This window comes from Pontibacter russatus, from assembly GCF_009931655.1.
Classification (GTDB): Bacteria; Bacteroidota; Bacteroidia; order Cytophagales; family Hymenobacteraceae; genus Pontibacter; species Pontibacter russatus.
Genome location: NZ_CP047984.1, coordinates 4,567,057 through 4,965,849 on the forward strand (window position 1 = coordinate 4,567,057; position 398,793 = coordinate 4,965,849).

Annotated in this window: 324 protein-coding genes, 1 tRNA gene, 1 other RNA gene and 4 pseudogenes; 151 read left to right on the forward strand and 179 right to left on the reverse strand. The window is 53.0% G+C overall.

The window, feature by feature from the left end; genetic code table 11:
- The first annotated feature begins 287 nt into the window (after positions 1-287).
- Together GSQ62_RS18940 and GSQ62_RS18945 are read left to right on the forward strand one after the other, a co-directional pair.
- Positions 288-1,052 carry an IS5 family transposase gene (locus GSQ62_RS18940; RefSeq protein WP_161890950.1) on the forward strand — a complete coding sequence of 255 codons (765 nt, stop codon included), beginning with the start codon at positions 288-290 and terminating at the stop codon, positions 1,050-1,052.
- Positions 1,053-1,169: 117 nt separating this feature from the next.
- Positions 1,170-2,435: a thioredoxin family protein gene (locus GSQ62_RS18945; protein WP_161890951.1), complete on the forward strand. Its 1,266-nt coding sequence runs from the start codon at positions 1,170-1,172 to the stop codon at positions 2,433-2,435.
- A 513-nt stretch (positions 2,436-2,948) separates the two neighbouring features.
- Here GSQ62_RS18945 and GSQ62_RS18950 read toward each other — a convergent pair.
- Together GSQ62_RS18950 and GSQ62_RS18955 are read right to left on the reverse strand one after the other, a co-directional pair.
- Positions 2,949-3,203: a transposase gene (locus tag GSQ62_RS18950; protein ID WP_161890952.1), complete on the reverse strand. Its 255-nt coding sequence runs from the start codon at positions 3,201-3,203 to the stop codon at positions 2,949-2,951.
- Positions 3,204-3,386: 183 nt separating this feature from the next.
- A complete protein-coding gene (locus GSQ62_RS18955) occupies positions 3,387-3,773 on the reverse strand; it encodes an IS110 family transposase (RefSeq protein ID WP_161890953.1) in 387 nt (128 codons plus the stop codon).
- A 994-nt stretch (positions 3,774-4,767) separates the two neighbouring features.
- On the opposite strand from GSQ62_RS18955, the gene GSQ62_RS18960 reads away from it, so the two are divergent.
- The 8 genes from GSQ62_RS18960 (at position 4,768) to GSQ62_RS20715 (ending at position 14,192) form a co-directional block, all read left to right on the forward strand.
- Entirely contained in the window at positions 4,768-6,414 is a 1,647-nt protein-coding gene (locus GSQ62_RS18960) for a vitamin K epoxide reductase family protein (protein ID WP_161890954.1), read from the forward strand.
- An 873-nt stretch (positions 6,415-7,287) separates the two neighbouring features.
- Complete coding sequence (locus GSQ62_RS18965) at positions 7,288-7,461, forward strand: IS3 family transposase (RefSeq protein WP_161890955.1); 174 nt, start codon at positions 7,288-7,290, stop codon at positions 7,459-7,461.
- On the forward strand, positions 7,413-7,613 hold the full coding sequence (locus tag GSQ62_RS18970; protein ID WP_161890956.1) for a hypothetical protein: 201 nt from the start codon (positions 7,413-7,415) through the stop codon (positions 7,611-7,613). Before GSQ62_RS18965 ends, GSQ62_RS18970 begins: the two co-directional genes overlap by 49 nt.
- 42 nt (positions 7,614-7,655) lie before the next feature.
- Positions 7,656-8,015 (forward strand): integrase core domain-containing protein, encoded by a 360-nt coding sequence (locus tag GSQ62_RS18975; protein ID WP_161890957.1) that lies wholly within the window; start codon positions 7,656-7,658, stop codon positions 8,013-8,015.
- 476 nt (positions 8,016-8,491) lie between these two features.
- Positions 8,492-10,114, forward strand: a complete 1,623-nt coding sequence (locus GSQ62_RS18980; protein ID WP_161890958.1) for a DUF6734 family protein — start codon at positions 8,492-8,494, stop codon at positions 10,112-10,114.
- A gap of 24 nt (positions 10,115-10,138) precedes the next feature.
- The gene (locus GSQ62_RS18985; RefSeq protein WP_161890959.1) at positions 10,139-12,349 is read left to right on the forward strand and encodes a peptidase domain-containing ABC transporter; all 2,211 of its coding nucleotides are present in this window, start codon (positions 10,139-10,141) and stop codon (positions 12,347-12,349) included.
- 54 nt (positions 12,350-12,403) lie between these two features.
- On the forward strand, positions 12,404-13,756 hold the full coding sequence (locus tag GSQ62_RS18990; protein WP_161890960.1) for an HlyD family efflux transporter periplasmic adaptor subunit: 1,353 nt from the start codon (positions 12,404-12,406) through the stop codon (positions 13,754-13,756).
- A gap of 232 nt (positions 13,757-13,988) precedes the next feature.
- Positions 13,989-14,192, forward strand: a complete 204-nt coding sequence (locus tag GSQ62_RS20715) for a hypothetical protein (protein WP_202621804.1) — start codon at positions 13,989-13,991, stop codon at positions 14,190-14,192.
- A 14-nt stretch (positions 14,193-14,206) separates the two neighbouring features.
- Here the strand turns inward: GSQ62_RS20715 and GSQ62_RS18995 are convergent, their stop codons facing one another.
- Positions 14,207-14,332: a CsbD family protein gene (locus GSQ62_RS18995; RefSeq protein WP_237586824.1), complete on the reverse strand. Its 126-nt coding sequence runs from the start codon at positions 14,330-14,332 to the stop codon at positions 14,207-14,209.
- 472 nt (positions 14,333-14,804) lie between these two features.
- On the opposite strand from GSQ62_RS18995, the gene GSQ62_RS19000 reads away from it, so the two are divergent.
- The 7 genes from GSQ62_RS19000 (at position 14,805) to nudC (ending at position 29,911) form a co-directional block, all read left to right on the forward strand.
- On the forward strand, positions 14,805-17,999 hold the full coding sequence (locus tag GSQ62_RS19000; protein ID WP_161890961.1) for a SusC/RagA family TonB-linked outer membrane protein: 3,195 nt from the start codon (positions 14,805-14,807) through the stop codon (positions 17,997-17,999).
- A 54-nt stretch (positions 18,000-18,053) separates the two neighbouring features.
- Complete coding sequence (locus GSQ62_RS19005) at positions 18,054-19,586, forward strand: RagB/SusD family nutrient uptake outer membrane protein (protein ID WP_161890962.1); 1,533 nt, start codon at positions 18,054-18,056, stop codon at positions 19,584-19,586.
- Positions 19,587-19,704: 118 nt separating this feature from the next.
- Complete coding sequence (locus GSQ62_RS19010) at positions 19,705-23,037, forward strand: VCBS repeat-containing protein (protein WP_161890963.1); 3,333 nt, start codon at positions 19,705-19,707, stop codon at positions 23,035-23,037.
- A 54-nt stretch (positions 23,038-23,091) separates the two neighbouring features.
- A complete protein-coding gene (locus GSQ62_RS19015; protein WP_161890964.1) occupies positions 23,092-26,568 on the forward strand; it encodes a VCBS repeat-containing protein in 3,477 nt (1,158 codons plus the stop codon).
- 49 nt (positions 26,569-26,617) lie between these two features.
- Positions 26,618-27,979: a vanadium-dependent haloperoxidase gene (locus tag GSQ62_RS19020; protein WP_237586825.1), complete on the forward strand. Its 1,362-nt coding sequence runs from the start codon at positions 26,618-26,620 to the stop codon at positions 27,977-27,979.
- A gap of 366 nt (positions 27,980-28,345) precedes the next feature.
- On the forward strand, positions 28,346-28,849 hold the full coding sequence (locus GSQ62_RS19025; protein WP_161890965.1) for a cupin domain-containing protein: 504 nt from the start codon (positions 28,346-28,348) through the stop codon (positions 28,847-28,849).
- Positions 28,850-28,978: 129 nt separating this feature from the next.
- Positions 28,979-29,911, forward strand: a complete 933-nt coding sequence (gene nudC / locus GSQ62_RS19030) for an NAD(+) diphosphatase (RefSeq protein WP_161890966.1) — start codon at positions 28,979-28,981, stop codon at positions 29,909-29,911.
- Between the two features lie 10 nt (positions 29,912-29,921).
- Here the strand turns inward: nudC and GSQ62_RS19035 are convergent, their stop codons facing one another.
- From GSQ62_RS19035 to GSQ62_RS19055, 5 genes are all read right to left on the reverse strand, one after another.
- Positions 29,922-30,338: a c-type cytochrome gene (locus tag GSQ62_RS19035; RefSeq protein ID WP_161890967.1), complete on the reverse strand. Its 417-nt coding sequence runs from the start codon at positions 30,336-30,338 to the stop codon at positions 29,922-29,924.
- Complete coding sequence (locus tag GSQ62_RS19040; RefSeq protein ID WP_161890968.1) at positions 30,325-31,017, reverse strand: SCO family protein; 693 nt, start codon at positions 31,015-31,017, stop codon at positions 30,325-30,327. The genes GSQ62_RS19035 and GSQ62_RS19040 overlap by 14 nt, the downstream gene beginning before the upstream one ends.
- Complete coding sequence (locus GSQ62_RS19045; protein ID WP_161890969.1) at positions 31,001-31,438, reverse strand: hypothetical protein; 438 nt, start codon at positions 31,436-31,438, stop codon at positions 31,001-31,003. The genes GSQ62_RS19040 and GSQ62_RS19045 overlap by 17 nt, the downstream gene beginning before the upstream one ends.
- A 318-nt stretch (positions 31,439-31,756) precedes the next feature.
- The gene (locus tag GSQ62_RS19050) at positions 31,757-32,182 is read right to left on the reverse strand and encodes a DUF2267 domain-containing protein (RefSeq protein ID WP_237586826.1); all 426 of its coding nucleotides are present in this window, start codon (positions 32,180-32,182) and stop codon (positions 31,757-31,759) included.
- A gap of 383 nt (positions 32,183-32,565) precedes the next feature.
- Positions 32,566-32,895 (reverse strand): DMT family protein, encoded by a 330-nt coding sequence (locus GSQ62_RS19055; RefSeq protein WP_161890970.1) that lies wholly within the window; start codon positions 32,893-32,895, stop codon positions 32,566-32,568.
- A 161-nt stretch (positions 32,896-33,056) separates the two neighbouring features.
- Between GSQ62_RS19055 and GSQ62_RS19060 the strand changes: the two genes are divergently transcribed.
- A complete protein-coding gene (locus GSQ62_RS19060) occupies positions 33,057-33,695 on the forward strand; it encodes an ATP-binding protein (protein WP_161890971.1) in 639 nt (212 codons plus the stop codon).
- 279 nt (positions 33,696-33,974) lie between these two features.
- Positions 33,975-35,933: a DNA topoisomerase (ATP-hydrolyzing) subunit B gene (gyrB, locus tag GSQ62_RS19065; protein WP_161890972.1), complete on the forward strand. Its 1,959-nt coding sequence runs from the start codon at positions 33,975-33,977 to the stop codon at positions 35,931-35,933.
- Between the two features lie 77 nt (positions 35,934-36,010).
- On the opposite strand, the gene GSQ62_RS19070 is transcribed toward gyrB, so the two are convergent.
- Entirely contained in the window at positions 36,011-36,394 is a 384-nt protein-coding gene (locus GSQ62_RS19070) for a hypothetical protein (protein WP_161890973.1), read from the reverse strand.
- Between the two features lie 262 nt (positions 36,395-36,656).
- Here GSQ62_RS19070 and GSQ62_RS19075 point away from each other — a divergent pair, with 262 nt between their 5' ends.
- The 7 genes from GSQ62_RS19075 (at position 36,657) to GSQ62_RS19105 (ending at position 41,978) form a co-directional block, all read left to right on the forward strand.
- Complete coding sequence (locus GSQ62_RS19075; protein ID WP_237586827.1) at positions 36,657-37,952, forward strand: tyrosine-type recombinase/integrase; 1,296 nt, start codon at positions 36,657-36,659, stop codon at positions 37,950-37,952.
- Positions 37,953-38,109: 157 nt separating this feature from the next.
- Positions 38,110-38,583 carry a hypothetical protein gene (locus tag GSQ62_RS19080; protein ID WP_161890975.1) on the forward strand — a complete coding sequence of 158 codons (474 nt, stop codon included), beginning with the start codon at positions 38,110-38,112 and terminating at the stop codon, positions 38,581-38,583.
- Positions 38,584-38,674: 91 nt separating this feature from the next.
- Entirely contained in the window at positions 38,675-39,322 is a 648-nt protein-coding gene (locus tag GSQ62_RS19085; RefSeq protein WP_161890976.1) for a hypothetical protein, read from the forward strand.
- Positions 39,323-39,992: 670 nt separating this feature from the next.
- The gene (locus GSQ62_RS19090) at positions 39,993-40,454 is read left to right on the forward strand and encodes a hypothetical protein (RefSeq protein WP_161890977.1); all 462 of its coding nucleotides are present in this window, start codon (positions 39,993-39,995) and stop codon (positions 40,452-40,454) included.
- A 91-nt stretch (positions 40,455-40,545) separates the two neighbouring features.
- A complete protein-coding gene (locus tag GSQ62_RS19095; RefSeq protein ID WP_161890978.1) occupies positions 40,546-41,181 on the forward strand; it encodes a hypothetical protein in 636 nt (211 codons plus the stop codon).
- A gap of 160 nt (positions 41,182-41,341) precedes the next feature.
- Positions 41,342-41,683 (forward strand): type II toxin-antitoxin system RelE/ParE family toxin, encoded by a 342-nt coding sequence (locus GSQ62_RS19100; RefSeq protein ID WP_161890979.1) that lies wholly within the window; start codon positions 41,342-41,344, stop codon positions 41,681-41,683.
- Positions 41,667-41,978 (forward strand): helix-turn-helix domain-containing protein, encoded by a 312-nt coding sequence (locus GSQ62_RS19105; RefSeq protein ID WP_161890980.1) that lies wholly within the window; start codon positions 41,667-41,669, stop codon positions 41,976-41,978. The genes GSQ62_RS19100 and GSQ62_RS19105 overlap by 17 nt, the downstream gene beginning before the upstream one ends.
- Positions 41,979-42,209: 231 nt before the next feature.
- Here GSQ62_RS19105 and cphA read toward each other — a convergent pair whose 3' ends face one another.
- From cphA to GSQ62_RS19135, 6 genes are all read right to left on the reverse strand, one after another.
- Positions 42,210-44,846 carry a cyanophycin synthetase gene (gene cphA / locus GSQ62_RS19110; protein WP_161890981.1) on the reverse strand — a complete coding sequence of 879 codons (2,637 nt, stop codon included), beginning with the start codon at positions 44,844-44,846 and terminating at the stop codon, positions 42,210-42,212.
- A gap of 856 nt (positions 44,847-45,702) precedes the next feature.
- Entirely contained in the window at positions 45,703-47,160 is a 1,458-nt protein-coding gene (locus GSQ62_RS19115) for a glutamate synthase subunit beta (protein WP_161890982.1), read from the reverse strand.
- Positions 47,160-51,662 carry a glutamate synthase large subunit gene (gltB, locus tag GSQ62_RS19120; protein WP_161890983.1) on the reverse strand — a complete coding sequence of 1,501 codons (4,503 nt, stop codon included), beginning with the start codon at positions 51,660-51,662 and terminating at the stop codon, positions 47,160-47,162. The genes GSQ62_RS19115 and gltB overlap by 1 nt, the downstream gene beginning before the upstream one ends.
- 129 nt (positions 51,663-51,791) lie before the next feature.
- Positions 51,792-51,986 carry a hypothetical protein gene (locus GSQ62_RS19125; protein WP_161890984.1) on the reverse strand — a complete coding sequence of 65 codons (195 nt, stop codon included), beginning with the start codon at positions 51,984-51,986 and terminating at the stop codon, positions 51,792-51,794.
- A 725-nt stretch (positions 51,987-52,711) separates the two neighbouring features.
- Positions 52,712-53,803, reverse strand: a complete 1,092-nt coding sequence (locus GSQ62_RS19130) for a transporter (RefSeq protein ID WP_161890985.1) — start codon at positions 53,801-53,803, stop codon at positions 52,712-52,714.
- Between the two features lie 557 nt (positions 53,804-54,360).
- Positions 54,361-56,937 (reverse strand): phosphoenolpyruvate carboxylase, encoded by a 2,577-nt coding sequence (locus tag GSQ62_RS19135; protein ID WP_161890986.1) that lies wholly within the window; start codon positions 56,935-56,937, stop codon positions 54,361-54,363.
- Positions 56,938-57,686: 749 nt separating this feature from the next.
- On the opposite strand from GSQ62_RS19135, the gene GSQ62_RS20945 reads away from it, so the two are divergent.
- From GSQ62_RS20945 to GSQ62_RS19185, 10 genes are all read left to right on the forward strand, one after another.
- Positions 57,687-59,720 carry a sensor histidine kinase gene (locus GSQ62_RS20945; protein ID WP_161890987.1) on the forward strand — a complete coding sequence of 678 codons (2,034 nt, stop codon included), beginning with the start codon at positions 57,687-57,689 and terminating at the stop codon, positions 59,718-59,720.
- Between the two features lie 65 nt (positions 59,721-59,785).
- Entirely contained in the window at positions 59,786-60,178 is a 393-nt protein-coding gene (locus GSQ62_RS19145; RefSeq protein ID WP_202621805.1) for a VOC family protein, read from the forward strand.
- A 17-nt stretch (positions 60,179-60,195) separates the two neighbouring features.
- Complete coding sequence (locus tag GSQ62_RS19150; protein WP_161890988.1) at positions 60,196-62,295, forward strand: tetratricopeptide repeat-containing sensor histidine kinase; 2,100 nt, start codon at positions 60,196-60,198, stop codon at positions 62,293-62,295.
- A gap of 170 nt (positions 62,296-62,465) precedes the next feature.
- Positions 62,466-62,843 carry a response regulator gene (locus tag GSQ62_RS19155; protein ID WP_161890989.1) on the forward strand — a complete coding sequence of 126 codons (378 nt, stop codon included), beginning with the start codon at positions 62,466-62,468 and terminating at the stop codon, positions 62,841-62,843.
- Positions 62,840-63,886 (forward strand): adenylate/guanylate cyclase domain-containing protein, encoded by a 1,047-nt coding sequence (locus tag GSQ62_RS19160; protein ID WP_161890990.1) that lies wholly within the window; start codon positions 62,840-62,842, stop codon positions 63,884-63,886. Before GSQ62_RS19155 ends, GSQ62_RS19160 begins: the two co-directional genes overlap by 4 nt.
- 405 nt (positions 63,887-64,291) lie before the next feature.
- Positions 64,292-67,231 (forward strand): PAS domain-containing protein, encoded by a 2,940-nt coding sequence (locus tag GSQ62_RS19165; RefSeq protein WP_161890991.1) that lies wholly within the window; start codon positions 64,292-64,294, stop codon positions 67,229-67,231.
- 3 nt (positions 67,232-67,234) lie between these two features.
- Positions 67,235-67,618: a response regulator gene (locus GSQ62_RS19170; RefSeq protein ID WP_161890992.1), complete on the forward strand. Its 384-nt coding sequence runs from the start codon at positions 67,235-67,237 to the stop codon at positions 67,616-67,618.
- 214 nt (positions 67,619-67,832) lie between these two features.
- Positions 67,833-69,257, forward strand: coding sequence for a phytoene desaturase family protein (locus tag GSQ62_RS19175; protein WP_161890993.1), 1,425 nt, complete (start codon positions 67,833-67,835; stop codon positions 69,255-69,257).
- A gap of 192 nt (positions 69,258-69,449) precedes the next feature.
- Positions 69,450-69,914 carry a DUF1569 domain-containing protein gene (locus tag GSQ62_RS19180; RefSeq protein ID WP_161890994.1) on the forward strand — a complete coding sequence of 155 codons (465 nt, stop codon included), beginning with the start codon at positions 69,450-69,452 and terminating at the stop codon, positions 69,912-69,914.
- Positions 69,911-71,875 carry a tetratricopeptide repeat protein gene (locus tag GSQ62_RS19185; protein ID WP_161890995.1) on the forward strand — a complete coding sequence of 655 codons (1,965 nt, stop codon included), beginning with the start codon at positions 69,911-69,913 and terminating at the stop codon, positions 71,873-71,875. Before GSQ62_RS19180 ends, GSQ62_RS19185 begins: the two co-directional genes overlap by 4 nt.
- Before the next feature lie 422 nt (positions 71,876-72,297).
- On the opposite strand, the gene GSQ62_RS19190 is transcribed toward GSQ62_RS19185, so the two are convergent.
- Positions 72,298-72,576 carry a hypothetical protein gene (locus tag GSQ62_RS19190; RefSeq protein WP_202621806.1) on the reverse strand — a complete coding sequence of 93 codons (279 nt, stop codon included), beginning with the start codon at positions 72,574-72,576 and terminating at the stop codon, positions 72,298-72,300.
- Positions 72,577-72,786: 210 nt separating this feature from the next.
- A complete protein-coding gene (locus GSQ62_RS19195; protein ID WP_161890996.1) occupies positions 72,787-73,407 on the reverse strand; it encodes an HAD family hydrolase in 621 nt (206 codons plus the stop codon).
- 209 nt (positions 73,408-73,616) lie between these two features.
- Between GSQ62_RS19195 and GSQ62_RS19200 the strand changes: the two genes are divergently transcribed.
- Positions 73,617-73,874 (forward strand): hypothetical protein, encoded by a 258-nt coding sequence (locus GSQ62_RS19200; protein WP_161890997.1) that lies wholly within the window; start codon positions 73,617-73,619, stop codon positions 73,872-73,874.
- A 209-nt stretch (positions 73,875-74,083) separates the two neighbouring features.
- On the opposite strand, the gene GSQ62_RS19205 is transcribed toward GSQ62_RS19200, so the two are convergent.
- Positions 74,084-75,919 carry a sugar-binding domain-containing protein gene (locus tag GSQ62_RS19205; RefSeq protein WP_161890998.1) on the reverse strand — a complete coding sequence of 612 codons (1,836 nt, stop codon included), beginning with the start codon at positions 75,917-75,919 and terminating at the stop codon, positions 74,084-74,086.
- A gap of 420 nt (positions 75,920-76,339) precedes the next feature.
- Between GSQ62_RS19205 and GSQ62_RS19210 the strand changes: the two genes are divergently transcribed.
- The 3 genes from GSQ62_RS19210 (at position 76,340) to GSQ62_RS19220 (ending at position 80,340) form a co-directional block, all read left to right on the forward strand.
- Entirely contained in the window at positions 76,340-77,593 is a 1,254-nt protein-coding gene (locus GSQ62_RS19210; RefSeq protein ID WP_161890999.1) for a glycosyltransferase family 1 protein, read from the forward strand.
- Entirely contained in the window at positions 77,590-78,855 is a 1,266-nt protein-coding gene (glf, locus tag GSQ62_RS19215; RefSeq protein ID WP_237586828.1) for a UDP-galactopyranose mutase, read from the forward strand. Before GSQ62_RS19210 ends, glf begins: the two co-directional genes overlap by 4 nt.
- A gap of 1,254 nt (positions 78,856-80,109) precedes the next feature.
- Complete coding sequence (locus GSQ62_RS19220) at positions 80,110-80,340, forward strand: hypothetical protein (protein WP_161891000.1); 231 nt, start codon at positions 80,110-80,112, stop codon at positions 80,338-80,340.
- A gap of 55 nt (positions 80,341-80,395) precedes the next feature.
- On the opposite strand, the gene GSQ62_RS19225 is transcribed toward GSQ62_RS19220, so the two are convergent.
- From GSQ62_RS19225 to GSQ62_RS19245, 5 genes are all read right to left on the reverse strand, one after another.
- Positions 80,396-80,734: a hypothetical protein gene (locus GSQ62_RS19225; protein ID WP_161891001.1), complete on the reverse strand. Its 339-nt coding sequence runs from the start codon at positions 80,732-80,734 to the stop codon at positions 80,396-80,398.
- 182 nt (positions 80,735-80,916) lie between these two features.
- A complete protein-coding gene (locus GSQ62_RS19230; protein ID WP_161891002.1) occupies positions 80,917-81,279 on the reverse strand; it encodes a hypothetical protein in 363 nt (120 codons plus the stop codon).
- A gap of 758 nt (positions 81,280-82,037) precedes the next feature.
- Positions 82,038-82,628: a dioxygenase family protein gene (locus tag GSQ62_RS19235; protein WP_161891003.1), complete on the reverse strand. Its 591-nt coding sequence runs from the start codon at positions 82,626-82,628 to the stop codon at positions 82,038-82,040.
- Between the two features lie 68 nt (positions 82,629-82,696).
- Positions 82,697-83,374 (reverse strand): YceI family protein, encoded by a 678-nt coding sequence (locus GSQ62_RS19240; RefSeq protein ID WP_161891004.1) that lies wholly within the window; start codon positions 83,372-83,374, stop codon positions 82,697-82,699.
- Between the two features lie 91 nt (positions 83,375-83,465).
- Positions 83,466-86,474, reverse strand: a complete 3,009-nt coding sequence (locus GSQ62_RS19245) for an outer membrane beta-barrel family protein (protein ID WP_161891005.1) — start codon at positions 86,472-86,474, stop codon at positions 83,466-83,468.
- Positions 86,475-86,740: 266 nt separating this feature from the next.
- Between GSQ62_RS19245 and GSQ62_RS19250 the strand changes: the two genes are divergently transcribed.
- From GSQ62_RS19250 to GSQ62_RS19270, 5 genes are all read left to right on the forward strand, one after another.
- Positions 86,741-87,805 (forward strand): sensor histidine kinase, encoded by a 1,065-nt coding sequence (locus GSQ62_RS19250; RefSeq protein ID WP_161891006.1) that lies wholly within the window; start codon positions 86,741-86,743, stop codon positions 87,803-87,805.
- Positions 87,802-88,545: a LytR/AlgR family response regulator transcription factor gene (locus tag GSQ62_RS19255; protein ID WP_161891007.1), complete on the forward strand. Its 744-nt coding sequence runs from the start codon at positions 87,802-87,804 to the stop codon at positions 88,543-88,545. The genes GSQ62_RS19250 and GSQ62_RS19255 overlap by 4 nt, the downstream gene beginning before the upstream one ends.
- Positions 88,546-88,647: 102 nt before the next feature.
- Positions 88,648-89,499, forward strand: coding sequence for a dTDP-4-dehydrorhamnose reductase (gene rfbD / locus GSQ62_RS19260; protein ID WP_161891008.1), 852 nt, complete (start codon positions 88,648-88,650; stop codon positions 89,497-89,499).
- Positions 89,500-90,167: 668 nt separating this feature from the next.
- Positions 90,168-92,978 carry an outer membrane beta-barrel protein gene (locus GSQ62_RS19265; protein ID WP_161891009.1) on the forward strand — a complete coding sequence of 937 codons (2,811 nt, stop codon included), beginning with the start codon at positions 90,168-90,170 and terminating at the stop codon, positions 92,976-92,978.
- Between the two features lie 118 nt (positions 92,979-93,096).
- Positions 93,097-93,981 (forward strand): hypothetical protein, encoded by an 885-nt coding sequence (locus GSQ62_RS19270; protein WP_161891010.1) that lies wholly within the window; start codon positions 93,097-93,099, stop codon positions 93,979-93,981.
- Between the two features lie 127 nt (positions 93,982-94,108).
- Here the strand turns inward: GSQ62_RS19270 and GSQ62_RS19275 are convergent, their stop codons facing one another.
- Complete coding sequence (locus tag GSQ62_RS19275; protein WP_161891011.1) at positions 94,109-94,747, reverse strand: carbonic anhydrase; 639 nt, start codon at positions 94,745-94,747, stop codon at positions 94,109-94,111.
- A 603-nt stretch (positions 94,748-95,350) separates the two neighbouring features.
- Here GSQ62_RS19275 and GSQ62_RS19280 point away from each other — a divergent pair.
- Complete coding sequence (locus GSQ62_RS19280) at positions 95,351-97,120, forward strand: chloride channel protein (RefSeq protein WP_161891012.1); 1,770 nt, start codon at positions 95,351-95,353, stop codon at positions 97,118-97,120.
- A gap of 40 nt (positions 97,121-97,160) precedes the next feature.
- Here the strand turns inward: GSQ62_RS19280 and GSQ62_RS19285 are convergent, their stop codons facing one another.
- Positions 97,161-97,574, reverse strand: a complete 414-nt coding sequence (locus GSQ62_RS19285; RefSeq protein WP_161891013.1) for a hypothetical protein — start codon at positions 97,572-97,574, stop codon at positions 97,161-97,163.
- A gap of 454 nt (positions 97,575-98,028) precedes the next feature.
- Here GSQ62_RS19285 and GSQ62_RS19290 point away from each other — a divergent pair, with 454 nt between their 5' ends.
- The 6 genes from GSQ62_RS19290 to GSQ62_RS19315 all read left to right on the forward strand — a co-directional run bounded on the left by GSQ62_RS19290 (position 98,029) and on the right by GSQ62_RS19315 (position 105,038).
- Positions 98,029-99,573, forward strand: coding sequence for a sensor histidine kinase (locus GSQ62_RS19290; RefSeq protein WP_237586830.1), 1,545 nt, complete (start codon positions 98,029-98,031; stop codon positions 99,571-99,573).
- Positions 99,574-99,584: 11 nt separating this feature from the next.
- Positions 99,585-100,034: a response regulator gene (locus GSQ62_RS19295; RefSeq protein WP_161891015.1), complete on the forward strand. Its 450-nt coding sequence runs from the start codon at positions 99,585-99,587 to the stop codon at positions 100,032-100,034.
- Between the two features lie 201 nt (positions 100,035-100,235).
- Entirely contained in the window at positions 100,236-101,468 is a 1,233-nt protein-coding gene (locus GSQ62_RS19300) for a hybrid sensor histidine kinase/response regulator (protein ID WP_161891016.1), read from the forward strand.
- Positions 101,465-102,526: a response regulator gene (locus GSQ62_RS19305; RefSeq protein WP_161891017.1), complete on the forward strand. Its 1,062-nt coding sequence runs from the start codon at positions 101,465-101,467 to the stop codon at positions 102,524-102,526. The genes GSQ62_RS19300 and GSQ62_RS19305 overlap by 4 nt, the downstream gene beginning before the upstream one ends.
- A gap of 154 nt (positions 102,527-102,680) precedes the next feature.
- A complete protein-coding gene (gene hemA, locus GSQ62_RS19310) occupies positions 102,681-103,943 on the forward strand; it encodes a glutamyl-tRNA reductase (protein WP_161891018.1) in 1,263 nt (420 codons plus the stop codon).
- 558 nt (positions 103,944-104,501) lie between these two features.
- The gene (locus GSQ62_RS19315) at positions 104,502-105,038 is read left to right on the forward strand and encodes a YceI family protein (protein WP_161891019.1); all 537 of its coding nucleotides are present in this window, start codon (positions 104,502-104,504) and stop codon (positions 105,036-105,038) included.
- Positions 105,039-105,302: 264 nt separating this feature from the next.
- Here GSQ62_RS19315 and GSQ62_RS19320 read toward each other — a convergent pair whose 3' ends face one another.
- The 4 genes from GSQ62_RS19320 to GSQ62_RS19335 form a co-directional block, all read right to left on the reverse strand.
- The gene (locus GSQ62_RS19320) at positions 105,303-105,554 is read right to left on the reverse strand and encodes a hypothetical protein (RefSeq protein ID WP_161891020.1); all 252 of its coding nucleotides are present in this window, start codon (positions 105,552-105,554) and stop codon (positions 105,303-105,305) included.
- 222 nt (positions 105,555-105,776) lie between these two features.
- Entirely contained in the window at positions 105,777-106,862 is a 1,086-nt protein-coding gene (locus tag GSQ62_RS19325) for an ABC transporter permease (RefSeq protein WP_161891021.1), read from the reverse strand.
- Positions 106,859-107,932 (reverse strand): ABC transporter permease, encoded by a 1,074-nt coding sequence (locus tag GSQ62_RS19330; protein ID WP_161891022.1) that lies wholly within the window; start codon positions 107,930-107,932, stop codon positions 106,859-106,861. The genes GSQ62_RS19325 and GSQ62_RS19330 overlap by 4 nt, the downstream gene beginning before the upstream one ends.
- A gap of 9 nt (positions 107,933-107,941) precedes the next feature.
- A complete protein-coding gene (locus GSQ62_RS19335) occupies positions 107,942-109,660 on the reverse strand; it encodes an ABC transporter substrate-binding protein (protein WP_237586832.1) in 1,719 nt (572 codons plus the stop codon).
- Positions 109,661-110,228: 568 nt separating this feature from the next.
- On the opposite strand from GSQ62_RS19335, the gene GSQ62_RS19340 reads away from it, so the two are divergent.
- The 3 genes from GSQ62_RS19340 (at position 110,229) to GSQ62_RS19350 (ending at position 114,738) form a co-directional block, all read left to right on the forward strand.
- A complete protein-coding gene (locus GSQ62_RS19340) occupies positions 110,229-111,716 on the forward strand; it encodes a hypothetical protein (RefSeq protein WP_161891023.1) in 1,488 nt (495 codons plus the stop codon).
- A gap of 695 nt (positions 111,717-112,411) precedes the next feature.
- Entirely contained in the window at positions 112,412-113,227 is an 816-nt protein-coding gene (locus GSQ62_RS19345) for a hypothetical protein (protein ID WP_161891024.1), read from the forward strand.
- A gap of 179 nt (positions 113,228-113,406) precedes the next feature.
- Positions 113,407-114,738, forward strand: a complete 1,332-nt coding sequence (locus GSQ62_RS19350) for an MFS transporter (RefSeq protein ID WP_161891025.1) — start codon at positions 113,407-113,409, stop codon at positions 114,736-114,738.
- Positions 114,739-114,839: 101 nt separating this feature from the next.
- Here GSQ62_RS19350 and GSQ62_RS19355 read toward each other — a convergent pair whose 3' ends face one another.
- Positions 114,840-116,504 carry an amidohydrolase gene (locus tag GSQ62_RS19355; protein ID WP_161891026.1) on the reverse strand — a complete coding sequence of 555 codons (1,665 nt, stop codon included), beginning with the start codon at positions 116,502-116,504 and terminating at the stop codon, positions 114,840-114,842.
- 10 nt (positions 116,505-116,514) lie between these two features.
- Positions 116,515-117,288 (reverse strand): AMP nucleosidase, encoded by a 774-nt coding sequence (locus GSQ62_RS19360; protein ID WP_161891027.1) that lies wholly within the window; start codon positions 117,286-117,288, stop codon positions 116,515-116,517.
- Between the two features lie 84 nt (positions 117,289-117,372).
- Between GSQ62_RS19360 and GSQ62_RS19365 the strand changes: the two genes are divergently transcribed.
- A complete protein-coding gene (locus GSQ62_RS19365) occupies positions 117,373-117,822 on the forward strand; it encodes a type I restriction enzyme HsdR N-terminal domain-containing protein (RefSeq protein WP_161891028.1) in 450 nt (149 codons plus the stop codon).
- A 236-nt stretch (positions 117,823-118,058) separates the two neighbouring features.
- On the opposite strand, the gene GSQ62_RS19370 is transcribed toward GSQ62_RS19365, so the two are convergent.
- From GSQ62_RS19370 to GSQ62_RS19380, 3 genes are all read right to left on the reverse strand, one after another.
- Complete coding sequence (locus tag GSQ62_RS19370; RefSeq protein ID WP_161891029.1) at positions 118,059-119,930, reverse strand: LTA synthase family protein; 1,872 nt, start codon at positions 119,928-119,930, stop codon at positions 118,059-118,061.
- A gap of 128 nt (positions 119,931-120,058) precedes the next feature.
- Positions 120,059-121,171, reverse strand: a complete 1,113-nt coding sequence (ald, locus tag GSQ62_RS19375) for an alanine dehydrogenase (RefSeq protein WP_161891030.1) — start codon at positions 121,169-121,171, stop codon at positions 120,059-120,061.
- 240 nt (positions 121,172-121,411) lie between these two features.
- Entirely contained in the window at positions 121,412-122,122 is a 711-nt protein-coding gene (locus GSQ62_RS19380; protein ID WP_237586838.1) for a DUF1573 domain-containing protein, read from the reverse strand.
- A gap of 245 nt (positions 122,123-122,367) precedes the next feature.
- Here GSQ62_RS19380 and GSQ62_RS19385 point away from each other — a divergent pair, with 245 nt between their 5' ends.
- A complete protein-coding gene (locus GSQ62_RS19385; RefSeq protein ID WP_161891032.1) occupies positions 122,368-124,779 on the forward strand; it encodes an alpha-ketoacid dehydrogenase subunit alpha/beta in 2,412 nt (803 codons plus the stop codon).
- 91 nt (positions 124,780-124,870) lie between these two features.
- Here GSQ62_RS19385 and GSQ62_RS19390 read toward each other — a convergent pair whose 3' ends face one another.
- Positions 124,871-125,425, reverse strand: a complete 555-nt coding sequence (locus tag GSQ62_RS19390) for a hypothetical protein (RefSeq protein WP_161891033.1) — start codon at positions 125,423-125,425, stop codon at positions 124,871-124,873.
- A gap of 68 nt (positions 125,426-125,493) precedes the next feature.
- Here GSQ62_RS19390 and GSQ62_RS19395 point away from each other — a divergent pair, with 68 nt between their 5' ends.
- Both GSQ62_RS19395 and GSQ62_RS19400 read left to right on the forward strand, forming a co-directional pair.
- Positions 125,494-126,489: a long-chain fatty acid--CoA ligase gene (locus tag GSQ62_RS19395; protein WP_161891034.1), complete on the forward strand. Its 996-nt coding sequence runs from the start codon at positions 125,494-125,496 to the stop codon at positions 126,487-126,489.
- Between the two features lie 35 nt (positions 126,490-126,524).
- On the forward strand, positions 126,525-127,448 hold the full coding sequence (locus GSQ62_RS19400; RefSeq protein ID WP_161891035.1) for a M90 family metallopeptidase: 924 nt from the start codon (positions 126,525-126,527) through the stop codon (positions 127,446-127,448).
- Positions 127,449-127,610: 162 nt separating this feature from the next.
- Here the strand turns inward: GSQ62_RS19400 and GSQ62_RS19405 are convergent, their stop codons facing one another.
- The 3 genes from GSQ62_RS19405 to egtB all read right to left on the reverse strand — a co-directional run bounded on the left by GSQ62_RS19405 (position 127,611) and on the right by egtB (position 131,317).
- Positions 127,611-128,726, reverse strand: coding sequence for an aminotransferase class I/II-fold pyridoxal phosphate-dependent enzyme (locus GSQ62_RS19405; RefSeq protein ID WP_161891036.1), 1,116 nt, complete (start codon positions 128,724-128,726; stop codon positions 127,611-127,613).
- 308 nt (positions 128,727-129,034) lie between these two features.
- Positions 129,035-130,015, reverse strand: a complete 981-nt coding sequence (egtD, locus tag GSQ62_RS19410; RefSeq protein WP_237586839.1) for an L-histidine N(alpha)-methyltransferase — start codon at positions 130,013-130,015, stop codon at positions 129,035-129,037.
- Between the two features lie 27 nt (positions 130,016-130,042).
- Positions 130,043-131,317 (reverse strand): ergothioneine biosynthesis protein EgtB, encoded by a 1,275-nt coding sequence (gene egtB / locus GSQ62_RS19415; RefSeq protein WP_161891038.1) that lies wholly within the window; start codon positions 131,315-131,317, stop codon positions 130,043-130,045.
- Positions 131,318-131,575: 258 nt separating this feature from the next.
- Between egtB and GSQ62_RS19420 the strand changes: the two genes are divergently transcribed.
- Positions 131,576-132,625, forward strand: coding sequence for an o-succinylbenzoate synthase (locus tag GSQ62_RS19420; protein ID WP_161891039.1), 1,050 nt, complete (start codon positions 131,576-131,578; stop codon positions 132,623-132,625).
- Positions 132,626-132,678: 53 nt separating this feature from the next.
- Here the strand turns inward: GSQ62_RS19420 and GSQ62_RS19425 are convergent, their stop codons facing one another.
- The 3 genes from GSQ62_RS19425 to GSQ62_RS19435 all read right to left on the reverse strand — a co-directional run bounded on the left by GSQ62_RS19425 (position 132,679) and on the right by GSQ62_RS19435 (position 136,860).
- Positions 132,679-134,004: a sialidase family protein gene (locus tag GSQ62_RS19425; protein ID WP_161891040.1), complete on the reverse strand. Its 1,326-nt coding sequence runs from the start codon at positions 134,002-134,004 to the stop codon at positions 132,679-132,681.
- Positions 134,005-134,084: 80 nt separating this feature from the next.
- Entirely contained in the window at positions 134,085-136,376 is a 2,292-nt protein-coding gene (locus GSQ62_RS19430; RefSeq protein ID WP_161891041.1) for a TonB-dependent receptor, read from the reverse strand.
- Between the two features lie 106 nt (positions 136,377-136,482).
- Entirely contained in the window at positions 136,483-136,860 is a 378-nt protein-coding gene (locus GSQ62_RS19435) for a hypothetical protein (RefSeq protein WP_161891042.1), read from the reverse strand.
- A gap of 268 nt (positions 136,861-137,128) precedes the next feature.
- Between GSQ62_RS19435 and GSQ62_RS19440 the strand changes: the two genes are divergently transcribed.
- Positions 137,129-137,434: a ferritin family protein gene (locus tag GSQ62_RS19440; RefSeq protein ID WP_161891043.1), complete on the forward strand. Its 306-nt coding sequence runs from the start codon at positions 137,129-137,131 to the stop codon at positions 137,432-137,434.
- A gap of 18 nt (positions 137,435-137,452) precedes the next feature.
- Here GSQ62_RS19440 and GSQ62_RS19445 read toward each other — a convergent pair whose 3' ends face one another.
- Both GSQ62_RS19445 and GSQ62_RS19450 read right to left on the reverse strand, forming a co-directional pair.
- Positions 137,453-139,732, reverse strand: a complete 2,280-nt coding sequence (locus GSQ62_RS19445; protein WP_161891044.1) for a TonB-dependent receptor — start codon at positions 139,730-139,732, stop codon at positions 137,453-137,455.
- 360 nt (positions 139,733-140,092) lie between these two features.
- Positions 140,093-140,788, reverse strand: a complete 696-nt coding sequence (locus GSQ62_RS19450) for an SIR2 family NAD-dependent protein deacylase (RefSeq protein ID WP_161891045.1) — start codon at positions 140,786-140,788, stop codon at positions 140,093-140,095.
- A gap of 201 nt (positions 140,789-140,989) precedes the next feature.
- Between GSQ62_RS19450 and GSQ62_RS19455 the strand changes: the two genes are divergently transcribed.
- The 3 genes from GSQ62_RS19455 (at position 140,990) to GSQ62_RS19465 (ending at position 146,316) form a co-directional block, all read left to right on the forward strand.
- A complete protein-coding gene (locus tag GSQ62_RS19455) occupies positions 140,990-141,436 on the forward strand; it encodes a LexA family protein (protein WP_161891046.1) in 447 nt (148 codons plus the stop codon).
- Positions 141,437-141,608: 172 nt separating this feature from the next.
- Entirely contained in the window at positions 141,609-143,870 is a 2,262-nt protein-coding gene (locus GSQ62_RS19460; protein WP_161891047.1) for a malectin domain-containing carbohydrate-binding protein, read from the forward strand.
- Between the two features lie 433 nt (positions 143,871-144,303).
- Positions 144,304-146,316 (forward strand): Ig-like domain-containing protein, encoded by a 2,013-nt coding sequence (locus GSQ62_RS19465; RefSeq protein ID WP_161891048.1) that lies wholly within the window; start codon positions 144,304-144,306, stop codon positions 146,314-146,316.
- A gap of 430 nt (positions 146,317-146,746) precedes the next feature.
- Here the strand turns inward: GSQ62_RS19465 and GSQ62_RS19470 are convergent, their stop codons facing one another.
- The 4 genes and pseudogenes from GSQ62_RS19470 to GSQ62_RS19485 form a co-directional block, all read right to left on the reverse strand.
- Complete coding sequence (locus tag GSQ62_RS19470; protein WP_161891049.1) at positions 146,747-147,868, reverse strand: porin; 1,122 nt, start codon at positions 147,866-147,868, stop codon at positions 146,747-146,749.
- Between the two features lie 243 nt (positions 147,869-148,111).
- A pseudogene (locus tag GSQ62_RS19475) lies at positions 148,112-149,430 on the reverse strand (ammonium transporter).
- A 63-nt stretch (positions 149,431-149,493) separates the two neighbouring features.
- Positions 149,494-149,832, reverse strand: a complete 339-nt coding sequence (locus GSQ62_RS19480; RefSeq protein WP_161891050.1) for a P-II family nitrogen regulator — start codon at positions 149,830-149,832, stop codon at positions 149,494-149,496.
- Between the two features lie 605 nt (positions 149,833-150,437).
- A complete protein-coding gene (locus tag GSQ62_RS19485) occupies positions 150,438-151,484 on the reverse strand; it encodes a threonine aldolase family protein (RefSeq protein WP_161891051.1) in 1,047 nt (348 codons plus the stop codon).
- A 78-nt stretch (positions 151,485-151,562) separates the two neighbouring features.
- On the opposite strand from GSQ62_RS19485, the gene GSQ62_RS19490 reads away from it, so the two are divergent.
- Positions 151,563-151,775 carry a hypothetical protein gene (locus GSQ62_RS19490; protein ID WP_161891052.1) on the forward strand — a complete coding sequence of 71 codons (213 nt, stop codon included), beginning with the start codon at positions 151,563-151,565 and terminating at the stop codon, positions 151,773-151,775.
- 110 nt (positions 151,776-151,885) lie between these two features.
- On the opposite strand, the gene GSQ62_RS19495 is transcribed toward GSQ62_RS19490, so the two are convergent.
- The 3 genes from GSQ62_RS19495 to pyrE all read right to left on the reverse strand — a co-directional run bounded on the left by GSQ62_RS19495 (position 151,886) and on the right by pyrE (position 153,765).
- On the reverse strand, positions 151,886-152,383 hold the full coding sequence (locus GSQ62_RS19495; RefSeq protein ID WP_161891053.1) for a metallophosphoesterase family protein: 498 nt from the start codon (positions 152,381-152,383) through the stop codon (positions 151,886-151,888).
- A 100-nt stretch (positions 152,384-152,483) separates the two neighbouring features.
- Positions 152,484-152,711 carry a hypothetical protein gene (locus GSQ62_RS19500; RefSeq protein WP_161891054.1) on the reverse strand — a complete coding sequence of 76 codons (228 nt, stop codon included), beginning with the start codon at positions 152,709-152,711 and terminating at the stop codon, positions 152,484-152,486.
- Between the two features lie 418 nt (positions 152,712-153,129).
- Entirely contained in the window at positions 153,130-153,765 is a 636-nt protein-coding gene (gene pyrE, locus GSQ62_RS19505) for an orotate phosphoribosyltransferase (protein ID WP_161891055.1), read from the reverse strand.
- A 107-nt stretch (positions 153,766-153,872) separates the two neighbouring features.
- Between pyrE and GSQ62_RS19510 the strand changes: the two genes are divergently transcribed.
- Positions 153,873-154,553: an NUDIX hydrolase gene (locus GSQ62_RS19510; RefSeq protein WP_161891056.1), complete on the forward strand. Its 681-nt coding sequence runs from the start codon at positions 153,873-153,875 to the stop codon at positions 154,551-154,553.
- Here GSQ62_RS19510 and coaD read toward each other — a convergent pair.
- The 3 genes from coaD to GSQ62_RS19525 form a co-directional block, all read right to left on the reverse strand.
- Entirely contained in the window at positions 154,507-154,986 is a 480-nt protein-coding gene (gene coaD / locus GSQ62_RS19515) for a pantetheine-phosphate adenylyltransferase (RefSeq protein WP_161891057.1), read from the reverse strand. The genes GSQ62_RS19510 and coaD overlap by 47 nt on opposite strands.
- Positions 154,987-155,202: 216 nt before the next feature.
- Positions 155,203-156,090 carry a DUF3822 family protein gene (locus tag GSQ62_RS19520; RefSeq protein WP_161891058.1) on the reverse strand — a complete coding sequence of 296 codons (888 nt, stop codon included), beginning with the start codon at positions 156,088-156,090 and terminating at the stop codon, positions 155,203-155,205.
- Positions 156,091-156,169: 79 nt separating this feature from the next.
- The gene (locus tag GSQ62_RS19525) at positions 156,170-156,664 is read right to left on the reverse strand and encodes an NUDIX domain-containing protein (RefSeq protein ID WP_161891059.1); all 495 of its coding nucleotides are present in this window, start codon (positions 156,662-156,664) and stop codon (positions 156,170-156,172) included.
- Positions 156,665-156,701: 37 nt separating this feature from the next.
- Here GSQ62_RS19525 and GSQ62_RS19530 point away from each other — a divergent pair, with 37 nt between their 5' ends.
- From GSQ62_RS19530 to GSQ62_RS19550, 5 genes are all read left to right on the forward strand, one after another.
- Positions 156,702-157,166 (forward strand): PaaI family thioesterase, encoded by a 465-nt coding sequence (locus GSQ62_RS19530; protein ID WP_161891060.1) that lies wholly within the window; start codon positions 156,702-156,704, stop codon positions 157,164-157,166.
- Between the two features lie 117 nt (positions 157,167-157,283).
- Entirely contained in the window at positions 157,284-157,475 is a 192-nt protein-coding gene (locus tag GSQ62_RS19535; protein WP_115564124.1) for a cold-shock protein, read from the forward strand.
- A gap of 229 nt (positions 157,476-157,704) precedes the next feature.
- Positions 157,705-159,111, forward strand: coding sequence for an ATP-dependent DNA helicase (locus GSQ62_RS19540; protein WP_161891061.1), 1,407 nt, complete (start codon positions 157,705-157,707; stop codon positions 159,109-159,111).
- Positions 159,112-159,191: 80 nt separating this feature from the next.
- On the forward strand, positions 159,192-159,641 hold the full coding sequence (locus tag GSQ62_RS19545) for a DUF1573 domain-containing protein (protein WP_161891062.1): 450 nt from the start codon (positions 159,192-159,194) through the stop codon (positions 159,639-159,641).
- A gap of 711 nt (positions 159,642-160,352) precedes the next feature.
- Positions 160,353-161,837: a TolC family protein gene (locus GSQ62_RS19550; RefSeq protein ID WP_161891063.1), complete on the forward strand. Its 1,485-nt coding sequence runs from the start codon at positions 160,353-160,355 to the stop codon at positions 161,835-161,837.
- A 295-nt stretch (positions 161,838-162,132) separates the two neighbouring features.
- Here GSQ62_RS19550 and GSQ62_RS19555 read toward each other — a convergent pair whose 3' ends face one another.
- The 10 genes from GSQ62_RS19555 to guaA form a co-directional block, all read right to left on the reverse strand.
- A complete protein-coding gene (locus GSQ62_RS19555; RefSeq protein ID WP_161891064.1) occupies positions 162,133-162,510 on the reverse strand; it encodes a DUF423 domain-containing protein in 378 nt (125 codons plus the stop codon).
- A 121-nt stretch (positions 162,511-162,631) separates the two neighbouring features.
- The gene (locus GSQ62_RS19560; RefSeq protein ID WP_161891065.1) at positions 162,632-163,081 is read right to left on the reverse strand and encodes a DUF2750 domain-containing protein; all 450 of its coding nucleotides are present in this window, start codon (positions 163,079-163,081) and stop codon (positions 162,632-162,634) included.
- Positions 163,082-163,253: 172 nt separating this feature from the next.
- Positions 163,254-164,093, reverse strand: a complete 840-nt coding sequence (locus tag GSQ62_RS19565; RefSeq protein ID WP_202621807.1) for a glycerophosphodiester phosphodiesterase — start codon at positions 164,091-164,093, stop codon at positions 163,254-163,256.
- Between the two features lie 382 nt (positions 164,094-164,475).
- A complete protein-coding gene (locus tag GSQ62_RS19570) occupies positions 164,476-165,381 on the reverse strand; it encodes an IS982 family transposase (RefSeq protein ID WP_161887865.1) in 906 nt (301 codons plus the stop codon).
- A 512-nt stretch (positions 165,382-165,893) separates the two neighbouring features.
- Complete coding sequence (locus tag GSQ62_RS19575) at positions 165,894-166,349, reverse strand: hypothetical protein (protein ID WP_161891066.1); 456 nt, start codon at positions 166,347-166,349, stop codon at positions 165,894-165,896.
- 207 nt (positions 166,350-166,556) lie between these two features.
- Entirely contained in the window at positions 166,557-166,994 is a 438-nt protein-coding gene (locus GSQ62_RS19580; protein WP_161891067.1) for a hypothetical protein, read from the reverse strand.
- 177 nt (positions 166,995-167,171) lie between these two features.
- A complete protein-coding gene (gene dcd / locus GSQ62_RS19585; RefSeq protein WP_161891068.1) occupies positions 167,172-167,708 on the reverse strand; it encodes a dCTP deaminase in 537 nt (178 codons plus the stop codon).
- 192 nt (positions 167,709-167,900) lie between these two features.
- Positions 167,901-169,199 carry a glutamate-1-semialdehyde 2,1-aminomutase gene (hemL, locus tag GSQ62_RS19590; RefSeq protein ID WP_161891069.1) on the reverse strand — a complete coding sequence of 433 codons (1,299 nt, stop codon included), beginning with the start codon at positions 169,197-169,199 and terminating at the stop codon, positions 167,901-167,903.
- Positions 169,200-169,229: 30 nt separating this feature from the next.
- Positions 169,230-170,930: an ABC transporter substrate-binding protein gene (locus GSQ62_RS19595; protein ID WP_237586840.1), complete on the reverse strand. Its 1,701-nt coding sequence runs from the start codon at positions 170,928-170,930 to the stop codon at positions 169,230-169,232.
- 253 nt (positions 170,931-171,183) lie between these two features.
- Complete coding sequence (gene guaA, locus GSQ62_RS19600) at positions 171,184-172,713, reverse strand: glutamine-hydrolyzing GMP synthase (RefSeq protein ID WP_161891070.1); 1,530 nt, start codon at positions 172,711-172,713, stop codon at positions 171,184-171,186.
- A 349-nt stretch (positions 172,714-173,062) separates the two neighbouring features.
- On the opposite strand from guaA, the gene GSQ62_RS19605 reads away from it, so the two are divergent.
- The 7 genes from GSQ62_RS19605 (at position 173,063) to GSQ62_RS19635 (ending at position 177,787) form a co-directional block, all read left to right on the forward strand.
- Positions 173,063-173,857: a DUF4145 domain-containing protein gene (locus GSQ62_RS19605; protein ID WP_161891071.1), complete on the forward strand. Its 795-nt coding sequence runs from the start codon at positions 173,063-173,065 to the stop codon at positions 173,855-173,857.
- A gap of 75 nt (positions 173,858-173,932) precedes the next feature.
- Positions 173,933-174,970 (forward strand): PD-(D/E)XK nuclease family protein, encoded by a 1,038-nt coding sequence (locus GSQ62_RS19610; RefSeq protein ID WP_161891072.1) that lies wholly within the window; start codon positions 173,933-173,935, stop codon positions 174,968-174,970.
- A 170-nt stretch (positions 174,971-175,140) separates the two neighbouring features.
- Positions 175,141-175,698 carry a VanZ family protein gene (locus GSQ62_RS19615; RefSeq protein ID WP_161891073.1) on the forward strand — a complete coding sequence of 186 codons (558 nt, stop codon included), beginning with the start codon at positions 175,141-175,143 and terminating at the stop codon, positions 175,696-175,698.
- 215 nt (positions 175,699-175,913) lie between these two features.
- An RNA gene (gene ffs / locus GSQ62_RS19620) (signal recognition particle sRNA small type) lies at positions 175,914-176,013 on the forward strand.
- Positions 176,014-176,120: 107 nt separating this feature from the next.
- Positions 176,121-176,777 carry a fructose-6-phosphate aldolase gene (gene fsa, locus GSQ62_RS19625; protein ID WP_161891074.1) on the forward strand — a complete coding sequence of 219 codons (657 nt, stop codon included), beginning with the start codon at positions 176,121-176,123 and terminating at the stop codon, positions 176,775-176,777.
- A gap of 88 nt (positions 176,778-176,865) precedes the next feature.
- The gene (locus GSQ62_RS19630; protein WP_161891075.1) at positions 176,866-177,069 is read left to right on the forward strand and encodes a fructose-6-phosphate aldolase; all 204 of its coding nucleotides are present in this window, start codon (positions 176,866-176,868) and stop codon (positions 177,067-177,069) included.
- A 7-nt stretch (positions 177,070-177,076) separates the two neighbouring features.
- Positions 177,077-177,787, forward strand: a complete 711-nt coding sequence (locus GSQ62_RS19635) for a cell division ATP-binding protein FtsE (protein WP_161891076.1) — start codon at positions 177,077-177,079, stop codon at positions 177,785-177,787.
- Positions 177,788-178,107: 320 nt separating this feature from the next.
- Here GSQ62_RS19635 and GSQ62_RS19640 read toward each other — a convergent pair whose 3' ends face one another.
- Positions 178,108-178,770, reverse strand: coding sequence for a hypothetical protein (locus GSQ62_RS19640; RefSeq protein ID WP_161891077.1), 663 nt, complete (start codon positions 178,768-178,770; stop codon positions 178,108-178,110).
- 125 nt (positions 178,771-178,895) lie between these two features.
- On the opposite strand from GSQ62_RS19640, the gene GSQ62_RS19645 reads away from it, so the two are divergent.
- Positions 178,896-180,032, forward strand: a complete 1,137-nt coding sequence (locus GSQ62_RS19645; protein WP_161891078.1) for a DegT/DnrJ/EryC1/StrS family aminotransferase — start codon at positions 178,896-178,898, stop codon at positions 180,030-180,032.
- Positions 180,033-180,092: 60 nt separating this feature from the next.
- Here GSQ62_RS19645 and GSQ62_RS19650 read toward each other — a convergent pair whose 3' ends face one another.
- From GSQ62_RS19650 to GSQ62_RS19690, 9 genes are all read right to left on the reverse strand, one after another.
- Positions 180,093-181,577 (reverse strand): lipopolysaccharide biosynthesis protein, encoded by a 1,485-nt coding sequence (locus GSQ62_RS19650; RefSeq protein ID WP_161891079.1) that lies wholly within the window; start codon positions 181,575-181,577, stop codon positions 180,093-180,095.
- Between the two features lie 190 nt (positions 181,578-181,767).
- Positions 181,768-183,585, reverse strand: a complete 1,818-nt coding sequence (locus tag GSQ62_RS19655; RefSeq protein WP_161891080.1) for a LamG-like jellyroll fold domain-containing protein — start codon at positions 183,583-183,585, stop codon at positions 181,768-181,770.
- Between the two features lie 64 nt (positions 183,586-183,649).
- Complete coding sequence (locus tag GSQ62_RS19660) at positions 183,650-184,927, reverse strand: glycosyltransferase family protein (protein WP_161891081.1); 1,278 nt, start codon at positions 184,925-184,927, stop codon at positions 183,650-183,652.
- Between the two features lie 3 nt (positions 184,928-184,930).
- Positions 184,931-185,974, reverse strand: coding sequence for a pseudaminic acid synthase (gene pseI / locus GSQ62_RS19665; protein ID WP_161891082.1), 1,044 nt, complete (start codon positions 185,972-185,974; stop codon positions 184,931-184,933).
- Positions 185,975-185,995: 21 nt separating this feature from the next.
- On the reverse strand, positions 185,996-187,471 hold the full coding sequence (pseG, locus tag GSQ62_RS19670) for a UDP-2,4-diacetamido-2,4,6-trideoxy-beta-L-altropyranose hydrolase (RefSeq protein WP_161891083.1): 1,476 nt from the start codon (positions 187,469-187,471) through the stop codon (positions 185,996-185,998).
- Positions 187,468-188,166 (reverse strand): pseudaminic acid cytidylyltransferase, encoded by a 699-nt coding sequence (pseF, locus tag GSQ62_RS19675; protein ID WP_161891084.1) that lies wholly within the window; start codon positions 188,164-188,166, stop codon positions 187,468-187,470. The genes pseG and pseF overlap by 4 nt, the downstream gene beginning before the upstream one ends.
- A complete protein-coding gene (pseC, locus tag GSQ62_RS19680; protein ID WP_161891085.1) occupies positions 188,163-189,368 on the reverse strand; it encodes a UDP-4-amino-4,6-dideoxy-N-acetyl-beta-L-altrosamine transaminase in 1,206 nt (401 codons plus the stop codon). Before pseC ends, pseF begins: the two co-directional genes overlap by 4 nt.
- 123 nt (positions 189,369-189,491) lie before the next feature.
- Positions 189,492-190,511, reverse strand: coding sequence for a UDP-N-acetylglucosamine 4,6-dehydratase (inverting) (gene pseB, locus GSQ62_RS19685; RefSeq protein ID WP_161891086.1), 1,020 nt, complete (start codon positions 190,509-190,511; stop codon positions 189,492-189,494).
- A 104-nt stretch (positions 190,512-190,615) separates the two neighbouring features.
- Entirely contained in the window at positions 190,616-191,944 is a 1,329-nt protein-coding gene (locus GSQ62_RS19690; protein ID WP_161891087.1) for a glycosyltransferase family 4 protein, read from the reverse strand.
- Positions 191,945-192,142: 198 nt separating this feature from the next.
- Here GSQ62_RS19690 and ffh point away from each other — a divergent pair, with 198 nt between their 5' ends.
- Complete coding sequence (gene ffh, locus GSQ62_RS19695) at positions 192,143-193,480, forward strand: signal recognition particle protein (protein ID WP_161891088.1); 1,338 nt, start codon at positions 192,143-192,145, stop codon at positions 193,478-193,480.
- Positions 193,481-193,586: 106 nt separating this feature from the next.
- Here the strand turns inward: ffh and GSQ62_RS19700 are convergent, their stop codons facing one another.
- Complete coding sequence (locus GSQ62_RS19700; RefSeq protein ID WP_202621808.1) at positions 193,587-194,060, reverse strand: nucleoside deaminase; 474 nt, start codon at positions 194,058-194,060, stop codon at positions 193,587-193,589.
- Positions 194,061-194,155: 95 nt separating this feature from the next.
- On the opposite strand from GSQ62_RS19700, the gene GSQ62_RS19705 reads away from it, so the two are divergent.
- The 3 genes from GSQ62_RS19705 to GSQ62_RS19715 all read left to right on the forward strand — a co-directional run bounded on the left by GSQ62_RS19705 (position 194,156) and on the right by GSQ62_RS19715 (position 195,484).
- A complete protein-coding gene (locus GSQ62_RS19705) occupies positions 194,156-194,596 on the forward strand; it encodes a hypothetical protein (RefSeq protein ID WP_161891090.1) in 441 nt (146 codons plus the stop codon).
- A gap of 283 nt (positions 194,597-194,879) precedes the next feature.
- Entirely contained in the window at positions 194,880-195,371 is a 492-nt protein-coding gene (locus GSQ62_RS19710; protein ID WP_161891091.1) for a hypothetical protein, read from the forward strand.
- Complete coding sequence (locus GSQ62_RS19715) at positions 195,344-195,484, forward strand: hypothetical protein (protein WP_161891092.1); 141 nt, start codon at positions 195,344-195,346, stop codon at positions 195,482-195,484. The genes GSQ62_RS19710 and GSQ62_RS19715 overlap by 28 nt, the downstream gene beginning before the upstream one ends.
- On the opposite strand, the gene GSQ62_RS19720 is transcribed toward GSQ62_RS19715, so the two are convergent.
- A complete protein-coding gene (locus GSQ62_RS19720) occupies positions 195,481-196,080 on the reverse strand; it encodes a DUF429 domain-containing protein (protein WP_161891093.1) in 600 nt (199 codons plus the stop codon). The genes GSQ62_RS19715 and GSQ62_RS19720 overlap by 4 nt on opposite strands.
- Before the next feature lie 802 nt (positions 196,081-196,882).
- Here GSQ62_RS19720 and GSQ62_RS19725 point away from each other — a divergent pair.
- Together GSQ62_RS19725 and GSQ62_RS19730 are read left to right on the forward strand one after the other, a co-directional pair.
- Complete coding sequence (locus GSQ62_RS19725; protein WP_161891094.1) at positions 196,883-199,744, forward strand: TonB-dependent receptor; 2,862 nt, start codon at positions 196,883-196,885, stop codon at positions 199,742-199,744.
- 134 nt (positions 199,745-199,878) lie between these two features.
- On the forward strand, positions 199,879-200,748 hold the full coding sequence (locus tag GSQ62_RS19730) for a sulfite exporter TauE/SafE family protein (protein WP_161891095.1): 870 nt from the start codon (positions 199,879-199,881) through the stop codon (positions 200,746-200,748).
- A 349-nt stretch (positions 200,749-201,097) separates the two neighbouring features.
- On the opposite strand, the gene GSQ62_RS19735 is transcribed toward GSQ62_RS19730, so the two are convergent.
- Positions 201,098-201,547, reverse strand: coding sequence for an RrF2 family transcriptional regulator (locus GSQ62_RS19735; RefSeq protein ID WP_161891096.1), 450 nt, complete (start codon positions 201,545-201,547; stop codon positions 201,098-201,100).
- 285 nt (positions 201,548-201,832) lie between these two features.
- Between GSQ62_RS19735 and GSQ62_RS19740 the strand changes: the two genes are divergently transcribed.
- Together GSQ62_RS19740 and chrA are read left to right on the forward strand one after the other, a co-directional pair.
- Positions 201,833-202,690, forward strand: coding sequence for a chromate resistance protein ChrB domain-containing protein (locus tag GSQ62_RS19740; RefSeq protein WP_161891097.1), 858 nt, complete (start codon positions 201,833-201,835; stop codon positions 202,688-202,690).
- Positions 202,691-202,750: 60 nt separating this feature from the next.
- The gene (gene chrA / locus GSQ62_RS19745; RefSeq protein ID WP_202621809.1) at positions 202,751-204,136 is read left to right on the forward strand and encodes a chromate efflux transporter; all 1,386 of its coding nucleotides are present in this window, start codon (positions 202,751-202,753) and stop codon (positions 204,134-204,136) included.
- Between the two features lie 465 nt (positions 204,137-204,601).
- Here chrA and GSQ62_RS20950 read toward each other — a convergent pair whose 3' ends face one another.
- The gene (locus GSQ62_RS20950; RefSeq protein ID WP_237586841.1) at positions 204,602-204,820 is read right to left on the reverse strand and encodes a DinB family protein; all 219 of its coding nucleotides are present in this window, start codon (positions 204,818-204,820) and stop codon (positions 204,602-204,604) included.
- Between the two features lie 244 nt (positions 204,821-205,064).
- Between GSQ62_RS20950 and GSQ62_RS19755 the strand changes: the two genes are divergently transcribed.
- Together GSQ62_RS19755 and GSQ62_RS19760 are read left to right on the forward strand one after the other, a co-directional pair.
- A complete protein-coding gene (locus GSQ62_RS19755; RefSeq protein ID WP_161891098.1) occupies positions 205,065-205,772 on the forward strand; it encodes a class I SAM-dependent methyltransferase in 708 nt (235 codons plus the stop codon).
- Positions 205,773-206,091: 319 nt separating this feature from the next.
- On the forward strand, positions 206,092-207,000 hold the full coding sequence (locus GSQ62_RS19760) for a YihY/virulence factor BrkB family protein (RefSeq protein ID WP_161891099.1): 909 nt from the start codon (positions 206,092-206,094) through the stop codon (positions 206,998-207,000).
- A 102-nt stretch (positions 207,001-207,102) separates the two neighbouring features.
- Here the strand turns inward: GSQ62_RS19760 and GSQ62_RS19765 are convergent, their stop codons facing one another.
- Both GSQ62_RS19765 and GSQ62_RS19770 read right to left on the reverse strand, forming a co-directional pair.
- Positions 207,103-208,089, reverse strand: coding sequence for a pyruvate dehydrogenase complex E1 component subunit beta (locus GSQ62_RS19765; RefSeq protein WP_161891100.1), 987 nt, complete (start codon positions 208,087-208,089; stop codon positions 207,103-207,105).
- Between the two features lie 89 nt (positions 208,090-208,178).
- Positions 208,179-209,957 carry a tetratricopeptide repeat protein gene (locus GSQ62_RS19770; protein ID WP_161891101.1) on the reverse strand — a complete coding sequence of 593 codons (1,779 nt, stop codon included), beginning with the start codon at positions 209,955-209,957 and terminating at the stop codon, positions 208,179-208,181.
- 132 nt (positions 209,958-210,089) lie between these two features.
- Between GSQ62_RS19770 and GSQ62_RS19775 the strand changes: the two genes are divergently transcribed.
- Positions 210,090-210,308 (forward strand): PspC domain-containing protein, encoded by a 219-nt coding sequence (locus GSQ62_RS19775; RefSeq protein WP_161891102.1) that lies wholly within the window; start codon positions 210,090-210,092, stop codon positions 210,306-210,308.
- Here GSQ62_RS19775 and GSQ62_RS19780 read toward each other — a convergent pair.
- The 16 genes from GSQ62_RS19780 to murJ form a co-directional block, all read right to left on the reverse strand.
- Positions 210,303-211,325, reverse strand: coding sequence for a glycosyltransferase family 2 protein (locus GSQ62_RS19780; protein ID WP_161891103.1), 1,023 nt, complete (start codon positions 211,323-211,325; stop codon positions 210,303-210,305). The two genes, GSQ62_RS19775 and GSQ62_RS19780, sit on opposite strands and share 6 nt — an antisense overlap.
- Positions 211,315-211,650 (reverse strand): YbaB/EbfC family nucleoid-associated protein, encoded by a 336-nt coding sequence (locus GSQ62_RS19785; RefSeq protein ID WP_161891104.1) that lies wholly within the window; start codon positions 211,648-211,650, stop codon positions 211,315-211,317. The genes GSQ62_RS19780 and GSQ62_RS19785 overlap by 11 nt, the downstream gene beginning before the upstream one ends.
- Before the next feature lie 141 nt (positions 211,651-211,791).
- On the reverse strand, positions 211,792-213,708 hold the full coding sequence (locus GSQ62_RS19790; RefSeq protein ID WP_161891105.1) for a gliding motility-associated C-terminal domain-containing protein: 1,917 nt from the start codon (positions 213,706-213,708) through the stop codon (positions 211,792-211,794).
- A 261-nt stretch (positions 213,709-213,969) separates the two neighbouring features.
- On the reverse strand, positions 213,970-215,430 hold the full coding sequence (locus GSQ62_RS19795) for an HAL/PAL/TAL family ammonia-lyase (protein ID WP_161891106.1): 1,461 nt from the start codon (positions 215,428-215,430) through the stop codon (positions 213,970-213,972).
- A gap of 5 nt (positions 215,431-215,435) precedes the next feature.
- Positions 215,436-216,830, reverse strand: coding sequence for a histidine--tRNA ligase (gene hisS, locus GSQ62_RS19800; protein WP_161891107.1), 1,395 nt, complete (start codon positions 216,828-216,830; stop codon positions 215,436-215,438).
- A gap of 84 nt (positions 216,831-216,914) precedes the next feature.
- Positions 216,915-218,294, reverse strand: coding sequence for an undecaprenyl-phosphate glucose phosphotransferase (locus GSQ62_RS19805; protein ID WP_161891108.1), 1,380 nt, complete (start codon positions 218,292-218,294; stop codon positions 216,915-216,917).
- A 2-nt stretch (positions 218,295-218,296) separates the two neighbouring features.
- A complete protein-coding gene (locus GSQ62_RS19810) occupies positions 218,297-219,550 on the reverse strand; it encodes an O-antigen ligase family protein (protein ID WP_161891109.1) in 1,254 nt (417 codons plus the stop codon).
- Positions 219,507-220,625: a glycosyltransferase family 4 protein gene (locus GSQ62_RS19815; RefSeq protein ID WP_161891110.1), complete on the reverse strand. Its 1,119-nt coding sequence runs from the start codon at positions 220,623-220,625 to the stop codon at positions 219,507-219,509. The genes GSQ62_RS19810 and GSQ62_RS19815 overlap by 44 nt, the downstream gene beginning before the upstream one ends.
- A 148-nt stretch (positions 220,626-220,773) precedes the next feature.
- Positions 220,774-221,862 (reverse strand): glycosyltransferase, encoded by a 1,089-nt coding sequence (locus tag GSQ62_RS19820; RefSeq protein WP_161891111.1) that lies wholly within the window; start codon positions 221,860-221,862, stop codon positions 220,774-220,776.
- Entirely contained in the window at positions 221,819-223,150 is a 1,332-nt protein-coding gene (locus GSQ62_RS19825) for an O-antigen ligase family protein (RefSeq protein ID WP_161891112.1), read from the reverse strand. The genes GSQ62_RS19820 and GSQ62_RS19825 overlap by 44 nt, the downstream gene beginning before the upstream one ends.
- A gap of 15 nt (positions 223,151-223,165) precedes the next feature.
- Positions 223,166-224,230, reverse strand: coding sequence for a glycosyltransferase (locus GSQ62_RS19830; protein ID WP_161891113.1), 1,065 nt, complete (start codon positions 224,228-224,230; stop codon positions 223,166-223,168).
- Between the two features lie 56 nt (positions 224,231-224,286).
- A complete protein-coding gene (locus GSQ62_RS19835; protein WP_161891114.1) occupies positions 224,287-225,372 on the reverse strand; it encodes a hypothetical protein in 1,086 nt (361 codons plus the stop codon).
- A gap of 2 nt (positions 225,373-225,374) precedes the next feature.
- Positions 225,375-226,151 carry a class I SAM-dependent DNA methyltransferase gene (locus tag GSQ62_RS19840; RefSeq protein WP_161891115.1) on the reverse strand — a complete coding sequence of 259 codons (777 nt, stop codon included), beginning with the start codon at positions 226,149-226,151 and terminating at the stop codon, positions 225,375-225,377.
- The gene (locus tag GSQ62_RS19845) at positions 226,151-227,269 is read right to left on the reverse strand and encodes a DegT/DnrJ/EryC1/StrS family aminotransferase (RefSeq protein ID WP_161891116.1); all 1,119 of its coding nucleotides are present in this window, start codon (positions 227,267-227,269) and stop codon (positions 226,151-226,153) included. The genes GSQ62_RS19840 and GSQ62_RS19845 overlap by 1 nt, the downstream gene beginning before the upstream one ends.
- 27 nt (positions 227,270-227,296) lie before the next feature.
- On the reverse strand, positions 227,297-227,704 hold the full coding sequence (locus GSQ62_RS19850; RefSeq protein WP_202621810.1) for a hypothetical protein: 408 nt from the start codon (positions 227,702-227,704) through the stop codon (positions 227,297-227,299).
- 25 nt (positions 227,705-227,729) lie between these two features.
- Positions 227,730-229,229 carry a murein biosynthesis integral membrane protein MurJ gene (murJ, locus tag GSQ62_RS19855; protein WP_161891117.1) on the reverse strand — a complete coding sequence of 500 codons (1,500 nt, stop codon included), beginning with the start codon at positions 229,227-229,229 and terminating at the stop codon, positions 227,730-227,732.
- Between the two features lie 607 nt (positions 229,230-229,836).
- Here murJ and GSQ62_RS19860 point away from each other — a divergent pair.
- A complete protein-coding gene (locus tag GSQ62_RS19860; protein ID WP_161891118.1) occupies positions 229,837-230,826 on the forward strand; it encodes an SDR family oxidoreductase in 990 nt (329 codons plus the stop codon).
- Positions 230,827-231,370: 544 nt separating this feature from the next.
- A complete protein-coding gene (locus GSQ62_RS19865) occupies positions 231,371-232,123 on the forward strand; it encodes a YveK family protein (RefSeq protein WP_237586843.1) in 753 nt (250 codons plus the stop codon).
- Between the two features lie 74 nt (positions 232,124-232,197).
- Here the strand turns inward: GSQ62_RS19865 and GSQ62_RS19870 are convergent, their stop codons facing one another.
- The 9 genes from GSQ62_RS19870 to GSQ62_RS19910 form a co-directional block, all read right to left on the reverse strand.
- Complete coding sequence (locus GSQ62_RS19870; RefSeq protein ID WP_161891120.1) at positions 232,198-233,748, reverse strand: carbon-nitrogen hydrolase family protein; 1,551 nt, start codon at positions 233,746-233,748, stop codon at positions 232,198-232,200.
- Between the two features lie 171 nt (positions 233,749-233,919).
- Positions 233,920-234,576, reverse strand: a complete 657-nt coding sequence (locus tag GSQ62_RS19875) for a 3-oxoacid CoA-transferase subunit B (RefSeq protein WP_161891121.1) — start codon at positions 234,574-234,576, stop codon at positions 233,920-233,922.
- An 18-nt stretch (positions 234,577-234,594) separates the two neighbouring features.
- Positions 234,595-235,293: a CoA transferase subunit A gene (locus GSQ62_RS19880; protein ID WP_161891122.1), complete on the reverse strand. Its 699-nt coding sequence runs from the start codon at positions 235,291-235,293 to the stop codon at positions 234,595-234,597.
- Between the two features lie 199 nt (positions 235,294-235,492).
- The gene (locus tag GSQ62_RS19885; protein ID WP_161891123.1) at positions 235,493-236,425 is read right to left on the reverse strand and encodes a bifunctional riboflavin kinase/FAD synthetase; all 933 of its coding nucleotides are present in this window, start codon (positions 236,423-236,425) and stop codon (positions 235,493-235,495) included.
- Positions 236,409-237,107: a tRNA pseudouridine(55) synthase TruB gene (truB, locus tag GSQ62_RS19890; RefSeq protein ID WP_161891124.1), complete on the reverse strand. Its 699-nt coding sequence runs from the start codon at positions 237,105-237,107 to the stop codon at positions 236,409-236,411. Before truB ends, GSQ62_RS19885 begins: the two co-directional genes overlap by 17 nt.
- Positions 237,108-237,109: 2 nt before the next feature.
- Complete coding sequence (locus GSQ62_RS19895) at positions 237,110-237,943, reverse strand: undecaprenyl-diphosphate phosphatase (RefSeq protein ID WP_161891125.1); 834 nt, start codon at positions 237,941-237,943, stop codon at positions 237,110-237,112.
- Positions 237,944-238,162: a DUF3098 domain-containing protein gene (locus GSQ62_RS19900; RefSeq protein WP_161891126.1), complete on the reverse strand. Its 219-nt coding sequence runs from the start codon at positions 238,160-238,162 to the stop codon at positions 237,944-237,946.
- A gap of 1 nt (position 238,163) precedes the next feature.
- Positions 238,164-239,060 (reverse strand): cell division protein FtsX, encoded by an 897-nt coding sequence (locus tag GSQ62_RS19905; RefSeq protein WP_161891127.1) that lies wholly within the window; start codon positions 239,058-239,060, stop codon positions 238,164-238,166.
- 102 nt (positions 239,061-239,162) lie between these two features.
- A complete protein-coding gene (locus tag GSQ62_RS19910) occupies positions 239,163-243,710 on the reverse strand; it encodes a translocation/assembly module TamB domain-containing protein (protein ID WP_161891128.1) in 4,548 nt (1,515 codons plus the stop codon).
- Between the two features lie 3 nt (positions 243,711-243,713).
- Here GSQ62_RS19910 and tsaD point away from each other — a divergent pair, with 3 nt between their 5' ends.
- The 7 genes from tsaD (at position 243,714) to GSQ62_RS19945 (ending at position 250,083) form a co-directional block, all read left to right on the forward strand.
- Positions 243,714-244,724, forward strand: coding sequence for a tRNA (adenosine(37)-N6)-threonylcarbamoyltransferase complex transferase subunit TsaD (gene tsaD / locus GSQ62_RS19915; protein ID WP_161891129.1), 1,011 nt, complete (start codon positions 243,714-243,716; stop codon positions 244,722-244,724).
- 163 nt (positions 244,725-244,887) lie between these two features.
- Entirely contained in the window at positions 244,888-245,274 is a 387-nt protein-coding gene (locus tag GSQ62_RS19920; RefSeq protein ID WP_161891130.1) for a thioesterase family protein, read from the forward strand.
- A complete protein-coding gene (smpB, locus tag GSQ62_RS19925; protein WP_161891131.1) occupies positions 245,275-245,742 on the forward strand; it encodes an SsrA-binding protein SmpB in 468 nt (155 codons plus the stop codon). It begins immediately after the preceding gene.
- Positions 245,743-245,911: 169 nt separating this feature from the next.
- Entirely contained in the window at positions 245,912-246,688 is a 777-nt protein-coding gene (locus GSQ62_RS19930; protein WP_237586844.1) for a C40 family peptidase, read from the forward strand.
- Positions 246,689-246,769: 81 nt separating this feature from the next.
- Positions 246,770-247,273 (forward strand): HNH endonuclease, encoded by a 504-nt coding sequence (locus GSQ62_RS19935; protein WP_161891132.1) that lies wholly within the window; start codon positions 246,770-246,772, stop codon positions 247,271-247,273.
- 720 nt (positions 247,274-247,993) lie between these two features.
- Positions 247,994-249,883, forward strand: coding sequence for a 30S ribosomal protein S1 (gene rpsA, locus GSQ62_RS19940; RefSeq protein ID WP_161891133.1), 1,890 nt, complete (start codon positions 247,994-247,996; stop codon positions 249,881-249,883).
- Positions 249,884-250,012: 129 nt separating this feature from the next.
- Positions 250,013-250,083: transfer RNA gene (locus GSQ62_RS19945), tRNA-Cys, on the forward strand.
- A 452-nt stretch (positions 250,084-250,535) separates the two neighbouring features.
- Here GSQ62_RS19945 and GSQ62_RS19950 read toward each other — a convergent pair.
- Positions 250,536-251,477: a hypothetical protein gene (locus GSQ62_RS19950; protein ID WP_161891134.1), complete on the reverse strand. Its 942-nt coding sequence runs from the start codon at positions 251,475-251,477 to the stop codon at positions 250,536-250,538.
- Positions 251,478-251,590: 113 nt separating this feature from the next.
- Between GSQ62_RS19950 and GSQ62_RS19955 the strand changes: the two genes are divergently transcribed.
- Positions 251,591-252,190 carry a methyltransferase domain-containing protein gene (locus tag GSQ62_RS19955; RefSeq protein WP_161891135.1) on the forward strand — a complete coding sequence of 200 codons (600 nt, stop codon included), beginning with the start codon at positions 251,591-251,593 and terminating at the stop codon, positions 252,188-252,190.
- A 109-nt stretch (positions 252,191-252,299) separates the two neighbouring features.
- Positions 252,300-253,109: a 3-deoxy-8-phosphooctulonate synthase gene (gene kdsA / locus GSQ62_RS19960; protein WP_161891545.1), complete on the forward strand. Its 810-nt coding sequence runs from the start codon at positions 252,300-252,302 to the stop codon at positions 253,107-253,109.
- A 56-nt stretch (positions 253,110-253,165) separates the two neighbouring features.
- Here kdsA and GSQ62_RS19965 read toward each other — a convergent pair whose 3' ends face one another.
- Both GSQ62_RS19965 and apaG read right to left on the reverse strand, forming a co-directional pair.
- A complete protein-coding gene (locus GSQ62_RS19965) occupies positions 253,166-253,951 on the reverse strand; it encodes an O-methyltransferase (protein WP_161891136.1) in 786 nt (261 codons plus the stop codon).
- Positions 253,952-254,056: 105 nt separating this feature from the next.
- Positions 254,057-254,443, reverse strand: coding sequence for a Co2+/Mg2+ efflux protein ApaG (gene apaG / locus GSQ62_RS19970; RefSeq protein ID WP_161891137.1), 387 nt, complete (start codon positions 254,441-254,443; stop codon positions 254,057-254,059).
- Between the two features lie 96 nt (positions 254,444-254,539).
- On the opposite strand from apaG, the gene ung reads away from it, so the two are divergent.
- Complete coding sequence (gene ung, locus GSQ62_RS19975; RefSeq protein ID WP_161891138.1) at positions 254,540-255,202, forward strand: uracil-DNA glycosylase; 663 nt, start codon at positions 254,540-254,542, stop codon at positions 255,200-255,202.
- Positions 255,203-255,348: 146 nt separating this feature from the next.
- On the forward strand, positions 255,349-255,696 hold the full coding sequence (arsC, locus tag GSQ62_RS19980) for an arsenate reductase (glutaredoxin) (protein ID WP_317164405.1): 348 nt from the start codon (positions 255,349-255,351) through the stop codon (positions 255,694-255,696).
- 371 nt (positions 255,697-256,067) lie between these two features.
- On the opposite strand, the gene GSQ62_RS19985 is transcribed toward arsC, so the two are convergent.
- Positions 256,068-256,358, reverse strand: coding sequence for an isoamylase early set domain-containing protein (locus tag GSQ62_RS19985; protein ID WP_161891140.1), 291 nt, complete (start codon positions 256,356-256,358; stop codon positions 256,068-256,070).
- 856 nt (positions 256,359-257,214) lie between these two features.
- Between GSQ62_RS19985 and ypfJ the strand changes: the two genes are divergently transcribed.
- Positions 257,215-258,114, forward strand: coding sequence for a KPN_02809 family neutral zinc metallopeptidase (gene ypfJ / locus GSQ62_RS19990; protein ID WP_161891141.1), 900 nt, complete (start codon positions 257,215-257,217; stop codon positions 258,112-258,114).
- Between the two features lie 126 nt (positions 258,115-258,240).
- On the opposite strand, the pseudogene GSQ62_RS19995 reads toward ypfJ, so the two are convergent.
- From GSQ62_RS19995 to GSQ62_RS20010, 4 genes and pseudogenes are all read right to left on the reverse strand, one after another.
- Positions 258,241-258,783 (reverse strand): annotated as a pseudogene (locus tag GSQ62_RS19995) (restriction endonuclease subunit S); the annotation flags it as partial.
- A gap of 70 nt (positions 258,784-258,853) precedes the next feature.
- Positions 258,854-260,572 (reverse strand): hypothetical protein, encoded by a 1,719-nt coding sequence (locus GSQ62_RS20000; RefSeq protein ID WP_161891143.1) that lies wholly within the window; start codon positions 260,570-260,572, stop codon positions 258,854-258,856.
- 50 nt (positions 260,573-260,622) lie between these two features.
- Positions 260,623-261,720 carry a DUF4297 domain-containing protein gene (locus GSQ62_RS20005; protein ID WP_161891144.1) on the reverse strand — a complete coding sequence of 366 codons (1,098 nt, stop codon included), beginning with the start codon at positions 261,718-261,720 and terminating at the stop codon, positions 260,623-260,625.
- Positions 261,721-261,800: 80 nt separating this feature from the next.
- Entirely contained in the window at positions 261,801-261,998 is a 198-nt protein-coding gene (locus tag GSQ62_RS20010; protein ID WP_237586845.1) for a hypothetical protein, read from the reverse strand.
- A gap of 729 nt (positions 261,999-262,727) precedes the next feature.
- Here GSQ62_RS20010 and GSQ62_RS20015 point away from each other — a divergent pair.
- From GSQ62_RS20015 to GSQ62_RS20035, 5 genes are all read left to right on the forward strand, one after another.
- A complete protein-coding gene (locus tag GSQ62_RS20015; RefSeq protein WP_161891145.1) occupies positions 262,728-263,684 on the forward strand; it encodes an IS110 family RNA-guided transposase in 957 nt (318 codons plus the stop codon).
- Between the two features lie 566 nt (positions 263,685-264,250).
- Positions 264,251-264,928, forward strand: coding sequence for a porin family protein (locus GSQ62_RS20020; RefSeq protein WP_161891146.1), 678 nt, complete (start codon positions 264,251-264,253; stop codon positions 264,926-264,928).
- A 673-nt stretch (positions 264,929-265,601) separates the two neighbouring features.
- A complete protein-coding gene (locus tag GSQ62_RS20025; protein ID WP_161891147.1) occupies positions 265,602-266,783 on the forward strand; it encodes a hypothetical protein in 1,182 nt (393 codons plus the stop codon).
- Positions 266,762-268,054: an outer membrane beta-barrel protein gene (locus tag GSQ62_RS20030; RefSeq protein WP_262886637.1), complete on the forward strand. Its 1,293-nt coding sequence runs from the start codon at positions 266,762-266,764 to the stop codon at positions 268,052-268,054. Before GSQ62_RS20025 ends, GSQ62_RS20030 begins: the two co-directional genes overlap by 22 nt.
- Before the next feature lie 21 nt (positions 268,055-268,075).
- The gene (locus GSQ62_RS20035; protein WP_161891149.1) at positions 268,076-268,639 is read left to right on the forward strand and encodes an OmpA family protein; all 564 of its coding nucleotides are present in this window, start codon (positions 268,076-268,078) and stop codon (positions 268,637-268,639) included.
- 256 nt (positions 268,640-268,895) lie between these two features.
- Here the strand turns inward: GSQ62_RS20035 and GSQ62_RS21235 are convergent.
- A pseudogene (locus GSQ62_RS21235) lies at positions 268,896-269,085 on the reverse strand (IS1/IS1595 family N-terminal zinc-binding domain-containing protein); the annotation flags it as partial.
- 173 nt (positions 269,086-269,258) lie between these two features.
- On the opposite strand from GSQ62_RS21235, the gene GSQ62_RS20040 reads away from it, so the two are divergent.
- Positions 269,259-270,338 (forward strand): AI-2E family transporter, encoded by a 1,080-nt coding sequence (locus tag GSQ62_RS20040; RefSeq protein ID WP_161891150.1) that lies wholly within the window; start codon positions 269,259-269,261, stop codon positions 270,336-270,338.
- 159 nt (positions 270,339-270,497) lie between these two features.
- Complete coding sequence (locus GSQ62_RS21210; protein ID WP_161891151.1) at positions 270,498-270,746, forward strand: DUF1016 N-terminal domain-containing protein; 249 nt, start codon at positions 270,498-270,500, stop codon at positions 270,744-270,746.
- A gap of 347 nt (positions 270,747-271,093) precedes the next feature.
- Here the strand turns inward: GSQ62_RS21210 and GSQ62_RS20050 are convergent, their stop codons facing one another.
- The gene (locus GSQ62_RS20050; RefSeq protein ID WP_161891152.1) at positions 271,094-271,483 is read right to left on the reverse strand and encodes a response regulator; all 390 of its coding nucleotides are present in this window, start codon (positions 271,481-271,483) and stop codon (positions 271,094-271,096) included.
- 190 nt (positions 271,484-271,673) lie between these two features.
- Between GSQ62_RS20050 and GSQ62_RS20055 the strand changes: the two genes are divergently transcribed.
- Positions 271,674-271,856, forward strand: coding sequence for a hypothetical protein (locus tag GSQ62_RS20055; protein ID WP_161891153.1), 183 nt, complete (start codon positions 271,674-271,676; stop codon positions 271,854-271,856).
- Between the two features lie 34 nt (positions 271,857-271,890).
- Here GSQ62_RS20055 and GSQ62_RS20060 read toward each other — a convergent pair whose 3' ends face one another.
- Positions 271,891-272,976 (reverse strand): sensor histidine kinase, encoded by a 1,086-nt coding sequence (locus GSQ62_RS20060; protein ID WP_161891154.1) that lies wholly within the window; start codon positions 272,974-272,976, stop codon positions 271,891-271,893.
- Positions 272,977-273,395: 419 nt separating this feature from the next.
- Positions 273,396-274,880 (reverse strand): acyl-CoA dehydrogenase family protein, encoded by a 1,485-nt coding sequence (locus GSQ62_RS20065; protein WP_202621811.1) that lies wholly within the window; start codon positions 274,878-274,880, stop codon positions 273,396-273,398.
- Between the two features lie 878 nt (positions 274,881-275,758).
- Here GSQ62_RS20065 and GSQ62_RS20070 point away from each other — a divergent pair.
- Positions 275,759-278,032: a glycosyltransferase family 4 protein gene (locus tag GSQ62_RS20070; RefSeq protein ID WP_161891156.1), complete on the forward strand. Its 2,274-nt coding sequence runs from the start codon at positions 275,759-275,761 to the stop codon at positions 278,030-278,032.
- Positions 278,033-278,034: 2 nt separating this feature from the next.
- On the forward strand, positions 278,035-279,042 hold the full coding sequence (locus tag GSQ62_RS20075; RefSeq protein WP_161891157.1) for a glycosyltransferase family 4 protein: 1,008 nt from the start codon (positions 278,035-278,037) through the stop codon (positions 279,040-279,042).
- Here GSQ62_RS20075 and GSQ62_RS20080 read toward each other — a convergent pair.
- Both GSQ62_RS20080 and GSQ62_RS20955 read right to left on the reverse strand, forming a co-directional pair.
- Positions 279,031-280,503, reverse strand: coding sequence for a glycoside hydrolase family 130 protein (locus tag GSQ62_RS20080; RefSeq protein WP_161891158.1), 1,473 nt, complete (start codon positions 280,501-280,503; stop codon positions 279,031-279,033). The genes GSQ62_RS20075 and GSQ62_RS20080 overlap by 12 nt on opposite strands.
- Before the next feature lie 987 nt (positions 280,504-281,490).
- Positions 281,491-282,120 (reverse strand): hypothetical protein, encoded by a 630-nt coding sequence (locus GSQ62_RS20955; RefSeq protein WP_237586846.1) that lies wholly within the window; start codon positions 282,118-282,120, stop codon positions 281,491-281,493.
- A 378-nt stretch (positions 282,121-282,498) separates the two neighbouring features.
- On the opposite strand from GSQ62_RS20955, the gene GSQ62_RS20090 reads away from it, so the two are divergent.
- Together GSQ62_RS20090 and GSQ62_RS20095 are read left to right on the forward strand one after the other, a co-directional pair.
- Positions 282,499-283,077 (forward strand): recombinase family protein, encoded by a 579-nt coding sequence (locus GSQ62_RS20090; protein WP_317164406.1) that lies wholly within the window; start codon positions 282,499-282,501, stop codon positions 283,075-283,077.
- A 1,776-nt stretch (positions 283,078-284,853) separates the two neighbouring features.
- Positions 284,854-286,140, forward strand: coding sequence for an SIR2 family protein (locus GSQ62_RS20095; RefSeq protein ID WP_161891159.1), 1,287 nt, complete (start codon positions 284,854-284,856; stop codon positions 286,138-286,140).
- A 233-nt stretch (positions 286,141-286,373) separates the two neighbouring features.
- On the opposite strand, the gene GSQ62_RS20100 is transcribed toward GSQ62_RS20095, so the two are convergent.
- The gene (locus tag GSQ62_RS20100; protein WP_317164407.1) at positions 286,374-288,584 is read right to left on the reverse strand and encodes a type I restriction endonuclease subunit R; all 2,211 of its coding nucleotides are present in this window, start codon (positions 288,582-288,584) and stop codon (positions 286,374-286,376) included.
- A 166-nt stretch (positions 288,585-288,750) separates the two neighbouring features.
- Between GSQ62_RS20100 and GSQ62_RS20105 the strand changes: the two genes are divergently transcribed.
- Together GSQ62_RS20105 and GSQ62_RS20110 are read left to right on the forward strand one after the other, a co-directional pair.
- Positions 288,751-289,581, forward strand: coding sequence for a hypothetical protein (locus GSQ62_RS20105; protein ID WP_161891160.1), 831 nt, complete (start codon positions 288,751-288,753; stop codon positions 289,579-289,581).
- 36 nt (positions 289,582-289,617) lie between these two features.
- Positions 289,618-289,794, forward strand: a complete 177-nt coding sequence (locus tag GSQ62_RS20110) for a hypothetical protein (RefSeq protein WP_161891161.1) — start codon at positions 289,618-289,620, stop codon at positions 289,792-289,794.
- A 193-nt stretch (positions 289,795-289,987) separates the two neighbouring features.
- Here the strand turns inward: GSQ62_RS20110 and GSQ62_RS20115 are convergent, their stop codons facing one another.
- From GSQ62_RS20115 to GSQ62_RS20180, 14 genes are all read right to left on the reverse strand, one after another.
- Complete coding sequence (locus tag GSQ62_RS20115) at positions 289,988-294,151, reverse strand: hypothetical protein (RefSeq protein ID WP_161891162.1); 4,164 nt, start codon at positions 294,149-294,151, stop codon at positions 289,988-289,990.
- Positions 294,152-294,337: 186 nt separating this feature from the next.
- Positions 294,338-295,207 carry a class I SAM-dependent DNA methyltransferase gene (locus tag GSQ62_RS20120; protein WP_237586849.1) on the reverse strand — a complete coding sequence of 290 codons (870 nt, stop codon included), beginning with the start codon at positions 295,205-295,207 and terminating at the stop codon, positions 294,338-294,340.
- A 158-nt stretch (positions 295,208-295,365) separates the two neighbouring features.
- Positions 295,366-296,217: a DUF6371 domain-containing protein gene (locus GSQ62_RS20125; RefSeq protein ID WP_161891163.1), complete on the reverse strand. Its 852-nt coding sequence runs from the start codon at positions 296,215-296,217 to the stop codon at positions 295,366-295,368.
- 125 nt (positions 296,218-296,342) lie between these two features.
- Entirely contained in the window at positions 296,343-297,911 is a 1,569-nt protein-coding gene (locus GSQ62_RS20130) for a hypothetical protein (RefSeq protein ID WP_161891164.1), read from the reverse strand.
- 173 nt (positions 297,912-298,084) lie between these two features.
- Positions 298,085-298,429, reverse strand: coding sequence for a helix-turn-helix domain-containing protein (locus tag GSQ62_RS20135; RefSeq protein ID WP_161891165.1), 345 nt, complete (start codon positions 298,427-298,429; stop codon positions 298,085-298,087).
- A 91-nt stretch (positions 298,430-298,520) separates the two neighbouring features.
- Complete coding sequence (locus GSQ62_RS20140; RefSeq protein ID WP_161891166.1) at positions 298,521-299,375, reverse strand: hypothetical protein; 855 nt, start codon at positions 299,373-299,375, stop codon at positions 298,521-298,523.
- An 8-nt stretch (positions 299,376-299,383) separates the two neighbouring features.
- Positions 299,384-300,505, reverse strand: a complete 1,122-nt coding sequence (locus tag GSQ62_RS20145; RefSeq protein ID WP_161891167.1) for a site-specific integrase — start codon at positions 300,503-300,505, stop codon at positions 299,384-299,386.
- Entirely contained in the window at positions 300,492-301,079 is a 588-nt protein-coding gene (locus GSQ62_RS20150) for a helix-turn-helix domain-containing protein (RefSeq protein ID WP_161891168.1), read from the reverse strand. The genes GSQ62_RS20145 and GSQ62_RS20150 overlap by 14 nt, the downstream gene beginning before the upstream one ends.
- Positions 301,080-301,321: 242 nt before the next feature.
- Positions 301,322-302,701: a tRNA uridine-5-carboxymethylaminomethyl(34) synthesis GTPase MnmE gene (mnmE, locus tag GSQ62_RS20155; RefSeq protein ID WP_161891169.1), complete on the reverse strand. Its 1,380-nt coding sequence runs from the start codon at positions 302,699-302,701 to the stop codon at positions 301,322-301,324.
- Between the two features lie 162 nt (positions 302,702-302,863).
- Complete coding sequence (locus GSQ62_RS20160) at positions 302,864-303,448, reverse strand: thioredoxin family protein (protein WP_161891170.1); 585 nt, start codon at positions 303,446-303,448, stop codon at positions 302,864-302,866.
- Between the two features lie 497 nt (positions 303,449-303,945).
- The gene (locus tag GSQ62_RS20165; RefSeq protein ID WP_161891171.1) at positions 303,946-305,823 is read right to left on the reverse strand and encodes an Nramp family divalent metal transporter; all 1,878 of its coding nucleotides are present in this window, start codon (positions 305,821-305,823) and stop codon (positions 303,946-303,948) included.
- Between the two features lie 291 nt (positions 305,824-306,114).
- Positions 306,115-306,771 (reverse strand): metal-dependent transcriptional regulator, encoded by a 657-nt coding sequence (locus GSQ62_RS20170; protein ID WP_161891172.1) that lies wholly within the window; start codon positions 306,769-306,771, stop codon positions 306,115-306,117.
- Between the two features lie 160 nt (positions 306,772-306,931).
- On the reverse strand, positions 306,932-307,930 hold the full coding sequence (locus GSQ62_RS20175; protein ID WP_161891173.1) for a 3-oxoacyl-ACP synthase III family protein: 999 nt from the start codon (positions 307,928-307,930) through the stop codon (positions 306,932-306,934).
- Between the two features lie 77 nt (positions 307,931-308,007).
- Positions 308,008-309,141, reverse strand: a complete 1,134-nt coding sequence (locus GSQ62_RS20180; protein WP_161891174.1) for a glycosyltransferase family protein — start codon at positions 309,139-309,141, stop codon at positions 308,008-308,010.
- Between the two features lie 52 nt (positions 309,142-309,193).
- On the opposite strand from GSQ62_RS20180, the gene GSQ62_RS20185 reads away from it, so the two are divergent.
- Positions 309,194-310,006, forward strand: coding sequence for a 2,3,4,5-tetrahydropyridine-2,6-dicarboxylate N-succinyltransferase (locus tag GSQ62_RS20185; protein WP_161891175.1), 813 nt, complete (start codon positions 309,194-309,196; stop codon positions 310,004-310,006).
- Between the two features lie 104 nt (positions 310,007-310,110).
- Here GSQ62_RS20185 and GSQ62_RS20190 read toward each other — a convergent pair whose 3' ends face one another.
- Positions 310,111-311,004, reverse strand: a complete 894-nt coding sequence (locus GSQ62_RS20190) for a 3-hydroxyacyl-CoA dehydrogenase family protein (protein WP_161891176.1) — start codon at positions 311,002-311,004, stop codon at positions 310,111-310,113.
- 385 nt (positions 311,005-311,389) lie between these two features.
- On the opposite strand from GSQ62_RS20190, the gene GSQ62_RS20195 reads away from it, so the two are divergent.
- Positions 311,390-311,542: a lmo0937 family membrane protein gene (locus tag GSQ62_RS20195; protein WP_108212983.1), complete on the forward strand. Its 153-nt coding sequence runs from the start codon at positions 311,390-311,392 to the stop codon at positions 311,540-311,542.
- A gap of 65 nt (positions 311,543-311,607) precedes the next feature.
- The gene (locus tag GSQ62_RS20200) at positions 311,608-311,757 is read left to right on the forward strand and encodes a lmo0937 family membrane protein (RefSeq protein WP_115566706.1); all 150 of its coding nucleotides are present in this window, start codon (positions 311,608-311,610) and stop codon (positions 311,755-311,757) included.
- A 77-nt stretch (positions 311,758-311,834) separates the two neighbouring features.
- Here GSQ62_RS20200 and GSQ62_RS20205 read toward each other — a convergent pair whose 3' ends face one another.
- A complete protein-coding gene (locus GSQ62_RS20205) occupies positions 311,835-312,545 on the reverse strand; it encodes a hypothetical protein (protein ID WP_161891177.1) in 711 nt (236 codons plus the stop codon).
- A 32-nt stretch (positions 312,546-312,577) separates the two neighbouring features.
- On the reverse strand, positions 312,578-314,203 hold the full coding sequence (locus tag GSQ62_RS20210; RefSeq protein WP_161891178.1) for an ABC-F family ATP-binding cassette domain-containing protein: 1,626 nt from the start codon (positions 314,201-314,203) through the stop codon (positions 312,578-312,580).
- Positions 314,204-314,532: 329 nt separating this feature from the next.
- Here GSQ62_RS20210 and GSQ62_RS20215 point away from each other — a divergent pair, with 329 nt between their 5' ends.
- The 3 genes from GSQ62_RS20215 (at position 314,533) to GSQ62_RS20225 (ending at position 316,287) form a co-directional block, all read left to right on the forward strand.
- On the forward strand, positions 314,533-315,006 hold the full coding sequence (locus GSQ62_RS20215) for a DUF4199 domain-containing protein (RefSeq protein WP_161891179.1): 474 nt from the start codon (positions 314,533-314,535) through the stop codon (positions 315,004-315,006).
- A gap of 51 nt (positions 315,007-315,057) precedes the next feature.
- Complete coding sequence (locus GSQ62_RS20220) at positions 315,058-315,516, forward strand: DUF4199 domain-containing protein (protein WP_161891180.1); 459 nt, start codon at positions 315,058-315,060, stop codon at positions 315,514-315,516.
- Between the two features lie 372 nt (positions 315,517-315,888).
- Positions 315,889-316,287 (forward strand): hypothetical protein, encoded by a 399-nt coding sequence (locus tag GSQ62_RS20225; RefSeq protein ID WP_161891181.1) that lies wholly within the window; start codon positions 315,889-315,891, stop codon positions 316,285-316,287.
- A 76-nt stretch (positions 316,288-316,363) separates the two neighbouring features.
- Here GSQ62_RS20225 and GSQ62_RS20230 read toward each other — a convergent pair whose 3' ends face one another.
- Positions 316,364-316,747, reverse strand: coding sequence for a hypothetical protein (locus GSQ62_RS20230; RefSeq protein WP_161891182.1), 384 nt, complete (start codon positions 316,745-316,747; stop codon positions 316,364-316,366).
- A gap of 273 nt (positions 316,748-317,020) precedes the next feature.
- Between GSQ62_RS20230 and GSQ62_RS20235 the strand changes: the two genes are divergently transcribed.
- The gene (locus tag GSQ62_RS20235; protein ID WP_161891183.1) at positions 317,021-317,845 is read left to right on the forward strand and encodes a murein L,D-transpeptidase catalytic domain family protein; all 825 of its coding nucleotides are present in this window, start codon (positions 317,021-317,023) and stop codon (positions 317,843-317,845) included.
- An 82-nt stretch (positions 317,846-317,927) separates the two neighbouring features.
- On the opposite strand, the gene GSQ62_RS20240 is transcribed toward GSQ62_RS20235, so the two are convergent.
- Positions 317,928-318,119 carry a hypothetical protein gene (locus GSQ62_RS20240; RefSeq protein WP_237586851.1) on the reverse strand — a complete coding sequence of 64 codons (192 nt, stop codon included), beginning with the start codon at positions 318,117-318,119 and terminating at the stop codon, positions 317,928-317,930.
- A gap of 442 nt (positions 318,120-318,561) precedes the next feature.
- Here GSQ62_RS20240 and GSQ62_RS20245 point away from each other — a divergent pair, with 442 nt between their 5' ends.
- The gene (locus tag GSQ62_RS20245) at positions 318,562-319,473 is read left to right on the forward strand and encodes a diacylglycerol/lipid kinase family protein (protein ID WP_161891185.1); all 912 of its coding nucleotides are present in this window, start codon (positions 318,562-318,564) and stop codon (positions 319,471-319,473) included.
- Here the strand turns inward: GSQ62_RS20245 and GSQ62_RS20250 are convergent, their stop codons facing one another.
- Both GSQ62_RS20250 and GSQ62_RS20255 read right to left on the reverse strand, forming a co-directional pair.
- Positions 319,474-320,700: a metallophosphoesterase gene (locus tag GSQ62_RS20250; RefSeq protein ID WP_161891186.1), complete on the reverse strand. Its 1,227-nt coding sequence runs from the start codon at positions 320,698-320,700 to the stop codon at positions 319,474-319,476.
- A 113-nt stretch (positions 320,701-320,813) separates the two neighbouring features.
- Positions 320,814-321,449: an LON peptidase substrate-binding domain-containing protein gene (locus GSQ62_RS20255; protein ID WP_161891187.1), complete on the reverse strand. Its 636-nt coding sequence runs from the start codon at positions 321,447-321,449 to the stop codon at positions 320,814-320,816.
- A 183-nt stretch (positions 321,450-321,632) separates the two neighbouring features.
- Here GSQ62_RS20255 and mtgA point away from each other — a divergent pair, with 183 nt between their 5' ends.
- Entirely contained in the window at positions 321,633-322,367 is a 735-nt protein-coding gene (mtgA, locus tag GSQ62_RS20260) for a monofunctional biosynthetic peptidoglycan transglycosylase (RefSeq protein WP_161891188.1), read from the forward strand.
- 247 nt (positions 322,368-322,614) lie between these two features.
- On the opposite strand, the gene lepB (GSQ62_RS20265) is transcribed toward mtgA, so the two are convergent.
- The 15 genes from lepB (GSQ62_RS20265) to GSQ62_RS20335 form a co-directional block, all read right to left on the reverse strand.
- Positions 322,615-323,709, reverse strand: a complete 1,095-nt coding sequence (lepB, locus tag GSQ62_RS20265; protein WP_317164384.1) for a signal peptidase I — start codon at positions 323,707-323,709, stop codon at positions 322,615-322,617.
- 133 nt (positions 323,710-323,842) lie between these two features.
- The gene (locus GSQ62_RS20270; protein WP_161891189.1) at positions 323,843-324,124 is read right to left on the reverse strand and encodes a Sec-independent protein translocase subunit TatA/TatB; all 282 of its coding nucleotides are present in this window, start codon (positions 324,122-324,124) and stop codon (positions 323,843-323,845) included.
- A 152-nt stretch (positions 324,125-324,276) separates the two neighbouring features.
- Positions 324,277-324,480, reverse strand: coding sequence for a hypothetical protein (locus tag GSQ62_RS20275; RefSeq protein WP_161891190.1), 204 nt, complete (start codon positions 324,478-324,480; stop codon positions 324,277-324,279).
- Between the two features lie 215 nt (positions 324,481-324,695).
- Positions 324,696-325,802, reverse strand: a complete 1,107-nt coding sequence (lepB, locus tag GSQ62_RS20280) for a signal peptidase I (protein ID WP_161891191.1) — start codon at positions 325,800-325,802, stop codon at positions 324,696-324,698.
- Positions 325,803-325,817: 15 nt separating this feature from the next.
- Positions 325,818-326,534 carry a 4-hydroxy-tetrahydrodipicolinate reductase gene (dapB, locus tag GSQ62_RS20285; RefSeq protein ID WP_161891192.1) on the reverse strand — a complete coding sequence of 239 codons (717 nt, stop codon included), beginning with the start codon at positions 326,532-326,534 and terminating at the stop codon, positions 325,818-325,820.
- Positions 326,531-327,196, reverse strand: coding sequence for a DUF5683 domain-containing protein (locus GSQ62_RS20290; protein WP_161891193.1), 666 nt, complete (start codon positions 327,194-327,196; stop codon positions 326,531-326,533). The genes dapB and GSQ62_RS20290 overlap by 4 nt, the downstream gene beginning before the upstream one ends.
- A gap of 8 nt (positions 327,197-327,204) precedes the next feature.
- Positions 327,205-328,119 (reverse strand): ParB/RepB/Spo0J family partition protein, encoded by a 915-nt coding sequence (locus GSQ62_RS20295; RefSeq protein ID WP_161891194.1) that lies wholly within the window; start codon positions 328,117-328,119, stop codon positions 327,205-327,207.
- A 13-nt stretch (positions 328,120-328,132) separates the two neighbouring features.
- Entirely contained in the window at positions 328,133-328,915 is a 783-nt protein-coding gene (locus GSQ62_RS20300) for a ParA family protein (RefSeq protein WP_161891195.1), read from the reverse strand.
- An 8-nt stretch (positions 328,916-328,923) separates the two neighbouring features.
- Positions 328,924-329,604 (reverse strand): metal-dependent hydrolase, encoded by a 681-nt coding sequence (locus tag GSQ62_RS20305; protein WP_161891196.1) that lies wholly within the window; start codon positions 329,602-329,604, stop codon positions 328,924-328,926.
- 626 nt (positions 329,605-330,230) lie between these two features.
- Complete coding sequence (locus GSQ62_RS20310) at positions 330,231-331,040, reverse strand: YsnF/AvaK domain-containing protein (protein WP_161891197.1); 810 nt, start codon at positions 331,038-331,040, stop codon at positions 330,231-330,233.
- 47 nt (positions 331,041-331,087) lie between these two features.
- Positions 331,088-331,666: a YsnF/AvaK domain-containing protein gene (locus tag GSQ62_RS20315; protein ID WP_161891198.1), complete on the reverse strand. Its 579-nt coding sequence runs from the start codon at positions 331,664-331,666 to the stop codon at positions 331,088-331,090.
- A gap of 160 nt (positions 331,667-331,826) precedes the next feature.
- Positions 331,827-332,336, reverse strand: a complete 510-nt coding sequence (locus GSQ62_RS20320; RefSeq protein WP_161891199.1) for a DUF6438 domain-containing protein — start codon at positions 332,334-332,336, stop codon at positions 331,827-331,829.
- Positions 332,333-332,914 (reverse strand): hypothetical protein, encoded by a 582-nt coding sequence (locus tag GSQ62_RS20325; protein WP_161891200.1) that lies wholly within the window; start codon positions 332,912-332,914, stop codon positions 332,333-332,335. Before GSQ62_RS20325 ends, GSQ62_RS20320 begins: the two co-directional genes overlap by 4 nt.
- Before the next feature lie 105 nt (positions 332,915-333,019).
- Positions 333,020-335,869 carry a M16 family metallopeptidase gene (locus GSQ62_RS20330; protein ID WP_161891201.1) on the reverse strand — a complete coding sequence of 950 codons (2,850 nt, stop codon included), beginning with the start codon at positions 335,867-335,869 and terminating at the stop codon, positions 333,020-333,022.
- An 83-nt stretch (positions 335,870-335,952) separates the two neighbouring features.
- The gene (locus GSQ62_RS20335; RefSeq protein ID WP_161891202.1) at positions 335,953-336,357 is read right to left on the reverse strand and encodes a hypothetical protein; all 405 of its coding nucleotides are present in this window, start codon (positions 336,355-336,357) and stop codon (positions 335,953-335,955) included.
- A 159-nt stretch (positions 336,358-336,516) separates the two neighbouring features.
- Here GSQ62_RS20335 and GSQ62_RS20340 point away from each other — a divergent pair, with 159 nt between their 5' ends.
- Together GSQ62_RS20340 and GSQ62_RS20345 are read left to right on the forward strand one after the other, a co-directional pair.
- Positions 336,517-337,599, forward strand: coding sequence for a DNA topoisomerase IB (locus GSQ62_RS20340; protein WP_161891203.1), 1,083 nt, complete (start codon positions 336,517-336,519; stop codon positions 337,597-337,599).
- Positions 337,600-337,920: 321 nt separating this feature from the next.
- Positions 337,921-338,916, forward strand: a complete 996-nt coding sequence (locus tag GSQ62_RS20345) for a 2-hydroxyacid dehydrogenase (RefSeq protein WP_161891204.1) — start codon at positions 337,921-337,923, stop codon at positions 338,914-338,916.
- 83 nt (positions 338,917-338,999) lie between these two features.
- On the opposite strand, the gene GSQ62_RS20350 is transcribed toward GSQ62_RS20345, so the two are convergent.
- Together GSQ62_RS20350 and pgi are read right to left on the reverse strand one after the other, a co-directional pair.
- Entirely contained in the window at positions 339,000-340,634 is a 1,635-nt protein-coding gene (locus GSQ62_RS20350; RefSeq protein ID WP_161891205.1) for a hypothetical protein, read from the reverse strand.
- 62 nt (positions 340,635-340,696) lie between these two features.
- Complete coding sequence (pgi, locus tag GSQ62_RS20355; protein ID WP_161891206.1) at positions 340,697-342,343, reverse strand: glucose-6-phosphate isomerase; 1,647 nt, start codon at positions 342,341-342,343, stop codon at positions 340,697-340,699.
- Positions 342,344-342,615: 272 nt separating this feature from the next.
- Here pgi and GSQ62_RS20360 point away from each other — a divergent pair, with 272 nt between their 5' ends.
- From GSQ62_RS20360 to GSQ62_RS20375, 4 genes are all read left to right on the forward strand, one after another.
- On the forward strand, positions 342,616-343,398 hold the full coding sequence (locus GSQ62_RS20360; protein WP_237586853.1) for an HAD family hydrolase: 783 nt from the start codon (positions 342,616-342,618) through the stop codon (positions 343,396-343,398).
- A 508-nt stretch (positions 343,399-343,906) separates the two neighbouring features.
- On the forward strand, positions 343,907-344,740 hold the full coding sequence (otsB, locus tag GSQ62_RS20365) for a trehalose-phosphatase (RefSeq protein WP_161891207.1): 834 nt from the start codon (positions 343,907-343,909) through the stop codon (positions 344,738-344,740).
- Complete coding sequence (locus GSQ62_RS20370; protein WP_161891208.1) at positions 344,733-344,987, forward strand: hypothetical protein; 255 nt, start codon at positions 344,733-344,735, stop codon at positions 344,985-344,987. Before otsB ends, GSQ62_RS20370 begins: the two co-directional genes overlap by 8 nt.
- 285 nt (positions 344,988-345,272) lie before the next feature.
- On the forward strand, positions 345,273-346,217 hold the full coding sequence (locus GSQ62_RS20375) for a 1-phosphofructokinase family hexose kinase (protein ID WP_161891209.1): 945 nt from the start codon (positions 345,273-345,275) through the stop codon (positions 346,215-346,217).
- A gap of 287 nt (positions 346,218-346,504) precedes the next feature.
- Here the strand turns inward: GSQ62_RS20375 and fbaA are convergent, their stop codons facing one another.
- The 3 genes from fbaA to GSQ62_RS20390 all read right to left on the reverse strand — a co-directional run bounded on the left by fbaA (position 346,505) and on the right by GSQ62_RS20390 (position 350,683).
- Positions 346,505-347,584, reverse strand: a complete 1,080-nt coding sequence (gene fbaA, locus GSQ62_RS20380; RefSeq protein WP_161891210.1) for a class II fructose-bisphosphate aldolase — start codon at positions 347,582-347,584, stop codon at positions 346,505-346,507.
- A gap of 414 nt (positions 347,585-347,998) precedes the next feature.
- Positions 347,999-349,414 carry an exonuclease domain-containing protein gene (locus tag GSQ62_RS20385; protein WP_161891211.1) on the reverse strand — a complete coding sequence of 472 codons (1,416 nt, stop codon included), beginning with the start codon at positions 349,412-349,414 and terminating at the stop codon, positions 347,999-348,001.
- A 132-nt stretch (positions 349,415-349,546) separates the two neighbouring features.
- Complete coding sequence (locus GSQ62_RS20390) at positions 349,547-350,683, reverse strand: AI-2E family transporter (RefSeq protein ID WP_161891212.1); 1,137 nt, start codon at positions 350,681-350,683, stop codon at positions 349,547-349,549.
- A gap of 339 nt (positions 350,684-351,022) precedes the next feature.
- Between GSQ62_RS20390 and GSQ62_RS20395 the strand changes: the two genes are divergently transcribed.
- The 9 genes from GSQ62_RS20395 (at position 351,023) to GSQ62_RS20435 (ending at position 362,647) form a co-directional block, all read left to right on the forward strand.
- On the forward strand, positions 351,023-352,891 hold the full coding sequence (locus GSQ62_RS20395; RefSeq protein ID WP_161891213.1) for a DNA topoisomerase IV subunit B: 1,869 nt from the start codon (positions 351,023-351,025) through the stop codon (positions 352,889-352,891).
- Positions 352,884-355,637, forward strand: a complete 2,754-nt coding sequence (locus tag GSQ62_RS20400; RefSeq protein WP_161891214.1) for a DNA gyrase/topoisomerase IV subunit A — start codon at positions 352,884-352,886, stop codon at positions 355,635-355,637. Before GSQ62_RS20395 ends, GSQ62_RS20400 begins: the two co-directional genes overlap by 8 nt.
- A gap of 130 nt (positions 355,638-355,767) precedes the next feature.
- Positions 355,768-356,502: a hypothetical protein gene (locus tag GSQ62_RS20405; RefSeq protein ID WP_161891215.1), complete on the forward strand. Its 735-nt coding sequence runs from the start codon at positions 355,768-355,770 to the stop codon at positions 356,500-356,502.
- Positions 356,503-356,731: 229 nt separating this feature from the next.
- Positions 356,732-357,727 carry a tetratricopeptide repeat protein gene (locus GSQ62_RS20410; protein WP_161891216.1) on the forward strand — a complete coding sequence of 332 codons (996 nt, stop codon included), beginning with the start codon at positions 356,732-356,734 and terminating at the stop codon, positions 357,725-357,727.
- A gap of 6 nt (positions 357,728-357,733) precedes the next feature.
- On the forward strand, positions 357,734-359,671 hold the full coding sequence (gene thrS, locus GSQ62_RS20415; protein WP_161891550.1) for a threonine--tRNA ligase: 1,938 nt from the start codon (positions 357,734-357,736) through the stop codon (positions 359,669-359,671).
- A 117-nt stretch (positions 359,672-359,788) separates the two neighbouring features.
- On the forward strand, positions 359,789-360,313 hold the full coding sequence (gene infC, locus GSQ62_RS20420) for a translation initiation factor IF-3 (protein ID WP_161891217.1): 525 nt from the start codon (positions 359,789-359,791) through the stop codon (positions 360,311-360,313).
- A gap of 24 nt (positions 360,314-360,337) precedes the next feature.
- Positions 360,338-360,532 carry a 50S ribosomal protein L35 gene (gene rpmI, locus GSQ62_RS20425; RefSeq protein ID WP_161891218.1) on the forward strand — a complete coding sequence of 65 codons (195 nt, stop codon included), beginning with the start codon at positions 360,338-360,340 and terminating at the stop codon, positions 360,530-360,532.
- Between the two features lie 84 nt (positions 360,533-360,616).
- Positions 360,617-360,961, forward strand: coding sequence for a 50S ribosomal protein L20 (gene rplT / locus GSQ62_RS20430; protein WP_161891219.1), 345 nt, complete (start codon positions 360,617-360,619; stop codon positions 360,959-360,961).
- 417 nt (positions 360,962-361,378) lie between these two features.
- Positions 361,379-362,647 carry a pyridoxal phosphate-dependent aminotransferase gene (locus GSQ62_RS20435; RefSeq protein WP_161891220.1) on the forward strand — a complete coding sequence of 423 codons (1,269 nt, stop codon included), beginning with the start codon at positions 361,379-361,381 and terminating at the stop codon, positions 362,645-362,647.
- A 470-nt stretch (positions 362,648-363,117) separates the two neighbouring features.
- On the opposite strand, the gene rmuC is transcribed toward GSQ62_RS20435, so the two are convergent.
- From rmuC to GSQ62_RS20460, 5 genes are all read right to left on the reverse strand, one after another.
- A complete protein-coding gene (rmuC, locus tag GSQ62_RS20440; RefSeq protein WP_161891221.1) occupies positions 363,118-364,452 on the reverse strand; it encodes a DNA recombination protein RmuC in 1,335 nt (444 codons plus the stop codon).
- Positions 364,453-364,789: 337 nt separating this feature from the next.
- Positions 364,790-365,626, reverse strand: coding sequence for a histidine phosphatase family protein (locus GSQ62_RS20445; protein ID WP_161891222.1), 837 nt, complete (start codon positions 365,624-365,626; stop codon positions 364,790-364,792).
- A gap of 253 nt (positions 365,627-365,879) precedes the next feature.
- Positions 365,880-366,872, reverse strand: a complete 993-nt coding sequence (locus GSQ62_RS20450) for a zinc dependent phospholipase C family protein (RefSeq protein ID WP_161891223.1) — start codon at positions 366,870-366,872, stop codon at positions 365,880-365,882.
- Between the two features lie 228 nt (positions 366,873-367,100).
- Positions 367,101-368,480, reverse strand: coding sequence for a DEAD/DEAH box helicase (locus tag GSQ62_RS20455; protein ID WP_161891224.1), 1,380 nt, complete (start codon positions 368,478-368,480; stop codon positions 367,101-367,103).
- Between the two features lie 213 nt (positions 368,481-368,693).
- A complete protein-coding gene (locus GSQ62_RS20460) occupies positions 368,694-371,516 on the reverse strand; it encodes an outer membrane beta-barrel protein (protein ID WP_161891225.1) in 2,823 nt (940 codons plus the stop codon).
- A 538-nt stretch (positions 371,517-372,054) separates the two neighbouring features.
- Between GSQ62_RS20460 and GSQ62_RS20465 the strand changes: the two genes are divergently transcribed.
- The gene (locus tag GSQ62_RS20465; protein WP_262886661.1) at positions 372,055-372,495 is read left to right on the forward strand and encodes a DUF2062 domain-containing protein; all 441 of its coding nucleotides are present in this window, start codon (positions 372,055-372,057) and stop codon (positions 372,493-372,495) included.
- 124 nt (positions 372,496-372,619) lie between these two features.
- Here GSQ62_RS20465 and GSQ62_RS20470 read toward each other — a convergent pair whose 3' ends face one another.
- Positions 372,620-373,498, reverse strand: a complete 879-nt coding sequence (locus tag GSQ62_RS20470) for an OmpA/MotB family protein (protein WP_161891227.1) — start codon at positions 373,496-373,498, stop codon at positions 372,620-372,622.
- A 119-nt stretch (positions 373,499-373,617) separates the two neighbouring features.
- Positions 373,618-374,493 carry a methylated-DNA--[protein]-cysteine S-methyltransferase gene (locus GSQ62_RS20475; protein ID WP_161891228.1) on the reverse strand — a complete coding sequence of 292 codons (876 nt, stop codon included), beginning with the start codon at positions 374,491-374,493 and terminating at the stop codon, positions 373,618-373,620.
- A 329-nt stretch (positions 374,494-374,822) separates the two neighbouring features.
- Here GSQ62_RS20475 and GSQ62_RS20480 point away from each other — a divergent pair, with 329 nt between their 5' ends.
- Positions 374,823-375,272, forward strand: a complete 450-nt coding sequence (locus GSQ62_RS20480; RefSeq protein ID WP_161891229.1) for a hypothetical protein — start codon at positions 374,823-374,825, stop codon at positions 375,270-375,272.
- Between the two features lie 216 nt (positions 375,273-375,488).
- Here the strand turns inward: GSQ62_RS20480 and GSQ62_RS20485 are convergent, their stop codons facing one another.
- Positions 375,489-376,217 (reverse strand): tetratricopeptide repeat protein, encoded by a 729-nt coding sequence (locus tag GSQ62_RS20485; protein WP_161891230.1) that lies wholly within the window; start codon positions 376,215-376,217, stop codon positions 375,489-375,491.
- Positions 376,218-376,714: 497 nt separating this feature from the next.
- On the opposite strand from GSQ62_RS20485, the gene parS reads away from it, so the two are divergent.
- From parS to GSQ62_RS20500, 3 genes are all read left to right on the forward strand, one after another.
- Positions 376,715-377,137, forward strand: coding sequence for a type II RES/Xre toxin-antitoxin system antitoxin (gene parS, locus GSQ62_RS20490; protein WP_161891231.1), 423 nt, complete (start codon positions 376,715-376,717; stop codon positions 377,135-377,137).
- On the forward strand, positions 377,134-377,601 hold the full coding sequence (locus tag GSQ62_RS20495; RefSeq protein WP_161891232.1) for an RES family NAD+ phosphorylase: 468 nt from the start codon (positions 377,134-377,136) through the stop codon (positions 377,599-377,601). Before parS ends, GSQ62_RS20495 begins: the two co-directional genes overlap by 4 nt.
- Positions 377,602-377,692: 91 nt before the next feature.
- Complete coding sequence (locus GSQ62_RS20500; RefSeq protein ID WP_161891233.1) at positions 377,693-378,958, forward strand: alkaline phosphatase family protein; 1,266 nt, start codon at positions 377,693-377,695, stop codon at positions 378,956-378,958.
- A 428-nt stretch (positions 378,959-379,386) separates the two neighbouring features.
- On the opposite strand, the gene GSQ62_RS20505 is transcribed toward GSQ62_RS20500, so the two are convergent.
- On the reverse strand, positions 379,387-380,775 hold the full coding sequence (locus tag GSQ62_RS20505; RefSeq protein ID WP_161891234.1) for an MBL fold metallo-hydrolase: 1,389 nt from the start codon (positions 380,773-380,775) through the stop codon (positions 379,387-379,389).
- Positions 380,776-381,051: 276 nt separating this feature from the next.
- Here GSQ62_RS20505 and GSQ62_RS20510 point away from each other — a divergent pair, with 276 nt between their 5' ends.
- Entirely contained in the window at positions 381,052-381,798 is a 747-nt protein-coding gene (locus GSQ62_RS20510; protein ID WP_161891235.1) for an SDR family NAD(P)-dependent oxidoreductase, read from the forward strand.
- A 156-nt stretch (positions 381,799-381,954) separates the two neighbouring features.
- Here the strand turns inward: GSQ62_RS20510 and GSQ62_RS20515 are convergent, their stop codons facing one another.
- Complete coding sequence (locus tag GSQ62_RS20515; protein ID WP_161891236.1) at positions 381,955-382,989, reverse strand: N-acetylmuramoyl-L-alanine amidase family protein; 1,035 nt, start codon at positions 382,987-382,989, stop codon at positions 381,955-381,957.
- A gap of 409 nt (positions 382,990-383,398) precedes the next feature.
- Between GSQ62_RS20515 and GSQ62_RS20520 the strand changes: the two genes are divergently transcribed.
- Positions 383,399-384,223 carry a ZIP family metal transporter gene (locus tag GSQ62_RS20520; RefSeq protein WP_161891237.1) on the forward strand — a complete coding sequence of 275 codons (825 nt, stop codon included), beginning with the start codon at positions 383,399-383,401 and terminating at the stop codon, positions 384,221-384,223.
- Positions 384,224-384,392: 169 nt separating this feature from the next.
- Here GSQ62_RS20520 and GSQ62_RS20525 read toward each other — a convergent pair whose 3' ends face one another.
- From GSQ62_RS20525 to GSQ62_RS20535, 3 genes are all read right to left on the reverse strand, one after another.
- Positions 384,393-384,785, reverse strand: a complete 393-nt coding sequence (locus tag GSQ62_RS20525) for a DUF983 domain-containing protein (RefSeq protein WP_202621813.1) — start codon at positions 384,783-384,785, stop codon at positions 384,393-384,395.
- Between the two features lie 141 nt (positions 384,786-384,926).
- Positions 384,927-385,805 carry a helix-turn-helix domain-containing protein gene (locus tag GSQ62_RS20530; RefSeq protein WP_161891238.1) on the reverse strand — a complete coding sequence of 293 codons (879 nt, stop codon included), beginning with the start codon at positions 385,803-385,805 and terminating at the stop codon, positions 384,927-384,929.
- Between the two features lie 244 nt (positions 385,806-386,049).
- Positions 386,050-387,093 (reverse strand): FUSC family protein, encoded by a 1,044-nt coding sequence (locus GSQ62_RS20535; RefSeq protein WP_161891239.1) that lies wholly within the window; start codon positions 387,091-387,093, stop codon positions 386,050-386,052.
- A 496-nt stretch (positions 387,094-387,589) separates the two neighbouring features.
- Between GSQ62_RS20535 and GSQ62_RS20540 the strand changes: the two genes are divergently transcribed.
- Positions 387,590-389,158, forward strand: coding sequence for a S8 family peptidase (locus GSQ62_RS20540; RefSeq protein WP_161891240.1), 1,569 nt, complete (start codon positions 387,590-387,592; stop codon positions 389,156-389,158).
- Between the two features lie 170 nt (positions 389,159-389,328).
- Here the strand turns inward: GSQ62_RS20540 and GSQ62_RS20545 are convergent, their stop codons facing one another.
- The 5 genes and pseudogenes from GSQ62_RS20545 to GSQ62_RS20565 all read right to left on the reverse strand — a co-directional run bounded on the left by GSQ62_RS20545 (position 389,329) and on the right by GSQ62_RS20565 (position 395,290).
- Positions 389,329-392,235 (reverse strand): PD-(D/E)XK nuclease family protein, encoded by a 2,907-nt coding sequence (locus GSQ62_RS20545; protein WP_161891241.1) that lies wholly within the window; start codon positions 392,233-392,235, stop codon positions 389,329-389,331.
- A 120-nt stretch (positions 392,236-392,355) separates the two neighbouring features.
- Entirely contained in the window at positions 392,356-392,772 is a 417-nt protein-coding gene (locus GSQ62_RS20550) for a VOC family protein (RefSeq protein ID WP_161891242.1), read from the reverse strand.
- Positions 392,773-393,055: 283 nt separating this feature from the next.
- Entirely contained in the window at positions 393,056-393,673 is a 618-nt protein-coding gene (locus GSQ62_RS21105) for a sensor histidine kinase (protein WP_202621922.1), read from the reverse strand.
- A gap of 180 nt (positions 393,674-393,853) precedes the next feature.
- Positions 393,854-395,103: pseudogene (locus tag GSQ62_RS20560) on the reverse strand (GAF domain-containing protein); the annotation flags it as partial.
- A 31-nt stretch (positions 395,104-395,134) separates the two neighbouring features.
- Positions 395,135-395,290 carry a phytochrome family protein gene (locus GSQ62_RS20565; RefSeq protein WP_161891245.1) on the reverse strand — a complete coding sequence of 52 codons (156 nt, stop codon included), beginning with the start codon at positions 395,288-395,290 and terminating at the stop codon, positions 395,135-395,137.
- 74 nt (positions 395,291-395,364) lie between these two features.
- Between GSQ62_RS20565 and GSQ62_RS20570 the strand changes: the two genes are divergently transcribed.
- Positions 395,365-395,592 (forward strand): hypothetical protein, encoded by a 228-nt coding sequence (locus tag GSQ62_RS20570; RefSeq protein ID WP_161891246.1) that lies wholly within the window; start codon positions 395,365-395,367, stop codon positions 395,590-395,592.
- 16 nt (positions 395,593-395,608) lie between these two features.
- Here GSQ62_RS20570 and GSQ62_RS20575 read toward each other — a convergent pair whose 3' ends face one another.
- Complete coding sequence (locus GSQ62_RS20575) at positions 395,609-398,461, reverse strand: UvrD-helicase domain-containing protein (protein ID WP_161891247.1); 2,853 nt, start codon at positions 398,459-398,461, stop codon at positions 395,609-395,611.
- Positions 398,462-398,793: the final 332 nt, after the last annotated feature.

Genomic DNA, 398,793 nt, shown 5'->3' on the forward strand with positions numbered 1-398,793 from the left:
GCCCGTCTTGAGCCTGTAGAGAATGGCCGACACAAGCGCTGCAGGTTCCACCTGTAGCTTAGAGCCTCTTCTACCAACACTCAGGAGAGGAACTATCCAACGATTTATGCTATCTTCGCTCAGGACTTCCGTTGAACTAGATTCAGGTGTAAAACGTCTTTGCAAACATTCTTACTTGCATAGTTCTTTGGAAGTTAGTAAACTCTAAGAGCATGTTTAAATTTTAGTCAGCATTAAAAAAAGAGCGAGTCAGTCCGTAAGTTAAAAGTGACCAAACTATCAAGCTTATGGAATCTCAGTACAAGAGACTTACTGACTCGCAATGGGAAGTGGTTTGGCAATCGTTGCCTATAGAGAGAAAACGCAAACACTCGCTGCGAGTTATAGTGGACGCTATTTTTTACATGCTCCGGGTGGCCGGCCAGTGGCGCAACCTGCCTGAGGGGCTTTTCCCCAAGTGGCAACTGGTGTATTACTACTTCGACAAGTGGCAGGCGGACGGCACGCTGGAGAGGCTCAACTTCACGCTCAACATCAGGGAGCGCAACAGGCAGGGCAAAGAAGCCTCGCCGAGTCTGCTGAGCATTGACTCGCAGCCTGTTAAAGTGGCTCCTTTTGTGTCTGGGGAGACGGGCGTGGACTGCAACAAGAAGGTCAATGGAAGAAAGCGGCACCTGATCACCGACACCCTGGGGCTGGTGTGGGGCGTGGTGGTGCACAGCGCCAACAAGGCCGATGGGGCGCTGGCCGGGCGGGTGGTGGCCCCGCTCAGGGGGTACCTGCACCGGATGGAGAAGATACTGGCCGATGCGGCCTATGAGCAGGTGTTCATGGAGTGGGTGAGCGAAAACCTGCTGGGAGTGGAACTGGAGATAAGCTCCAAACCACCGGGCACAGCGGGCTTTGTGCCCGTCAAGTGGCGATGGGTGACAGAGCGGGCTTTCGGCATGTTCAACTTCTTCAGAAGGCTCGATAAGGACCATGAAAAAACACCCCGAAGCGCCGAAAGCTGGGTGCTGTGGCATAGCTGCCAAATTATATTGAACAGATAAAATTGAAAATCAGGCAATTAAAATTTAAACACGCTCTAAACAGATTCAATGGTATCAACATTTATTTTTATAATTTGGGCAGAGAAAAAAAATATTTTAACTTTTTGCAAACACATCATGAGAACACAACTTTTTGTTATTCTATTCCTTGTTATAGAAGTTGCAGAGGCCCAGAACGCCACAGGAGTTAAGTTTGAGCAGGGGCTCAGCTGGGCGCAGGTCCAGGAAAAGGCAAAGCAGGAAAATAAATACATCTTCGTGGACGTGTTCACCACTTGGTGCGGTCCCTGCAAGCTGATGGACAGGGATGTCTTCCCCCGGCAGAAGGTCGGCGAGTTCTTCAACGCTTACTTCATAAGTGTCAAAGTCCAGGCGGACACTACCGAGAAGGACACGGAAGAAGTGAGAAAGTGGCACGAGGCTGCTCGGGCCTTGGCCAAGGCCTACAACATCAGCAGTTACCCCACCTTTCTCTTTTTTGACCCAGAAGGAGAGCTTGTCCACAGGCTGAACGGGGGCTCACCCACCGGGGAGGAGTTCATAGCAAAGGCAGAAGCCGCCCTGGGCGGGTACCACAGGCAGAAGCGGCAGTTCCAGACCGGGGAAAGAGACCCGGCGTTCCTCTTAGGGCTAATCAAGTCAGCGCAGCTGATGAATGACAGGGAAACGCTTCCCGCCGTCACGAACGAGTACCTGGCAACCCAGCAGGATCTCCTGACCGAGGAGAACCTGAGGCTCATCTCCACGGCAACCGCCAGAACGACAGACCCGGGCTTTGCGGTTCTAAGAGACCGCGCCGACAGGGCCGACTCGGTTTTAGGGGAGGGGACGAGCAGAGAAATAGTCAGGACGGTTGTCTTTGACGAGCTGGTTTTTCCGCACCTGAAAATCAACGGCGTCAAGAAGGACTATGGCGGCGGGATGGTCTCCTATTCGGGCGAGGTGAACAAAGACGTGGACTGGGAGGAAATAGAAAAGAGGCTGAACCTGGAGTTCCCGGATCTGGCAGAGGAAATAATGGTGACTTCAAAGCCCATGTATTACAAGTGGCTGCAGGACTGGCCGGCGTTTGTCAGCAGCGTTTCTTCATACAGAAGCAAAATAGACAAAACCCGGCTGAACAGCTACGCCAACGACGTCTTCCTCTTTAGCGAGGACCCGCAAAGCCTGAGACAGGCTTTGGGCTGGTCAAGAGGTACGTTAGTGGGGGACAATAAGAAGAACCCCCTTTTCTTGTCCACCTATGCGAATTTGTTGTACAAGACAGGAAAGAAGGAGGAGGCCATAAAAGTCATGGAAGAAGCGGCTGAGCTGGCAGGAGAGGGAGGAGGCCACCTGACGGAGGTTATCGCCAAAATGAAGAGTGGCAAGGAAACATGGTGATTAAGAAGATTAATCAATGCTAACATGGAGTTATTACCTTTGACTGGAGGGACTTTGATAGGCGGATTTAGGTATATCATTAAATTTGACTGTTATAAGCAAACGCGTGTTTGATGCCGCCTTCAAGCGTATGGCCATTGACCTCTGCTATCCGAGAGGATCGGTGAAGAAGTGGCAGATGAGTTGGGCACCGATCCCGGCAGGCCGAGCAAATGGTGGCAAAGGGAGGCCGCACCCGTCAAATCCGTTGAAGGACTCTCACAGGAGCAGAAAGAAATTAGAAGGCTGCAAAAGGAGGCACTATCTTAAAAGTCAAGGGTTTGACTTAACTTTTTCTTATCTTTATCTCACCTGAAAGAGAGTTCCTAGCCGACAGGTGCTGGATGCTCATCTTGTGTAGCCCTACTTGGCGGGGCTACATTGTTTCGGTCTGTTGCGCAGACACCTGAAAGAGAGGTTCCGGCTTCCAGGCTTTGGATTTCTTCCTTTGTTTCCTGCCGCTGGTGTTTTCCTCTACGACCATGTCTCATCTTTCTTCCACAGGGTGTAAATCAGGATCAGAAGCTTCTTCTGCACGACCATGTAGACTATCATCTTCTTTTTCCCCTTCCCCGTCAGCCGTTCGTAAAGCGCCCGGCAGATCCGCACCTTTAGGCTCACCGCCTTCAAGGCCAAGGCCGGCATGTAAAGTTTCTTCCTGGTGTGGCTGTTGCCATGCTTAGAGATTTTCGCCTTGCTGTTCATCTTGCCCGACTGATTCTCCACCACATCGTAGCTGGTGAGCTACTTTTGGCTGGTGAAGAGGGCAAAGCCCTTCGTCTCGGCGATGACGGGGGATGCCGTCAGCGGCCCCACCCTTTTGGTGGAGATATTTCTCTTTAAGAAAAGGGTCGGATTCGACGGTGGCCTTTATTTCCTCCTCAATGGCCTGCGTCTGTGTCTGGTAGAGCTTCAGGGTTTTCTATAGCCACTCCATGCTGGCCAGCATGGAGTGGCGGCGTGCAGATGGTTACTGCCCTCGGTGCGCATTTGATGAACCTGCTCATGCTCACGGGTGAGTTTGCGCAGCAGGTAGAGTTGGCAGCTCAAAGGCTGCCAGGGCCTCAGGTTCCTTTCCGCTTCAGGGTCATGGCGTCCTATCCAGTCGTTCTTGGACTGCAACCCAGGCTCTGGGTATTTTTTTGCCCTGTTAGGAAGCACGATGATTTCCTTCTGTTCTGCCTGATACAGCTGCCAGGCTATGTCACCGGTGGCCTCCAAGATGTAGAGCAGCTCTCCCCATATGCTCGCCTCGGCAAAGCCTTTGGGGGGTGAGAATTTGCGGGAGGCTTTCACCACTATCCGCTGCTCTTGAGGGAGTACCCTTGAGCGGCGAGGGTGGTTGAGAAAATAAAGTACTTCGCCCTGAAAGCTAAATTTTACATCAAAGCTACTCAGGCTGCCTTCAAAGATAAACTTGTGTAATATCAGTTAGTAATTAAGGTTAAAAATTAACAGGGAATATGTTACTTAGTTGTGATTTTGATTTAATAATAATCTTGGAGCATATTGTAAAAGCAAAGATTTAAGAGTTAATTCAATTATGTTCTATTTTATTTATAATGTTACCTTTAGCTTAAGATCTTCCTTTCCAAAGATAAAATAAATTATTAGTTTTAATTCATTCAAGCTTGTTATAAGCTTCTCTTTTATAAATAGGAGTTACGCTGCTATTGGTAGAGTCGTATAATAAATCAATTTTCGGTAACAAATCCCTTTGTGGAAATACCCACAAGGGGAGGAAGACTATCACGACTGTTTCAGGAGATGGTCAAAGAGTGCTGGCAGTAGAGCCTGTGCCCCTCATAGACGAGTGCTGAAAGATAGTCACCTCAGCAAAAAACATAGAGTTTTTGAGGAACTAGAAGATTGGCTTTCTAATAGAGCTCAAGGCCAGCCATGTCTTACCACCGGTACTATGAGCAGCCGGTGGGCAAACCGGAGCAACTGCCAGTGAAGGAAGGTCTGTGACTATGTGAAGACGCTTCTGATAGTGGACAGAGAAGGTTATGAGATGTATTACGCCTTGAGGAACCTACTCTGGCAGGTGCAGAAGTGCTCTTAGGACATAAAAACGCTCAAAACTTCTTCTTGAGCTCCGCATAAGCCACATATAACCACATATTCTGTGTAATCCGCGTCTTCCAAAGGCTCGCTTAAATGCACAGGAAAAAATAATACTGAGAAATTACACGGCCTGCAGCAAAAACTGTTCTGCAGGTACAATGTGAATTCCTCTATGCCTAAGGAAATTTGAAAAAAATATTTCTAACCTATATAAGGGTCACGCAGCATGTTTAATCAATATCATACAAATGTTAGAGCTACAATAGAGTTTTTGAGTTTACTAAAAGTGAGAGTAAATAACGCAACAGTAAACGAAAATTTGCAAAATCACCCTGATTGGCCTAGCTTATTGTGTATAAGTGACGCCTTGAGTAAATGGAATATTCCTAATGGTGCTGGTAAAATTGATCCTATCAATATTGACGAATTGCCTACCCCCTTCATGGCACGTACGAACAACCTTGGAGCACCAATGGTTATAGTTGCTAATGTTACTGATAAAAAAGTACAGATATATCAGAAAAACTACAATAAACTTGTTACTAAAAGTAAAGATGATTTTATAAAAACATGGAACGGAATATACCTAATAGCCGAACCAAATGAATATTCTGGTGAACCAAACTATGAAAAAAACAAAAGAAAAACATTTCTAAGCTCTCTCATTCCTATAGCGGCTCTTGTCTTGTTGGTAATTGTTTCATTTATGCTTATTCGAAGAGTAATCGAAACAACTGGGATTTCTGCACCTTCTTATATATTAGGGGTTTATCTTCAATATCTTATTATGCTAGCAGGAGTGGTCGTTACAAGCTTCTTAGTTTGGTACGAGATAGATAAGAATAATCCTTTTCTTAAAAAAGTATGTACAGGTATTGCTAAAAGTGATTGTAGTGCAATAGTTACTGGAAATAAGTCAAAATTGTTTGGTTGGTTAAGTTGGAGTGAATTAGGACTTTTCTATTTTATGGGTGGCTTACTTGCGTTATTATTTGCAGGGAGCTATGTTATTCACAATATTGCTGTTTTAGCATGGTTAAACATACTTGCGTTACCCTATATCGTATTCTCCATTTATTATCAGTGGCAGGTAGCAAAACAATGGTGTATGCTCTGCCTTGCTGTACAGGTCTTATTGCTGATGGGCGGCATTAATGTCATTTTTAATAATTTTATTTTTCCATCTTTGCAATTTTCTATTTCTATTTTTATAAATGTTATAATTATATATCTGCTGCCAGCCTTGATATGGTATACACTTAAGCCATATATACAAGGCTTACAAAAAGCTGAGGATAATAAAAGGGAATACATGCGTGTAAAGTTTAATGCTGATATATTCAATATTCTTTTGAAAAAACAAAAATCCATAGCCATACCCACCGCCGATGGCTTGGGCATCGATATAGGAAACCCAATGGCAACAAATACACTCATTAAGGTATGCAGCACGTATTGCGGCCCCTGCAGTAAGGCACATCCCAAAATTGAGAAGTTATTAGAAGGAAATACTAACTTAAAAGTTAAAATTATATTTACTGTATCCGACAAAGTACATGACCCGGCAGTGAAACCAATCAGTCATTTATTAGCAATAGCTGAGCAAGCCAACGAGGCTACAATCCAAAAAGCACTAAACGATTGGTATCTACCAAATGCAAAGGATTATGAACGCTTTGCAGCCCACTATCCAATGAATAGAGAGTTATTAAATCAAAGCGGTAAAATTGATGCAATGAATAAATGGTGCAAGTCGGCAGGTATTAGTTACACCCCTACCATTTTCATTAATGGATATCAGCTTCCCGATGCTTACAATATTGAGGATCTACAATACTTTCTTCTTGATTCCCCTACTTTAGGGGTTGAATGAGATAAAAAAACATTTTCTTTTGGTATAGTACCCCAAGAGAGAAGACTGGCGGTACTAAATGGCACTGCAGGGTCATTGCCAGGGCCAAAGCCTGTGATGCATAAAGCAAAAGGCAAAACAAACAAATTTATTTTTAACTTTTAAATCAAAAAAAATGGAACTTAAGAAAATGAGTCTTGCCAACATCGAAGGAAAGTTGAGCCGGGCAGAAATGAAAGGTATCATGGCTGGAAGTGGTAGTGGTTCTTATAAATGCTGCACTAATGCGAGCGGTAGCGGTACCTATAGTGGCTGTAGCGAATGTGTATCGTGTGACAGCTCTTGTAGTTGTAGTTCTGGCTCTACTTTAGTAGCATGTTAAACAGGTAAATTAATAAACAGTTGATATATTTTTATTTATAAAGTATGTCAACTGTTTATTCACTTGTGAAAGGCAACTTCGCTCTTTGATGCGAAATGTTAAAGCAATTTTAGGACACACAACAAGTTAAGCGACAGAATACCTCCTTATGAATTAAGTTCAGCATCGTTTGCTTGGAATTATCAACCGGCCATATCGCACCAAGTTCCTCTATGATGATTCAGTAGTAGAGCAGAATTCCTACAGCAACTTTTATTCAACCTCATACTGCCCAATGCTATGTACAATAAAGGCTGCAGGGTAAGGGAACTTAGGGAGGCGCTGCTGATTAGCAATCAAGATATATTTATTACTGGCTGGGGTATAATACTCCCTTGATTTAGGGCACTATTTTAATTGAGGTATAACTTTTAGCTTAGTGGAAGAATGAAAGGGAAAACAAGGAAATCCAGCGCGGCCTTCAGGCCAGGGTAGCCATCGAGGCCCTGAAAGAGCGGGAGAGCTTGGCCATCATGCGCCTCTTGGACGAGCGCTGCTTGGGCGGGCCCACGTATGGGGTGCTCCAGATGCAGGATTACTTGCTCGATGAAGGGTATCAGGTGAACCACAAGCGGGTGCGGAAACTGCTCCGGCTCATGTGCCTGCAGGCCATCTACCCCAAAAAGAACCTGATCCGGTTGGGCTAGGCCGGGTAGTTTACCCTTACCTGCTGAGGAACCTGGAGATAGGGTGCTGCAACCAGGTCTGGGAGGTGGGCATCACCTACATTCCGCTGGAGAGGGGCTTTGTGTACCTGACGGCCATCATCGACGTGCACAGCCGCTTCGTTGTCACCTAGTGGGGGCTGTCCAACAGCCTATAGACCGGGGCAAGCCTTGCAGTGCTGCGGGAGGCGATTGCCCGCCATGACAAGCCGGAAATAGTAAACTCCGACCAGGGCAGCCAGTTCACCTGCAAAGAGTGGGTGGAGTACCTGAAGGGAGAGGGCATCAGCATGGACGGCAAAGGCAGAGTACTGGACAATATTTACATTGAGCGGCTGTGGCGAGCACTCAAGCGGGACTATGTCTACCTGCACCCCGCCCTGGACAGATGGAAGCTGTACCAGGGGCTGAAAAGCTTCTTCGGCTTTTACAACCATGAGAAGCATCACCAGGGGATAGGGAGACGGATTTCGGTAAAGCTGTACAAGCAGCAAGCTGCATTATTTTGGGAGAGGGCAAGTAGAGAACCAACTTAGAAACAGTACAAAGTGGTCCTAATAAAGAGGGAGTACTATAACAAAATGGCCTGTTTGAGTCATCTAAAAATAAAATAGCTGTCCTGTGTTAAGTACATTTCAACTGTCTGTGCCGCAAATATCCTTAAAGTTATCTAATTAAATAAATAGAATAAATCAGTTTATATTTAAATAAAAAGAGGAGAAACTACTTAGATCTAAAGAAATGAAACAGAAATAAAGTAATAGGATAGAAAATAAAGTAGACTATGAAATATAGTTATGGAACTTATAGAAGGATTTTCAAAGCGGTATAGGTAAAATCAACGATGAAATGATCTTGGTTATACCTATACCATCAATGGGTTATAAAGGTAAAACTAATCAAGCTTTCATCTCAATTTTTAAAGTCCAATTAATACTCTTGCAAAGGTACTTTGTCAAAGAACCTTTGCAAGAGTAAAGTTATCAAAATTGATAGCATCAATATATCTTATATGAGATTTATACAAACACTACACATTGATAAAATAAAAGATCCTTTTAGTCATAGTTTTGGCTGGGCTGCGCCAGAATATCATTTAATGAGTTGGACTCTTTGCAGCTTACAGTTACAGAAAATATATAAGAAAATTGACCTTTATGCCAACAGTAGTGCTGCTAAGCTGCTAATAGATACTCTTGAACTGCCATATGACAACGTCTATATAACACATGATAATCTCACTTTATCTAACGAAAATCTTTGGGCCTTACCAAAAATATATACTTATTCCCTGCAGCACGCTCCTTTCCTTCACATAGACGGAGATATTTTTCTTTTTAATCAGTTTGATGAATCATTACTTAAAGGTGAATTAATCGCGCAAAACATTGAAGAGGCTACAGATTATTACCTGTCAACACAAAGAGAGCTAATAAAGCATTTTACTTATTTCCCAAGTTGCGTTAAAGCTGACTTCAGCAAAACGGCTCCAATAAGTGCAGTTAATGCAGGAATCCTGGGAGGTAACAACATTGGTTTTATTAATGAATATAGCCGATTAGCATTTAAATATATAAATAAGAATATAAATAATCTCTCTTTTATAAATGTTAATCGTTTCAATGTGTTTTTTGAACAGCATCTATTCTACTCTCTTGCAAAGCAGAGGAATCTGCCAATTAATGTACTATTCCCTATTAAAATTAAAGATAATGAGTATAAGCATCTCTGTGATTTTCATGAAACGCCTTGTAAAAAACAATATTTGCATCTTTTGGGTCAATCTAAAAAGGATGAATATACTTGTATTCAAATGGCATTAAAACTAAGAGATTTGTATCCTGAACATTATTACAAGATAATGTCAATTTTTAAAAGAAAAGAATCACGTTTATTCTTAGAGCTTTATGATAGAGCAAATCTGAATACTTTGGAAGATTATCTTAAATTTAATAATAAGGCAGAAAAAATATTCAATAAAGGAAAATCAGAGATAGATACGAAAAGTCGAGCTAATTACGGTATGAGTTATTATAGTGGTGCGTTTGACTTATCTATTTCGCAAGCTGTTGCAAGAAAGAACATCAATAAAATAGATAATCCTCTAATTAAGGAAAAAGCTTATATTGATTATGAAGTATTCATAAAGCATTTAATTAAATATTTAGACAATTGTAGGAAGATTAATCTCTATTACTTGTATGGACGAGATATAAAATCAGCCCGCTGGTATTGTGAGCTCTTTTCTAACGATGAAAATTATCAAGATAAAATTATTTCAAAATGTAAACATATTGAGATAATTGAGTCAGAGTTCGATTGGGCAGGTATTATAAATAAGAACAAGCGGATGGGTGTTAAGTATTACGAAAATATAAAATTATCACCAGGCATTTTTTATAATTTAATCATCCCTGAAGTTCATCATAATAAGGTTTCATTTTTTGATCTTGATGAGTTAGAAAAATTAATTTTAGATAACTTATCTGTGCCCCTATCAATTGAAAGGTTGATCCATAAAATGAAATATTACACAGATGAAAACGTGCTTCAAAATCACATGCATATTTATAGTAAACTTATAGTTACCCTAATTAAACAATTAGTTATAAAAAAAGCAATTAGACCCAGTTAACTACTTATTTTTCATACAAAAACTTTGAGAAACTCATTTCCACTTTATAAACAGCTTGATTCTATGGACTGTGGCCCGACCTGCCTTCGTATGGTGGCAAAGTACTACGGCCGTTCTATTTCATTGGAGTACCTGCGAAATAAGTCGCAATATGGTAAAGAAGGTGTATCAATGCTTGGCCTGTCCGATGCTGCAGAAAATATTGGGTTAAGATCTGTCGGAGCCAAACTTACTTTTGAACAACTTATTAATAATGCCCCACTGCCTGCCGTTATTCATTGGGACCACTACCACTTTGTAGTTTTAACTCCTGAATCAACTAATAAAAAACTGGTAATAGCCGATCCAGCAAAAGGATTCATCAAGCTTAATAAAGACGATTTTCTAAGACACTGGCTCTCCACTATTGAAAATGAATCAGGTAAAGGCACTGCTCTTTTGTTGGAACCCATTCCTCTCTTTGAAGAAATGGATTTCAAAGATGTCGATCAGGCAAAGAAAACAAAAATTGGCAGAGATTACTTGTTCAGCTATGTAAAACAACATAAGGCTTATTTTTATCAGATATTTCTGGGCTTACTTTTAGGCAGTATTTTACAACTCATTTTCCCTTACCTTACGCAAAGTATTGTTGATAAAGGCATCGATAATCGGAATATAAATTTTATACAAATTATCCTGGCAGCACAGCTAATGCTGCTGTTTTCACAGACAGTGATAGAATTCATCCGTAGCCGTATATTGCTACACATCAGCACAAGAATAAATGTTTCTCTGCTATCAGGCTTTTGGGCCAAGCTCTTAAAGCTTCCGATGCAGTTCTTCGATAGTAAACATCCTGGTGATATTATGCAGCGCGTAAGTGATCATCAGCGCATAGAAAGTTTTTTGACAGGAACGGCATTGAACACTCTCTTTTCGATTATAACCCTTGTTGTTCTTTCCTTTGTTTTACTTTCGTACAATATTATCATATTTGTCATTTTTCTTTTTGGTAGTTTGCTATACCTAATCTGGATACGATTTTTTTTAAAGTACCGTCGGGAACTTGATTACCAGCGTTTTGCCATAGCTGCCAAAGAAACCAATGCCACAATGCAATTGATTTATGGTATGCAAGAAATAAAACTTAATAATGCTGAGAATACTTACCGCTGGGCATGGGAAGGACTACAGGCAGGCTTATTTAAGCTTAACTTTAGAACTTTATCGGTTAGCCAATACCAACAAATAGGTGCGTTCTTTATTAATCAAGGTAAAAATATTCTCATTACCTTTATAGTAGCCAAGCTGGTTGTGGAAGGCGAGCTTACCTTAGGTATGATGCTTGCAATTCAATACATCATAGGTCAATTAAACAGCCCGATAGATCAGTTGATTGGATTTACACAACAGGCACAGGATGCGAAAATTTCTTTAGAGCGTCTAAACGATATTCATCTGCTAGATGACGAAGAGCCTGTTCAAAAACATTTCAATCATTATTTACCCGAAGAACATAGCATTCATATAAAGAACCTTTCTTTCACTTATCCAGGCGCAGGCAATGAGCCTGTACTGAAAAATATAAATTTAACACTACCGATGAGCAAGGTAACCGCTATTGTCGGTATGAGTGGAAGCGGTAAGACGACTCTTATGAAATTGCTTTTGAAGTTTCATGAAACGTACAAAGGCGATATTTTTATAGGTAACTCAAGTTTTAAAACTATAAGCCCAAAATTTTGGCGCAGCGCAAGCGGTGCAGTTATGCAGGATAGTTTTGTATTTAATGATAATATACGAAAAAATATTACTGTTACCAATGAAAAGGTTGATGAGCAACGCCTTCTCTATGCCTGCAAAACAGCCAATATACTTTCCTTTATTGAATCATTGCCATTAGGCTTTTATACAAAGCTGGGTGCAGAAGGCAATGGCATTAGTGGCGGGCAGAAACAAAGATTGGCTATTGCAAGGGCAGTATATAAAAATCCTCAAATTTTATTCTTCGACGAGGCTACCAATTCCTTAGATGCCAATAATGAAAAAGAGATTTTGGAAAACCTGCAGCAATTCCTTAATGGCAAAACAGTGATTGTTGTGGCTCATCGTCTCAGCACGGTAAAAAATGCAGATAAGATTGTGGTGATGGTTAATGGGGAAATTGCCGAAGAAGGCACACATACAGAACTTACAATGAGAAAAGGCAAGTATTACGAACTCGTAAAGAACCAATTAGAATTAGGAAATTAATTCATAACAAACATATCAAGGAACCATCTGGTTAGCCGGGAAAAATGATGTAAGATGGAAACAGATAATACTTTACTACTTCTCGACAATGCGCCTATTGAAAGTGTGCCCAAAATGAAAAATACATTTGGCGATCATGGAAATGAGATCGACGAAATTATTTCGAGAAAAGTACCTTTTATTGTGCGCTGGGGTACTGTCTTATTTTTACTCCTGTTCATGCTGCTTGCTTTAATATGCTGGTTTATTCAATACCCAGACATTATTTCTGCCAGTGCTAAATTGAATAGTGCCAATGCTCCCCGACAGGTAATTGCAAGAGCAGATGGCAAATTGGTAAGGATAATAGTAAAAGAAAATGAAAAAGTAGATGCGGGGCAAGTTTTAGGTTACATGGAAAGTATTGCTAATCCGCAGTCGGTAATGGAAATTAAAAAACGATTAGCAACCATCAACAGCCTTATAAGTCAAAATAGAACAGATGAAATAATCTATTTATTTCCTGATCATACTAATCATCAGTTTCTGAATAACTTAGGGGAATTACAGACTCCCTATCAAACCTTCACCCAATCTTTTACTATGTTCAGGGATGTTTTAAGCAATGGTTTCTTTCTGCAGAAGAAAAAAATGTTGGTTACAGACATACAGAACATTCAAAAGATGCATGATATATTAACCTATCAAAAGGATTTGCTACAACAGGATTTTTCATTAAGTAGTCAAACTTTTGAGTCTAATGAATCTTTGGCTAAAGACAAAGTGATATCTCAGTTAGACTACCGTAACGAAAAAAGTAGACTAATAGACAAGCAATTATCCTTACCACAAATTGATGCATCCATTGTTTCCAATGATATCCAGCTAAATGAAAAAAGAAAAGAAATTGCTGAACTGGAAAATCAAATTATTGTGCATAAAAACACCTTCATACAGGCATTGCGAACAATGAAAAGCCAGGTGCAATCATGGGAGTATGAATTCCTGCTGAAAGCACCTGTATCGGGAACAGTTGTCTTCATTGGCTTTCTACAGGAAAATCAAGAAATGAAATCCGGGCAACCTTTATTCTATGTGCAGCCTGACAATGCTTCTTACTTTGTTGAATTACTCATTCCCCAATACAACTTCGGTAAAGTAAAACCAGGGCAACAGGTTATATTAAAATTTCAGGCCTATCCTTATCAACAGTACGGTTCAGTACTTGGCCAGATTGACTATATTAAGAGCACGCCAACCGACAGCGGTTATTTAGCAAAAGTTATCTTGCCTGATGGATTTATAACGAATCACAAAAAGCCTTTGCGATTTCAGCACGGCTTACTTGCACAGGCAGACATCATAACAGAAGACATGCGACTTTTAGAACGTTTTTATTTTGATCTTCTTAAACAGTTTAAAGAATAGCAGAAGGTTTACGTCATATGAAGGAAAGTGTATAAAGCCCATAGCGCAAGCTAATCTACCCAAAGAGCCTGCCCTACGTTTTTTAAGTGAGAAAATAAAAAATTGATGGCAAATTCAGCACTCACAGCGAGAGACTGCTGATCCGTATTTAGAATGTAATGAGACGGTTGCACGGTTATGCCTATCAACAGGATCTGCTTTTAGTTTTTCGAGCTTTAGAAATTGACTATCTTTGGTTCATAAAAAGCAAGCAGCAGTAGGTTTTGCCGACTTAGCCGTAGAGGGTCACAAGATCAAAAATAAGTTCCTCGGCCAGATTAACCCTGTGGTGGACTGGCACCCGCTCTCCTCCATCATGGACAAACATTACGTCAAAGGTGCCAGCGCCACCGGCACTCCTGCTTATTGTCGGCTTCCCGGATCGTCGGTCATCTAAAAGTTTAAAACCTCTTAATTGACTCTCCAAAAACCAGGCCGCTGTAAAATAGAGGATTCGGTCAGGTTGCCGTACTGTTGCTTCATCTTTCCCTTCAGCTCGTTCCAGTCGCCTCGGGTTCTGTATTCTGTTTCGTTCATGTCCGTTTTCTTTAGTTATATATACAGCTTTACGTACTTGGTACCGGAGCGTTATCTGTAGGCTTTTGGAAAGTATGTGCGTAGGAAGCGGGCGCCCTTTGCTGTAGTTACAGGGATGTCAGCTGAGGTTGAGCAGTGCCTGATACCGGTGGTAAGTAAGGGCTCATGCATTAAATGGCAACATGTTGTATAATCAGAAAACCTTTTGCATATTTGACGAGTAATGGCAGTAGGGCAGCGCATGGACGGTGCAGCAGGCCAAACAGAAAAATGAATGCCGCTGTGCCATTACGTGCTTCTAAGAGTGTGGAGCGCTTCTGCTCTTCTGCTAAAATTTATTGCCGCCTTGTCAGCCGCCACAAATGTCCGCTACCTGAAAACAGTACTTAAGTCTGAAATCGCCCTGGTAGGGTGGAGTATTGCTTTGCTTTTGTCCCAGCGAATAACGTTTCACCATCTTTAACAACAACGTATGAAGAAAATTTACACTACATCTCAGGTGCGCCCCAAGCGCACCAAGGCAGGTAGTCCGTCACAAAAGAAAAGGTTCGCCATACTTCTGGCCGCCTTGTGCCTGGCGCAGGGGGCGGAGGCTTCTGTGCTGCCTGGCACTGACATGAACCGGCTGGCCTTCTTTCAGGGCACAGAGGTAAGAGGAAAGGTAGTAGGCGACGACGGCGTGGGGGTACCGGGCGCCACTGTGGTGGTGAAGGGTACCACCGTGGGCACGGCTACAGACGCAGAGGGTAATTTCGTGCTGAACGTGCCGAACGGCGATGCGACGCTGGTCATCTCCTTTATCGGTTTCAAAACCCAGGAGGTGCCGATTAACAACCGCTCTACGGTAAATGTGACGCTCTCTACTGATGCACAGGCTCTGGAGGAAGTAGTAGTGACAGGCTACGGTACGCAGAAAAAGGCAGACGTGACTGGAGCCACCGCCACCGTGAACTCAGATGACCTGAACGCGGGGGTTATAAACAACCCGATGCAGGCAGTGCAGGGTAAAGTGGCTGGCCTTAACGTGGTTTCCGGCGGCGGCGACCCGACAAGTAACCGCCCGGTTATCCGTTTAAGGGGTACCTCGTCGCTCAGCGCCAACAGCGAACCGCTGATTGTGATAGACGGTGTGGCAGGAGCCTCCCTAAGCACCGTTGCCCCGGAAGACATTGCCTCCATGGATATTCTGAAAGACGCCTCCTCTGCCGCCATCTACGGCTCCAGGGGTGCAAACGGAGTTATCATCATAACTACCAAGCGGGGCCAACCCGGTAAACCCGTTGTGGAACTGAGCAGCTATGTGGGGCTGGAAGAGGTGTCCAACACGATACCTTTTCTGTCGCCGGACGAATTCGTGACAAAGTTAGAGGAACAGGGCCTCGACCGCAATGCCTACGATTTCGGCGCCCGCACCGACTGGTTTGATGAGATTACCCGCAAGGCCATCAGCCAGAACTACAGTATGGCTGTTTCAGGGGGGGCAGATAACTTCACTTACCGTGGCTCTGTGGTATACCTTGACCAGCCGGGTATTGCCATCAACTCGGGCTTCGACCGCCTGAACGCGCGTTTGAACCTGTCTCAGACAGCCCTGGACGATAAGCTGGAAATTCAGCTGTTGCTGTCGCAGCAGGTGAGCAACAAGGACTTCGTGGACTATTTCTCCTTCCTAACGGCGGGCAGGCTGAACCCTACCTTCCCCGTCTTCAACGACGACGGCACATACCTGCAGCCTGGGGTGGCCGGTTTCGATCAGTTCAACGGAAGGGGTATTCCGGGAGGCTTTGAAATAGAGAACCCGGTGGCCAGGATGATGCAGCTCACCAATGAGTCACGGGAGAAGCAGACGCTGGCTAACCTGAAGGTCTTCCTGGAGCCCGCAGAAGGACTGCGATTGGGTGTTAATACCTCCATTAACAACTACAATAGCCTGTATGGCTTTTTCAGGCCGAGCACTTTTAAAGCAAGCAGCAACAATACCGCCTATGCTACCCGCAATCAGCGGGAAGTGATAGACTGGCTGACGGAGCTCACGGCACAGTATGAAGGAGCAGCCGGAGACCATGAGTATTCCTTCCTGGCGGGCTATACCTACCAGAACCTGTCGAACGAAGGGTTTAGCGCCGGGAACAGCCGCTTCCCCAATGTGTTCGGGTATAACAACCTGGGTGCCGGTAACGCGAACATCGATGATACCAACTCTACCAACAGAGAGGTAGGCTCCTATAAATCGGAGGCGATTCTTATCGGCTTCATTGGGCGTGTTAACTACTCCTATAAAGACAAGTACCTGCTGACCTCCAATATCCGGCGTGACGGATCTTCCCGTTTCGGTGAGAACAACCGCTGGGGCTGGTTCCCGTCTGTTTCTGTGGGCTGGCGCATTACGCAGGAACCATTCATGAGTGGGGTAACCTTCGTGGATGACCTGAAACTGCGTGTGGGCTACGGAGTGACCGGCAACCAGGAAGGTATTGCAGATTACGCTTCCCGGCTGCTGTTTGGCCCAAGCGGCTCTTATTTCACAAGCGGTGGCTTCCAGACAGCTTATAACTACAGCCAGAATACTAACCCGGACTTAAAATGGGAGACCTCGGCCATGACAAACATCGGGCTGGACTTTACCTTCCTGGGTGGCAGGCTGAACGGCTCGCTGGAGTTCTACAACAAAGACACCGAGGACCTGCTGTTTGACTATCCAATTTCTATCGGTACGAAATACGGCTCTGGCCAGCTGACTGCTGTGACGAACAGCATACTGGCAAACGTGGGGGAGATAAACAACAAAGGGGTTGAACTGGCTCTGGATTATATTGTGATTGATAACAATGATTTCCAGTGGAACACGAACGTCAATTTTGCGCATAATACCAACGAAATCGTTTCGCTGAGCTCCGGTATATTCGAGTACGACAACTCCACCCCCCGAACCTATGGTGGCTTCGGCAGCGGGCAGGGCGGTATTGCACAACCGGTGGTGCTGCAGGAAGGCTATCCGATCGGCCAGTTTTATGGCCCTGTTTTCGAAGGATTTAGCACCGATGATGACGGAAATCCCTCTTATGTTTTCCAGGATGTCGATGGAGACGGTGAAATTGAGCCTTTCGGAGGAGACCGTACCTACCTGGGCGATGCGAACCCGGACCTGACCTTTGGATGGGGAAACGACTTTACCTATAAGAACTTCAACCTGAACTTCCTGTTCAGGGGAGCAGTGGGGCACCAGATCGTGAACGGCCCCTATATCTACTCTGCCAACCCTAACCGTTTCCCGAGCAATAACGTGATTGTGGATGCGTTTGAGACAGGCATACCGGAGGGATTGTCACCTGCTTTCTCCAGCCTCTGGGTAGAGGATGCTGACTTTGTGCGCCTTGATAACTGGCGCTTGTCCTACCGCATCCCGGCTTTCGGGAAATATATAACCGGGGCACAGGTATATATTGCCGGGAACAATACCTTCGTTATCACAGGGTACCGTGGTATAGATCCGGAGCCAAGACTGGGTGCGTCGCGTGACATTTATGGTGGTTTACAGACAAATGTAGGAGGGGCTACCATTTCTGCTGCTGATGCTGCTGCAATAGGACTATCTCCGGGTATTGAGCCTGTTACTTTCTACCCCAGAACGCGTTCCTTCTCGCTCGGAATTTCCCTGACCCTGTAGGGTTGGTGAACCAAAGCTTATTTCAGAAATTAAATCGTGAAAATGATTCTTCGTATGAAAAGATATAAATTAAGGAATGTGCTGGCTGTTGCATCCGTAGCGAGTTTGCTAGTGGGTGGGCAGGCCTGTACTGATTTGGACGCAGAGGTTTTTGACAGGGCAGAGGCCAGTAAATTCCCTGCAAATGAGGAAGAACTCCTGTCGACAGTGGGCTCTACCTACGGGCAGTTGCGCGGTTTCCTGGATCCGGTGCTTGTGCTGAACGAGGCCACAACCGACGAACTGGTGGTGCCAACCCGCGGCCCTGACTGGTACGACAACGGATCTTGGCAGCAAATGGCGCGGCATGAGTGGTCGCCGGTATCGCCTGGCCAAATCAACGGCTCATGGGAGTGGGCCTACAGAGTAATCGCCGGAGCAAACATCAACCTGGCTGCCCTTGAGGAGAGTACACTTGACGTGGAGGGAAAGGAGGCAATTATTGGTGAACTACGGATGCTGCGCGCGTTCGCCTACTTCTGGCTGATGGACATGTTTGGCAATGTACCTATCATCACCGAAGACACTCCTGCCGGAAACCCCCCACAGAACACGCGACAGGAGGTATATGCCTTCGTTGAAAAGGAGATAACGGAGGCTCTGCCTTCCCTGAAGGATGAGGCCGGTGTGGTAGCCTACAGCCGTTTCACCAAGGGCGCTGCCAATGCCATGCTGGCCAAACTGTACCTGAACGCAGAAGTGTACACCGGCACGCCGCAGTGGCAGAAGGCGCTGGATGCAGCGAACGCTGTCATGAGCGCAGAAGCAGGTTATAGCCTGAACCCGGAGTACCTGGAAAACTTCGCAGTGAACAATGGCAGCAACACGGATACGTATGAGGAGAACATTTTTGCCATTCCTTATGATAAAGTGCTGGCGGGCGGCATGAACATGCACATGCGGACCCTGCACTACGCACAAGGCGCTGCCTATGGCCTGTCTTCCAACCCGTGGAATGGCTTTGCGACCAGAGCAGAGTTTTACAACATGTACTCGGACGAAGACAAACGTAAGGCGATGTGGCTGGAAGGGCCGCAGCCGAGTGCCTCAGGAGATGTGATTACCTTTGTAGATGCAGTAGACGGTAAGCTGAAGGAGCTCAATTTCACGCCGCAGATCACTTCACTGGAGAAGGCTTTTGGCAACGAGGGCGTCCGAAACGTGAAGTACGAGGTGCAGCGGAATAACACCCGCAACGATCAGGACAATGACCTGGTAGTTTTGCGCTACGCGGACGTGCTGCTGATGAAAGCCGAGGCGCTGCTCCAGTTGGGACAGACTGCGGAGGCCCTTGCCCTGGTGAACGAAGTGCGCGCGCGCGCTGGCGTAGATCCACTGAGTACGCTGACATCGGATATCCTGCTGGAAGAGCGTGGCAGAGAGTTAGCCTGGGAGGGCTGGCGCCGGAACGACCTTATACGCTTCGGAAAGTACATCAGCGGCACCTGGGAGTTTAAGAACGCAAGCGAGCCTTACCGCGACCTCTTCCCGATTCCGTCGCAGCAGCTCTCTAACAACCCTAACTTAAAGCAGAACCCTGGGTATTAGCAGGCTTATGAACTATTGATAACCCATTCTTCTTATCAGGAAAGCAAGTTGTTTAACTTGCTTTCTTTTTTTAAATTGGAGGAAATAAGCAGCTTCCGGAAACCTGGGCCTATACCACATGGCTTTAAAATACACACAGCCCCTTTCTTTTACCCTTATCTTTTGCGCGTGCCTCGCCTGCAGTAAAAAAGAAGCGCAGGACCAGGACACGCTGTTCCAGGAGCTTTCTGCCACCCGCACGAACGTGGACTTCATCAACAAAGTGGAGAGCTCGAAGGAGATGAACATCTTCAACTACCGCAATTTCTACAACGGCGGCGGCGTGGCCATCGGCGACATCAACAACGACGGCCTGCCGGATATATACCTCACCGCCAACACCGGCAAAAACCACCTGTACCTGAACAAAGGCAACCTACAATTTGAGGACATTACGGAGCAGGCGGGCATAGGCGGCAACCAGGCCTGGAGCACGGGCGTGACCATGGCCGATGTGAACGGCGACGGCAACCTGGACATATATGTCTGCAACGCGGGCGAGGTAAACGGCGACAACCGGAAGAACGAGCTCTTTATCAACAACGGTGCTGAAGGCAAGGGCGTACCGGCATTTACAGAGCAGGCCATGGCCTATGGCCTGGATGATGAAGGCTACTCCACCCACGCCACCTTCTTCGACTATGACCGGGATGGCGACTTGGACGTGTACCTCCTGAACAACAGTTCTTACCCGGTGGGCAGCCTTGGCTTCACGAACCTGCGCGAGCGGCGGGATGAACTTGGCGGCGATAAACTGCTGCGGAACGACGACGGGAAATTTACCGATGTGAGCGAGGCCGCCGGTATATATGGCAGCCTCATCGGCTTCGGCCTGGGCATCACCGTCGGCGACGTGAACAACGACAACTGGCCCGACATCTTCATTTCCAACGACTTTTACGAGCGCGACTATCTATATATAAACAACCAAAACGGCACCTTTGCCGAGGCCAGCAAAGACTGGATGCAGCACGAGAGCCTGTCCTCGATGGGCGCTGACATCGCCGACCTCAACAACGACGGCAACCAGGATATCTTTGTCACGGACATGCTGCCGGGAAACGATATCCGGCTGAAGAAGACCTCGGTGTATGAGAATTACGACCTGCAGCAGCTCAAGCTCTCCCGCGACTTCCATTACCAGTACATGCAGAACATGCTGCACCTCAACAACGGCGACAGCACCTTCAGCGAAGTAGCCCGGCTGGCAGGCGTACACGCCACCGACTGGAGCTGGGGTGCCCTGCTGTTTGATATGGACAACGACGGCCTGAAGGACATCTTCGTGGCCAATGGCATCTACCAGGACCTGACGGACCAGGACTTTGTGAACTTCCTCGGAAACGAAGAAACCATGCAGAAGGCGGTGGAAGGCGGCGGGTACGATTATAACAAAGAGCTCATCTCGAAGATGTCGTCCACACCAATTCCTAATTATGCTTTCCGGAACCAGGGCAACCTGCAGTTTGAAAACCAGGCGGAGGCGTGGGGCCTGGGTACACCGGGTTTCTCCAACGGCGCCGCCTACGGCGACCTCGACAACGACGGCGACCTGGACCTGGTGGTGAACAACGTGAACATGCCCGTCTCCATTTACCAAAATAAAACCTCTGAAACGCTTAAAAACCATTTCCTGCGCGTGAAGCTGCAGGGCACCGGCAAAAATCTGGATGGCATCGGGGCCAAGGTGTATGTGTACCAGCCTGACAAAACCGTCTATCTGCAGCAGATGCCAAACCGGGGCTTCGAATCGTCGGTGGACCTGACGCTGGTATTTGGCCTAGGCAAGGAAGCTGTCATTGACTCCGTGAAAGTCATATGGCCGGACGATAAAATGCAGGTGCTGACAGACGTGAAACCGGACCGGGATATTACCTTGAATTACCGGGAAGCCAACGAGCTATATATACCGGAAGCGGCAAAACCGGCCGGGCCTTTTTATGACGCCACGCAGGAAGTGCAACTGGCCTATACGCACCAGGAAAGTAACTTTGTGGACTATAACCGTGATGCCCTGCTCAAGCAGATGTACTCCACGCAGGGCCCCGCCGTGGCCGTGGGCGACGTGACCGGCGACGGGCTGGAGGATGTATATATGGGCGGCGCCTCCGGCAGTGTAAAGAAACTCTTCGTGCAGCAGCCGGACGGCACATTTAAGGAAAGCGCCACAATTGCTTTTGGTGAAAACACCGCTTCGGAGGATGTGGCGGCCACGTTTTTTGATGCGGACAAAGACGGCGACCTGGACCTGGTGGTAGTGACCGGCAGCAACGAGTTTGACGCTGGCGCCCCGCAACTCCTGGACCGGCTTTACATCAACGATGGCAAAGGAAACCTGAAGCAGGAGGACCGGCTGCCGAACATCACCACCAATGCCTCGTGCGTAGCCGCGGAAGATTTCGACCGGGACGGCGACCTGGACCTGTTCATCGGGGGTCGGATGGTGCCAGGCGGCTACGGGTACGACGCAGCGAGCTATTTATATATAAACGACGGCACCGGCAGTTTTAAAAACTATACCAAGCGCTACCTGCCCGCAAACGAACTGGGCATGGTAACGGATGCTGCCTGGGCCGACCTGAATGGGGACAAATACCCGGAACTGGTGGTGGTGGGAGACTGGATGCCTGTCACCATATATACCAACAACAAGGGCCGCAGCCTGAGCGAAAAACACGAAGTGCCGAACTCCTCCGGGTGGTGGAACGCCATCGAAGCAGCCGATACGGACGGCGACGGGGATATGGATTTTGTGCTGGGCAACCTGGGCCGGAACAGCCGCATGACAGCCAGCGAAAGCAAGCCGGTTGAGCTGTATGTGCATGATTTCGAAAATAACGGCACCGTGGAGCAAATCATCAACTGCTACACCGAAGACGGCAAAGCCTATCCCATGGTGCTGAAGCAGGATTTGCAGCGGCAGGTGCCGAGCATCAAGAAGAAGTTCGTGAAGTACACCGACTACGCGGGCAAGCAGCTGCACGAGATGCTGCCGGAGGAGGAACTGAAAGCAGCGGTGGTGAAGCAGGTAGTCAACCCCAATTCCTCGCTCCTGATAAACAAGGGCAACATGCAATTTGCGCTGGAGGCGCTGCCGGTAGAGGCGCAGTTCTCCCCGGTGCATGGCATTGAGACAATGGATTACAACCACGACGGTCACCTCGACATCCTGCTGGCGGGCAACTTCTTCGATGTGCTGCCGGAAATCGGGCGGTACGATGCCAATTACGGCCTGCTGCTGGAAGGCACGGGCGAAGGCCGGTTTAAAGTGCGGAGCCCGAAGGAGTCCGGTTTTTTCACGGAAGGGCAGGTGCGGGACATGCAGCGGGTGAAAGGAGCGAACGGACAGAGTTATATCCTGCTCGCCAAAAACAACGCCAAGCTGCAGGTCTTCAGCCTCCGGAGGCAGTAGAACGGGAGTTGCCTTATGCCAGATTTTCACGCACACAAGTTTTGATTTACCCTCATGCAACACCTTTTCACCCGATATATAAAGCACCGCCAAAGTCTGAGAGGAGTGGGAAGCATCTTTGCTTTTGCCTTGGCAACAGCCGCTTCCCTTACCGGCTGTCAGCCAAAGGCCAACGTGGCGGAGCATGCGCTTTTCGAGCCGCTTGATTCCACGCAGACGCACATCAGCTTCACCAACCAACTGCAGGACACCGACCAACTGAACATCCTGAGCTACCTGTACTTCTACAACGGCGCGGGCGTAGCCGCCGGGGACCTGAACAACGATGGCCAGACAGACCTGTACTTCGTCTCGAACCAGGGAAAAAATAAGCTCTACCTGAACAAAGGCAACCTGCAGTTCGAGGATGTGTCGGAGGCGGCCGGGGTGGAGGGTTATGCTGACTGGCAGACCGGCGTGAGCATGGCCGACGTGAACGGCGACGGTTGGCTGGATATATATGTCTGCGCGGTGGGCGACTACCAGGGCCTGGAGGGGGCAAACGAGCTATATATAAACAACGGCGCTGACGCCAACGGGCAGGTGACCTTTACCGAGATGGCTGCTGACTATGGCCTGGACTTCACCGGTTTCTCCACGCAGGCTGCCTTCTTCGACTATGACCGCGACAGTGATATGGATATATACCTGCTCAACCACGCCGTGCACACCTCCCGCAGCTACGACCGCGTGACCGCGCGCAACCTCCGCGACAACGAGGCAGGCGATATCCTCTTTGAAAACCAATTGGTTTCTGCCGAGGGAAATGCGCCGCAGGGGCAGCCAGTGAAATTCAAGGACGTGAGCGAGCAGGCAGGTATATATGGCGCGGCCATGGGCTACGGCCTCGGGGTGGTGGTGTCGGATATGAACAACGACGGCTGGGACGACATCTACGTGTCCAACGATTTCCATGAGGACGACTACTACTATATAAACAACGGCAACGGCACCTTCACCGAAAGCGTGAAAGACCACTTCCGGCACCTGAGCCGGTTCTCGATGGGCTGCGACGCGGCGGACATGAACAACGACGGCTATCCGGATTTGATGACTCTTGATATGTACCCCGAGGACGAGGTGGTGGAGAAGACATCGATGGGGGAGGACCCGATGGATATTTTCCTGTACAAGCTGCAGTTCGGCTACTACAACCAGTACAGCCGCAACTGCCTGCAGCTGAGCCATGCCGGGCAGAAATTCTCCGATATCGGCCTGATGGCCGGTGTGGCGGCAACCGACTGGAGCTGGAGCACGCTGCTAGCCGACTACGATAACGATGGCATCAAGGACATCTTCATCACCAACGGCATTGTGCGGCGGCCCAACAACATGGACTACATCAAGTTCGCCTCCACCGACTCCATGTTCTACGCGCCCAGGATTTCAAAGACCCTCGACCAGAAGGCTGTGGCCATGATGCCGGACGGCAAAGTCCACAACTACCTCTATAAAGGCTCCGACAGCCTGCGCTTTGATGACAAGTCGCAGAGCTGGGGTTTTGCCGCGCCCTCCATCTCCAACGGGGCGGTATATGCCGACCTGGACAATGACGGGGACCTGGAGCTCATCACCAACAACATCAACGCACCCGCCAGCATCTACAGAAACAAAGGCGAGAAGCTGATGGGCAACAATTTCCTGAAAGTCAGGCTGAAAGGGGAGAACCCAAACGCCTTCGGCTACGGGGCGAAAGTGCTGCTCAAAAGCAAGGGCAAGGTGCAGGTGCAGCAGCTGTCGCCCACAAGGGGATTTATGTCGTCGGTGGAGCCGGTCCTGAACTTCGGCCTGGGCAAGCTGACGAGCGTGGACACGCTGGTGGTGATTTGGGGAAACCAGCAGGTGGAGCTGAAGACAAACATCAAAGCCGACACCACGCTGGTGCTGGAGCAAGCCGCAGCGCAGCTTCCTGGCACCGCCTATTACAGTTTGTTCCGGGCACCCGCCCCGCTATATGAGGACGTGACGGAGAGCTTCCAGGTAAACTTTAAACACCAGGAAAACAACTACCTTGAGTTTTACCGCGAAAGCCTGATTCCGTTCCAGACCTCCACCGAAGGCCCGAAAATAGCGGTGGCCGATGTGAATGGGGACGGCCTCGATGACTTTTATATAGGCGGGGCCAAATGGCAGGCCGGGGCGCTGTATAGGCAGCAGCCGGATGGCGGTTTCACGGCCACGAACCAGGCGCTCTTCCAGGCAGATTCGACCTACGAGGACGTGGACGCTGTTTTCTTTGACGCCAATAACGACAAACACCCGGATTTATATGTGGTGAGCGGCGGAAACGAGTTCTATGGTGAGATGAAAGAACAGTTCGACCGACTGTACCTGAACGACGGCAAAGGCAACTTTTCCCGCAGCAACGCGCTGCCCGCCCTATACGACAACAAGAGCTGCGTGCGCCCCTTCGACTTCGATAAGGACGGCGACCTGGACCTGTTTGTCGGGGGGCGGGTGCTGGGCTACCAGTATGGCGTGTCGCCCAACTCGTACCTGCTCGTGAACGACGGCAAAGGCCGCTTCACCGACAAAACAGACGCCCTCGCACCCGGACTTCGAAAAGCCGGTATGGTGACTGACGGCGTGTGGACCGACTACGACAACGACGGCACGACCGACCTGGTAGTGGCGGGTGACTGGATGGCGCTGACTGTCTTCCAAAACAAGGGGAACAGGTTTGAGAAAGTGACGGACCCGAACGGGCTAAACGAGGCGACAGGGTTCTGGCAAACCGTGCAGGCCGCCGATTTTGATAAAGACGGCGATATGGATTTGATGGCCGGAAACCTGGGTACCAACACCAAGTTCAGGAAAAAGGAAAACGGCACCTTGCGGATGTATGTGAAGGACATCGACGGCAACGAGAGCCTGGACCATATCCTGGCCTATCAGGTAGACGACAACTGGTACCCGGTGGCCACCAAAGATGAGTTGGGAAAGCAGCTGCCGCTCATCAACAAAAAATTCACGGACTACAAAAGCTATGCGGGCAAATCCATAGAGGCTATTTTTGACCAGGACGAGCTGAAGGATGCGCCAATGCTGGATGTGAACACCTTTGCGTCTGTCTATTGGGAGAACACCGGCGATGGGCAGTTCAAAAGGCATACCCTGCCACGGGAGGCGCAGGTTTCCAAACTGTTTGCCATGCACATAGCCGATATGAACCAGGACGGCAACCTGGATGTCATAACAGGCGGCAACCTATATGGCGTGAGCACCTACCAGGGGCGGTATGATGCCAGTTACGGTGTGCTGCTACAAGGGAACGGGAAAGGGAATTTTGAGGCGATGAGTCTGGCCGACGCCGGGTTTGTGCTGGAAGGCCAGGTGCGGGACATCAAAAAGCTGCGCACAGCCGATGGCGGAGAACTGCTGCTGGTGGCCCGCAACAACGAGCCGCTGCAGGTGTTCAGGAAAATGGAAAAAGCGCCTGTCGCTGACCATATAGCCGCAAGCACTGCCATGGCAACCAAAGCCAACCCCTGAATTAAAAGCACAGGATTATATATACTTTTGAACTGAACATACCTGACGCGTGAAAAAGCAACAGATACTGACCGCCTTCCTTTTTTTGTTTCTGGGAGCCATGGGCGGCTGCCAGCAAAAGGACGTGGATTACACCAAGGCTGCTGCAAACCCTGCCTTTCTGCACCAGTCCGTGGACAAGCTGACGGAGGTGATTACGCACGACATTTTTTCGCCGCCCGTTGCCAGCCGCATTTATGCCTACCCGCAGGTGGCTGCCTACGAGGTGCTGCGGCACGACTTCCCGGAGTATCAGTCGCTGGCGGGGCAGCTGAACGGATTTGAAGGCATCCCGCAGCCTGCGCCGGACTCGGCCTATTGCTTTCCGCTGGCCAGCCTCAATGCCTTCCTGACCGTCAGCCGCAGCTTTATTTTCTCTGCCCATATGCTCGACGAATACGAAGCGCAGCTGTATGAAAAGTACCGGGAGATGGGCGTGCCGGAGGAGGTTTACAACCGCTCCATCCGCTACGGACAGGCCGCCGCCAAAAGCATCGTCGCCTACGCCGCAGAAGACGGCTACAAACAGACAAGAGGCTTCCGCCACACCGTGTCCCAGGAGCCGGGACACTGGGCACCCACGCCCCCGGCCTATATGGATGCCATTGAACCTTTCTGGTACAAGGTACGCCCCTTCGTCATCGACTCCTGCAACCAGTTTGCCCCCGTCAAGCCGTCCAGCTACAGCACCGACAAGGAGAGTGATTTCTACAAGGAGGTCATGGAGGTATATACCGCCACCACCAACCTGACGGACGAGCAGCGGCAGATTGCGAGCTTCTGGGACTGCAACCCCTTTGTGATGCACACTACCGGGCACGTGATGTACGCCACCAAGAAAATCACGCCCGGCGGCCATTGGCTGGGCATTACCGGCATCGCCACCCGCCAGGCGGACGCTGATATGATGGAGACGCTGGAAGCCTATACCCGTGTGTCGGTGGCGCTGGCCGATGGGTTCATCAGCTGCTGGGACGAGAAATACCGCAGTGACCGTATCCGCCCCGAAACCGCCATCAACACGCTGGTGGATGAGAAATGGGTGCCGCTCCTCCAGACACCGCCCTTTCCGGAATACCCCAGCGGCCACAGTGTTATCTCCAACGCCGCCGCCGTGGTTCTTACTGATCTATATGGCCCCTCCTTTTCCTATATAGATTCCACTGAGGTGGCCTACGGATTGCCAGTGAGGTCTTTCACGTCCTTTAACCAGGCGGCCGAGGAAGCCGCCATCAGCAGGCTGTATGGTGGCATCCATTATATGCCGGCCATTGTAAACGGAGCGGAGGAAGGAAAACAGGTGGGTACTTATATCGTCTCAAAGCTGAACACCCGCAAAGGTTCAGGCAAGGCCGTGGCTGTAAAGGAATAGGCGGGGAGGGGCAAACTTCAACAACAGGAGTAAATCGGCGTTATATAATTAAGACTTATGCAAAAAGAAGCGTACCAACAAATTCGGCCGTTGTTGGTGTTGTCATCAACAACTTGCCGCTGAAAACACACGGCAAGGGCCGTTTTGCGAAGGTCCTAATTATATAATGATATGGTTCTGTCCACCTCATAAAGTCCTCCAATCGCAGGGCAATGAGAAGCAACAGAGCTATAAGAAAAGCTTGTCGACTCTAATCTCAAGAGTGCATATCCCTGGCAAAATTGCGCGCGCGTGGTGCAGAAAACCGCAAATTCGTTTACTTTTACGCCTCACTCATGTTCCATAACACAAACAGGATATATAAACATGCCGACCCAAGACGACAAGCAGCAGCTTTTTAAGGAAATAGAGCAGCAACTAACCGCACAGGGCTTTCACATCGACAAGCAGGACCAAAGCAGGCCCTGGGGAGGCTTCTTTGTGATTGACGAGAGTCAGGCGCAGCAGTTTGCAGATACCTACTTCGAAGGGATGTCGGTGGACAAGCTGAAAATATCTGGCAAGTTGAGCCCGAAGATGCTGGTGGTGGCGCCGGATAAACGCTTGTCGTGGCAGTACCACCACCGTCGCGCCGAGATATGGAAAGCCGTTCGTGGCACTGTGGGCGTCGTGACCAGCGATACAGACGAAGAAGGCGAGATGAAAACGCTGCACCCCGGCGATTACATCACCCTGAAGCAGGGCGAGCGCCACCGCCTGGTGGGTCTTAAGGAGTGGGGCGTGCTGGCTGAGATATGGCAGCACACCGATGCGGAGAATCCATCCAACGAAGACGATATTGTGCGCGTGCAGGATGATTTCGGCCGCTAATCCGCAGCCACATACCTTCCGCTGAAAATCATATATAAAAGAGCCACTCCACGTCACGGACTGGCTCTTTTCCTTTTCCTCGGCGGTACAATTTCCATGTATAAACTCCCGCCTCGCTGTCTTTAAACGATGAACTACTTCTCCCATAACCCGCTGAACCGTTTCTCTGAGATGCGGCCGGATGCCACGCACATGCAACAGCTTTGGCAAAAGCAGGCGGCGCGGGTGCTGGTGGTACACGACACGCTCAACCTGCTCCGCGAACGGGAGTCGGGCAGACAGGCAGCTATCCTGACGCGCCGGGAGGCAGAGGACCTTGCGGCACAGGCGGAGGTGCTGGTGTATTTGGGCTCAGAGGATGGGGTGCCGTATTTTGCCCTTGGTCTGGAAGGAATGCAGGAGCAGTTGCCGGATTTGCTGGGCGGGGAATATATACTGGCTGACCTGCGTACTTCCGCGCTGGAACTGCCCCCAAAAGATGGTGCTTTGCTGGCCTACGCCCGCGGGATGGTACACTGGAACCTGCGCCACCGCTTCTGCCCCAACTGCGGCAGCGCGACGCAGGGCGCCCACGCCGGGCACGTGCGGGAATGTACCAACGAAAATTGCAGCCGGCACCACTTTCCGCGCACCGACACGGCCATCATCGTGATTATATCTGAAGGAGATGCGTGCCTGCTGGGGCGGCAGGCGACGTGGCCGGAAGGCATGTACGCCACCATCGCGGGTTTTCTGGAGCCGGGCGAAACGCTGGAGCAGGCGGTGGCGCGCGAGGCAAAGGAGGAGACGGGCGTGGAATTACAGACAATTACGTACCACTCGTCGCAGCCCTGGCCATTCCCGGCTTCTATCATGGTGGGCTTCAGCGCCACGGCCAGCAGCCGGAGTTTATATATGGACAACGACGAACTGGAGGATGCCCGCTGGTTTACCCGAAATGAAATAGCGGCTGGTCTGCGGAATGGCTCCCTACGCCTGCCGCCGCGCATCTCTATCTCCTACCGCCTCATCTGCGACTGGTTCAATGCTGACCCGGTATTTAAACTGGAGGATCTGTTGTAGCCTGTTTTGCTCAATCATAATGGGGCGGGCAGGCCTCCAGTAGCTTCTCCACCTCCTGAATAGTATAACGCGGGTTGCTGTTGCCGAAGCTTGTCTGGATGTAGTTGAGCAGGTTGGTGATTTCATCGGCGCCGAGTTGCTCTGCGCCGGGCATGGCACGGTTATATTCGATTCCGTTCACCACCATCGGCCCTTCCACGCCGTGGCGCGTCAGGCAGGGCAACTGCTGGCGGTGCTGCTGCAGGTAGTCGGCCCCGGCGAGGGGCGGTATGAGGCTGCGCAGGCCGCTGCCGTCCTCCATGTGGCAGCTCTGGCAGTTGGCGGCATACAGGCGCTGGCCCTCGTTCTGATTGTCAGTGAAGCACTGCGTGAGGGTGGAGAGCGAGAGGAGGCCCAGCGCCACCGACAGCCACTTATTTCTGCGCATGCTGCTTCTCGTTCAGCAGGAGCGGAATGTCCTGCATCAGTTGGTCCACCGAGGCTTCCTTGGTGCCGTCGTACACGCCCCGGATGCGGCGCTGCCCGTCCAGCAGCACAAAGTGGCCGCCGTGCGTAAAACCGCCGCCCGCCGCGTTGCCGTCTTCCTCCACCCCCACCAGGTACTGCATGGCGATGCCGTAGATGCTGTCTTTCTCACCGGTCAGGAAGTGCCATTTCTCAGACTCCACGCCCAGGCGCTCCGCATAGTCTTTCAGCACGGCCACCGTGTCGTGCTGCGGGTCGATGGAGTGGGAGAGCAGCAGCACGTCGGGGTCGTCTTTGAACTCCTCGTACACGCGCAGCATCTGGCTCTTCATTTTGGGGCAGATGGAAGGGCAGGAGGTGAAGAAGAAATCCGCCACGTATATCTTGCCGTCCACCGTTTGCTGCGTCACCTGCTGGCTGTCCTGGTCCACAAAAGCGAAGTCCGGAATCTGGTGGTAGACGGTGTCCACCACCGTTTTGCCGTTCACCTCGCGCGCCACCGCCTCGCGCTCGCCCAGTATCGGGAGGGTGTTGCCTTCGGCCCCGATCTCGGTGCAGCTATATATAAAACCTGCTGACAACGCTAATGCGGCAATTAAAATACCGCGGCGGAGGGCATTAAATTTACTGTTGTTGCTCATATGTCTTATATGTTTCCTGGGCAGCCGAAATGGTGCTGTCCATGACTGTTTGTACGCGTTCTATTTTCTGCAGCTCCTGCTGCAGGTATTCCATCGCCTGCCCGTGCTGCAGACTGTCCGGTGCCTCGTAGTTCCGCATCCACACCATCATCGCCTCGTCGGCCGCTTCCAGGCCTGCCACCTGCTGCTCCAGCGCCTGCAGCGCGGCGGAATCGGGTCCATGGGCGGAAAGGGTGTCGCGGAGGGCCTGCAGGCTGCGGCGGAGTTTGAAAATGTCTCCCATCTGGGCCATGGCGCTGTCGTGCTTCGCCATCACCGTGGCTTCCAGTTCCTGCTGCTGCAGCTCCTCCCGGGAGTTTCCTTCGGAACAACCCATTGCGGTGAGCAGGGGCAGGGCAAGCAGTAAGAGTTTTTTCTTCATGGCGTGTTCCTATATAAAAGGCGATGATGGGCAAAAAAGTTTACTGTTACAGGCGCTGGTCTCAATGGCCCGGCTTGTGAGGCCGCAACGGGCAGGCAGATGCAGATACTCAGCCCCGGGAAAAGTTAAACCAGTGCCATATATGATGTGCTGCAAAGGTAGGCCCGGCTGCTGGCAAGTACAAGCACCCTCCAAATTAAGGGGCTGTACCTGGCATAGCAGCAGCTTTGGGTTTCGGTCAGGGGCTGTTGGGACATATAAAAAACGAGGCCTGACGCTAGCCAGGCCCCGTGGAGTTCTCTGTTGGTTGTCTTCCGGTTAGGCGGGCACGGTGAACTCGGAGTGCAGCGCCTGCGCCACCTGCCTGTACTGCCCCTCGGAGAGGTGCTTGCGCAGGAAGGCCATCACATCGTGAAAGGCGTAGTAGGCGTGGTCCAGCGTCGGGAAATCGGCATCTCCGGCCCCGGAGTCCTTGCTGCGGATATACTCCAGCCACTCGTCCTCGTGGCGGATCCGCACCGGCTCGTGAATGGTGAAGCCGTCGTAGTAGATCCCTTTCCAAAGAATGGGCAGCTGTGCCGCCAGGTGGATGGCCTCGCCGGTCGGGATGCGGTCGCGGATGGCGTGCAGCACCGAACGGAAGATGCGGGCAGCTTTCTGCTCATCCTCTATCCCCAGGTAGGTGCAGAACTCATGCAGCCAGGTTTTCGCGTCTTTCGCATAATTCTCAAAGTTCATTGCCATAGCTTTATCTCTGTTTTAGTGTGTAACATATATAACAGGACTTAGGCAGGTCAATTTTGTCCCCCTTTGAAGGGGGTGAGGGTGATGATAACACCTGCGGACAGTTATTATAACGGGTATATTTGATGCTACTTATCATCAAGCTAAAGCAGCTCGGGTATTTCCAGCCACCTCTCATCCCCCTGCCCCCTTCAAAGGGGGACTTTCTCGCACTGCCTATACTTTTTGTGTAAGTCCTGTATAAAACTAACGCACACGATAGCAGAGGGTTTAAGGTTGCGCCATGCAGGGAGCTTAAAACCCAGGTGAAAGAAAGGAATGACGGATGCGGGGCGGCTGGCAGGTTTTACCGAACAATCGGCAATGCGACATCCAGCATGAACTCACCACTTCCTGAAGACAAAGAACACAGCGGCCAGAATCAAAACGAAGCCGACGATATAATTCCATTTCAGGTCCTCACGCAGGTACAGCACCGAGAAGGCTATAAACACCACCAGCGTAATCACCTCCTGGATGGTCTTGAGCTGAAAGGCGGAGAACTGGCCGTACCCGATGCGGTTAGCGGGCACCTGGAAGCAGTACTCGAAAAAAGCAATCAGCCAGCTGATGAGGATCACTTTCCAGAGCGAGACCTCTTTGAAGCGGAGGTGCCCGTACCAGGCAAATGTCATAAAGATGTTGGAGACGAGCAGCAGGAGAACGGTTCGCATGGCATCAGGATTAGAGCTGCAAATCTGCAGATTTCAGGCACAGGTAGTATGCCCCGGCCGCTCTTTTCTTCGGTAAAATTTATTTGCCCGCCGTACACGATGCGGCAGTTTCTGGCACGGTTCTCGTTATTAAAAGCCTATATATATAACAACTATATAAAATGAAAAAGGTGAGCGTTTGGGTGCTGGCGCTGCTGGCCGGTGTGGGCGCCCTCGGCAGCTGCGACATGCGCAGCAACGCCGGAGAGAATTACCTGGAGGTGATTGGCGAGGCCGAGCAGACTATGCCCGATGCCGGCTACCGGCTCAACCTCTCTTACAACGGGCCCGTGAGCCTGCGCGACAAGTTCTCGGCCTGGGCCGACTCGCTGCAGCGGGAGGTGCCCGGCATGGTGCTCACCAGCGACAACATCTACATCAACTACATGCCTGAGCAGATGGGGCAGCAGAAGATAACGCCGAACATGATGCAGTCCAGCATCTCCTACAATATCCTGGCCGCCGACAGCGCCATGTATGGCCGCATCCTGCGCGACATGCTGCGGCGCAACATCCCCTTCAGCCTGAACATATCAGGCACTTTTCTGGACCAGGAGCAGCGCCGGAAGGTGCAGCAGCAACTGATGCAGCAGGCCCTGGCGCATGCCAAAGCAAAACTCGGTTTTCTGGCCGACGGCGAGGGGAAGTATGAGATAGTTGGGGTGGAGGAGATGGACAACACGGTGCCGTACGGACCCGAGTATAACGATTTTAACCGCCGCGTGGTGTCGCGGCTCAAAGTAAAGGCCCGGCGGCTGTAGCAGAACCGCCCGGCACACAAGTTTTTATAATTTTCCTGTTTCTACACATGCAAAAGGCCACCTGCCAGAACGGGTGGTCTTTTTGTGTTTTACGGGGATTAAGGCAGTGGGCGCAGGCACTAATCAGGGGGTAGATATGTTTATAAAGAAGGCCCTCACTGCACCGGCCGCGGCCCTGGCGGGGAGCATCCGGTGCGGTCTGTTTTATGGCCTCTAAAAATATCGTATTACGAAATAAAAGTGGTAAATTTACCTATTAATCCATCTTTTGACACACACATGAGTGAAGTAGAAGAAAAACAGTTAGCCAACGATTATTCAGCAAATAGCATACAGGTACTGGAAGGGCTGGAGGCCGTGCGCAAGCGCCCCGCCATGTACATCGGCGACATCGGCATCAAGGGCCTCCACCACCTGGTGTGGGAGGTGGTGGACAACTCCATCGACGAAGCCTTGGCCGGCCACTGCGACGAAATCTCAGTGGCCATCAACGAAGACAACTCCGTGACCGTGTCGGACAACGGGCGCGGCATCCCGACAGACTTCCACACCAAAGAAGGCCGCTCGGCCCTGGAGGTGGTGATGACGGTGCTGCACGCAGGGGGTAAGTTCGACAAAGACACGTACAAGGTTTCCGGCGGTCTGCACGGGGTGGGTGTGTCCTGCGTGAATGCACTTTCCACCGACCTGCACGTGACGGTACACCGCAACGGCAAAATATTTGAACAACACTACAACATCGGCGTGCCCGCTTTCCCGGTGCGCGAAATCGGCGCTACGGACAAGACCGGAACTACTGTGCGTTTTTCGCCGGACGCTTCCATCTTCACCACCACCGAGTTTAAGTACGACACCATCGCCAGCCGCCTGCGCGAGCTGTCTTTCCTGAACAAGGGCATCCGCATTAACCTGCAGGACCTGCGCGAGATGAACGAGCAGGGGGAGCCGCTGAGCGATTCTTTCCTGTCGGAGGGGGGGCTGAAGGAGTTTGTGACTTACCTCGACGAGACGCGCGAGACGCTTATACCGGAACCCATATATGTGGAGAGCGAGAAGAACGGGGTGCCCGTGGAGATTGCCCTGCAGTACAACACCTCCTACGCCGAGAACATCTTCTCGTATGTCAACAACATCAACACCATTGAGGGCGGCACGCACGTGGCCGGTTTCCGCCGCGCCCTTACCCGCACGCTTAAGTCCTACGCCGATAAGTCGGGGATGCTGGACAAGGTGAAGATCGAGATTGCCGGAGACGACTTCCGGGAGGGCCTGACCGCCGTTATCTCCGTGAAAGTGCAGGAGCCGCAGTTTGAGGGCCAGACGAAGACCAAACTGGGTAACTCCGAGGTTTCCGGCGCCGTGGACACGGCCGTGGGCGAAATGCTGACCCAGTACCTGGAGGAGAACCCCAAGGAGGCCCGCATCATCGTGCAGAAGGTGATACTGGCGGCGCAGGCGCGTTTTGCGGCCCGCAAGGCCCGCGAGATGGTGCAGCGCAAGAGCGTGCTCTCCAGCACCAGCCTGCCCGGCAAACTGGCCGACTGCTCCGACAGCAACCCCGAGAACTGCGAGATTTACCTGGTGGAGGGCGACTCGGCGGGCGGTTCTGCCAAGCAGGGCCGTAACCGCAAGTTCCAGGCGATTCTGCCGCTGCGCGGTAAAATCCTGAACGTGGAGAAGGCGCAGGAGCACCGCATCTACGAGAACGAGGAAATCAAGAACATGATCACGGCCCTGGGGGTGAGCTTTGGCACGAAAGAAGACGACAAGGCCCTGAACATGGAGAAACTGCGCTACCACAAAGTCATCATCATGACGGATGCGGACGTGGACGGCTCGCACATCCGCACGCTCATCCTCACGTTCTTCTTCCGCTATATGAAAGAGCTGATTGAGAACGGCTATATATACATCGCGCTGCCGCCGCTGTACCTGGTGAAGAAGGGCAAGGAGGAACGCTACTGCTGGAGCGAGCAGGACCGCGTAGACGCCATACAGGAACTGGGCAAGGGCCGCGAGGAAAGCGTGGGCGTGCAGCGCTACAAGGGTCTGGGGGAGATGAACCCGGAGCAGCTCTGGAACACCACCATGGACCCCGAGCACCGCAGCCTCAAGCAGGTGTCCATCGAATCCGCCGCCGAGGCCGACCACCTGTTCTCGATGCTGATGGGCGACGAGGTGGGCCCGCGCCGCGACTTCATCGAGCGCAACGCCAAATACGCCCGCGTGGACGTGTAAGCAGGATTTATATATGATTTTGGGGCGGCGGCTGTATTTATATATAGCCGCCGCTTTTTTGTTTATATACTCAGTCTCTATGGCTGGCTTCGGTCGTCCATATAGGGCTGGTGGTTCACGATGAGCACTTTGTTGTCGGGGAGCAGCAGGTAGCCATAATCGTAGCAGAAGTGGTAGGTGTTGCCCTTCTGGGTGCGGTAGAGGTGGGTGTGGTAGCGGAAGTCGAAACCGTTTAACTCCAGGAACTGCCTGCTGACGGTGGTTTTGCCTTCAGGGCTGGCTCGGCGCAGGATGCTGCGGTTCCGGCGGAGCGCCGTATTTATCTTCAGCAGGAGCATTTCCCCTTTGTCACTGCCTCGTTTGCGGTTGTTGTGCAGAAAGCGGCACTGGTCAGAGCAATATTTCTTGTCTGTGCGGCCCTGCATCGCGGTGCCGCATTCGGCACAGGCTTTTCCTGTCATCCTAAAGCGTGTTTATACGCGTGTATATCCGTTTATACACGCGTATAAACACGGCTGCGGTTGCCAAAGGTTTTACTTTGTGCCCATGGCAGGCTCTAACTCAAACGCTTATGCCACCAACCAGGCTACTGTATTTCTTAACCCGCTCGAGCATGAGGGCAACAAGTATATCCGCCTGTGGCACAAACCCAACCCTTTTATCAGCAAAAGGCTGAAGGAAGCGGCTTGGATTAAGTTTAGCAAAACATATAAGTGCTTTGTCATGCATCACACGCCCCAGGCAATTGAAATGACCTACACCCACTTCCAGGGCCTTGCCAGGGTAGACGTGCGTTACCTTCACCGCCCCAGGCGGCTCCGGCCGGCAGCGGGGCTGGTGGTGACGGGGAGCAGGCAGCATGCCTCGGAGCCGCTGGAGAAGGTGCCTGTGCGCCCGGTGGTGCGCCTGCAGCCGCTGGAGCAGGAGGGCAAGGCGTTGATACAACTCAGCTTTCAGTTTAACAGAGACATTTATGAGTGTCTGTGGCGCAGCCGCACAGCCACCTGGGCCCCGGCGCTCAGATGCTTTACCCTGCCGCCGGACAGCGCCAGCATCCATGCCCTGCTCTCAGAGCTGGAGGGCGTAGCGCAGGTATGGCTTGCCCAGACCATGAAGGTGAGCGACATTGGCCTGCTGGCCAGGCTCTGGGAGCAGACCTACAAAAAGGGGGCAGACTATATGGCCTGTCCGCTGCCTTACCTGGAGAAGCTGTTGCTGCTTAACTATAGTATGAGTACCATCCGCACCTACCACAGTCTTTTGCTTCGGTTTCTGAACGCACACAAAGCCTCCGGGCAGCAGGCGATACAACATTTTACCGAGGCGGAAATAAACGGCTACTACCGGAACATGGTGCAGAGCCGGCAGTATTCATGCTCTTTCGTAAATCAAAGCATCAATGCCATCAAGTTTTATTACCAGCGGGTACTGGGGCGGCACGAGGTGCAGCTAAACCAGGTAGAGCGCCCGGAGAAGCCCGAGCGGCTGCCTGTGGTGCTCAGCAAGCAGGAGGTGGCCCGGATTCTGTCGGTAACCGAGAACCTCAAGCACCGCTGCATGCTGCAACTGCTGTATGCCGGGGGTTTACGGATAAGCGAGGTGATAAACCTGCGGATTACGGATGTGCAGTCGGGCCGCAACCTGCTGCTGATACGCGGGGGCAAGGGCAAAAAGGACCGCACCACGCTGCTCTCGCAAAAGCTACTGGAGAGCCTCCGGGCCTATTACAAGGTATACCGCCCCAAGGTGTGGCTGTTTGAGGGGCAGACCGGCGGGCAGTACACCGTCGAAAGCATCCGGAGTGTGTTCCGGGCCAGCAAAGAGAAGGCGGGGGTGCTGGTAAAAGCCACGCCGCACACGCTGCGGCACTCGTTTGCCACGCACCTGTTGGAGCAGGGCACCGACCTGCGCTACATCCAGGCGCTGCTGGGCCACCGCAACAGCAAGACCACCGAAATCTATACGCACGTGACCAGCCACTCGCTTGAAAAGATAGTGAGCCCGCTTGATAATCTATAAAAGTGTTTTATATTAGTGAAACTATATATAATTGAAAAATGGAGGCGCTTAGGATTTTGATTGGGAAGAAAATAGACCGTGCAACAGACCATACTACTATCGCCCAAAGTGCAGATAAGCGTATGTTCACGTATATATCATAGTTAGCAGCAAATTTATGAGAACAAAAGCTGACAAAACAGTACCTTATATTATTATGGGTTATGGTATGATTTTCATTATCCCAGCCGTAGTGTCACCTTCTTTAGGATTAACCTCTCCGGCAGGATTATTTTGGTGCTGTGTAGGAGGTGTTCTATTTGTCCTACCAGGATTGTGGAAAATTGAATACTATGAAATTGAAGGCAATAAATTATTTAAATATAATCTCTTTGGATTAATTAAGAGAGTTGTTGACTTAACAACATTGCTACGATATAAAACTAAATTAGTTAATACGGACTATATATCAAACCCTTTGAATGTTGTCAGGTTTTTTTCAAAAGATTTGAAATATCTAAAATTCAGGAAACTGACCTTGCAATTTGAAGATAGTGTAAAAATGACTATAGACGAAAGAACAATAGACAAGGACGACTTTAATATACTTCTAAATAAAGTAACAGGGTTTAAAGGTAAAAGGAAAAAATAATCTGCTGCTAACAATGCATATACAAAACCCTTGCTTCGCTGCGGGCTTTGCATATACTGAACGTTACCTGCAGTTTGAGGACGACATAGAAATGAACCGACATCAATATAAAGATTTGACAATTGAAGTTCTTGACGAGCCGACCTACAAATTTGGCTCTGCGGACAACAATTTCGTTTATTCAAAGACTTACTTCGGAGGCAATGCAGAGCAGTACCCTACTTCAAAGCACGGAATTAAAATTTATCGTGAAGACCAAATTATTGACAGTTGTATTTTAATCGGCTCAGGCGGTGCGACAGGTGTTCATCAAAATTCATCGCTTGTTGACAATGACAGATTAGTAATTTGCTGTTGCGACACCGTGTTTACCTTGTCACTTCCCGACCTTGAATTAAAATGGAAAACTCAAGCTGACCAAGCGACTTGCTTCGAAATTTTCAAACAGCAGGACGACTACATAGTACACGGTGAACTTCAAGTAACAAAACTTGACAAAGACGGGAATAAAAAATGGGAGTTTGGTGGTGCAGACATTTTTGTATCAATAGACAATGAAGAAGAATTTAAAATTGAAAGTGACGGTATTTTATTAACGGACTTTGCAAAGACAAAATATAAAATAGACTTTGACGGAAAACTGCTCTGGGACACGTATATGCGGACAGAAAAAACTGCAGGTAACAGCACCTTGCCAAAAGTGGGGCGGACGTGGTTACAGAAACTTTTCGGCAATTAATAAACATTAGTGGTAGCTTGACAGATGGTGCTCCCGTAAGCCCCGCCTTCGGCAAGCTTTAAACGTTGGCCGTGATTGTGGATTTACAGTTTTAAAAGTGGCGTGTCTTTCGGGCTTTTAAGGGGCTGGATGGCATCAAAGGCCATTAAAGCTAAGGCAACTTGCTCGGGAAAGAACCAAAGGCATAAATGGAATTTGGGCCGGAGAAGTCTTGCTTCGGCGATGCCGGGAGAAAGCGCGTGCTTTCGGACGGAAGCGTCCAGGCAAGACTGTGGTGGGCGAAGTTATACCTGCCAAATGACAAAGTCAAGTATAGAACTTCGCCCGAGTGGTTCTTTCCAGAGCAAGTTGCCGGCAATAGAGAGGCCAATGATTAGTTCGTCATTCTTTTTATTGCAGCCCGGAGCCCGGCGCCTGCGGCAACGTCGCTAATACCCCGCTATTAACGGCATTGCCTCCGGCTAAAGCGCCACTTAGAAAGTGATTTTAAATTGGTGTAAATTCCCACAACCATCCGGGTTGTTTCCCCTTATTAAAAACACGCAGAGCCGGGAAAAAAAAGGGAAAAACAACCCCGACCAACACTGCCCATAAGACATTGAATCAAGTCAGACAAGCTTCACCGTCTTATGGCCTGTTCCGTTATGCTTAATGTAAATCAAGAATGAAAATGGCTAATTTGCTTGCTCAAACATACCTTCTGCTTACGCTGCTATTGTTTTCGTGCGAATCAATAGAAGAAGCTGAAGTGGGAACACCTTCCTCTGAGATTGAGCAACAGATAGCCACAAGTGCCGATACATCAGAAGCATTAGTTTGTCCAATTGAAGTTCCCTGTTACCAGCTAACTGACGACAATGTAAAACCTCTCTCGCTAAAAAAGGATTATAGTGGCTTAGTTGTTCTTAAGGCTGACTATAACAGAGAAAGTTTAAAGTTCAATAAGTATGAAATCGAGATGACAAGGCTCCGTCACAAGGAGTCTGAAGAGCCGTTAGAACTGACTAATAAAGAATTGGAGCAACTACTGCCAATCCTGACAAAGCATGTTGATTACATAAAATTGAAAAAGAACAATAGTGAAGGCTGTACAGAGCCTTCAACATTCTATTTACCAGTAAAAATCGAATAAGAATCACTTAGCATAACCCTGTACAGGCTCTATTCTCGGCTACGCCTCTTCCATAGCCTGCACTAAACGTTGGCTAACATTTAATTCATAGATGAAAATCCTACTAACAATCTTCTTAAGTCTCGGAATTTGCCAATTTGGATTGGGACAAACATATTCTCGTGAAGAAATTATTAGTGAAGCGAAGAAGCATTTGAAGGAAGCAGTAGGCGAGCAGGCTTCTCAATACTTTAAGTATGGCGGGAGCGACACCTATAAATTCCGTACCAAAACAGGTAAGGAAAAATGGAAGAAGCTTCCTAAGGCTTCTAAAACAAGGGGGAATTTCATTGAAACTCAAATCAAGTTTGAGATTGACCACCCTGATTACAAATACAAATGGGTAAATAAGTATGTTTTTGTGAAGCTTGACAGCAGTTTAAATCCCAAGGAAAAAATATATACGGGCCATGTTCCAAGTTTCATACTAAAAAACGAACCATCAAATTGGCTATCTGAAGAAAAGATTGACAGCATTATCAACAAGCTTTCCTTAAAAGCAGCAGTTAAGCCAATTATAAAGCGGCTTGAATTTGATGTAAAAGCACATGAACACTATTGGCGAGTTTTTAACACTTTAGCAGAAGAACGGTGCTTTGCTGATGTAGAGATACTAAGCATTAACCCGATAACTGGTGATGTAATAGAACATAGGGAAGAAAGACAATACGTAATGCACTGTTATTAAATAAAACGGTAGCCAACAAAGTATAGCAGTTAAGCTTCGGCTAACGCCTCGCCATCTGCTATACCAGCACGTTACGGAAAATAAGGAATCATAAAAGAAGAATATTTTTTTAGCAGTTTTAGTAACTTTTAAGTTACATTTACTGTTGATATTACAGCAGATGGAGAAAATTAGAGAAATCATTGCTTACAGAAACTACTTTGAAGATTTCTTAAAAGAGCAACCTGTTAAGGTGCAGGACAAGATATTCAAGATTTTGGAAGCGATAGAAACACTTGAACGAGTGCCTCAAAATTATCTGAAGCACTTAGCAGGTACGGACGGCCTTTATGAAGCAAGGGTGCAGCTCGGTTCTAACATCTGGCGGGTGTTCTGCTTCTTTGATGAAGGTAAACTGGTAATACTTCTAAATGGATTTCAGAAAAAGGCACAAAAAACACCAAAGAAAGAAATTGATAGGGCACTACAATTAATGGCTGAATATTATGAAGGGAAAAGATAATCAAAAAGAAGTTAGCTCTTGGGCAGACATCAAGAACAGAGTATACGGTGTTAAGGGAACAGCGAGACGCGATAACCTGGATAGGGAGTTCGAATCATTCAAGATAGGAATTGAACTAAAAAAAGCGCGTGAAGCAAGACATCTTACCCAGCAGGAATTAGGCGAAATTATTGATAAGAAAAGAACTTATATTTCAAGAGTTGAAAATGACGGAAGTAACCTTACACTTAAAACCTTATTTGACATAGTTGAAAAAGGCTTGGGCGGGAAAGTGAAAATCTCCATTGAGCTGTAAAATAAAAATTACTACCCTGTAACCCAGTGCAGCCGTAACCCTTGCTACGCTACAAGCTTCGGCTGCACCAATCCGTTAGGGTATATAAATGAAAATAATCCAGCAACAGAGAATCAAATACACTTTATAGAAGTTCCCTTTTAGGATAACCTTGTCGTACGATAAGACAAATCATCTTCATGGGAAATATTTCTTGGACTTCTATATAGGCCTTAACTCCCTGTATACACTTCAGCTAAGCTGGTCTGTGGCCTGCTTGCGGTGCTGGATTATCCGGAAACTCTCCACCAGTTTTACCGCCTCGGGTATGTTCTCGGCAAACAGCGCGATGAAGGCCCCCTCCGGCGCGTACTCCAGCGCATAGGCCAGTGCGCGCATCTCCTGATTTATTTCCCTTGGCTCCAGTTCCGGCTTCACAGAGAAAATGCCCTCCTTCAACAGGTTGTTTATTTTCCTGCCGCTGGCACCTCGCAGGTCGGTGTCCTGGCGGATGATAATTTCATCAAACACTTCGGCGGCAATACGACCCACCTCGCGCGTGTCCTCGTCCCGCCTGTCGCCAATGCCAGCCAGTATGCCTATTTTGGGGCGCGCCTGCACCTTGCTGATAAAGCCGCTGATGGCCTGCATGCCGGCGGTGTTGTGGGCATAGTCGATCAGCACGTCGTACCTGGGCAACTGAAACAGGTTCATGCGGCCGGGGGTGGTTTCGGAGGAAGGGATAAACGTACGCAGCGCCGTCTTGATTTCGCCAATCTCGAGGTGCGCTATATAACCGGCCAGTGTGGCGGCCAGCACGTTCTGAATATTGAATTCTGCCTTTCCCCCAAACGTCAGCGGCACGTCGGCCACGCGGTCCACCCGTATTTTATAGGTGTTCTTGAAGATGGAGATATAGCCGTCCTCAAAAACGGCAGCAAGCCCGCCTTTCGCGATGTGGTCCCGGATGCGGGCATTGTCCTCGTCCATGCTGAACAGCGCCACTTTGCAGCGCAGCCCGTTGGCCATGTTGTATACCAGGTCGTCGTCGGCGTTGAGGATGGCGTATCCGTCTGCGTACACTGTTTTCGGTATCACGGCTTTCACGTCGGCCATTTCCTCCACGGTGTTGATGTCCTTCAGCCCGAGGTGGTCGGCAGACACGTTCGTCACAATGCCGATGTCGCACTGCGTGAAGGCGAGGCCCGAACGCAGCAGGCCGCCCCGCGCGCACTCCAGCACGGCATAGTTCACAGTAGGGTCTTTGAGCACAAACTCGCTGCTGAACGAGCCGGTGGTATCCCCCTTTATAATTTTCCTGTCCTGTATATAAATGCCATCGGTGGTGGTGAAGCCGACTTTATATCCCTTGAACTTGAGCATGTGCGCAATCAGGCGGGTAGTGGTGGTTTTGCCGTTGGTGCCGGTCACGGCCACAATCGGGATGCGGGAGGGGCAGCCATAAGGGAACATCATGTTGATAATGGGGTCGGCCACGTTGCGCGGCAGGCCTTCGGTGGGGGAGATGTGCATGCGCAGGCCGGGGGCGGCGTTCACCTCTATCACGGCGCCTCTTGTCTCGGGCAGCGGGATGGCAATGTCGGAGGCCATCACGTCGATGCCGCATATATCCAGCCCCACAATGCCGGCAATACGCTCCGCCATCAGCACGTTGTAGGGGTGTACCATGTCAGTCACGTCGGTGGCGGTGCCGCCGGTGCTCAGGTTGGCGGTGTTCTTGAGGTAGAGCGTTTCGCCTTCTGCCAGCACCGACTGCAGCGTCAGCCCTTTCTCCCGTAAAATCCCCCTCGTCAGCTTGTCGATTTTGATGTGCGTGAGCGCCTTCTCATGGCCCACACCCCGGCGCGGGTCTTTGTTCACGGCGTTCACCAACTGCCGGATGGTCGACAGCCCGTCTCCCACTACCATGGCAGGCGTGCGCCTGGCGGCGGCTATGAATTTGCCGTCAATCACCAGCAGGCGGTAATCGGAGCCCTGGATAAACTGCTCCACCAGCACCGCACCCGAAAAGCGCCTGGCTTCGGCCAGCCCCTTCAGCGCGTCCTTCCACGTCTGGATGTTAATGCTGACGCCTTTGCCCTGGTTGGCATCCAGCGGCTTTGTCACGATGGGGTAGCCCAGTTCCTCCACGGCCTCCGCCAGTTCGGCTGCGTCATACACAATTTGCCCCTGTGGCACCGGGATGCCCGCTTCATCTAAGATGAGCTTCGTCATGTTCTTGTCGCCGGCGCACTCCACGGCAAAGAAGGAAGTCTTGTTCGTCATGGCGGCCTGTATGCGCTGCTGGTATACCCCGTAGCCCAGGTGGATGCTGTTGCTGTTCCTGTTCTGGATGTAGGGGATGTTGCGCGAAACCGCCTCCTGGATAATGGCCTCGGTGCTGGGGCCGAAATACTCGTCTTCCCGGATCTGGTGCAGCCTGGCGATGTCCTGTGCCACGCTCACCCGCTCACCCTTCGCCAACGCCTCCGTGATGCGCACGGCAGCCTCCGCCGCATATTCCCCGGCGCGCTCCTGCTGATAAGAGAATACCACCCAGTCCATTCCCGGCTCGTTGGCTGCGTAGCGCCGTCCGTACCCGCTGTCCATGCCCGCCATGGTCTGCAGTTCCAGCGCCACGTGCTGCACCACCTTGCTGAAGGTGGTGCCTTCCTGCACCAGCCGGAAGAAGCCGCCCTCGGTGCCGACAGAGGAGCGGTGGGTGATCATGCCCGGAAACAGCTTCTGCAGCTTCTGCACCAGTTGCGGCACCTCATTTGTCTGTATATCCTGCAAATCCTCCAGGTCCAGCTTCAGGACAATGATTTTAGGGTGTTTGATGGACCAGTAGTTTGGCCCGCGCATTATTTTGAGTTCTGCGATCTTCATATAGGTAAGTGGAAGTGCCCCTTCAACAGCCATTCAAAATGACAAAGCCGTATAACAGCTTGAGGAAAACAGTATCAGCTGAAACCTTTATACGTCTCGGGGAGCTGTCAGGGAGTACGCAGAAGCGCTAAAAGTGGTTTATTAAGTAACCCAAGTTGCGATTTACTTTCGCTGTAGATATATAACCCGCCCTTAGCAAGCTCATCTTGTAGGGAAAAACATGCAGCCGTACAAATTGAAGCAGCGGGTATATATAAATTTTATATTCCGCCAGTTTTAGCGAAGCGAAACTGGCGGTTGTATATAGCAGCAAGTTTTCAACTTGCGAAAGTACTATAGGGGAGAGGCAAGTCTGTGACTTGCCTCATGGACAACCACATTTGCGCTGTCGCTAAACTTGCGGCATGAACTAAATACCTACAAGATGAGCTCCGAGGAGGGGAAGAAATTACTCTTGCGGAAAATTCCCATCTTGGGAGGGGCAGGTTTCCAATTCTTAGGATTCGGGTAGGTTTATATATCACAACTTGAGTTATAAATACAGACTATATAGACATATATGGTCCGGAGGCCCTATGATATAGACACGAGGATAATAGACACGAGTGAGGACGCTCACGCCATATATGCGCTGCCCTCGAATGGGGACAAAATGGAACCTGCACAATATCAGTTAGTTTGTAAATCCCGCCCCGGTAGGATTAAAGGAGAGGATTCAAGGAGTTTTCTATATATGGAGGGGCTGCACGGTATCTGTTGAAAACGGTTTTCCTGAAAACAACACAGCCGCTCCGTCAGAAGACAAAGCGGCTGTATTGTGATATATGGCTGCGCCAGGGCAGCAATTTAAGGACTTTTAACTTCCCAGCATCAGCTTAGAGAGTTCTTTGGAAGGCAGATCGGAGGCGCCCATCAGGTAGATGTCGATGGCGCGCGCGGCCTCCCGGCCATCCGAGATGGCCCACACCACCAGCGACTGCCCGCGGAAAGCGTCCCCGGCCGCGAAGATGCCCGGCACATTGGTCTGCCACTCCTTCAGCTTGAAATTGCCGCGCTGGTCAAACTCAAAGTTGAAGTTTGCCCTGAAGGCATCGTGCATCGGGCGCTCATACCCAATCGCAATCAGGCCGAGATCACAGGGTAGAATACGTTCACTATCCGCCTTTTCAGTGTACTCCCGGCCGTTTTTCCATTCCAGTTCCACCACTTTCAGACCCGTTACGTGCCCGTTCTCGTCGCCAATAAACTCTTTGGTGAGCCAGCCCCAGCTGCGCTCGCAGCCTTCTTCATGCGAGCTGGACGAGGTGTAGGTCATCGGTGTTTCAGGCCAGGGGTTGTGGGGCGCACGGACCGTGGACGGCATGGTGCGGTACTGCAACTGGCTGATGGAGCGGGCAAAATGACGGTTGGACGTGCCCACGCAGTCAGAGCCGGTGTCGCCGCCGCCAATCACCAGCACGTGCTTGTCGCGGGCGTGCAGGTCCTGCTCCTCTGGGATGGTTTCGCCGGCCACGCGGCGGTTCTGCAGCGTCAGGAAGTCCATGGCAAAATGGATGCCCTTGAGGTTGTTCCCGGGGATGTCGAGCACGCGCGGTTTGGTAGAGCCGATGGCCAGCAGGACGGCGTCATATTTCCGGTGCAGCTTGCGCAGGGTGGTTTCCCTGCCAATCTCCACGCCCAGGTGGAATTTCACGCCTTCCGCTTCCATGACAGCCAGACGCCGGTCGATGGTCCATTTCTCCAGCTTGAAATCGGGGATGCCGTAGCGCAGCAGGCCACCGGCCTTGTCGTCTTTGTCGTATACGTGCACCTCGTGCCCGGCCTGGTTCAGCTGGGCGGCGGCGGCAAGCCCGGCGGGGCCGGAGCCGATAACGGCGACCTGCTTGCCGGTGCGGCGCTTCGGCGGCTGCGGCTTCACCAGCCCCAGTTCAAAAGACTTCTCCGCAATCGCCTTCTCGATATGCTCAATCGTAACGGCTGGCTTGTTAATCGACAGCACGCAGCTCGACTCGCAGGGGGCGGGGCAAATGCGGCCCGTGAACTCCGGAAAGTTGTTGGTGCTATATAAAATCTGCGCGGCCCGTTCCCACTCGCCTTCTGTCACGGCATCGTTGAAGTCGGGAATGAGGTTGCCCAGCGGGCAGCCGCTGTGGCAGAAAGGCACGCCGCAATCCATGCAGCGCATGGCCTGCTCTTTCGTCTTCTCCTCGGGGAAGGCGGTGTATATCTCGTTTGAGTCGTTTATTCTTTCCTTCGGGTCGCGTGCCTTGGGCAGTTCGCGGTCGTAGGTCAGGAATCCATCTATTTTTCCCATTAGGCTACTATTTTAATCGCTTCTGTTTCTTTTGCCTGCAGCGCCTTCTTCAGGTCGTGCGGCATTACTTTATGGAAGAACTTCTGGTCGGCGTGCCAGGCTTTGAGCATCTGCTGCGCCAGCACGCTTCCGGTGTAGGCCACATGCTCCCGCAGCTTTTGCTCTATCCAGGCGAGGTCCGCCTCATCGGGCTCCTCCAGGTCCACCATCGAGAGGTTGCACTGGTCCGGGAAGGCGTGGGCCGGGTCATATATAAAGGCGGTGCCGCCGCTCATGCCTGCCGCGAAGTTCTTGCCCACGCTGCCCAGCACCAGCACTTTGCCGCCGGTCATGTACTCGCAGCCGTGGTCGCCGATGCCCTCCACCACGGCCTCCACACCGGAGTTGCGCACACAGAAGCGCTCGCCGGCCATGCCGTTTATATAGGCGGTGCCGGAGGTGGCGCCATACAGGGCCACGTTGCCGGTGATGATGTGCTCGTGCGCCGCGTAGGTGGTGCCCTCGAACGGTTTCAGAATCAGCTTTCCGCCGGAGAGGCCCTTGCCCAGGTAATCGTTTGCCTCACCCACAAGCCTGAACGTAAGGCCCGGGGCAAGGAAGCCGCCGAAAGTCTGGCCGGCAGAGCCCTGGAAGGTGGCGGTGAAGCTGTCTTCCGGCAAACCCTCTTTCCCGTGGTTCACCGACACCTCATACGACAGCATGGCGCCCACAGAGCGGTCCACGTTGATGATGCGGTACTCCGCTTCCATCTTTCCTTTTTTGAAGTCGCGGATAAGCTTTCGGTCCAGCACCTGCTCGATGTCGTGGTCCTGGTGAATCTGGTGATATATACCCACGTTGCCTGGCGCCACCTCCTGGTGCAGGATAGGGGCGAAGTTCAGGTTCTTCAGTTTCCAGTGGTTCAGGTCGTTGCGCACTTTCAGCACCTGGCTCTGGCCCACCATCTCGTTGATGGTGCGGAAGCCCAGGGAGGCCATGATCTGGCGCAGTTCCTCGCCCAGGAAACGGAACAGGTTCACCACATAATCCGGGTCGCCGGTGAACAGCTGGCGCAGCTCCGGGTTCTGTGTGGCCACACCCACAGGGCAGGTGTTCAGGTGGCACTTGCGCATCATGATGCAGCCTTCCACAATCAGGGCGGCGGTGGCCACGCCGTATTCCTCCGCCCCGAGCAGCGTTGCCACAGCCAGGTCATACCCGGTCATCAGCTTGCCGTCGGTCTGGAGCACCACGCGGCTGCGCAGGTTGTTTTTCACCAGCGTCTGGTGCGCCTCTGCCAAACCAATCTCCCACGGCAGACCGGCATGGCGGATGGAGCTCAGCGGGCTGGCGCCCGTTCCGCCGTCGGCACCGGATATCATGATGGCATCGGCCTTGGCTTTGGCCACACCGGCCGCAATCGTGCCCACGCCCGCCTCCGACACCAGCTTCACGTTGATGCGGGCGTTCGGGTTGGCGTTCTTCAAATCATATATAAGCTGCTTCAGGTCCTCGATGGAGTAGATGTCGTGGTGCGGCGGCGGCGAGATAAGCCCCACGCCCGGTGTTGAATGGCGCACCCGCGCGATCCACTCGTCTACTTTGTGGCCCGGCAGCTGGCCGCCCTCGCCGGGCTTGGCGCCCTGCGCAATCTTAATCTGGAGCTCGTCGGCATTGGCCAGGTAATGGCTCGTCACGCCGAAGCGGCCGGAGGCCACCTGCTTGATGGCAGAGCGCTCAGAATCGCCGTTTGGCTTGATGACGTAACGGGCCTCGTCTTCGCCGCCCTCGCCGCTGTTGCTCTTGCCGCCGATGCGGTTCATGGCAATGGCCAGCGTGCTGTGCGCCTCATGCGAAAGGGAACCGAAAGACATGGCCCCGGTGGCAAAACGCTTCAGGATGGTCTCCACGGGCTCCACTTCCTCCAACGGCACCGACTGGCGCTTCCGGAACTCCAACAGGTTACGCAGCGTGATGGTCGATTCCTGGTGCTTGCGCACCAGCGCGGAGTATTGCTGGTATAGCTTGAAGTCGTTCAGGCGCGTGGATTTCTGCAGCAGGTGAATCACCTCCGGGCGCAGCAGGTGCTCCTCGCCGCGCCTTCTCCACTGGAAGAAGCCGCCTGTCTCCAGCAGGGCGTCCTTGTCCAGGTATGCAGCCTGGTGCTTTGTCAGCGCTTCGCGCTCCAAATCTTCGAAGTTGAGGCCCTCCAGGCGGCTGATGGTGCCCTTGAAGCACTTCTGTATCACCTCCTGCCCAAAGCCCAGGCACTCAAAAATCTGCGCGCTCTGGTACGACTGCAGGGTGCTGATGCCCATTTTAGAGAGGATTTTCAGCAAACCGTTGCCCACCGCATATATAAAGTTGTCGGCATAGGTCGCGAATGGCACCGATGCATCGAGCTTGTCCTGCTCCAGCATATGCTGGATGGTGTCGTATACCATATAAGGGTACACGCAGCTGGCGCCATAGCCAATAATGGTAGCGAAATGGTGCGTTTCCCAGGCGTCTCCGGCCTCTACCACCAGCCCGGTTTTTGTGCGAAGGCGCTTGTCCACCAGGTGGTGGTGTACGGCGCCCACAGCCAGCAGCGAAGGAATGGCGGCGCGGGTAGGGCCAATGGCCCGGTTCGAGATGATCAGGATTTTCTTCCCCTTGCGCACGGCAGCCTCCGCGTCTGCACATATCTTATCTATGGCCAGCTGCAGCGAGCCTGTCTCTGTGGTCGGGAAGGTGGCGTTGATAATGGCATGATCAAAGCCCTCGCTCTGGAGGTTGATGATCTTGTTGTAATCGCCGTGGCTCAGCACCGGGTGCGAAATATGGATCTGGCGCGTGTGGGCCGCAGACTCGTCCAGCACGTTCAGCGACTCGCCCAGGCGCGTGAACAGCGACATCACCAAACGCTCCCGGATCGGGTCGATGGGCGGATTGCTCACCTGCGCGAAGTGCTGCTTGAAGTAGTTGGACACATGCTGGCTTTGCAGCGACAGCACTGCCAGCGGTGCGTCGGAGCCCATGCTGCCAAGGGGCTCTTTGCCTGTGGTGGCCATCGGCTTGACGATCATCTTCAGATCCTCGTAGGTGTAGCCATAGGCCTTCTGCTTTTGCTGCAGTTCCTCCGGCTGCACCGTGTTCAGGCAAAAGTCCGGCTCCGGGCGCTGGTGCAGCTTGATGCGGTTCTGCTGTATCCAGTCGAAGTAGGGCTTGCCGTCGCACACCATGCGCTTGATCTCCTCGTCTTCATATATTCTGTTCTCTGATATATTGGCAAGCAGCATTTTGCCGGGCTGCAGTCGGCCGCGGCGCACCACGTCTTTCGGGTTCACGGGCAGCGCACCTGCCTCGGAGGCCATGATCAGGCGGCCCTGCTGTGTAATGCAGAAGCGCACCGGGCGCAGGCCGTTCCGGTCCAAAGTGGCGCCAATCTGGGTGCCATCAGTAAAGAACAAAGCTGCAGGGCCATCCCAGGGCTCCATCAGGGCCGCATGGTATTTATAGAAAGCCTTCTTGTAAGGGTCCATGAACGGGTTGTCCTGCCACGCCTCGGGTACCAGCATCATCATCACGTGCGGCAGCGGGCGGCCCGCCAGCGTCAGCAGCTCCACCATGGCGTCGAGGTTGGCCGAGTCGGAGTTCGCGGGGTTGGTGATGGGCAGCAGCCACTTCAGTTCCTCCTCCGTGAAGAGCGGGGAGCTCATCAGGGCCTCCTTCGACTTCATCTTGTTCACGTTGCCTCGGATGGTGTTGATCTCGCCGTTGTGGGCGATGAAGCGGAACGGCTGGGCCAGTTTCCAGTTCGGGAAGGTGTTGGTGGAGAAACGGGAGTGTACGATGGCCAGGGCAGACTTGAAGTCGGGGTGGCGCAGGTCGTGGTAATACTTCTCCACCTGGTCGGTCTTCAGCTGGCCTTTGTATATGATGGTGCGTGAGGACAGGCTGGGCATATAGAACGTGCCGTTTTCGCCGCTCACGTTACTTTTGATTTCGTGCGTAATCAGGCTGCGCAGCACAAACAATTTGCGCTCCAGTTCCTCCTCTTTTATATCGAGGTTCCCCGGCTGCACAAACACTTGCTCGATATAGGGTTCCACGGCTTTGGCCTCGTGGCCGGGCACGCGCCCGTTCACCGGCACCAGGCGGTAGCCCAGCAGGTCGAAGCCCAGTTGCCGGATGCACTGGTTCATGATCTGGCGACACTTGTCCCGCACCTCATACAAAGACGGGAAAAAGATCATCCCCACGCCGTAGCCGCCTTCCTGCGGGAGCTTGATGGCGAACTCGCTCAGCTGCTTCCGGAAAAACTCGTGCGGGAGCTGCACTAAAATGCCGGCACCGTCGCCTGTCTCGGCATCACTGCCTGTCGCGCCGCGGTGCTCCATGTTGGTCAGCATCGTGAGGGCGTCCTTCACAACACTGTGCGCCCTTCTCCCGTCCAGGTTAACGACACATCCTACCCCGCAGGCGTCATGCTCGAACTCGGGTCTGTACAACCCGGCATTTTTGGTTTTGTCTTGTTTCATCTACTAGAATATGAGGCAAGTATTAGCTTATTTGTGTAATCGAATTCATAATTTACTACAGGATTCATAAAAAAACAAATCAGTTGTTATAGATATTGTATGTAAAGAGATGGCTTTGGTAGTAAATTATTAAAAATAAAGCTGCTTAGCAAAATAAAAACCTAAAAATTCGGCTGTTTTCTGGCAATGCCACGGCAAACCGGGCCACAACATTTTTTTTATGTTTTCCTTAGAAAGTGTAAGCTTTTCCGGGCCGGGCGGTGTTTCGGCAGCTGATCCTGTCCCTGTGTAAAGCTGGTGTAGCGTAGAAAGATGTATAGACATATAATAGACGTATTTCTGAAAAATGTTATATATGTCGGCTTCCGCCGAAACAGGTTGGCACGGTCCTGATATCTATAACTGTCCTGTGGAGCTGCATTAGGGCAAAGGCTAATCAGAAGGACTTTTTATCGTGCTGCTTAGGAGCCTGAAAGGTAACCGGCATTCTGAAAAGAAAGCGTGTTTGCAGACGCACGGCCTAGGGAGACAAAACGATTGCCCCTATATCTGGGCGCGGGGCCATATAGTGCCCCTTTTCTGCAAAGAAGGTTTTATATACACAGTGCCGATCCATAGATGCAGGGGAAGGAATTAGTGTTCGGCAGACCAGGGGGCGGGAGCAAAGCATGCGGTGGCAGGAGCAGGGGTGTGGTAAAAGCATTGCTCCTGCCGGGCTGGCTAAAACTACGCAACAGCGTACAAGGCGATTGGGGTATTAGTACATAACCCGGTTGGTGGTATCTGGAATTTCCGGATTACGAGAAGCGGGAGACGTGCCTCTGCGGGGAGAAGAACAAAACGAAGTTTGCTGAAAAGTCACACTCCAAGGTGTGTTCGACTCAAATTGCGGCTTACGCTCGCTCTATAGATAAAACCCACCCCTGCAGGGAGGCAGGGGTGGGTTTCCCTCTTTCAGATTTAGGGCAAGTTTATATTGCGCCACATGAGGTATTTAAGAGAAGAAAGCAGATCGCAGTTTGGGCTATATATACTTCTAATGGGCGGAACTACAGTCTGATGGTGCAGCCGATGTTTACGGCGTAGTCAGAGAAGGCAGCGTCGCCATGCGTGTAGGTGCCTGTCTGTGCTGTTACCTCTTTATCAGTAACGCTCTGCAGGCGGTCGCGTTTAAAGGCTACCGGCACCGAGGCGAAGAAATTAACCTTGTTTAACTGATAGCTCAAGCCCGGCTCCACCGACTGCACGTAACCCGGCCTGCGGAAGCCCTTGCTGCTGCCGATGGCATCCTCCACGGGTACGCCTTCCATCCGGGCACCCAGAGACGCAACCATCCCTTTCAGCTTGCCCGGCAGGCTGTGACTCACGCCCAGCCGTACCATATACTGATCCGGCACGCTCATGATGGCCTCGTTGGCGCGCAGCGGCGAAAGGGTCTCGCGGAAGGTGCGGGTGCCGTTTTCCCCGCGCGGGTTAAAAAGGTAGTACACGTTGCCGTAAGTGCTCCAGTGGCTCGCCAGCATGTAATATCCGTTCAGCTCTGTGATAGCTCCCACGCCGCCATCACCCAACTGGATCGACTGGTCAACAGGACGTTCCTGCGTGCCGCCGTCGGGTCCTACATTGTAGAAGGTGTCCCTGTAGTCATAATTTCCCGTGGGCAGTTTCACGCCCAGGCCCAGCTGCAGATTCCCCTTGGTGGCCTTCTGCGGGTCCAGCAGCCACCTGTAGCCGACAATTCTGGCATCGCCAATGCCTGCCGAGCCGCTGCTGTGCCGTTCGGTCCTGCCGTGCTCATACAGCGAAGATCGCTTGTTGGCCAGCACCGGAATGCCCACGCTCAAAGACCATTTGTTGTTGAAGTGGCGGAGCAGGGTCAGGTCCAGGCTGTGCTGCCAGTTAATTACCTCCGTGTTTTGCTCCAGGCGCTCCTTTTGTTCCTCATCCCCCTTAAAGTGGCGGAACGATTTAAAATAACGGTGCGCCACATTGATTTGCCATCCTTTGGCAGAAGCCTCTTCCTCAGGGTGGTCCATGGTACAAGACATCATGCCGGTGCTTCTGATGGCTACACAGCCCTGTGCATTAACCTGGCTGTAAAAGGCCAGACATACGGCCGCAGACAGTAAAATTTTTTTCATGGATGGAAACGTTATTGATTCAAATATAAGGGAAAACCGCTGCACAAGCCGCTTTCTCAAGAGGCCATGGTTAGAGTGAGGAAAGGTACTGAAATTCTGACTTGTGAAACAATAAAAGTTTAAACATACTTATATATGGTAGAAATAAAAGGGGAGGGCGGGCAGCTGTATACACTCACAGTGCGCTTATACGTGCTGTTGTTAGCAGCCTTGACTACAACATCCGATTCGGAAATAGCAGGTGGTAAGCAGGGGCGCCCCGGCCCTTGGCCACCTATTTATAGGATGAGTTTGAACCATACCCCATGTATAGGAGGGAGGCTTCCTATATAGCCCAGGCCCTGCGGACATATGGAATGAAACGGCCCTGCTTCATGAAGCTATATAGGTCCACCGGAAAAAGATTGGCCCTGTTTATATATCCCGTATTATATCCTGTAGCATTCCTTCCTGCTATATAGGATAGAAAATGGCACCTCTATATAGGACGCAAAAAGTCCCTGCCGCCAGCACGGGAAAGTGGCAACAGGGACTTTCTTATAAATAAACCCGGCTGGTTAGGCGGAGTTTCGCTCAGCGTTGATGATGCCGAAGGAGCAGCGCATCACCATTTTCTCATAAACGGCCCTGCCGGAGCTTTGGATTCCGTGCTCCTCCATCTCCCGTATCTTGGTGAGCGCGTACTGCTGTATCGTGAGCAGCGGCAGCTCGATGCGCTGGCGCATCTGGATGGAGAGCAGGTTCACCGGCTTGTCTTCCATCAGCTCGCTGGCCCCCGCCAGGCGCAGGATATAGCTCTTGGTCAGCTGGAACTCCTCATAGATCATGTTCCACAGCTCGCCGTATTTCGGGTGCCGCGCCAGGAAGGCCGTCAGCGGGAAGAAGCATTTGGTCATCGCCATCTCACAGTTGTCCATCAGCGTCTTAAAGAACAGCGAGCGCTCATACAGCTGCTGCACCTCGTCCCACTTCCCGGCTTCCTCGAGCCTTTGCAGGGCGGTGCCCACGCCATAATACCCCGGCAGGTTCTGCTTCAGCTGGCTCCACGAGCCCACGTACGGCACGGCCCGCAGGTCATCCAGGTTGAGCTTGCCCGGCTTGCGCTTGGAGGGGCGGCTGCCGATGTTCGCTTCGGCATAGTAACGCAGCGGGCTGGCGGAGTTCAGGTACTCCAAAAAGTTCGGGTGGTTTTTCAGCGCGCTGTACTTCTCAAAACTCTCGTTCGACAGGTACTGCAACAACTCCTCCTCACCAGCGGTGAGGGCGGCCTCCTGCGAGGCGAACAGCGTGTTGCGGATGCCCGCGTGCATCAGCTGCTCGATGTTGTACTGGGCCGAGTCCACGATGCCGAAATTGGAGCTGATGGTCTGTCCCTGTATGGTGAGCTGGATCTCCCTGTTGGAGATGTTGGGACCGAGGGAGGCGTAAAACTGGTGTGTCTGTCCGCCGCCGCGCGCCGGGGGGCCGCCCCTGCCGTCGAAGAACACCACCTCCACATCGTACTGCTTGGATATGGCGCTCAACTCCTCCTTTGCTTTATATATACCCCAGTTGGCCATCAGGTAGCCGCCGTCCTTGGTGCCGTCCGAGAAGCCGAGCATGATGGTCTGGATGTTGTCGCGCTGCTGCAGGTGCCGGCGGTAGGTCTCATTCTCATAGAGGTCCTTCATCACCCCGGCGGCGTTCTGGAGGTCGTCGATTGTCTCGAAGAGCGGCACAATGTCCACGGGCATGTCATCCTGCTTCCAGCCGGCCAGCAGGAACAGGCCATATACCTGCATGATATCGAGGGCGGTGGTGCTGTGGCTGATGATGTAGCGGTGGCAGCCGATCTCCCCGTTTGTCCGCTGGATGGTTTTCATGGCGGCCATGCTCTCCAGCACGTCGCGGTGCAGCTCGCTCTCCAGCACTGACGGGTCCACGGCTTCTCTCACCTGCAGCATCGCCGCTATTTTTTCATGTTCCGGCAGGCCTGCATAGTCCTTGGGCACCGCAGTAGTGGTTTCTGCCAGCACCTCCAGCAGCTCCGTATGCACCGAGCTGTCCTGGCGCACGTCCAGGGCGGCGAAGAACAGCCCGAAGAGCTCGACCTTGCTGAGCAGGTTCTCGACCATGTTGAGGAACAGGCTGTTGTGCTCCTCTATCAGGATGGTGCGTATCTGCTGCAGGGCACCTATTATTTCTTCTGTCGAGATGTCCAGCTCGTGGTTGGGCACAAACAGGTTATTGTACAGCTTTTGCTCCAGCGCCTGCACCACGTTCGACACGCCCTTGAAGGTGAGGCGGCGCTTCAGCCGGCGCACGTCCAGGTAGTACGACTTGAGGGCGCCGCCCCGCAGGGCCTCGGCCACTTTCAGGGTGATGCCCGCATTCACGAAGGGGTTGCCGTCCCGGTCGCCGCCCGGCCAGAAGCCGAAGCGGATGATGGGGTTCTCCGGGCTTACCTCCTTCGGGAAATTGTTTTTGAGGAAGGTCAGGATGTTGCCCGCCGCGTGGTAGAACACGTTCTCGAGGTACCAGATCAGGTTCATGGCCTCATCGAGCGGCGTGGGCTTCTCGTTCTTGAAGAACGGGGTCTTGCCCAATTGCCGCAGGTAGCTGTTTATCTGGGCCGTGTTGTCGTTCATCATCGCCTTCGACAGGTCGTTGATGATGCCCAGCACCTCGCTCGGGTAAAACTGCGTGGGGTGCGCCGTGAGCACCAGCCGCACCGAAAAATCCTTCAGTTTCTCGGCCAACTGGTCCTTTGTCCTGGTCTGCAGCACCTCCGTCTGCAGTTGCTTCAGCGTGCCTGGCCCCTGCATGTCGTGGATGTCGCGGTAGGCGGCATCCTCCAGCGCATCGAACAATACCACCTGGCGCTCGGTGTACTGCACAAACCGGAACAGCAGGTCAATGACTTCCTGGTCGTTCTGGTAGGAGGTGTGCTGCTTGAAAAAAGAGTTGATGAGCTCGACCGGACTCTGGTTTTTGGCGAAGCCCTCTTCGCAGTGCAGCAGGAAAATGGTCAGGAGCACCCCGGTTTTCTCTACCCGGTGGAAGGGCAGCGCCGTGAACAGGCTATTGTACAACTGAAACCGGAGGCCTACCTGCTTGTTGTAAACCTGTATTGTGCTGTTGGCGGAGCCATCCATGTGTCGTGGTCTTTTTTGCAATGCTATATAGGTTTTGGTGATACAATTATATTTATCGCAATATAAACAAGCATTCTTTAACAACGTAGTATTTAAGGTGCAAATCTCCAAAAAGCGTGCGCCTCACGGGTATCAGGCTGCCTGTTGCGCCTTCCCCTTCTGTATGGATGTAATACGCGCCCTTATCAGAAACAGTGCTGGGCTTCACTAACCAACAGAACTACTTTCGCAGCTGAAACATGACCCGTCACTAACCTACAGGGAAACGCGTGCTTTTCCCTGTAGGTTAGATTTCCCATCCTCAGAGAGGTTGTACGGAAGTATTTCTCTGAGGCTAATCAATGACACTATAGAGCGTATGAAAAAGTACATCACCTGCAGGTCTACGCCACTATGGATTCCGCGATTGTGGTTTCAGGGCACGCATCGCCCGCTATGGGCTGCAACCACTGATATGGCCGCTATAAGTATAAATTTTATGTTACCAGATTTCATTTAATGTACCATATTACTCGTATAATTATGAGATAAGTACTGAAAAGGGCACAGTACTACCATCTGCAATATCCAAACTGAGAATAAGCAGCCAGTTGAGAGGCCGGTATATCTACTTTGCCGTCTCGCAGCCAAGGCTGAGAAAAACTACGAAAGTGCAAGCGGGCGGCTGTCTGTTTGCCACCATGTTGCTGCGCCGGGTACGGATGGCACCTGCAGGCAGCGTTTATATACACTTTTAAGCTGCAGCGCTCATGTGCCCGAACCCGCCGCTTGCTACCTTACTGTTGTTGATGGACTGGTTCCGGCTCCGGCCGCAGTCCATTGCAGCCCTTGCAGAGTTTACCCTCTGCCTGGTCATCTCGCTGTACCTTCTCAGCATCCAAAACAAGACGAAAGACGGTTTCCTGATCACCGGCATGTTCATCTTGCACACCTTCTACAATGCCGTTTCCTTCACCCGCAACTCAGCGTTCGACACGGCTGCGTACGTGCCCATCGTGTGGGTTCACAGCATCATCCTGATCATTTTGGCGCTGTACCACCTGGTGTTCTGCTACTCATACCGCCAGAACCCTTTTCCGAGGGAGATGCGCCTGGTGCTGGTGGTTAGCGGCTTACTGCTGTGCATCGGGCTTTCCTTCCACCGGATAGGCTTCCCCTGGACCTTTCCTATACACTTTGTCATCTCCATCTGGATTGTGGGGGTTTTTGTGCGAAAGGCTATATGGTCTGTACGGCAACGGCGGAAGGCAGCAGGAGGGCGCGCTGTGCAAATCAGCCTTAAAGTTGTGTTAGAGGAGCTCCGAAACCCCATCAGCCGCGACACCAAGGCATACCGGGTCTTCGCGCTGTGGTGCCTGCTGCTCGTCGTGACCTGGCTCAACGCCAACCTAGGTATTTTCCAGATCATACCGGGCTGGTGGGAGCAGGTGCACCATGCCTTTTACCTGGTGTTGCTCACCTGGATCGTGATCAATTATATGTCTTACGCCCAGGAGTCCACCACGTTCCTGGCGAAGCTGGTGGGCCTGTTCATGTGCCTGACGCTGGTGCTGCTAGGCATGCTGGGCTTCCTGCTCTACGGCGTGGACAACCAGGTGGGAGTGGGTGGCGACAAGGAGGACGCGCTGCGCATCCTGGCCTACCTCATCCCCCTCTCCACCGTCATCATCGTGCTGGTGTTCCCGGTGTTTTTCAAGAGCAACCTGCTGCGCCCGCTCGGTTATGTGCTGCGGGGCGTGCAGCGGGTGAATGCCGGGGAGTTGCGGGTGGAAGTACCCGTGGAGGTGCAGGATGAGATTGGGGCGCTTGCCCAGCAGTTTAACCGCATGACTGCCTCGCTGCGGCGCTATGCCGAGCAGATGGAGAGCCTGGTGGCCAAGCGTACCGCTGAGCTGGAGCGAAAGTCCGCTGAGCTGGAGCAGCAGAAGGAACAGCTCCAGCACACCCTCGACAATCTGAAGGCGACGCAGGCCCAACTGGTGCAGTCGGAGAAGATGGCCTCGCTGGGTGAGCTCACCGCCGGCATCGCCCACGAGATTCAGAACCCGCTCAACTTTGTGAATAACTTCACCGAGCTCAGCACCGAGCTGGTGGCCGACCTGCGCCAGGAGATATCCCAGCAGCCAGAGCCTGCCCGCCGCGACGGCGCGGCTGCCATCCTCTCCGATCTGGAGCAGAACCTGGGCAAGATATACCAGCACGGCCTCCGCGCAGATGCCATTGTGAAAGGCATGCTGCAGCACTCGCGCAAGAGCACCGGCCACAAAGAGCCCACCGACATCAACGCCCTGGCCGATGAGTACCTGCGCCTCGCCTACCACGGGCTGCGGGCCAAAGACAAGAGCTTCAACGCCACCCTCGTCACCGATTTCGACAAGAAGGTGGGGTTGGTGGAGGTGGTGCCGCAGGACCTGGGCAGGGTGCTGCTCAACCTGTTCAACAACGCTTTTTACGCCGTGCAGCAGAAGCAGCAGAAAAAGGGGGAGGCGTATCAGCCCGAGGTGTCGGTGAGCACGCGCCGCCTGGGCGACGCGGTGGAGATACGGGTGCGTGACAACGGCCCCGGCATACCCAAAGAAGCGGTTAACCGTATCTTTCAGCCCTTCTTCACCACCAAGCCCGCTGGGCAGGGCACGGGCCTGGGCTTGTCACTCAGCTTCGACATCGTCACCAAGGGCCACGGCGGCAAGCTCTCTTTTGATACCGCAGAGGGGCAGTACACGGAGTTCACGATACAGATGCCCGTGATGAAAGTTGACGAGCGCGTGCTGGCAACCACCTGAGAGTTGCGTGGCCGACTGTTTTCTGGCTTTAGCTTCACTTTATTTCCACTTAACCAATAATTCCCATGGCTATCCGAATCAAGACCCCCGGCATACACCACATTGGCTTGAGGTGCAGGGATATGAACCGGTCAAAGAAGTTCTACAGGGAGGTGCTGGGCTTCGACATCTTGCTCGACACGCCCCATCTTTTTGGTTTTATGGTCGGCTCAAACTTTATCGGGTTCCTGCAGGCCACCCAGGAGCTGGACGGGGAGGCAGCGTTCAGCCCCTTCCATATCGGCCTGGACCACCTGGCCATGGCCTGTGAGGAGGAGGCGGAACTGCACCGCGTTGCCCGCGCCCTGACCGATGCCGGGGTAGAGAACACCGGGGTAAAAAGAGACGCCACCCTGAATAAAGACTACGTGGCGTTCAAAGACCCCGACCGCATCCAATGGGAGTTATATATGGCATGAGGTGTAAATAAGTTAGTATGCCTTCTGTTGCTGAAGCCACACAGGACAAGGTAGATGCCTTGAACGACAAAGCAAGGGCGCTGATGGTTGTCAACTCTAACCAGGCGCTTCTGTTGAGCCAGGATGCGGTGCGCCTCGCCGAAAGCATACATTACCCGAAAGGAATGGCAGCAGGGCTGCAAACGCTGGGCTTCTGCCATATCAGGCACTCAGAGCACGAACAGGCATCCGACTGCCTGGACCGGGCCTTCGTGCTTTTTCAGTCGCTGGATGATGTGAAAGGGCAGGCGGATATATGGCAGTACAGGGGCATCATCAGCCGCTGCCTGTGCAATTACGCCGCGTCCCTTGAGTACCTGTTCCAGGCCCTGGGCATACGGGAAAAACTCGCCGATGCTGGTAAAGAGGGCATCCCGTTGAACCTGTACGATGTGGGCATCACCTACAGGTATCTCGGCAACTACAGCAAAGCCCTTGATTACCTGCAGCAGAGCCTGGCAAAGGCTAGAAAGGAGAACGCCACGCTGACGGAGTCTTATGTGCTGAACAACATCGGCCTGATTTACGCAGAGAGCGGGGACTACGCGCATGCGCTCCCCTATTACCAGGAGAGCCTGAAACTCCGGAGGCTGAACGGCGACCAGTGGGGGGAGGCGGGGTGCCTGGACAACAGGGGCAATGCCCACTATAACCTGGGAGATTACGCTCAGGCTTTATCCTGCTGTGAGCAAAGCCTGGCCATATCGGAGGCCATCGGAGACAAGAAGGGACAGGCGAACGCGCTTTTCCATATAGGCAGCATCCGGTACAGGCTCAAAAACTTTGAAGAGGCACACCGTAACTGGGAGAAAAGCCAGGAAGTGCGGAAAAGCATTCAGGATAAAAAGGGCCAGGCAGAAATCCTCCTCTGCTTCAGCGAACTTTACGGAAACAAAGCATACCCGAAGGCCGACACAGCGAAAGCCCTTGCGCTTTTAGAGGAGGGGCTGCGCATCGGGGAGGCTATCAAGGCAAAAGACACGCTCTCTAAAATCCACCGGGGCTTTTACCAACTGCTGAAAGGGGCGGAGCGGCACCAGGAGGCGCTGCTGCATTACGAGGCGCATATCGCGCTGGATAAGGCCGTACACAGCGAGGCGATGAGCAAGAAGGTGCTGGACCTGGAGGTGTCGCACCGCATCGAGCAGGCCCAGAAGGAAACGGAGGCTGTCCGGCTCCGCAACACGGAGCTGGCCAGGCTGAACGAAGAGATACAGGAGCAGAAGGAGCGAACTGAGCTGCAGCGGGATGTGCTCCGCAAGACCCTTACGGACCTGAAGGCGACGCAGTCGCAGCTGGTGCAGTCGGAGAAGATGGCCTCGCTCGGGGAACTCACCGCCGGCATCGCCCACGAGATTCAGAACCCGCTCAACTTCGTCAACAATTTTTCGGAGGTGAGCGTCGAACTGTGCAAAGAGATCAGGCAGGAACAGGAGGCGGGGCGGCTGGCAGAGGCGCAGGCATTGCTGGACGAGCTTGTCGAGAGCCTCTACAAAATACAGCAGCACGGGCGGCGGGCCGAAGCCATCGTGAAAGGCATGCTGCAGCACTCGCGCAGCAGCACCGGGCAGAAAGAGCCTACAGACGTGAACGCCCTGGCAAACGAGTACATGCGCCTCGCTTACCACGGGCTGCGGGCCAAAGACCAAAGCTTCAACACCGCGCTTGCCACTGAGTTTGACGAGCAGCTTCACAAGGTGAGCGTGGTGCCGCAGGAGCTGGGTAGGGTGCTGCTGAACCTCTTCAACAACGCCTTTTATGCGGTGCAGCAGAAACAGAAGCAGGGGCTGGAGGATTACAGGCCGGAGGTGCGGCTGCGCACGCGCCGGCTGGACGACGCGGTGGAGGTGCGGGTGCGCGACAACGGCACGGGCATACCGGACAAGGTGCGGGATAAAATCTTCCAGCCCTTCTTCACCACCAAGCCCAGTGGGCAGGGCACAGGCCTGGGCCTGTCGCTCAGCTACGACATCATCACCAAGGGCCACGGCGGAAAACTGCGGGTGGAGAGCCGGGAGGGGGAGTACACCGAGTTCATCATATACCTGCCTGCACCTGTTGCGGAAGCTCCCCGATAAGCCGGCAAGCTGATAAAGCCCATTGAGTCCACCCGGCGGCGCAGTTCATATATAACATGGGCAGGTCTGGCCTGTAAGTGGGGAAAACCTGATGATGAAAAAATTATTCTTCGTATATAAATATGTAAACTGATAATCTTTAAATTGTATTTGCATTATACACCGCAGAAATGAACATACTTATTGTAGATGACGAACAGGATGTGCAGCCGCTTTTTAAGCAGCGCTTCCGGAAGGAGATTATGCGAGGCGAGGTGAACCTGGACTTCGCGCACTCCGGCGAGGGGGCTTTCTCCTATCTGGAGCAGCACCCCTCCGAAGTATCGCTCATTCTGTCGGACATCAACATGCCCGGCATGAGCGGTATAGAGTTGCTCCGCAAGATCAGGCAAAAGTATAATTCGCCCCCTCCCGTCATGATGATGGTGACGGCGTACAGCGACGAGGAAAACTACCAGCAGGCGATGAAATATGGCGCTGACGATTTCCTGACCAAGCCGCTGGATTTTAATCTTTTGAAGGAGAAACTAAAACTTCTCGCATTTTGATGGCTAAGATCCTTGTAGTAGACGATGAGGCTGACCTCGAGTTGCTGATAAAGCAGAAGTTCAGGCGGAAGATAAGGGAGAACACCTACAAGTTCGTGTTTGCCCAGAACGGTGTGGAGGCCCTGGTGAAACTGCAGGAACACCCCGACATGGACATCGTGCTCAGCGACATCAACATGCCGGAGATGGACGGGCTCACGCTGCTTACGAAGCTGCCCGAGGCCAACCCCATCATCAAGGCCGTCATCGTGTCGGCTTACGGCGATATGGAGAACATCAGGACAGCCATGAACCGCGGCGCCTTCGATTTCATATGCAAGCCCGTCAATTTCGAGGATCTGGAGCTGACGATGGAGAAAACCATGAAGCACGTAACCCAGCTGCGTGAAACAGTGCAGGCCATCAAGGAAAACAATATCCTGAAGATGTATGTGGATGAGACGGTGCTCAACTTTATGCTTCACAAGGAGTTCGAGAGCGCGCTGATGCTGAACGAGACCATCCAGGCCACCGTCGTGTTCATCGACATCTGCGGTTTTACGTCCATAACGGAGCGCGTGCCTGCCAACACTGTCGTCAGCCTGCTCAATAACCTCTTCGACCTGATGGTGAAGGAGGTGATCGCGCAGGAAGGCCATATAGACAAGTTTCTGGGGGATGCCGTGATGGCGGTGTTCCGGGGCAGCTTCCACCTCGACCGCGCCATTGATGCGGCCCTGGCCGTCCGGAAGGCATTTGAGTCGGCGCAGGAGATACAGGCAGAAGGCGCTGTGTTCAAGCCGCAGGTGTCTATCGGGGTGGGCTCCGGGGAGATGGTGTCCGGCAACATCGGCTCTGCGTCGCTCCGGCGCCTCGATTACACCGTAATCGGCGACGCCGTAAACGTGGCCCAGCGGCTGCAGTCGGTGGCGCAGCCCGGCCAGATTGTGATTCCCTCCGGCATATATGAGCAGGTAAAAGAGTCGTTCAAGTGCCGGCATATAGGCGAGGCCAAGCTGAAGAACAAGGCGCTGCCGGTGGTGATATACGAGGTACTGGAGTAAGCGCCGGTCTCGCTGCCCAATATGCCTGAGCCTCCTTTATAAAAAATGCCGTTTTATATATAGTTTTATATTGTCGCCGTTTCCTGCTGCCCGCCCGCGGATGAGAGACCGGGGTTACAGGAACCGTCACTCCCCGCAAGGGGCAGAGCCTTTTTTGTGTATATAAGTGAAACGCTCCTGGATTTATATATACCACAACTAACCTCCTCTGCCAAAAGTTATTTTGATTTCCGTAGTCCCCTTTCTGCCGTTTTCCAGCAGGCGGGACTGGCCGCCGAAGCGCTTGCGACAACCATCATTTTTTAAAAAATACTACCAATCGCCGAAAAAGCAGCCTAACTTAGTGGAGACTGACAGCCTTTTGTGTTGCCCATCGTAAATGGAGGCTCTATTTTGTTAAACGACATGAATCTTTTCAAAGACGGCGGGGAGATGGGTGCCCTGATGGAAGCCTACGACTGGGACAGCCATCCGCTGGGCAGGCCCGAGGGCTGGCCCCAGAGCCTGCAAACGGGCACCCGCATGATGCTGGGCTCCGGCTTCCCGATGTTTATATGGTGGTCGGGCGAGTTTTATATGTTTCACAACGATGCCTACCTTCCGGCGCTGGGCAACAAGCACCCGCGCGCGCTGGGTGCCAGCGCGCGCCACATGTGGTCTGAGATATGGGGGCAGTTGGGGGTAGTCGCCGAAGGCATCCTGAGCGGTGCCAGCCGTCATTTCTACGCGCAGGAGCTGCTGGTGACCCTGAACCGCAGCGGCTTTCTGGAAGAAACCTACTGGACATTCTCCTACAGCCCCATGCCCGACGACAGCGGCAGCGCGGGCGGCGTTTTCTGTGCCTGCACCGAGGTTACCGAAAAAGTGCTGACGCAGCGGCGCCTCCACACCATCCGTGACATAGCGGCAGCCACGACAGAGTCACTTTCTGTGGACCAGGTGTGCCGGCAGGTATGCGAACTGCTGAACCGGAATGCCCAGGATATTCCGTTCAGCCTGCTCTACCTGCTGAACGCGGAGGGTACGGTTGCCAGCCTCAGCGGCGTGTCTGGCGAGACAGGCGCAACCACTATATATAAGGAAATTGAACTGGCCGCACCGGCAGGCCAGGAAATTGCCAGTACAAACCGCGATCAGGAAGCACAGCCGCACCTGCGCAACAGGCTCCTGAACATTCCCGACGGTATCTGGAAGCTTGGCTCGGACCGGGCGGTGGTGGTGCCGGTGTACCAGCCCACAGAGAGCCGGCTGCTTGGTTTTCTGGTGCTGGGCACCAGCCAGCGGCTGCCTTACGACGCCGCCTACCAGGGCTTTCACCAACTCCTGGCCGGGCAGGTTGCCGCAACCGTCTCCAGCATCAGGTCCCGGAAGAACGTGGAGGCAAGGGAACAGAGCATGCGCCAGCTGGCCAATTCCATACCGCATCTGATACTCACCGCCAAAGCCAACGGGCTTGTGGATTACGCCAACCAGCAGTGGTACGCCTATACAGGCTTCACGGAGGAGGAAACCATGGGATGGGGATGGGTTAGCGCCATACACCCCGAGGACGCTGGCCGGGCTGCCAAAGGCTGGGGGCATGGGCATGCCAACGGAGATAACATTCTTCTCGACTACAGGCTAAAGCGGGCCGATGGACAGTACAGGTGGCACCGGGTGCATGCTGTGGTCGGTTTGAGCGGGGATGACAGCAAGGCCAAGCGCTGGTATGGCACCATCACCGACATACACGACCAGAAATTGGCCGAGGCAGACCTGCAGCAAAGTAAGGCACAGGAGCAGGCCGCACACGCCGCGGCAGAGTTACAGCGCACCCACCTGCAAAGGCTCTTCCAGCAGGCTCCCGCTGCCATCACCATCCTAAGCGGCCCCGATTTGGTGTTCGAACTGGTGAACCCGGGATACCAGCAACTGTTCCCGGGCCGGCCGTTGCTGGGGTTGCCCGTGCTGGAGGCGCTGCCTGAGGTGTCCAGCCAGCCTATCTGGACGATCCTGAAGAACGTGTACCAGACTGGTGAGTCATATGTGGGGAATGAGGTGCGGCTGATGCTGGCGCGCGTCGAAGGGGGGCCGCTGGAGGAGATTTACTTCAACTTCATATACCAGGCGCGGCACGACCAGGAGGGCCGGGTGGATGGCGTGCTGGTGTTTGCCTATGAAGTGACGGATCTGGTGGAGGCACGCCACAAGGTAGAGAGCAGCGAGGAGCAGCTCCGCATAGCCATTGAAGCGGGCAACCTGGCCACCTTTAACCTGGATCTGCTCACCAACACCACCACCCGCAGCGGCAACCACGACCAGTTGTTCGGCCATGAGTCGGAGTTGCTGGAGTGGAACATGGACGCCCTGCTGCAGCACATGCTACCCGAAGACCGCCCCACGGTGCTGGAGCAGTTCAAGGAGTCTATCAGCAGCGGCAGGCTTTTCCTGAACCCGCGCATTGTGCGGCGGGACGGGGGGCTGCACTGGGTCGAAGGACATGGCAAAGTGTTTTACGACGGGATGAACCAACCGGTCCGCATCGCCGGTGTTGTGGCCGATGTAACCGAGCGCAGGCAGGCCGAGCAGCTGCTGCGGAACCTTACGACCGATCTGGCTGCCGCCAATACCGCTATCCAGGCCAGAAACCAGGAGCTGGCCCAGACAAATGCGCAGCTCACCCGGATTAACACCGACCTCGATAATTTCGTGTACACCGCTTCCCATGACCTGCGCTCGCCCATTAACTCGATGGAGGGCCTGCTGAATGTGCTGAAGGAGCAACTGGGGCATAAGCTGGGGGAGGAGGAGCAGGTGCTCATCCGGCACCTGACCGCTTCCATGGCTAAGCTGAACCAGACCATCCAGGACCTTTCGGAAATCGTGAAGGTGCAGAAAGACACCGACCTGCCCCTGGAGGCCGTTTCGGTGGCGGACGTGCTGGCGGACGTGCTGGCGGACCTGGAGGACCGGGCCAAAGCGCTTTCGGCGGACATTGCCTTCGAACTGGAGGTGGAGTCGCTTGATTTTCCGAGGAAGTACCTGCGCAGCATCCTGTACAACCTGCTCTCCAATGCGATCAATTATCGGCACCTAAGCCGAACACCCCGCATCCGCGTGCGTACACAACGGAAAGACAGGCAGGTGCAGCTCTCCGTCTCGGACAACGGGCTTGGCCTGAACGACCGGCAGTTGAAAAAGCTTTTCGGCATGTTCCAGCGGATGCACCCACACACAGAGGGGAGTGGTATCGGGCTTTATACGACCAAACGGGTGGTCGAAAACTACGGGGGCAGTATAACAGTGGAGAGCAGGGAAGGGGAAGGCACTACTTTTTATGTAATATTCAGAAGTGCTGCGACATAATTTATGCAACAGATCAATCACGTTTTACTGGTAGATGACGACCCGGCAAGCAATTTTCTGGCGCAGCTGCTATTCAGGAAGATAGGGACGGTGTCGCATGTTTCGGTGGCCGCTAACGGGAAAGAGGCGCTGGACTTTATATCAAAACAACACGGCAAGTGCGGCCTCCCGGATCTGATCCTGCTGGACATCAACATGCCCCTGATGGATGGCTTCGAATTCATGGACCATTTCCAGCAACTCCCCGGGCACCACCTTACCCGCGTGGTGCTGCTTTCCTCCTCTGTTTCCTCAAAGGATGCCCAAAAAGCAGCCAGCTATCAGTTCAAGGGCTTCATCAACAAGCCCCTCACCAAAGAGAAGCTGGCGCATATAATAGAAGACTAACCTCCCCTCTCGCCCTCTTGCTCCGGCTCCGGTTTTATATAGGCAGATAGAAGAATACCTGTATAGCCCGCAGCCGCCAACAAAGCGATTCAGGTGCCGTATCAATTGGGCAGGTATATATAGATGGTGCGTCCGGAGGCTCACCGCTATTATATCTGACCTGCCTGCGCCGGGGCGGCAGGAAACAAATCCATCCTCCTAAAAAACATATCCTTTGGATAGAAGAGACGTTGACGCGGTTGTGGTGGGCTCCGGCCCGAATGGGCTGGCGGCTGCCATTACGCTGCAGCAGGCGGGGGCCTCGGTGCTGCTGCTGGAGGCCAAGGACACCATCGGCGGCGGCCTACGGTCGAAGGCACTCACGTTGCCGGGCTTCGTGCATGATGTCTGCTCGGCCATACACCCGCTTGCGGTTGAATCTCCTTTCTTCAAAACTCTTCCGCTTGCCGAACATGGCCTCCGGTATGTGTTTCCGCCTCTGTCGGCGGCGCACCCCTTCGACAATGGCAGGGCCGCTGTGCTGGAGAAGTCGGTGGAGGCAACGGCCAGGCGCCTGGGCGCTGATGCGGGTGCTTATGACAGACTGCTGGCGCCCATCGTGAAAGACTGGCCCAGGCTGGCGCCGGAGTTGCTGGCTCCGCTGCACATCCCGGACCACCCGCTGGCCATGGCAAAGTTTGGGCTGCAGGCGCTGCCCTCTGCTGTGACGCTCGCCAACCGCCATTTCCGCACCGCCGAAGCACGCGGACTGTGGGCAGGCATGGCGGCCCACGCCCTACAGCCCCTCACCAACCTAACGACATCGGCCATCGGGCTGGTGCTGATGGCAGTGGGGCATGTCAAAGGATGGCCCGTTCCGGTGGGCGGGTCAGGGAGCATTGCGGATGCCCTGGCGTCCTACTTCCTATCGCTCGGGGGGAAGATAGAGACAGGGGTATATATAGACCACATAAGCCAGCTCCCGTCGGCCCGCGCCGTGCTGCTCGACCTAACGCCCCGCCAGTTGCTGCAGCTAGCCGGGCATCGGTTCTCGAGCCTATATAAATGGCAACTCGGCCGCTACCGCTACGGCATGGGCGTGTTCAAGATCGACTGGGCTTTGGACGGGCCCATTCCCTTTACGGCCCCGGAGTGCAGGCTGGCCGGAACAGTGCATCTAGGCAACACGCTGGAGGAAATCGCCCGAAGCGAGCACATCACCTCGCAGGGGGGGCACCCGGAGCACCCGTTTGTGCTGCTGGCGCAGCAAAGCCTTTTCGACACGGGCCGGGCTCCCGCCGGCAGGCACACCGCCTGGGCCTACTGCCACGTTCCCAACGGCTCTGAGGCAGACATGACGGCAGCCATCGAGCGGCAGGTGGAGCGCTTTGCCCCCGGTTTCCGGGACCTCATCCTGGCCAGGCACGTGATGAACACCGCCCAGATGCAGGCATATAACCCCAACTACATAGGCGGGGACATCAACGGCGGCATTATAGACATCGGGCAACTGTTCACAAGGCCCGCGCTGCGCCTCTCGCCATACCGCACCTCTGCCAAAGGCATCTATATCTGCTCGTCCTCCACCCCGCCGGGCGGGGGCGTACACGGCATGTGCGGCTTCCACGCTGCAAAGCGGGCTTTGAAAGACCTGTTCTAAGGCTGGCAGCTTCAGCGATTCCGACAAATTATATATAAAGCTTCATGATGATATATCCATTCTAATTTGTATTTTAGGATGAGGAATCTGAAGGCAAGCGAAGGTTGCGTTCTGGCGAACTGCCCCCTGTGATTTCCACTTTCCAAAGCCGGACCATATCCCTTAACCGCATTCCTATACCTATATAGCATTATGAAGCACAGCATCTTTGAGCAGGGCATCAAGCAGGGGCTGTTCGAGCGCGTGGACAGGCTGCAGCCAGATACAAAAGGGAAGTGGGGAAAGCTGCGCGTGGAGCAGATGGTGCGGCATCTGTCGGAGGCCAACGGCATGGCCTTCGCAGATATACCGATGCCGGACAGGAGCAACCTGCTTACCCGCACGCTGTTCAAGTGGATGTTCCTGAGCAATATAAAGCCGCCTGGGCGCGAGGAGGGAAACATCAGGACCTTCCCGGAGGTGGATGTGGTGCAGCTCGGGACGGTGGTGGAGGACCTGGAGGCAGAAAAAGTGAGGTATAAAAACTCCGTGGAGCGCCTTCTGGCTGCCCCGCATCTCCACCCCACGCACACGGCTTTCGGTAAAATGACCCGGGAGGACTGGGGGCTTCTGGCCTACGCGCATGCCGACTATCACCTAACTCAGTTTGGCGTTTGAGCACCATCAGCAAGGCCGTTCAGGTGCTGGAGGAGCAACTGCAGGCCGCCACAGACCCCATTGCGCAGGTTGATCTGCTCAACAGCATCGCGTACGAAGCCCGCCATACCGACACGGACCTGTCGTTGCAGAAGAGCGGCCAGGCGCTGGAACTCGCGGAAAAAGCCTCGTACCAGAAAGGGATGGGCCATGCGCTCCTGAACCGGGGATTTGCTGAAGTGGTGCTGGCGAATTATTCGGCCGCTTACCAGACGCTGCAGAAAGCCGCCGCCATTTTTGAGACGCTGCAGGATGAACAGGGGCGGGCGCATGTGTTTTATAACCTGGGGCTTGTATACCGGGGCATCGGCGACTTTGGACAGGCGCTGGAGGCATTTCAGCAGAGCCTCGTTCTGCGGCAGTCGCTGGGCGACAGGTCGGGCGAAGCCGCCTGCCAGATGCAACTGGGCTACCTGTATATGCAGTCAGGCAACATTGAAGAAGCAGGCAATCGCTACAGGAAGAGCCTTGCCATTCAAAGGCAGCTGAACGACCGGGCCGGAATTGCCGCCGCGCAGATGGGCACCGCCATCATTCAGCAGAAAATGCAGCAGTTTGGGGAAGCGGAGGCCAATCTGCTCGAAAGCCTGGCTATCCGGAAGGAACTGGGCGAGATGCACGGGTGGCTGGTTTCCTTGCATTACCTCGGCGAGTTTTACCTGGAGCGGGACAGGCCGGAACAGGCGGAGAAATACCTGATGGAAGCCCTGGAGCTGTCTAAACAGCATTCCAATCCTTTTCCGGCTAACCTCTGCCGGTTATATACCTGCTTGGCCAGGCTATATATAAAAGGGGAGCGATACCTGGAGGCCATCCAGTACCTGCAGCAGGCGCTGCAGAACGCCGAGAAAGCAAACCTGAAATACCTGTTGTACGACATCCACCTTGCCCTGTCTGATGCATACCGGAAACTCGGGGACTACCGAAGCGCACTCGCGAGTTATGAAAAGTACCATGTGTGCAAAGAGGAAACCATCAACCTCTCGGCCAGCACTAAACTGAAGAACCTGGAGCTGCTCAACCAGATAGAGACCGGAAAGAAGGAGGCGGAGATACACCGGCTGCGCCACGTGGAGCTGAAGGAGGCGTACGACCAGCTGAAAGAGGCGCAAAGCAAATTGGTGCAGTCGGAGAAGATGGCCTCGCTCGGGGAGCTCACCGCGGGCATCGCCCACGAGATTCAGAACCCGCTGAACTTCGTCAACAACTTCTCGGAGGTCAGCCTTGAGCTGCTGCAGGAACTGCGCGAGGAACGGCAAAACCCTTCGCGCGACCCTGCCGTGGAGGAAGACCTGCTGACGCACGTGGAGCAGAACCTGGCAAAGATATTTTTCCATGGGAAGCGGGCCGACAGCATCGTCAAGAATATGCTGGAGCACTCCAGGGCCTCGGGAGGCGAAAAGCGGCCCATTGAGCTAAACGCCCTGGCTGAGGAGCACCTGCGCCTCGCCTACCACGGCCTGCGGGCAAAGGACAAAGACTTCAACGCCAAACTGGAGACATGCTTTGATCCGCAGCTGGGCAGGGTGGAAGTGGCGCCGCAGGAGATAGGCCTGGTGCTGATCAACCTATTCAACAACGCCTTTTATGCAGTGCAGCAGAAGATGCGGCAGGCCTGCCCCGGTTACCAGCCGCTGGTGCAGGTAAGCACGCGCAGGTATGAAGACCATTTCGAGATAAAAGTGAGAGACAACGGCACGGGCATCCCCGAAAGCGTGATGAAGAAGATTTTCCAGCCTTTTTTCACCACCAAACCCACCGGCTACGGCACCGGGCTCGGCCTGTCCCTCAGCTACGACATCATTACGAAGGGCCACGGGGGCGAGCTGCTGGTGGAGTCGGAAGAGGGGTCATACACGGAGTTCACGGTGAAACTGCCGCTTGTTGCTGCGCCCGCCGGGAGTGGCGAGGACGAGACGTGAGTTATATATGATTAAGTATAAGAACATAAGTATCAGGACTCTATGTGTTATATATTAGTTATCTTCAAAGGCTTGTGATATACAATGCTGAAAGGGATATTGCAGATTAATCTTGTCCGGGTATATATGGGGAAACAACGTTCAACTACGAACAGCAGCTCTGCTGGTAGCCCTGTCGAACCACCTGAGCATGCCAATTGGATTTGCTCCAGGCACAACAATATTCCCAGACCTAATCTCAGGCAGAAAAGGGTTTGGAATAGAACTCATAAAGGGATGTGCCTGCAAAACAAAACGCCGCAGCGGCACCCTGTCAGACGGGTGCCGCTGCGGCATTTTTAAAAAGGAAAGAGAAAGGCTCAATCACCTCCTGCTCTTCTGCTACTTCGTGAACTGCCGTCGGTTAACGGCAGCCGGTTATTTTAGGATTTGCTGTCGTGGCCGAGGAGCTTCACCATCTTGTTGTAATTGCCCAGAAGCAGGAAAGACGGTGCCCACTGGCCAACAAAAAGCGCTGTTTTATCTTTTTTCATCAGCTTCAGGGTCAGCGATACAGCCATAGAGCCCAGGGCAGCCCACAGGTACACGTCAGAAGGTATTTTTGAGGTTTGCTCTTCAATCATGCTTGCCACCGGGCCTTCTCTGTGCTCGGGGTTGGTTCTTGCTGCTTTCGCCTTCAGGTCATTCATTGATGTTTCCATAGATCTTTATATAAGTTTAATTTGCGATACTTCCTTACCAAACGTGGCAGGCACCGCTATTGTTTGCAAAACAGGATTAAAATTATTGCGGGCTTTGGCCTGGCCTGGCAATGCAGCGCCCACAGGAATCCCAATAGGAACCGTTTTTTGAGTTCAGGGCCGCTTCGTGCCATTGCGGCGGGAATGTACGGGGCGTAACCCAACCCTCTGCTATTTAGGGTAAGGCTTTATCTTTTTGTCTTTCAGCACAAAGGCCTTTTCCGCCATGTCCAGGATGTCCTCTTTGCTATCCGAGTAAGCCTCTGTCACCCTGAAGGGCTTGTCCGCAAAGTGCTTCTCTATCCTGCACACCTTTTCCTCGTCTTTGCAGGCCTTGCCCAGCACTTTGTAAGTTTCACCGTCGTACGCCACCTGCGTTCCGGCGTAGCCGTCTATTTCATATAGCCGGAAAAGCGGTGCCACATACAGCTCCAGCCCCCCTGTCGCGCAGAAGAGCCTCACGCCTTGCCTCTTCAAGCTGTCGAAGTGCTCTTTCAGCTCCTTGTTGAAATTTTCGGGGTACTCTTTCTCCCAGAACTCCGTGGCGTAGGCCTCCACCTGCTCCGGCGGAATTTTATCGAGGTAGTTAAAGAAATTCTCCTTGAACTCTGTTTTCCTGATCTGGTGGAGTTTGCGCAGCAGCTTGTAGTATGTCATCTGGAAGAAATACCCCACCCGCTTTGGCCGCTTGGTGCAGATAAACTCGTAAAACTTGTCTTTCGAACTCTTGTTGTAAAAAGTCTTGTTCAGGTCGAAAACAACTACCTTCAATTCTTCTTCGCTTTGTGCCATTGCTTTCAGAGGGTTAAGTTTCAGGTTGATGACACTATCACGAGGCGGACCGCCGTTTTGTTGGTGCTTTTAAACGATTTAACAGAAACTGGTGTACTGTAGGAGGATGGATGCGGCCGGAGAACCCCGCCCGCCAGTGGTATCAGTCTGTTCCCCGGCTGGATTCGGCCATATCCATACCGCGCGCCCGGCACCCTAGGTAGAGACATATGTTAGAATTTTCGATATTTCAGCGGCTGCCCTCCTGGAGCCAGGCCGAGGCACTGACAAAATACGGCACCGTGCTCGCCCAAAGGCAGCACCAGGAATGGACAGTCTCGCTTTACTCCCTGAACAACCGCTTTGTGGAGCTTTGGGAAAGAGGGGGACTGCACATCACAACCTCCTTCCGCGCAGACGCCACTGCGCTTGCCATTGCAGAGCCCTATCTGGAGCATATCGATCTGCAGCATCTCTCTGGCAGCTGAGCCGGGCGATTAGGAAAACGGTTGCATATATGAGGGCGCTATCGGTTCACCCCCTATATGCAAATTGGAATTGTTCCGCAGCTATATATAAAGTTATACCCGGAAGTGGTGACCGCAGGGATTTACAGCAGCATGAAGCATATGTAAAACAGCTCAAGGTTTGAGCCTATATAGGTTGATGCCTTGCTGTAGCATTAAACCGTTTAGGCTTAGTCCCCCTCCCGCGAGCGGAGCAGGCCAGCGGGCACCAGCAACTTGCCGGTAAGAGGCTCAATGATGCCGTTGCGCTCGTCTTCGATGTCGGTGGCCTGGGTGTAGACATCACCGGCAATTGGGCGGTTGCGGAGTTCCTGCTTGTAGGCGCGGATGCGCTCCGCCCGCTCCCCCGGCCCCTGCGGCCCTCCGTAGTCAGCAAACCCGAAGCCGCCCCACTCGCTCACAATCAGCGGCGACTGCCCCCTGTAAAAGTAGGGGTCTCCGACCACCAGCGGGAAAGCCGCCACGCCCTCCAGTTGCCCCTGCGTCAGGGCATCGAGCAACTCCCGCCACCTTTCCAGTTCCGGGGTATATAAATGGGCTGTCAGGATATCGGACTTCAGCTTTCCCTCGAACGAGATATGCTGCCAGCCATCGTTGTCGACCACCAGAAACTGCGGGTGCCGGATTTTCATATAGTGGTAGGTATTGATGATGTACTGGCGCGTGTCCGGGTTGGTGGCGATGTCCTGGGCTCCCCAGTCCTCGTTATACAGGCTCCAGATCACCACCGAAGGGTTTGTCTCGATCAGGGCGAGCATCCGGAGCAGCTCGGCCCAGTGGTTCTCCCGGCTTTTCTGGGTAGAGCTGTGTGGGCTGGGCACCTCCACCCACAGCAGCAGCCCTATGCTGTCGGCAAGGTTATAAATGCGGGGATCGATTCCGGCGATGTGCACCCGCACCAGGTTGCAGCCCAGTTCCTTCATTGCGAACATATGGCGCCGCGTCTCCTCATAGGTGGAGGTGCCGGGCTGATACAGGATGCCGTCTATGTAGATGGACTTGTTGTTGAGGTAGAGGTAGCGGCCCCTGGCCTCAAACTTACGCAGCCCGAAGTGCGCCACGATCTTTGCGGAGTACCCGTTGGCGTCAATCAGCTCCGCCACCAGGCGGTATAGGTGCGGGTTGTCCGGCGACCACCACTGGGTGCCGGGTGCGTGTACCACCATGTTCTGCTGTTTCTGCCCGGCGTTCAGGCGCAGGTTAAAGTCGGAGGTATAGAGGGGTTCTGCCTGCTGCTCGTCACGCTCATATATCCGGATACGGATGGTGTAGGGCCCCGGGTCGTGGATGCGCGTTGTCAGGTTGAAGCGGATGAGGGAGTCTTCGATGATGCTCACCACGCCCACCCGTGACCGGAGCCGGTTGCGCTCCACGGTCTCCAGCCAGACACTGCGCACGGCCCCGGTCTGTGTCTGGTACCAGATGCCGCCCCGCTTGTACACATGCGATTCCTGCTTGCCCCGCGTGGTTTCTGCGCTCATCGTGTCCACAATGCGCACGGTCAGGTGGTTCACGGGCAGCAGGTGGTCTTCCTGTATCTCGTATGAGAAGGAGGTGTACTCCCCGTAATGCACCTCTTCCCCCTCAATGGTGCTCAGCAGGCGGCCGTTCAGCCACGCGCGGGTCTCGTAGCCGCAGGCTCCGAAGGTAAGCTGGAACATGGTTGGGGATGCGTTCAGTACTTTTTCAGGGCGTTCGAACTCACGCTCATACCAGGCAATCACTTTGTCCTGCCACGGGGCCGCCAGTTGGCCCTTGGCCGCTGTCATATGCTGCTCTACGGAGCCCGGCCAGTTGGCGGTGTGTTCATACCTGTAGCCCAGATACCAGGCCTCGCGCAGGCCACGGTCCTCCGGGTCCAGGGCAAAGTACCACTCCCCATCCAGCAGGTAGTGCGAGTTAGGGCGCAGCACCGCCCGGGGCAGCGGGTTCTGAGCGCCCCAGGCAGCGTGAGTGTCCTCTGGACCTTCGGTAGAGCTAAAATTAGAATGTGCTGTAGTAGCCATATGCTGTTGTTTGTAGGATGTGCGGTTCCGGTTTTCTGAGTATAACGGAATTTCTCTGCTGCGGATAAGGCAAGCGCTGCTAAACCGGGAAACTCCGATGCTCCGGAACAGCGCTGACCAGGGGCAGTGGCCGGCGTTTCATGGGCCTCCCGCGGCGGCTGTCCGGGGCCTGTCGCTGTGAGCAGCACGACCACTGCATAATTCAGAATAGCTATATATAACTGTTTTATATATGGTGTTAATACTTAGGGTTTTATATGCGGTTGTAGGTATATATACATGAAGCCGGATAGGTTGTGATTTTATTACTGATATTCAGAGTTAAAGCATTCACTTTTTTCGTTCGCCAGCGTACTACCTCAATCGGCAGCATGCTGCCTTTCTATCACCCCTCACCAACACATTTAAGAAAACGAGCGAATGTTTAAAGAGACACCGGAACCACCAGTGCAGCCTGCGGCTGAGCCTGTCAATTCGAATGGAGCGGCAGCCGACCGTGCTCCCGCTAAAGAAACCAAGCAGAAGGAGATTGAAGAGAGAGAATTTTTGCGGCACATGCCGGATGTAGTGTGCCTGTCGCACTTGCGCTGGGATTTTGTGTACCAGCGGCCGCAGCACCTGCTCTCCCGCTTCGCGCACTGTGCGCGGGTGTATTTTGTGGAGGAGCCGATGTTTGAGGACACGGATGTGCCTTACCTGAATGTATCCGAGCGGGAGGGAGGCGTGCAGGTGGCCGTGCCGCGCCTGCCGCACGGGTTCAACCCCGAGCAGGCAGAAAGCGCGCAGCGCGAACTGCTGGACGAACTGCTGAAAGAGCAGGAAATTAACCGCTACGCCCTCTGGTATTACACCCCCATGGCGCTGGGTTTCTCCGCTCACCTCACACCGCTGCTCACCGTCTATGACTGTATGGACGAACTGGCGGCTTTCAAGTTCGCACCACCGCGCCTGAGAGAGTTGGAGGGGGAGTTGTTCCAAAAAGCGGATCTGGTGTTCACAGGTGGGCGGAGCCTTTACGAGGCCAAGCGCAACAGGCACGCCGCCATATACGCCTTCCCCAGCAGCATCGACAAGGCCCACTTTGCCCAGGCCCGGCAGGAACTGCCGCAGCCGGAAGACCAGGCTGCCATACCGACTCCACGTCTCGGGTTTTTCGGAGTGATTGACGAGCGCCTGGATATAGCTTTGCTGGACGCCCTGTCCGAGGCGCGCCCCGACTGGCAACTGGTGGTGGTGGGGCCGGTGGTGAAGATTGATCCGGCTTCGTTGCCCCGCCGCGCGAACATCCATTACCTGGGCGGCAAGTCCTATACAGAACTGCCCGCCTACCTGAGCGGCTGGGATGTGGCCCTGCTGCCCTTTGCCATCAACGAATCCACTGCTTTCATCAGCCCCACCAAAACGCCGGAGTACCTGGCGGCAGGCAAGCCGGTGGTCTCTACACCTGTCCGTGACGTGGTGCGGCCCTACGGGGAGGAGGGCCTGGTACACATCGCGGCCACGGCAACCGAGTTCGAGGAGGCCGTTGGGGCGGCGCTGGCACAGAGAGGGGATGAAGCGTGGGCGCGGAAAGTAGAGGGATTTATGTCAAACATGTCATGGGACCAAACCTGGGGGCAGATGGTGCGCCTGATGGCGGAGGCGGCGGGACAGAAGAAGGAGAAAAAGGCATGAGGAGCAGCATAAGCAGCGGGGAGTTGGCGCTGGAGATAAATAATGGCATTTTTGACTATTTAATCGTGGGGGCAGGTTTTGCCGGCAGCGTGCTGGCCGAGCGGCTGGCCACACAGCTGGGCAAGCGGGTGCTGATCATCGACAAGCGCCAGCACATCGGCGGCAACGCCTACGACCACTACGACGAGGCGGGGGTGCTGGTACACCGTTACGGCCCGCATATCTTCCATACCAACTCCAGAGAGGTGTTCGACTACCTTTCCGCCTTTACCGCATGGCGGCCTTACGAGCACCGGGTGCTGGCCAGCGTGGACGGGCAACTCGTGCCCATGCCCATCAACCTGGACACGGTGAACAAGCTTTACGGTCTTACACTTACCTCTTTTGAGCTGGAGAGCTTCTTTAAGTCCGTGGCCGAGGAGGTGCCGGAGGTAAAGACTTCGGAGGACGTGGTGGTAGGCCGGGTGGGGCGGGAACTGTATGAGAAGTTTTTCCGCAACTACACCCGCAAGCAGTGGGGCATGGACCCCTCGGAACTAGACAAGTCGGTGACGGCAAGAGTGCCGGTGCGCACCAGCCGCGACGACCGCTATTTCACCGACACCTACCAGGCGATGCCTCTGCACGGTTACACGGCCATGTTCGCCAAAATGCTGGATCACCAGAACATCAAGGTGATGCTGAACACCGATTACAGGGAGGTGCAGGACATGGTGCGCTACAGGGAGATCATATATACCGGCCCGGTGGATGAGTACTTCGGCTTCAGGTATGGCAAACTGCCCTACCGTTCACTGGAGTTCCGGCACCAGACGCTGGAAACGGAGCGGCACCTGCCGGCGGCGGTCGTGAACTTCCCCAACGAGCATGCCTATACACGTGTCACGGAGTTCAAGTACCTGACGGGGCAGGAACACCATAAGACGAGCGTGGTTTATGAGTACCCGCAGGCCGAGGGGGACCCCTACTACCCGGTGCCGCGCCCCGAAAACGCCGAACTCTATAGAAAATACCGGAAGCTGGCGGAAGCCGAGGAAGGGGTTCACTTTGTGGGCAGGCTGGCCACGTACCGCTATTATAACATGGACCAGGTAGTGGCACAGGCCCTGACCCTTTACAAGCGGCTGTCCGGGCTGGAAGAGGAGCCTGCAGCAGCAGTGAAGATTCCGGAGACACGGCGAAAAATGGCGGCTGTGGCTGCAGCCGAGGCACCGTCGCCCAGAAGCACCATCAGCATCAACGGAAACGGCAAGCATATCTGATCGCTTTCCCATGCTTGGCATAGTGTACAACTAGTTACATTTCATATATAATCAGGGGTATATATGCCATTTGCTCAATTCATAGTTGAAGGTTGGCTATGATGCAAATTAAAAGAACCGAACTTGTGGCGCGTCTGCTGCGAATGAGTCGGCATACAGGTCGCCACTATCTTCAAGCCAGCAAAGTAAAACAATGGATATGGAGAGAGACCCTGTTGGGGCACCCGGTATTGCGCACGGGCAAAATCCCTTCCTGCCTTTCTGGATGGCGGGCTTTGAATGCACCGATAAACTGTACGCCTTTAGGCAACAGAGTAGATTAAGGGCCACCTGCAACTGCAGGGGCAGGACTACCGTCGCCTGAGGTTCACATAAAGACCGTGCGCGAAGGCATCCGCTGGAGCCAGGTGGAGCTGAGCCCCTATGTATATGACTGGTCAACGGTGGGCCATATGCTGAAGCAGGGTTTTCTAATTGAGAGACAATAGATAATATATAAGTATTATATAATCAGACATATAGCATCTGCATCTTCATTCATATATAGAGGATGCGTATACCTGCCATCACTCGGAGCTAATATCGATTTTGAACATCGTGCCTTTGTTTTCGGAATATACGGCTTCCATTTTGCGTTCCAGCAGGCACCCCCGGTTCTGGATGCTGTGTAGCCCGATGCCTTTCGGATATAGGGGCGGCGTGGGCGCATGGAATTCAGCAAGCGCATCAGGGGCGCCGCCAGGATGCAGTACCCGCAGGACGCAGTGTTTGCGCCGTTGCCGCACAACGTTATCCGGCAGGGGTACAGAATATATCGTGCCGCTGGCCGGGCCGCGGAAATCAAGGTGTGTTGAACGCCTTCTCCTGCTGCAGAATCACATTTTCCGGGCTTTCAACTCAGTTTTCGAGGCACAGGATTTTGTAACGCTAAACAGTGCTGCTTACGTATTGGTCAACATAAAATGCAGCTAATCCAACATATTTCAGGAAATATGGCACTAAAACCAAGTAAGGACTGTATAAGGAGTGAAACATATAAAGGACTACTCTATCTCGGATAAATCTAATGCATCGGTGTTGGCGGGAGAGGGGGAAGGAAGCGAGCATGAAAACAAGCGAAACACTATGAACTTTGTTGATTTAAGAACAGGTTACTATTTAATGAGCTTTGCTGATTTCGAGTCGGCGGTTACCGCTTCGGAAGCTCTTTGCGCAAAAGGGTTTAAGGTGGCATATCTTAACGAAACCTCCCATATGCGCGAGTGCGAGGTGGGTTCGTACGTGCGGAGCTTTGAGTCTGCTGACACGCGGCAGTACCAGAATTACCATTACTCCAGAACGGAGCATGCGAAAGTAAAGGCGGTAGAGAGCCTGAAAACAGCGCTGGAGGTGCTGGAAGCGAAGAACCCGCAGCAGGCGAAGTTCCTCATGGTGCTGGCCCCCCAGAAGGCAAAGGCTCCGAAGTTGGGACAGTTCATGCTGTAAAATCGCTGCCGGACAAAGCGGCGAAACCAGCTGCTATCGCTCCAACAAAGCTGTATCAGCTGATTTTGCTGCTTATCCGGATATATCCTTTGGTGTAGATGCGCTTGCCACTTTCTTCATCAAACCCGTACCAGACGTCTGCTATATAGGCAGGTGTGCTGTAGCTGGTCACAAACTCCTCGTTGCCGTCAATGGTTTTATAGTCGGTCACCATCTCGTAGCCTGCGCCCAGCGCTTTGTAATACGCTTCATCGTCATCGTCGGCTTCTTCGAGGCAGCGGTTGTAGATGTGGTGGTAGCTGTCGGTCACCGCTTCGTAGAGGCGCTGCAACTCCGGTGTCTCGAACGCCATGTATCCTTCCTCGTCTTTTGTCCAGGTGCCTTGTATTTCCATATCGGCTAAGTTAGCAGAAGTGCATGAGAAGTAAACAACTCCGCTGAAAGCTGAGCCTCACGGAGTGGGCGCGCCTTCAGGGGATGATATAGTGCCTTAGCCGAATTATTTGCCATATAAATTGTGCTATCTGTTCTTTACGAGGTTTTTATATGGTGTAGTATAAAGTTATGCTATAGATGTCAGGCCTGCACGGGAAGCTGAACCTGACCGAGTGCATCAATGATTTTCTCTGCCTCATCTGAAGAATACGCCTCGCGTATATAGTCTTCGTTGATGGTGAAACTGGGCGCCGCCGGGTCCCCGTCAGCCTTGTACTCCCTTCCTTCGGTCAGGCCGCTTTTTCCGGTTATGTCCAGGTTCGCGACAAGAGCGTTCGCGCGGTGCCGAAACGCCGCCCGGATAAGGGCCTCCCCTTTCTCTCCGCTGCTGGGCGTTTCCGGTTCGTGCTGCTCCGCCTCCTCCCTGATGGCCTGCGGGTCCAGGTCGTTTACCTGGCATATCTGCTCAAAAACAGCCAGTTCGGTTTCTTTCTTGTTTTCCATAGTTATGAGTTTATATATGGCTTTAACGGCTGTCAGGGCACAAGGTCGCATATGGCCCGGCAAAATTGCGCGCCACACCCGTGTCGAGGAGTCTATATAGCCAGGATGTGATTTCCTTTCGCCGAAGAGATATGATCCACCCCGAACCTCCCTCAAGAGAAGAGTCTTTTACATATAAATAAGATTCATCTCCCTGAAGGGTAGGGGGATTTCCAATCCGCAGGATTCAGTCAGCTTTATAGATACGCAGCCTGATTTATATAGCCTTTAGAGCATAAATGAAGCGGGGAAGACGAGCCACTGAAGAATATGGCTATATATAGCCAAAGTTCAGCAGGCGCTAAAACTTTCAACCGGAGCCTGCGGTTGCTTTTGAACAGGAAATCGGCATCAAGTGCTGTGTAACACTTGTGTAAATTATTTAGAAATATGTTCATGCTCAACGTTATATAGGCACAGGAGGAATTATCCCTTTAATATGGATTAGACTGTCTCAATCAGCAAAGCAGAACAGCAGCTGGTCCATCGCTCCGCCTTCCAGAAAGCAACAGCTATGTGAAAAAAGAAAGAAGTATCCACCTCCTGACTATATATGATTGCGTGCAGAGGAGGAGGAATTGTAGGAAAGGGCAGTTTTATATATACTTGACCTAATATAATAGAGCATATATAAAAAGAAAATCCCGGCTACAGGCCAGGATTCTCAGTCAACCATTGTATGAAATAGAAATAACTTTAGGGTTTAAAACTTTCGTGTGCTATGCTTTCAGCACAAAAGTATAGCTGGCATTTGTGCCTCCGGAGGCTTCCGAAACTTTCATCAGGAGCGCCGGCTTGAAAATGTAATCCCGCTCATTACCGGGCTCCCCGGGGAAGTATAGCTGCGTCGTGAGCACAGGCTTGTCCGGGCCCTTCACCTTGACATGGAAGTGGCGCGTACGACCGGGGTAAAGCCCCGGCACAATTGTTTCGAGCCGGAAGTAGCCCTGGCTGTCGGTGTACTGGTGCCCGCGCAGCCGGTAGCCGTCGTTGTCGTAATTTCCCTCGTCGTCGGCGTGCCACCAGTCCAGCAAGGCACCGCTGACGGGTTCGCATTTGGTGTTCAGCACCTGCCCGGTCAGCACAAGAGCCGTGCCCTTCATGCCTTTTTCGCGGAGGTTGCTTCGCTCTGGGGAGCGGGGGGTATAAAAGGGACCTTCTGTCTGAGAGGGGGTAGGTTCATCGTGGTCGTCGCACTCCGGCGTTGGCTCCAGCAGCTCCCTCCGTCTGAAGAAGGGAACAGCCGAAACCAGGCCCAGGAATGGAATAGCGGCGATGAGGGACAAAATGCGGCGCCTCTTGCTGTTCATATACCTATTGCTTTACATCTATAAAAATCCCAAATAAGTAACGCGCGACAACCCCCTCAGCATATATTTTACCTGCTGCCCAGCGACTGGCCACCGCCGCCCGCCTTCAGCTTCAGGTCGATGGTGAAGATATCTTCGATGATTTTGTCTGCCGCCGTGCCCAGCATGCCGGAGCGGTACTTGATGTCCCACTTGGTGCGGTCCAGCTCTATTCTGGCGGCTGCCTCCGCTGCCTTTCCGTCCGTTTTTACCGTGGCCGGGAAAGTGATGGCGTTGGTGATGCCCTTGATGGTGAGGTCGCCGGTGATGGTGTAGTTGGGAGCTCCCGCTTTTGCTTTCGCTATGGGGGTTGCTTTCGTTATCTTGAATGTAGACACCGGGTGCTTCTCCGCCGAGAAGAAATCCTCTGACTTCAGGTGATTGGTCAGCTTCGCGTTAAATTCCGGGTTCGTGATGTCGGTGTCCGTAATGGAAGTCATATCGATTTCAAAACTGCCCCCCACCAGTTTGCGGCCGTTCACTTCCAGGTTGCCGCTGGCCAGTTGCACCGTTCCGGTATGCTCGCCGCCAAATTTCTTTGCATTCCAGGTCATGGTGCTGCCTGCGGTGTTTACCGGCAGGGTGGTCACGGCCACGGCGGTGGTTGCAGTGGCTCCCTTAATAGGATTGTCTGTGGCGGCAACGCTTGCGCTGTGCAGCATGGTGGCCAGGGCCAGGGCGCTTAAAAGGACAGGATAGTTTCTCATACTTGATCGGTTTATAGGTTATAGTTTATACCTGTGTAATATAAGCCAATACGCCCGGTTTATATATAGCCCGGACGCCATGGCGTAATTTTTACTGAACCCGCTCCAGCGTTATTTCCATCGGCTGGCCCTGGAACTCTGCCTTCAGCGTAATCCTGTCACCTGCTATATGTCCTTTGTGGAGGATATCGTTTCCTTCGAAAGAAAGATTAAAGGTGAATTCATCGCCCATCACCATCCCGTCTGTGATGGGCGTCTGGCCCATTGGCGTCTGCATGGTTCCGGTCAAGGTGGTGTCATCCGCCACCAGGTCCAGGTTCAATTCAGCCCCTCCCACGGTGCCTTTCCAACGGCCGGTCAGGTTCTGCTGTTGTGGGCTGTCGGCCTGCACAGGGTTGGCCACTGTGGTGTCTGCGGGCGTGGCCGGTGCTTCTACGGCAGGAGCTGTGGCTGGCGACTGTACGGGTGCTCCACCTGGGCGAACCCCCTGCGGCGCACTGCCTGTTGCACCGCCCCTTGGGGCTGCTCCCTGCGGCATGCCGCCGCCCTGTGGCGCTGCAGTTGCCGCCTGCGGCATAGCGCCAGCCTGTGCGCCACTTTCGCCGCCGCCTTTCAGGTCGTCGTTGTTCACTGATTTGCCTCTTCTTCGGGGGCCATCCGTCATCTTGCCGATGCGGTAGCTCAGGTTCACCTTGAAGTTCATGTTGTGCATCACGTTGGTGCTCGTCTGGGAGAAGGTCGGCGTGTTCAGTTCGCTTCTCATCCGCATGGTTTGCGACAGGAAGTTCTCAGCGCCGAACCCGATGCTGCCCTTGCCCTCGTTGAAATCCTTCTTCAGGTTGAGGCTGTAGATGCCGAAGCCGCCCCGGCTGCCCTGCAACTGCACCTGGCTGCCCCGATAGAAGCCGAAGCCCTGGATGCCCCAGCCCTGGCCCAGGTTGTAGTTACCCATCGCCCGGACGTTGTAGACCACGCCGCTGTTGCTTGCCTGTTGGGCAGGGTCCTCGGCGTTGTTGTTCAGCACGGCGTAGTAAATGTCGGTGCCGCCGTTCAGCGTGAGTTTGTTGCTCAGGTTGATGCTGCCGAAAATGCTTCCGCCGTATGCCTCCTCCTGGCCGATGTTTGAAAAGGTTGTCACCAGTACCCCGTCACCCATTGGTTTCCTCACCGCCTGTATCGAGTTATTGGTATTGCGGACGAAAGTGGAGAAGTTGAGCGACGTTGTTTTGAAGTACGTGCTGTAGGACAGCTCATAGTTGTTGGTGTACTCCGGGTCCAGTTCAGGGTTACCCACCGTTGGCAAAGCCTGGTTCGGGTTCTGAACGTTCGGGTTCAGGAACTCCAGCGACGGGCGCTGGATGCGGCGGTTGTAGGCCAGCTTCACGGTATTGCCGTCCTTCAGCCGCTTCGACAGGTTAATGCTCGGCACCAGCACGCCATATGACGGTATACTCACATCTTCCTCGACTTCCTTAAACTTGGCGTTGATGGTGGTGTACTCGTAGCGGGCACCTGCCTTTACGCTGTAGTTGTTGACTGTGGTGAGCGTGTAAGACAGATAGCCCGCCGTCACATCCTGGTTGTAGTTGAACACGTTTCCAGCCACTTCTTCAAAAGGCCCGGTATCGCCAGCCGTAAGGGTCTCGTAGTCGCTGGTCACCTGGCGCGTAATCTGTTTCACGCCCAGCTCCACCATCTGATTCTTGGCTATCGGGTTGGCATAGTCCAGCTGCACCGTAGACTCCTGGTTAAAGCTCTCGTTGATGTTCTTCAGGCGGCGCTCTATCGCCTCCGCGTCACCGCTATATATCAGGTTGAGGAAGTCGTTGGTGCGGTTGTTACGGCTGAACTGCGTCAGCACACTGAATTCGTGCTGTGGCTTGTCGAAGGTGTGGGTGTAGTTGAGGTTCACGTCCACTGTCCCGGAGTTGTCGGTAGTTTCCACATCACGCAGGGAAGTGCTTAACAGGGAGCCGCCCTGGAAGAACTGCGAGAGCAGGTCATCCTGGTTGGCATGCCAGTTCCGCACCCCGTACTGCACCGAACCATTGAGGTAGTTCTTCTCGTTGATGTCGTAGTCCCAGCCGAGGGTATAGCGCCCGAACATCATGTTGTTGCTCGTCTCCGCCTCCTGCCGGATTACGTTCTGTACCCCGTCCACCAAGGTTGTCTGCTCGTTTTCGAAGCTGCCGGGCGTGTTGTAGCCCATGCGGCCGAAGCCGCCCAGCGAGAAGCCCATCTTGCCGGTGCGGTAGCTGCCGTTCAGGCCCAGGTTGGCGCCTCGCAGGCCCACGCCGGTGTCAACGCTCAGCGAGCCGCCCTGCAGGGTGTTCTTCTTCGTCACGATGTTGATGATACCGGCAGAACCTTCCGCGTCGTATTTTGCCGAAGGCGAAGTGATGACCTCCACCGACTTAATCATATCGGCCGGAATCTGCTTCAGGGCATCGGCCACACTGCCCGCCGTGATGGTGGAGGGCCTGTTGTTGATGAGCACCTTGATGTTCTGGCTGCCGCGCATCGACACGTTGCCGTCCAGGTCCACCGACAGCATCGGCACCTTGCGCAGCACATCCGCCGCGTCGCCGCCTTTGTTCGATTCGTCATTCTCGGCATTATATACAGTGCGGTCCACTTTCTCCTCTATCATGGCGCGCTGCCCCTCTACCACCACCTCATTCAGGGCTTTGGCGGTGGAGCTGATGCCAATCTTGCCCAGGTCAACCGAGGCGTTTTTGTCCGATATTACCAGATCCAGAGTCTTCGCCTCATAGCCTATAAAAGAGACGGCCACTTTATAGGAGCCGCTTGCCACTTTCTCTAAAGTGAACTTTCCTTTGTCGTCGGCCATCGTGCCATCCACCGGCTGGTTGGTGGTGGGGTTCACGAGGGCAATGGTGGCGTAGGGCACCGGCTGCTGCGTGGCGGCATCCACCACCGTGCCCGTGATGCTGCCCGCCACCGTGGCGGGAGCGGCAACTGCGGCGGTGGCCCCGGTGGCGTTTGTGGAAGCCAGCGGCCCCCCTTCGTTAGCGGGCGACTGCGCCACAACAACCTGGCAGAGGCAGGCAAGGACGAGCGTAGAGAGTAATTTGTTCATGGTGTTGACTTTTGCATATAAATCTGAACAAAGCAAATCTTTCCCCGCCGGATAAAAAAACCGAATAGACTGGCGGCTGCCAAACGCCGACGAGCAGCCTGGATCAGCCGATGATCACGGTTATGCGGAAAGTGCCCGTCGGGCACGGCAAATCATAGGTGAAATAGGGGCCAGCCGTCGGTGAAATAAGCTAAGCAGTAGATAAGGAAGGCTTTGGAAGTGAATCGGTTGTAGGTTTGTAATATATAGCTATATTAACCGTCACAATGGCCAATACCTTCATAAACCGACACGGGTACCTCCTGATACAGGGGCTGGTGCTGCTTGGGCTGCTGCTGCTGTTGTGCCAGCCCCTAGCCTGGGACATCGAATTGCCTATACAGTTCTGGGTGAAGCAGGGCGTCGTGTTTGTCCTGTGGGTGGGCCTTTTTTACCTGAACACGAACCTGCTGGTGCCCCGGCTCCTGTTTGAGAACAGGGTGGGGGCCTTTACAGCAGCCATACTCGGTGCGGTGGTGTTCGTGGTGCTGGCGAGCATAGTGGCGGATGTGTGGCTGAACCTGCCGGAACTGATGCACCAGGCCTTTAACCCAGGTGAATCGGGGAAGCCGCACAAGGGCGGTACGTATGTGAATCCGGTGATGATGCTGGCCACCCTGCTGGTGCTGGGCATCAGCACCAGCATCAAGACGGTGCAGAAATGGCAACTGGACGCGGAGGTCCGGCAAAGCCTGGAGCGGCAGAAAATCAGCTCGGAACTCTCGTTCCTGAAAGCACAGATAAACCCGCACTTCTTCTTCAACACCCTGCACAGCATCTACGCGCTCACGATGATCAACATCGAAACCTCCCGGGAGGCGCTCCATACGCTGTCGCGGATGATGCGCTATGTGCTGTACGAAACACAGTCGGGCACCACGTTGCTGAGCAAAGAGATTGAGTTCCTGGAGGATTACGTGAACCTGATGAAGCTCCGGCTGACAGAGAAGGTGACGGTGACGTTCGAGCGGCCGTCGCCGGTGCAGGACGTGCTGGTGGCCCCGATGCTGTTTCTGCCATACGTGGAGAACGCCTTCAAGCACGGTGTGAGCGCGCTGCTGCCGAGCAGGATATATATAGGCATACACCAGCAGGGGCAGGCGCTGGAACTGGAGGTGCGCAACACGATACTGCCCGAAAAGCGCGTGGTGCTGGAGGAGAGCAGCGGCATTGGGCTGGTGAACACCAACCGGCGCCTCGATTTGCTTTACCCGGGGCATTATAACCTGTCCATCACAGACAAAACGCCGGAGAACGAATACCGCGTACACCTAACGCTGAACCTGACATGAAACTGAAATGCATCGCCGTGGACGACGAGCCCCTGGCGCTGGGCATGATCGCCGCCTTTATCGACCAGACCCCTTTTCTGCAACTGGTGGGGCGTTACTCCAGCGCGGTGGAGGCGCTGCACGGGCTGCACCAGCAGCCGGTGGATTTGGTGTTCCTGGACATCCAGATGCCCGACCTGAGCGGCATTGAGCTGGCGCGTGTGCTCGACAAGGGCGAGTACGGCGTCGGGCCCCGCATCATCTTCACGACCGCCTTCAGCCAGTATGCGCTGGAGGGATATAAAGTGGATGCGCTGGATTACCTGGTGAAGCCCTTCAACTACGCCGATTTCCTGAAGGCGGCCAGCAAGGCGCAGGCCTACGCGGGGCTGCTGCAAAAGCCTGTCGCCGCCCTGCCCGCCCCGGCGGCCGAGCCGGAAGAAGAATACCTCTTCCTGAAAGTGGAGTACCAGCTGGTGCGCATCGCCTTCAGTGATATTTTATATATAGAGGGACTGAAAGATTACGTTAAGGTCCACCTCGGGAGCGAGGCGAAGCCGATCCTGTCGCTGACGAGCCTGAAGGCGCTGGAGGAGAAGCTGCCCGCCCGCAGGTTCATGCGCATCCATCGCTCCTTCATCGTGGCCCTCGACAAAATCAGCGCCGTTTCCCGCAACAAGGTGCAGATAGGGGAGACCAACATTGCCGTCAGCGACCAGTACAAGGACGCTTTCAACCAGTTCCTGAGCCGCTGGGTGTAGCTTTATATATACTGATCAGGGAAGCTGTTTTATTTTATATATGCGCGGCGGTGTCGTAAATTGCCGGATGAGCTGGAAGCAGCAGCAACTTAAAACGCCTATATGAACAAAGCAATCGTGATTGGGGCCTCGGGGCAGTTGGGGCAGTGCCTGCAGGCAGTGGCAAAAGAAAAGAACGCAGGCAACCTTATTTTCCTCTCACGGGAAGAGGCCGATATAGCGGATGCGGCTTCCCTTCGCGCCTTTTTTGCGGCGCATCAGCCTGCCTACTGCATCAATTGCGCCGCCTACACGGCCGTGGACAAGGCCGAGGACGAGCCGGAATTGAGCAGGCAAATCAATCGCGACGGCGTCATCAGCCTGAGCCAACTGTGCCGGGAGTTCGGGACCACGCTCATCCATGTCTCCACCGACTTTGTCTTTCCGGGAACTGCACTGCATCCTTTGTCGGAAACGGACGCCGCCGCGCCGGTGAACATATATGGCGCCACCAAGCTGGAGGGCGAGCAGGCCATCCCCGGCTATATAGCCAACTTCTTCATCATCCGGACCAGCTGGCTTTACTCCAAGTTCGGGAACAACTTCGTGAAAACGATGCTGCGGCTGGGCCGGGAAAAGGACGAGTTGCGGGTGATATGGGACCAGGTCGGGACACCCACTTATGCCATGGACCTGGCGGAGGTAATTTCCCATATCATGGAGACAAACAACACTGCCTACGGCATCTACCACTACAGCAACGAGGGGCTCGCCTCCTGGTACGATTTCGCCAAATCCATTTTCGAACTGAGCCATATATCCGTCAGGGTACTGCCCGTGCGCACCTCCGAGTACATCACCAAAGCCAGGCACCCGGCATACTCGGTGCTGGACAAATCGAAAATCAAGCAAAACCTGGGCATTGAGATTCCCTACTGGCGCGACAGCCTGAAAACCTGCCTCAGCCGAATTTAGGCTATGGCGGGCGGACTCATGACCATGCCGGCGCGACAGGAATGAAGTCCTAAAGAATCACTTATTAAAGTTAGATAAGGTGGTAAGGGTTCAGTTCTGCCATACATGGTTGATTATTTTTGATGTAAAGGCGGCATAGACCAGGTTTTAAGCGTATGTAAAAATCTGAAACAGAAAGCTATATGAAAAGCATCATCAAAATATGGAAGGCCGAGGCGCTTTTTTATATCCTTGTGGGCGCGCTTGCCCTGACTGTGGAAATCGTCAAGTTCGTGAGCCAGCTCTTTTAAGCGTGCCTAACCATATATAAGCTTGCTCCTGCATCGGGGTGTGAACCCATTTAGGACTTAGGGTGCGAATGTCCTCGCTTGTAGCTACTACTTCGGGGAGACGCCACATCTATCCTGAATTCACGATTCCGAAGATTCGCGCCAGTACAGGTAGAATCAAACAGTCCTGCCATATATGGCTGCTCCTCAACCCGGGCATTTTTACCGCCCCTTTCCGCATTTCCACTCCCAGGCATTTATGCTGACTTTAATAAATTCAGGTATATATAATAAACTTTCAAAATATAAATAGATTGTTTAGCTTGAGGTGAACTACAGGTAGCGTGCGGGCAAAGGCGACTGAGGGTGACAGCTGTAGGATACCTAACACCTGAACAGATGATGTACGCCTCCCAAGCCCTGATAAAGCAAACGCTGCCCCTTCTCCTGCTGCTCCTTTCCATCTACCCAAGCCTTAGCAGCGCCCAGAGCCGGAATGGCGAGCTGACGGGCAAGCTGCAGGACAACGCCTCCAAAGAAGCCCTTTCTTACGCCACCGTGGCCGTTTACACCGCCGCCGACACCGCCATGGTCACGTTCCGGATGAGCGATGAGGAGGGGATTTTCAAGGTGCCGGGCCTGCCCGTGAGCCAGGACCTCCGGGTGATCGTGACCATGATGGGATATGGGGTGTACCGGCAGGAGTTCCGGCTGACGCCGCAAAAGCCCGAGCTTGACCTGGGGGTTGTCGGCATGGAACAGACGTCGCGCCAGTTGAAGGAGGTGGTCATCCTGGCCGAGACGCCGCCCGTGCTAGTCAGAAACGACACGCTGGAGTTTAACGCGGCCTCCTTCAAAACGCTGCCTACCTCCCTGGTGGAGGACCTGCTGAAAAAACTGCCGGGTGTGAGTGTGGATGCGGCGGGCAATATTACGGTGAACGGGAGGGCGGTGCAGAAAATACTCGTGGACGGCAAGGAGTTCTTCGGCAGCGACCCTAAAATCGCCACGCGCAACCTGCCGGCCGACGTGATTGAGAAAGTGCAGGTGATGGACGACCAGGACGCACTGCGCCGCGACCCCGACATGCCAAAGATGGACATTCCGCAGGTCATCAACCTCACTTTCAAGAAGGGAATCAAGAAGGGGATGTTCGGGAAACTGTACGCGGGCGGGGGCACCGACGAGCGGTACGAGGGCGGCGGCATCCTGAATTTCTTCCGCGACACGACGCAGCTGAGTGTCCTGGGCTACTCCAACAACCTCAACCGGCCCGGCTTCGGGCTAGAGGACATCAGCAGGATTGGGGGCTTTGACCGCAGCGGCTTCAACAGCATGATGGTGCGCAGAGACGGGGGATTTGCCCTGAACGGCATCTCCTTCGGGGCCACGGGCGAGGGCATACAGCAGTCGTCGGGCGGCGGTGCCAATTTCAACACCGTCACGAGGAGCGGCCTGAAGCTGAACCTGCAGTACTTTTTCGGCGGTATCAACGCGGACGTGAACCAGCTCGTGAACAGCGAGCAGTTTCTGCAAACCGACACCCTGAACACGCGCCGCGACAGGAACCAGCACCGCAGCAACCTGAGCCACCGGTTGGGGGGCAAGGTGGAGTGGAAACCCGACACCCTGACGGATTTAAGCATCAGCCCCAGCGTCACCCTGTCCAACGGCTCCTCCAGCCAGCTTGCCTATATAAACACGCTCCGGAATGTATCCGAGCTGCTGAATGAGAGCACCAACGAGGAGCTGGTGGACGAGCAGAGCCTGGGGTTTTCCAACACCCTGTCGTTTCAGCGCTTATTCAGGAAGAAGGGGCGGCGGTTTAGCCTCTTTAGCACGTTGGACAATTCCAGCGCCGGGCATGACCAGTATAACGAGGCGGAGAACATCTTCTACCAACCCACACGCACCGTCACCTTCCTCGACCAGCTCCGGGACACCGACAACGATGCGTTTAACATGTACAACACCTTGTATTTCACGGAGCCGGTGAGCAAAGACCTGAGCGCCTTCGCCAGGCTGAACGTGCAGTATTTCAGGGACGACAACGTGCTGCGCACCTATATGGCGAATGTTGAAACCGGCTTGTATGACGTGCCGGTGGCCGGCTTGTCGAACGGCCTCGATCGGAGGGGATGGCGGAATTTGCTGACCACGGGCGTGAACTGGAAAATAAAGGAAGTGAGAATATCGCCCGGAATCCAGTTTACCTCCCTCGCCATCCGGAACGGCTTTCAGAAGTCGCCGGACATCAACCAGAGCTACTTTTACGTGTTCCCCTCCCTACGGATTGAATGGAAGCAGTTCGAATTCAATTACAATGCGGACATGAGAGAGCCGAACGCAACCGACCTGCAGCCGGTGCTGGACAACACAAACCCTTTGTTCATCCGGTACGGCAACCCACGGCTACGGCCTGCAGTGTCTAATAATGCTGGCCTGAGCTTCAGGAAGTACGACACAGGGAAATCCGTCAACTACGACGCTTCCGTCTTCGGTTCCTACAGCAACAACGACATCACCCAGGCGCGCACCGTTGACGAAAACGGCGTCCAGGAGATCAGACCCGTGAACACCGACGGCAACTGGCGGTTGAGCGGGCGCGGGCGCGTGATGAAGGATTACAAGTGCAATGACAAGAACCAGTTTTCGGTGGGGGCTGATTTGTTTTTCTCCTATACCAGGTCGCTTATCCTGTTGAACAGCATCCGAAGCTACGGCCGTTTCTGGAGCCTGAACCCCGAACTGGAGGCCCGGCTGAACCTGGATGACAAGCTGGAGCTAAACCAGGAGTTTTCCCTCAGCTATCAGCGGAGCGCCTACGAAAGCAACACTTTTGACAACCTGCGCTTCCATACCCGGACATCCAGGTCGGAGATTGTGGTGCGCCTGCCGGAGAAAGTGGTGTGGGAGGCCACCTTCGATTACTGGTACAACTCGAACGCGGTGCCGGGCCTGCAGAAAAGCTTCGGCAGGCTGAGTGCCGGGGTCACCTACCTGTTCCTGAAAAACGACCGCGCGCAGCTGAAGCTGTCGGTATATGACCTGCTGAACCAGAACATCAGCGCCTACAGGGTCATGCGGGAAAACCTGATAGAGGATTACCAGGTGGAGGCGCTGAACCGCTACTACATGCTGACCTTTACCTACAACATCCGCAATTTCGGCGGCAAGGTGGGCGGAAGAGAAACTCTGTTCCGGTTCTGAGGCCTCCAGCACCGGGTTTATATATAGATGCACGAACCCTGCTTTCCAGGTTCCGTTCTATAAATAGATTGAATGTTTTGGAGAAATAATTTCACGCATCACCTCAAAAGCACCTCCTATGAAGCTCCGTAACCTTTACCTGCTCCCTTTTCTCGTGCTCCTGGCAGCCTGCTCCGGAAGCGAAGAAAAAGTGCTCTATCCCACCAAAATGACCATCGGCGGCACCACGCACGAGTTTTTATATGCTGATGGCAGAATCTACAGCGTCACCACCACTAGGCCAGATTTTTACGAGGAGGTGACTTACCAATACGTCGATGAGGTGTTTGAAAAGCTTGAGGACAGATATAAAAATAAAATACTGAATATAACCTATCATCCCGACAATGGCACTATCGGCTGGGACAGCCGCGACTCCATAGAACATAAGCAGGAGATGATTTCTAATCGTTCAAATGAAGGCTTGGTGATGGAGGAGTCGCAGAGTGTGTACCTCCAGCACCGTACAGAAGGGCATACAGTCCATCATAAATATAACGAAACTAATCAGCTCCAGGAATCCATATATTACTTCTATGACGCTCGACTGTGGAGTCAAATGCAGTTGAATGACCCGAGATATATATCCAAGCGGATAAAATATGAGTATGCCCAGGGCAAACTAGCGAGGGTGGCCTACTACGGCCATATGTCCGAAAGGCCCTACCTGCAGATTGAGTTGAGGTATGATGACCAGCCCGGCTACCTGAGCAGCTTGCCGCTGGAGGCGCGGTTCATGCCGCTGGAGCTGCCTTACAGGGAGCACAACATCGTCAGCTACACCGTCAAAGACCTATATGGCAAAGTGCGGAAAGACCTGTCCTACACCTGCTCCTACGCTTATAACAAGGCGGGCTATCCCGTCAAGTTCACCCAAAAGATGTTGGACGGGCTGGAGGTAGAAGGCCATATCTACTACAGGGCGGCAGCAGACAACCTAACCGATATGCTTTCTGTGAAATAAGATACCTTAGGCGCTGGCAGCAAAGAAGCTCCTGGCCAGCAGATCAGCCGGATTTATATATAACCTGAAGCAGCCCAGGCATATATGGGCTGCTTCAGGAGAGGGTGATGCCAGAGGTGCGCCTGCCTTAGCTCCCTGTCAGGTTATAGATGTCCTTGATGTCCCGTAAGATGCGCTCGTGGTCGATGTGCAGGTCAATGATTCTGCCGGACTTTATATCGAACACCCAGCCGTGTACTGCGGGGTGGCCCTCCGCGGCATAGGTGAGCTGCAGCGCTGCCGTCTTGATGATATTTGTGCATTGCTCCTGCACATTCAGTTCCACCAGCCTGTCGTACCGCTGGCGCTCGTCGGCTATGGCGTTCAGCTCGGCCTTGTGCAACCGGTAAACGTCCCGGATGTTCCGCAGCCACGGGTTCAGGAGGCCCAAATCTTTCGAGACCATGGCCGCCTTCACGCCGCCGCACTCATAATGCCCGCAAACAATGATGTGCTTGACGTTCAGGTGCCGGATGGCGTAGTTGATGACTGACATGACGTTCAGGTCAACGTTGTTGACGAGGTTGCCGACATTGCGGTGTACGAACACCTCGCCGGGGCCCAGCCCCATCACTTCTTCCGCCGTCACCCTGCTGTCGCTGCACCCTATATACAGATAGTCCGGGTTCTGGTCCTTCGCCAGCTCCAGGAAAAAGTCTTTGTTGGTGCCGGTCTTCTGTTCAATCCACCTGCGGTTGTTCTCAAATAGTTCTTCGTATGTGGCCATATGTTGCTGTTATATATCCATTAATGGCAGTAAGATAAGGCAAAAAAATTTCTGGTGTAAACCCCGGGCCATAAACTGTGCTCTATAAACCCGAGGCAGGCATTGGTTTTCTGCCTTTCTTAAAAAGCCCGCCGCAAAGTATCACCCCGGAACCGGCTGAAGGTTTTTTCATTCTATGTGGGCCCGGAGGAGTGTACAGCTGTCAGGGATATGGGCAGCGTAATTTACTAACCTAAAACATCAGGAGCATATATGGCACTGGCCTGATATGAAAAGCTTGTAAGGGCAGCGAGAGCAGGAGACAGGACGCCTGCAGCACTCACTGCATCGCGCAACAGCCGTGGTTCCGGGGCAGCGTATAATGCATATACGACACAGCCTGCGCATGCGCCGGAGCCGGCAAAACGGAATGTTTCGGCGGAAGGGCAACTTTATCCGCCAGATACGCTTATATAGTTGTCGGGTAGCGGGGAGGGAAGAGGCAGAGCGCCAGGAATCCGTCGGGCACAGGCTGGTACCACGCCATATGGGAAGGCCTTTTAGAGAACCATCGTTTATACTGTGAAGGCAGCACTTTAAGCATACACTTAGGCAGTGCCCGCAATGAAGCACAAACTGAACCAATACCAGCTTGCGTTTTTCAGGTGGCGCAGGAGGCAGAGCAACAACCGCATCATGCCTTTTGTGCTCAGCGTGGTGGTGGGCCTTTTTGTGGGGGTTGCGGCCATCCTCATCAAAACGATTATCTTTTATATAGAGCAATACGCTGTATACTTTGCCCCGAACCTGCTCGCTTTCCTGCTGCCGCTCATCGGGTTTTTGCTCGTCACGTTCCTGAACCGCAACGTCTTCAGCAAGACCGCCTACTTCAACGGCGCCCGCAACGTGATAGAAGCCATTGAGCAGAAATCGTCAATCATCAAGCTGCGGCTTGTATACTCCAAGTTCGTCACTACGGGGCTCACCATAGGCTTTGGCGGCAGTTCCGGGGTAGAGGCGGCCATCATCTCCAGCGGGGCGGCCGTTGGCTCCAACGTGGGCCGCGTGCTGGGGCTGGGCTACCGGCTGCGCACCCTGCTGATAGGCTGCGGCGTGGCGGCCGGCATCTCGGCCGTGTACAACGCGCCGATGGGAGGGTTTATCTTTGCCCTCGAGACCATCCTGCCGGAGTTTACGCCCACGCTGCTGATTCCGCTGCTGGTGGCGGCGGCTACCGGTAAAATCCTGTACGAGTTTATCATGGGGGAGCACCTGCGTTTCGAGGTGCCCATCGCCGACTTTGCCTATGAGCAGATTCCGCTGGTGATTATGCTGGGGGTGTTGGGCATGCTGATGTCGAACTACCTGCTGAAGACCTACAGCCTCTGCGCCCAATATTTTTCACGCATCAAAAACGATTACCTGCGCGCCCTGATTGGCGGTGTGGCGCTGGGCAGCATCATATACCTGCTGCCGCCCATGTACGGCGAGGGCTACGTGAGCATCAACGCGCTGCTCAACAACGAGGAGCGCTCGCTGATCGTGAACTCGCCTTTGGCGGCCCTTCCCAACACCGTCTGGTTCAACCTGCTGTTCTTCTTCCTGATAACGATGGTGAAGCCCCTGAGCACGGGCATCTGCGTGAATTCCGGGGGCGAGGGCGGCTACTTCGCGCCTTCCATTATCACGGGCGGGCTCCTGGGCTACCTGTTCTACAAGGTCGTGGTGCTGCTTTTCCCGTTTTACGAGCTGCACGCCTCCACCTTCATGTTCCTGGGCATGGCCAGCGTCTTCGCCTGCATCATGAACGCCCCCGTCACGGCGATTTTCCTTGTGGCGGAGATTACACAGAGCTACCAGTTGTTTGTGCCCTTGATGCTGGTGTGCGCCGTTTCCTATTTTCTGAAGTACTACACCGAGAACCTGAGCAAAAGCGTGGAGCAGCCGAAGGGGCAGAGCAAGGCCCTGCGCGTGGACCGCATCCTGCTAAACCAGCTGGACATCAGCAATCTGGTGGAGGAGGATATGGACCCGGTGCGGGAGGATGCTTCTTTCCGGACAATTCTGGAGAATTTCTCCAGCTCAAACCGGGATGTGCTGCAGGTGCTGGACAGCAAAGGCATGCTGATAGGAGTAATCACCCTGAGCGATCTGCGCAGGCAGTTGGGTGATGTCTCCAACTATGACGCTGTGCTGGCCCGTGACCTGATGCAGCCGCCCACCATGACCGTGGAGATAGACGAGCCTGCCTCAGTAGTGCTTGACAAGTTCGATAAAAGCAAGCTGTGGTCGCTGCCGGTGGTGCGGAACGGGAAGTTCAAGGGATTTATATCGAAGAGCAGGCTCCTGACGCAGTACCGCAGCGAGCTTACCCGCGTGAACAGGTTTTTCTGACAAGGGAAATTATGTGGCAGCGCCGTATATAGGGTACCTGCTAATTGCTCAGGCCCGAGGTGTAGCCCGCTATCTCTTCCTCCTTTTCCTGAAGCGTTTTGTACGCGAACTTGCTGAGCACGTCGCCCGCCATGGTGTTCATCACGCCCACGATCCGGGCCTGGCTGATCACTTCTGCGTCCCAGGCGGCGGCAATCACTAGCAGCACGTAGCCGTTGTAAGATGTCAGGTCCATCAGGCTGGGGGTTTTGGATGGCCATTTTGCGGCGGTGAGGCTGTAGTTGCCCTGTTCCCACCTGGGCGGCGTTTCCAGTTTGTCCTGGGCAGGCTGAAAGAAGCCATCCGCCACGGGTCCGATAAAAAGCGCGTTCACGTCGCGCAGGGCAGCGGGCACTACCGCCAGCGGGTTTGGCAAAAGTGAGTTTTCTTCCAGTGTCTCTTCCGTATTTTCCATAGTTCTCTCAGCAAAGGTCAGGATTACAACGCTCAATCGCCTCCAGTGGTTCTACGGATCGCTTTTATATATAAATATATATAAACTGGCCGGTTTGCGCGGCGGCTCCGGCTTAGGCACCGGTATATATGGGCGTCTTTGGAAGCGCCTGTGCAAACTGAACCCACACGCTCTATAGAGACACAGCACAATCTGTATAATTGGCGATAAGTCAGAAGCCATGCCGAAACCCTCGTGGTTTGCCACCGGTTACTTATTCCCTCTTACCTATATATAGCCGACGCATAAAAAAGAGCCTGATTGTTTCCAGCACTGGCGGGTTCTCCTAAATTTGCATAGAGCGGGCACCTGCCTTCTGTTGATGATATGCTTCTGTAACCTCTGAGCCCGGTAAAAGAAGGGCGGGGCCTTGGCAGCCTGCGCAGAAGTGCCTAACTTTATAAAAAGCTATACTTTGGAAAATCTGCCACAGCAACAGGACCCGAACGTTGACAGCCAGTCGCGGCTGAAGGCCATCATAGAGACCGCCGTGGACGGCATCATCACCATCGATACCCGGGGTATCATGGAGAGCGTCAACCCGGCCGCCGCCCGCATTTTTGGGTACGAGCCGGAAGAGATAATCGGGCATAACGTCAGCATCCTGATGCCCGAGCCCGACCGCGGACTCCACGACTCTTATATCGACCGCTACCTGCAGACGGGCGTGGGCCAGATCATTGGCAAGGGGAGGGAAGTGCTCGGCAAGAAAAAGAACGGGGTGCTCTTCCCCTTTTTCCTGAGCATCGCCGAGGTGAAGCTGCAGCACCAGCGCATCTTTACGGGCATCGTGCACGACATCACCGACCTGAAGAAGACCGAGAGAGCCCTGCGCGAGAGCGAGAGCAAGATCAACTCCATCATCCAAACCGCCGTGGACGGCATCATCACCATCGACGTGAACGGGGTGATAGAGACGGTGAACGTGTCGGCCGCGCGGCTGTTTGAGTACGAGGAGCACGAGCTGATAGGCCAGAAGATAAACATCCTGATGCCGGAGCCCGACCAGAGCAACCACGACAGGTACATGCAGCATTACCACGAGACGGGCGAGAAACGCATCATCGGCATCGGGCGCGAGGTCTCCGGACTGAAAAAGAGCGGGAAAGTGTTCCCCTTCTATCTGAGCATCAGCGAGGTGCAGCTGACGGACCGGAAGGTGTACACCGGGTTCATACACGACATTACCAAGCAGAAGCTGAGCGAGGAGCGGCTGCGGCGCTACGCCTCGGAGCTGGAGCGGAGCAACCGCGAACTGCAGGATTTCGCATATGTCTCCTCGCACGACCTGCAGGAGCCGCTGCGCAAGATCCAGGCCTTCGGCGACCGGCTCAAAACCAAGGAGTACGACACCCTCAGCGAGCAGGGCAAGGACTACGTGGACCGCATGCTGAACGCCGCCTCGCGCATGCAGAACCTCATCAACGACCTGCTCGACTTTTCGCGGCTCACGGCCAAAACCAAGGCCTTTGCGGAAGTAGACCTCGACCGGGTGCTGTCGGAGGTGCTCTCCGACCTGGAGATAGTGATAGAGAAAACCGAGGCGGTGATTACCCGCTCGCCGCTGCCCACTATTGAGGCCGACCAGGTACAGATGCGCCAGCTGCTCCAGAACCTGATCAGCAATGCCATCAAGTTCCGGAAAGAAGGAACCCGGCCCGAGGTGAGCATATATGCGAAACTGCTGCAGCCCAGGGCACACCTGACATCCACGCCCGGCGACCAGCTGGTGGAGATATATGTGCAGGACAACGGCATCGGCTTCAACGAAAAATACCTCGACCGCATTTTCAACATCTTCCAGCGGCTTGAGGGGCAGAAATACGAGGGTTCGGGCATTGGCCTGGCCATCTGCCGCAAGATTGCCGTGCGCCACGGCGGCGACATCACCGCGCACAGCCAGGTGGGCGTAGGCACCACATTTATTGTTACCTTAGCGACCAAGCACCTTCAGGAGTAAAAAAACAGACGATGAGCTCAAACAGAAGACCGATTATTATACTGATAGCCGACGATGACGCCGAAGACCGCATGTTGGTGAAGGAGGCCCTCGACGAGAGCCGGCTGACCAACCACATGCAATTTGTGGAAAACGGCGAGGAGTTGATGGACTACCTGCACAACCGCAACCAGTACGTCGACAAGCAGAAATACCCGACGCCGGGCCTGATCCTGCTGGACCTGAACATGCCCAAGAAAGATGGCAGAGAAGCGCTGAAGGAGATAAAGGGCGACGATCATCTGCGGGTGATCCCGGTGGTGGTGCTCACCACATCCAAAGCCGAGGAAGACATTCTCCGCACCTACGACCTGGGCGTAAGCTCATTCATCACTAAGCCGGTGACGTTCGCCTCGCTGGTGGATGTGATGAAAACGCTGAGCAAGTACTGGTTTGAGATTGTAGAACTTCCAAAACCTTGAAGTTTGGGAGTTAGAGAGTTATATATAGGTTTTATATATAGCTGAGATTTCTATATAGGTGAGATTTCGCTCTTCAACATGGATTTTAGACAGGACAAGAGGGTTATATAAATTCTCTGATTCTGTTTTTATTCTTTAACTCCCACACTCTTTAACCTTCTAACTTCCTAACCCTCTAACTCCCAAATTTCCGAACTTCTGATGGCCGATAAAATCAAAGTGCTGCTGGTGGATGACGATGAGGACGACTTCATCATCACCCGGGATATCATGAATGATATTCCGGGGCGCAACTACCTGCTCGACTGGACCTCGTCTTTCAGGGAGGCGCTGCGCCTGATAAAAGAAGGGAACCACGACGTGTACCTGGTGGATTACCGGCTGGGCGCGCACAACGGGCTGGAGCTGATAACAACGGCAGTGGAGGAGGGGGCCAGCGCGCCTTTCATCCTCCTGACAGGGCAAAGCGACCGCGAGACAGACGAAAAAGCCATGCACGCCGGTGCCCTGGATTACCTGGTGAAAGGCACCTTCAACCCTTTCGACCTGGAGCGCTCCATCCGCTACAGCATCGAGCATGCGCAAAGCCTGGCCGAGATCCAGAAACTGAACAGCGAGCTGGAGGAGCGCGTGGAGGAGCGGACGCAGGAACTGGCCGAGGCCATCAAAAAGCTGGAGCACACCAACAGGAGCCTTTACCGGGCAAAGCAGGAAATACACAAGGCCCTTCAGAAAGAAAAGGAACTGCACGAGCTCAAGTCCCGCTTCGTCACCATCGCCTCCCACGAGTTCAGGACACCGCTCAGCACGGTGCTGTCCTCAGCCTCGCTCATCAGCAAATACAAAGGGCTGGAGGACGATGACAAGCGGCAGAAGCACGTGGACCGCATTAAGTCGGCCGTCACCAACCTGACCACCATCCTCAACGATTTCCTCTCCATGAGCCGGATTGAGGAAGGGAAGATATATAACCTGCCCACCACGTTTAACCTGAAAGCCTTCACACAGGAAATTGTGGAAGAAATGCAGGGGTTCCTGAAAGAGGGCCAGCAGATAGATTACCGGCACCTGAGCGCGGAGGAGTCGATCAGCATCGACAAGCAGCTGCTCAAAAACATTCTGCTCAACCTGCTGACCAACAGCAGCAAGTACTCCGGCGAGGGTAAGCCAATCCAACTGTCCACGGTCATTGCGGACAGCAGCGCCACCATCACCGTGCAGGACTATGGCATTGGCATTCCGAAAGCCGACCAGACCCATCTGTTCACGCCCTTCTTCCGGGCCCAGAACGTAACTAATATACAAGGCTCAGGCCTGGGGCTGAACATCGTGAAAAAGTACGTCGAGATTATGAGCGGCACACTGGAGTACGAGAGCGAACTGAACCAGGGCAGTACGTTTACCATTTGCTTACCTAACGCAGCCGAAGCATGAAAAAAATATTATTGATAGAAGACAACCCTGAGATACGGGAGAACACGGCCGAGATACTGCTGCTGGCCAATTATGAGGTGTTGGAGGCCGGCAACGGCAGAATCGGGGTCGACCTGGCCCGCAAAGAGCACCCGGACCTGATCATCTGCGACATCATGATGCCGCAGCTGGATGGCTACGGGGTGTTGCACCTGCTGAGCAAGGACCCCGCGACGGCCAGCATTCCCTTCATTTTCCTCACGGCCAAGTCGGAGAAGGAGGATTTCCGAAAAGGCATGAACCTGGGGGCGGACGATTATCTGACCAAGCCCTTTGACGACGTGGAGCTGCTGGATGCCATTGAGATGCGCCTGAAAAAGAACGAGATCCTGAAGGCCGATTTCAAGAAGACGGCGGAGGGCCTCGACCAGTTTATGCAGGAGGCGAGAGGCTATGAGGAGCTGGAGAAACTCATATCGGACAACCAAAAACTCACAAGCCTCCGGAAAAAGCAGAACCTGTTTATGGAAGGCAACCGGCCCAACGCGCTGTACTTTCTGAACAAAGGGAGGGTGAAAGCCTATAAATCGAACGAGGAGGGGCGGGAGTACATCACTACCCTCTACAAAGACGGCGACTTTATCGGCTACCTCGATCTGCTGGAGGAGACCCCGTACCGCGAGTCGGCGATGGCGATGGAGGATTCGGAGGTCTACGTGATCCCGAAGGAGGACTTTTTCTCGCTGCTGCACCGCAACCGCGATGTGGCCAGCAAGTTCATCCGGATCCTCTCCGACAACCTCGCTGACCGCGAAGAGCGCCTCCTCAAGCTGGCTTACAACTCGGTGCGCAAGCGCGTGGCCGAGGCGCTGCTGCTGGTGGAGAAGCAGTACCAGCACGAGGCGGGGGGGCAGAAGCAAATTTCGATCTCGCGGGAGGATCTGGCCAGCATCGTGGGGGCCTCCAAAGAGACCGTTATCCGCACCCTCGCCGACTTTAAGGACGAAAAACTCATCGACAGCCAGGGAAGCCGCATCACCATTCTGCAACTGGAAAAACTCGCCCATATGCGCAACTAAAGGATAGAGAAGCAGGAAGCCATATATAAACCTGTGGCCTGGCGAAAGCAATGACTGCTGGTAAGGTGATATATATCTGCACAGGAACTGACAATGGTCATGTTTATTACTTGTCGGCTTTCAGAACTTTGCAGGGTAAGTTGAGAAATACACCATGCAGCATGCCTTTAAGGTTCTGACCTTATCCTATAAAGACGCCCCGATTGCCGTACGCGAGGCAGTAGCCCTGAACGAGATAGCCTGCAAAAACCTGCTGGACAAGATCCGGGAGTTTACGGACGCCCGCGACGTGCTGGTGCTGTCTACCTGCAACCGCACCGAGGTGTACTACGCTTCCGGTGCCGACCTCTCCCGCGAACTTATCAAACTCATCGCCCTTGAGAAAGGCTTTATCGCCACCCGGCACGTCTCTCCCTATTTCAGGAGCATCACGCAGCCCGAGGCCGCTGTGCAGCACCTCTTTTACGTGGCGCTGGGGCTGGAGTCGCAGGTGGTGGGCGACATGCAGATACTGAACCAGGTGAAGAAAGCCTACCAGTGGACGGCGGACGCCGGTATGGCGGGCCCTTTCCTGCACCGGCTGCTGCACACCGTTTTTGCCGCCAACAAGCAGGTGGTGAACGAAACCGCCTTCCGCGACGGTGCGGCCTCCGTGTCTTACGCCACCGTGGAACTGGTGGAGGAACTGACAAGGCGGATGGAGAACCCGCGTGTGCTCATGATAGGGGTGGGCGAGATTGGGGCCGACGTGTGTGATAACTTCCAGAAGTCGAAGTTGCAGAACATCACCATTGCCAACAGGACGTACCACAAAGCGCTGGAACTGGCACAGCGGACCGGGGCCAGCGCCGTGTATTGGGAAAACGTGTGGGAAGAAATAGCGCAGGCCGACGTGGTCATTTCCTCGGTGCCTGGCGACTGTTTCTTTATCAGCAGGGAGGCCATTGCCGCATACACCCTGCATACACCCAAGAATTTTATAGACTTGTCGATGCCCCGCAGCGTGGACGCCTCACTGGAGACACTGGAGGGCGTGACGGTACACAACATCGACGACATCCGCAGCCGTGCGACCGAGGCGCTGGAACTGCGGCTGGCGGCCATTCCGGAGGTAAAAGCAATTGCCGCGGAGGCAGCAGCTGGCTTCCACGCCTGGACAAAGGAAATGGCCATGTCGCCGGCGCTGCAGCAGTTCAAAAACAGGCTGGAGGAGATCAGGCAGCAGGAGATGGCCCGCTACCTCAAAAACATGAGCGCCGCCGAGACAGAGGCCGTAGAGGCTATCACCAAAAACATCATGAACAAAATCATCAAGCTGCCGGCGCTGGAGCTGAAAGGCGCCTGCCTGCGCGGGGAGTCTGAGGCGCTGCTCGAGGGCCTGAGCACTCTTTTCCAACTGGACAGGCAGGAAGCGTAATTTCCTTGTGCATCTATATAAATCTGGTGGCTTATATATGATATCTGTTGTTACACAGGCTTCGTTGTCTCCCTTGGAAGGCTGCCTATATATGGCGCGAGCGTCCCCGCTCGTCTCTGCTCTCACAGGGCCTCCGGCCCGCGGTTATATATAGACGCAACCATATAGGGACTCAACCTAAATGGGTTGTATCTATATATACTACATATATAGCATGGGGGCAGTGGCCATCGTGCGTATATGATGGGTTTCCGGAATGGCGGCCTGCATCATATAGGCGACCAGAGGCCGGAAAATAGCAAGTCACGGGCGGTGACACTCGCGCCATATTAGGCTGGCCTCTCATATTCGCTTTCGCTGCAAACCCCTGAGACACTTCAAAAGAAACCTTCTGGCAAGCTACTGACTTCCGGCTAATTCACCTGCTGGCTGGTTTTTCAGGAATAATAAAAAAAAGCGGAACAATTTTCCTGTATTATATGTATATACATTAAATGTTTGTACATTTGTATCACGATACAGAGGAAAATTACATAAGAACTATAAACAGAAACAGATATGGCAAATGTAAAATGGGCAGTAGACCCGACACACAGCGAAGTACAGTTTAAAGTAAAGCACCTGATGATCACAACCGTGACAGGCTACTTTAACACTTTTAACGTAGAGGCTGAAAGCGAGGACGATCAGTTTAACGGCGCGCACAACATTGTGTTTACCGCCGATGTGAACTCCATCAGCACCAACAACGAGCAGCGCGACACGCACCTGAAGTCACCCGACTTCTTCGACGCCGCCCAACACGATGAGATCCGCTTCGTAGGCAACAGGTATGAGAACACCGGCGGCAACGATTTTAAACTGCATGGCGACCTGACCATCCGGGACACAACCAAGCCGGTAACAGTGAATGTGGAGTTCGGAGGAATTGTGGTAGACCCTTACGGACAGACAAAAGCAGGCTTCACCGTGAATGGCAAGATCAGCCGCAAGGATTTTGGCCTGACCTGGAACGCTGTAACCGAGGCGGGCAGTGTAGTGGTAAGCGACGATATTAAAATACAGGCTGAGATCCAGTTAGTAAAGCAGGCATAAGCAAGCGCATGTAAAAACCGGCAGGCAGTTTTAAGAAGCTGCCTGCCGGTTTTTGCATTTATATATAGAGTAGCGGGAGAGGAATCACAGCAACGCCATTATAACGAGCCAGCCCACGGCCTGAACTACTGCTCTCATAAAAAAACAACAGCCCTGTAGGGGGGACTACAGGGCTAGTTGCCTAATCTAAACACAAACAACCAACAAATTCTTATTTACTAAAACAGACCAGTTTTTATACCTTAAGCTATATATAGATTCTGATTAATATCGTATAAAGGGAACAGTGAGGCTGATAGAATGGTAGCTATCGGCCAGGCCAACAAAGTAATCCCCAATGAATATCCCGGCCCCTTTGTTGACAGCGCTGGCTACTTCCACATGATGTACCATATGTCCATCAATGGTGGCATATCCCACAGGTTCTTCCTCCTGCATATCCGCCTTGAGCAGCGCAATTGCTGAAAGGCATTCGTCTGCTGTGTACTGAGTAGGTTTGGTGAAAGTAATACTCATGTGCCGTTAGGTCTTATGGTTTTAGGACGTAACAATTTTACAGAAGTCTGCTCTCAGAGAACAGGAATATTAATGCAGCCAGGTAACACTGAAAACGGCATTCATTTCATAGAAACATGAGGGGGTATGTGTAGCTGATGTTATGGGAAAGTCTTGTTTACGATTGCCAAGGGGCGATATGAAATGAAAATTGGAATATGGAAAATGCCAAAAAGTAACATCTTAGTGCCTGCTTTTTTCATGAAATATTTTCGACAAATAGTGACTACAGGTATAAAGCGCCAGGATTGTCAGCGTCAAAAGTCCCCCCGGGAAGACTAACAGCCACCAGGCGGCCATGTTAGACCGTATCTCAGCTATCATTCTGCCCCAACTGACGAGCGTAGCAGGAACCCCTATATTCAGAAACGACAAAGTAGACTCCAGCGCGAGCAGCCCTCCTAAGCCAAACGTGAACGCGACAAGCACCGGGCCCAGCAGGTTGGGCAGCGCCTGTCGCCAGATAAGTTGCCGTGTGTTCAGCCCGATGCTGCGGGCGGCCTCAAAGTAAGGCAAATGCCTGACACGCATCATTTCGGCCCGGGCCAGCCGCGCGATGCCCGTCCAGGCCGTCAGGCTGATGATGAAACAAAGCGCCAGCACAGAGGGGGGCATAAGGGAGGCGAGCACCAGGATGAGGACGAAGTGTGGAATGGTGGCCATCGCCTCCGTCAGCCGCAGCACCAGCTGATCTACAGGCACAGCCACCTGGTAACGCAAAGACGCTATATAGCGGTGCAGCAAACGCAAAACAGCAGAAAGTAACACAAGCCCCACAGCCCCCAGCACAAAGCTACCTATATATGTCGGCGTACTGAATTTCAGGCGAACGCCCTGCGCTGGCAGGTACAGCCAGTAATATCCTACGAAAGGCAACCCCAGCAAACACAGCAACAGGTTTTTCCGGCTGGTCCGGAATCCTGTGTCCCCGTAAAACCCGGCGCCCGTGCCCAGCGCCAGCCCTATCAGCATGGCCAGCGCCATAACCGGGATACTGATATAAAAGGCCGTGCGCGCACCATACAGCATATTCACCAGCACATCCCGCCCCAGCCCATCGGTGCCCAGAAAATGCGAATCAGCTGCACCTGAGTTTCCGAAAGGCGGCTGGTATATATGCGTCAGGTCGAGATCGTTCGGCCCGTAGGGGAGCGGGAGCAAGGGCAGCACCAGCACCAGCAAAAGGAGCAAGCCCAGGTAGGTGGCGGCCACACGGAAAAAGAAATATTCTTTCCAGAGCCCTTTTATATCTCGCCAGGCCCGATTCATATAAGCTGTTGCCTGGTGCGGGGGTCGGCACGCGCATATGCCAGGTCCGCCAGCAGGTAAGCGACAACCCTGAAAACAGCTATCATCAGCACAATACCCGTCAGCACGGGGTAGTCGCGCGACAGCACCGCGTCGATGAGCAGGCGGCCGATGCCCGGCACCGCGAAGACTGTTTCAACGATCAGGGTGCCAGTGACCAAGGCTGGTATAAAATCAGAGACAATCGTGATAATGGGCAGCAGTGAATTGGGGAGCGCGTGCCGCCGGATGACGGTTTGCCCATCCAGTCCTTTTGCCCGGGCGGTGCGGATATAATCAGCCCGCAGCGCGGTGCTGACGGAGTCATACATTTGGCTTGTCAGATAGGGGAGGTTGAAGAGCACGAGGCTGAGCATGGGCAGCGCCATAAAATAGGTCCATTGCACCAACTCCTCCCAAAGGCTCAACTCCTGCGGGATATAGTACCCCATGCCGAAAACCGGGAACAGTTGCAGGAAGCTCGGGTTGGCAAGCAAGACCAGCAGCAGCAGGGCCAGCACGAAGGGAGGGATGCTGTCGATGACGAACAGGAGTGGCAAAAGAAATTTGCGGAGCCTGCCGCCCCGTTTCCCGGCCATCCGGATGCTTAACTCCAGCGCCAGGAAGAAGGTGACAAGCATGCTGCAGGCGAGGAGCCAGAAGGTGTTGCCCACTGCCTCCAGCATAACTTTCATAACCGGCTGGCTACTTTTGTAAGACCTGCCCAGGTCTCCCTGCAGTACCCCAAGCAGCCACCGATGGTACTGGTTCCGGCTGCCATGCCAGCGCAGCTTGGGAACCAGCGGTTCGGTGGCCGGGGCCACCGAGAAATAAAACAGGGGCAGGTCCTGGCCAGTCCGCTTTCTATAATCCTGGTAAGCCGCCTGGCGATCCGCTGCCGTGCCTTTGCTGTAGTAGCCGCCGCTGTTTTGCAGGATACGCTCAGACCCGAACGTGCCCGGCAGCAGCCTGCTCAGCAGGAACACGATGGTAGCCAGCGCCCAAAGTGCGGGTAATGCCTGTAAAAGCCGCTTCAGCAGGTAGGTGCCCATCGCAGGATGCTACTTTTTGAGGGTGAAGGCGCTCACATCGTAGTTTGGCTTCAGGCCGGAGACCTTGACGTTGCCAAACCGCCGGTGTACCGCCAGTCGGTCCTTCAGGTAATAGAGCGAGAGGAAAGCCGCCTCCTCATAAAGGATTTCCTGCAGCCGCTTCAGAAGATTTGCTTTTTCCGTGGGCGTGTCAGCCTGGTTGATGGCGTGCAGCACGCTATCGCTCTCTGGGGTGCCGAACCCGGTGACGTTCATGCCTCCCTGGCCAGCATAACTGGTATGGAACAGGGGCTGGAAGTTGAGCACGAAAGGATTGCCGGACAGGGAGCGGAAGAACACCTCGTATTCGTGCGTCCGCAGTTTCTGGCTCAGCAGGCTGCTTTCCACGGCCTGCACCTGTACGGGGATGCCTGCCGCTGCCGCCCCCCGCTGAAAAACGATGGCCGCTTTTTCGTAGTTGTTGCTGCCCGCCCGGTAGTTTACCTCCACCGTCAGTTGCTTCCTTTTGCCGTTGATGTTCCGGAACCAGCCATCCTGCTCTTTTTCCCAGCCTGCGGCCTTCAGCAATTCTGAGGCTCTCTTAGGGTTAAAGGAATAAGGTTTGAGGCTTTGGTTGTAATATTCTTCAACAGTGGGCGGCACCGGGCCGACGGTGGGTGTGGCGTAGTTCTGCTGAGAAACCTGTATGATGCTTTTCACATCCAGAAGGTGGGCGATGGCCTGGCGGGTGCGCCTGTCTGAGAATTTAGGGAGGCGGGCGTTGATGCCGGCATATATAAACTCGTAGGCATTCGGAGCATACAGGGCATAGTCTTCCAGAAAATCCTTGTCCTGCCGTAGCCTGTCGAACTCCGTGGCCTCGATATTCTCCAGCACGTCCAGCTGCCTGTTCTTCAGGGCCAGCAGTGCCGTGGTGTTGTCCGGTATGATCTGAAAGCTGATGCGCTCCGGGTTTGCCGTCAGGTGGGGCGCGTGGGTGAGTCTGCTTCCCCACCAGTCGCTTTTCCGCTTCAGCGTCAGGTATTTGCCGGTTTCCCATTTCTCGAGCAGGTAGCCGGCGCTGCCTTGCAGCATGCCGGGGCTGTGCCCATACTCCGGCGAGTTGAAGCGGGAGGCAAAGGCCTTCAGGCCAGGATTGTTTTCAAGCTCGGAAAGGCTTCCGGTCAATGCCGCCACCTCAAGAGGTTGCAGCAGTGCTTCAGGGTCAAACAGATACGCAGGAAGAATAAAGAAGTCGCCTGTCAGCAACTCCATCTCCGGGCTGTACCCGGCGCATACGAAGGTGAAGCGCCGGGAGTCGGAGGGGTCCATCCTGATATCCTGGATAAACTGTACCTGGGGCTTCAGAAACTCGTTGTTGAGCAACGGGGCTTTTAAAACCTTCAGGGTAAAGGCAACATCTTCCGCTGTTACAGGTGCCCCGTTCGGCCAGGTTGCTTCCTCCCTGATCTGGTACGTGAACAGCGTCACTGAGTCCAGCCGTTCTATCTGTGGCATGGCGGCCGCCAGGAAGGGCTTGATCTTGTTGTCTGCCAGGTCTGCGCTAAGCAGGCTCTGAAACAGCAGGTTCAGTATCTGTAGCGCCCCCGCATCGCTGTAGCTCACGGGGCTAAGGGTTTCCGGTTCCATCGCCAGGCGCACCCGCACCTCTTCCGGCGCCCGCACGGGCTGGCTGCAACTCGAAAGTATCAGTAATGCACTTAGTACTAATAACCTGAAATTTCTCATTAAACTTCCCTTTGGTAAAATTCTATACATAAGGGCAAGTTATGAAAAAGTATAGAACTTGGCTCTGCCTATTCTATACCGCCATTTGTCCAAGTAGAAGTACCACCAAGCACAGTAACGGTCTGAGTCGCTGTAGTTGTTGAACTCGTTGTTTTAGGTGCAGTTGTGCCAGGGTACGCAGTGCCAATGCTGATCAAAACGGATATGATAAGTGCTACCATAGTTGTGTAGAGTTTTTGAGTTAAATATTTAAACAAAGGTGGAGTAGTTTAAAAAGTTTAAAAAGGAATGTTTTGTCAAGAAGGTAACTATATTTATCCCAATTTAAATTTGCTTTAATATCATACAGGCACTATTTATATGATAATTTTACACTTATTGCTTTAGAATATATATTTTAATATATTTAAAAGTAATATTAGTGTGTAACACAACTTATACAAATATTTAAAAGCTGTTTGAGTATATAAAACAATATGTTGGCTGAAAAGTAACATTATATTATTAATTATAATATTGCATCATTTCATTTGCTTGCCATTCGGTGGCTTACTATCCACGACTTTGTATGGAAGAACTTTATAAAATAGCTAAGTTAGTAACAAAAAGTGTAAACCTCAGTTTGGTGTTACCCATTGCAAATAGCCGATATGGCAAGGAAGACGCTCTTTATGATGGGATCAAAAAAGGTATTTACTCCTCTGATGAGGATGCTGCCCGAAGTTTATATAATTCCAGCCCCAATGATGTGCGGTACAAAATGCTAAAGCACAGGCTAAAGAAAAAGCTATTGAACAACCTGCTTTTTCTTGACTATAGTAAATTAGGCTCCAAAGGCTACTTTGTAAAAGATCAAGCTTGTCTTCTGATGCTCCAGCAGGCATATATATTAAAATTAAATTATGAGTTTGATGTTGTCTTGTCATTAGTAAGCAAGATCCTGACAATTGCAGAAGAGTATGATTTTACAAATCACAAAGTAGCAGCCCTTGAACTTTCAGTAGCTTGCTATTCAGAAAAGGGACAACTAAAGCAATTTAATAAGACACTCACCGACTTTGAAATGGCTTTAAAGAAGCGCAATCTTGAATTTAGGGCTATCAATATGTTTCAGAGTGTAAGTGTGAACTTAAAGAAGTCTGTAACCGCAAGAAAGCGGCTATTACCTAATATACCTGGTATGCTAAGGACTCTGGAAGAACTTTGGCACGAAGCCAAAACCTTTGCAACTTTTGAAGCATATTACAAGACATCCATTTCCTATTATGAGCTAACTGGAAGTTTTGATAAAATTGTTGAAATGACAGTCAACGCTGGAAAGTGGGTTGAAGAGGGCATAATTAATCCTCTGCGATTTGAGTCTAACTATAATAAGTTTATTATAGTTTATGCTCATCTCAGAAATAAGGACTATGCAAATGGCTTAGTTTATGCTGAAAAGTTTTCTATGGCCTTCAAAGAAGGCTTTTTGAATTGGTTTGCTTATATGGAAAACTATTTCTTGCTTTCTATGCATTCTAATCAACTTTCTTTGTCTGAGATTCTCCTTCATAAGGTATTTACCAATAGCTCTTTCCATAAAATCTCTAATACTGCCAAAGAAAGATGGAGTTTATACCAGATGTATTATAGGGTACTAAGTTTAAACTCCCATACCTCCAAAGAAGTATTCATAAACCCATATAATCTGTCTCTTCCAGAGTATAGTAAAGACAAGTTGGGTTTTAACGTGGCGATACTAATCCTACAATTTATATACTTTTTGCAGAAAGAGGATTCTGAGGCACTGCTCTACCGGATAGAAAGCTTAAAAAAATATATCCTGACGCACCTGAAAGACACCTTTAGCCTGAGAAGCAAAACCTTTTTAAGACTCTTAATCCTGACTGTTACCGAAGACTTTAATGTAGACGCTTGTCGTAGTAAAGGGAAGAAATTATATCTGAAGCTTATAGATACCCCAACTCCGGGAGATGCTTATGCTGAGATCGAAATTGTACCCTACGAACACCTGTGGGAGCACATACTTTCTATCCTAGAGAAACAGGCAACTTGAAAACTTAACTATAGATGGATGAACTCATAAGGTTGGTGAACCTAATTGTGGAGAGAAGCCCAAAAACCTTTCCTCTTATTATTCAACAGGATGAAAGGAGCTTTGAGACAAAACTCTTTAATCTGATTAAGGAGGGGAGTGTATCAAGCGATGAAGATGCAGCGGTAGCGCTTTACGGCAAGAGGACCTTGTCAGCTAATTACCGGATGCTAAAATCAAGAGTGAGGAAAAAGCTGTTGAACCACCTCCATTTTATCGAGTTACCGCCAAACAAGTTTAACATCAGCACTATTGAGAGATATAAAATCAATTCTGTGCTTTTAGAGGCACATGGGTTGATGATAGCTAATGAATATAAGTTGGCAGATAAGTTACTAACGCAAGCTGTAGCATTCGCAAAAGCAAATCACTTGACTTCGTGTATTGTAGGAGCATTAGAGTATAAGTTGACTATTCATTCTACCGTCATTAATAAAAAAGCTTATAACGAAGTAGAACATGAGTTGCAACAATACTATAAGATAGAGTCTCAGGAAAAGGCAGCATTAAATATCTTTCATCATGCTATCATAGAGTTAAGTTTAAGTATAAATAACCGTGTTGATTACATGCCTAGTATGCCCAAGGTGCTGAACGATATGCATGGGCTCTGGCTTTCTTCAAGGTCGCCTCTTGTTTATGGTAAATACCATATTTTGAACATTCAATATTTAGAGCTGCAAGGCGACTTCAGGGCTATTGCGGATACAGTAGCGCAGGCTGAAGATTTGCTGAAGCGGGGGGAATTGCCGCCGAACTGGTTTAACCACAAGTATAACGCCTTCATCCGTGTTTACGCACTTCTCAGGACCCAGCAATACGAAGAGGGCCTTTCGCGCGCGGCGGCGTACCTGCAGCTGTTTGAGCCCAAGACGGTGAACTGGTTTGCATTCATGGAGAATTACCTGCTGCTTGCGCTGCACGCGCAGCGCTACGCGCAGGCGGGGGAGCTGCTTCAGAAGGTGCTGCGCAACCGTTTCTTCCACCAGATACAGCAGCCAGCCAGGGAGAGGTGGGAGCTCTACCGGAGACACCTCGTTTTGGTGAACAACGTGCTCCCTGAGCGGCTGCGCTCCGAGCTGCCCCGGAACATGTTCAGCGAGCTGATAAACCTGCCAAAAGACAAGGCGGGCTTCAACCTGTCGCTGCTCGTGCTGGACGTCATCAAGAGCTTTGCCAATAAGAACATCGACGACTATGAGCCGCAGGCCGAGCGCATACGCAAGTACATCATGAAATATATGCGTGGGGAGAAAGCGGAGCGGCCGAGGCTTTTCCTGCGGCTGTTGCTGCTGGCTGTCAGGCATGAACTCGATTTTGCCCGGACCAGCAAGGCTGCCAGCAACCTCGCCGCGAAGCTGAGCCAGGCAGACCCTCCCGGTGATGCCTTCGCCGAGGTGGAGATTGTGCCTTACGAGAATCTGTGGGAGGCTGTCCTGATTATACTGAAACGCCGGGCGCTACCGCAGTAAGTCTGTTTTTCTCAAGGCGGCGGCTGCGACGCGACTTATGGCAAGTACCCGAACAAAATGAAGCTGCGCAGTTACAGGGTGAATCTCATTTCCTGAATGATGGGCAGCGCATCAGGTGCATTACAAAATGTCTTGTGCCAGGATACCTCTTACGTGCGTTCTTTTACTTATTTTACGAGATGCAAAAGAACAACCCTACGGTAACCAATGCATGGTGTGTGTATGACTGGGCGAACTCGGTATACTCCCTGGTTATCATCTCCACCATATTTCCCATATACTTTAGCGCTGTCTCCAAACACCCGGAAACAGCCTCTACCGTCGTCAGCTTTTTTGGCTTCGAATTGCAGAGCTCTGTGCTTTTTTCGTATGCGGTATCGGGCTCTTTCCTCATTATCGTGGCACTGAACCCTTTCCTGACCGCCATTGCCGATTACAGCGGGCGAAAGAAATTGTTTATGCAGTTGTTCTGCTACCTGGGGTCCCTTTCCTGCGCCAGCCTCTTCTTCTTTACAAGAGAAACCTTCTCCGTCTCGGTCGTTTTATTTATGCTGGCCTCCATTGGCTTTAGCGGCAGTATCGTGTTCTACAATTCCTACCTGCCCGAAATCGCTACGGAGGACCAGTATGACCGGCTGAGCGCCCGGGGTTTTGCCATGGGATATATAGGCAGCGTGCTCCTGCTGATCTTTAACCTGGCCATGATACTGCAGCCAGCCTGGTTTGGCATCGCGGCTGATAACACCAGCCTGCCACCCCGCATCGCTTTCCTGACGACCGGAATCTGGTGGTTCGGGTTTGCGCAGTATTCGTTTTACCATCTGCCTGGCAACCTATATGCCCGCAGGCCCCAGGGCAGCTGGATTCTGAACGGCGTGAAGGAACTGCGGAAAGTGCTGCAGCAGGTAAAAGGGCTGCAGTTGCTCAAACGCTTCCTGCTGGCCTACTTTTTCTATAACATGGGCGTGCAGACGGTGATGTATGTGGCTACTATTTTCGGGATAGAAGAGCTGCAGCTACCCAGTGAGGCGCTTATCGTCACCATCCTAATTATTCAGCTTGTTGCCATTGCCGGTGCCTATGGCTTTGCCTCCCTTTCCAGCAGGTACGGCAACATAAAGGCGCTCATCATAGCCGTCATCATCTGGATTGGAATTTGTGTGGCTGCCTACTTTACAACCACTGCCCTCCAGTTTTATATGTTGGCTGCCGTCGTTGGCTCTGTTATGGGAGGCATTCAATCCCTTTCCCGCTCCACTTACTCCAAGTTGATTCCGGCCACTACCACCGACCATGCTTCCTACTTCAGCTTTTACGACGTGACAGAGAAAATCTCGATCATGCTCGGCACGCTGGCCTATGGGGCCATCGCGCAGGTAACCGGCTCCATGCGCTACAGCATTCTGGCCCTCATTGTGTTTTTTGGGCTGGGGCTGCTGTTCCTGCTGCTGGTGCGCGGGAAAAAGTCGCTGGAGGCACAGCCGGAGAGTGTCCAAACCGTTACTGGCTGATGTAATTGTATGGTATTTATATATAACGGGTTGGGCCTATATAACAGAGGCGGCCGCTGCAGGATATATGCAGCGGCCGCCTCTGTTATATAGCTCAAAACTTACCGCTTTCTATATACTTGTTTTCCGTTGATGTAGGTGTATAGCACCTGAACGCTGCGCATCTCGGATGGGGCTATATGCATCAGGTCTTTGTCTACGATGATGAAATCTGCGAATTTTCCGGCTTCAATGCTGCCTTTTTCATTTTCCTCGAAGTTGGATTTCGCTGCCCAGATGGTCATGCCGCGCAGCGCTTCCTCCCGGCTCAGGGCGTTCTCCATCTGAAACCCTCCTTCCGGATAGTTCTTGGCGTCCTGACGGGCTACCGCCGCATGAAACGTGTAGAACGGGTTGATGTCCTCTACCGGGAAATCGCTGCCGAGGGGTATATAGCCGTTCTGGTCCAGCAGCTCCTTGAACGGGTAAGCATGGCTGAGCCGCTCTTCTCCCAGCCTGTCGCCGGCCCAGTACATATCAGAGGTGGCATGCGTGGGCTGCACCGAAGGAATGATGCTGTATTTCCCGAACTTGTCCAGGTCATCAGGGTGCACGATCTGGGCATGCTCGATGCGCCAGCGCTTGTCGTTCTGGCCGCCCAGCACGCTGCCATATATGTCCAGCAGCAGGCGGTTGGCCGAGTCGCCGATGGCGTGCGTGTTCATCTGGAACCCGTGTTCGTACAGCAGCCTGGCGATGTCCCGGAACTCCTGCTCAGAGGCCAGCAGAAAGCCGTAGTGGCCCGCCTGGTCGTGGTAGGGCTCCAGCAGATTGGCGCCCCTCGAGCCAAGCGCCCCGTCGGCATATACCTTGAACGAGCGCACGTTCAGCCGCTCGGTTTTATATAGACCGCGTTTGAAGAAGTGATCCGTATTTTCCTGCGTGGGGTTCAGCATGGCATATATGCGCATCTGCAGCTCGCCCTGCTGCTGCATGGCGTCTATCAGGTCCACGGTTGATTTGTCCAGACCGGCATCGGCCACGGTCGTCAGGCCAACGGCAAAGCAGTTGGCTTCCGCCAGTTTGAGCGCCTGCCGTTTTTCAGCCTCGTCCGCCTCCGGAATTTTGGATGTCACCAGGTCCACGGCATTGTCAATCAGAATACCCGTCACGCGGCCATTCTTCACCTCCACCAGGCCACCAACCATTTTTGTCTGAGGGGTGATTCCCGCCAGGTCTAAGGCTTTTTGGTTTGCCAGCGCGGCGTGCCCGTCTATGCGCGTGATGACAACGGGGATGTTGGGGAAAAGCTGGTCGAGGGTGTCTTTGGACGGGAACTCTTTCACAACCCAATCGTTCTGGTCCCAGCCGCGGCCCGTCAGCCAGTCAGCGTCGGGGTACTTTTCGCGCTGCGCCACCAGCTTTTGCACTACTTCCGCGAACGACGCTGTACCTACCAGATCCGCAGACTGCAGGCCGAGGCCGTAGCGGTAAAAGTGGGCGTGGGCATCTATCAGTCCGGGGTATATGGCTTTGCCTTCGGCGTCCAGTTCTGCTGCGGCGGCATATTTGCGGCGTATGCCCGTTGTGGTGCCCACTTCTAAAACCCTCCCGTCTTTTACAGCAAATGCCTCTGCCTTGCCGAAGCTGTCATTCACCGTATATACCGTTCCGTTGTAGACCACCAGGTCGGCTTGCTGCACGCCCTGGTTGGTGCCGGAGCAGGCGCTCAGGAAGGTGCCGCCCACAAAAAGGGCTGCGGCAAGGGTGCGTAAGGTTTTAGTCATGAAATCAGGTTTACTCAAAGCGCATGTGTTTCACAGACTCACCGGAGTTTATCAGCTCCAGCAGGGAGTCGATGCCGATGCTGAGGTGTTTCTCCACATAGGATGCCGTCACCAGCTTGTCGCTCTCCGATGTCTTCACGCCCTCCGGAATCATCGGGTTGTCCGACACCAGCAGCAGCGCCCCGTGCGGAATCTCGTTGATGAAGCCGACAGTGAAGATGGTGGCCGTTTCCATATCCACGCCCATGGCCCGGATCTGCCGCAGGTATTCTTTGAACTCCTCGTCGTGCTCCCACACGCGGCGGTTGGTGGTGTACACGGTGCCGGTCCAGTAATCCATCTCATGCTTTTTGATCATGGACGACACCGCCCGCTGCAGCCGGAAGGAGGGCAAAGCAGGAATTTCGGGGGGCATATAATCGTCGGAGGTGCCCTCGCCGCGGATGGCGGCAATCGGGAGAATCAGGTCTCCGATCTGGGTTTTCTTTTTCAGGCCGCCGCACTTGCCCAGAAAGAGGGCCGCCTTCGGTTTGATGGCCGACAGCAGGTCCATCACGGTGGCCGCCATGGCGCTTCCCATCCCGAAGTTGACGATGGTGATGTTGTTGGCGGTGGCGGTCTGCATCGGCTTGTCCAGCCCGTTCAGCTCCACGCCGAAGCGGTCGGCAAACATGCGCACATAGTTTATAAAGTTGGTCAGCAGAATGTACTCCCCGAACTCCTCCAGCGGCACCCCGGTGTAGCGGGGCAGCCAGTCGCTTACTATTTCTCCTTTGGTTTTCATACGCTATATAGGTTGATACAAAAAATCCGCCGTCGTAGCTGTCACTACTGGGGCGGAGCTCCGTGGAAATGGCTAAATTGCAGGATGGATGCCTTGAATCTGCCACCATTCGAATACAAAATTACGAAATCCGGCGCTAATAACCTGATTTTTGATATAATCCGCCGAAAATACGTGGTGCTCACGCCCGAGGAGTGGGTGCGGCAGCATGTGGTGCATTACCTGATCAATTCGCTCGCTTACCCGAAAAGCCTGCTCAGCTTGGAGCGGGGCGCAGACTACAACAAACTGCAGAAACGCTCTGATTTGTGCGTCTACAACACAACCGGAAAGCCGCACCTGCTGGTGGAATGCAAGGCAGCCCATATCCCCATTACGCAGGAGGTGGTAAAGCAGGTCTCCATATATAACCAGACGCTCCAGGCACCTTACCTCGTTATCACCAACGGCCTGCAGCATTACTGTTGGCAGGTCGATTTCGAAACAAGGCAGTTCCTGCCGTTGCAGGAGATACCGGCTTGTAATTTTGGATAAGTGATTGAGTGAATTTTGGATAACTGAATTTTGAATGACTGGATACTAAATAGCTGAATTTGGAAAGCAATGATGATTGAGTCCTCTCAGTTAATGTATATATAAGGTCTGCAAACGCTTCCGGATATATAATATGGAGGAGGTAGCGTCAATCGCCATTCTGCCCATTAATATGAGTACTTATATGAACCGACGCAACAGGAATATAAATATCACTTCATTCAAGATTCACTCAATCACTCATTATAAAAATACAGCTTGTTCTGTGTCATGCCGTTCCGGAAGTACTGGACGTAGGCCTTCAGTTGCTGCGCGGCGGCGGGGGAGGGAGGGGCGGGCGCCATGTCAGGGAAGGTGTAAAACTGCACTTGGTCGTCCGGGGTGAGTTTCGCCACCTGCTCCTGCTGCACCAGGTAATACGCATTGCCGTTATAGAGCAGCGCCCGGCCTGCAGTGGTGTCCAGCACCGACTGGCCGAAAGGCAGCACTTCTTTTGTCGGGATGTTCAGGTAATCGATGACGGTTGGCAAAATATCCGCGTGCTGCGTTACCTGCTCCGGGTTGATGTCCCTAAAATTGCGAACGGGGTGGAAGAGGAGTAGCGGGACGCGGTAAGGGCCTAACTCATTTTGATACGCTGGGTCAACGCTTTTCTGTGTGTGGTCGGCCGTGAGAATGAACAGCGTGTTGCGGTACCAGGGCTGTAGGGAGGCTGTTTCAAAGAACCTGCGCAGTGCATAATCCGCGTAGCCCAGCGACTCATGGATCTCAAGTTCGCCCTTCGGGAATCTGCCCCTGTAATTTGCGGGCACAGTATAGGGCTGGTGCGAGCTCAGCGTGAAAACAGTGGCCAGGAAAGGCTGCTGGAACGTGTTCAACTCCTGCGCCACATACTGCATATATGGTTCGTCGAAAATGCCCCACTGGCCGTCGAAGTCAGTCTCCAGCAGTTCCGTAGGGTATTCATTCAGCCCATAATAGGCCTGCATGCCCGCCGCCATCGAAAAATTATTGAAGCCCATCGAGCCGTTTGCCGCCCCATGAAACATGGCCGTTCGGTAGCCGTGCCGTTGCAGGATACTGCCCAGGCCACTGTAGCGGTTCGCCTGGTACGGGGAGGTGATGAAGGGCTGCTCCATCAGAGAGGGAATGCCCGCCAGGATAGAAGGCAGCGCCTCAATGGATTTGCGTCCGTTGGCAAAAGCGTTTTGAAACAGCACCCCCTGCGTGGCCAGCGAGTCGAAGAAAGGGGTATAGCCTTGGCCGCCGTTCAGCGCTCCTATATACTCTGCCGCAAAGCTCTCCAGGATGATGATGACCACATTCTCCTTTTTTATCTCCCCATCGGGGTTTATATATAGCCCGGGATTGTAGGGCAGCGCAGCCACCAATGCGGCATCCGAACCAAAATAATGCTTCTCTTCCAGCTTTGCCTTGCCAATGCCTTTGATGAACGTGAAGGGGCTGTTCAGGGTGAGGTGGCCGAGCGAGGCCGGGTCCAGCACAAAGGCATGGCTCGCCCGCAGGGGCTTCAACTGCAGGCCTCCCCGGATGCCCAGCACCGCTAAAGCGGCCACCAGCAGCAGGCGCAGGCTGCGCAGCCATACAGGGGTGGAGGGGTGGGCAGGAGTGGCCGGCGCCTGGGGATATAGCTTCAGCAGGGCCAGCAGCAGCAGCAGAAAGCCGAGCACGAGGTACCAGTAGTAACCCGCCAACTGCCCGATTTGCTCCGCCACGTCCCCGCCGATGGAAAACAGCTCACTGCCGGAGCGCCGCCCGATGAACTTGAAAAACTCCATGTCAGCGATGGCCAGGGCGATGAAGGGAGCGTTAGACACAAAAAACACCCACTTCAGTGCCTGCTGGTACCGCGGGTGAAGCGTATTGCCCACAGGCAGCAGCGAGAGCAGAATGAACAGACTGTTGAGGATAAGGAGCGCCGACACATCGTAACGGAGCCCATGCGCGAAGGCAAGCAACGTCTGGATTGCGCCTGCTTCCGCAAATGTGCTGTAATTAAAAAGATAGAAAACGACGCGCAGCACCATATACAGGGCCATGAGCAGACCCAGGCGGCGCAGCAGCAATCTGAAGGGCGTATCGAACATTCTCTGTGCTATATGCTGTGGTGAAGGGGAAAAGAAGGCCTCGACTTTCAGTTATATATAGTGTAAAAGTAAGGGCGCCCTTCCGACAAAGTCAAAAAGGCGCCCTTATATATTGCCTTCAGGCGAGCTTAAAGCACCTGCTCCGCCGGTACAAACTCCAGTCCAAACGCTTCTGCCACACCCTGGTATACCACCTTGCCCTGTACCACATTCAGGCCTTTCAGCAGCTCAGCGCTGTCGGCGCAGGCTTTCTTCCAGCCTTTGTTGGCCAGCTGGATGGCATAGGGCAGGGTGGCATTGGTCAGTGCCAGTGTAGAGGTGTAAGGCACCGCGCCCGGCATGTTGGCCACGCAGTAATGCACTACGTCATCGATGATGTAAGTCGGGTTCTCATGCGTTGTCGGCTTGCAGGTTTCGATACAGCCGCCCTGGTCCACGGCCACGTCTACCACCACAGTGCCTGGGCGCATCTCCTTCAGCATGTCGCGCGTGATGAGGTGCGGCGCACGGGCGCCTGGTATCAGCACCGCCCCGATGATCAGGTCGTGGGTGGAGAGCAGCTCGCGGATGTTGTACTCATACGACATGAAGGTGTTCACGTTGGCGGGCATGATGTCATCGAGGTAGCGCAGGCGCTGCAGGTTGTTGTCCATGATGGTGACGTCGGCCCCCATGCCTGCCGCCATCTTCGCCGCGTTAGTGCCTACCACGCCACCACCTAAAATGAGCACTTTGGCAGGCCGCACGCCCGGCACGCCGCCCAGGAGAATACCACGGCCGCCCATGGGCTTTTCGAGGTACTTAGCACCTTCCTGAATCGCCATGCGCCCGGCCACTTCCGACATGGGTATCAACAGTGGCAGGCTTCTGTCTGCCTTCTCCACGGTTTCGTAGGCCAGGCACACTGCCTTGCGGGCTATCATGGCGTGCGTCAGCGGCTCGTAGGAGGCAAAGTGAAAATACGTGAAGAGTAACTGGTCTTCTCTTATCAGGTTGTACTCCGACTCTATCGGCTCCTTCACCTTGATGATCATCTCGGCCTTGCCATAGACGTCCGCTATGCCCGGCAGGATGGTGGCGCCAGCCCTTGTGTAATCGTCATCTGTAAACCCGCTTCCAGCCCCGGCGGAAGACTGGACATAGAGGGTGTGGCCGTGGCGCACCAACTCAATCACACCGGCAGGGGTAAGGCCCACCCGGTTCTCATTATTCTTTATTTCCTTCGGAACACCGATTATCATATGGCTCGATCTACGTTTTTAAAAAAAGCAGCGCAAAGATACCACTTCTGCGACCAAATAAAATATCCGGACGGGCATGTGATGCAGGCAAGAGACCAGGGAGCGGGCACAGAATTAAGTGCAAAACAGCAGGAAGGAGGCCACATGGCCGGAGCGCCGTAAAATAAAAAAAGGCAGTGATAAAATCACTGCCATTAGTACAAAATAAAACTATGAAAAAAACTGTTCTTAAGGTGTCGGCTACTTGCCCTCCCTTAACTTATTTTGAGTTGCCTGTCGCTCTGTTACATCTGCCTTCAGCGTAAGCCGGAGCGCTGGCATGACGATATCATTTGAAAGAACCTTAACTTCCTCGCTTTGCTCATGCAACACCGCTGCGCTGTATCTTAGTTCCAAAAGTGCCGTCTGCCCTGGTTTTATTGCCGGCTCCGACACCCGGTACTGCACGCAGTTGCACGGGGACTTTATTCCCTGTATCACCAGCGGCCGCAGCCCTGTGTTTTTGATGCGGAACTTAGCTATTGCTTTTTGTCCTTTTTCAAGTTTTCCGAAATCGTAGCTGGTTCTGCCAACTGCCAAACGCGGCGACATTGCCTTTTGTTCCGGGGTGTAATAGGTTTTTAAATCCTTTGGCCCAACCTCTCCTTTTATGTACAAAACCTGTGTGGGCGCTGCCGCATCGGATACAACGGTAATCGACTTGTTAAAGAAGCCAGGCCGCCCGGTGCTGTTATAGATAGCAGATATCACGCCAGTTTTTCCGGGCAGGATAGGCTCTTTGGTCCAGGAGGGGGTGGTACAGCCGCACGAGGGGCGCACCTCCGATATAATTACAGGCTGATCGCCTACATTTTTGACGGTAAACTCGTAAGTAGCTTGTGTACCCTCGGCAATGACACCGAAGTCATGCGTTTCTTTCTCAAAGCTCAGTTGCCCCTGTGCGCTGGCCACGTGGGCCGCCAGGGCGAGGCAAAGCAGCAGCAAGAAATGAAGCCTTCTATTCATATACAGGAGAAGCAAATTTTTGGCAATTAAAGTTCTGTGGTGCGCAGGGCAAAACAAATATACAAATTTCTTTTATAAAGCAGCGGACAGCATTCGGGGCCAAACCTGCTCCGAATAGGCCCTGATTTGAAAATAGGGTTATTTTCTTTACTTTTGATGGGTAAAACACACACTGGCCTAACCGAGAAAACATGCAAACTGCTGAAGCATCTATCACTCAAAGACTAACAGCTGAAGAGATACTCAACGACTACCGGCTTGGGTGGGAGAGCAGGCAGGCCAGCCTCACCGGCCGCAAGGAGGTGTTTATGGGAAAGGCCAAATTCGGCATCTTCGGCGACGGGAAAGAGGTGGCGCAACTGGTGCTGGCGAAGTTTTTCCTCCCCGGCGACTTCCGCGCCGGCTATTACCGCGACCAGACCATGATGCTGGCGATGGGGGAGCTGACCCTGCAGCAGTATTTCGCCCAGCTATATGCCCACACTGACTTAGAGGCGGACCCGTCAACGGCGGGGCGCTCCATGAACGGCCACTTCGGCACCCGCTCCCTGGATGAGGAGGGCAACTGGAAGAACCTGATGGAAATAAAGAACTCCAGCGCCGACATCTCCCCGACGGCCGCCCAGATGCCACGCCTCCTGGGGCTGGCCTATGCTTCCAAGCTATACCGCCAGAACCCGGAGCTTCAGGGACTCAAGCAGTTCTCGGTGAACGGAAACGAGGTAGCCTTCGGCACCATCGGCAATGCCTCCACCTCCGAGGGCATGTTCTTCGAGGCCATCAACGCTGCGGGGGTGCTGCAGGTGCCGATGCTGGTTTCTGTCTGGGACGATGGCTACGGCATATCGGTGCCCTCCGAGCTACAGACCACCAAAGGCAGCATATCCGAGATTCTGTCCGGCTTTCAGCGCAACAGCGAGGAGGAGCAGGGTTATGAGATTTTCAGGGTGAAGGGCTGGGACTATATAGGCCTTTGCGAAACCTACGAGGCCGCTGTGCGCGTGTGCCGCGAGCAGCACGTGCCGGTGCTGGTACACGTGGAGGAAATGACGCAGCCGCAGGGCCACTCTACCTCCGGCTCGCATGAGCGGTACAAGCCGGAGGAGCGCCTGGCCTGGGAGACAGAGTACGACTGCCTGAAGAAAATGCGGGAGTGGATACTGGAAAACGGCATCGCCACGACCGAGCAGGTAGATCAAATAGAGGCGGAGGCGAAGGAAGCAGTGCGCACGGCGCGCGGGCTGGCCTGGAACGCCCTGCTGGGCTCCATTAAAAAAGACCACAACGAGGCCCTCCGGCTGCTCGACAACCTGGCCGCCGCTAGCGATACGCATGCCACTCAGCTGGCAAACATCGCCAGAGGCCTCAGCAAAATAGAGCCGCCCATCCGCAGCGACGCCGTAAGGGCGGTGCGCAAGGCTTTGCGCTACGTGCGCGGCGAGCGCAGCCAGGCCCGGCGCGAGCTTGTCGGATGGCTGGAGCAAACCATGGGCGAGAACGCCGACCGCTACAACTCCTACCTTTTCAGCCAGTCTGAGCAATCGGTGCTGCTGGTAGGGGAGGTGAAACCTGAATTTGATGAGAATTCCCCGTTGGTGGACGGCCGCGAGGTGCTGCAGGCCTGCTTCAACGCCATGCTTGCCCGCGATCCGCGCGTATTTGCCATCGGCGAGGACGTGGGTTATATAGGCGACGTGAACCAAGCTTTTGCCGGGTTGCAGGAAAAATACGGGGACCTGCGCGTGACCGACACCGGCATCCGCGAGTGTACGATTGTGGGGCAGGGGATTGGCGCCGCATTGCGTGGCCTGCGCCCTATCGCCGAGATACAGTACCTCGACTACCTGCTCTACGCCATCCAGATTATGTCTGATGACCTGGCCAGCCTGCAGTACCGCACCAAGGGCGGACAGAAGGCACCTGTCATCGTGCGCACGCGGGGCCACCGCCTGGAGGGCATTTGGCACTCCGGGTCCCCTATTGGCATGATTCTGAACAGCATCCGGGGCATACATGTGCTGGTGCCGCGCAACATGACGCAGGCAGCCGGTTTCTATAATGCCCTGCTGAAGGCAGACGAGCCTGCCTTGGTGATAGAGTGCCTGAACGGCTACCGTCTGAAAGAGCGCATACCCCGCAACATCGGGGAGTTCACGGTGCCGCTGGGGCAGCCTGAAATTCTTAAAGAAGGAACCGACATCACGGTGGTGACATATGGCTCGATGTGTCGCATTGTGATGGAGGCCGCCAAACAGCTGGAAGCGTTCGGCATAAAGGCGGAGGTGATTGACGTGCAGACGCTGCTGCCTTTCGACGTGGACCACACCATCACAGACTCCATCCGGAAGACGGGCCGCGTGCTGTTTGCGGATGAGGACGTGCCGGGCGGCGCCACCGCCTATATGATGCAGCAGGTCGTGGACGAGCAGGGCGCGTACCGCTGGCTCGACTCCAAACCCACCTGCCTCTCGGCGCACGCCCACCGCCCCGCCTACGGATCCGACGGCGATTATTTCTCAAAGCCTAACGTTGAGGATGTGTTTGAAGCCGTGTATGAGCTGATGCACGAGGCGGATCCAGAGGCCTATCCGCCCATCTACTGAGTAAAGCTACCCTATATAAAAATGCCCGGCAGTCTGCTAAACTACTACCGGGCATTTTTTATATAGGGGTTTATATACGCGGGTAAAATTGCTACTGCCCCTGGAACAGCACCACGTCGTTTGAATAAACCGAATTGCTCTTGTTCAGGGCGCGGTCATATATAAAAATCTCGAAGCGCACCGTGTCGCGCGGGTCGAAGATGTCGTTGGAGAAGTTGGTGAGCGTGTATTTTATCTCGCCTTCCAGCACCTCGTCCCTGTCGTCGCGGGCCAGGCGCGGGAAGCGACCGTTCAGGTTCAGGAACTCCGAGGCAAAGGGGTACGGCACATACGTATCGCCCCGCTTGACCTGCAGGTTCACGAAAAAGTTGTTGAAGTAGGGGGAACTCTGTTCGAAGGAGCCCTGAAAATCCGGATCAGACTCATCCAAGGGGGTTCTGCGGAGGCCCAGGTTGCCGTCTCCGTCCTGGAAATCCACCACCAGCACCAGAGAGTCGAACGTGATTCTGTTTTTGGTGTACGTATACTGGTCTACCCGGTCAAAGGTGATGGACGGTTCGTCCGGGTAATTGGGTTCCTCGCGGCAACCGCCCAACAGCAGGGCTATCACAAAAAGCGCGGCGCTGTACTTTAGCAGGTGTTTCATTCGGGTGTCAGAAAGTGAGGCTGAATTTACTTAAATTAACGCAGAGAATATAGGATTTGTTGTATTCTATGGATTTTAAAACAAACCACACCAGCCTGCTGCGGCAGGGCGCTCCGTTCGACTTCCAGGCCGCCGCTTTGGCGCTGTTCCGCTACCAGGCGCAGCACACGGCGGTGTACCGCTCATATATAAAGCACCTCGGGTTGCAGGCAGCGGATGTGCAGGCGCTGGAGCAAATACCTTTTCTGCCCATCGAGTTCTTCAAGGAGCAGGACGTGAAAACCGGTGATTTCACCCCGGAAATCACCTTTTACAGCAGCGGCACCACGGGACAGGCCCGCAGCCGCCACTTTGTGGCTGATCTGAAGCTATATCATGCTATCACAGAAAGGACTTTTGAGCACTTCTACGGCCCTTTGCAGGAGTATGTGGTGCTGGCGCTGCTGCCCTCCTACCTCGAGCAGGGCGGCTCTTCGCTGGTGGCCATGGTCGATCATTTCATCCAGAAAACAGGGCAGCAGGAGGAGGGCTTTCACCTGCGCGACCATAACAAGTTGTTGCAGGCGCTGCGACAGGCGCGGCGGCGGGGGAAAAAGGTGCTGCTGATCGGGGTTTCGTATGCCCTGCTTGACCTGGCGGAGGAACTGAAAGGGCAGGAGGATTTCAGCGGCGTGACCGTGATGGAGACGGGCGGCATGAAAGGCCGCCGCCGCGAGATGATACGGGAGGAACTGCACGCGCACCTAAAGAAAGGCTTTGGCGTGGAGGCCATTCACTCCGAGTACGGGATGACGGAACTGCTCTCGCAGGGCTACTCCAAAGGCGAGGGCATTTTCCGGCCCGGCTACAGCATGCGGCTCCTGCTCCGCGACCTCAACGACCCGTTTGACCTCAGCCCCCACCACCGCTCCGGCGGCATCAACGTCATTGATCTGGGCAACGTAGCTTCCTGTGCCTTTATCGAGACAAAGGATATTGGACGAATGCAGGAGGATGGCAGCTTCGAAGTTTTGGGCCGTTTCGACAATTCGGATATCAGGGGATGCAATTTACTCGTTGTCTGAGCATCTTTCCGGTCCTTGGCGCGTTTAAGTGAGGCATGGGATACATCGTGTTTTTTGCACTGGTAACAGGCATTAGCCTGCTTTTTTATAGTTGGGCCACCCGCAAAACGCGTCGGCGCAGAAAAGTGCTGGCGCAGGAGTTCCCACCGGAGTGGCGCAGGATTCTGACTGACCGGGTGGGCTTTTACCACACCCTGAAGACGGAGGAAGACAAAAGGCGCTTCGAGAAGATGCTGCAGCTTTTCCTGTCGGAGAAGCGGATAACGGGCATCGACGTGGTGGTGGACGATGTGACGAAGGTCCTGGTGGCGTCCAGCGCCATCATTCCCATCTTCGGCTTCCGCGACTGGGAATACCAGAACCTGGGGGAGGTGCTGGTGTTTCCCGGGAGCATCAAGCGGTACAAAGACGAAAAAAGCGAGGCGGTGTCGGAGGTGCTGGGCCGCGTGAATCCTTTCCAGAACGACCATTACGTCACGCTCTCCAAGCCTGCCCTGGAGCGCGGTTTCAACGATATGGCTGACCGCAAGAATGTCGGCATCCACGAGTTTGCCCATATGCTGGACCAGGCCGACGGCGAGATAGACGGCACTCCCGCCGCTTACCTTCCCGAAGAACTTATTCAGCCGTGGCAGGAGCTGATGTACCGCAAAATCCAGAAAATAAAGCAGGGCGATTCGGATATCGACAGCTACGGCGCCACCAGCGAGGCCGAGTTTTTTGCCGTGGTGACGGAGTACTTCTTCGAAAAGCCGGATCAACTGGCCGAGAACCACCCGAAGCTATATGAGTTGCTGACCAAAATCTTTCACCAGAAGAATATCAAACGCCGCTTCCGCATCAACTTCCGGCAACTGCTGAGCCCATATGGCAAACGCGTGGGCCGCAACGAGCCCTGCCCCTGCGGGAGCGGTGAGAAGTACAAGAACTGCTGCCTGTTGAAGAAGGCGGCTGCCTGAGGGTGGGCAGATACTTGGTCAGACGCTCGCAGGAGCTGCGCACGCTGCGAGGTCTTCTGCTTCAGTTAACGGAATTCTATATAAGTAAATGCTGCACCCATATATAAAGCACATCAGCATATAAAGCACATCAGCGTATCCCTTACAATCAACAATCAACAATCAACAATCAACAATCAACAATCCCAGCGCCTGCTTCAGCCGCTGCATAGCCTCCCGCAGCTTTGGTGTTTCGATGGCGAAGGACATGCGGGCGTGGCCGGGCGCACCGAAGTAATCGCCGGGAGCGAGTTCTATGCCGTGGCTTTCGCGGAGGTAGCGGCAGAGGTCAACCGAAGTAGGAAGAGTGTCGCCTGCCGGGGTGCGGCGGTGGAGGTAATAGCTGAAGTCGGGGAAGAAATAATAGGCGCCGTCGGGCAGATAACACTTTACTTCCGGTATCGCGTCCAGCCCCTGCTGCATAATCTGCCTGTTCTGTGTCAACACCTCCAGCATCTCCGGCAGCACCTGCTCCGCCTGCACAAGGGCCGCCTGGGCGGCCTCCTGCAGAAAAACGCTGACTCCGGCCAGCGTGCTCGCCTGGAAGTCCACGCATTTTTGAATCACCTCCTCCGGCCCCAATATATAGCCGAGCCGCCAACCCGACATGGCGAAGGACTTGGAAAAGCCGTTTATCAGGACGCTTCTTTCTGCTTTTGCCCCCTGGCAGGAAAGGAGAGAAGTAAAAGCCCCACCGTAAGTAACACGGTCATATATTTCATCGGACAGGATATATAGATTCGGAAAATCATGTGTCACCTCCAGCAGCGCCTCCAGCTCGACTTTGGTGTAAAGGCGGCCGGTGGGGTTGCCGGGGTTTGTCAGTAGAAGTATACGGCTGCGCTCGTTCAGGGTCTTGCGGAGCGCTTCGGGCGTTAGGGCATATCCTTCCGACAGCTTCGTTTCGAGGGGCACCAGCTGGCCTTTGCTGTACTTCATCAGCTCACGGAACCCAAACCAGGCGGGTGTAGGCACCACCACCTCGTCTCCCTGGCACAGCAAGTTCGTGAACAGGTTGAAAAGCGCCTGCTTGCTGCCTGGCGTAATAAGTACCTGCTCCGGCCTGACCTGGAGCCCTGCTTTTATATATAAGTTGCAGATGGCCTGCCGCAGTTCCGGTATACCCTCGGTGGGACCGTAGAATGTTTTTCCCTCCTGCAGGGCAGAAATGGCGGCATCGGTGGCGGGGGCAGGGCTACGAAAATAGCTGCCCCCGGAGGCAAGAGAGATAAGATTCATATATGGCGGCGGTTGATAGATGCTGTTTTCAAAAATAGCTGGGCCGGAGATGAAAACAAAAAGACCCTGTTTGCAAACGTGCCTCTCGGTATGGTGCAAGTTTTAAACTTGTATCCTGAGATGGTATCGGGTTTGCAACCCGAACTTGCTGGCCTTTCCCGAGCGAATTCTCGGGGAGGCCCGGCAATATCAGGTCACAAGCGAGGAGGCTCTCGCCATATATAACCATATAAAATATCGCTCCATAAGTTATACCCCACACAGTAACTCGCGACTTAGGTTATAATAGGCCATATATAAAACGGCTTTCAGGTGACGGTGAACAGCACATCCGCGAAGCGGCAGGCCACGTCCTGAAACAACGTTTCGACTCGAAAGCCGCAGGCTTTACCCAGTTCCTCCACCTGCTGCATGGAGTATTTGTGGGAATTTTCGGTGTGGATGGCCTCCCAGGCATCGAAGTGGAAAGTGCGGCCAGTGTCGCGGATATATACCTCCTGCTCCTTCCGGCTGACAAGGAAGCTGCGCATTACGCCTTCCTGCGGGTTATATATAGGGTAGTGCTGAAACTGCGCTATATCAAACTCGCCGCCTAACTCGGCATTGATACGACGCAGCAGGTTCAGGTTAAACTCGGCCGTCACACCGGAAGTGTCATTGTAAGCGCTCAGGATGGTGTCCGGGTCCTTGCGCAGGTCCACGCCCAGCAGCAGCTTGTCGCCGGGGTTCAGGTAGCTGCAGATGGTTTTCAGGAAATTTCTGCCTTCATCCGGCTTAAAGTTGCCGATATTGGACCCCAGGAACAGTACCACCTTGCGCTCGGGCTTGTTTTCATGCAGCCATTCCAGCGCCGGAAAGTATTCGCCCACCACGGCCTGCACGCGCACAGCGGGCATTTCCTGTTGGAGACTGCTGCTGAGCTGGCGCATGGCGTCGCCGGATATATCCACGGGCACATAATCAAAAGAGCTTTGCTGCCGGTCCAGTTCCCGCAGCAGAATCTTGGTCTTCAGCGCATCGCCGGCGCCCAGGTCTATCAGGTGAAAAAAGCTGTCCTTCGCGAAGTGCCTGGCTATCTCCTGCCGGTTTTCCGTCAGCACCTTAAATTCGCAGCGGGTCAGGTAGTACTCCGGCAGGGCCATAATCTCCTGGAAAAGCCTGCTGCCCGCAGCATCGTAAAAATAGCGGGAGGGAAGTGTTTTCTGATGCTGGCTCAGGCCCTCCGCCACATCGCGGGCGAAGGTTTCGGTGTCGTTGCTGCCGTCAAGTTTGCGGCTCAGTTCTATCATTGGGGATTCTGTCGTGGTCGGTTCCATTTATTTCTGTGCCAGCCGGATGCCGTTGTACTGCCAGCGCTTGTCAGGGTGAAAGAAGTTGCGGTAGGTGGTGCGGATGTGGCTTTCCGGGGTGGCGCAGGAGCCGCCGCGCAGCACCAGCTGGTTCAGCATAAACTTGCCGTTGTACTCGCCGATGGCCCCCGGCGCTTTCGTGAAGCCGGGATAGGGGTGATAGGCGCTGTAGGTCCATTCCCACACATCGCCATACAACTGCTGCAGCCCTTCAGTGGCGGGATTGGCCGCCGTGGGTTCCAGTCGCTTGCTCTCCATAAAGTTGCCGCCAGAGGGAGGATATACCTGCGAAGCCGCTTCCCATTCAAACTCCGTCAGCAGCCGCTTGCCGGCCCAGTTGGCGTAGGCATCCGCCTCGTAAAAGCTCAGGTGACACACCGGCTCATTTAGATTCACTTTCTCCAGCCCATGCATCGTGAAGCGGAGCCACTCCTCGTCCTGCCTCACCCAGTACAGCGGCGCCTCCAGCCGCTGGCTGTTCACCAGCGCAAAGCCCTCGTCCAGCCAGTGCCTGAAGTCTTTATAGCCGCCGTCTTCCATAAACTCCAGGTACTCGCCGTTGGTCACCAGCCGGTTCATGATCCGGAAGTCCTGCAGGAGCACCTCGTGTACGCTCAGCTCGTTGTCAAAGCAAAAGCCCTCGCCCCGGAAACCGATGGTATATACGCCTCCGGGCACTTCTAAAAAAGAAGCTTTGGTGGAGGCAGGAGTTATATATAGCTGCGGCTGTGGTTTATATACCGGCAGTAGCGGGTTGGTGCTGAGGATGTACTTGATGTCGGTGATGAGCAGCTCCTGGTGCTGCTGCTCGTGCTGCAGGCCCAGTTGCAAAAGCGGCAGCAACTCCGCTACTTTAGTCTCGCCCAGTTGCTGCAACAGCTGGTGCATGTGCTCGTCTACGTGCCGGCGGTAGGCATATATGTCGCGCAGCGGCGGCCGGGTGAGGGTGCTGCGCTGGTCGCGCTGCACGCGGCTGCCCACGCTGTTGTAGTAGGAGTTGAACAGGTAGCTGTATTGCCTGTGGAACAGTTTGTAGCCCGGCAGGTGCTGCTGCAGCAGGAACGTCTCAAAAAACCAACTGGTGTGCGCCATATGCCACTTGGGCGGACTTACGTCCACAATGGGCTGCACCACCGTGTCCTCCGGCTCCAGTGGCTGGCAAATCAATTCAGTGCGGGCGCGTATCTGCGCGTATTGCTGCGTCATCTCCTGCGTGGCAGGGGCGGTAAGGGGGGCGCTCATATATCAGGTTGTCTGTTTTTGTAAGAAATCAGGAGTAGAACAAACGCAGGGGCTACAGGTTGTGGCGATATGCCGTAAAGTGGCAAAAGGCAGGTAAAGGTCCGGCAGCGGGTACAATGGTTCAGGTTATAGATAGCGGGAACGGAAATCTGCGTTTTGTCGGCAGGGCTTCTTTCCCGGAGGCTGATCTGCTTGATTTCATTTACGTCAGAAATGGCAGTTATGGTTTATCTTGCACAGAATCAACTACAGAAACATATGCCGCTCCAACTGAGTTACATGCCCCACACCCTGCAGTTCAGGTTTGATGCCCGCACCTCGCGCGGCGCCATCTCGGAGCATAAAGTCTATTTCCTGAATCTGTGGCAGGCGGGTGCGCCGGAAGTGGTGGGAGTGGGGGAATGCGCCCCGCTCGCCGGGTTGAGCATCGACGACCGGCCCGACCTGGAGCAGAAACTGCAGGAGGTGATGCGGCAGGTGAACGGGCAGGAAGTGCAACTGCGGGCGAACAAGCCGCTGCCGCCGGAGCTGCAATTGCAGGACTGGCCCGCCCTGCGCTTTGCCCTGGAAACAGCCGTGCTTGATTTGGAACATGGCGGCAAGCGGTTTATATATAACAACGCGTTCAGCCGGGGCGAAGCCGGCATCCCCATCAACGGCCTCATCTGGATGGGCGGCAAAGCCTTTATGCAGGAGCAGATTGAGAAGAAGCTGAAGGAAGGCTACAGCTGCCTGAAACTGAAGATTGGCGGGCTCGATTTTGTGCAGGAACTGGAGATCCTGCAAAGCATCCGTGAGGTAGCCTGCACACAGGAACTGACGGTGCGGGTGGATGCCAACGGGGCTTTCTCGCCGCAGGAGGCCTACAAAAAACTGGAGCGCCTCGCCCGCTACGACCTCCACTCCATCGAGCAACCCATCAGGCAGGGGCAGCACGAGGCCATGGCCCAACTCTGCGCCTACACGCCCATTCCTATCGCCTTAGACGAGGAACTAATCGGGGTGCAGGAGCCGGAGGCAAAAGTGCAGCTGCTGGAGCATATAAAGCCGCAGTACATCATCCTGAAGCCCACATTAGTCGGTGGCCTCGCCGCCAGCGCCGAATGGATAGAACTGGCGGAGGCACGCCAAATCGGCTGGTGGGTGACCTCGGCGCTGGAGTCCAACATCGGCCTGAACGCCATCAGCCAGTTCACCGCCAAATACGACATCACCCTGCCGCAGGGCCTCGGCACCGGGCAACTCTACCACAACAACATCCCGTCGACGCTGCGGATTGAGCAGGGGCAGCTGTGGCACCGGGCATAGCTGCCTTTGTATGAAAGGCAGATGCCCGGGCAATATATAGCGGGTGCTGCGGGCTACTCCTTTACCGGAACCACCTGGCACCACACCTCACCGGCTTCGCTGTCTTTCACGGTGTAGGCAACCAGCAGCCTGCTGTCGCTAACTGGGGTGATAACGGGAAAAACAGCTGTCACAGAGTCGGGGGTGAGGCGCGAGGTGCTGAGATGCTCTCCAGTTTCGCTGCGCACCTGCAGGCTAACGCCATGGTTGGTTTGCCCCCGCTGCGGTACCCGCTCATCCCACACCAGGGCCAGCATGCCATTGCCGAATGCGGCCAGCTGCGGATGCTTGGCGGAAGGCACATTGCTCACAGGTGCGCGGGGCGTGAAGGTTCCGCCAGAGGGTTGATGGCTGTAGAACACCCCGCTGCCGCCGCCCATTGTGAACCACGCGTAGTGCATGCCCTGGCTGTTGGATGCCATCGTCGGCCCAGTGTGCGGACAGCCGTCTATGGCCCAGTTATCCGGGCTGATGCGCTCGGGCTCAGAGAAGCTGTTGCCGTTGTCCGTCGATACGAGGTGCATCATGTCGCGGATGCTGTCGTTGAGGATGCCCCGGTAAGCCACGTGCAGCTGGCCTTTCTCGTCTACGTACAGGTCGGTGCGGCAGCACTGGCAGAGGTGCTGGTCTAGCACTTTCTCCCCGCTGAAGCCGCCGCGGCCGCTGGTGCTGGCGTAATACAGCGAGGAGCCTTCCTTATCCATGTGCATCCCCATATCCATATCCCCGTGCATTTGCATGTCCTTGTCCGCAGCCGGTTCTCCCATGCCTATATCCTTTCGGGAATCGAGCCAGACGGCGGCCACGTCGCCGTTGGGCAGCAGCGCCATGTCGAAGTAACGCTCGTCGATGCTGCCGGCTCCGCTCTCGGAGAGCTGCCTCGGTGCTGTCCAGCTTTTGCCGCCATCAAAGGATTGGGTATAATACACCAGCCCGGCGTAGCTGTTCTCTTCGCTGGGGTTGCTCACGGCATACATCGCTATCATATCCCCGTTCTTTTTGTAGAGGATTTTGGAGAGGTTCTCGTCGTGCGGGTACACTCCTTTGGTTGTCAGGATTGCCTTGGGCGTCCCGAACGTTTGCCCGCCATCCGCGGAGGCGGCATAATAGAGCAGGTAATTCCCGGCTGTGTCGGTGGCCTGCACCCAGCACAGCACCGGGTTACCGTGCTGGTCCTGGGTGAGGAAGGGGGAGGCCGCCGCTTTCCCAGCCTCTGAAATTCTGAAAGCCACAGGAGGATTTGCCTCAGCCTCCTGCGATACACGTGGCAGGCAGCCTGTTGCCAGGAAGAGGATATATATAAAGCAGCAGTAGGAGATCGCACCTAAATACTTGTTCATAAAAGTGTTATATATAAATCGTGTTCAAATACCGGCGATTGGCACCGGTTTATATATCATTGGCAGGTAAAGGCATGGAGCTACGGGCCCTTTGCTGCAAAGCTGTAGCCCACCCCAACATGGAACGTTCTGGGAATGCCCTGGCGGTAACTTTTGCCGTAGGCGAACTTGTCCACGGTGGTGGCATAGAGCACATCGCTTAGATTAAGAGCATTGACCCACATCTCAAGGCCGCGCCATATATAGCCCACCCGGGTGTTGAGCAAATCATAGCCGCCGTAGTACTCGGTGTTGGCCGCATCCATATAGTACCTGCCCAGGTGCTGCCACTCCAGCCCCAGTCGCAGCCCCGGCACCAGCGCCGGTTTATATATGATTTCGGCGTTGCTGATGAAACGGGGCGCAGTGGCCATCTCGTTGCCGCTGAAGTCGTTGCCGCGCTCTGCATACTCCGCGAACGCGTGGCGCGCGTTGGTGCCGCTCCACCGCAGCAGCAGGCCATCTACCGGTTCATATTTCAGCGTGTACTCCACGCCGTAGTGCCTCGTTTCCCCGGCATTCTGGTTCTGGTAAGAGCCGTCGGGCAGGCGTACGGATATGATCTCGTTCCTCCCGTTGAGCCGGTACACGCTCACATCGAGGTAGCCTTTGTGCCGGGCGAAGCTGACCCAGCCGCCCGCCTCGTAATTGGTATAGTAGGAGGGCTGCAGACTCGGCACTTTCACGCCCCGGTACAGCTCCGAAATCTGGGGCGGCGCGAACCCGACGCTGTAGTTGGCGTAGCCCCCCACGCTGCTGCTGAGCGCGTAGGTCATGCCCAGTTTCGGCGACAGACTTCGGAACCCGTTCCGCTCGTCGGGCGCTCCGGTAAAGGCGCTGGGGGTAAGTTTGTTATCGAAGGTGTAATCCAATCGGTCGTAGCGCAGGGCGGCCACCACTTTCAGTTTCTCCGAGGGGTACATCTCCAGGTGCGTGTAGGCGGCTGTGTTCAGCAGGTTCACGTGGTAGTCCGTCAGCAGCGAGTCGGTGGGGGTGTAGCCGGTGTAGGTGCCGTCAGCGCTGCGGTCGATGGCTATATAGTGGGCCTGGTAGGTGGCGGGGCTGTGGTCCAAGCTCAGGCCACCGATGAGCTGTGTGCTCAGGAAATTAAAAGATTTGCGGTGCTGCGCGAGGAGGCCGTAGCTGCGGAAAGCATCTTCGTTTATCTCCCCCCGCGCCTTCAGTGGGTTGCCGGCTACGCTGGCGATGGCGTAAAATGGGTTCTGCCCAATGGCGCTGTGCCGGAAGAACGCGCTGACCTGGGTGTGGTTACCGGCGTTCCACTCATGCTCCAGCGTGCTTCTCACCCGCAGGGCATTCACTTTGCGGTAGGTGAAGGTGTGCAGACTGGTGTAGTCTTTGGCAAAGAACCGGGTGCTGTCAAGGCCGCCCGTCTGGTCGGTCTTGTAGTCGACGAGGGTGGCGGCGGTCACCAGCTTGCTGCGGCCGCTGAGGCTGTAGTCGGCCCGGAGGGTGAGGGCCAGCTTGTCGAAGTCGCTGTGCTCGATGATGCCGTCGCGCTGGGCGGCGTAGTAGCCACCGGCATATATGCCCAGCTTGCCTTTCGTGCCGGAGGCGCTGAAGTCGGTGCGGCGGTAGCCCCGGTCGCTGACCTCCGCCTGCAGCCTGGCCGTCAGGACCTGCGAGGGTGCCTGCGTGATGAAGTTGACCGCGCCGCCGATGGCCTCGCTGCCGTAGAGCGAGGAGGCCGGGCCGCGGATCACCTCCACCGTCTTCAGCGCAGCCATGTTTACCTCAATCAGCGCGTTGTGGTTAAAGTCGCCGGTGGCCCGGATGGGGATGCCGTCCTCGAGGTAGAGGAACAGGCTCTTGTACCCGATGGGCTGGCGGATGGCCATGGTGTGCTGCTCATTGCCGAGGTTCACCATATATACCCCGCTCACTTTGTTCAATACCTGGTCCAGCGTCACGGGTTTGGTGTCGAGGAGGGTCTGGCGGGAAATGGCGCTGATGGCCACCGGCACCTCGGAGCGCGCCTGCGCCTCCCGGCTCGCCGACACCACCACCTGGCTCAGCTGGCTGGCGGCTGGCCGGAGCTGTACCAGCATCCCGTTGCTGGCCAGCGGCAGTTTTTGCGGGGTATAGCCGATATAGGAAACGACAAGGGAATCGGCGGACTGGCCGGAGGATATGGAAAAGCTGCCGTCGGGCGCGGTGATGGTGCCCGCCTGCGCCTGGGTCAGCCGCACGCTGACGGCCTCCAGCGGCTCTCGGGTAACGGCGTCAATCACCCTGCCGCTGACGGCTGTCTGGGCGTACGCGTAGCGGCACAGTGCCAGCAGGCACACAGTGCAGTATATAATACGTTGCATATAGGAATTGCTACAGGTTAAAGGATACGCTGGTGCACGCGCAGCCAGCGGAAAAGGCCGGGCATGGCGTCCTGCTCAGGCAGAAGTTGCCGGAGAAATAAATCTTTTACGCTGCGTAGCGCGGCGGATGGAAAATGGAGTAAGTCACTTTCAGGGGATGGCCCTGGCGGAATGGCGTGGAAAGAGCGGCTCTGTAGCTCGCGTCATGCGCGGGGAGGCGGAACAGGGCCTGGCAGTAGAGCGTTACGGGCAGCTCCTGTTTCCGGGCTTTGTCGTTCGCCTGCTTGTCCGACTGCTCACTTTTCTTCAGCTCTTTCTTCAGGTGGCACTTGCCCTCGCACTGCAGCTCCGGCTTGTCCCGGTTGATGCACAGGAACTCCATGATATAGTCCTTGCGGAGCTGATAATCCAGCACAATAAACACCTTGCCGAAACTCTGCAGGAGTATCAGGGCCAGGAGCGATATGAGGAAAGCCCTCTTCATGGTTTTGTGTGCAGGGTACTTGCTTTTATATATAGAATGCAGCTGTACGAATCATGCCGCTAAGGTAGGTATGCGCAGCGGCACAAAGAATGACATTCATCTTGTTGTGAGTGACTTTTATCATCAGGTCAGCTTTGCCGCCGCCTGTAGCTTATTTGAGAGCAGCTGCCCTTTGACTGGCTTTTGCTTCGGCGGCTATATATAAGCCCAACCCAATAGCCTGGCGAAGCGTTAGGAAAAGACATCGTTTCAACTTAACCCCTAACTTATGCCAACCGAACAGTACCACGAGCCCGCCCACGAACTCTCCGACAGCACCCGCACCTTTGTGCGCATGATTACCTCCGTGATTGAAGAGGCCGAAGCCATTAGTTGGTACGAGCAGCGCATCTCGGTGGAGAAAGACGAGGAGGCAAAAGCCATCATGAAAAACGCGCAGAACGAGGAGTTCAAGCACTTCGGCATGGACCTCGAGTTCCTGCTGCGCAGGAAGCCCGCCTGGCGCGAGATGATGAAAGCCATCCTCTTCACCGAGGGCGACATCGTGGCAAAAGGCGAGGAGGCGGAGGATTAAGTTATCTCCTTTACGGAGCTACATCAACCCAAACTTCAGCCCGAAGAAGAACGTGCGCGGCCGCGCCGGGCCGTATACGTAGTTGCTGTCGCGGTACTGGGTGGTGTCGAAATCCCGCTGGTACGCGTTGAACATGTTCTGCACGCCGGTGCTCAGCTGCAGGTCTTTCCCAATGCTTTTGATGGTGAAGCGGTAAGCCAGTTTCACGTTGTTCTCCACAAAGGTGGGGGAGGTATATAACACATCCTCTGCCACGCCGGGCGCGCCGCCGAAGTGCGGCACCTGCATCGGGCCCGTCAGCACCCCGGAGAATGAGGCGGTAAAACGGCTTTGGGGCAACAGCGTGAGCACGTAATAGCCGTAGGTGGCAGGCGTGCGCAGGTACTCCCGCGTGCCCGCTATCTCCGCTGACCAGGCCACCGGCTCGTCGTAGCGCGACTGCTGAACCGTAATGCCCGTCTCCAGCTGGAACCGCTGATCATAGTTGAGGCGGCCTTCCAGCGTTGCACCCCTCACCGTGGAGTTGCCCCCGTTCTTGCGCAGCAGCAGCTGGTTGCCGTTTTCGTCCGTCCCGATTTCCTCCAATACAAAGGCGTCGTAGAGGCGTGTGTGGAAGCCGTCCAGCGTAAAGCCATAGATCATCTGCTCGCTCGCCTTGTTGTAATCCACTGAGGCGTTAAAGCTGCTGGAGGTTTCTTCCTGCAGGTTCGGGTCTATCCGTATAAGGGAAACCCCGCCTCCCGCAAACGCGATGTGCAGGTCTGCCTCGAAGGCTTGCGGTGCTCTGAAGCCACGGGCGTAGGAACCACGGAACTGTGTGGTAGTTCCCAGCTTGTAGACGGCGCTCAGCCGGGGCGTCAGCGTGAGCCCTTCCACGTTGTTGTGGCTGTTGGCCCTCACCCCGGACAGCACAGTAATGCCCGGGCTAATATCCCAGTCGCTTTGCAGGAACAGGCCCGTCAGGTTTGTTTTCTGGTCGATGAGGTAGTTGTAGGCCTTTATCTCATCTAAGGTATAGTCATACTGGTGCTCGGCACCCGCGGTGAGGGTGTTGCTGCCGCCGAAAAAATCGGGCAGGCTGTAATTGAACTGGAAGCCACCCTGCGCCGTCCGGTTCTTGGTGTTGCCCCAGCCGTCTGACTGGTCGATGCCGGTATAGTGGGTGCGGCTGGTGCTCTGCGCCGAGCCGTAGACACTAAAGGAGGCCTTGCCGCTTCGCAGTTGGTGGTCCCAGTTGAGGCCGGCCACCAGGTTGTTCTGCAGCCGGTACTCTGCCTGGTCGGCCCGGTCAGCGGGACCCTCAAGCTTGTTGCCGCCGTGGCGCTCCTCCTGTATGCTCCAGCCATTCACGTCAATCTGGTCGCGTTCGGTGGGTTTGAAGAAGGAGTTAAAGCCGAAGGAGTTGTTCTTGAGCTCCGCCAGCTCCGAGAACCCGTCGCCGTTGGCGTCATATGCCTCCTTGTCGCGGTGCGAGGCAAAAAACGACACCCCCGCATTCCGCGCCTCATTCACGGTGTTCACATTGGCGTTCAGGAAGTGGTCCCAGGCTTGTCCGTCAATCACGGAGGAGGTAGAGGAGAGGGTGTAGGTGCTTTCCTCCGGCTCTTTGGTGATGATGTTGACGGTGCCCGCAATCGCGCTGGAGCCATATAGCACTGAGCCTCCGCCGCGCACCACCTCCACCCGTTCCACCATATTGGCCGGTATCTGCTCCAGGCCGTACAGGCTCATCAGCGACGTGAAAACAGGGCGGCTGTTGATGAGAATCTGGGAATAGGAGCCGCCGAGCCCGTTCATGCGCAGCTGGGTGTAGTTGCAGGTCTGGCAGTCGGTTTCCATGCGCAGGCCCGGCTGGAAGCAGAGCCCCTCCGACAGCGTGTTGGATTGGGTGAGATTAAAGATTCTGCTGTCAAGCACGTTCACTGCCACCGGACTCTCCAGCCGGCGGCGTTCGGTGCGCGTGCCGGTTACCACCACTTCATTTAGCGAGGCGTTTACTTCGGCCATCCGGATGTCCAGCGTTATATCCGAACCGGGTATTACCTCCACTTGTCTTTGCGCTGGTCTATAGCCGATGGCGGTTACCTGCACCTCATATGTCCCGGCAGGCAGTTTGTCCATTATATATAGTCCTTCCTCATTGGTAGACGTGCCCCAGGAGGTGCCTTTTAGCATCACAGTGGCGTAAGGCAATGCACCGGAGCTTGCTGTTACCTTTCCGCTTAACGTGCCCGTCTGTGCATGCACGGCAGGGCCCAGGCTGCCTATTAACAGCAAAAGTATAATTCTCTGTACCATTCCTAATTCGTTTAAAGAAGTTGACGATGATAATTAGGAACGCTAAATTACAAATTTAGATTTGTCTAAAATTCATTTTTACATATTTTATTTCTTCTTGAAGATAAGATTCTGAAGTGTCCCGCTGTTACTGATTGGTAATGTCCTGCAGGCAAGCGTCTGTTACTTGTGCCTCTATCATATATGGCCTGTGGCGTGAGGGCTCCTCTTAGGCTACTATACCCGAGCCTCCGATCTAGTATCGAGAATTTATATATAAACAATATTGATTTTTATAACTCCTGGCTGGGCCTGTAGAATGAAAAAAGGAGTGAACAGAGGCGGTGCAAGAACGATATAGGTAGAGGGCGGTAACGCAAATCATATATACTTCTCGCGCAGCACCTGCGCCACTTTCTGCATGCCGGTGCTGGCTTTCTCTTCGTAGCTATATAGGTTGGGGCGGCGGCGCATCTCGGGCAGGTTCGGGTCCACGACAAATATCGGCACTCCATCGGGCACAAAATCTACAAGACCAGCTGCCGGGTATACAACAAGCGAGGTACCCACCACCAGAAAGATATCGGCCTGCGTGGTTTCTTCCATGGCCTGCTCCATCAGGGGCACCGGCTCCCCGAACCACACAATGTTGGGCCGCAACTGCGAGCCGCGCGCACATTTGTCGCCTTTTTTCAACTCCCAGCCTTCCATCGGATATATAAGCGTGGGGTCGAGGGTGCTGCGGCTCTCGAACAGTTTGCCGTGCAGGTGAAGGACATTGCTGCTGCCCGCGCGCTCGTGCAGGTCGTCCACGTTCTGCGTGATGATGCGCACGTCAAAATCCTTCTCTAGGTCGGCAAGCGCTGTATGGCCTGCGTTGGGCTGTACGCCTTGGGCGTTTTTGCGCCGCTGGTTATAGAAGTCAAGCACCAAGTCCGGATTTTTGCGCCAGCCCTGCGGTGAGGCCACCTCCATCACATCATGCCCTTCCCAAAGCCCGTTCCTATCCCGGAACGTGGCAATGCCGCTCTCGGCGCTTATCCCGGCGCCTGTCAGCGCCACCAGTCGTTGTTTCATGCTGTTTTTCTACTGTCACTTCTTGCTATACCCTCCCCGTGCCTGCGTTGTTGCCTGCAGCAGCAGCCTTCTATGATTTAATAGACAGTCTAGTAATGAATCCATAAACCCCAAAACAAGAGGGGGTGCAGCAGGAAAAATTAGTGCTAAAATAATTAGTAAATATGAGGCTAAAACTAATTTAATTCGTAAAATAGCGGTATGAAAACAGAAATTACCATCATCGACCGAATGGATGCGGTGCAATTACAGGACATGACAGCGCATCACTTGTTCTTATATTCATCGGCTGTGCAGGCTGGGCTGCCGGGGCCAGCCGCGGGATATGACGCGGACCCGATTGACCTGAACGCGTATATTACAGAAAACCCCCAGGCCACGTTTCTGGCGCGGGTGGAGGGCGACTCCATGATAGGGGCGCATATAGAACCGGGAGACCTTGTGGTGATAGACCGCTCCCTGAAACCTGAGAGCGGTCGCATCGTGCTGGCTTTCGTAGCCGGGGAGTTTACCATCAAGCGGCTGGTGCTGAAACCGGAGGGAGCCTTTCTGGAGCCGGAGAACCCGGCATATGAGCGCATTAAAATAAACCACCCCGACATGGGGCGAATCTGGGGCGTGGTGGTGGCTATCGTGAAAAAAGTGTGATCACCCGCCTGAAATGCCATCGTTTCTCTCCACCATATGTCTCTGCCGATACCATATGGCATAAATTAGATATATGATGCGGCTCATCCTTTTTCGGAAGAAAGCGTATACAGCTTTTTCAAAATATCACGCATTCTATATTATCTTATGCTATATTTATTTACCTTGCCATATGTTTAAGTTTTCGGCTTTACTTCTGATTCTCTCCGGACTGTGTATAGAGGCGGGTGCAGTTAAAAGAGACTGGTTAACCCGTGCCGGGCAGGAGACGCCTAATACTGCTGCCATCACAAAGAAAGCCACGTCTGAGACCCCGCAAAGCAGCCCCCATATGGTGGTGGAGAACCAGGACGGATTCCCTGCCCCGGATCACCTGACCTTCTCCAATGTGCAGGCCCCGTGGAGCCGTGAAGGCACGCCCCAAAACCGTAACCACGACAAGGTAAAACTCCGGATCAGTAACAGAGGCACGGGAGACCTGATCGTCACAGACTTGAAAATATCGGATGGAGACCTGTGGAAAATTGACCGGCTGGGCGACCAGGAGTACAAAGCGGCCACAGACTTGCCGCTCACTGTCAAAGCGGGAGCATCTGAAACGCTAACCTTGGAGTTCATCGCCAAAAACCAGTCCATACGTGTGACGGTGCTGCACGGCTCGCTTCATATCTCCTCTAACGATGACGCCGCCCCCGAAAAAGAGGTGAAGCTACACGGCCTGTGGCAACGGGTCGGCGAAGGCAACAACGAGCCGTATGCGCAGGAGATTATCAACGCCTTCGGCTTTAAAACCAACACCGGGTATGAACATGACGACGGAGCGAACAAAGGGGAGTCCGCCGTTCCCGGCTCTGATGAAATAATTTCCTCCTTTTTTGTGCGGGCGGACCCCAGCCGGCCTGTGGAGGTGATACAGATGGCCGCCTACCACGGGTGCTGCTCCCAGGTGGAATCATTCAGGTGGTATGAAAAGGGTGCCTCTTCCACCAAAACGCTCTTTACGCACAATGGCGTAGACGGGCAGTCGCTGCTCCCGAGGAAGAGCGGATCTTCCTCGGCCCTTGCCAAAGGCAGCTTCAGCCCAGGCGGCGCTTTTGGCTTCCGGGTCGGAAGCGCCTATTCTGACAGAACCCGTAACGATGAGGAGAAACTGGGGATGCGGATCTGGAAAGCAATTGATGCGGGAGGCAACGTTATTCCCAACGCCTATATCATCGGCACCGACTACCTCGGCACAGACTTCACGAATTACGACTATCAGGACAACGTGTATTTTGTGCGCAACATAAGGCCGGAGACAGGCACCGCTTATTATTCTGAACTTGCCGCCGCTCCCTCGGCAGTTCACTTTAGTCCGGTGCAGGTGGGCCGCAGCGCAGGTCTAACCGTTGCATTGAGTAACCTGGGCAAAACTTACGGCGACGGCAGCAGTGACCCTTCCATCCAGATCGCACGGGTAGAAATTGTGGGCCCCGACCGCGCTGCGTTTGCTGCGGCCAAGCCCGCGGCTACCCAACTTGCGGTGCAGACCTCTGTTAACATGACAGTGGAATTCAGGCCGATAAGCCAGGGGCTGAAGAATGCGGCGCTGCTCGTCTATTTCACCAACGGGGCCTCGCCGCTCCGCATCCCGCTCTACGGCACCGCAAATGGGGGAGGCGCCGCCATTACAGCCGTGCGGCGCATCAAGGGCGCCGCCAACGCGAACGTAACCATCGGGGGAAACGTATGGGAGGCAGACAAAGCCTACCGCAAGGGAAGCATCAAACTGGACAAGCAGGTGGTGACCACGCCGATTGCCGCCACCGACGACGATGAACTGTATCAGACCTACCTCTCTGCCGAGAAGGATTTGGCGGAGACCAGCTACGAAATACCGCTGGAGAATGGAACTTATACCGTACGGATGCACTTTGCTGAGAATTACTGGTCGGCAGAGGCCGATCGGATATTTGACATCTATATAGAGGATCAACTGCGGCTGCAGGGCCTGGATATATATAAAGAGATTGGTTACAGAACGGCGATGGTGAAGGATTTCGAGGTAAGTGTGGCAGGGGGAATACTGAATATTAACTTTGATCCCAGCGTGAACCGGGTAGCCATCGCGGGACTGGAGATATTCAAGAGCCAGGCGAACGTGACCGGCCTTGACCCTGCAACGTTAACAGAAAAGAGGCGCCTCGTAGTGTATCCCAATCCGGGAGAGGGGGACGAAGTGCAGATTGTGCTGGAGCACTTCGGCAGCCACGAGCCGGTGACTGTTACGATGCACGACATACTGGGGAAAGTGGTGTATTCCAAAAGCCTGCAGACCGACGCGAAAGGAAGTGCGACTGCACCCATCGCCGTCGCTGCGCTTCACAAAGGAGTATATATAGTGAAGGTGGAGGACCCGGAGGGGGAAGTGCAGAGCAAACTGCTCGTGAAGTGACAAAGGGAGGGTACTGCCAACCCAGCACCTGCATATAAATCGTTGCTGTGGCTGCCCAGAAAATTTAATTCAAATATACTTTGTGTTATATTTATATATAACTATATTGTGCATGTTTTCTAATTTAGTGGTACGCCTTTTGTAGCTCACCTTCTTCCTCGTCTGCTTCGAAAAACTGCGGCAGGAGAGCGTTAGCAGGTTCCCGGGCATATACAGCAAGCTGTGCAATATGAATATAAAATCTACTCTGACAGTATCCATTCTTTTATTATCAGGCTTACGTCGTTTATACCGAAAGCTGCTGGCAGGCTCTTTTATGCTGGCTGTACATATACTGTTCGCCGGACATCTCTCTGCTAACCCGGCCGCTCTGGCTTCAGGTCCAAGTGGACCCTGGTTTGCTTTTTACCATAGAGGTGGTACGCCCCCTGATGTGCTTGCCGACAACACTGCCGCCGCGCGCTGGTTCTCACGCCCCTATGTCTCAGAGGTGCGTCCGGCTGACGGGGCGAAGGAAGTTCCGCTGGATATGTCCGTTTCCGTAGACCTGATGTTTCCCGGCACCAGTGCCATCAATGGCAGTACCGTGAACCCTGCCAGCGTAAGGCTTTACGTGGTCGAGGGCAGCAGGAAAAAATTAGTGTCGGGTACGGCCGTCAACGCATCCGCCGCCGGCGATGCCATCACCCTTTCGGCCTCCCTGGCCCCGCTCACTGTATATGAGTTTGAGATCACGGATCAGGTGACGGACATGGACGGCAACCCGCTGATGCCGTTCACCTCCCGGTTCACCACTTCCAGCAGGATCCCGGCCACGCTGTCCGGTCTGGAGGGGGTTGCCTTTTCCGCGCAAACGCTGGTCTCCTCCGACTTCGGCAAAGACGGGTTTACAAGTTTGGTGATTGGCCCCGACCACCGCCTCTACGCCACCACCTCTGGCGGAAAGATTGCGCGCTGGGACATCGCACCCGATGGAACACTCCAGAACCAGGTCATTATTTCCCCTTTCAACAACGAGCGGCGGCTGGTGATCGGCATTCACTTCGACCCTGCCGCCACAGACACCAAACTCATCGCCTGGATATCGCATTCTTCCGGCAGCTTTGAGGGCGCGCCAGACTGGTCCAGCTGTATCGCAAAAGTTGATCTGAGCAACCCTGCCAGTCCGACATACACCAGCTATATCACCAACCTTCCCCGCTCATTCAGGGATCACTCCATCAACTCCATCGATTTTGGACCGGACGGTGCCTTGTATGTGACCATAGGCAGCAACACAGCGATGGGCCTAACCAGCAGGTTCTGGGGCGACAGGCCGGAGAGATTGCTTTCTGCGGCCGTCTTGCGCCTGGACATAAAGAAGGCGGAGCAGCATACCCTGCCCCTGGATGTGAAGACACCGGACGGCGGCGGGACTTACGACCCCTATGCGAAGGACGCTCCGCTCACCATATACGCAACGGGCATACGAAACGCCTATGACCTGGTGTGGCACAGCAACGGCCGGCTCTATGTGCCCACCAACGGCTCCGCGGCCGGAGGCAACACGCCTGCCCTCACATCCGGTACTGTGTGGTCTAACGGAAAGGCATACACCGGCCCCGATATTCCGGCCCTGACGGATGTGCGCGATACCCAAAACGACTACCTGTACTGTGTTGAAAAAGGGGGGTATTATGGCCACCCCAACCCGTTGCGGAACGAGTATATCCTCAATGGCGGCAACCCGGAGGAAGGGGAGGATCCGGCGGAGATACTTTGGTCGAGCAAGGGCATTACCTACGGCTATCCGACGGGTACTCCCGTGGAGCCCAACTTCCGGTACTGGTCCTATGACTTCGGCAAAAATATTTCGCCCAATGGCGTGATAGAGTACAAGAGCAACGCGTTTGGCGGAAAGCTGCAGGGCCGCCTGATGGTATGCCGCTTCAGCGGAGGCGATGATATCATCATGCTGGAGCCTAGCAAAACGAATAAGGGCATTGCCAGCGCCGTGGACGGTATCATGGTGCCGGGGCTGCGCCGTCCGTATGCAAACCCGCTGGATATAGTGGAAGACGAACGGACTGGCAACCTCTATATATCGGAATACTTCGAGGGAAATGGCAGCGGAGTGCCGCAGATAACTTTACTGAAAGCCAGCGTTCCGGTCGGCGTTGAAGCGCCTATTGAGGTGGACACCGTAAAGCTGGCGGTTTATCCAAACCCGGCCAACGGAACCGGTGTTACCGTATCGATGCGCGGGCTCGGGGCGCAGGAAGAGGTTGCGGTGACGGTGCTTGACGTAACGGGGCGCGGGATGCACACCACTAAGATGACGGCCGACGCGAAGGGCACAGCCCATACGCAGGTAGCTGTTGCGCAAAACCTTTCAGGCGGCATATACTTTATCAAGACGACCTGTGCATCGGGTATGGTGAAGTATCAGCGGCTGCTGGTGCAGTAGCAGGTTACATCCATCCCATGTCAATCTTCCATTCCGACCAAAAAGTACCGCCACCGGCGCGGCTTCTTTTTAGTCAGTTTACAGGGATGAATTCATATAAGCAACCGCTATAAAACACATGTAAAAAGTCCCTTCAGACAAGCCTCTGAAGGGACTTTTTACATGTGAAACGGAAATTGTTCACCTCTACTGAAAGCCGCTTTACACCCCCGGCTTCGCAAATCCAGGTTTCGCAGCCGGGGAGATGCTTTCAGGATATCCGGAGGCTTTCCCGAAAAACTTCGGAGTAAATCAATTCCCCTTCAGCTCCTCAAGGAAAAAGTGAACAGTTTCGCATTAAGCTAGTGAGTGCTGGAATCGCCTTAAGATGCAATCGCCTATATGCGGCGTGTCACACAAATCAATTCCCGGGCTCACGCTCACTGCAAAATTATTCTGTACTGAAATAATATATAAACGCGGCGCCGACTGTCGCCTGGGTTTTCTTGGTATATAGCCCGTTGGAGCTTTCAAAGAAGTCGTCGGTGGCTTTATCAAAACGGAACTCCGGCTTGATGTTCAGGTTGCCATCAGCCACTTTTATATCCCCCGTCAGCGTGACTGAGGCCACCTGCAGCGGGCCGAAGTAACGCACACCCTCCGGGTCGGAGAAGTACTCGGTGCGCAGGCCAAGCCCGAAGACAGGGCTGGAGGCATAGTTTATATATAACGCGCCACCACCCCAGCTGGCGTCATCCGACCAGTAATCTTCCGGGTTCCGCTCCGACGTGCCGGAATAGAAGTGGCCGTAGGCGGCGTTAACGCCCACCTTCAGCGCATCGTTCAGCTGGTAGGCAGAGGTGAAGTCATAAAGGCTGGTGTAGGAACCTCTGCTGTTGCCGAAGTTGGAGAGGGTGTTGTACTCGTCGCCGCCAATCCAGTTGACGTACATGTCGAAGCCCGGCACCGGGGTAAGGTGCGCCTGCGCCGTGATGGATTTCTTGTTGTTGAAATCCGTCAGGCCGTCCCAGCCGTTTACCACGCCCACCATCAGGCCCAGCTTCTCGCTGGCCGCAAAGTTCAGCTTCGCGCCGGTGTGGTAAAAGGGGCCGTTGCCGAAAAGGTACGACAGGCTGTAGTTGTAGTTCAGGGGCGCGTCTATCAGCTCGTACCCGATGTGCGTGCCGTACTGCCCGATGGTGAAGTTCAGCTTTGGGGTGAGGTCGTAGGAGAGGTACGCCTGTTTAATGATTTTTGCGGTGCCCTCGTTGCCGAAGTTGCCCAGTTCCGCGTTCGGCCCGAAGGTAAGGTCAGCCACCACGGTGGCGCGGCCTTTGGAGTAGGTGAACATGGTCTGCACCAGGCCCAGCGCAATGCTGTTGTGCTTCGTGTCGAATATCCTGCCCTGGTTGAGGCCTGACTCGGGGTTGTTCAGGTTGTACTGGTAGTAAGCGTCCACATACCCGCTGATGGTGAGAGCGCCTTTGGCCTCTTCTGTTGGAGTTTCCTGGGCATTGGCTATATTTGCTCCTGCGAGGAAAGTAGCTGCGGCGAGTGATAAAAGTCTTTTCATGGTCTTTTCTTTTAGTGATGGATGTATTTTGGGAGAAATATTCAGGCACTCTTTTCCTGCCGCGCTTCTCAAATTGCCGTTTTCGAAGCAGTGGCCGATTTTTAGGAGGAGTGTTAATCTTTCACGGGAGACGGACTGTGGAGGCGCCGCTTGTTCAGCCTGCCTTGCTTTGGTAAAACAGTGGTAATGCCTCGACCGCATTACCACTTGTTTTACCGCTATGCCATCTATATATCATTCGGCTTACTCTGCTGTCACCGTTTTGCCCGCCTCTTTGTGGCTGCGTGCATTATGGGCCGCCATCATTTCTTTCTCGTCCATGGTGAGCTCATAACCGGTTCCGCTGAAGTCAGGGTAGGCGTGCATCTTGTGCTCGTGTATGTCGAGGCCCTCGATCTCCTCACGCGCGCTCACCCGGATGCCCATCGCCACTTTCAGCACGTACCACACCGCGAAGGCAAAGGCAAAGCTGAACGCACCCACCACACCAATGCCCACCATCTGGCTGATTAGCTGGTCTACACCCGCCAGCGCACCAAACAATCCCACCGCCAGGGTGCCCCATATACCGCACACCAGGTGTACAGAAAGCGCGCCCACCGGATCGTCGATGCGGATGCGGTCGAAGAAAGCCACCGCCAGCACCACCAGCGCACCGGCAACAAGGCCGATGACAATCGAATCTGTAACACCCATCTGGTCAGCGCCAGCCGTGATGCCCACCAAGCCAGCCAGAATGCCGTTCAGCACCATCGTAATGTCGCTTGCCTTGAACATCACCAGCGACAGGAGGCAACCGCCTATAGCGCCTGCGGCGGCGGCCATGCTCGTCATCACCAGCACCCGCGATACCGTGCCCGGGTCGGCCGACAGCACGGAACCGCCGTTAAAGCCGAACCAGCCCAGCCAGAGAATGAACACGCCGATGGTAGCCAGCGGAATGCTATGCCCCGGGATAGGCTTTATCTTGCCGTCCACATACTTGCCGAGCCTCGGGCCGAGCAGCATGATGCCCGCCAAAGCGCCCCAGCCGCCCACGGAGTGGACCAGCGTAGAGCCCGCGAAATCATAAAAAGGAACATCCAGCGTGTTCAGGAAGCCTCCCCCCATTTCCACATGCCCACGATCGGGTAGCACAGCCCCACAAAAAGGAGAGAGAAAGCGATAAAGGCAGAAAGTTTGATGCGCTCGGCCACCGCCCCCGAGACAATGGTGGCGGCCGTGGCGGCAAACATCCCCTGGAACAGGAAATCCGTCCAGAAGGTGTAGCCCTGGTTGTAGGCAGCCGTCTCGCCGCCCTCCGGCAGCGGTATGCCGAAACCGGAGAAGCCGATGAAACTGCCGGCAAAGCTCTCGCCCGGATACATCAGCGAGAATCCCCAGAGTGCGTACGTGACCAGCCCGATGGCCGGAATCATACTGTTTTTGAAAAGTATGTTCACCGTGTTCTTCGACCGGGCCAGGCCCGACTCCAGCGTGGCAAACCCAAGGTGCATGGCAAATACCAGGAAGATGGAGACCATCATCCAGACGTTGTTCGTGACAAATAATTCTTGTGACATGTCGTAGAGGTTTAGTTTCGAAATTGATTTGCGGTTTTTGTTATGTGAGGTTTGAGATGTTTGCTACAGTGCGAGTTCACCGACCTCCCCGGTCCGGATGCGGATGACGGCCTCCACATCCATGATGAAGATCTTTCCGTCGCCCACTTTGCCCGTGTTGGCGACCCGCAGAATTGTCTCCACGACCTCCTCCACGTGGTCCTCCGTCGCGATGAGCTCAATCTTTGTCCGGGGGATGAACCCGACACTGTAGGTAGTGCCCCTGTACACCTGCGAGGAGCTGTGCTCTGAGCCGAATCCCTTTATATCATAGGTAGACATAAAGGCAATTCCGATTTCAGTCAGGGCTTCATATACCTCCTCAAACTTGGATGTTCTAATGATGGCTTCAATCTTTTTCATAAGGCATGTTTCTCGTTTAGGGTATGGTTCAATAGGGGGTGATGTTTAAATTTTTATGAAAGTAGGAGATGTACCCCATATAAACAATAGGGGGTATAGAAAAAATTTGTAAATAATTTAAAAATATGGGTGTATAGATGATAGGGTGGTAGTGAAACAAGGTAAACGTTGATAGTTTGTAATTTTATTGACAGTATAAAGCGCAGTATATATAGCGGAGGAAGCTATTCTGAAGTGAAGGGTAGGGGCTGGCTTTAGTAGCTATATATCATGATGGGATATAGCCGGAAAAAAGGTACTGAGGTCTTAACGGCAGTGGCTGGCGCCAGAAGGTGCAGTGCCGAAGCAGGACAAGTAGAAGCCGGAAGAGAGAATCTGTGCCGGCTGCAACTGAGCCAGTAGCCGTTGCGGAAGAGAAAGGTTGAGTTGAGCTATATATACCTGGCGTTTCGCAGAGGGTGTATCCCTGAGAAGGTATAGTGCAGGAAAGTCCCCCTTCGAAGGGGGACAATAATTGTTTTGCGTAACGTCAGGTATAATAATGGGGCAAAAAAAGCGCGGGTTTCTCCCGCGCTTTTCTGCTGTTTTACGTGTTCTATATAAAACTACGATGTGGCAGCCGGTGCCTCGATCAGCGCCTGCAATACCTGCAGCGTGTGTTGCAGCATTTCCTCAGTAACGTCGAGGTGCGTCACGAAGCGGATCATCTGGGGGCCGAAGCTGGCGGCACGGATGCCCCTGTTGGCCAGCGCATTCACAAATGCTTTGTCACTGTATTTGTCGTTCAGTTTGAAGATGACAATATTTGTTTCAACGGGCAGCACGCTCTCCACATAATCTGTCTGCAGCAGGGCAGCTTCTATCTCCTTCGCTTTCCGGTGATCCTCCTGCAGGCGCCCGACGTGGTTATCCAGGGCATATAGACATGCGGCTGCGAGGTAACCGGCCTGCCGCATACCGCCACCGAGCACTTTGCGCACACGGCGCGCCCTTCTGATGAAGTCGCTGCTCCCTAATAGCACAGAACCGACAGGAGCGCCCAGCCCCTTGGAGAGGCAAACGGAAATGCTGTCGAAGTACCTGCCGTAGTCTTGGGCATCGTCGCCGGAGGCCACCAGCGCGTTGAACACACGGGCGCCGTCGAGGTGCAGGGCCAGGCGGTGGCGCCGGCATATGTCCGCAATGGCCGCGATCTCCGCCAGGGTGTAAAAGGTGCCGCCGCCCTTGTTGCAGGTGTTCTCAAGCGACACCAGTTTTGTCTCCGGGAAATGGACGTTGTCCAGCGGGCGGATGTGCGCCTCCACCTGCTCTGGCGTCATTTTGCCCCGGGTGCCGTGCACCAACGCCGTAGAGGCCCCCGAGTTGAAGGCAATGCCGCCCCCTTCATACTGGTATATATGGGAGGTGATGTCGCAGATAACCTCAGTCAGCGGCTGCGTGTGTACTTTGATGGCGATTTGGTTGGTCATGGTGCCGGAAGGGCAGAAGAGCCCCGCCTCCATGCCGAACAGGATGGCCGTTTTTGCCTCCAGCGCGTTGACAGTGGCGTCCTCTCCATATACATCGTCGCCCACCTCGGCGCTGAACATGGTTTGCAGCATGGCGGGTGTGGGCCGGGTGACGGTGTCGGAGCGCAAGTCTGTTATCTGCATAGCAATTTGATAGGGGAAATATTTTACTTTGTAAATTTAATGAGTTACTTTTGCCGTTCAAATTAAATTATTGCAACGATGGGAGTTACTAGATTAAAGAGAAAAGACCGTAAGAATAAAGCGAGGGCAAACAACAGAGTAGCAAGAATTAAGCAGCTGTTGCTGACACCCGTTATCAGGAACGTAGACATGGACGAGCTGAGAGCTCAGTTCGGCGAGGCTCCGAAAAACAAGAAAGCGGAGACTGCGGAAGCGCCAGCTGCACAGAAGGAAGAGACGCCTGCTGCGTAGTTCTTTTTAGGGGAACGTGAGCCCATCTGCCTGCCGCTGCTATTCCGGCAAATGGCGGCGGCTTACTAAAAAGACTTCAGAGTGTGTTTGCCACGGCAGGCACACTTTTTTTATGCCCTTTTGCCAAGCTCTATCACCTGCAGGTCCCGTACCTGGCCCTCCCGCACCTCAAAGCGCACCATCGTCCGCATCTGGTGGAAACCGTGCCGGCCAGCCGCGCCGGGATTGATGTGCAGCAGGTTGCGGAGATTTTTGTCAGTCATCACTTTCAGGATGTGCGAGTGGCCGGTTATAAATAGGCCGGGAGGATTGGCTTTGATGATGTCGCGCACATCAGGATGGTATTTGCCGGGGTAGCCGCCTGTATGGGTCATCAGCACGTCCAGCCCGCCCACCTCAAAACGCGCTACCTTGGGGTGCAGCTTCCGCACATCCTGCCCGTCGATGTTGCCATATACGCCCCGCAGGGGAGCCAGCTCACGCAGCCGCTCCGATACCTCCGCTGTCCCGAAGTCACCGGCGTGCCATATCTCATCCCTGTCCGAGAGGAGGCGCAGCATTTGGTCGTCGAGGTAGGAGTGGGTGTCGGAGAGGAGGCCTATTTTCATGTGACTTTTCTTAACACGCCCGCGCTGGTGGAGCGGGCAGCTATGAAAGGGTTAAGTTTATATATAGGAGGGCAGCGCCGACTTATATATAAACTTAACTTTAGTACACGCTCAGGCGGCTTTTTGGTTTCAGGTATTTTTCGAAGAAGGAGGGCCAGAGGTAATCCGCAGACTGGCGGCCCAGCAGGAGGCGGAGGCCGATGGCCAGGTTAAGCGGGGCCGGGAACGCCGCACCAAGCCCCAGGGGCAGCAGCAAAACCAACAGGAGAATGCCCGTAGTGACACCAGCACGGAAGAGCCACCCTTTGGCCCAGATGCTGAGTGCCACCCATAGTTGCAAAGTGGCTAAAGCAAGTATAAAAACCTGTGTGTTCTGCGAAAACCATCCCAGTATAAATGATTCATAAATCGGAACAACGCTATATCTGGCAAGGCCGAGATAGACTTCAGGGTGAAAAAAGGCAAGATACACATTCAGCAGACTGGCTACCCCGAAAAACAGCGAGTATGTTAATCGTGCAAGCAAAGGCCTCTCCAGGCACACTACAAGTGTAGTCAACGCCAGAAAGTTACAAACAGTGTAGGCTGCCCAGAATGCAGCAGGAGAATTTAGATCCATTGCTTTGCCCTATTTTATGATACAAAGCTACATATAGTTTTTGTTAGCGTACAACATTTGGAAATATAATTTTTAAAAGTCTGCACCACAAAAAAAATAAAATATATATTAATGGCATAGTGCAAATTTACCCCCATGTTTCGGGAGATTTCCGCCACTCCGCCAGCGCTTCCACGGCCGCCGCCGGTATATAGCCATTGGCCAGGGCCGCCTCCAGCAGGGCGTTGTAGTTGCTGAGGCAATAGAGCCGCACGCCCGCCTTCCGGAAATTTTCATCGGCCACCGAGAACCCGTAGGTGAAAATGGCGGCCATGCCGACCACCTCGGCCCCTGCGGCCCTTATGGCTTCCCCGGCCTTAAGCGAGCTGCCGCCCGTCGATACCAGGTCCTCTACCAACACTACCTTCTGGCCCGGCAGCAGCTTGCCCTCAATCTGGTTGCCCATGCCGTGCTTCTTCGGTTCCGGGCGCACATACAGGTAGGGCATCTCCAGCAGGTCGGCCACCAGGGCACCCTGTGCGATGCCGGCCGTGGCCACCCCCGCGATGGCCTCCGCCTCCGGAAACTGCTGCTTTATCAGCTCCGCCAACTGCTGCTTTATATAGCTGCGGATATAAGGGAAGGAGAGCGTAACGCGGTTGTCGCAATAGATGGGAGAGTTCCAGCCGCTGCTCCACCTGAAGGGCTGTTCCGGCCTTAGTTTTACCGCCTCCGTCTCCAGAAGGAAGGCGGCTACCTGAAGTGCTGTTTTTGTCTTGTCCATGGCCGAATTTACGTAATATTCTTCCTTTTTGGGCCAGCGGATTTTGATTCAGGGGATTTATTTATCTTTTTGCGTAAATTTCCGTTCCATCAGAAGCTTGCAAGCGCATGAATGTTTTTATCAACGATATTCCCCTGATTCTGAAACAGGCTTCGGAAAAGGTTTACAAGCACGAGTACGACCTCATCCTGAAGGCTTCTGACCACTTCACCTCCAAAGACCTGGTAGGGGATGTGCTGATAAAAGACGCCGATGCGCTCCTGATAGACCGCATTGTGCGGCTGATGGAGGTGAAAAAGCTAAAGAAGCTCAGCTCCCTCACGCTCGTGACCGGCAAAAAGAAAAAGCTGATCGACCACCTGCAAGACCAGTTCAAGATAGTGAAGGCAGCGGGTGGCCTGGTGCTGAAAGACGGGAAAATCCTGATGATTTACCGCCTGGGGGTGTGGGACCTGCCGAAGGGAAAGCTGAACAAGAAGGAGGAGGTAGAGGCTGGCGCCCTGCGCGAGGTGGAGGAGGAGTGCAACATACAGGTGGAGGTGGTGGGGAAGCTGCCGAAAACCTGGCACTCGTATGCCTTCAAGGGCAAAAAAATCCTCAAGAAAACGAACTGGTTCGTCATGAACTGCACCGACGACAGCCTGATAAAGCCGCAGGCGGAGGAATTTATCGAGGAGGTGCGCTGGATGACCCCGGAAGAAGTGAAGGAGGTGCTGCCAAAGGCTTATACCTCCATCGCCTTCATTGTCCGGCACTATCTGCAATCTCTGAAAACTGGAAAGGTATAAACTCATCCACGTTGCCGCCGAAGCGGTGAATCTCCCGGATGATGGAGGAACTGATGGCCGCCAGCTGCGGGGAGGTAATCAGGAACACGCTCTCCAGGTCGTGGTTCACGTGGCGGTTGGCCTGCGCGATGGTGTTCTCATACTCAAAGTCGGTGGTGTTGCGCAGCCCGCGCAGCAGAAACTGCGCCCCCACCTCCCGGGCAAACTCCGCCGTGAGGCCTTTAAACGTCTGCACCTTTATGTTCTGCTCATCCGCGAACAGGCGCGTCATCACCTCAAACATCTTCTCGATGGGTATATAGCGCTGCTTGCTGCTGTTGTTGCCTATTGCCACAATCACCTCGTCAAACAACTTGGCACCACGCAGTACCACATCATGATGCCCGTTCGTGAAAGGGTCGAAGGAGCCGGGAAACAGAGCGATTCTTTTCATGAGCTAATTGTTAGTTGACGGTTGTTGATTGCTGTATGGTCAATTGTTGGATTGCTAAATTGTTGTTGCGTTCGGGGCCTGCGTTATTTTTTGTTTGCCACTTGTATGCTGTTATATGGTGTAAAGCCTGCATTATATATAAATGTTGATTCAACCTTGCAGCCATTTAACAATTTAACCATACAGCAATCAATAAATAGTAATCAGCAATCAAATCTACTCACACAAGTGCAGGCTGTACAGCTCGAAGTAGCGGTGATCGAACATGTCGTGGAATTTGTAGCTGTACTCCACGTCAGTCGGTTTCTTCCCCAACTTCACGTGCCGCACGTACTTCTGCAGGACATGGAAAAGGGAGGAGTCGTGGGTGATGTCGCCCCACACCAGCAGGGTCTCCTGCTCCGGGTTCAGCTTCTGCTCCTGCATCACGAACACGATAAAGTATATGAAATCCTCCGGGGTCTGGTACTGGAAGACGTTGCAGAACTCCAGCCCGCTCTGGTTTACCACCAGGATGGTGACATAGCTGCGCTCCACAAAAAGGCACATGTGCCGGGCGGGGCTGCGGTCAGTGTGGTGCAGGATGCTGCGGATGAGGGCGCTGGTCTGGTGTACCATCTGCACCCGCTTCCGGGGGAAAAGGTCGTGTAGGGCATTGCAGACGGCGGCGTCCGCCGAGAAAATATTGACGGCCTCCAACCCGCCGTGGCGGTAGCTGAGCACCTCCTCCTCACGTGTGTTCAGTCCGCTGTTCAGGCGCAGGTAGTCCTGCCGGTGGGCCGGATCATAGAGTGTCTCGGGCACCAGCGTAAAATGCAGGTTGCTGAGCGAGGCCCGCACCACGTTCCACTGCTGCTCCTGCAGCAAGGGGTTTTCGGAGGCGATCAGCCGCAGTTGCTCCGCCACCTGCAGCGGCGTGAACACCGTGATCAGCTCATAATCTTCCAGCACCACAAACTTGTTGCGCACCGTGTCGGCCACGGCCAGGCGAATGGCCTTCGGGCTGAGCGCTATATATAGGTTGCAGTAGGACGCTTGCGAAAGAGCAAACGCCTCGTCTTCTATCTGGTGGGAGAGCCGGTAATGTGTGTTGACAGTATCCAAACTAAGCTACGTTATATATAAAGCCGCTTTGCGCCGGGGCTTTCTGCAAGTATATATAAATTATGGCAAAAGGCAGCCGCTACGCTATAAAGTAATGGTTCTGGCCCAGCAGGTCGTCGAGGGAGAGCAGCAGCTGGAGGCTGCGGTGCTTGTCTTTGAAAGGGATGGCCTGCAGCTCTTTTAAAGTGAGCCACTGCACATGCTCCAGCAACGCCTCGCCCGGTGCCGCCTCCGGGTCAGTGCCCGTGCGCAGGCTGCCGCCGGTTATATGCACCTCAAAGAAAAACTCGATGGCGTGCAGGGGCGGCTGCAGAAACTCGTTCACGAACAGGAAGCGCTCCACCCGCACCTCCAGCCCCGTTTCTTCCAGCAGCTCGCGCCTCAGGCATTCCTGCACGGTTTCACCGTAGAGCAGGCCCCCTCCGGGCGGTGCCCAGAAGGCATTGTTTCCGATGGTGCTGCCATGGCGCACCAGCAGCAGCCTGTTATCCTGGATGCAGATGCCGCACGCGCGCGCGCGCAGCTTGCCGGCGTAGGCGGCGGCTTTGGGGTTTAAGGGGGCAGAAACGGACATATTTTGTGAAACGTGCTTTAGGCAGTACTTTTACTCCATGATCAAAACCTTCAACCCTGATTACGAGCAGGACATCCGGCAGAAACTGGAGCACCAGGAATATATGAAGCTCGTAGGCTTTACTGTAACAAAGATAGCGGTTGGCCGGATAGAAGGCGAATTAAACCTGACACAGCGGCACCGCCAGCACACCGGCTTCGCCCACGGCGGGCTTATCGCCACGCTGGCCGACATCGTGGCGGGCTTTGCCGCTGTCAGCCTCGTGCCGAAAGGCCTCCAGGTGGTGACGGCAGAGCTGAAAGTGTCGTACTTCCACCCGGGCGTCGGCGATAAGCTTCTGGCGAGGGGCTATGTGCTCAAACCGGGCCGCAGGCTCAACTTCTGCGAAGCCGAGGTGTTCGAGGTGCGGGAGGGGGTTGCGCCGCTCCTCATTGCCAAAGCCTCCGCCACCATGGCCACCATAACCCCAGAAGACAGGAAGCGTATGGTATATAATCAGTGAAAAATTGTCTGAACTGCGGACGGCAACTGTTTTTTTTGCCTCTGAAGACAAATAATTTGAAATTGATGAACATTGTTACGCATTATTATGTACTTTTAGGAAAAACAAAATTATATCATGAACAAAGGAGTAGTAAAGTTCTTTAATGAGACGAAAGGATTTGGTTTCATTAAGGATGAAAGCACAGGACAAGAGTATTTCGTACATGTTAGCGGTCTTGTTGACGAGATCAGAGAAAATGACGAAGTTACCTATGAACTTCAGGAAGGAAGAAAAGGACTGAACGCTGTAAATGTTAAAAGAGCTTAGTTCTTATACCATACACAGTAATGAAAATTTTAAAAGCCTTACCATAGCGTAAGGCTTTTTTTTGCGCGATTGCCCCGGCTGCCGTACCTTTGCAGTAGCCCTGCGCGGCAGCGAACAGGATGTGGCGGGAGAGTGGCCAACTCAAAATTTCAGCCTGATTTATATATAGCCAGCACCTGCGGCTAAGCCACCTGGGCAGTGCCGCACCGCTATTTTTCCCGATAATATCATGCGCCCCTTAGAAGCCCTACGAAACAATTTCCCGTTTGAACCGACCGAAGACCAGGCAAAGCTTTTCACCAGACTGGAGGAGTTTATCCTTGCCAAACAGGAGGAGCGGCAGGTCTTTCTGCTGAAGGGCTTCGCCGGCACCGGCAAAACCACCGTCATCACCTCGCTGGTGAAAATCCTGAACACCTTTGGATATAAATATGTGCTGCTGGCGCCCACTGGCAGGGCGGCCAAAGTAATGGCCAGCTACAGCGGCAAGCCCGCGCACACCATCCACAAAAAGATCTACCGCCAGACCGCCAATCCTTACTCCGAAGGCCTCTCGTTTACGCGCCAGCCCAACAAGTCAGACAACACCTTATATATAGTGGACGAGTCGTCAATGATCTCGGACGAGAGCAGCTTCGGCGACAAGGGTTTGCTGGAGGATTTGCTGAGCTACGTGTTTGACAAGAAGAACAACAAGCTGCTGCTGATAGGCGACACGGCGCAGCTGCCGCCGGTCGGGCAGGCGCTGAGCCCCTCGCTGGACGCGGAGTACCTGAAGCAGAATTTCTGGTGCCATGTGCAGCAGATGGAGCTGCGCCAGGTGATGCGGCAGGCGGAGGCCTCCGGCATCCTGATGAACGCCACCCAACTCCGCGACCAGCTGAAGCAGGAGCCGCTCGATATTAAGCTCTTCACCAAAGGCTGGCGCGACATCTTCCGGATGACGGGCGAGAAGCTGGAGGACGGGCTGCGCTACGCCTACGACAAGTTTGGCGTGGAGAACACCATCATCATCTGCCGCTCCAACAAATCAGCCAACCTCTATAACCAGCACGTGCGGCGGCGCATCTTTTTTGCCGAGGACGAACTGGGGGTGGGGGATTACCTGATGATTGTGCGCAACAACTACTTCTGGCTGGCTAAAGACTCCGACATCGGCTTCATGGCCAACGGCGACTTTGTGGAGGTGACCAAGATTATCCGCTACGAGGACATGTACGGCTTCCGCTTCGCCGATATCCGCATCCGCTTCGTGGATTACCCGGAGGCGCAGGAGGAGGAGGTGAAGATTATGCTCGACACCCTCTACACCGACACCCCGGCCCTGCCCGCCGACCAGAACAAGAAGCTGTATGAGGCGGTGCTGCAGGACTATATGGATATATCCACCAAGCGCGAGCGTAGCAAGGAACTGAAAAAGAACCCCTACCTGAACGCGCTGCAGGTGAAGTTTGCCTACGCCCTGACCTGCCACAAGGCGCAGGGCGGCCAGTGGCAGGCGGTGTTCGTGGACCAGGGCTTCCTGAAGGAGGACATGGTAAACGAGGAGTTTGCCCGCTGGCTTTATACGGCCCTCACCCGGTCGTCGGAAGAGCTTTACCTGCTGAACTTTAACCAAAATTTATTAGTTAACTGACAAAAGAAAAAGCTATTTTGCATCGTTTTAATTTTAATATAGTATAATAGCTATTATAACAACCTTAACCCTTTATCCAGATGAAAAAATTACTTCTCTCTTTCGCTTTGGCAGCCCTGGTAGCCGGTGGCACTATGGCGCAGGAACAACCAAAGGCCAAGGCGACAGCCCCTCAGGAGCAGGCGAAGAACGGTCCGGCGCTCACCTTCGAGGAAACAGAGCATAACTTCGGCGACATTGCACAGGGCGATGTGGTGGAGCACACCTTTAAGTTCAAGAACACCGGCACGCAGCCGCTTGTGATTGAGCGCGTGGACGTAACCTGCGGTTGCACCACCCCTAACTGGACGAAAGAGCCCGTAATGCCGGGCAAGACCGGTTTTGTGACAGCCAAGTTCAACAGCGCCGGCAAGATGGGGCAGCAGAAGAAGGCCATCACGGTGCATTCCAACGCCGCAGACGGAGCGAAGTATGTGTACATCGTGACCAACATCAAAGACAAATCGACTGCCAGCGCTGTGAAGCAATAAGCCCATACGCCAGGCAATGACAATATCTGAAAGCCCTCCCTGTAAGGAGGGCTTTTTGTTTGTGCCGCCACTGCCGATGGGGGCATGAAGAAATAGAAGAAGTTGCTTTTAAGCTATATAATCCCGTACTTTAAAGTGGGGAATAAAGCAGGAGGGGAGAGGCAGGATTTTCGGGCTTTTTTCGGGATATACCCCGCTTTGAAGGGGTAGAATCGTTAGAATATACCTTATTCAGGAATTCTCTGACAAACAGGAAACGCCTGTAGGCATGAACAAGCATCTTAGCTGATGCAACAGTTTTCCGACATGGGCAGCTTTCTACCCAACCTGGCGCAGCAGAGGCCTGTAGATAGCCGGGTTGTTCAGCGTTGCAGTCAATGGCACGGAGACAGCCTGATTCCGCAATCGTTTGCAGTCGGAGAAATAATGTTTGAACATTCTAATTAGGCCTGCAATAGCCTTCTTCGCCATATTCCCATTACATGGAGCCACAGGTAATTCTCTTCGGCCCCTTTTTTACGCTGGACTTCTGCAAGACGGCCCTTGCCGTGTGTTTTCACCGGCAGATGGACAGTGAAAACATGGCAGCGGCCGGGTTTAATTGCTGTACCTCTTTGGCCGAAGCCCTATTTACATATAAACTCATTCAGAAAATTTAACAGCCTCCCGGTTCAGGCTGCTTCAGAAGTATTGCTTTTAGTGTTCTCTTTTATGTATAAGTTCTTGTTCGTCTTCCTGCAGTTGCTGCTTTTAGTTTCTGCCTCAGTCCTTGCCCAGACAGATGAACCTCCTTACTTTACGCGGGTCCTGAGCCTCACCGAAACGGTTGAACTGGCCAAAACCCAGTCGCCGCAATACCGCAGCGCCACCGTGCTGCTCGAGAATAGGCGGTGGCAGTATAAGACGTTCCGCTCCAACTTTTACCCGCAGTTAAGCCTGAGCGGCGTGTTGCCGGAGTACAACAGAACCATCGACCCGCGCATTACTGACGACGGTAGCCTCATCTTCATCAACACCCATAATGCGAACTCCTACCTGCAACTCTCGCTGGGGCAGGAGATCGGCCTGACAGGCGGCTATATATCCATCAACAGCCAGATAAAGCGCCTCGACGACTTCCAGGCAGACGATAACCAGACCAGGTACTCATCCATCCCGGCCACCATCACGCTGAACCAGCCCATCTTCGGGTTTAACTGGCGGGCCTGGGACAGGAAAATCGCCCCGCTCCGCTACGAGGAGGCCATCCGGGACTACCGGGAGGAGATGGAGATAATCTCGAGCAACGCAACTGCCCACTTCTTCAACCTGCTGCTGAGCCAGATCAGCCTGCAGATAGCGGAGAAGAACGTCGCCAACAGCGACACCCTGTACGAAATCGCCCAGACCCGTTACAAGGCCAGTGAGATTCAGGAGAACGAGTTGCTGCAGATGGAACTCACGCTGCTGAACTCCCGGCAGAACCTGGAGCAGACCATTTTGGATGTGGAGGCAAATACCCTGAACCTGAAGGTGTTCCTGGGTATCACGGACGATTACCCCATCAAGCTGGTAACCCCTTACGAGATTCCGATATTTGAGGTGGATGAGAAGATAGCGCTGGAGGAGGCGCATAAGAACCGGCAGCGGGTCATAGAGTTTAAGCGGCAGATTCTGGAAGCCGAGAGGGGGGTGGCGCAGGCAAAAGGGCAGAGCGGCTTCACCGCCGACCTGTTTGCCTCCTTCGGTCTCACGCAGCAGTCGCTGGAGTTTCAGGAAGTGTACAACGACCCCGTGCCGCAGCAGCGTGCTCGCGTGGGCTTCAACATCCCGCTCATGGACTGGGGCCGGACGGCCTCCAAAATAGGTACGGCCACGGCCAACGAGACCCTGGTAAAGGGAAACGTGGAGCAGCAGCGCATCAACTTTGATCAGGAGATATACCTGAACGTGAAAAGGTTCAGGGTGCTGCGGAAGCAGGTAATCGGGGCAAGGCGCGCAGATGAAATAGCGGAGAAGCGTTACAACCTCACCAAGGAGCGCTACCTGCAGGGGCAGATAGAGGTGCTGGACCTGAACTTCGCCACAGAGGAACGGGACAAGGCCACCCGCAGTTTCATCAGCTCGCTCAGGAGTTTCTGGTCAGCTTATTACACGCTGCGCCGGCTCACACTCTACGACTTTGAGCACAACATGACACTTGTGGCAGAGTATTGAAAGTGTCCTGTAGTATTTTTGTCCAATCACCACGCCCTGGCGGCGGACTTTTTTGCGGCCCTGAGCCTTACTGGCTATACCGACGGCTTATACAACATCAGGTGCAAAAGAAGCTGCCAGTTTTTATATATACCCACATAGATGGTATAAGCACCCGGGCAAATTAATTTGTACTATAAATTAAAGTGCTATAAATCAATAGATTGCTGAAAAAGCCATATGGGATACAAAGAGGCTAGTGTCTTGATACTTACGTCTTATTACTTATATAGAAATGGGCAGTGGCCGTGCAAGTCTACAAGGCTTTTAGAACGGCATAAAACAGGGCTCCCCACCCTAAGATGAAAGCAAGCCCGCCGAGCGGGGTAACGGCGCCGAGCCAGGTAATACCGGTGAGGCAAAGCGTGTAGAGCGAGCCGGAAAAAATGAGGATACCGAAAAAGAAGCACCAGGCCGCTACCTGCAGCGCCGGCTGCTCTATCCTGAAAAGCAGAAGCCCCACCGCCAGCAGCGCCAGCGTATGGTACATCTGGTATTTGACGGCAGTCTCGAAAGTGTCTACCCGGTCTGCCTCCCGCAGCATCGGGCCAAGCGCATGCGCCCCGAAAGCGCCGATGGCAACTGTCAAGGCTCCGAACGCAGTGGCAATCAGTAAAATGGCTTTTTGTGTCACGTCATATATAGGTCAGGTACAGCGTGCAGGGCACGCACATCAAGGCAAAGGTAAGGCATATGGGGCGAAGTCGGCAAGTTTCCTGCCATAAAGGACGCATTAAACCGCTCCCCACAGCGTGCTATTCGTCTCCGTCCATCGCCTCATTTACCTGCTCTTCAAACTCTTCCTGGCTTTCGTACTGGATAAACTTCAGCTTTTTGCCTTTGGCCTTCAGTTCGTTTATGACGTCCAGGGCCACTGCCAGCGGCTCCGCCTCTTTCCCGCTCAGGTCAGCGCCCCAGTCAGCGCCCAGCAAAAGCTGGTCGCCGTACATGCCCACGCACCAGTTCTCCAGGAACTCCACCAGCGATATACTCTCCGGCAGATAGGCCTCCCATTCGTCTTCGGCGCAGGCCACGGCCCCCTTTCTATCAGACCAGAACAGGATGACTTCCGTGTTTTCAGAAGCTGCTGCGCTCGATGTCGCCCAGGTTTCGTCCTTCGTAAGCCCCCATACGGCATCTGTTTCCACAATGCGTATTATAAAATTTCTATATGTCTTATCGAGAGCGGCTGTATCTTGTGTCATATCTAAACAGGTTAACTTTTTAAACTCCTCTTTTTAAGCGAAATACCCAGTGCAGGAGGCCACAGAATGGCTGCACCAAATGCGGCGCGGGATTGGTTAAAGAGCGAACTGAAGAGGAAATATAGCCTTGGCGCGAGGCAAAACAAAATAAAATACCGGATTTATATAGAAGTTACAGCTCCCGGAAGAGATTCGGGAAGTCTGAGATGATGCCGTCCACTCCCATCTGCTTTAAGCGGCGCATGTCGTCCAGATCGTTCACCGTCCACGGGATAACGCTGATGCCCTGCTGGTGTGCGGCTTTTACGAGGTCTGGTGTTGTGAGATGGTGAGCCGGGCTATATATGGTGGGGGTGAAGCCAAGCTTTCGGACGTTCTGCCCAAACCCCTCGTTGTTGCTTACCAGCAGGGCCGTTTTCACCTGCGGGTACTTCTGGTGCAGAACCTGCAGCGTGCGCACGTCAAATGACTGAATGATGACCCAGGGCAGTATGTTTTTTTCCTGAATTACCTCCATCAGGCGGTCCACAAACGCTTCCGGCTCAGGGTGGTATTTATTGTCTGTGTCGGGCTTCGACTTTGTTTCGATGTTGTAGAACACCTGGGGCAGTTGGCGCCGCCTTATATATGCCTGTGTGGAGTCTATCACCTCGGATAGCAATGGTTTGTAAGCAGGCATGCGTTGCTGCTCCGGGAATTGGCTGTTGCCCCTAGATCCCACATCAAACGCTCTGATGTCGGCGTAGTTCATGTCGTAGAGAACGTAGCTCTTTGCATCGGCGGCAATGATCTCCAACCCGTCGGGCAGCAGTTCGTGGTCCGGGTTCATGTAAGGGTCGTGTGAGAGCAGCACCTGGCCATCTTTGCTGATGTGCGCGTCCATCTCCAGGGTGGTGACGCCTAAATCCAGCGCGGCCCGCATGGCGGGCAGGGTGTTCTCGGGCAGCAGCCCGCGCGCGCCGCGGTGGCCCTGTGCATCGAAGACAGGCATTGTGGCAGCAGGGAGACGCATATCCGGGGTGCAGGCTGTAAAGAGCACGAGGCAGGCCAGGGCCGTTGAAAGAATAGGACGCATCAATTATATATATATCGTTATCCGAACAAACATCGCTCGTTTTCGGCCAGCAAAAAAGCCGTTACCCTAAATATAACATTTTATTTACTTTGCTTAGTAAATGGCAACCGTTGCAGAAGGACACAGTAATATTCTCTTTTCTGTAGTGTTTATAGCTGTTCTGGTTCTCTTGCACCTGCCTTTTAGACTTCTGTTTTTCACAAGCGGAATCCCAGGAGCGCGTTAGATATATCGGCCATCAAGTTGCTTCGCAACGTTTCTGCAACGGCTACAGCCAGCTTAGTAAAACACGAAACCAAGGTTAGCGTGAACTCGGGAATTAAGCCAAAGTTCTGGCAGGATTAAATCTTTTGTTTTTGTGGTCGAGAAAGGTGTAGGCGGTCAGGCCGGAGAGGATGTGGACCAGGGCGTTGAGCGGGTTTCGGTGACGGGTGTGGTCGATGTCGCAAACGCTCATCAGAATATCATTGACGGCCTCTATACCTCCCCTCTTCATCAGGTTGAGCTTGTCTGAGAGCGTCAGGAGCATGTTTTTCATGTTCTTCCTTATTTTAGCCACCAGGTGCAGGCCCTTCTCCAGCAGTTCCCCGAGCAGGGAGGAGAGGTAGCCTCTGTCCCCGTAGCACTTGCCCTTCAGCCCCTCGAGCAGGCGCCCCAGCACCTGGTGGTTGTTGTCTGCCACGTTAGCCGGTGTGATGAGCAGGCGCGCCAGCTCTCCGTGCTGGTTTATGACCAGGTGCAGCTTGAGGCCGAAGAACCAGCCGGTGGAGCCTTTTCCCCTTGAGGCTATCCCCTCGAAGACCCTGTGGGAGTGAATGCGCAGGTTGTCGCAGACAGGGAGCTTCTTGGAGTCTATGTAGTAGTGGCCGGTGCGGGCGGAGAGGCTGCACCGGCACTGGGCCAGCAGAAAGGCGTGGAAGCAGGCCTGGCGGGCCAGCGAGAGGAACTGCGTGTAGGAGACGGCCCTGGGAAAGAAACTCCTCAGTTCTCCGAGTACCAGGCGCCGGTAGTAGTACTCGAAGCACTTGAAGCCCGAGAGGTGGTAGAGCACCAGGATGGTGAGCACCTCGCTCTCGGAGAGGGAGGGCTTCCTGCCGGCGGGGTGCTTTTCTAAGAGCCCTTTTGGCAGCGGATGGGAAGTGAAATAATCCTCAACCTCCTTACAGAAATCGTCAATGAAGCAGAACACTTCTACCACCCTGGCAGTATCTATGATAAAGTGCATAAGGCTAAGGGTTTAGGTGAAACATAAGGCAATATTTCTACCTGATCCTTAGCCTTTTTTGTTGCGCAAGTACTTGATTTAAAAATATTTAATTCCCGAGTTCACGTAAGGTTAGGAAAAGTCCCCTGCCTATCTATCCGAATACTAACACCGGGGACAAGCTTCATATCGCGTCGGATGGCTTCTCAAAACACGAGCTGCTGACGCTTTTCATATATGATGGGACTGGGAGGCTGGTGCATCGCTCAACTACGATGGCAGAAGAGGCCGGGGCTATGTGCATTGAATTGCAATTGAAAGACAGGCTACCGCAGGGAGTTTACTTTATCCATACTCGGGGGCTCTCGGAATGGAAAAAAAGCAGGCTGGTGGTGCAGTAGCTATATGTTCCTAGATAATCAGGTTGCCGGACTACCAGTGAGCAGGAGTGATGCAGTAAACCAAAAGCCATGTAAAAAGAGGGAAGCCGCCCATACAGGCGGCTTCCCTCTTTTTATATATAAACTTGTGTATTACTGTTTAAGCGCAGTCGCGTTTTCAGGTATTGCCTCATCCATTTCGAGATCCACGTTGGCGGCAATCTTCTTGTCCAAAGCATTATAGTCCTCGCGGCTGCCGAAGTAGTCGTTGTACTGCACCGTGCTCAGCACATTTTCCATCAGGCGGTCTCGTTCGGCATATATGGTTTTACTTTGCCTGTCAATTTCAGCCTGGTTTCCGGCATACTGCTGCTCTACAGCGGTCAGTTGCTCGGCTACCCGCATATTGATCTCCTGGATTTTCCGAGACTGGTAATTATTCAACTGCAACCCGGTGATCATGTGGTTCGACAACTCTTTGGCTCTTGTGCTCGCCAATGCTTTCTTCGCCTTTTCGCCAGAGGCCTTGTCCATCGATTTGACTCCGCTGGCCTTAGATGCGAAAGTTGATCCAAACATCATGCAAAGCATCACAAATATCTTTCTCATAGGTTTACCCTTCCTTTCCTCAGTTTTGGTTATATTCCTTATACGAGCAGAAGGGGATGTGTAGTTGGGAATTAGAACTTTTTATATAGAAGGCGGCTCAGGGGAGAGGTGATGGATGCCGGTAAAAAGCACCAACGGCGGCGCTCCAATAAGGGGCGACGCCGTTGGTGGCAAAGGGAAAAATTGCTGTGTAATTCCTGGTTAAAGCTAGTTCACAGTTGTTGTTTCAGTAGTATTTGCTGTAGCTAAGCCGTTGCCGCTTTGCTGCGCCATTGTGGCCTCGGCCATAAACTGCTTGTCCAGCGCCACCAGGTTCTTTCGGCTGCCGAAGTAGTCGTTGTATTGCACAGTGCTTAGCACATTTTCAAGCTTTACGTCACGCATGGCGCACACTTCGCCGCACAGTTGGTCTATCTTCTGCTGGTTCCCCGCATACTCCTGCTCAATGGCAAGCATCTGCCTGGCAACCTCCAAGTTAATCTCATTTACTTTTCTCGACTGATAGTTATTCAGTTGCAGCTCTCGAATCATCTGGTTAGAAAGATGTGTCGCCCTTTCCTTTGCTGTTACAACCGCGCCGTCATTCGCCGAAACAGTGAACACACAACCGAACACCATACAAGTCATTACCAGTACCTTTTTCATAATTCCCCCTCTATAGTTTTAAATCTGTTTTTTCCGTCTGTGTTTACAACGCGGCTGCAGGATAAAAAATTCCGGTCCGCTTGTAATTCCTTAACGGCTTATATAGTACACATATTGTGCCAAAAACAGCTTAAAATGCGTTTAAATGGGCTATTTACGGAGAAGGTAAGGCCTCTGCTACCACACGTTTTTCCACATCATCGACTCAACAGGGGTGATGGTGCGGTGGTTGTATTTTGCGTTTTCCTTGGTGTTGTAGTAGTTCTCGATGCCGCCCTTTACTTCAAAATAAATCAGCTGCCCGATGGGCATGCCGTGGTACACGCGCACCGGTTTCGAGACGGAGATCTCAAGCGTCCAGGTGTTGCAGAAGCCCACATCGCCTTTGCCGGCGGTGGCGTGGATGTCGATGCCGAGGCGCCCGACACTCGATTTCCCCTCCAGGAAGGGCACGTGCGCGTGCGTCTCGGTATACTCCAGCGTTACCCCCAGGTACAGCATGTTGGGCTGGAGCACGAAACCCTCTTCCGGTATGTCAAATACGTCAATCTCGTTGTGCTTGCGGGCGTCCAGCACCTCGTCCTTGTAAGTGGCCAGGTGGCGGCCCAGATGTACGTCGTAGGAGTTGGTGCCTAGGCAGTCGCGGTTAAAAGGCTCTACAAGAATGGTCCCTTTCTCAATCTCTTCTAAAATCTGCTTGTCTGTTAAAATCATGGTGTGGCGATTGTGGGATGTAAAGTAAGCAAATCTGCCGTTATATGAAAAGCGCTGCGGCCTGCGTACAGGTTTTATATATGGCCCCAAATAGGATGGCAAAACCCTGCTTCTATCGCTTGCGCCTATATAAAAAGCAGCACCTTTTATATAGATGCCGCTTTATATATAAAATGGGGGAAAAAGACAAGCTTAGGCCTGGTGCGCCTCCTGCAAGGCCTCCAGGTTGGCCTGCACGTACTTCTCCACCAGTTGGTCGGTAACCGCTGTGGATACAAAGAGCGCCTCGTACTGCGAGGGAGCGAGGTATATGCCTCTATCCAGCATGCCGTTAAAATAGCGGCCGAACAACGCGGTATCGGAAGTCTTCGCGGAGTCAAAGTCTGTCACTGGTTCCGGCGTGAAGAAAATGCTGAACATGGAGCCGACACGGTTGATGGTATAGGCAAGGCCCAACTGCTGCATGTTCCGCTGCATGCCCGCCACCATGCTGGCACTGGTATTTTCCAACTTGTCATAGGTTTCCGGGTGCTCGTTCAGGAAATTCAGCATGGCCATGCCCGCCGACATGGCGATGGGGTTGCCCGACAGGGTGCCTGCCTGGTAAACAGGCCCAGCCGGGGAGACGTAATCCATCAGCTCGCGCTTGCCGCCGTAGGCACCCACCGGCATGCCACCGCCGATAATCTTGCCCAGCGTACACATATCCGGTGTAACGCCATAGAGTTCCTGCGCCCCGCCGGGCGCCAGCCGGAAGCCTGTCATCACTTCGTCAAAAATGAGCACGATGCCTTCTTTGTCGCACAGGTCGCGGAGGCCCTGCAGGAAGCCCGGCTGCGGGATGACGAGCCCCATGTTGCCTGCCACCGGCTCCAGGATTATGGCGGCCACCTGTCCTTTGTTAGCTTCAGCAAGTGTTTTTACAGCCTCTAAATTATTGTAGGGGGCCGTGAGCGTGTCGTTGGCGGTGCCTTTGGTGACGCCGGGGCTGTCGGGCACGCCCAGCGTGATGGCGCCGCTGCCCGCCGCAATCAGGAAGGAGTCGCCGTGGCCGTGGTAGCAGCCCTCGAATTTAATGATTTTGTCGCGGCCGGTGTAGCCGCGCGCCACCCGTATGGCCGACATGGTCGCCTCGGTGCCGGAGTTCACCATGCGCACTTTCTCGATGCTGGGCACCATATGCACAATCAGCTCCGCCATCTCCACCTCCTTGCGGGTGGGGGCGCCAAAAGAGAGGGAGTTCGGGATGGCCTTCTGCACGGCCTCGTTCACCACCTCTGCGGCGTGGCCCAGTATCATGGGGCCCCAGGAGTTGATCAGGTCGAGGTATTGGTTGCCGTCTTCGTCGTACAGGAAGGGGCCCTTGGCGGAAACCATGAACCGCGGGTGGCCCCCCACAGATCTAAACGCTCTGACCGGGGAGTTGACACCGCCCGGTATGCTGTTCTGTGCGCGCTGGAACAGCGCATCGCTGACAGGTGCTTGTTTCATAAGTATCGAAAGTATATATGGGGTGTGCTGTCAGAAAACAGGATTCACTACCACAAGTTGCAGGTCTTCTAATTTTGTTATCGGCACGTACTGGTTGTCCGGCTGCAACTGCTGCCGTTCATTTGGGCTGGTGTAGCCGAAGCCGGAGTAAAACACCCCGGGTAGTATGCCCTCCGCCACCAACTGCTGGTTAAACTGCGGGCCGTACTGCTGGAGCCTGGTGCCGAAGTAGTACAGCATCTCGAAACCAATATATGCATACACCGAAGGCGGCAGGTTGTACCGTTGGATATACTCCTCCCGGAACCACTGATGGCCTGGGCTCTGCCTGTCTATATACCTGGGGCTGATAAAGTAGACCTCCAGGTTGTCGAGCTGGCGCAGGGAAATCTGGTTGATGTCCAGCCAGGCGTCGTACGTTACCAGGGGCATGGTCGGGGCCTTGGACTGCAGCAGGCTTGTCGCGTTTACGGCAGCCGTCATTCTGTCTGAGAAAACCGCCATATGCCCGGTGTCCTTCAGGTCCAGCCCTTTGAAGACATCGGCGGTGGCGGTGGGCTTGGTGGCGTTGATTTTCTTGTAGGCTTTCACCTTGCCGCCCAGCTTCAGGAACTGCCGGCGGTAGTAGCCGGCGAAGGTGGTGTCTTCCTTGGTGCTGTCATATATGATAATGGCGGTTTTGGGCGAGAAATGCTCATAGGCATAAGTGGCAGCCTGCCGCGCCTGCGTCGCCACCGACGACTCAAACAGGAACACGTTGCCGTTGCCCAGCGCCATGTCCAGGTCCTGCGACAGCGGGTTGACGATGTTGATGTTGTGCTGCGTGGCATACCGTGCCGCCACCCTGGCCGCAGCTTTATATATGGGCCCGATGATGAGGCTCATCTGCTCCATCTCCGGCAGGTCCAGCACCCGCTTCACGCCAACGGTGTCGGCGCTGGTGTCGTAGGTATACAAATTCAGGTTGATGCCCTGTTCCCGCAGCGTGTCTTGGGCCAATTTCATACCGGCATACATATCTGTGACAAACTGGCTTTTGCGGGCCGTAACGGCCGGGTCCTGGTTCAGCTGGAAGGGGAGGAGCACAGCCACGTTGTATCCCTGCCTGCTCAAGGCCTCCTTGCTCAGGTAGCGGCTGCTGTCCAGGTTGTGGCGGGAAACGATGTTCTCCAGCGTCCTCCGGTCCTCCGGGCGGTACCAGCCACCGATTAACTTGTCGGCATATACCTGGGCTACTGTTTTATCGGAGTCAAATTTTTGCAGCAGGCGCTCGAAAGCAGCTCTGTCGTTGAGCCGGTTCAGGTAAAAGCGCTTCAGGCCCTCTGCATCACTGGCAACGGCCGAGCCTTTCAGCTCCTGCAATTTGCTCAGGGCCCGCTCATACTCGCCCTGCTCGAACAGTACGTTCGCCAGCAGGTAATCCGCATCGGCCATGCCTGCCCATTTCGGGTTGTCGTTCTGCAGTTGCTGCAGCATCTGCCAGGCTTCGTCCGGCTTGTTGGCTTTCAGGGCCGCCAGCGCATAAAAATAAGAAGCCTCCGGCGCATAAGGGCTGTTGTTGCCGGTCAAAGGCATGAACTCGGCCATGGCCTGGTCGAAGCGCTGCTGCTGCAGGAGGATTTTGCCGTTGCTGTACTGCGTGGCGGCATCCTGCACCTGCGCCTGTGCCGGCAGCGCCAGCGCGCCCGCCAGCAGCAAGCCTGTGGCCATGTTCCAAAAGCGTTTCATCATATATTCTTTGATAAAGGACTTCAAAGGCAAAGGACAAAAGACTCATTACTTAAACAAGCCCTTCCTCCTTTGTCCATCCGTCTTTCTGCTAATCCAGGTTGCAATTTGCTTTCGTTATGAAAAAAGAACCGACCCTCACCCCTCCAGGGAAGTGAATTTTCCCTAACGGTTGTTTATTCCCCTCCTCGGAGGGGCGGGTTTTCACATATCACAAATCAGGCAAATTATATCTTCCATCCTGGGTTTCTAAACTTTATTCCCACTCAATGGTGGCCGGTGGCTTCGAGCTGATGTCGTACACGACGCGGTTGACTCCTTTTACTTTATTGATGATTTCGTTCGACACATCCGCCAGGAAGTCATATGGCAGGCGGCACCAGTCGGCTGTCATGCCATCTACGCTCGTCACCGCGCGCAGCGCCACCACATGCTCGTAGGTGCGCTCGTCGCCCATCACGCCCACCGACTGCACCGGCGTCAGGATGGCGCCTGCCTGCCACACCTCGTCATACAGCCCGGTTTTCTTCAGGCTGCTGATGAAGATATGGTCCACCTGCTGCAGGATATGCACTTTCTGAGGTGTTATGTCGCTCAGGATGCGAATGGCAAGTCCCGGCCCCGGGAAAGGATGGCGCCCCAATATGGCGTCATCTATCTTCAGCGTCTTACCTACCAAACGCACTTCGTCCTTAAATAGCGTCTTCAACGGCTCCACCACCTGCAGTTTCATGAAATCGGGCAGCCCGCCCACGTTGTGGTGCGACTTGATGGTAGCCGACGGCCCCTTCACGCTCAGCGACTCAATCACGTCGGGGTATATGGTGCCCTGCGCGAGCCACTTCACGTCCTCAATCTGGTGCGCCTCGTCGTCGAACACCTCGATGAAGGTGCGGCCGATGGCTTTGCGCTTCAGTTCCGGGTCGGTCAGGCCTTCCAAGGCGGTGTAAAACTTGTCCTTGGCATTAACGCCTTTCACATTCAGGCCCATGTGCTTGTAAGAGTCCAGCACCGTCTCGAACTCGTCCTTTCGCAGCAGGCCGTTGTCCACGAAAATGCAGTACAGGTTTTTGCCGATGGCGTGGTGAATCAGCATGGCGGCCACACTCGAATCCACACCCCCCGACAGGCCCAGCACCACTTTGTCGTTGCCCAGTTGCTCCTGCAGACCGGCCACGGTGCTTTCCACGAACTGCTCGGAAGTCCAGTCCTGCTGGCAGCCGCAGATGTGTACCACAAAGTTGCGGAGCAGGGTTTTGCCTTCGTCGGAGTGTGTTACTTCCGGGTGGAACTGGATGCCGTAGGTTTCCTGGCCGCGCAGTTTGTAGGCCGCCACGCGCACGCTCTCGGTGCTGGCAATCACTTCGATGTTTTCCGGTATCTCTTTGATGGTATCCCCGTGCGACATCCAGACCACGGAGCCGGGGGTAAGCTCTTTGAGGAGGCGGTCGGCGTTGTGCAGCTCGCTGAGGCGGGCGCGGCCGTACTCCCGGATGGTGGAGGGCGTCACCTCGCCACCGTGCTCATGGGCAATCAGCTGCGCGCCGTAGCACACGCCCAGTACCGGCAGCAGGCCCAGGTAGTGGCTTAGGTCGATGGTGGGGTGCTCCTGGTCGCGCACCGAGCAGGGGCTGCCCGAGAGGATGACGCCTTTCACGTCTTCCGTAAGCGGCGGCACATTGTTGTAGGGGTATATCTCGCAATATACATTCAGTTCGCGCACCCTTCTGGCAATAAGCTGGGTGTACTGGGAACCAAAATCGAGGATGAGGATTTTTTCTGGCATGTGCAAAGTTAAGCCGCTTTTGCTGTTTTGCCAATTTTATTGACAGAAGCGCCTGCTGTGGCTGGGGTTTGGTGGAGCCTGCTGCGAAGGCGGGTTATATATAGGCTTGCAGGAAGGAGGCAGCTTATATGCTCAAATTATATATAGTAAATTTAATTAGGAGTCTTTGCTAATCTTTTTTAACTTAACCAGGAGAAGAAGGTGGTTATGATAATGCTTTCTGCATCAAAGATGATTTCTAAAGGTAGCGGCAAAAATGTAGAAGGCCTCCTCCATACATAGTGCAGATAAACGTAGGTTCATGTAAAGCCACACGTTAGCCGCAAATTGATAAAAGAAAACCTGTAAGATGATTTCAAAAGATATTCTATTAAATAATTTTTCAAAAATTGAATATTTAACTTTCGTCTGTGAGTGCTGCAAAAAAGGGGCAAAAGTTTTTGACACAAACAAATACTTTGAATCAGAATCCGAATTTTCCAGAAGAGAATATACAGAAGATGTAAATGGGTTTAAGACAAAGATACAGAGAAGGTTCTCAGCTGGTTTTATATGCTCAAATTCTGAATGTAGAGATATTTCAATATTAGTTGGCGAAATTAATTCTATTTTAAGATTACAAGAAGAAAATTATCAAGGACAGGTCACTCAAAATCCTACATATAATAATAGGATATCCATTTTTGATATAGTTCCAACTTTAAACTTATTCGATATTGAAAGTTATTCGTTTAAAACTGAAGCAAGTGCTATAGAAAGTGAATTAAAGGATGTTTTTAGTGTATTCTGGAGAAACGCTGATTGCTGTGCTATGAAAATAAGAGCGTTTCTGGAAGTTTTGATGGATGATAATATTATTGGCAAGACAGGCACAGATAAAAAGGGAAAAGAATATCCCTATAAATTACATCGGCGCATCGAGTTTTTTGAAGAGAAATATCCAAATGAAGATTTGAAAGCAATACTTCTAAATCTAAAAGACTTCGGTAATATTGGAAGTCATGCAGGAGAAAAATTAACACGGGAGAAATTAATTATAATGGTTGAAATCGTTGAATGCATTTTGAATCAATTGTATACCGACAATAGAGGAAAACTTATAATCTTAGATAATAAATTAAAAAAATCAGCCACTAACGTTTAGTGTAAACAACAAGCCATCGGCCATGGCTTGTTGTTTACACTAAACGTTAGTGGTAATTTTAGAAAACAATTTTTTATGCGGTATCTTTCTCTGAAACAAGAAAAGTTTAGAGACTTTCTATTTCTTAAACTAGGATTTAAAGAAGGCGAACACTTGAATCGCTATAGAGAATATTTAGAAGCATTGATTGATTTAAAAGATTATAAAAAGGAGTTTACCTTTACAGATAGAAATAATAAAGATAAGCAGATAACAATAGAAGTGGATTTCACCATTGTTGATTGGCTTGTTGACGAATTAAATTTTAGAGAAGGTAGAAGTTGGAAAAAGAAAGCGACGATAAATATCGCAAAAGCAACTTCAGCAACTGATTTAGCTAACTTCTCATTTTGCCCAGCAAGCTTTTCTATCTCTAATACTTTTGAAACGGAGAGAACCAAAAACATGGAAGAGGGAACTCTTCAACATGAAAAGTTTCATCTTTTAAAATGGAAAGAGAAAATTGAAATCTTAGATTTAGATAAAACTGAAATTACAGATAGAGAAGTATCATTTATAGATAAAGAAACAAAAGACTTTTTTAAAGAGTTAAAATATTCAAAAGTTGTTTATTCTGGACATCAAGAAAATGGAACTTCATTCTTTTTTAATAAAGCAAAAACATTTGTAGGGCAACCTGACTATGTATTTAAAAATTCAAATGGAAATAATTTTATTGTAGAAGAAAAATTAAAATTTAACAAGGAGGAAACAATATTCTTTGTAAATAATAAGGTGCAATTAGCTGCATACTTAATAGAACTTGAAGAATTTAATGCAAATTATGGTTACTTAGTTTATTGGTACTACTATTCAAATTCATTGAAATGCAAGGTTGTTAAAATTACAAAGAATGAAGTTGTGGGTAATTTTATAAACAATATTTTTAAACAAATAGACTTGCTAAAAGAAGGAACAGTCATAGAATTTGATACATCTAAATTAAATATCAACAAATGCCTAAATTGTTCAGTAAGGAAATGGTGTGGACATAAATCAGGGAACTATAATGATTTGAGTTTTCCTTATTCTGATTCATATATGAAACTATTTTACGTAAAATATGAAAAATAAAAAACAGCCACTAATTAATCCAAAACGCCAGCTTCGGCCGACGGCCTCGCACAACATTTACATAAGTCCGTGATTCGTAATATTTAAAAAATAGAGCGATAGCTCAAGATTTTAATTTACAAGCAATAGTCAAAAGAAGCAGACCAGCAGTTGTTTATATATAAATCAGCATGAGCTTGCAGAGAAATAGGGAAAGCAACAGGAACGATAATGCTACCGCAAACAAGTTAACAAATGTGTTATTTATAATTTATCTGCTTGCCTTGCTGTGGATTTTAGTTTTCAAATTAGGGGTTCAGTTTTCTTATATGGCAGACAGGAGCGTAAATTTGATTCCGTTTGGGGAGCCGCTGATGTCGAATGGCAAGGCTGATTTTAGTGAAATGATTTTGAATGCAGTGATTTTTGTGCCGCTTGGTATATATACAGGAGTCCTGTTTGAAAGATGGAGTTTTTGGAAAAGAGTACGCTTTGTTTTCTCAGTCAGTCTGGTGATCGAAGCACTCCAATTCCTTCTGAAAGTTGGAGCTTTTGATATTACGGACATTATAACGAATACAGTAGGCGGAGTAATCGGCTTAGTGCTGTACAAGGCAATTGCTAAAATATTCCGGAATAGCAGGAAGGCGCAGAATTTTGTAAACGTCAGTGCAGCAATAGGTACCGCCGGCATGGTTCTACTGTTGGTACTGCTAAAACTGGATCTGCTCCCGATAAGATACAGATGATATAAACCCCAGGTATAACTCACAACGCTTCCATAGGCAGGAACAGCTTTGCACAATAACTGCATTATAAAAGCATGGGCCAGCCAGTTTACACCTGTGCAGTCTAATTATGAGCATCAAGTGCCTCACTCAGAAGCAGCTATATATAAACACCGGCAGCCTGTTTATTTTTCTCCTCGAACGTTTGCTCCGAAAACATTTTTCGCTACCTTTGCAACGGCAAATCGGCACGGCCAGCTCCTGCTGAACTCCCCCAGGACCGGAAGGTAGCAAGGGTAGGTGGTTGAGCGGCGCGATGTTCGGTTTGCCACTTTTTTTTGCCCCTGCCGCAGCCTGCGCGCTTCCTCCCAAAATTCCACCCGTAACTTTCCTGATTCCCGATTAATGCGTTAGATTTGTGTGTAAATCTATAGACCAGCATTATGAAATTCTTTATCGACACGGCAAACCTGAATGACATTCAGGAGGCATATGACCTGGGCGTACTGGATGGCGTGACCACCAACCCCTCGCTGATGCACAAGGAAGGCATCTCGGGCCACGACAACGTGATGGCGCACTACAAGAAAATATGCGAAATCGTGGATGGCGACATCAGCGCAGAGGTGATTGCCACTGATTTTGAGAACATTGTGCGCGAGGGAGAGGCCCTGGCCGACCTGCACCCGAACATCGTGGTGAAAGTGCCGATGATACGTGACGGCGTAAAAGCGATCCGTTATTTCAGCGACAAAGGCATCAAAACGAACTGCACGCTGGTTTTCTCCGCCGGGCAGGCACTATTGGCTGCTAAAGCCGGGGCTACTTACGTTTCCCCGTTCATTGGCCGCCTCGACGATGTAGCTACCAACGGCCTGAGCCTGATTGAGCAGATTGTGCAGATATATGATAACTATGGCTACCAGACCGAAGTGCTGGCCGCCTCTGTGCGCCACGTGATGCACCTGGTGCAGTGCGCCGAAATCGGGGCCGATGTGGTCACTTGTCCGCTTTCCGTGATCACGGGCCTGCTGAAGCACCCGCTCACCGACAGCGGCCTGGCCACGTTCCTGGCAGACCACGCCAAAGGAAGCAAGTAGCTTGCTAATTAGAAATTATGAATCAGAAATTAGAAATGGGTGCTGTTTATCTCATTTCTAATTTCTGATTTCTAATTCGTAATTCTATATGTACATCATCAAAGTAAAGGGCAAGGCCAAGATTCCGGACTATATCCAGCTGCGGGATGATAACTTTGTTTTGATTGCTTATTTCAGGGCCGACCGTCCCCTCAAAAACCTCGACCGCTATGGGCTGGAGGGGAAGGAGGATGCGCTGGCCGCCGTCATCACTTCCCTTGAGTTCGGCAAGCTTCAGGAATTAGATATTTGAGTTTTTTATGAGCTTTACCTCAACCCCTGTGGTGTCGCTGCGCGATGTGGCCATCTACCAGGATGTCAACACCATTCTCAGCGGTGTCAATTTCGATATAGCCAAGGGAGAGTTTGTATACCTGGTGGGCCGGACCGGAAGCGGCAAAAGCTCCCTGCTGAAAACGCTTTACGCCGATTTGCCGCTGCTGACCGGCCACGGGTCCGTGGCCGACTTTAAGCTGACGAAGCTGCCCCGCAAACAGGTGCCTTACCTGCGCCGCAAAATCGGCATCATCTTCCAGGATTTCCAGCTGCTCATGGACCGGTCGGTGGCGGAGAACCTGACCTTTGTGCTGCGGGCAACGGGCTGGCACGACAAATCGAAGGTGAAGCAGCGCATCTCGGAGGTGCTGATGCGGGTGGGGCTCGATGCCGCCGCCTCAAAAATGCCGCACCAGTTGTCGGGCGGCGAGCAGCAGCGCATCGTGATAGCCCGGGCCCTGCTCAACGAGCCGATGATTCTGTTCGCTGATGAGCCCACCGGCAACCTTGACCCCATGGTGGCCGACGAGATCATGAACCTCTTCCTGGAGATAAACAACAGCGGCACGGCCGTGCTCATGGCCACCCACAACTACGAAATCATCCAGCGTTACCCCAAGCGCGTGCTCAAATGCGCTAACGGTAAAGTGCTGGACTCGCAGGTGCAGGAATTCACCCTGACAAACGGTTACTGATTCAGGTCTTGCAATCCTTCGCTACAGAAGCCCTCAAATTACCGCCTGACTATATATAGGCGCTATATAGCCCTTAAAGTAAAGCAGGCTATATATGGCGCGAGTGTCCCCGCTCGTGGCTTGCTATTCCCGGGCCTCTGGCCCTGCCGGGTTACAAACCGTAGGAGGAGGCACGAGTTGCAAACTCGCGCCAGCGAGGGGAAGCTGGCTTCTTAATCACCAGAAACAAATCAGGTTTATATAGGGCAGCTTGAGCTATAGATGGGCTATATATAGCCAGCTTAGCCAGTGTGTTTTTAATTTAAATACGGCGTATATGATTACTCGACCGGGGCGTACTGCTGCCTGATTTCTTTGTAACGCGCCTCGGCCTGCGCGATCGCAGTGCGCGCCTCCTCGTCCAGATCAGCTTCCAGGGTGCGGTAACGGTTATCAAGCGCAATCCACCAGCCTTCAATCAGGTTCCAGTCGCGGGTTTCTAAGTTTTCGGCGCCTTCCGCCACGTTCTCCACAAAACGCTGGTACGTATTCGCTATTTCAGCAGGCGCTATATCACTCAGATCGTCTTTTTGTATCGCTACCCCGAGCAACTCCCGGCGGAGCAGATAGCGGTGGCTTGCCTCCTCGTACTCCCGCTCTCGGTTCTCCATGGCCACCGTGTAGCGCTCCTCCAAATCCTGAATCTCCTGCTGCCGCTCCGGCGCATAATGGTCCAGGTGCTGTTCCACCGCCTGCCTTTTCTGCTTGTGCTGCTGTTCTTTCTCCGCTGTCAGCTTCGCCCAGGCCGTGCTGTCGAAGTCTGCGTCTGTCATGGCCCGCATCTCCGTTTCCGAGAGCGTGTCTTCCTCCAGATCCGTTACCAGGGTTTCGTATTCGGTGAAGGCGGTGTCGCTTTCCGCTGTTTCCCCGTTTTCCTCACCGTTGCAGGAGAGCAGCAGTGGCATGAAAAGGGCAAGAAGGGCATATTTAATTTCATTCAGCATGATGTCTTGTTTTGATTCCGTTCTTTTGTAACGCAGCTAGATAGGCTTGGTTTCGGGAGCTGTGGCGCGTCCCGCAGCAGCAGGCCTTGTTTATATATGATTTAAGCTGAGAAAACAGGAAGAAGATGGAAGACATTAAAATGACTGACCAGAAGGCGCAGTACGCGCAGCACAAACCGGAACTGGATGCCGCCTTCAGCGCCGCCATGGAGCGCATGATGCAGGAGAACAGCCCGCTCGTGGATGACTTCGCCAGCAAAGTAGCGGGATACCTGGGCGCGCGGCACGTTTTCCCCTGCGCCAACGGCACCGACGCCCTGCAAATTGCGCTGGCGGCGCTGGACTTGCCGGCAGGGGCGGAGGTGATCATGCCTGCCTTTGGCGATGCGGCGGGGGCGGAGGCAGTAAAGCTGCTGGGCCTGAAACCGGTCTTCGCGGATGTGCTGCCCGATACCTATATGCTGGACCCTGCGGCGGTGGAGAAAGCCGCCACGCCAGGTACAGTTGCCATTATGCCCGTTCATCTTTTCGGCCACTGCGCCCCCATGCACGAGTTGCTTTCCCTGGCAGCGCGGCATAGTTTGTTTGTGGTAGAGGATAATACACAGTCGCTGGGGGCGGTATACGTGGGGCCGGAGGGTCAGGAGGCAAAGGCGGGCAGCCTGGGCCATATCAGCGCCACAGCCTTTTTCCCTGCCAAGCCCCTGGCAGGCACGGGCGAGGGCGGCGCGGTCATTACCAGCGATGCCGCACTTGCTGAGAATATCGGGCGAATCACCAGGAATGAGCAGCAGGAAGGGGCTGAACCGGAGCGGCTATATATAAAATCTCCTCTCGACCCGCTGCAGGCCGCCATGCAGGAAGTGAAGCTGAAATATATAGAGAGTTACAATTCCGCCAGGCGGGAGGTGGCCCACTTCTACGATAAGGCCTTTGCGGAGACGGTGCTGGTGCAGGCGCCGCATCGCGCACCCTATAGCTCCCATACCTATCAGCAGTATACCATTACTGTGAACCCCAAACTGCGTGACGGGCTGCAGGAGCATCTGCGGCGTCAGCATATCCCGAGCGTGGTGTATTACCCGCAGCCGCTCCACCTGCAGGAGCCCTTCGCTTACCTGGGCTACAAAGCCGGGGATTTTCCGGTTTCTGAAAGGCTGTCGGAAAGCGTGCTCTCGCTGCCGATGCACCCCCGCCTAAAAGAGGACCAACTGGCCTACATATGTCAGCATTTGCTGAATTATGTAAAGCAGCACGACTGATTGGGCGTCCTATATAGCTGACGTGTTTGGTGGGAAAGGATGGCATATGCCCGGACAGTCTTATATCCGCCAGCCGGTGAGGTAATAGAGTTGCCCGCGCAGCCAACCGTTCATGGGCGGGTAGATGCGCAGGCCGACACTCAGCCCGCCATATAGCAGGATGATCAGCAGCGAGCGCACCACCATGTCGAGGTACACATTGTTGAGGTAGGGCAGCAGATAAGCTGCCCCGAGCGCAAGCCCCGCCACAAGCAGCACTTTGGCGGCGCCCCAGGTAAACGGCTGGATTTTATAGACGGCCTGCACAAAGAACAGGCGGGCCAGGTTCATCAGGCTGTAAGAGAGCATGGAGGCAAAGGCGGCGCCGTTGATGCCGTAGCGCGGTATAAAAAACCAGTTCGTCCAGACGGTGAGAAAGGCCAGGATGATGTTGAAAGCCAGGTCCCAGCGGTACTTCCGGGAAGTGGCCAGGATAACGCCGTTGAGGCTGGTGGCCAGGTCGATGATGCGGGCTACGGCGAGAAACAGCACCACGTACTTGCCCGCGCGGTACGTCTCCGGCATAAAGGAGTACAGGTTGTCGATGTTCGCCCAGATGCCGATGAAAAGCAGCAGCCCCACAATGAGGTTCACCATCGTCACATCCTTGTACAGTTTCCCCATGCCCGCCATGTCCGCGTCTTTCCAGAAGTCGGCCACCTGCGGCTGCGCTATTTTCAGAATGGATTTGGCTGGCACGATGATGGCGCTGGTCATAAAGAAGGCCGTGGTATAGATGCCGTTCGCGCTCAGGCTGTACGCGCTGATCATCACTTGGTCGATGGTGGTGATGATGGTGGTGGAGATGTTGCCCAGAAAGGTGAAGGCGCCATAATAGAGCATCTCCCGGATGGGGATGATGCGCAGGCCTGCCAGCATGGGGCGCAGGAAAAGCTGTTTCAGCCAGAGTGTATACACCACCAGCACCAGCGCCCCCGCCGAGTTGATGACAACGTAGAGCAGCACGAACTGCCGGAAGTCAATCAAGCCCAGGGCATATACACAGATGAGCAGCGTGGTGAGGATACGGAGCAGGAAGTCCTGCACAAAGGAGGAAACGATGGTTTTATACAGCGACCGCAGGTAAGCGGTGAACATGTTGAAGAGCAGCGTGAACAGCGCCAGCGGGATGATGTAGTAATAGTACTCCAGTATCAGCGGCGACTTCTCTATATAGTAATCTGCCACGAGGGGCTTGAAGAGCAGGAACAGGCCGGTGGCCACCGCAAAGCCGGACAGCGGCACCGCCAGCAGCAGGAACAGGAACCCGTTGTGCTGCCGCGCCTTGTCGCGGTAATAGGGGAAGTAGCGGGTGCTCATGTTCACGAAGCCCAGCGCGGAAAACTGCGCGAACATGACGGAGATGGTGAGCATCAGGCGCGTCAGGCCCACCTGTGCCTCATCCAGAAAGTTCGGGAAGAGCAGGATGGTGTTCACGTAGCCGATGGCGATCCCGGCGTACGAGATAAACGTGTTCCAGATACCTTCGCGCTGTAGTTTGCTCATGGGTAAGGCTCAGACCTGCAAAGGTAGTCTATAATTGGAATTCAGGAGAAGGAATATAGACCAGGGAAAAGTCCCGGAACCAGCCAGCCCTATATACCAGCCATATATAAAGCACCGCTCTGCCAGCAAGAGGGGAAGACCGAAGAGATTTTGAGGCAGGTCTGAGCAAAGGTGAGGCTTATATATAAACCTACCGGACCACCTCTACCCAGCCTTTATATGTCCTTTGCGTGCGCGGGCTTGTAAACTGATAGTAGTAGGTGCCTGCAGGCATGTCCATAGCCGACCAGCTGTTATCGTACTGCGCTGCCTGGTAGACTGATTTTCCGAGGCGGTCAAAAATATGCAGCTGCATTGTGTTTTCCTCTATGCCAAGCGCCACAAAAGTGTCGTTTTTCCCGTCGCCGTTTGGTGTGATGATGTTGGGGATGATGGGGCACTCGTCGCTGACAACCGACACACTTTTGGTGTAGGTGCAGCCCGCCACCGTGATGGCAACGCGCATCTCAGCCGGGGCGGCCACCTTGATGCTTGGAGTTGTCTGCCCGTTGCTCCATATATAGGAAGCGTTTGCGGTGGAGGCATCCAGCAACACCTCCTCACCGTAGCAGGCTATGATTTCTTCCTTCAGCGGGATGTCTGGCTGCGGATTGACTGTAATCGTTATGGAATCTTTCACTGTACAGCCTGCGCTGTTCGTTACCTCCACCCAGTATTCTCCGGAATTGCCCACCTCTATACTGGAAGTCGCTGCTCCTGTGCTCCACAGGTAAGAATATTCTGTTGAGTTCGCTGTCGCTACTGCCAAGGATATGATGTCACCTTCGCACAACTTTGAAGGACCAGTTATCTCAATTCCACTCATCGTTTGAACACTGGCAATGTATTCTCCACGGCTAACTGTGCTTACACCCATAATCAACCCATCCGCTAGCTTGGCAGGAAGTTCTGACCAGGCAGTAACCGCATTGTCTCTGCGTTCATATAGCTGTGCGGCACAGAAGGAAGACCCTGCTGCATAATTTATTTTATGTTGTGTTGCTGGCAACAGAGGAGTAAATATGCCGAAATAAGAATCATTACTGCCTGTTGCCGGTATGCCCTGGGTAGAATTCGGCCTTGCGTTTACATGGTATATGTGAAGCCCAACGGTGCCTGCCCCTACAGAATCAATTGAAATCTTATTGCCATCAGGTCCCTGCATTGAGATGCTCTTCCCGCTCCAGGCGTCTGTGTAAAGATACGTGCTGAGGTCGCCTATGGCTGCACCAGACGTTACAGCGGCTACTGATGGGGTAGTGTTCCTCAGGCTGCCATGCAGCTTGAGGGCACTGTGGTCTGTAATCACGCCTCCGGCTATATTGTCTAGCTTGAAATAAGCAATTAAATCCGGAGTAGTTTCAGGGAGTGTTCTGCACATGTTTTGTCTGATCTCTTCGGCAGAAAGTGCTCTCTTCCAGATTCTGACTTCGTCCACTGTTCCTTTGTAAAAGTGGTTCCCAAGCTGAGGGTAGTAATAGTTTCCTAATAAAAGGTTTTCGCTGTTATTCAGTACCGGATTTACATAACCTGAAGTGAACTGGTTCTGGAGGATGCCATCTACGAATATCATCCAGACCCCCTGATGTACGACACCAGCTAAGTGATGCCAGTTGCCGTCCGCTACAACGGTGGTGGAATAACCTGACAGCCTGTAATTACCTGAACCATCTCTGCCTGCCAAACAGGCTTTTCCGTTCTGGATAAGCAACTGAAAGCCATTCTCAGAGTCACGATTATATTTAGACACAACATGGTGATGCCCAAATGAATTGGTTTTAATCCAGGCTTCAACAGTGAGCTGCACCGTAATGCCTCTGTTGTTATTGCCGAACTCTGCATAGTCATTTACACCATCTAATTCGATAGCCCTTCCGGCCCCTTGTGCATTGCATATGCAGGGAGTTAGGATGATAGAAATAAATAAGAGCGGCGCAATAATATTGAATGCAAGCTTTGGATTAGGCATAAATACACCTGATTGCTGATGAGACCTGTTTTGAAGTAAATATAGGTATATATAACTTAATAAATCAAAGAGACAGGAAGGATTTTAGGTAAAAGGCCGAAAGTTCAGCGCTCCTTCCATCGTAAGGCGTACCCACCGTGGCGCAGTAATACTTTGCCCTGTCCAGCACAGCGGGCTTCGTATACCGGTGCATAAGCAACAGGCGGACTATATCTTCCGGCGTTGCTGCCACATCCACCAAACCATGCCGGACAAAGCCGTAGTAATCCTCTATTTTATGATTTGGGCTGAAGTCGTAGAATATGGACCACACATTGAGCAGCACGGCCTCCAGGTGAATGCCGGAGGTGGCGCTCACCTGCGCGTCAACCTGGCGCAGATAGTCGAAGGTGGCGACAGCCCGGCTGTCGGAGAGGCGGATGTTAGAACCTATCGCTGACAGACGGGCAAAGTTGCGGTTGTCGCGGGGGTGGGGGCGCAGGATGATCGCGAGGTCAGGGAATCCAGCGGAAAGCACCTGCAGCAGCTTTTCGATTTCATCCAGCTCATCCATTACGTTACAGCCGATGCCGATGGTGCGGATACTGGTGCTGGTGTTTCTGTAGGGTATATATAGATCGGCTTTGGGCATTCCCACCAACTCAACACGCCCCGATATAGCGCCACACTGCCTGTACTTGTCCAGCGAGTCCTGCCCTTCCAGTAAGTTCAGGTCGAAGGAGAGGGGCGGGAACAGGGTGCTCACGCTAGCGTGCTGTATGTATACAGTTTTGATGCCGAGGCTGCCGGCGGCAAGCAGCATCGCGCGGGCATCGGCGTTATGGTCGTTGGCAAACACGACAGCGGAAGGCCGGTATTGCCGCAACTTCCGGTAATAGACTTCATAAAAGCCAACAGCGTCAAATAGCAGGTCGAGAAAGCGGAGGGTACTTTTTCGGTTGTGCCTCAAAAACTGGAAGAGGAGGGATGGCAATTTATAATAGTACAGCACCTTCCGGCGCAGCGACAGCCGTGCAACATTTTCGTGATACCGCCCGATGTTTTTGCTCTGGCCCGCCACAAAGATAGACCCTGGCAGGTGCTTTTGCACAAACCGCAGGCTGTCCACGTTGTTCTGGCTTACCACGTACAGCCATACCTTTGCGGTTAAGACCCCCGGCTTCTCCACCGATTGAAAAATGTTGCCGAGCAGACGAAGAACAGTATAGCCCACTATTCGGAACAGGCGCTTGAGCGGGTTTTGTGGAGAAGAGGCGTTTTTCGCACTCTCCGGCAGGTTATAATACTGTTCCGAAAAGTGCAGGTAAAGGATGTTGCTGTAAAGGGCGAACCATTTCTTCATGCCTTACACCATGTCCCAGCTTAGCGGCGTGCCCATCCTGATGGCAGCCCTGGCCTTTCTGCCCAGCAGGTTCTCGTAGTGCTTCGGCGCCAGGCCCAGGCCCGGCCGGATGACGCGGATGTTCTCTTTGGTGAGTTCCTCGCCGGGGGCGATGTCCCTGGCCGCGTACACCGAGCGCTTGAAGAGGCGGCTCTTCTCCTCGGCCCGCTGCACCCCGTACTGCACCCGCCCCAAGGCCAGCCTCGCCCGCTCCGTCTCCACCGCCAGCGCCCTCAGCTCCTCCGGCTCCAGCGAGAAGGCCGAATCCACGCCGCCGTCCGCTCTCCGGAGGGTGAAGTGCTTCTCGACCACGGTGGCCCCCAGGGCAACCGCCGCCACGGCCGCGCCGATGCCCATGGTGTGGTCGGAGAGGCCCACCTGCACCCCGTAAAGCTCCCGCATGTGCGGGATGGTCAGCAGGTTGGTGTTCTCCGGCGAGGCCGGGTAGGTGGAGGTGCACTTGAGCAGCACAAGCTCCCGGCAGCCCGCCTCCCCGAGCACCTGCACCCCCTCGGCCACCTCCTGCACCGTGGCGGCGCCGGTGCTCATGATGACGGGCTTGCCCGTGGCGGCCACCCTGCGCAGCAGCGGGTGGTCCGTGTTCTCGAAAGAGGCTATTTTATATAGGGGCGCGCCCAGCCCCTCCAGGAAGTCCACGGCCGTCTCGTCGAAGGGGGAGGAGAAGGCGATGAGGCCGCGCTCCCTCGCCCTGTCGAATATCGGCCTGTGCCACTCCCAGGGGGTATAGGCCTCTTTGTACAAATCATACAGCTCGCGCCCTTTCCACAGCGAGTCCTCGTCGTTGATGGTCAGGGCGCCCGGCAGCGTCATGGTGTCGGCGGTGTAGGTCTGCAGCTTGACGGCGTCGGCACCCGCGTCGGCGGCGGCGTCCACGATGGCCAGCGCCCGCTCCAGCGACTGGTTGTGGTTGCCGGACATCTCGGCGATGATGAACGGCTTGTGGCCGGGGCCGATAAGGCGGCCTTCTATGTTTATAGTCTGTGACATATATGATTTCGTATTAAGGGGCTACCTCAGCCGCAGCTCAAACCGGAGTGCCTCCGGGTGTTTCTCATCGGGGGCGGCGCGCGTGAAGCCGGCTTTCTCAAAGGAACGCACGGAGGCGGCGTTCTCCGGTTGCACCAGCCCCTCCACCCGCTGCACGTCCGGGCGGCTCGCCTTTAGCTTTTCAATCCCTTTCAGCAGCACGCTGTGCCCAAGGCCCTTCCCCCGGAACGCGGCGCTAATCAGGTAGCTGATGGAGGCGCTGCCTTCAGATACACTGAAACGGATGTGCGCGGCGGGCTTGCCGTCGGACTCGGCTATATACAGCAGCGTCTGCCCGTCCTCCAGCACAGCCTCGAACCACTGCGCGTGGGCCTGCGCCGTAATGGGTTTTGGGTTGAAGGAGTGGCGGCGCACCTCGGGGTCGTTCGCCCAGGCCAGCAGCAGCGGCTTGTCCTCCCGGGCGACTTCCCGGAGCCACAGGCTGGCGCTGAGGCTGAGCCTGCGGAAGACTTCCCGGAGCCGCGCGCCGCTCTGCCCGTCGAAGTGCCGCCGCTGCACGATGACCTGCTCCCGGAACAAACCTGGAAGGGAGCCGCTGTTTAAAAGCTGCGGCAACTCGTCGTATATTCTGGCGATGCCAGCCGAGATTAAGTCATTATATAAATCCCGCTGGTTATCTGCCGTCCGGAGCACAAAGAGCAGGCCGCCCACGGCCGCGTACTCGTAGGCCACCCCGCTCGCCGAGGCGACGGCTGCCCCGCACTTTCGCATCAGGTCACACATCTGCTGCGCGTCCAGGTTGCGGTGCAGGGTGAAGCAGGGGTGATGCTGGAGCCACGCCTGCAACTCCGACTGGTGCCTGTAGGCGGCGCCCACCACGATTTCTGCCTGAATCATCATGTTCAAAGCCTGAAGCTCCTTGGCAAGCTGCAGGGTCAGGTTCTGCGGGTCCGCCCCGCCCAGGTTCAGCAGCACGCGGGGACTGCCCTCCGGCAGGTTCCTGTCTCTGCCCGAGGCGGCCAGGAAGGGTGGCCGGAGCAGCGCGTGAGCAGGGCCGAGGCAAAGCCTGGTGTAGGGAGCCGTTTCATATGCGGTTTCGCTGACGCCGCCTGAATGGTTTATCACCACATCCGCCACAAACTTATAGGCATGGATATCGTCGATGCAAACTAGCGGTGCCCCTTTCGCCTTTATACTCTCTTGGTACGCCGTGCCGAAGCCGTAGCCGTCCAGCACCACGATTTCCTCCTCTGAGACATAGGCGTCGAGCTCATGCACAAAACGCTCCTCGGACGGGACACAAAGCGGCAACGCGATTATCCCCTCGCACACCTGCCTTATCTGCTCCTGCAGCGCCGTTGTCGGGTCCTGAATGGCAAATATACACTCGAACTCTTCGCGCAGCATGGCGGCCAGGGCCAGTGAGCGCACCACGTGGCCCAGCCCAATCTGGCTGTTTCCGTCCGCCCGGAAGATGATGCGGCGCTTCCTGATCATTTTATATCTCCCTTTGTCATCAGGCGGTACTTCATCTCGGCCAGTCTCCAGTCCGTCAAATTATCAATATCCTGCACTTCCAGCTCGCTCAGCTCTATGGCACCGGAGTTGTCGGTGAAGAGCGCCCGCTTCTCCAGGAAGGCCTTCACGCCGAACCAGTAGAACTGCCCCGCGTCGTGGAAAGCCGCCGGCAGGTCCTGCGAGCGGCTGCGCAGGTGCTCGGGCCAGTTCAACACGGCTTTCCCGTCTTCTATCCTCAAGCTTCGCCAGATAGGATAGCCGTAGCGGAGCACGGGAAAGACGGTGTCGTACTTCTTTTCGGTCATGAGCTTGAAAGCATCTGTGAGAGCGGTGGCCTTCACCAGCGGAGCGGTGGGGTACAGGCAGCAGCCGTAGGCGAACTCCTCGCCCGCGGACGCGTAAGCCTGCAGCACCTCAACGAGCGCCTCGGCGGTCGTGGCGAAATCGCCTGATGCGGCCTTGCTCCGGAGGAAGGGAACCTTTGCGCCGTATTTGAGGGATATCTCCGCTATCTCCCCGTCGTCAGTCGACACCATCACCTCCTCGAATAGACCGGAGTTCAGGGCCGTCTCAATGGAATAGGCGATGATGGGCTTGCCCAGAAAGTCCCTGATGTTCTTGCGCGGGATGCGTTTGCTGCCGCCGCGGGCCGGTATGATGGCGATGCGCTTCACCTTCCCACAAACTCCTTCACCTTCTCAATCACGAACGCCTGCTCCTCCTGCGTGAGCGAGGGGTACATGGGCAGGCTGAGGCACTCGGCGTAGTACCGCTCCGCCTCCGGGAAGTCGCCCCGGCCGTGGCCCAGGCTGCGGTAGTAGGGCATGGTGTGCGCCGGGATGTAATGCACCTGGGCGTAGATGCTGTGCTGGCGCAGAAAGTCATACAGCCCTTTGCGGTCCGGCACCCGGATGACGTACAGGTGGTAGGCGTGGCCTGTCTCGCCCTCCGCGCCCAGGGCGGCTGGCTCGGTGTGCAGCGGCTCAATCCCTGCTACGTCTTTGAAAGCGGCGTCATATATCCTGGCGATGCCCTTGCGCCTGGCCAGCCCGGCGTCGGCGCGCTGCAGCTGTGAGATGCCGAGGGCGCAGAGCATGTCGGGGAGGCGGTAGTTGTAACCCAGCTCCTGCATCTCCATATACCAGCCGCCGTCGTTTCCCTCCGTCTCCTCCGGGTCGCGGGTGATGCCGTGGGTGCGCAGCCTCAGCAGCTTTCTATATAGGGCTTCGTTGTTGGTGGTGACCATGCCGCCCTCGCCGGTGGCGATGTGCTTGACGGGGTGGAAGGAGAAGATGGCCAGGTCGGCGTAGGCCCCGTTGCCGCACAGCTGCCGCCGGCCTTTGCTGTCGTAGAAGAAGCCGCCCGGCGCGTGCGCCGCGTCCTCTATAAGCCACAGCCCGTGCTCGTCCGCCAGCCTCCGGAACGCCTCCATGTCCACCGGGTTGCCCGCGAAGTCCACCGGGATGATGCCGCTGAAATAGCCTTGCGGCTTGCTCTCGAGCAGCTGCCGCACCTTGTTTATATCCAGCAGGGCGGTGGCGGGGTCGATGTCGGCGAAGGCCACGGTGCCGCCGCAGTAGCGCACGCAGTTGGCCGAGGCAACGAAGGTGATGGGCGTGGTGATGACCCGCGAAGACTCGTTCACGCCCAGGGCCAGCGCGCAGAGGTGCAGCGCCGCGGTGCCGTTGGAGACCGCCACCGCATAGGTGGCGCCCACGTAGTCGGCGAAGGCCCGCTCGAACTCGGCCACCCGTGGCCCCTGCGTCAGGAAGTCTGAGCGCAGCGTGTCCGCCACGGCCTCGATGTCGGCCTCCGTGATGTGCTGCCTACCGTAGGGGATGGGCTTGTTCGGGTTGTGTTCAGCGCTCTGAGTCATCTTTATATAATTAGAAATGAAAAATTAGAAATGAAGCATAGCACGATAACAGGGGATGCTTTATATATAAACCCGCCCTATATGTCTTCACCCATTTCTAATTTCTAATTCATGATTTCTAAATTAAACGGTAAAGTTCGGGTCCACGTGCTCGCGGATTTCGTCGCGCAACTGCTCGACACTGAGCCACTCCTTGTTGGTGCCGGAGTTATATTTAAAGCCCATCTCCACCATCTTTCCGCCGTGCGCTCGCAGAAATTCCTCCGTTTTCCAGGTGGGGGTAGAGGGGAGAATGATATAATACTTTTCTAATTCCACCGTGTTCAGGGAATCGGTCTCTGTTATCATCTCCTCGTGCAGTTTCTCGCCCGGCCGGATGCCGACAACCTCTTGTTTGCAGTTGGGGCCGATGGCCTCAGCCATATCCGTAATTACGTACGAGGGAATTTTGGGGACGAAAATCTCCCCGCCCCAGTGTTGCTCCAGCGCATGGAACACCAACTCAACGCCTTCCTCCAGGGATATGTTGAAACGCGTCATCTCCGGGTGTGTGATAGGCAGCACGCCTTCAGCCCGCTTCTTCAGAAAGAAAGGAACCACGGAACCCCGGGAGCCGATTACGTTGCCGTAGCGCACCACCGAGAAGCGGATGTCGCGCTTGCCTTTCATGTTGTTGGCGGCTACAAACAGCTTGTCGGAGCAGAGCTTGGTGGCACCGTACAGGTTGATGGGCGCGGCCGCTTTGTCTGTGGAGAGCGCCACCACGTCTTTCACGCCACAGTCCAGCGCGGCGTTGATAATGTTCTCGGCACCCAGAATGTTGGTTTTGATGCACTCCATCGGGTTGTACTCGGCGGCAGGCACCTGCTTCATGGCAGCAGCGTGTACGATGATGTCGATGCCCTCGCAGGCGCGCTTGAAGCGCTGGCCGTCGCGCACGTCGCCAATAAAGTAGCGGATGGAGTTGTACTTGCTGTGCGGGAAAACCTGGGCCATCTCAAACTGCTTCAGCTCGTCGCGCGAGTAGATGGCGAGGCGCTTCACCTGCGGGAAACGCGCGTATACCATCTCCACGAACTTTTTTCCGAAAGAGCCGGTGCCGCCGGTTACTAATATAGACTTATGATTCAGGTCTAATGCCATGGATATATATGAATGATGCGACGGGCTGCTTGTGTCGCCCGATGCGGCGCAAGTTACTCGTTTTTCGGCACAAGTTTATATATGGCTGGTGCGCCCCGGCAGCCTTATCTGTGCCGCGTCAGCTTTTTCACCACCGCTGCGAGTTCCGCTGTCAGGGCTCTCCTGGAGTAGCGGGCGTGGTTTATATAGGGCAGGTCCTGGTTGGGGTTGATGAGCCAGGCCTTGCTGAGCTGCGTCAGGTGGTCCACCATCAGGTCGTAGGCGGTGTAATGGAAAAGCCGCCCGGCGCCGCACTCGTCTATGATGCGGTCGGTGTCGGAGTGGACGGGACCCAGGCAGATGATGGGCTTGTTGGAGGCCAGATACTCAAACAGCTTGCCCGGCACGTTGGCATACACAGTGTCCACATCGGCAATGGCCAGCAGCAGCACGGTGCTCTGCATCAGGTACTGGATGGCCTGCTCGTGCGGCACGTAGGGGATGAACTCGGTGATGCCCAAAACCCCAGCTTTCTCAATGCGCTTCTTCACACCCTCCGACACCTGGCCCACGAAGCGCAGCCTGTAAGACACCTTGCTGTGTACCGACATCATATGCGCCAGCGCCTTCAGGAACACGTCGATGTTATAGCTCTCGGTGATGGTGCCGGTGTAGGTAATCAGCAATTCATTTTCAGGCGGGGCCGAGGGATCTATAAAATCATCCTCGTCGTAGCCGTTCGGTATCACATGAATCTTGTCCGCGCTGATGTTCACGGGCTTGTTGAGGAAGAGCCGTTTGGTGTCCTCGCTCGTCACGATGATGGCGTCGGCCTGCTCCAGCACCTGCCGCTCATATTTCTCGTCGAGCCGCCTGGCCAGCGGCGTGTGGTGCAGCTGGTCGTAGTAGTGGATGTTGGTCCAGGGGTCGCGCAGGTCCGCTATCCAGGGCAGGTGGAATTGCTTCTTGAGCTTCATGCCGATGAGCTGGGTGGAGTGCGGGGGGCTGGTGGTGATGACAGCTTTATATGTGCCGTCCTGCAGCAACTCACCCGCCTTTTTCAGCGCGTGCTTGTTCCAGCCCACGCGGGCATCAGGTATAAACAGGTTGCCCCGCACAAACTTGAACAGCTTGTCCACCACCGTGTCTGCCTTCTTCTGGTTGGCGAAGCCGCTGAACGGGATTTCTTTTTTGCCCGTCAGCTTCTTGTAATATTCGAAAGGCTCAGTGGTGGGCGTGCGGCGTACCTGCAGGCCCTGCGGCACTTCTTTCTCAAAGGAAGGGTCAAGGACAGGGTAGGAAGCCTGCTTTTCGTCCACCGTCAGCACGGTGGGCTGCACCCCGAACTGCGGAAAATACTTGCAGAACTTGAGCCCGCGCTGCACGCCCGGCCCCCCCGAAGGAGGCCAGTAATAGGATATATAGAGGAGGTTGGTGGTGTCGGGTTTTTCCAATGGCTTTTCGCTGCTTTCCTGTCATCTCAAATATAATGATAATATTACGCACATGGGCACGCGCTGTTTCTAATGTCGCCTGTATGCGGGATAAGCGGCTGAGAATAAACACAGCCTTCCCGAATGCGCAATTCTCCTTTGCCAGGATTCGTATATCAGTAGGAGAATGCTTATTTTTGCAGGTAAACCCAGAGAAAGATGTTTGATAATTTAAGTAACAAATTAGAGCAAGCCTTCAAGACGCTGAAAGGCCAGGGAAGCATCACCGAAATCAACGTGGCGCAAACCATCAAGGAGGTGCGCCGTGCCCTGGTGGATGCGGACGTAAACTATAAAGTTGCCAAAACCGTCACCGACAAAATCAAAGACGAGGCCATGGGCCGCGATGTGCTCATCGCCGTGTCGCCGGGGCAGCTGATGGTGAAGATTGTGCACGAGGAGCTGACCGAACTGATGGGCGGCCAAAAGCAGGACATCAACCTGAAAGGCGACCCGGCCATTATCCTGATTGCGGGTTTGCAGGGCTCCGGTAAAACCACTTTCACCGGCAAGCTGGCCAACCACATCAAGCGCCAGGGCCGCAGCGTGCTGGTGGCCGCCTGCGACGTGTACCGCCCTGCTGCGATAAACCAGCTGCAGGTGCTGGCCGAGCAGGTGGGAGTAGAGGCCTACACTGAGCCGGAAAAAAAGAACCCCGTGCAGATTGCCCTCAATGCCATCGAGCACGCCCGCAAGACGAACAAGAAGGTAGTCATCATCGACACGGCCGGCCGCCTGGCCGTGGACGAGGCGATGATGAAGGAGATAGCCGAAATCAAGCAGGCCGTGAAGCCGTCGGAGACGCTGTTTGTGGTGGACTCCATGACAGGCCAGGATGCGGTGAACACCGCCAAAACCTTCAACGAGCGCATCAACTTCGATGGCGTGGTGCTGACGAAGCTGGACGGCGACTCGCGTGGCGGCGCGGCCCTTTCCATCCGGGCGGTGGTGGAGAAGCCCATTAAGTTTATATCCACCGGGGAAAAAATGGAGGCGCTCGACCTGTTCTACCCGGACCGTATGGCGCAGCGAATCCTCGGCATGGGTGACGTGATCTCCCTGGTGGAGCGGGCGCAGCAGGCCTTTGACGAGGACGAGGCCAAGCGCATCAACAAGAAAATCCGCAAAAACCAGTTCAACTTCGACGACTTCCTGACCCAGCTGGAGCAGATCAAGAAGATGGGCGACATCAAAGACCTGGTAGGGATGATTCCGGGTGTGGGCAAGGCGCTGAAAGACGTGGAGATAGACGAGGGCGCGTTCAAACCAATTGAGGCCATCATCCGTTCCATGACGCCCGCTGAGCGCGAGAACCCCGACATGATCAGCGGCAGCCGCCGGCAGCGCATCGCCAAAGGCAGTGGCACCGACATTACGCAGGTCAACAACCTGATGAAGCAGTTCAACGACATGCGCAAAATGATGCGCTCGATGAACAAGATGTCGGGCAAGCGCGGCGGCCTGGGCAACCTGGCCAATATGATGAAGCAGCGCTAAGCTATATATAATTTATTTATAAATGCAAAACAGCGGCGGCTGCACCGGATAAGGAGCAGCCGCCGCTGTTTTTTCACCTGCAGGTAACGGCAGCTTTATATATAATTTAGTAGCTTTTCCGATCCGCATACTGCGCCCAGTCCTCAAACACTTTCTGGGCCTCATCGGGCAGCAACTGCTGCATCGGGATCTTCCGTTCTGCCAGTGGCTTTCCGATTTCTTCATATATGAGCGCATCGTCAAAACCGATGCGGGCCGCATCCTGGCGGGTGTTGCCGTAGTACACTTTCCTGATCCTGGCCCAGTAGATGGCCCCGAGGCACATTGGGCAGGGTTCGCAACTGGTATATAGCTCGCAGTCAGAAAGGTCGAAGGTGTCCAGTGCCTCAGAAGCTTTCCGGATGGCGTCCACCTCGGCGTGGGCGGTGGGGTCCTTGGAAATAAGCACGTTGTTGAAGCCCCGCGCCACAATCTCCCCGTCCCGGACTACCACGGCACCGAACGGCCCGCCATATCCCTGTCTCATCTTATCTTCTGAAAGGCGTATGGCCTCCCGCATAAATGTCTGGTCTTGATTCATATGCATTCTGATGAGGTTATGCCCTCTTGCCGGAGGCGTGATTATATCTAATGAACTTCTCTGCGTATATACTCTAACGCTATATATACTTCCCTATGCCGCTGTTCGTTTTGCTTTCCCTCTTCAGCTTTGTCCTCCAGTTATACGCAGCGCCTCAGCAGGGTGTGGCTGCCGCAGGCGCTCCCGCACAGGATGCTGGGCAGCTATTGACAGACGAATGGGCGCTGCGCGAACACCTTGCTGAGAAGGACGGGACTTACGCACCGGAGCTGCCCCTCGATTCCCTTACGCTGGTGCTGTTTGATGATCAGACGTATCAACTTACACGCACAAGACCTGCATCGGTGGAATGGGGGAAATGGGAACTGAACGACAATAATGACCTGATTAGCGTGCAGGTGACGAACCTGGATGGTTACTCCACACTCAGCGCCATGCTGGGCCGCTGGCGGATCAGGAAACTGACCCCGCAGCAATTAATCCTGAAGCCCTTTGGCGCAGGCAATCAGTACCTGGTGTTTGAGCGGGCGCGGTGAAACCGCCACAAAAAAATAGCTTACACGACACTTGTGCTGAAACATCGCATACTCGTCGCGTAAGCTATCCCTATTTTCCCCTGAAGGTATAGGATGGGTGGTTTTTTCCTCGTCCGAATATATATAAGTACGCGGTGTGGCGGGCATGGTTCGGGTGGCATTGCTGCTGATGGAAATATATATAACACGAGTTCCGCCTCCTGCCGGTGCAGGGACAGGCTTTCGGGAATATCCAATCCAGGATGCGTGCGTATCAAAGCATGGAGCCTATATATACACTGCTATGAAAAAAGGATTTATACATGCATTAATGGTTAGCCTGCTCGTCAGCCTGACCAGCCTGGGAAGCTGCACCACCGCGCGCGAGAGCGAGGTGGAAGACGAGTTGAGCGAGTTCAGAAACTGGGTGAACCGCGAAACCTCGCAGCTCGCCAGCCGCACCGAGGAAGACTGGGAACAGGCGAAGCAGGACTTTAAGGTGCGCACGCGGGAGCTTGACCAGAAACAGGAACAGTTTTCGGAGGAACTGCAGGAAGAGTACCGGCAGTTGAAGCAGGAGTTCACCGAGGCCGATGAGTCCTACGAGAGCGTCCGGCAGGAGGCGCTTATGGCGGAGTGGGGGGGGAACTGCTGGGCCAGTGGGCCGACATGGACACGCTTAACGCTGCCAACATACGCGAAGCCTATATCACGTTCATGGAAAACGTGCGTGCCCAGAAATCCGAGTGGGCCGATGCGGACTGGGAGATGGCCAAAATGGTGCTGGAGCGGCTGAACAAGCGCAAGGATGCAATCAGCGCCGATATTGACACAGACTCGGAGGTAAAAATCAAGGCCCTGCAGATGGAGTTCCTGACACTGGAGACAGCCGCCGACATCAGCGACTAAACAATGATGCGCCCCTCCCGCGCGTCGCCGTAAAGCACCGACTGCCCCGCCTCGTGCCGGTAGCCGCTGAGCCAGGCAAGCGCGGCGTCGAACTGGTGCCAGTTCCGGGGTTGCTCCTGTAACTGAAAGGGAAGCAGGCCCTGCAATGCCGCTGCGAAAGCAGGGAGCGCGGCAGGGTCTTTTTTGTAGCCCTGCAGTTCGGGCAGCAGCAGGCGAATCAGGGCCGAGGGATATGTTTCGAGTGCTGCCACGCCATTTTGAGCCAGTTGCGCCCGCAACTGGATGGCCCGCGCCGTCAGTCCCCCGATAAACATCGGCGACATGGCCTGCAACTCCCGGTCGGCCTGTCGGTAAAAGTAGTCGGATGCAGCGGAGTGGGTGGCCTGGCCGTATATAGCAGGCAGCGTCAGCGGGGCGTCTATATATACCACCTTTGCCTGCTGCTGCAGCACCAGTTCACGCAGCCATCTGTCTGCATCCTGGCCCGCCTGGCTCTGCCATACGCGCAATTTCCCCTCAGCCAGCATGGCAGCGGCGGTGGTGCCCGCCATTTTAGCGCCGTAGTCGACACCCATGTGCTGCGTTCTCTCTTCCATATAGGATAGCTTCAGTGACAATTTGACGGAAAACCCATGCGTTCCGTTAGTTCCTCTTACGCAGGCCATTGGCTTGGTTACAATCCTTTTCGGATTTGAGAAAACAGCGCCGGTTTATATTCCTGTTTCAGAAGCAAATTTAAACTGTTTTCGATGAAGCAATTAGCCGGGCGAGGGACTACAGGGGCTGTGTTAAACCAAAGCTGGACATTATTTCACCTTCATATTTGACTTGCTTTCGGACCTTTTAAAATATTTCTGCGTGTCGGTTTGGAGATGAGCTAAATATGCTTTTTATTTGTCTACTTAATCTATAGGAAATATATAAATAACCATTCAAACGCCATGAAAACAGTTTCTATACATGCTGGTCTTGACGTGCAGAGGTTTCTCCTTCCAAGTTATATATCCTGTTGTTGTTTCTGTAGCAGCGCTGTCCTCTAAGCGCAAAGTTCCTGCGCCGCTGTCGTCACAGTGGCACCTTTCATTAAAAATTTACAAGCATACACTTTCTTAAGCTGTAGGCCCGCCTCTGGTAAAGAGTGCCAAAGGTTCATTCTGTTTGCTGTACCGATCGCTTCTCCCGTTGGGCGAGCCGCGCCCGGGGGCGAATCATAGTCAGCCTGGGAGTACTCTCGCTATTGCGTCCCGAATTTCTTTACAAGTAACCGGTTTGGGTTTCCCTATATGGAGCCGGGCAGCGAAGAAAGTGAAACCGGGTGGCTGGCGACCTGGCTTATGGGCTTGGCTGAGACAGCCGGGAAGTGGTGTGTCCTTTTCATCCATCTCAAAACTAACAATCATGAAAAACATTATTCTATACTTATACCTGGGGCTCCTGCCTCTTATTGGCTTCTCTCAGGAGAGCAACATCATCGAAGTCACGGGCCAGGTGGTGGACCAGGACTCCAAAGAGCCCCTGCCGGGAACTAGCGTATATATAAAAGGCTCCGTCACGGGCACGGTCTCCGATGTCAACGGCGACTTTGTGCTCCGAACGAAACTGAGATTTCCCTTCACCGTCGTATTTTCATCTATTGGCTTTCAGCCACAGGAAGTGGAGGTGCAGCGTATCGGCTCCCGGCTCAACATTGCGCTGGTGACGCAGACGATGCTCGGGAAGGAGGTGGTTATCTCCGCCTCGCGCATGGAGGAAAGCCAGCTTCGCTCTCCCGTGGCCATCGAGAAACTGGATATCAGGGCCATCCGGGAAACGCCGGCGCCCAGCTTCTACGACGCGCTGGAGAACGTGAAGGGCGTGCAGATGACCACCTCCAGCCTCACCTTCAAGGTGTCGAACACCCGTGGCTTCAACATCCCCAACAATTTCCGGTTCATGCAGCTGGTGGACGGCGTGGACATGCAGGCCGCCACGCTCGGAGTACCACTCGGCAACGCTATCGGGCCAACGGAGCTGGACATCGCCAGCGTGGAGATAACCCCGGGGGCTGCCTCCGCGCTATATGGGATGAACGCCATCAACGGCATGGCCAACCTGATTACCAAGAGCCCCTTCCTGTACCAGGGGCTCAGCCTTTACCAAAAGACGGGTGTGAACCATGTGGACGGCAAAGACCACAGCCCAAGCCTGCTGACCGAGACGGCCGTGCGCTATGCCAGGGCTTTCAAAGACAAGTGGGCCTTCAAAGTGAACGCAAGCTATATGCGCGGCACCGACTGGCGCGCCAACTCTGCCACCGACCAGAACCCCAATAACCTGAACACGGCTAACCCCGCCTTTCCTGCACTGGCCGGAGACAACAACCCCGCTTCAGATGCCTGGAACAGGTACGGCGACGAGAACAACAACGCCGTCACCATCAGCGGGGTGCAGTACGGTGGCAAAAGCCAGTCCTTCCTGGTCCGCAGGACGGGCTATTGGGAGCGCGACCTGGTAAGCCCCACCGTGGACAATCTTAAGTTTGATGCAGCGCTGCACTACCGCCTGAATGAGAAGGCGGAGCTGTCGTACGGCTACCGGGTAGGCAGGATGGACGGGGTGTTCCAGCGCGGCAACAAAATTCAGCTGGACAATGTGGTAGTGCAGAACCACAGGCTGGAGCTCAAAGGCGATGACTTCTTCGTGCGATCCTACGTCTCTATCGAGAACACCGGCGACTCCTACAACGTGAAGCCCCTGGCCGACAACCTGCAGATTAGCAGCAGCGGCACCAACAGCGCGTGGGGAGCCATATATAAATCGGCGCTGCAGGCGGAACTGGACCACGACGCCGACCTGGCCACCGCCATGCAGCGGGCGAGGCTGGCCGCAGACAAGGGACGGGTAGAGCCGGGCACGGCTGCCTTCAATGCCCTGAAGAACACCATCACGGAGATTAACAACTGGGACCACGGGGCTGTGATTCCGGGTGCCCCGGCCACAGGGGGAGCGTGGCTCTCGCAGCGAAGCCGCCTCTACCACACCGACGCACAGTGGGACTCTAAAGACAGGATAAGGTTCGCTAACCTGCTGCTGGGGGTGGATGCACGCGTATATGAGGTCATTCCGGACGGCAACAACTTTGTTGATTTCTCGAGACCGCTGCATGCACGGACACTGCCCGGCGGCGACAATGTGTATTACAAGAAGTTCGGCGCCTTCGGCCAGCTTACCAGAGCCTTCTTCGGGGAAAAACTGAAACTGTACGGCTCCCTGCGCCTGGACTACAACCCCGAATTCGACCCGAAGCTCAACCCCCGGGTTGCTGCTGTCTACACGCTGGCGGAGCACCATAATTTCAGGGCCTCCTTTCAGAATGGATTCCGGTTCCCGTCGCTGTTTGAGGCGCTGTCATATGTCAACAACGGTAATGTGCGCAGAGTGGGCGGGCTGGCCTATATAAACGAGGGCCTGGGCTACCTCGACAATTCCTACACGCTCGCATCCGTGAACGCCTTCAACGCGGCCGTGAACCAGGATGTGACAGATGGTTTGACAGCGGAACAGGCGGCACGGAACAACAGGAGCCTGCTTGCCAAAACCGACCTGGCCGCCACCGAGCCGGAGCGCATTAACTCCTTCGAGGTAGGTTACAGGAGCGTGCTGCTCAATAACTCGCTGGTGATAGACGCAGACGCCTATGTAAACGAGTATGCCGGTTTTCTGGGGCAGGTGGAGGTGGCCGTGCCTTTATCGGGAGAGGTTGGCACCGATGCCGGTGTGCTGGACATGCTGGCAGCGAACCGTGCCCGGCAAACCAGGTACCGGGTATATACCAACGCCAAAAACAACTACCGCAACTATGGCTCGTCGCTGGGCCTCACGTACAACTTCTTCAGCAGGTTCACGCTGGCGGGCAATGTCAACTACAACAACATCAGGGCGAACGCAGGGCAGGATATTTTCGTGACCGGCTTCAATACGCCAAAGTGGGCAGCAAACCTTTCCTTTGGAAACCGCGAGGTGCTGAATAACCTCGGCTTCAACCTTGTGTGGCGCTGGCAGGATGCCTTCCTGTGGGAGAGCCCGCTGGCTAACGGCAAAGTGCCCGCCTACCATACCGTGGATGCCCAGGCCACGCTGAAAGTGCCTTCCTTGAACGCAACCGTAAAGGTGGGAGGCGCCAACATCTTCAACAATAGGTACATCCAGTATGCGGCAGGACCGACCATCGGGGCGCTCTACTATGCGGCCGTTACCTTCGACGGATTATTGGCCAGGTGATACTCCGCAGAAACAGTACGGCCGCCTTTTACGCTGCTAAGATCACTGCGTTAAGGGCGGCCAGGCTGCGCGGCTGTAACCGGAGAAGCAAAGGCAAGACAGGAAGAATGCACCATCACCCATAGATTTTATATATGAAAGTACTTCTTATACCCATTGCTGCCCTGGCATTGGCTGCAGCTATACTGCTGTACACAACAGGCTATTATCTGACCCTGCTAGCCGCTGTGCCAGCTGCAGTAACCGACCAACTAAGCTCAGAGCTTTTCCTGTATATGCTGGCTGGCTTTGTGGCGCAGATGATAGACGGGGCCTTGGGCATGGCATACGGCCTTAGCTCCACCACCTTTTTGCTGGCTATGGGCGTTCCGGCCGCCGCCGCCAGTGCCAGTGTCCATACCTCAGAGATCTTCACTAGCGGTGTATCGGGTCTGATGCACCTCAGGTTCGGTAACGTGAACAGGAAGCTGTTCCAAACGCTGCTGCTGCCGGGTGTCATCGGAGCTGTGCTGGGGGCTTATATACTCTCGTCGCTGGAGCATTATGACTACATCATAAAGCCAGTCGTTGCCTCCTACACCATGGTGTTAGGGGTACTCATCATCCGGAAGGCCTACCAGCTCCGGAAGAAAGGGGCAGAGATGAAGAATGTGGCCCCCTTGGCTATTTTCGGCGGTTTTATGGATTCTATCGGCGGCGGTGGCTGGGGCCCAATCGTGTCGTCCACGCTGATGGCCCGCGGCCATTGCCCCCGCTTTACCATTGGCTCTGTGAACCTGACCGAGTTCTTTGTGGCGCTGGCTTCCTCGATCACTTTTTTCACCATGATCGGACTGGTGCACTGGCAAATTATTCTGGGCTTGATTCTGGGAGGTGTCTTCGCGGCTCCTGTGGCTGCCTCTCTGACGAGGCGCCTCCCTGTCAAAACCATCAAGCTGATCGTTGGCGCAGTGGTTATCCTTATCAGCCTGAGAACAATTGGCACGGCATTATGCGCCCTTTAACAGTGTAGCAGGAGCAAGAGGGCAGTTAGAGCAGAAAGTGGGAGGCACTCTCTTGCTGGAGCGATTTTCAATATGAAGCCACCAAATAGTGTCGGCAGCACGACACAGCACCCCGATAATCGGGCCTGCCATATATTATATTTAATGGTTGTTCAGAATATTGGCGCCTCCCCTTCGCCATCGTTTACAGGGGCGGCACTCTCAGAGCTGCCAGGGTATACATGGCACATGGGCGCTTTGTCATTGGCCAGCTTAAGGGGTGCCATCCGTTTTCCGGTCTGCAGGCGTATTAAGGCAAGAAAGCAGAGAAGAGTTACTGCTGGCTTATCCGGAGATAAAAAGCATTTGATTAGCTCTGTTCGTGCTCCTGTGCTTCCACCAGGCTTGCAATTGTTTCCAGGCTGTTCAGGAAAGTATTGTCCAGTATTTGAGCGGTGGCGTCACGCACCTTCTTCATCACGATTCGAATTTCACAGGAGGCCTCATCTTTGCATTCGTCGCACTTCCGGTAATAGAGATGACTCACGCAGGGGATGGGAGCCAAGGGGCCGTCTATCATTCTGATAATATTCCCAACGGATATTTCAGAGGGGCTTTTAGCTAAGGAATAACCGCCGTTCTTGCCCCTGACACTATGTAAGATACCATTCGTCTTCAAGTCTACCAGGATGGCCTCCAGGAATTTGCGGGGAATGCGCTCTTCCCCGGCAATGTCGGAAATAACAATAAGCCCTTTATCCTGATTTTTTGTAAGGTAAAGCATGGCTTTCAATGCATATTTCGCTTTTTTAGACAGCATACAGGTGTGAAGATGTATATGATAGTTGATTCGAACAGGAGGGATGCCAACAGTAAAGACTCTATCCTGTTGCCGGTCTGTTTCAATAACTTAATATCTTTTTAAATGATTCACTGCGTCAGAAGCTGGCTGGCAGACACCGGATACTTTTTTTCCGCTGGGAACCGTACATATTGCTCAGACGCCAAAGATAGAAAAGCCGCCAGGGGGCTGCAAGGCAGGAGCGACCTGAGGAGCATATTTTCGGGAATAATACCTCATAAGGTATAAAATTACAGCGGGCATATGAACTGGATCACACGAGAGCGCCCTAAGGTGGATAGAATAGCCTGTCCGTGGCTTATCAGGAGATTTATAGACAAAGAGGCTGTTTTTTTCTTTGTGCCCTACCAGCAGGTAGTGGAAAAGGCAAAAGAACTGGACGCAACCCCGTTTGATATACCGGAGGCCGAGCTTACCCACTACAACGACCGCTGCACGTTTGATTGTTTTCTGGAGAATTACCAGCTGACAGATCGCGCCTTGCTCGTGATGGCGCCCATTATCCGGGGAGCGGACACCGACGATCACAGCCTAACGGCCCAATCGGCCGGTTTGTGGGCGATCTCGGCCGGATTAGCAGCCAATATAAATGATGACCAGGATTTGCTGGACAAGGGGATGCTTGTTTACGACGCCTTGTATACCTGGGCTAAGCACCTGCAGGGAGTAAAGCACCTGCAGCAGCCGTCTGAAAACCTGTTCCTCCAGGTGTTCAATAAATATATGCAGGAACAGAAAGAGAAGAAGATACCGGCATGGGCACAGGGACTGAAAGAGATTATACAAGACCAGATCGATACCAACCTCAGTATCAGCCTTAAGGAGATAGCTGAAGGACTGCAGATGCACCCTGCCTATGTATCCCGGGAGTTCTCCAGGTATTTTGATAACATGTCGTACGGAGAGTATATCCGGAAACTGCGCATCGAGAAGGCCCTGCACCTGCTCCACGCTTCATCCCATTCTCTCTCAGAGATTGCTTACCTCACCGGCTTCTCTGATCAAAGCCATTTTACCCGCATTTTCAGGAAGTATACTGGCCAGAGCCCTTCTGGCTATAAAAAAAGCCTGGCAAAAGGTAAAAAGGATTCCAAAGGTTAAGCACATGCTATTTTAGGGAGTAAAGCAGGGCTATAATTGCTCAACTAAATTTCTGCAATAATGATAAAACCTGTTGGAGACAGCGGCACCATGCAAAGCCAAACTGTTCAGAAGAAAGATGCCAACCCTTCGCCGCCCGTAAAACCGGCCTTTAGGGAAGCCCTGCTGTTCTGGCTGAAACTGGGTTTCATCAGCTTCGGAGGGCCTGCCGGGCAGATTGCCATCATGCATGAGTTTGTGGTGGATAAAAAAAGGTGGGTTTCAGACGCGAAATTTCTGCATGCCCTCAACTACTGCATGCTGCTGCCGGGGCCGGAGGCGCAGCAACTGGCCACCTATATCGGCTGGCTGTTGCACGGCGTGCGGGGAGGGCTGGTTGCAGGCATTCTGTTTGTGCTGCCCTCGGTGTTTATTCTGCTGGGCCTGAGCATGGCCTACGTCAGCTACGGCACCATTCCGTGGGTGGCGGCCTTGTTTTACGGACTGAAGCCTGCGGTCGTGGCGATTGTGCTGCTGGCGCTTTTCAAAATCGGTAAAAAGTCGCTGGTGAGCGGTCTGCATTATATACTGGCGCTGGCAAGTTTCTGCGCCATCTTTTTCTTTGATGTTCCATTCCCCTATATCATCCTGGCCGCTATGCTGGCGGCGCTGCTGGCGCGCAAAATACTTCCTCGTCTTTTCAGTGAGCGGAAAGAGAGCGCTGCATCTGCCGCCGGGGAGCAGCAGGCATACTATGTGCATGCCACAAGCCAGGTGAGTCACGCAGCCCTGCGCCCCGGCAAAATTATAGTGCGAGGGTTGGTGGTGCTGTTCCTTTGGCTGGTGCCTTATGCGCTGTTCTATATGATGAGCCAGGAGTTCGGCTTCTGGAAAAACCTGTCGCTCTTTTTTACAAAGGCGGCGCTGGTAACATTTGGGGGCGCATATGCCGTGCTGCCGTATGTGGCGCAGGTGGCGGTCGAAAACTTAAACTGGCTCACCCGGCTCCAGATGATCGACGGGCTGTCGCTGGGGGAAACCACACCTGGGCCCCTGATCATGGTCCTGGTGTTTGTGGGTTTCATGGCGGGGTATAACCACTATGGCGGTTCGCTGCTGATGGGCGCTTTGGGACTCTTCACCACTACTTTCTTTACCTTCCTGCCCTGCTTCCTCTTCATACTGGTAGGTGCCCCGCTTATTGAGCGCACCCAGGGTGACGTGCGGGTAAAGTCGGTGCTGGGGGTTGTCACGGCGGCCGTGGTGGGGGTAATCCTGAACCTGGCAGTGTATTTCGGCAGGGCCGTCATTGTGGGGCAGGGGCAGGGAATAGACTGGCTGGCGCTCGTCTGGATTGCCGTGTCTTTCGTGGCGATGCACCGTTTCAAGGTCGGGATGATAGCCTGGATAGCCATCAGTGCCGGAGCAGGCTTGTTGCATTACCTGTTGCAAAACCACCTGTTGTAGTTCCCGTGCTATATATGCCAGACTCCGAAGTCTGATAACCTTGCTATATATGACAAAAGGCTTTCACAACTGCTGCTGAGCGGGCTATATATAAATCGCCTCGTATGCCTTTCCCGAAGCGCTGGAGCCAAGAGGCAAAGTGGTTGAAGCTACAGAAACCGGTTGGCAGCGGGTTTCATTTCAGCGAACGGTATGGCAGGAACCTATGCATAGCCTAACTGAAGCTAGCTGACCAACCGCCGTTTCAGGTGATATATGGCACGGAGGTGGTGGTTGAAGTGGTCCTGCAGGAAGGTGAGGGTCTGGGAAATGGTGAGGGGCCTGCGTTGGGGTGCCTGAACAGGCACTTGTCCAGGTGCTGCGGGGGGATATCACTCAGCACGTCTTCCAGCCTGAAGCGGATATCGTCCCACTCCTGGCGCAGCGCCGGCAGCGCGGCCCGGCACGTCGGCCACCACGGGGGGCTTAGTACCGCTTTCCTGAATGCAGCGCGAGTTTGAGCAGCAACGACCTGATAGGGTGGGAGAGGGCAACGGGCCGGAGATTATCCTGTTGCGCCAGTTTATGCTGTACGTACTGCATCGCCTTCTTGGCTACGAGCAGTGAATGGGCGATGTGCTGGGCGATAGACCATTTGCCTCCCGCCTGCGGGGTATTCAGCAAGTCATCATCGACACCCTCCAACTCGTTTAGGAGGCAGGTACTTTGTCTCCGGTTAGTGATTGATAAGCCGAACGGATCGTGACGCCTCTGTACCCATGCGCCCGGGATTGGAAACCTCATGTTAAATCTAATATATGGACAGATGATTTCAAAAAGCGAACCCCGCACGTAAAATCCTATCGGAGGTGAGGCAGATTTAGATGCGGCCCGGCTTTTACGGCTGCGCAATTGTGCCGAACTTGCCCCTGACTTAAACTATGCGCTCATGAAAAACGATCCCATGGGAGCCGCCATGCTCGATTACCTGAACGGCGATGCCGATGCCGGGGTGGTGGTGATCAGCAGTCTGACAGAGGATGATGTGATGCCGGCTTATTACCTGTTCAGGGATGTGGCGGAGATGCCCGAACTGGAACTGCTGGCGCTGGAGGCTTGCCGTGGCAACACACTGGACGTGGGGGCCGGGGCGGGTAGCCACAGCCTGGCGCTGCAGGAGCAGGGCAAGGAGGTGACAGCCGTCGATTTCTCCGCAGGGGCGGCCGAGGTGATGCGGCGGCGGGGCGTGCGGCAGGTGCTGCACCAGGATGTGCTGGAACTGAAAAACGGTCAGTACGACACGCTCCTGCTGCTGATGAACGGCATCGGCATCGCGGGCAACCTGATGGGGCTTGTCCGCTTCCTGAAGCACCTCAGAACGCTACTGAAGCCAGGTGGCCAGATTTTGCTGGAGTCTTCGGATATTTTATATATGTATGAAGACGAGGACGGCTCGGTGCTCCTCGACCTGAACGCAGGCTATTATGGCGAGGTGAAATACAATATGACCTACAAAGACCACGAGACCGGCTGGTTCAACTGGCTTTTTATCGATGCCGCCATCCTGGAGGACTATGCCGTGGAAGAGGGTTTTGAGTTTGAACTGCTGTATGAGGGCGAGCACGGCAATTACCTGGCGCGCCTCTGGCTTTCATAGTTCTGTAAGCAAGCATTTCTAAATATAAGCCCCATATCTATATATAAGCCATATACAGGGCTTTCGCAAAAGGAAGAATCATAAGTTGAACCGGCCGTTGCCATGTGCTTTTATACAGCTTCAGTCTTCCTATATATCCTGTGTGGAAAACCTGAGCCTGTTCGTGTCCTTGCCCGGTAACCGGCGGTTGCAGCGATGGGTTTTCGTGCCACTTCCATCACAGGATTCCCTTTCTCCCCATCCCGGAAGCCAATGCGCCGTATTAGAAAATACGCCCCCGCCTGAGGAGCGGGTACCTGAACGGTTTTCTATTCAGCCTATGAAAAAATCATTCAAGACCAACTGGGAGATAACGAAGCAAACCTGTAAGGACTTTATTGACGATAATCCGCTGGATTATGCGGCCATCATTGGCTTCTACACCATCTTTTCGCTTCCGGCGGTGCTCATCATCACCATCCGGATTGCGGGGGCCGTGTTTGGCGAGGAGGCGGTGCGCGGGCAGGTGGTGGACCAGATTGGCGGCGTGGTGGGCCGCAACAGCGCAGAGCAAATCCAGAGCATCATCGAGAACGCCAGCCGGTCAGACGCCACCACCATCGGCACCATCGTGGGCGTTGCCACAATGATTTTCACGGCCACCACCGTTTTTGTGGCCCTGCAGGATTCAATCAATGCCATATGGGAGGTAAAGGCCAAGCCGGAAAAGGGCTGGTGGAAACTGGTGGTGGACCGGGTGCTCTCGCTGGCGCTGGTAGTCAGCCTCGGTTTTCTGCTGCTGGTGTCCCTGTCGGTTGATATCGTGATGGGGGTGATATACGATTACCTGCGGGAGCAACTGACAGGCGTTGCCGTATATCTGGTAACGGTCGGAAACGTAATCATCTCCGTACTGGTGTGTGTGCTTATTTTCGCTACCATCTTCAAGGTGCTGCCCGACGCCAAGACGAAGTGGAGCCACGTGTGGATAGGCGCCTCCGTCACGGCTATCCTGTTCGTCATCGGCAAATACATCCTGAACATCTACTTTCAGCACGATCCGCTGGCGGACACGTACGGTGCGGCGGGCTCCCTGGTCCTCATCCTGGTGTGGGTATACTATGCGTCTGTCATCTTCCTGTTCGGGGCGGAGTTCACGCAGGTGTACGCCCGCGTCCACGACCGGGGCATCAAACCGCAGGACAACGCTGTGAAAGTAGAAAAGAAGGAGATAGAGACGGACGGTTGATATATGGAACCGTATTGTGGCAGGCGCAACAGCCCATCAAAACAAAAAAGCGAGACGCCTGCTGTAGGTGCCTCGCTTTTTTATAGGGTGTAGCGGCTTAACTTAAGCTTCTTTCTTATACATCACCTGCTTCACGGCGTCGATGGTGCGCTCAATGTTCGGCAGCGACGCCTCTATCAGGGTGGGGGCGTACGGCAGCGGCACGTCGCGGCAGGTCACGCGCTTCACCGGGGCATCCATATAGTCAAACGCGTTGCTTTGGATATGATAGGCCAGCTCGGCGGAGATGGAGGCCAGTGGCCACGCCTCTTCCACCACCACCATGCGGTTCGTCTTCTTCACAGACTCAATTAAGGTCTTGTAGTCGATGGGGCGCACGGTACGCAGGTCGATCACCTCAGCGCTGATGCCGTCTTTGGCCAGTTCCTCTGCTGCGGCAAGGGCTACTTTCATTATTTTTCCAAACGAGACGATGGTCACGTCTGTGCCTTCGCGCTTGATGTCGGCCACACCAATCGGGAGCGTGTATTCTTCTTCCGGCACCTCGCCCTTATCACCGTACATCTGCTCCGACTCCATAAAAATTACCGGGTCGTTGTCGCGGATGGCGGATTTCAGCAGGCCTTTGGCGTCGTAGGGGTTGGAAGGCACCACCACCTTCAGCCCGGGGGTGTTGGCATACCAGTTCTCGAAGTTCTGGGAGTGCTGCGACGACAGCATGCCCGCGCTGCCGGTCGGCCCGCGGAACACCATGGGCGCACTGTATTGGCCGCCAGACATCGACATGACCTTGGCGGCAGAGTTGATCACCTGGTCGATGGCCACCAGCGAGAAGTTGAAGGTCATGAACTCGATAACCGGGCGCAGGCCGTTCATGGCGGCGCCCACCCCGATACCGGCAAAGCCAAGCTCAGCAATCGGGGTATCGATCACGCGCTCCGGACCGAACTCATCCAGCATGCCCTGGCTCACCTTGTAAGCCCCGTTATAGTCGGCTACCTCTTCACCCATCAGAAATACACGCTCATCGCGGCGCATTTCCTCAGACAAAGCTTCGCGCAGGGCTTCTCTAAACTGTATACTTCGCATATATGATGTTTTATATCTTCTGTTCAGAAGGTAAAATTAAGATAAGTCTGTCAATTTCCAATGTAGTTACTTCTTTTATGGCGCGGCTACTACCGGAGCAGCGCATCTTTGAAAGCCGCCTCGCCCCGGAAGTCCTCAAATTCCCTGTCGCGGATAGCTCTTTCCATAAATGCGCCGTCGGCATTTACCGCGCTGCGCAGGTTTTGTTCCAGCAGTTGTGCATTGTTGGTGCGGGCCCCAATCAGTGCCAGGCTGTAGTAGGCGAGGGCATCACCGGGTTTCTGTTCCAGCGCCTGGGTATAGTAGCGCTGCGCGCCCTCGTAGTTCTCTTTCAGCAGGTAGCTCAGGCCCAGGTTCATGTTGGTCTGGTAGCTGTCGCCGGCATAGCGCAGGCTGGCAATGGCATCGTCAAACTGGCCTATTTCTATTTCCAGCGCCGCCTTGTCGGCAAACACCTGCTGCAGCATTTCCTCCTCGCCGCCCAGTTTGATGGCATAGTCATAATACTGCAGCGCCTCCAGCATGTCGCCGCGCTGGTGGTAGGCGCTGGCCAGGCTGTAGTAAACGTTTGCGCTGGGGTTGCGGAAGCCGGCATAGGTGAGGTTGTGGATGGCGCGGGCCAGCAGCGCCTGCTTCGCCTCCTGCCGGTACTCCTTCCGGGCCATCTCGCTGTATACCACCCCCAGGTTATAATAGGCGGGCCACTTGTCGGTGGACTTCACGGCCGCCTCAAAAAATTTGCGCTTCTCGTCCAGCAGGGGCGTCAGGGCAGCGGCATGCTGCAGTTCCTCCTCCGTCAGCACGTCGGCAGCTATCTTTTCCTCCGCTATCTTCTTGGCCAGTATATATAGCTCGTAATCCGATTTGCGGCTGCGGTTGTAGTTTACCTCGAGCTGGGCCGCCCGCATACTGGGGTATATATAATCCTTGATGTAGTCATATACCGGCGACTGCCGCAGCGCCTGCACTTTCTCCTGCTGGCTGCGGTTGCTGGCCACAATGGCGATGGCTGCTTGCTTTTCCGGCTTCGCGATAGGGGAGGACTGTAATTTCTGCAGCAGCAGTTCGTTACCCGCTTTTTGCACACGGGTTTTGATGCTGACCTTTTTACCGTTGTAGTCGAGGGTGTGCAGCTTCTGGCGGTACAGGTCGGCGAGGGCCTCAGCGCGTTTCTGCGCCAGGCTAGTGCCCGTCTCCTCCGGCGACTGGCTGGCGGTGACGGTGATTTGCTGGCTGCGCACATTGTCCAGCACGTACTGCTCCAGCACTCGCAGGCTCTCCCCCTGGCTGCTGTTCAGCGTTGCCTGGTACTTCTCAAAAAAGAAGGTCACCCTACCGGGCTGGTTCGCTTTCTCCTGATAGGTATCGGGTAAGAAACCGTAGGCATTGTTGCGCACCAACAGCAGCGGCGTGGTAACAAGCCCCTCAGCCACTTGCTTTGCGTGCGTGTAGCGCATGTCGCCGTCTTCGTTGTCGATGGCATAGCCCTGCACCATCAGCCGCCCCGGGTTTTTGCCGGGTGCGTAGGGGAAGGAGAGCTGCCGGATGACGGTTGGCATGCCGTTCTCATATATAAATTCCCCGAACCGGAAGCTGTAGGTAGCCACATCCTCGCGCTTCAGATCGTATTCGTAATAGATGTCGAGTTTGTATGTTTCGTCCTCGCGCACGAGCTTGTCCGGAACTTGTGCCTTCAGTTCGAAGTTAACAGACTGACCATTGGCCTGCAGGGGGTTAGGCGAAACGGTGATAACCTGCTCCTTTTCGGCCGCGCGCACCATGCGCTGCAGCGTGCAGCCGGTGCCGCCAACGCCAAGTGACAGGGTAAGGAAGAGCAGGAGGCTTTTATTTTTTTTGTACCGGTTCATATCCTGTTATTCGCTTTGATCGTAAAATGTACTCCAACAGGCGCTTTTTAAAGCGTCAGGATTTGTACCTGACTGGCGTTGTTTTTGACATTTGCCAAAGAAAACGTAATTTAGTCATTCAATTTTTGTAAAATGAAGCGTCTACAGTACTTTATTGAATCCCGGGCTTTTGGGGTATGTACGATGCTGGGTGAGAAGCTTGGCATCGCTACCAGTAGCATCCGGCTGTCGTTTATCTATCTTTCTTTTCTGACCATGGGCTCGCCCGTGCTGCTTTACCTGACGCTGGCGTTCTGGATGAACGTGCAGAAAAGCCTGCGCCGCGAGCGCAGCACCGTATGGGATTTATAGCTCCCGCACTGTCCGTTTCTGCCGCACAAAGTATTGCCATACAATGCTTCCCCGGTATACGCCCGGCATATCCGGGAAACTGCCTTTCTGCCGCTGCGCCTGCCGCCTGCTCTGCCAGTAGCTCCTGTTACGGAGCAGGTCCCGGTGCGCCTTGAGCACTGCTTTGGCGTCTTTTTTCTGCCCGGCCAGCACCATGCGCAGCGCCGCCACCCAGTCCAGCAGCACCCGCAGCATCATGGTTGAAAATAACTCCCTGGAAGGAATGTTTTTGTAGAGCAGCGCCAGCCCGTTCCGGAAGTTGAGGTACGTCTTGCGCGGGTTGGATTTATGCAGCGTGCCGCCGCCCACGTGGTACACGGCGCTCTGGCCGTTGTAGAGCACTTTGTATCCGGCATTCTTGGCGCGCCAGCAGAAATCGATTTCCTCCATATGCGCAAAGAAGGCGGGCTCCAATCCTCCCAGTGCCTTGTATGCATCGGCCCGCACAAACATGCAGGCCCCGGTGGCCCAGAAAATCTCCTGCACATCGTCGTACTGCCCCCGGTCTTCCTCCAGCGTCTCGAACAGGCGGCCCCGGCAATAAGGATACCCGAGCGCATCCAGCATGCCGCCTCCGGCCCCGGCATACTCGAAAAGACCGGGGTGCTGCTGCGAGATGATCTTAGGCTGGCAGACCGCAATGACGGCATCAGCCTCCATCAGGTCAATGATAGGTTGTGTCCAGCCCTGCGGCACGGCCACGTCGGAGTTCAGCAGCACGTAATAGGTAGCCTCCACCTGGCACAGGGCCCAGTTATATCCCTCGCAAAAACCGTAATTTTCTGGGTGCAGGATGAGGCGCACCTGCGGAAAATGCTCCTGCAGAAAAGCCACGGAGCCGTCGGTGGAGGCGTTGTCGGCCACTATCACCTCGCAGCCCGCGCTGTGCGCCACCACCGACGGCAGGAATTCCTGCAGAAACTTCAGCCCGTTCCAGTTCAGGATAACAATAGCTGTGTGGGTGGGACTATAGGCCAAAGCTTCCCAAGTCTAAGCCCGGAATGTTGGGCAGCAGGCCTTCGGTGTGCTTCTTCATTTCCTCCTGGGCGCGCTCCCCGGCTGTCAGCATGGCGTTGTTCACGGCCGCCACCACCAGGTCGTTCACCATCTCCCGGTCACTCACATTCATGATGGTTTCGTCTATCTCAATTTTGAGGAGTTTGCGCTGCCCATTCACCGTGGCTTTCACCAGGCCCGCACCCGACTCGGCGGTAACGGTTATATCCTTCAGCTTCTCCTGCGCTTCTTTCAACTTGGCCTGGACTTCTTTCATTTTGCCCATCATGCCGAACATATCAAACATAGTCGCTTCTTTTAAAATGATAAGTGTATTTGTACGGATATATGGCTGCCTTGCCTGCCGCTGATGCAAATATACACATTCGTGCTGCCATTTACAGGAGCACCGGCCGGTTACGATATATAGCCATAAAGCCTCCGGGAGTTAGCGCAGAAGCGTGATGGTGCCGGTACGGCGGCGGGAGGCGCCAGAGTCCGAAACAGCCCTCACCTCATAGGCATAAGCGCCTGCCGGCAGCAGTTCGCCCTGATAAGTGCCATCCCAGCCGTTGTCTCCTTCGGTGCCCTCATATATAACATGGCCCAGGCGGTTATATATCCGGATGGTATAGCTGCTGAAAAAGCGCCCCTTTATCTGGAATACATCGTTCAGGCCGTCCCCATTCGGGGTGAAGCCACTGGGTATATAGAGCTGCAGGCCCTGCTCCACCAGCGCGGTGTTGGAATAGGTGCTGGCGCCGTCAGCCGCTGTGCCTCTGACCCGGTAGCGGAGTTGTTGCATCTCCTGTGGGAGGGAGCGGTCGGTGTAAGTGTTTCCGGAGGCGGGATAGCTGTGCAGCACCTTGCCATCCTCGTCGAGCAACTCCACCGTATATTGCCTGACACCATTCGGGAAGCCTTCGTATTTTGTCCATTCCAGCGAGATGGCCGCCCCAGCGTCCTGCTGCTGCGCCTGCAGAAAAATAGGGCAGGAGGTATTGCTAAGGGCGGAGGTATTGCCGCAGGCATTGGTGAAGGCGGCGCGGTAGCAGATTTGCGCGGGTGTAGTTTCTTTATCTGTGAAGGACGCCTGCGGCCCCTGGGTGAGCGCCTCGAAAGCGCTGCCTTCCGCGCTGCGCTCAAAGCTTATCTGCCCGGCTGCCTCTCCCGGTGGCAGTTGCAGGAGCAGTTCCACCTGATTGGCCGGGTTAAAAGTGGAGAGCAGGTACGGGGCGGCCGGAGCAACCGTGGAAACCACCTGCACCTCGCCAGCCGCTGACACCGAAACGCTGCCGTCAGCGGCGATGCCGCGCACCTCATATATATAAGGCTGGCCGCACACCACATCAGTGTCTATATATTGTTTGACGGTATTGCCCAACGTCTGCAGCAGTGATCCGTTTCTGTAAAGCTCGTAGCGCTGCGCATGGGCCATGCTTTGCCACCTGACCGTTGCCTGCTGCTCTTCAGCGGTGAACTCCAGGGCGATGGAACTGACTGCCCTGGCATCCGGAAAGGCAGTGCCGCAGGCATCAAGAGGGCGCACCCTATAGGAGGTTCCTTCCGAGGTGTTCACGTACTGCAGGCGATGCGTGATGGCTGCTTGAGAGATGGTATGGATAGTATCGATGGTAATGTAGCCGGGACTGGAGGCACTGAGGTCCCAGCGCTGCACGATATAAGCAAGGCCGGGCTGCAGGCTCTCCAATGCTAATGCAAGTTGCCCGCTGCCTGCCTGCTCCAGCACGGTCAGGCTGCGGATGAAGGGAACAGGGGCTGCGGGCAGGGTGGTGACCCCGGTGGTGCTTTCTCCGGCACAGGCGCCCCCGGCATATACCCCCGAAACGGTTAGGGTGTATGTGCCCGGTGAGGCGTAGCGATGGGGAACCTGGCTGCCTGGCTTCGCGCCCGTCGTTTTCCCGCCATCCCCGAAATCAAGGGTATAGCTGCTGTAGTTGCTGTCTGTGATGCGGACGGAGACGGCGCCGTTGGCGCAGCTTTGGGCGGTGAAAGAGGGGGCTGGGGAGTCTTTCACCTCAAAGACAACTGATACTGTGTCGGTGAGGGTGTTGCTGCCGTAGTTCGCGATTTGCAGGACCCGGTAGGTGCCGGGTTTGGTGTAGCTGTGCCGCTGGCTGTCGGATGCGTCCGTGATGGGCGAGCCTTTTTTATAATCAAACACATAATACTCATTCTCGTCCGGCACTTTGCCCCCGCAATCCTGAAAGGTGTATTCCTGCCCCACGCAAAGCACCGTCGCCTCCTGCCCCTGCGCGTCATATGCCTTGAAGCACTTGGTAGCGGACTGCGCCCAGGCAAAGCCAGCATATAGGAAGAGCATGATGTGCAGGAGGGGTTTCAAGTTATATGGTTAATATGCAGGTTGGTTAATGAGGTATTATGTAACTGATATCATATATAGCCGGAAGGCTTTTTCAGCACCCACTGGTATATATGACTTAACGTTGCTGAGGGCTGATTATTTATATATACCAGGTTGCGCAATTCATTTTTTGTCCCCTTTCAAAGCTCATCTTGTAGGGAAAAAATTTAGTTCATGCCGCAAGTTTAGCGACAGCGCAAATGTGGCTAAATGGGCATATATAGACTTCAGAAACTGGAATTAAAAAGGATACTCCCGCAGAAACGCGATGCTGGCCTTGACGTCGTGGTGCAGCATACGGTCTGTGGCCATGAAAGGCACCTTTTCGCGGTAAGCCGCCACCAACTTCTCCAGCACCGGCGAAGACCGCAGCGGACGACGGAAATCAAGCGCCTGCGCCGCATGCAGCAACTCAATCGCCAGCACCCGCTCCACGTTTTCCACCACCTGGTATAGCTTAGTGGCCGCATTTGCGCCCATGCATATATAATCTTCCCGGGCGTTGAAGGAGCCGGTGGAGGCGGGGGTGCAAAGCTGCCTGTTCTGGCTCACGATGGCGGCCGCGGTGCTCTGGCTTGCCAGGAAGCCTGTATTGATTCCCGGCTCCGCCACCAGGAACTCCGGCAAACCCCGCAGCCCGGACACAAGCTGACAAGAGCGCCTTTCAGAAATGCCACCAAGATTCGCCAGCGCGGTGGCCAGGAAGTCCAGCGCCAACTCCAGCGGCTGCCCATGGGAAATTCCGCCTGAGAGCACGGTGTCTTCTTCCTGGAAAACGATTGGATCGCCGGTAACGGTGTTGATTTCTGTTTCAACAAGCCCCGCCGTAAAGGTAATGGCGTCTTTGGTGGCACCGTGTACCTGTGGCATGCCTTGGAACGAATAGGGATCCAGCCCGTGCCGCTTCTGCCGCTGCATCAGTTCGCTTCCCTCCAGTAGCTGGCGCACCGCCGCCGCTGTCTCCCGCTGCCCTTTGTGGGGGTGCAGGCGGTGGATTAATGCGTTGAAAGTCTCCAGGCTGCCATCAAATGCATCCAGCGAAAGCGCACCAATCATATCCGCCTGCCGCGACAGTCTCTGCGCATCTAACAGCGCCAGCACCCCATATGTAGCCGTAAACTGGGTGCCGCTCAGCAACGCCAGGCCTTCTCCGGCGTTCAACGTGACGGGTTCCCAACTGAACATCTCCAGCACATGCTCGCTGGCCAGTTTATATCCCTGAAAGCTCACTTCTCCGAGTCCGGCCAGGGGCAGGCAGAGGTGCGCCAGCGGTACGGCGTCGCCAGCGCCTGCCGAACCCTGCTGGTACACCACGGGGTACACCTCCCGGTTATAGAAGTCGATCAGGCGCTTTACCGTTTTCAACTGCACACCGCTATGCCCGTGCGCCAGCGACTGGATCTTGAGCAGCAGCATCAGTTTAACCATATCCTGCGGCACCTCCATTCCTACTCCGCAGGCGTGCGCCAGGAGCAGGTTGCGCTGCAACTGTTCCTGGTCGGGCTGGTAAGTCTGGGTTTGGGTGCCGGTGCTATATATCGGTCGTTCCGGAGCGTTTATTTTCAGCTGCAGGTACGTGTGGCCCTGCACAATCCGCTGTTCCGCCTCCTCCGACAGAGCCAGCGTGTGCTGCCCGCGCAGTATCTGCCCAATAGTCTCGAGGTCCAGGTACTTTCCGGATATATAATGCACATCGGGCATAGCACTTATTTTAACTGTTTGATGATTTCATCTACCGTAAGGTCCTGCTGTTCGCCCTGTTGCATGTTGCGCAGCTTCAGCTTTCCGGTAGCCATTTCTTCTGAGCCTACCAGTATGGCGTAGGGGATGTTCTTCTGGTCGGCATAGCCCAGCTGCTTCTTCAGTTTAGCGGGCTCGGGGTATAATTCGGCGGCAATGCCAGCGTCGCGCAACTGCTGCAGCACCGGCAGGGCATATAACTCTGATTCCCTGTCGAACTGCACGAGGAGCACCAGGGTGCCTGCCTGGCTGCTGTCGGGGAATAGCTGCAGCTCGTCGAGCACGTCATAGATGCGGTCCACGCCAAAGGAGAAGCCGACACCCGACACGCCGGGCAGGCCGAACATACCCGTGAGGTTATCGTAGCGGCCGCCGCCGCTGATGCTGCCCATGCTCACGTTGTTGACCTTCACCTCGAAGATGCAGCCGGTATAGTAGGAGAGGCCGCGCGCCAAGGTTGGGTCGAGTTGTAGCCTCGGGCCCCCAGACGCATTCTGGGCAGACAAAGCCTGGCTGCTGAGCGCCTGCAGGTACTGCCACACCTCGCGCAGGTCCTGTAGGCCGCGTTTGCCTTCCTGCGTGTTGCCCAGGATGGTTTGTAGCTGCTCCAGAAGCTGTTCGTTTGTTCCTTCCAGCGCGTAGAGGGGCTCCAGCTTACCGATGGCTTCCGGCGCTATACCCCGCTCCAGCAGTTCTTTGCGCACGCCGTCCTGGCCTATTTTATCCAATTTGTCAATCGCCACACATATATCGCCCTCGCGCCCTTTGGCACCGATGGCCTCGGCAATGCCCGCCAGCACGCCCCGGTGGTTTATTTTGATGGTGAAATCCGTCAGCCCCAGCGTTGCCAGCACCTCGTTGATCATCTGCACGATCTCGGCCTCGCAGAGCAGCGAGTTGGTGCCGACCACGTCGGCGTCGCACTGGTAAAACTCCCGATAACGGCCCTTCTGCGGCCGGTCAGCGCGCCAGACCGGCTGTATCTGGTAACGCTTAAAAGGGAAGGTGATGTCGTTGCGGTTCATGACCACGTAGCGGGCGAAAGGCACCGTGAGGTCATAGCGTAGTGCTTTCTCCGATATTTTGCGTGTCAGGTGCTTCGCGCCCTCGCTTATATCCTTCTCTGTGGTTTTGGCCAGAAAATCGCCGGAATTCAGGATTTTGAAGATCAGTTGGTCGCCCTCCTCGCCATATTTGCCGGTCAGCACCGAGAGCTGCTCCATGGCTGGGGTTTCGAGCGGCAAAAAGCCGAATTTCTCAAAAGTGCGCCTGATCACCCCGAAGATATAGTTTCGCCTCAGCACGACAGCCGGGCCAAAATCGCGTGTTCCTTTTGGTATAGATGGTTTCTCTTTGCTCATGCGCTTGCGGGTTTGTCCGCGAAGTTAGTAAAAGATGAGGAAAGGTAGGCGTAATCAGGAGCTGCGCCATGAGAAACGAACTGCTTAAAAAGCGTGCTTGTCTCCACGAAAAACATTGTAGACCGTGTAGAAGATGATTTTCAGGTCAAGCAGGAACGACCAGTTCTCAAGGTAGAAAATATCCAGTTTCACCCGGCCGCGCATCTGGCTCACTTCGCTTGTGTCGCCCCGGTAACCCCTTATCTGCGACAAGCCGGTGATGCCCGGTTTGATGAAGTGCCGCACCATGAATTTATCGACAATGGCAGCATATTCCTGCGTGTGCTTGAGCATGTGCGGGCGCGGCCCCACCACCGACATTTTCCCGAAAAGGACATTGAAGAACTGAGGGAGCTCATCCAAGCTCGTTTTCCTCAGAAATGCCCCGATGCGCGTTATCCTGGCGTCGCCCCGACGGGCCTGCTTCAGGTTTGCCTCCTTGTTCACGTACATGGTCCGTAGCTTCCAGCACTGGAATTTCTTATTGTCGATGCCTGAGCGCTCCTGCCTGAAGAAAACGGGTCCTCTGGAGTCCAGTTTGATGAGGATGCCCAGAATGGGCAGCAGCCAGGACAGAACGGAGATGATAACAAAAAGAGAGAAAATAATGTCGAAAGTTCGTTTCGCCACCTTGTTAATGGCATCGTCCAGCGGGATGGACCGCAGCATGAGCACGGGCAGCATGTCGTAAAAATCGACCTTCAGCTTTTTGTAAGGGAAGCTGCCGGGTTCCGGCAGAAACTTTATCCTGACAAGGTTATTGTCCACAAACTCCAGGAGGCGGTTTATCTGCCCTTTCTCCAGTTCAAACGGACAGCAGTAAATCTCGTCCACCTCATTTTCCAGCACGAATTGCTCCACATCGGCCACGCTGCCCGTAATGGGATAGTCTTCGGGTGCTTTATCATCAAAAAAGCCAAGGAACCGATACCCGTACTCCGGGTGGTTCCTAAAGAAGTGCTCTAACTCCAGCCCCACTTTGCTGTAACCCACGATCACTACTTTCCTGTAGTTATACCCCTTCAACCGATAAAGCCGTAGCGCCGTGGAGACGACAAGCCGCCAGGAAAGAATCAGGAAAGCTAAAATGGCATAATGGTAGAGCAGGATTTGCCGGGTGATCGTCTCGTTATTCGCGATGTTCAGGCCCGCCTCCACTAAAATTATATATAGCACGATGGCCTTCAAAGCCGTTAGCAGCACCTTGAGCCTGCGCATGACACGGTATATCTTGTACGTGTTGAGCAGAGAGGTGCAGATAACCCAACCTACTAGCGAACAGCATAGGAATAGCAGAATAGAGGAGGCAGGTGTAGAAGTTGCCTCGTTGCCCAGGCCGTACGCCACGCCAACGGAGACAGCGATGGCCCCTAAATCGCCAAAGAAGTGAATAAGCTTGATATATTTAGAGTACAGTCCAGGCACTTTTACTCCCCTACAGATGGTTTATGTGCAAATACAAAGATAGCAGAGAAGAACGAAAACAACACTACGCCTGCCTGCCTGTGCATCAGAGACTCCGTAACGCAGCACAAAGCAAATATTACTATAAATGCCAGCAGTATAAGTTTACGTTCCCTTAAGGAGTATCGCAGGATAGCAGCTATGCACAGCACGAAGGCAATTAGGCCTGGCATGCCGAGCGAAACGGCTATATCCAGGTACTGGTTGTGAACATTATATTTCGCTTCTATCCCTTCCTCGAAACTTATCAGGCGATACTTTGCTAGCAGGACTTCTTTGTTATCTCCTGTACCAACGCCAAAAACAGGATTGTCTTTAATGACGCCTATGGCAGCCTGCCACATATACATTCTTTCAGAACTGCCTGCCAAGCTGCTCATCTTGTCGCGCAGGTAAGGGACGATTCGATAGGCAGTATAAGAACCTGTAGCAAGAGAAATAAAAATAACGGCTATAATAAAGAATCTTCTTTTCTGAAGCAGGTACGTAGCTGCTATAACAGCAACCGCAACAACAGTTGCAAATAATGCAGTTCTGGAAGATAAGAGAGCAATGAATGTGAAGAAGTAAAAAGACAGCAGTATATGAACTAAGAAGAAGATAACGTGCCTATGCCTCATTTGAATTACTGCTTCATTCAAAAGGATGACCAAGCCTATACCCATGTATAAACTAAAATAAGGGGCATGGAACCCGATAGAAATGGGTAACGAAAACGAAAAGTAAGCCCAATCAAGATTTCTTAGGTTGGCAGCGGTAAGCGGGAAAGCGTGAAAATAAAGGGTATAGGTTTTATATATGGCAAATAATGATACAAAGAGGATACTGAAGGTGAATATCAGAATGGCTTTACGTACCTGTTCCTTTGTTAGCTTTTTGTAGAAGAGTATGGGAAGAAGGGGAACAGAAAGAAGCAATATGATAAAATCAACCGCTTCTTTTTTATTCTGGCTGAGGAAGAAGGAGAGCAGGTACAGCGCGTAAAGAAAGACGAAAGGAAGAAATACTTTATTCTGAACCAGATACTTCAGATTAGAAGCATTTGTTTTCAGATTACCTAACCATACTAGTGCAAGTAGTATTAATGCGCCGGATTTCAGATTGTTGGGCAGGGGCAGGAGAAACGCATATAGGTATATTAGATAGCTATAGTAGTTTCGGGCAATATCTTTTTTAATCCTGCTGCTGTTGAAGAAAATCATGATACTTGCTTTCAACGTAGGTCCTGATGCTGTTGGAGAAGTTTTGCCTGCTGAATTTTTCTGCATTGGCTCGGATGGTGCAGCTATTGAAAGCTCCCACCTTCTCTTCAAAAGCTTTGACAGCGTTTTTCAGGCTTTGGCGGGTTTGCTTATAGAAGAATATTCCTGTTTCAGGAGTTACAGTTTCTAGTGCGCCGCCTTTGCCGTAGGCTATTACAGGAGTTCCACAGGCCTGTGCTTCAACAGGCGTGATGCCGAAATCTTCCTCGGCAGCAAAAACAAAAGCTTTGGCCCGCTGCATATGATCCTTTAACACATTGAACGGCTGATAGCCTAATAACTCTACGTTATTGCCGGCCTTTGCTTTTATTTTTTTGAAGTCTGGACCCTCCCCAATGACGATAAGCCTTTTCTCAGGCATATCCGAGAACGCTTCTACTATGAGGTCTATTCGCTTGTAAGGCACCATGCGCGAGGCAGTGAGGTAAAAATTTTCTTTGTTTTCCCGAAATTCAAAGCGGTCCACATCTACCGGCGGATATATAACCGTAGCATCCCTATTGTAAATTTTTTTGAGCCGCCTGGCAATATAAGCAGAGTTCGCAATAAAATGGTCTACACGGTTAACGGTGGAGGTGTCCCATATCCTGATATAGTGTAGCACGAGCTTCGCTATAAGTCCTTTCAATCCCCTGTTTAGGTTTGCTTCGTCTAAATACTGATGATACAAATCCCAGGCATAGCGGATAGGAGAGTGGCAGTAGCAGATATGCAGCTGATTGGAATTAGTGAGTGCTCCCTTGGCCACTGCATAAGAGGATGATATTACTAAATCATAAGACGTGAGATTAAACTGCTCAACAGCCAACGGAAATAGCGGCAGGTAGCTCCTGTACTTGTTTTTCGAGAAAGGCAGCCTGTCTATAAAAGATGTCCTGATTTCGCAGTTGCTGAAGTAGGAGCCTGCAATAGCGTCCTCGTTTTTCATCAGTGTGAAGATGTCGCCTGGGTAAACCCGGTGGATTTCCTCCAGTACCTTCTCCGCACCACCCATCACAGGTATCCAATCATGCACAATAGCTGTTTTCACAGGGCTGGTTTGATAAAGCTTCAGATTAATTGATTTATGTTTCAGGCAGCTATTGAACCCATGCCCCTTTTTGCTGATGTAAACAGTCTACAGCAAAACAAGCGGGATTGGGTGACCAGATGACCGGACATCCGGGCGCACAAAAATGCTAAGGTTCAAGATAGACACACTCTGTCTTCCGGACCATGTCCTCAACCCTGAAATATTTATTGTAAACTTCCCGTGACCTTTCGGCGCATCTGTTATATAAGTCCATATCAGAGTGAAGCAGAGTAATGTACTGGACAGCCTTTTCATAATCATTCAAAGGGTACAGAAAGCCATTTTCCCCCTGCATCACTACCTCGTCATTCCCGGTAACGTCACTGGCCACAATAGGCAATCCCATGGCGGCGGCCTCCACCAACGCGATAGGTAGTCCTTCCCACCGCGATGTAGATAAATAAATGTCTGACTGTTGAAGATAATCCGACGGATTGTCTTTGAATCCGGTAAAAATAATATTGTTAGTTTGCTCAGTACTGGCTTGTTCTTCCAAAGCGGCTTTGTCGGGGCCGTCTCCAATCCAGATAAAACGAATGTCGGATGCCGCAGCGAATGCCTTAGCGATTGTATAAGCCAGCTGCATGTTTTTAGAATAGTCGAATCTGGAGATGCATGCAACAGTAAACACTTCGCTGCTGTTTCTGGTCTTACCGTTCTTCACAACGGGTGAGGCTATGCCGTTATATATAATAGATGTCCTCTGTGCTGTTGAAAAGCCCGAAGTTAGGCAAATGTTTTTTTCGCCGTTAGAGACATTGATGAATTTATCAGTAAGCTTCCCGGCGGCCTTTTCGAAAAGCAAGTAAGCTGATTTCTGAAGCGGGTTATACTCCTGTATATGGACCCCATGGAAAGTGTGAACAACCTTGAGACCAGGCATCAGCAGCTTTAGTGCTCTGGCATAAACGCCTGCTCCTTTGCCATGTGAATGCACAAGCCTGATGCCCTGAATTTTTATGTAACGTTTGAGGCTTAATAGCGACTTTACACTGAATTTCCTGTGCGGTATGGTATGGAGCCCGCTCACTTTTTCATTTCCTGCCCATAAATCATAATAGGGCGCATCGGTAGGGCAGGCTATATATACTTCAAACCGCTCAGAGAGGTTGTTAAGCAGCAGGTCCAGGTGCTTGGGACCTCCGCCATGGTCAGCCCTGACGGTTATGTACAACAGCTTCACTTTGCTGCTCATAATGCTTGTGTATGAAAATGTAAAAAAGCGAGAATTGCGCCAGCAGCATGTCCGACATCAAAGATCCTCCGGTATTGTTTGTGATAAACAGGCCAACTGAAAAGTAAAAAAACAACTCGTAAAGAGAAGAGTACCTGCTCAGCCTGCTTAACCTGAACAGCAGACTGATAAAGAAAAACAGAATGCTAAATAAGGCAATTATCCCCCCGTAAGCAAGCATGATGAAAAACAGGCTCTCCGGTACGGAGGCGTAATTATCATACATGCCAAAATAACTGTTGGTCTCCTTTAAGAAATAAGTAAAATTAAAATCGTTGTAGCCGTATCCAATAAGGAGGTGAAAGGGAAACAATATGTAGGAGAGGAGAATAAGTATCCATACATTGAACCGCAGGTTTATGTTCTGCTCCCCACCCGATTCTGTGATTGATCTCAGCGTGTACTCAATCTTGTTGATCAGACCTATGTTTACATCATTAACCAGTATCACAACCAGAAAAACTGATAAAGCCAGCAGAAAGTAAAGGTATACCTTTTTTAGCCTGAGCTTTAACAGGTCTTTGGAGAAGAAGCACAGGTTAACCAACAGAAATATCAGGAGGGACTCTCGGGATGTGAGCAGGGACAGGCTTATGACAACAAGGATTATTAATAAGATGCTTGATCTGCCACCTTCTTTCTTGTTTCCGGTGAGTAAAAGGTGCAGGTTTAGCAGGTAAATTAAAACCAGATAAGAGCCATATACCCCGTGATTGCCTGCGGACCTGGTAAAGGACAGAGTTCGTGGATCAAAGTTTAGATTGGATAAACCGGAGGGTACGTAATTCACATCCCATGTGGTTAAGTAAAAATATTCTCCAGTCGTGCCAGTGAAAGTATACCACCTGAAAGCATATATGACTAACGTAATCAGGATGCTGTAAAATGCTATTTTGTTAAAGGAGGCGATAAAACCAGCCAGATTGTTCCGGGACACGAGCAGAACAGCAATGATATATAAGAGATACTTGAGTGTTTTAAACAAACCAGCTATATCAATGAAATTGCTGAAGGATATTAGCGTGCAGACAAGGATTAGAAGAACGGAGGCAAAGTAATAGAGATAGGGGCTTATGAATTTGGGAAGTACGAACAGCTGTCTGTAATCGAAGATAATAATGAGTACTACTACAATAGCAATAATTAGCTCCTGCGGATATAGGTATACACCTTCAGCAAACTCAATCTTAAAACTGACCGGAAGAGTTAGAAGAGAATAGTATATAATGCTGTTAAGAGAAAGCCTCATGCTCTGATTTTCAACTTAACTATTCGACAACTCAGAAAACAAGGCTTCGTAACTGCTGATTATTTTGTTCAAAGCATACCTCTCGGTGGTAAGGGCCATAATGCGCTGTCTGTCATATTCGGTATGGGCGACCTGTGTGATGCTTTCGGCGAGCGCAGCCTGGTTGTCATCTTCGACCAATGTTCCGCAAATCGTATTGTTTATTATTTCAGAGATTCCTCCCGGGCTTCTGAATCCTATCACCGGCACGCCGCAGGCATTTGCCTCAATCACGACATTGGGAAAACCCTCATAATACGACGTTTGGATCAAAGCTTTTGCATACCGCATATATACATAAGGGTTAGGGATAAACCCCAAAAAGGAAATCCTGTCTGTAAGGTGTTCTGCCTCAGCTAAAGAAACAAGCTTATCTTTATCTACGCCGTCCCCAATGATGCTGAGATGAATGGATCTGTCTTCTATATACTTGAAAGCCTTTATGAGTCTATCAAATCCTTTTTCCTTTGAAAGCCTTCCCACCGCTACGAAATTTATTCTGCCAGGGTCCTGAAAGGGATTTGGAGCCGTGCCGATAATGTGGTGAATTTGGGCCTCGTCTACGGGGTTATTGATTACAAGGGTTTTTTCTGCGGGAATATTGTAATTTTGAATCAAATCCTGCTGCATATAGCCTGATTGGCAAACTATTTTATCAAACGACTTGTAAACAGTCCTGAACAGAAAGTCGAACAGGGCAGGATATACCTCGTTCTTATTGTGCAGACTGACTGTGCTGGATTCCCGGGCAATGAATCTGATGCTTTTAGGCAGAAGGCGCCTCAAACTAGCAATCATCAGGTTCAGATGCCCCAGTGTTGAAAAAACGATGTCAGGCTTCTGCTTCCGCAGCAGCCTAAATATCTTAAGCGGGGCATACCTAGTGCGGCTCAGGTCAAGATTTACAATTTCAACATTTTCGGGTATACCCTTTAAAAAAACACCTTCTTTTTTAATAAGAGCAAGGATTATTTCGAACTTATCAGGGTTTATATGCCTGACCAGATGAGATACCACCCTCTCCGAACCTCCTCCATGCATAGAGGGGATAATAAAAAGAATTCGTGGTTTTAAAACCATTTAATTTCAGGGATGAACTATTTAGAAGAGAAAAAGCGCTGGACCTTTCTTTTAAGTGTCGGCAAATCTTTGATCTTCTTTAGGCTAAAGAATACTCTCCTGGATGTTCCTTGGTACAGCTTAATCTTATAATCTATCTGACTTACACTTTTCCCCTCTCCGGACGTTGAATCTATCAGGGAGTTTAATCCATCAACGTAGTTACTCTCAATATTTGCTTCACCCGAAGGTTTTGCCTGTTGCCGCATCAGGTACTGCCATACTTCCAGATGTTTATTGGCATAGTCTTTCCATGTCCAGTCGGCAATCGAATTGATCAGTTTATCTCTTTGCGCCTTAATTATATTAAACTGAGCACACAATTCTTCTTTTGTGTTGAATGAGTGCGTAATGGCATCCTTTGCATCTAGATGATAACCCTGAGGCGTAACAATGGTTTTAACACCCGCTGCTAAGGCATCGATAAAGCCCATGGAGCCTTCGTCCTGGCCCAGATACAGGTAATAATCAAGGGAAGGAATAAGCTTTACATACTCCTCATAGTCAAAGTCATTAAAGTAGGTTACGTGAAAACCCTTTGCCTTCATTTTGGCGATGATTCCTTCCCAGCCCATCCCCATGATTTTAAACTGGAAATCAGAAGGAGATATATTATCAGCCAGTTCCAGCAGGAGGTGCTCTCTTTTGCAACCATCGGGTTGCACTTTGCTAGTAATTCCTATTGCGATGGGCTCCGGCTTGATGACGCCGTCGTGCGCTGGATTTACAAAGCAGAGTTTATTTCTGGGCACTCCAGCGCCCGAAAGCTGATGCATAGTTTCCGCTGACATGCATATTCCAACATGGGCTGTCTTTAACTGCTCTTTTATTAAGCTGAGCTTCCTTACATCATCCACGTGCGTGATCATCAGGGTCTCCACACCTCCTGTATAGCTCTCGTAGCCTAAATAAATGATATGATGATTGATATCTGCAGCCGGATCAGCTGTTTTGGCGATATCTACCTCCATACCCAATAAGGCCAGTTCTTCCTGAAGCTTTCTGGCAAATTTACCCAGTATCCAGCCATGGATGTCTTCATAACTGACAATCCTTACCCGCATTTCTATAATTTTTGAGCTACAATACTTATGTTCCAATCGTATGGAGCAAGTTCTTTGCCGGACGCCATAAAGGGGAGGGCAGCCTTTAGCTGGAAGTTATTGATTTTCAGCAGACTTTCTATCTCTGGAAGAAAGTAGTAATGCAAGTGATGCAATTCTTCAAACTCATCAGTCTTTACATTGTCTTCCAGCAGCAGACAGGTAAACTTTACAAAGGCATCCTGTTTAAGCAAGTCAAGGCTTGTCTCCGAAATCCTGATAATCTCTGTGCTGTTGCTTTGCTTACGGAGTACCCGTACCGGGGAGTAATCTCTCACAACAGCGTTTCCATTCCAGAAGTCAAAAATAAAGAACCCCTCATCTTCCAGCAGGTTATATATGTTTGACATTGTTTTGCTCTGGTCTTCGAAAGTGGTTAAATAGTTGACAGCAGAAAACATGGAGATTACCACATCGTATTTTCTGTCTATCTGGTGGGCTTCCTGAAAAGAGAAATTATACAGGTTAGCGTCCAGGCCATTTGCTTCTGTTAGCTCCCTGGCCTCATCAATCATGCTTGCAGAAATGTCACTGCCATCGATCTTGTAACCATACTTGGCCATCTCGATGATGTGCCGGCCTGTGCCGCAGGCCAGGTCCAGAACATTACAGCCGGAGGCTTCTCTCCTGGCGAAGTCCTGTATCAGGGAATTGATATAAGCGGCCTCTCCTGCATAGTCTTTGTCCTTGTATAGCAGGTCATAAAACCTGGCGTACTTCTTAAACTGCCCAACCTCCATTAGTATGTTATTCCTTTTAAAGTTCGTTTAACAATTTCAGATACTGTTATCTGATCCTGCTCCTTCAGGCCCATTCCGCTTGGTACATAAAGCCCGCGCCGCGCAATTTTTTCAGCCACCGGATAGCTTTCGTTCTTAAACAGCCCCATTTCCTGAAATACCGGCTGCTCATGGAGCGGCCAGAAAAATGGCCTTGTCTGAACGCCTTCATTCAGAAGCATCTTAGCCCAGGTAGACGCATCGAATGGTACATCGTCATCCAGAAGTAGACCGAATACCCAATACACAGGTTTTGCCCAATCTTCTGTTTTTTGAAGCCTGACGCCCGGAACGTCCTGTAAGGCATAAGTATATAGGCGGCCCTGGTTGACTTTGATGTTCAGCAGTTCGTCAACTCTTTCTATTTGGGCCAGACCTACAGCGGCCTGTAAGTTTGTTATCCGGAAGTTGTATCCTAAATCCCTGTGCAGGAACCGTTGCTGTGGCTGAAAACAGAGGTTGCGGTAGTAACGAGCGGCCTCCGCAATCCTATCATCATCGGTTACTACCATACCGCCTTCTCCGGTGGTTATTATTTTGTTGGCATAGAAGCTGAAAGTAGCCAAATGACCGATAGAACCACATTTTCTGCCTTTGTATTCTGCTCCGTGTGCCTCGGCGGCATCTTCTAACACATATAGCCCGTATTGCTCTGCAATTTCCATTATAGGGTCCATGTCGCAGGGCTGCCCGAAGATATGAACCGGCATAATGGCTTTTGTGCGAGGCGTTATTTTATCTTTAAGTTGATTAACATCCAGATTCCAGGTATGTGGATCCACATCTATCAGTACGGGCACTCCACCCCGCCTTAAGATGCCCATCGGGCAAGACACAATAGTATGGGAGGGAAGGATAACTTCATCGCCTGGCTGAAGCGCTATGGCGGCTAAGGCAAGTTCGATGGCTACAGTGCCATTGCATACCGCTATAGCATGCTTTACACCGATAAACTGCGCAAACTTTTCTTCAAATTCCTTAACATAAGGGCCGTCGGATGAAATCCAGCCTGTTTCGATACAGGTAGACAGGTATTTTTTCTCATTACCGTTCAGCAGGGGTTCATTAACTAATATCATGATGCTAAAAATGTGTCTTATCGTTGCTTACTCCATTATATGGACCCTGCTTGATTTCCAGCATCTCTGAATCCTCCAGCATCTCAAAGCCATGTCCCCGGAGGCCAGTAGAATTGTGTCGCCCTGGTTCAGGATTTTGGAGCATATATAGCCCAAGTGCTGATCATAAAGGTTTACTTTCACTTTTCCTTTTCGTATCACCAGCACTTCCTGCGTTAAGAAGACTTCCCTGGAGAGTTTGTTATGATAGTGAGGCTTTATCAGCCCTTCTTTGGGGTATTTAATGATACCGAGTTGCTGTGAGTAGTCTTCAGGAGTGTAGAATTCGGTTTTGTCAGGGCTGTAAGTGGCTTTGATGATATGGCAGATGGCCTGTTTTGTAATAGGGTCATGTACTACTTCAATGGATGGTGTTTTCACAGAGGACTCAAGCATAGCATTACCAAAGGTTAGTTATTTATTATTTAAAGTTTGATTTCATCTTCCTGAGCAAGTCTGGTTTCAGGTTTTCCAGGAACAAAACCATGAAAGGCGCTAATATAAGGCTAAAATAGATAACAACATGTAATAAGCTGTTTAGTAAATAGCCTGAAAAATGAAATATTACTGCTATCCCAAGGGCTAATAGGAAAGTGAAAAATAGCTGCAGGAGGGGCTTCGCAAAGGTTCTGAAAGCGAATACCTGGAAATTTCGCTGAAGATAACATACCGAAATAATGATGTTAACGGCACTGCTGATGGACAAACCTATCGACAGGCCCAGGTAAGAAAAATCGGAGGTTAGAGCCAGTGAAGTGATTATATAGGTAGCTAATTCTAAAATGGCAATCACAGAGAGGGCAACAGTTCGACCTGTCAGGTAGAATATTTTACTTACAATGTTCCCCAGGCTCCCAAATACCAGAGCCCCCATCAGTATCTTCAGCGCACAAGTTACGCCCACCACATCCCGGTGCGTGAAAGCGCCTCGCTCAAACACAAAACTTATGATAAACTCTCCGGCAGAGAGCATAAGCAAAATTATTGGCGCGAGCAGCATCGCTATGGTTATAACAGCCTTGCTTGCATAATCCGATAGCAGCTTCCTGTCCTGCTTCGCCCAGGCGTCTGCCATTGCAGGAAAAAAAGTTGTCGCAATTCCTCCCGAAACTAAGGTGGCCATAACTAACATGAGTTGATTGCTATAACCTAGGTAGGAGATACTCCCATCCGGCAGCCCTGAAGCAATAACTCTTTCAATTAGCGTGGTTGATCTGAATATCATGCCCGATGCGATCAGCGGCAAGGAGGACTTGAGGAGAAGTAGCGCCTCTCTGTTCCTGAAGGACAGGCGGTGGCTTCGCCTAAAGCTCTTCAGGGCAATTGGGCTAACAACAAGAAGCGAAACGAAGGAGCCTGCCACATAGCCAACTGCAACTGATGCTATGCCGAGTATGTGGTAGAAGATCACAACAGCTGCAATGTTGACAGCCACACCAATTACCGGGGCAAGTGCTGCTCTCAGAAAGCGCCTGTTGATATGGTAGAGGTTAATTGTAAAAGTAAAAAGTGCCTGTGTAGGGAGGGAAAAAATCAGGATTTTAAGGAGAAGGCTGGTCTTAGCCGTTTCGGCAGACGTAAAACCGGGAGCAGCCAGAGAGATCACTTGCGGAGCGAATAGCAGCACCCCCAGCACTAGTGCAAGCAATCCAGCGCCACAAATTACGAACATAGAGTTGAATACGCTCCTGAACTCATAGGCACTGGAACTGAGCTTGAACCGGCTCAGAACAGGTAGAACCAACGATGAAACAGACCCTGTAAACAGTGCGCTAAAATAAGTTGGAATGGAAATCGCGGCAAAGTATAAATCCCGCTCCTGCGACGCTCCAAAGTAATAGGCAACCACGAGGCTGCTTATAAAATTAATTACAACATTGGCAAGTGAAAGCAAGGTGACTAAAACGCTGCTCTTTAGCAATAGATTAGGCTTCACTGTTAACTATAGGGGCTATTTGGGCCAAAAGTACAGGTTTTACGAGAAATATAATCTCTGAACTCTATATTATCTCAGTGGCTCGAGTTGCTTTATTAATTTTAGTGCCTATAACATGTTAGTATGAAGATTAAGTTCTTAAAATGCAGAAATGTATAGCAGAGGCACATCCGCCTTATGAGACTTGTGTCTACTATGCAACGGAAAGGATAATTTGTTATTGCTACTTTCAGCAAGTATGGCACTGGGTGCATTCTATGAGTACTTATCCAACTGCGACTGCTGTATCTGTTTCATTCTTCAACAGATAGCCTTGCTACGGAATCGGGAAAAATCACAATGCCTGATTTTTTATGCTTATTATCAGCCTGTTGTACCGCCTACGCTGCTTTATTTTAGCAGACCACCTTCACAAGTTCTAAAGCTACACGCCAGTACTCTGTTAACTGCGATAACTATAAAAGAAGGAATACAATTAGATAAATTTGATAGTATAATCGTAATGAATAAATTTACGACTTTATCCGACATCTGAACCAGTTTAGGGTAAAGAGTAGTTAAGTATGAAATATAACGAAAATATAAATCTTAAGTGTATAAAAAAAACTACCATAATACTGATCTAAGCCGGCTTAGCTTCCTGATAACCGGAGGCGCGGGATTTATCGGCTCTGGTATTGTACAATACCTCTTGAGGTATGGTGCAAAGAAAGTGCGCGTGCTCGATAACTTTTCGACAGGCTCTTACGCCAATATCGATGCATTTAAGGAAGATCCAGCTTTCGAGCTGGTAGTAGGTGATATACGTGATCTGCAGACCTGCAGAGACTCACTTGAGGGAGTTGATTATGTCTCGCACCAGGCGGCTCTTGGCTCAGTTCCACGATCTATTAATGATCCGCTTCTAAGCAATGAAGTGAATGTTACAGGTTTCCTCAATATGCTGGTGGCAGCTCGCGATGCGGGTGTCAGCCGAATGGTATACGCCGCAAGTTCCAGCACATACGGTGATCATGCCGGGCTGCCTAAAGTGGAAGAACAGATCGGGAAACCCCTGTCGCCTTATGCTATCACAAAGTACGTGAATGAATTATACGCCAGTGTCTTCTCAAAGACTTATGAGTTCCACACCATTGGCCTTCGCTACTTTAATGTCTTTGGGCCGAGACAGAATCCGCATGGGCCATACGCGGCAGTTATCCCCCTTTTTTTAGAGGCGGTGCTTGAAAATAAGGTTCCCTATATAAACGGAGACGGCGAAACAAGCCGCGACTTTACCTTCGTTGAAAATGCAATTCAGGCGAATATAAAAGCTTTTTTTGCAGCAGACATACAGCAACATGAGGTTGTAAACATTGCCTACGGCGAACGCACAACACTTAACCAACTGTGGCGTGAAATAAATGCATTAGCCGGTTCAAACATTGAGGCACAATATCGTCCGGAGCGTAAAGGAGACATTAAACACAGCCTGGCTGATATTGGAAAGGCTAACAGGCTTTTTGGTTACGCTCCTGAATATTCAGTTTCCGAAGGATTAAAACTTACCTATGATTGGTACAGCAAAGTATACATGTTGTAGCGCTTAAAATTATCCTTGGGGCAGGAAGTACGCCTTATAGTGAGCAGGATGATCAGATGCGGTTGCAGCTAAAAATGCACAATCATAGTGGTAGACACGCCTTATACAGCCGTGCCATTTTCATATATACAGCTGAAATAATGAATTGCTGGCCCGATTGGTGCTTGCTACTATTCGTTCATATTCCTCGTGTAGCCAGTGGTACTGAGACGGAAGCCTTCCCTGAATAAATATCGCAGCGAATATTACCCCTTACACCCTTGATCCAGCAGCCTTTAAGGACAGTGTAGCGCATACATGTCTCTATAACAGAAGCTCATCTATAATTTGCCTTTTTGCTTGTGCTGCTTTCTATCTCTATCTTTAGCCAAACTCTTTTTATATGTATAATGACATCAAAGATGGGCGGGAACAGCGGCCATCTGACACGCGGGACGAAATTGACCTTCTTTTTCTATTTAGGAAAATTGGGGAGGGATTACGGGCTCTAGGCGATAAGTTTTTCTATGCGTCGCATGTGGTTCGGGAATATTACCTGCGGGTAATGTCAATAACGTTAACTGGTGCCATATTGGGATATGGCTTGTTTTCTATCACAAAGCCCTACTACAACTCTTCTATGACCTTGATTCTGGCTGAAATCCGGAATGAGTTTATCGAAGATCAGCTGAACAAGCTTTCTGTCCTGATTAACGAGCAGAACTTCGGGGCTATATCCGAAAGATTGGATATCAGTGTGGAAGCTGCAGGGGAGATAAAGGGGATGAGCTTTTATAACCTGGATCAGGATAGAATAGCTGAGGACAGTGTGTTGACAGGCTCACCATTCCGAATAGAGCTAATGCTTTACAACAACCAGCTTTTTGACACCATGGAGCCTGCGCTAACGAACTACCTGGAAAATAACCGTTACTTTTCGAAGCAGAAAAGGATACGCCAGCAGCAGATGCAGAGCATGATCTCCAAGTACAAGCAGGATATTGAATCTTTGGACAGCGTAAAAACAACAGTGGCAAGTCCGCAAGGCCCCGTGAACGGGTTCGTATATGGCCAGCCCATTGATCCTTCCAACTTATACCGCGAAAGCATTAACATGTACCAGGAGCAGATAGAACTGGAAGCGGAACTGGAGCAGCTGGACAATGTGGAAGTGGTGAACGGTTTTGTGACGAGGCTGCGACCTTCGGGGCCAAACCTAATAAAGTATGTTTTAGTTGGCGCTTCTATTGGCTTTTTAGTTGGCCTGCTTGTGGCACTGAGGCTAGAATCTAATAAGAGAAAGCTGCAGTCCACCTAGTACGCATTTCCATCATATATAAGCAAAGGCGCTGTCCCCTCTCGAAAACAGCGCCTTTGCTTATATATAGCAGGTTACTCTTCCTTCCGTACCACCCAGCTCAGGTTATACAGATCCTTGCGGCGGTCTTTCAGGTTGCGGACGCTGCCAGCGGTGTTCAGGTCCTTCAGCAGGTCCAGGTCCAGGTCGGCAATCAGTGTCATCTCAGTATTAGGCGTCGCTTCGGCTACTACGGCATCATGCGGGAACGCGAAGTCGGAAGGGGAGAAGACGGCAGACTGCGAATACTGGATGTCCATGTTCTCCACCTTCGGCAGGTTGCCGACACTGCCCGTGATGGCGACGTAGCACTCGTTCTCAATGGCACGGGCCTGGGAGCAGAGGCGCACCCGCAGGTACGCGTTCTTGGTGTCCGTCCAGAAGGGCACGAACAGGATCTTCATGTCCATATCGGACAGCATGCGCGCCAGCTCCGGGAATTCCACATCATAACAAATCAAAATGCCGATTTTACCGATATCCGTATCGAATATTTTGAGTTTATGGCCGCCGCGCATGCCCCAGTAGTGCGACTCGTCCGGCGTGACGTGCAGCTTATATTGGGCATCGTAGGTGCCGTCGCGGCGGCAGAGGTAGCTCACGTTATAGAGTTTGTTGTCGTAATACTCCGGCATGCTGCCGGCAATGATGTTGATGTTGTAAGACAAGGCGAGGTGAATCATCCGCTCCCGGATCTCCTCGGTGTACTCGGCCATGCTCCGGATGGCCTCGGATGGCGACTCCTCGTTGGTGAGGGCCATCAGCGGCGCGTTGAAGAACTCCGGGAACACCACAATATCTGATTTATAGGAGCTCACGGTGTCCACGAAGAACTCCACCTGCTGCATAAAATCATCGAGGTCCTTTACCGACCGCATCTGCCACTGCACAATGCCTATCCGGACAACTGTTTTGCGGCCCCCTATAATCTTTTCCTTCTCCTCGTAATACACGTTTATCCACTCCAGCAGCGTGGCGTAAGAGCGCGACTCCTTGTCGTCGGGCAGGTAGTTCTTCAGGATTTTGCGGACGTGGAAATCGTTGCTGAGCTGGAAGGAGAGCACCGGGTCCGAGAGTTCCTTGTTGCGTACCATCTCGATGTACTTGGCTGGCGTCAGTTTATCGGCGTAGTCTTTATAGCCCGGTATGCGGCCACCCGCGATGATGCCGCGCAGGTTCAGGTTTTCGCAAATCTCCTTGCGCGCATCATACAGGCGGCGGCCCAGGCGCAGGTTCCTGTACTCGGGGTGCACAAACACATCGATGCCATACAGGGTTTCCCCATCGGGGTCGTGGGATTTGAAGGTGCCGTTGTCTATGATCTGCTCATAGGTGTGCTTGTCGCCGTACTTGTCGTAACTGACGATGAGGCTGAGCGCTGCGGCCACCACCATTCCGTTGTCTTCAATGCATATCTGGCCCTCCGGGAATTTCTTCAGCAGATTGGAGAACTCTTTGCGTGTCCAGGCGCCGTCGATGTTGCGGTACACCAGGTTCATGATCTCTTTAACTTCCTTGTAATCTTTCAGCTCCAGTTGGCGGAGCAGCAACCTATGTTCAAAACTCGTTTCGATCTTTTCGCTCATGTGTGGGATGATGTCTCTTTTATTTGCTGTACCTGTATACGTACCGCCAGTGCCGTTTCGATATGCTCTAAACGTAGCAGCGCAAAATGCCAAAAATTCTTTTTACAAAATTAATCAAAAAGCGCAGTTGCAGGCTGCGCTTTTTGGTAACGTCTTTTCTGAGTGCGGGGCTTATAACTGTATCTCCGGAACGTCACCTTCCACCAGCAGCGAACCGGCAGTGGCGGCTTTGATTTCCTCCACAGTCACACCCGGTGCGCGTTCCAGCAGCCGGAAGCCTTTGCCCGTTACCTCCAGCACCGCTAAATCCGTTACAATTTTCTTCACGCACCTTACGCCTGTAATGGGCAAGGAGCACTCTTTCAATAGCTTGGATGAACCGTCGCGGGCGGTGTGCTGCATGGCCACGATGATGTTTTTGGCAGAAGCCACCAGGTCCATGGCCCCGCCCATGCCCTTCACCATCTTGCCCGGAATTTTCCAGTTGGCGATGTCCCCCTGCTCCGATACCTCCATAGCGCCCAAGATGGTCAGATCCACGTGTTCCCCCCGAATCATGCCGAAGCTGTCGGCCGAACTGAAAAGGGCGGAGCCGGGCAGCGTGGTGACGGTCTGCTTTCCGGCGTTTATCAGGTCCGGGTCTACTTGGTCCTCGGTAGGGAAGGGGCCCATCCCCAGCAGCCCGTTCTCAGACTGCAGCACCACATCCACCCCCTCGGGTATATAATTGGAGACGAGCGTCGGGATGCCGATGCCCAGATTCACGTACATCCCGCTCTTCACTTCTTTGGCGATGCGTTGCGCAATTCCATGTTTATCTAAAGCCATAGTTTTCTCTCAGATGGTTTATGCAGTTCTGACCGTCCTGTGCTCAATGCGCTTCTCATAGTGCTCACCCTGAAAGATGCGCTGCACAAAAATTCCGGGCGTGTGAATCGTATTGGGGTCTAATTCGCCGGCAGGCACCAGTTCCTCCACCTCCGCTACCGTTATTTTGCCTGCCGTGGCCATCATGGGATTGAAGTTGCGCGCCGTGCCTTTGTATAGGAGGTTGCCGGCGGTGTCACCTTTCCAGGCTTTTACCAGGGCGAAATCAGCTTTCAGCCAGCGCTCCATCAGGTACATTTTCCCGTTAAACTCCCGCGCTTCCTTGCCCTCGCCCACCTCTGTGCCAAAACCGGCAGGGGTGAAGAATGCGGGGATTCCGGCCCCTCCGGCCCGGATGCGTTCTGCCAGCGTGCCCTGCGGTATCAGTTCCACTTCCAGTTCTCCCGCCAGCAACTGGCGCTCGAACTCGGCGTTCTCGCCTACGTAGCTGGAAATCATCTTCCGGACCTGGCGCTTCTGCAGCAGCAGCCCGATGCCGAAGTCGTCCACACCGGCGTTGTTCGAGATGCAGGTCAGGTTTTTCACGCCCAGCCGTAGCAGTTCCCGGATGGCGTTTTCGGGAAGTCCGCAGAGGCCGAAGCCACCGACCATCAGCGTCATACCGTCCTGTATGCCTTCCAGTGCGGCGCGGGCATTTTCAACAGTTTTGTTTATCATGGTTGGGTGCAGGAGTTTTATATATAAGTGCCTTATTTATATATAGCTGTTCGTTTTTCAGGCACAATAGGTTTTGCTTTCATACCCTTATTCTATATATAGCCAGCAGCTTTAGCGTGGCAGGCGCACAAAAAAAGCAGCCGTACCAAACCGGCTGCTTTTTTTGTGCATTTATATGTGCGGTTATATATAAGACTGCCTAATCCACTCCAAGCGCTATTTTGGTGGCATCGCGGTCTTTCGCCAGCTGTTCCTTCAGCGCCTCCAAGCCGTCGAACTTTTGCTCCTGCCGCAGCAGCTGCACAAATTCAACGGTCAGCGTCTGCCCGTATATATTACGGTCGAAGTGCAGGAGGTGTACTTCGATGGTGAGTTGCCTGCCGTCCACGGTTGGCCTCAAACCTATGTTCATCATGCCGGGGTGCCTTTCCTGGTCGTGCAGTACCCACACGGCATACACGCCGTTGCCCGGCACCAGCTTGTGGTTGGCGGGAGGCGCCAGATTGGCGGTGGGATAGCCGATGGTACGGCCCAGTTTGTCCCCTTCCACCACCACCGAAGTCAGCGAAAAGGGGCGGCCCAGGTAGCTGTTTGCTGTCGCAATGTCGCCTTCTTCGAGCGCCCTGCGGATTTTGGTGGAGCTGACGGCCACGTCATCCACGTCCTGGCGCGGTATTTCCTCCACCTCAAAGCCATATATAGCTGAGCGGGCTTTCAGGTTTTCGAAGCTGCCCTCCCGGTTTTTCCCGAAGCGGTGGTCGTAGCCAATCACCAGCACCTTGGTGTTGATGGTGCGCACGAGCACATCGGTGATGAAATTGCGGGAACTGGTGCGGGCGAACTCTTTGGTGAAGGGGATGACCAGGAGGTAATCGACCCCGAAGCTCCGGAGTTGCTCCACGCGCTCCTCGATGGTGGACAGCAGCTTCAGGTCGTTGTCCTCGGGGAAGAGCACCAGGCGCGGGTGCGGCCAGTAAGTGATAACCACGCTCTGGCCGTTGCTCTGGCGGGCGCGCTCTTTCACGCGCTCCAGTATTTTCTGGTGCCCGACGTGTACGCCGTCGAAGGTGCCGCTGGTGACAACGGCGTAACTGAGTTGCGGAAACTGGGTTATGTCACGGATTACTTCCATTCGCCGCCTCGGTTTGCTTCCTTCTTATTTCCTGAATGTCTTCGATGCTAAGGGCGGCCTCCAGCCTGTAGTCGCCGATGCGCGTGCGAACGAGGGAGGAGAGGTGGGCCCCACAGCCCAGCGCCTGCCCCAGGTCGTAGGCCAGGCTGCGGATATAGGTGCCTTTGGTGCATACCACCCGGAAATGTACTTCTGCGCCTTCCACAGCTGTAATGTCAAAGGCCTTGATAGTGATGGTGCGGGGCTTCAGTTCAGCGGATTTGCCTTTCCGGGCCAGGTCATAGGCCCTTTTGCCGTCCACCATCACCGCCGAGTAGATGGGCGGCACCTGCTCGATTGTGCCAACAAATCCCTGGGCTGCCGCCTCAATCGCTTCTTCTGCTATATGGCTGATGTCGCGGGTTTCCGTTACCTCGGTTTCACGATCGTAGGAGGGGGTTGTTTCGCCGAGGCGGATGGTGCCCGTGTATTCTTTCTCCTGCGCCTGTATCTCCTCAATGCGTTTGGTGTACTTGCCCGTGCACAGGATGAGCAGTCCCGTGGCCAGCGGGTCTAGGGTGCCGGCGTGACCTATCTTCTTCACCCGCAAGGTGTTGCGCACCTTCTTCACCACATCAAAAGAGGTCCAGTCCAGCGGCTTGTCAAGCAGTAATATTTCGCCTGCGGCAAAATCATATTCCATGGTTATACTCTTAAGTCAACGCCCATCGCCAGCAGGGCCAGCAGCACAATGCCCAGCGCAATGCGGTAATAGCCAAACATCTTGAAGCCGTACTTTGTAAGGAAGCTGATAAAGAAACGTATCGCGAGCATGGCCACCACAAAGGCCACAAAATTACCGATCAGCAGCAGCCTCACGTCGTTTGGGTGGATTACCTCAAAGCTGTTCTGGATTTTTACGAGGTCGAAGCTGATCAGGTCTGAGATCTCCAGTTTCAGCAGGTCGGTCACAAATTTATATCCCCCGGCGGCCAGCATGGTGGGCACCGCCAGAAAAAAAGAGAACTCTGCGGCTGTCTTCCGATCCACGCCCTGTGCCATGCCACCAATGATGGAGGCCGCCGAACGCGAGACACCTGGAATCATGGCGATGCACTGGAAAAATCCGATCACAAGCGCATTTCTATAGGTAACGGTCTGTCCGTCCGCATGCTTGAACCACTTGTCGACGAACAGCAGCACGACGCCGCCCACTACCAGCATCACAGCCGTCAGGGCCACGCTTTCCAGCATGGCATCCACCACGTCGTTCAGGGCAAAGCCGATGACGGCGGCGGGCAGAAAGGCCAGCAGCAGTTTTTTATAGAAATCGAAGCTCTGCAGAAAACGGCGCCAGTACAGCACCACCACCGACAGGATGGCCCCGAACTGTATGTTTACTTCGAAGATTTTGGTGATGGGGAGCTCGTTGATGCCCATCAGGCTGGCGGCGATAATCATGTGCCCGGTAGAGGAAACAGGCAGGAACTCGGTCAGACCCTCTACAATGGCTAAGATGATAGCCTGTATTACACTCATTTATTTATGCGTTTTGTCTTTTGCCAGAATGGCGAAGATTTCGACAACGAAGCCAGCCAGCACAACCAGCGGGCCCAGCGTGATGCCCAGGAAGCCCAGTCCGTACTGCTCGTCGTCCATGGTCATGATGGTGAAGCCAACGGCCAGCACCGCAATGCCTACCAGCATCAGGATATAGTTTTTCCTGCCGAAGGCGAGGTTTGGTTTATTTTCTTCCATGTTAGTATAGTTCGTCAAGTGACAGGCGAAGGTATTTGCGGATGGCCCGGTAAGAACTCAGGAATCCGATGATCAACCCGATAACGACCAAAGCCGCCATCAGGATATAAGTCTGCTCGTCGTCGCGCAGCAACTGTAGCTCCGTCACCTCGTGGTACGCGTACTGCATCAGGGCAAAAAGCAGGGCAGAGGCAATCAAACCACTCACTACGCCCTGCCAGGCGGCCCGGTTCAGGAAGGGGCGCTGGATGAAGAAGGAGGTAGCCCCCACCAGCTGCATGCTCCGGATAAGGAAACGCTGCGAGAACAGCGCCAGTTTGATGGTGTTGTTGATGAGGATGATGACCACCAGCACCAGGATAGCGGCAAATGACAGCAGCACGAGGCTGATTTTCTGGATGTTGCTGTTGATGGACTCAATCAGGCTCTCCACGTACTGCACCTCATATACCCCGTCCACATCCTCCAGGTCCAACCTGATGCTCTTCAACTCCGGGGAGCTGGAGTGGTCGGCGTCTATCCGGAGCACATAGGCGTCGCGGAGCGGGTTGTCGCCCAGAAACTCCATGAAATCCTCCCCGGTCTCGTCCAGGAAAGCCTTTGCTCCTTCCTCTTTGGATATAAAGCGGACCTGCGCCGCGTTGTCTTTGTAGGCGATGTATTCTTTTGCGGCAAATATTTTCTCCAGGCGCTCCAACTGCACCTCCGTCAGGTTGCGGTCCAGGTACACCTGCATCTCAATACTCTCCTTCACCTTCTCCGACAGCTTGCCAGCATGGATGAGCAGGAGCCCGAACAGGCCGATCACAAAAAGAGCCAGCGAAATGCTGAACACCACCATCGTGTGCGGGTAATTGCCGAGATTCTTCTTTTTGATGTGTTTTACCTTTGTCGCCATACCTGAAGCCTTCCGACGCAAAATTAGAAATATATTTTATATATGAGGTAAAGAGGCCCGGTGAAAAGGCGTGGCTTTCAAAGTAACCGGAGGGTGCAGCCGCTACAGTTCCAGCCGCGGGTCCGAGTCGAGGATGATTCGGTCGCGCTGCAGCTCCCTTTCGCGCTGCCGCTCCTGCCGCCTGTTGCTGATAAACAACTCCCGGAAAGAGTCGAAGCGCTTGGTATGGAGCACGCTGATGCTCTGTACCTTGCGGATGCGCCCTGTGTAGATGTCGGGCGTGGTGCTGTACTGGAGCCTGGCACGCAACTCCCCGCTCTGGGATATATAGTAGTCGAGCGTCCAGTCGCCTATATAGGAGGAGGTGCTGCCGCCGGCATCTTCATTCACGCCGCCGAAGCCCGTTTCATTCGTCAGCCGCAGGCGGCCGTTGAAAAACGAGTAGCTGAGGCGCAGCTGCAGTGAGGCCAGTTGCTCCTGCCCGATGCCGTCCAGGCCGATGTCTACTTCCAGGTTGCTGTCGATGGAGCTGAAGAGGTTGTTCAGCTGGCTGGAGAGCAGGCTTCCCAAGCTGCCGCCCACCGCGCTGGCGCCCACCCGGCTGTCGAAGGCAAGCGAGCCCGTCGGGGAGAGCCGCTGCAGCACCAGCAGGCTGAACACCTGGCGGTTGAGCTCGCTCTCGTCGTTGTTGATGAGGCTGATCTGGCTTTCCACCTCCTGCGAGGAGGAGGCCGCATTCTGCTCCTGCAGCCGTAGCCCCAGCTTTACCTGCGGCGAGAGTAGTGCCCCGGTCAACTGGATGACGGCCGTAACCGGGTAGCGGCGCTGGCTGGCGTTGGTCGCCTGGATGAGCGTTTCAAGAGAGGCCATCTGCGTGTAGGTAGCCGTGATGTTCATCTGGCCGTTCACCGGGTCGCCGTTCCAGGAGATGGTGCCGCCCGGCACGACATCAAACTCCCGCGTTATCAGGCCCTCCAGCAGGTTCAGGTTGTAGGCTCCCTGCGTGATCTCGAAAGTGCCGTACATGTTAAAGTCCCCGCGCGTGTCAATCGTCATCCGGATGTCGCCGTTGCCAGAGCCCCGGATCACATCGCCGGTCGTGCGGTCAATGATGATTTCAAAGTAGGCCTCGTCCGTCACGTCCAGCTCAAAGTTCATGTTGATGCCCGACAGGTCGATGCGATCCTCCAGGGCCACTTCTACCTCCGCGCTGTCGCTCCGGGCATTGTTCACGAACTTGATGAAATCCTTCCGGGCCACATCCGTCTGATAGTCGAGGGGCAGCACGATGCGCGTGTTCGCCTCGCTGCGGGCGTCCACATTAATGTTCAGGTTCTCGACCGGGCCCAGCACGCTGGCGGTGCCGGTGGCGAAGGCAGTGCCGTAAAACAATTCATTCTGCGCCTCGCTTGTGTTTAGCACCATAAAGTTGCGGTAGCGCGCCTCCAGGTCAATCACCATGTTTTTGAAGCCGTCGTGCGCAATGCCCCCGGTGATGGATGCGCTGTTGCCATATATATCCTTCAGTTCGGCGTTCCGGAAGCTGATGCTGTTCGCCCCGAAGTATACCCGGTCCGAGAACTGGTAGGTGGTATTCAGGTAGTCGAACGTAAACTGGCCGTTGTTTACCATCACCGAGCCCTTCAGCACGGGGTAATCCAGCCTGCCCAGAATGCGGATGCGGCCCTCCATCGCGCCCTCCAGATCGGAGAAGAGGGTTTTCAGCACGGGCTCCACCAGCTTTATGTTCGCTTGGTCCATCACGGCCAGCAGGTCCAGTTGGTCCTCCTCTGCCTTTGGGTTGTAGTTGCCGGACACCGTCAGCACTTTCCTGCCTTCCCGCTCAATGCCAATGTCTACCTCCGCTAACTTGCTGGCCTCGCTCCAGTCTGTCTCGCCCACCACGTTGCCTATATATACCTGGTCGAGGAAGAAAGAGTCGACCTGCATGGCGGCGGCCAGCAGCGAACGGTCATATATGTCCTGCGCCACCAGCTCGGCCGTCACCTCCCCGGCAATGGACATCGAGAGGAGCGGGTTCAGGTTGTCAAGCTCGAAGTTTTCCACGTTCAGCACCAGCTTGCTGTCAGGCTCGTCCGAAACCGTCCCTTCAGCCTTTATGATCTGGTCCTGGTTGGTGAGGGCAAAGTTTTCGAACACGAGCTTGCGGCCGTTCTCGCTTATATATAAGGTGTTGCCCGGCACAAAGGCCCAGGGGTTTTGCTGCAGCGTGATGTTGGACTGGTCGAACACGATCTGCAGCTGGTCCTGCAGGAAGTTCAGGTCGCCGGTAATCACCGCCAGGTTGTTCTTTTCCGGCTGCCGCGCCGCCGTGGCAAAGTTGATGGTGCGCTCGCTCCAGATGCCCTCCACATAAAAATCCTGTGTCTCACCGGCGGAGGGCAGCTCCTGCCGCTGGGAAGTGAACTGGGCGGCCGCCAGCACGTCCGGGTTGTTTTGCAGCTTCGAGGTGTTCAGTTCCACCTTGTTGCCATATAGCCTGTAGTCGCTGTACAGGATGGTGTCGATGTCGGCGTACATGGACAGGATGACGGCGGGGCCGTGCCGGAAGGAGCCCTCCACCTTCGAGAAGTCAGAGATCCGAAGCTCAGGCAGGAACAGGCCCAGGAGCGGGTTCACGTGTTTCAGGTCCAGCTCGTACGAAACGGCATATTCATCTTCTGCTGCGCCTGGCTTGCGGCTGTAATAAGCGGCCGTTGCCGCCGGGTTGCTCTCAAAATTCAGTTTATACTCCTGCACCAGCGCCTCCAGGTCGCTGATCAGTGTGGTATAGTCGAAGTTGCCGTTCACGCGCAGCGCCAGCAGGTTGGAGTTCAGGTACAGGCTGCGGTTTTCTGCCCCCACCTCCGACTGGATGAGCAGCGAGTCTATGGCCAGCGTCTCTCCATTGTAGGCCACCAGCGCACTGTCGAAACTGGCGGTTCCCTCGAAGGTGTCCAGGCGAAGGCCCTCAAAGTCGAAGTTCGCTTTGCCGCTGACCACCACCGGCTCCGTCGTCAACTTCAGCGCCTGCAGGTTCACGCGATTCAAATCAGCCACCATGTTGAACGCCCGTTTGCCGTCCGCCAGATTCACTTCGCCGTCGGCCGAGAAAATTAGGTTGGGGTCGTTGATGGCTATCTCTCCCGTGAACGTCTGGTGGCGGAGGGTGCCGTTTGCCTTGATGTTCCGGTAATTGTAATCCAGCAGTTGCACCTGCTGGACGGTGGCGTCCAGCTTCAGGTTGGCGTCCCGCAGCGTGAAGCCGGAGCCCTGCAACTTCCCGCTCATGTAGATGCGCCCGATCTGATCCTCTGCGTTCAGCAGCCTGCCCAGGTTAAAGCCGTTGGTGTTCACGTAGCCGCTGTAGGAGGCGCGGGTGTTATCGTCAATTTTCAGGTTGATGTCGGACTGCACGTTTCCCAGCGCCGTCTTGAAGTTGCCGTTGGCCACAAAGTCGTTGTAAAACCCTAGGAAGCGGCCCTCCAGGTTTACCGTGCCGAGCCGGGAGGCCATGGCATAGGCGTCCTGGGGCAGGAACTGTTTCAGGTCGCGGGAATTGATGGAGGAGGGCTTGAGGCGGAGACTGGCAAAGGTCTCTTTGAAGTTAGGCAGCCCATCGGCGTTGATGCTGCCCACAAGATGCGTGTTTTCGCCGTAGGCCACGTCCACATTTTTGGCCGAGAAATTCTTCACCTTTCCCTTTATATCCAGGCTGTTAATCGTCAGGCTTTCATCATACTCGCGCAGGGGAGAGGCAAAGGTGGCAATGTCTTTAGAGTAGAGGCGGGAGTCGTGCAGCTTGCCGGTCACTGTCACACTGTCGATAAAGTGCGAAAAGTCGCCGAAGGTGCTGTAGTCGAACCGGACGTACTCCTGCAGGTTGCTCTTGTTCAGCTGCAGGTCCAGCTCGTCCCACTCCCAGAAGGTGGGGGCGTAGGTCATGCGGGTGTCCAGGTTGTGAAGTTGTGTATTGGAGCGCGTTTCGGTGGCGGTAAGGTCCGTCACCCGCACCTGCAGCGTGTCTTCCAGCTGCAGTTCGCTGAAGCTCCCCGAGATGCTGTCGAAGGTTATATGGGCGTAGTCGATGCCGTGTGCCGCGCGGGGCTTGTTGAAGTCGTCGTAGGCGAAGCGCCCATTCTGGACGATTAGCTCGTTCAGTTCGAAGTGGAAAGGTTCGGCGGGTTTGGTGGTATCCTTCACGAAGAGCTCACCCAGCGCGTCTATAAACCTGCTCAGGTTCAGCGAGTCTGTCCCTGCATATATAGCGAAGTTGGCGCGCGGCTGCTGCAGCGTCAGCCTGTCGATGGACAGGGAATTGGGGTCGAAGATAGAGAAGGCGTCTATATCGGCCTCCGCTTTTCCTATATAGATAAGCTCATTGTCGCGGTAGTCCAGCACTTTCACCTGCTCCAGCACCACGTTGCTGAAAAACGCAATGTCCACGCGGCCGATGGTCACCTCGTGGCCCAGGGCATCAGAGAGGTAGGCCGCAATTTCCTGCGCCACCTTCGTCTGCACTCCCGGGAAGCGAATGGCCACAAAAACGGCGGCAAACAGCAGCAAAAGGAACAGGAAGAGCCCTAAGGCTATTTTTAGAATAGCTTTTCCTATAACTTTGAAGTAATTTGTTGCCTGTTCCTTTTCCAAAAGATGACTGTACCTACGATTTTAGCAATCGAATCTTCCTGCGACGAAACCTCCGCCGCCGTGATACGCGGCGGCAAGGTGCTCTCGAACGTGGTGGCCACGCAGGCCATTCACGAACTATATGGCGGGGTGGTCCCGGAACTTGCCTCCAGGGCCCACCAGCAAAACATCATACCGGTGGTGACACAGGCTTTGCGTAAGGCAAATGTAGCAAAAAATGAGCTCAATGCGGTGGCTTTCACACGCGGGCCCGGCCTGCTGGGCGCCCTGCTGGTGGGTTGCTCATTTGCCAAGTCATTCGCGCTCGGGCTGGGCATCCCGCTCATCGAAGTGAACCATATGCAGGCCCATATCCTGGCGCACTTTATCGAAGAGCCAAAACCCGCTTTCCCCTTCCTGTGCCTGACCGTGAGCGGCGGCCACACCATGATTGTACTTGTCAGGGATTACCTGGATATGCAAATCCTCGGCCAAACTACCGATGATGCCGTGGGGGAGGCCTTCGATAAAATAGGGAAGATGCTGGGCCTGCCTTACCCCGGCGGGCCGATGCTGGACAAAACCGCCTCCCAGGGCAACCCGGATGCCTTTCAGTTTCCGGTGGGGAACATGCCAGGATATAGTTACTCGTTCAGTGGCATCAAAACGTCGGTGCTTTACTTCCTCCGGGACAAAACGAAAGAGGATGCCGGTTTCGTGCAGAACAACATGGCGGATATATGCGCCAGCGTACAGAAAACGCTCATCAGGACACTGCTGAAGAAGCTGGTGCAGGCTTCGCAGGATTTAGGGATAAACGAAATTGCGATTGCGGGCGGCGTCTCTGCCAACTCCGGTCTGCGCCGCACGCTGCAGGAGTACGCGGGGAAGCACAGTTGGAGCGTCTATATACCCGCTTTTCAGTATTGCACCGATAATGCAGGCATGATAGCCATATCCGCTCATTACCAATATCTTAAAGAGGACTTCGCCTCCCAGTACGTAAGCCCAGAGCCACGGCTGAAGATTGGTTGATAGCTGGTTGTTGATTGGTGATTGTTGGAGGTTGTAGGTAGATGGCTTAATCGTTAAAAAGTTAAATTGCTGAAACTCAACTATGGAAATTAATTTACTGTGAGCATATATAGGTGAAACAGCCATTCAACAATCAACAACAATCACCAATCAACAACCAAACATGCCAAAGCCCGGCGACACCCGTACGTATACAAAGCACGTAACAGCAGCAGACTTCGCTGCCTTTGCGGACGGCGTGGTGCATCGGGTGTGTTCCACGTTCTCGCTGGCGCAGGCCGCAGAATGGGCTGGGCGCTTGTTTATGCTGGAACTGAAAGGGGAGGATGAGGAAGGGATTGGCACCTATATAAACATCAGACATATAGCCCCGGCCTTTGAGCATGAAGCCCTGGCGGTGACGGCTACTTTGAAGCAGCATGCGGGGCATATGGTCATCTGCTCGTTCACGGCGAGAGTGGGGGAGCGGCTGGTGGCGGAAGGCGAGACAGGTCAGAAAATTTTGAAGAAAGATAAATTAGCCCAACTTTTGGCGCCCAGACAAGGATAAATGGCAAAAGAAAAAGACAGGATACAGAAGCACGTTAATATTTTTAACCGCAAGGCCTCTTTCGAGTACCAGTTTCTGGAGAAGTACACGGCGGGCGTCATGCTGCAGGGCACCGAGATTAAGTCCATCCGCGAGGGCAAGGTGAACCTGCAGGACGGGTACTGTGTGTTTCAGCGGGACGAACTGTGGCTGCACAACGTACACATCGCCACCTACACCGAGGGCACGCACTACAACCACGAGCCCACCCGCCCCCGCAAGCTGCTGCTGAACAAAAGGGAGCTGCGCAAACTCGCGGCAGGGGCGCAGGAGCAGGGCGTCACCATCATCCCCATCCGGGTGTTCATTTCCGACAGGGGCTTTGCCAAAGTAGAGATTGCGATGGCCAAGGGCAAAAAGCTGTACGACAAGCGGCAGGACATCAAGGAAAAAGACATCAAACGTGAAATGGACCGGAGCGGCTATTAACTAATTGTGAATGAGTGATGGAGTGAATGTGTGAATTTTAAATGTATGTTTTTGCAAAAAACTGTGTAGCTTCATCCAGAGGAAACCTGCAACTTAATTTTGCTTTGCCTTTTATTTTAATGCCCCATTCACTCCATCACTCATTCACTCAATCAAAATTCTAAAAACATTGGACTACGGAATAGGTATGTTGAGCCTGGTGCCGATGCGCGCCGAAACCTCCGACAAGGCGGAACTGGTCACGCAGTTGCTGTTCGGCGAGTGCTACGAGGTGGTGGCGCAGGAGGGCAATTGGCTGCAGCTGCAGCTGGCCAGCGACGGTTACCGCGGCTGGGTTGATGTTAAGCAGCACACACCCGTCTCGGCTGAATATTTTAAAGAGTGGCGGCGTGCGCCGCACCCTCGGGTGACGGACCTGGTGCAGGTGGTGCAGAAAGGCGATGCGCGGATTCCGGTGGGCGCAGGAAGCTACCTGCCTTTTTTCGACGGTGAAAGTTTACGCATCAGCGGAGAGCAATTCACTTATGCCGGCAACGCCTCCAGCACCGAAGTGCTGCCCACGCAGGAGCAACTGACAGAGGCGGCGCGCGGCTTCCTGAAAGCGCCCTACCTCTGGGGCGGTAAGTCAGTTTTCGGCATAGACTGTTCCGGCTTGATGCAGCAGGTGTATGGCATCTGCGGTTACCAGCTCCCCCGCGACGCCTCGCAGCAGGTGGCTTACGGCGAGGAGGTGCATTTCGTGGAGCAGGCCCTTCCGGGGGATATGGCCTTCTTCTCAAACGGCGAGGGCCGCATCGTGCATGTGGGCATGCTGCTGGCGGACCAGAAAATCATCCACGCCCACGGCGAGGTACGCATCGACAGGTTGGACCACAACGGGATATATAATAACAGCCAGAAAAAGTACTCACACCAGCTGCGCATCATCAAACGAATTTTGCACTGAGCGACAGCCGATTACTTTGAACATACGTAATAATTAGTTAGTTTATACCGTACATACCGAACTGTGTTCACCTGTACGGACATGAAAGACAAAGTACTCATCCTCAACCAAGACTTCAGTGCCATTGCTGTCTGCTCTGTGCATAAGGCGTTTCTTTTGGTGTACCTCGACAAGGCCGAGATGGTCTCGAAAGCAGATCAGGCATTCTTACGGACCATTTCCACGACCTATCCCGTCCCCTCCGTTATCCGGCTGCAGCGCTATGTGCGTGTGCCCTACTATGGCATCGCCCTGAGCCGCCACAACGTGATGCGGCGCGACAGCTACAGCTGCCAGTACTGCGGTGCGGCCAAAAACCTGACGCTCGACCACCTGATGCCGCGCTCCAGGGGCGGCGAAACCATCTGGCAGAATCTGGTGACCGCCTGCTCGCGCTGCAACTCCCGCAAAGGCGACCGCACGCCGGAAGAGGCGGGCCTCAAACTCAAGCGGCAGCCAAGCCGCCCCTCGCTGCTCACTTTCCTGCAACTGCACCTCAGCACCTCTAACCAGGATTGGCGCACCTACCTCGGCGTAGAGAACTGAAGTATGATTAAAAGCCATACTGCATCTGATAAAGGATAACATGCTGGTTGTTATAGTATATATAGGTTAGGTGTGGGTTCAAGGTATTCCATATATGGTGCGAGCGTCCCCGCTCTTGTCTGCCTTCCCACGGCCTCCGACCGCCCCTATATAGCCCAGACTGCTGTACCGGAAACGCATCAGTTTCAGACCGCAGCTTAGCCACTGCCCGGGCCATGTATAAATCCAGCGTATATAAACTCAACCTATATATAAACTCAACCTATATATAAACTTAGCCTATATATAATTGCAGCTCATATAAGCAGCGGGCCGGAGCTATAGGATAGGAGACATGAGCCAAGACGCTCGCGCCATATATACTTGTTTTCTGAGGGAGGCAAAATGAAGCCTGCGTAACGTCAGCTATAATTTGTTGTGAGGCAGCCAGCGCCTTCATCCTACAGGGCCAACCATGAAGTCATCGCAAGGCCTGTAAGCACAACCAGGTTGATACAAGCCGCTCATTTCAATATATTTAGCCTAAAATAACAGACAGGCGTTAAACAGCTCAGTAAAAGGAGCTAACAATGCGAGTGGGTGTAGCATGTCTCAGGATATTTTCTTAGTTTTGCCTTTCATTCGGTTGAATGGGTTCCGGAAACGTTTCCGGGAGATGTCAAATTAAACCAAACCAGCCCATTGCTCTAAGCTGGTGGCTTCTCCAGAGCAGTAAAAAATATGAGTAATTCTCCGGATAATTTTGATTGGGACAAAATTGAGTCCCAGGGTTTCGGTTCAGGCTACAGTAAAGCTGAGAAAGCCGAAATGGAACAAATGTATGGCGACACCCTGACTACCGTACAGGAGCAGGAGGTTGTGAAAGGAACCGTGGTGGGCATCACTGACCGTGACGTGATCCTGAACATCGGTTTCAAATCTGACGGCCTGGTGCCTGTTTCAGAATTCAGGGACCTGCCTGACCTGAAAGTGGGTGACGAGGTCGAAGTGTTTATCGAGGACCAGGAAGACCCGAACGGCCAGCTTATCCTGTCGCGCAAGAAGGCGAAGATCGTGAGCGCCTGGGCCCGTATTTACGACGCGCTTGAGAATGACAACATTCTGGACGGCGTGGTGAAGAGAAGAACAAAAGGCGGTCTCATCATGGACATCCACGGTGTGGAGGCCTTCCTGCCAGGTTCACAGATAGACGTGAAGCCAATCCGTGACTTCGACGTGTTTGTGGGCAAGAAGATGGAAGTGAAAGTGGTGAAAATCAACGCCGCTTTCGACAACGTGGTTGTATCGCACAAAGTGCTGATCGAGAAAGACCTGGAGCAGCAGCGTGCCGCCATCCTGAACAACCTGGAGAAAGGCCAGGTACTGGAAGGCGTTATCAAGAACATGACAAACTTCGGTGTGTTCATCGACCTTGGTGGCGTAGACGGCCTGTTGCACATCACTGATATCTCCTGGGGACGCATCAACCACCCGGAGGAAGTATTGCAGCTTGACCAGAAAGTGAACGTGGTGGTTCTTGACTTTGATGAAGACAAGAAGCGTATCTCGCTGGGCATGAAGCAGCTGACGCCGCACCCATGGGATGCGTTGCCTGCTGAAATCGAGGTGGGCTCTAAAGTGGAAGGCCGCATCGTGAATGTAGCTGACTATGGCGCGTTCCTGGAACTGATGCCGGGCGTAGAGGGCCTGATCCACGTTTCAGAGATGAGCTGGTCGCAGCACCTGCGCAACCCACAGGACTTCATCAAGCAGGGAGACCAGGTGCAGGCAGTTGTGCTGACACTGGACCGACAGGAGCGCAAAATGTCGCTTGGCATTAAGCAGCTGACAGAAGACCCGTGGACGAAAGAAGATGTACTGACGAAATATGCCGTGGGCACCAAGCACACCGGTATCGTTCGCAACCTGACAAACTTCGGCCTGTTCCTGGAACTGGAAGAAGGCGTGGACGGCCTGGTACACGTATCGGACCTGAGCTGGACGAAGAAGATCAAGCATCCGTCGGAGTTTGTAAAAGTTGGTGAGAACCTGGACGTAGTCGTGCTGGAGCTGGATGTTCCGAACAGAAGACTGGCGCTGGGCCACAAGCAACTGGAAGAGAACCCATGGGATACGTTTGAGTCTGTGTTCAACATCGGTTCCGTTCACAAAGCCACTGTGCTGGACAAGTCTGACAGAGGCGCTACGCTGGAGCTGCCCTATGGCATCGAAGGTTTCGCATTCCCGAAAGGACTTCAGAAGGAAGACGGTTCTCAGGTGGAAGCCGGCGAGAGCCTTGACTTCAGGGTAACTGAGTTCTCGAAAGAGGACCGCAAAATTATCCTTTCGCATACAGCTTCTCACTCTGAGGTTGAGTCTTCAAGAGCTGCCAGAGCGACGAAGAAAGCCGCTTCTGGTGCTGCTGCAGGTGGCGACAAGAAAGACAAAGCCCCTAAAGTTCAGAAGGAGGCGGATCGCTCCACACTTGGCGACCTGGATGCCCTGTCTGCCCTGAAAGAGCAGATGCTGGAGAATGAGAAAGAGGCTGGCGTGAAGAAGTTGGAGGCTGCTGCCAAGAAGTCAGAAGCTGCTAACGAGGACGAGTCTGCTGAAGACGAGAACAACGCGTAAGCTTTAAGCTGGATATAGTGGAGAAGGCCCCGGGAAACCGGGGCCTTCTTTGTTTTTGGGTAAAAAACTGCCACCATAGTTTGACAAGTATGTTTTTCTATGTATGTTTGCACTCCCATTAAGCAACAGGGTAACGTGGCCGAGTGGCTAGGCTCAGCTCTGCAAAAGCTGCTACAGCGGTTCGAATCCGCTCGTTACCTCAAACCCCTGCTAAGTTTACTTAGCAGGGGTTTTTGTTTCCATGCCATATATAGCCAGTTTTCCTACCAGCTCCTCAAAAGGTTATAGAGGGGATATCAGGTAAGCTTCGGTACCTGTCGGTAGTAATCTTTAGCACCTGCTTCCGTACACTAGTTTATGGAAAAGGATTGAGCCGGGCCGCCTGAGCCTGTTTCGCCTCCCGGCTTTTGAGGTGCCTGTGGATTCTGCACACAATGTGGGGGCACGAACGCCGCAGGGGAATACATCAGCAGCCTTGACGTAAGCAGGAGAGTGGGTGTTTCAGGACCGGCGGGTGCTGGTGGAGTAAGTTTCCGGCAGACAGGTTGTATATGGCGCACCATTGGCCAGCTATATATGGCTGTAAATCAGAAGCCATAAAAAAGGCCCTGCACATAGCAGGGCCTTTTTTATGTAGTGGTGATGCGTTCTTCTACTTAAGCGTAAACGTTGTTTTGCCGATCAGGTAGTCATCCGCGTAAAGCTCGATGGTGTGCTGGCCCTTTTTGTAGGCGGCGTTTTTGTTGTACGTGAAGCTCAGTTGCTGCTGGGTGTTATCGAAAACAAAGTCGCGCTTGGCCGTGTAGTACATGTCTTCGCCATCAATCTGGAACGAGCCGGAGCCGGTGGCCAGGTTGTAAAGCGCCGCGCCGTCCGGTTCGATCAGGCGCATATATACCGTCTTGGGCTCTTTGGCTGCCACATCGTTCTTTGCCAGGTTAAACTCCACCCGGATCTTCTCCACGCGCCGGGCGCGGAACTCGTTGTCGTTGTCGTCCTTCTCTTTGCCGCGCTGGTTGATGATGTTCACTTTCAGGTCCTGCGCCTCCAGCCGCGAGGCCAGCTTCACTTTCTCGCTCAGGTCCTGGTTGGTGCTCTTTACCGTCGTGAGGCTGTCCGCAAGCTGCGTCTGGGTGGTCTTCAGGTTCGTGTTCTCCGTGAACAGCACCTCGTTGTCCGCCTTCAGTTGCGCGATTTCCTCGTCCTTCTGCTTCAACTGCTGCTCAAAGGCGGAGGCTCTGTCGCGGAAGCGGCGCTGGTCGGCCAGGCTGTAGCTTCGCTTGCGGAAGCCGCGCAACTCTTCCAGATCAGCAGAAATAGCCGCAATCTGACTGTCGAGGGAGTCATTCTCAAGGCCCATGGCCTGCAGTTCCTGGCTCTGGCGCTCGAAGTCGGCCTTCAGCGCCTCATATACCTTTATCTGGTCCTCCAACTCCGTGTTCTTCACGCGGATAATCTCGGCCTGTTCTTCCGTCTTCTCTTTTTTCTGATAGTTCATGTAAATCAGAATGCCGTTGATGCTGATCAGGACGACAAGCAGTCCTCCAATCAGAAGCTTCCTGTTGCTTCGGTTTTCAGGGGTGTTAGCTGACATATAGTAGTTTTAGTTGTGGTTCAGTTCATTTGGTGTGTATATCCGATAATCTAATAGCACCGTAGCATGAGCAAGTATCAAATATAAAGCTTTTGCTTAATTAATCTAAGAGGATGAAGGAACAATTTGATGCCGCCTACTGGCAGCAGCGTTACCAAAGCGGCCACACCGGCTGGGACACCGGAGGAATAACGACACCGCTGAAAGAATATTTTGACCAGTTGCAGGACAGGCACCTCCGCATCCTGATTCCGGGCTGTGGCCATGCCTACGAGGCGGAATATCTGCATGGGCTGGGTTTTGACCAGGTATATGTAGCCGATGTGGCCGAGGCGCCGCTGCAGCATTTTGCCAGCCGCGTGCCCGGCTTCCCGAAAGACCACCTGCTGCAGCAGGATTTCTTCTCCTTGCAGGGCGCGTATGACCTGCTGGTGGAGCAGACCTTCTTCTGCGCACTCGACCCGACGCTGCGGCCAGCCTATGCCCAGCAGTGCGCAGCCCTGCTAAAGCCGGGAGGAAAACTGATGGGGCTCCTGTTCGACACTGATTTTGCACAGGCGGGGCCACCCTTCGGCGGCAGCCGGGAAGGGTACAGAAAATTTTTCGATCCCTACTTCAATTTCCTGCATTTTGAGCGGGCATATAACTCCATCCCGCCGCGGCAGGGGCATGAGTTGTTTATGCTGCTGCAGAAGAAGCACGGCCTTCTTTGAAAGTAAACAGAAGCATATATAAAAGGGAGGTAGCTGACTGCCTAAACAATTCGGAATTCGTAATTGAAACCCTACCTTTGCCTTATGCCATGTATAAAAGGATAGAATGATGTTTGATATACCGAAACTGAAGCACACGGACAGCGGGAACTTCTTCCTGATGGCCGGGCCCTGCGCCATCGAAGGCGAGGAGATGGCCCTGCGCATTGCGGAGCGCCTGAAAGAACTGACAGACAGCCTGCAGGTGCCCTGGATATTCAAGGGCTCCTACCGCAAGGCCAACCGCTCGCGCCTTGATTCTTTCACCGGCATCGGGGATGAGAAGGCGCTGCGCATTTTGCAGAAGGTGAGCCGGGAGTTTGAGGTGCCCACCGTGACGGACATCCACGAGACAGCGGAGGCTGCGATGGCCGCCGAGTACGTGGATGTGCTGCAGATACCGGCGTTCCTGTGCCGCCAGACCGACCTGCTGGTGGCCGCCGCCGAAACAGGCAAGGTGGTGAACATCAAGAAAGGGCAGTTTTTGTCAGGGGCCGCCATGCGCTTTGCCGTGGAGAAAATTCAGGATTCGGGGAATCAGAAAGTTATACTCACTGACAGGGGCAACTCCTTCGGCTACTCCGACCTGGTGGTGGACTTTAGAAACCTGCCGGAAATGAAAGCTCTTGGCGTGCCGGTAGTGATGGATGTGACCCATTCGCTGCAGCAGCCGAACCAAAGCTCCGGCGTTACAGGCGGCAAACCAGCATTGATCGAAACTATCGCCAAAGCGGCCATCGCCGTTGGTGCTGACGGCCTGTTCATTGAAACGCACCCGCAGCCCAGCATCGCCAAATCAGACGGGGCCAACATGCTGCCGCTCGACCAGTTGGAGGAACTCCTGAAAAAGCTCATCCGCATCCGGCAGGCTATTGCATAGAAAAAGGAATTTTTGACAAAGGACAGAAGATTCCTATATAAATCTTCTGTCCTTTGTCAAAAATGTAAGGTGAAATGCTCTTTGGGTTGGGTGGTGCGGAAGAAGACGAGGCCGACAAAGAACAAATCGACAGTCTGCATGACCTGCGGGTGCTGCTTTATTTCCCGCCACGCCCGCTTCATCTCCCCCGACCAGTAGATATCGTCCATCACAAACACGCTGTGCTCGTGGTGCTTTGCCAGGCAGCTTTGGAAATAGCGCATGGTGGGGGCGTAGCGGTGGTTGCCGTCGAAGAAGGCGAAATCCAGCTGCTGGACCTGCTGCAGTTGCTGTTCCAGCGTGTCGTCCAGGTTGCCCTCCACCAGGCCTATATGGCCAAGGCCGAGTTGCCGGAAATTCTCCCTTGCCACCTCGGCGATGTTGGGACACCCCTCAAATGTATATATAGCCGCCTCTTTCCGGGCCTCGCCTATATAGGCGGTGGTGATGCCCAGTGATGTTCCTAGCTCAAAAACAGTGTTTGGCTGAAAGTGGTTGACCAGCCGGAACAGCAACTGCCCGTATTTCAAAGGCTTGGCCGAGGTGCGCGCAATGTCCCTGACTTTCCGCTTCCTGTAGTTGATGGTCCTGGAGCCGGCTCCTAGGTCTGTTACCTTCAGCTGGCGTTCGTCCTGCAGCAGTTGCAGGCGCAGCGTTTCTACGCGGGTGTAGGCGGGATAGTAGCCCGTGTGCAGCAGCACGTGGTGGTACAGGTCGAAGATAAAAGGGGAGTGGACGCCATGCAGTTTAAAGGCTCTCGCCCGGTACAGCAGGTAATCAACAGCTAGTTGGATGGGTGGCACAAATGGAAGTATATGGCTTCAGAGGGTGGTTTATATATAAACAGGAGGCGACCCGGCAGCATGAGTAATGGCCCCGCGCCTTCGCTTATATATGGCTCCGGGTGTTTAGTTGAGTTTATAGGGCACCACTAAGGTAAATTCAGGAATGGTGACATGAAACTGGCGGCCGTCTATCAGGCGCTCCATCAGGTAAGTTCCGCGCATCTTGCCGATGCCGGTCTTCAGGTTGCAGCCCGAGACGTACTCATGCATCTCGCCGGGCTCCAGCACGGGCTGCTGGCCTACTACGCCCTCGCCCTCTACCTCGCGCACCACGCCTGTGGCATCGTGTATGTGCCAGTGGCGGCGCAGCAGCTTCACCGTGAACTCGCTGTGGTTCTCTATCCGGATTTTGTAGGCAAAAACGAAGTGTTGCTGCACCGGGCTCGAGTAGTCGGGCAGGTAATTGGCCGTAACCGTAATTTTGACACCTTCTGTTGTTTTTGTATCCATGACCCAGCGATTTTTGTATACGTAGATACCCATGCGGCGGCGGCCCGTTGCCGCATCGGCAGCAGAGGCTTTATCCTAACCTAATTTTAAGACAGCATGCTTGTAAAGATAGAAGAAAGCTGGCAAAATGTACTGCAAGATGAATTTGAAAAGCCGTATTTCAAAAATCTTGTATCTTTTGTTAAAGACGAATACACCTCGCAAAAAGTTTATCCGGCGGGCGCACAAATCTTTAACGCTTTTGCCAAGTGCCCTTTTGACAAGGTGAAGGTGGTGATATTGGGGCAGGACCCGTACCACGGCCCGAACCAGGCCAACGGCCTCGCGTTCTCCGTGAGCGACCAGGTGCGCATCCCGCCCTCGCTGCTGAATATTTTTAAGGAAATAAAGGACGACCTCGGCAAAGACTTGCCCGCCACCGGCAACCTGGAGCGGTGGGCAGAACAGGGCGTGCTGCTGCTGAACGCCACCCTCACGGTGCGGGCCGCCACTGCCGGGTCGCACCAGAAGAAAGGCTGGGAGGAGTTTACGGATGCCGTGGTGCAGAAAGTGAACGACCTGAAGGAGCACGTGGTGTTTATGCTGTGGGGTGCCTACGCCCAAAAAAAAGGCGCTTTCATAGACGAACGCAAGCACCTGGTGCTGAAAGCGGCGCACCCGTCGCCCTTTGCCGCAGACAGGGGCTTCTTCGGATCGCACCACTTCAGCAAGGCCAACAAGTACCTGCAGGAGCACGGCAAGGAACCTATCGACTGGTAGCAGGTAGCACGACACAGGACTTCTTTGTCGCCTTCAATTTAGGGAGTGTGATGCCTCTACGGAGTGTGTTTGTCCGGTTACCTATATATGGAGCCCGGTTATATATGGCTGCCGGTAAGGCATCCTTTCACTCGAAAATTTTTAAAATTCATATGTTGACGATATACCACAACACCCGTTGCAGCAAGAGCCGCCAAACCTTAGACCTGCTGCACGACGCGGGGCAGGAGGTAGAGGTGGTGGAGTACCTGAAAACGCCGCCTACTGCCGCGCAGCTTAAGGCGATTTTGCAGAAACTGGGTATGAGGCCGGAGCAACTGCTTCGGAAGGGGGAGGCGCTGTACAAGGAAAACTACAAAGGCAAAACCATGACGGATGAGGAGTGGATAGAGGTGATGGTGGAGCACCCTGTGCTTATAGAACGTCCCATAGTGGTAAAAGACGATACAGCCGTGTTGGGGCGTCCGCCGGAAAACGTGCTGCGCCTGCTATAGGCCTGTCTTCCTGAGTTCCTCATCAGGAAGGCTGCGCCGTGTCCACCCATATAGAATTCAGGCCTCGGTTTACTCACGTGCTTGCTACGTTCCTCCTTCGGAGGTGCAGGGGGCGGTGAGTAATTTGCAATGCAACACAAATCGCGTCATGGAAATAAATGTGAAGCTGTATATATAAGTGTTTTGCTTTCTTGTGAAAAGAGAAAAAGGGAACAGCCTTTGTTTTTCTGCACAAAGGAATATACCAGTAAAGCCTTTTCAGCCTGAAAAGACTTTACTGGTAAATAGCCGGAAAGATTCCATGGAGCCTAATTGCCTGTAACAGCACTACCGGCAGAAGGCAGGACGGCTATTGCTCCGGTCGGGGATGCTCAGATATGGAGTACGCTGTTGTCGCTGCCAAACTCATTCGGGCGCTGTTCGTCTGCCTCCGGCTCGTTTGTCCATTCAGCGTTGTCTATCCGGTATCTGAATTCGTGCTGGGTGTTCTTGGGGAGCGTTGTTTCGTAGGTAAAAACACCTCCCTTTTTCCTGTTCATCGCACGGGGCGTCTCCCAGTCGTTGTTCAGGCCCAGGATTTCAACCGTTTCGGCATTCTCAGCGTTCACCGTGAACTTAACCTTGCAATAGTCTTTCGTTTTAGGACAGGTTTTCTGTATCATCTTCTTTATATTCTATTTTAAATTTAAATATATAATTTATATAGATTACAACAAATAACTGCCTGTCATTTATATAGATTAGACCTGCAGGTTTAAATATTGACAGCTATACTTAGAGAAGCAGTTCCGGAACATATATAGCTGACCTCAGGGCCTTTATAATAGTAGCTTCTACGTTAAAGCATGAATTTGGGCTAACAGCCAGCGCAAAAGGAATTTTGAAGCGCATGCAGGCGCTGCCTTACACACGAGGCTTTAAAATAAATTGTGTTCCTGTTGCACCTCCCGTGTACCTGCTGATTCCTATTTCATTCTCCACGGCTGTCTCCTGATCGCGCCTGATGAAGTGCCGCTTGGAGACAACCGGATGATCTGCCGGTGGTGCAGCGCAAGAGTAACTTTTCCAGATAAAGCCACAGCCGGAAACTTTTTCAGGACGATGAACAATAGATGGTGTACCACCGCAAACTCGCCAACAGGCCCGACTGGCTGTATTTGAGTACATAGAGGGTTCTCCAACCAGCAATGTAGACACACGGCGCTGCTTTATGATACGCTTTGCCAGCAGGATGAATGGCTATGCGAACAAGGTTTTGCAGCCTGAAAAGGGCTCCAGTAAAAGATTGCAATTCCACCTTAGGCCTTCTTCCTGCACCTGTTTGGCTACGGCATCCTGCCAGGGAGATACAACGGTAAAAGGTATAGACAATTCGTCTGCACATTGGTATAAATACCCCGTATAAGCAGCATGCATCCAAGTGCAGCCTCCCGCCGTTATACTGTCCGGATATAGCTTAGACTTTGGGTCAGGCAACAAGGATATCACACAACCATACACTATTTTAAAGCAATACTTATGAAATGGCAGGGCAGAAGAAAAAGCGGCAACATAGAAGACCGCAGGGGGCAATCAGCAGGAGGCTTCGGAGGAGGCAGAGGGTTCAGTCCGATGCTGCTTGTGCCTTTGTTCCGGCTCCTCTTCTCGAAAGTGGGGCTGATTATCGTGGCGGTGCTGGTGGCGCTCATGTTCTTGACCGGAACCAACCCCATCGCACTCCTGCAGCAGTTCCTGGGCGGGGAGCCGCAGTATGCACAGTCTACCGACTACCGGCCCAACCCGGAGGAGCAGGCGCTTGCCGACCAGACGGCCGTGGTGCTGGCAGACACCGAGGATGTGTGGAACAAGATATTAGAAGGATACCGGGAACCCACCCTGGTGCTTTTCTCGGGGCAGGTAAACTCGGCCTGTGGGCTTGCTTCTGCAGCTTCAGGGCCGTTTTACTGCCCCGGCGATGAAAAACTGTACATCGACCTGAGCTTTTTTGAAGAAATGGAACACAAACTGGGTGCTGCAGGAGATTTTGCGCAGGCCTATGTGGTAGGCCATGAGGTGGGGCACCATGTGCAGAAACTCACAGGTACCATGGAGCAGGTAAACGCGATGCGGGGCCAGCTATCCGAGGCGGAATTTAACAAACTGATGGTAAGGGTAGAGCTGCAGGCTGATTTCTACGCCGGAGTCTGGGCGCATCATACCCAAAGGGCCACAGGATTTATGGAGCCCGGCGACCTGGAAGAAGCCCTGAACGCGGCAAGTGCCATCGGCGATGACCGCCTCCAAAAGCAAGCCACCGGAAGGGTAGTGCCAGACTCCTTCACGCACGGCACCTCAGCCCAGCGGGTCCGCTGGTTCAGAAAAGGCTACGAGACAGGCGACGTGTCGCAGGGCGATACCTTCAACGCAACACAGCTATAGCTCAACAGCCTGGCAGCCATATATAAATATGAAAACCAAAAGCCTCGTCGGAAGCGGAGAGGCTTTTGGTTTTATAAACGCTGCTAGTGCTATGGGTAGGAGCACGAGCTGGAGTGTTTTCGCCATTTACTCCAGCGTTTGGTTCATGCGGCGGTTCAGCTCTATTTTGTCATCCAGCGCAGATAAGATTTCGGCAATGCGGCGTTGGGTTTCTATACCTGGTACATCAATTTCTATGTCCTTTATGTGCTGTGGAGATATGTTTGCCTGATTCGCACTTCCGCCAGCATTAGTAGCTAATTCAATTTGTACTTCGCGCCTGGAAACAAAATAGTATAAGAAGTTATCATCCAGCTTTTCAGTATCTTTAGAGTATAGTTTACCGACGCGCTGGTTTAGTAATGCTGGTTTATCAAATCCATACCTTCCAACTTTACCAACTGCAGAAGAAATTTGGCTTACATGAGAGCCAGTCATTGAAATAAGTATATCCTTTTTCTTAACTATAAACTGATTCAACTTTGCAGTTACCTCAAGGGGAAAACAATCAGCTTCATCTAATGATATGTTAGGCGGCTGGATATTCTTAATTTTGATTACAGGTACACCACTATCTTTCAAATCACCTGACTTGAAAGCAAAGCCATTCTGCACGTTTATCAGTTCACCTAATTTATATGTATATCAGTAGGTCATTCAGATTTGAGTACTTTTACTAATGGTAATTTATTGTTTATTCTTAGAATAGTCTGTTTCCTTTAGAGAAGTTCCACATTTTAGTTTGATAATAGTCTAATTCCGAACTTACAATTTCGTATTCTTCTTTCTGTAGTAAGCTGCCTTTTTCATTGAGTTGTATAATTTTGCAATTGAAATCAACATTGTATAACTCTTCAATTCCTAAAATCAATTGAGTATCATCAGGTTGATTTCTATTGATGAAATTTAATATTTCGTCAACATGACCTAAATCCTGAGCTTGCTGATTTGGAGAATCAATTATTACAGGGCAAAATGCAGATGAAGAATACTTCTTCATTACTTGAAATATACTGAAGTAATAAGCTATTAAAGCTCGTGGTAATGCGCTCCCAGTCTCAGGTATTCTAGTATCAATTTTTTTATAGCTTTCCTCTTTGAGAGACTTTACATCTAGTTCAAGTAGGTATTTTCTCATCAAGCCATTGTAGTAGCCTACAATTTCAGCTCTTTTGTCTTTATCAGTTAACCCTTTAAGTCTATCATCTAATATCTTTTTCTCACGATGATTATCATAAATACTCTGAAGAATATTCTTAGAACTCTCTTCGAAAACAGTCTTTACTTCATTTCTACCTGCATTTTCAATTAAATCTCGAAGTTTGATCTCACCTTTTTTATGATCTAAAATAGCCTCAACTCTAGTAATTTCTTCGTTGCTACGTGTTAATGATAAGTTCTCTTTTGCTATTTTCTCATCAATCGTTTTAAGTTCTCTTGTGAGTTCGCTAATGAGTTCTTTGCAACGATCTTCATCTTTAGCAATCTCAAATCTTTCTAAAAAAGAGTTTGAATAATGGGCGCCACAGGTAGGACAGTCAACAGAATCTTCTACTAATATTTTTGTAGCATAATCATAGTCTTTTCTAGTCTCATTAAAGGCATTCTTGGCTATTGTTAATTGAGACTCAATGTAGATTTTTATGTTATATAAATCTACAAGTTTTGATTTTAAAAGCTCTTGAGAGTTTTTGAGAACTTCACATTCTACCAGCAAATCTTTTTTATCATCTTTAAAGCCATCAATATCTATGTTGAAATCTACCCTAGATATTTTCTCTTTAATCTTATCTAAGACATTTTTTAATAGCTTCCTTTCATTCTCTAGTTCACTGATTTTGATGATATATTCTTCAATTTCTGATTTCGTAGTATAATATTCATTAGGTTTAAGACCCGAGTGATATGAAACTATAGGTTCTCTAAAATTTTTAATTTGTTTAAGACCAGTGAAGCTATTCCAATTGCTTTGCCAACTTATATCCTGATCAATATAGTATGGCAAAAACAAAAATGCTGGCGGTGGTGTAATAATTAGGCCCTGCTGGTTCGGTAATTTAATTTTAAATTCCAGCAGATTAGCTAAGTATAATCCTAGTCCATTTGTAACACTATCATATACATTAATTAATTCATTATTACCGTCAAAAAGTCCATAAAGCTTTCCATCCTTCAATATTGAATAACTGATGTTGTCAACTTTAAATCTTACGAAAGATATAGGTGATAATTTCTTCCAAGTTGGATGATCTTTGAATGGTTCAGCACCGAATGTTTTATAGATACTCTTAATTAAACTTGATTTACCTGTACCATTTTTACCGAATATCAGAGTCCTCCTCTCGTCGAATTCCACCTTTTTTGCCTTCTTCTCGGTTGTCGATAGAAGCATTATTTCGGACAAAATGAATTTTTTCATAATTCTTAGTTCTGATATTCCTGATAAGCTTTCTGAAATTACCTGTAGCTTTATTCATATATTTCTGATAGGATCATAGCTTTGATATAGTATTCATCGTAGTTGGTCCTTAAATTCATGCTACTCTTAAATTTAGCAAGCACATTTTCAACACAGCTACTGAGTGTTATCCCAACAAATCCATTATTATTCTCTTCCTCTTGGACTATTATTCGTATCTGCTCAATATGTTTGAACAAATAATCGTTATTTGGCTCCATCCTTTCTATTTCGAGCTTCTTCCAATTATGATTTAGTTTCTTACGTTCAGAAAATGTCACGCAATCACTTATTAACTCATTATTGATGTCGCTCCAAAGGGCATCATAATTTTTATCTATTCCTGTTGCTTTAATAATCCTCTCAAATTGACTTTTACCTATAGCTTTATTAGAAATTAAATCTTTATAGGTTAGTGTTTCCTTATTATAATTTGCTCTCCTTTTAACTTCATCAAATAACATTCTGTATACAGAAGGTACATTGAACTTTTTTTCAGGATAAAGTCCATCTAAGAAATCTGTGATTTTGCCCTTAGCATGACCAGAGCTTTCATCAAGGCTTAAATCTATAACCTTTAAAAATGTAATATCCTCATACACTGGATCTGACATCAAGGAGTGCTCGGTTTTTAGCCGGCTTAATATTTCTGCTTTATTTTTAACAGATAATTCGACTACACAAATATTATCTTTTGATAGAGAGGATGTTTTATCTTCTAAATCAACGCTGAATCTAGCATTTGATATAAAATTTAATGATGTTGTCTCTATATCGTATTTTGCTTTGCAATCATAAAGTTTACCAATTATAGATAGTAACACCTTACCATTTTTACCCTTTTCTGCTTCTATTAACTTTTTAAGAGTCCAGTTGCCAGACTTTTTGCCTTTAATTTGATAGAATTGAACCGTCTTTGGATCATGTTCTGAATCCATAATTATCAAATCTTCATGCCAGTCAAAGATTATAACATAGTCGCTAAGAGATGTATGAGTTTCAATTAACTTACATAAACTCCAGTCCTTTTGATAATTAAAACGGCTAGATGAAGTTGAACCAGATTTCTCACGTGGTCTTGTTGATACGATCTTATCCTTTAGGACCATTGATAATTATTAATAGTGGCTATAAAATTTAGTTAATATACTTTATTAAAATATGTTCTTAGCAAGAGCTAGGTGTGTGATTACATCCCAACCCCAATCCCCTCCAGATTCTTCCGAATCCGCTTCTCCAGCAGGGCGTTTTCCTCAAACTGAGCGGCCAGTTCGGTAGTCAGCAGCTTCATCTTCTCTTCAAACGGCACGCCGTCGTCTTCCTCGGCTTCGGAGCCCACGTAGCGGCCCGGCGAGAGCACGTGTTGTAACGTTATTCCAGATTTCATTTTTAAAATCTATATCAGCCTTGGGTTTGGCGGTAGGGGTAGTGTTTTTACTGGCCATATATAGAATCCGCTGTTTAAACAGGAACAGGAGTTTAAGGTACTAAAACTTTATAGAAAATATGCTATAAATAATATGTTTTTCAATAGAAGCAAAAAAGTCTGTAGCTGCTGCTACAGACTTTCAAGGTATAGAATAAAGCTTATATAGTTACTTTCCGATGCAGAAAGTAATATATGTATATATTTAGCTTATGTACTGTATGTTATATCGATATTGTGTTGGCAGAGGTATAAATATGGAACAACTTGTTTGCCTTAAGTATGTATTCATAAACAGATTCGTCTAACAATGGAGCCATTCTTTTTATGTAATTCTCAAAGAAGTTTGCTCCTTCATCAATCTCTTTCAATAGGCTATCCAAGCTAAACCTACCAACTTTATTTAACATCCTATGTTTGTTCTCAGTGTCTTAGCTACGCTTTTTCCCCTTTTGTTAATCAGAGAAAATATTATCTAAAACAGATAAAACAAGTACCTAAGCTATAGACAAGAAAACTGGGTAAGGAATAAGATTCCTATTTAACAAGGGTACATAAACCCGCGCCTTATGACAATCCCCTTACCCGGCTTCTTCACCTTGAACAGTTCATTAGGCCCGGAGCCTGCATCAGGATGTTGAGTGTAAGAGAAGCTTCTTTTTGTCACCTGTATAACTTATAAAACATTGCATGATGGAGCATATTTACACTGGTATTGATGTGGCCAAAGACAGCTTTGTGGTGGCTACGAAACTAGCAGGCAAAGTAACTACCTCTTTGCACCAAAACAACAAGAAGGGTATTAACAGCTTTCTTAAAGGCCTGCCAGATTACTCCTGGTGCATTATGGAGGCAACAGGGGTTTACAGCCTGCAGTTGGCCATCGCCTTGTATGAAAAAGGCATCAAGGTGTCGGTGGTGAATCCTTTGCAGATCAAGCGCTTTGCCCAGACTAAGTTAAAGAGGACGAAAACAGACAAGGTAGATGCGGCGCTCATCGCAGAGTATGGAGAGCGCATGCAGCCAAAGCTATACGAGCCGCCAGCCCCTTTCATGAGGAAGCTACAGCAACAGCGTATGTCTTTGAAGCTGCTTATCAAGAGCAAGCGCTCCTTCTTAAATCAGTTACATGCCCTGGCGCAATTAGAGGATGTCGACAAAGCCGCGGTGAAAGCCTGTAAAGCAGTCTTGGCAAGCATAGAAAAGCAAATTACAGGACTAGAACGTCAGATGCAGCAAACGGCTGAGGAGCACTGCCAGGAGCTCTTTACCTTGCTGCAGACTATTCCCGGCATCAGCACTAAATCTGCCATAGAGCTCATCGTGGTCTCTGGCGGATTTAGAAATTTTACCTCAGCCAGGCAGTTCAGTGCCTTTATTGGTATCAGTCCCTGCATCCATGAGTCTGGTACCTCCATACGCGGATACAGGGGGATCAGCAGGATCGGAGACAAAAACATAAGAGCCACGCTCTACATGTGTTCCATGACGGCAAAAGTTCACAACAAGGCTTGTCAGGAGCTTTATGAGCGGATGGTTGCCGCAGGAAAAGCAAAGAAAGTAGCCTTGGTGGCCGTGATGAACAAGCTCATAAAACAGGTGTTCGGAATGGTAAGATCCGGGGAGGTTTACTCAGCACAATGCTGAACGCAGCTGCTGGAATAAAAGCACGCATACACTTGCTTTTTAGCACAGTTCATAATGTCTGTTATAACACAAACCCCTTCACAAGGTGGACCCGCACCCGCTCCCTTTGGTGCTTTCGCGGGAGGGGGGGCTAACCGCACTGGCTCCCCTACCTGAGAAGCAGCGATGGTCTGTGAAGTTGGGATGAAAAAGGAGCCGTTGTCAAATATCAGAAAGCGTGAGCTCTTCCTAAAAGCGGATGAAGTTTTCCCTTCGCTTTTCCTAATTGAAAGGCTCTGGGACCAGTATGTATCAGTTAACTATCTTTATCGGTTTGCCTGTTATCCACCCCTTCTAAATCTGTCTTACTTTCCTTCTCGACCAAATCCCTGGGATATAAAGGCTATAAGGATCTTACAAAACATATAAGTTAATACCGGATCCCCAGCACCCAATTAAATTGTTTTGCCCTGTGGCTAAATTTAAAACAAATTGATAATAATTAATTATAAATTATTTATTATCAATAAGATACGTATAAATATTACAGCCACATCAGTACACCTGCTGCTCTAAACCTTGAAATCATGATACATATTTATTCTTTAAAAGAAGTAGCGGGGCTAGGCATTGCCATTCTCCTACTTCTAACCACTATTCCGGTAAAAGCACAGAGTGACAGCCCGGGACCTAAAATCGGCGTGAAAGCCGGGCTTAACTTTTCGCAACTCTACGTAGATCAGCCCAATGCAGAAGACGAAAATGTAAAGCTGGGCTATCATTTTGGGATTTTCGGGAAAATTCCCGTTACGGACTTTCTGGCTGTCCAGCCGGAGGTGCTCTACACCAACGTCGGTTCTAAGGTAACTTACGGTGGCTCTGATGTAGCTGATATTCTAGGCATTGAGCCCGGAGAGGTGCGGTTTAACCTGAACTATGTGCAAGTGCCGGTGGCTTTAGCCATTAATATTGGTCCTTTGAATGTTCATGCCGGACCTTACCTGGCTTACCTGCTTTCTGCTAATGTCAAAGATTTAGAAAAATCTGAATTGAGCGCTAAAGATATAAAGGACCTGGAAACAGAAGACTTCAACCGAACTGACTATGGGGTAATGGGCGGCGTTGGCTTTGATATACAGAACGTCACTGTTGGAGCGCGCTATAATTATGGGCTGCGCGAAATTGGAAAAAGTGGCCTGGCAGGCAGCTTTACCGAAAATTCCAAGAACTCAATCGTTCAGATTTACCTGGGATTTGGCATTTGATTCTCTCTCATACATAAATACAATCACCATGGCAAGTCTTAATCGGAAAATGGTTTTGAATTCACTCATCAAACATGAAACGCTCACTTTGGGCGATCTGGCAAATATGGTAAATCCGGGTACAGTACCAGAGGACAACCATTTGCAATTGCTAGTAGATGAGTTATACGATAGCGGGTACATACATATGCTTAATGGGGTAACTCCCTGTACCTATACTATCACCATTGAAGGGATAAGGGAAGGGAAAAGACTCACCCAGGAAGTCCATAACAGATAGCCCCCAGCCTTTCCCGGCAAAGAGAAACCGATAATCAGTGTTATGTCTCATTGTATCAAGACAGGCTTTGCTTCTGACTTATTGCTAAAGCTTGCTGCCGTTGAGGGAGCAAGGGCTTTACGGCCCAACCTGGTTTCTACTGGCTGTGACATGGCATACAGGAGGTAGAAACACACCCTCATTCGAAGCAGGCAACACTTTGTAGAACCACGCTAAGATGCACTTTTGAACCTGAGGCTCCGCTACCGTTACTAGTCTGCTGAAGCTTAGCCTTATCTAAGCTCCGACAGGCCTTTCTATACTTGCTCTTACCTGTATCACCCTCGTTTTTGCCCCGTCACCTGCTCCTGCTCCATCAAGTGCAAAAGCCAAACATGACTTAAAACCAAGCATATGAAAAAAAACTACACTCTCTTGATTTGTTTGCTGTTTAGTTACCCCGTGTTTGCCCAATACGACGTGGTGGTGTTCAACTACGACAGGAGCTACTTTAACGAGGGCCAGCCTTTGCCAACCGAAAGCGATTTTATGCTGACAGGAGAAACGGGAAAGGATGTTGGCATGGTGGAGGTCTTTATTTACGGCTCCCCCGAAACAGATAAAAAGCCTCTCTACAGGAACGCTTGGAAGAAAAGGCCCTCCAGCGCTGAAAGCGGCTTTATACTTCCCGTGAATTACCCCTTGCGCGGAAACGAAAAGTATACTTTTGTCCTCAACTATTATGAGCCAGCCTCGGCCCTGCAGCAACAGCAACTCCTGAGGCAACTCAACTCCGCCCTGGATTCCTATATTGACCAGTCTTTTGTGGTAAGCAAGAGCAGCGTGGAGCTGCGGAAGCACCCCCGGAACATGCGCAGCGACATGAATGCAATCGTAAGCGGCGGGCTGGGGCTCTACCGAAACCAGCTAAATTATGAGTTCGGCGGTTTTTCGGATATCATTCTGGATAAACTGGACCAGATCAACGGCCTGCGGCTGCGAAAAGCCCGGCGCAATATTATAGCAGGTGAAGGGGAAGATAACCGAACAGTCAGGCTGAAATATGCACAGGAACAGGTGGAGGCCCTGAAAGTGCTGGTGAACCAGGAAGTTGCGCAGTATGCGAACGCACAGCTGCTCGCCTTAACAGACTCTAAAAAGATTACAGATTACGCCACCAAGAAGACCAGGAATGTCCTGGCGATCAATGCTGGCTATGGTGGCGTGTACTACTCGGGTGATGTTGATAATTTCACTTCGGACACGGCGCCCTATGTCGGCATCTCCATCCCGTTTGGCAGGGCCATATTCTCTTCTGCCTTCTGGTCGAGAGCCAGTGTCTCCGCAGGCGTGTTTCTGACGAACCTGGAGTTCGGGGAAGACAACGTGGCGACGGGGCCTCTGGTAAAGCGCCCTTTTTACGTGGCCCTGGGCTACAGAGCACTTCCTTTTGTTCGCATCAATGCGGGAGCCGCCGTGCTGCAAAGCGACCAGGCGTCTAATGCCCTCTCCGATTTCAACGTGGACCGCGTGTACATCCGGCCGTTCATAGGCTTAAGCCTGGAGCTTAATTTATGGCTGGACTTAAACAGGTAGCCGTGAAAAGGTTTATAACCATATGCCTGCTCCTGCTCATTTGCCATGTGGCGTCTGCGCAGCACGACCTGTACAAGTGGCAGCTCAGCGGCTATACAGGTATCGCCAACTATATCAACGAGAACAACAGCTCCTCTGACTATTTTAAAACAGACGACAACCTGCTGCACCGGCTCGAGCTGACCCGCAGCATAGGGAATAGCCTGGGGTTGTCGGTGGGCTACTCTTTGGGAGAGGTAGGGGCGCGCGGTCTGCAGCGAGCCCTCTTTACGACCGATGTGCACATGGCTGCGCTACGCGCCTATTTTTATACCGATAACGGCTGGATATTCAATGGCTCCGCCCGGGTATCCCCTTATTTTTTCGGCGGGTATGGCCTTAGCATACTCGAAACGTCCCTTGGCACCACAACAGAAAAGTCGCGCTATGTGTCCGCTATCCCTTTCGGAATGGGCCTGAAAATCCGGCTGGCCGAGAGGTGGCAACTCGCTTTGCAAACAGAAGCGGTTTACCTGACAGATCCGCATCTCAAGGGTGCTGCATTCGAACAGAACGACTACAACAGCACCTATATACATACTGGACTAACCCTTGGCTACAGCTTCGGCTTCAGGAAATCAAGTTTCAAAGCCCCCCGGTTTTACTCAAACAATGTAGCGCTGCTACAATCGGTGGAGGGGCAAGAACAGCCGAGGCAAAACGTGCTGGAGGCGATGCTGAAGCTGGAGCCCAAGGAGGTTCAGCTGATCAGTACACAGGATACAGTAAACCTGGCGGCACAGCAGGAGATCACGCAAAGAGCGGTTTACGCACCTGCTGACACGCTCAGTACCAGAAGCACGGTAATGGAAGCCGATAGCAGCACTCAGATCAGCGAACGCCGGTTGGTGCCTGCCGCCCCGACCCGAACCCAGGACACGACTTCAAGCCCTATACAGACGAGTACTTCTGCCGAAACAAAAGTTCCCCGTGATTCAGTTGTGGTTGGAAACGATGTAAGGGAAGTACAGCACGCACCGGCCGCAGTGCAGCGAAGTGCCGTGAGCACCGATACAATAGCCCGGCAGCAAGCTGCAATTGCAACACAGCAACGTGTACAGAAGCAGTCAACTACCCCCGCGCCGAAAACAACGCCCGTTGGAACAGAGCAAAGCGCCCAAGCCATAACCTTGGAAACAGCGCGTGTAAAAGAGCGGATTGTATATGTGCCTACAAATACTAAGCCTTCGCCTGCACAAAGAACAGGCGCTGAAGCGGCAAGGCTCCGTTAGGAAAGGCAGCGGCTCACCTTTGTGAATGCCGAGAACAGGAGGCTCCAGGGCAGGATCGACTCGCTTCAGGCAGCACCGCCGACCGGCGATACCCTGAGAGCAGGAGCAGCGGCGGTGGTAGACACCAGCATGGTGCGGTACCTGCAGCAGCAAGCCGCTCTCAACGACAGCATGCTGCTGCGCCTCACCCAGTACGAACAGGAACTGGCCCTGTCAAACAGTTCAAATGCCGCCCCGATTAGTGCTCCGGCTGAAGTAGCGAGGAAGGGCTACACCACCACGGTCTTTTACCCGATTAACGCACACCGTGTGCCTACGGAAAGCCTGCGGGATTTAAACCAGGTTCTGCAAACGCTGCAGCAAAACCCGGGACTGCGTGTGAGGCTCACCGGCTATACCTCCCAGTCTGGCAACCCCTCCTATAATAAGGCGCTAAGCCGCAGACGGGTAGAGGCGCTGGCAGATTTGCTGACGTTACAGGGAATAGCGAAGGAGCGGATCAGTATGCAGTACCTGGGTGATGAAAAAGCCTCGCAACAGGAAAACCCGCTAGACCGAAAAGTAGACCTTGATATTCATGAATAAAAAATAACTTAACAGGACAAGCCGTGAATAATACCCATTCCCCTTGCTCGCACTATCTATTGGTTTCATGACGAGGCAGCGTATTTCGTATCAAAATTCCGCGATATGATGCTACAGTTTTTCGGAGGCGCTGTTACATGTCTAATGGCCAGCCGCTTAAAGAAGGCATCAAATGCATGTCTGCTCATCGTAGTCAAATTTTAAACTTCTATTTAAATCGCCCATCATAAACACTCCTGTCAAATGTTGCAAGTTCACCCGTTACCTGCTCAGTGTCGCGGAAGCCTGAATGCGGACCACACCAGCCTCTTGACGGCAGGCCTGCAGCCGGCCATCAGGTACTCGAACTGGAACTGCTTGCCGCAACACCTGCACAGAAAGTTCTGCCTGCCCGTGCGCTATACGCCGTTTTTCACTACTTTGACACTGTGGCAGTAGGGGAACAGTTATCTCGCGCATAACTTCCTGCTAACACCCTTGCTGCCGTACCTATTCCCGCATCATACATGATATACCACCATCTAACTTTTATATAAAGGACTGATAAACTAAGTCTTTTATTATATCAGGAAAGACTATTCACAGAAAAATAAAATAAAATGGTACACCAAGTTTTACTATGACCCAACCTGACCCCTTTTATAAGAAAATAACGATTATCTTGTTTGGATTGATCCTTTTTGTTTATGTCCTGTCAATGCTGGCCGATATTTTAATCCCGCTGGCTTTTTCAGGGCTAATTGCCATTCTGCTTAATCCGCTGTGCAATCAATTTCTGATATTAAGGATACCAAAAGTGCTATCGATTCTGCTGACGCTGCTGATAGCTTTCATATTGTTGGGAGGCCTCTTCTACTTCCTCTCTTCCCAAATTATTCAATTTGGCGAAATGATCCCCCAGCTGAAATATAAGCTTGCACAGCTACTCACTGATTTACAGCAGTATGTGGAGCACACTTTCGGGATTTCAATCCAAAGGCAAACGCAACTATTAAAAGAAACAGCTACGGGCAATAGAGCTTTGGTTAGTCAGACGGTAAGCGGCGCGTTAGGTGTGTTTGGCCTGCTCTTTTTAATGCCGGTATATGTTTTTTTGCTCCTTTTTTATAAAACCTTGATCCTGAACTTTCTCTTTGAGGTATTTGCCAGAAAAGACTCTCAATCAGTGGCTGACATTCTTCAAGAAACAAAGAGTGCCATCCAGAGTTATGTTGTGGGCCTATTGATAGAAGCATCTATCGTAGCCGTACTGAATGCTACCGCTTTGATAATTTTGGGCGTTCCATATGGTATCTTGCTTGGAGTGATAGGTGCCATCCTGAACATGATCCCATATATTGGCGGATTGATAGCTATTATATTACCGGTGCTGATGGCTACGGTAACCAAGGATGGGTATACCACCCAGTTAGGCATTGTCGGCGCTTATGCCGTCATTCAATTTATTGACAACAATATCCTGGTTCCCCGGATTGTTTCCTCCAAGGTACAAATCAATGCTTTAGTCTCCATCATAGTAGTATTATTAGGGGGAGCGTTATGGGGAGTAGCGGGCATGTTTCTGGCAATTCTCTTCGTCGCCTTTTTAAAAATAATTTTTGACCGCATCGGTGTTCTGAAACCTTGGGGGAAGCTTTTGGGATACCAGGTGCCCCCCCATCATAGACGACGGAACGGAGAAACATCGAAGGTTAAATAACGCTTTCCGCTATATGCTGCTTAGTTCCCTGGGAATGAAATAGAATAATGCGAAGTGAGGAATAAAGAAGTGCATCTAACCCCTGTTCAACATAGGATAAGAGCTGCTGTATAACATGAAAGGCCTCTCGTATAAGAAGCCTCTTGAGGCTGGATACAGGTGTACTGGCAGTTGGGGAGAGGTATAGTGGAGAAGCAGCGGGAGGCGGGCCGGGGCGACGCGCTGATCGAGCAGCTGTCACGGGACCTGAGCGCGGCGTTCCCCGAGAGGAAGTGCTTCTCCAGGACCAACCTCTTCTATGTCAGGAAGTGGTGCCTGTTCTACGGCAGGGAGCGGTGCCTGTTCTACGGCAGGGAGCGGGAATCAGTCCCACAGCCTGTGGGACAATCAAGCCGGGCGTCCGTGTAAAGCCCGATTTCAGCAATTTCAGCTTGCTGAAAACATTTATAGAGCTTTATACAAGGCAGCGGCTAACTCAGGAGGGGAAAGAGAACGTAGCCCGGCATTCAGGTGGCTTTGTAGCTTTATTAGCCGTTTAACAATCCCATGTCATTTGGGAAAGCGATAGACAAGGTGGTGTGGTATTTGTTCTTAATGCTGGAAACCCTCCAAGTCTGCCGTATATAAAAAGCCTGGGATGAGAGGCTGCAACCGAAAGGTCCGTGGGAGCCGGTATTTCGATGGCGCCCCGCCAGCGAGGCTATTCCCACACTTGAGGCTGGCGGCAAGGGCTTGACCGATTCTGCTCCCGCCTGTTACCCGATGACACCGAGCAGCTTCTCTTTCGTCAGCGGCTTGGGAACGAAAATCACTGCCGGGTTCACTTTCGCTCTGTCCATGTTTCTGAACATGTGGCTGCTGCTGTTGAGCACCAGCCGCGTGCTGCCGAAGTCAAGGAGCTCCAGCCTTTCCGCCTCCCGCATGAAGGTCAGGCCGTCCATCAGCGGCATGTCGATGTCACAGATGACGAGCTGCGGCTGCCGCCCGGCCTCGGCGCCCTCCCGCAGCAAACCCAGCGCCACCGCTCCGTTCGGGGCGGTGCGGACCTCCGCCCCCGGCAGGAGGTTTCCGAGCAGGCGCCCCGTTAAGAACAGGCACGTCCCGTCGTCGTCCACAAGCAGTATTCTTTTAATCGACTTTATCATCTTCACAAATTTATCCCTGCGGTGAGGGCATGCATGCCTCAGCAGCAGGCCCCGAAACGCAAAACACACAGTACACCTGCGTCAAACCCCGCCCGGTACCCCCAGCGGCACCGGCAACCGTCGTATATATCCGTAGGGGAATTCAGTACTGATACGGCTACCGGGAAAATAGAAACACGTAATATTGCCTGTGTCCTTTCTATACGACTATGTCAGCGGGATGGAGGTGCGGCGGCTGGACGCTTTCAGGGCCGCAGAGTGCCTGTTTTACCTGCACTCCCTGACGAAGGATAACCCCGGCCTGGCCCGGCAGTGCCAGCCGCTCCAGGAGGAGCTGCGGGAACTGCGCGAGGAGAAGCACCAGCCTGCCTGAGGGCGACACGAGAACGGTAAACAAGTATATATAGTTATTGCTCCCCCTTGAGATAGACCCTGAAGGTGCTGCCTTCGCCCAGCCTGCTCTCCACCTCAACCCTTCCCCCTGTGTCCTCCACCATCCGCTTCACGATGAACAGGCCCAATCCTGTGCCTTCCACGTCATTCCTGAGCCGGGCGTGGCGCTCGAAAATCGCCTCCCGCTTGTCTTCCTCTATGCCCGCCCCGTTGTCGCTGACGGAGAGCAGGGTGTAACCATCTGAAGCCTCGGTCCTGATGAATATCTCCGGTGCCCTGTCCGGCGCCCTGTACTTGATGGCGTTGCTCAGCAGGTTGTAGACAACGCTCCTGACGTTCCTGCGGGACAGGTTTATCTCAGGTTCGTTTATTTCAGTCCTTATCTGCGCCCCTGTTTCGTATATCCTGTCTTTCAGGGCCAGCTGGGCGTCCTCTACCATGTTCCCGAAGTTCACCCGCTCAGCCGCCCTGGCGAAGTCGGTGTCGCTCTCCCCTATGTCGGCAAGCTCCACGACTGTTTTGCGCAGGTTGCTCACCGAAAGACTCAGCATGTCCATGATGGGGCCTGTGTCTGCTTCTCCGGCACGTGCTCCCTTCAACACGTTCACCAGGCCCTCTATGTTGGAGATGGGGCCTTTGATGTCGTGGGACAGGGAGAAGATGATACCCTCATACCGCTTGTTGAGCTTCTCATACCGCCTCAGCACATCGATGCGGTCGTTGATGTCGATGAAGGTGATGATGACGCCGTTGGTTCTGTTCTCTTTCCTGATGATGTAGGGCAGGATGTTCATCTGGTACCACCTCTTGTCGGTGGTCTGGATTTCCTTCTCCAGGTCCCTACTGCTCTTAATCACCTCCTTAATGTTCTCGATGATGGTGGGGAAGCGGATGTTGCTGGCCACCTCGTCTATGTGCCTGCCTATGTCATCGGCTGAAAGCCTGAAGTGCCTCATGGCGGGGGGGGTGAACTTGCGGAGTATCATGTCGGCATCGACAAAAAGCTGCGGGATGATGGTGTTGCTGAAATAGTTCTCCAGCTCATCGTTCAGCTCAATCAGCTTTCTGTGTGCCCGGGTCTTTTTGTGTTGTTGCTCCATGGATAAAGATAGCAGAGAAAAAGCACAAGCGCACCAGCGATACGGCAAAATGCTCCTTCGCCTTACACAAATAGCTGACCGGGGTAGTAGGAAAACGGCCCGTCCCTTTACACTTCCCGGTCAGGCTTAGATGTATGTACATTCACCGCGTTTTCGGCAGGAAACTCAGTAACAAATTTAGATCGAGCTGTAGCTATAGATAATAAGTTGCTTTACCAGAACACAATGTGGGCAGGATGCGCCAGAGAGGCAATTTGCGTTCTCTTGTGTCCCGCAAAAGGCCGAAATAATGAGATGTGGGGTAGTAGCGGTCGAATTGAATGATTTAGTTGAACAAAAGTAGCCTATGAGGAAGCTGCACACGACCTCTCTCATAGGCCATGTTACAGAAAGCGCATCGAGTTCTTTATCTGAGTGAGTCAAACACACTGCAGCCAGGAGCTGTTCTCTGAAAAGTCAGGGACAACCTTTACCCGGTTATCAAACTTATAGGAGGAAACCAACGCAGAAACCTCCTGCTTAACTGAGACAATGCAGTTACCAACCAGGTCCTCTCTAAAGCCTTTTTCCAACAGCCCCAGTACATAGCCCACGGAAACAACCCGACCAAGTATTTTACCCAGATCCACCAGCTTGCGCTGGGTTAGGGCCTCATTGACGGTGAAGCTTAGCTCCGTCTGAAAGTGCATGCAAGCCTCCGATGTCAGCTTAAGGCTTTTAAGAAAATCAAATAAATGTGCTTGCTTTTGCTTTTTCATCAAGCGGATAACCGTATCAGCTATCTGCGTATAGAGCATTTCGTTCGAGCCCTCAAATATCTGAAAAGGCCTGCTGTCTATGATGCCCCGACCACCTATGTGGCTTACCCTGTAACCGTTGGCCCCCGAGAGCTGCACAAGAATCTGCGCTGACTCCTGCATCAAGTCCGTCACGACTGCTTTCATGCTGTTGGCTTCCAAACTCTCGGAAGCCAGATTATGGGCAATGCCGCTTACCCCGCTGCTTCTGGCGCACATGGCAGAGCATATAGTGTAGGCAGTCTGTATCCGGGATACTTGAAACTGCACCTGGTCCATGGCCAACAACCTGCCGCCCCCGACTACCCTACTCTCACAATGGGCAACCGCCTCGTCCAGCATCCGGTGTATGAAGCCCATTCCCATGCCCGGGAACTGCATCCTGCTTCTGTGCAGAATATCAAGCATCATCTTGATGCCCGTTGTTTCCGGCTGCAGTCTCATTGCGGGAGGAACTTGCAAGTCCAGTTTGTTCAGCCCATAGGGTATCATGTAGAGTCCCAGGTTATCGTAATACTCCTCCACTACCACCTGTTGGTTATCCTGGGACACGTCACATATGAAGAAGTCAATGTCCCTGCTCAGTTCCCCCTCGCCGATCTCCTTCCTGCACGCAATCAGCCAATAGTCCGCCAGGCCAGTCAGCCCTTGCCAATGCTTGGTTCCCTTTATTCTGTAGCCGCCATCATATTGCCTGTAGGAGGTCTTCATGTTCAGGGCGTCACTGCCATAGTCAGGCTCAGTGATCATAAGGCCCCCCATATTCCTGTTATAAAGGAAATGGTCAAAGATCCCTTTTTTAACCGCCTCATCGGCATACTTGGCTACAGGCTCTAAAAACAGCGCTATATTAATCCCAAAGATCAAGGAAAGGGGAAGCGACTGGTAAGAGGCTGCCGCTAATACCCCCAGACATTCCTTCACCACACATCCACGTCCTCCATACTCCTCGGGGATCGAGACAGACAAGGGAGCCTTAGACATGATCCCGCCCATCAACTCCGAGGGTACTCCTCTCTTAACATTCAGGCTATTGGTGGCTCCTTGCTCATGGAATAAATGCTGGAGTGTAGCTTCGAAATCTTTTATGAAAACAGAGTAATTCATCTTTGTTGGCTGCATAGGTTATTTGGAGTATCTATATCTATAAGGGGCCAGCCGGCAGCATGCCCTGACGGCTTGTTGCTTTCAGTGTACAAAATGAACCCATTACTAAAATAAGCCCTTCGGTATTCTTATTTACAATTTAAAGATTAAAGTCGACTATAACACCCCTGAGATATCATTCCCTTCCTGTTTGAGCCAAACCAGCTGCTAGATGGATTTAGGTGGTGACAGCTTAGGTTAACATATTTCAGGACGGGGTCAAGCATTTTCCCATCCCAGAAAACGCCAGAATTTTGAGATGAAAAGAGGAGGTACTAAACTAAAAGGCTTCTCATCATGGGGACCCATCCTTGTTCTATAACGATAGTTATGTTATCAGGGTAGTTCATCGAGTCGCTATAGTCCCCGTAGTATCTTACCACTCGGTTTAGAGCCTTTACAGGTTGTCACAAGCCATGGTGGCAATGGGAACAACCTGCTTTTTAAAGCAGTAAGTCATAACCGATCTTGCATTTAATGTAACTCCCCTGTTAATGCTTCCCTTGAACTTGGCCTGCACCCTGTAACTGTTTAATCGATGGACAAAATTAGGATCGGCGTATAGACCAAGTAAGCAACGGCCCCACAGATACCCTCTGGGCCAAGGTGATGCATGCCAGCCTTTCCAGCATCATGCCGCAGGTGGTGGCCACCTGGTGCGGGCAGACCGCCGAGCAGGTGTGTTATGGCTGCATCAGGTGCTTGACCACTGAGTGAGAAATAATAAATGAACCTATGCTGAGGTAAGCCGCGTTACAGTATTGTAAAAAACTTATTTATCTACCTGAAACCAGACTTTTCAGATAGATAAATACCTCCTTCTTTTCCCTTCCTGAACCATGCGTATTGCCTATATTTCCACTTGCTTGCCGCGGGAGTGCGGCATCGCAACCTTCAATGACAATGTGGAGCGGGCCATTCAGGCAAACTTTCCCGGTCAGACCTCTATGGAAAACGGGTATGGCATCGCCCTCAACGACTCCGATGAGCTGCAGACGTACGATTACCCCAAACACATAAAGTTTATCATCCGGCAGAACCGCCAGAAAGATTACATTGAAGCGGCCACGTTCATCAATACCAGCGATGTGCACGCGGTGGTGATGGAGCATGAGTTTGGCATATATGGGGGGGAGAGCGGCATTTATATCCTGCCGCTGCTACACCGCCTGGAAAAGCCCTTGTTCACGGTATTGCACACGGTGCTGCAGGAACCTTCCCACACACAAAAGCTCATTATCCAGGAGATTGCGGCGCGCTCGGCCAAAGTGATTGTGATGAGCCGCCGGGGCATCGAGTTTCTGACTGCTGTCTACGGTATTTCTCCGGAAAGAATACAGTACATAGAGCACGGCGTGCCAGACCTGGAGGCACCCGCCGTAAACCCGCTGAAAAAGGTGTCGACATTCCGGAATCACCGGGTGCTGCTGACCTTCGGGCTGCTCAGCCGAAACAAAGGCCTTGAAACCGTGATCCAGGCCTTGCCGAAGATCGTGGAACAGCACCCTGACGTGATGTATGTCATCCTGGGCAAAACGCATCCCGGCATCCTCCGAAACTCCGGAGAAGAATACCGGGATTACCTGAAACGGCTGGCCGTGCGCCTGAATGTGGAGAAGCATCTGACCTTCATCAATCTGTTTGTGTCAGAAGAGGAACTGATGAACTATCTGTCGGCGGCCCATATCTACGTAACGCCGTACCTGAATGAAGCCCAGATTACCAGCGGCACCCTGTCCTACGCCGTAGGTGCCGGGGCGGCGGTGGTCTCTACCCCGTACTGGCATGCCCTGGAACTGCTGGCAGACAACCGGGGGCGGTTGTTCCCTTTCAAAGATGCCCCGATGCTGGCCGATACCGTGATTGAACTGCTCGATAAGCCAGAGGTGCTGAATGAGTTGAAGGGGAACGCCTATGAATACGGCTTGCACTTACGCTGGCCCCAGATTGGCGCCGACTACATCCGGACGATACAGGAAACCATTGACAAGAAAGAATTTGTGGGCAAAGAGTTGCTCCAGATTGTGGATCCGGACAGGATACCGGAGTTCAGCCTGACCCATGCGTGCCGCCTGACCGATGACACCGGCATCGTGCAGCACGCCAAGTACGGCATCCCCAACCTGAAGGAGGGCTACTGCCTGGATGATAACGCCCGGGCTCTGATCATGGCGCTAATGGCCTACCAGCGCAATAAAAGCCAAGAAGCACTGGAACTTCTGCCTATCTACCTCAGCTTTATCCATTATATGCAGTGTGATGACGGCAACTTCCGGAATTTTTTAAGCTTCAGACGGGAATATCTGGATGAAGTGGGCTCGGAGGATTCCTTTGGCCGCACGGTATGGTCGCTGGGCTACCTGATCAGCACTGCCCCCAACAATTCCTATCGGGAGTTTGCCGGAGAGTTGTTTTCCCGCTCTGTCCCGCACTTCAGGCAGCTGCACCATTTACGGGGCATGGCCAACACCATCATCGGTGTGAGCTATTACCTGAAGGCACACCCCGATGATGACCAACTGCTGCAGGAGCTTGCTGGCCTGACCGCTCCTTTGATGGAGGCGTATGCGCAGCAGCGCGGCGACGGTTGGCACTGGTTTGAAGAGAAGCTGACTTACGATAATGCCATCCTGCCGTTGGCGTTGCTCCACTCCTGCGAGATAACAGGTGATGAAAGCGTAAAAGAGGTGGCCATGGAATCCATGGCCTTTCTGGACAGCCTCACGATGGAAAAGGGATTTCTCAGCCCCATCGGCAACAAGGGATGGCATCAGCGCGGTGGGGAGGTGCCTGTTTTTGACCAGCAGGCAATTGAAACGATGGCCATGGTGCTGCTGTACCTGCAGGCCTATCAAAGTACGCATGAGGCTATCTATGTAGAAAAGATGTTTGTCAGCTACCAGTGGTTTTTAGGGGAGAACATCCTGCGCGTGCCCTTGTATGACCACGAAACGAAAGGCTGCTGCGACGGCCTGCAGGAAACCGGTCTTAACCGCAACCAGGGAGCCGAGAGCACCCTCGCTTACCTGGTTTCCCATCTCGCCGTGCTGAAGGCCTTGGAACTCGAATACGAGTACGACCTTGCCGGGCAGGTACTGGAGCCGGCCCTTTGAGGATGAAGATAGCCGTATTAGCCCCTGTGGCCTGGCGCACCCCGCCGCGCCATTACGGGCCCTGGGAACAGATGGCCTCCAACGTGGCAGAGGGACTGGTAAGTTTAGGAGCCGACGTCACGCTTTTCGCCACTTCAGATGCTGTCACGGAGGGGAAGTTGGATGCTGTGGTAGGCAAAGGGTATGAGGAAGACCGCACCCAGGATGCCAAAGTGGTGGAATGCCTGCACATCAGCAACCTGATGGAAAAGGCGGCTGGCTTTGATATCATCCACAACCATTTTGATTTTTTGCCGCTTACCTATTCTCGGCTGATCCAGGTACCGATGCTGACCACGATCCATGGGTTTTCATCAGCTAAAATCTTACCGGTTTACCTGAAATACAACGCCACCTCCCACTACGTCTCCATCAGCAACTCCGACCGCAGCCCAGGGCTTGCCTATATAGCCACGGTATATAACGGCATTCGGGCAGCGGACTTTTCCTTTACCCGACAGCCGGAGGATTACCTCCTGTTTTTTGGACGCATCCATCCCGATAAAGGCACGGCGGAAGCCATTCAAATCGCTCGGCAAAGCAAGAAGCGGCTGCTTATTGCCGGCATTGTTCAGGATCAGGGGTATTTTGACAGAGAGGTAAAGCCTTACTTAGGCGATCAGGTGGAGTTTGTGGGGGCTGCCGGACCAGAAAGCCGGAACGAGCTCCTGGGGAATGCCCTTGCGCTGCTGCACCCCATCCTGTTCGACGAACCCTTTGGATTGAGTGTGGCGGAGGCCATGGTCTGCGGCACACCGGTCATTGCCTTCAACAGGGGCGCTATGCCGGAGCTGATCCGGCATGAAGAGACGGGGTTCCTGGTCAAAGACATAAGCGGGGCGGTGGCGGCCGTGCAGCAATTAGGCTGTATCAGCCGCCAGCAATGCCGCGCCTGGAGCCTGGCGCAGTTCTCGCAGCAGAAGATGGCTGCGGATTACCTGCACCTCTACAAGCAAATTCTAAACAGCTAAGGCCGGGCTTCGCAGCTTGTCCAGCAGCGCGTGGAGGTCCACTGTGGCAAAGGAAGAGCAATAGTCCGAGAGCCCATAGGGAATGACCAGCTGCCCGTTATGGACAATAGGGCCGCAGGAGTAGAGCACATTCGGCACATAGCCTTCCCGTTCATCCTTGTTTGGAATGAGCAGCGGCTCGTCCAGGTGGCTTATCTCGATGGTAGGGTCATCAAGCTGCAGCAGACTGGCGCCTATGCAATAGCGCCGCATCGGGCCTACCCCGTGGGTAAGCAGCAACCAGCCGTGCGCTGTCTCTATCGGCGAGCCGCAGTTACCCACCTGCACAAATTCCCATGGGTACTTCGGGCATTCTATCCGTACCGGGTTTTCCCACATGTTGATGTTGTCGGAGTACATGATGTAGTTGTTCCAGCCGTCGTTGCGGGAAGCCATGACAAACTTGCCGTTGATTTTCCGGGGGAAGAGCGCGAAGTTCTTGTTCTGCACGCCGGTGCCATAGAGCGGCATGATTTTGAAATTGTAGAAATCCTTTGTCTTCAGCATCTTGGGAACGATGGTCTCCCCATCATAGGCGGTGTAGGTGGCAAAGTACACGATACTGCCGTCCTCCTCAGTGAAGCGGACAAAGCGGGCATCCTCAATGCCCTTGCGCTCGAACTCAGAGATGGGGAATATTACCCGGTCGGAGATATCGGTGTCCAGTGAAAAGGTAATCCTATAGTAGGAGTCGGCCAGCCACAACACTTTATCGTACTCCATCCTGGAATGGTCATCCTGTTGCCCTGATTTCTTTTTGTTGATGAGCTTTTTGAGCATGTTGTAATCAAAATGCTCTTCCAACTCCGCCGCAACCTCGTTCATCACCTGCGGTCTGATTTGTCTGCTGAAGGCATTGTCAAAAAAGGCGCTTTTTTCATAGGCGGCGCTGTGTATGATCTCCGCCTCGTCCACATGGTTGCCAACCGGGTCCACGCTGATATTACAGGCCTTGTCCAGCAAGGCCCTGCGAAAGACGATAGAGGAGATGTGGCCCTCGCCTACAGCCCTAAAGCTGATGATCACCCTTTTATGCCCCTCTTCCAGCTCCGTCTGGTCCGGGTCCTCCACGATAGAGGGGTTGAAAAATGCGGCCGATTCTATAGAATACTCGTGGGTGAAAAAGGAGCCGATGAGCAGCCTGCGGTAACTGTCCAGCTGCTCATAGTCAATAACCAGTTCTGAGAAGATATGCCTTAAGCGGCTGCAATGCCGGTACAGTACCTTGGTGATGTTCCGGTGGCGCTTGGAATACTCCTGCAGAATGGGGGAGATGGTGTCGAACACTTCACCCTCGTTCATTTCCATCACGCGCCGGATCACCTGCCGGGCGCGTTCCTCACTGTTAAAGAAATAGCGGGCGATGACCCGTTTGGGGTCCGGGTACACTTTTACATTTTTTCTCTCGATGGATAGTCTCATATAGGTAAGGGAAAAGTTGAATAATAATATAGTGGGGTGATTTTACTGGTACTTGGTTACAAGCCTGCTGTGGCCTTCTAACATGCAGGTATTTCGCGATTATATCAAGACCCAATAAAAAAGGTCCGAACTTCCGCCCGAACCTCCATTCTCATAGTTGTATTCTGCTGCAGTATCTTATTCAGGTTGACTGGTGCTGGTCTTTTCTATCTATCTTATTGCGTCTGGCCGTCTTGTCTCTTTCTATAGCTATTTTTCTCCTGCCTGGTTAGAGTGGTTCGGGCAAATGTGTGCGCTGCCACTACTAGCAGCAGGCCGGTTGACAGCTAAAATAGAATGACCTTGTTGTGCATAAATGAGTTGAACGGCTTTTTTATGATATTATTTAGGTATACGGGTGGGGGAGTGGATTGAATGGATATACCACATTTATAAAACATATAGGATGCTATGGAAGGGTTTTTTGTTTCCGTGTCGCTAAAACGGTGGTTGTAGGCAAGTGCCTTGTCCTGATACAGGTTGACAATTTTTGATGCTACACCTTTACTCAAACCTGCATCTCATTCCTTGCCCTGCCTCTCATTGACCGGTGTTGAGATAGGGAAGAGGCAGCCGCAAACTCACTTCACCTTGATTCTCCTGTTTACATTTTATTCGGTTTCGTGTCAACCTATATCAGGACAAGGCAGGTAAAGATTCCAGTAGATACGCTACAGTTAACCTCATTAATCAAGTCATGCATCTACCTTCTCAGTCGAAATCTTTGTTAATAGCACAAATAGTTTATGAATGTTACGTGGCTTAGCGCAGTAGCGGCGAAGAACTTGAGTGTTACCCTCCAGAATAATGCGGATATAGAAAAACCAAGCTACAAATCTACCAAGTTTCAGCAATTGTGTTTAGCCGCAGTTAGCTGCTGGCGTTTTGCTTTAATAAAAAAGACCTTAGACAAATGTCTAAGGTCTTTTTTATTAAGAATTAGAAATTCTAATTAAAATATTCCTTAATGAGCGAAGTAAGATTTTCGTCACTCATTTTATTAGAAGTACTTTCACTGGCTACTACATTTTTATATTGTGGGGTTTCGGCTAGAAATTTCATAAACTGTTCCTGAATTTGCCCGGTTCCGGTTAAATGGATTTCATCCACATTAGGCATTTTACTGGCGATTTCTTTGAAGAATTTATGCGTTAAGCCAATTTCATGATTGTTTGAGGTTTTCTCATTAGAATTGTTATCTGGTCCTGCATTTTTTACTTGTCCTATAATAATAAACTCTCCATTATCAATATCTTCTCTTCCTACGATTGTTGCATTGTGTGAATCCATCCAAACACCAAACAACTTTTTGTTTTTATCTAACATGCTTATATATTTTCTTAAAGGTAACCCTTTAGAAATCAAAATATTAATTTTTTTGATAAGGTTTCGATTACACGCAAAGTTTAGCCGCTTGCAGCTAACTACTGTGCAGATAGCAGGAGTACTACTCCTGCTATCTGCACTATGAGTGGAGTAAGTTTTGTCTACTTTGCCTCTTGTTTCCAAGCAGTTTTGGCTTATCCCCATGTTTCCCGTCATAGTATATCCCTTCTTCAATATAGCAAATTTCTTCACATTTACAGCTCCCTTCCATCTGTTTTAGGCTCACCAGACTTGAAAAGTAAAAATGGACCGTCGATTCGGGGCAGCGGCCTGCCTTCTCTCCCTTTTGCTGGCTTTACGGGTGAGTGGTTCGGCTGTGCTAGGAGCCACGAGAGATCGGTTTGGAATTGGAAGGCTTTCATTTCCTCTGTATCTGTTAGCAGTGTGTATCCTGAAATCGGCATTATCAAAAAACGCCCGTTTTACGGGATCCGCGGACGCCCGAAAGCCCATTTGCAAAAACGGCCATCCGGAGGAGCAGAGGGCATCGGCGGATTCCAGAATTGCCGTCTCATAAATCAAAATGCTTTTGGTATATTTGAGATGAGTTTATGAGATACTGACATAAAGATAGGATACGCGCGGGTCTCGACCCATGACCAGCGGCTGGAGCTGCAGACCGACGCCCTCGCCCAGTGCGGCTGCCAGCAAATCTACCGGGAGAGGAAGTCGGGCAAGACCAGGGAGCGCCCGGAGCTGGAGAAGATGATAAGCCAGCTCCGGAGCGGCGACACGGTGGTGGTGTGGAAGCTGGACCGGCTGGGCCGCTCGCTGCGGGACCTGATCGACCTGGTGGCCGAATTCCAGGAGCGGGGGGTGGAGTTCGTGAGCCTGCAGGACGGCATCAACACGGCCACGCCCACCGGCCGCTTCACCTTCAACGTCTTCGCCTCCCTGGCAGAGTTCGAGCGCGAGCTCATCCGCGAGCGCACCAACGCCGGGCTGGCCTCGGCCAGGGCCAGGGGGAAGAGGGGCGGCAGACCGGCCGGTCTGTCAAAGTCAGCCATGGAGAAGGCCCGCTCCGCCCGGATTCTCTATGACTCCAAGATCAAGACGGTAGAGGAGATAGCCCAGACGCTGGGCATCGGCCGGGCCACCTGCTACCGCTACCTGGGCCAGGCAGACAGCGGAGACGCAGCCGGGAAATAGGCAGGGCAGGGCCCCGGCAAGTGCCGCCACAGCCAATAATTGCACTATGGCAATGAATCCACAGGACTATTAAAAAATAGCATCATTATTCCGCTAAAGCGGGAACTGATGCGGCGGCCCCTGTGTCTGCCTCTTGACTTTTAGCCAAAGTTATTTTTCATTGAGTTGTTTAGTTTAGCAGGATGATGGGGTAGCCAGTGGCTACCCTTTTCTTTTTGCCGCCCGCTGTGCGGGTTTTGTGTGGTCGGGCACCAGGAGAACAAGATAAGATGGCAGCAAATGACACCGGATGACAGTGGATGACATCAAATGGCAGCAGATGACACCGGATGACGCGAAATGACACCGAATGATGGCAGCAGATGACACTGGATGACACGAAATGACACCGAATGATGGCGGAAAATGACACCGGATGACAGCAGATGACAGGAAATGACACTGAATGGCGGGACAGTCCCAAAGCAACTGTTATCACAGGCTCTTTCGGTGTTCTGCAAGGGGTTTTACTGCGTTTTGAGCGTGTGGAGGCCTTCCGGTGACCTGCAGGAGCGCCTGCTTACCCTTGTTCCGGCGCTTTCCCCGGATTTGCCAAACCCCGCCATTTGCTGTCATCCGCTGCCATTCCGTGCCATCAGCCTGCCGTGTGTACCACAGGATATCGCCTTTCCGGGACGGGCACGGACAGCGGTTTGGGGGCAGTATGGCCTCTGCAGACAACCGGAGAGCTCCTGGAGACGGCTGAGCCGCCAAGGCTCAGCAGCGGATGACAGCGGATGACAGCGGATGACAGCGGATGACAGCGGATGACAGCGGATGACAGCGGATGACAGCGGATGACAGCGGATGACAGCGGATGACAGCGGATGACAGCGGATGACAGCGGATGACAGCGGATGACAGCGGATGACAGCGGATGACAGCGGATGACAGCGGATGACAGCGGATGACAGCGGATGACAGCGGATGACAGCGGATGACAGCGGATGACAGCGGATGACAGCGGATGACAGCGGATGACAGCGGATGACAGCGGATGACAGCGGATGACAGCGGATGACAGCGGATGACAGCGGATGACAGCGGATGACAGCGGATGACAGCGGATGACAGCGGATGACAGCGGATGACAGCGGATGACAGCGGATGACAGCGGATGACAGCGGATGACAGCGGATGACAGCGGATGCTGCAGCGACCGAAGTGAGGGCCTGGCACCCAGCCGGTATGGAACCGGTAAAAAGCCGCCTTTTCAACCGGCAGAAAACCGGATCAACAAGTATCAGCGCTCTGCAACGCTCGCGCAACAGCTGCTCCTGGCCGTCTCTAAATTCCGCCGTTTTCCGGGGCTATCGGACAGGAATGATACAGAACATCAGACAGTGTTACAGTGGCTCAGACAGGAGCAACAGACAGCACCTGCCTGTATCAATTCAGCGCTCTTTCAGGGACAGTAGCCTGCTGGGACAGCTGTACAAGAGGAATCTTCTTCTTACCTACACCTTCATTCTACTTCATAATAGCCATCAACAGCTAATTTGGCCGTTTTTCTGCTCTGTTCAAGTATTATTCCCTTTGCTGCGTGGCCAAAAATTGAGACAAATGAATTGCCCACTTTTTGGCCACGCAGCAACTGCTTGCAGTTGCTGCTACAGCCTGTATCGATATTCGGGCGTTTTAGGGGATAAGCATGTTAACTTATTTCAGGGCTAAGGCGGTTAACTGATTTACCAGTTTAGAGGTATATTCGAGTTTATCACTTATCTGTCTTGTGCAATGAAAAAAAGGGATGTGTTTTTGTTTGGAGCTGGAGCTGTGATAGGTTGGAAAGGCCCTACAACTAACTATTTAACAGAGCGGGTGAGAAAGACTGGGCATAAAATAAAATCAGGCCAGTACATCACAGATATAATCTATCAGGCGCTGGTAGAGGTATGTAAGCTTAAGAAAGATGAAGTGAATTTTGAAACCATCATCAGTGTAGTGGAAGAGTTGATTGTCTATTACACTGGCTTTTCGGGCTCTGAGAGTAAATTGTCACTCACTTCCCCTTTTCTTTCTCCCTCCGCTCTACTCAATGATATAATACATATTGAGAGAAGAGAGAATGAAGGGGAACAGCCAACCAACATTAACTATAAATATAGACTGATATTTGAGGGCGATGCTGCACCAGAACAACACATTTTAAGAGGCCTGCTTACAAAAATTATCTCTCAAATTATGGCTGATGTCCTAGACTATAGCTATTATTCTGTTTCAAAAAAAGTCATAGTTGAAAATGAAGCGAACAAGCAGCTGAACGATGCTTTTGCCAGATGGATCAAAGCCAGTCTTTACCCAGAGAGGGTAGCCAGGATCTACACGTTAAACTATGACCGCCTATTTAAAATCGTCTTAGAAAACCGGGGGGTGCCCCTTTTTGAAGGATTTACAAACACTGGGGCAGCCATTGAACCGAATGCGTATCATAGACCAGATTTAAAGCGTCTATACGAGCATGACTTCTCTTGCCATTACAACCTGCATGGCTCTGCCAGTTGGCATGTAAGTTCATTGAATAGACAGAATATGCCATCACATGAGTATTTTCTGGCGATTAACGGCCCATTAATTACAGGAAATGGAGATGTGGCAACTGTTCAAATTGAGAAAGGAAAAAACATCATTTTGACGCCCATCATAACAGGTTATCAAAAAGCACAAAAAACAGCCATTACCCCTTTCAAACAAATGCAGGCAGCCTTTGACAAAGACTGTATGTTTGCCGATAACTTATTTATAGTAGGCTACTCTTTTGGAGATGCTCATATAAATGAATCAATTCGGAATGCTTTAAAAGAAAACGAGGAACTTCAGGTAACAATTGTTGACCCTAACTTTATTAAGGGAGATATGTATGGCAAACTCTGGGAAGACTTGTTTTCACATACAAATTATGTTCCTGAGCCTATGTGTACAGACCAACAAGGCAGGGATTTATATTCTTGCCTGAAGGGGCGAATTAGAGTGTATACCAAATTCTTTGCTGATTTTTTAAAAGAAGTCGCCCCTTTAGAATAATCGGGTGTTTCTTTAGCTTACCTGTTCAGCCTATAACACGCACACATAATTCATGTTCATATATGGCACAGGTAGTCAGGGCCAAATGCGGACAATTTTCTTTTTTTGTCACGGTCCTTGCTGAACATAAGGGTCCTTATTCGACTTCTTTTTTAGCTATTCTTGTCTTGCGCACATCATAAGGATTCCTCATTTCTGATACTCTATCTTAGAAATTGGCTGATCGCATTTAATCAAGCCACACTCATCTTGTACTCCTTGTACCGCGCCTCTGCCTGCTCCATCACCTCGTCCAAAATCTCCTGCAGCTCGGCTTTTACTTTAAAGCGCAGCACCTTTTTCACGGCAAGTTGCAGCTGGGCTTTGGTGTCGTCTTTTTTGTACCAGTCGGGTTGGGAGGCGCTTTTCTTTACCTCGGCCAGTATCTTTTTTACCAGCTCTTTTATGAGTTCGAAGTCCTGCAAGGCGTTGGGGTGTTTTGCCAGTATTTCATAAAAAGCTTCTTCCTCTTCGGTAAGGCCCAGCTGGGTGCGGCGCTGGTCTTCCTCCTGCATTTCCCTTGCCACCTCGCGCATCTTCTCCATGGCAATCAGGCTGTCGAAAAAGTGGTTGTGATAGTGGGCGATTATCTTTTCTACTTCCTCTTTGAGCTTGCGGTACTTCACCAGGTTTTTGCTGGAGCGTACTTTTATCTCGTCATTCATGATTTGGCGCAGGAGCTCCAACTTCAGTTCGTTGCCGGTCTTCTGTTCTTTGGCGGTTGCCAGGAAATCGTCGTTGATGATGGAGATGTCGAAGCGCTCGATGCCCGCCATCTGGAACACGTCCACCACCTCCTCGCTTTCGATGCTGCGGTGGATGAGGTCCTTTATCTGGCCCTGTGATTTCTTGATGTTGGTGGTCGGGTATTTTACTTTGCGCACGGCTGCGCCTATGTGCTGGAAGAAGATTAAGTCCAGCGCGATGTTGTTGATGTTGTCGTGGCTCTTGACGATAGGAGCGAGGCTGCTGAGCTTCTTCTCGTTCAGCATAAAGGCTTTGCACTCCTCATCATCAGCCACGATGTAATTGGTGGCCTGGCTTACCAGCTTCATCTTGTCCGGTGCTGCCAGCGCGGGCCAGTTGCTGTACGAGAAGCCATCCGGCAGCTGCTCCTGCAGTAGCTCAATCACCTCCTGCGTCAGCGAGAAAGCCTCTTCCATATCAAAAGCTACTTTGCCCTCGCCACCTGCCGAGGTATACTTCTTGGTGGCGTCGCGGAGCCTATCGCCGATGCCGATGTAGTCTACGATCAGGCCGCTGGGCTTGTCGCGGAAAACGGTGGCGACGCGGTTCACGGCCTGTATCAGGTTGTGGCCGCTCATTACCTTGTCTACATACAGCGTGTGCAGGGCGGGGTTGTCGAAGCCGGTGAGCCACATATCGCGCACGATCACGATTTTTAGCTTGTCGTCCGGGTTTTTGAAGCGGCTTTTCACTTCTTCCATCGCTTCCTTGGTACGCACGTGCGGGTTCCACTCCGGCGGGTCTTTGGCGATGTTGGTGGTCATGATGACAGCTATTTCCGGGCAGCCTTCCAGTGAGGTCAGGGCATCGTAGAGCTTCACGCAGTTGCGGCGGCTCATGCACACCACCATGGCCTTTCCTTCCAGGCTGTTGGCGCGGTTGGTGTAGTGCTGCAGGATGTCTTTGGCGATGGCTTCCACGCGCTCTTTGGAACCGGCGGCGTCTTCCATGGCGGCCCACAGTATCCGGTTACTGTCGCTCTCTTCCAGACCGCCGGTTATGGCCTCGGCTTCTTCCTCCAGCAGCGCATTGCCCAGGTGCAGCTTGGCCAGGCGCGGCTCGTAGTAAATCGGCACCACGGCTTTGTCTTCTGTGGCCTGGCGGATGTCGTAGGTATGGATGATGTCGCCGAAAACGGCGACGGTGTCGGCGTCTTTGCTGTCGACGGGGGTGCCGGTAAAGCCGATGAAGAAGGCTTGCGGCAGGGCGCGGCGCAGGTTATTAGCGAAGCCCTGCACCAGGCCGTACTGCGTGCGGTGGCACTCGTCGGCAATCAAAATCACGTTGTCGCGGGTGCTGAGGACGGGGGGCTCCAGCTCGCGGCCGTTGGCGTTGTCTTTCAGGTTGAACTTCTGCACGGTGCTGAACACCACGCCGCCGCCTTCGCCGCTGAGCAGGGCCCGCAGCTCGTCGGTGGTGTTGGCGATGCTCACGTCGCCCACCAGGTCTTTGGCGGCCACGAAATCGTCAAAGAGCTGGCGGTTCAGGTCGAAGCGGTCTACCTGCACCACAATGGTGGGGTTCTTCAGCTCGGACAGCTGGCGCAGGATGCCGGTGTAGATGGCCATGGTAATGCTTTTGCCGGAGCGGGTGGTGTGCCTTACCACGCCAATGCGGCCGTCGCCGTAGGGGCGCACGCTCTTCAGGGTTTCCTGCAGGGCTTACTGTATGCCGAAGAACTGGTGGTACTTCGCGCCTTTCTTAATGAGCTGGCCCTTGTCGAGCTCATGGAAGATTAAATTGTTATTATTGAATTGAACTTAATAACTTAGAACCGAAAATTGCAAACACCGTTACTGCGGTTCTATTGAATAATACAATTTCATGATAAGAGAAGATAGACAAAAGCTTAAATATTTAGTCGATGCACTTGTAAAAAGTTTAGACTTGATTGGTACATCTTTCAACAAAACTGAACCAGGTATAAGAAAACATACGATCTTAGATTTACTCTTTAGGATTAGATGTAATCTTACTGGGATTTCAGAATTATTAAAATTTTGGCCCGAGTCAAATGCCTTTCAACCGCCAATTTCAAACTTGTATAGGACCGTTGTTACAGATCTTATCACATTGCTTTATTTTTTAACTTTTTATGATGATAAAGAGTCATTCATTAATGAGCTTTTTGTTCTTAATAGAAAATACATTAAATCAATTGAAAGGTATATCAACAACCTTCACACAGAGATGCTTACCTCTACACCCGAAGAAATTGAAGCTGAGAAGCAGAAACAGAGAGGTCAGTTGTATGGTAACTCTGACGAACAATTATTTTACGAGGGGACATTTAAACTAAAAACTCCAAAAGACTTAAGAAAATCAAGCAATCCTGAGCTTTTTAGAAAAATAGAGAATATGAGTACTGACCTTGGAGATACACAAATGTTTGAACAGATAAGCCTCCATCCATTAACTCATTGGTATAGCCAAATTTTTAATTTATATAAGTATTTGTCTCAACACCAACATTATTCCACATCAGGCAGATATATAGCCACTTTTCCGCCCGAAATAGAATTAAAGCAGTGGTTGCTTTCAACCACACATTCGTGGGAAATTTTGATAAGGCTAGCAAGATTTTTTGAAGTTGAAAGTGCTATACAACAGCTTGAAAATGTAGAAGATGTAATTACTGATTTTCGTAGTATATAGGTAACGCTGTTTTTTCTGCTAAAAAAATAATAACATTTGGACTATTTAACTAACCTAATTCTTTCTGGTGCACATCTTCATAGGCGATGGGGTAGAAGTGGTTCCGGTGTCGTCTTTCCAGGTTTTGCTTATGCCTTTGCTAAGCTTGAGGTGAAAGGCGTGGTTGCTCTGGTGTACGTCACTGCCTTTGTTGAAGAGGAACTCCTGCTTTAGTTCGGCCACCAACTCTTGCGGTACCTAGCAATTAGCGGAGCTAGAAAGGCTCAAACACCTCATCATGTAAGACTTTGCTCAAGTCGCGTTTCAGCACGGAGCCGGGTTTATAAGTATAGGGCTCTAACTCGCATAGTTGTAATAAAGGTTTATTTGTAACCTTCAAAAAATATAATCCAGCTATTCACTGTAGTTACTCAAGATTTAAGTGTTTTTCAATTACTTTACCTGCAAGAAAAAGGTAAATTACAGAAGCACTTTGTACTAAAGATTCTAATCTTGGAATCCAATCCTCTAGTGATTCAAAATCTAATGAAAATTGTTTTACATTATTAGCATTCATTTCATCATAGGGGAAAAAATTCTTAAAACTGCTTAGCATTAATCCAATGAGTTCAGTTTTCTCATTATCATTTTCGAACAAAAACTCTCCTTCACTACATTTGCCAGCGTAAGTACCATACAAGTTAATGGCAATCTGTAATTTTTTATTTGCTACTAAACTTATTTTTTTAACATGATTTCGAAGAACCTCATGGCCGAGCTGGTTTAACTCTTTTTCCTCAATAACTTTCAGTTGGACAAGATGATATACTAATTGATAAACAAAACTAATGCATTCTGTCATTTCAGAAAGCTCATTTAGGCTGTCAATGTTCTTGCTCCAACTCCTTACCTGATATTTTTCTATAACTTCATCATCAATGTCATGTGGTAAAAGATTGAACTGCTTAAGTTCTTCAAACGTCTTTTCGGCTAAATTGTATGATTTAAATTCGTGCCATTTTGTAGATAAAGATTTACCCTTGATGAGGGGCACAACATAAAATGAAGGATAATAAGTATCTATCAAAAGGCGTTTTAGAGAAGCATATTCTGGTTTATTAATAACTGCATATACTGTATCATATACTTCTTTTAGAATGCTAAGGCTTTCTATAGGAGTATTTGTATCTGCAATTATTATACATCTGTTGCTATTTTCTGAAAACTCCACTGTAAAGCTAGCATTAGTACTTCTGCCAAGTTTCTTGAATTCAGAAGAAAACCTTTTCTTGAAAGATATATGGATTTCTGCGATGTGGTTTAAAGCAATCTTTTCAACATTGCCTTTTAAAAAATTACTAGTATAGATATACTGTTTCCATAGGAAGCATAAAGCAGAAATTAGCTGGTGCTCGTTCCTTTCTAGCTGATGAACTAAGCTTTTATCAACGAATTTGGAGAAATGTTTTCTGAAACTTACCTGGTACTTTTCTAAAATTTCAAATGATTTAAATAGATTTCCCACCAATGATACTCTTGCATAATCAGGGATATCATTTACATCCTCTTTTAACTCTTCCTTTAAACTTCTATATAATACTGTTCTACTTTGAATTATAAAATTTTCTGTTGACCGTGAAAACTCTGTATGTAATTTTATAAAATCATCATATTTTCTTACAGCGAGTGTCTGCCTATTGTCACTATTCCTTTTAAGTTCTTCGCCATTACCTTGAACACTGGCTAAAGATGACTTTGTGTACTTGCTGCCACCGTCACCATAGTCACCAAATTCATCAATGACCACTTTTGGCATAGAAGGACTAGTATTCTTCTTTATTTCGACTTCATGATGAACTTCAAAATCTTGTATGAATTTAACTAATGTTTGGTAGTTCTTTTGATTGTGGAAACTAACTAAAGAGTTTTTAAGCTTTTCAAGAATCTTGATATAAGTTTTACGCTGATTAATTATTTCTTCAACATATAATTTCCATGAGTTTGGCCTTTTTTGGAAATTGAAGAGGTTAATATAAGTTGAGTTAATTTTGACCAATGGCTTTAAAGGAACACTACTCTTCGATATTTTCTTGACAGAGGAATCATGTTGGTCAGGTAAAAATGAAGAACTCTGTCCGTAACCTTTTGTGCAAAAGTATTCATTTTCAGGAAAGGCAAGCCGCAGAATATCTATTATTTGAATTGATTTGGCATGTAAAAGATCGCTTTCTTCTGTGTCTGTTTTCTCATCTAAAATATCGAAAATGTATTCTACTGATACTCTATTATCTGCTTCATCTAAGGAAACAATATTGAATTGAGAGTATAGTCTTGCTAGGAATATTTGTTCAACTTCATTAGCATAATTTTTTGTGTCTATACTAAATCGCTTTAATGAATATAGTAAAGACGCTAAAACTGGTATCGGAAAGTTCATAAAGGCTAATTGAAGTTTGGGAACTTCAATATTGAATTTTATATTTTTGATATTTAGATAATCTAACCAAAATAAGAAATACCCAAACGACTGCCACTCAACTTCAATATTTGGTGTGGGCTCAATTTTATGAACAGTGTTAATCCATTTTTTGCAGTATGCTAAAACTTCTCCTTTTTCAGTGAATTTTTGATTTATCGATTTTGCGTACTGCCGCTGTTCCTCAGTGAAAAAGATAGAGTTTTCCATTAAGCTTTCACCATTCATAGCATTGACAAAATCAAAGTTTGCTACTACAATCCAAGCTGAGCCGTAGTTTGAATAAATCTCGTTTAGAAGAAGCTCATTTTTAGATATATAATCATCAATACCTTTCCATAAGAGGCTTTGAAATATTTGAAAATAAGCTTGCCAAGATTTGGGAGTAAAAGTTGTTAGCTTTTTAACCAATAAATTTGGATCAACTAGTGCTTTTTTGAAAGCATTACGAAGAAAATTAAATATGGTACTATCTTCAATGACAGGAACGGCTCTAATAGCATATTCAGAAGAAGTATGAAGTTCATCGTTAAATAGTAAAGATACAATAATCATAGATCTTACTGGATGTAAGCCTGTAATTGTAGTGTTATCAATGGAAACTTTGACTAAGTACTCTTTTTGTAATAAATTTATAATATAACTAATCTCATCGTCTTGGAGTAAAGAGGAAATTTCTTTCAGTTTTATACTTGCTCCATAAGCATCTGCTAAAGTGACATATCTTAAAAGCTTAATCTTCTGTTTCTCTATTAAACTATCGTAAGATTTTTCTCTAATTATTTCTATTTGTGATTTAAGCTTCTTTGTTATGCTTTCACCCTGTGTTATTAGATACACGAATTCTAGTAGCGGCCCTTTTCCACCAAAGCTATACCACGCATCTTCAAAGTCTACAAAACGAAGATCTGAATTGAAATTGCTAAGTGAATTATAGATTAATTTAGCTTCTTCTATCTCTAATTTCAGCTCTATTTCTGAGAACTGAAATTTATCTCCTACATTTATTGTGTTCCAATCCTCTTCACGTAAAGTAACTAGAAAATTAAAGTTCTTTTTTGAAGCTAATTCTTCTATAACGCTTATCCATAAGTTGTTTCCAGGTTTTACATCTAAATAAATAGTTAATGGGAAACCTATCCCTTTTGAAATTCCTTCAAGAGCATCAACTAATTTATACAATGTAATAGAATCTGCTGGAGGAAATAATTCAAAAACAGTAGAATTATTAGCGAAAACCCTAAGATATCGGTATGCTAATGTGCTTTTGCCTTGGCCAGAAGCGCCATGAACAAAAACTATATTTGATTCTTCAAATTTGCTGTGTAGTAATCTTAATTTATCCTTTCTAAGGACATCAACATTTGCTATGATATGTTTGTAGGTAGCAGAAACCCCTTTATAAAAATCTGATCTAAGTAAGCTTACATCTTCCGCTTCAAGATCTGGAAGCAATGGCCGAATCAAAGAGCCATAAAATTCGCTAAAGTTTAATCTTTCTGATAAAAATTTACTGATTTTAAGCAAATGATCCTTAAGTACACTACAGTTTATTTCGAGTTGTTTCTCCGCCGAGTTATAAATCCAGTAAATTAGTAATTCTAAGGTTGTCTTTATATCAGAAAATATTTCAAGCTTTTCGATTGAATCTATAATGTTCTGTAGTAATAAATCCTCACCTACTACTTGAAAAATGAAATTTTCACGTAAAATATTGATCTCTGTATCAGATAGCTTTAGTCGTTTTAACTTGGTGACGAAGCCTTGCGAGAACGTGCTCTTACTTAGTTCTTTTATATCCTCATTCACTACTCCAAAAGAAACCAAATGGATTTTAGGGCTGTTTCCTAGTGCATGTGCTTCTAAAGCTCTTTTTAAAAATGAAGTACCTTTCGAAGAGAGAACATTAGATAAAGTTAGCTTTTCGCTGAGAGCCTTAATTTGGATAATCTCGATTAAGTTGTTTTCCAGATCATAAATATCTAAATCCTCAAATTTGCCTTCAGGTGCAAACTTGGCTTCATTACTATTATGATTTAGTATTCTGAAGAGTGAATAGAGAAACTGAAGCCTATATCCCTTTAAAGCACTGAGAGCTCCTATGTTGTTGTTCATATCATAATATACTTTTTCACTCTAATAAAGAATTTGGTGAATTTCAATTTTTTATCAAAGTGATGACAGATTTGCTGATATAATTGTCAAAGTGAAATTTCTGCCCATTGGTATCAAAGACAAATATCAAAGAATAAAGAGTGTATTAGAGTTGAGCTTCAGATCAGGGAAGTAGTTCTCCAAAAGTTAGTTCACCAACTTCACTTCGAAGGAGAGGTTGCGCAGCAGCAGGTTCATTTTGCAGAGGCGCAGCGTGCCTTCGTAGCGCTCCTGCCCGTAAATGGAGATGTCATTTTTGTCCGCGCCGTGCGCCTGCAGAAACTTAAGGCTCTGCACAAACATACCGCCCGAGCCGCAGGCCAGGTCCATGATGCGGCCTTTGAGCGGCTCCAGCATCTCCACGAGCAAACGCACCACTGAGCCCGGCGTAAAGAACTGCCCCGCACCGGAGCCTTCGGCCATGGCAAACTTGCCGATGTAGTACTCATACACGCGGCCATATATGTCGGATTCCGGGTTGTTTATCTCGGAGAACTTCTCTTTGGAGAACAGGTTGATGAGCCCCGCCACCTGCGTGGGGGAGAGCTGGCTTTTCACGAAAATAGGCTCCAGCACGCCTTTATAGTCGGGGTTGCGCTTGGCCAGCAGCTCGTCGAGCAGCACAAAGGCCTGGTCCACCTTCACTTTGATGTCGTCCTGCTCAGCGTTCTCGCGCAGGTATTCCCAGGTGGCTTCGCGCGGCAGGCGATACACGTTCTTTACCTGGTACTCCAGCTCGTCTTCCAGCACCAGGGCCAGTTGCTGTTGCTGTTCTTCCGGGGAGAGAGACGCAAAATATTGCGTCTCTACGGGGTCATCTAAAAAGGATTGCTGCAGTTCCTGCTTACGCAGTTCGTAGCGCTCGGAGAGGTGCTTCACAAACAGCAGCGAGAGCACGTAGTCTTTGTACTGGTTCTCGGCTACCGCGCCGCGCAGTTCGTTGGCGGCGTTCCAGAGTTCGTTTTCAAAATCGATGTCCGCCCTGGGTTTGGCGGCAGGGGTAGTGTTTTTAGCCATGTATGTACTTGGTGTTTGTACGTAGGAGTAAGGTAATGAAATTACAGCTAAGAGTAGAGGAGATGATATAGAAATATTCAAATATGCTATAAAAAGAAAGCCTCACAGAATTATGCTTCTTTAAGGCCTTTATTGCTTTGATGTTTTCTGAACCAAGGCTATAGATAATCTGCAATGTCTTCGCCTGTTTCTACGGTTGAGTCTATATCACAGATTGATGCTTTACAATTGATATCAGTTAGCATTTGTTTGGTCTTCAATGCACCAGCTCTTCCTCGTTGGTGCATATCAGGGATTATATATACTTGTTTGTGCTTTAGTGCTTTTGCTTGGTCTCTGGTGAGCTTATTCGCACCGCCAGTGGCTAGCCAAACATATTGCGGAAACATAGCATAGCAAACAACTGCGGTCTTCTCGCTTTCAACTAAGAAAATTGGAACATCCGCTTTATAAAGGTGTAGTTGAAACTCACCATATATGCAGTATAGATACCCTTCGGCATTTTTTAAGTGCATTGGAGAGCATTGGCCTTTATAGCTATCTTCCTTCATTTGCACACGATGGCCATCTGGATTATAGAACATCCTCTTTAATTTCCTGTAATTGTCAGAACTGTCTTTATACCAGAACAGGGTACCACCTTGCCGACAGGTTCCAATGGAGAAGTAGCTTAAAAGCTCTTTAGCTTGATCTGGGAATTTAGCCTTCAGCCATAAAGCAAAGTTGTTATGGTTATATCCCTTCAACGTACATGCGACTTTTATAGGATCTACAAATTTTAGCTCTGGCTGAGGCTTAATCTGGATTTTAGTCCATTCTGCTTCACCAAAGTCGTTAGTGTTTTTGTCCGGGTGAAAGGTAATGCCACAGCTGAAGCAATAGCCTTTTTTGTCGTGAACTTGCCCATTGATCAGGAAAGGAGCGAATTTGCCGTCGTGGTTGCCGCGACCGCACGGGCACAGCGGTGCCAGCCTGTAGCGAAGTACAGGTTTAACAAACTCAAATTTCATATAATGTATATTAGTGTAGGGGGACTTTAATTTAATTTTCCCCGTCACTTCGTCACTACTTATAAGTGTAGATGGGCCGGTCCAGTGACCAAGTGACAAGAAATCTGTGTTAATGTTATGGGGTGTTAATAAAGCATTTTAATGTATGCTGATCCATTGCGCAGTTCAAAAGGGGCGTTTTTACCGCCAGTCTTCTTTCCAGGAGCAGTAACATCCCCTTGGCACAGAATCTTTTTATGTTTAGTATAAGTTCTGATCCACCCTTGGAATTTTCTTTTGTTAAAATCCTTGTCTTCATAGAAGTCAGCATTCTGGAATAAGAACCTTTCCTTCAATGCGTTTACATCATGCTCCACATTGTATTCTTGGGTGTCCATGAACGCAACAAATTCTTCTGAAGTAGTTTGTAGCAATGCTCTCTCTTCATAATTCACACGTACTTCCTGTAGCCCTTTTTCTAAATAGAGCTGTAGGCAACTTAACATGAAGTTGTCAAAGCGGTTCCACTCTTCTTCATCCCACTCAAACAAAGGCTTACCAAACTCTTCTTTGGGCTTGGGGTTGTTGAGGTAATGGTCAGAGAATTCTACAATGTGCCTTCTGCGGTCATAGCTGTTACCATAGCCGCCAATCACATAATTTGTTGTAATCAACCATTTAGGAGAGTCCTCAAAAGGAATGGTAAAAGCTGCTTGTCCCTTGCCTTCCACCGTTAGGGAATTTGTTATGTTGGTGAATATGTGCTCTAAACTGAAATTTTCCTGCACATCATCCAGCAGGCATATTTGTGTGTCTAAATTTATACCCTGGTAAGCAAAGGACTTATCAATGTTGTAGCCTTTGCCGCGGTACCAGACACTCTTCATTTTTTCTATTCCTTTAGCGATAAGACTTTTGCAGGTGCCGCCATTGGCTTCACCTTTCTGCGAAATCTGCTCATCCACGAAGATGATGGCTTTTGTCTGAGCCTGATCCTTGTGGGAGTGGAGCAAGTAGCCTAAGGCGCTGCGCAAACACTCAAAACGCTTCGTGTCTTTGTTAGAGATATTGAAGGCTAGCTGGCCAAAATCTCCAGTAGTGTTGGCTTCATTTAAAAAGAAGTTTCTCGCCTTTTGTTGGTTCTCCCAAATGTGCCCCTGAAGATTGCTATAATCAGCATAGGTAACCGCATCTTTGGTAACTCTAACAAAGCAGTTTTTATAAAAGATATAACCTTCATCCTTGGTATCTCGCAGGTATTTCGGCTTTAGCTCTTTTATAAAAGACAAGTTAGCCTCATTTAAATATGTTGAAGCTGCCTTATATACCTTCTCCAGTAAGTCATAGCGTGTTACCCCGTTTTCTTCATCCAGATATAGTGGCAGGCTTTCAATATGATTTCGTACAAAATCCTTGATATGATCTATGGTGACAGCTTTTATGATGTTATTTTCTACTCTTACAAATAGCTTTAGCTTATCCTGGTAAAGCTTATGAAAACCATTTATCTCCAGAAAATTAATGAACAGGGACTGCTTTAATTTGATGTGTGGAGCCTTTTGACCTATTTCCCAGAAAATTCCATCTTTAGGCTCTTCTTGTGTGGATAGCTGCTTTACTGCCTCTTTTAGCTTTTTGCTGATAAATACCTTGTTTGCCCGACGCTCTTCGGATAAACCTTTTGTGCGGTTAGATTGAGTTATATTAAGTTCCATGTTCTAACAGCATAACAGGTGAAACTTAAACATAATAGCCCAACCTGGCCATTGTATTGCATCTTGGTAAATCAGGGATAGGAGTATACAAGAGTCTTTAGTTGCGCGTGCAGAGATGATGTGCATTATTTGATCCAGCACAAGAAGTTCAGTTAGTGATTCTTTCATAACTCTTACTTCTTAAGTCTGCGGAAAGAGCTGGCTTTAACATCAAGTTCTTGAGTAGTCAGCTTGCGGCCACCTTTCACCCATTCAGTCAATTCTGCTTTTGAGAAGTAAAGCCTGTTCCCCTGCTTATTTACAGGTACTTCTCTGCGTCGGACTTTACCATATAAAGTTTCCTTTTTTAAACCGAGAAAAGCAGCGGCTTCGTCAATGTTTAGCAGTTGGTCGTTTTCAGATTGTGGGTAAAACGAGGAGTTACTGCCGAAGTAAGCACTAAGTTCTTCTCTTAGAATGTTCCTAATATCAGGAATAGTGAGAAGAGTTAAAGCGATGTTTGATAAGTTGTGATGCATGTATCTTTTTAGGTTAGTAGATAATGCAAAACTGAAGCAAAAATCAGCCAAAATACTCTGACCTCTGACTATTATAGAGTTTTCAGAGTCGTCAGAGTATGCTAGCTTTCATTTCCAAAATCAAACCTTTGAGCTCCGACCTATATTCATTTGCACGAAGACTTGTAGAATAAATGGTGCTCTTCGCAATATTAAGCCCTTGGAATTTATCATTTAGAAGTTTCGTAAGGAGATCCGTACTTTGTGATGATCTAATAACATTAGCTCTTTCAAGTTCCTCTTGCCATACGATCACAATCCCCTTTAAATTGCCGATATAGAAGTTATTATCATCTATAGCCGCTGGCTCTATTTGCCTTAAGATGTTTATACTTGCTTCAATATACCTGCTGTCATAAAACAGATCTTCAAACTTTCTATTGACTTCAGGACCATTCAGCGCATCATCTTTTGAGGCAATTTGCTGATCTAGTGCTACAAAATCGGGAAGGAAAAATTCTGGGTTCTTTACAACTATGCACCAAGCTTTATACAGCTTCCCAACTTGCATGCCGTAGTAATACATATATTCGGAGAGATAGGCGTCATGCTCTTCCTTATCTTCAGACTCAACTGTAGGGAATAAATAAATGTCTTGAGTTACTTCATTTATGATGAGCTCTTTCCTGTTTTCAGGAGTGTCAATGAAAGGTATAAAATCAAATTTGCTTCCCTCTAAAACACCCTCAACATATTTATCAAAGAATGGAATAGTATAGCTACCAGTTCTTTTGTAGTGTTCTTCATAAGCCTCATTTAAAATCGGAACCAGCTTACCATCAGCAAGGCGCTTAGCTTGAAATATTAGCTCTCCATAAGCACCACGCGTAACCCTTTGATGAATTGGTGTTGGTAGTGGTTTAGTGCGTGGCAATAGTTTCTCAAATGGATTTGATATTATGGACATAAAGCATACTATAGTTCAAGTCTTATTCTATTGGCTGCCTCTCTCTTTGCTTTATCCACAACTTTAGCATAGATCTGCGTTGTCTTCAGCTCTCTATGGCCTAGAAGCTTTGAAACAGTGTAAATGTCAGTGCCTAGTGATAATTGCAAAGTGGCGTAAGTGTGCCTAAAGCAATGGAATGTGATGCTTTTGTTTATGGTAGCTTTCTTTATCCAGTCCTTCAGAATATTATTGTTAGATGCTGAATATTCTAAACCTTTGAATACAAGATCTGTTGGTTCGCCTCGTTCACCTGTTAATTTCATGGCATTTTCAGGAATGGGTAACACTTCTACACCCTTTGTCTTTTGCTGCCTGAACTGGATGTAATATCCCTCCGCATTACTTTGCTGTAATTCAGACCATAATAACTTTTGAATATCAGAGAATCTTAAGCCAGTTAAAGCTGAAAATATTGCAGCTCGTTTCATAATTGGCAGTTCACACTTTGTGTTATAAAGCCTTTGCAACTCTTCTAAAGTAAGATATTCCCGGTGCGTTTCTTCTGGTTTGATACTTTGTACTTTTACATTTAAGTCTGATTGCAAATACCCCTCCTTGTAAGCTTGCTTTAGGGTTGCTTTGAACTTGTTGAAGTAAGAAACAGCTGAGTTTCTCGACAATGGTTTCTTTTCTTTACTACGCTGACTTGGAGCGGTCAAAATAAAGTTCCGGTACTCATTACAGAGATTACTATTAAGTTCTGATATTTTTAACCCCTCATTAAAGAACTCCTCAATATAGTAGATTGAGCTATTCCAATTGTCGCTGTTAGATCCAGTTCGCTTTTTTGCCTCTTCTTTGTAATAATCTATAAACTGTGTGCTTAATTTCTTTTTGTGAAGAAACCCATACTGGCCATTCTGTACCTCAATTTGACGTTTTGCTCTTATGTTTTCTGCAAGAGCTTTTGTCTCCTTGTTATGCTCTTTATCAAGCGAGGCCTTTGGCTTGTCATAAATGTAAAGACTTAGAAATTCACGGCGTGTAAGCTTTCCTGTTTCTGGATGGGAAATAGGAGGGTAATAATCTAAGTACAGCGTTTGTCGGCCTTGCGATATCGGTTTACCTCTTAGTTTAACCTTTGTCATTTGATAGTGCTGCTGTTGGGTTTAGAATGCGGTTAATCTCCATTTTGGGTACATAAGCAAAAATTCCTTTCTTCTGCTTAGGAATTTGGTTTCGATTGATAAGCTCATGAAGGGCTTTTTCTGAAATATTGTAAATGTTTTGCACCTCTGATAAGGTGTAGCAATCATCTATTGAGATTTGTTCGCTGGCTGACCTTATTTTGTTAGTTACCAAAGGCTGACTTTGCTCGAAAAGCTTATCAAGATTAGCGCGCTTCAAGATAGCTCGCCTTCCAACTTTTAGAGCCGTTAGTTCATTTGCCTTTATAGCTCTCCAAACAGTCCAGCGGCTAAGGCCTAGTAGCTGACAAGTTTCTGATATACTCAAAAACTCTTTTGCCCCCAGTTCTACAAGTGGCTTCAGTTTAACAGCTTTGGTCTGTTCATTACTTGCTTCGATCTTTGTTTTTTTCTGCCTCGCTTTGTAGGCCCGTTTTGCACAGTTGTCGCTGCAGTATTGTGTTACTGTTGTCTTAGCAATAAAGTCGTTACCGCATTGTTGGCAGACTCTTTCTATTCTTATGTTAGAACTCATGTTGCTGTTTGTAGCTTTATGTTGCCAAAGGTAGCTACATGTTGCTATATGTTGCAAAATTTCTCCCTAAAAATATTTGAGGTACAAATAAATGAAATATAGGTACAAGTGAGGTACAAAAATAGTAAGAATGAATGCTTAAACGAGCATTACCAAATATCCCTTAGTGGAACTAAAAAAGCCTCTATAGTAGATTTATAGAGGCTTTTAGTGTATATTTAATATGTATTAATTGTGACTGTTTACTTCCCGATGCAAAACTTTGTGAAAATGTTATCCAGCAGGTCATCCGTAGTGATTTCCCCGGTTATCTCACCTAAGCTATAGAGGGCGCGGCGGATGTCGGCGGCGACCAGGTCGTTGCTGATGCCGAGGGCGAGGCCCTGCAGCACGTCGTAGAGGGCTGCGTAGGTTTTGTTCAGGCTGTCGACGTGGCGGAGGTTGGTGACGATGGTCTGGCTCCGGGTGTTCAGCCTGCCCAAGTTCACTTTCTCTACCAGCGCCTGCTTCAGGTCCTCCAGGTGGGCTCCTTCGGCGGCGGAAATGGTGACCAGGCCTGCTATGCTTTCAAAGGCAGCCACTTTACCGGCCGGGGCACGGTCTATCTTGTTGGCGACGGCCACCAGCGGCAGTTTCTTCGGGTTGAGCCTGTCCAGTTCTTCCTGCACTTCGGCAGCGGTTACTTCGGTTATATCGAACAGGTAAATGATAAGCGACGACTGGCTGAGTTTCTGCATGGTGCGCTCCACGCCCATGGCCTCCACTTTGTCGGTGGTTTCGCGGAGACCGGCCGTGTCGATGAAGCGGAAGGTGATGCCGCCGATGTTGATTTCATCCTCGATGAAGTCGCGCGTGGTGCCCGGCACATCCGACACGATGGCTTTCTCCTCGTTCAGCAGCTTGTTCAGGAGCGTGGACTTGCCGGCATTCGGCTTGCCCACAATTACGGTCGGTACGCCGTTCTTGATCACGTTGCCCAGTTCAAACGACTTCAGCAACTCCCGGATGATCTGCTGGATATTGCTGATGAGCTGGCGCAACTGGTCGCGGTCCGCAAACTCCACATCTTCTTCGCCGAAGTCCAGCTCCAGTTCTATCATGGAGGCAAAATGCACCAGCTCGCCGCGCAGGCGCTTGATCTCCTGCGAAAAGCCACCGCGCATCTGCTTCATCGCCACCTCATGCGAGAGAGCGGAGTCGGAGGCAATCAAATCGGCCACGGCCTCGGCCTGGGCCAGGTCAAACTGCCCGTTCAGGAAAGCGCGCTTGGTGAACTCCCCGGCATTGGCCAGCCGGGCACCGTGCTTCAGCAGCAGTTTCACGATTTGCTGCACAATAAAGTCGGAGCCGTGGCAGGAGATTTCCACCACGTTCTCTTTGGTGTAGGAGTGAGGAGCCACAAAAAGTGAGACCAATACCTCATCCAGCACCTTTTCTTCGTCGCGGATGGTGCCGAAGTGGATGGAATGGCTGGGCTGCTTCGTCAGATCCTTTCCCCTGAAAACAGCGTTGGTGATGGTAATGGCCTCCGGGCCGGATAGCCGGATAACGGCGATGGCGCCCACGCCGGGAGCGGTGGCCACAGCCACGATGGTATCGGTATTGTGGAACTTATTAGTCAAGGTAAATCTGCTTTTGCTTCCGCAAATTTACGGTTTTAATAGTGGATATGATAGCGGAAGTGAAGCTGAGATGTCTGGCTTTGTGCGGTACCGGGTCCAACCACCCCTGCCCCTCCTGGGGATGCAAGGGGTGGTTAAACACTCTTTAGATGCGTATTGCTTTTACTTCGTCTGCTTCTCAAACTCCGGCCATGTCATTTTCAGGTGATAATCTTCACCAAAGTATTTCAGTATCTGCGACATGTTCTTCGCGTCGAGGTAGCCGGGCACAGGCGTCAGCATATTGAGCTCTTCGTCCAGAAAAACGGTAGTGGGGAAGCTCATCTGCCCGTTCAGCAACGCCACCGCCAGTTCATGCGCTCTGTAATCGGGCTTGAAGTCAAAGGTCCGGCCTTTGAGGGTAATCGGCTTTTCGCCCTCGGCATCCAGCTTCACCGCGTAGAAATTCCTGTTGATATGCGCCACCACCTCCGGGTCAGTGAAGGTGTCCTTGTCCATCTTTTTGCACCAGCCGCACCAATCGGTATATACATCTACCAGCACTTTGCGCGGCTCCTGCTTCAGCTTTTCTTCGGCCTGCTCTATGGTGAGCCACTGGATTTTAGCGGCAGGAAGCGTCGCCGCGGTTAAATGAACCGGAGCGGATGCCGATACAGTTGCCGGGGCTACGGCCGTGATGGGGCGATGGCCTATATAGGCGAAGGGCAGCGATAAGAGCAGCAGGGCGGGGAGGTTTTTCTGTAGCATGGACTGTTTCAGTTGATGATAAGTAAAAGGGCACAGGTATCAGGATACCAGACTTATATATAGCTGTCGCTGATTTTCAATAAGTACGCTGACAAAATTAACCTGCACTATCCTTAAAATTACCATATATAAGTCACCTGAAAATCAACAATATATAGCATAAGAAGTCTTGTGCCTTGATACCTGTGTCCTTTTACTAAGTTATGATATAGGATGCTTTGACGGGTGGTGCAGGTTCATTTTATATAGGCACTTGTTTCTACAGGCTGCTAACGCAACAACCAGCCTAACCGGTAAAGTTCAGCGGAGGCGACATACGGAATCAAAGATATATCAGGATGAAGAACATAAGCAAGCAGGTGATATATCCCCGGCGTAAGTTAAACTCTCCGGGTGTTAAATCCATTTTCATGCCGCTTTTCTGCTGGCCGTTAAACGGAGCCGGACATATGCTTGTCAGGCTTATATATATATCCGGAACCGGTATATGGGCTGCGTCATATGATGAGCACCGGAATACGGACGGCGTGGCGGACGGCGTTGATGGTGGTGCCCAGGATGAGGTCTTTTACCATCCGGTGGCCGTGCGAGCCCATCACTAGCAGGTCAGCGTCGAAGGCTTTCACCAACTCCGGTATTTTGCGTTTCGGGTTGCCGAAGCCGAGCTCTGCCTGCACCAGATAGCCTTTGCTGCGCAGGTCGCTGGCGTAGCGTTCCAGGTTATCCCGGTCAGAGCTGGTCTCGAAGTCGCGGATATCGCGGCCCATCATCAGGGCGCCCGCCGTTTCCACCACATGAATCAGCAGAAACGTTGCTCCCGGCGCACCTATGGTTAGGGCATTGTGGAGCACGTGCTGGTCTGCGTCCGAGAAATCGAGCGTCACCGCGATGCGGCGGTAAGAAGGCTTTTCCACCCCCTTGTACTGCACCGGCTGGTAGTGCTTTGGAAGGGCGTGGCTTTCACGCGCACCCGAAATGAAAGGCTGCAGGAGGATATACAGGAGCAGCGCGGTACAGGCTATGGCCACCGGTACCACCGTCAGCCATATCACCAGCGGGTTCTCCACTTCTGTGAGCCATTCTGCCACCTGGTCCCACACCAGCTTTGCGTTCAGCGTGACGATGGTGGCGGCGATGAGCCAGGCACCCGTCTTCAGCCACGGGCCGATTACGAACTCGCCCATGCGCTGCCTGTTGCTGACGAAGTGTATCAGCGGGATAACGGCGAAGCCGAGCTGCAGGCTCAGGATTACCTGGCTCAGCACCAGCAGTTCGCCTGTCTGGTCCTCGCCGAAGTAGATGATAACGAACAGGGCCGGTGCCACCGCCAGCAGACGCGTGATCATGCGGCGCAGCCAGGGCTGGATGCGCAGGTTCAGGTAGCCTTCCATCACAATCTGCCCGGCCAGCGTGCCGGTCAGGGTGGAGCTTTGGCCAGCGGCAATCAGGGCAACGGCAAACAGCACCGGCGCCCACTTCGTGCCCAGCAAGGGCTCCAGAAACTGGTGCGCGTCGCTGATCTCGGCCACGTTGAAATAACCGTTTTTGTAGAAGGCGGCGGCAGCCAGGATGAGGATGGCGGCATTCACGAAAAGGGCCAGGTTCAGGGCCACCGCCGAATCGATGAAATTATATTTGATGGCACTCCAGATGCCGGCAGGAGTACGTTCGATCTTACGGCTCTGCACCAGCGAAGAGTGCAGGTACAGGTTGTGCGGCATCACGGTGGCGCCAATAATGCCGATGGCTATATATAAGGCGTCGCTGTTGGGAATGGAAGGCACAAGCCCCGACACCAGCTCGCCCATGTCCGGTTTCGCAAAAATCATCTCCAGCACAAAGGCCCCGCCGATGATGCTGACCAGCACGAGGATGAAGGCCTCCATCTTGCGCATGCCTTTGTTGATGAGGAAGAGCAGCAGGAACGTGTCGAGCACCGTGAGGCACACGCCCCAAAGCAGCGGGATGCCGAACAGCAACTGCAGGCCAATGGCCATGCCCAGCACTTCCGCCAGGTCGCAGGCGGCGATGGCGATCTCCGCCAGAATGTAAAGCGGGATGTTGATGAACTTCGGGTATGACTCGCGGGAGGCCTGGGCCAAATCTTTGCCCCGCACCACGCCGAGGCGCGCGCTCAGGCTCTGCAGCAGAATCGCCATGATGTTCGACATCAGCAGCACCCAGAGCAGCTTATAGCCAAACTGGCTGCCGCCCGCAATGTCGGTGGCCCAGTTGCCGGGGTCCATATAGCCTACGCTCACGAGGTAGGCCGGGCCAAGAAAGGAAAAAAGCTTCCTCCAGAAACCGGTGCGGTTGGTCGTGTCCACGGAGGAGTGGACCTCCTCCAAAGATTTTGTAGCTTCCTGTTTTAACATATAGGGTGCATGCTATTGCAGTAATTTTGAATGAGTGAATGAGTGAATGAGTGAATGAATGAATGGGCTTGGCTAAGGACTGGTATATAGCTGTTGTCTCCTCTGTTATATATGGTGCATTCAGTTATTCAGAAGTCAGTTATTCAATATTCACTCATTCACTCACTCACTCATTCAAAATTAAAAGAGCCTCCCGCAAAGCTTTATCGGATCATCCGGGAGCACAAGCTATATATGGATGGTGGGAGGGGAAGGCATATGGACAGCAGGCAGAAACACGCAGCCACCATGCTACGCCGATATAAAGATGTTCCGGGACACTTCGCTTGATACCAGCAACTGCCGCTCGTCCTCCAGGCTTATCTCCATCGAGTTATCATAGGCAAAATGGTCTAATACCTTGATCCGGGTGCCCAGCGAAATGCACATCTTGTCGAGGTACTGCAGGAACAGCGGCTGCGAGTCGTTTACGCCCACCACCACACCGGCCTCGTCCACGGTCATCTCTGCCAGCAGCCGTTGCTTTTTCAGCTTCATCTCGCCGTTTTCGGAAGGGATAGGGTCTCCGTGCGGGTCGAACTGCGGGTGGCCCAGGAACTCGTCGAGGCGCCGGGTGAGCAGGGCCGAACTCACGTGCTCCAGTTCCTCGGCCACCTCGTGTACCTCGTCCCAGCTGAACTTCAGTTTCTCCACCAGGAACACCTCCCAGAGCCGGTGCCTGCGCACCACCTGCAGCGCCACCCGGTTTCCCTCCTCCGTCAGCGACACGCCCCGGTACTTTATATAATGCACCAGCTTTTTTGTGCTCAGCTTCCGGAGCATATCCGTCACAGAGGCCGCCTTGGTGTCCAGCGCCTCGGCAATGGCGTTGGTGTTCACTTCCTGCGTCCCGTTGGACGACAGTTTGAAGATGGTCTTGATGTAATTTTCCTCTGTAAAGCTGTGCACGTGCTTTTAAATTTTCAATGAGTGATTGAGTGAATATTAATTTTGAATAACTGACTTGTGAATAGCTGAATGCATCATCTATAACGGAGGATGCAACCGCTGTTTTAGTCTTTTGTAGGACCCATTCACCCATTCACTCAACCACTCATTCAAAATTACATTACCACCTGATAAGGGCGGAGGCCCAGGTGAAGCCGCTTCCGAATGCCGCGAGGCAAACCAGGTCGCCCTCTTTGATTCGGCCTTCTTCCAGCGCCTCGCTCAGGGCAATGGGCACCGAGGCGGCGGTGGTGTTGCCGTATTTGTGGATGTTGCTGAACACGCGCTCGGCGGGCAGGCCCATCTTCTGCTGTATATAGGACGTGATGCGCAGGTTCGCCTGGTGCGGAATCAGCATGTCGATATCTTCGGGCTTGTAGCCGTTATGCTGCAACGCCTCCTGTATAACCTCCGGGAAGCGGGTAACAGCATGCTTAAACACCATGTTGCCGTTCATATAGGGATAAATCTGGCCGCTGTCGATCATCTCGTGCGTGAGGCGGGCCTTTTTGTTGGAGCCGGGGTCCAGCACGGCCAGCTCTTCGGCAAACTCGCCGTCGGCGTGCAGGTGCGTCGACAGGATGCCCCGGTCACTGTTTTCCGAGGGCGTGAGTACGGCAGCCCCGGCCCCGTCGCCGAAGATCACCGACACCCCGCGGCCGCGGGTGGAGAAATCGAGGCCGCTGGAGTGAATCTCCGAGCCTACCACCAGCACGTTGTCGTACATGCCGGTCTTCACGAACTGATCCCCCACCGACAGGGCATATATAAAACCGGAGCACTGGTTGCGCACATCCAGCGCGGGTATCTCCTTCAGCCCCAGCTCCCGCTGCAACAGCACTCCCGAGCCCGGGAACACATAATCCGGGCTCAGCGTGGCGAAGATGATCATATCGATGTCTTTTGCCTCCAGCCCTGCTTTTTTCAAGGCTCTTCTGGCTGCCTCTGCGCCCATATTGGCCGTCGTGTCTATGCCTTCCTGGAAGTAGCGGCGCTCTACAATGCCCGTCCGCTCCCGGATCCACTCATCGGAGGTGTCCATTATCTTCTCCAGATCCTTGTTTGTGACCACCTGCTCCGGCACGTAATGGCCTACACCTGCAATTTTAGCGTTACGCATATAGCTTGTCTTTAATGTGATAAATATACAGCTTTAATTCTAAATTTAGATAAATCTAAAAAATAAAAATTCATTTTTCAGATCCTGCGGGACAAGAGTTCTCCCGCCACTGCCAGCAGTTTCCGCTCCTCGCTATCCCAAAATACGCCGGAGGGCACACCGGGTTCATAAAATCGGCCCCCTCTGATTTGCCGCAGCAAAGCGGCGGCGTCCGTTGTAGCGAAATCAATGGAAAGGCCTGCCTGCTGCCCTTGCAGGAAGTCGTGCCACAGCGGGTTGTGCTGCACCACCATGGGCAGCGCATGGGCGGCGTATTCGAAGAGCTTGGTGGGGATGCAGCGGAAGGTGCTTGTGTGGGGCCGGTAGGGCAGCAGCCCTATATTGCATTCTGCAATAGCCTGCACGATACGCTGGTGCGGCACGAGGCTGTTTCCGCCAATCAGGCATATATAGGGGCGCGCCTGCACCTGTTGCAGCACTTCTTTGTATAGGGTGTTGTCGGGGCTGTAGCCGATGATGGTGAGCGTGGTCTGCGGTTCGAGTTGGTGCAGCTTCTCCGCCAGGGCAATGGCCTCGAAAATACCGTAGAGGCGGGCGATGGTGCCGGAGTAAAGGAGGCGCAGCGGCGTGTGTTGCAATTGCACGGGCGTTTCGGGTTTTCTGTATCCTGCAGCGGGTTTGTGCTTGTTCTCGAGGAGCGTGTAGCGGCCCAGGAACGGCAGCTCCTGTATATAGCTGCGCTCTGCCACAAAGAAATGCGCGATGTGCCGCGCCAGGCTTTTTTCTATCCCGCCCACACCCCAGGCCAGCAGTTTTCGGAGCAGGGGTGGGTAGTTGCCCTGAGAGGTCAGGTTGAGGGTGTAGTTTTCCTGCACGTCATAGATAAGCAGGCAAGGGTTACGGCGGCTGTAAAGGTAGCTGGCCGGCAGCAGTTCGTGGGTGCAGACGATGAGCAGGTGGGGCCTCAGCTCCAACAAAAGCCTGTAATAAATTATCTGTGCGGCGGCGCGGCCCACGCTTAACCGGCTGAACTGGAAGATGGGGTGGAAGGCGATGTTGGGTGGGGCATCGGTCGGGGCGGGGGCATCATACCCGGCTATATGCACCTGCGCCTGTGGCAGCCCGCCCAGCGACAAACCCAGTTTTTCATACATGCGCGTGTCGTTTATGGGTTTCAGCAGCGAAGCAATCAGGATTCTCTTTTCAGACATCGCATAAATTTAATACTTTTGGGCTTCAATTTTAACCGACTTATATATAGACATGGAACTTAGACAAATAATAGAGCAGGCCTGGGACAACCGGGAATTATTGAAAGAGAGCAACACAGTGGAGGCCATCCGCACCGTGATAGAGGAGCTGGACAAGGGCGAGCTGCGCGTGGCAGAGCCAAACGGAGACGAGTGGCAGGTGAACGAGTGGGTGAAAAAAGCCGTGCTGCTGTACTTCCCCATCCAGTCGATGCAGACGATTGAGGTGGGGCCTTTTGAGTTTCATGACAAGATAGCGCTGAAGCGCAACTACGAGCAACTGGGTGTGCGCGTGGTGCCACACGCCATAGCGCGCTACGGCGCTTTCCTGAACAGGGGCGTGGTGATGATGCCTTCTTACGTGAACATTGGCGCCTATGTAGACTCCGGTACCATGGTAGACACCTGGGCGACAGTGGGAAGCTGTGCGCAGGTAGGCAAGAATGTGCATCTGAGCGGCGGCGTAGGATTGGGTGGCGTGCTGGAGCCGGTGCAGGCAGCGCCCGTCATCATCGAAGACGGCGCTTTTATTGGCTCCAGGAGCATTCTCGTGGAAGGCTGCCGCATCGGCCGGGAGGCGGTGATTGGCGCAGGCGTGACGATCACGGGCAGCTCCAAGATATTTGACGTGACCGGCAGCGAGGAGAAGATATACAAAGGCTACGTGCCGCCGCGCTCCGTCGTTATACCAGGTTCCTACACCAAAAAATTCCCGGCGGGCGAGTTCCAGGTGCCCTGTGCCCTCATCATCGGGCAGCGCAAGGAATCTACCGATCTGAAAACCTCTCTGAATGACGTGCTCCGCGACCACGCGGTGGCGGTGTAGGTTCGTTTATCGTTTTTTGGATATATAAAATGCCTCTGCCGTTCGTTCGGCAGAGGCATTTTATATATAGGATTGCTCCGTGTTAATTGATAAAAGATAAATGATCAATGTTTTCTGAACCGTTCGGCTACGATGAGTTCTTTGGTGCCGTGCGACCAGGAGTAGAAGCCTTGCCCGGACTTGATGCCTTTGTGGCCTGCCTGCACCATGTTCACCAGCAGCGGGCAGGGCGCGTACTTCGGGTTGCCGAAGCCGTCGTGCAGCACCTGCAGGATGGAGAGGCACACGTCGAGCCCTATAAAATCAGCCAGTTGCAGCGGCCCCATCGGGTGCGCCATGCCCAGCTTCATGATCGTGTCTATTTCCTCCACGCCCGCCACGCCCTCGAATAAACTATATATAGCCTCGTTGATCATGGGCATCAGGATGCGGTTCGCCACGAAGCCGGGATAATCATTGGCCAGAGCGGGCACTTTGCCCAGCTGTTTCGACAGTTCCATTATCTGGCTCGTCACTTCATCAGAGGTGGAGTAGCCCCGGATCACCTCCACCAGCTTCATCACCGGCACGGGGTTCATAAAGTGCATGCCGATCACTTTGTCAGGCCGGTCGGTCACGGCGGCGATTTTGGTGATGGAGATGGAGGAGGTGTTGGAGGCCAGGATGGCTTCGGGCTTTGTGTGGCTGCCCAGGTCTCGGAAAATCTGCAGTTTCAGGTCCACGTTCTCCGTGGCGGCCTCCACCACCAGGTCCGCGTCCCGCACCCCCTCCGGCAGACTGGTGTACGTGGCGATGTTCCGGAGTGTGTGCTCCTTCTGCTCCTCCGTCAGGCTCCCCTTAGATAACATACGGTCCAGGTTTTTGGTGATGGTGCCCATGGCCCGCTGCAACGCCTCTTCTGATACATCAATGAGCGAAACGGAAAAGCCGTGCTGCGCAAACACATGCGCGATGCCGTTGCCCATGGTGCCGGAGCCGATAACCGCTATTTTTTTCATATGGCTGAGGTTGAGTTAACACTACAAAACTAACGGATTTGCGCCTCATCTGCGGGCGCGGCGGAGGGCTTCCTCAAAATATATCATCAGGCCATATCCTGGGGCTAAGCCGGTACTGGGTGTTTATATATAAAAATTTCTTTTATTGCCCTGCCGCCTTCTTATTTTTAAAGTTTTATATATGCCTATGCATCAGTCATAAAAGAATAACACGATTCGTCCGGCGCACCGCTTGCGGGTATGCCTATATATAAACTTACAGCTAAATATAAATCTTTTATATATAGGTGCCGTAAAAAGCAGTAATTAACGAAAAATACAACAATGGAGGCAGTTTAAAGCATAAAAGCAGCTGCCCTGCAAAAAGGTGTTAAAGACAAAAACTATGGGAAATTTACTTTATATAATAGCGGTGGTGCTGGTGATTTTCTGGCTGATCGGCTTCCTGGGATTCCCGGATGCCGTGGGCGGAATTATCCATGTGCTGCTGGTGCTGGCTGTGATTGCCGTTTTGCTGCGCCTTATCCGGAGCGCTTAACTTCGGCAACCAGTTTGCGTATGACAACTCAGAATTTAAAACCAACATACTAAACAACTAAAACTATGGGAAATTTATTGTATATTATAGCTGTCGTTCTCGTCATTATCTGGCTGATCGGTTTCCTCGGATTCCCTGATGCCGTGGGCGGTCTGATTCACATTCTGCTTGTGATCGCCATTATCGTTGTGCTGTTACGTCTCATACGAGGATAAAACTAACCAAATACGTAAAAAGAAGCGGCTGCCGGATTTCCGGCAGCCGCTTCTTTTTACGTATTTGGCGGTGGCCGCTACCTATTGGTAAACGGAATATTGAAACCCACCCTGAACACCGGGTTGCTGTAGGGGTTTCCGCTCACCCTGTTGTTCACATTGTAGAGCAGGAGCATGTCGAGCGATGCCTTCTCGCTGATGTGCTGCCGGTAGCCGACGCCTACCAATGGCAGCGTCAGCAGGGTGCGCTCGTCCCCGATGTAGCCGTAAGTGTCTTCGTAGCGGGTGTTAAGAAACTCTACCTCGGCGTGCCCCAGCACAGCGCCTTCGCCAATGTTAAAGAACTCCATCTGCGTAAAAGCGCGGGCGCCGTAGCTGCTGTAGGAGTTGCCCCGGTAGCCGATGTAATGGTAAACAGCCCCGGCCCCCACACGCAGTTTCTCCGTTACTTTGTACCCGATGATGGGGAGCAGCGAGATGTTGGTGTACGTGCCAAACTGCAACCCGAAACTGCCGCCAAAGTACATCCGGTCGATGTGGCGCAAGGGCGCCTCCGGCTCCTCCTGTTGCGCTGTTTCCGACGCAGGGAAAGATGGGGCGGGTTCTCGCTGCTGCGTTGGCCTTTGCCGGGGCTGTGGGCGTTCTGTTGGCATGGGGGGACCAGTGGGCAGCTCTTGTTTCTGCTGCTGGGTGCTGTCCTGGTCCTGGGCCTGCGCGGCAGAAGCCGTTAGCAGCAGGAAGGAGAAGGAGCACAAAATGGTATATAAATAAAGCGGAAGCTTACGCATAGGGTTAGCGGTTACAAGCGGTTATATATAGGTTAGACCATTTCGGTGGCGTACATCTTCTTGCGCTGCTCCCGGATATAGTCGTCCGACAGGTACTCCTCGTAGGTCATGCGCTTGTCGATGATGCCGTTCGGTGTCAGTTCCAGGATGCGGTTGGCGATGGTGTCCACAAACTGCAGGTCATGGGACGAGAACAGGATGGTGCCGTCAAAGTCCCGCAGGGCGTTGTTCAGGGCCGTGATCGATTCCAGGTCCAGGTGGTTGGTCGGCTCGTCAAACAGCAGCACGTTGCCCGACTGCAGCATCATCCGGGAGAACATGCAGCGCACCTTCTCACCACCAGACAGCACGCTGGCGCTCTTCAGCGACTCTTCTCCTGTGAACAGCATGCGGCCCAGGAAACCCCGGATAAAGCTCTCGTCTTTCTCCGCAGAGAATTGGCGTAGCCAATCCACCAGGTTCAGGTTCGTGTCAAAAAATTCGGCATTGTCTTTCGGGAAGAAGGAGGCCGTGATGGTGGTGCCCCACTTGTAGCTCCCGGTGTCCGGCTTCAGCTCGTCCATCACCACCCTGAAAAAAGTGGAGGCGGCTAGGTCGTTGCGGCCAATTACCGCTATCTTGTCTCCTTTGTTCACCATCAGGTTCACATCCTGGAAAATGGTGACACCGTCCACCGCCTTGCTTAGGTTCTCCACGTGCAGCAACTGGTTGCCTGCCTCGCGCTCCGGCTTAAAGGCTATATAGGGGTACTTGCGGGAGGAGGGCTGAATGTCATCCACCGTCAGTTTCTCCAGCAGCTTAGCGCGGGAGGTCGCCTGTTTCGATTTGGAGGCGTTTGCGCTGAAGCGGCGGATAAACTCCTCCAGTTCCTTGCGTTTGTCTTCTGTCTTCTTGTTCGCGTCGGAGCGCTGCTTTAGGGCCAGCTGGCTGGACTCGTACCAGAAGCTGTAGTTACCGGCAAACATCTTAATCTTTCCAAAATCAATGTCTGCCACGTGCGTGCAGACAGCATCGAGGAAGTGGCGGTCGTGGGAAACCACAATCACCGTGTTCTGGAAATTGTCCAGGAAGTTCTCCAGCCACATAATAGACTCGGCGTCGAGGTGGTTGGTCGGCTCGTCGAGCAGCAGGATGTCGGGGTTGCCGAACAGGGCCTGCGCCAGCAGCACCCGCACTTTCTCGCTTCCGCTCAGGTCCTTCATCTGGGAGTAGTGCAGCGACTCGCTGATGCCGAGGCCGCTCAGCAACTCGGCCGCCTCATATTCCGCGTTCCAGCCCTCGAGGTCGGCAAACTCGCCTTCCAGCTCGGCGGCGCGCAGGCCGTCCGCCTCCGAGAAATCAGGTTTTGCGTAGATGGCGTCTTTCTCCTGCATGATCTCGTACAGGCGCTTGTGGCCCATAATCACGGTCTGCAGGGCCGGGAACTCATCGAACTCGAAGTGGTTCTGCTTCAGGATAGCGAGGCGCGCAGTGGCCGGAATATCCACGGTGCCCGTATTGGGGTCAATCTCGCCGGAGAGTATCTTCAGGAAAGTGGACTTCCCGGCGCCGTTGGCCCCGATGAGGCCGTAGCAGTTGCCGGGAACAAACTTTATGGTAACGTCTTCAAATAATGTGCGCTTGCCATACGACAGGCTGACATTGTTCGTGCTGATCATAGAAAATTGAAATGAAATATGAAAACTGGTATGGCCGCAAAGATACGAAATTATAACGTGCTTTTGCGTTTACTGGCTGTGTCTGGCGTTGTGCGTGCATCCTTGCAGACCGCCTGCATCCCTTTCTAATTCAGGATATTGCCGTGCCCGGGGCAAAAAACATCCGGGAAAGCACAACGCCGCGCAGGTTTCTTTAGTATATAATTTTGATAATATACAACCGGCTCTCGCAGAAAGGCCGCCAACGCTGTCGTGCTGCCTTTCTTTAACCAATTGCAGGGCAATTCTGTTCCTTTGTTTAATTATTGAGAAAACTAAACGGATAAAACATGGCATCTACTAACGTTGCTTACCAAAGCGTAGCGATTAAATATGGTATCTTGGTAGGAGTGGCGCACATTATATACTTTGTGCTGATGTGGATATTTGGACTGCTCGATGTGATCGAGCTCTCTTTTATCAGCGGCTTGTTCCTGGTTGTCGGTATAACCGTCGCCATCTCCAGGTTCAAGCGCATCAGAGGGGGCACGCTGCACTACCTGCAGGGGCTCGGCATCGGGGCCACGGTCGGCGTGGTGTCGTCCGCCATACTGGCCCTCTTCCTCATGATTTTCCTGAGCCTCTTCCGGACGGGCTACATCGAGAACCTGCAGGCGAGCGCCCTCTTCCCGGAAAGCCTGACAAAGCTTTCGCTGTTTGTCATCACCATCCTGTATGGCACGGTACCGGGTCTCCTGATCGGGTTTATCGCCATGCAGTGGTTTAAACGGGAAGATCACAGTACCATGCCTGGGCGGAGATAAGGTAGTCTTTTCCTGCATCAGGAGGCGTAGTTACCAATAATCAACTAAGCGATGGAAAAGATTGGCTTAAAATATGGTCTGCTGACTGCCGCCGGGCTTGTGGCGTATTTCCTGCTGATGAAGGCAATCGGGCTGGTTCATATCGTGGAGCTTCGGTTTCTGAACGGCCTTATCATGGCGGTGGGGGTGGTGCTTGCCATCAGAGCCTATAAAACTGTGTCGGGGGGCAACATCGGCTACTTCAAGGGGATTGGCACCGGGATGATTACGGCTGTGACAGGCACGGTCCTCTTCGGGGCATTCATGGTGGCCTATATCAAAATAGCGGGAGGGGAGTTGCTGGAAATGCTCTCGACCAGGCATTACTTCGGCGATAGGGTGGCAACTACGCCCGGCCTAGTTATCTTCTCGGTGCTCCTGCTGGAGGGCATTATCTCGGGTTTCATGATCTCCTTCATCGCCATGCAGTATTTCAAGCGTAGGGACTATAAAGTCCCGAACAGCCCCTGATGCCAGCTGGTATAAGTACACGTACAGAGATAATCTGCGCTATCCACTGAAGAACGGCCTCGTTTGATGCATTGGTAATGAGCTAAATCATTACTGAAAATTTTGTATCCTGATATCTCCAGCACATGCTTCTTTGCCATTGCCCCTGTTTATATAAACTAATGCCTGAAGATATATGGCGAGTGTTGGGTATATATGGCTAAACATCCCTCTATGTGCCATAGCCGGAGCGCTGAGAGGCGTTGACGGAATAAGTTAAAATTAATATATAGATAATTAAATAAATTATGCCGTATTGGCTAACCTGCCCGCCCGGAATACGTTAATTAGCCAGAAGAAGCCTTGCAGTTGAGGCGGATGAACCCTTAGCATATGAAAAAGAATTTACTCCTACTGATAACGCTCCTGCTAAGCACGGCGGGATATGCGCAGCACATGGGCTTAACCGATGACGGCCTCGATGAAGTGCTGCTGGCCATAGACATAGAGGGGCCCGCCATGGCCAACCTGGAGATGAAGCAGGTGCTGCAGCTGGACCCAGAGCAGTATAGCCAGGTGGAGCGCCTGAACGAGGCCCGCTACCAGAAGATGCTGGAAGCCGAACAGCTGTATGCGCAGAACGAGGTGCAGCGCTCCAAAACTTTCAGGAGCATCGCCATCGAAACAGACCAAACGCTGAAGCAGGTGCTCGACGAGCAGCAGATGCGCCGCTACCTCGAGCTGGAGGGACGCTTTAACACGCAGTTTGTGTCTGAAAACGAAGAAAAATAGCGTTAGGAATATTTGCAGAAGAGAGACTCAGAAAGCACCGGAGCCCGCCATACACGGGTTCCGGTGCTTTCTGGCATTACAGGGGGTGATGATAGTTCACCTCCGTAATCTTGCCTGTGGCGCCTATGCGCACTTCCACGCGGTTGGCCTCCGACAGGGCTGATTTATCGGTGCATTGGGAGCCGGGCTCTATATAGTAATAGTAGATGCGCCGGTTGCGTTCGAGCAGTTCCTCGCTGTCGGGCCTGCCCAGTACGTTGCGCAGCACGTATTCCTTCTGGCCGTAGAGTTCCTTCCGTATCTTTTCGAAATCGGCTACCAGCTTCGTGCGCTTGCCCGTGCAGGCATAGGTGTCTGCTTTCCAGGTCTCGCTGTCAAAATTCTCCATGCCCTCCGGCACGCCGCAGGCGCCGAGCAGCCCGGCCGCCAGCAAAGAGGTGTATAAAACGCGCTTCAACATACAGTTGCTATATATAAGCCAAAGGTGCAGCATGTAAGCTTGCCACACAAGCCAAACCGCGAGAAATGTGTTTTGTTGTGCCGCCCGGCGCCTTAAATCCGCAGGATTAAAAAATGTGTTTCTTTTGCTGTATACTTTAATTTTATGTACAATACCGGTTAATTTGAGAGCGTTAGCAATAGGAAAAGGCACCAATGGCCGGAACAGCCGGAACAATTTTCACTGCTGCGCCTGTTGCTAAGACGAAATAACAACTTGAAGCCAGATAAAACTATGTTAAAAGTTACACTGACGTCCCTTGCCCTCGGCCTTTTATCTTTCACTTCGCCTGTTTCGCCCGGCGTGGCACCACACGCTCCCGCTCCCGCGATAGAGGCAGCGACAGCCCTGGCAACCGGAGACGCAGCCATGCTTACCTTCGCCGAGAAGCAGGCAGCCTTCAGCGATTACCTGCTGGACATATACAACGAGGCCGGGCTGAAGAGCAAGGGACTTTCTTTCGAGGTGTTTAAGAAAGGGTGCGTGGGTTTCCAGAACATGAAGCGGCAGGGAAACACTTCACCAGCCAGGTCCATCCTGACGGTGATAGACTTCACCAAATCCAGCCGCGAGAAGCGCCTCTGGACCATCGACCTGGAATCAAAGAAAGTGTTGTTCAACACGCTGGTGGCGCATGGCCGCAACACCGGAGAGGACAAAGCCCTGAAGTTCTCCAACAGGCCTAACTCCTATATGAGCAGCCTCGGTTTTTATCTGACCGACGCCACTTATTTCGGGAAGCACGGGTTGTCGCTGCGCCTGAGCGGCGTGGATGGCAAGTATAACTCCAACGCCATGGCTCGCGCCATCGTGATGCACGGCGCTGATTACGCCACAGCCGCTTTTGTGAAGCAATATGGCCGACTCGGCCGAAGCCTTGGCTGCCCTGCCGTTCCAGAGGAAATGTCGAAGGAAATTATTATGGCCATTAAGGATAAAACAGTGCTGTACATTCACGGCAACGACAGCAACTACGCCTCCGCATACCTGAACCCGGCACCTGCGGTTGAGGCCTTCGCCCTGGAGGCGCTGCCTGAGACCACGCTTGCCTCTAACTGAGTTACACAAAAAAAGCATCTATAAACAGGAGAGCCCTGCAGCAAACGCTGCAGGGCTCTCCTGTTTATAGATTTAGTTATACTTACACGGTGTCTTTGGTCGTCTTCACGAGGTTGATACCGGCAAAGAAAAATATCAGCCCCACTACGAAAGGCACGGCTGAGGAAAACTTGCCCACCAGCACACCGTCGCCGCCCATCAGGAAGGCATAAGCTCCCCAGATGATGCCGATAACACCTAAAATGGTCAGCAAAGCACCGAATGTTCGCTTCATATTCATAGTTTTTATGTTAGTTTCAATACGCTGCGCCACTGGCAGCCTATATATACCCTTATTACGATGATGTCTTGAAAAGGGTCGCAAGTGGCAGGAGCGGCTCCGCTAACACAGCTTCCCGTGCCCCTGCTGCAGTGTGGAACGGGCAGGAAAATGTCCGGCAGATCCCCGCAACTACGAAGCAAGCCCAGCCGTTCACTTGTTAGCCAGACTTCATCGCGAACCTTAGGCACTGCCCACGCCCGGGCACATTTAAAGCTTTGCCTAAATGTCTTGCCCATATATAAAGTCAGTAGCGGCCTGATGATTATATAAATCTTTCCTGCTCCGGGCTGATGCCGCGAAGGCAGCAGCTGTGAGCGGCTTTGGGTTTGGGGGCTACTTAATATTTTTTTCCTCGTATCAAGAAGCAGTGACCAAAGCGATAACTAGCACCCCTATGGAAGAAGAAAAACACAGCAGCCTGCTGTTCGTTATAAACCCTATTGCCGGAGACATCGAAAAGGAAGAACTGGAAGATGAAATCAGGGCGGAGTGCGCGGCGCACGGCATTGCCTGCGAGATATACCGCACCACCGGCGCAAACGATAAGGAAGTTATCCGGCAGAAGCTACAGGACAAAGGGTATGACAGCGTGTACGCGGTGGGAGGCGACGGCACCGTGAGCCTGGTGGCCTCCCTGCTCATCCACACCAATACGCCGCTGGGCATTATCCCGCTCGGCTCCGGCAATGGCCTGTCGAAAGACCTGCTGATACCGCAGGACACGGAGGAGGCGCTGGAACTAGTACACCAGCATGTGGTGCGCAACATCGACACCATCACCCTGAACGGGCATCCCTCCATCCACCTCAGCGACCTGGGTTTCAATGCGCTGGTGGTCGAGAGGTTCTGCTCGGGCGATACCCGCGGCCCCGGCTCCTACGCCTGGATTGCGATGCAGGAGTACCTTGCCTACGAGCCAAAGAACTACCGCATCGTGACAGACAAGGAGGTATTCGAGGGGCCGGCCTTTATGGTGACCATCGCCAACGCAAACGCTTTCGGCTCCAACGCCAATATCAACCCGAACGGCATCCTGAACGACGGCCGTTTCGAAATATGCCTGATAGAGCCTTTCCCAAAGGCAGCCGGCATCGGCATTCTGTACAAGCTGTATACCGACAGCATCGACACCTCCGTTTACAGCCGCCGCCTGAGCTGCAAGTCGGCCACCATCTACAACCTGGAGGGTGAGGTGATGCACATAGATGGGGAGCCGATAGATTTAGGGGCTGAGGTGAAAGTGGAAATGCACCCCAGGAGCCTGAAAGTGATTCTGCCTGTCTCTCAGAATGAGAAAGAGCTGTAGTCAGGCCTGTGCCGGTCGTTCCGGGGTGGGGGCAGGCGCCAGCACGCTGTCCAGCTTCTTCCGGAATACCACCATCTCCTCGTTCGGCTCGGCCGCAGCAAGCACCTCCATCCACACCTCTCCGTTGCTGTAGTAATTGAGCACCACAAAGCCCAGCTCCTCCAGCGTAAAGGTAGCACTGCCGCCTTTTTTCACGAAGGCAGTTTTGCTGCCCGAGCCGCTCACGATAAAATGATTCTGCTGCACCTCGAAGTGTTGCAGGTTGTGGTCGTGCCCCGCCACATAGATGATGTTGCTGTATCGGTGCATGATGCGCAGCAGGCGCTTGCGCATTTTCTTGTACTTGCGGTGCGACATGTCTTCGTAGGCACCGAACAGCTTGCGGTAGAAAGGGTAGAGGGAGCCGAAGATGGGCAGGGGGATATAGATGCGCCTGTGCGCGGCCGTAAGCGGGAAGATGTGCTGCTTCATCGTAAACTTGCCGCCGTGCAGGGCGTTGCTGTAGAGCGGATGGTGCGCCGCCACAATTACCCGCTGGTGCCTGTTGCGCCGCAGCAGGTTGTTGAAAGCTATAAAAAACTCCTCAATGTCGTTGTAGGGGCAGCCTTGTTTACTGCCCAGGGGCTTCTCGCCGCGCTGCACAAACCACTGCGTGTTGATGATGACCAGCAGCAGCCCCTCGGCCAGTTGCAGGCTCACGGGGCCGGGGCAGCCGTTGCGTGGCTGGTAGCTTTCCTCGTCCTGCAGGTGGGCCAGCACATAGCGCTCCTGACGCAGCATTTGTTCGTAGCCGCCCTTGCTGCCCTTCAGCCAGTCGTGGTTGCCGCTCAGGAAAATGCCTTTGCCGGGGTAGTTTTGGATATGGCCCAGCAACAGGTCGAGGCGGGCCTCGGCGGGCTGCCGCAGCCGGTGCCCCTCCGGAGGCAGCCCGATGGGGTAGAGGTTGTCGCCGAGGAAAACGGCGGTGCCTGCTTTGCCTACAGCAAGCTGCCACTTCCCGAAAAGCTGCAGCACCGGGTCGCTGCCGTCGGTGGCGACAGCCCCTACGTCGCCCAGCATCGCCACCGAGTGTACCAGTTCCGCACCCTTCGGCGGAGTATTGCGCTGCCAACCCACATCGGCCAGTTTAAAGAAGGGCTTGCGGCGGTATTTGCGCTCCTGCCAGTAGCTGAACGCCAGAAAGGCGAACAGCAGCGTGGGTACAATGATGAGAAAGTATGGCAGCATATATAAATTCAGGTGTCACAGCAGGAACAAGGGCAACAGATTTTCAGGGCAGGGATTGAAGCTATATAGCAACACAAACATAATTTTTTCGGCACCGCTATATATGGCCTGCACTAAAAGTCCGGGGGCAGCAGGTTCTTGAAGTGCCCGTTCAGGCGCACCCTGTCTTTGAGGCGCTCGGTTTCCTGCACAACCGGCATGATGTGCTGCAGGTGCTGCAGAATAGCCTCCTGCCGCTCCGCCTCGCGTTGCAGTTGCAGCAGGGCATACTCCTGCTCCAGCGTCAGGCCGAGGTGGTGGCCTATATCAAAGCTCCTGAAATTATCGGGCAGCTCCTGGAACAGCTTGCTGATGCCGAGCGACTCGTACAGGATCCTCAGGTATTCCGTTATCTTCTGCTTTGTGAGGATGTCCTCGTCTTCGGTATACGCCACATCCTCCACCTCGCCCCCTGCATACAGCCTGCCGGGCGCCATCTTGTCAAGATGCAGGATTTTAAACACCTTCAGGCCCTTCGTGCGGATGTCCATTTCGCCGTTAGCGTATTTTTTCTCGATGTTCAGTAGCTTCATCTCGGTGCCGTATGCGCCCACCCCACCCTGTATATAAGTGGGGATGCCGAAGGTTTTCTCCTCCGCCACGCACTCGAGCACCAACTGCTTGTAGCGCGGCTCAAACACGTGCAGGTTCAGCTTCTCACCCGGAAACACCACAATACCCAGCGGAAAAAGAGGAAGATATCTTGCCATATACAATGTTATCTTATGAGCTAACAGCAAAGCCTGCTTTTTGTGCCCTGAAAGTTATCTCTGATACCAAGGCTTACGCACATCGGACATGAGTGTTAGCGTGACGGGGCTTTGAAAGGCGGCGCCGGCTTGCGAAATCTTGAGAACTCGCTACCTTTGCTGCCTCAGAATAATTGTACAGGAATGGGTAAAAAGGGTTTGGGGCTGCGGGTGTTGAAGCTGCTTTTTGTGAAGCTGGCGCTGAGCCTTTTCCTGCTAAGCCTGGTGTGGGTGCTGTTGTACCGCTGGGTGGCGCCGCCTGCCACGCTGCACATGCTGAAGCGCCGCGCCGAGGCCGGTGCCGCAGGCAAAGACGCGCCGCAGATACGCTACCAGTTTGTGCCTCTGGAAGAAATGTCGGACCAGTTGCCGCTGGCGGTGGTCGCCTCCGAAGACCAGCGCTTCCCGGACCACAACGGCTTCGACGTGGACGCGATTCTGGACGCTTTTCAGCGCAACCGCAAGGGCGGCAACATCCGGGGCGGCAGCACCATCAGCCAGCAGGTGGCCAAAAACGTGTTCCTGTGGCACGGCCGCAGCTATTTCCGGAAGGCCGTAGAGGCTTACTTCACCATGCTGATTGAGTTGCTGTGGGGAAAGGAGCGCATCCTGGAGGTATACCTGAACATTGCCGAAATGGGGGACGGTGTGTTCGGGGTGGAGGCCGCCAGTCAGAAGTATTTCAACAGATCCGCCAAAGAGGTGGGCCGCCAACAGTCGGCGCTGCTGGCGGCGGTGCTGCCCAATCCTATAAAATACTCCGCCCAGCACCCTTCGGCCTATGTGCTCAGGCGGCGCACCCGCATTGCCCGCGCCATGGGCAAACTGGGTGGGGCGACTTATATAGAAGATTTGCTTCCGGAGAAGGAAGATAAATAATCAGTCATTACAGTGCCTGTACGCAAAAGCAGCAACCGCAGGCTTCTGTTACAGTAAAGCTGTTGCGGATTTCTTCATCCGGAACTTTACCTGGAGCGGAATTCCTAATCTGCATATATAATAGGTGGCATATATAAAGCTAGGCGGGGATTAGGAAATCCCCTACAGCTAGCTTATACATTGAGAAAGCTGAAAGAGCATTTCCAGTAGTTGCTGCTCCGGTATATGGCTAAAGCGACAGGCAGTGTCAGTCGATGCTGCTGAAGACGCGGTCCCAACGCACCCTGTCCAGGAGCTTCCCGTTCGGGTCCAACGACATCCAGATCATGACGGCCTTGCCCACGATGTGGTCGGCAGGCACGTAGCCCCAGTAGCGGGAGTCGAGGGAGTTGTGGCGGTTGTCGCCCATCATGAAGTAGTAGTCCTGCTTGAAGGTGTACGCATTCGCTTCCTGTCCGTCTATATATAGCTTGCCGTCCCGCACCTCCGCGTTTTCGTTATGCTCGTACTCCAGGATGACTTTCTCGTAGAAAGGCAGCGTCTGCGGGGTGATGGCCACGGTGGCGCCTTCCTGCGGGATATAAATCGGGCCGTAGTTGTCCTTGTTCCATTTATATAAATCGGGTGCCTGGGGAAAAATGCCAGCTTCTGCCTCCTGCGGTGCGGCCAGCTGCCGCTTCACCTCCCTGATGAAATCCAGACCAGCCAATTGCTGGGCCTTCTCCGGGCATATGTGGACGATGTAACCTTCAGGAGTGCGGTAACTGTCGGTGATGTCGCGGTCTGAGAAAAAGCTTTCGTTCAGTACCCGGTCTGTCTTCAGCAGGTAACTGAACTGCAGGCCATCGGGTTTAGTGGCGGCGCGGCCGTTTATATATACCTGCCCCTGCCGGATAGCCACGGAGTCTCCGGCAACGCCGATGCAGCGTTTTATATAGTAGGTTTTAAGGTCGAGGGGGTGTCCCTTTTCGGCTGGGAAATTGAAGACGACCGCATCGTTCTTTTTGACTTCGGAGAAACCGGGCAGGCGGTAGGGATTCAGCTGGATAGCGTCGGAGTAGGAGGGGATGCCGGTGCCCCAGATGGTCTGGTGCGTGAGCGGCACCTGCAGGGGCGTCATGGGCGTGCGGGGGCCGTAGTGCAGCTTGCTCACAAACAGGAAATCGCCCACCAGCAGCGACTTCTCCATGGAGGGCGTCGGGATGGCGTACGCCTCAAAGGTGGCCCAGCGGATGAGGCTGGCAAACACCACCGCGAACATCACGGCATCAGCCCACTCGCGGGCGGGGCTCTTTTTTTCCTTCGGCCTTTGCTCCGGCCGTTTCTTGTTCCACCATCTCATAAGCAAAGACATAGCAGCAGTTATATATAAAATATGTCTATATAACTGCTGCTATGCCCGAAAAGTATATGCGACTGGTGATTTGTTTTTGCCGCGCCCTTACACTCTTAAGAAGAAATTGGCGGCAGATTTTTTAAAGAGTAGTAACCTTCTCTTTCTCTGCTCTTGTATCAGTTACAGGAACATCGGTCGTCCGAACATCATTGGCTGCCTTCTTCTCGTCGCGGTCGTGATTCTGTATATCGTTTTTTATCTCAGTGGTGGCATCCTTAAACTCACGTATGCCGCGGCCCAGGCCCTTAGCAAGTTCCGGTATGCGTTTCGCGCCAAAAAGGAGCAGGATCACGAAAAGTATCAGAAGGATTTCCGTGCCTCCGAGGCCTCCTAAAAAAAGTAATGTGCTGTTAAATTCCATAGTCGAAATATTAAATGAGTTTAAAGGTTTACACTGTATAAACGAGCGCCGCCGGTTATCGGATTGCGGCAGCAAAGCCCGGTAAATGGGGTAAGCTACAATTTTATGCCTTCAGTAGCAAACTAAGCACCTGTTCTTAAAGCTGAATATCCTTAAATTACTATCGCTTCCTTTTTTGCGGCTACACCTTCCGCTATGTTCAATTGAAGGATAAATCCACAAGAAATCGTGCAACAGTGTCTATATAATAGATTGAGCGCATAATAAGTTTCATTGCCACTGCCTCGCGCTTCAGAAAAAATGATAGCAGGACTTAGGCCAACAGAAGAAAAGCGAACAAATTCGGCTCTTGCCATGGGCTTTCACCGGCGCTTACTGATGCTAACACTTGTCAGGGGCCGCCTCTATAAGTTCTATAGATAACCTGTAATATCAATCTGCTATATATAAATCATGCAGCCGAAGGCATATATGGTGCAAAGGAATGCAGGAGGCCTTTGCCGGTTTAACCATATACCAGAAGAGCCGGGCCTGTACAGGCCCGGCTCTTCTGGTATATGGGAAGCTGTCTTTACTCGATGGTTTTAAATATTCTGTTCCATCTTATTCTGTCGAAGAAGCTGCCTTCCGGGTCGGTGGACATCCAGATCATGACGGCCTTGCCCACGATGTGGTCGGCGGGCACGTAGCCCCAGTAGCGGGAGTCGAGGGAGTTGTGGCGGTTGTCACCCATCATGAAGTAGTAGTCCTGCTTGAAGGTGTACGCATTCGCTTCCTGTCCGTCTATATATAGCCTGCCGTCCCGCACCTCCGCGTTTTCGTTATGCTCGTACTCCAGGATGACTTTCTCGTAGAAAGGCAGCGTCTGCGGGGTGATGGCCACGGTGGCGCCTTCCTGCGGGATATAAATCGGGCCGTAGTTGTCCTTGTTCCACTCGTACACGCTGGGCACATGCGGGAAAACCTCCGGGTCAGCCTTGCCGGGCAGGTCTTTCAGCAGGACAACCTCTTTGATGAAATCCAGCTTGCCGATTTCGCTGGCCAGTTCCGGGGAAGCGTCCACCACATAGCCGTTTTCATAGGGAATCACGTCGCGCAGGTTGATGTCGCGGTCCTGGAAGAACTTCTCCGAGAGCTGCGTGTTTGGCACCAGCAGGTACTTGTACTGCAGTTTCTCCGGGTTCTCGACGGCCTTGCCGTTTATATATACCTGCATGTCGCGCACGGAAAGCGAGTCGCCGGGAAGGCCGATGGCCCGCTTGATGTAGTTGGTGCGCAGGTCGGCGGGGTGCTGCTCCTCGGGCGGGTAGTTGAACACCACCACGTCGTTGTGCTTGACCTCAGAGAAGCCGGGCAGGCGGTGGGGCTTGAGCTGGATAGCGTCGGAGTAGGAGGGGATGTCGGTGCCCCAGATGGTCTGGTGCGTGAGCGGCACCTGCAGGGGCGTCATAGGCGTGCGGGGGCCGTAGTGCAGCTTGCTCACAAACAGGAAATCGCCCACCAGCAGCGACTTCTCCATGGAGGGCGTCGGGATGGTATACGCCTCAAAGGTGGCCCAGCGGATGAGGCTGGCGGCCACGACGGCAAACAGGATGGCGTCGCCCCACTCGCGGGCAAAGCTTTTCTTTTTCTTTGGGGCTTTCGTTTGAGGCGCTTTCTCCCAAAATTTTACGTTCATCTGCAATAGGTATGGTTACAGGTTCAGCATGTCTTTCATGCCATATATGCCTTGGCGGCCAATCAGCCACTCCGCTGCCATCACGGCACCTTCGGCAAAACCAGCGCGGCTGTGGGCCACGTGGCCGAGCTCAATCTGGTCAATTTCAGAGCTGTAGGTTACAACATGCGTGCCTACTACATCGGGCGCACGCTCCGAAATGATGTTTAATTTACTTTTTTCCTCCGGATTGTCACTCACCCAGCCCTTTAAGTTCGGGTAACTGGCCAGGATGCCCTCGGCTGCGGTAATGCCGGTGCCGCTGGGCTTGTCTACTTTCTGGAGGTGGTGTACTTCCCGCACGGAAACACTGTATTCCGGGTAGTCCTTCATTTTGCTGGCAATGTACTCATTAAAATGAAAGAAAAGGTTGACGCCCACGCTGTAGTTGGAGGCGTAGAAGAAAGCGCCTTGCTTCTTCAGGCAAAGCGCCACGGCTTCCTCCAGCCTGTCCAGCCACCCGGTGGAGCCGGAAACCACCGGTATGCCATGCACCAGGCAGTAACTCACGTTGCCGAAGGCCGACTCTGGGTGCGTGAATTCGATGGCAACGTCGGTGTTGGCCCCTGTAAAGTCCTTCAGTTCGTGGGCATTGTCGTGGGCCACTTTGCCGATAATCTCGTGGCCCTTCGCCAGGGCGGTCTGCTCGATGGTTCTGCCCATCTTGCCGTAGCCTATCAGTAAAATTCTCATCTGGATGGTGTATATAAGGTAAAGGTAAGTGCGGGAGCAACAGCATAAGGGGTGGCTACAGGCACCAAACCGGGCCGGATGCGCAGGCTCAGGTCATCGCTCACATCAAACTCTTTCAAGTGCGCGTGTACGTAGGCTTCGGCAATCTGCAGGCCGTAATAGCCAATGCACAGCAGTATGGTCAGGTCGCGGTTGCGGCGGTAGTAGTCGCGGCGGTATTTTATATATTGCTCGGCCGATTTGCCGTTAGAAACATTCAACGAGGGAAAATCCGGGTTGTTGGCATACTTGTCCACGGTAGCCGGGTCGTTGTCGGCGCGCAGCAGCAGCGCGCTCCGGAAGCTCTGGTATTTGGTGTTGTTGTCGACGAGGAAGTAGCCCAGCACACCGACGCCGGCATATACAATAGGGATTTTCCAGTATGCTTTGTTGTAAAACTGGCCTCCCCCCGGAATAACGGCAGACCAGAGCGCCGCCTTCTCCGGCCGGTCCAGATCCTTCAGATGGAACAGAAAGAAGCCTTTCTCCGCCTGTAGGGAATCCGGTATCACCACACGCACCGAGTCAGGGCCTTCGGTGATCACCTGGCCCTGCGCAAGAGCGGGGCCAAGGTAAAGAAGGATGCCTGCCAGTAGTGCCGCAAAGCCAGCGTTCAGCCTCATGTGCCTCTTCAGTAATTTAAAATCTCCAGAATCCGGTTGAGCTCGTCCACTGTCACGAAGGGGATTTTGATTTCGCCCTTGCCGTCGTTGTTCGCCTTCACCTGGATTTTGGTGCCGAACTGCGAGGAGAGTTTCGTCTCCACGGTCTTCAGTTCTTCCTCGTATTTGCTAAAGCTCAGTTTCTGCTGCGGGTCCGGCTTTTTGTTGGCGTTCTGCAGGTTGCGCACCAGTTCCTCCACCTTGCGCACCGATAACTCCTTTGCCACCACCTCCTTAAACACGTCCAGCTGCTTCTCTACTGTATCGATGTTGATGAGGGCGCGGGCATGCCCCATGCTGATGATGTTGTCGCGGAGGGCTATCTGGATGTCGGGCGGCAGCTTGAGCAGGCGCAGGTAGTTGGTCACTGTTGTCCGCTTCTTACCAACGCGCTCGCCGAGCTCCTCCTGCTTCAGGCTGCACTCCGAGAGCAGGCGCTGGTAGGAGAGAGCGATCTCAATGGCGTTCAGGTTCTCCCGCTGGATGTTCTCGATCAGGGCCATCTCCAGCATCTGCTGGTCGTCGGCTTTGCGGATATAGGCTGGTATCACCTTCAGGCCCGCAATTTTGGAGGCCTGGTACCGCCGCTCGCCCGCAATCAACTGGTACGTGTCCTGGTCGAGCTGTCGAACCGTGATGGGTTGTATGATGCCCTGTACCTTGATGGACTCCGCCAGTTCTTCCAGCGCCGCCTGGTCGAAGTGCGTGCGGGGCTGGTACGGGTTCGTCTGGATTTGGTCAATGGCTATGTCTGCGATGGTGTTGACTTCGTTAGTGGTGGAAGATTCGGTTTTGCCGGTATACTTGTTACCCTCCAGAAGAGAGCCAAGGCCCCTGCCGAGGCCGCCTTTGCGCTTCGCTGCTGAATTTTTGTTGTCAGACATGTAATCGTTAAAGTTATTTCGCCAGCGCTACACTGTTTTTCTCTGCTATTTCGCGGGCCAGGTTCAGATAACTCAGGGCGCCCTTGCTCTCTGCGTCGTGCAGCAGGGCCGGTATGCCAAAGCTCGGCGACTCGCTCAGCTTCACGTTACGCGGTATGATGGTGTCGAACACCATCTGCTGGAAGTGTGTCTTCACCTCTTCCACCACCTGGTTGCTCAGGCGCAGGCGCACGTCGTACATGGTCAGCAGAATGCCTTCGATGGCCAGGTCCGTGTTCAGGCGCGACTGGATGATCTTGATGGTGTTCAGAAGCTTGCCCAGCCCCTCCAGCGCGAAGTACTCACATTGCACCGGGATCACTACAGAGTCGGCGGCTGTCAGTGAGTTTACCGTGATCAGACCCAGTGAGGGAGAGCAGTCTATGATGATGAAGTCGTAGTTTTGCTTCAGGCTTTTGAGGGCGTCCCGCATCTTCTCTTCCCGGTTAGGCACGTTAATCATCTCTACCTCAGCCCCCACCAGGTCGATGTGCGACGGGATGAGGTCGAGGTACGCGATGCTGGGCGACTGCAGGATGATCTCCTCGGCCTTCACGTCCTCCACCATGCACTCATAGATGCTGCTGGTGATGGTGGCCGGGTCGAAGCCCAGGCCGGAGGTGGCGTTTGCCTGCGGGTCTGCGTCCACGAGCAAGGTTTTATATTCAAGCGCCGCCAGACTTGCCGCCAGGTTTATGGCTGTGGTCGTCTTCCCAACGCCACCTTTCTGATTGGCAACCGCAATTATTTTTCCCATTGTCAAGTTTACAGGTTAATAGTTTGACCTATCTCCATCAAAATCAGGTCCTTGTCTGCCATCTGCGCCACTTCCTGCACCTCCTGTCTGTCTATTTTTATATAGGGAAACGTGTCGTAGTGCATCCCGATGACCTTGTCTACCTGCACAAAATCTGCGGCCAGCATGGCATCGTGTACATCCATGGTGAAGTTGTCGCCGATGGGCAGCAGGGCGAAGTCGACATCGAACTGCTCGGGTATCAGCTTCATGTCGTAGGTGAGGGCGGTGTCTCCGGCGAAGTAGAAGGTCGTGTGCTCTGTCTCCACCACAAACCCTGCCGCGGTGCCGCCGTACGAGCCGTCGGGCAGCGAGCTGGAGTGTATGGCAGTCACCATTTTAACGGTGCCGAAGGGAAGCGTCACTTTACCGCCCGTGTTCATCGGGTGCGTCTTTTCAACCCCCTTGCCGGAAAACCAGTTGGCGATCTCGAAGTTGGCCACGAGGATGGAGTTATTGTTTTTGGCGATTTGCTCCGCATCGTGTACGTGGTCCTGGTGGCCGTGCGACAGCAGGATATAATCGGCCTTGATGGCATTGACGTCTATATGGGAGGCAAGTTCGTTGGGTGTGATAAAGGGGTCGAACAGCACGCGGTGTTGCCCGATCTCAAACAGGAAGCAGGACTGGCCATAGTACGTAATATTCATCAGGATGCTATTTTAATAGTTGATTTCGATAGGTCGGAATTTGGATTCCTGCACAAAGATACATTTTTTTTACCCACCATGAAGGATGCGCCCGGGATGCGCGTCATATTTTTATGCACAATTCCGTCACACTGAATTGCCCCGGCAGAAGGCTGTAACAGTGGAACGGTTAGAACAGCTTTTCGGTATAGCCAGCCGCGAATACTCGCTATGGCGGGGAAAGGCGAGAGGCAACAGCAAGTATCGTTCAGGATATAGGAGCGGCGGGAAAAGGTGCCATATATCAACCATATATAAATTGAGCTCTCAACTATCAATTATATAGCTAAAACTTTTTCTGCGGAGGAGGATGCAAAGGGGTTTTTGTCCATAGCCGTTCAAGCTTATATATAAATTTTAGGTTTATATATGGTTGCATGCCATACGGTTAAGTAATCCTTGATTAAGTATCAATTGTAAAACGATGCATGCTTTTACACTTGGAAGAATTCGTCTCCTAATGGTTGATCGGCTAGTAACGCTACGGCATTGATATACGATTTCAGAGGAATCTGAAAATAAATGAGCGGCAACCGAATCGTCAGTTGCCGCCCCTGTATATAAATTAAACTTATAATTCCCTTACATTACCTTCTGTCAGGGTTGCGTGGGTTCGTGCGGTTCAGGTTATCCCTGTTGGTGTCGATGTCGTCCACATCCACTTCTTTTTTGCGGACAGTTTCCCGCACCGTTTCATCACGGGTAGTAGTCTCTTTACCGAATTTAACTTCCTCCACCACGCGGGCCTCTTTGTTCACGAGCGGCACCTCGGCGTGCTCTATTATTTCTGTTTCCCATTTCTGGAATGTGGCGAAGTCTTTTTCGGTGGCAGGCCTGTTGGCTGGCTGCCGCTCCACGTGTATATGCTCCTCGCGCAGGCGCAGGTGCTCTTCCACCGGCTTCTCCACAATACGGCTTCTTACCCGCACGCCGCCGGTTTCTACTTCACGCTTTCCTACTTTTAGCTCCTCCTGCACCACAGGTATCGAGGAGTTTATCCATTTGTTTCTTTCGTTGTGTGGCATTGATTTGTACTTCTCGGCACGGTCGTCCACGTCTATGGCGCCATACTTGTCGAGCAGCTCAGCCGCACGCCTGGCTTCGTCTTCAGACTGCGTGTGCACGGCAACGATAGAGCCGTGCTGTGCCACCTCTGCATATTTGCTCGATTCATCCCGGCTGTCGAACAGCGAGTCGAAGAAGCCACTGTCTTTGTCATGGCTGCCAACCGATGTGTTTGGTGTGGCAGTGTTGATGGGGTTTCCGTGCCTGTCTGTTGCGCCCCGTACGGCCACGTCAATCTTGCTTTCCGGAATGCCCTTGCTCATCAGTTGCTGCGCCGCCATCTGGGCGTCTACGCCATAATCGAATATGCCTATTACTGTTTGTCCTTTCATCGTTTGTTTCCTTTCATTTAGGTTGTGTGGGGTCTCAGGCCTGATTCTCAGGCCCGTCCCGGGTTTTCGCCGCCTGGCTCAACCCGGTTCACGTTCACCTCTTCCTTGCGGAGAGTCACGTGCTGCGCTTCATGCGTCTCAATTTTCCGTTTGGTGACGTGCAGTTCCTCTACCAGTTTCAGTCGCTTCACCAGCACCAGCTCTTCGTGCAGCACGGGGATGATCATCACATCGCCTTCGTAGCGCACAGACGGCGGGGCAGATTCCACGAACTCATTTATGGGCACGCGCTCCACGTTCACTTCTTCATGCACCGTGGGCACGTCCACTGTCACGTCCTCCTCGTGTACATCCTTATATATGTTTACGCGGCCAGTCTCCACGGTCTTCTTGTTAATCCTGACCTGCTCTTCCACCACAGGGATATAATCTGGCTGAGCTTCATTGGAACGTGCGTTAGCACGGACGGCACTGTCCCGGTCGTCATACACATTTTCTCTGGCGGAATCCAGCCTTCTGTCTGCGTCCGGCTCCCGCACAGCGCTGTCCTCGCGTGTTGCGGAAAGCTCGCTTTCTCTGAGCTTCTGCTCAAATTCAGATTGTATTTTATCCTCCCTGTTTTTCATATTATTCGAGTATGGCCATATAAGAATATAGCTTTGCCGAGTTCATGACCGCGCTAAAGCTTCTCTTTTTTGTACGAGGCAGGGGAGTTATAGTTTACGCGCACCGGGATTAGCGTCTGCCGGAACTGTGCAGGAATGGGTAGCGGCAATGCTCCGAAAATCAGGGCTTTTCCTTTGCCAGCCGCTCCAGCAGCGTACCAACGGCGGCCTTCAACTGCACCAGCGCTTCCGGGCCCCCTTCCTGGTGCCTCACCCGTTTCACCGCTCTCCCGTTTTCATAAAAGGTAAAATAAGCGGAGGGCATGTCGCTCCATTGTGAGCGGTAACTGCCTTGCAGATACCTGTAATGCAGGGTCTGTAGCTGCTGTTTGAGCTGAATGAATTCCTGCTCCGGAATTTGCAACAGGAGTGTGTCCTGGGCCGCGCCTCTCTCGAACGGGACGAAGGCCACGCTGCCGTCGGTGTAGAGGGTGGCGTTGTAGGCAGGGCATGTGCCGAGGCACGGGGTTTTCTGGAAGAGCAGCACTGGCTGCACAGGCAGTGAGGAGGGTTTTTGCTTTTGCGCGAGCGTGGCGACGCCACATGACGATATGGTTATAAGAAAGGCTATATACTGCAGCCGCCGCGTATATAAAAGCCATTCATATATGGATATAATCGCGTTTGTCATGGTGCGGGCTCCGGCAATTTCATGAACCGCCCATCCCGGAACTCATAGGCTTTTGGCGCGCAGTCCAGGCACTCGGCATAGTTTAGCGAAGAATCAGGAGGGTTGAGGATGAACAGGCGGCTGTCGGGGGTAAAGCTGGCGCCCGCGCTGCCCTGCAACTTGTCCAGCACTTTGCCCGTCTCGCGGTCGACGACAAAATGCTGCTGGCAGCCGGTGCCGCACCCGACGGTGACCACGGTGTACTTTCCAGCAAAGTTCACCCCGCCCTGCAGCGCCTTTCGGATGGCAGTGCGGAAGGCGCGGGCGTCGGGATGGCTTTTTTCATCCAGCGGCGCAAATGCTCCGCTGTACATACCAGTCTCAGCAAACTGCCCGCTGCGCCGGTACTCCTCCGTCGTGATGCGGTAGCGCTCGTAGAGTTCGGGGTTTTCGCTGTCTGATATGGGTGTGGCGACGGATTTTTCAGCCAACTGCTCCTGCAACTCCGGATGTGTGCTGGCGATGGAGCCTTCTTCTTCGGTGCGCTGTTGGCAGCCGGAGGCGGTAAGGGCCACGAGCAGCAGCCATTTATATATCATATTTTGTCCCTTGAAGTCCATAGCCTTGCATACGTGCGGGCTGCTACGATAGCCATCAAAAAAGCCCCGGTTAATGCCGGGGCTTTTCTGCTAAATATGCAGGGCTTATTTGGCGGAGGAGCTTCCAATGGGGTTGCCGTCGGCGTCTACCTCTACCACTTCATACTGCAGCGCCTCCAGTTTCGGAAGCACCGTTTTCTTGTCGCCCACCACCACGATGTGCATCTTGTCTACCGGCAGGTTTCGGGCCGCCAGCGCATCTATTTCCTGTTTGGTGATGTTGTTCAGGATATCCGTCTGCTTTTGCACGAAGTCCTTTTTCAGGTCATAGTCCACGATGCGGCCCAGGAAACCTGCTTTCTGAGAAGGTGTTTCGTACTTGCGCGCATCCGACTGGCCAATGGAACTCTTCATGAACTTTATCTCCTCCGCTGAAATGCCCTCGTTCTTAAAGCTGGTCAGCTCTTTCATAAACTCCGTTACCGATTCGGCGGAGGCATCGGCGCGCACCCCGGCAGAGGCGGTGAAAGGACCTTTGTACTTGCTGCCGTCAAAGTAGGAGCGGGCACCGTAGGTATAGCCTTTGTCCTCGCGCAGGTTCAGGTTGATGCGGCTGTTGAAAGCGCCGCCCAGCACGTAGTTCATCAGCCCGGCTTTGTAATACTCGCCTGTGGCGTCGTACGGCATTGCCAGGTAGCCAATTCTGATTTCAGACTGGGCGGCATCCGGCTTGTCTACAAAGTAAATGCGGGTTTTGTCTATTGCAGGGGCCTTCACCTCGTCCGGGAGCTTTACGTTTTTCTTTTCCCACTTTTTCAGGAAGTCCAGCTTGCCCAGAATCTCTTTCTCGGTTATATCGCCTACCACCACCAGGTTGGATACGGAAGGAGAGTAGTTCTTCTCATAGAAGTTCTGTACGTCCTGCAGCGTGATGTTGGCCACCGTCTCTGCGGTGCCGGAGGTTGGTACGGCCATGATATTTCCCTCACCGTACAGCAGCTTGTTGTACACGTTGTTGGCGATGGCCGTCGGCTGCGTGGCCTGGTTGGCGATGCCCTCCAGTTGCTGCTTCTTCAGGCGGTCAAAATCCTCCTGCGTGAATTTCGGTCTGAAAAGGCGCTCCTGCAGCAGAGCCAGCGTCTTGTCGAGGTTCTTTTTCAGCGAGTGCGCATAGACGTACGTCTCGTCTGTGCCCGCGCCTATATAGATGGAGCTGCCCAATTTGTCCAGCTCGTTGCTGAACTGCTCGGAGGTATAGTTTTCCGTGTCCTCGTTCATCATGTCGGCTGTCAGGGCGCTGATGCCTGCCTTGCCCGGTTCTGCGGCCGAAAGCCGGTGCCCGCCATCGATGGTGAGTTGCAGCGTCACCGTCGGGATCTCTTCTGATTTGGCCCCGATTACCTCCAGCCCGTTTTTGAATTTGGTGGTATAGTAGTCTGGCACCTTAATCACCGGGTTTGTTCCGATTGGCGGGCGCTTGCTGCGGTCGAACGTGTCCACGGCTTTGGTATACTGCAGGCCGCTGTATTCATCTGCCGCTGGCGTGAAGCCTTCTTTGGAGATGGTGTAGTTGTCTGCTTTGGCCAGGAGTTCGGTTTTGCCTTTCGGCACCACGCTCAGGATGACGGCTGGTTTGCCTTTGATGTACTGGTTATATACCCGCATCACGTCCTCCTTGGTCACAGACTGAATGCGCTTGAGCTCTTCCTGGATATAATTCGGGTTGCCGCGGAAGGTTTCGTAGAAGGCCAGCTGCGACACTTTGCCGCTCACGCTGGCCAGGCGGTTAATTAAACCGGACTCTGCAGAGGCTTTGTAGCGCGTGAGGTCCTCGTCGGTGATGCCGCGCTTCTCAAACTCTGCCAGCGACTGGCGCACCAGTTCCTCTGTCTCAGACAGTTTTGTGTCCGGGAAAGCCATGACGGTGATGCCAAACTCACCTGCCAGCTCTGAGGTGGAGTTGTAGGCGGAGGCGTTCATGGCTTTCTCGGCCTTCTCGAAGTTCTTGTAGAAGATGGAGTTCTTGCCCTGGCCCAGCACCTCCGCCAGCACATCCAGCGCCGGTTCGTCTTTATGCCCCGACTCCGGCACCGGGTACGTCATGCGCAGCATCGGGAAACGGATGTTGTCCTCATAAGACACGTAACGGTCAGCCGTCAGGGTCGGTACTGTAGGCTGCATGTCCTGCACGGCCGGTCCGGCGGGTATCGAGCCAAAGTATTGCTCTGCCAGCTTCACCACTTCCTCCGGCTTCACATCGCCGCCCACAGTCAGGGTTGCATTGTTGGGGCCGTACCAGCGCAGGAAAAAGTTTTTCAGGTCGTTGACGTTTACCCGGTTCAGGTCCTCTATATACCCGATGGTGGTCCAGGAGTAGGGGTGGCCGTAGGGGTACAGGTTTTTGGAGGTCATCTCATATACCAGGCCGTAGGGACGGTTGTCGTAGTTTTGGCCGCGCTCGTTCTTCACGGTTTCGCGCTGCACCTCAAACTTCGGCTGTGTCACGGCGTCCAGCAGGAAGCCCATGCGGTCGGCCTCCAGCCACAGCGCCGTCTCCAGTTGGTTGCTCGGCACAGTCTCGAAATAGTTGGTGCGGTCGCGGTTGGTGGTGCCGTTCAGCGTGCCCCCTGATTCGGACACGATCCTGAAGTGCTCCTCGTCGGCCACGTTGTCGGAGCCCTGGAACATCATGTGCTCAAAAAAGTGTGCGAAGCCGGACTTGCCCACCTCTTCGCGGCCGGAGCCTACGTGGTAGGTCACATCTACATGCACCACCGGGTCGGAGTGGTCCTCGTGTACGATGAGGGTCAGGCCGTTGGCCAGTTTGTACTTGCTGTAAGGGATCACCAGCTCGTCGCCTTGCCGGGTCACCTTCTCCACGAGCTTTGTCTGGGCATCGGCCGCACTTACGATACTTGCCGTAAGCACGATACCCAATCCGATTTTATATAGCATGTTTATCCTTGTTTGGTTGGAGTTGATAAAACAATTTAATATAAGCCTTGATTCGCAAAAGAGGAAACGATATAGACCAACGCCTACTTTGTCTCTCTTAACACCTGTTTCCCGAACATAACGGACACCGTGAGGGTCAGCAGCGCGATGACGAGCATGGCCGTGGTGAGCAGGAATGCCATGCCTGCCGTTTCGGTGGAGGATGAGTTCGGTGGCTGCTGCATCATGCCTAACAGGCGCAGAAAATAGGTGGCCGCGCGCCAGCCGAGCAGCAGCGTCAGCAGGCCAGCTTCCAGCGTGCCCAGCAGATAGCCCCAGCGCTTGCCCCGATTCAGGAAGTGCCCGGCGGTGAGCCCCAGCAGGCCGCCCGCCGCGCCTGTGAAAAGCGCCGTGTTGGCCTGCTCGCCCGCCAGGTCCACGGCCACCACGCCGCAGGCCAGCATAAAGAAGCCGAAGAAAGCATATAAATAGGATAGGTTCTTGTACATCGCGTAAGGTGCTAACAGCGTGAAGAGTTGTGGCAAAGATACAGGAGAATACGGAATATGCCGTGCCCGAATGCGGCGGGAACAGCGGGGGCCCACAACTTTTACCCATATCTGAAGTATGTAGGGCAGAGGTATGCAGCGAAGAGGAAGCCTCCGAAGATGGCGAAGAAAAACGAGATTCATGAATTATATGCCGACCCGTCGAAATCGGCGGCCTGGGCGGGCTTACGGTACACCAACGACGACAAGCCGGGCTACACCCGCAGGAAGGCAGGCAAGGGATATGCTTTCCTGGATGAGAAGGGCGCACGCGTGACAGACGAAAAGGTGCTGGAGCGCCTGAAAGCGCTGGTGATACCGCCCGCCTGGAAAGACGTCTGGATCTGCAAGTCCGCGAAAGGGCACCTGCAGGTGACGGGCCGCGACGAGAAAGGGCGCAAGCAATACATCTACCACCAGCAGTGGCAGCAGGCCCGCAGCCTTACCAAGTTCGGCCGCATGATTGAGTTTGGCATGCAACTGCCGAAGTTGCGGGAGCGCATACAGCAGGATATAAATTCACGCAAACTGGACCGCCGCAAAGTGACGGCGCTGGTGCTCTCCCTGATGGACAATGCCCTGATCCGCATCGGCAACCGGCATTATGCCAAATCAAACAAATCCTACGGCCTCACCACCCTCCGCGACAAGCACGTGGAGATTAACGGAAGCAACATCCGCTTTTCGTTCAGGGGCAAGAAAGGCGTGGAGCACGAGATTGACCTGGAGGACCGTCGCCTGGCGCGCCTCGTGAAGAAGTGCCGTGACATTCCGGGATACGACTTGTTCCAGTATTACGATGAAAGCGGCGAGCGGCAGACGCTGGAGTCGGGGGATGTGAATGAGTACCTGCACGAGGCGATGGAAGAGGAGTTCACGGCCAAGGATTTCAGGACCTGGGGCGGCACCGTGAAAATGGTGGAGTGCCTGGAGGCCGTGCTGGAGGAGGACCCGGACCTGAACAAGGAAAAAAGCATCAAAGCGGCCGTGAAAGAAGTAGCCAAAGGCCTGGGCAACACGCCCTCCGTTTGCAGCAAGTATTATATCCACCCGGAGGTGTTGAACCTGTTCCGCGAAGACAAACTGCTGACCTACCTGAAGCGACACGATGCCGGGGCTCCGCAAACACCCTTCCTATCGGGCACCGAAGAACTGGTGCTGAATATGCTGCAGCGCGTGGCAAAGGAGAAGAAAGCGAGCTGAATTTAGTTAAGAGTTGAGAGTTAAAAGTGCCTGGCAGTAATTCAACGTAAGCGGGCAGGGCGTTTATATATGATGACCCACATTTAAGTACAGGGACAAAATCAACTTATACTATCTATATAATCGCCTTATATAAGTCACTTGAAGATCAACAGTATAGAGCATAATGAGTCTTGTGCCCCCGATGCTCCGCTTACGTCTTGATACTTGAGTCTTTTCACCTATATATGATGACCCACATGCTGGGCGGGAACCGTTTTATATATGGCCGTTCACGGTGGGGCAGGGGAACCAAAAACAGAATCAACAAGCTGAATGGATATGAATGTGCTCTTCTTTAGTGCCAAGGCATACGACCAGCAGTTCTTCACGGAGGCGAACAGAAAATTTGGGTTCGACCTGAAATTCCTGGAGATACACCTGAACAGAAACACGGCTGTTTTAGCCAAAGGCTACAGCGTGGTTTGTGTTTTTGTGAACGACACGGTAGACGCGGATGTACAGCAGGTGCTGGCAGAGCAAGGCGTGCAGTTGATTGCCCTGCGCTGTGCCGGCTTCAATAACGTGGATCTCAAAGCCGCAGGGGCACTCGGAATCAAAGTCGTGCGGGTGCCGGCCTATTCGCCTTATTCTGTGGCGGAGCACACCCTGGCGCTCATCCTGACGCTCAACCGCAAGACGCACCGCGCCTACAACCGCGTGAAGGAGGGGAATTTCGCACTGAACGGGCTGATGGGCTTCGACCTGCACGGAAAAACAGCAGGGCTGATTGGCCTGGGCAAAATCGGGTTGGTCACGGCAAAAATTTTGAAGGGTTTTGGCTGCCGCGTGCTGGGCTACGATATTGTGAAGCCCGCGGAGAGTGATGGCATCGGCGTTGAGTTCTGTGAACTCGACGCCTTGTACGCCCAATCAGACATCATCTCCCTCCACTGCCCGCTCACGCCAGCAACCTACCATATCATCGACAGCGGTTCTATTCAGAAAATGAAGCGGGGGGTGATGCTCATCAACACCAGCCGGGGAGCGCTGATAGATGCCGCAGCCGTGATTGAGGGGCTGAAGCAGGGGCAGGTCAGTTGCCTGGGGCTGGATGTGTATGAGGAAGAGGCCGACCTTTTCTTCGAGGACCTTTCCGACAAAGTAATCCAGGATGATATTTTCATGCGGCTCCTGTCCTTCAACAATGTGCTGATAACGGGCCACCAGGCATTCTTTACGAACAATGCGCTACAGGGCATTGCAGAAGTGACGCTGCAGAACATGGCGGATTTTGCCACGAAGGCAGTGCTGGTAAATGAGGTGAAAAGTGCTTAATGCAGTAACGGTGGTTATATATGGCCTGCTTCAACACTTATAGAGGCAGGCCATCTATGGCTTAGGCTTGATTAACTTATACCTCAGTTCCCCTCGCGGTCATAGGCGTGGACCCGCACGTCGTCGGTGGTCATGTCTTTTGCCTCTGTGCCAAAGTAGAAGTCGTTGCCCCGTTCGGTGTCGTAGATGCGCGTCATGTGTTTCCAGCCCTCCACGGCAGAGCTGTCGGTAAAGGTGTCCTCGCCGAGGCCGCCGTTCAGATTCACCAGGATACCGTCCTCCGCCTGTCCTTTCACCAAAAAAATGTCGTCTCCGGCCAGCCCGTGCAACGTAATCTGCTTTGTCTCCTTTCTATTGAAGATGCGGCGGTAGAGGCGCCTGGCGGGGGCGCGGGGGGAGCCAATGCTATATAGGGTAACTTCGGTCTGCCCGTCACCGTGGCGGCGTACGACGAATTTTTCTTCCGCGTCTGTTCCGGGGATAGTCACTTCCTCCGCCAGCATTTTGTACATCGTTTCGGCTACCTCGGGCAACCGGTCCCGGCGGCTTTTCAGGTTTTCGGTTATCTGTTTTCCCACCTTGTCATATACCGGCCCCGGAAGCCGGCGCGCAGCCCGCTCCAGCACATTATCTGTTAAACTAGCCTGCATGTTGCGGGCTATCTGCTGCCATTCGTGCAGGCTTAACTCATGCAGCAGGCGCGCATCCAGAAATGCCGAGTTAATCATATAGGCCTTCACGTCATCAACGTCCTCGTCAAAGCTGTGGAATTTGCGCACCAGGAACTTGCTCGTCGCGATGGACGGTATCAGCCCGTCGCCCATCTGCAGAAACACCTGGTCCCTGTCTTTGGGCACGGGCAGGTATATATGCTCCGCCCCTTTTTTCTCCACCGCCCATTCCCACTGCCCCTTGTGCCGGTCCCAGTCTCCGACCAGCAGGTCCAGCAGCCGCGCGCGCGCAAAGGCTTCCTGGTCAAAACGGAAGGTGTTGTGTTCGTAGCGGTTTTTAAGGGCGTCTTCCGAGTCTGCAAAGTCTGTGGCGGCGCCAAAGGCGGGGGTGAGGTCGGCGGGGCTTTCGAACTTCTCCTGCAGCAGAAACAGCTTTCCCTGCACCGCCGGGGCATATTCCCCGAAACTGGTGTCGGAGGGGGATATATAGTAAATGGCCGGATTGGCGTGATAGATGCCTGCCGCCTCTGCCAGCACAGGAACCACCAGTGCCCCGTAGGGGTTGGCGGCGGCGGTCTGGTCGCGCACGATGTTCGCCACAAAGGTTTTCTGCCAGAACGGGGGCAGCACCTCCAGAGGGTCTTTGTCAATGGAGCGCAGCGCGAAGAGACGGCCACGGCTGCCGCGCAGCGTGAAGCTGGTGGTCTGGAAACCGCCGCCCTTTTCCTCCACCGTCAGGCCGCCATATATAGAATCGAGGCGGAAGACTGGCACTTTAACCGGTGTGGCCCAGATAGCGCGGTTATGGTCGCCCCAGAAAAAACGGTGGAAGCCGTTGCGGTCGTAGTGCCTGCCGGCCACTGCCCACACACTGTCGGGACCTGCGGGCGCTTTCTCCGCCAGCTCGGCGGCGGTGGCCCGGGCATCCTCCTGAAAAAAATTCTCGTTCGCGCAACTGCTCAGGCACAGGCAGCCCAGCAGCAGCCAGCATTTCCGGATTTGCAGTACAGGTGAATCAGCAATATATATAAAGGCGCTATAAAACATAAGAACGAGGCAGGCCAGGTAAGTTGGCGCGCCTCGTTCTTAACGTATCATTCCGGACCTTGTTAGCGGTTATTTTTGTAGTAGCTGATCAGGCCAGTGGTGGAGCTGTCGTGTTCCGCTTTTTTATCGCTCAGCAGTTCCGGTTCTATCACGCCCGCCAGTTGCTTTCCGAGCTCCACGCCCCACTGGTCGAAGCTGTAGATGTTCCAGATAATGCCCTGCACAAACGTCTTGTGCTCGTACATGGCGATAAGTTTGCCTAATGTATAGGGTGTCAGGCGCTTGAACATGATGGAGGTGGACGGTTTGTTGCCCTCGAACACCTTGTGCGGCACCAGTTGCTCCAACTCCTCGCTGCTCAGGTTTTTTGAGCTTAGTTCGTCCCGCACTTCCGCCTCCGTCTTGCCCTTCATCAGCGCCTCGGTCTGGGCAAAGAAGTTGGAGAGCAGCAGCGCGTGGTGCTGCCCGATGGGGTTGTGACTCTCTACCGGTGCGATAAAATCGGAGGGAATGAGCACAGTGCCCTGGTGGATGAGCTGGAAGAACGAGTGCTGGCTGTTGGTGCCGGCAGCCCCCCATATAACCGGCTGCGTCTGGTAGGTCACAGGCTTTCCGTTGCGGTCGGTGCTCTTGCCGTTGCTCTCCATCATCAGCTGCTGCAGGTAGTCGGGCAGCAGGCGCAGGTATTGGTCGTAGGGTAGCACAGCGTGGGTCTGGCAACCGAAGAAGTTGGTGTACCACACGCTCAGCAGCGCCAGTTGCACGGGAATGTTCTGGCGGAGCGGTGTCTGGCGGAAGTGTTTGTCCATGGCCTCGGCGCCCTTCAGCAGCTCCTCAAACTTGTCGTAGCCAAGCGCGCAGGCAATGGAAAGGCCGATGGCGGACCACAGCGAGAAGCGGCCGCCTACCCAGTCCCAGAACCGGAACGTGTTCTCGGGCGCAATGCCGAACTCCACCACGGCCTCCACATTGGTCGAAAGCGCCACGAAGTGCTTTTTGATGTGCTCCTTGTCACCGGCTTTTTTCAGGAACCACTCGCGGGCGGTTTTTGCGTTGGTGATGGTCTCCTTGGTGGTGAAGGTTTTGGAGGCGATGATGAAGAGCGTTGTCTCCGGGTCGAGGAGGCGCAGCGTTTCGGCGGCATCGGTGCCGTCCACGTTCGAGATAAAGCTGATCTGCAGGTTTTCTTTCTGATAGCTCTTCAGCGCCTCGCACACCATCTGCGGGCCCAGGTCAGAGCCGCCGATGCCGATGTTCACGATATGGCTGATGGGTTTGCTGGTATAGCCCAGCCACGCGCCGCTGTGCAGTTTGTGGCAAAACTCCCGCATCTGCTGCTGCACGTCGCGCACTTCCTCCAGCACGTTCTCGCCGTTCACCTCCAGCTTGGTATCAGAGAAGTTGCGAAGCGCCGTGTGCAGCACCGCCCGGCCCTCGGTGGCGTTGATGGGCTCTCCCCGGAACATGCTTTCGATGGCGGCAGGCAAACTTAGCTCTTCGGCCAGGTCCGTCAGCAGCTGCACGGTTTCTTCGGTCACGCGGTTTTTGGAGAGGTCAACCAGCATGTCCTCCTGTTGCAGCGAGAATTTATCAAAGCGCCGCGCATCCTGCGCAAACAGCTCCCGCAGGTGTTTGGGGGCTACTTCCTTGTAGTGTGCTTCCAGCTTCTGCCAGGCTTTTGTTGCTATCGGTGAATTACTTTTCTCCATCTTCTGATTATATTTAAATATTCCCCGGCGGTTCCCTCTTTGCCAAGCCGCCTCCGGAGGATTTTACAGCAATTGACTGAAAGGGCATGTGACCGCAGGGCGATGTCCTCCTCTCGCACAAAATTAGAAATTAATAATGTTTGTTTAAACGTGTCAGGCATTCAATATTCATGATTTTATTTTAAATTAACAGTATAATTTATTCCGTTGCCCGCATGAGGCACTGTATAGCCGGGAAGCAGTTTAACAAGTAGCTGAAACAAAACATATAGATGATGACTGATCTGAACAAGCTTATAAGGGAAAGAAACAGCAGGGCCCTGATCCTGGACATGGATGGTGTTGTCACGAACACGGCGGTGCTGCACGCCGAGGCCTGGAAAAAGCTGTGTGATTCCTACCTGAAGCAGCGCAGCGAGCAGGATGGCAAGCACTACGAGCCCTTCGACCTGATGAAGGATTTCCACGCGTACGTACACGGGGTGCCGCGCCTGGAGGCCATGCGTAACTTCATGGGTTCGCGCGGCATCGACCTGCCGCAGGGCAACCCCGAGGACGAAGCCAGCGAAAACACCGTGGTGGGATTGGGGGAGCGGAAAGACCTCTATTTCCATGAGTTGCTGAAGCAAAACGGCGTGGTGGTGTTCGATGGCGCTGTGCAGTGGGTGAAAGAGCAGCGGCAGGCGGGCATGAAAACAGCGATTGTCTCCGCCAGCCGCAACTGCCTCACTATTCTGCGCCGCGCAGGGCTGGAGAAACTTTTTGACGTGCGGGTAGACAGGGTTGTCTCGAACGAGCTGCACCTCCGCAACAAGCCCGCCCCGGATATATACCTCGAGGCGGCGCGCCAGCTAGGCGTGCAGCCGGAGGAAGCCGCCGTGTTCGAGGATTCTCCTGAGGGCATAGCGGGAGCGAAGGCTGCCGGTTTCGGGCTGGTGGTGGGCGTGGACCATGGCACACGCAAAGAGGAACTGAAGACAAAAGGAGCCGACCTGGTGATTCAGGGCTTCTCGGCATACCTGCAGGCGCAGGACGTGGCGACGCTCGACTCCTGATCTGCTGTGTCCTCCATATTCCCGGCCGCAACAGACGGAGGTATTTAGGAGCCATATATCACAGGCAAGGCCTCCTGCACCAGGAAGCCCAGCCTGTTATATTTTTACAGCCTCCATTTTGGCAGAGAACAGCGCCTGCAAACAACTTATTCCTTTCAAAGGGGGTAATAGCTATCGGAGGCCAAAGCCCTTATAATGCAGAGTAAGCCTATGCGCCCGTTACGATAGAGAAACTGCTCCGAGACAAAAACATCAAAGCCCTGGCCCTGGATGGCGTGGTTACACATGCGGCCAGCGTGCATGCCGCCTGGAGGCGCATGTTAGACGGCCACCTGCAACAGCGCGGGAAGCAGGAGGGCGGGGCATATGAGCCGCTCCACATCGCCGCCGACTCCAGGCAGTATATAGACGGAATCCCGTGCTGCGAAGGCGTTCGCAATTCAAGGAGCAGAATTTTAAAACACGGTGCCGGCCTGGTACCGGATAAATTCCCTACAGGATAAAACGTATGAAAAACCAACCGAATGCATCCGTTCAGAAACACGAGCCCAAAGATCTTCCGTCTGCGCTGGCAGACGTCCCGAAGCTGATAAACGGCAGAAAACCGGCTGTTTTCCTGGACTACGACGGCTGCCTGAGCCCCATCGTGAAAAACCCTGACAAAGCAATCATGACCGAGGAGATGCGGGGCACGCTGCGGCGGCTGGCCGATGTGTGCCGGGTGGCCGTGGTAAGCGGCCGCGACCGCGCCAACGTCGAGAAACTGGTGCAGCTCGACAACCTGTATTATGCTGGCTCCCACGGCTTCGATATATCCGGCCCCAACAACATGCACACCGAGCCTGGCGGCGCCAAAGCAGCCATCCCCGCCCTTGAGAAAGCTAACAAGACACTGGACGAGCGGCTGAAGGACGTGGAGGGCGTGCTGGTAGAGCGGAAGCGCTATGCCATTGCCGTGCATTACCGCAACGTGCCCGACGAGAAGGTGCCCTATGTGCTGCAGGTGACGGAGGATGTGATAGGCCAGCACCCGGAGTTGAAGAAAGGCCCCGGGAAAAAGATTATGGAACTGAAGCCGAACCTCGACTGGCACAAAGGCAAGGCGGTGCTCTGGCTGATGGAGGAACTCGGCCTCAACCAGCCCGACACACTGCCCCTCTATATAGGCGACGACATTACCGACGAGGACGCTTTTGCCACCCTCCAGAGACGTGGCATCGGCGTGATGGTGGGAGAGCATGACGAGCAGACTGCGGCCGAGTACCGGCTGGAGGACGTGGAAGAGGTGCAGGCTTTCCTGGAGGCGCTGACCCAAGCCATCAAAAACCAAAAGCATGCATGAGCCGATGGCGCAGGCGCGGGTATATATGGAGCCCAAAGCGCAGACCCTCGAATCAGCGCTACAGGAGGAGGAGGGGTATATAGGCCAGTGTTTCCGCCTTACCTGTGTGCAGGGGCAGCCGGTGCGCGTGGAGAACCTGGCGCAGCTGCACACCTCCCGCGACGTGCCACCGCCGAGGGCATCTACCTATGGGTTATGGCCAGCACCGTGGACCTGGTGCAGCGCTGTTTCATTTGGCTCGAGTTAAGGGACAACGTTCTTTGGCCCCAACCCGTTTTACCTGCGGAAACAGGCAGTTTGTAGTTTCAGCTGCGCTACCGCAGCCACTGGTTTTCGCTTCAGTTCACACATCAGAAGCTTCGCACCACCGTGGCCAGGGGGGCTCAAGCATATGAAAATTGGGGTAAAAGTGAGCGTGTACACCTTTAAGACCAGGGGCCAGCGGGAATTTGGCATTGGCTGAGCTAAGCAGCAGCAGGACGCCTTTTCTTTACAATAAAAGTCCTTTCCATCCCATATATAAATTCATGAAATGAACGAGATCATCACCATCACACTTAACCCTGCCCTGGACAAGAGCACCTCCGTAAACCATGTGCAACCCGAAAAAAAGATGCGCTGCAAAGCCCCGCGTTACGAGCCTGGCGGCGGCGGCATAAATGTATCTCGCGCGCTCCGGAAACTAGGTGGCAGCTCCAGCGCCTGGTTCCTTTCCGGAGGGGCCTCCGGCGAAAGGCTTTGCGGGCTGCTCGAAAAGGAAGGGGTGGATTTTAAAACCGTCAAAATAAAAAACTGGACCCGCGAAAACCTGATGGTGGTGGAGGAAACCAGCGGGAACCAGTTCCGGTTCGGGATGCCAGGCCCCGAGGTGACGGAGGAGGAGTGGCGGCAACCCCTGACGTGGCTGGAGGAACTGAAGGACGAGGAGCTGCCGAAATACGTGGTGGCCAGCGGCAGCCTTCCCCCCGGCGTGCCGGACGATTTCTACCTGCAGGTGGCGGAGATAGCCAACCGCCGTGGCTTCCGGCTGGTGGTGGACACCTCGGGCGAGGCCTTGGTGAAGGCGGCAGGAGAGGGCGTGTACCTCCTGAAGCCCAACATGCTGGAACTGGGCACCCTGATAGGCAAGGAGCAAGTGTCGGCGCTGGAGCAGGAGCAGATAGCGGAGCAGGTGATCCGTGAGGGCAAGTGCCAGGTGCTGGTCGTCTCGCTGGGGCCGCGCGGGGCCATGCTTGCCTACCGTGGCGGGCGCATCAGCTACTTCGTTTCGCCGGCGGTGCGGCAGCAAAGCGCCGTGGGGGCTGGCGACAGCATGGTGGCAGGCATGGTGCTCAGCCTGCTGAGGGGCTGGGATTTGGAAGAGGTAGTGCGCTACGGCGTGGCCGCCGGCACTGCCGCCACTATGACGCCCGGCTCTGAACTCTGCAAAAAGGATGACACGGAGAAAATTTACAAATGGCTGCAGGAGCACAAGTAAGCCGCGATGCAAGGGAGCTTATAATTTATATAGCGCGAGCACCCGCTTGCTCCATAAATTTTCAGGAGGGTAACTTCGTGATTAGAGCATTGGGTTCTGATAGGGACAGATCGTGGACTGTCCCGAGCGAAGTCTCCGGGAGGCTCTAGGGTAGCAAGCCACAGGCGAGGACGCTCGCGCCATCTGCAGTGGCTGCGTGGTATAGCAGGCCATATATAAAACAGAAAAGGTGGGGCATGCCCCACCTTTTCTGTTTTATATATGGCCTGTTTATATACAGCCTTCGATTAAGCGTTGCGGTTGATGGCGTTCAGGTCCGTAAAGGCCTCTTTCAGACGCTTGATGAAGGTTTTCTCGCCTTCGCGCAGCCACACGCGCGGGTCGTAGAACTTCTTGTTCGGGGAGTCCTCGCCCTCCGGGTTGCCAATCTGGCTCTGCAGGTAATCGTGCTTCGCATCAATATAATCCCGGATGCCTTCCAGGAAGGCCCACTGCATGTCGGTGTCAATGTTCATTTTCACGGCGCCATACTCGATAGCCTCGGTTATCTTCGCCTTCTCAGAGCCGGAGCCGCCATGGAACACGAAGTTCACCGGGTTTGGCCCTTTGCCGTACTTCTCCTGGATAAACTGCTGTGAGTTCTTCAGAATTTCAGGGCGCAGCTCCACGTTGCCGGGCTTATATACTCCGTGTACGTTTCCGAAAGCGGCGGCTATGGTGAAGCGGTCGCTTACTTTATTCAGTTCTTCGTAAGCTAGGGCCACCTCTTCCGGCTGCGTGTACAAACGGGCGCTGTCCACGTCAGAGTTGTCGACGCCGTCTTCCTCGCCGCCGGTCACGCCCAGCTCTATTTCTACCGTCATGCCGATCCTGTTCATACGCTCCAGGTAGCGGGAGCAGGTCTCGATGTTCTCCTGGATGTGCTCTTCCGAAAGGTCCAGCATATGGGAGCTGAACAGCGGCTTGCCGTGCTCTTCAAAGTACTTCTCACCAGCATCCAACAGACCGTCTATCCAGGGGAGGAGCTTTTTGGCGGCGTGGTCGGTGTGCAGGATCACGGGCACGCCATATGCCTCCGCCATGATATGCACGTGGTGCGCCCCCGACACAGCACCGGCGATGGCCGACTTCTGCAGGTCGTTGGCCAGGCCTTTGCCCGCGTAGAACTGCGCGCCGCTGTGCGAGAACTGCACGATAACCGGAGAGTTCACTTCCCTGGCTGTTTCCAGCACCGCGTTAATGGAGTTTGTACCGATGACGTTCACGGCCGGTAAGGCAAAGTTATTTTCATTGGCGTACTTAAACAGCTCAGTTACTTCTTCGCCGTACAATACACCAGCTCTGAATCTTTTTTTTGTTTCGCTCACAGTTTTTAATGATTAAGGTTTTGACATTTTCAACTGACTCCATGCTTTCTTACGATGCTGCTAAGGAATCATTTGCCAGTAAATTTACTATATAGTTTAGAATTAAGGAAATCGGCCCCGATTTATATTAGCGAAGCCGCATGATAGGCCAGTCTATATATGCCGGTGCAACGAACTCACAGGCTGCCATCCCGAACGCTGTGCGATATATATTTGATATATAAAACAGCTATTGCACAGCTACACTGGCTCTCTACTGCTCCCGCCTCAAGCGTGTTCGGGATGACAGCACAATGCGGTTTGGGCTTGCGTTATCGCTTTCAGAGCGCCGTATAGATGCCGCATCACTACTAAATATATATGCGCCTGAAGTGTTGGTGTTATATATAGCCATCTGCACAGCCATATATAAACCTAATCAAAAACGATAATTCTGTCTTTGTGCTTGCCGCGCATGTGGCCGCGGATAATCTGTTGTATGTCCTTGTTGTCGTTGTAGCGCCTGATGGCCCCTTTGAAATCATCCAGAGACTGCGCGGAGAACGTTTCGTCCACGAAGCCGAAGCCGAGGTAGGTGCCGTGCTCCACCACCACCACCGATTTCTCGCCGGGCTCCCGCCCTTTGCCCACAATGGCGAAGTTGTTGTGCTCGAAGGTGAAGGACTCGATGGCGGCCTCCACGCGCTTGTTGTATACGGCAGGGCTCTCCTGGCCCACGCAGGCGCCCTTGCACTGGTGTACCTGGTAGTCGAAGCAGGCGCCGTTGGTCTTATACAGGTCGCACAGCTTCTGGCAGAGGTTGTATTTGGCGACCTTGTGATACAGAAACCCTTTCGCCTTAAACTGGTTCGAGAGCGCGATGATGGGCGTCAGGCTCACATTGTCGGCTTTGTTCACGCTGCCAAACGACAGGCGCTTGTAGCCGTTCCCATCTTCATACACATAAATGCCAGTGTTGAACACCGAGCGGCGCTGCTGCCGGTTGTAATGCGGCTTCATCCGCTTTATCTCCGCCGACTCAAACAGCAGGGCCACCAGTTCGTTGCCCATCACCTCGTAGGTGATTTCGGCGATGCTGTTCTTGAAGTCCAGTGACTTGCGGCTCTTGTAATCGATGTTGAAGTGCTGGATGATGCGTTTTTTGATGTTGATGCTCTTGCCGACGTATATCACCTCGCCCGCCTCGTTGTGGAAGTAGTACACGCCCGGCACCATCGGCAGCGCGTCCACCTGCTCCTTCCGGATGGCCGGGGGCAGCAGCGAGGTCTTGATTTCCTCTTTCAGCACCTGCGTGGTGTTGTCGGCCGCCATGTTCTGGTTACCGTCCACCACCGGGCGGTTTAGCTTCAGCAGCCTGTCGAAGAGCACGGCCGTGGCCTCGGCGTCGCCGATGGCGCGGTGGCGCTGCTTCAACTCAATGTCGATGCTTTTGCAGAGCTTGCCCAGGCTGTAGGAGGGCAGCCCCGGAAGAAGGGAGCGGCTGAGGCGCACCGTGCAGAGCGTTTTACGCTGGAAAGTATATCCTAAATCCGCAAACTCTTTCTTGATAAAGGAGTAGTCGAAGCGCACGTTGTGGGCCACAAAAACCTTCCCCTCGGTAAACTCCACGATCTCCTTGGCCACCTCGTAGAATTTGGGCGCGTCCTGCACCATCTCGTCGGTAATACCCGTCAGCTGCGATATAAAAAAGGGGATGGGGCGCTGCGGGTTGATGAGCGTGTTGTACTGGTCTACAATCTGATGCCCGTCATGGATAAAAATGGCAATTTCGGTGATCCTGTCCTGGGCCGGCTGCCCGCCGGTGGTCTCAATGTCGATGATGGCGTACAAGGTGCTGTGGTTTTGGGCTCATATATATAACTGCGCGGCAGGTGCCGGAGGCTTCTATGCTAACCAATTTTATTAGCATTCGGTTTCAAATAGGCCGCGCCACACGCAACAAACACAGCAGGATGCAGCATATCATTCCTCTTTCTTTTTGCCGTGCCCCAGGCCGTTGTACATCTCTGTAAAAAAGCCCTTGATTCTGCCCCTTCTTTTTTTCGGTTTCACGTCGTCTATGTCGGCCAGCAGAAAGCCCAGCGGCTCCAGCGGCGGGTAGGCATCAAAGATGACTTTCAGCGTGGCTATCACGGGCAGGGCCATGATCATCCCGGCGGCGCCCCATATCTCGCCCCCCACCAGCAGGGCCACGATGGCGGCAAAGGGGTTGATGCTGACTTTGGAGCCCACGATGAAAGGCGTGATGAAATTCCCCTCCAGGAACTGCACAAAGGCAAACACCCCCACCACCAGCACCGCGTCGATGAGGTGGCCGGTAGTGGCCAGCGCAATCAGGGCGGGCAGCAGCGAGCCGATCATGATGCCGATGTAGGGGATGATGGTGAGGATGGAGGCGAACACGCCGAAGAAAAGGGCATACTTCACGCCCAGCAGCAGCAGGCCCGCCGAATTCAGCAACGATACCACCACGATCACGACCATCAGACCGGAGATATAACTCTGCACGACGCGCTGGATATCGATGATGGTATGGATCAGGCCGCCGCGCTTGTCTTTCGATACCAGCTTGAACAGGAACTGCTCCAGGTGGTCGCGGTAATAAAGCAGGCAAAACACATAAATCGGTACAACCGTGAAAGCCGCCAGGAAACCGGTTGTCAGGGAGATGGTGCTGCCCAGGAAGGTGGTGGCGATGTCCTGCAGGCTGGTGATCATGTTGCGGACGAGGTCGGTGCGGTTTCTGGGCTGTATGCCAAACTTCTCGTACAGGAAGCCCTGCACGCGCATCACCAGGTCGCTGATGTTGCTGCTGATGGTGTCCAGCTCCGACGTCAGGCTCAGGAGCTGCGACGACAGAAACCAGATGAGCAGCCCCAGCACCGTCACCACCAGGATAATGCTGATGATAATGGCCAGCGGGCGTGGCACCCGTGCCTTCTCCAGGTCGCGGTTGAGGGGCAGCAGGAGCAGGGAGAACAGCATGGAGAAGGCCAGCGGCACGAAAATGGACTTGAACAGCTGCAGGAGCCAGATCAGCAGGATGACGCCGAGCAGCAGCACCACGACCTTAAAATATTTAGGTAATTTTATCTCCATCTATATAGCTTTTACGCACCGGCGCGCCAGGAAAGAATCTGATCCACAAATTAAAGCAAAAGAAGCTGCAAAACATATCAAAATAACTGTCCGGATTTGCTAAAAATAATAGCAAATATTTGTGTGAGGAAATATGGGAATAGGAACTTCTGAGCCAAAATATCAGTTTTGTTTGCAGAGAAGCTACAATTTGCGTATATTTGGCTAATAAATTTAGTATTAAGGCGATGGATTTCCTGACAGTGCAGACGGGCCGGAACTAATTATGAGGTCTTGTCGCTTATATTTTTCTATATTTCCGATCGATTTTACCACATCAAGTACACTTACGCTGAAAGAATGGCAGAGTTAGCGCACAACAATAACTACAACGAAGACAGCATCCGGTCATTGGAGCCGCGCGAGCACATCCGGCTGCGGCCCGGCATGTACATCGGCAAACTAGGCGACGGTTCCTCAGCGGACGACGGGATCTATATACTGGTGAAAGAGGTGATCGACAACTCCATCGATGAACACGTGATGGGGCACGGCAAAACCATCGAGGTCAAAATCTCCGACCACCGCGTGCAGGTGCGGGACTATGGCCGTGGCATTCCGCTGGGCAAGGTGATCGACTGCGTGAGCAAGATAAACACCGGCGGTAAGTACGACAGCAAGGCTTTCCAGAAGTCGGTGGGGCTGAATGGCGTGGGTACGAAGGCGGTGAACGCCCTCTCCAGCCACTTCCGGGTGCAGTCGGTGCGCGACGGGCAGATGAAGGTGGCCGAGTTTGAGCAGGGGGTGCTGACGCAGGATTTTGAACTGCAGGAGACGAACCAGCGCAACGGCACGCTCACCTCGTTTGTGCCGGACGAGGCGATCTTCAGGAGTTTTCAGTTCAACCCGGACTACCTCGAGAACCAGATATGGAACTACGTGTACCTGAACGCTGGCCTCACCATCAACTTCAACGGCAAGAAGTTCTACTCAGAGAACGGCCTGCTGGACCTGCTGCGCAACAAGGCGGACGAGGAGAGCATGCGCTACCCGATCATCCACCTGAAGGGGGAGGATATTGAGCTAGCCTTAACTCACGGCAACGATTACGGCGAAGAATATTACTCCTTCGTGAACGGGCAGTACACCACCATGGGCGGCACGCACCTGGCGGCCTTCCGGGAGGCGATCGTGAAGACGGTGCGCGATTTCTACAAGAAAGACTACGATGCCGCTGATATACGGGCCTCTATTGTGGGTGCTATTTCGCTGCGCGTGCAGGAGCCGGTGTTTGAGTCGCAGACCAAGACAAAGCTGGGCTCTATTGACATGGGACCCGACGGACCGGCGGTGCGCGCCTATATAAACGACTTCGTAAAAGAGCACCTCGACAACTACCTCCACAAGAACCCCTCAACAGCCGAGGCGCTTAAGAAGCGCGTGGAGCAGAGCGAAAGGGAGCGTAAGGATATGGCGGGCGTGAAGAAGCTGGCGAACCAGCGCGCCAAAAAAGCGAACCTGCACAACCGCAAGCTCCGCGACTGCCGCCTGCACTTCAACGAGGACAAGCACGAGAACGCGCTGCTTTCCACCCTGTTCATCACCGAGGGAGACTCGGCGAGCGGGTCCATCACCAAGTCGCGCAACGTGGACACCGAGGCGGTCTTTAGCTTGCGCGGCAAGCCGCTGAACTGCTTTGGCCTGAAGAAGAAGGTGGTATATGAGAACGAGGAGTTTAACCTGCTGCAGCACGCCCTCAACATCGAGGAAGGCCTGGAGGGGCTGCGCTATAACCGCGTGGTGGTAGCCACTGACGCGGATGTGGACGGCATGCACATCCGGTTGCTGCTGCTCACTTTTTTCCTGCAGTTTTTCCCCGATCTGGTGAAAAACGGCCACGTGTATATACTGGAGACGCCGCTGTTCCGGGTGCGCAACAAGAAGGAGACGATCTATTGCTACAACGAGACCGAGAAGCAGGAGGCCATCAACAAACTAGGCAAGCGTCCGGAGATTACGCGCTTCAAGGGTTTGGGTGAGATCTCACCGGACGAGTTCGGAAAGTTTATCGGCGACAATATCAAGCTGAAGCCGGTGATCCTGCACAAAGACACGACGATACAGAAAATCCTGAGCTACTATATGGGCAAGAACACGCCCGAGCGCCAGAGTTTCATCATCGACAACCTGAAGATTGAGAAAGACATAGTGGAAGAAGTGTATGCATAACGAGGAGTTGAACAACGAAGAATTAAATCACGAAGACGAATTGGAGGTCACCTTTTCCGATGGCGGGGGCGAACTGATCCACAACGTGACGCCCGTGGCCGGCCTTTATGAAAACTGGTTCCTCGACTATGCTTCCTATGTGATTCTGGAGCGTGCGGTGCCAGCCATCGAAGACGGCCTGAAGCCGGTGCAGCGGCGCATCCTGCACGCCATGAAAGAGATGGACGACGGCCGCTTCAACAAGGTAGCCAACGTGATCGGGCAGACGATGCAGTACCACCCGCACGGCGACGCCTCCATCGGCGATGCCATGGTGAACCTGGGGCAGAAGGATTTGCTCATCGAGACGCAGGGCAACTGGGGCGATGTGCGCACCGGCGACAGTGCGGCGGCCCCTCGCTATATAGAGGCGCGCCTTTCGAAATTTGCCCTGGATGTGGTCTTCAACCCGCAGACAACGCAGTGGCAGCTGAGCTACGACGGCCGCAAAAACGAGCCAGTCACGCTGCCTGTGAAATTCCCGCTGCTGCTGGCGCAGGGCGTGGAAGGCATCGCCGTGGGTTTGTCCACGAAGATTATGCCGCACAACTTCCGCGAGCTAATCAAAGCTTCCATCGATGTGCTGAAGGGGCGCAACACGCAGCTCCTGCCGGACTTCCCGAACGGGGGGCTGGTGGATGTGACAAACTACAACGCCGGTATGCGCGGGGGCAGAATCCGCATGCGCGCCACCATCGAAAAGGAAGACAAAACGATGCTCGTCATCCGGGACGTGCCCTATGGCATCACCACCACCGGCCTGATGGAGTCTATCGTGAAGGCGAGCGAGAACAACAAGATCAAGATCAAGAAGGTGATCGACAACACGGCGGCCGATGTAGAAATACAGGTACACTTGCCGCCCGGTGTTTCCCCGGACCTAACCATTGATGCGCTGTATGCCTTCACCGACTGTGAGGTAGCCATATCTCCGAATACCTGCGTCATCATCAACGACAAGCCACACTTCCTGAACGTGGACGAGTTGCTGCGCATCTCCACCTTCAAAACGGTGGACCTGCTGAAGCGCGAGCTGGAGATACGCAAAGCCGAGCTGGAGGACAAGTGGCATCATTCTTCCCTGGAGCGGATTTTCATCGAGAACCGCATCTACCGCGACATTGAAGAGTGCGAGACGTGGGAGGCGGTGCTGAACGCCATAGACAAAGGGCTGGACCCCTTCAAGCCGCTGCTGCGACGCGAGGTAACGGAAGAGGACATTGTGCGGCTGACGGAGATCCGGATCAAGCGCATCTCGAAATACGACTCCTTTAAGGCTGATGAATATATAAAGAAGCTGGAAGAGGAGATGGCCGAGGTGGACGATCACCTGGCGCACCTTATCCGCTATGCCATTTCATATTTCGAGGGGCTGCTGAAGAAGTACGGGCAGGGCCGTGAGCGCAGAACACAGCTGAAGACGTTTGATGTGATTAACGCGCAGAACGTGGCCATTGCCAACCAGAAACTATATATGAACGCTAAAGACGGCTTCATCGGCACTGGCCTGCGCAAAGACGAGTTCGTGTGCGACTGCTCCGACATGGACGACATCATCGTGTTCCGCAAAGACGGCAAGTTTATGGTGACGAAGGTGGCGGAGAAAACCTTTGTCGGCAAAGACATTATCATGGCCGGTGTATATAACAAGAACGACGAGCACATGGTGTACAACATGATTTACCTGGACGGTAAGTCCGGTGTGTCGTATGCCAAGCGTTTCTCTGTCAAATCCGTTACCCGCGACAAGGAATATGACCTGACTAAGGGAGAGAAAGGCTCTAAAGTGCATTACCTGACGGCCAACCCGAACTCAGAGTCAGAGGTGGTGACCATCAACCTGTCGCCCCAGTCCTCGGCGCGCGTGAAAGTGCTGGATTATGATTTTGCGGAGTTGATGATCAAGGGCAAGGGCTCCAACGGCAACATCGTGACCAAGTACCCGGTGAAGAAAGTGGTGCAGAAAAGCCTGGGCGAGTCGACGCTGGGCGGCCGCGAGATATACTACGACGAAGTGATCGGGCGCCTCAACACCGAAGGCCGCGGGCGCTACCTGGGCTCCTTCAACACCGACGACACCATCCTGGTGGTGTATGAAGACGGCAGCTACGAGCTGACCTCCTTTGACCTGGCGAACCACTATACCGTGGAGAAGATCAAGGTGCTACAGAAGTACGACCCGGAACTGATTATATCGGCCATATATTACGAAGGCGACAATAAAACCTACTATGTGAAGCGTTTCAAAGTGGAGACTTCCACGGTAGGCAAGCGTTTTGCCTTCATCCCGGAGACCAAGGGCTCCCGTTTAGAAGCTGTTTCCACACATCCGGAGCCGCTGGCGAGCATCTCCTTAAAGCGCGACCGCCGCGGTGAGAAGGAGACGGAGAAGCTGCTGCTGAGTGAGTTCATCGATGTGAAAGGCTGGAAGGCGCTGGGTAATAAACTGAACTATTACAAGGTGCTGGATGTGGCCTTGCCCAGGATGGCGGCAGTGGACCACCCGGAGGATGAGAAGGCGAAGGGAAAGAGGGCGGCTCCCCGAAAGGGACCGGCCGCCGTGCCCGCTGAGCTTAAGGAACTTGCAGAAGAAGCCGCCCGAAGCAGCAGCATCCAACCTCCCGAAGCCGATAACGTAGAACCCGGTATGGAGGATGACACGGAGATGAGGGCGTTGAAGCGAAAAAAACAATTGGATCTTTTTTAGGTCCTATATAGGGTGCCGCTTGCATAAGTCCATCCGATTCCGTAGCTTGTAGAGGGAGAGATGACGTATGAAAAGACTTATCAGCATATATATAATTGCATGCCTTCTCTTGACGGTTGCATCTGCCCCTATGGCGAAAGGGGAGCCAGCCGCTGGCTACGAGCAACTGCTGCAACAGGCCCGGCAACTCCTGAACAGCTACAAAGACAGCGAGGCGCTGCAGCTATATGAACAGGTAATCTCCCTTGCACCGGATAATTACGAGGCGCTTTGCAAAGCCAGTTTCCTGCACTGCCGCATCGGCGACCGATATTCAGACGAGACTTCGAAGATCAACCATTTCCTGAAAGCGAAGCAGTACGCGCAGCAGGCCTATGCCCTGAACCCGGATGATGCGGAGTCTAATTACGTGATGGCGCTCTCGACGGGCTATGAGGCGATGGTGGCCGGGCCCAGGCAGCGCCTGATCGACATCAACGAGGTGAAAAGTTTCGTGGATGCCGCTTTGGCGCGCGACAACCGGCACGCCGGCGCCTGGCACCTCATGGGCCGCTGGTACTTCAAGATGGCCAACCTGAACCTGGCCGAGAAGATCGCCTCCAAAATGCTTTTCGACGGGGTTTGCGGCGAGGCCACCAACGAGGCGGCAGCTAAGGCCCTGGAGAATGCGGTGGCCTATGCCCCCAACAACATCCAGTACTACTATGACCTCGCTTGTGTATATGCCGAGATGAAAGACGCCTCCTCCTGCAGAAACACCTTGCAGAAAGCTATCTCCCTCAACTACCAGACGACAGAGGAGTTGGAGTTGAGCAGGCGCTGTAAACTGATGCTACAGGCGCAACAAAAGCAACAAAAGCTGTAAACCCATACAGCTATATACTAGCCTGCCCCCAACCGGTGGCAGGCTTTTTGTTTTCTGGCTGCGGAAGCGGGTTAGTGGCGTTTGGTTAAAAAGTCTTAATTTAGCGCGTGGTAGTTGCTCCCTATAAAGTATAAGAAGGCCGTTGATGGTGCGAGTGTCCAGATGCTTGTTGTTGGTATTGCCGGTGCTTTTCGCCTCCTGCAACCTAAAGGAGGGGAAAAGTGAAAAGATGGTGAACCTGCAAGAGGTGCGGCACGACCCGGAGGCGCAGCTTGCCAACCTGACGGCGGCCATCGGGCAAAATAGCCGCGACGGCAGCTTATATGCCCGCCGGGCGCTGGTATTGCTGCGCACGGGGCAGTTGCAACAGGCCCTGGATGACGCAGACATGGCCATAAGGCTGACGCGCAACGAGCCCTTCAGCCTTTTTGTGAAAGCGCAGGTGCTGCGGGCGCTGGGCAGGCCGGAGGAGGCATTGCCGCTGGCTCTGCAGGCCGAGCGCAACTCATATCAGAGTGCTTCGCTGTACGTGCTCTTAGGAGAGATGTACCTGGAGCGGGGAGCGTATCAGCAGGCGCGTTTGTACCTGAACAAAGCGCAGGAGCTCGCCCCGGACGATGAATACGCTTTTTATTACAAAGGGCGCGTAGCGGAAGTAACCGGCGACACGGCCCAGGCGCTGAGACTTTATCGCCTTGCTCTGAAGCAGGCACCAGCCTTTATGGAGCCGAAGCGCGAGCTTAGCGGGCTGCTGCTAGGGCAGCAACGGTTTGAGGAGGCGCGGCCCTATATAACCACCGCCCTGAGCACGGATCCGGAGGAGGGGATGCTGTGGTACTACAGCGGCCTTGTGCTCCAGGCATCGGAAAAGCAGGACAGTGCGCTGGCGGCATTTGCCAAAGCGGTTGCCCTGAACGACACCATTGCGGGGGCGCACTACTGGCTGGGGCTGCAACAGCACAAACTCGGCAACAACGAGGCGGCTATAGCGCATTTGGAAAAAGCTGAGGCCATATATAGCACCGAACCGAAATACCTGAGCACGCTGGCCAGTGCCTACGAGCGCACAGGTCAGTTCATGAATGCCTTAGAAGCCTACCAGCGCCTGGTGCAGGTCGCACCGGGCAACTCGTATGCTTATCAGGCCATCAGCCGCCTGAAATATAAAATTGCAAACCCAAGGCCTGCCAGCACAGTGGTACAGCAGGCACAGACAGAACAATAGAGAATGATGATCAACATTACACTGCCGGATGGTTCCACACGCGCTTATGAGCAAGGCGTGACGAGCTTGGAGATTGCGCAGAGCATCAGCGAGGGCCTTGCCCGCAACGTACTTGCCGCCAAAGTAAACGACACCGTTTGGGATTTGTCGCGCCCCATTAACGAGGATGCACGGGTGCAACTGCTCACCTGGAACGATGACCTGGGAAAGAATACTTTCTGGCACTCTTCGGCCCACCTGCTGGCCGAGGCGCTGGAGGAGCTTTATCCGGGCGTGAAATTTGGGATAGGCCCGCCGGTGGAGAACGGCTTTTACTACGACGTGGACCTGGGCGACCGTACGTTCTCCCAGGACGAATTTGCAAAGGTGGAGCAGAAGATGCTGGAACTGGCACGCAACAAGAGCGAGTTTACACGGCGCGAGGTATCAAAGGCGGAGGCGGTCGCCTACTTCACGGAGAAAGGCGATGAGTACAAACTGGACCTGATCAAAGATCTGGCCGACGGCACCATCACCTTCTACGAGCAGGGCAACTTCGTGGACCTTTGCCGAGGGCCCCATATCCCCAACACGTCCTATATAAAAGCCGCTAAGCTTATGAACGTGGCCGGTGCCTACTGGCGCGGCGACGAGTCGCGGAAGCAGCTGACCCGTATATATGGCGTCACGTTCCCGAAGCAGAAAGAACTGACAGAGTACCTGGAGCGCCTGGAGGAGGCCAAAAAACGCGACCACCGCAAGCTGGGCAAAGAACTGGAGTTGTTCGCCTTCTCCGAGAAAGTGGGTATGGGCCTGCCGCTGTGGCTGCCGAAGGGCACCCTGCTGCGCGAGCGCCTCGAGCAATTTATGCGCAAGGCGCAGATGCGCGCTGGCTACCAGCCGGTGGTGACGCCCCATATAGGCAGCAAAGAGTTATATGTCACCTCCGGCCACTACGAGAAGTACGGCGCCGACTCGTTCCAGCCGATCAAGACGCCAAACGAAGGGGAGGAGTTCCTCCTGAAGCCCATGAACTGCCCGCACCACTGCGAGATATATAAAGTTCGCCCGCGTTCCTACAAAGAGCTGCCGGTGCGCCTGGCGGAGTTCGGCACCGTGTACCGCTACGAGCAGAGCGGTGAGCTGCACGGCCTGACCCGCGTGCGCGGCTTTACCCAGGACGACGCCCATATCTTCTGCCGCCCCGATCAGGTGAAGGAGGAATTCCTGAAAGTAATTGACCTGGTGCTGTATGTGTTCAAAGCCTTGGGCTTTGAGGACTACACCGCCCAGATATCGCTGCGCGACCCGGAGAACAAGCAGAAGTACATCGGGAGCGACGAGGTGTGGGAAAAAGCGGAGAGCGCCATCATAGAGGCCGCCGCCGAGAAAGGGCTGCGCACCGTAACCGAACTGGGGGAGGCTGCGTTTTACGGACCTAAGCTCGACTTCATGGTGAAGGATGCGCTGGGCCGCAAGTGGCAGCTTGGAACCATTCAGGTGGATTATAACTTACCGGAGCGGTTCCAGTTGGAGTACATCGGCGCTGATAACCAGCGGCATCGCCCGGTCATGATCCACCGCGCGCCCTTCGGCTCTTTGGAGCGCTTTGTGGCGGTGCTGATAGAGCACTGCGGCGGCAGTTTCCCGCTGTGGCTGAGCCCGGAGCAGTTTGCCATTCTGCCGATATCCGAAAAGTACCAGGACTTTGCCCAGCAAGTGTATGAGCGCCTGCAGCAGGAGGACATCCGCGGCTTTGTGGACAACCGCGACGAGAAGATTGGCCGCAAGATCCGCGATGCGGAGGTGCGGAAGGTTTCCTTCATGCTGATTGTGGGGGAGAAGGAGCAGGAGAGCGGCTCTGTGTCGGTGCGCCGGCACGGGGAGGGCGACGTCGGCACCATGACCGTGGACGAGTTTATCGGGTTCTTCCAGGGCAAAGTTGCTGAGATACTGAACAAATAAGGGAAGTTGTTTTCATTTTGATGTATTAATTGCGATATTCGCACTTTGATTATAAAACTAAATTAAGGAGGTAAAACTATAGCTACTCAAAACAGGCGCTACATCCCACGTGGTAAAGTGGAGGAGCCATACAAAGTCAATGAAAAAATAACTGCCAGGGAAGTCAGGGTGGTTGGAGACAATGTAGAGCAGGGCGTGTACTCGACAAGAGACGCGCAGCGAATGGCCAATGAGCAGAATCTTGACCTGGTTGAGATTTCGCCGACAGCTAATCCTCCGGTGTGCCGCATCATCGACTACTCGAAATTCAAGTACGAGCAGAAGAAGAAGACGCGCGAGATGAAGGCGAAAGCCCAGAAGGTGGTTATCAAGGAAATCCGTTTCGGTCCCAACACCGACGACCACGACTTTGAGTTTAAGCTCAAGCACGCCAAAGGCTTCCTCGAGAGCGGTTTTAAGGTGAAGTCATACGTGCATTTCGTAGGCAGGTCTATTGTGTTTAAGGAGAGAGGGGAGATTCTGCTTCTCAAGTTTGCACAGGCCCTGGAAGATGTGGCGAAGGTAGAGCAACTGCCGAAACTGGAGGGAAAGCGGATGTTCCTGATTCTTTCTCCGAAGGCGGCTGCACCTGCCAAGAAGTAAATTTTCTAAATCAATTATATAACCATGCCAAAAGTAAAAACTAAATCTGGTGCAAAGAAGCGTTTTTCTTTGACGGGTACTGGCAAAATCAAGCGCAAGCACGCTTACAAAAGCCATATCCTGACCAAGAAAACGACGAAGCAGAAGCGTAACCTTACTCATGTGGGCCTTGTTAGCGCAGCTGACACCGACAGAGTAAAAGCCATGCTCAACATTTAATTATTTCAGGTTAATTATCAGTACGAACCAAGTGCCTGGTTTTTTAAAGATTCAATAATCACCAGTCGCTAAAACTCACAAGAAATGCCAAGATCAGTCAATGTCGTAGCCGCACGACACAGAAGAAAAAAAGTAATGAAAATGGCCAAAGGTTACTTTGGCCGTCGCAAAAACGTTTGGACAGTTGCGAAGAACGCAGTTGAAAAAGGTTTAGGCTATGCCTACCTCGACAGAAAAGTGAAGAAGAGAGACTTCAGAGCGCTCTGGATCCAGCGTATCAACGCGGGTGCCCGTGAGCACGGTCTGTCTTACTCAGCGCTGATGGGCGCCCTGAAGAAGGCGAACATCGACCTGAACCGCAAGGTGCTTGCCGATCTGGCGATGAACCACCCAGAAGCTTTCAAAAGTATCGTTGAGAAGGTAAAGTAATTTACCTGCACACATAGATTCAGGAAGGCTTAGCGTGTTGCTAAGCCTTTTTGTTTATAGTAATATATAGATCAGCGTCAGGACCGTGCAGGCAATCATTTTTTGCGGCTTCCATACCTGGGAAGTCTCCCTTACTATATAATCCGCTTCTTCAACAGTCATAGGCGCATCAGCCTCGATCTGCTGCGCACACGCCACCGGGAAGCGCCGCTCCGGGAGTTCCGCCTGATTTTTGCAATCTGCCTTGCGGCTGATAGTACCAACTCATCGTATTGCGGCGGCAAAGGCCGCTGCTGGTATATAGGATTGCCATATAGGCAACGTTTCCTACGGGACCTTGCTAATACCCTAAAATTCATCTTTTGTTTTTAACAAAGAAGTCAGTCGGCAATAGTATATTTGAAAAATTTTGTGAGTATGATAGAGCGAAGCGATAGGCTCCGGAACGTCACGTACGAACTGCGCGGGCCGGTATATGAGAAGTCGAAAGAACTTGAGCGGAAGGGGTTTTCCGTCACCAACCTTAACATAGGCAACCCGGCGCCTTTCGGTTTCAACGCACCGGCCGAAGTGATTCAGCACATGGCGCAGAACCTTGTCAATGCACAGGGCTATTCAGACCACAGAGGACTTTTGAGCGCCCGCGAGGCGGTAAAACGCTACTACGAGAGAATCGGGCTGCAGGACATAAATGCCGATGATGTGTTTCTGGGCAACGGTTTGAGCGAACTGATCATGCACTCGGTGCAGGCGCTGCTGAACGACGGCGACGAGATGCTGATACCTTCGCCGGACTACCCGCTCTGGACGGCTGCCGTTTCATTTTCAGGGGGCAAACCGGTGCATTATATATGCGACGAGTCGTCGGACTGGTTCCCGGATATAGCCGACATCAGGAGCAAGATAACGCGCAGGACCAAGGCCATCGTGCTCATCAACCCCAACAACCCCACGGGTGCCGTTTATTCCAAAGAGCTGCTGCAGGAGATTGTGAAGGTGGCGGAGGAGCACAACCTGATCATTTTCTCTGATGAGATATATGACAAAATCCTGTACGATGGAACAGTGCATACCCCCACGGCGCTTTTGACTGACTCGGTGCTGTGCATCACGATGAGCGGCCTGTCCAAAAACTACCTGGCGGCTGGCTTCCGGGCAGGCTGGATGCTGCTGAGCGGTGCCAAAGCCAAGGCAGCGGATTATATAGACGGGCTGAACACGCTGGCCAGTTTGCGCGTGTGCAGCAATGTGCCGGCGCAGTACGCCATACAGGTGGCCCTGGAGGGTACACCCTCCGTCCGGGATCTGGTGCTCCCCGCAGGCCGTTTAGGACAGCAGCGGGCCTTGTGCCACGAGAAACTGACTGCCATACCAGGCATCTCCTGCGTGAAACCCATGGGCGCCTTTTATATGTTCCCGAGGATAGACGCCAAAAAATTCGCCATCCACAACGACCAGCAGTTCGTGATTGACCTGCTGGCGGCGCAGCACATCTTCGTGGTGCAGGGGAGCGGCTTTAACTGGCACCAGCCCGACCATTTCCGGATCGTGTACCTGCCGCCGGTGGAGGTGCTGGACGAGACACTGGACAAGTTTGCGCGCTTTTTGGAAACCTACAGGCAGTCGCCCAGAGCAGCAAAAAAGAATAACGCGGCGCTCTCCCTGTCCAACCAAGTACTGGATTAGCAGTTTTAATCATCCCTATATATAAGAAGGCCGCTGCAGACAATACTGCAGCGGCCTTCTTATATATAGGGAGCAGTTGTAATTCGTAACTCGTAATTCCTAAATGGTGTGTTCTGCTCTTTCAGGTAGTCCACCAGCGGCTGGATGTAGGCGACATGGCGCGATTACTCAACTCTTCGCCGGTTTTCACTTTCAGCATTTGGCGCCAATCGGCGGAGGCACCCGGTTTACGATGTCGCGCAGCAAATCGCCCGCTACCTTCTTGCTAAGGCGGTGGTAAGGCCGGTCATGGTGATGTTTTTCATCGGTGGGTTCTATATGTGAATGGAGGTTTTTGAGCCAAGTTCAAACTGCTGCGCACGCATTTTATATATGCTTAACTGGTTTACAATCAGTAAAGTTATCTATATATTGCTGTAGTTTATATTGAAGTAAACAGTGCAAAATCGGATGTGAGCTTGTTCTGAAAACTAACGCAGCTCCTCTGGCCGTTCCGTCAGTTGCGCCTCCTGCAGCAGGTTGTCATCCAGGGTTTTGCTTGTCTTGGCGCCTAGCTCCTTCAGAATCTCCACACGCCGGATGAGGTTCCCTTTGCCCTCGGTAAGTTTGTTCATGGCGGCATTGTAGGAACTCTGGCTGTTTTCGAGGTGCTTGCCGATTGTCTTCAGATCCTCCACAAAGCCTACAAATTTGTCGTAGAGCCTGCCGCTTTCTTCGGCTATGCGGAGCACATTGCGCTTCTGGTCTTCCTGCCGCCACACGCCTGCCACTGTGCGCAGCGTGGCCAGCAGGGTAGAGGTGGTGACCAGCACAATGTTGCGGTCGAAAGCGTCGGTGAACAAATCGTGGTCGTGCTGGAGGGCCAGGCTGAATGCTGGTTCGATGGGGATATACATCAGCACGAAATCGGGGGAGTTGATGCCGGCGAGGCGGTGGTAGTTTTTGCGCCCTAAATCAGAAAAGTGCGTCCGCACCGAGTTGATATGGCTGCGCAGGTACACTTCCTGCTGGTGGTCGTCCTCGCAGCTGCAGTAGGCCTCGTATGCTACCAATGACATTTTAGAGTCGATGATGAGGTGCTTGCCGTCGGGCAGGCGCACGATTACATCGGGGCGGTATATCCTGCTCTCGTCGTTCTGGCGCACTTCCTCGCGCTCGTAATGCACGCCCTTCCGCAGCCCTGACTTTTCCAGCAGGCTCTCCAGCAGGTACTCGCCCCAGTTGCCCTGCGTCTTGCTTTCGCCTTTCAGGGCGCGGGTCAGGTTCAGGGCGTCCTGGCTCATCTGCTGGTTCAGCGAGGCCAGTTGCGTGATTTGTTCTTTTAGGGAGATGCTGTCCTTCAGGCTCTTTTCGTAGGTTTGATCAACCTTTGCTTCAAACTCTTTAATGCGCTCTTTCAGCGGCGAGAGGATGCGCTCCAGGTTTTCGGAGGAGGCTTTGTGGAAGTGCTCGGCATTCGTCATCAGCACCTGGTTGGAGATGCTTTGGAACTGCTGCAGGAATTTCTCGCGCAGCTGCTCCAGTTCCCGGCCCTGTTCCTGCAGGCGAAGCTTCAGGTGGTCGTAGTCGGTTTCGGTTTTGGTAAGGGCGTTGGTCAGTTCCAGGGTTTCGGTCTGGGCCTCGCGCAGCAGTGCCTTCAGCTGCTCCGACTCCTCCTGCCGCTGCTTTGCCTGCCCCTCCAGTACGCCCTGCGTCACGGCGGCCTGATTTGCCAGTTGTTGCAGGGCGTTCAGCTTGCCTTTCAACGCCAGATAAGCCACCACCAGCCCGGCTAAAAATGCCGCTATTCCTACCAGTATCTCCATGAGGTAAAGATAGAGCTTTTTAGCACATGCTGTTCATGAATTACTAATGAAATTAGTTTAACAGTATGCTGCCCTGACCACCAGAAAACTTCACTGCTGCAAGAATGGATGAGTAAAACTGAGATTGCAGCCAAAGCAATGGTCTGGCAGTTCTTTCATATATAGGGTATATATGAAAAACCAATCCATTTTATATATAACTCGATTTCTGGTCTATAAAATGGGTTGGTTTTGATGGCAAAAGCTAGCTCTTTATTGATCGGGGGTTCAGGAGGAATTGTTTTACAGCATTGCAGGCTGGTGGTGGAAGGAACTACTGAACCAGGCGCAATAATACCTATCCTCCTGTATGCAGGGATATAGGATTATTCCCCTCTTTCTTCGGCTCGAGCTTCACCAGCACGGTGGTGGCAAAGTAGCCGGAGCCGCCGTCTTTCACCACGCGCCAGCCCATCTCTTCCAGGTCCTGCTTGATGTAGCGGTTGAGGAAGCCGTGCGCCACCAGCACCACTTTCGGTTTTTCCTCCGTGGCTTCTGCAAGCAACTCCGCAGCTTTTTCGGCGCGCGCTTTGGCCTCTGCAAATGTTTCAATGTCTTGTTCACCGAGCCCCAGCATCCACCGGAGACGTGCTGACGCAGTCCAAAGCTTGATCGGCAGCTTAAAGTTGAAATTGCGCCTGTTGATGCGGGTTTCAAATTCCCGGAAGTCCGGGGATACCGTCATGTCCGTTGAGTCGCCGAAAAGATAACGTGCGGTGGCCGTTGCCCGGGCAATGGAACTGGTGAAGATGGCCACCTCCTCCGGGCGCTCTATCTCAAAAAAGGGCTTGTCCGGCACCACAATCCCGACGCTGTCGTATTTGGTGACATACTGGCGCGCCTCCTCGAAGGAGAATTTCCCTGTTTTGGCAATGTCTGGCTCGCCGTGGCGCACCAGTGCAATCTGGCGCAGGTTGCTGTAATCCGGCACCACCTCATCTTCCGGTAATATGAAGCGTGTTTCTTTGGCTACAGGTATGCCGTTGGCAGTAACAACGTCCGCGTTAGCGGTAATGGTCCTGTACTTTTGTGCAATGCGTTCTATTGTCTGCTTGATGGGGCTTTTCTGCTGTGCGTGGGAGGGGAATGTGTTTAAAATTGCAAATAGGGATGTAGCAAGGAATAATGACTTCATATATAAAACTACTTTTCAGCGACAAGGAGGGTTTCGTATTGAATCCAAGTTCATTATAAACCACTTTCATGCCAACTTTTAGTGCAATTTATATAGTCACTTCCCTGCCCAACGGTCCCGCTGGTACGGATTTAAATATAGTGTGTATGGAGGTGGGGTGAGGTAGGGGCCTGTACGGGTACTATGAAAGCACAGCGGCTCTGCCCAAGTACCAGGCAGAGCCGCTGTCTTTTGCCATAGCGTACGCTATGGCTTATTCCCCTGCTTTGCCTTTTGCTGCCACCACCATGTCTTTCTCAAACAGCTCACCTTTCCGGAAGGCCTTTTTCTCCTGCTTCAGCTGCTTTCTCTCAGCTTTGGTGAGTGGCTCGAACATCAGCTTGTCCATATCTGGTTTCCCGCCGTCAACCCAGGCGGTGTACCAGAAATTGGCCACCTGCCGGGCGGCGGCATTCATCTGCTGTTCCACCATCGTGCCGGTTTTCTGCTGGTACGCTTCCGCGAAGGCATCGGAATAGTACTGGCGCATTTTGCCGTTGCGCTCCACCTGGTCAAACTTGGTTTCAGCGGTGAAATTTTTGCTGACCTCCAGTTCGTCGCTCAGTGTCTGCGGAATGAGGGAATAGGTGTGCCGCACCACCTGCCATATCTGCTTCTCTGTGTTAGGGATATAGTCGGCCTTTTCACCTTTCAGTTTATATGTATGGGCGAACAGTTCCGGCAGCTTCGACTCCCAGAGGCTGTGCATGCCTTTCTGTGCCGTCAGTTGTCCGTCGTAGTTCACGGTCGTGTGCAGCGGCACGTGTGCATCGGCGATATAATGGCCCAAATCAGCGGAGTAGAACAGGATGCTGTCTGCGTTCTTTTGCCTGAAGGCATTAGTCAGGCGCTCCTGCATCACCACCACGTGCCAGGGCACGATGCAATATTTCAGCAGCGTGTCGGCGGTGTACCGGGCGGCGGCGGCTTCCCAGGCCTTGGGCATGGTGTTCACCGCCTCTTCCCCATACATATCTATGTCGATGTAGTGGCGGGGCGCTTCTGCCGGGTCGTCGTTGCGTCGCTCGTCCGGTCGCACGGACTTTGAGACGAGGTAATTCTGGTGCTTGAAGTAAAAGCCCTGCAGCTGCTTCGGCAGGTTATATATAGCCAGCTGGTGAATGAGCTTGTGGCCGAAAAATCCCCATCCGTAGGAGAGGGCGCTGCAAAACAGAAAGGCGGCAGCGAGAAGCAAAATGCGTTTCATATAAGGGTATGTATAAATCAGGTGCAAATTAGTGCATCCGCTCCAAAATCAGGCAAATGCGATGCTAAAGTAATCAGGCCAAGGAAACGGCCGATGAGCAATATAATTCTGTGACAGCCTGATTACTCCTGACATCAGCAGGGCCATATATAGCAGGTTGTTTCAGCCTTTACTTTATATATGGCTTGTGCAAAATTGATATATAACGTTATACCGGTTAATAACGCCTTACCTAATCAGGCTTACTTTAAACCTGCGGCCCTTGATTTTGCCGTTGCCCAGGCTGTCGATGGCGGTGTGAACAGCTGCGGCGGGCACGGCTACAAAGCTCTGCCGGTCCTGCACTTCTATCTTCCCGATTTCGGTGGACTTTAAATTTGTTTCAGCCAGCAGTGCGCCTACAATGTCTTTGGGGCTGAGCTTGTCTTTGCGGCCCCCGCTGATATGGATGGTCGCAAAGGCGGCTGTTTCTGACCCTGATTTCTTCGCAGCATCTTTTTGTAAGGCATCGGTTTTAAGCCACTCGTCCATCTGCAGCAAATCCCATTCGCGCAGCTTCTGTTCATCGCGGGGGGTGACGAGGGTATATACCGTGCCGCTTTTGCCTGCCCGGCCGGTGCGCCCGCTGCGGTGCAGGTAGGCCGCCGCATCGATGGGGAGTTCATAATGGATGATGTGCCGCAGCGCCGCTATATCAAGGCCGCGCGCGGCGATGTCGGTTGCTACCAGTACCTGCGTGGTGCCGTTCCGGAAAAGTGTCATGGCCTTGTCGCGGTCGGGCTGTTCCATGCCGCCGTGCAGCGCCCTGGCCACCAGCCCCTGTGCCTGCAGCAAATCTGTGAGTTCGTCCGCATCGGCGCGTGTGGTCACAAACACCACGGTGCCCGCGGCCGCGATGCTTTGAAGGAGACTCAGCACCGCCTCCTGCCGCTGGGTGTGCTCTACCTTTATGCCCACCAGCTTCACCTGGTCCGGGATGGTGGTGGCGGTGGCTTTCACGAACTGCGGGTTCTGAAGCGACGAAGCTATCAGTTGTTTTACACCTTCCGGTATGGTGGCTGAGAAAAGAATCGTCTGGCGCGACCGGGGGAGAGCGGCCACCACCTGGTCCACTTCTTCCTCAAAGCCCATCTCCAGCAGCTTATCTGCCTCATCCAAAATAAGTTGTTTTGCGAAGCTTAAATTTAAGGTTCTGCGGTTCAGGTGGTCGGTGAGGCGGCCGGGCGTGCCCACCAGCACCTGCGGCGGGTGCGCTAGCGACGCGCGCTCCTGCGAAAAGGCATGGCCCCCGTAAAAGGCACTGACCTTCAGGCTTTCTATATGCTTCCCTAATTGTTTCAGTTCCTGCCGCACCTGCACGGCCAGCTCCCGGGTGGGTACCAGCACCAGCGCCTGCACCTGCTGCAGTCCGGGGTTCAGGCGGTGCAGTAGCGGAAGCCCAAAGGCAGCTGTTTTTCCGCTGCCGGTTTCTGCCTGTCCTGCCACGTCCTGCCCCTGCAACAGCAACGGTATGGCACTGGCCTGGATGGGGGTTGGCGTCGTGAACTGTAGTTCCTGCAGGCTTTTCAGCAGCTCCGGCTTGAGTTGCAGGTCTTGGAATGAGGTCATGGTCTATATATAAACCGTAAAGGTAGGAATTTTCAACTGCCCGCGCTTCAATAGCTGGCATGGGGCGAAGCGATATATAAGGCAGCCTCTGTTGCTTTCCGGTTTATGGATTGACTGCTCAGCCCGCTGTGTTGGCCTTGGCGCCTATATACCTATATAGAAAACGGCCCGGCACCAGATGCCGGGCCGCCTGCCCTGATTTATATATATAATTTAGTTGCGCCCTCCGCGGCCACGTCCGCCCCAGTCTCCGCGTTCGCCGCCGGGCTGCAAGTCGTCCGGCAGCTGGCCGCCGAAATTGCGGATGTTGTACGTGAAAGTCAGCATGAAGTAGCGCTGCAGGACGTTTGTTTGTACGTCTTCAACAAAATTGGCGCGCACGTTGCGCCGCACGCTCACGTTCTGGTTCAGCAGGTCGTTCACGCTCAGGCTAATCTCGCCCTTCTGGTTCTTGAAAATCTTCTTGCCGAGGCTCATGTTCCAGAGCATGAAGTTATTCTCCAGCGCGTCCGACAGGCCAGAGTTGAACTGGTGGTTCAGCTCGGTGCGGTACACCAGCCCTTTCCAGAATATCCAGTTCAGCCGCAGCTGCGACGATTGGTTGAAGTAGTTGTTGTTCTGTTGCGTCAGCAGCGTGTTGTCCACCAGGTTAAAGCTGGAACGGGTGGAGATGTTGAAGTCTACTTTTTCGCTGATGTTGCTGCTGAGGCCAAGCCCCAGCCTGAAGTTGGTCTCGTTGGCATAGTTCACCTCGTTCGTCTCGTTTTCCTGGTTAATGATCAGGCCCGGAATCCTGGAGTAGCCAAAGCCGCCGTTCATGTTGAAGTTGGAGTTGACGAAGTTTACCGGCTGGCCGTAGTTGAAGAACGACCGCACGTTCCAGTAGCCGTCCAGGTTAACGGGGCGCGACAGCGTGGCGCCACTTCCCAGCACGATGTCGTCGCTCAGCCGCAGCGAGTCCTGCACCAGCAGGGAGCTGTTGGTCACGTAGTCCTGCACAAGTGAGCCCATCAGGAAGGCAAAGAACACCTTGTTTGTTTCCTTGTCGAAGCTTCTGTAACGCATCCGGAGCTGGTTCTCGAACGACTGGTTCAGGTTGGGGTTGCCCACACTCACCTGCAGCGTGTTCGAATAATCAATCACATCCTGCATGTCTTCAATAGAAGGCGCGTCCGTATCGGCCCTGTAATCCAGGAAGAGGGTGCGGGTTTCGTCAAATTTGTATTCCAGCTGGGCGGAGGGCAGGATGCTGCCAAAGGTGCGGTTCAAATCATATGGCGCCGGGAATACCTGGTCGTTCTGCAGCTTTGCCTCCTGGTACTCTACTTCCACCTGCAGCCTCACGTCCTCTGTGCTATACTGGTAGCCTATCTCCGCTTCCTGTGTCAGGTATTCGCTCTTGAAGGTATTGCTCAGGATGGTGTCCAACGCGCTGTACTGCTCCAGTTGCTCCACAAAATCATAGGTGAGCTTGTCCGTGTCGTCTACCCGGTTGCCTATTTCATACTCCAGTTGCACGCGGCTGTTCTCACCCACCGGCTCGGTGTAGGAGACGTTTGCCTCCCAGGAGTAGCCGGTTCTGTCAGTGTCGGTAAACTGCTTGCGGTATTCGTTCCGGGCGGCATCATCCGAGAAGATAGTGTTCGAGAGGAGGTACCGCTCGCCGTTCCCCGCGCTGTAGTCGGTGTTGAGCCTAGTAGAGAACGTGCGCCCCTCTTTCGCGAAACTGTGGCTGTAGAAGATGTTGTTATTAAAACTGTAATTCCCGTTGTCCGAATCCGATATGTTTTCTGTCTGGTTCAGCAGGCCCTCGTCCCATGTGGTTTGCCCGAACAGGTTGGAGTTGGCACCGCTCTGCTGGACGGAAATTCTGGGGGTAATGAGCAGCCTGTTGCGCTCGTTCATCTTATAGTCGAGGCGCATGTTAAAGCGGTGGACATTCTCGGTGTTGATGCCAGCCACGGTCTCTGTATATTCCTGGCCTGGGTAGGCCGCCTGCACATAGTCACGCAGAGTGTACCGGCTCTGGTCAAACTCTCTGTTGGTGAAGGAGTAGTTGCCGCTCACCTCCATTTTTTTGCCCCACATGTCGCTGTAGTTCACCCCGATGGTGTTGGTCGTGATGATGCCGTCCGGGGTGCCGCCGCCCCAGCCGCCGCGCCTGCCCCGCATGCCGCCGCCCGGCGTTTCACCCACCGAGAAATCCAGCATGTTGATGTTGTTGGTGAGGCCTGTGACGGTAAAGCGCCGGTCGTTGTTGAAAAAGTTGACCGCCGCGCCGACCATATAGCGCTCGTCGGTGCCGTAGCCAGCCGACACTTTGCCGAACTGCCCTTTCCTGCTTTCCTCCTTGGTCACGATGTTCAGGGTCTTCTCCCGCTGGCCGTCGTCGAAGCCGCTCATCTGGGAGGCGTCGCTCTGGCGGTCGAAAACCTCCACGCTCTCGATTATACCGGCGGGCAGGTTGCGCAGCGCCGCGTCGGCATCATCCCCGAAGAAGCGCTTTCCGTCTACGAACACCTGCTTCACATCCTCGCCCTGTGCCTGCACTTTTCCGTCCGTGATGGTTACACCCGGCATTTTCGTCACCAGGTCCTCGGCGCTGGCGTCAGGGGCCGTTTTGAAAGCTCCGGCATTGTACACGGCGGTGTCGCCTTTCTGGTCGCCGAGCGGCACGCGGCCGATTACCTGCACCTCCTTGATAGAGGTGGATGCCTCCTGCAGCTGCAGCGTTCCCAGGTTCACGGAGGCGCCTTCCATTTTCACGGACTGGCTGAAGTTCTCGAAGCCCAGGTAATTCACCTTCAGGTTGTACTGCCCGGGTGCTACCCGCTCAAACCGGAAGTTTCCCTCCGCATCTGTAATGGTAGCGGTTGGGGTGGCCGCAGGAGCAGCGGGATTTTCTAAAAGCACTGTGGCGCCAGGCAAGGCTGTCGCGCCCACCGCACTTTTCACCGTTCCGGACAAAGTCGCTACTTGTGCGAAAACCTGAACGGCGGCTATCAGCAGGCACAGCGTAAGTAGTAATTTTTTCATGCTGGTTATTAATAAGAAGGAATGTGTTGAGTTTAGACAATCCTCTTGGGAGATGGTTTAATCCTCCATCCAAAATATCGTAAAAATAGCGAGGCGGCTGGCACAGGGGTTTAATCTACGGGCGGCGCTTGCCAGTTTCTATAGGCCGACATATTCTTAAACAGTTGCTTTATGACCCAACCCTGGAGAGGCGTTACTCCCCCCGGAGGGTCTGGCTTTCAACCATCTGTAACCAGTTGCTTATATATAGCCTGTAACTATATGAGTGTTGCTTCCGGTTTATATATGGCTTGTTAGCGGATGGGTGGCGGCGATTTGTTATGCCGAGAAAAAAGCAGTATAATTATAACAAACCCCACCAGGGGAGGTTACTTTGGAGCAGCCACCGTATAAAAAGCAACTGCACACTGAAATGTGTGCACGCTTTTTGCACTTATATAGAGGTACATCCGTTTCAGTTAAATACATCTCAACTCGCAAGCCATTGTCTGTTCTAAGCGTTATTTCAGGGTTTTACAAACGCCGGCTGTTGCAGCCTGTGCGCAACCTGCTGACGCAAGGAATGACACCGCGCAAGCTGGCCGCGACAGTGGCCCTGGGTACGGTGGCGGGCATTGTGCCAGCCTTTGGGGTGAGTTCCGCCATCAGTACCGCCATTGCCGCCCGTTTCCGACTGAACATTGCCGCCACGGTGCTGGTGGGGTACCTGGTGCATCCCCTGCAACTCCTCCTGATGATTCCCTTTATACGCACGGGCATTTTTGTCTTTGGCTTGTCAGAGCTGCACCTGTCGCTGGATGAGATGATTGCCCTGTTCCGGGCGGACTGGCTGGAGGCGCTCAACAAGCTGTGGATGGCGAACCTGGCGGGCTTTTCGGTGTGGGCGCTGGTGGCACTGCCGCTCGGCGGTTTGCTGTACCTGCTGCTGTTGCCGGTTTTCAGGAAAGTGCTGCCAAAGCCACAAGAGGTAGTAGTCTGAGAAATTAGAAAATCCCTTTAACGTTTATATATACAGCTTATATAGCTGTTGAAAAGCCAAAGGGCCAGCTTCCGCGGAAGCTGGCCCTTTGGCTTTTAAGTCTTGAATATAAACCCGGGAAAAATCAGGTCGTCTCGAGAATCTGGAACAGCTCGTCCAGTTTAGGCGTCAGGATGATTTCGGTGCGGCGGTTTTTCTGGCGGGCCTCCTTGGTTTTCGCCTCGTCGAGCGGTACGTATTTAGACCGGCCGGAAGGCGTGACACGGTGCGGGTCTACGCCGGCGTTCGCCAGGATGCGGGTAATCTCCGTGGCGCGCAGCACGCTCAGGTCCCAGTTATCCTGCATGCCCACCGTGCCCCTTGCAATCGGCACATCGTCGGTATGGCCCTCCACCAGCACGTTCACATCCTGCTGCTCCTTTAATACGGCTGCCAGTTTCTTCAGCGCGTCCACGCCTTTGGGATCCACTTTGGTGGAGCCGGAGTTGAAAAGCAACTGCTCTGCCAGCGACACATACACTTTGCCGTTGCGCACGTCAATGGTCAGGTCTTTGTCGTTGAAGCCGAGAAGGGCTTTGCTCACGCTGTTGCGCAGCTTAGCCACCGCCTGCTCTTTTTCGTCGAGCACGCGCTGCAGTTCGGCCAGGCGCTGCTCGCGCGCCTTCAGGTCGGCGTTCAGGCGCTCAATCTGCGATTTGCTCATGTTCAGGTTCTCGCCGAGCGTCTCGCCTTTTTTCAGGGCCTCGGCCAGGCTGCGCTGGTACTCTGCCTTCTCCTGTTCCAACTGCGCCCGTTCCTGCTCCAGGGCTGCTTTCGCCTCCTCCAGACTTGCCTTCTGCTGCTCCAGTGTCGCTTTTTCCTGCTCCAGACCCGATTTGTCTACCTCCAGGGCATTTTTGCGCGCCAGCAGGTCTTCGTACTTTTTCTTCGACACCACGCAGGACGATAGCGCCATGCTACCAGCCAGCAGGTATACGGAGACTCTCAGTAGATTCTTCTTCATATATAAATCAGCTAAATTTAATTCATGGGTGATGAACAAATATAACCAATATATGATATACAGCGAGCGCGGCAGCCAATAATTTCTGACTGGTTAAAAACCGCTTTACCTGATACTGCCTAAGGCTGCCTATGGAAAAGCGGCAGATCGGTGTGGGCGGGGCCTGTGGTTTCCTGTTGCTGCGCCGCCTCCCAGCCAATCATGGCCATCTTGCGCTCGCTGCCCCAGCGGTACTCACCAATGCCGCCCACGCTCTTGATAACCCGGTGGCAGGGGATGAGGAATGCTACCGGGTTGCTGCCGATGGCCGTGCCCACCGCCCGGCTGGCTTGCTGATGCCCGATGCTACCGGCCAGGGAGGCGTAGGAGGAAAGTTGCCCTTCCGGAATGCGGAGCAGGGCCTCCCACACTTTCAGCTGGAAGGGCGTGCCCCGGAGGTGCAGCGGCAGCTTTGGCGATAGGGGAGTGAGCCGGTTCTGGAAAAACTGCTGCACCTGCCGGTGAAGCTCGTTCTGTCGCGCTACGAGGTTCGCCTGTGGCCACAGGTGCCGCAACTCCTGCAGCGCCTGCTGCTCGCTTTGGTAAAAGTGCAGGTGGCAGATACCTTGTGGGGTGGAGGCCACCATATAACTTCCGAACTGGCAATTGCCGGTGCTGTAATTCAGATGCAGGTGCGCGCCCTGTTTTTTATAGTCGCCGGGCGTGATGCCCTCAATCTGCAGGAAAAGGTCGTGGAGGCGGCTCGAGCCTGACAGGCCGCTGCTGTCTGCCGCTTCTGAGAGGGAGGCGGACTGCGCGAGGGTGGCTTTGGCGTGGCGCAGTGTGAGGTACTGCAGAAACTTTTTGGGGCTGACACCGGCCCACTCCGTGAACACCCGCTGAAAATGGAACGGGCTCATGCAGACATGCGCGGCTATCGCCTTCAGGTCGGGCTGCTGCAGGGCATTCGCCCGGATGTAGCGCAGGGCTTCGGCAACTGTTTCATAATGGTTCATGCGGTGAAGTACCGAAAAGAGAGCCTGACTTTCAACCCGAATCTTGCTGATTTTGTGTAGACAAGAAAAGAGCCCCTGCATTAGTAACAGGCGAGGTGGTGTTTATATCAATTTTAAAAATACTGTCACCTGTGAACCGATGTGTTCGATCCCCTGCCTAACACACCGCGACACTTCTGATTTGGATTCTGCTCTATTAGAAACGCTTTTATAAGTCTTACGTATATTTATAATATTTATAACTAAAGTCATATTATATACTTTCAATTGTTCTGAACCGTGAGAAATAGTAATGGCACAGAGGGTTATTAAACCACAAAGATTATCACATGAAAAGAGCTTTTATCATGTTTTCCGCTTTGCTCTTCCTGCTCGGGTGCGACAGCGACAGCGAGACAGTTGCTCCGTCACTTGAGACGCGGCTGAGTGGCTCCTGGACCAAAGGCACTATCAGGCTACAGTACTTTGACAAGTTTGGCAAAATGGAGTTTGAGGACACGGTGCCTTACGAAAATGGCATGGTCTATACTTTCAACAAAGGGCAAATAAAGGCTACGGGCGGTAACGGGAGCGGGTTTGTAGGAATATATAGGACATTGGAAATAGATGGCCGCCAGCAGGTGCAGATTACCGTCGGCTACCATACGCGCTACCGAAGAATAGTGGAGTTGACTGCCGACAAGCTTGTCTGGGAATCTGATTTTGAGAATCTGGATTATTTGAATCAGGATTGGAAGACAGCCAACAAAGCACTGCACATAGAAGAATTCGCCCGCTAATCCTCACATAAAATAAAGTTTTTAATATTGTTACCCGCAGTATTATATCTTGTACTGCCCAAGCTGGGTTTTGCATTTTTGTATGCAAAAATGGAATAAGCTGTATTAATATTTGTCAACAGGCTTTTCGGTCTGCTTAGACAAATTCACAACGTATTGATAAGGTTAAAATTCATGAAAATAGCCCCTGCTTATATAGGGCAGGGGCTCTTTGTTTTACTCTTTCGTGGTGGCTGGCGCGGCATCCGCTGCCCGGAAGAAGCCCTGCGGATCTGGCATCTGGGCGGTCAGCTCCGCGATATAATTATAGTCAATCTGCGTCAGGTCTACTGTCCGCCCCTTGTGCAGGTAGGTCCAGGCGTCGGTGTAGTCTTTTTCGTAGAACTTCACTCTGGAAAGGCTGTACAGCGCAAAGGCATTCGCGGAGTCAGCGGCAACGGCCTTGCTGAGGTAGCTGCTGGCTTTCTTCAAATCTCTTTTCTTCTTTTTGCCTTCGCTGTACACTTTCAGATATGTAGCGGCGATGTCTGACAGCAGGAGCGAGTTTTTGGGCTCATAGGCCAGCGCCTTCTCATAAAATTCGATGGCTTTCTCATTCTCACCTTTGGCCGAAGTCACCAGCCCGAAGGCCCAGTAGGTGTCCTTGTTGTCGGGGTTCAGCAGCCAGGCCAGGTTGAAGCGGTACACGGCTGTGTCCACCTGCCCTTCGTTAAGGTATTCCCAGCCGCGCTCCACAAAAAACTTGCTGGCTTCCTGCCGGTTTACAAAGCTCTTGTCGCAGTTGGTCAGAAACTTCTCGTCCTTTTGCTGCTGCTCCTCTGTCTTCTGTGCGCCGCCGAACATCGGCTGCACCTGGAGGTTCTCTTGGGTGGGCTGCTGCTCCTGTGCGATGCTGAGGGTGGTGGCACAGGCAAAGGCCACGGCGGCTAAAAGTAATTTTTTCATCTTCAGTAATATGGAGTGTTTGGGAATTTTTGTCTGCTGGAATATAAATGTACTTGAATGTTTGTTACAACGCAAGCAGCCTGTAAAACCAGCTGCGTGGGCCACATTCCCTGGTTCTACAGCAGCGGCGCTACAAAAGCCCGTTTTGTAGCGCCGCAGACTCTAACTGACGGTCACTTCACATCTTCATCGGTCTATGCTTTAGCCCCCTCAACGCCAAGGCCTTCGGAAAAGTGCGGGAAACGCGGGGAATTCTGCACCGATTTATACATAAAGTGGACATGTTTCCCCTGATGCGATTATTACCGCCCCAAACATTTACAGCAGGCTCAGAGTAGACACAGCTGCGTATATGCCAACCTTCAAATGCTGTGGCCGGTGATGTGGTTCGTCTGCTTGCACGGGTTCAGATTGGGCCGCAAAAAACTATTTTCCGACAGTTGGCGTTTTATATATGACAACTTTCGCTATATTTGAACTAGAACCTTCTATAGATTATGACGCAGGCGCTCACCAACAACCTCAGCTACAAGCAAATCGACGACCGGGACGTGTTCAAGCTCATCGGCACGGTGCGGGAGGGTATAAAGTACGGCCTGTTCCAGCACATCGTCGACAGGAGCCCGTTCAGCACTACCGAGTGGTCAAATTTCCTGCACCTTTCGGAGCGCACGTTCCAGCGCTACAAAAAAGACCGGCGCACCTTCGACCCGCTGCACTCGGAGAAGATACTGGAGATAACACTGGTATATAACAAGGGCGTGGAGGTGTTCGGCGACAAGGCCAACTTCGACGCCTGGCTGAGCGCGAAGAACTTGGCCCTGGGCGGCATCAAACCCAAGGAGCTTCTGGACAGCAGCTTTGGCATCGGGCTGCTGAAAGACGAGCTGACGCGCATTGAGCACGGCGTGCTGGCATGATCGTTTACAGGCTCAGCAGGGGCAAGTTCAAAAATGACCTCTCGGGGCGTGGGGCCGAGCTGGCAGGGGGCCGCTGGAACAGCAAAGGCGTGGCCATCCTCTACACCAGCGAGTCTATCGCGCTCTGCACCGTGGAGATTGCCGTCCATATGCCGCTAGGCATCGTACCCGCCGATTACCACCTCATCCGGATAGAGTTACCGGACAGCGCCCCCATACTGGAACTCAGCCCAGATGCCCTCCCCGCCGACTGGAAAAGTTTTCCGCATGCCAACAGTACCCAGGAGATTGGAGACGCTTTTGTGCTGGAAGGGAAATACCTGGCGCTGAAGGTGCCGTCGGCCACAGTGCAGGGCACCAGCAATTACCTCATCAACCCGCGCCACCAGGCCTTCCGGGACGTGCGCATCCTCCAAACCACTCCTTTTGAATTCGACAAGCGCCTGTTCGTGAAAGAGTCGTAAGCAGTAGACGCTGTCGGCCGCTAGTTTATATATAAGATTAACACTCCCAATGGTGCCGCTGTGAAAGCCTGAATTTACCTTTGTTATCTATATGAAAAGGCCTCTTCTTCTCCTATACTTCCTGGTACTGGCCGCCACAGCCTTCGCCCAGACAGATACCACGCAGCAGATAGTTCCTGGTCGGCGCAACAGCCCGGCGCAGCAGCAAAAGCCATATGTCATCCTAATCTCAGCGGATGGTTTCCGGTATGATTATGCTGATAAATATGAGGCGAAGAACCTGCAGGCGCTGCGGGCACAGGGCGTAGCGGCGGCATCCATGGTACCGTCGTTCCCTTCCAAGACTTTCCCGAACCACTATACCCTCGTCACGGGCATGTACCCGGCCACGCACGGGCTCATCAACAACCATTTTTACGACCCGCAGCGGAAGGAGTATTATACCATGCGCGAAAGGAGCAAAGTGGAGGACGGCAGTTGGTACGGCGGCGTGCCGCTGTGGGTGCTGGCCGAGCAGCAGCAGATGCTCACGGCCAGCTATTACTGGGTAGGCTCTGAGGCGCCCATCAAAGGCATCCGCCCCACCTACTACTACCTGTATAACGAGGATGCGGCGTTTGAGGACCGGGTGGAAACGGTGGTGGACTGGCTGCAACTGCCGGAGGAGAAACGGCCGCACCTCATCACCTTTTACCTGCCGGAGGTAGACCATGCCGGGCACGACTTCGGGCCCGATGCACCTGAGACGAAGACGGCGGTCCAGCAACTGGATGCCAACATCCTAAAACTGACGGAGGCGGTTGCCACCACGGGGCTGCCGGTGAACTTCATATTCGTATCGGACCACGGCATGACCCAAATTGATACAGAGAACACCTTGCCGCTGCCCGCTGCTGTGGATACTGCAAAGTTTATCGTGTCGGGCGGGGGCATGGTGGTGGAGCTGCACGCCAAAGACAGGAACGCCATCAAAAGCACCTACCGGAAACTGAAAAAAGAAGCGGAAGGCTATAAGGTGTACCGCAAACAAAACATGCCCCGGCACCTGCATTATGGCGCTAAGGCTGACGCTTTCCACCGTATCGGCGACATTCTGCTGCTGACGGAAGCGCCCCTGGTTTTCAATTTCTCAGCGCGCCCTCCGGCTCCCGGCGCGCATGGCTACGATCCGGCCGAAGTAAAAGACATGCACGCCACCTTTTACGCCTGGGGCCCGGCTTTCCGGAAAGGCATCAGGATTACTGCTTACCAGAACATTCATATATACCCGCTTGTGGCAGAGATACTCGGCTTGCCCTATACCCACAAAATCGACGGGAAGAAAGAACTTGCAGCGGAAGTGCTCAAGCGCAGGTAGCCATATGCCATTCCCTCTGATCTGAAAAACACAAAAGCCGGGCCTCCTGATGTGAGGGAGAGCGGCTTATACACTTAGCTGAATCTGTATATAACCCTACTCGCTGTCTCGGCTCGGCTGGTATATCGGAAAACCAAGGCCCAGGCCATGTCCCGCCTGTGTTACGCCAGCAGAGATGTCGGCATTCGTGCGGACGTGGCCAAGCGTTTCTTCGGGGCCGCAATGTCAGCAACGGAATGGGCATAACCCGTTCTGAGTCCACATACGCGCGAAACTACGGCGTCTCCCTCACTGTCCTCCATGAAACTGCCTCCTAAATCCGATAATGGCCTCACCGAACCACTTGTGCGTAGGTGCCGCCCCTTCAGGGAAGTAATAACGGACAGACGGCGGCAGGCCATATCTCCAGATCTCGCCAGCGTCATATATTACAGCGGGTAAATTCTGTTTCGCTCCGCCACTGTCACCGGGAAGTGGTAGGTGTCCTCTATCAGTTTTTTCAGAGCCCTTGTGGCGGCCTCCTCGCCGTGGTTTAGAAAAACCCGCTTTGGCGGGCGCTCAAACTTGCCCAGCCACCACAGCAAATCCCCCTGGTCGGCATGTGCGGAGAGGGAGCCGATCTGGCTTATCTCAGCTTTAACCTCGAATTCCTCCCCCTCAATCTCAGTGGTTGCGGCCCCGCTGCTCAACTGGTGGCCGCGGGTGCCGGCAGCCTGGTGCCCCACCAGCAGCACAGTGTTTTTGCTGTCGCCCACCAACTGCTTCAGGTAGTAGAGAACGCGGCCTCCGGTGGCCATGCCGCTCCCGGCAATAATTATTTTGCTTTTCGGGCCGTCCGCGTTCAGGACGTTCAGGGTTTCCTCAAAGCTGCCGATGATGTGTACGTTTTTGGTCAGGCTGTCGCACTCAGCCTCCGAAAGGTTGTGCCAGTCGCGGTGCCGCTGGAAAATCTCCGTTATGCCGGACCCCATCGGGGAATCGAGGTATATCGGGAGCGCCGGAATGCTCTTTTCGTCCATCAGGTTGTTCAGGATCAGGATAATCTCCTGGGCCCGCTCCACGGCAAAACTGGGGATGACCAGGTTGCCGCCTTTCTCAAACGTGTGCTTCACCACCTCCTCCAGCGCCTGGTAAGGCGACACCGAATTATCGTGCAGTTTGTCTCCGTAAGTAGCCTCCATGATGATATAATCTGCCTCCGGCAGGGTGGTGGGGCCGTCGAGAATGAGCGGCTCCCGCTGCCCCAGATCTCCTGAGAATACAAACCGGTGCCCTTCCACCTCCAACTCCACCAGGGCAGAACCGAGGATATGCCCGCTCTTATGAAACCGGAACCGCACGTCATCGTCTAACTGCACCCATTCGTTGTCACCGTAGGTTTGGAAGAGGTCCATCGTGCGGTTCACGTGCTTTTGCCTGTAGAGCGGCTTTAGGGGCTTGCTGCCTTCGCTGCGCTTGCGGTTGGCCTCCCGGGCGTCCTCTTCCTGTATATGGGCGCTGTCCTGCAGTATCACCCCGGTGATGTCGCGCGAGGGAGTGGTGGCGTAAACCGGGCCGGTAAAGCCTTTCTTCACCAGCACCGGCAGGAAGCCGCTGTGGTCGAGGTGGCCGTGTGTCAGGATGATGCCGTCCAGTTCGGAGGGATTGAAGGGGAGTTTCTTCAGCTTGTTCAGTTTGCGCTCCGACTTGCTGCCCTGGAACAGGCCGCAGTCGATGAGCAGTTTGTGTTTGTGTGTCTGCAAGAGCGTCTTGGAGCCAGTAACCGTGCCAGCCGCACCAATAAACAGCAGTTGCACCAAGGATTTGTCGTTTGCCATAAGAGCTTTGAGGTTTGTGTATAGAAGCGGGTCGGTGCCTTAGATCGATGGTGGATGTGGTGGTCTAATACGTGCCGCCGCTGCCGAAGGACTAAATTCCAGCTACGTATATGAATTTCAAAAGCAGGATGTGGGCGGCTTGGGCTGCCGTTCCCGGTACGCTATATAATCTACAGGCATGTATAAATCCTGCCTTTGTGCCTCCGGTGCGGGTCGGGATGCCGTATCATACAATTTGAATGACGAAGTTAGCTAGGAAGAATCTAAGGGTTAGCTATGAAGAAACTAGAGCATAAAGTGGTGTTCATAACGGGCGGAAACTCGGGTATCGGCAAGGCGTGTGCCCTGGAGGCAGCGAAAGAGGGCGCAAAGGTGGTGGTGGCCGATCTGCCCCGCGTGAAGCACGAACAAACGATGGAGGAAATAAAAGCCCATGGGGCCGAAACGCTTTTTGTGCCGGTTGACGTGGCGGATGTGGCAAGCGTAAAAAGTGCTATCGGCACAACGGTGGCGAATTTCGGACGGCTGGACGTGGCCCTGAACAACGCCGGGATTGGCGGGGTGTATTCCGGCATCCACGACATGGAGGAGCGTGTGTGGGAGAAGATAATCGCCGTGAACCTGACGGGGCAGTTCTACTGCGTGAAATACGAACTGCAGCAGTTTCTGAAGCAGGGCGGAGGCGTCATCGTGAACATGGCGTCGCTGGCCGGGCTGATGGCCGAGCGGGGACTGGCGGCCTACACCGCCGCCAAGCACGGCTTGGTTGGCCTCACCAAAAACATAGCCGTGCAGTATGCCGACCGAAATATCCGCGCCAACGCCATCTGCCCCTACTATACCGACACGCCCATGCTGCGCGCCGTACCGCAGGAGATGCTGCAACACTGGGCGTCAGGCACGCCTGCCAATCGGCTGGGCAGGGCAGAGGAGATAGCCAAAGCTTTTCTGTACTTCGCCTCCGACGACTCAAGTTACTGCAACGGCACCCACCTGGCTGTAGACGGGGGCGCACAGGCTTAATCTATATATAGCCCTGTCCGCAGGTGTTATATATGGCAGCCCCTCAGAAAGCGACATTCGCCTCTGTAAAGCAGGCGGCCTTATATACCCCAGCCTGAGCTATATATAGCTTAAGCTTGAATGAAGAAAATAGCTGCGAAGGCGACTGCTGCAGCCTTACTTCGCTCGGAAGTCGGAGATGATGCCTTCGGCGATCCAGTTTGCGAGGGCCTGCCGGTTGTTTGCGCTCACGAAGCGCCGCTGGTCGAGGTCGTTCTTGATGTTGCCCAATTCAATGAAAACCGTGGGCGGGTCGCTGTACTTGATCACATACAGGCTGCTGCGGTCCGACACAGTGCCGGAGTATTCGCGGTTGGGCTGGTGCTGCCGGTAGTTTGTGGTGAAGGTCCGGTGGATGGCATCGGCCAGTTTCTGCCCCAGCAGGCTGTTTTTGTGGTGGTAGAAGAACACGTCGATTTTCTGGCCCTTGCTGCGGCTGTCGACGTGGATGGAGAGCATGCGCTGGTAAGCGCCTTTGTGTTTGGCGTGCAGTTTGTTGATGGCCGAGGTGCGCTGGTGCAGCCGCTCGCGCTGGTCCAGCGACACTTTCTGCGCAGAGTAGTTTACTTCGTCGCGGTCTATCTTCAGGATGGCCTCGTCGCGAATGCCGTCGTTCTCGTCCTGCATGATCATATAAACGGTGGCACCGTGCTGCATCAGGCGGCGGGCCAGGCGGGCAGTTACGTCGTAGGCGTATTCGTCTTCCGCCAGCATGTGCGAGCCGTACTTGCCGATAGCCCCCGGATCCGGGCCTCCGTGCCCCGACACCAGGTAATACACCGCGCCTTTCAGTTGCTGATCCAGTATTTCCACCCGCTCATATTTTTTACCGAAGAGCGGAATAGTGGCGGTGAGGCCAGAGGTCACTTTCAGGGTGGCAGGCTCAGCTTTCGCCTCCGCAGGGTTTGGCTCGGCTGTGTCGATGGGGAGCAGGTACGTTCTGCCCGTGTACAGGCTGTTGCCTTTGCCAATGTTTTCTTTGTTCAGGTCGAGGAAAGGAGCCAGGTGAACCGAAGGGTCGAGCCCGTGCCGGCGCAGCAGGAGGTAAATGCCATCGCCTGCCTTGGCCACCACCTGCGGGTAAGACGCCTGCTGGCTGAAGGCTTGTGTTGAAAAGGTGTATAAAATGAGAAGGAGAAAACTAACTCGCACAAAATAAAAGTTTAGCAACGAAAAAGAAACCACAGCTATAGTACAAAAAAAATCCTACCGATGAAAATCCTCAGAAGCCACTGGATGCTATATAGCTGAAAGCCAGTATAAACGGAAGAAGCAATTTTCGGTCATACAGACAAACCTTTATAGCTTCCGCCGAAGCTTCCTTCCGGAGAAGGTGCTATGCCATTGCATGTGTTATATATAAAGCGGCTATGTATAATGCGGCTGAAGCCGCTGCGAACCACGCTTCTTTCACAATCCGATGTACGGCGGCAGGAACAGTGAAAGCATCTTGCTGCGCAGCGGCTTCGTACTGCAAACGATGTAAGCCAGCGGCTATTTCATATCTTCACCACAAAAGGGCGGTGTTCACGCTGGCAAAGCTGCATCCTGTTATATATATATGGAGGTAATTGAAAATTTTTTTAGGGAAATAGGTCCCATTTACGCGGCCTTGCTGGCAACGGTTTTCACCTGGTTTGTCACCATGCTGGGGGCCGGCATGATTTTCTTCTTCAGGTCGATGAACCGGAAGTGGCATGATGTGATGCTGGGCTTCACCGGTGGCGTGATGCTGGCCGCCAGTTTCTGGTCGCTGCTGAGCCCGTCCATCGAGCTGTCCGAAAAAGTATTCCCGGACATGCCCTGGATGCCCGCCGCAGTCGGGTTTTTGGCAGGGGCGCTCTTTATTTTCGGGCTCGATAAGCTGGCACCGCACCTGCACATCAACTTCAGGGAAGAGGAGACGGAGGGGGTGAAGACGAAATGGCACCGGACTACTTTGCTTATCCTGGCCATTACACTGCACAACATCCCGGAGGGACTGGCCGTGGGCGTGCTGTTCGGCGCGGCAGCGAACGGCGCGGACGGCGTCACCTATTCGGCGGCCATTGCCCTGGCCATGGGCATCGGGCTGCAGAACTTTCCGGAGGGCTTTGCCGTGGCGATGCCGCTTCGCAGGCAGGGCGTGAGCCGCCGCAAGAGCTTCTGGTACGGGCAACTGTCGGCGGTGGTGGAGCCTGTGGCGGGTGTGCTGGGAGCCTGGGCGGTCTTGAGCATCCAACCCATCCTGCCCTATGCGCTGGCCTTTGCGGCGGGCGCCATGATATTTGTGGTGGTGGAGGAGGTGATACCGGAAACGCAGCGCGATAAAAATACGGACCTGGCCGTATTGGGCCTGATAGGCGGGTTTGTGCTGATGATGGTGCTGGACGTAGCATTCGGTTAAACAGGTTGTGCCTTAGAGTGGGCAGCTTCTAACTGCAGTACAGCACGTAGCTCCTTTAGAGCGAATAACTTCTATACAGGAACCCGCCAGTTTATATCTCCTTTGTAACCTGATTCGGCAATAGAAAGTGTGCAGCCGCGCTGGCACAGGACGGCTGCCTTAAGCTTGGTTACTCACGGGCAGGCTTGCAGGGCCCTTTGTACCGGATGAAAAAGTTGATCCAGGTGCTGCGCGAAAGCCTGAAGTTGATGGGGAGCAATCCGACCACCACCACCAGCAGCACCGCAATCATCATAGACATGGTTACTTCTTCCACCAGAAAGCTCAGCGCAATCCAAACGGCAATGAAGATGGCGGTGCTGAAAGCGTAACTCACAAACATAGCGCCGTAATAATAGCCGGGCTCGGGCTCAAAAAACTGCCCGCAGCAGGAGCACTTCTCGTTCATTTCCGAAAACCTGCGCGGGCTATACAGAGTGCCTTTCGGGAACATATCCCCTTCGTGGCACCGCGGGCACTTGGTATTGATAATGCTGTACAGCATGGTGTCTTTCCAACTCATCTTTCTCTGGTCTTCTGCTTTCTATACAAAGATACGGAATAACTGCGCTGACCTGACTGGACATATTACACGAAATACTGGACAATCGAACCAGAGCCCGGGGATGGATATGAAAGCGGACAGCTATATTTAGACGGGGCCTCAGTGCTGGGCATTTCTGAACTGTTCCGGGGTCTGGCCGGTGTGCTTTTTAAAGAAGCGGAAAAAGTAGGCGTTGTCGAAGTAACCCAGTCTGGCGGCCACCTCCGAAACGGTGAGGTGCGAGTGTACCAGCAGCCTGCGGGCCTCCAGCAGCACACGCTCCTGTATCAGCTCGTTTACAGTCTTGTTGATGGCCCGCCGGCAGGTGTCGTTCAGCTGCTTTGCCGTTACGTGCAGCTTGTCGGCGTAAAAGCGCACGGGCAAATGCGCTTTATAGTGCTGGTCAATGAGTTGCTCCAGGGCCTGCACTTGGGACAGCAGCGGGGCGGGTATCTGGCCGGAGGGGTTTTGCTCCTGATAGCGGCGCCTCAGCAGGATGAGCAGAATATCGAGGTAGTCACGGATCACGTCCTCCACCATCGGCTTTTGCGCCTCGTGCTCCCGTTGCATAGGCCGGATTACCTCCAGGATGGCCTCATCGCCCGGGGGGTGCAGCAGGAGCAGGGGCATGTGGTAAGGGGCATGGAAAAAGGGGAAGCGGTTGAGTTTCTGATGCGGAAACTCAACTCTGAAATAGGCAGAAGTGAAGAAGATGATATAGCCGTCCGTGTCGTCGGACAGCTGCCAGCTGTGTACCTGCCCCGGCGCAAGGAAAAACATGGTGTTGGCTTGCACCGGATAGGCCTCAAAATCAATGGTATGGGTGCCGTGCCCTTTGCTGATATACAGCAGGATATAGAAATTGTGCTTGTGCGGCCGCTGAATGAACTGGTGCTCCCGCAGGTGGGCTGCAAAAGAACGCAGGTAGAAATAGCTTTCCTTCTGCTCCTGCGCATGAAAGTCCTGGATCTGGTAGACAGGCAAATGTTCATCAGGCATATGGCTCCCGGATATTAGCGTTAGAAGATGGCCCGCATCATATAAAATTAAGGTTTAGCCGCGCTTATATATGAATGGCGGCTACCTGTATATAAATCCAACGGAATAAGAGCGGCTAATACAGAAGCAGGCAGCTTCAGCCGATACGGGAGTAGCGTATTCAAAAGTTAAATTACTTTTCCATCAGCGTGTGAATTATTTATATATGCCTGCCACGGAATAAGTTGCCTGTGCCGCATTGCCTTCACCTGCCGTAATTTTTCCCGGTGTTTTGCCGCTCGGTTTCCTTCACGATGCGGCTCAGGTCGGTCAGCACGCTCCCTATATCGCGCAGCACCTCCGGCGAGTCCACATTCCTGAAGTCTGCCAGGCACATTGCCTGCTCAGCGCGCGCTTCCTGCACCTTCTTACTCAGCAGGGCCAGGTTGGTTTCAGAAGGGTCAGCCACCGTTTCGCCGAAAACCGCGATGCACCCTGCCGTGGCCTCCATGGCCCGCTGCAACTGCCGGATGTTCGTGTACTCCACCTGAAACGCGTGGCGCTGCTGCAAATCGTGCAGGCTCCGGCGTATTCCCCTGATCTGTACCGTTATATGCTCCAGTTTGCTGACGCTTACGGCCAGGCGGCTGAGGTGGGTGCGCTTGTGCGTCAGAAATGGGTTGTACTTCAGGCTCTGCTCCGCCAGTTTGAGCGTCTCCTGGCATTTCCCGGTTTCGCTTATCAGGGCATCCACTTCGGAGCGACCGGTTTTCCCCCGCCTGCTGTCCAATACTAAAAGAACGTGCAGGCTTTTGAGGGTGTCGGCGGCCAGGCTGCTGGCCTTGATGATGCCGCGCTCCACATCCGGGATGGCGTTCTGCGGCACGATCAGGGCATTTATCAGAACGGCGATTCCCGAACCCAGTACCGTTTCGATGATGCGGGCGAGGGCGTAGCCTTCCTCATTCTGGCCGAAGGCGAGCACCAGGAAGGAGCTGATGGCCACCTGCGAGATGATCTGCGGGTTCATCCGGAGGGCTTTGGCAGTGCCCATCCCCAGCAGGATCACAAAGAAAATGGAGACAGCGCCAATCCGGAACCAGTGCCCCAGCAGCATGCTCAGCAGCACGCCCCCCACAATGCCGATGATGCGCTGGGTGGCCTTTTCCACAGAGTCGGCCACGGTCACCTGCACCGTCAGGATGGCGGCGAGGGCGGCAAAGTACGGATAGTCGCCGTGCAGCAGGCTGGCGGCTACAAACCATGAGAGGGCAGCCGCCAGCGCCGTTTTGACGATTTGCTGCGTCAACCCAAAACGCGCTAATATTTCTGCGTTCCTATTCAAAGCGGTATATGTGCCCGTATCAAGTTCGCAAAGTTAAGACTAATAAACTTGCCGCTATGTCTTTTACTGCTGGCAAATTTCCATCCGTCTCAGCCCGGCTGCGGCAAGGCCGGTTCTTAGGCTGGTTTTGTGTTGAAAGGAACTGTGTCCTCTTAGGGGTATGGGAGCACATATGAAAGCGTGGAAGAGGAGTCACCGGATTTCAATTCATTTTCTGAGCAGGCAGAAACAGGCAGTACGATATTAAAACCTATATGGCATTGCTTCGTTAATAAAGTGATATTTAATATAGATAATTAAATATCGCCTTGACGCTCCTCTTGTTCAGTATAGCAGCCATATCTCCTGCATGACAGTGATAAAGCATCTAAGAAGACTGCTGCTGAGTTTCTTTTGATCCGTGGTTACGGCGGAGTGACCGTTCGATGTCCCGCCAAGTACATCTCTATCCAATTTACACATGGGAACAAATTACAAGCACAAAATCATTTATGCCTTCTTGTTGATTTTATCCGCGTCCTTCGGGTGCTCGGTAGAGGACGAAGAACTCATGCCTGAAGACGGACTGAGGCAGGAACTGGAAAGTGCCGCGAAAGCGGGGGAGGCAGCCTCCGACGTGCGGAGGCTGTCTGACCGTTACATTATTATTTCAGCCTCCAATTCTATTCCCGCCGGGCTCAAAAGCCAGATAGGCTCTCTGAACGGCAGAGTCACAAAAATTTATGAGGGCGCCGGGCTTGCCACAGCCACTTCCACCGACCCTGACTTTATCACCAAAGCCTCCAGCATAAAAGGTGTGAGTGCCGTGGTACACGATTTTAAAATTCAATGGATCGATCCCTCCAAAGCTAAGGGCGTGAAGATGGAAGCGACCTACGGGAATCCACCGAACAGCGGCGACGATGACTTCTTCTTTGACCTGCAATGGGGGCATGATGCCATTGATGCGCCGGAGGCCTGGAATGCTGGCTATATGGGAAAGGGTGCCAGGGTAGCCGTTCTGGACACGGGCTTTGATCTGACGCACCCGGACCTGGAGCCCAATATAGACTTTGCCGCCAGTACGAGCTTCGTGCCCGGAGAGGATCTGCAATATAACCTGTCAGACACCTTCAGCCATGGCACGCATGTAGCGGGCACCATTGCAGCGTCGGATAACGGTTTCGGAACCATTGGCGTTGCGCCGGAAGCCGAACTGATACTTGTAAAAGTGCTCAGCGATGAAGGCTCCGGTTCTTTTTCATGGATCATGGACGGTATCGTATATGCCGCAGACCAGGGCGCGGATGTGATCAATATGAGCATCGGCGCCTACCTTCCCCGCAACGGCAAGTTCCTGGATGAGGAAGGGAACGTAGTGCACGACACCAAAGCCGTTAATCAGTTGCTGAATGCCATTAACAAAGTTATCACTTATGCCTACCAGCAGGGAGCCACGGTCGTAACCTCGGCAGGGAATGATGCCGTAAACGGCAACAAAGACCAATCCTGGGTACACATACCCTCCGATGCACCCCATGCCATCTCTATTTCGGCTACCGCGCCAAGGGGCTGGGCGCTGAATCCCTACGGCGCCTTCCTCGACTACCCGGCTTCCTACACGAACTATGGAACACCTGAAGTTGATTTGGCAGCGCCCGGCGGTGACGTATCTTATCCAGGAGAGGAAGAAGTGACCATCGGGTTCGTTACCGCCCCCGCCTATGTGTTTGATTTGGTGTTCAGTACCGGAAACGGTGGTTGGTATTGGTCTGGCGGCACCAGCATGGCCACCCCGCATGCGTCGGGTGTGGCGGCTCTCATCGTTGGAAAAAACGGGGGCGAGATGAACCCGGCGCAGGTAGAGGCTATTCTCCGGACTTCCGCTGAAGACTTGGGCAAGCCGGGCCGCGACCCCTATTATGGCCATGGAAGAGTAAACGCCTACTATGCCGTGACAGGAAAAAAGGTGCCGGCTTTGCCCGCCAAGAATAATAAACCCATCGCAAAGGGGAAATCCGCAGCAAAAGGGAAGCTAGTTGCACGGTAGTTGACTAAGGTTTTAACAGAGCAATTATATATAAAAAAGGTCCATCCAGCTATTGGGTGGACCTTTTTTATATCCTAAGGCTCAGTCAGAAGCTGGAGTTGCTGTGAAAAATGAATCGAGTTATATTGATCTATCTTATCAGGTTAGGAGAGTTATAATAACACGCTGGCCTACCGCGCGCAAATCCCCCGGTACGGGCACCACTGGCACACGTCCAGGTCGCTTGTTTTCCGGATGGGCTCCTGCGGGTCGAGCATGCGGCGCACGAAGTCGGATAGGAGGTCTTCGGAGGCCTTCATAAAATCTTTGGGCGTGCTGCCGTCTGCCTCGGTGAAGTTGAACTCAGAGGTCATCACGCCTGCGTCCAGGTTGCGGAACGAGAGGATGCCGGACTTCGCATCGATTTGCCAGGGCTCCATATGCCTGGCGTTGCGGAGGATGGTTTCCGGCTGCTCCTGCAGGGTGCGCTGCAGCACGTACTGGTACAGCCACAGCTGGCGCGCTTTGTCATATTTGGGGTCGGTAGTAAACTGCAGATCCACCTCCTCGGGCTTTACTTTCAGCTGGCCCGGCTCCACCTTGCCTGTTTTGTAGTCGATCACGCGCAGCTCGTGGCCCGCCAGATCAATGCGGTCGGCTTTTCCGGCAATCCGCACCTGTAGCACCTCATCGCCCACCTGCACAGGCAACGTAGCCGAAAGTGTTTCTTCGAGGCGGAGCACGTAGAGCGGCAACTCATCGGAGTACAGCAGGTTTTGCAGGTATTTTTCCAGCACCTGCACCGCCACTTTGTAGAGCAGGCGGTTCATGCCCCTGTCGGGCGAGGCCCCTCGTGTCACGCGGCTGAACTCCATTTTCACCTGCCCCGGCAACTGCGTCAGCATCAGCTCTACATCCGAAGCCTCAATGGGCTTTCCCGTTTGCTCAAACTCCCGGAAAAAATCCTCCAGCACCTGGTGTACCAGCGTCCCGAACTTGTCCGCGCCCAGCTGTTCCTCCACTTCCTCCACCTCCTGCATTTTGGCGATGCGCGTGAAATAATATTGTAGCGAGCAGTTGATGTACATGTTCAGGTGCGAAGGGTAGAGGCCGCGCTGCAGTTCCTGCTTCAGCTGCTCCCGCGTCTGCGCGTCTTTCTGGATGATGATGTCCCCGTTGTATTGCCGCGTCTTTTTCTGCTCCACGGCAGCCGTCATATCCCTGAATTTTATATTGAGATTCTGGAGCGCGAGGTCGTTTTGTAGCTGCAGGATAAAGCGGCTTTTCTCGCCGGAGCCGTAGGTGTCGGAGGGAAGCACGTAGAGCAGGTTCACGCGCTTGGCGCGCTGCAGGAGGCGGTAAAAATTATAGGCCATCGTGCTTTCTGTTTCGGCGTAGGTCGGCAGCCCGAACTCGCGCAGCACATCGTACGGCATCAGCGACTCGTGGCGCTTCGGCGCCGGCAGCGTGTTCTCGTTCACCGACAGGATGATCAGGTTCTCGAAATCCAGGGCGCGTGTCTCCAGCATCCCCATGATCTGCAGGTCTGAGATCGGCTCGCCGCTGAAGGGAAGGCGGGTGGAGGAAATCAGCTCATACAGAAACTTGCGGAAGCTGCGCACAGATATCTTCTGCTCGCGGCAGTCGAAGATGGTGTCGAGGCGCTTGACGATGGTGTAGAAGATATATAAATACTCCGTCTCGATGGTGTTGCGGCCATGGCTGTATACCTCGCGGAGCAGCTCAATCAGGTTATAAAGGCTGGCGATGATGTCGTCGCAGTCGCGCCAGGTTTTGAAGAGCACCTCAAAGAGCGGGTGGTGCTGACTCAGTTTCAGGAGTTCCTGCGCCGACACCAACACCCGGTTGTCCTGCACGATCTTATCGAGGACCTGCTGTATCAGCCCGTGAAACTTTGCCTGCTCCGGCTGGTCGTTTATATATAACCCGTAGCGCCGGATGAAGGGGTGCGTCAGCAGCTTCGTGGCTGAGAGGTGATGGTACTGGTATACTTTGTAGCCGGATTCCTGCAGCTGTGTGATGCCTGTCAGGTGCACCTCGAAGAGTAAATCAATCAGGTTGAACAGGGGAGTGCCCTTAAAGCTCAAGCCCATGGTCACGTTGTAATTCGGGATATCCTCGGGGATGGAGTGCAACACCGGCAGCAGCAGTGTTTCGTCGGGCAGCACGATGGCCACCTGCGCATGCTTGTCCTGCTCCCTGATTTCCTGCAGCAACTGCCCAGCCAGTTTCCCCTGCATGCTGGCATTGGCCACGCCAATAACATTTATTTCCTTTTCATCCGTCAAAAGTAAATTCTGCTGCCAGCGCCATTCCGGTAGCTTCCAGGTGGCTTTATACTTGCGCAGGAAGTTGCCCGCCCGGTTCGGCGTGCCCTCTTCCATATAGAAATCATCGGAATCGAACAGCACCTCCGCCTTGCCGTGTTTCAGCAGCGTTTTGATGATTTTTTCTTCCGAAGCGGTCAGGGCATTGAGGCCGATGAATATGTATTGGGCACAGGCTGCTTCCGTGGTGATTTGGTTGATGTTGTCGGCCACGCTGCGGAAGGCCATGCCCACGTAAGCCTGCTTCTTTTCGAGCAGGCGCTTTTTGAGGTTGTGGTAAGTCTTCTCGATGTTGTCCCAGAGGCTGAAATATTTGCGGAGGGTGGGGGAGAAAGCCTTGCCCAGGAACTTCGGGTCCCAGCGCTCCAGCGCCTTGGCCTCGCCCAGGTACTCAAACAACTTGCCCGTGTGTACCAGGTTCTGGTCGATGCGGCTGAAGTCGTCCAGCAGCGTGCCCGCCCAGGTCACGAACTGGTCAAAGTCCAGCAGCGGGTCCTGCTCGCGCATCAGGTCATATAGCTCCAGCTGTAAATTTATCGGCTCCAGCACGTCAGTTTTGGCCAGGCGGCATATAAAGTCCTCCATCGCCGACACCTCCGGAGACCAGATAGGCTCCGTTGCCGCCTGCGCCAGCGCGTTTTTAAAGAAGAAGCTCGCACGGCGCGACGGCAGGATGATGCACAGGTCGCTGATGTTCTCCCTGTGCTTCTCATAAACGTACTTCGCTGTGAGCTCTAAAAAAGTCTGCAAGGGTGGAGGTGGTGAATGAGTGAATGCATTGCTGGATGGTTTAATGGCTAAATTGTTGATTGTTAATAGTTGTCTTCAGTTTTACCTGCCCGAATCTCTAACTTTCTAACCCTTTAACTTCTAAACGTCCCCCTTCTCCTCCAGCGGCAGGAAAGGGTTGTAGGCAATCTCCCACAGGTTTTCGTCGGGGTCGGCGATGTAGCTGCTGTAGCCGCCCCAGAACACTTTCTCCGGCTGCTTCAGCACTTTCACGCCTTTGGCCGCCAGCGCCGCCACCAGTTCATCCACTTCCTGCTCGGAGCGCACATTGTAGGCCAGCGAGAACCTGCGGAAGCCTTTTCCATCGGCTGGCACCCCGGCATCGTCGGCCAGCGACTCCTGCGGGAACAGCGCCAGTTGGATGCCGTTCAACTGAAAGAAAACAACTCCCTCGGTGCTCATGGAAGTAGGCTGCCAGCCAAAAATGTTCTCGTAAAAAGCCTTCGACCGCTGTAGGTTGGTGACACCAAGGGTGATGAGCGTTAAGCGTTGTTCCATATGGTTTGATTTTCTACAATGATAGCCTGTGTATAACTTGCTTCGAAGACAGATGCGAAGGCATCACCCTCTAAATTTATATATAAAACCTAAGCTGCGATATATAAACTTGCCCGAATTCTGATAAACAGGAACCCACCCTGCCCTTCCCCAGCGGGAAATTCATTTCCTTAGTTAATGAGTTTCTCCTCCACGGAGGGGTTGGGGTGTGTTATATCGCTTCAGCGGAAACATGTCGCAACTTGTGTTATATAAGGAGCGTCTTCAGCAGCACGACATATAGCTACTCCCGTGCCACCGGCAGCTTTACTGTAAAAGTTGTGCCCCTGTCCGGCACACTCTCCACCGCAATCTCCCCGCCCAGCGACTCCACCTGCATTTTGGTCAGGTAAAGCCCCATGCCTTTGGAGTCGCGGTTGCGGTGAAAGGTCTTATATAGGCCAAATAATTTATTTCCCACTTTTGCCATATCCATTCCCATTCCATTATCTGAAACCCTGAGGTATAGATGAGGCCCCTGCTGCCAGGTGCCGATGCGGATGAGCGGTGTCCTGTCGTCGGCGCTGTACTTGAGCGCGTTAGACAACAGGTTGTGCAGGATGCTTTCCATATATACCTTCGGGGCCAGCAGCTCCCGGACCTGAAGGTCCTGTTCGATCTTTGCGTTGCGCAGCATGATGTTCGCCTGCAGGTTCTGCAGTTGCTTTTCTGTCAAATCAACGAGGTTTACCTTTTCCCGGGACAGTTGCTGGCCGAGCGCCATGTTCAGAATCAGGTTCAAATCCTGTATGGTGACCGACATGTTGTCTACCATCTGGTCTATCTTGCCCATCACCTCCGATGCCGTCTCAGTTGTCGGCTCCGCCCTATACAGGTTGTGTAGCCCCTTGATGTTGCTCATGGGCGAGCGCAGGTTGTGCGTGATGATATGGGCAAAGTCCTCCAGCCGGTCGTTTTTCAGGCGCAGTTCTTCGGCCGAGGCCTCCAACTCGTGGTTCAGCTCCGTCAGTTTGTCGGCCTGGTTACGGAGCAGGATGGCCGTGATATCCTTCTGTAGATTCTGGGCGATTTCGAGTTCGTTGAGCGACCAGGGCTGCGATTTGCCCTGTACAATCTCCTGCCACTTTTTAAACGACTTGCGCGGATGCACCCGCTGGTCAGCGCTTGCCGTAGGCTTCTCAGGGTCTCCGGCCATATGCGCGTCTCCTGTATCTCTGGCCTGAAGAACAGGATGAACTCTTTGTTGTAGCGCGAGATTTCGAGGGCGAGCAGGCCGCTTGCCGTTTGGCGAAAGCTGGCTGCGGCAGGCATCTGCCTTGAAAGCTCCCTGGTGGAAAAGGTTCCTTCTACCTTCTGCTCGGCAAGCCAGTCTGTTATTTCCCTGATTTGGCCTTTCTCCGGCGTGTTTCCCGCCACTGCCAGGGTATGGTTAAAGCTAAGGGCCACGCCTTCGCAGGCAATCAGGTGCAGCAGTTTCTGCTCTTTCTCAAACAGTCCTCCGAATATATCGCCCGTCTGGTCTATTTGTTTGATGAGCGTTTCCTCAGCCTGCTTCAGTCGGTCAAAAGCCTGCACATCCCGCTTCTCCCGGCTGGCCAACACCGCGTTCGAGAAAGCCATGGCGGCCAGGTTGCAGGTCATGCGCTTCCAGTAGTCTGTGAATAATGCCGACTCGTGCTGGCACGTAATCAGCCCCCACAGCTTGTTCCGGACCATGATGGAAAACGAAAGCGTGGCAACCACATCCATGTTGCGGAGGTACTCCAGGTGTATTTCCGACGGATTGCGGAGTTCGGAGCGGATGATGTTGGACGGTGCGCCTGTCGTCGGGTTTATATAGGGAATGATGCCGACAGCGGTGGCATTCACATCCGGTATCTGCCGGATGTGCTTTTTAACGAGCAGCGCGCGGGCAGGCCCCGGTATGTCCGTGGAAGGGAAGTGATGGTGCAGGTAGGAGCGGGCACCGGGCCTGACTTTCTCCGCAATCACCTCCCCATGCCAGTCCTGGTCAAACACGTAGAGCATCACCCGGTCATAATTCAGGACGCCCTGCACAAATTCAACCAGCAGGTTGGCCTGATGTTGCAGCGAGTCCAGCGCGTTCAGCTCCTGCTGGAAGTGGCAGAAGGCGAGGGAATTGTCGAGCCGGCGCTGGCCGGTGGTTTGTGCCACCGGCTCGCACTCCAGCACCAGCTTCTTCTCCGACAGATGCACGAATCCAAAAAACTGCTTCCCCTGCAACTGCAGCAACTGCGGGCTGGCTTTCTTTGCTTTCTCCAGCTGCTCTTCCAGCAGTGCCCACTCCCCGCCCTGGCAGATGGCTGCCATTGGTTTTCCCAGCACTCTTCCGGGATTGTCTTTATATACTCCCTATATTCCGGCTTACCTGCTCTACCTGCAGCGTTTCCTGGTCCAGGATAAGCAGAAAGCCATGCGGCTGAATCCGGCCGATGATATGGATAGGCTCTGAGTCGCAGTTGGAAAGGTCAACCTTCAGGTTGTTATAGTTTTGCATAAATCTACACAAGGCCATAGACAGTCTGTTTTCTTCGGGCTTCTGCCTCCAGCCGGAAGCGCTGGAGCATCCATATGAAAACAGAGCGCCCGCAGCCGCTCTCTAATTCTTTTTCTTCATTTGTAAGGCCATCAGCCGCAGGGGCAAAGCAAGTACCCTATTACACTCCGGCTATATATACCGCACTGCATACGGCAAATGTCGTTAGAAAAGGCAGCCGTACCAGCTGTTTTATGGATTATTTTGTCAGCGCCGGCATCTTCTCCCGTCAGGCACTGGCTTATATAAATAAAGCCGATTAGGAAACTGCTCCGTCGATTACAGCTCCAGCCCCAGTTGCTCCGTTTTTTTGCCGCCGTAGTTCCAGGTCACCACTTTCTCCGTCTCAAAATAATAAAGCACGCACTTTATCTGCTGATACCCCAGCTGCCGGAAACGCACGGCGTAATGGTCGAGGCGGTTGCGGTGCTCCGGCAGCGGCGGCGGCGTTTTGAACTCCATCAGCACCACGGCCTCCCCGTCGAACACGATGCGGTCCGGCTTGTAAAGATAGGCGCGGGCATCGAGCACCTCTTTCTCATGCTCCACGGCCACTTTGTTAGTAAAGTAGCGGTGCAGTTTCGGGTGATGGATCACCTCGTCCAGTTTCTTTTTCAGGGCTGGCTTTTCCCTGTCGCTGATGATGCCCTCGTATACCATCTGGCGAAGCACCTGCTCCAACTCCGGGGCAAAGGCGATGCGGGCGAGGGCATAATGCAGTTTCCGGTTCTGCTGGCGCTGGATGGCCTGCGTCTCAAAGTCGAACACGTTGTTGGCGTGCTGCTTTATCTTCAGCCGCTTTTCCCAGTCTGTCGCCGTCAGGTGGTCGAGGGAATAGGTGTGGCTGTCGCCGGTAGCGGGAGGTGCCGTATGGGCTATGCCTTTGGCCAGCTGGTAGCAGAATTTCCCCGGCTCCCAAAACTCTTTATATACCAGGAAGCGGTACAGCAGGTGGCTCACGTTTCTGGCATTGCCTTCCAGCGCCCGCGCTGCTTTCCTGTCCTCCAGCAGGTCCTTGCTGTTCCCAATGATATATAGCCGGTCGATGGGGCGGGTGAGGGCCACGTAGAGCATGTTCAGGTTCTCGATGAATGTTTTCTCCACCTCCGTGCCATACTGCCCCGCCAGCACGGTTTTCTCCAGTTTAGAACTTATGTTAACTGCCACGCTCCGCAACTTGCCCGTCACGCTCACCTCCGGCGGCAGCCGACTCCACATCAGCGCCCGGTTTATCGGCTCGGTGCTCCAGTCGGCGAAGGGGATGATGACGACAGGCCAGGCCAGGCCCTTCGATTTGTGTATGCTGGTGATGGTGATGGCGTCGCGGTTTTTGGGCGTGTTGATGCTCAGCTTCTCTTTCTGCACTCCCCAGTAAGCCAGGAAATTGTTGAGGTTGTTGCTGTGCTTGAGGCTGTACTCCAGCACCAGGTCCAGGAAGCGGAAGAGGTACTCGCTCTCGTTGTTCTTGTCGAGCAGGCCGAAGATGCGGATCAGTTTCTCCGTCAGCTCATATATGGAGAGGTTGCCCGTTTCGCGCTCCTCCACATCAAAGCCGAACACCCGCAGTTGGTCGAAGAACGGCTGGCTGTCCGGATCGTTGGCGATGGCGGCGATGGTCTGCGTCATTTCCACATCCGGAATCGTCTCCAGCGACACCTTGCACACCAGGTACAGCGCCTCCGACTTGGCCAGCGTGTCGTTGGGGCGGTTGAAGATGCGGAACAGGGAGATAATCAGGTTGATGACCTCGGCAAACTGCAGCGACAGCGAATCCTGGGATATTATATCGAAACCTTTCTCTTTCAGGAAATTGGCGATGAGCTTACTCTTGCTGTTGGTGCGGCACAGCACGGCCATGTCCTGTAGCTGATATCCCTCTTTCTGCGCCTCTCGCACCAACTGCAGCACCATGTGCAGCGTGCTCTCGTCGTAGCTCAGCACCTCGGGGCGGGAGTAGCCTTCATATAGTTCTTCAGTGCGGCCGCAGCTGTTCAGGTTGTATTTATAATTGGTGTCCTCGGGGTGCGTGAACATAATCTGGATATGGCCGCCCAGCTTGTCGCTGCCCGTCGGCACCTGCTGCCGGAACTTGTCGTCATATATGGCGGTGAACATGCCGAAGCCGGGATGCCCCTGGCTGATATAGGTAAACAGCTCGTTGTTAAAGCCGATGATCTCCGCGCGGCTCCGGTAGTTGGTGTTCAGGTCCGCCGGCTCCAGGGCGTGGTCCACTGTTTGGTAGCGTTCTTCTATCAGGTGGCCGTGGCGCCGGTTCTGGTACAGATTCTCGGTGGTGCGTTTATATAGGTGGAGAATCTGTTCCATCTCGCCGCCGCGCCAGCGGTAGATGGCCTGCTTCGCATCGCCCACCACCATGCTGAAATGTCCGGAGGCAAGGGCGTTGTCCACGAGCGGGAGCAGGTTGTTCCACTGCAGCACCGACGTGTCCTGAAACTCGTCGATGAGGATATGGTTGTACTTCTCTCCCAGCCGCTCATATATAAACGGCACCGGCTCCTGCAGCACAATGTCGATGATGCGTTTGTTGAACTCCGATATATGCACCGTGTTCTTGTCGCGCTTTATCTCCTGCAGGCACTTCTCCAGCTCGTTCAGCACCGACACCTTATAGAGATGGGGCACCACGGCCTGTATTAGCGTGAAGGTTTCGGCAAAGCGTTCCTTGATTCCTTCGATCTGCTGGTACAGTTCCGTCAGTTCCGGCTTCACCTGGTCTATTTGTGCTTTGGAGCGGTACTGGCTTTGCCAGCATACCATTTGTCCTCTTCGATGGTCTGCCGGGCGTAGTTGTTGCCGTAGTTCAGGTCTACGGTGCGCGTCCAGGTGTTGAAGTAGCTCACAGGCCGCGGGTGCTCTGGAAAAAGTCGGCGGGGGAGAGGCCGGCATTTTGGATGGTGGCCATGGCTGCTCGGCTGCCTCCCGCACCGCGGCTTCCACGTCTATCGTCACCTGCTTCAGCTGTTCCCGCACCGCTTTAAAATCCTCCAGCGTGAGTTGCTGCAGGTCCGTCACGGCCTCATATACCTGTTCGTTCAGCAGGTTTCTGGCAAAATCCATCAGGTCGTCGGCAGCATCGTCCAGCTTTTGCCTTCGCGTGCCTCTCCAGCGCATACTGCTCCAGCGTCTCCGACAGTAAATCATCCTTGCTGTCGTTCACCTTGTCGAGCAGCAGCGAAACGGCCGTGCTCACCAGCGTGTTCGAGTCCAGTCCACCTCAAAATTGTGGGGATGTTAAGCTCGCGGGTAAAAGCCTGCACGATTTGTTGATGAAGGAGTCGATGGTGCTGACGGAGAAATCGCTGTAGTTGTACGTATCTGACGGAACAGCGCCGCCGCCCGCCGCCGCACCTCCGCTACATCCAGTTGTCCTCCGGGTATTCCTCCTGCAGGTCTGCTGTGATGGCGTGCAGCAATCCTCGCTTTCGCCCTGTCCTTCTCCGGCA

What these genes read in the sequence shown, in the direction of transcription:
- GSQ62_RS18940 (WP_161890950.1), top strand. Translation starts at nt 288, where the DNA reads ATGGAATCTCAGTACAAGAGACTTACTGACTCGCAATGGGAAGTGGTT.
- GSQ62_RS18945 (WP_161890951.1), top strand. Translation starts at nt 1,170, where the DNA reads ATGAGAACACAACTTTTTGTTATTCTATTCCTTGTTATAGAAGTTGCA.
- GSQ62_RS18960 (WP_161890954.1), top strand. Translation starts at nt 4,768, where the DNA reads ATGTTTAATCAATATCATACAAATGTTAGAGCTACAATAGAGTTTTTG.
- GSQ62_RS18965 (WP_161890955.1), top strand. Translation starts at nt 7,288, where the DNA reads ATGCGCCTCTTGGACGAGCGCTGCTTGGGCGGGCCCACGTATGGGGTG.
- GSQ62_RS18980 (WP_161890958.1), top strand. Translation starts at nt 8,492, where the DNA reads ATGAGATTTATACAAACACTACACATTGATAAAATAAAAGATCCTTTT.
- GSQ62_RS18990 (WP_161890960.1), top strand. Translation starts at nt 12,404, where the DNA reads ATGGAAACAGATAATACTTTACTACTTCTCGACAATGCGCCTATTGAA.
- GSQ62_RS18995 (WP_237586824.1), bottom strand. Translation starts at nt 14,332, where the DNA reads ATGAACGAAACAGAATACAGAACCCGAGGCGACTGGAACGAGCTGAAG.
- GSQ62_RS19000 (WP_161890961.1), top strand. Translation starts at nt 14,805, where the DNA reads ATGAAGAAAATTTACACTACATCTCAGGTGCGCCCCAAGCGCACCAAG.
- GSQ62_RS19005 (WP_161890962.1), top strand. Translation starts at nt 18,054, where the DNA reads ATGAAAAGATATAAATTAAGGAATGTGCTGGCTGTTGCATCCGTAGCG.
- GSQ62_RS19010 (WP_161890963.1), top strand. Translation starts at nt 19,705, where the DNA reads ATGGCTTTAAAATACACACAGCCCCTTTCTTTTACCCTTATCTTTTGC.
- GSQ62_RS19015 (WP_161890964.1), top strand. Translation starts at nt 23,092, where the DNA reads ATGCAACACCTTTTCACCCGATATATAAAGCACCGCCAAAGTCTGAGA.
- GSQ62_RS19025 (WP_161890965.1), top strand. Translation starts at nt 28,346, where the DNA reads ATGCCGACCCAAGACGACAAGCAGCAGCTTTTTAAGGAAATAGAGCAG.
- nudC (WP_161890966.1), top strand. Translation starts at nt 28,979, where the DNA reads ATGAACTACTTCTCCCATAACCCGCTGAACCGTTTCTCTGAGATGCGG.
- GSQ62_RS19035 (WP_161890967.1), bottom strand. Translation starts at nt 30,338, where the DNA reads ATGCGCAGAAATAAGTGGCTGTCGGTGGCGCTGGGCCTCCTCTCGCTC.
- GSQ62_RS19040 (WP_161890968.1), bottom strand. Translation starts at nt 31,017, where the DNA reads ATGAGCAACAACAGTAAATTTAATGCCCTCCGCCGCGGTATTTTAATT.
- GSQ62_RS19045 (WP_161890969.1), bottom strand. Translation starts at nt 31,438, where the DNA reads ATGAAGAAAAAACTCTTACTGCTTGCCCTGCCCCTGCTCACCGCAATG.
- GSQ62_RS19050 (WP_237586826.1), bottom strand. Translation starts at nt 32,182, where the DNA reads ATGGCAATGAACTTTGAGAATTATGCGAAAGACGCGAAAACCTGGCTG.
- GSQ62_RS19055 (WP_161890970.1), bottom strand. Translation starts at nt 32,895, where the DNA reads ATGCGAACCGTTCTCCTGCTGCTCGTCTCCAACATCTTTATGACATTT.
- GSQ62_RS19060 (WP_161890971.1), top strand. Translation starts at nt 33,057, where the DNA reads ATGAAAAAGGTGAGCGTTTGGGTGCTGGCGCTGCTGGCCGGTGTGGGC.
- gyrB (WP_161890972.1), top strand. Translation starts at nt 33,975, where the DNA reads ATGAGTGAAGTAGAAGAAAAACAGTTAGCCAACGATTATTCAGCAAAT.
- GSQ62_RS19070 (WP_161890973.1), bottom strand. Translation starts at nt 36,394, where the DNA reads ATGACAGGAAAAGCCTGTGCCGAATGCGGCACCGCGATGCAGGGCCGC.
- GSQ62_RS19075 (WP_237586827.1), top strand. Translation starts at nt 36,657, where the DNA reads ATGCATCACACGCCCCAGGCAATTGAAATGACCTACACCCACTTCCAG.
- GSQ62_RS19080 (WP_161890975.1), top strand. Translation starts at nt 38,110, where the DNA reads ATGAGAACAAAAGCTGACAAAACAGTACCTTATATTATTATGGGTTAT.
- GSQ62_RS19085 (WP_161890976.1), top strand. Translation starts at nt 38,675, where the DNA reads ATGAACCGACATCAATATAAAGATTTGACAATTGAAGTTCTTGACGAG.
- GSQ62_RS19090 (WP_161890977.1), top strand. Translation starts at nt 39,993, where the DNA reads ATGGCTAATTTGCTTGCTCAAACATACCTTCTGCTTACGCTGCTATTG.
- GSQ62_RS19095 (WP_161890978.1), top strand. Translation starts at nt 40,546, where the DNA reads ATGAAAATCCTACTAACAATCTTCTTAAGTCTCGGAATTTGCCAATTT.
- GSQ62_RS19100 (WP_161890979.1), top strand. Translation starts at nt 41,342, where the DNA reads ATGGAGAAAATTAGAGAAATCATTGCTTACAGAAACTACTTTGAAGAT.
- GSQ62_RS19105 (WP_161890980.1), top strand. Translation starts at nt 41,667, where the DNA reads ATGAAGGGAAAAGATAATCAAAAAGAAGTTAGCTCTTGGGCAGACATC.
- cphA (WP_161890981.1), bottom strand. Translation starts at nt 44,846, where the DNA reads ATGAAGATCGCAGAACTCAAAATAATGCGCGGGCCAAACTACTGGTCC.
- GSQ62_RS19115 (WP_161890982.1), bottom strand. Translation starts at nt 47,160, where the DNA reads ATGGGAAAAATAGATGGATTCCTGACCTACGACCGCGAACTGCCCAAG.
- gltB (WP_161890983.1), bottom strand. Translation starts at nt 51,662, where the DNA reads ATGAAACAAGACAAAACCAAAAATGCCGGGTTGTACAGACCCGAGTTC.
- GSQ62_RS19125 (WP_161890984.1), bottom strand. Translation starts at nt 51,986, where the DNA reads ATGTCTATACATCTTTCTACGCTACACCAGCTTTACACAGGGACAGGA.
- GSQ62_RS19130 (WP_161890985.1), bottom strand. Translation starts at nt 53,803, where the DNA reads ATGAAAAAAATTTTACTGTCTGCGGCCGTATGTCTGGCCTTTTACAGC.
- GSQ62_RS19135 (WP_161890986.1), bottom strand. Translation starts at nt 56,937, where the DNA reads ATGGATGGCTCCGCCAACAGCACAATACAGGTTTACAACAAGCAGGTA.
- GSQ62_RS20945 (WP_161890987.1), top strand. Translation starts at nt 57,687, where the DNA reads ATGTGCCCGAACCCGCCGCTTGCTACCTTACTGTTGTTGATGGACTGG.
- GSQ62_RS19145 (WP_202621805.1), top strand. Translation starts at nt 59,786, where the DNA reads ATGGCTATCCGAATCAAGACCCCCGGCATACACCACATTGGCTTGAGG.
- GSQ62_RS19150 (WP_161890988.1), top strand. Translation starts at nt 60,196, where the DNA reads ATGCCTTCTGTTGCTGAAGCCACACAGGACAAGGTAGATGCCTTGAAC.
- GSQ62_RS19155 (WP_161890989.1), top strand. Translation starts at nt 62,466, where the DNA reads ATGAACATACTTATTGTAGATGACGAACAGGATGTGCAGCCGCTTTTT.
- GSQ62_RS19165 (WP_161890991.1), top strand. Translation starts at nt 64,292, where the DNA reads ATGAATCTTTTCAAAGACGGCGGGGAGATGGGTGCCCTGATGGAAGCC.
- GSQ62_RS19170 (WP_161890992.1), top strand. Translation starts at nt 67,235, where the DNA reads ATGCAACAGATCAATCACGTTTTACTGGTAGATGACGACCCGGCAAGC.
- GSQ62_RS19180 (WP_161890994.1), top strand. Translation starts at nt 69,450, where the DNA reads ATGAAGCACAGCATCTTTGAGCAGGGCATCAAGCAGGGGCTGTTCGAG.
- GSQ62_RS19190 (WP_202621806.1), bottom strand. Translation starts at nt 72,576, where the DNA reads ATGGAAACATCAATGAATGACCTGAAGGCGAAAGCAGCAAGAACCAAC.
- GSQ62_RS19195 (WP_161890996.1), bottom strand. Translation starts at nt 73,407, where the DNA reads ATGGCACAAAGCGAAGAAGAATTGAAGGTAGTTGTTTTCGACCTGAAC.
- GSQ62_RS19200 (WP_161890997.1), top strand. Translation starts at nt 73,617, where the DNA reads ATGTTAGAATTTTCGATATTTCAGCGGCTGCCCTCCTGGAGCCAGGCC.
- GSQ62_RS19205 (WP_161890998.1), bottom strand. Translation starts at nt 75,919, where the DNA reads ATGGCTACTACAGCACATTCTAATTTTAGCTCTACCGAAGGTCCAGAG.
- GSQ62_RS19210 (WP_161890999.1), top strand. Translation starts at nt 76,340, where the DNA reads ATGTTTAAAGAGACACCGGAACCACCAGTGCAGCCTGCGGCTGAGCCT.
- glf (WP_237586828.1), top strand. Translation starts at nt 77,590, where the DNA reads ATGAGGAGCAGCATAAGCAGCGGGGAGTTGGCGCTGGAGATAAATAAT.
- GSQ62_RS19220 (WP_161891000.1), top strand. Translation starts at nt 80,110, where the DNA reads ATGCGCGAGTGCGAGGTGGGTTCGTACGTGCGGAGCTTTGAGTCTGCT.
- GSQ62_RS19225 (WP_161891001.1), bottom strand. Translation starts at nt 80,734, where the DNA reads ATGGAAATACAAGGCACCTGGACAAAAGACGAGGAAGGATACATGGCG.
- GSQ62_RS19230 (WP_161891002.1), bottom strand. Translation starts at nt 81,279, where the DNA reads ATGGAAAACAAGAAAGAAACCGAACTGGCTGTTTTTGAGCAGATATGC.
- GSQ62_RS19235 (WP_161891003.1), bottom strand. Translation starts at nt 82,628, where the DNA reads ATGAACAGCAAGAGGCGCCGCATTTTGTCCCTCATCGCCGCTATTCCA.
- GSQ62_RS19240 (WP_161891004.1), bottom strand. Translation starts at nt 83,374, where the DNA reads ATGAGAAACTATCCTGTCCTTTTAAGCGCCCTGGCCCTGGCCACCATG.
- GSQ62_RS19245 (WP_161891005.1), bottom strand. Translation starts at nt 86,474, where the DNA reads ATGAACAAATTACTCTCTACGCTCGTCCTTGCCTGCCTCTGCCAGGTT.
- GSQ62_RS19250 (WP_161891006.1), top strand. Translation starts at nt 86,741, where the DNA reads ATGGCCAATACCTTCATAAACCGACACGGGTACCTCCTGATACAGGGG.
- GSQ62_RS19255 (WP_161891007.1), top strand. Translation starts at nt 87,802, where the DNA reads ATGAAACTGAAATGCATCGCCGTGGACGACGAGCCCCTGGCGCTGGGC.
- rfbD (WP_161891008.1), top strand. Translation starts at nt 88,648, where the DNA reads ATGAACAAAGCAATCGTGATTGGGGCCTCGGGGCAGTTGGGGCAGTGC.
- GSQ62_RS19265 (WP_161891009.1), top strand. Translation starts at nt 90,168, where the DNA reads ATGATGTACGCCTCCCAAGCCCTGATAAAGCAAACGCTGCCCCTTCTC.
- GSQ62_RS19270 (WP_161891010.1), top strand. Translation starts at nt 93,097, where the DNA reads ATGAAGCTCCGTAACCTTTACCTGCTCCCTTTTCTCGTGCTCCTGGCA.
- GSQ62_RS19275 (WP_161891011.1), bottom strand. Translation starts at nt 94,747, where the DNA reads ATGGCCACATACGAAGAACTATTTGAGAACAACCGCAGGTGGATTGAA.
- GSQ62_RS19280 (WP_161891012.1), top strand. Translation starts at nt 95,351, where the DNA reads ATGAAGCACAAACTGAACCAATACCAGCTTGCGTTTTTCAGGTGGCGC.
- GSQ62_RS19285 (WP_161891013.1), bottom strand. Translation starts at nt 97,574, where the DNA reads ATGGAAAATACGGAAGAGACACTGGAAGAAAACTCACTTTTGCCAAAC.
- GSQ62_RS19295 (WP_161891015.1), top strand. Translation starts at nt 99,585, where the DNA reads ATGAGCTCAAACAGAAGACCGATTATTATACTGATAGCCGACGATGAC.
- GSQ62_RS19300 (WP_161891016.1), top strand. Translation starts at nt 100,236, where the DNA reads ATGGCCGATAAAATCAAAGTGCTGCTGGTGGATGACGATGAGGACGAC.
- GSQ62_RS19305 (WP_161891017.1), top strand. Translation starts at nt 101,465, where the DNA reads ATGAAAAAAATATTATTGATAGAAGACAACCCTGAGATACGGGAGAAC.
- hemA (WP_161891018.1), top strand. Translation starts at nt 102,681, where the DNA reads ATGCAGCATGCCTTTAAGGTTCTGACCTTATCCTATAAAGACGCCCCG.
- GSQ62_RS19315 (WP_161891019.1), top strand. Translation starts at nt 104,502, where the DNA reads ATGGCAAATGTAAAATGGGCAGTAGACCCGACACACAGCGAAGTACAG.
- GSQ62_RS19320 (WP_161891020.1), bottom strand. Translation starts at nt 105,554, where the DNA reads ATGAGTATTACTTTCACCAAACCTACTCAGTACACAGCAGACGAATGC.
- GSQ62_RS19325 (WP_161891021.1), bottom strand. Translation starts at nt 106,862, where the DNA reads ATGAATCGGGCCTGGCGAGATATAAAAGGGCTCTGGAAAGAATATTTC.
- GSQ62_RS19330 (WP_161891022.1), bottom strand. Translation starts at nt 107,932, where the DNA reads ATGGGCACCTACCTGCTGAAGCGGCTTTTACAGGCATTACCCGCACTT.
- GSQ62_RS19335 (WP_237586832.1), bottom strand. Translation starts at nt 109,660, where the DNA reads ATGAGAAATTTCAGGTTATTAGTACTAAGTGCATTACTGATACTTTCG.
- GSQ62_RS19340 (WP_161891023.1), top strand. Translation starts at nt 110,229, where the DNA reads ATGGAAGAACTTTATAAAATAGCTAAGTTAGTAACAAAAAGTGTAAAC.
- GSQ62_RS19350 (WP_161891025.1), top strand. Translation starts at nt 113,407, where the DNA reads ATGCAAAAGAACAACCCTACGGTAACCAATGCATGGTGTGTGTATGAC.
- GSQ62_RS19355 (WP_161891026.1), bottom strand. Translation starts at nt 116,504, where the DNA reads ATGACTAAAACCTTACGCACCCTTGCCGCAGCCCTTTTTGTGGGCGGC.
- GSQ62_RS19360 (WP_161891027.1), bottom strand. Translation starts at nt 117,288, where the DNA reads ATGAAAACCAAAGGAGAAATAGTAAGCGACTGGCTGCCCCGCTACACC.
- GSQ62_RS19365 (WP_161891028.1), top strand. Translation starts at nt 117,373, where the DNA reads ATGGATGCCTTGAATCTGCCACCATTCGAATACAAAATTACGAAATCC.
- GSQ62_RS19370 (WP_161891029.1), bottom strand. Translation starts at nt 119,930, where the DNA reads ATGTTCGATACGCCCTTCAGATTGCTGCTGCGCCGCCTGGGTCTGCTC.
- ald (WP_161891030.1), bottom strand. Translation starts at nt 121,171, where the DNA reads ATGATAATCGGTGTTCCGAAGGAAATAAAGAATAATGAGAACCGGGTG.
- GSQ62_RS19385 (WP_161891032.1), top strand. Translation starts at nt 122,368, where the DNA reads ATGCAAACTGCTGAAGCATCTATCACTCAAAGACTAACAGCTGAAGAG.
- GSQ62_RS19390 (WP_161891033.1), bottom strand. Translation starts at nt 125,425, where the DNA reads ATGAAACACCTGCTAAAGTACAGCGCCGCGCTTTTTGTGATAGCCCTG.
- GSQ62_RS19395 (WP_161891034.1), top strand. Translation starts at nt 125,494, where the DNA reads ATGGATTTTAAAACAAACCACACCAGCCTGCTGCGGCAGGGCGCTCCG.
- GSQ62_RS19400 (WP_161891035.1), top strand. Translation starts at nt 126,525, where the DNA reads ATGGGATACATCGTGTTTTTTGCACTGGTAACAGGCATTAGCCTGCTT.
- GSQ62_RS19405 (WP_161891036.1), bottom strand. Translation starts at nt 128,726, where the DNA reads ATGAATCTTATCTCTCTTGCCTCCGGGGGCAGCTATTTTCGTAGCCCT.
- egtD (WP_237586839.1), bottom strand. Translation starts at nt 130,015, where the DNA reads ATGATAGAACTGAGCCGCAAACTTGACGGCAGCAACGACACCGAAACC.
- egtB (WP_161891038.1), bottom strand. Translation starts at nt 131,317, where the DNA reads ATGAGCGCCCCCCTTACCGCCCCTGCCACGCAGGAGATGACGCAGCAA.
- GSQ62_RS19420 (WP_161891039.1), top strand. Translation starts at nt 131,576, where the DNA reads ATGCCGCTCCAACTGAGTTACATGCCCCACACCCTGCAGTTCAGGTTT.
- GSQ62_RS19425 (WP_161891040.1), bottom strand. Translation starts at nt 134,004, where the DNA reads ATGAACAAGTATTTAGGTGCGATCTCCTACTGCTGCTTTATATATATC.
- GSQ62_RS19430 (WP_161891041.1), bottom strand. Translation starts at nt 136,376, where the DNA reads ATGCAACGTATTATATACTGCACTGTGTGCCTGCTGGCACTGTGCCGC.
- GSQ62_RS19435 (WP_161891042.1), bottom strand. Translation starts at nt 136,860, where the DNA reads ATGAAGAGGGCTTTCCTCATATCGCTCCTGGCCCTGATACTCCTGCAG.
- GSQ62_RS19440 (WP_161891043.1), top strand. Translation starts at nt 137,129, where the DNA reads ATGCCAACCGAACAGTACCACGAGCCCGCCCACGAACTCTCCGACAGC.
- GSQ62_RS19445 (WP_161891044.1), bottom strand. Translation starts at nt 139,732, where the DNA reads ATGGTACAGAGAATTATACTTTTGCTGTTAATAGGCAGCCTGGGCCCT.
- GSQ62_RS19450 (WP_161891045.1), bottom strand. Translation starts at nt 140,788, where the DNA reads ATGAAACAACGACTGGTGGCGCTGACAGGCGCCGGGATAAGCGCCGAG.
- GSQ62_RS19455 (WP_161891046.1), top strand. Translation starts at nt 140,990, where the DNA reads ATGAAAACAGAAATTACCATCATCGACCGAATGGATGCGGTGCAATTA.
- GSQ62_RS19460 (WP_161891047.1), top strand. Translation starts at nt 141,609, where the DNA reads ATGTTTAAGTTTTCGGCTTTACTTCTGATTCTCTCCGGACTGTGTATA.
- GSQ62_RS19470 (WP_161891049.1), bottom strand. Translation starts at nt 147,868, where the DNA reads ATGAAAAGACTTTTATCACTCGCCGCAGCTACTTTCCTCGCAGGAGCA.
- GSQ62_RS19480 (WP_161891050.1), bottom strand. Translation starts at nt 149,832, where the DNA reads ATGAAAAAGATTGAAGCCATCATTAGAACATCCAAGTTTGAGGAGGTA.
- GSQ62_RS19485 (WP_161891051.1), bottom strand. Translation starts at nt 151,484, where the DNA reads ATGCAGATAACAGACTTGCGCTCCGACACCGTCACCCGGCCCACACCC.
- GSQ62_RS19490 (WP_161891052.1), top strand. Translation starts at nt 151,563, where the DNA reads ATGGGAGTTACTAGATTAAAGAGAAAAGACCGTAAGAATAAAGCGAGG.
- GSQ62_RS19495 (WP_161891053.1), bottom strand. Translation starts at nt 152,383, where the DNA reads ATGAAAATAGGCCTCCTCTCCGACACCCACTCCTACCTCGACGACCAA.
- pyrE (WP_161891055.1), bottom strand. Translation starts at nt 153,765, where the DNA reads ATGGACAAGACAAAAACAGCACTTCAGGTAGCCGCCTTCCTTCTGGAG.
- GSQ62_RS19510 (WP_161891056.1), top strand. Translation starts at nt 153,873, where the DNA reads ATGAATGTTTTTATCAACGATATTCCCCTGATTCTGAAACAGGCTTCG.
- coaD (WP_161891057.1), bottom strand. Translation starts at nt 154,986, where the DNA reads ATGAAAAGAATCGCTCTGTTTCCCGGCTCCTTCGACCCTTTCACGAAC.
- GSQ62_RS19525 (WP_161891059.1), bottom strand. Translation starts at nt 156,664, where the DNA reads ATGTCCGTTTCTGCCCCCTTAAACCCCAAAGCCGCCGCCTACGCCGGC.
- GSQ62_RS19530 (WP_161891060.1), top strand. Translation starts at nt 156,702, where the DNA reads ATGATCAAAACCTTCAACCCTGATTACGAGCAGGACATCCGGCAGAAA.
- GSQ62_RS19535 (WP_115564124.1), top strand. Translation starts at nt 157,284, where the DNA reads ATGAACAAAGGAGTAGTAAAGTTCTTTAATGAGACGAAAGGATTTGGT.
- GSQ62_RS19540 (WP_161891061.1), top strand. Translation starts at nt 157,705, where the DNA reads ATGCGCCCCTTAGAAGCCCTACGAAACAATTTCCCGTTTGAACCGACC.
- GSQ62_RS19545 (WP_161891062.1), top strand. Translation starts at nt 159,192, where the DNA reads ATGAAAAAATTACTTCTCTCTTTCGCTTTGGCAGCCCTGGTAGCCGGT.
- GSQ62_RS19550 (WP_161891063.1), top strand. Translation starts at nt 160,353, where the DNA reads ATGTATAAGTTCTTGTTCGTCTTCCTGCAGTTGCTGCTTTTAGTTTCT.
- GSQ62_RS19560 (WP_161891065.1), bottom strand. Translation starts at nt 163,081, where the DNA reads ATGACACAAGATACAGCCGCTCTCGATAAGACATATAGAAATTTTATA.
- GSQ62_RS19565 (WP_202621807.1), bottom strand. Translation starts at nt 164,093, where the DNA reads ATGCGTCTCCCTGCTGCCACAATGCCTGTCTTCGATGCACAGGGCCAC.
- GSQ62_RS19570 (WP_161887865.1), bottom strand. Translation starts at nt 165,381, where the DNA reads ATGCACTTTATCATAGATACTGCCAGGGTGGTAGAAGTGTTCTGCTTC.
- GSQ62_RS19575 (WP_161891066.1), bottom strand. Translation starts at nt 166,349, where the DNA reads ATGAGAAAGATATTTGTGATGCTTTGCATGATGTTTGGATCAACTTTC.
- GSQ62_RS19580 (WP_161891067.1), bottom strand. Translation starts at nt 166,994, where the DNA reads ATGAAAAAGGTACTGGTAATGACTTGTATGGTGTTCGGTTGTGTGTTC.
- dcd (WP_161891068.1), bottom strand. Translation starts at nt 167,708, where the DNA reads ATGATTTTAACAGACAAGCAGATTTTAGAAGAGATTGAGAAAGGGACC.
- hemL (WP_161891069.1), bottom strand. Translation starts at nt 169,199, where the DNA reads ATGAAACAAGCACCTGTCAGCGATGCGCTGTTCCAGCGCGCACAGAAC.
- GSQ62_RS19595 (WP_237586840.1), bottom strand. Translation starts at nt 170,930, where the DNA reads ATGATGAAACGCTTTTGGAACATGGCCACAGGCTTGCTGCTGGCGGGC.
- guaA (WP_161891070.1), bottom strand. Translation starts at nt 172,713, where the DNA reads ATGCCAGAAAAAATCCTCATCCTCGATTTTGGTTCCCAGTACACCCAG.
- GSQ62_RS19605 (WP_161891071.1), top strand. Translation starts at nt 173,063, where the DNA reads ATGATTTCAAAAGATATTCTATTAAATAATTTTTCAAAAATTGAATAT.
- GSQ62_RS19610 (WP_161891072.1), top strand. Translation starts at nt 173,933, where the DNA reads ATGCGGTATCTTTCTCTGAAACAAGAAAAGTTTAGAGACTTTCTATTT.
- GSQ62_RS19615 (WP_161891073.1), top strand. Translation starts at nt 175,141, where the DNA reads ATGAGCTTGCAGAGAAATAGGGAAAGCAACAGGAACGATAATGCTACC.
- fsa (WP_161891074.1), top strand. Translation starts at nt 176,121, where the DNA reads ATGAAATTCTTTATCGACACGGCAAACCTGAATGACATTCAGGAGGCA.
- GSQ62_RS19630 (WP_161891075.1), top strand. Translation starts at nt 176,866, where the DNA reads ATGTACATCATCAAAGTAAAGGGCAAGGCCAAGATTCCGGACTATATC.
- GSQ62_RS19635 (WP_161891076.1), top strand. Translation starts at nt 177,077, where the DNA reads ATGAGCTTTACCTCAACCCCTGTGGTGTCGCTGCGCGATGTGGCCATC.
- GSQ62_RS19640 (WP_161891077.1), bottom strand. Translation starts at nt 178,770, where the DNA reads ATGCTGAATGAAATTAAATATGCCCTTCTTGCCCTTTTCATGCCACTG.
- GSQ62_RS19645 (WP_161891078.1), top strand. Translation starts at nt 178,896, where the DNA reads ATGGAAGACATTAAAATGACTGACCAGAAGGCGCAGTACGCGCAGCAC.
- GSQ62_RS19650 (WP_161891079.1), bottom strand. Translation starts at nt 181,577, where the DNA reads ATGAGCAAACTACAGCGCGAAGGTATCTGGAACACGTTTATCTCGTAC.
- GSQ62_RS19655 (WP_161891080.1), bottom strand. Translation starts at nt 183,585, where the DNA reads ATGCCTAATCCAAAGCTTGCATTCAATATTATTGCGCCGCTCTTATTT.
- GSQ62_RS19660 (WP_161891081.1), bottom strand. Translation starts at nt 184,927, where the DNA reads ATGAAGAAATGGTTCGCCCTTTACAGCAACATCCTTTACCTGCACTTT.
- pseI (WP_161891082.1), bottom strand. Translation starts at nt 185,974, where the DNA reads ATGTCACAGACTATAAACATAGAAGGCCGCCTTATCGGCCCCGGCCAC.
- pseG (WP_161891083.1), bottom strand. Translation starts at nt 187,471, where the DNA reads ATGATCAGGAAGCGCCGCATCATCTTCCGGGCGGACGGAAACAGCCAG.
- pseC (WP_161891085.1), bottom strand. Translation starts at nt 189,368, where the DNA reads ATGACTCAGAGCGCTGAACACAACCCGAACAAGCCCATCCCCTACGGT.
- pseB (WP_161891086.1), bottom strand. Translation starts at nt 190,511, where the DNA reads ATGGCATTAGACCTGAATCATAAGTCTATATTAGTAACCGGCGGCACC.
- ffh (WP_161891088.1), top strand. Translation starts at nt 192,143, where the DNA reads ATGTTTGATAATTTAAGTAACAAATTAGAGCAAGCCTTCAAGACGCTG.
- GSQ62_RS19700 (WP_202621808.1), bottom strand. Translation starts at nt 194,060, where the DNA reads ATGAATCAAGACCAGACATTTATGCGGGAGGCCATACGCCTTTCAGAA.
- GSQ62_RS19705 (WP_161891090.1), top strand. Translation starts at nt 194,156, where the DNA reads ATGCCGCTGTTCGTTTTGCTTTCCCTCTTCAGCTTTGTCCTCCAGTTA.
- GSQ62_RS19710 (WP_161891091.1), top strand. Translation starts at nt 194,880, where the DNA reads ATGAAAAAAGGATTTATACATGCATTAATGGTTAGCCTGCTCGTCAGC.
- GSQ62_RS19715 (WP_161891092.1), top strand. Translation starts at nt 195,344, where the DNA reads ATGGCCAAAATGGTGCTGGAGCGGCTGAACAAGCGCAAGGATGCAATC.
- GSQ62_RS19720 (WP_161891093.1), bottom strand. Translation starts at nt 196,080, where the DNA reads ATGGAAGAGAGAACGCAGCACATGGGTGTCGACTACGGCGCTAAAATG.
- GSQ62_RS19725 (WP_161891094.1), top strand. Translation starts at nt 196,883, where the DNA reads ATGAAAAACATTATTCTATACTTATACCTGGGGCTCCTGCCTCTTATT.
- GSQ62_RS19730 (WP_161891095.1), top strand. Translation starts at nt 199,879, where the DNA reads ATGAAAGTACTTCTTATACCCATTGCTGCCCTGGCATTGGCTGCAGCT.
- GSQ62_RS19735 (WP_161891096.1), bottom strand. Translation starts at nt 201,547, where the DNA reads ATGCTGTCTAAAAAAGCGAAATATGCATTGAAAGCCATGCTTTACCTT.
- GSQ62_RS19740 (WP_161891097.1), top strand. Translation starts at nt 201,833, where the DNA reads ATGAACTGGATCACACGAGAGCGCCCTAAGGTGGATAGAATAGCCTGT.
- chrA (WP_202621809.1), top strand. Translation starts at nt 202,751, where the DNA reads ATGATAAAACCTGTTGGAGACAGCGGCACCATGCAAAGCCAAACTGTT.
- GSQ62_RS19755 (WP_161891098.1), top strand. Translation starts at nt 205,065, where the DNA reads ATGAAAAACGATCCCATGGGAGCCGCCATGCTCGATTACCTGAACGGC.
- GSQ62_RS19760 (WP_161891099.1), top strand. Translation starts at nt 206,092, where the DNA reads ATGAAAAAATCATTCAAGACCAACTGGGAGATAACGAAGCAAACCTGT.
- GSQ62_RS19765 (WP_161891100.1), bottom strand. Translation starts at nt 208,089, where the DNA reads ATGCGAAGTATACAGTTTAGAGAAGCCCTGCGCGAAGCTTTGTCTGAG.
- GSQ62_RS19770 (WP_161891101.1), bottom strand. Translation starts at nt 209,957, where the DNA reads ATGAACCGGTACAAAAAAAATAAAAGCCTCCTGCTCTTCCTTACCCTG.
- GSQ62_RS19775 (WP_161891102.1), top strand. Translation starts at nt 210,090, where the DNA reads ATGAAGCGTCTACAGTACTTTATTGAATCCCGGGCTTTTGGGGTATGT.
- GSQ62_RS19785 (WP_161891104.1), bottom strand. Translation starts at nt 211,650, where the DNA reads ATGTTTGATATGTTCGGCATGATGGGCAAAATGAAAGAAGTCCAGGCC.
- GSQ62_RS19795 (WP_161891106.1), bottom strand. Translation starts at nt 215,430, where the DNA reads ATGCCCGATGTGCATTATATATCCGGAAAGTACCTGGACCTCGAGACT.
- hisS (WP_161891107.1), bottom strand. Translation starts at nt 216,830, where the DNA reads ATGAGCAAAGAGAAACCATCTATACCAAAAGGAACACGCGATTTTGGC.
- GSQ62_RS19820 (WP_161891111.1), bottom strand. Translation starts at nt 221,862, where the DNA reads ATGAGCAGCAAAGTGAAGCTGTTGTACATAACCGTCAGGGCTGACCAT.
- GSQ62_RS19825 (WP_161891112.1), bottom strand. Translation starts at nt 223,150, where the DNA reads ATGAGGCTTTCTCTTAACAGCATTATATACTATTCTCTTCTAACTCTT.
- GSQ62_RS19830 (WP_161891113.1), bottom strand. Translation starts at nt 224,230, where the DNA reads ATGCATGGAGGAGGTTCGGAGAGGGTGGTATCTCATCTGGTCAGGCAT.
- GSQ62_RS19835 (WP_161891114.1), bottom strand. Translation starts at nt 225,372, where the DNA reads ATGCGGGTAAGGATTGTCAGTTATGAAGACATCCATGGCTGGATACTG.
- GSQ62_RS19840 (WP_161891115.1), bottom strand. Translation starts at nt 226,151, where the DNA reads ATGGAGGTTGGGCAGTTTAAGAAGTACGCCAGGTTTTATGACCTGCTA.
- GSQ62_RS19845 (WP_161891116.1), bottom strand. Translation starts at nt 227,269, where the DNA reads ATGATATTAGTTAATGAACCCCTGCTGAACGGTAATGAGAAAAAATAC.
- GSQ62_RS19850 (WP_202621810.1), bottom strand. Translation starts at nt 227,704, where the DNA reads ATGCTTGAGTCCTCTGTGAAAACACCATCCATTGAAGTAGTACATGAC.
- GSQ62_RS19865 (WP_237586843.1), top strand. Translation starts at nt 231,371, where the DNA reads ATGTCAATAACGTTAACTGGTGCCATATTGGGATATGGCTTGTTTTCT.
- GSQ62_RS19870 (WP_161891120.1), bottom strand. Translation starts at nt 233,748, where the DNA reads ATGAGCGAAAAGATCGAAACGAGTTTTGAACATAGGTTGCTGCTCCGC.
- GSQ62_RS19875 (WP_161891121.1), bottom strand. Translation starts at nt 234,576, where the DNA reads ATGGCTTTAGATAAACATGGAATTGCGCAACGCATCGCCAAAGAAGTG.
- GSQ62_RS19880 (WP_161891122.1), bottom strand. Translation starts at nt 235,293, where the DNA reads ATGATAAACAAAACTGTTGAAAATGCCCGCGCCGCACTGGAAGGCATA.
- GSQ62_RS19885 (WP_161891123.1), bottom strand. Translation starts at nt 236,425, where the DNA reads ATGGAAGTAATCCGTGACATAACCCAGTTTCCGCAACTCAGTTACGCC.
- truB (WP_161891124.1), bottom strand. Translation starts at nt 237,107, where the DNA reads ATGGAATATGATTTTGCCGCAGGCGAAATATTACTGCTTGACAAGCCG.
- GSQ62_RS19895 (WP_161891125.1), bottom strand. Translation starts at nt 237,943, where the DNA reads ATGAGTGTAATACAGGCTATCATCTTAGCCATTGTAGAGGGTCTGACC.
- GSQ62_RS19900 (WP_161891126.1), bottom strand. Translation starts at nt 238,162, where the DNA reads ATGGAAGAAAATAAACCAAACCTCGCCTTCGGCAGGAAAAACTATATC.
- GSQ62_RS19905 (WP_161891127.1), bottom strand. Translation starts at nt 239,060, where the DNA reads ATGGCGACAAAGGTAAAACACATCAAAAAGAAGAATCTCGGCAATTAC.
- tsaD (WP_161891129.1), top strand. Translation starts at nt 243,714, where the DNA reads ATGACTGTACCTACGATTTTAGCAATCGAATCTTCCTGCGACGAAACC.
- GSQ62_RS19920 (WP_161891130.1), top strand. Translation starts at nt 244,888, where the DNA reads ATGCCAAAGCCCGGCGACACCCGTACGTATACAAAGCACGTAACAGCA.
- smpB (WP_161891131.1), top strand. Translation starts at nt 245,275, where the DNA reads ATGGCAAAAGAAAAAGACAGGATACAGAAGCACGTTAATATTTTTAAC.
- GSQ62_RS19935 (WP_161891132.1), top strand. Translation starts at nt 246,770, where the DNA reads ATGAAAGACAAAGTACTCATCCTCAACCAAGACTTCAGTGCCATTGCT.
- rpsA (WP_161891133.1), top strand. Translation starts at nt 247,994, where the DNA reads ATGAGTAATTCTCCGGATAATTTTGATTGGGACAAAATTGAGTCCCAG.
- GSQ62_RS19950 (WP_161891134.1), bottom strand. Translation starts at nt 251,477, where the DNA reads ATGTCAGCTAACACCCCTGAAAACCGAAGCAACAGGAAGCTTCTGATT.
- GSQ62_RS19955 (WP_161891135.1), top strand. Translation starts at nt 251,591, where the DNA reads ATGAAGGAACAATTTGATGCCGCCTACTGGCAGCAGCGTTACCAAAGC.
- kdsA (WP_161891545.1), top strand. Translation starts at nt 252,300, where the DNA reads ATGTTTGATATACCGAAACTGAAGCACACGGACAGCGGGAACTTCTTC.
- apaG (WP_161891137.1), bottom strand. Translation starts at nt 254,443, where the DNA reads ATGGATACAAAAACAACAGAAGGTGTCAAAATTACGGTTACGGCCAAT.
- ung (WP_161891138.1), top strand. Translation starts at nt 254,540, where the DNA reads ATGCTTGTAAAGATAGAAGAAAGCTGGCAAAATGTACTGCAAGATGAA.
- GSQ62_RS19985 (WP_161891140.1), bottom strand. Translation starts at nt 256,358, where the DNA reads ATGATACAGAAAACCTGTCCTAAAACGAAAGACTATTGCAAGGTTAAG.
- ypfJ (WP_161891141.1), top strand. Translation starts at nt 257,215, where the DNA reads ATGAAATGGCAGGGCAGAAGAAAAAGCGGCAACATAGAAGACCGCAGG.
- GSQ62_RS20000 (WP_161891143.1), bottom strand. Translation starts at nt 260,572, where the DNA reads ATGAAAAAATTCATTTTGTCCGAAATAATGCTTCTATCGACAACCGAG.
- GSQ62_RS20005 (WP_161891144.1), bottom strand. Translation starts at nt 261,720, where the DNA reads ATGGTCCTAAAGGATAAGATCGTATCAACAAGACCACGTGAGAAATCT.
- GSQ62_RS20010 (WP_237586845.1), bottom strand. Translation starts at nt 261,998, where the DNA reads ATGAAATCTGGAATAACGTTACAACACGTGCTCTCGCCGGGCCGCTAC.
- GSQ62_RS20015 (WP_161891145.1), top strand. Translation starts at nt 262,728, where the DNA reads ATGATGGAGCATATTTACACTGGTATTGATGTGGCCAAAGACAGCTTT.
- GSQ62_RS20020 (WP_161891146.1), top strand. Translation starts at nt 264,251, where the DNA reads ATGATACATATTTATTCTTTAAAAGAAGTAGCGGGGCTAGGCATTGCC.
- GSQ62_RS20025 (WP_161891147.1), top strand. Translation starts at nt 265,602, where the DNA reads ATGAAAAAAAACTACACTCTCTTGATTTGTTTGCTGTTTAGTTACCCC.
- GSQ62_RS20030 (WP_262886637.1), top strand. Translation starts at nt 266,762, where the DNA reads ATGGCTGGACTTAAACAGGTAGCCGTGAAAAGGTTTATAACCATATGC.
- GSQ62_RS20040 (WP_161891150.1), top strand. Translation starts at nt 269,259, where the DNA reads ATGACCCAACCTGACCCCTTTTATAAGAAAATAACGATTATCTTGTTT.
- GSQ62_RS20050 (WP_161891152.1), bottom strand. Translation starts at nt 271,483, where the DNA reads ATGATAAAGTCGATTAAAAGAATACTGCTTGTGGACGACGACGGGACG.
- GSQ62_RS20060 (WP_161891154.1), bottom strand. Translation starts at nt 272,976, where the DNA reads ATGGAGCAACAACACAAAAAGACCCGGGCACACAGAAAGCTGATTGAG.
- GSQ62_RS20065 (WP_202621811.1), bottom strand. Translation starts at nt 274,880, where the DNA reads ATGAATTACTCTGTTTTCATAAAAGATTTCGAAGCTACACTCCAGCAT.
- GSQ62_RS20070 (WP_161891156.1), top strand. Translation starts at nt 275,759, where the DNA reads ATGCGTATTGCCTATATTTCCACTTGCTTGCCGCGGGAGTGCGGCATC.
- GSQ62_RS20075 (WP_161891157.1), top strand. Translation starts at nt 278,035, where the DNA reads ATGAAGATAGCCGTATTAGCCCCTGTGGCCTGGCGCACCCCGCCGCGC.
- GSQ62_RS20080 (WP_161891158.1), bottom strand. Translation starts at nt 280,503, where the DNA reads ATGAGACTATCCATCGAGAGAAAAAATGTAAAAGTGTACCCGGACCCC.
- GSQ62_RS20095 (WP_161891159.1), top strand. Translation starts at nt 284,854, where the DNA reads ATGAAAAAAAGGGATGTGTTTTTGTTTGGAGCTGGAGCTGTGATAGGT.
- GSQ62_RS20105 (WP_161891160.1), top strand. Translation starts at nt 288,751, where the DNA reads ATGATAAGAGAAGATAGACAAAAGCTTAAATATTTAGTCGATGCACTT.
- GSQ62_RS20115 (WP_161891162.1), bottom strand. Translation starts at nt 294,151, where the DNA reads ATGAACAACAACATAGGAGCTCTCAGTGCTTTAAAGGGATATAGGCTT.
- GSQ62_RS20120 (WP_237586849.1), bottom strand. Translation starts at nt 295,207, where the DNA reads ATGGCTAAAAACACTACCCCTGCCGCCAAACCCAGGGCGGACATCGAT.
- GSQ62_RS20125 (WP_161891163.1), bottom strand. Translation starts at nt 296,217, where the DNA reads ATGAAATTTGAGTTTGTTAAACCTGTACTTCGCTACAGGCTGGCACCG.
- GSQ62_RS20130 (WP_161891164.1), bottom strand. Translation starts at nt 297,911, where the DNA reads ATGGAACTTAATATAACTCAATCTAACCGCACAAAAGGTTTATCCGAA.
- GSQ62_RS20135 (WP_161891165.1), bottom strand. Translation starts at nt 298,429, where the DNA reads ATGCATCACAACTTATCAAACATCGCTTTAACTCTTCTCACTATTCCT.
- GSQ62_RS20140 (WP_161891166.1), bottom strand. Translation starts at nt 299,375, where the DNA reads ATGTCCATAATATCAAATCCATTTGAGAAACTATTGCCACGCACTAAA.
- GSQ62_RS20145 (WP_161891167.1), bottom strand. Translation starts at nt 300,505, where the DNA reads ATGACAAAGGTTAAACTAAGAGGTAAACCGATATCGCAAGGCCGACAA.
- GSQ62_RS20150 (WP_161891168.1), bottom strand. Translation starts at nt 301,079, where the DNA reads ATGAGTTCTAACATAAGAATAGAAAGAGTCTGCCAACAATGCGGTAAC.
- GSQ62_RS20160 (WP_161891170.1), bottom strand. Translation starts at nt 303,448, where the DNA reads ATGCTACAGAAAAACCTCCCCGCCCTGCTGCTCTTATCGCTGCCCTTC.
- GSQ62_RS20165 (WP_161891171.1), bottom strand. Translation starts at nt 305,823, where the DNA reads ATGTTAAAACAGGAAGCTACAAAATCTTTGGAGGAGGTCCACTCCTCC.
- GSQ62_RS20175 (WP_161891173.1), bottom strand. Translation starts at nt 307,930, where the DNA reads ATGCGTAACGCTAAAATTGCAGGTGTAGGCCATTACGTGCCGGAGCAG.
- GSQ62_RS20180 (WP_161891174.1), bottom strand. Translation starts at nt 309,141, where the DNA reads ATGTCTGAAAAGAGAATCCTGATTGCTTCGCTGCTGAAACCCATAAAC.
- GSQ62_RS20185 (WP_161891175.1), top strand. Translation starts at nt 309,194, where the DNA reads ATGGAACTTAGACAAATAATAGAGCAGGCCTGGGACAACCGGGAATTA.
- GSQ62_RS20190 (WP_161891176.1), bottom strand. Translation starts at nt 311,004, where the DNA reads ATGAAAAAAATAGCGGTTATCGGCTCCGGCACCATGGGCAACGGCATC.
- GSQ62_RS20195 (WP_108212983.1), top strand. Translation starts at nt 311,390, where the DNA reads ATGGGAAATTTACTTTATATAATAGCGGTGGTGCTGGTGATTTTCTGG.
- GSQ62_RS20200 (WP_115566706.1), top strand. Translation starts at nt 311,608, where the DNA reads ATGGGAAATTTATTGTATATTATAGCTGTCGTTCTCGTCATTATCTGG.
- GSQ62_RS20205 (WP_161891177.1), bottom strand. Translation starts at nt 312,545, where the DNA reads ATGCGTAAGCTTCCGCTTTATTTATATACCATTTTGTGCTCCTTCTCC.
- GSQ62_RS20210 (WP_161891178.1), bottom strand. Translation starts at nt 314,203, where the DNA reads ATGATCAGCACGAACAATGTCAGCCTGTCGTATGGCAAGCGCACATTA.
- GSQ62_RS20215 (WP_161891179.1), top strand. Translation starts at nt 314,533, where the DNA reads ATGGCATCTACTAACGTTGCTTACCAAAGCGTAGCGATTAAATATGGT.
- GSQ62_RS20220 (WP_161891180.1), top strand. Translation starts at nt 315,058, where the DNA reads ATGGAAAAGATTGGCTTAAAATATGGTCTGCTGACTGCCGCCGGGCTT.
- GSQ62_RS20225 (WP_161891181.1), top strand. Translation starts at nt 315,889, where the DNA reads ATGAAAAAGAATTTACTCCTACTGATAACGCTCCTGCTAAGCACGGCG.
- GSQ62_RS20230 (WP_161891182.1), bottom strand. Translation starts at nt 316,747, where the DNA reads ATGTTGAAGCGCGTTTTATACACCTCTTTGCTGGCGGCCGGGCTGCTC.
- GSQ62_RS20235 (WP_161891183.1), top strand. Translation starts at nt 317,021, where the DNA reads ATGTTAAAAGTTACACTGACGTCCCTTGCCCTCGGCCTTTTATCTTTC.
- GSQ62_RS20240 (WP_237586851.1), bottom strand. Translation starts at nt 318,119, where the DNA reads ATGAAGCGAACATTCGGTGCTTTGCTGACCATTTTAGGTGTTATCGGC.
- GSQ62_RS20245 (WP_161891185.1), top strand. Translation starts at nt 318,562, where the DNA reads ATGGAAGAAGAAAAACACAGCAGCCTGCTGTTCGTTATAAACCCTATT.
- GSQ62_RS20250 (WP_161891186.1), bottom strand. Translation starts at nt 320,700, where the DNA reads ATGCTGCCATACTTTCTCATCATTGTACCCACGCTGCTGTTCGCCTTT.
- GSQ62_RS20255 (WP_161891187.1), bottom strand. Translation starts at nt 321,449, where the DNA reads ATGGCAAGATATCTTCCTCTTTTTCCGCTGGGTATTGTGGTGTTTCCG.
- mtgA (WP_161891188.1), top strand. Translation starts at nt 321,633, where the DNA reads ATGGGTAAAAAGGGTTTGGGGCTGCGGGTGTTGAAGCTGCTTTTTGTG.
- lepB (WP_317164384.1), bottom strand. Translation starts at nt 323,709, where the DNA reads ATGAGATGGTGGAACAAGAAACGGCCGGAGCAAAGGCCGAAGGAAAAA.
- GSQ62_RS20270 (WP_161891189.1), bottom strand. Translation starts at nt 324,124, where the DNA reads ATGGAATTTAACAGCACATTACTTTTTTTAGGAGGCCTCGGAGGCACG.
- GSQ62_RS20275 (WP_161891190.1), bottom strand. Translation starts at nt 324,480, where the DNA reads ATGGCAAGAGCCGAATTTGTTCGCTTTTCTTCTGTTGGCCTAAGTCCT.
- lepB (WP_161891191.1), bottom strand. Translation starts at nt 325,802, where the DNA reads ATGAACGTAAAATTTTGGGAGAAAGCGCCTCAAACGAAAGCCCCAAAG.
- dapB (WP_161891192.1), bottom strand. Translation starts at nt 326,534, where the DNA reads ATGAGAATTTTACTGATAGGCTACGGCAAGATGGGCAGAACCATCGAG.
- GSQ62_RS20290 (WP_161891193.1), bottom strand. Translation starts at nt 327,196, where the DNA reads ATGAGGCTGAACGCTGGCTTTGCGGCACTACTGGCAGGCATCCTTCTT.
- GSQ62_RS20295 (WP_161891194.1), bottom strand. Translation starts at nt 328,119, where the DNA reads ATGTCTGACAACAAAAATTCAGCAGCGAAGCGCAAAGGCGGCCTCGGC.
- GSQ62_RS20300 (WP_161891195.1), bottom strand. Translation starts at nt 328,915, where the DNA reads ATGGGAAAAATAATTGCGGTTGCCAATCAGAAAGGTGGCGTTGGGAAG.
- GSQ62_RS20305 (WP_161891196.1), bottom strand. Translation starts at nt 329,604, where the DNA reads ATGAATATTACGTACTATGGCCAGTCCTGCTTCCTGTTTGAGATCGGG.
- GSQ62_RS20310 (WP_161891197.1), bottom strand. Translation starts at nt 331,040, where the DNA reads ATGAAAGGACAAACAGTAATAGGCATATTCGATTATGGCGTAGACGCC.
- GSQ62_RS20315 (WP_161891198.1), bottom strand. Translation starts at nt 331,666, where the DNA reads ATGAAAAACAGGGAGGATAAAATACAATCTGAATTTGAGCAGAAGCTC.
- GSQ62_RS20320 (WP_161891199.1), bottom strand. Translation starts at nt 332,336, where the DNA reads ATGACAAACGCGATTATATCCATATATGAATGGCTTTTATATACGCGG.
- GSQ62_RS20325 (WP_161891200.1), bottom strand. Translation starts at nt 332,914, where the DNA reads ATGATATATAAATGGCTGCTGCTCGTGGCCCTTACCGCCTCCGGCTGC.
- GSQ62_RS20330 (WP_161891201.1), bottom strand. Translation starts at nt 335,869, where the DNA reads ATGCTATATAAAATCGGATTGGGTATCGTGCTTACGGCAAGTATCGTA.
- GSQ62_RS20335 (WP_161891202.1), bottom strand. Translation starts at nt 336,357, where the DNA reads ATGTACAAGAACCTATCCTATTTATATGCTTTCTTCGGCTTCTTTATG.
- GSQ62_RS20340 (WP_161891203.1), top strand. Translation starts at nt 336,517, where the DNA reads ATGGCGAAGAAAAACGAGATTCATGAATTATATGCCGACCCGTCGAAA.
- GSQ62_RS20345 (WP_161891204.1), top strand. Translation starts at nt 337,921, where the DNA reads ATGAATGTGCTCTTCTTTAGTGCCAAGGCATACGACCAGCAGTTCTTC.
- GSQ62_RS20350 (WP_161891205.1), bottom strand. Translation starts at nt 340,634, where the DNA reads ATGTTTTATAGCGCCTTTATATATATTGCTGATTCACCTGTACTGCAA.
- pgi (WP_161891206.1), bottom strand. Translation starts at nt 342,343, where the DNA reads ATGGAGAAAAGTAATTCACCGATAGCAACAAAAGCCTGGCAGAAGCTG.
- GSQ62_RS20360 (WP_237586853.1), top strand. Translation starts at nt 342,616, where the DNA reads ATGATGACTGATCTGAACAAGCTTATAAGGGAAAGAAACAGCAGGGCC.
- otsB (WP_161891207.1), top strand. Translation starts at nt 343,907, where the DNA reads ATGAAAAACCAACCGAATGCATCCGTTCAGAAACACGAGCCCAAAGAT.
- GSQ62_RS20370 (WP_161891208.1), top strand. Translation starts at nt 344,733, where the DNA reads ATGCATGAGCCGATGGCGCAGGCGCGGGTATATATGGAGCCCAAAGCG.
- GSQ62_RS20375 (WP_161891209.1), top strand. Translation starts at nt 345,273, where the DNA reads ATGAACGAGATCATCACCATCACACTTAACCCTGCCCTGGACAAGAGC.
- GSQ62_RS20390 (WP_161891212.1), bottom strand. Translation starts at nt 350,683, where the DNA reads ATGGAGATAAAATTACCTAAATATTTTAAGGTCGTGGTGCTGCTGCTC.
- GSQ62_RS20395 (WP_161891213.1), top strand. Translation starts at nt 351,023, where the DNA reads ATGGCAGAGTTAGCGCACAACAATAACTACAACGAAGACAGCATCCGG.
- GSQ62_RS20400 (WP_161891214.1), top strand. Translation starts at nt 352,884, where the DNA reads ATGCATAACGAGGAGTTGAACAACGAAGAATTAAATCACGAAGACGAA.
- GSQ62_RS20405 (WP_161891215.1), top strand. Translation starts at nt 355,768, where the DNA reads ATGGCGAAAGGGGAGCCAGCCGCTGGCTACGAGCAACTGCTGCAACAG.
- GSQ62_RS20410 (WP_161891216.1), top strand. Translation starts at nt 356,732, where the DNA reads ATGGTGAACCTGCAAGAGGTGCGGCACGACCCGGAGGCGCAGCTTGCC.
- thrS (WP_161891550.1), top strand. Translation starts at nt 357,734, where the DNA reads ATGATCAACATTACACTGCCGGATGGTTCCACACGCGCTTATGAGCAA.
- rpmI (WP_161891218.1), top strand. Translation starts at nt 360,338, where the DNA reads ATGCCAAAAGTAAAAACTAAATCTGGTGCAAAGAAGCGTTTTTCTTTG.
- rplT (WP_161891219.1), top strand. Translation starts at nt 360,617, where the DNA reads ATGCCAAGATCAGTCAATGTCGTAGCCGCACGACACAGAAGAAAAAAA.
- GSQ62_RS20435 (WP_161891220.1), top strand. Translation starts at nt 361,379, where the DNA reads ATGATAGAGCGAAGCGATAGGCTCCGGAACGTCACGTACGAACTGCGC.
- rmuC (WP_161891221.1), bottom strand. Translation starts at nt 364,452, where the DNA reads ATGGAGATACTGGTAGGAATAGCGGCATTTTTAGCCGGGCTGGTGGTG.
- GSQ62_RS20445 (WP_161891222.1), bottom strand. Translation starts at nt 365,626, where the DNA reads ATGAAGTCATTATTCCTTGCTACATCCCTATTTGCAATTTTAAACACA.
- GSQ62_RS20450 (WP_161891223.1), bottom strand. Translation starts at nt 366,872, where the DNA reads ATGAAACGCATTTTGCTTCTCGCTGCCGCCTTTCTGTTTTGCAGCGCC.
- GSQ62_RS20455 (WP_161891224.1), bottom strand. Translation starts at nt 368,480, where the DNA reads ATGACCTCATTCCAAGACCTGCAACTCAAGCCGGAGCTGCTGAAAAGC.
- GSQ62_RS20460 (WP_161891225.1), bottom strand. Translation starts at nt 371,516, where the DNA reads ATGAAAAAATTACTACTTACGCTGTGCCTGCTGATAGCCGCCGTTCAG.
- GSQ62_RS20470 (WP_161891227.1), bottom strand. Translation starts at nt 373,498, where the DNA reads ATGAAGAAGAATCTACTGAGAGTCTCCGTATACCTGCTGGCTGGTAGC.
- GSQ62_RS20475 (WP_161891228.1), bottom strand. Translation starts at nt 374,493, where the DNA reads ATGAACCATTATGAAACAGTTGCCGAAGCCCTGCGCTACATCCGGGCG.
- GSQ62_RS20480 (WP_161891229.1), top strand. Translation starts at nt 374,823, where the DNA reads ATGAAAAGAGCTTTTATCATGTTTTCCGCTTTGCTCTTCCTGCTCGGG.
- GSQ62_RS20485 (WP_161891230.1), bottom strand. Translation starts at nt 376,217, where the DNA reads ATGAAAAAATTACTTTTAGCCGCCGTGGCCTTTGCCTGTGCCACCACC.
- parS (WP_161891231.1), top strand. Translation starts at nt 376,715, where the DNA reads ATGACGCAGGCGCTCACCAACAACCTCAGCTACAAGCAAATCGACGAC.
- GSQ62_RS20495 (WP_161891232.1), top strand. Translation starts at nt 377,134, where the DNA reads ATGATCGTTTACAGGCTCAGCAGGGGCAAGTTCAAAAATGACCTCTCG.
- GSQ62_RS20500 (WP_161891233.1), top strand. Translation starts at nt 377,693, where the DNA reads ATGAAAAGGCCTCTTCTTCTCCTATACTTCCTGGTACTGGCCGCCACA.
- GSQ62_RS20505 (WP_161891234.1), bottom strand. Translation starts at nt 380,775, where the DNA reads ATGGCAAACGACAAATCCTTGGTGCAACTGCTGTTTATTGGTGCGGCT.
- GSQ62_RS20510 (WP_161891235.1), top strand. Translation starts at nt 381,052, where the DNA reads ATGAAGAAACTAGAGCATAAAGTGGTGTTCATAACGGGCGGAAACTCG.
- GSQ62_RS20520 (WP_161891237.1), top strand. Translation starts at nt 383,399, where the DNA reads ATGGAGGTAATTGAAAATTTTTTTAGGGAAATAGGTCCCATTTACGCG.
- GSQ62_RS20525 (WP_202621813.1), bottom strand. Translation starts at nt 384,785, where the DNA reads ATGAGTTGGAAAGACACCATGCTGTACAGCATTATCAATACCAAGTGC.
- GSQ62_RS20530 (WP_161891238.1), bottom strand. Translation starts at nt 385,805, where the DNA reads ATGCCTGATGAACATTTGCCTGTCTACCAGATCCAGGACTTTCATGCG.
- GSQ62_RS20540 (WP_161891240.1), top strand. Translation starts at nt 387,590, where the DNA reads ATGGGAACAAATTACAAGCACAAAATCATTTATGCCTTCTTGTTGATT.
- GSQ62_RS20550 (WP_161891242.1), bottom strand. Translation starts at nt 392,772, where the DNA reads ATGGAACAACGCTTAACGCTCATCACCCTTGGTGTCACCAACCTACAG.
- GSQ62_RS21105 (WP_202621922.1), bottom strand. Translation starts at nt 393,673, where the DNA reads ATGAGCAACATCAAGGGGCTACACAACCTGTATAGGGCGGAGCCGACA.
- GSQ62_RS20565 (WP_161891245.1), bottom strand. Translation starts at nt 395,290, where the DNA reads ATGCAAAACTATAACAACCTGAAGGTTGACCTTTCCAACTGCGACTCA.
- GSQ62_RS20570 (WP_161891246.1), top strand. Translation starts at nt 395,365, where the DNA reads ATGAAAACAGAGCGCCCGCAGCCGCTCTCTAATTCTTTTTCTTCATTT.
- GSQ62_RS20575 (WP_161891247.1), bottom strand. Translation starts at nt 398,461, where the DNA reads ATGCGCTGGAGAGGCACGCGAAGGCAAAAGCTGGACGATGCTGCCGAC.